The organism is Pradoshia sp. Z5_111, assembly GCF_058267535.1.
Genome location: NZ_JBZCPQ010000001.1, coordinates 1 through 461373, shown reverse-complemented (window position 1 = coordinate 461373; position 461373 = coordinate 1). Strand labels below are relative to the sequence as shown.

Annotated in this window: 440 protein-coding genes, 1 tRNA gene, 1 other RNA gene, 3 pseudogenes, 5 riboswitches and 2 other annotated features (1 of these 452 only partly in view); of the genes and pseudogenes, 75 read left to right on the top strand and 370 right to left on the bottom strand. The window is 37.5% G+C overall.

Going from position 1 to position 461373, the window contains the following annotated elements:
* Together AC4D4A_RS02225 and AC4D4A_RS02220 are read right to left on the bottom strand one after the other, a co-directional pair.
* Nucleotides 1-240 carry the 5' portion of an NfeD family protein gene (locus AC4D4A_RS02225; protein ID WP_490994387.1) on the bottom strand. Its footprint begins 294 nt before the window's first position, so only the first 240 of its 534 coding nucleotides appear in the window; its start codon is at nucleotides 238-240; its stop codon lies off the left edge, out of view.
* A gap of 20 nt (nucleotides 241-260) precedes the next feature.
* Nucleotides 261-935, bottom strand: a complete 675-nt coding sequence (locus AC4D4A_RS02220) for a PspA/IM30 family protein (protein ID WP_490994386.1) — start codon at nucleotides 933-935, stop codon at nucleotides 261-263.
* A gap of 230 nt (nucleotides 936-1165) precedes the next feature.
* On the opposite strand from AC4D4A_RS02220, the gene AC4D4A_RS02215 reads away from it, so the two are divergent.
* Both AC4D4A_RS02215 and AC4D4A_RS02210 read left to right on the top strand, forming a co-directional pair.
* The gene (locus AC4D4A_RS02215) at nucleotides 1166-1495 is read left to right on the top strand and encodes a hypothetical protein (RefSeq protein ID WP_490994385.1); all 330 of its coding nucleotides are present in this window, start codon (nucleotides 1166-1168) and stop codon (nucleotides 1493-1495) included.
* The gene (locus AC4D4A_RS02210) at nucleotides 1482-1637 is read left to right on the top strand and encodes a hypothetical protein (RefSeq protein ID WP_490994384.1); all 156 of its coding nucleotides are present in this window, start codon (nucleotides 1482-1484) and stop codon (nucleotides 1635-1637) included. The genes AC4D4A_RS02215 and AC4D4A_RS02210 overlap by 14 nt, the downstream gene beginning before the upstream one ends.
* Before the next feature lie 38 nt (nucleotides 1638-1675).
* Here AC4D4A_RS02210 and AC4D4A_RS02205 read toward each other — a convergent pair whose 3' ends face one another.
* The 6 genes from AC4D4A_RS02205 to AC4D4A_RS02180 all read right to left on the bottom strand — a co-directional run bounded on the left by AC4D4A_RS02205 (nucleotide 1676) and on the right by AC4D4A_RS02180 (nucleotide 10450).
* Nucleotides 1676-5173: a S8 family peptidase gene (locus tag AC4D4A_RS02205; RefSeq protein ID WP_490994383.1), complete on the bottom strand. Its 3498-nt coding sequence runs from the start codon at nucleotides 5171-5173 to the stop codon at nucleotides 1676-1678.
* Between the two features lie 189 nt (nucleotides 5174-5362).
* A complete protein-coding gene (locus tag AC4D4A_RS02200) occupies nucleotides 5363-6400 on the bottom strand; it encodes a hypothetical protein (protein WP_490994382.1) in 1038 nt (345 codons plus the stop codon).
* A gap of 100 nt (nucleotides 6401-6500) precedes the next feature.
* Entirely contained in the window at nucleotides 6501-7607 is a 1107-nt protein-coding gene (locus AC4D4A_RS02195; protein ID WP_490994381.1) for a CotH kinase family protein, read from the bottom strand.
* Nucleotides 7608-8081: 474 nt separating this feature from the next.
* Complete coding sequence (locus tag AC4D4A_RS02190; RefSeq protein ID WP_490994380.1) at nucleotides 8082-8252, bottom strand: hypothetical protein; 171 nt, start codon at nucleotides 8250-8252, stop codon at nucleotides 8082-8084.
* A gap of 146 nt (nucleotides 8253-8398) precedes the next feature.
* The gene (locus AC4D4A_RS02185; protein ID WP_490994379.1) at nucleotides 8399-9067 is read right to left on the bottom strand and encodes a DUF3885 domain-containing protein; all 669 of its coding nucleotides are present in this window, start codon (nucleotides 9065-9067) and stop codon (nucleotides 8399-8401) included.
* 147 nt (nucleotides 9068-9214) lie between these two features.
* Nucleotides 9215-10450, bottom strand: a complete 1236-nt coding sequence (locus AC4D4A_RS02180) for a helix-turn-helix domain-containing protein (RefSeq protein WP_490994378.1) — start codon at nucleotides 10448-10450, stop codon at nucleotides 9215-9217.
* Between the two features lie 216 nt (nucleotides 10451-10666).
* Here AC4D4A_RS02180 and AC4D4A_RS02175 point away from each other — a divergent pair, with 216 nt between their 5' ends.
* The 3 genes from AC4D4A_RS02175 (at nucleotide 10667) to AC4D4A_RS02165 (ending at nucleotide 15723) form a co-directional block, all read left to right on the top strand.
* Nucleotides 10667-12973, top strand: coding sequence for a glycoside hydrolase family 2 protein (locus tag AC4D4A_RS02175; protein WP_490994377.1), 2307 nt, complete (start codon nucleotides 10667-10669; stop codon nucleotides 12971-12973).
* A gap of 84 nt (nucleotides 12974-13057) precedes the next feature.
* Nucleotides 13058-14059 carry a PfkB family carbohydrate kinase gene (locus tag AC4D4A_RS02170; protein WP_490994376.1) on the top strand — a complete coding sequence of 334 codons (1002 nt, stop codon included), beginning with the start codon at nucleotides 13058-13060 and terminating at the stop codon, nucleotides 14057-14059.
* A 170-nt stretch (nucleotides 14060-14229) separates the two neighbouring features.
* Nucleotides 14230-15723, top strand: a complete 1494-nt coding sequence (locus AC4D4A_RS02165) for a potassium/proton antiporter (protein ID WP_490994375.1) — start codon at nucleotides 14230-14232, stop codon at nucleotides 15721-15723.
* 85 nt (nucleotides 15724-15808) lie between these two features.
* On the opposite strand, the gene AC4D4A_RS02160 is transcribed toward AC4D4A_RS02165, so the two are convergent.
* From AC4D4A_RS02160 to AC4D4A_RS02150, 3 genes are all read right to left on the bottom strand, one after another.
* Nucleotides 15809-17983 carry an ATP-dependent Clp protease ATP-binding subunit gene (locus tag AC4D4A_RS02160; RefSeq protein ID WP_490994374.1) on the bottom strand — a complete coding sequence of 725 codons (2175 nt, stop codon included), beginning with the start codon at nucleotides 17981-17983 and terminating at the stop codon, nucleotides 15809-15811.
* 214 nt (nucleotides 17984-18197) lie between these two features.
* Nucleotides 18198-20861, bottom strand: coding sequence for a pyruvate, phosphate dikinase (ppdK, locus tag AC4D4A_RS02155; RefSeq protein ID WP_490994373.1), 2664 nt, complete (start codon nucleotides 20859-20861; stop codon nucleotides 18198-18200).
* On the bottom strand, nucleotides 20861-21679 hold the full coding sequence (locus AC4D4A_RS02150; protein WP_490994372.1) for a pyruvate, water dikinase regulatory protein: 819 nt from the start codon (nucleotides 21677-21679) through the stop codon (nucleotides 20861-20863). Before AC4D4A_RS02150 ends, ppdK begins: the two co-directional genes overlap by 1 nt.
* A gap of 306 nt (nucleotides 21680-21985) precedes the next feature.
* On the opposite strand from AC4D4A_RS02150, the gene AC4D4A_RS02145 reads away from it, so the two are divergent.
* The 3 genes from AC4D4A_RS02145 to AC4D4A_RS02135 all read left to right on the top strand — a co-directional run bounded on the left by AC4D4A_RS02145 (nucleotide 21986) and on the right by AC4D4A_RS02135 (nucleotide 25035).
* Nucleotides 21986-23302: an alkaline phosphatase family protein gene (locus AC4D4A_RS02145; RefSeq protein ID WP_490994371.1), complete on the top strand. Its 1317-nt coding sequence runs from the start codon at nucleotides 21986-21988 to the stop codon at nucleotides 23300-23302.
* A gap of 12 nt (nucleotides 23303-23314) precedes the next feature.
* Nucleotides 23315-24589 (top strand): MFS transporter, encoded by a 1275-nt coding sequence (locus AC4D4A_RS02140; protein ID WP_490994370.1) that lies wholly within the window; start codon nucleotides 23315-23317, stop codon nucleotides 24587-24589.
* Nucleotides 24590-24672: 83 nt separating this feature from the next.
* Complete coding sequence (locus tag AC4D4A_RS02135) at nucleotides 24673-25035, top strand: DUF3021 family protein (protein WP_490994369.1); 363 nt, start codon at nucleotides 24673-24675, stop codon at nucleotides 25033-25035.
* A gap of 146 nt (nucleotides 25036-25181) precedes the next feature.
* On the opposite strand, the gene AC4D4A_RS02130 is transcribed toward AC4D4A_RS02135, so the two are convergent.
* A complete protein-coding gene (locus tag AC4D4A_RS02130) occupies nucleotides 25182-25946 on the bottom strand; it encodes an exodeoxyribonuclease III (RefSeq protein WP_490994368.1) in 765 nt (254 codons plus the stop codon).
* 118 nt (nucleotides 25947-26064) lie between these two features.
* On the opposite strand from AC4D4A_RS02130, the gene AC4D4A_RS02125 reads away from it, so the two are divergent.
* On the top strand, nucleotides 26065-26316 hold the full coding sequence (locus AC4D4A_RS02125; RefSeq protein WP_066103579.1) for an alpha/beta-type small acid-soluble spore protein: 252 nt from the start codon (nucleotides 26065-26067) through the stop codon (nucleotides 26314-26316).
* A 462-nt stretch (nucleotides 26317-26778) separates the two neighbouring features.
* Here the strand turns inward: AC4D4A_RS02125 and AC4D4A_RS02120 are convergent, their stop codons facing one another.
* The 7 genes from AC4D4A_RS02120 to AC4D4A_RS02090 form a co-directional block, all read right to left on the bottom strand.
* Nucleotides 26779-27120: a PTS sugar transporter subunit IIA gene (locus AC4D4A_RS02120; RefSeq protein ID WP_490994367.1), complete on the bottom strand. Its 342-nt coding sequence runs from the start codon at nucleotides 27118-27120 to the stop codon at nucleotides 26779-26781.
* 734 nt (nucleotides 27121-27854) lie between these two features.
* Nucleotides 27855-28334 carry an acyl-CoA thioesterase gene (locus tag AC4D4A_RS02115; protein ID WP_490994366.1) on the bottom strand — a complete coding sequence of 160 codons (480 nt, stop codon included), beginning with the start codon at nucleotides 28332-28334 and terminating at the stop codon, nucleotides 27855-27857.
* A 101-nt stretch (nucleotides 28335-28435) separates the two neighbouring features.
* Complete coding sequence (locus AC4D4A_RS02110; RefSeq protein ID WP_490994365.1) at nucleotides 28436-29170, bottom strand: gamma-glutamyl-gamma-aminobutyrate hydrolase family protein; 735 nt, start codon at nucleotides 29168-29170, stop codon at nucleotides 28436-28438.
* Nucleotides 29171-29297: 127 nt separating this feature from the next.
* Nucleotides 29298-30164 carry a YitT family protein gene (locus tag AC4D4A_RS02105; protein ID WP_490994364.1) on the bottom strand — a complete coding sequence of 289 codons (867 nt, stop codon included), beginning with the start codon at nucleotides 30162-30164 and terminating at the stop codon, nucleotides 29298-29300.
* Between the two features lie 30 nt (nucleotides 30165-30194).
* Complete coding sequence (locus AC4D4A_RS02100) at nucleotides 30195-30626, bottom strand: MarR family winged helix-turn-helix transcriptional regulator (protein WP_490994363.1); 432 nt, start codon at nucleotides 30624-30626, stop codon at nucleotides 30195-30197.
* A 172-nt stretch (nucleotides 30627-30798) separates the two neighbouring features.
* Nucleotides 30799-31902, bottom strand: a complete 1104-nt coding sequence (locus tag AC4D4A_RS02095; protein WP_490994362.1) for a branched-chain amino acid aminotransferase — start codon at nucleotides 31900-31902, stop codon at nucleotides 30799-30801.
* Nucleotides 31903-32035: 133 nt separating this feature from the next.
* Nucleotides 32036-32638, bottom strand: a complete 603-nt coding sequence (locus AC4D4A_RS02090; RefSeq protein WP_490994361.1) for a DUF6438 domain-containing protein — start codon at nucleotides 32636-32638, stop codon at nucleotides 32036-32038.
* Nucleotides 32639-33718: 1080 nt separating this feature from the next.
* On the opposite strand from AC4D4A_RS02090, the gene AC4D4A_RS02085 reads away from it, so the two are divergent.
* The gene (locus tag AC4D4A_RS02085; protein WP_077248014.1) at nucleotides 33719-33871 is read left to right on the top strand and encodes a YpzG family protein; all 153 of its coding nucleotides are present in this window, start codon (nucleotides 33719-33721) and stop codon (nucleotides 33869-33871) included.
* A 46-nt stretch (nucleotides 33872-33917) separates the two neighbouring features.
* Here the strand turns inward: AC4D4A_RS02085 and AC4D4A_RS02080 are convergent, their stop codons facing one another.
* The 6 genes from AC4D4A_RS02080 to AC4D4A_RS02055 all read right to left on the bottom strand — a co-directional run bounded on the left by AC4D4A_RS02080 (nucleotide 33918) and on the right by AC4D4A_RS02055 (nucleotide 44107).
* A complete protein-coding gene (locus AC4D4A_RS02080) occupies nucleotides 33918-34970 on the bottom strand; it encodes a ribonucleotide-diphosphate reductase subunit beta (RefSeq protein WP_490994360.1) in 1053 nt (350 codons plus the stop codon).
* A 16-nt stretch (nucleotides 34971-34986) separates the two neighbouring features.
* On the bottom strand, nucleotides 34987-37251 hold the full coding sequence (locus AC4D4A_RS02075) for a ribonucleoside-diphosphate reductase subunit alpha (RefSeq protein WP_490994359.1): 2265 nt from the start codon (nucleotides 37249-37251) through the stop codon (nucleotides 34987-34989).
* Between the two features lie 166 nt (nucleotides 37252-37417).
* Nucleotides 37418-37599, bottom strand: a riboswitch (cobalamin riboswitch).
* A gap of 85 nt (nucleotides 37600-37684) precedes the next feature.
* A complete protein-coding gene (locus tag AC4D4A_RS02070; protein WP_490994358.1) occupies nucleotides 37685-39925 on the bottom strand; it encodes a DEAD/DEAH box helicase in 2241 nt (746 codons plus the stop codon).
* Between the two features lie 165 nt (nucleotides 39926-40090).
* On the bottom strand, nucleotides 40091-40546 hold the full coding sequence (locus AC4D4A_RS02065) for a YueI family protein (RefSeq protein ID WP_490994357.1): 456 nt from the start codon (nucleotides 40544-40546) through the stop codon (nucleotides 40091-40093).
* 381 nt (nucleotides 40547-40927) lie between these two features.
* Nucleotides 40928-41854 (bottom strand): manganese-dependent inorganic pyrophosphatase, encoded by a 927-nt coding sequence (locus AC4D4A_RS02060; RefSeq protein ID WP_490994356.1) that lies wholly within the window; start codon nucleotides 41852-41854, stop codon nucleotides 40928-40930.
* Nucleotides 41855-41944: 90 nt separating this feature from the next.
* Nucleotides 41945-44107 (bottom strand): DNA topoisomerase III, encoded by a 2163-nt coding sequence (locus AC4D4A_RS02055; RefSeq protein WP_490994752.1) that lies wholly within the window; start codon nucleotides 44105-44107, stop codon nucleotides 41945-41947.
* A gap of 312 nt (nucleotides 44108-44419) precedes the next feature.
* Here AC4D4A_RS02055 and AC4D4A_RS02050 point away from each other — a divergent pair.
* A pseudogene (locus AC4D4A_RS02050) lies at nucleotides 44420-44757 on the top strand (YunG family protein).
* Between the two features lie 62 nt (nucleotides 44758-44819).
* On the opposite strand, the gene AC4D4A_RS02045 reads toward AC4D4A_RS02050, so the two are convergent.
* Both AC4D4A_RS02045 and AC4D4A_RS02040 read right to left on the bottom strand, forming a co-directional pair.
* Entirely contained in the window at nucleotides 44820-45881 is a 1062-nt protein-coding gene (locus AC4D4A_RS02045) for a hemolysin family protein (RefSeq protein WP_490994355.1), read from the bottom strand.
* Between the two features lie 72 nt (nucleotides 45882-45953).
* Nucleotides 45954-47261 (bottom strand): hemolysin family protein, encoded by a 1308-nt coding sequence (locus AC4D4A_RS02040; protein WP_490994354.1) that lies wholly within the window; start codon nucleotides 47259-47261, stop codon nucleotides 45954-45956.
* Between the two features lie 810 nt (nucleotides 47262-48071).
* Here AC4D4A_RS02040 and AC4D4A_RS02035 point away from each other — a divergent pair.
* The 5 genes from AC4D4A_RS02035 to AC4D4A_RS02015 all read left to right on the top strand — a co-directional run bounded on the left by AC4D4A_RS02035 (nucleotide 48072) and on the right by AC4D4A_RS02015 (nucleotide 50877).
* A complete protein-coding gene (locus tag AC4D4A_RS02035) occupies nucleotides 48072-48560 on the top strand; it encodes an STAS domain-containing protein (protein WP_490994353.1) in 489 nt (162 codons plus the stop codon).
* A 141-nt stretch (nucleotides 48561-48701) separates the two neighbouring features.
* Nucleotides 48702-48775 (top strand) — tRNA-Arg (locus AC4D4A_RS02030).
* Between the two features lie 365 nt (nucleotides 48776-49140).
* The gene (locus AC4D4A_RS02025; protein ID WP_490994751.1) at nucleotides 49141-49713 is read left to right on the top strand and encodes a DUF6944 family repetitive protein; all 573 of its coding nucleotides are present in this window, start codon (nucleotides 49141-49143) and stop codon (nucleotides 49711-49713) included.
* A 249-nt stretch (nucleotides 49714-49962) separates the two neighbouring features.
* A complete protein-coding gene (locus AC4D4A_RS02020) occupies nucleotides 49963-50379 on the top strand; it encodes a hypothetical protein (RefSeq protein WP_490994352.1) in 417 nt (138 codons plus the stop codon).
* 6 nt (nucleotides 50380-50385) lie between these two features.
* The gene (locus AC4D4A_RS02015) at nucleotides 50386-50877 is read left to right on the top strand and encodes a hypothetical protein (RefSeq protein ID WP_490994351.1); all 492 of its coding nucleotides are present in this window, start codon (nucleotides 50386-50388) and stop codon (nucleotides 50875-50877) included.
* A gap of 593 nt (nucleotides 50878-51470) precedes the next feature.
* Here AC4D4A_RS02015 and AC4D4A_RS02010 read toward each other — a convergent pair.
* The 4 genes and pseudogenes from AC4D4A_RS02010 to AC4D4A_RS01995 form a co-directional block, all read right to left on the bottom strand.
* On the bottom strand, nucleotides 51471-51911 hold the full coding sequence (locus tag AC4D4A_RS02010) for a (2Fe-2S)-binding protein (protein WP_490994750.1): 441 nt from the start codon (nucleotides 51909-51911) through the stop codon (nucleotides 51471-51473).
* Nucleotides 51912-51962: 51 nt separating this feature from the next.
* Nucleotides 51963-52709, bottom strand: a pseudogene (locus AC4D4A_RS02005) (xanthine dehydrogenase family protein molybdopterin-binding subunit); the annotation flags it as partial.
* A 384-nt stretch (nucleotides 52710-53093) separates the two neighbouring features.
* Nucleotides 53094-54182, bottom strand: coding sequence for a copper resistance D family protein (locus AC4D4A_RS02000; RefSeq protein WP_490994350.1), 1089 nt, complete (start codon nucleotides 54180-54182; stop codon nucleotides 53094-53096).
* A 3-nt stretch (nucleotides 54183-54185) separates the two neighbouring features.
* Complete coding sequence (locus tag AC4D4A_RS01995; RefSeq protein WP_490994349.1) at nucleotides 54186-54782, bottom strand: copper resistance CopC family protein; 597 nt, start codon at nucleotides 54780-54782, stop codon at nucleotides 54186-54188.
* A 211-nt stretch (nucleotides 54783-54993) separates the two neighbouring features.
* On the opposite strand from AC4D4A_RS01995, the gene AC4D4A_RS01990 reads away from it, so the two are divergent.
* Nucleotides 54994-55329: a hypothetical protein gene (locus AC4D4A_RS01990; RefSeq protein ID WP_490994348.1), complete on the top strand. Its 336-nt coding sequence runs from the start codon at nucleotides 54994-54996 to the stop codon at nucleotides 55327-55329.
* 66 nt (nucleotides 55330-55395) lie between these two features.
* Here the strand turns inward: AC4D4A_RS01990 and fbp are convergent, their stop codons facing one another.
* The 11 genes from fbp to AC4D4A_RS01935 form a co-directional block, all read right to left on the bottom strand.
* Complete coding sequence (fbp, locus tag AC4D4A_RS01985) at nucleotides 55396-57324, bottom strand: fructose-1,6-bisphosphatase (protein ID WP_490994347.1); 1929 nt, start codon at nucleotides 57322-57324, stop codon at nucleotides 55396-55398.
* A gap of 172 nt (nucleotides 57325-57496) precedes the next feature.
* The gene (locus tag AC4D4A_RS01980) at nucleotides 57497-58474 is read right to left on the bottom strand and encodes an AraC family transcriptional regulator (protein ID WP_490994346.1); all 978 of its coding nucleotides are present in this window, start codon (nucleotides 58472-58474) and stop codon (nucleotides 57497-57499) included.
* 98 nt (nucleotides 58475-58572) lie between these two features.
* Complete coding sequence (locus tag AC4D4A_RS01975; protein WP_490994345.1) at nucleotides 58573-59718, bottom strand: iron-containing alcohol dehydrogenase; 1146 nt, start codon at nucleotides 59716-59718, stop codon at nucleotides 58573-58575.
* A gap of 91 nt (nucleotides 59719-59809) precedes the next feature.
* Nucleotides 59810-60634 carry a rhamnulose-1-phosphate aldolase gene (gene rhaD / locus AC4D4A_RS01970; RefSeq protein ID WP_490994749.1) on the bottom strand — a complete coding sequence of 275 codons (825 nt, stop codon included), beginning with the start codon at nucleotides 60632-60634 and terminating at the stop codon, nucleotides 59810-59812.
* 215 nt (nucleotides 60635-60849) lie between these two features.
* Nucleotides 60850-61611, bottom strand: a complete 762-nt coding sequence (locus AC4D4A_RS01965) for a DeoR/GlpR family DNA-binding transcription regulator (protein ID WP_490994344.1) — start codon at nucleotides 61609-61611, stop codon at nucleotides 60850-60852.
* Between the two features lie 163 nt (nucleotides 61612-61774).
* Entirely contained in the window at nucleotides 61775-63028 is a 1254-nt protein-coding gene (gene rhaA, locus AC4D4A_RS01960; RefSeq protein WP_490994343.1) for an L-rhamnose isomerase, read from the bottom strand.
* 21 nt (nucleotides 63029-63049) lie between these two features.
* Nucleotides 63050-64468: a rhamnulokinase gene (rhaB, locus tag AC4D4A_RS01955; RefSeq protein WP_490994342.1), complete on the bottom strand. Its 1419-nt coding sequence runs from the start codon at nucleotides 64466-64468 to the stop codon at nucleotides 63050-63052.
* A gap of 1035 nt (nucleotides 64469-65503) precedes the next feature.
* A complete protein-coding gene (locus AC4D4A_RS01950; RefSeq protein WP_490994341.1) occupies nucleotides 65504-67573 on the bottom strand; it encodes a bifunctional aldolase/short-chain dehydrogenase in 2070 nt (689 codons plus the stop codon).
* Nucleotides 67574-67701: 128 nt separating this feature from the next.
* A complete protein-coding gene (locus AC4D4A_RS01945; RefSeq protein ID WP_490994340.1) occupies nucleotides 67702-68421 on the bottom strand; it encodes a LutC/YkgG family protein in 720 nt (239 codons plus the stop codon).
* 3 nt (nucleotides 68422-68424) lie between these two features.
* Nucleotides 68425-69849, bottom strand: a complete 1425-nt coding sequence (locus AC4D4A_RS01940) for a LutB/LldF family L-lactate oxidation iron-sulfur protein (RefSeq protein ID WP_490994339.1) — start codon at nucleotides 69847-69849, stop codon at nucleotides 68425-68427.
* Between the two features lie 199 nt (nucleotides 69850-70048).
* On the bottom strand, nucleotides 70049-70765 hold the full coding sequence (locus tag AC4D4A_RS01935) for a (Fe-S)-binding protein (RefSeq protein WP_490994338.1): 717 nt from the start codon (nucleotides 70763-70765) through the stop codon (nucleotides 70049-70051).
* An 824-nt stretch (nucleotides 70766-71589) separates the two neighbouring features.
* Between AC4D4A_RS01935 and AC4D4A_RS01930 the strand changes: the two genes are divergently transcribed.
* A complete protein-coding gene (locus tag AC4D4A_RS01930) occupies nucleotides 71590-72327 on the top strand; it encodes a cyclase family protein (protein WP_490994337.1) in 738 nt (245 codons plus the stop codon).
* Between the two features lie 181 nt (nucleotides 72328-72508).
* On the opposite strand, the gene AC4D4A_RS01925 is transcribed toward AC4D4A_RS01930, so the two are convergent.
* The 5 genes from AC4D4A_RS01925 to AC4D4A_RS01905 all read right to left on the bottom strand — a co-directional run bounded on the left by AC4D4A_RS01925 (nucleotide 72509) and on the right by AC4D4A_RS01905 (nucleotide 76691).
* A complete protein-coding gene (locus tag AC4D4A_RS01925) occupies nucleotides 72509-72763 on the bottom strand; it encodes a sigma-G-dependent sporulation-specific acid-soluble spore protein CsgA (protein ID WP_490994336.1) in 255 nt (84 codons plus the stop codon).
* A 163-nt stretch (nucleotides 72764-72926) separates the two neighbouring features.
* Nucleotides 72927-74543 carry a long-chain fatty acid--CoA ligase gene (locus AC4D4A_RS01920; RefSeq protein ID WP_490994335.1) on the bottom strand — a complete coding sequence of 539 codons (1617 nt, stop codon included), beginning with the start codon at nucleotides 74541-74543 and terminating at the stop codon, nucleotides 72927-72929.
* 83 nt (nucleotides 74544-74626) lie between these two features.
* Complete coding sequence (locus AC4D4A_RS01915) at nucleotides 74627-75769, bottom strand: acyl-CoA dehydrogenase family protein (protein WP_490994334.1); 1143 nt, start codon at nucleotides 75767-75769, stop codon at nucleotides 74627-74629.
* Between the two features lie 200 nt (nucleotides 75770-75969).
* Nucleotides 75970-76260, bottom strand: coding sequence for a YxcD family protein (locus AC4D4A_RS01910; RefSeq protein WP_490994333.1), 291 nt, complete (start codon nucleotides 76258-76260; stop codon nucleotides 75970-75972).
* Entirely contained in the window at nucleotides 76248-76691 is a 444-nt protein-coding gene (locus AC4D4A_RS01905; protein ID WP_490994332.1) for a hypothetical protein, read from the bottom strand. The genes AC4D4A_RS01910 and AC4D4A_RS01905 overlap by 13 nt, the downstream gene beginning before the upstream one ends.
* A gap of 250 nt (nucleotides 76692-76941) precedes the next feature.
* Between AC4D4A_RS01905 and AC4D4A_RS01900 the strand changes: the two genes are divergently transcribed.
* Entirely contained in the window at nucleotides 76942-77817 is an 876-nt protein-coding gene (locus AC4D4A_RS01900) for a phosphatase PAP2 family protein (protein WP_490994331.1), read from the top strand.
* Between the two features lie 318 nt (nucleotides 77818-78135).
* On the opposite strand, the gene AC4D4A_RS01895 is transcribed toward AC4D4A_RS01900, so the two are convergent.
* The gene (locus AC4D4A_RS01895; RefSeq protein WP_490994330.1) at nucleotides 78136-78924 is read right to left on the bottom strand and encodes an SDR family oxidoreductase; all 789 of its coding nucleotides are present in this window, start codon (nucleotides 78922-78924) and stop codon (nucleotides 78136-78138) included.
* 142 nt (nucleotides 78925-79066) lie between these two features.
* Here AC4D4A_RS01895 and AC4D4A_RS01890 point away from each other — a divergent pair, with 142 nt between their 5' ends.
* Nucleotides 79067-79990 carry an NAD(P)/FAD-dependent oxidoreductase gene (locus AC4D4A_RS01890; RefSeq protein ID WP_490994329.1) on the top strand — a complete coding sequence of 308 codons (924 nt, stop codon included), beginning with the start codon at nucleotides 79067-79069 and terminating at the stop codon, nucleotides 79988-79990.
* A gap of 184 nt (nucleotides 79991-80174) precedes the next feature.
* The gene (locus tag AC4D4A_RS01885) at nucleotides 80175-80567 is read left to right on the top strand and encodes a DUF1648 domain-containing protein (protein WP_490994328.1); all 393 of its coding nucleotides are present in this window, start codon (nucleotides 80175-80177) and stop codon (nucleotides 80565-80567) included.
* An 80-nt stretch (nucleotides 80568-80647) separates the two neighbouring features.
* Here AC4D4A_RS01885 and AC4D4A_RS01880 read toward each other — a convergent pair whose 3' ends face one another.
* The 38 genes from AC4D4A_RS01880 to AC4D4A_RS01695 all read right to left on the bottom strand — a co-directional run bounded on the left by AC4D4A_RS01880 (nucleotide 80648) and on the right by AC4D4A_RS01695 (nucleotide 126466).
* On the bottom strand, nucleotides 80648-81688 hold the full coding sequence (locus AC4D4A_RS01880) for an aldose epimerase family protein (protein ID WP_490994327.1): 1041 nt from the start codon (nucleotides 81686-81688) through the stop codon (nucleotides 80648-80650).
* A gap of 213 nt (nucleotides 81689-81901) precedes the next feature.
* Nucleotides 81902-82885, bottom strand: a complete 984-nt coding sequence (locus AC4D4A_RS01875; RefSeq protein WP_490994326.1) for an aldo/keto reductase — start codon at nucleotides 82883-82885, stop codon at nucleotides 81902-81904.
* Nucleotides 82886-82915: 30 nt separating this feature from the next.
* Entirely contained in the window at nucleotides 82916-84079 is a 1164-nt protein-coding gene (gene mmsB, locus AC4D4A_RS01870) for a multiple monosaccharide ABC transporter permease (RefSeq protein ID WP_490994325.1), read from the bottom strand.
* A complete protein-coding gene (gene mmsA / locus AC4D4A_RS01865; protein WP_490994324.1) occupies nucleotides 84076-85611 on the bottom strand; it encodes a multiple monosaccharide ABC transporter ATP-binding protein in 1536 nt (511 codons plus the stop codon). The genes mmsB and mmsA overlap by 4 nt, the downstream gene beginning before the upstream one ends.
* Nucleotides 85612-85691: 80 nt before the next feature.
* Nucleotides 85692-86750, bottom strand: a complete 1059-nt coding sequence (gene chvE, locus AC4D4A_RS01860; RefSeq protein WP_490994748.1) for a multiple monosaccharide ABC transporter substrate-binding protein — start codon at nucleotides 86748-86750, stop codon at nucleotides 85692-85694.
* Between the two features lie 128 nt (nucleotides 86751-86878).
* Nucleotides 86879-87958 (bottom strand): multiple monosaccharide ABC transporter substrate-binding protein, encoded by a 1080-nt coding sequence (chvE, locus tag AC4D4A_RS01855; RefSeq protein ID WP_490994323.1) that lies wholly within the window; start codon nucleotides 87956-87958, stop codon nucleotides 86879-86881.
* 223 nt (nucleotides 87959-88181) lie between these two features.
* A complete protein-coding gene (locus AC4D4A_RS01850) occupies nucleotides 88182-89249 on the bottom strand; it encodes a GntR family transcriptional regulator (RefSeq protein WP_490994322.1) in 1068 nt (355 codons plus the stop codon).
* A gap of 107 nt (nucleotides 89250-89356) precedes the next feature.
* On the bottom strand, nucleotides 89357-91135 hold the full coding sequence (locus AC4D4A_RS01845; protein WP_490994321.1) for an ABC transporter ATP-binding protein: 1779 nt from the start codon (nucleotides 91133-91135) through the stop codon (nucleotides 89357-89359).
* Nucleotides 91132-92871 (bottom strand): ABC transporter ATP-binding protein, encoded by a 1740-nt coding sequence (locus AC4D4A_RS01840; RefSeq protein ID WP_490994320.1) that lies wholly within the window; start codon nucleotides 92869-92871, stop codon nucleotides 91132-91134. Before AC4D4A_RS01840 ends, AC4D4A_RS01845 begins: the two co-directional genes overlap by 4 nt.
* Nucleotides 92872-93000: 129 nt before the next feature.
* Complete coding sequence (locus AC4D4A_RS01835; RefSeq protein ID WP_490994319.1) at nucleotides 93001-93573, bottom strand: nucleotidyltransferase family protein; 573 nt, start codon at nucleotides 93571-93573, stop codon at nucleotides 93001-93003.
* 183 nt (nucleotides 93574-93756) lie between these two features.
* Nucleotides 93757-94929, bottom strand: a complete 1173-nt coding sequence (locus tag AC4D4A_RS01830) for an acyl-CoA dehydrogenase family protein (RefSeq protein WP_490994318.1) — start codon at nucleotides 94927-94929, stop codon at nucleotides 93757-93759.
* A gap of 47 nt (nucleotides 94930-94976) precedes the next feature.
* Nucleotides 94977-96155, bottom strand: coding sequence for an acyl-CoA dehydrogenase family protein (locus AC4D4A_RS01825; protein WP_490994747.1), 1179 nt, complete (start codon nucleotides 96153-96155; stop codon nucleotides 94977-94979).
* 36 nt (nucleotides 96156-96191) lie between these two features.
* Nucleotides 96192-97475 (bottom strand): acetyl-CoA hydrolase/transferase family protein, encoded by a 1284-nt coding sequence (locus AC4D4A_RS01820; protein WP_490994317.1) that lies wholly within the window; start codon nucleotides 97473-97475, stop codon nucleotides 96192-96194.
* Between the two features lie 3 nt (nucleotides 97476-97478).
* Nucleotides 97479-98672, bottom strand: coding sequence for a thiolase family protein (locus tag AC4D4A_RS01815; RefSeq protein ID WP_490994316.1), 1194 nt, complete (start codon nucleotides 98670-98672; stop codon nucleotides 97479-97481).
* A 32-nt stretch (nucleotides 98673-98704) separates the two neighbouring features.
* Nucleotides 98705-99880 (bottom strand): acyl-CoA dehydrogenase family protein, encoded by a 1176-nt coding sequence (locus tag AC4D4A_RS01810; protein ID WP_490994315.1) that lies wholly within the window; start codon nucleotides 99878-99880, stop codon nucleotides 98705-98707.
* Nucleotides 99881-100030: 150 nt separating this feature from the next.
* A complete protein-coding gene (locus tag AC4D4A_RS01805; protein WP_490994314.1) occupies nucleotides 100031-100813 on the bottom strand; it encodes an enoyl-CoA hydratase/isomerase family protein in 783 nt (260 codons plus the stop codon).
* A gap of 47 nt (nucleotides 100814-100860) precedes the next feature.
* Nucleotides 100861-101643: an enoyl-CoA hydratase/isomerase family protein gene (locus AC4D4A_RS01800; RefSeq protein WP_490994313.1), complete on the bottom strand. Its 783-nt coding sequence runs from the start codon at nucleotides 101641-101643 to the stop codon at nucleotides 100861-100863.
* A gap of 22 nt (nucleotides 101644-101665) precedes the next feature.
* Complete coding sequence (locus tag AC4D4A_RS01795) at nucleotides 101666-102436, bottom strand: 3-hydroxyacyl-CoA dehydrogenase (protein WP_139891865.1); 771 nt, start codon at nucleotides 102434-102436, stop codon at nucleotides 101666-101668.
* A 48-nt stretch (nucleotides 102437-102484) separates the two neighbouring features.
* Nucleotides 102485-103636: a thiolase family protein gene (locus tag AC4D4A_RS01790; protein WP_490994312.1), complete on the bottom strand. Its 1152-nt coding sequence runs from the start codon at nucleotides 103634-103636 to the stop codon at nucleotides 102485-102487.
* 13 nt (nucleotides 103637-103649) lie between these two features.
* Nucleotides 103650-104786 carry an acyl-CoA dehydrogenase family protein gene (locus AC4D4A_RS01785; RefSeq protein ID WP_490994311.1) on the bottom strand — a complete coding sequence of 379 codons (1137 nt, stop codon included), beginning with the start codon at nucleotides 104784-104786 and terminating at the stop codon, nucleotides 103650-103652.
* 264 nt (nucleotides 104787-105050) lie between these two features.
* Complete coding sequence (locus AC4D4A_RS01780) at nucleotides 105051-106139, bottom strand: CaiB/BaiF CoA transferase family protein (RefSeq protein WP_490994310.1); 1089 nt, start codon at nucleotides 106137-106139, stop codon at nucleotides 105051-105053.
* A 91-nt stretch (nucleotides 106140-106230) separates the two neighbouring features.
* The gene (locus AC4D4A_RS01775) at nucleotides 106231-108372 is read right to left on the bottom strand and encodes a sigma 54-interacting transcriptional regulator (protein WP_490994309.1); all 2142 of its coding nucleotides are present in this window, start codon (nucleotides 108370-108372) and stop codon (nucleotides 106231-106233) included.
* Between the two features lie 98 nt (nucleotides 108373-108470).
* Nucleotides 108471-109988 (bottom strand): class I adenylate-forming enzyme family protein, encoded by a 1518-nt coding sequence (locus AC4D4A_RS01770; RefSeq protein WP_490994308.1) that lies wholly within the window; start codon nucleotides 109986-109988, stop codon nucleotides 108471-108473.
* A gap of 38 nt (nucleotides 109989-110026) precedes the next feature.
* Complete coding sequence (locus AC4D4A_RS01765) at nucleotides 110027-111229, bottom strand: iron-containing alcohol dehydrogenase (RefSeq protein WP_490994307.1); 1203 nt, start codon at nucleotides 111227-111229, stop codon at nucleotides 110027-110029.
* Nucleotides 111230-111264: 35 nt separating this feature from the next.
* Nucleotides 111265-112782 carry an aldehyde dehydrogenase family protein gene (locus tag AC4D4A_RS01760; RefSeq protein ID WP_490994306.1) on the bottom strand — a complete coding sequence of 506 codons (1518 nt, stop codon included), beginning with the start codon at nucleotides 112780-112782 and terminating at the stop codon, nucleotides 111265-111267.
* A gap of 20 nt (nucleotides 112783-112802) precedes the next feature.
* Complete coding sequence (locus AC4D4A_RS01755) at nucleotides 112803-113675, bottom strand: R2-like ligand-binding oxidase (protein ID WP_490994305.1); 873 nt, start codon at nucleotides 113673-113675, stop codon at nucleotides 112803-112805.
* Between the two features lie 818 nt (nucleotides 113676-114493).
* The gene (locus tag AC4D4A_RS01750) at nucleotides 114494-116047 is read right to left on the bottom strand and encodes an acyl-CoA synthetase (protein ID WP_490994304.1); all 1554 of its coding nucleotides are present in this window, start codon (nucleotides 116045-116047) and stop codon (nucleotides 114494-114496) included.
* A gap of 671 nt (nucleotides 116048-116718) precedes the next feature.
* Nucleotides 116719-117864: a histidine kinase N-terminal domain-containing protein gene (locus tag AC4D4A_RS01745; protein WP_490994303.1), complete on the bottom strand. Its 1146-nt coding sequence runs from the start codon at nucleotides 117862-117864 to the stop codon at nucleotides 116719-116721.
* A 351-nt stretch (nucleotides 117865-118215) separates the two neighbouring features.
* Nucleotides 118216-118365, bottom strand: a complete 150-nt coding sequence (locus tag AC4D4A_RS01740) for a lmo0937 family membrane protein (protein ID WP_490994302.1) — start codon at nucleotides 118363-118365, stop codon at nucleotides 118216-118218.
* 104 nt (nucleotides 118366-118469) lie between these two features.
* Nucleotides 118470-118946: a dCTP deaminase/dUTPase family protein gene (locus tag AC4D4A_RS01735; RefSeq protein WP_490994301.1), complete on the bottom strand. Its 477-nt coding sequence runs from the start codon at nucleotides 118944-118946 to the stop codon at nucleotides 118470-118472.
* Nucleotides 118947-118958: 12 nt separating this feature from the next.
* Entirely contained in the window at nucleotides 118959-121268 is a 2310-nt protein-coding gene (locus AC4D4A_RS01730; protein ID WP_490994300.1) for an ATP-dependent DNA helicase, read from the bottom strand.
* Nucleotides 121269-121503: 235 nt separating this feature from the next.
* Nucleotides 121504-121920: a CBS domain-containing protein gene (locus AC4D4A_RS01725; RefSeq protein ID WP_490994299.1), complete on the bottom strand. Its 417-nt coding sequence runs from the start codon at nucleotides 121918-121920 to the stop codon at nucleotides 121504-121506.
* 85 nt (nucleotides 121921-122005) lie between these two features.
* Nucleotides 122006-122662 (bottom strand): GTP pyrophosphokinase, encoded by a 657-nt coding sequence (locus AC4D4A_RS01720; protein ID WP_490994298.1) that lies wholly within the window; start codon nucleotides 122660-122662, stop codon nucleotides 122006-122008.
* A gap of 178 nt (nucleotides 122663-122840) precedes the next feature.
* Nucleotides 122841-123038: a cold-shock protein gene (locus AC4D4A_RS01715; protein ID WP_066103474.1), complete on the bottom strand. Its 198-nt coding sequence runs from the start codon at nucleotides 123036-123038 to the stop codon at nucleotides 122841-122843.
* Between the two features lie 81 nt (nucleotides 123039-123119).
* The gene (locus tag AC4D4A_RS01710) at nucleotides 123120-123320 is read right to left on the bottom strand and encodes a cold-shock protein (protein ID WP_066103471.1); all 201 of its coding nucleotides are present in this window, start codon (nucleotides 123318-123320) and stop codon (nucleotides 123120-123122) included.
* A 220-nt stretch (nucleotides 123321-123540) separates the two neighbouring features.
* On the bottom strand, nucleotides 123541-124092 hold the full coding sequence (locus AC4D4A_RS01705; protein WP_490994297.1) for a mismatch-specific DNA-glycosylase: 552 nt from the start codon (nucleotides 124090-124092) through the stop codon (nucleotides 123541-123543).
* Nucleotides 124093-124256: 164 nt separating this feature from the next.
* Entirely contained in the window at nucleotides 124257-125351 is a 1095-nt protein-coding gene (locus tag AC4D4A_RS01700) for an SEC-C metal-binding domain-containing protein (RefSeq protein WP_490994296.1), read from the bottom strand.
* 245 nt (nucleotides 125352-125596) lie between these two features.
* A complete protein-coding gene (locus AC4D4A_RS01695; RefSeq protein ID WP_490994295.1) occupies nucleotides 125597-126466 on the bottom strand; it encodes a 3D domain-containing protein in 870 nt (289 codons plus the stop codon).
* Between the two features lie 350 nt (nucleotides 126467-126816).
* On the opposite strand from AC4D4A_RS01695, the gene AC4D4A_RS01690 reads away from it, so the two are divergent.
* A complete protein-coding gene (locus AC4D4A_RS01690; protein WP_066103460.1) occupies nucleotides 126817-128409 on the top strand; it encodes an ABC-F family ATP-binding cassette domain-containing protein in 1593 nt (530 codons plus the stop codon).
* A 174-nt stretch (nucleotides 128410-128583) separates the two neighbouring features.
* Here AC4D4A_RS01690 and AC4D4A_RS01685 read toward each other — a convergent pair whose 3' ends face one another.
* The 8 genes from AC4D4A_RS01685 to helD form a co-directional block, all read right to left on the bottom strand.
* Complete coding sequence (locus tag AC4D4A_RS01685) at nucleotides 128584-129297, bottom strand: AAA family ATPase (RefSeq protein ID WP_490994294.1); 714 nt, start codon at nucleotides 129295-129297, stop codon at nucleotides 128584-128586.
* A gap of 392 nt (nucleotides 129298-129689) precedes the next feature.
* Nucleotides 129690-130313: an ECF transporter S component gene (locus tag AC4D4A_RS01680; RefSeq protein ID WP_490994293.1), complete on the bottom strand. Its 624-nt coding sequence runs from the start codon at nucleotides 130311-130313 to the stop codon at nucleotides 129690-129692.
* A 523-nt stretch (nucleotides 130314-130836) separates the two neighbouring features.
* Nucleotides 130837-131400, bottom strand: coding sequence for an HAD-IA family hydrolase (locus AC4D4A_RS01675; protein WP_490994292.1), 564 nt, complete (start codon nucleotides 131398-131400; stop codon nucleotides 130837-130839).
* Between the two features lie 11 nt (nucleotides 131401-131411).
* A complete protein-coding gene (locus tag AC4D4A_RS01670; protein WP_490994291.1) occupies nucleotides 131412-132272 on the bottom strand; it encodes a CvfB family protein in 861 nt (286 codons plus the stop codon).
* Between the two features lie 47 nt (nucleotides 132273-132319).
* The gene (locus AC4D4A_RS01665; protein ID WP_490994290.1) at nucleotides 132320-133222 is read right to left on the bottom strand and encodes a DUF1848 domain-containing protein; all 903 of its coding nucleotides are present in this window, start codon (nucleotides 133220-133222) and stop codon (nucleotides 132320-132322) included.
* Between the two features lie 26 nt (nucleotides 133223-133248).
* Entirely contained in the window at nucleotides 133249-134004 is a 756-nt protein-coding gene (locus AC4D4A_RS01660; RefSeq protein WP_490994289.1) for an ABC transporter permease, read from the bottom strand.
* Complete coding sequence (locus AC4D4A_RS01655) at nucleotides 134001-134909, bottom strand: ABC transporter ATP-binding protein (protein ID WP_490994288.1); 909 nt, start codon at nucleotides 134907-134909, stop codon at nucleotides 134001-134003. The genes AC4D4A_RS01660 and AC4D4A_RS01655 overlap by 4 nt, the downstream gene beginning before the upstream one ends.
* A 127-nt stretch (nucleotides 134910-135036) precedes the next feature.
* On the bottom strand, nucleotides 135037-137277 hold the full coding sequence (helD, locus tag AC4D4A_RS01650) for an RNA polymerase recycling motor HelD (protein ID WP_490994287.1): 2241 nt from the start codon (nucleotides 137275-137277) through the stop codon (nucleotides 135037-135039).
* An 87-nt stretch (nucleotides 137278-137364) separates the two neighbouring features.
* Here helD and AC4D4A_RS01645 point away from each other — a divergent pair, with 87 nt between their 5' ends.
* Nucleotides 137365-137649 (top strand): hypothetical protein, encoded by a 285-nt coding sequence (locus AC4D4A_RS01645; RefSeq protein WP_490994286.1) that lies wholly within the window; start codon nucleotides 137365-137367, stop codon nucleotides 137647-137649.
* 103 nt (nucleotides 137650-137752) lie between these two features.
* Here the strand turns inward: AC4D4A_RS01645 and AC4D4A_RS01640 are convergent, their stop codons facing one another.
* Nucleotides 137753-139285 carry a hypothetical protein gene (locus tag AC4D4A_RS01640; RefSeq protein ID WP_490994285.1) on the bottom strand — a complete coding sequence of 511 codons (1533 nt, stop codon included), beginning with the start codon at nucleotides 139283-139285 and terminating at the stop codon, nucleotides 137753-137755.
* Between the two features lie 191 nt (nucleotides 139286-139476).
* On the opposite strand from AC4D4A_RS01640, the gene AC4D4A_RS01635 reads away from it, so the two are divergent.
* Nucleotides 139477-140043: a biotin transporter BioY gene (locus AC4D4A_RS01635; protein WP_490994284.1), complete on the top strand. Its 567-nt coding sequence runs from the start codon at nucleotides 139477-139479 to the stop codon at nucleotides 140041-140043.
* 304 nt (nucleotides 140044-140347) lie between these two features.
* Here the strand turns inward: AC4D4A_RS01635 and AC4D4A_RS01630 are convergent, their stop codons facing one another.
* Nucleotides 140348-140998: a FusB/FusC family EF-G-binding protein gene (locus tag AC4D4A_RS01630; RefSeq protein WP_490994283.1), complete on the bottom strand. Its 651-nt coding sequence runs from the start codon at nucleotides 140996-140998 to the stop codon at nucleotides 140348-140350.
* A 269-nt stretch (nucleotides 140999-141267) separates the two neighbouring features.
* On the opposite strand from AC4D4A_RS01630, the gene AC4D4A_RS01625 reads away from it, so the two are divergent.
* The 4 genes from AC4D4A_RS01625 to AC4D4A_RS01610 all read left to right on the top strand — a co-directional run bounded on the left by AC4D4A_RS01625 (nucleotide 141268) and on the right by AC4D4A_RS01610 (nucleotide 145641).
* Nucleotides 141268-142320, top strand: coding sequence for an SMI1/KNR4 family protein (locus tag AC4D4A_RS01625; RefSeq protein ID WP_490994282.1), 1053 nt, complete (start codon nucleotides 141268-141270; stop codon nucleotides 142318-142320).
* Between the two features lie 554 nt (nucleotides 142321-142874).
* The gene (locus AC4D4A_RS01620) at nucleotides 142875-144536 is read left to right on the top strand and encodes an FAD-dependent oxidoreductase (RefSeq protein WP_490994281.1); all 1662 of its coding nucleotides are present in this window, start codon (nucleotides 142875-142877) and stop codon (nucleotides 144534-144536) included.
* Nucleotides 144537-145097: 561 nt separating this feature from the next.
* Nucleotides 145098-145475, top strand: coding sequence for a hypothetical protein (locus tag AC4D4A_RS01615; protein ID WP_490994280.1), 378 nt, complete (start codon nucleotides 145098-145100; stop codon nucleotides 145473-145475).
* Nucleotides 145468-145641, top strand: a complete 174-nt coding sequence (locus tag AC4D4A_RS01610; protein WP_490994279.1) for a hypothetical protein — start codon at nucleotides 145468-145470, stop codon at nucleotides 145639-145641. Before AC4D4A_RS01615 ends, AC4D4A_RS01610 begins: the two co-directional genes overlap by 8 nt.
* A gap of 328 nt (nucleotides 145642-145969) precedes the next feature.
* Here AC4D4A_RS01610 and AC4D4A_RS01605 read toward each other — a convergent pair whose 3' ends face one another.
* From AC4D4A_RS01605 to AC4D4A_RS01590, 4 genes are all read right to left on the bottom strand, one after another.
* Nucleotides 145970-146512 carry a VUT family protein gene (locus AC4D4A_RS01605; RefSeq protein WP_490994746.1) on the bottom strand — a complete coding sequence of 181 codons (543 nt, stop codon included), beginning with the start codon at nucleotides 146510-146512 and terminating at the stop codon, nucleotides 145970-145972.
* On the bottom strand, nucleotides 146512-147183 hold the full coding sequence (gene queC / locus AC4D4A_RS01600) for a 7-cyano-7-deazaguanine synthase QueC (RefSeq protein WP_490994278.1): 672 nt from the start codon (nucleotides 147181-147183) through the stop codon (nucleotides 146512-146514). The genes AC4D4A_RS01605 and queC overlap by 1 nt, the downstream gene beginning before the upstream one ends.
* A 130-nt stretch (nucleotides 147184-147313) precedes the next feature.
* On the bottom strand, nucleotides 147314-147814 hold the full coding sequence (gene queF / locus AC4D4A_RS01595; RefSeq protein ID WP_490994277.1) for a preQ(1) synthase: 501 nt from the start codon (nucleotides 147812-147814) through the stop codon (nucleotides 147314-147316).
* 125 nt (nucleotides 147815-147939) lie between these two features.
* Nucleotides 147940-147986: riboswitch (PreQ1 riboswitch) on the bottom strand.
* Nucleotides 147987-148265: 279 nt separating this feature from the next.
* Nucleotides 148266-149288, bottom strand: coding sequence for a C45 family autoproteolytic acyltransferase/hydrolase (locus AC4D4A_RS01590; protein WP_490994276.1), 1023 nt, complete (start codon nucleotides 149286-149288; stop codon nucleotides 148266-148268).
* A gap of 398 nt (nucleotides 149289-149686) precedes the next feature.
* On the opposite strand from AC4D4A_RS01590, the gene AC4D4A_RS01585 reads away from it, so the two are divergent.
* Nucleotides 149687-150136 carry a NanQ anomerase/TabA/YiaL family protein gene (locus AC4D4A_RS01585; protein ID WP_490994275.1) on the top strand — a complete coding sequence of 150 codons (450 nt, stop codon included), beginning with the start codon at nucleotides 149687-149689 and terminating at the stop codon, nucleotides 150134-150136.
* Nucleotides 150137-150359: 223 nt separating this feature from the next.
* Here the strand turns inward: AC4D4A_RS01585 and AC4D4A_RS01580 are convergent, their stop codons facing one another.
* Both AC4D4A_RS01580 and AC4D4A_RS01575 read right to left on the bottom strand, forming a co-directional pair.
* Nucleotides 150360-150839 carry a metal-binding protein gene (locus AC4D4A_RS01580; RefSeq protein ID WP_490994274.1) on the bottom strand — a complete coding sequence of 160 codons (480 nt, stop codon included), beginning with the start codon at nucleotides 150837-150839 and terminating at the stop codon, nucleotides 150360-150362.
* Nucleotides 150840-151066: 227 nt separating this feature from the next.
* Nucleotides 151067-151651 carry a TetR/AcrR family transcriptional regulator gene (locus AC4D4A_RS01575; protein WP_490994273.1) on the bottom strand — a complete coding sequence of 195 codons (585 nt, stop codon included), beginning with the start codon at nucleotides 151649-151651 and terminating at the stop codon, nucleotides 151067-151069.
* A gap of 129 nt (nucleotides 151652-151780) precedes the next feature.
* On the opposite strand from AC4D4A_RS01575, the gene AC4D4A_RS01570 reads away from it, so the two are divergent.
* A complete protein-coding gene (locus AC4D4A_RS01570) occupies nucleotides 151781-152932 on the top strand; it encodes a YhgE/Pip domain-containing protein (protein ID WP_490994272.1) in 1152 nt (383 codons plus the stop codon).
* A gap of 216 nt (nucleotides 152933-153148) precedes the next feature.
* On the opposite strand, the gene AC4D4A_RS01565 is transcribed toward AC4D4A_RS01570, so the two are convergent.
* From AC4D4A_RS01565 to AC4D4A_RS01480, 18 genes are all read right to left on the bottom strand, one after another.
* On the bottom strand, nucleotides 153149-155062 hold the full coding sequence (locus tag AC4D4A_RS01565) for an NAD(P)/FAD-dependent oxidoreductase (protein WP_490994271.1): 1914 nt from the start codon (nucleotides 155060-155062) through the stop codon (nucleotides 153149-153151).
* 318 nt (nucleotides 155063-155380) lie between these two features.
* The gene (locus AC4D4A_RS01560) at nucleotides 155381-155830 is read right to left on the bottom strand and encodes a hypothetical protein (protein ID WP_490994745.1); all 450 of its coding nucleotides are present in this window, start codon (nucleotides 155828-155830) and stop codon (nucleotides 155381-155383) included.
* Nucleotides 155831-155860: 30 nt separating this feature from the next.
* Complete coding sequence (locus AC4D4A_RS01555; protein ID WP_490994270.1) at nucleotides 155861-157180, bottom strand: D-arabinono-1,4-lactone oxidase; 1320 nt, start codon at nucleotides 157178-157180, stop codon at nucleotides 155861-155863.
* Complete coding sequence (locus AC4D4A_RS01550; RefSeq protein WP_490994269.1) at nucleotides 157168-158340, bottom strand: amino acid deaminase/aldolase; 1173 nt, start codon at nucleotides 158338-158340, stop codon at nucleotides 157168-157170. The genes AC4D4A_RS01555 and AC4D4A_RS01550 overlap by 13 nt, the downstream gene beginning before the upstream one ends.
* 445 nt (nucleotides 158341-158785) lie before the next feature.
* Nucleotides 158786-159487 carry an NAD(P)-dependent oxidoreductase gene (locus AC4D4A_RS01545; RefSeq protein ID WP_490994268.1) on the bottom strand — a complete coding sequence of 234 codons (702 nt, stop codon included), beginning with the start codon at nucleotides 159485-159487 and terminating at the stop codon, nucleotides 158786-158788.
* 610 nt (nucleotides 159488-160097) lie between these two features.
* Nucleotides 160098-161465: a DUF4832 domain-containing protein gene (locus AC4D4A_RS01540; protein ID WP_490994267.1), complete on the bottom strand. Its 1368-nt coding sequence runs from the start codon at nucleotides 161463-161465 to the stop codon at nucleotides 160098-160100.
* Between the two features lie 80 nt (nucleotides 161466-161545).
* On the bottom strand, nucleotides 161546-162991 hold the full coding sequence (gene pelG / locus AC4D4A_RS01535) for an exopolysaccharide Pel transporter PelG (RefSeq protein ID WP_490994266.1): 1446 nt from the start codon (nucleotides 162989-162991) through the stop codon (nucleotides 161546-161548).
* On the bottom strand, nucleotides 162951-164411 hold the full coding sequence (gene pelF / locus AC4D4A_RS01530; RefSeq protein WP_490994265.1) for a GT4 family glycosyltransferase PelF: 1461 nt from the start codon (nucleotides 164409-164411) through the stop codon (nucleotides 162951-162953). Before pelF ends, pelG begins: the two co-directional genes overlap by 41 nt.
* Entirely contained in the window at nucleotides 164411-166252 is a 1842-nt protein-coding gene (locus AC4D4A_RS01525) for a DUF2194 domain-containing protein (RefSeq protein ID WP_490994264.1), read from the bottom strand. The genes pelF and AC4D4A_RS01525 overlap by 1 nt, the downstream gene beginning before the upstream one ends.
* 10 nt (nucleotides 166253-166262) lie before the next feature.
* Nucleotides 166263-167126: a hypothetical protein gene (locus AC4D4A_RS01520; protein WP_490994263.1), complete on the bottom strand. Its 864-nt coding sequence runs from the start codon at nucleotides 167124-167126 to the stop codon at nucleotides 166263-166265.
* A complete protein-coding gene (locus tag AC4D4A_RS01515; protein ID WP_490994262.1) occupies nucleotides 167119-169023 on the bottom strand; it encodes an NAD-dependent epimerase/dehydratase family protein in 1905 nt (634 codons plus the stop codon). The genes AC4D4A_RS01520 and AC4D4A_RS01515 overlap by 8 nt, the downstream gene beginning before the upstream one ends.
* 77 nt (nucleotides 169024-169100) lie before the next feature.
* Nucleotides 169101-170189: an acyltransferase family protein gene (locus AC4D4A_RS01510; RefSeq protein WP_490994261.1), complete on the bottom strand. Its 1089-nt coding sequence runs from the start codon at nucleotides 170187-170189 to the stop codon at nucleotides 169101-169103.
* 932 nt (nucleotides 170190-171121) lie between these two features.
* Nucleotides 171122-172552: a glycoside hydrolase family 1 protein gene (locus AC4D4A_RS01505; RefSeq protein ID WP_490994260.1), complete on the bottom strand. Its 1431-nt coding sequence runs from the start codon at nucleotides 172550-172552 to the stop codon at nucleotides 171122-171124.
* Between the two features lie 71 nt (nucleotides 172553-172623).
* The gene (locus tag AC4D4A_RS01500; protein WP_490994259.1) at nucleotides 172624-173535 is read right to left on the bottom strand and encodes an ROK family protein; all 912 of its coding nucleotides are present in this window, start codon (nucleotides 173533-173535) and stop codon (nucleotides 172624-172626) included.
* A 140-nt stretch (nucleotides 173536-173675) separates the two neighbouring features.
* The gene (locus tag AC4D4A_RS01495; RefSeq protein ID WP_490994258.1) at nucleotides 173676-174677 is read right to left on the bottom strand and encodes a LacI family DNA-binding transcriptional regulator; all 1002 of its coding nucleotides are present in this window, start codon (nucleotides 174675-174677) and stop codon (nucleotides 173676-173678) included.
* An 89-nt stretch (nucleotides 174678-174766) separates the two neighbouring features.
* Nucleotides 174767-175609 (bottom strand): carbohydrate ABC transporter permease, encoded by an 843-nt coding sequence (locus tag AC4D4A_RS01490; protein ID WP_139891830.1) that lies wholly within the window; start codon nucleotides 175607-175609, stop codon nucleotides 174767-174769.
* Entirely contained in the window at nucleotides 175606-176565 is a 960-nt protein-coding gene (locus AC4D4A_RS01485; RefSeq protein WP_490994257.1) for a carbohydrate ABC transporter permease, read from the bottom strand. Before AC4D4A_RS01485 ends, AC4D4A_RS01490 begins: the two co-directional genes overlap by 4 nt.
* 86 nt (nucleotides 176566-176651) lie before the next feature.
* Nucleotides 176652-177947, bottom strand: coding sequence for an ABC transporter substrate-binding protein (locus AC4D4A_RS01480; RefSeq protein ID WP_490994256.1), 1296 nt, complete (start codon nucleotides 177945-177947; stop codon nucleotides 176652-176654).
* Between the two features lie 578 nt (nucleotides 177948-178525).
* Here AC4D4A_RS01480 and AC4D4A_RS01475 point away from each other — a divergent pair.
* Nucleotides 178526-179230, top strand: coding sequence for a type 1 glutamine amidotransferase domain-containing protein (locus AC4D4A_RS01475; protein WP_490994255.1), 705 nt, complete (start codon nucleotides 178526-178528; stop codon nucleotides 179228-179230).
* Nucleotides 179231-179288: 58 nt separating this feature from the next.
* Here AC4D4A_RS01475 and trhA read toward each other — a convergent pair whose 3' ends face one another.
* The 3 genes from trhA to AC4D4A_RS01460 all read right to left on the bottom strand — a co-directional run bounded on the left by trhA (nucleotide 179289) and on the right by AC4D4A_RS01460 (nucleotide 182690).
* On the bottom strand, nucleotides 179289-179933 hold the full coding sequence (gene trhA / locus AC4D4A_RS01470) for a PAQR family membrane homeostasis protein TrhA (protein WP_490994254.1): 645 nt from the start codon (nucleotides 179931-179933) through the stop codon (nucleotides 179289-179291).
* Between the two features lie 47 nt (nucleotides 179934-179980).
* Nucleotides 179981-181462 carry an NAD(P)H-hydrate dehydratase gene (locus AC4D4A_RS01465; RefSeq protein ID WP_490994253.1) on the bottom strand — a complete coding sequence of 494 codons (1482 nt, stop codon included), beginning with the start codon at nucleotides 181460-181462 and terminating at the stop codon, nucleotides 179981-179983.
* A 610-nt stretch (nucleotides 181463-182072) separates the two neighbouring features.
* The gene (locus tag AC4D4A_RS01460) at nucleotides 182073-182690 is read right to left on the bottom strand and encodes a 5'-nucleotidase, lipoprotein e(P4) family (protein ID WP_490994252.1); all 618 of its coding nucleotides are present in this window, start codon (nucleotides 182688-182690) and stop codon (nucleotides 182073-182075) included.
* Nucleotides 182691-183019: 329 nt separating this feature from the next.
* On the opposite strand from AC4D4A_RS01460, the gene AC4D4A_RS01455 reads away from it, so the two are divergent.
* Nucleotides 183020-183373, top strand: coding sequence for a hypothetical protein (locus AC4D4A_RS01455; RefSeq protein ID WP_490994251.1), 354 nt, complete (start codon nucleotides 183020-183022; stop codon nucleotides 183371-183373).
* Between the two features lie 203 nt (nucleotides 183374-183576).
* Here AC4D4A_RS01455 and AC4D4A_RS01450 read toward each other — a convergent pair whose 3' ends face one another.
* The 8 genes from AC4D4A_RS01450 to AC4D4A_RS01415 all read right to left on the bottom strand — a co-directional run bounded on the left by AC4D4A_RS01450 (nucleotide 183577) and on the right by AC4D4A_RS01415 (nucleotide 190568).
* Entirely contained in the window at nucleotides 183577-184062 is a 486-nt protein-coding gene (locus AC4D4A_RS01450; RefSeq protein ID WP_490994250.1) for a DinB family protein, read from the bottom strand.
* Nucleotides 184063-184184: 122 nt separating this feature from the next.
* On the bottom strand, nucleotides 184185-184985 hold the full coding sequence (trpA, locus tag AC4D4A_RS01445; RefSeq protein ID WP_490994249.1) for a tryptophan synthase subunit alpha: 801 nt from the start codon (nucleotides 184983-184985) through the stop codon (nucleotides 184185-184187).
* Nucleotides 184978-186177, bottom strand: a complete 1200-nt coding sequence (gene trpB / locus AC4D4A_RS01440; RefSeq protein ID WP_490994744.1) for a tryptophan synthase subunit beta — start codon at nucleotides 186175-186177, stop codon at nucleotides 184978-184980. The genes trpA and trpB overlap by 8 nt, the downstream gene beginning before the upstream one ends.
* Nucleotides 186178-186182: 5 nt before the next feature.
* Nucleotides 186183-186800, bottom strand: coding sequence for a phosphoribosylanthranilate isomerase (locus AC4D4A_RS01435; protein WP_490994248.1), 618 nt, complete (start codon nucleotides 186798-186800; stop codon nucleotides 186183-186185).
* Nucleotides 186797-187573: an indole-3-glycerol phosphate synthase TrpC gene (gene trpC / locus AC4D4A_RS01430; protein ID WP_490994743.1), complete on the bottom strand. Its 777-nt coding sequence runs from the start codon at nucleotides 187571-187573 to the stop codon at nucleotides 186797-186799. The genes AC4D4A_RS01435 and trpC overlap by 4 nt, the downstream gene beginning before the upstream one ends.
* Nucleotides 187573-188610 carry an anthranilate phosphoribosyltransferase gene (gene trpD / locus AC4D4A_RS01425; RefSeq protein ID WP_490994247.1) on the bottom strand — a complete coding sequence of 346 codons (1038 nt, stop codon included), beginning with the start codon at nucleotides 188608-188610 and terminating at the stop codon, nucleotides 187573-187575. Before trpD ends, trpC begins: the two co-directional genes overlap by 1 nt.
* Complete coding sequence (locus AC4D4A_RS01420) at nucleotides 188603-189196, bottom strand: anthranilate synthase component II (RefSeq protein ID WP_490994246.1); 594 nt, start codon at nucleotides 189194-189196, stop codon at nucleotides 188603-188605. The genes trpD and AC4D4A_RS01420 overlap by 8 nt, the downstream gene beginning before the upstream one ends.
* Nucleotides 189177-190568, bottom strand: a complete 1392-nt coding sequence (locus AC4D4A_RS01415; protein ID WP_490994245.1) for an anthranilate synthase component I family protein — start codon at nucleotides 190566-190568, stop codon at nucleotides 189177-189179. Before AC4D4A_RS01415 ends, AC4D4A_RS01420 begins: the two co-directional genes overlap by 20 nt.
* A gap of 51 nt (nucleotides 190569-190619) precedes the next feature.
* Nucleotides 190620-190855: a binding site (T-box leader), on the bottom strand.
* A 42-nt stretch (nucleotides 190856-190897) separates the two neighbouring features.
* Nucleotides 190898-191147 (bottom strand) — a binding site (T-box leader).
* A 152-nt stretch (nucleotides 191148-191299) separates the two neighbouring features.
* On the opposite strand from AC4D4A_RS01415, the gene AC4D4A_RS01410 reads away from it, so the two are divergent.
* Nucleotides 191300-192397: an EcsC family protein gene (locus tag AC4D4A_RS01410; protein ID WP_490994244.1), complete on the top strand. Its 1098-nt coding sequence runs from the start codon at nucleotides 191300-191302 to the stop codon at nucleotides 192395-192397.
* 149 nt (nucleotides 192398-192546) lie between these two features.
* Here the strand turns inward: AC4D4A_RS01410 and odhB are convergent, their stop codons facing one another.
* The 6 genes from odhB to AC4D4A_RS01380 form a co-directional block, all read right to left on the bottom strand.
* Nucleotides 192547-193800: a 2-oxoglutarate dehydrogenase complex dihydrolipoyllysine-residue succinyltransferase gene (gene odhB / locus AC4D4A_RS01405; RefSeq protein WP_490994243.1), complete on the bottom strand. Its 1254-nt coding sequence runs from the start codon at nucleotides 193798-193800 to the stop codon at nucleotides 192547-192549.
* Nucleotides 193801-193816: 16 nt separating this feature from the next.
* Complete coding sequence (gene sucA / locus AC4D4A_RS01400; RefSeq protein ID WP_490994242.1) at nucleotides 193817-196657, bottom strand: 2-oxoglutarate dehydrogenase E1 component; 2841 nt, start codon at nucleotides 196655-196657, stop codon at nucleotides 193817-193819.
* A 215-nt stretch (nucleotides 196658-196872) separates the two neighbouring features.
* Nucleotides 196873-197739 (bottom strand): GNAT family N-acetyltransferase, encoded by an 867-nt coding sequence (locus tag AC4D4A_RS01395; protein ID WP_490994241.1) that lies wholly within the window; start codon nucleotides 197737-197739, stop codon nucleotides 196873-196875.
* A gap of 173 nt (nucleotides 197740-197912) precedes the next feature.
* Nucleotides 197913-199343: an ATP-binding protein gene (locus tag AC4D4A_RS01390; RefSeq protein WP_490994240.1), complete on the bottom strand. Its 1431-nt coding sequence runs from the start codon at nucleotides 199341-199343 to the stop codon at nucleotides 197913-197915.
* Complete coding sequence (locus AC4D4A_RS01385; protein ID WP_490994239.1) at nucleotides 199340-200563, bottom strand: beta-ketoacyl-[acyl-carrier-protein] synthase family protein; 1224 nt, start codon at nucleotides 200561-200563, stop codon at nucleotides 199340-199342. The genes AC4D4A_RS01390 and AC4D4A_RS01385 overlap by 4 nt, the downstream gene beginning before the upstream one ends.
* Nucleotides 200564-200953: 390 nt before the next feature.
* Complete coding sequence (locus AC4D4A_RS01380; RefSeq protein ID WP_490994238.1) at nucleotides 200954-202273, bottom strand: aromatic amino acid transport family protein; 1320 nt, start codon at nucleotides 202271-202273, stop codon at nucleotides 200954-200956.
* 707 nt (nucleotides 202274-202980) lie between these two features.
* On the opposite strand from AC4D4A_RS01380, the gene AC4D4A_RS01375 reads away from it, so the two are divergent.
* The 4 genes from AC4D4A_RS01375 (at nucleotide 202981) to AC4D4A_RS01360 (ending at nucleotide 207590) form a co-directional block, all read left to right on the top strand.
* A complete protein-coding gene (locus tag AC4D4A_RS01375) occupies nucleotides 202981-203658 on the top strand; it encodes a helix-turn-helix transcriptional regulator (protein ID WP_490994237.1) in 678 nt (225 codons plus the stop codon).
* A gap of 314 nt (nucleotides 203659-203972) precedes the next feature.
* The gene (locus AC4D4A_RS01370) at nucleotides 203973-204746 is read left to right on the top strand and encodes an NADPH-dependent oxidoreductase (RefSeq protein ID WP_490994236.1); all 774 of its coding nucleotides are present in this window, start codon (nucleotides 203973-203975) and stop codon (nucleotides 204744-204746) included.
* Nucleotides 204747-205039: 293 nt separating this feature from the next.
* Entirely contained in the window at nucleotides 205040-206260 is a 1221-nt protein-coding gene (locus tag AC4D4A_RS01365) for a dicarboxylate/amino acid:cation symporter (RefSeq protein WP_490994235.1), read from the top strand.
* A 412-nt stretch (nucleotides 206261-206672) separates the two neighbouring features.
* Entirely contained in the window at nucleotides 206673-207590 is a 918-nt protein-coding gene (locus tag AC4D4A_RS01360) for an MBL fold metallo-hydrolase (protein ID WP_490994234.1), read from the top strand.
* Nucleotides 207591-208577: 987 nt separating this feature from the next.
* Here AC4D4A_RS01360 and AC4D4A_RS01355 read toward each other — a convergent pair.
* The 23 genes from AC4D4A_RS01355 to AC4D4A_RS01245 form a co-directional block, all read right to left on the bottom strand.
* Nucleotides 208578-209762 (bottom strand): CaiB/BaiF CoA transferase family protein, encoded by a 1185-nt coding sequence (locus AC4D4A_RS01355; protein ID WP_490994233.1) that lies wholly within the window; start codon nucleotides 209760-209762, stop codon nucleotides 208578-208580.
* 21 nt (nucleotides 209763-209783) lie between these two features.
* On the bottom strand, nucleotides 209784-210935 hold the full coding sequence (locus tag AC4D4A_RS01350; RefSeq protein WP_490994232.1) for an acyl-CoA dehydrogenase family protein: 1152 nt from the start codon (nucleotides 210933-210935) through the stop codon (nucleotides 209784-209786).
* A gap of 5 nt (nucleotides 210936-210940) precedes the next feature.
* Nucleotides 210941-211669, bottom strand: coding sequence for a carboxymuconolactone decarboxylase family protein (locus tag AC4D4A_RS01345; RefSeq protein ID WP_490994231.1), 729 nt, complete (start codon nucleotides 211667-211669; stop codon nucleotides 210941-210943).
* Nucleotides 211670-211680: 11 nt separating this feature from the next.
* Complete coding sequence (locus AC4D4A_RS01340; protein ID WP_490994230.1) at nucleotides 211681-212184, bottom strand: flavin reductase family protein; 504 nt, start codon at nucleotides 212182-212184, stop codon at nucleotides 211681-211683.
* The gene (locus AC4D4A_RS01335; RefSeq protein ID WP_490994229.1) at nucleotides 212181-212732 is read right to left on the bottom strand and encodes an NADPH-dependent FMN reductase; all 552 of its coding nucleotides are present in this window, start codon (nucleotides 212730-212732) and stop codon (nucleotides 212181-212183) included. Before AC4D4A_RS01335 ends, AC4D4A_RS01340 begins: the two co-directional genes overlap by 4 nt.
* Nucleotides 212733-212747: 15 nt before the next feature.
* Nucleotides 212748-213512, bottom strand: a complete 765-nt coding sequence (locus tag AC4D4A_RS01330; protein WP_490994228.1) for an SDR family NAD(P)-dependent oxidoreductase — start codon at nucleotides 213510-213512, stop codon at nucleotides 212748-212750.
* Nucleotides 213513-213530: 18 nt separating this feature from the next.
* Nucleotides 213531-214340 (bottom strand): enoyl-CoA hydratase-related protein, encoded by an 810-nt coding sequence (locus AC4D4A_RS01325; protein WP_490994227.1) that lies wholly within the window; start codon nucleotides 214338-214340, stop codon nucleotides 213531-213533.
* A 13-nt stretch (nucleotides 214341-214353) separates the two neighbouring features.
* Nucleotides 214354-215589, bottom strand: coding sequence for an acyl-CoA dehydrogenase family protein (locus AC4D4A_RS01320; RefSeq protein ID WP_490994226.1), 1236 nt, complete (start codon nucleotides 215587-215589; stop codon nucleotides 214354-214356).
* A gap of 25 nt (nucleotides 215590-215614) precedes the next feature.
* Nucleotides 215615-217720: an acetate--CoA ligase family protein gene (locus AC4D4A_RS01315; RefSeq protein ID WP_490994225.1), complete on the bottom strand. Its 2106-nt coding sequence runs from the start codon at nucleotides 217718-217720 to the stop codon at nucleotides 215615-215617.
* A 295-nt stretch (nucleotides 217721-218015) separates the two neighbouring features.
* Nucleotides 218016-219941 carry a sigma 54-interacting transcriptional regulator gene (locus AC4D4A_RS01310; protein WP_490994224.1) on the bottom strand — a complete coding sequence of 642 codons (1926 nt, stop codon included), beginning with the start codon at nucleotides 219939-219941 and terminating at the stop codon, nucleotides 218016-218018.
* 153 nt (nucleotides 219942-220094) lie between these two features.
* The gene (locus AC4D4A_RS01305) at nucleotides 220095-221039 is read right to left on the bottom strand and encodes a phosphotriesterase family protein (RefSeq protein ID WP_490994223.1); all 945 of its coding nucleotides are present in this window, start codon (nucleotides 221037-221039) and stop codon (nucleotides 220095-220097) included.
* 14 nt (nucleotides 221040-221053) lie between these two features.
* Nucleotides 221054-222361 carry a TRAP transporter large permease gene (locus AC4D4A_RS01300; protein ID WP_490994222.1) on the bottom strand — a complete coding sequence of 436 codons (1308 nt, stop codon included), beginning with the start codon at nucleotides 222359-222361 and terminating at the stop codon, nucleotides 221054-221056.
* A 12-nt stretch (nucleotides 222362-222373) separates the two neighbouring features.
* Nucleotides 222374-222859, bottom strand: a complete 486-nt coding sequence (locus tag AC4D4A_RS01295) for a TRAP transporter small permease (RefSeq protein ID WP_490994221.1) — start codon at nucleotides 222857-222859, stop codon at nucleotides 222374-222376.
* Between the two features lie 60 nt (nucleotides 222860-222919).
* Entirely contained in the window at nucleotides 222920-223990 is a 1071-nt protein-coding gene (locus AC4D4A_RS01290; protein ID WP_490994220.1) for a TRAP transporter substrate-binding protein, read from the bottom strand.
* A gap of 29 nt (nucleotides 223991-224019) precedes the next feature.
* Nucleotides 224020-225075, bottom strand: a complete 1056-nt coding sequence (locus AC4D4A_RS01285; protein ID WP_490994219.1) for an LLM class flavin-dependent oxidoreductase — start codon at nucleotides 225073-225075, stop codon at nucleotides 224020-224022.
* 317 nt (nucleotides 225076-225392) lie between these two features.
* The gene (locus AC4D4A_RS01280) at nucleotides 225393-226133 is read right to left on the bottom strand and encodes an SDR family NAD(P)-dependent oxidoreductase (protein WP_490994218.1); all 741 of its coding nucleotides are present in this window, start codon (nucleotides 226131-226133) and stop codon (nucleotides 225393-225395) included.
* An 18-nt stretch (nucleotides 226134-226151) separates the two neighbouring features.
* A complete protein-coding gene (locus AC4D4A_RS01275; protein ID WP_490994217.1) occupies nucleotides 226152-227576 on the bottom strand; it encodes an NAD-dependent succinate-semialdehyde dehydrogenase in 1425 nt (474 codons plus the stop codon).
* Between the two features lie 62 nt (nucleotides 227577-227638).
* Nucleotides 227639-228604, bottom strand: a complete 966-nt coding sequence (locus tag AC4D4A_RS01270; RefSeq protein WP_490994216.1) for an electron transfer flavoprotein subunit alpha/FixB family protein — start codon at nucleotides 228602-228604, stop codon at nucleotides 227639-227641.
* Between the two features lie 15 nt (nucleotides 228605-228619).
* On the bottom strand, nucleotides 228620-229384 hold the full coding sequence (locus AC4D4A_RS01265; protein ID WP_490994215.1) for an electron transfer flavoprotein subunit beta/FixA family protein: 765 nt from the start codon (nucleotides 229382-229384) through the stop codon (nucleotides 228620-228622).
* A gap of 11 nt (nucleotides 229385-229395) precedes the next feature.
* On the bottom strand, nucleotides 229396-230589 hold the full coding sequence (locus tag AC4D4A_RS01260) for a thiolase family protein (RefSeq protein ID WP_490994214.1): 1194 nt from the start codon (nucleotides 230587-230589) through the stop codon (nucleotides 229396-229398).
* Between the two features lie 12 nt (nucleotides 230590-230601).
* Nucleotides 230602-231444: a 3-hydroxyacyl-CoA dehydrogenase NAD-binding domain-containing protein gene (locus AC4D4A_RS01255; RefSeq protein WP_490994213.1), complete on the bottom strand. Its 843-nt coding sequence runs from the start codon at nucleotides 231442-231444 to the stop codon at nucleotides 230602-230604.
* Nucleotides 231445-231466: 22 nt separating this feature from the next.
* Nucleotides 231467-232240, bottom strand: coding sequence for an enoyl-CoA hydratase/isomerase family protein (locus tag AC4D4A_RS01250; protein ID WP_490994212.1), 774 nt, complete (start codon nucleotides 232238-232240; stop codon nucleotides 231467-231469).
* A gap of 43 nt (nucleotides 232241-232283) precedes the next feature.
* Nucleotides 232284-232997, bottom strand: coding sequence for a riboflavin kinase (locus AC4D4A_RS01245; protein WP_490994211.1), 714 nt, complete (start codon nucleotides 232995-232997; stop codon nucleotides 232284-232286).
* Nucleotides 232998-233161: 164 nt separating this feature from the next.
* Between AC4D4A_RS01245 and rpoN the strand changes: the two genes are divergently transcribed.
* Nucleotides 233162-234502: an RNA polymerase factor sigma-54 gene (gene rpoN, locus AC4D4A_RS01240; RefSeq protein WP_490994210.1), complete on the top strand. Its 1341-nt coding sequence runs from the start codon at nucleotides 233162-233164 to the stop codon at nucleotides 234500-234502.
* 99 nt (nucleotides 234503-234601) lie between these two features.
* Here the strand turns inward: rpoN and AC4D4A_RS01235 are convergent, their stop codons facing one another.
* From AC4D4A_RS01235 to AC4D4A_RS01220, 4 genes are all read right to left on the bottom strand, one after another.
* The gene (locus AC4D4A_RS01235; RefSeq protein ID WP_490994209.1) at nucleotides 234602-235084 is read right to left on the bottom strand and encodes an SDR family NAD(P)-dependent oxidoreductase; all 483 of its coding nucleotides are present in this window, start codon (nucleotides 235082-235084) and stop codon (nucleotides 234602-234604) included.
* Entirely contained in the window at nucleotides 235071-235349 is a 279-nt protein-coding gene (locus AC4D4A_RS01230; protein WP_490994208.1) for an SDR family NAD(P)-dependent oxidoreductase, read from the bottom strand. Before AC4D4A_RS01230 ends, AC4D4A_RS01235 begins: the two co-directional genes overlap by 14 nt.
* Before the next feature lie 365 nt (nucleotides 235350-235714).
* Nucleotides 235715-239158, bottom strand: coding sequence for a methionine synthase (metH, locus tag AC4D4A_RS01225; protein WP_490994207.1), 3444 nt, complete (start codon nucleotides 239156-239158; stop codon nucleotides 235715-235717).
* Nucleotides 239155-241014, bottom strand: a complete 1860-nt coding sequence (locus AC4D4A_RS01220; protein ID WP_490994206.1) for a bifunctional homocysteine S-methyltransferase/methylenetetrahydrofolate reductase — start codon at nucleotides 241012-241014, stop codon at nucleotides 239155-239157. Before AC4D4A_RS01220 ends, metH begins: the two co-directional genes overlap by 4 nt.
* A gap of 94 nt (nucleotides 241015-241108) precedes the next feature.
* Nucleotides 241109-241210: riboswitch (SAM riboswitch) on the bottom strand.
* A 124-nt stretch (nucleotides 241211-241334) separates the two neighbouring features.
* On the opposite strand from AC4D4A_RS01220, the gene AC4D4A_RS01215 reads away from it, so the two are divergent.
* Nucleotides 241335-241931 (top strand): class I SAM-dependent DNA methyltransferase, encoded by a 597-nt coding sequence (locus AC4D4A_RS01215; RefSeq protein ID WP_490994205.1) that lies wholly within the window; start codon nucleotides 241335-241337, stop codon nucleotides 241929-241931.
* 208 nt (nucleotides 241932-242139) lie between these two features.
* On the opposite strand, the gene AC4D4A_RS01210 is transcribed toward AC4D4A_RS01215, so the two are convergent.
* The 5 genes from AC4D4A_RS01210 to AC4D4A_RS01190 form a co-directional block, all read right to left on the bottom strand.
* Nucleotides 242140-242298 carry a hypothetical protein gene (locus tag AC4D4A_RS01210; RefSeq protein ID WP_490551420.1) on the bottom strand — a complete coding sequence of 53 codons (159 nt, stop codon included), beginning with the start codon at nucleotides 242296-242298 and terminating at the stop codon, nucleotides 242140-242142.
* A 316-nt stretch (nucleotides 242299-242614) separates the two neighbouring features.
* Nucleotides 242615-243292, bottom strand: coding sequence for a phosphatase PAP2 family protein (locus tag AC4D4A_RS01205; RefSeq protein ID WP_490994204.1), 678 nt, complete (start codon nucleotides 243290-243292; stop codon nucleotides 242615-242617).
* Between the two features lie 30 nt (nucleotides 243293-243322).
* On the bottom strand, nucleotides 243323-244306 hold the full coding sequence (gene dapF, locus AC4D4A_RS01200) for a diaminopimelate epimerase (protein ID WP_490994203.1): 984 nt from the start codon (nucleotides 244304-244306) through the stop codon (nucleotides 243323-243325).
* Nucleotides 244307-244401: 95 nt separating this feature from the next.
* Complete coding sequence (locus tag AC4D4A_RS01195) at nucleotides 244402-245208, bottom strand: hypothetical protein (protein WP_490994202.1); 807 nt, start codon at nucleotides 245206-245208, stop codon at nucleotides 244402-244404.
* 119 nt (nucleotides 245209-245327) lie between these two features.
* Nucleotides 245328-245651, bottom strand: coding sequence for a DUF4870 domain-containing protein (locus AC4D4A_RS01190; RefSeq protein WP_490994201.1), 324 nt, complete (start codon nucleotides 245649-245651; stop codon nucleotides 245328-245330).
* Between the two features lie 162 nt (nucleotides 245652-245813).
* On the opposite strand from AC4D4A_RS01190, the gene AC4D4A_RS01185 reads away from it, so the two are divergent.
* Both AC4D4A_RS01185 and AC4D4A_RS01180 read left to right on the top strand, forming a co-directional pair.
* Nucleotides 245814-246596 carry an undecaprenyl-diphosphate phosphatase gene (locus AC4D4A_RS01185; RefSeq protein WP_490994200.1) on the top strand — a complete coding sequence of 261 codons (783 nt, stop codon included), beginning with the start codon at nucleotides 245814-245816 and terminating at the stop codon, nucleotides 246594-246596.
* A 278-nt stretch (nucleotides 246597-246874) separates the two neighbouring features.
* Nucleotides 246875-247432 (top strand): GNAT family N-acetyltransferase, encoded by a 558-nt coding sequence (locus tag AC4D4A_RS01180; protein ID WP_490994199.1) that lies wholly within the window; start codon nucleotides 246875-246877, stop codon nucleotides 247430-247432.
* A gap of 64 nt (nucleotides 247433-247496) precedes the next feature.
* Here the strand turns inward: AC4D4A_RS01180 and AC4D4A_RS01175 are convergent, their stop codons facing one another.
* Entirely contained in the window at nucleotides 247497-247646 is a 150-nt protein-coding gene (locus AC4D4A_RS01175; protein WP_490994198.1) for a YflJ family protein, read from the bottom strand.
* 181 nt (nucleotides 247647-247827) lie between these two features.
* Between AC4D4A_RS01175 and AC4D4A_RS01170 the strand changes: the two genes are divergently transcribed.
* Nucleotides 247828-249192 carry an MATE family efflux transporter gene (locus AC4D4A_RS01170; RefSeq protein WP_490994197.1) on the top strand — a complete coding sequence of 455 codons (1365 nt, stop codon included), beginning with the start codon at nucleotides 247828-247830 and terminating at the stop codon, nucleotides 249190-249192.
* A 102-nt stretch (nucleotides 249193-249294) separates the two neighbouring features.
* Here AC4D4A_RS01170 and AC4D4A_RS01165 read toward each other — a convergent pair whose 3' ends face one another.
* A complete protein-coding gene (locus AC4D4A_RS01165) occupies nucleotides 249295-250059 on the bottom strand; it encodes an SDR family oxidoreductase (protein WP_490994196.1) in 765 nt (254 codons plus the stop codon).
* A gap of 129 nt (nucleotides 250060-250188) precedes the next feature.
* On the opposite strand from AC4D4A_RS01165, the gene AC4D4A_RS01160 reads away from it, so the two are divergent.
* Nucleotides 250189-250683, top strand: coding sequence for an Hsp20/alpha crystallin family protein (locus AC4D4A_RS01160; RefSeq protein WP_490994195.1), 495 nt, complete (start codon nucleotides 250189-250191; stop codon nucleotides 250681-250683).
* A 40-nt stretch (nucleotides 250684-250723) separates the two neighbouring features.
* Here AC4D4A_RS01160 and AC4D4A_RS01155 read toward each other — a convergent pair whose 3' ends face one another.
* Together AC4D4A_RS01155 and AC4D4A_RS01150 are read right to left on the bottom strand one after the other, a co-directional pair.
* The gene (locus AC4D4A_RS01155) at nucleotides 250724-251206 is read right to left on the bottom strand and encodes a DUF6385 domain-containing protein (RefSeq protein WP_490994194.1); all 483 of its coding nucleotides are present in this window, start codon (nucleotides 251204-251206) and stop codon (nucleotides 250724-250726) included.
* A gap of 1276 nt (nucleotides 251207-252482) precedes the next feature.
* On the bottom strand, nucleotides 252483-252878 hold the full coding sequence (locus tag AC4D4A_RS01150; RefSeq protein ID WP_490994193.1) for a FixH family protein: 396 nt from the start codon (nucleotides 252876-252878) through the stop codon (nucleotides 252483-252485).
* Nucleotides 252879-253070: 192 nt separating this feature from the next.
* Between AC4D4A_RS01150 and AC4D4A_RS01145 the strand changes: the two genes are divergently transcribed.
* Nucleotides 253071-253319, top strand: coding sequence for a DNA alkylation repair protein (locus AC4D4A_RS01145; protein WP_490994192.1), 249 nt, complete (start codon nucleotides 253071-253073; stop codon nucleotides 253317-253319).
* 82 nt (nucleotides 253320-253401) lie between these two features.
* Here AC4D4A_RS01145 and AC4D4A_RS01140 read toward each other — a convergent pair whose 3' ends face one another.
* The 9 genes from AC4D4A_RS01140 to AC4D4A_RS01100 all read right to left on the bottom strand — a co-directional run bounded on the left by AC4D4A_RS01140 (nucleotide 253402) and on the right by AC4D4A_RS01100 (nucleotide 262791).
* Nucleotides 253402-254883, bottom strand: coding sequence for a S41 family peptidase (locus AC4D4A_RS01140; RefSeq protein ID WP_490994742.1), 1482 nt, complete (start codon nucleotides 254881-254883; stop codon nucleotides 253402-253404).
* Between the two features lie 63 nt (nucleotides 254884-254946).
* Nucleotides 254947-255756 carry a M15 family metallopeptidase gene (locus AC4D4A_RS01135; RefSeq protein ID WP_490994191.1) on the bottom strand — a complete coding sequence of 270 codons (810 nt, stop codon included), beginning with the start codon at nucleotides 255754-255756 and terminating at the stop codon, nucleotides 254947-254949.
* A 385-nt stretch (nucleotides 255757-256141) separates the two neighbouring features.
* The gene (gene deoD / locus AC4D4A_RS01130; protein ID WP_490994190.1) at nucleotides 256142-256846 is read right to left on the bottom strand and encodes a purine-nucleoside phosphorylase; all 705 of its coding nucleotides are present in this window, start codon (nucleotides 256844-256846) and stop codon (nucleotides 256142-256144) included.
* Between the two features lie 101 nt (nucleotides 256847-256947).
* A complete protein-coding gene (locus tag AC4D4A_RS01125; protein ID WP_490994189.1) occupies nucleotides 256948-257268 on the bottom strand; it encodes a YodL domain-containing protein in 321 nt (106 codons plus the stop codon).
* A 227-nt stretch (nucleotides 257269-257495) separates the two neighbouring features.
* Nucleotides 257496-258194 carry a YodN-related protein gene (locus tag AC4D4A_RS01120; protein ID WP_490994188.1) on the bottom strand — a complete coding sequence of 233 codons (699 nt, stop codon included), beginning with the start codon at nucleotides 258192-258194 and terminating at the stop codon, nucleotides 257496-257498.
* A gap of 377 nt (nucleotides 258195-258571) precedes the next feature.
* On the bottom strand, nucleotides 258572-260326 hold the full coding sequence (locus AC4D4A_RS01115) for a sensor histidine kinase (protein ID WP_490994187.1): 1755 nt from the start codon (nucleotides 260324-260326) through the stop codon (nucleotides 258572-258574).
* A 101-nt stretch (nucleotides 260327-260427) separates the two neighbouring features.
* On the bottom strand, nucleotides 260428-260652 hold the full coding sequence (locus tag AC4D4A_RS01110; protein WP_490994186.1) for a YozE family protein: 225 nt from the start codon (nucleotides 260650-260652) through the stop codon (nucleotides 260428-260430).
* 300 nt (nucleotides 260653-260952) lie between these two features.
* Nucleotides 260953-262416 carry an NAD(P)/FAD-dependent oxidoreductase gene (locus AC4D4A_RS01105; RefSeq protein ID WP_490994185.1) on the bottom strand — a complete coding sequence of 488 codons (1464 nt, stop codon included), beginning with the start codon at nucleotides 262414-262416 and terminating at the stop codon, nucleotides 260953-260955.
* 210 nt (nucleotides 262417-262626) lie between these two features.
* Entirely contained in the window at nucleotides 262627-262791 is a 165-nt protein-coding gene (locus AC4D4A_RS01100) for a YjcZ family sporulation protein (RefSeq protein WP_490994184.1), read from the bottom strand.
* Nucleotides 262792-262939: 148 nt separating this feature from the next.
* On the opposite strand from AC4D4A_RS01100, the gene AC4D4A_RS01095 reads away from it, so the two are divergent.
* Entirely contained in the window at nucleotides 262940-264034 is a 1095-nt protein-coding gene (locus AC4D4A_RS01095) for an SGNH/GDSL hydrolase family protein (RefSeq protein WP_490994183.1), read from the top strand.
* 379 nt (nucleotides 264035-264413) lie between these two features.
* On the opposite strand, the gene AC4D4A_RS01090 is transcribed toward AC4D4A_RS01095, so the two are convergent.
* The 3 genes from AC4D4A_RS01090 to msrA all read right to left on the bottom strand — a co-directional run bounded on the left by AC4D4A_RS01090 (nucleotide 264414) and on the right by msrA (nucleotide 266453).
* Nucleotides 264414-265187, bottom strand: a complete 774-nt coding sequence (locus AC4D4A_RS01090) for a DUF7683 domain-containing protein (protein WP_490994182.1) — start codon at nucleotides 265185-265187, stop codon at nucleotides 264414-264416.
* A gap of 313 nt (nucleotides 265188-265500) precedes the next feature.
* The gene (msrB, locus tag AC4D4A_RS01085; RefSeq protein WP_490994181.1) at nucleotides 265501-265929 is read right to left on the bottom strand and encodes a peptide-methionine (R)-S-oxide reductase MsrB; all 429 of its coding nucleotides are present in this window, start codon (nucleotides 265927-265929) and stop codon (nucleotides 265501-265503) included.
* Entirely contained in the window at nucleotides 265926-266453 is a 528-nt protein-coding gene (gene msrA / locus AC4D4A_RS01080; RefSeq protein WP_490994180.1) for a peptide-methionine (S)-S-oxide reductase MsrA, read from the bottom strand. The genes msrB and msrA overlap by 4 nt, the downstream gene beginning before the upstream one ends.
* Nucleotides 266454-266616: 163 nt before the next feature.
* Between msrA and AC4D4A_RS01075 the strand changes: the two genes are divergently transcribed.
* Nucleotides 266617-267354, top strand: coding sequence for a DUF4397 domain-containing protein (locus AC4D4A_RS01075; protein WP_490994179.1), 738 nt, complete (start codon nucleotides 266617-266619; stop codon nucleotides 267352-267354).
* Between the two features lie 52 nt (nucleotides 267355-267406).
* Here AC4D4A_RS01075 and AC4D4A_RS01070 read toward each other — a convergent pair whose 3' ends face one another.
* The 18 genes from AC4D4A_RS01070 to AC4D4A_RS00985 form a co-directional block, all read right to left on the bottom strand.
* Nucleotides 267407-268003, bottom strand: coding sequence for a YpmS family protein (locus AC4D4A_RS01070; protein ID WP_490994178.1), 597 nt, complete (start codon nucleotides 268001-268003; stop codon nucleotides 267407-267409).
* Nucleotides 267978-268841, bottom strand: a complete 864-nt coding sequence (locus AC4D4A_RS01065; RefSeq protein ID WP_490994177.1) for an SGNH/GDSL hydrolase family protein — start codon at nucleotides 268839-268841, stop codon at nucleotides 267978-267980. The genes AC4D4A_RS01070 and AC4D4A_RS01065 overlap by 26 nt, the downstream gene beginning before the upstream one ends.
* Nucleotides 268842-268935: 94 nt before the next feature.
* The gene (locus AC4D4A_RS01060; protein ID WP_490994741.1) at nucleotides 268936-269496 is read right to left on the bottom strand and encodes an SCO family protein; all 561 of its coding nucleotides are present in this window, start codon (nucleotides 269494-269496) and stop codon (nucleotides 268936-268938) included.
* 271 nt (nucleotides 269497-269767) lie between these two features.
* Nucleotides 269768-270868 (bottom strand): metallophosphoesterase, encoded by a 1101-nt coding sequence (locus tag AC4D4A_RS01055; protein WP_490994176.1) that lies wholly within the window; start codon nucleotides 270866-270868, stop codon nucleotides 269768-269770.
* A gap of 126 nt (nucleotides 270869-270994) precedes the next feature.
* Nucleotides 270995-272605 (bottom strand): ATP-binding protein, encoded by a 1611-nt coding sequence (locus AC4D4A_RS01050; protein WP_490994175.1) that lies wholly within the window; start codon nucleotides 272603-272605, stop codon nucleotides 270995-270997.
* Between the two features lie 144 nt (nucleotides 272606-272749).
* Nucleotides 272750-273592, bottom strand: coding sequence for a DegV family protein (locus AC4D4A_RS01045; protein ID WP_490994174.1), 843 nt, complete (start codon nucleotides 273590-273592; stop codon nucleotides 272750-272752).
* A gap of 644 nt (nucleotides 273593-274236) precedes the next feature.
* A complete protein-coding gene (gene tatC / locus AC4D4A_RS01040; RefSeq protein WP_490994173.1) occupies nucleotides 274237-274980 on the bottom strand; it encodes a twin-arginine translocase subunit TatC in 744 nt (247 codons plus the stop codon).
* A gap of 79 nt (nucleotides 274981-275059) precedes the next feature.
* The gene (locus tag AC4D4A_RS01035) at nucleotides 275060-275254 is read right to left on the bottom strand and encodes a twin-arginine translocase TatA/TatE family subunit (RefSeq protein WP_066107160.1); all 195 of its coding nucleotides are present in this window, start codon (nucleotides 275252-275254) and stop codon (nucleotides 275060-275062) included.
* A 148-nt stretch (nucleotides 275255-275402) separates the two neighbouring features.
* Nucleotides 275403-276671, bottom strand: a complete 1269-nt coding sequence (gene ilvA, locus AC4D4A_RS01030) for a threonine ammonia-lyase IlvA (RefSeq protein ID WP_490994172.1) — start codon at nucleotides 276669-276671, stop codon at nucleotides 275403-275405.
* Nucleotides 276672-276945: 274 nt separating this feature from the next.
* Nucleotides 276946-277674, bottom strand: a complete 729-nt coding sequence (locus AC4D4A_RS01025; protein WP_490994171.1) for a lysophospholipid acyltransferase family protein — start codon at nucleotides 277672-277674, stop codon at nucleotides 276946-276948.
* 25 nt (nucleotides 277675-277699) lie between these two features.
* Nucleotides 277700-278188 carry a dihydrofolate reductase gene (locus AC4D4A_RS01020; protein WP_490994170.1) on the bottom strand — a complete coding sequence of 163 codons (489 nt, stop codon included), beginning with the start codon at nucleotides 278186-278188 and terminating at the stop codon, nucleotides 277700-277702.
* Between the two features lie 287 nt (nucleotides 278189-278475).
* On the bottom strand, nucleotides 278476-279483 hold the full coding sequence (locus AC4D4A_RS01015) for a glycosyltransferase family 2 protein (RefSeq protein WP_490994169.1): 1008 nt from the start codon (nucleotides 279481-279483) through the stop codon (nucleotides 278476-278478).
* Between the two features lie 91 nt (nucleotides 279484-279574).
* Nucleotides 279575-280351 carry a GT-D fold domain-containing protein gene (locus AC4D4A_RS01010; protein WP_490994168.1) on the bottom strand — a complete coding sequence of 259 codons (777 nt, stop codon included), beginning with the start codon at nucleotides 280349-280351 and terminating at the stop codon, nucleotides 279575-279577.
* Between the two features lie 40 nt (nucleotides 280352-280391).
* Nucleotides 280392-281420: a hypothetical protein gene (locus tag AC4D4A_RS01005; RefSeq protein ID WP_490994167.1), complete on the bottom strand. Its 1029-nt coding sequence runs from the start codon at nucleotides 281418-281420 to the stop codon at nucleotides 280392-280394.
* Between the two features lie 53 nt (nucleotides 281421-281473).
* Nucleotides 281474-282409, bottom strand: a complete 936-nt coding sequence (locus AC4D4A_RS01000) for a glycosyltransferase (RefSeq protein ID WP_490994166.1) — start codon at nucleotides 282407-282409, stop codon at nucleotides 281474-281476.
* A 189-nt stretch (nucleotides 282410-282598) separates the two neighbouring features.
* Entirely contained in the window at nucleotides 282599-283537 is a 939-nt protein-coding gene (locus tag AC4D4A_RS00995; RefSeq protein ID WP_490994165.1) for a glycosyltransferase family protein, read from the bottom strand.
* A gap of 71 nt (nucleotides 283538-283608) precedes the next feature.
* Nucleotides 283609-283980, bottom strand: a complete 372-nt coding sequence (locus AC4D4A_RS00990) for a hypothetical protein (protein ID WP_490994164.1) — start codon at nucleotides 283978-283980, stop codon at nucleotides 283609-283611.
* 250 nt (nucleotides 283981-284230) lie between these two features.
* Nucleotides 284231-284590, bottom strand: a complete 360-nt coding sequence (locus AC4D4A_RS00985) for a DUF1360 domain-containing protein (RefSeq protein ID WP_490994163.1) — start codon at nucleotides 284588-284590, stop codon at nucleotides 284231-284233.
* 120 nt (nucleotides 284591-284710) lie between these two features.
* On the opposite strand from AC4D4A_RS00985, the gene AC4D4A_RS00980 reads away from it, so the two are divergent.
* Nucleotides 284711-285253 carry a CotY/CotZ family spore coat protein gene (locus AC4D4A_RS00980; RefSeq protein ID WP_490994162.1) on the top strand — a complete coding sequence of 181 codons (543 nt, stop codon included), beginning with the start codon at nucleotides 284711-284713 and terminating at the stop codon, nucleotides 285251-285253.
* Nucleotides 285254-285509: 256 nt separating this feature from the next.
* Here AC4D4A_RS00980 and AC4D4A_RS00975 read toward each other — a convergent pair whose 3' ends face one another.
* The 11 genes and pseudogenes from AC4D4A_RS00975 to AC4D4A_RS00925 all read right to left on the bottom strand — a co-directional run bounded on the left by AC4D4A_RS00975 (nucleotide 285510) and on the right by AC4D4A_RS00925 (nucleotide 292273).
* On the bottom strand, nucleotides 285510-286034 hold the full coding sequence (locus AC4D4A_RS00975) for a hypothetical protein (protein WP_490994161.1): 525 nt from the start codon (nucleotides 286032-286034) through the stop codon (nucleotides 285510-285512).
* A gap of 393 nt (nucleotides 286035-286427) precedes the next feature.
* Nucleotides 286428-286874, bottom strand: a complete 447-nt coding sequence (locus AC4D4A_RS00970) for a MarR family winged helix-turn-helix transcriptional regulator (protein ID WP_490994160.1) — start codon at nucleotides 286872-286874, stop codon at nucleotides 286428-286430.
* A 12-nt stretch (nucleotides 286875-286886) separates the two neighbouring features.
* Nucleotides 286887-287642: an SDR family NAD(P)-dependent oxidoreductase gene (locus AC4D4A_RS00965; RefSeq protein WP_490994159.1), complete on the bottom strand. Its 756-nt coding sequence runs from the start codon at nucleotides 287640-287642 to the stop codon at nucleotides 286887-286889.
* A gap of 255 nt (nucleotides 287643-287897) precedes the next feature.
* Nucleotides 287898-288647 (bottom strand): sulfite exporter TauE/SafE family protein, encoded by a 750-nt coding sequence (locus tag AC4D4A_RS00960; protein ID WP_490994740.1) that lies wholly within the window; start codon nucleotides 288645-288647, stop codon nucleotides 287898-287900.
* A gap of 94 nt (nucleotides 288648-288741) precedes the next feature.
* Nucleotides 288742-288969 carry a sulfurtransferase TusA family protein gene (locus AC4D4A_RS00955; protein WP_490994158.1) on the bottom strand — a complete coding sequence of 76 codons (228 nt, stop codon included), beginning with the start codon at nucleotides 288967-288969 and terminating at the stop codon, nucleotides 288742-288744.
* A 40-nt stretch (nucleotides 288970-289009) separates the two neighbouring features.
* Entirely contained in the window at nucleotides 289010-290137 is a 1128-nt protein-coding gene (locus AC4D4A_RS00950) for an MBL fold metallo-hydrolase (RefSeq protein ID WP_490994157.1), read from the bottom strand.
* Nucleotides 290138-290213: 76 nt separating this feature from the next.
* Complete coding sequence (locus tag AC4D4A_RS00945) at nucleotides 290214-290771, bottom strand: sulfurtransferase TusA family protein (protein WP_490994156.1); 558 nt, start codon at nucleotides 290769-290771, stop codon at nucleotides 290214-290216.
* Nucleotides 290772-290817: 46 nt separating this feature from the next.
* Nucleotides 290818-291090: a rhodanese-like domain-containing protein gene (locus tag AC4D4A_RS00940; RefSeq protein WP_490994155.1), complete on the bottom strand. Its 273-nt coding sequence runs from the start codon at nucleotides 291088-291090 to the stop codon at nucleotides 290818-290820.
* A 20-nt stretch (nucleotides 291091-291110) separates the two neighbouring features.
* Nucleotides 291111-291457: pseudogene (locus AC4D4A_RS00935) on the bottom strand (rhodanese-like domain-containing protein).
* A gap of 10 nt (nucleotides 291458-291467) precedes the next feature.
* The gene (locus tag AC4D4A_RS00930; RefSeq protein WP_490994154.1) at nucleotides 291468-291944 is read right to left on the bottom strand and encodes a DsrE/DsrF/DrsH-like family protein; all 477 of its coding nucleotides are present in this window, start codon (nucleotides 291942-291944) and stop codon (nucleotides 291468-291470) included.
* A gap of 68 nt (nucleotides 291945-292012) precedes the next feature.
* On the bottom strand, nucleotides 292013-292273 hold the full coding sequence (locus AC4D4A_RS00925) for a metal-sensitive transcriptional regulator (protein ID WP_066107222.1): 261 nt from the start codon (nucleotides 292271-292273) through the stop codon (nucleotides 292013-292015).
* A gap of 282 nt (nucleotides 292274-292555) precedes the next feature.
* Here AC4D4A_RS00925 and AC4D4A_RS00920 point away from each other — a divergent pair, with 282 nt between their 5' ends.
* Nucleotides 292556-292885: a hypothetical protein gene (locus AC4D4A_RS00920; protein WP_490994153.1), complete on the top strand. Its 330-nt coding sequence runs from the start codon at nucleotides 292556-292558 to the stop codon at nucleotides 292883-292885.
* Nucleotides 292886-293104: 219 nt separating this feature from the next.
* Here the strand turns inward: AC4D4A_RS00920 and AC4D4A_RS00915 are convergent, their stop codons facing one another.
* Nucleotides 293105-294061: a thymidylate synthase gene (locus AC4D4A_RS00915; RefSeq protein WP_490994152.1), complete on the bottom strand. Its 957-nt coding sequence runs from the start codon at nucleotides 294059-294061 to the stop codon at nucleotides 293105-293107.
* A gap of 17 nt (nucleotides 294062-294078) precedes the next feature.
* A complete protein-coding gene (locus tag AC4D4A_RS00910) occupies nucleotides 294079-294789 on the bottom strand; it encodes an anthrax toxin lethal factor-related metalloendopeptidase (RefSeq protein WP_490994151.1) in 711 nt (236 codons plus the stop codon).
* Nucleotides 294790-295096: 307 nt separating this feature from the next.
* Between AC4D4A_RS00910 and AC4D4A_RS00905 the strand changes: the two genes are divergently transcribed.
* Complete coding sequence (locus tag AC4D4A_RS00905) at nucleotides 295097-295252, top strand: hypothetical protein (RefSeq protein WP_490994150.1); 156 nt, start codon at nucleotides 295097-295099, stop codon at nucleotides 295250-295252.
* A 45-nt stretch (nucleotides 295253-295297) separates the two neighbouring features.
* Here AC4D4A_RS00905 and AC4D4A_RS00900 read toward each other — a convergent pair whose 3' ends face one another.
* The 11 genes from AC4D4A_RS00900 to AC4D4A_RS00850 form a co-directional block, all read right to left on the bottom strand.
* Complete coding sequence (locus AC4D4A_RS00900; protein ID WP_490994149.1) at nucleotides 295298-296062, bottom strand: TerC family protein; 765 nt, start codon at nucleotides 296060-296062, stop codon at nucleotides 295298-295300.
* A gap of 103 nt (nucleotides 296063-296165) precedes the next feature.
* Nucleotides 296166-296759 carry a YpjP family protein gene (locus tag AC4D4A_RS00895; protein ID WP_490994148.1) on the bottom strand — a complete coding sequence of 198 codons (594 nt, stop codon included), beginning with the start codon at nucleotides 296757-296759 and terminating at the stop codon, nucleotides 296166-296168.
* A gap of 86 nt (nucleotides 296760-296845) precedes the next feature.
* A complete protein-coding gene (locus AC4D4A_RS00890) occupies nucleotides 296846-297622 on the bottom strand; it encodes a class I SAM-dependent methyltransferase (protein WP_490994147.1) in 777 nt (258 codons plus the stop codon).
* A 130-nt stretch (nucleotides 297623-297752) separates the two neighbouring features.
* On the bottom strand, nucleotides 297753-298184 hold the full coding sequence (locus AC4D4A_RS00885) for a BrxA/BrxB family bacilliredoxin (protein ID WP_490994146.1): 432 nt from the start codon (nucleotides 298182-298184) through the stop codon (nucleotides 297753-297755).
* A 196-nt stretch (nucleotides 298185-298380) separates the two neighbouring features.
* Entirely contained in the window at nucleotides 298381-299523 is a 1143-nt protein-coding gene (locus AC4D4A_RS00880; RefSeq protein ID WP_490994739.1) for a conserved virulence factor C family protein, read from the bottom strand.
* A 72-nt stretch (nucleotides 299524-299595) separates the two neighbouring features.
* The gene (locus tag AC4D4A_RS00875; RefSeq protein ID WP_490994145.1) at nucleotides 299596-301488 is read right to left on the bottom strand and encodes an ABC-F family ATP-binding cassette domain-containing protein; all 1893 of its coding nucleotides are present in this window, start codon (nucleotides 301486-301488) and stop codon (nucleotides 299596-299598) included.
* The gene (locus tag AC4D4A_RS00870; protein WP_490994144.1) at nucleotides 301485-302084 is read right to left on the bottom strand and encodes an HD domain-containing protein; all 600 of its coding nucleotides are present in this window, start codon (nucleotides 302082-302084) and stop codon (nucleotides 301485-301487) included. Before AC4D4A_RS00870 ends, AC4D4A_RS00875 begins: the two co-directional genes overlap by 4 nt.
* 11 nt (nucleotides 302085-302095) lie before the next feature.
* Nucleotides 302096-302935, bottom strand: coding sequence for a DegV family protein (locus AC4D4A_RS00865; protein ID WP_490994143.1), 840 nt, complete (start codon nucleotides 302933-302935; stop codon nucleotides 302096-302098).
* Nucleotides 302936-303060: 125 nt separating this feature from the next.
* The gene (locus AC4D4A_RS00860; protein WP_490994142.1) at nucleotides 303061-303537 is read right to left on the bottom strand and encodes a glutathione peroxidase; all 477 of its coding nucleotides are present in this window, start codon (nucleotides 303535-303537) and stop codon (nucleotides 303061-303063) included.
* 60 nt (nucleotides 303538-303597) lie between these two features.
* Nucleotides 303598-304104, bottom strand: a complete 507-nt coding sequence (locus tag AC4D4A_RS00855) for a hypothetical protein (protein WP_490994141.1) — start codon at nucleotides 304102-304104, stop codon at nucleotides 303598-303600.
* Nucleotides 304105-304140: 36 nt separating this feature from the next.
* Nucleotides 304141-305829 (bottom strand): formate--tetrahydrofolate ligase, encoded by a 1689-nt coding sequence (locus AC4D4A_RS00850; protein WP_490994140.1) that lies wholly within the window; start codon nucleotides 305827-305829, stop codon nucleotides 304141-304143.
* Nucleotides 305830-305981: 152 nt separating this feature from the next.
* On the opposite strand from AC4D4A_RS00850, the gene metA reads away from it, so the two are divergent.
* Complete coding sequence (gene metA, locus AC4D4A_RS00845) at nucleotides 305982-306890, top strand: homoserine O-acetyltransferase MetA (protein ID WP_490994139.1); 909 nt, start codon at nucleotides 305982-305984, stop codon at nucleotides 306888-306890.
* A gap of 93 nt (nucleotides 306891-306983) precedes the next feature.
* Here metA and AC4D4A_RS00840 read toward each other — a convergent pair whose 3' ends face one another.
* The gene (locus tag AC4D4A_RS00840; RefSeq protein WP_490994138.1) at nucleotides 306984-307970 is read right to left on the bottom strand and encodes an HD-GYP domain-containing protein; all 987 of its coding nucleotides are present in this window, start codon (nucleotides 307968-307970) and stop codon (nucleotides 306984-306986) included.
* 210 nt (nucleotides 307971-308180) lie between these two features.
* On the opposite strand from AC4D4A_RS00840, the gene cspD reads away from it, so the two are divergent.
* Complete coding sequence (gene cspD / locus AC4D4A_RS00835) at nucleotides 308181-308381, top strand: cold-shock protein CspD (RefSeq protein ID WP_066107270.1); 201 nt, start codon at nucleotides 308181-308183, stop codon at nucleotides 308379-308381.
* Between the two features lie 24 nt (nucleotides 308382-308405).
* On the opposite strand, the gene AC4D4A_RS00830 is transcribed toward cspD, so the two are convergent.
* Nucleotides 308406-308621, bottom strand: coding sequence for a zinc-finger domain-containing protein (locus AC4D4A_RS00830; RefSeq protein ID WP_490994137.1), 216 nt, complete (start codon nucleotides 308619-308621; stop codon nucleotides 308406-308408).
* Nucleotides 308622-308629: 8 nt separating this feature from the next.
* The gene (locus AC4D4A_RS00825) at nucleotides 308630-309295 is read right to left on the bottom strand and encodes a reverse transcriptase-like protein (RefSeq protein WP_490994136.1); all 666 of its coding nucleotides are present in this window, start codon (nucleotides 309293-309295) and stop codon (nucleotides 308630-308632) included.
* A 130-nt stretch (nucleotides 309296-309425) separates the two neighbouring features.
* On the opposite strand from AC4D4A_RS00825, the gene AC4D4A_RS00820 reads away from it, so the two are divergent.
* Together AC4D4A_RS00820 and AC4D4A_RS00815 are read left to right on the top strand one after the other, a co-directional pair.
* The gene (locus AC4D4A_RS00820) at nucleotides 309426-309818 is read left to right on the top strand and encodes a reverse transcriptase-like protein (protein ID WP_490994135.1); all 393 of its coding nucleotides are present in this window, start codon (nucleotides 309426-309428) and stop codon (nucleotides 309816-309818) included.
* A gap of 53 nt (nucleotides 309819-309871) precedes the next feature.
* Nucleotides 309872-310267, top strand: a complete 396-nt coding sequence (locus AC4D4A_RS00815; protein WP_490994134.1) for a VOC family protein — start codon at nucleotides 309872-309874, stop codon at nucleotides 310265-310267.
* 224 nt (nucleotides 310268-310491) lie between these two features.
* On the opposite strand, the gene AC4D4A_RS00810 is transcribed toward AC4D4A_RS00815, so the two are convergent.
* The 8 genes from AC4D4A_RS00810 to AC4D4A_RS00775 all read right to left on the bottom strand — a co-directional run bounded on the left by AC4D4A_RS00810 (nucleotide 310492) and on the right by AC4D4A_RS00775 (nucleotide 318388).
* Nucleotides 310492-311226, bottom strand: a complete 735-nt coding sequence (locus AC4D4A_RS00810; protein ID WP_490994133.1) for a DUF5694 domain-containing protein — start codon at nucleotides 311224-311226, stop codon at nucleotides 310492-310494.
* A 140-nt stretch (nucleotides 311227-311366) separates the two neighbouring features.
* Nucleotides 311367-311636, bottom strand: coding sequence for a DUF6123 family protein (locus AC4D4A_RS00805; protein WP_490994132.1), 270 nt, complete (start codon nucleotides 311634-311636; stop codon nucleotides 311367-311369).
* 139 nt (nucleotides 311637-311775) lie between these two features.
* Nucleotides 311776-312240 carry an NUDIX hydrolase gene (locus AC4D4A_RS00800; protein ID WP_490994131.1) on the bottom strand — a complete coding sequence of 155 codons (465 nt, stop codon included), beginning with the start codon at nucleotides 312238-312240 and terminating at the stop codon, nucleotides 311776-311778.
* Between the two features lie 147 nt (nucleotides 312241-312387).
* Entirely contained in the window at nucleotides 312388-313278 is an 891-nt protein-coding gene (locus AC4D4A_RS00795) for a 5'-3' exonuclease (RefSeq protein WP_490994130.1), read from the bottom strand.
* Between the two features lie 90 nt (nucleotides 313279-313368).
* Entirely contained in the window at nucleotides 313369-314202 is an 834-nt protein-coding gene (locus tag AC4D4A_RS00790) for a sulfurtransferase (protein ID WP_490994129.1), read from the bottom strand.
* A complete protein-coding gene (locus AC4D4A_RS00785) occupies nucleotides 314180-317821 on the bottom strand; it encodes a dynamin family protein (RefSeq protein WP_490994128.1) in 3642 nt (1213 codons plus the stop codon). The genes AC4D4A_RS00790 and AC4D4A_RS00785 overlap by 23 nt, the downstream gene beginning before the upstream one ends.
* A gap of 110 nt (nucleotides 317822-317931) precedes the next feature.
* Nucleotides 317932-318057: a hypothetical protein gene (locus AC4D4A_RS00780; RefSeq protein WP_490994127.1), complete on the bottom strand. Its 126-nt coding sequence runs from the start codon at nucleotides 318055-318057 to the stop codon at nucleotides 317932-317934.
* 199 nt (nucleotides 318058-318256) lie between these two features.
* A complete protein-coding gene (locus AC4D4A_RS00775; RefSeq protein ID WP_257469017.1) occupies nucleotides 318257-318388 on the bottom strand; it encodes a hypothetical protein in 132 nt (43 codons plus the stop codon).
* Between the two features lie 450 nt (nucleotides 318389-318838).
* Between AC4D4A_RS00775 and AC4D4A_RS00770 the strand changes: the two genes are divergently transcribed.
* The 3 genes from AC4D4A_RS00770 to AC4D4A_RS00760 all read left to right on the top strand — a co-directional run bounded on the left by AC4D4A_RS00770 (nucleotide 318839) and on the right by AC4D4A_RS00760 (nucleotide 320091).
* Nucleotides 318839-319066 (top strand): spore coat protein, encoded by a 228-nt coding sequence (locus AC4D4A_RS00770; protein ID WP_490994126.1) that lies wholly within the window; start codon nucleotides 318839-318841, stop codon nucleotides 319064-319066.
* Between the two features lie 131 nt (nucleotides 319067-319197).
* Nucleotides 319198-319629, top strand: coding sequence for a spore coat protein (locus tag AC4D4A_RS00765; RefSeq protein ID WP_490994125.1), 432 nt, complete (start codon nucleotides 319198-319200; stop codon nucleotides 319627-319629).
* Between the two features lie 33 nt (nucleotides 319630-319662).
* Complete coding sequence (locus AC4D4A_RS00760) at nucleotides 319663-320091, top strand: spore coat protein (RefSeq protein WP_490994124.1); 429 nt, start codon at nucleotides 319663-319665, stop codon at nucleotides 320089-320091.
* A 340-nt stretch (nucleotides 320092-320431) separates the two neighbouring features.
* Here AC4D4A_RS00760 and AC4D4A_RS00755 read toward each other — a convergent pair whose 3' ends face one another.
* Complete coding sequence (locus AC4D4A_RS00755) at nucleotides 320432-321748, bottom strand: nucleobase:cation symporter-2 family protein (protein ID WP_490994123.1); 1317 nt, start codon at nucleotides 321746-321748, stop codon at nucleotides 320432-320434.
* Nucleotides 321739-322329, bottom strand: a complete 591-nt coding sequence (locus AC4D4A_RS00750) for a xanthine phosphoribosyltransferase (RefSeq protein WP_490994122.1) — start codon at nucleotides 322327-322329, stop codon at nucleotides 321739-321741. The genes AC4D4A_RS00755 and AC4D4A_RS00750 overlap by 10 nt, the downstream gene beginning before the upstream one ends.
* A gap of 135 nt (nucleotides 322330-322464) precedes the next feature.
* Nucleotides 322465-322581, bottom strand: a riboswitch (purine riboswitch).
* 313 nt (nucleotides 322582-322894) lie between these two features.
* On the opposite strand from AC4D4A_RS00750, the gene AC4D4A_RS00745 reads away from it, so the two are divergent.
* Genes AC4D4A_RS00745 through AC4D4A_RS00735 form a run of 3 tightly spaced genes read left to right on the top strand, consistent with a single transcriptional unit; the run spans nucleotide 322895 to nucleotide 325198 of the window.
* Nucleotides 322895-323044: a cytochrome c oxidase subunit 2A gene (locus tag AC4D4A_RS00745; RefSeq protein ID WP_066107311.1), complete on the top strand. Its 150-nt coding sequence runs from the start codon at nucleotides 322895-322897 to the stop codon at nucleotides 323042-323044.
* 22 nt (nucleotides 323045-323066) lie between these two features.
* A complete protein-coding gene (locus tag AC4D4A_RS00740; protein WP_490994121.1) occupies nucleotides 323067-323543 on the top strand; it encodes a cytochrome c oxidase subunit II in 477 nt (158 codons plus the stop codon).
* A 5-nt stretch (nucleotides 323544-323548) separates the two neighbouring features.
* Entirely contained in the window at nucleotides 323549-325198 is a 1650-nt protein-coding gene (locus AC4D4A_RS00735) for a b(o/a)3-type cytochrome-c oxidase subunit 1 (protein ID WP_490994738.1), read from the top strand.
* A gap of 522 nt (nucleotides 325199-325720) precedes the next feature.
* Here the strand turns inward: AC4D4A_RS00735 and AC4D4A_RS00730 are convergent.
* The 3 genes from AC4D4A_RS00730 to AC4D4A_RS00720 form a co-directional block, all read right to left on the bottom strand.
* Complete coding sequence (locus tag AC4D4A_RS00730) at nucleotides 325721-327229, bottom strand: carboxypeptidase M32 (RefSeq protein WP_490994120.1); 1509 nt, start codon at nucleotides 327227-327229, stop codon at nucleotides 325721-325723.
* Between the two features lie 962 nt (nucleotides 327230-328191).
* Complete coding sequence (locus AC4D4A_RS00725) at nucleotides 328192-329331, bottom strand: THUMP domain-containing class I SAM-dependent RNA methyltransferase (protein ID WP_066107325.1); 1140 nt, start codon at nucleotides 329329-329331, stop codon at nucleotides 328192-328194.
* A 120-nt stretch (nucleotides 329332-329451) separates the two neighbouring features.
* A complete protein-coding gene (locus tag AC4D4A_RS00720) occupies nucleotides 329452-331101 on the bottom strand; it encodes an ABC transporter substrate-binding protein (protein ID WP_490994119.1) in 1650 nt (549 codons plus the stop codon).
* A gap of 103 nt (nucleotides 331102-331204) precedes the next feature.
* Between AC4D4A_RS00720 and AC4D4A_RS00715 the strand changes: the two genes are divergently transcribed.
* Nucleotides 331205-332449, top strand: a complete 1245-nt coding sequence (locus AC4D4A_RS00715; protein WP_490994118.1) for an MDR family MFS transporter — start codon at nucleotides 331205-331207, stop codon at nucleotides 332447-332449.
* Nucleotides 332450-332609: 160 nt separating this feature from the next.
* Here the strand turns inward: AC4D4A_RS00715 and rnpB are convergent.
* The 7 genes from rnpB to AC4D4A_RS00680 form a co-directional block, all read right to left on the bottom strand.
* An RNA gene (rnpB, locus tag AC4D4A_RS00710) (RNase P RNA component class B) lies at nucleotides 332610-332993 on the bottom strand.
* A gap of 68 nt (nucleotides 332994-333061) precedes the next feature.
* Nucleotides 333062-333370, bottom strand: a complete 309-nt coding sequence (gene gpsB, locus AC4D4A_RS00705) for a cell division regulator GpsB (RefSeq protein WP_139891762.1) — start codon at nucleotides 333368-333370, stop codon at nucleotides 333062-333064.
* 73 nt (nucleotides 333371-333443) lie between these two features.
* On the bottom strand, nucleotides 333444-333998 hold the full coding sequence (locus tag AC4D4A_RS00700) for an SLOG family protein (RefSeq protein WP_490994117.1): 555 nt from the start codon (nucleotides 333996-333998) through the stop codon (nucleotides 333444-333446).
* Nucleotides 333999-334065: 67 nt separating this feature from the next.
* Nucleotides 334066-334380: a CotD family spore coat protein gene (locus AC4D4A_RS00695; protein ID WP_490994116.1), complete on the bottom strand. Its 315-nt coding sequence runs from the start codon at nucleotides 334378-334380 to the stop codon at nucleotides 334066-334068.
* A 290-nt stretch (nucleotides 334381-334670) separates the two neighbouring features.
* Nucleotides 334671-335972: a ribonuclease H-like domain-containing protein gene (locus tag AC4D4A_RS00690; RefSeq protein ID WP_490994115.1), complete on the bottom strand. Its 1302-nt coding sequence runs from the start codon at nucleotides 335970-335972 to the stop codon at nucleotides 334671-334673.
* Entirely contained in the window at nucleotides 335962-338256 is a 2295-nt protein-coding gene (locus tag AC4D4A_RS00685; protein WP_490994114.1) for a DEAD/DEAH box helicase, read from the bottom strand. Before AC4D4A_RS00685 ends, AC4D4A_RS00690 begins: the two co-directional genes overlap by 11 nt.
* Before the next feature lie 91 nt (nucleotides 338257-338347).
* Entirely contained in the window at nucleotides 338348-339130 is a 783-nt protein-coding gene (locus AC4D4A_RS00680; RefSeq protein WP_490994113.1) for an alpha/beta fold hydrolase, read from the bottom strand.
* 311 nt (nucleotides 339131-339441) lie between these two features.
* Between AC4D4A_RS00680 and AC4D4A_RS00675 the strand changes: the two genes are divergently transcribed.
* The gene (locus tag AC4D4A_RS00675; protein ID WP_490994112.1) at nucleotides 339442-339882 is read left to right on the top strand and encodes an Hsp20/alpha crystallin family protein; all 441 of its coding nucleotides are present in this window, start codon (nucleotides 339442-339444) and stop codon (nucleotides 339880-339882) included.
* A gap of 33 nt (nucleotides 339883-339915) precedes the next feature.
* Here AC4D4A_RS00675 and AC4D4A_RS00670 read toward each other — a convergent pair whose 3' ends face one another.
* The 3 genes from AC4D4A_RS00670 to AC4D4A_RS00660 form a co-directional block, all read right to left on the bottom strand.
* Nucleotides 339916-340569, bottom strand: a complete 654-nt coding sequence (locus AC4D4A_RS00670) for a YppG family protein (protein WP_490994111.1) — start codon at nucleotides 340567-340569, stop codon at nucleotides 339916-339918.
* A gap of 63 nt (nucleotides 340570-340632) precedes the next feature.
* Entirely contained in the window at nucleotides 340633-340995 is a 363-nt protein-coding gene (locus AC4D4A_RS00665) for a DUF1798 family protein (protein ID WP_490994110.1), read from the bottom strand.
* A gap of 70 nt (nucleotides 340996-341065) precedes the next feature.
* Nucleotides 341066-341320 (bottom strand): hypothetical protein, encoded by a 255-nt coding sequence (locus AC4D4A_RS00660; RefSeq protein WP_490994109.1) that lies wholly within the window; start codon nucleotides 341318-341320, stop codon nucleotides 341066-341068.
* A gap of 654 nt (nucleotides 341321-341974) precedes the next feature.
* Here AC4D4A_RS00660 and recU point away from each other — a divergent pair.
* Both recU and AC4D4A_RS00650 read left to right on the top strand, forming a co-directional pair.
* The gene (gene recU, locus AC4D4A_RS00655; protein WP_490994108.1) at nucleotides 341975-342592 is read left to right on the top strand and encodes a Holliday junction resolvase RecU; all 618 of its coding nucleotides are present in this window, start codon (nucleotides 341975-341977) and stop codon (nucleotides 342590-342592) included.
* Nucleotides 342593-342628: 36 nt separating this feature from the next.
* Nucleotides 342629-345397, top strand: coding sequence for a transglycosylase domain-containing protein (locus tag AC4D4A_RS00650; RefSeq protein WP_490994107.1), 2769 nt, complete (start codon nucleotides 342629-342631; stop codon nucleotides 345395-345397).
* Between the two features lie 50 nt (nucleotides 345398-345447).
* Here AC4D4A_RS00650 and AC4D4A_RS00645 read toward each other — a convergent pair whose 3' ends face one another.
* The 18 genes from AC4D4A_RS00645 to AC4D4A_RS00560 form a co-directional block, all read right to left on the bottom strand.
* Nucleotides 345448-345951 (bottom strand): YpoC family protein, encoded by a 504-nt coding sequence (locus AC4D4A_RS00645; protein ID WP_490994106.1) that lies wholly within the window; start codon nucleotides 345949-345951, stop codon nucleotides 345448-345450.
* Nucleotides 345948-346607: an endonuclease III gene (gene nth / locus AC4D4A_RS00640; protein ID WP_066107366.1), complete on the bottom strand. Its 660-nt coding sequence runs from the start codon at nucleotides 346605-346607 to the stop codon at nucleotides 345948-345950. Before nth ends, AC4D4A_RS00645 begins: the two co-directional genes overlap by 4 nt.
* An 83-nt stretch (nucleotides 346608-346690) precedes the next feature.
* Complete coding sequence (locus tag AC4D4A_RS00635; protein ID WP_490994105.1) at nucleotides 346691-347377, bottom strand: DnaD domain-containing protein; 687 nt, start codon at nucleotides 347375-347377, stop codon at nucleotides 346691-346693.
* A gap of 100 nt (nucleotides 347378-347477) precedes the next feature.
* Complete coding sequence (asnS, locus tag AC4D4A_RS00630) at nucleotides 347478-348770, bottom strand: asparagine--tRNA ligase (protein ID WP_490994104.1); 1293 nt, start codon at nucleotides 348768-348770, stop codon at nucleotides 347478-347480.
* Nucleotides 348771-349083: 313 nt separating this feature from the next.
* Entirely contained in the window at nucleotides 349084-350280 is a 1197-nt protein-coding gene (locus tag AC4D4A_RS00625; RefSeq protein WP_490994103.1) for a pyridoxal phosphate-dependent aminotransferase, read from the bottom strand.
* Nucleotides 350281-350297: 17 nt separating this feature from the next.
* Entirely contained in the window at nucleotides 350298-350774 is a 477-nt protein-coding gene (locus AC4D4A_RS00620) for a cell wall elongation regulator TseB-like domain-containing protein (protein ID WP_490994102.1), read from the bottom strand.
* 17 nt (nucleotides 350775-350791) lie between these two features.
* Nucleotides 350792-350962, bottom strand: coding sequence for a YpmA family protein (locus tag AC4D4A_RS00615; protein ID WP_490994101.1), 171 nt, complete (start codon nucleotides 350960-350962; stop codon nucleotides 350792-350794).
* A 100-nt stretch (nucleotides 350963-351062) separates the two neighbouring features.
* Nucleotides 351063-353657: an exonuclease domain-containing protein gene (locus tag AC4D4A_RS00610; protein ID WP_490994100.1), complete on the bottom strand. Its 2595-nt coding sequence runs from the start codon at nucleotides 353655-353657 to the stop codon at nucleotides 351063-351065.
* Nucleotides 353658-353923: 266 nt separating this feature from the next.
* Nucleotides 353924-354307 (bottom strand): aspartate 1-decarboxylase, encoded by a 384-nt coding sequence (gene panD / locus AC4D4A_RS00605; protein WP_490994099.1) that lies wholly within the window; start codon nucleotides 354305-354307, stop codon nucleotides 353924-353926.
* Between the two features lie 20 nt (nucleotides 354308-354327).
* Complete coding sequence (gene panC / locus AC4D4A_RS00600; protein WP_490994098.1) at nucleotides 354328-355170, bottom strand: pantoate--beta-alanine ligase; 843 nt, start codon at nucleotides 355168-355170, stop codon at nucleotides 354328-354330.
* Nucleotides 355167-356003, bottom strand: coding sequence for a 3-methyl-2-oxobutanoate hydroxymethyltransferase (gene panB, locus AC4D4A_RS00595; RefSeq protein WP_490994097.1), 837 nt, complete (start codon nucleotides 356001-356003; stop codon nucleotides 355167-355169). The genes panC and panB overlap by 4 nt, the downstream gene beginning before the upstream one ends.
* A 297-nt stretch (nucleotides 356004-356300) precedes the next feature.
* Entirely contained in the window at nucleotides 356301-357293 is a 993-nt protein-coding gene (locus AC4D4A_RS00590) for a biotin--[acetyl-CoA-carboxylase] ligase (protein WP_490994096.1), read from the bottom strand.
* A complete protein-coding gene (locus AC4D4A_RS00585; protein ID WP_490994095.1) occupies nucleotides 357266-358450 on the bottom strand; it encodes a CCA tRNA nucleotidyltransferase in 1185 nt (394 codons plus the stop codon). Before AC4D4A_RS00585 ends, AC4D4A_RS00590 begins: the two co-directional genes overlap by 28 nt.
* Nucleotides 358447-359598: an N-acetyl-alpha-D-glucosaminyl L-malate synthase BshA gene (bshA, locus tag AC4D4A_RS00580; protein WP_490994094.1), complete on the bottom strand. Its 1152-nt coding sequence runs from the start codon at nucleotides 359596-359598 to the stop codon at nucleotides 358447-358449. Before bshA ends, AC4D4A_RS00585 begins: the two co-directional genes overlap by 4 nt.
* Nucleotides 359595-360302, bottom strand: coding sequence for a bacillithiol biosynthesis deacetylase BshB1 (gene bshB1 / locus AC4D4A_RS00575; RefSeq protein WP_490994093.1), 708 nt, complete (start codon nucleotides 360300-360302; stop codon nucleotides 359595-359597). The genes bshA and bshB1 overlap by 4 nt, the downstream gene beginning before the upstream one ends.
* A 10-nt stretch (nucleotides 360303-360312) precedes the next feature.
* Nucleotides 360313-360717 (bottom strand): methylglyoxal synthase, encoded by a 405-nt coding sequence (gene mgsA / locus AC4D4A_RS00570; protein ID WP_490994092.1) that lies wholly within the window; start codon nucleotides 360715-360717, stop codon nucleotides 360313-360315.
* Nucleotides 360718-360730: 13 nt separating this feature from the next.
* Nucleotides 360731-361525 carry a 4-hydroxy-tetrahydrodipicolinate reductase gene (dapB, locus tag AC4D4A_RS00565; RefSeq protein ID WP_490994091.1) on the bottom strand — a complete coding sequence of 265 codons (795 nt, stop codon included), beginning with the start codon at nucleotides 361523-361525 and terminating at the stop codon, nucleotides 360731-360733.
* 3 nt (nucleotides 361526-361528) lie between these two features.
* Nucleotides 361529-361861 carry a nucleotide pyrophosphohydrolase gene (locus AC4D4A_RS00560; RefSeq protein ID WP_490994090.1) on the bottom strand — a complete coding sequence of 111 codons (333 nt, stop codon included), beginning with the start codon at nucleotides 361859-361861 and terminating at the stop codon, nucleotides 361529-361531.
* A gap of 145 nt (nucleotides 361862-362006) precedes the next feature.
* On the opposite strand from AC4D4A_RS00560, the gene AC4D4A_RS00555 reads away from it, so the two are divergent.
* Complete coding sequence (locus AC4D4A_RS00555; protein WP_490994089.1) at nucleotides 362007-362879, top strand: YitT family protein; 873 nt, start codon at nucleotides 362007-362009, stop codon at nucleotides 362877-362879.
* A gap of 45 nt (nucleotides 362880-362924) precedes the next feature.
* Here AC4D4A_RS00555 and AC4D4A_RS00550 read toward each other — a convergent pair whose 3' ends face one another.
* The 47 genes from AC4D4A_RS00550 to AC4D4A_RS00320 all read right to left on the bottom strand — a co-directional run bounded on the left by AC4D4A_RS00550 (nucleotide 362925) and on the right by AC4D4A_RS00320 (nucleotide 406211).
* Nucleotides 362925-363602: a zinc metallopeptidase gene (locus AC4D4A_RS00550; protein ID WP_490994088.1), complete on the bottom strand. Its 678-nt coding sequence runs from the start codon at nucleotides 363600-363602 to the stop codon at nucleotides 362925-362927.
* 101 nt (nucleotides 363603-363703) lie between these two features.
* A complete protein-coding gene (locus AC4D4A_RS00545) occupies nucleotides 363704-364498 on the bottom strand; it encodes a sporulation protein YpjB (RefSeq protein ID WP_490994087.1) in 795 nt (264 codons plus the stop codon).
* 59 nt (nucleotides 364499-364557) lie between these two features.
* Entirely contained in the window at nucleotides 364558-365163 is a 606-nt protein-coding gene (lhaT, locus tag AC4D4A_RS00540; protein ID WP_490994086.1) for a lipoprotein heptaprenylglyceryl N-acetyltransferase LhaT, read from the bottom strand.
* A gap of 244 nt (nucleotides 365164-365407) precedes the next feature.
* The gene (locus tag AC4D4A_RS00535) at nucleotides 365408-366193 is read right to left on the bottom strand and encodes a c-type cytochrome (RefSeq protein ID WP_490994085.1); all 786 of its coding nucleotides are present in this window, start codon (nucleotides 366191-366193) and stop codon (nucleotides 365408-365410) included.
* Nucleotides 366194-366238: 45 nt separating this feature from the next.
* Entirely contained in the window at nucleotides 366239-366913 is a 675-nt protein-coding gene (qcrB, locus tag AC4D4A_RS00530) for a menaquinol-cytochrome c reductase cytochrome b subunit (protein WP_066107427.1), read from the bottom strand.
* Nucleotides 366914-366926: 13 nt separating this feature from the next.
* Complete coding sequence (locus AC4D4A_RS00525) at nucleotides 366927-367430, bottom strand: QcrA and Rieske domain-containing protein (protein WP_490994084.1); 504 nt, start codon at nucleotides 367428-367430, stop codon at nucleotides 366927-366929.
* Between the two features lie 182 nt (nucleotides 367431-367612).
* Nucleotides 367613-368065 carry a DUF2487 family protein gene (locus AC4D4A_RS00520; RefSeq protein WP_490994083.1) on the bottom strand — a complete coding sequence of 151 codons (453 nt, stop codon included), beginning with the start codon at nucleotides 368063-368065 and terminating at the stop codon, nucleotides 367613-367615.
* A 189-nt stretch (nucleotides 368066-368254) separates the two neighbouring features.
* The gene (locus tag AC4D4A_RS00515; protein ID WP_490994082.1) at nucleotides 368255-368812 is read right to left on the bottom strand and encodes a ReoY family proteolytic degradation factor; all 558 of its coding nucleotides are present in this window, start codon (nucleotides 368810-368812) and stop codon (nucleotides 368255-368257) included.
* A 27-nt stretch (nucleotides 368813-368839) separates the two neighbouring features.
* Nucleotides 368840-370087 (bottom strand): tetratricopeptide repeat protein, encoded by a 1248-nt coding sequence (locus tag AC4D4A_RS00510; protein WP_490994081.1) that lies wholly within the window; start codon nucleotides 370085-370087, stop codon nucleotides 368840-368842.
* Nucleotides 370088-370524: 437 nt separating this feature from the next.
* Nucleotides 370525-371823 (bottom strand): 3-phosphoshikimate 1-carboxyvinyltransferase, encoded by a 1299-nt coding sequence (aroA, locus tag AC4D4A_RS00505; RefSeq protein WP_490994080.1) that lies wholly within the window; start codon nucleotides 371821-371823, stop codon nucleotides 370525-370527.
* A gap of 18 nt (nucleotides 371824-371841) precedes the next feature.
* Nucleotides 371842-372945, bottom strand: coding sequence for a prephenate dehydrogenase (locus tag AC4D4A_RS00500; protein ID WP_490994079.1), 1104 nt, complete (start codon nucleotides 372943-372945; stop codon nucleotides 371842-371844).
* 20 nt (nucleotides 372946-372965) lie between these two features.
* Complete coding sequence (gene hisC / locus AC4D4A_RS00495; protein ID WP_490994078.1) at nucleotides 372966-374072, bottom strand: histidinol-phosphate transaminase; 1107 nt, start codon at nucleotides 374070-374072, stop codon at nucleotides 372966-372968.
* Nucleotides 374073-374098: 26 nt separating this feature from the next.
* On the bottom strand, nucleotides 374099-374464 hold the full coding sequence (gene aroH / locus AC4D4A_RS00490) for a chorismate mutase (RefSeq protein WP_490994077.1): 366 nt from the start codon (nucleotides 374462-374464) through the stop codon (nucleotides 374099-374101).
* Nucleotides 374461-375576 (bottom strand): 3-dehydroquinate synthase, encoded by a 1116-nt coding sequence (aroB, locus tag AC4D4A_RS00485; protein ID WP_490994076.1) that lies wholly within the window; start codon nucleotides 375574-375576, stop codon nucleotides 374461-374463. Before aroB ends, aroH begins: the two co-directional genes overlap by 4 nt.
* Complete coding sequence (gene aroC / locus AC4D4A_RS00480) at nucleotides 375576-376748, bottom strand: chorismate synthase (protein ID WP_490994075.1); 1173 nt, start codon at nucleotides 376746-376748, stop codon at nucleotides 375576-375578. Before aroC ends, aroB begins: the two co-directional genes overlap by 1 nt.
* A gap of 162 nt (nucleotides 376749-376910) precedes the next feature.
* Complete coding sequence (locus tag AC4D4A_RS00475) at nucleotides 376911-377714, bottom strand: CheR family methyltransferase (protein ID WP_490994074.1); 804 nt, start codon at nucleotides 377712-377714, stop codon at nucleotides 376911-376913.
* Between the two features lie 195 nt (nucleotides 377715-377909).
* Nucleotides 377910-378356: a nucleoside-diphosphate kinase gene (gene ndk / locus AC4D4A_RS00470; RefSeq protein ID WP_490994073.1), complete on the bottom strand. Its 447-nt coding sequence runs from the start codon at nucleotides 378354-378356 to the stop codon at nucleotides 377910-377912.
* 90 nt (nucleotides 378357-378446) lie between these two features.
* A complete protein-coding gene (gene hepT / locus AC4D4A_RS00465) occupies nucleotides 378447-379409 on the bottom strand; it encodes a heptaprenyl diphosphate synthase component II (RefSeq protein ID WP_490994072.1) in 963 nt (320 codons plus the stop codon).
* A 33-nt stretch (nucleotides 379410-379442) separates the two neighbouring features.
* Nucleotides 379443-380156, bottom strand: a complete 714-nt coding sequence (locus AC4D4A_RS00460) for a demethylmenaquinone methyltransferase (RefSeq protein WP_490994071.1) — start codon at nucleotides 380154-380156, stop codon at nucleotides 379443-379445.
* Nucleotides 380157-380202: 46 nt separating this feature from the next.
* Nucleotides 380203-380961, bottom strand: a complete 759-nt coding sequence (locus AC4D4A_RS00455; protein ID WP_490994070.1) for a heptaprenyl diphosphate synthase component 1 — start codon at nucleotides 380959-380961, stop codon at nucleotides 380203-380205.
* A 126-nt stretch (nucleotides 380962-381087) separates the two neighbouring features.
* A complete protein-coding gene (gene mtrB, locus AC4D4A_RS00450) occupies nucleotides 381088-381315 on the bottom strand; it encodes a trp RNA-binding attenuation protein MtrB (protein ID WP_490994069.1) in 228 nt (75 codons plus the stop codon).
* 32 nt (nucleotides 381316-381347) lie between these two features.
* Nucleotides 381348-381914, bottom strand: a complete 567-nt coding sequence (gene folE, locus AC4D4A_RS00445) for a GTP cyclohydrolase I FolE (RefSeq protein WP_066107479.1) — start codon at nucleotides 381912-381914, stop codon at nucleotides 381348-381350.
* A gap of 173 nt (nucleotides 381915-382087) precedes the next feature.
* Nucleotides 382088-382360 (bottom strand): HU family DNA-binding protein, encoded by a 273-nt coding sequence (locus AC4D4A_RS00440; RefSeq protein ID WP_049670554.1) that lies wholly within the window; start codon nucleotides 382358-382360, stop codon nucleotides 382088-382090.
* A 394-nt stretch (nucleotides 382361-382754) separates the two neighbouring features.
* Nucleotides 382755-384233 carry a stage IV sporulation protein A gene (gene spoIVA / locus AC4D4A_RS00435; protein WP_490994068.1) on the bottom strand — a complete coding sequence of 493 codons (1479 nt, stop codon included), beginning with the start codon at nucleotides 384231-384233 and terminating at the stop codon, nucleotides 382755-382757.
* A gap of 285 nt (nucleotides 384234-384518) precedes the next feature.
* Nucleotides 384519-385262, bottom strand: a complete 744-nt coding sequence (locus AC4D4A_RS00430) for a YphF family lipoprotein (RefSeq protein WP_490994067.1) — start codon at nucleotides 385260-385262, stop codon at nucleotides 384519-384521.
* Nucleotides 385255-385455: a DUF2768 domain-containing protein gene (locus AC4D4A_RS00425; protein ID WP_490994066.1), complete on the bottom strand. Its 201-nt coding sequence runs from the start codon at nucleotides 385453-385455 to the stop codon at nucleotides 385255-385257. The genes AC4D4A_RS00430 and AC4D4A_RS00425 overlap by 8 nt, the downstream gene beginning before the upstream one ends.
* 264 nt (nucleotides 385456-385719) lie before the next feature.
* Entirely contained in the window at nucleotides 385720-386754 is a 1035-nt protein-coding gene (locus tag AC4D4A_RS00420; protein WP_490994065.1) for an NAD(P)H-dependent glycerol-3-phosphate dehydrogenase, read from the bottom strand.
* Nucleotides 386755-386774: 20 nt separating this feature from the next.
* Nucleotides 386775-388085 carry a ribosome biogenesis GTPase Der gene (gene der, locus AC4D4A_RS00415; protein ID WP_490994064.1) on the bottom strand — a complete coding sequence of 437 codons (1311 nt, stop codon included), beginning with the start codon at nucleotides 388083-388085 and terminating at the stop codon, nucleotides 386775-386777.
* Nucleotides 388086-388368: 283 nt separating this feature from the next.
* A complete protein-coding gene (locus AC4D4A_RS00410) occupies nucleotides 388369-388995 on the bottom strand; it encodes a YphA family membrane protein (protein ID WP_490994063.1) in 627 nt (208 codons plus the stop codon).
* A gap of 421 nt (nucleotides 388996-389416) precedes the next feature.
* A complete protein-coding gene (gene rpsA / locus AC4D4A_RS00405) occupies nucleotides 389417-390556 on the bottom strand; it encodes a 30S ribosomal protein S1 (protein ID WP_490994062.1) in 1140 nt (379 codons plus the stop codon).
* Nucleotides 390557-390698: 142 nt separating this feature from the next.
* Nucleotides 390699-391280: a lysophospholipid acyltransferase family protein gene (locus tag AC4D4A_RS00400; protein ID WP_066107498.1), complete on the bottom strand. Its 582-nt coding sequence runs from the start codon at nucleotides 391278-391280 to the stop codon at nucleotides 390699-390701.
* Nucleotides 391277-391957: a (d)CMP kinase gene (gene cmk / locus AC4D4A_RS00395; RefSeq protein WP_490994061.1), complete on the bottom strand. Its 681-nt coding sequence runs from the start codon at nucleotides 391955-391957 to the stop codon at nucleotides 391277-391279. Before cmk ends, AC4D4A_RS00400 begins: the two co-directional genes overlap by 4 nt.
* Before the next feature lie 128 nt (nucleotides 391958-392085).
* Complete coding sequence (locus AC4D4A_RS00390) at nucleotides 392086-392265, bottom strand: DUF5359 family protein (RefSeq protein ID WP_490994060.1); 180 nt, start codon at nucleotides 392263-392265, stop codon at nucleotides 392086-392088.
* Nucleotides 392266-392314: 49 nt separating this feature from the next.
* Nucleotides 392315-392974, bottom strand: a complete 660-nt coding sequence (locus AC4D4A_RS00385; protein ID WP_490994059.1) for a flagellar brake protein — start codon at nucleotides 392972-392974, stop codon at nucleotides 392315-392317.
* Nucleotides 392975-393095: 121 nt separating this feature from the next.
* A complete protein-coding gene (ypeB, locus tag AC4D4A_RS00380) occupies nucleotides 393096-394457 on the bottom strand; it encodes a germination protein YpeB (protein ID WP_490994058.1) in 1362 nt (453 codons plus the stop codon).
* A 10-nt stretch (nucleotides 394458-394467) separates the two neighbouring features.
* Nucleotides 394468-395316: a spore cortex-lytic enzyme gene (sleB, locus tag AC4D4A_RS00375; protein WP_490994057.1), complete on the bottom strand. Its 849-nt coding sequence runs from the start codon at nucleotides 395314-395316 to the stop codon at nucleotides 394468-394470.
* Nucleotides 395317-395731: 415 nt separating this feature from the next.
* Complete coding sequence (gene prsW, locus AC4D4A_RS00370) at nucleotides 395732-396412, bottom strand: glutamic-type intramembrane protease PrsW (RefSeq protein WP_490994056.1); 681 nt, start codon at nucleotides 396410-396412, stop codon at nucleotides 395732-395734.
* A gap of 108 nt (nucleotides 396413-396520) precedes the next feature.
* Nucleotides 396521-397486, bottom strand: a complete 966-nt coding sequence (locus AC4D4A_RS00365; RefSeq protein ID WP_490994055.1) for an asparaginase — start codon at nucleotides 397484-397486, stop codon at nucleotides 396521-396523.
* Nucleotides 397487-397528: 42 nt separating this feature from the next.
* On the bottom strand, nucleotides 397529-398503 hold the full coding sequence (locus AC4D4A_RS00360) for a YpdA family putative bacillithiol disulfide reductase (protein WP_490994054.1): 975 nt from the start codon (nucleotides 398501-398503) through the stop codon (nucleotides 397529-397531).
* A 189-nt stretch (nucleotides 398504-398692) separates the two neighbouring features.
* The gene (locus tag AC4D4A_RS00355; protein ID WP_490994053.1) at nucleotides 398693-399958 is read right to left on the bottom strand and encodes a Glu/Leu/Phe/Val family dehydrogenase; all 1266 of its coding nucleotides are present in this window, start codon (nucleotides 399956-399958) and stop codon (nucleotides 398693-398695) included.
* 275 nt (nucleotides 399959-400233) lie between these two features.
* On the bottom strand, nucleotides 400234-400821 hold the full coding sequence (locus AC4D4A_RS00350) for an adaptor protein MecA (RefSeq protein ID WP_490994052.1): 588 nt from the start codon (nucleotides 400819-400821) through the stop codon (nucleotides 400234-400236).
* Nucleotides 400822-400895: 74 nt separating this feature from the next.
* Nucleotides 400896-401681, bottom strand: coding sequence for a metallophosphoesterase (locus tag AC4D4A_RS00345; protein WP_490994051.1), 786 nt, complete (start codon nucleotides 401679-401681; stop codon nucleotides 400896-400898).
* Between the two features lie 83 nt (nucleotides 401682-401764).
* Nucleotides 401765-402415 (bottom strand): CBS domain-containing protein, encoded by a 651-nt coding sequence (locus AC4D4A_RS00340; protein WP_490994050.1) that lies wholly within the window; start codon nucleotides 402413-402415, stop codon nucleotides 401765-401767.
* 93 nt (nucleotides 402416-402508) lie between these two features.
* Entirely contained in the window at nucleotides 402509-402967 is a 459-nt protein-coding gene (locus AC4D4A_RS00335; RefSeq protein WP_490994049.1) for a YpbF family protein, read from the bottom strand.
* 113 nt (nucleotides 402968-403080) lie between these two features.
* The gene (locus AC4D4A_RS00330) at nucleotides 403081-403674 is read right to left on the bottom strand and encodes a CPBP family intramembrane glutamic endopeptidase (RefSeq protein WP_490994048.1); all 594 of its coding nucleotides are present in this window, start codon (nucleotides 403672-403674) and stop codon (nucleotides 403081-403083) included.
* 3 nt (nucleotides 403675-403677) lie between these two features.
* Entirely contained in the window at nucleotides 403678-405153 is a 1476-nt protein-coding gene (locus tag AC4D4A_RS00325) for a RecQ family ATP-dependent DNA helicase (RefSeq protein WP_490994047.1), read from the bottom strand.
* Nucleotides 405154-405155: 2 nt separating this feature from the next.
* Entirely contained in the window at nucleotides 405156-406211 is a 1056-nt protein-coding gene (locus AC4D4A_RS00320; RefSeq protein WP_490994046.1) for a YpbB family protein, read from the bottom strand.
* A gap of 219 nt (nucleotides 406212-406430) precedes the next feature.
* Between AC4D4A_RS00320 and AC4D4A_RS00315 the strand changes: the two genes are divergently transcribed.
* Entirely contained in the window at nucleotides 406431-406679 is a 249-nt protein-coding gene (locus AC4D4A_RS00315) for a ferredoxin (RefSeq protein ID WP_066107552.1), read from the top strand.
* 55 nt (nucleotides 406680-406734) lie between these two features.
* Here AC4D4A_RS00315 and AC4D4A_RS00310 read toward each other — a convergent pair whose 3' ends face one another.
* Entirely contained in the window at nucleotides 406735-407322 is a 588-nt protein-coding gene (locus AC4D4A_RS00310; protein ID WP_148629896.1) for an ECF transporter S component, read from the bottom strand.
* Between the two features lie 175 nt (nucleotides 407323-407497).
* Nucleotides 407498-407628: riboswitch (FMN riboswitch) on the bottom strand.
* Nucleotides 407629-408008: 380 nt separating this feature from the next.
* Here AC4D4A_RS00310 and serA point away from each other — a divergent pair.
* On the top strand, nucleotides 408009-409592 hold the full coding sequence (gene serA, locus AC4D4A_RS00305; RefSeq protein ID WP_490994045.1) for a phosphoglycerate dehydrogenase: 1584 nt from the start codon (nucleotides 408009-408011) through the stop codon (nucleotides 409590-409592).
* 512 nt (nucleotides 409593-410104) lie between these two features.
* Here serA and AC4D4A_RS00300 read toward each other — a convergent pair.
* The 19 genes from AC4D4A_RS00300 to AC4D4A_RS00210 form a co-directional block, all read right to left on the bottom strand.
* On the bottom strand, nucleotides 410105-410368 hold the full coding sequence (locus AC4D4A_RS00300; RefSeq protein ID WP_490994044.1) for a hypothetical protein: 264 nt from the start codon (nucleotides 410366-410368) through the stop codon (nucleotides 410105-410107).
* Nucleotides 410365-410475 (bottom strand): SDR family NAD(P)-dependent oxidoreductase, encoded by a 111-nt coding sequence (locus AC4D4A_RS00295; protein WP_490994043.1) that lies wholly within the window; start codon nucleotides 410473-410475, stop codon nucleotides 410365-410367. The genes AC4D4A_RS00300 and AC4D4A_RS00295 overlap by 4 nt, the downstream gene beginning before the upstream one ends.
* A 170-nt stretch (nucleotides 410476-410645) precedes the next feature.
* Nucleotides 410646-412091 (bottom strand): D-xylose transporter XylE, encoded by a 1446-nt coding sequence (gene xylE / locus AC4D4A_RS00290; protein ID WP_490994042.1) that lies wholly within the window; start codon nucleotides 412089-412091, stop codon nucleotides 410646-410648.
* A 680-nt stretch (nucleotides 412092-412771) separates the two neighbouring features.
* Nucleotides 412772-413092: a hypothetical protein gene (locus AC4D4A_RS00285; RefSeq protein ID WP_490994041.1), complete on the bottom strand. Its 321-nt coding sequence runs from the start codon at nucleotides 413090-413092 to the stop codon at nucleotides 412772-412774.
* Between the two features lie 92 nt (nucleotides 413093-413184).
* Nucleotides 413185-414957, bottom strand: coding sequence for an ATP-binding protein (locus tag AC4D4A_RS00280; RefSeq protein WP_490994040.1), 1773 nt, complete (start codon nucleotides 414955-414957; stop codon nucleotides 413185-413187).
* Nucleotides 414957-415676: a response regulator transcription factor gene (locus AC4D4A_RS00275; protein ID WP_490994039.1), complete on the bottom strand. Its 720-nt coding sequence runs from the start codon at nucleotides 415674-415676 to the stop codon at nucleotides 414957-414959. Before AC4D4A_RS00275 ends, AC4D4A_RS00280 begins: the two co-directional genes overlap by 1 nt.
* Before the next feature lie 336 nt (nucleotides 415677-416012).
* Complete coding sequence (gene ccsB / locus AC4D4A_RS00270; RefSeq protein WP_490994038.1) at nucleotides 416013-417191, bottom strand: c-type cytochrome biogenesis protein CcsB; 1179 nt, start codon at nucleotides 417189-417191, stop codon at nucleotides 416013-416015.
* The gene (gene resB, locus AC4D4A_RS00265) at nucleotides 417172-418830 is read right to left on the bottom strand and encodes a cytochrome c biogenesis protein ResB (RefSeq protein WP_490994037.1); all 1659 of its coding nucleotides are present in this window, start codon (nucleotides 418828-418830) and stop codon (nucleotides 417172-417174) included. The genes ccsB and resB overlap by 20 nt, the downstream gene beginning before the upstream one ends.
* A 15-nt stretch (nucleotides 418831-418845) precedes the next feature.
* A complete protein-coding gene (resA, locus tag AC4D4A_RS00260; RefSeq protein ID WP_066107578.1) occupies nucleotides 418846-419373 on the bottom strand; it encodes a thiol-disulfide oxidoreductase ResA in 528 nt (175 codons plus the stop codon).
* Between the two features lie 86 nt (nucleotides 419374-419459).
* The gene (gene rluB / locus AC4D4A_RS00255; protein WP_490994036.1) at nucleotides 419460-420188 is read right to left on the bottom strand and encodes a 23S rRNA pseudouridine(2605) synthase RluB; all 729 of its coding nucleotides are present in this window, start codon (nucleotides 420186-420188) and stop codon (nucleotides 419460-419462) included.
* A gap of 225 nt (nucleotides 420189-420413) precedes the next feature.
* Nucleotides 420414-420944, bottom strand: coding sequence for a spore maturation protein (locus AC4D4A_RS00250; protein ID WP_490994035.1), 531 nt, complete (start codon nucleotides 420942-420944; stop codon nucleotides 420414-420416).
* Entirely contained in the window at nucleotides 420944-421537 is a 594-nt protein-coding gene (locus AC4D4A_RS00245) for a nucleoside recognition domain-containing protein (protein WP_490994034.1), read from the bottom strand. Before AC4D4A_RS00245 ends, AC4D4A_RS00250 begins: the two co-directional genes overlap by 1 nt.
* Entirely contained in the window at nucleotides 421530-422645 is a 1116-nt protein-coding gene (locus AC4D4A_RS00240; RefSeq protein WP_490994737.1) for a serine hydrolase, read from the bottom strand. Before AC4D4A_RS00240 ends, AC4D4A_RS00245 begins: the two co-directional genes overlap by 8 nt.
* 326 nt (nucleotides 422646-422971) lie before the next feature.
* Nucleotides 422972-423628, bottom strand: a complete 657-nt coding sequence (modB, locus tag AC4D4A_RS00235) for a molybdate ABC transporter permease subunit (protein ID WP_490994033.1) — start codon at nucleotides 423626-423628, stop codon at nucleotides 422972-422974.
* Nucleotides 423629-423638: 10 nt separating this feature from the next.
* Nucleotides 423639-424421, bottom strand: a complete 783-nt coding sequence (modA, locus tag AC4D4A_RS00230) for a molybdate ABC transporter substrate-binding protein (protein WP_490994032.1) — start codon at nucleotides 424419-424421, stop codon at nucleotides 423639-423641.
* A 130-nt stretch (nucleotides 424422-424551) separates the two neighbouring features.
* Entirely contained in the window at nucleotides 424552-425568 is a 1017-nt protein-coding gene (moaA, locus tag AC4D4A_RS00225; protein ID WP_490994736.1) for a GTP 3',8-cyclase MoaA, read from the bottom strand.
* A gap of 109 nt (nucleotides 425569-425677) precedes the next feature.
* Nucleotides 425678-425911 (bottom strand): molybdopterin converting factor subunit 1, encoded by a 234-nt coding sequence (gene moaD / locus AC4D4A_RS00220; protein ID WP_490994031.1) that lies wholly within the window; start codon nucleotides 425909-425911, stop codon nucleotides 425678-425680.
* 17 nt (nucleotides 425912-425928) lie between these two features.
* A complete protein-coding gene (locus tag AC4D4A_RS00215; protein WP_490994030.1) occupies nucleotides 425929-426354 on the bottom strand; it encodes a molybdenum cofactor biosynthesis protein MoaE in 426 nt (141 codons plus the stop codon).
* Nucleotides 426355-426521: 167 nt separating this feature from the next.
* Nucleotides 426522-427778, bottom strand: coding sequence for a molybdopterin molybdotransferase MoeA (locus AC4D4A_RS00210; RefSeq protein ID WP_490994029.1), 1257 nt, complete (start codon nucleotides 427776-427778; stop codon nucleotides 426522-426524).
* Nucleotides 427779-427842: 64 nt separating this feature from the next.
* On the opposite strand from AC4D4A_RS00210, the gene moaC reads away from it, so the two are divergent.
* Nucleotides 427843-428331, top strand: coding sequence for a cyclic pyranopterin monophosphate synthase MoaC (gene moaC / locus AC4D4A_RS00205; protein ID WP_490994028.1), 489 nt, complete (start codon nucleotides 427843-427845; stop codon nucleotides 428329-428331).
* A gap of 135 nt (nucleotides 428332-428466) precedes the next feature.
* Here moaC and AC4D4A_RS00200 read toward each other — a convergent pair whose 3' ends face one another.
* From AC4D4A_RS00200 to AC4D4A_RS00170, 7 genes are all read right to left on the bottom strand, one after another.
* Nucleotides 428467-429486 (bottom strand): ThiF family adenylyltransferase, encoded by a 1020-nt coding sequence (locus AC4D4A_RS00200; protein WP_490994027.1) that lies wholly within the window; start codon nucleotides 429484-429486, stop codon nucleotides 428467-428469.
* A gap of 195 nt (nucleotides 429487-429681) precedes the next feature.
* The gene (locus tag AC4D4A_RS00195; RefSeq protein WP_490994026.1) at nucleotides 429682-430194 is read right to left on the bottom strand and encodes a MogA/MoaB family molybdenum cofactor biosynthesis protein; all 513 of its coding nucleotides are present in this window, start codon (nucleotides 430192-430194) and stop codon (nucleotides 429682-429684) included.
* A 147-nt stretch (nucleotides 430195-430341) separates the two neighbouring features.
* Entirely contained in the window at nucleotides 430342-431211 is an 870-nt protein-coding gene (locus AC4D4A_RS00190; RefSeq protein WP_490994025.1) for a superoxide dismutase, read from the bottom strand.
* A gap of 158 nt (nucleotides 431212-431369) precedes the next feature.
* On the bottom strand, nucleotides 431370-431858 hold the full coding sequence (locus tag AC4D4A_RS00185) for a DUF3907 family protein (protein WP_490994024.1): 489 nt from the start codon (nucleotides 431856-431858) through the stop codon (nucleotides 431370-431372).
* Between the two features lie 222 nt (nucleotides 431859-432080).
* Entirely contained in the window at nucleotides 432081-432458 is a 378-nt protein-coding gene (locus tag AC4D4A_RS00180; RefSeq protein WP_490994023.1) for a hypothetical protein, read from the bottom strand.
* 13 nt (nucleotides 432459-432471) lie between these two features.
* Nucleotides 432472-433050: an SMC-Scp complex subunit ScpB gene (gene scpB / locus AC4D4A_RS00175; protein WP_490994022.1), complete on the bottom strand. Its 579-nt coding sequence runs from the start codon at nucleotides 433048-433050 to the stop codon at nucleotides 432472-432474.
* On the bottom strand, nucleotides 433037-433804 hold the full coding sequence (locus AC4D4A_RS00170) for a segregation/condensation protein A (RefSeq protein WP_490994021.1): 768 nt from the start codon (nucleotides 433802-433804) through the stop codon (nucleotides 433037-433039). The genes scpB and AC4D4A_RS00170 overlap by 14 nt, the downstream gene beginning before the upstream one ends.
* A 175-nt stretch (nucleotides 433805-433979) precedes the next feature.
* On the opposite strand from AC4D4A_RS00170, the gene AC4D4A_RS00165 reads away from it, so the two are divergent.
* Both AC4D4A_RS00165 and AC4D4A_RS00160 read left to right on the top strand, forming a co-directional pair.
* Entirely contained in the window at nucleotides 433980-434075 is a 96-nt protein-coding gene (locus AC4D4A_RS00165; protein WP_066107625.1) for a YjcZ family sporulation protein, read from the top strand.
* A 176-nt stretch (nucleotides 434076-434251) separates the two neighbouring features.
* Nucleotides 434252-434776 (top strand): DUF309 domain-containing protein, encoded by a 525-nt coding sequence (locus tag AC4D4A_RS00160; RefSeq protein ID WP_490994020.1) that lies wholly within the window; start codon nucleotides 434252-434254, stop codon nucleotides 434774-434776.
* Between the two features lie 32 nt (nucleotides 434777-434808).
* Here AC4D4A_RS00160 and AC4D4A_RS00155 read toward each other — a convergent pair whose 3' ends face one another.
* A complete protein-coding gene (locus AC4D4A_RS00155; RefSeq protein ID WP_490994019.1) occupies nucleotides 434809-435174 on the bottom strand; it encodes a GNAT family N-acetyltransferase in 366 nt (121 codons plus the stop codon).
* 385 nt (nucleotides 435175-435559) lie between these two features.
* Between AC4D4A_RS00155 and AC4D4A_RS00150 the strand changes: the two genes are divergently transcribed.
* Nucleotides 435560-436432 carry a DUF1002 domain-containing protein gene (locus AC4D4A_RS00150; protein ID WP_490994018.1) on the top strand — a complete coding sequence of 291 codons (873 nt, stop codon included), beginning with the start codon at nucleotides 435560-435562 and terminating at the stop codon, nucleotides 436430-436432.
* Between the two features lie 39 nt (nucleotides 436433-436471).
* Here the strand turns inward: AC4D4A_RS00150 and lysA are convergent, their stop codons facing one another.
* From lysA to spoIIM, 15 genes are all read right to left on the bottom strand, one after another.
* The gene (gene lysA / locus AC4D4A_RS00145; protein WP_490994017.1) at nucleotides 436472-437779 is read right to left on the bottom strand and encodes a diaminopimelate decarboxylase; all 1308 of its coding nucleotides are present in this window, start codon (nucleotides 437777-437779) and stop codon (nucleotides 436472-436474) included.
* Between the two features lie 107 nt (nucleotides 437780-437886).
* On the bottom strand, nucleotides 437887-439359 hold the full coding sequence (locus AC4D4A_RS00140) for a spore germination protein (protein WP_490994016.1): 1473 nt from the start codon (nucleotides 439357-439359) through the stop codon (nucleotides 437887-437889).
* On the bottom strand, nucleotides 439319-439921 hold the full coding sequence (spoVAEA, locus tag AC4D4A_RS00135; RefSeq protein ID WP_490994015.1) for a stage V sporulation protein SpoVABEA: 603 nt from the start codon (nucleotides 439919-439921) through the stop codon (nucleotides 439319-439321). The genes AC4D4A_RS00140 and spoVAEA overlap by 41 nt, the downstream gene beginning before the upstream one ends.
* 21 nt (nucleotides 439922-439942) lie before the next feature.
* Nucleotides 439943-440356, bottom strand: a complete 414-nt coding sequence (locus AC4D4A_RS00130) for a stage V sporulation protein AB (RefSeq protein WP_490994014.1) — start codon at nucleotides 440354-440356, stop codon at nucleotides 439943-439945.
* On the bottom strand, nucleotides 440349-440966 hold the full coding sequence (locus AC4D4A_RS00125) for a stage V sporulation protein AA (RefSeq protein ID WP_490994013.1): 618 nt from the start codon (nucleotides 440964-440966) through the stop codon (nucleotides 440349-440351). The genes AC4D4A_RS00130 and AC4D4A_RS00125 overlap by 8 nt, the downstream gene beginning before the upstream one ends.
* 137 nt (nucleotides 440967-441103) lie before the next feature.
* Nucleotides 441104-441859 carry an RNA polymerase sporulation sigma factor SigF gene (gene sigF / locus AC4D4A_RS00120; protein ID WP_490994012.1) on the bottom strand — a complete coding sequence of 252 codons (756 nt, stop codon included), beginning with the start codon at nucleotides 441857-441859 and terminating at the stop codon, nucleotides 441104-441106.
* Between the two features lie 13 nt (nucleotides 441860-441872).
* Nucleotides 441873-442319: an anti-sigma F factor gene (spoIIAB, locus tag AC4D4A_RS00115; RefSeq protein WP_066107650.1), complete on the bottom strand. Its 447-nt coding sequence runs from the start codon at nucleotides 442317-442319 to the stop codon at nucleotides 441873-441875.
* Nucleotide 442320: 1 nt separating this feature from the next.
* Complete coding sequence (gene spoIIAA / locus AC4D4A_RS00110) at nucleotides 442321-442671, bottom strand: anti-sigma F factor antagonist (protein ID WP_490994011.1); 351 nt, start codon at nucleotides 442669-442671, stop codon at nucleotides 442321-442323.
* A 123-nt stretch (nucleotides 442672-442794) separates the two neighbouring features.
* Nucleotides 442795-443973, bottom strand: a complete 1179-nt coding sequence (locus AC4D4A_RS00105; RefSeq protein WP_490994010.1) for a D-alanyl-D-alanine carboxypeptidase family protein — start codon at nucleotides 443971-443973, stop codon at nucleotides 442795-442797.
* Nucleotides 443974-444772: 799 nt separating this feature from the next.
* Nucleotides 444773-445597, bottom strand: coding sequence for a purine-nucleoside phosphorylase (locus AC4D4A_RS00100; protein WP_139891702.1), 825 nt, complete (start codon nucleotides 445595-445597; stop codon nucleotides 444773-444775).
* 14 nt (nucleotides 445598-445611) lie between these two features.
* Nucleotides 445612-446787, bottom strand: coding sequence for a phosphopentomutase (gene deoB / locus AC4D4A_RS00095; RefSeq protein WP_490994009.1), 1176 nt, complete (start codon nucleotides 446785-446787; stop codon nucleotides 445612-445614).
* 315 nt (nucleotides 446788-447102) lie between these two features.
* Nucleotides 447103-447993: a site-specific tyrosine recombinase XerD gene (gene xerD / locus AC4D4A_RS00090; protein ID WP_490994008.1), complete on the bottom strand. Its 891-nt coding sequence runs from the start codon at nucleotides 447991-447993 to the stop codon at nucleotides 447103-447105.
* A gap of 6 nt (nucleotides 447994-447999) precedes the next feature.
* Nucleotides 448000-448230, bottom strand: a complete 231-nt coding sequence (locus AC4D4A_RS00085; protein WP_490994007.1) for a YqzK family protein — start codon at nucleotides 448228-448230, stop codon at nucleotides 448000-448002.
* Nucleotides 448231-448342: 112 nt separating this feature from the next.
* Nucleotides 448343-448828, bottom strand: coding sequence for a ferric iron uptake transcriptional regulator (fur, locus tag AC4D4A_RS00080; protein ID WP_490994006.1), 486 nt, complete (start codon nucleotides 448826-448828; stop codon nucleotides 448343-448345).
* Nucleotides 448829-449006: 178 nt separating this feature from the next.
* Complete coding sequence (spoIIM, locus tag AC4D4A_RS00075; RefSeq protein ID WP_490994005.1) at nucleotides 449007-449648, bottom strand: stage II sporulation protein M; 642 nt, start codon at nucleotides 449646-449648, stop codon at nucleotides 449007-449009.
* Nucleotides 449649-449785: 137 nt separating this feature from the next.
* Here spoIIM and AC4D4A_RS00070 point away from each other — a divergent pair, with 137 nt between their 5' ends.
* Nucleotides 449786-450355, top strand: coding sequence for a GNAT family N-acetyltransferase (locus tag AC4D4A_RS00070; protein ID WP_490994004.1), 570 nt, complete (start codon nucleotides 449786-449788; stop codon nucleotides 450353-450355).
* Nucleotides 450356-450399: 44 nt separating this feature from the next.
* On the opposite strand, the gene AC4D4A_RS00065 is transcribed toward AC4D4A_RS00070, so the two are convergent.
* Entirely contained in the window at nucleotides 450400-451575 is a 1176-nt protein-coding gene (locus AC4D4A_RS00065) for an endonuclease Q family protein (RefSeq protein ID WP_490994003.1), read from the bottom strand.
* The gene (locus AC4D4A_RS00060) at nucleotides 451575-452126 is read right to left on the bottom strand and encodes an NUDIX domain-containing protein (RefSeq protein ID WP_490994002.1); all 552 of its coding nucleotides are present in this window, start codon (nucleotides 452124-452126) and stop codon (nucleotides 451575-451577) included. Before AC4D4A_RS00060 ends, AC4D4A_RS00065 begins: the two co-directional genes overlap by 1 nt.
* Before the next feature lie 80 nt (nucleotides 452127-452206).
* Here AC4D4A_RS00060 and mciZ point away from each other — a divergent pair, with 80 nt between their 5' ends.
* Both mciZ and AC4D4A_RS00050 read left to right on the top strand, forming a co-directional pair.
* A complete protein-coding gene (mciZ, locus tag AC4D4A_RS00055) occupies nucleotides 452207-452341 on the top strand; it encodes a Z-ring formation inhibitor MciZ (protein ID WP_490994001.1) in 135 nt (44 codons plus the stop codon).
* Nucleotides 452342-452405: 64 nt separating this feature from the next.
* Entirely contained in the window at nucleotides 452406-453326 is a 921-nt protein-coding gene (locus tag AC4D4A_RS00050) for an aldo/keto reductase (protein WP_490994000.1), read from the top strand.
* A 55-nt stretch (nucleotides 453327-453381) separates the two neighbouring features.
* On the opposite strand, the gene AC4D4A_RS00045 is transcribed toward AC4D4A_RS00050, so the two are convergent.
* The 3 genes from AC4D4A_RS00045 to AC4D4A_RS00035 form a co-directional block, all read right to left on the bottom strand.
* On the bottom strand, nucleotides 453382-454881 hold the full coding sequence (locus AC4D4A_RS00045) for an aminotransferase class V-fold PLP-dependent enzyme (protein ID WP_490993999.1): 1500 nt from the start codon (nucleotides 454879-454881) through the stop codon (nucleotides 453382-453384).
* A gap of 131 nt (nucleotides 454882-455012) precedes the next feature.
* The gene (locus tag AC4D4A_RS00040; protein ID WP_490993998.1) at nucleotides 455013-456710 is read right to left on the bottom strand and encodes a methyl-accepting chemotaxis protein; all 1698 of its coding nucleotides are present in this window, start codon (nucleotides 456708-456710) and stop codon (nucleotides 455013-455015) included.
* A gap of 225 nt (nucleotides 456711-456935) precedes the next feature.
* Nucleotides 456936-457178 carry a YqkE family protein gene (locus AC4D4A_RS00035; protein WP_490993997.1) on the bottom strand — a complete coding sequence of 81 codons (243 nt, stop codon included), beginning with the start codon at nucleotides 457176-457178 and terminating at the stop codon, nucleotides 456936-456938.
* Between the two features lie 180 nt (nucleotides 457179-457358).
* On the opposite strand from AC4D4A_RS00035, the gene AC4D4A_RS00030 reads away from it, so the two are divergent.
* A complete protein-coding gene (locus AC4D4A_RS00030) occupies nucleotides 457359-457994 on the top strand; it encodes a class I SAM-dependent DNA methyltransferase (RefSeq protein ID WP_490993996.1) in 636 nt (211 codons plus the stop codon).
* 131 nt (nucleotides 457995-458125) lie between these two features.
* On the top strand, nucleotides 458126-459049 hold the full coding sequence (locus tag AC4D4A_RS00025; RefSeq protein WP_490993995.1) for an alpha/beta hydrolase: 924 nt from the start codon (nucleotides 458126-458128) through the stop codon (nucleotides 459047-459049).
* Between the two features lie 245 nt (nucleotides 459050-459294).
* Here the strand turns inward: AC4D4A_RS00025 and AC4D4A_RS00020 are convergent, their stop codons facing one another.
* The 4 genes from AC4D4A_RS00020 to AC4D4A_RS00005 all read right to left on the bottom strand — a co-directional run bounded on the left by AC4D4A_RS00020 (nucleotide 459295) and on the right by AC4D4A_RS00005 (nucleotide 460605).
* On the bottom strand, nucleotides 459295-459492 hold the full coding sequence (locus AC4D4A_RS00020; protein WP_490993994.1) for a DUF4177 domain-containing protein: 198 nt from the start codon (nucleotides 459490-459492) through the stop codon (nucleotides 459295-459297).
* A gap of 116 nt (nucleotides 459493-459608) precedes the next feature.
* Nucleotides 459609-459809 (bottom strand): hypothetical protein, encoded by a 201-nt coding sequence (locus tag AC4D4A_RS00015; RefSeq protein ID WP_066102689.1) that lies wholly within the window; start codon nucleotides 459807-459809, stop codon nucleotides 459609-459611.
* A gap of 67 nt (nucleotides 459810-459876) precedes the next feature.
* Nucleotides 459877-460095 (bottom strand): DUF3953 domain-containing protein, encoded by a 219-nt coding sequence (locus AC4D4A_RS00010; protein ID WP_066108616.1) that lies wholly within the window; start codon nucleotides 460093-460095, stop codon nucleotides 459877-459879.
* Nucleotides 460096-460212: 117 nt separating this feature from the next.
* Nucleotides 460213-460605, bottom strand: coding sequence for a hypothetical protein (locus AC4D4A_RS00005; RefSeq protein ID WP_490993993.1), 393 nt, complete (start codon nucleotides 460603-460605; stop codon nucleotides 460213-460215).
* Nucleotides 460606-461373: the final 768 nt, after the last annotated feature.

Below are 461373 nucleotides of genomic sequence, written 5' to 3'. Positions count from 1 at the left end.
AGCGATTGCGAAGGAAATTAAAAAAATGGGAAGTGCCCGTAATGAGGTTAAAGATACAAGCACATACCCTGATCCGCTTGTAATGGTCAAAAAGCTTAGAATAAGGGTTGGGTTTAAAAAATCAGGGAGGTCTAATCCGGCAAACAGATCATTAAATAATATGAAGAAAAACGTAAGGATACCGGAAATAATCAGTGAATATAAGAAAAAATCAGCTAATTCCACCCCTAAAAATTCCATACTAATCAACCCTTTATCAGTTATTTTCCGCTATTCAATGAATCCTTTAATCTTTGTAATTCTGATTCAACTAATTTTTCGGTTTCCATCTTTTTAAACTCATTATCAATTTCAAGGTGATTACTTTTAAGCTCTTTACTGACTTCCGCTTCTGCTTCATATTCCATAACTTTTTGTTCCATTCGTTCGAATCCAGCTTTCGCCGAATTTCGATTTTCTATATGGAAAGAACGATTTACTGAAGTTTGTACTTTAGCAGAAAGCGCTCTTGCCTTTAATGTATCTCTGCGCATCACAAGTTCCTGATAATCAGCTTTCATTTCTCGCAGTCGATTTTGTAGATCTGTGACATTTTGTTTAGCCTGTTCATGCAGATTTCCCAATGAGGCAAGCTCAGTCCCGAGCTGAAGTTTGTTTTCTAAAGCTTGTTTTGCAAGCGTCTCTTTACCAGCTTGAATGGCTTCCATTGCCTGAGTATTACGTTTTTCAATCAGTAATTTTAAATCGGTGATTTTTCTGTGGGTTAATTTCTCCTCAGCCATGACCTTTGCAGTTGTCTTCTCTGCTTCTTCAATTTCATGATTCATATCTCTTAGGTATTGATCGGCCATTTTTATGGGATCTTCTGCTTTTTCAATGAGTGCATATAATTCTGAACTGACCACCGTCTTCATTCGCTTAAAAAACTCAAACATCTTATCAACCTCCCAGGATAATCTTACCATTTTATACGATTGAATATCACTGAAAGTTTCAATTATTTTGAAATATTATAATAATTTACAAAATATTTATAAGTGAAATACGATGGTTATTCACACCAGGAATAATCTAATCATGCTTATTGCTCAATCTTTTACTCAACAATAACCTTTATAGTAAGCTTAAAAAATAACGCCATAGTTATTCTGAAAGGAGATTTTCAGTGAATATAGAAAAACCAGAATCAATCAATGCAATTATAAGTGACTTGAATAATGAAATAAGCTACTCATTATCTACTCTTTCACCGTTTAAAAAATCACCTGAAGAGTTAAAAGCGGCTACCCAATTGGCAAAATTAAGAGATTCAGATATAATGGCCATTTCGTCAATGGCTCGTATATTGATTTCTCAAAACCAACACCTAACAGATCAACAAATAGCATCCAAACTAATAAAAGAACTATCCAATTCTCATCCGAATCGTTTCATCAAAAAAATATGCAAAAAGATGGCAAAGCAAAAGTGGAGTGAAAAACATGAGACAGAATGACATTCATCATTTATGGGACAAAATTAAGCCAATCACATCAGACCCCATTATCCAACAACAATTCTGGAACATTCTAGTCAAACTAATTGAAAACGAACGAAATCTTCAAAATCAACTCCCAAAACAGAAGGAAGAAGTGTAAAAAAAGGTTTCCAGAAAACCTGGAAACCTTCTAAATATCTATTTCTTTTCTTGCACCCGGATTGTGTACGGTGACAAAGAAGCAGAACCTTGAGCATCTTTTAATTTTATATAATAGGTACCTTTTTTAAGACTGATATTTAAAACTTCTGTATCATTTCCAGCATATCGGTCAGAGCCGGCGATTTTTTTGCCATTTTGATAAACCTCAAAGGCTCCATCCAATTCCCTGCCGCCACTTAAAGTGATTTGACCGCTGAAAGCTTTATCCACTGTAAGCTTGTACCAGTCTTCATCATTTTTCTTTGTATTAAATGCGTTAAATCGGCCTGTTTTCTCCCATTTTCCCTTCGATTTCTTAAAGCTGATTGGTTTTGATGGTTTATTTTTCTTAATAACAGTCCCGGCATCTTCATCTTTGTGATTCACTTGACTGAGCTTAAACGTATATTGTGTTAAAGAGAATGGTAAAAATTCGCCATCACCCATAATCGCAATAAAATACGCTTTACCCTTTTGGAAATAATGTGAGCCATATGCACCTGCAGGATCATAATAGGAATCTATATATTTAATCGTATCTAAATCTGCATCATCTACATTCTTGTTATTATTTTTATCTTCCATTACGGCAATATACGAATAAACATCACCTTTAACTAGTGCAGGGAGTCCTGATGTGCTTGGTTTATTATTATCCACCGTTAAAGCATAGTTGCCTGATGTTTTAGCTGTGTATCGATAAAGATCCATATCGGCATATTTTGCGTAGTCGCCTTTAACAGTCGTAGCAGGAAGAGTCTTTACGTTTTTCATAGAATCGTTGTTCTCGTATTTATCAGCAGGCTTACCTACTAATCTTGATTCAAAGAAATATTTATCCGTAGAATAGGATTCAGACATCCAATCCATCTCAACCTTCATATAATACGTTTTCCCAGCTTCAAGTGAGGCATAAAAAGTATTAAGCTTTGCTCCCGTATACCAATCATAATTTTCTGCAACTGTCTCAAGTACACGGATCGTATTACCGTTTTCCCCTTCATATTCCACAGCCTGGTAAATGGAGAAGAAATGTTTAGCTGTACCTAAATCAAAAGCATGGATTCCTGCTGATGTTACATTGACTTTATACCAATCTTCCTCATAACGTGACTGTAAATAACCTGATTTTTCACTTGTTAATTTATATGAGAGGGCCATTTCATCCAGCATTTCAATTACAGAATCGTCTCCCTCTTCTTCTTCCCAGTATTCTTCATCATCACCAATATATTCTCCTTCTTCGTCATACCCTTCACGATCATATATGGAATGAATTCCATCCTCATCCTCTGGCATTTTGACCAGGCTGGCTTTGAAAGTATAAGGATCAGCGTTTTGGCGAATTGCACCAGTTATCTTGGTAGCCGATGTTTCAAATCCTTCCGAGAAGATATAATAGTCAGTAAAGCTTTCGGAATATCCCTCATATTTGTTAGATATTTTTATAGTATAGGTAGTTTTAGGCTCAGCAGTGAAGACATCCTGTTCACTTTCACCGATGGTACCGCTGTTAATTTCACGTTCAAGGATATTTACATGCGTTGGTCCATCTTCTTGGTTACCATCCTCTACGTCTTCAGCTGCTTCCTTATTAATTTCCACAGTTTCCGTAATCTTCTCGTCATCCTCAATCTCTTCTTCATCTCTAATGTCTGTCAGTGCATAGACAAATATGCTGACGTCTGCACCAGGTGTACCATTTACAGAAAGCTTAATGTTTTCCTCTTTTTCACCAGTTGTAAATTGAAAATAATCATCATCTCCATTTTCGCCAACAAGATGCATTTTTTTACCTGTTGTATCATAGGACAATTTAGGTATTATAATCGGGTTTTCTTTACCGGATTCATCTTTTGAAACAGTTACTTTTTTGAATACTAATTCATATTCAGATAATTTGCTTCCGGCGACATCGTAATTTCCGCTAATATCTTTTACACCAATGGTCAAAGTACCATCGTATGGTGCTTTAAAGTAATAGCCCTCTGTTTTACCCTCACTGACATCATCGATTTTTTTCGTGCTTGATTTATCTTTTCCATACATATTTACGAGTAATTGGGAATCAAATACTTTAGAGCCTTTTAAATTAATTTGATATGTTTCACCTTTTTTTACGGTATGCTTGATCCAGTGCTGCTCCAATGGTTTCATAAATGTTTTTTTCACCGTATAGCTGTTGCCAACCGTTTTAGCATTTTTCATAATCGTATCCTTATTCCACACGGCAGCAGTTAAGGATGGAATTTTTTTAATATCAAAGCTTAGAGCAGAGGATGGATTGACTAGTCCATATCCATATTTCTTATCGTAGCCCTTCGTACTTAAATCACTAGCTGTTTTCTTTAAAATGTATTCTACCTGTTCCGGTTTTAATTTTGGATATTTAGATAACAGCAAGGAAACCGTTCCAGTCACCATCGGAGCTGCCATCGATGTGCCGCTCAATGAAGCAAAAGTCGACTTTTTCTCATAATCATAGATTGGTGCATAAATATTATCCCCAGGTGCTACTATATCTGTCGAAACACCATAGGATGACCAGGATGTCAGTGTTTTGCTTTTATTTACAGCTCCGACACTAATGACTCCTTCATAGGCAGCAGGGTAACTTTTCATATCAGCTCCTTCATTACCAGCCGCAGCAACAATCACAATTCCAGCCGCTTTCGCTTTTTTGATTGCGGCTTCAAGAACTGGTGAACTGAATGGGCCGCCTAAGCTCAAATTGATTACCTTCGCTTTCTTTTTAATTGCATATAAAACACCTTCTGCGATATTGTAATCGTACGCACCCATTTCTCTATTAAATACATCAATAGATAAAACCGAAGCATTTGGATTGATGCCATAACCGCCAATTCCATTATTCTTCTCAGCTGCAATTATGCCGGCTACATGTGTTCCATGATACTCAGGCAATGATGCGTTAACTGGATTATGGATATTATAGCTTGATACAATTTTGTTTTTTAATTCAGGGTGATTTTTATCAATTCCCGTATCAATCACAGCCACCAATACTTTATTTTTCCCTGCTTTTTTCTGTGCCGCAGGTAAGTTTAACAACTTGTTATAATATTGTTGACTGATCTTAGGATCGGTTTTGACAGAAGAAGTTTTATACTTAACGCTCGGCGCAATCGATGTGACCGAATTAGACTTACTTAATTCCGTATAAGCTTGTTTAGCTGCGGATGCTGTTTTGAATTTAACAACTGAATAACCAAGATTCCCGCCAGCCTTTACCACTTTACCCTTATATTTGGTCAGAGTTTTCTTAGATAACGGTCCACTATGCTCAATAACCAAGGTGTCTGCCTGAATATATTCGTCATATTTCTTCGTTGTTGGTTTGTCCATTTTTTCGGAACTGCGGATTTCATCTCCCTTTTGGTTTATTGAACTCACCTTTGCCGCAGCAAATACCCCACTTGTGCCCGATGTTAGAAGTAAAGCGGCAGTAGCTATGACAGTTACTAATTTTTTCATTCTTTCTCCCCTTTTTGTCTTCACTGATTTTTAAATTGAAGACTATTACCAATTCGTTACATTTATGCAAAAAACCTGCTGTTAATTATGAAAAAGATTCGACATAATTCTTTCTCAGCTACTTTGAAATCGACAAAAAACTGTTCAGCATTTATGCCAAACAGTGAGTTATGATTTTCATGGATATCTTTAATTAAAAACATCATATGTTTTTATGCGATGCTGCGGATTCCAAGTAACTTCTTCTACAGAATCCTCATATAACACGGAGTCCTCACAGGAACAGGATTCTCTATAAGAAGATTCTCTTTGATAAGATGATTGCACTTCATAGGAAGAAGATGAATCCTCTGCGCTTTGCTCCTTACTATCTTTACCATCCTCATTATCTTTTTCAGCTTTAAATGACCCTTTTGCTCCTAAGCTAATACTCTTAATATGAAAGGGATGGATACGGAATGCTTCTTCATTGTTGACAATTGTAAAAAATCCGTCGCTTTCCTCTAATAATACACCTTCTAACGCTTCTGGACCTGTTCTATTAACAGATACCCATTTATGCTTAAATGTTTGAATGAACTCGAAGAAGGAGTCTGATTCAAACAGAACACCATCGGTTAAATTCCATGGATGGACTGGACTGGAACTTTTGTGATAATCATACCTTGAATATCCTCTGAGGCTTTTATTGCTGTTCCCCTTATTTTCATCTACTGATGTTAAAATGGTCTTTATTAATTTCACGTGTTCTAAATTATAATAGATTAGCCCATCCTCTTCATGTAAGATAACTAACATGGATGAGTTAACATTCAACAATTTACCAACTCTTGATTCTGGTCCCTGATTAATCTGAATGCTTTGATACTTAAATCCACTTAACAGGTCTGTAAATGTTTCAGATTCAGCACATTCAAACTCCTCATCTGTTTTCTCAACTTGGCCGAATGAACTCTCTTTAATATTGTGTGTAACACTGTGAATATGACTGGTGGCAAAATATAATACTTCCTGATTAACCAAAAGTGCAACATAATCCGTCTTTGCTTTTAATAATATACCTTCTTTTGAGTTCGGACCTCCTCTATTAATTTTAACTTTTTCTCCTATTAGAGAGAATAATGGAGATAAAGGAGCTGTCTCTTCTATAAATGTTAGTGTTTGTTCTTCTGTATTCCTGTCAGTAATTTTTTTATGGGAGAGGTATTTTTTTCGCCTTCTTGCCATTTCTGCTTCCTCCTCTGTGCTTTTCCACATAGATATTTATACTACAGTGTACGTACACTACTAATATTCGTACTAAACGAAAAGCCTATTTAGAAGAAATTCAACTCTTGCCTAACCCAGCCGCCCATTTTTCCAAATCCTCACTTAAAAATTTATTTCGTTTGGTTATGAAAGAGAGGATAAAATCAGACTCTTTCTCAAGTCGATCCTGCCGTCCTTTAAGATAGGGATCATCCAAAATATATGGGAGAAGCCGATTAAAATGGTTATTTATAATCGGGCTCATATATTCAGGAGTAAAGATTTCATTCAATATATCTCTCAATATATCGATATACATGTTCTGATAATAGGGCAAATCTAATAATCTTGCACTAAGTGTATTGAAACCCTGGCATCTAACATAATCATAAGGCATTTCTTTACCATTAATATCTCTTCCCCATGTTGCATCGAAATCCCATGGCATAATTTCAAATAAACCTGTTTCGCTATTTAAATATAAGGAATAGTTATGAACAAAACCATCGAAATTTTGTGTACATACGACACCAGCAAGCCACTGCAAGTACTTTTTTATATCCAAGTACTTCTCAATTTCCTTTTTAAACTCGTTCCGTTCTGTAGTATTCGTGATATAAATGAGTTCCTCCAGTTTCTTCCCATCTCCTTTTGGACCACATTTTTGTTCATAGCCCTGTATTAATGTTTTTTTTGGCCCTTCTTCAAATGAACCAATCAATGAAAAATTGGCATCATCATCTACTGCATAAAAAATACTGCCTGCTGGTTTATTTTTAGTTTGTAAAAACAATTCATCCACTGAATCGAGCTGTAAATAAACCCCCTCATTCCTCCCATTCAATTTTAAAATGACATGATTGGCTGAAGGGGCCATTACACCAATATCGCGAAAAAAATCTAAAGATAGTTTATTCCGTATCATGGACGGGTCTTTATATTCCGCATTTAGATGGAATTCTTTCGCTCCACTTAGTTTCTTAGGGCTAATATATTTTATAAAGTACGACTTCTTTTTCGATTTTCTAATATGGGATCCCCGATAATTTGCATGTATATGAAACCGTTTATTTCCCACTTTCAATTTCCCATTTACTGGTTCGTCATTCCAAATATCCGATTTCAAATCCAATAAATCATGCGGATGTATAAAAAGTTCAATAACTGGAAGCTCCTTTACACTCATCAAATATCACCTCATCATCTTTTCTATTACATGTCTATGTCATAGAAATAGAGAGGGAACTGATGTAATTCGTCTATTTTTAAATAATTACACGTTTGTCCAAAGCAAATAATCTTCTTTAGCGTAATCTGTTAAGGTAAGAAGTTTATGAAGTAAGTAATAGGAGGCTGTTTTATGAAGAAATACACTGAAGATCAAATTAGGAAAGCGGTTGAGGATGTAAAAGGACATCAAATGGATGGATTTTTGTACCAAGAGCCGACTTCCGAACGTTCTCGTGGTCGTTCTGGCTCTCGCAACAGAGGAGGTAATCGTTCTCGTTCACGTAACAAAAACCGCTCCCACAACAAAAGCCGTTCTCGCAACAATAATCGTTCTCGCTCTTGCCGTTCCCGTAACAATAAGCAATCACGTTCTTGCCGTTCTCGCAACAATAAGCAATCACGTTCTTGCCGTTCCCGCAACAATAAGCAATCACGTTCTTGTCGTTCCCGCAACAATAATCGTTCTCGCTCTTGCCAATCCCGCAGCAATAATCGTACCCGTTCTTGCCGTTCCCGTAAGAATAATCGTTCCCGCTCTTGCCGTTCCCGTAAGAATGATCGTTCCCGCTCTTGCCGTTCCCGCAGCAATAATCGCTCCCATCGCAGAAGAAGCGTGCGCACAGAAGATGTGTTTAGTCCATCAAGACAAACCAGATATTGGGACGAAGGTAATATGTATCTTTTGCATCAGAAAAAATAAGCAATACAGTAGAAAGTGCAGCATCTTAAATGATGACTGCACTTCTTTTATTTTATCAACCTTAATCCTCGTTCAATCTTCTGCCGGTCCACATCTTCCACCCAATCCTTATGTTGTTCATATAGCGGGCGCAGTCGTTCAGCGCTTAGCGCAATAACTTCACATCCACGGTCATCATAGACAAAGAAAATAAGGTCTTTAGTGATGTTCACGAAGAAGACATCCGGATAATGAATGGCATCCCCTCCGAATCTTGGTTTTAGAGGAAAATCTTCGTGAGTGGCTGCTTTTAATAATTCAGTTATGCGTATATCCTTTGTTTTACACAATAAGGAAAATTGCTGCATTTCATATTCTTCTTCATCGAACTCAAAAGGATATGGATATGTCCTCACCTGAATATGATTTAAAGAATTTCTATACTTTAGAAAAGGTTTATATACTTTCAACTTTCTTGTATGCTTTACATGGTGCTTATATGTGTACATATTTGTTACAAAGAATACGTCATCGTTTTGTTCAAATAACTGATTAAAAATCGTATCAAGTTGCTTATACACAAGCCTGAAGCTATCACAATTTAGTTCACCGTTTTTTTTGAACTGATAATTATCACCACCGAGCGTAAAGTGGATTCCTATGTCCCATTGATGATATATACTTGGTATTAATTCGATAGATGGAAATTTCCCCTTTAGATAGTCTATTACTTTCAAAGATTGATTCTCTCTTTCTATTATTAAGTGTATTTGCTGATTTTACTGATTAAATAATATTATTAATTTGAGTCTTTACTATTTGGTCCCATGTTACACTGCGACTAAAAATTTGAGGTGAATGGTTATTATGCCATAGAAAACAGTTTACTCACCTGTTAATCCGGTACCTTTTACATATTGAGAAGGCGTCATAGATGTAATCCGTTTAAAAATTCTACTAAAGTAATTTACATCATTAAAACCAACTAGGTAAGCAACATCTGTGATTGACATATTTCCATTTAATAAATATAATTTGGCCGCCTCTATTCTTTTTAAATTGATGAAATCGGTGATACTCTGGCCTGTCTCCATTTTAAATTTTTTTGATAAATGTGATGGATTCACATGAATAGACTCTGCTATTTCATTAAGCATCAAAGGGCTTTCCAAATTGAAATTAATATATTGCACAGCATTTTTGACGATAGGACTAAACTTACGTGTGGAGAACTCATTAACCAGTTCACAATAGGCATCAAGCATATTCCTAATAAGCTTGTGTAAATATGGTAGATTATCTGCTTTTTCAATCAGGATAGCATATTTTTCTGATACATCATGTAAATAAACCGGATGAACTCCACCTTTTTCAGCAGCAATTCTAAATAACGTATTCTGAACAAATGTTAGGTTTTTAGACGATCGAATTGGATTTTCCGGAACTCTATTTTTAAGATGTACATCAGTTAAACCCGTTAATTGCTTTAATGCTCCTTCCTTATCCCCTCTTGCAATGGCGTCTATAATTCTTTTTTCTATTTTATAACGGTGTTCAATGATCTTTTCACGATCCTCTTCTTCATGCTGAATAGGTTTTACTGGATTATTTTGTTTATTAATAGTCGGTGTAACCAGCTGTGATGACGAAATATAGTCGTGAGGACACAAATTTACTAATAACTCTCCGATACTTCTTATTTCTTCATCACTTAGGATTGATAAAGTCTCGTAGAAATCTTGATATTGCTTTCTGTCACTAATGGGTAAACTTTGAGAGGAGATAATTTGGCTGATAAATAAATCTGAAGGTAAATCAGACAAAAAAGGGCCAACCATCACTGTGCCTGCATATTGATCATCTTTCCAGATTCCAGCAAAAATACATTCCAATTTAGCCGAATTAATATAATGTAAATATTCATTTTTTTTGCTTGCCTTTAACAATTCCGTGATTGATTTATTTTCCTCTTCGTTATTTGCCAATCCACTTGGTATCTGGTGTTTAGCCATTAGGATAATTTTATTTCCATCCAGGTCAAGCAGTTTTACATCCAATTTAACAATTGAACTGACCAGATTACATAGCTGAGCGTATACTTTTATCTGTTCCTGATTCAATCTAATCATCCTTTAAAATTCACTTTTTTATTTTCATTATACAATGAAAACGCCATCATGAACTAAAAATAATACTAAAAAAACAAAAATTGTACGATATTTTTCTAAAATTAATACCTATAATGAAATTAATTCAGTAAACACTATATATGAAGACAATCTGTTCTTATATCCTGATTGTTTACTGAATTAATTTATAAACAGGGAGTTCAATACATGAGAAAAGTAATTAATCTGAATGACGCATGGAAATTCATTAAAGAAAACGTACAAGATGCAATGAACCAAGTTTATGATGATGCTAATTGGGAGTCTGTAAATGTCCCTCATACGTGGAATGCGATTGATGGTGCAAATGGATTTGATTTTTATAAAGGAGCATGCTGGTACAGAAAAGAATTTACTGTAGATACTGTAAATGCCGGCAATAAAGTATATATCGAATTTAATGGAAGCAATAGCATAACAGATGTTTATGTTAATGGACAACACCTTGGCCAGCATCGCGGCGGTTATTCTATTTTCAGATTCGATATTACAGATGTTGTTACTTTTGGAGGCAAAAACACGCTTGCGGTGAAAGTCGACAATACAGTTGTTGAAGATGTATATCCTCAAATGGCTGACTTCACTTTCTTTGGCGGAATTTACCGTGATGTTAATTTAGTTATTGCTAACCATGTTCACTTTGATTTAATGGATCATGGTTCTCAAGGGGTTTATATCGTTCAAGACGAAGTAACGAAGGAACAAGCGTCCATTACCCTTAAAACTAGACTTACAAATGATCATGAAGAAGAGAAAAAAGTTCGTTTATGGGTTGATATGCTTGATGCTGAAGGTAAGACAGCTGCTTATGGAGCAAAAGAGGTTGTTCTTCCAGCAGGACAAACTACTGTTGTTGAATTGCCAATCAACATCGAAAACCCAATCCTTTGGAATGGCCGTAAAAATGCCTATATGTATGAAGCTAACCTATCTTTAACAAGCTATAATGATGTAATTGATGAACTTTCCATTCCATTTGGGGTCCGTTACTTTAAAGTGGATCCTGAAAAAGGCTTCTTCTTAAATGGAGAACACCTTCGTCTTAATGGGGTTTCCCGTCACCAGGACCGTAAAGATATGGGCTGGGCTATCACTAAAAAAGAGCACAAAGAAGATATGGAATTCATCAAAGAAGTTGGCGCTACTTCCATTCGTCTTGCCCACTACCAACACGATCAATATTTCTATGATTTATGCGACCGGGAAGGTATGGTTGTTTGGGCTGAGATTCCGTTTATCTCTATCATGTCCAAGACTGAGCTTGAGGGTATAAATGCTAAACAGCAAATGGTTGAGTTAATCCGACAAAATTACAACCACCCTTCCATTATATTCTGGGGTGTTCAAAACGAGATTCAAATTGGCGGTAACAGACCAGAAGTCAGAAAAGTTGTTAAGGAACTTAATGAGTTAACAAAAAAAGAAGATCCAACACGTTTAACTACACAGGCCAACGTTATGTTTGTTCCTGACACAGATGAATACAACTATATCACGGACACGGTTGGTTACAATAAATATTACGGATGGTATCAAGGTAAGGCAGAAGATTTTGCCGAGTGGATTGATGGTTATCATGCAACGAACCCACAAGTTAGCCTTGGTATCTCTGAGTACGGTGCAGAGGGTATTATCCAGTACCATACAAACGATCCAAAAGTAAAAGATTACACAGAGGAATATCATACTTTATACCATGAAACAGTATGGAATATCTTCGCTGATCGTCCTTTCCTTTGGTCAACATATGTTTGGAATATGTTTGACTTCGGTGCCAATATCCGTGACGAAGGCGGCGTAAAAGGACGAAATAATAAAGGCCTAATGACTTATGATCGTAAAATCAAAAAAGATGCTTTTTATATGTATAAAGCAAATTGGTCAGATGAAAAATTTGTCCACATTACAAGCAAACGTTTTGTAGATCGTGCTGACGGAAAAATTACAGTTAAAGTTTATTCTAACTGCGAGGATGTAACATTGGTAGTAAATGGTACTACCTATACAGCAGAACGTAACCGTGCTGCCTTTATCTTTAATGATGTAGCACTCGAAGACGGAATGAATACTGTAAAGGCAATCGGTACATCCGAAGGAAATACTTTCGAAGATACTGCTCACTTCAATAAAGTGGATGAGCCAAATCCAAGCTACCTAGTTCCAGAAAGTGATGCTGGCGGAGTGGTTGCTAACTGGTTTGACATGCCTGATTTAGATGAAGACATGGAAATTGAAGAACTTGTTATCACTGATGATGTATATTCTACTCGCAATACACTCGGTGAGTTATATAAAAATGAAGAAACTAAGAAAGTATTAGAGAAGTATTTAAAAGGATTCAATGAGGATAATCCAATGTTCGGTATGGCAGAAGGTATGTCAATTGATATGCTGGCATCCATGGCGGATGATATATTTACTGAAAAAATGATGTATGCCATTAACAAAGAGTTAATTAAAATTAAAAAAGCTTAATTTAAAAAATGGAAATAGCGATCTGGGTTTATACCCGGTCGCTATCTTTCCTATATTCTTAGTCAAATAAAGAAGGTGCACGTATTGAAATCAATTATGTTATTTGGTGAAATGCTGTTGCGTTTAACACCAACCAATCATCAAATGTTAATTCAGGCAAGCCAGCTGGATATGATGTACGGTGGTTCTGAAGCAAATATTGCTGTCGCTCTCAGTCATTGGGGTGAAAAAACCTCCTATGCTACTTGCTTACCAGATAATAACCTTGGGCTTGCCGCTGTCACACAGTTAAGAAAATATGGTGTAAACACTGATCATATCGTCTATAAAGGAAAGAAAATGGGCTTATACTTTGTTGAACAAGGTCATTCCATCAGACCTACAGAAGTCACTTATGATCGCCAAAACTCCGCTTTTGTTGAAGCTTTGCCCAATGATTATGATTTTGAAGCGATGCTTTCCGAAGTTAAATGGCTCCATGTCAGCGGAATTAGTTTAGGTGCAAGTAAAAATGCTCGTGAAACGACTATGGAATTGGTCAAGGCGGCAAAACAAAAAGGCATTAAAATCAGCTTTGACTTTAACTATCGTGCAAAATTATGGACATTAGATGAAGCTAGAAAAGCTTACATTGAAATCTTACCTTATATTGATGTTATTATCGGAAGTTACCTGGACGTTCTAACAATCAGACAGGAAAAAAGAGAAGTTAACACATTTGAAGAAAAAATCGCTTTATTAAAAGAGTTTCAAAAAGAGTATCAGTTTGACCAAATTTACACAACTGAAAGAAATATTCTTGGTAACAATGTACAAGAATTACGATGTGCCATTATAACTGAATCAGAGCACTTCACAGCAGGTCCGGTAAAAGTAAATGTTCTTGATCGAATCGGTACAGGCGATTCATTTGTAGCTGGCGTATTATATGGAATCAACAATCAATACAGTCCTCAAGAAATCATTAATTTTGCCCTATCATCATTCGCTTTGAAACATACGATTATCGGCGATTTTCAAATTGCCAGCAAAGCAGATGTGCAACAATTTGATGTTGAAAACGAAAAAGTAGTTATCAAACGTTAATGAAACCAGGTGCTAAAAAGCACCTGTTTTTCATTTTCTCCCCTCTTCTGCTCCCTTTCAATAAAAATCAATTCTTGAAAAACAAGTTTGAAGATTACGCAATTATGGAGATAGTTATATATATTCTAATAACATCTATTATAGATTTGCAGAAAGTGAGTCGAATATTCATGCCATCTGAAGTACTAACTACTGATTTTTATATTTTAATAGCAGCAATCCTATTAATCCTCGGAATTCTGTCTACCAAATTCTCGGCAAAATTAGGAGTCCCTTCACTAGTCTTTTTTATACTGGTCGGAATGGCCATGGGAAATGATACCTTCGGCGTAATTAACTTTTCAAATGCAGGGTTAGCACAAACGATTGGCGTAGTTGCCTTGATTATTATTTTGTTTGAAGGTGGAATACAAACTAGATGGAAATCATTGCGGCCAATTATTCTCCCTTCGCTTTCACTTGCAACCGTTGGTGTTTTAATAACCTCTGCAATTGTTACGGTAGCAGCACATTATATTCTTAATGTTGATTGGCTGATAGCTATGTTATTCGGTTCAATTGTTGGATCCACAGATGCGGCAGCTGTATTTGCTGTATTGAAAGGACAAAACATACAAGACCATTCAGGTAAAACATTGGAGGCTGAATCTGGTTCTAATGACCCGATGGCAATCTTTTTAACCGTGTCCTGTATTGAAATGATTACCTCTTCTGAAGTGAATGTAGGTAATCTAATCGGATCTTTTATTGTCCAAATGGGACTTGGTTTACTGCTTGGTTGGTTATTTGGAAAAATAGCCGTAGCTGTACTTAATCGTATCAATTTGGAATCAACTGGCCTTTACCCTGTTTTCGCTGTTACATTCGCTTTATTAACATACGGTATTACCGCCAATCTAAATGGAAGTGGATTACTGGCCGTCTATGTAATGGCTATTATCATTGGAAACTCTGAGGTCGCCTATGAAAAAGCCACACAGTTCTTTGCCGAAGGATTTGCCTGGATGATGCAAATTTTAATGTTCATTATATTAGGCTTACTTGTTAATCCAGACGATTTATTTTCACTTGAAATTATCTTAAAAGGTCTGTTGCTTTCTGTTATTTTAATCCTGATTGCAAGGCCGGCAGCTGTATTCATTTCTACTATTAAAATGAATTTCAATTTTAAAGAGAAAGTATTTTTATCCTGGGCTGGCTTGAAAGGCTCCGTACCAATTGTCCTGGCAACATTTCCCTTGCTTGCAAACATTGGGGACAGCCACCTGATTTTTAATGTAGTCTTCTTTGTTGTATTAACAAGCTGCTTAATACAAGGATCCACTATATCCTTCGCGGCTGGCAAACTTGGATTAGCAGAGCCTGCCAGTGAACCCCCTAAGCATTCACTTGAAATCGTCTCACTGGGTAAGGCCAATGCTGAAATGGTGGAATATCAAATGGAACCGGACTCTTTCTTGATTGGGAAAACACTAATTGAAATACCATTCCCTGACCAAACATTGGTCAATGCCATCATAAGAGATGACAAATTGGTTACCCCTACCGGTGACACAGTGATTAAGGAAGGCGATTTCCTCTATATATTGACGCCTAAGTTAAAAAAACGCAGCGTAAAACAGTTACTGCAAAAGAAAAAAACTCACAATGAAACATCAAAATAGTTTTTTATTGTTCCAAAACTGCGATTGAATAAACAAATTCTAAACAAATAAATGCCTCCTATTCTTGAGATAGGAGGCATTTATATTAGACAGCAACTACTTTTATTTGGTTTTCGATTACTTCTGCTTTAAATGTTTTCTTATCTGGATGATTGAAGACACAATCCGCAATTCCATCCTCAAGTTGTTCTTGAATAACTCGACGTAATGGACGTGCCCCAAAAGCAGGATTATATCCAAGCTCAGCCAGTTTTTCTTTAACTTCAACTGTTACGGTTAGTTTCAATCCTTCATGATCAAGCATTTCATATAGTTCAGCAAGCATAATATCTACAATTTCAAGTAGGTTATCTTTCGTTAATGATTTAAACTCAATGATGGAATCAAAACGGTTTAAGAATTCAGGCTTGAAGTAGCTGCCGAGAGATTGAAGAATAGATACTTCTTCCTCTACTCCGCCTGCTCCAAAACCAACTTTCTTAACTTTCTCACCGACCCCTGCATTACTTGTCATAATAATCACTGTATCTTTAAAGTTTACTGTGCGTCCCTGACTGTCTGTTAAACGTCCATCCTCAAGGATTTGCAGGAACATGTGCATCACATCTGGATGAGCTTTTTCAATTTCATCCAATAGAACGATGCTATATGGTTTACGGCGAACCTTTTCGGTTAATTGGCCGGCTTCTTCATGTCCGACATATCCCGGAGGAGAACCAATTAATTTTGACACACTGTGTTTCTCCATATATTCACTCATATCTAAACGAATCATAGAGTCTTTTGTGCCAAACAATTCTTCTGCCAATGCTTTTGATAGCTCAGTCTTCCCAACTCCAGTCGGACCTACAAATAAGAATGATCCAATTGGGCGATTTTTGGCTTTTAATCCGGCACGGCTCCGGCGAACAGCTTTCGCCACTTTTTGAACGGCCTCATCCTGACCGATTACTTTATTTTCAAGTTCCTCTTGAAGCTTATTCATTCGAACAGCTTCATCCTCTTGCAGCTTACCTACTGGTATACCTGTTTTTTGTTCGATGATTTTCTGGATATCTTCTACAGTTACCTTCGGCTTTTCTCCAGTTCCTGTTTTAAGCATATTTTCAAGTTTTTCTTCTTCGTCTCGAAGTTTGGCAGCCTGTTCATAGGCTTCTGTTTTTAATGCCTGTTCTTTTTCTTTGTGAATTTGCGCCAATCTTTCTTTTACTGATTCTTCACCTTGATTTTCAATTGTCAAATTCAATTTAGAACCAGCTTCATCCATTAAGTCAATGGCTTTATCCGGCAAGAAACGATCTTGAATATAGCGGTGTGACAGTTCTACCGCTGCTTCTAATACTTCATCACTAAATTCAACGGAATGGTAGGATTCATATCTTTCTCTTAATCCTTTTAGAATTTCTAACGCTTCTGCAGTTGTAGGCTCATTAACCATTACTGGTTGGAAACGTCTTTCAAGTGCCCCATCTTTTTCAATTTGACGATACTCATTTAATGTTGTTGCACCTACTAATTGTAACTCTCCACGCGCAAGCGCTGGTTTCAGAATATTCCCTGCATCCATGGAGCCCTCTGCAGATCCGGCACCTACAAGCTGATGAATTTCGTCAATAAACAGAATCACATTTTTTCTTGTTTGCAATTCTTGAATAAGCTGCTTCATCCGTTCCTCAAATTGCCCACGAATACCAGTATTGGATACTAAGGAAGCAACATCAAGCAGATATACTTCTTTATCCTTTAGTTTTAAGGGAACATTCCCTTCCGCAATTTTAAGCGCAAGTCCTTCAGCAATCGCTGTTTTACCAACCCCTGGTTCACCGATCAGGACTGGATTATTTTTCGTACGTCTGTTCAATATCTCAATTACTCGTTTAACCTCTTCTTCACGTCCAATCACTGGATCAATGAGTCCTGCTTTTGCATTATAAGTTAAGTTACGACCGTATTGATCAAGTAATCCTCCACCATTAGGCGGCTGTGTTTGTGTTCTGACCTGTTTATGCTGGTTGTGATTTGTCTGGTCCATTGAGCCAGACATATCTGACATAAATGAATTTCCGTTACCCTGGTTGAAAAATGATTCTAATGTAAATGGCTTAAATGGATGTAAATTCATTCCTCCCATTTGAGCTCCTAATTTATTGCGTTCCTCTTTATAGCATGAAGAACACAAATGATGATTTTCCTGATGTCCATTCACCCTTAATTGCATCTGTACAGTTGCTTGGTTTTGTTGGCATTTTTCGCAAACCATAGATGTATCCTCCTTATAATTCTAAATTTATTTTATCGTTTTACAGTTACTAAACTCATTTGAAAATTGGTAAATTTGACTTTGACTATCTTTGACCTTAATTACATTATACTCTGACCTTTTTTGACTTTCAACTATTTTATACCCATTTGTTTATTTTTTAATCATAAAAAAAGGAAGCGCCTGATACAGCGCTTCTTAGATAAACAAATAATTAATTAGTCACGGCTTCCTTTATATCATCATATCGCAAAGTTGCCTGTGCAGCTGCCAGCCTTGCCAATGGAACACGATAAGGCGAACAGCTTACATAGTCTAAACCGGCTTTATAACAGAAGTCGATTGATATTTTTTCTCCGCCATGCTCCCCGCATATGCCAGTTTTTAATTCAGGTTTTGTTTGTCTGCCCAATTTCACTCCCATTTCGACCAGCTTTCCTACACCATCTTGGTCTAACACTGCAAAAGGGTTTTCAGGCAGGACTTTTTCTTCTATATATGTTTGTAAAAACTTCCCTTCCGCATCATCACGGCTGTATCCAAAAGTTGTTTGGGTTAAATCGTTAGTACCGAATGAGAAGAAGTCTGCCTCTTTGGCAATTTGATCAGCAGTAAGTGCTGCCCTTGGGATTTCAATCATAGTACCAATCGTGTACTGGAACTTTTTGACCGTTTCTGCCTCTACCTGAATCGCTGTATCCATCACCAATTGTCGCATTTGTTTCAATTCATTCACATGTCCAACAAGCGGAATCATGATCTCAGGCTGAACCGGAATACCGCGCTCCATTAAGTTAGCAATCGCATAGAAAATAGCTTTTGCCTGCATGCCGTATATTTCTGGATGAATCATGCCTAATCGGCAACCGCGATGTCCAAGCATAGGATTAAATTCATCCAATTGACGAACCTTTTTTAACAGTTGCTCTTTTTTCATTAATTCCTTTGAATCAGGATCAGTAATTTGAAGCTTCGTCACTTCGATGATTAATTCTTCTTTATCAGGTAAGAATTCATGTAATGGTGGATCTAATAAGCGAATAGTAACCGGATTTCCCTGCATGGCTTCAAAAATGCCTTCAAAATCCTCTTGCTGCATTGGCAATAAATATTCTAATGCTTTATTTCTTTCCGCAATGGTCTCAGAAAGAATCATTTGTTGGACAAACGGTACACGTTTTGCATCCATGAACATATGCTCTGTTCGACATAGTCCGATTCCGCCAGCCCCAAATTCGAGAGCCTTTCTTGCATCCTCTGGATTGTCGGCATTTGCACGTACCCCTAGTTTTCTAGTTTCATCCGCCCATGATAATAAAGTTAAAAATTCATCCGATAATTCTGGATCAATCATTGGAATCTCTCCAAGCATGATTTCACCTGTAGATCCATCTATCGTAATGGTATCATGATGGTTCACTACTGTATCGCCAACTCTGAATTGCTTTTCTTTTAAATCAATCTTTAATGGCTCACAGCCGCAGATACATGGCTTTCCCATACCTCTCGCTACCACGGCAGCATGGCTTGTCATTCCCCCACGGGTTGTAACAATTGCCTGGGCAGCAACTATTCCATGAATATCATCAGGTGTCGTCTCAGGACGGACAAGAATGACCTTTTGGCCGTCATTGCCCAATCTTTCTGCTTCATTCGCATCAAATACTACTTGGCCTGTAGCAGATCCAGGTGATGCTGGAAGGCCTTTAGCCAGTTGTTTTCGTTCATAAGTGTCATCAATTCGGGAGTGGAGTAGCTGATCCAATTGCTCCGGATCTACTCTTAACAGCGCTGTTTTTTTATCGATGATCCCTTCCTGCACCATTTCTACAGCAATTCTAATGGCTGCCTGTGCAGTACGTTTACCGGATCTCGTTTGAAGAATGTATAATTGTCCACGCTCAACCGTAAATTCTATATCCTGCAAATCCAAATAGTGTTTTTCAAGCTGCTTGCATGTATTTACGAATTGTTCAAAAACATCTGGCATATCATTTTCCAAGGTATGTATAGGCTGTGGTGTCCTGATTCCCGCAACTACATCTTCTCCCTGAGCATTAATTAAATATTCCCCATATAAAACATGCTCTCCGGTGGATGGGTTTCGGGTAAATGCCACTCCTGTTCCGGAATCTTCACCCATATTCCCAAAAACCATGCTTTGAATATTAACTGCTGTTCCTAAATGTCCAGGAATTTTATTTAAACGTCTGTACACTTTTGCACGCTGATTATTCCAGGAATCAAATACCGCTTTAACAGCTAAAAACATTTGCTCACGTGGATCCTCCGGGAAACTTTGTTTCGTGTGCTTTTTAACAATATTTTTATAACCTTCTATAACTATTTTCCAATCTTCGGCGGTTAATTCAGGATCATTTTGATACCCTTTTTGTTCACGTATATCTTCCAGCAATTGCTCAAAATAAAATCCATCAACTCCCAAAACAACATCGCTGAACATTTGAATGAAACGGCGATAAGAGTCATAAGCAAACCTTGGATTTCCTGTTAACTCTGCCATACCAATAACCGTTTTATCATTCATCCCGAGATTTAACACAGTATCCATCATACCTGGCATCGAGAAAACGGATCCTGACCTGACTGAAACTAAGAGTGGATTGTTTGGGTCGCCAAGTTTTTTACCAGTGCTCTGTTCAAGACTATGTAGTGCCTCGAGAATTTGCTCTTCCATCTCGTCAGTAATTTGTTTTTCATTTTCATAATAAGAGTTACAGGCTTCTGTACTGATGGTGAATCCGAATGGTACAGGCAAACCGATATTCGTCATTTCAGCTAAATTGGCGCCTTTACCACCCAATAAATCTTTCATATTACTATTTCCTTCGTTAAAAAGATAAACGTATTTAGTCATCATACATAGCTCCTCTCACCTTTTAAAATATCCAAAATAATACTCGCTGTTTCTTCAATAGCTTTATTGGAAACATTAATGATCGGGCAGCCGACTCTTTTCATAATCTTTTCGGCATACTCCAATTCCTCTAATATCCGCTCATAACTGGCATAGTTAGACTGAGAGGTTAACCCCAATGATTTTAATCTTTCTTTACGTATTGCGTTCAACTGATTTGGAGTAATAATCAGACCTACACATTTACTCTTTTTAATTTTAAATAACTCATCAGGCGGTGAAACTTCTGGAACTAACGGTACATTGGCTACCTTGTACCCTTTGTGTGCTAAATACATGGATAATGGAGTTTTTGAAGTTCTTGAAACTCCTATTATCACAATATCTGCATTTAAAAGACCCCTTGCATCTTTACCATCATCGTACTTGACGGCAAATTCAACTGCTTCAACCTTACGAAAATAGTCTTCATCCAATTGTCTGGTTAATCCTGAAAGATGATTGGCTGGCTTATGGAATTTTTCCTCAAATGCATTTAATAATGGAGATAACAGATCAACTGCTACAACATTCGCTTCTTTAGCCCGCAAATCCACATACTCTTTTAAGGAAGGAATAACAAGGGTGTACGCAATAATGGAGGAGTCCTGTTTTGCTAAATTGATAATTTCATCAATATCTTCTTCACTTTTTACATATGAATTTCTTCTAATATCTACTTGTCCGCCATTAAACTGTGTGGCAACCGCCTTTACGACAAATTCTGCTGTTTCTCCTACCGAATCAGATATAACGTATACAATTTCCCTCTTGTTCATCGGCCAATTCCCTTCTATCCATAAATTAGTTATGTATTTCGTAATAAATAAGCAATGACGACTTCTTTCCTGTTCATCTCCCTCTAAATCAACCTCTATTTATTTTCGCTAACTTAATAGTATCATCACTTATTTAAAATTAAAATAAATATGTCATACTTTTTAACAATTAGTATAACACAATCTACTTTTTGTGAATTATCTATTATATATAAATATATCTCAATTTTATTTATTTTCAAAAAATAAACTATACAATTCATTACACAATAGTAAAATAAAAGATAAAGCGGAAAGGAGGTACCTATGAACGGCCTAACAAAGCGAATAATTGTAATATCATTTGATTGCTTATCTGCATTGGATTTCCCTAAATTAACTAATTTAACGCACTTCAGAGATATAATTGAGAGAGGATCTTATGCAAACCAAGTACAAACCATTTATCCATCTTTAACCTATCCTTGTCATACATCCATCATTACAGGGAATTATCCGAGTAGACATGGGATTATCAATAATACGCTTATTCAGCCTGGGCGAAAATCTCCTGATTGGCAATGGTACAGATCTTCTATTAAAGGCACTACTTTATATGATCAGGCAAAAAAAGCCAACCTAACAACCGCTTCCCTTTTATGGCCTGTCACTGGCCGTGCAAAAATCGATTACAATTTGCCGGAAATTTTTCCAAACCGGCCCTGGCAAACTCAACTGCTTGTCTCACTCTTCAGTGGCAGTCCTCTCTACCAGTGGAAGCTGAATAAAAAATTCGGCCACCTGAGACATGGACTGAGTCAACCACATTTAGATGACTTTGTACTGGCCTCTTGCCTGGATACAATCAAAACGAAGCAACCACACTTACTTCTCGTTCATTTCACAGATTTGGATTCAAAGAGACATGACCATGGATTCGATTCCAGGGAAGCTAATGAAGCACTGACTAGGCATAATGAACGTCTTGGCCAAATTATTACCACATTGAAAGAACTACAATTATATGAAGAAACAACAGTTATTGTTCTCGGGGATCACAGTGCATTAGATGAAAATAAAGCGATCCAAGTAAACACCCTATTTAAACGGGAAAATTTTATACATATTAACAAACGTGGAAAATTGATCAGTTGGAAGGCTTATTGTAAATCCTGTGATGGATCAGCATATATTTACGTAAAAGATAAGGAAGATATCGTTACTTATAAACGAATTCAGTCATTATTGACTCAATTAATGGAGAACGAGGATAACGGGATTGAACAAATCCTGACTGGTTCTGAAGCAGAAAATTTAGGAGCTGACCCAGCTTGCGCCTTCATGCTTGAAGCAAGAAAAGGGTTTTATTTCACGGAATCTTATGAAGGCGATTTTATAAGGTATATAAGCGCAGAAGATGTGAAGCGTGAACCGAAATATACATTGGCTACACATGGATATTCTCCTCAAAAACCAGATTACAGCACCATATTTATGGCAGCAGGCAAAGGAGTCTCATGCGGACAAATCATTCCAAACATGCACCTTGTCGATATAGGACCTACATTAGCCACTATGCTGGGTCTCTCCCTGGGAGAAACAGACGGAAAAGTGATCGACGCGTTTATCCAGCCAAAAGAATAAAGGAGGTAAGGTATGAGTTCACTAACAAAACAGGAGAAAAGCTGGGCTTTTTATGATTGGGCAAATTCAGCCTATTCAATTGTCATTGTGACAGCCATCTTCCCTATTTATTTCAAAGCAGCCGCTGATGCAGCCAATATATCAAATGCTACTTCAACTGCTTATTGGGGGTATGCCAATTCTATTGGTACTTTATTAATCTCTATTTTGGCACCACTCTTGGGCACAATTGCAGATTTCAAAGGATTTAAGAAACGTTTCTTTATTTTCTTTTTTTCACTAGGGATACTCTTCACTTTTATGCTAGCAATCGTACCTTTTGATCAATGGATCATTTTATTGATTTGCTACATCATCACTTCCATTGGTTTTGCAGGCGCAAATATTTTTTATGATGCCTTTTTAGTAGATGTGACAGATGACAATAAAATGAGTAAACTCTCTGCTCACGGATATGCATTAGGGTATATAGGAAGTACCATCCCATTTATCATTGGGATTGCCCTCACTCTGCTCGCTCAACAAAAAATCATTCCACTCTCCATTACAGCGGCAATGCAAGCAGCCTTTATAATCACAGCACTATGGTGGGGATTATTTACGATTCCACTGTTAAGAAATGTACAGCAAACATATTATATTGAACGGGTCAGAAACCCAATCAGGATGAGTTTTAAACGCCTGTTTGCTACATTCCAAAATATCAGGGCCTATCGTCATTTGTTTATTTTCCTAATTGCCTATTTTTTTTATATTGATGGTGTGCATACGATTATTACGATGTCGACTGCTTATGGAACTGATTTAGGCTTTAGCTCGACGACCCTGTTAATTGTTTTGTTTGTCACCCAAGTCATAGCCGCCCCATTCTCATTGCTCTATGCCAGACTGGCAGCTAAATACAATGAAAAAATCATGATTTTAGTAGGAATAGCAATCTACACATTTATTTGTATCTATGCTTATTTTATTACATCAGCGCTTGATTTTTGGATATTGGCTATCCTGGTTGGTACGTCACAGGGTGGGATTCAGGCTTTAAGTCGCTCCTATTATGCTAAACTTGTGCCAAAAGAGTCTTCAAATGAATTTTTTGGCTTTTATAATATCTTTGGAAAATTTGCTGCGATTACCGGTCCATTTTTAATGGGAATCACAACGCAAATTACCGGCAATACAAATATTGGTGTGCTTAGTTTAGTGGTCCTATTTATCATTGGCGGGCTCTTCATGCTCCATGTGCCAAATACTGCCCAGTATGCCCCCACTGTTTCGGCAAAATTATAAATCACGTTAACAAAAATAATCTGTTTATTGATAAGGTCCACTCTTGGAAAGATGATATATGAACGAGGTGAAGACAATCGGTTATGGAGGCAGCAAGGATAAGAGCGGTTATACCTATATTTATTATGACTATTATTTCAATTGTTCTTTATTACGGATCCGGACCGGTTCATGAGGTAAGAAGTACGTTTATTGTGGGTATAATCAGTGCTCTAGTTGCAGGTTTTTTAGTTATATACAGTATTGATGGCTGGTCGTTGAAGAAGCAGAGTATAATCCACTTTGGTTTTATGCTTTTGACCATTTTTCCATGTCTTATTTTCAGTGGATGGTTTGAAATAAAATCTTTAATGGATATTGCAGCCTTATTGGGTATCTTTTTGATATGGGTAATTACTTTATGGAGTATCTTCTACCTCATTTTTGGTATTCTAATCAAACGGTAAACCATAAAGAGATTTACAGAATGCTTTAACAAACAAAAAGAAACACTTTCTCGAAATGCTGAAAGTGTTTCTTTGTTTTCAAATAATTTTTATACGATTAATGCCTTACTTTTGAATATGGACTTCTCTATACGACTAACTAAAAATTACATCGACTCAAAATTCATTTCCAAAGAAATTGGACAATGATCACTTCCCATAATAGATGTGTGGATTTCTGCACCGGTAATCAAATTAGCGATCGATTCAGACACAATAAAGTAGTCGATCCGCCACCCAATATTACGTTCGCGAACTTTACTCATATAAGACCACCAGCTATACATTTCTGTTTTATCAGGATAGAGGTAACGGAATGAGTCTACAAATCCGCTATTTAGTAAAGCTGTCATTTTACCCCGTTCCTCATCAGTGAAGCCAGAATTCCCTTTATTTGATTTGGGGTTTCGTAAATCTTCGGGTTTATGAGCGACATTTAAATCTCCCGTTAGAACCACTGCTTTCTCTTTATTCAATTCATGTAAGTAAGCATAAAGTAAATCTTCCCAAACCAAGCGGTACCCAAGCCTTGCCAGGTCACGCTGTGAATTTGGTGTATACACATTTACAATGAAAAATTGATCAAATTCCAATGTAATGGCTCTGCCTTCCACATCATACTCATCATTCCCAATCCCGTATTTAACGGATAATGGTTTTTGACGAGTAAAAATTGCCGTGCCTGAGTATCCTTTTTTTACAGCGTAATTCCAGTATTGATAATAGCCATCCAGCTCCAGATTAATCTGGCCCTCCTGCAGTTTAGTTTCCTGCAAACAAAATATATCAGCGTTTAATTCTTTAAAAGTATCCAAAAAACCTTTTCCAACGCAAGCTCTTATCCCATTCACATTCCAAGAAACAAATTTCATAACTTCAATTTTCCCCCTGCTAAATATCTCTATCTAATTCATATAAAATTAATTATAACAAATCGAGTAGATAAAATGCGGTTTGGGCACCTTATATTTAAAGGAGACGTGATTTACGATGGCCAAACGCAGAAAGATTTTAGTACCTGAATCCAGGGAACAATTAGATCAGCTGAAAGCAAAAGTGGCGCAAGCCGACCACCCGGACAGAGCAAAATATGAAGTAGCTAAAGATCTTGGCATTCCCCTCAATGAAGGATATAATGGTCGCATTGCTGCAGCAGATGCAGGAAAAATCGGTGGTAAACTAGGTGGAAGCATGGTGAAGGAATTAACCAAATTGGCAAAGGAAAATATATTGAGGCAATAAAAAAAGCCTCTCAGGCTTCAAAAAAAGTTAAGTGAAGAATTATAAAAGCTGAAATTTATAGAGCTACAGAGTTTTTCAACTATTTTGTTAACTCCCAAAGATACAAGTTGATTGCTGGTTAACTCAATTACAGCTAATCCTTTGTTTCCTAAAATTACCAAATGATTTAATTTACTTTACTGTACTCAGACGCAACCGGAAGATCGCCAATTGCTATTGGTAAGGCCCTTACTTGTAATAATACAGCTGATTTCAACAACGCTGTCATAGAGTAAACTTCCTGATTGCTCCTTTATTCATTGACAACTTATTGTAATGCCTTTCTACCCATCAATTCAATGATAATACATATAGGCAAAGGCAAACCTTCTTTTTAATTTGTCAACGCTTTTACTCTGTCCAGTTTTTATTTGCCATCTTCCATATGGGTAAACCATGATCCCTTCACAGCCAATTTATTCCTCATACATTTTTATAAATTCTTCTATCAATTCCGGTGTGTAACTCGCTTCTTTCATATAATTCTACAAATTCAGCAGCCATATTCTTAACTGTCAAGGTTTTCATCAGATTATTCTGTGCAAGTAGCATTAAGAATGATACATTCATAACTTCTTCTTCCGTTTCTTTCTGTAATAAAGAAACTTGCGTTTGATGAGCCATTAGAATAGCATCTGTTGATTCTTTCAATTTTTGGTGAGCTAGGCTATAATCTCCGTGCTTCGCTGCAGCAATTGCTTCCACCGCACAGCTTCGACCGTCTCCACCATGGAGAATTAACCTGAATTTTTCTATTTCATTCATCATTTTCCCTCCATTTAGATAGATTTGATATTTTATAATATTGCAGTCCTCCTCTCTGATTCTCCTGCTTTATCTTATGCTATCCATATTTTCATATGTTTTAATACGTATCAGATTGGAATTTCCAATCAATATTCCATAGTCGAAAAATCATTCATAACGTTGATAAAACAATACCCTTTTTAAAAGCTTACTAACCAGAAATTTCAAATGCACTAAATCTCATAATCATCAGCATTCATAAATAGTATTTTCATATAATATAGTACCTTGGTTTGAGTTATTTATATCTGACGATCCTAAGATTTTTATGATAGGATAATCATCCAATTAATACTGAACATCTGATCTTGAGTCTATATCACTCTCTGTAAACCCTGTTCAGTTTCGTAGGTATACATATGGTTAATATGAAATATCTAGAAGAGTCAGATACCATATTTATTTTTCAGAAATAAAAAAGGGAAGGCCTCAGCCCTCCCTGTTATCATCTGTGTTAATCTCTATAATAGTAAACTAGCTCCCTCAGATTACTGAATTCGGTCTGGATTTATGTATATGTTTTCTCTCTTCTTTGGTAGAAGTAACTCAACTATAGCTATTCATCTCTAGAAATATCCTTCTAATTTAGGACTATTTCTTTTTAAAAAGCAGGAATAATTGAGGAGTATTAGCCGTTACAAAAATCATCATAAAACCTTGAAAAACATATTTCCAAGGCTTTGGTGACTCCCTTATTTAGATTTCTGCTTTCTCATTTTCCGTTCTTGATACTTCGCTTCAGCACGATTATACAGCTCTTTTTCAAGCTCGGTTTCAGGCAGTACTTTAGGAACTGAAGAGGGCTTTCCATCTTTATCAATCGCAATCATGGTCAGGAATGCCTCAGACGTTAGTCTTCTTTCTCCAGTCATCAGATTCTCTCCTTCAACCCTTACATACACCACCATTGAGGTATTGTGTGACCAAGTAACAAACGCCTCCAAACAGATAGCCTGCCCAGATTTAATAGGAGCATGAAAATCGAACGAATCACTTGAAGCTGTAACCACTGGTTTTCTACAATGACGCATCGCAGCAATTCCTGCAATTTTATCAACATACGCCATTACCTTACCACCAAAAATCGAATTGTACTGATTTGTATCAGCAGGTAAAACTAAATCAGTCAAATAAGCTTTTGAATTACTTGGTAATTTGCCTTCATCCAACATGGCGCTCGACCCCTAACCTATTATATTCTATTTATCCCAATATACTACACATAGAAAAAGACTGCCAAATGACAGTCTTTTTGTTTAGCTTACTTAATTTCTCATAAAGCGTTTTGCTTACAAACACCAATAAAATGTCTTAACAATTGATCCATGCTGGCATCATGTTTACGCAATTCTTCTGGATGAAATTGAGTTGCCATAATTGAATCATCAATTCCTTCAAACGCTTCTATTAATCCATCTTCAGCCTTCGCGACTGGTTTTAAGCCTTTACCTAACTCTTTTATGCCCTGATGATGAAAACTATTCACATCCATTTTATCCTTTTTGACAATACTATATAGTTGGCTATCCTGTTCTAAAAAAACTGTATGAACTGGCTCAGGCCGCTCTACATTTGATAGATGCTCCAAATCATCAGAATTATCATCTTCTTTATCTTCTTCAACATGCTGGTAGAGACTTCCACCTGATGCTACATTAATTAAATGTGAACCCCTGCATATTCCAAATAACGGTTTCCCTTGCTTGCGTGCTTCTTCAATGATTTGGAAATGTGATTGATCTAGCCCCTTATGTGTGTCTCCTAAATCCTCACTTGGTGGTTCATTGTAAAATATCGGATTCACATCAATACCACCCGTTAATAAAATCCCATCAACCATCGAAACCCAAATCTTAGCGAGTTCCTCATTACCCAATGGAAAAATCAATGGAATTCCACCTGTTTTTTTTATTGCTTCTGAATAACTTAAAAATACAGTTGTTGTATTGTTTCCTTCTATTTTTAATATATTACTTGTTAACCCAATAATCGGTTTATCATTTTTCATATCTAAATTCCTCCCTTAATCTCTCACTTCTATTCCCATTAAATATTATTTTTACTCTAGAAATATTTGTAATTTATTCAACTAACAAAAAATAGCAGCCCAATGATGAGCTGCTATCATATTAATATTAGTGTATGTTTTTCTTTTCAAAGTTACCGCCCATAACATCAGAAACGTTCTGAATCGCTATAAAGGCATTTTCATCAATATCATGTACAACATCTTTTAATTTAGCCAATTCCAGACGTGTCATTACGCAATAAACCATTTGCGTATCTTCCTTTAGGTAGCCACCCTTTGCATAAATAAACGTGGTCGATCTTCCAAGGCGATCCTGAATAGCCTCTGAAATTTCTGCATATTCGTTGGAAATAATCGTTACAGATCTAGATTCATTTAAACCTTCAACTACGATATCCATAACCTTAGCGGCCATATAATACGCGAAAATAGAATACATTGCAGAATCCCATTCAAACACGAAACCTGCAGCAATAAAGATGAAAACATTTATGAACATAATGATTTGTCCAACTGGCAATCTTAATTTCTTAGATAATAAAATCGCTATGATTTCTGTACCGTCAAGGGCGCCTCCCACACGAATAACAATCCCAACTCCAAGCCCAAGAATCAATCCTCCAAATAACACCGCAAGGATTTTCTCATCTGTAAATGGCTCAACATGATGCAACATTGCTGTACTAATAGAAAGCACGGCGATACCATAAATAGAGGAAATCGCAAAAGTTTTTCCTATTTGTTTGTATCCAATATATAGGAATGGCAAGTTAATAATAAAGATGAATAGTCCCAGCTGTAGTTTGGTTATATGCGAAAGCATGATAGATATCCCAGTTATTCCACCATCAATGACACTGTTTGGTACCAAGAAGAGTTCCAATGCGACAGCCATCATGACTGCACCAAGTGTAATGAAGAAAAATCTCGTTAGTATTTTAAATATAGATGCTTTTTTATGTGTTTTTGGCAAAACTGTTCCTTCTTTCTTTATAAATATTTATTATTTGGATTGATAATCACTGAATTTTTGAAGAATAGAATTTAATACCTTAAGCTCGTGTTCATCCAGTAAAGCTGCATATTTTTTTAAAACTTCTCGGGAGTTCTCTTTTGCCTGTTGAAGAACTCGAACCCCTTCTTCGGTAAGTGTTACAGCGACAGATCTTCTATCCTTCTCATCTTGAACTCTTGAAACAAACCCATGCTGCACCAGCCTTTCGAGCATGACGGTGATCGCACTTGGTTTCACATTGAGGATTTTCGCTAAATGTTTAACGTTCGTTACTTTTTCTTTTTCGATTTTATTTAACAAATGAAATTGCGATCCGGTAATCCCCAAATCCTGATGCTGCGTAATCTCCGACATGATTGTTCTAATTGTAGAAATCAATATACTTTCAAATTCTTCTATTTGATTCTCTTTTCCATCCATCCTATATTGCCCTCTCTCACATCGAGAATAAATTTAATTTTTTCGCTTAATTATTATACCATATAATAATTAAACACTTTAACTATTTTTTATATACACTTTCCAAATTAGTATCCACCAAACAAAAATGCAAAAAAAACCGTGGTTACCCACGATTTTCTTTAAAAACTTATTATTTATACGCATGTATCTGGCTTTCTTCTTTGACTTCCTTTATCCAATTGAATGGATCTTCTACTTTACCATTTTGTATCCCTGTGATGGTATCATATAATTTTTGCGTTAACGTTCCTATTTTCCCTTTGTTGATGGTTAAAATTTCATTATCCCATAATAATTCACCAATTGGCGAAACTACTGCTGCTGTTCCTGTCCCAAAGGCTTCTTCCAATTTCCCATTTTTATTAGCCTCAATAATCTCCTGCATAGAAACTCGACGTTCTGTAACTGGGATGTTCCAATGTTGTAATAGCTGAATAATTGATTGACGAGTCACACCATCCAATACACTGCCGTTTAATGCAGGCGTGACAACCTCACCATTTATTTTAAAGAAGACGTTCATGCTTCCGACTTCTTCGATATACTTTTTCTCAATTCCATCAAGCCAAAGCACCTGTGAACAGCCAAGTGCTTCTGCCAGCTCCTGCGCTTTAAGACTGGATGAATAATTACCGCCTGTTTTGGCCATCCCTGTACCGCCCTTTACAGATCGTACGTAATCTTTCTCAACACCAATTCGAACGGGATTGATTCCCTCTTTATAATACGCTCCCACTGGTGACAAAATGATTATGAACTGATAATGCTTGGACGGTGCAACACCCAAATAAGGTTCTGTTGCAATAATAAACGGCCGTATGTATAAAGAAGTACCTTCCCGGTCCGGAATCCATTCACGATCAATATCGATTAGGATTTCCAATGCCTTGATAACAAACGACTCATCTATATGGGGGATGCATAAACGATCATTAGATTTGTTCATCCGTTCAAAATTCTTTTCCGTTCTAAACAGAAAAACCCGATTATCGTGAGTACGATATGCTTTTAGCCCTTCAAAAACCGTTTGTCCATAGTGAAAAGTCATACAGGAAGGCTCTAGTGTAATAGGTTGATAGGGAATAATCCTCGGATCATGCCACCCACCCAATTCTTCATCATAATCCATAATAAACATATGATCCGTAAAAATTCTTCCGAAGCCAAGTGTTTCAGGATTGGGCTTTTCTTTTTTATAATTGGTTTTTGTGATAGAAATTAGTTGAGTATCCATGTGATGTCCCCTTTAAATTGTCAGAATAATTAATAAAATTAATTGTACTCCTCAAATTGGGAACCTGCAAGTAGCAAGCTTAATATTTATAAAAATAATCCAATTCAACGACTATTTCTTATAATCAAATGTTTTAGCGCTCCGAGCTCATAATGATATATGGATGTATACGACCTGTACTATCTTTTCCTAACTTATCAATCTGCCAGTTATGATAATTAGCCTCATTCACATTAATCATTTGAAATGCATCAGCTTGATTGGAGCTGGATATTACATATTCCTCATGTGAGTTTGACTTTCTTTTAATATGGAAGAGATAGAGAGGTTGTTTAATTAAATTCTTTAATCCCAATAATTCTTCCATTTTCCTTTCAAAGGCATCCAATTTTTTTAAAGTATGCTTACTATTTTCACAAGCAGCATCCTCGTCACCCAAATCATGTACTACTGTCTTATGTTCGCCAAATTGATATACCAATCGGGTAACACAAGTCGGGCTATCTGGCACAATTTGTGCAGTAGTATTATAGATGAAGTTTTTGTAATCGAATGACAGCAAGAGATCTTCAATTTTTTTTACTCTTTGCTTAGAAACCGTAAAGTTCTTAACGCCTATATATGAAACATACTTCTCACCCTGCCAACTTACATGCCCTTCACTTGTGATGGTTGCCTGATAAATCGGGGATTTGCCAAGACATGATGTCCGCGAGATGGAAAATTCTTTAAACAACTTTTTCATTTCCTCCTATTAGTCCAAACTGATTCTTTAGAGTGCTAGATGTCTATATATATTTATCACCGTGCTCAAATTTCAAACATTTTCCAGATAAAATAGTCTACCATATATACTATGAAAGACCAATACCACTTATAATAATCCAACTGACACATTAATTAAAGACCAAAAGTATCTATTTAAGGCCGGCTATCATACAAATAATATGAGTTAAATTTCCTAATTTATATAATATGTCTCTTTAGATATAAGTTATCATACTTTCGGGAGAGCGTATTTTACTTGGTGAAGAAATTGAATAGAGAATAAGCTGATCTTTCTTGACAATATCGAGGAATGTTTCTGTATGGATTTCTGCCAATAAATTAAAATCAATCACTAAGCTACTATAACACATCTGTATAAAATTGATGTTTCAGATAAATATGCTAACTTTAATTTTACGAAAATTAGAAACAGCAATCTTTCTTTTGGACAAATTTTATCTGAAAGAAGTGCTGGCTCATAAGCAGAAAACAAACTATAAGAAAGCCCGACTTTTATTCAATAACACATTTACTTATACAGGTTCCGCAATAAGGATAAATCGATGATGTGTTACATCAAAGTACCCATCCGCCTGAATAATCTGGTGGATTATATATCATACATCCAAATAATGATCCAACTCAAAACTCGGTACTTTCCAAGGAATGGCTTTTAAAAATGATAAAAGCACCAACGTCATATAAACATTGGATTAGATAGGCTTCTGGCTATAAACAACAGTCATATCATACTTCCGGACTTCTTTCAGTGCTATTTCATCGAATTTTACCCTTTAACAGATGATTTTATAAATCATTCTGTCAAAATGGGAGACCGCGGCATAGTTTTCTCCGTTATTATTGTTCATATTCCAAATTTCGCATAATTATCCCACCATTAATATCCATATTATATATATTTTATCATAATATAGAAAATAATTCGTGAACTTTTTCCGAGATTAAAAGTCACTCATTTTGTATATCCTATACTTGATGTCCTCAAAAAGGGACATCAGAACGTATCCTACTGATGGGGTGATAAGCAATGAGTTACCGGAATCATTTAGATCCACACTCTTCTCTTTTTCACCATAACTGGACAAGGCGGAAACGCTCAAAATCACAGGTTAACGGACATACTGCAATGTCCCAAACCAATATCATTTTGAGGAGCAATGCGAAAGCTCACCGCTGGTAAGGATGCTTTCAAGCAAAAAGACGCCGTAATTGGCGTCTTTTTTACATTACAATTCATCAAATCCATTTGTATCTGTTGTTTTTGTATACTGTCTTGATTTCTGCTCAAAGAAATCCGTCTTGCCTAAATCCACTTCCTGATACGCAACAATCCATCTTAATGGATTTTTGTTCGGAACCTCTGGAAATGGAGATCTTCCATACCCCAATTGATTACAACGCTTATTGGCCATAAATTGGATATATTGTTCGAGCTCAGCCATTGTAATTCCTTCAATTTTATTCCCAATAACTTTATGACCCCATTCAATCTCAAGCTCTGCTGCAGTTCGGAAGGTTTCAATCGCAAAACTTCTCAATTCTTCTGTATTTGTTTCGGGATGTTCAGCCAAAATTTCTTTAAAAATCTTCTCAAACAGCCCAACATGGATCTGTTCGTCTCGATTTATATAATTAATCATCGTCGAAGTTGCCACCATCTTTTGATTTCTGGCCAAATTATAAAAGAAAGCAAAGCCTGAGTAAAAGAAGAGCCCTTCCAGGATTACATCATAGATAATCGATTTAAGCAGATTTTCGATAGTTGGATTTTCTGTGAAATCTCGATAGCCATCAGTAATAAAATCATTTCGTTTACGCAAAATTTCTTCGGTTCTCCAATATTCAAAAACTTCATCTTGCTTGCTTTTCTGAACAATACTTGACAATACATAGGAGTAGGAATGGTTATGAATAACTTCCTGCTGCGCCAGCATGATCATCAAGGCATTCAGTGATGAATCGGTTAAATAGTCGGCGACTTTACTGGCATAGTCAGACTGGATACTATCAAGCAATGCCAACAAGCCTATAATTTTCAGAAAGGATTCTTGTTCAATTTCCGAAAGATTTGGAAATTGTTTCGCATCATTTACCATATTGATTTCAAAAGGTGTCCAAAAATTAGATAGCATTACTTTATATTTAGGATATGCCCATGGATAGCGAACATCGTCCCAATTTAAAATATTCGAATTTCTGCCATTAATAATGCCTGTTGAGCTATTCGGTGCATCCCGATCGACTAATTTACGTTTTTCCACTATTGTTTTTGTATCCATTATATTTCCCCCATCCTTATTGGCAGCTTTCGCATTCTTCTATAACAGCGCTTGATGTAGAACGTACATAGTATGTTGTTTTTAATCCGGTCTCCCATGCAAGCAGATGCAAGTCTAATAACTCACGTGCTCTAATATCGTTACGGACATACAAATTAAACGAGATTCCCTGATCGATATGTTTTTGACGACGTGCGTTTTGGAGAATACTCCATTTTTGGTCAATTAAATAAACGGATTTATAATACCACATCGTCTCCAGATTCAAGTCAGGTGCAGTCACTGGAATGCGGTAATTCTTCTTCTCTTCGGAATATTCCCTTCTGAAAATCGGATCAATTCCGGATGTAGAGCCGGCAATAATCGCAGTTGAAGAATTCGGTGCCACGGCCATAAGATAGCCATTTCGAATTCCGGATGTATGCACTCTGTTTTTCAATTGATTCCAAGCATCTGAATCATAGCCTCTTTGGTCAAAATAAGATCCGGTCTCCCAATCAGATCCTTCAAAAAATGGGTAAGCACCTTTTTCACCAGCTAAATCCACACTTGATTTAATCGTTAAATAAGCGATTTTTTCATATAATCGGTCACAGTATTCAACGGCTTTCTCTGATTCCCAGGCAATGCCCTCAAGCGCTAATAAATGATGCCAGCCAAATGTCCCAAGTCCTATAGCACGATAATTTTTATTCGTTATATTTGCCTGAATGACCGGGATATTATTTAAATCAATGACATTATCAAGCATTCTCACCTGTATCTTAATTAAGCGTTCAAGGACATCTTCCTTTACAGCTTTGGCAAGGGCGATAGACGAAAGATTACATACAACAAAGTCACCCGGTGTTTTTTCAATAATAATTTTCCCATCCTCGGTTCTTTGTTCAATAACTTTGGTAGCACTTTGATTTTGCATAATTTCCGTACATAAATTACTGCAATATATCATTCCTTTATGGCGATTAGCATTAGAGCGGTTGACCGTATCCCGATAAAACATATAAGGTGTTCCTGTTTCAAGCTGAGAAATCATGATCGCCTTAAACACTTCAATGGCAGGTATTTCTTTTTTGGAAAGCTGCGGATGTTTGATACATTCAGTATATTTTTGTCTGAATTGGCCATCCCCTGCTTCTTCATCAAAATAATCTTCAAGAGAATATCCCATTACTTTTCTTACTTCATGCGGATCAAATAAATACCAGGTACCCCGCTCCTTGACCATTTCCATAAATAAATCCGGAATGCATACACCAGTAAATAAATCATGCGTTCGAAAACGTTCATCCCCATTATTTAAACGCGCTTCGAGGAAGGCAAATATATCCTTATGCCAAACATCCAGATAAACTGCAATGGCACCCTGTCTTTGGCCCAGTTGGTCCACACTGACGGCGGTATTATTTAATTGCTTCATCCATGGTATAACTCCTGAGGAAACACCCTTAAATCCTTTAATATCACTGCCTCGCGCTCTAATTCCCCCTAAATAAACACCTATTCCTCCGCCATTTTTAGATAGATTGGCAATATCGGTGTTTGAATCATAGATACCTTGTAAACTATCATCAACAGTATCGATAAAACAACTGGATAATTGGCCATAGCTTTTCCCAGCATTAGCAAGCGTAGGAGTTGCCACCGTCATATATAGATTAGATAAGGCCCAATATGCTTCTCTTATTAATTCGATTCGCTGTTCTTTAGGCTCATTGATCATTAAAGTCATGGCAATAATCATAAACCGTTCCTGAGGAAGTTCATATAAGCTTCCATGATGAGATTTGGCTAAATAGCGATCTGCCAGTGTCCGAATGCCAATATACGTAAACAACTGATCTTTTGATGGATCGATGACTGCTTCGAGTTCATTGATTTCGTCTTCCGTATATTCATTTAACAATGCTGGATTATAAATCCCCATATCAGTCAATAGTTCAACAAGCTGATGAAAGCTCCCATATTTGTGTGTTAAATCATATCCCCGGCTTTTTGAAGCTTTATCATATAACTGGTCTAAATAAATAGTTGCCGCCACAAATGTCCAATCAGGCTCATCAGCAGAGATACGCTCTACGGCGCTTAGTACCAGTAAATTCACCAACTCTTTCTTGCTATAGTCAGACTTATACTCAAGTGCTGTCTTGATTTTTTCTAAGTATTCCTCTGCTGAATAGATAGATGTATAAGAACTAACACATTCCTTTATGTATGTTTCTATGCTTTTTAAATTTATAACTTCCAGACTTGCATAGTTTGATTCGTAAGATACTGCCATACTAAATTCCCCCTTATTGTTTGCCGATAAATCGATTAAAAACGTCTGTTCCCTCCACGCAAAAAATCCCATTGCCTAAAAATAAGCAATGGGAAAGAAATAATAACAAGATCGAACTGTTCAATATTGCTATTTCATCCGTTCCACCTTCATTGCTCCCGATAAAGGCAAACCAGTGAAAAAGGCAGGTCTCCTGACTCATGCTTCGCTTTACTCTAAGTCCTTCCCATAGATTTCTCTACAGTGGTTTACTTATTTCATCAGCATTTACAGTTGCGGGTACAGTTCCGGATTTTAACCGGATTCCCTATTAAGTCGAATTACGACACCTTAAACACGTTAAACTCAATATATAGTATTTTAATTTAAAACAATAACAACATATAGAATTATAAATCTTATATGTGAAAATAGCAACTAAAATTCCGACAATTTATTTAGGCAATTGCTGGAGAAATTGATTGATAAATGCTTCGGATTTCAATCGAATTCCAATGTATGGCGGATGAACACGTTTATTGGCTTCAAGAGGAACCCCCAACCACAATACTTTTTGGTCAAGGATGACAAATGTGAAGCTTGGCCCATTCTGAAGATGGATATCCGGATCCAAATAGGAATGGGAATCTGGAGAATACATCATCAGTCTTGTTCTTGAGTTCCTCGTCTTCACTCTTTGAACAAAATCCGATGATAACACACTGGAATTTGGCAAGGAAAGGATAATGGAAGATTGGGCTTTTTTTAAATCCTGATAGAACCCTTCCAAATTTCTTGCATAAATCCATTGTAATTTTGGATGATGGTTGGCAATCCATTTGCCTATTTGATCCATATTGACCATTTGATTCCGTTTCATTTGATATTGAACGAGCTGATGAAGAGTTTTTGTATGCGAAACTTTTGATTCTATAAACTCCACATCGCTGACATGAATCAGTTTCCCTTTTGTTCTGGTAATTGCAACATTTAACAGCCGTTCACTTTCCCTGCCCGTTAAAAGCATCCCTGCCCGATTTTGCGGATAACTATCTACACTATCAAATACCATTACTTCCCGTTCACTTCCCTGGAAACGATGGACAGTGGCAGCCAATATATCATGCAGGCCGTTCTCTTCCTCATATAGATCTTTAATTAATGTTTCCATCAATTGTGCCTGCGCACGATAAGGGGTTGCATAACCGATTGATTTACTCCCATTGCTGTAGGCTTCATGAATAACCTGAAAGGATAACAATAGATTCATCAAATTCATTCTAGAACCAGAGGAAGTGCCCGTAAAGCAGTGTTCCCCTGTGAAGCTCGTATTTAACAGTACGGAAGCACGATCTACAAAAGGTGTTTTTGAAACGATATCTTTTTTGTTTATATGAACACTTGGATGATCGCCAACCAGTGAATTATAGACATATTGGTTCGTAAAAGCGGAGATATCCGGATGCATTCTCCTCTGTTCCTTTAATAAAAACAGATGAGTATGAAGTTTTCCTCCTCGTGCAATATCAGCAACACCGGCACGATGGAAGATATCCTCCTTCAGCCAGCGGTCTACAAGCTCTCCCCTCGAAACCGCAATAGGAGGCAATTGCTTAAAATCTCCACAAATAATACAACGCTTGGCGAGAGAGCCGGCAAAGGCAATTTGCGGGATAAAGGCCATACTGGCTTCATCAATGATAACTAGATCATACTCTTGTTCAAAAATACTCGGGTCCATTGCTGCTTTCGCCAAGGTAGTCCCAACAATGAAGGCATTTTTGACTAAATGAATTTCTTTTTGCCTTATTTTCTCTAAGATTCTGCCCAGTTTTTTTTCAAGGTCAAGAAGCTGCTCCGAGTCACGTACGCTAAAAGACAGAGACAGATCTTTTTTTAGCAGTTTCTTTTCTTCAGCAATCGAATCCCTTTCCTTCACTAAATGTCCATCATGACTTTCCAATAATTTAGCCGGCAATATATCCCCATGCATCAGAAGACCCTCACCAGTTTGAGAGCCGTAACGTAAAATATCTCCTTCATGAAAACGATCCGCTCGTTTAACAAATGCCGTAATTTCGGCAAGCAGGACATCCACAGCCTGATTACTGTGAGAGAGAACTAATATACGTTTCTTTTTAAAATATTTATTGGCTGCCGTTCGTGCTAAAGTATACGTTTTTCCTGTTCCTGGCGGTCCCCAAACATATGTGACCGGGTTATATTTTGATCTGGCATATAATTCGCGTACCGCGCTTTTACTTGTTTTGTCCGTTCGTTTATCAGGCATGGAAGGCTCCATAATCCGTTTAACCCGACTTCTTTTCCGCTTACTTTTCCTGATATCATCCAGTCTTTCAATTAGCTGATCTAAAAGTTCCCATGGGTCATGATAAATCGTAGCCTCTTCAATCAATTCACCTATTGATTGTTCAAGAGACAGAAGCAAACTATTGCCCTCAGACGATAGGATTCTGGCATCAAACCGACTCCCGCCCCATTCCAGCTTAGAAATCGTTCCAACAGGTATACGCAAAATACTGGATGACTCAAAATAGTACGTAAAAGAATCACCTGACATAATCTTATTGCCATTCATCAGGTGATAGCGGGTACTTCCATATTTTTTTAAATACTGAATCTCTTCTTCAAGTGCTTCCTGCCATTCTTCAATATATTCTTGTGTTGAATTCATTCTTTGTGCCCCTCAAATCATAAACCTAAATTATCTCTAATTTGATAACTATACCATACAAACTAAAACTAGAATAGTCGATGGCACATACTCACCTAACCGAAACATGCATCCAGACACCGTATTGTTTCTCGTATTAAGGGGTGTATAGTTATGACATTTTGTTTATGATTTTTTTGTAAAGAGTTGCTTAAGTGATTCAAAAAAACCTGTCTTTTTTTCTGTCTCCTCAGTATTAGTTTCTTCCTGTGCCGGTTCTTTTAATGTAATGTTATCGTTATTAATTGCATGATCATAGGCCAATACCAAACCATTAGGTGAATTATAGTCTTTATTGGTCACGATTTTAAATTGAATCCCATGTTCATCTGCTGCTTTAACGAATTTCGATAGATGGGAATAATTAATGTGGCCATTTAAATAAAGCTTAGCGCCCTTATTTTTTTTCAATAGGTCAATAAATCCATGTGGGATTTGTTTTTGAAAAACCTGAGCCTGTGTTAATGCGACAACCACACGTTCACGTAAGCTCCCAAGAAATTCTTTCCGTTCAGCAGGCTTTATTTCTTTAACGCCATGTATCCCTTCCTGTAAGTAATCATCTACTGTTTTCTTATTCATTTTATTTCCTCCTTGAATACTAATTAACATATGTAAATCGTTCTTAACTTGAGCTTATGTATTAGTTTGGTAAAATGCCTTCTCAACGATTCCCTATTTAAGAAAACCTGATTAGCCTCTTTACTATTTTTTGATTGATCCGCCAGCATTATGTATTTAAAGCTCGCTATTTGTGTACCATTATTGATATATTCAACCGAATCCCAGGTATGAATATATATAAAAAGACACCTGTTAAAAAACAGGTGCCTTGTTCGAAAAAATTGAGGCGAGTCACCACACTCCACATAGTGTGTACCATAAGGTATGTGCTCGACTTACACAATTCAGCTCATCGCATATATTAATATAACATCATGCCAGATATTTTGCAAGTAAAACTTACGATAATGCTTCTGTTAATGCTGGAACTACCTGTTTCTTACGGGAAACAACCCCTTTTAGAACAGCTGTATTATTTACCAATGTAACATGGAAAGCTTTTTCAACTGCTGCAGCTTTTTCACCAATAGCAAGGGCAACAGAATCATTTGTTAGGATATCTGTTACAACTAATAGGAATAAATCCAGACCCTTTTCATTAATAGCTGCCTGCATAGCTGCTTCGAGTTCTACTTGCTTCGCCATTACATCGTTTGTATCAACTGCATTCACTTGTGCAATTTCCACTTTTGATGTGCCCATGGAGAACTCTTTAGCATCCAAAGAAATTAATTCTGCAATAGTTTTCTTGCTTAAATCTGCTCCAGCTTTTAACATTTCCAATCCGTATTCTTCTGCATTCACACCAGCTATTTCAGCCAATTCTTTTGCAGCAGCAACATCCTGCTCCGTGCATGTTGGGGATTTGAATAATAAAGAATCAGAAATAATAGCGGATAACATTAAGCCAGCCACTTCTTTTTTGATCTGAACGCCGTTTTCTTTGTATAGCTTATTTAAAATGGTAGCTGTACATCCAACCGGCTCAGCACGGTAGTACAATGGATCCGCTGTTTCAAAATTAGCAATGCGGTGATGATCAATAACTTCTAATACTCGAACCTGATCGATATCATCCGCACTTTGCTGTCTTTCATTGTGATCCACAAGAATTACTTCCTGAGTTTCTTCCGCAACCTTCTCAACCAAACGGGGAGCTGCCACTTTAAATGCATCAAGTGCATATTGTGTTTCACCATTAATGGCACCAAGTCGAATCGGCTCTGCTTCAACACCCAACTCTTTTTTTAATTCAGCATAAGCGATTGCTGAACAAATTGTGTCAGTATCTGGATTTTTATGTCCAAAAATCAATACTTTACTCATTTACAAAAACTCCCTTAATATAATATGTACTCCATTTACCAGCGCAAATGGAAACTCCTTCGACCATTATACCTGAATGCACAAAAATTTTTAAGTTTTTGGAGCAATTTCATTTGAAAACAGGAAATTAATTTTACCGTCCTTCCATTCAATCGCCGCGTCAAATGATTTTTCTCCTTTTTTAAATCCTTTTATGACATTGGTTTTCCCATCTTTTAATAATTTCTGCATATTGGTTTGGGAAATCTTTTTTCCGAGAATTTTTTTCGAAAACGTAAATTTACACTGGTTTTGCCTATAATTCGCACATCCATAAAATTCACCCTTATCGACTATATCCCCTTTACACAGCGGACAGGCACCTACCTTTTTCCCTGTTGTAAACTTAGAAGAGGTACGTTCAATCGTTTCAACCTTTAATCCTGAAAAATCCCAGGTTTCAAAGCCTTTTACAGCATCTTCAATGATTTTGCCTGTTAATTTCTTTGTCTGCTCCATAAATTGAGCAGCTGATGCTTTCCCTTGCCCGATTTCGGCCAAGCGCTGCTCCCATTTAGCTGTCATTTCGGGTGAAGCCAATATCTCGTCGCCTATCGCTCTGATCAACACTTTCGCTTTATCGGTCGCAAATACTTGATTCTTTTTAACATCTATATATTTTCTATCCTTCAGCATCGTAATAATTCCCGCTCTTGTTGCTTCCGTTCCCAGTCCTTCTGATTTCATTAGCACTTTTTCGAGTTCTTCATTATCAAGATGCTTACCGGCCGTTTTCATTAACGTAATTAATTGTCCCTCGGTATATCGTTTAGGCGGCTGCGTTTTTCCTTCTTTTACTTTAACGCTTTTCACTTTGCCTTCATCATCTTTTTGTACATTCGGAAGGATGGTATCTTCATCCTTTTCTTGCTGGAAAATAATTTGACGCCAGCCTTCCCGTATTTGCTGCTTTCCTTTTGAAATGAACTCTGCCCTTCCATCTACTAATGTTATGAGGGTTGTATAGTCAAAGATGGCAGACTCATAATGGGCAGCAATTAAACGACGCACAATTAAATCATAGATATTCCTTTCTTCTCCTGAAAGCTTCGCTGGATTCGTCACCTGTTCAGTAGGAATAATCGCATAGTGATCCGATACTTTCTTTTCATTAACGAACCTAGAGTTATTAATAATAGATCCGTTTGGAACCGGTATGAATGATTTATATTCCTCGAACTGAGCAAGTTTCGAAAGGATCTCTGGAAATGTCTCCGCCTCTCCTTTAGTCACGTAGTTTGAATCACTCCGCGGATAAGAGACAATTCCTTTTTGATACAGTTTTTGCGTAATATCCAGTGTTTGTTTAGGAGAATACTTATACATTTTATTGGCGGTTGCCTGCAGGGCCGATAAATTAAATAATAATGGCGGCTGGAATTCTTTACGCTCCGTCTTCATTTCTACAATTTTTGCATCTTTATTTTTACAAAAAGCTGCAATATTTTGAGCCATCTCCTGCTTATCCAGCCTGGACTCTTGATCCTTTTCCCATTTTCCTTCATAAATCTGCCCATTTATATCAAACGTAGCAATGACTTCCCAAAATGGCTTAGATTCAAATTTTTCAATCTCCAATTCCCGTTTCACTATTAAAGCTAGTGTAGGTGTCTGTACTCTTCCTGCAGAGAATACATCATTCATACCTTTTTGTTTAAGCAGCAAGGAATATGCTCTTGATGCATTCATGCCAACAAGCCAATCTGCACACGATCTTGTATAAGCTTCATGATAGAGAGGTATAGTTTCCTGGCTGTCACGGAGGCTGTTAAATCCTTCTAATATGGATTTTTTCGTTAAAGAAGAGATCCATAAACGCTTCATCGGTTTACGAACGCCGCTCACCGCAATGATATTGCGTACGATTAATTCACCCTCTCTCCCAGCATCACCTGCATGGATAATCGATTCGACATCTGGTCGCTTCAATAATTGCTTGATAATGTTAAATTGCTTTGTTTTTGATTTTGTCACTTCATATGTAAATTTATCAGGGATAATAGGCAATGTGGCAATAGCCCATCTTTTCCACTCCGGTTTATATTTCTCCGGTGAGGATAATTCGGTTAAATGTCCGATGGCCCATGAACATAATGCCCCTTCCGGAAATACTTCATTAGGAGCAATCTCTAAATACCCGTCCCTTTTTTTGAAAGAGAATGGAGAAGCCAGCGTAACTCCTTGATCCGGTTTCTCCGCAATAATCAATGGGATTCCCATTTTCAGGTCAAACTCCTTCTATGAAAATTTGTTCATTACTTTAGCTTAAAAATCTAATAAAAAAGTCCACTTGCTAATAGTATCATTTTTATTTTATTTTTAAAGATACTTCTATTTTACTACAAGGATTCTGAAAAGTTTAAACTGGTAATTAGTGGATAACCGTTATGGATTAGAGTATATTTAAAAAGCATATATTTCTTCGTAACTCCTTGACTATCAACTTTTTACCAAAATTGTGGAAATCTTATAGATACAAGTTTTGGAGCAATTACTAATAGATTAGATTAAAAAAGGAGGTTTTGTATAGAGACTGGGCATCTTCCTCAAATAAAGAAGGCATTGTATAACTCATGGTCTTTAAAATCAAGTTGGAAATGGACTAACCTTATACCGGTAGAGGGTCAATGCGGTGTCACTGCATTAGTTGTCCAGGATTTATTAGGCAGCGAAATAAGCCTGAGGGTTGGCATTTTTATAATTTTATAGATGGTAAAAGATATGATTTTACAGCTTCCTAATTTAAAAATGATATTGGATATATGGTTGTCAGCTCAAATAGAGAGGAAGCCTTTTCAGACACCAATGAAACTCAAACAAGCAGTAATCAACTATTTAAATGCATAAAAAAGAGGCTCCGCTAAGTTTTGTCAACAACTCAACGGAAAGCCTCCCTCCTTCTACATACTATTGAATAAACTTGCCATTAAGTTGCAGGCAGTTCATCTCCATTATATTCATCTTTAATTTCTCCAACGATTTCTTCCAATATGTCTTCCATCGTGACCAAGCCGGCTATAGTGCCTTTTTCATCTACAACGATAGCCATGTGCATCCGACTTTGCTGCATTTTTAATAATACATCCTTGATATGAGTAGTTGATTTCAAACGCGGCATATCATGAATAAAATCCTGAATCGGTCTTTCACGCCCTGCTGCTATATTTGTCAGCATTTCTTTCGTGTTAATAAATCCAACCAGAAGATCTTTATCGCTATTTTCCGTAACAGGATAGCGAGTATATTCATAGCGATCAAGCGTTTCAAGAATTTCTTCAAGAGACATTTTCTTATCCAAAGTGACAATTTGATTTCTTGGAATCATAATATCTTTTAAAATACGTTCATCAAATGCAAAAATGTTCTCTAGATAAGCCAGCTCAGTTTGATTAATCTCTCCGCTCTCATAACTTTGAGTGACAATTAGTTTCAATTCTTCTTCCGAATGGACTGTATCATGTCCAGCAGGCTGTACACCAAAGATTCGAAGGATAAATTGTGCAGAACCATTTAATGCATTAATAATAGGTTTTGTTACTCTTCCGAACCAATATAGCGGCGGCGATAAAAGCAAGGATAATCTTTCTGCAAATTGGATTGCCAATGTTTTAGGAGCAAGTTCACCTATAACAACATGCAAGAACGTGACGATGGTAAGAGCAATCACATAGGAGAGGACAGTAGATACTGATTCTGAGATCCCCCATTCATCAAATACAGGATGGAGCATTTTTTCAACTGTTGGTTCACCCAAAGCACCTAATATTAATCCTGTAACCGTAATACCCAATTGACATGCTGACAGGTAATAGTCCAGATTCTCCGCAACTTTTTTGGCAAGAACCGCCTTTTTGTTGCCTTCAGATATCAATTGTTCAATTCTGGACATCCTTACTTTCAAAATGGCAAATTCAGCACCCACAAAGAATGCAGTAAGCCCTATAAATATAGCTACTAAAAATAAATTTAAAGCGATTGATCCGTCCAATTATTTCCCCCATAAAGGGGGATTCACCTCCAAGAATAGTAAAAAAATTTGTTGTTCCAATAATTCTTTTGATTATTTCTTAACCTTTTGAGTAAATAATACTTGTTTAATTTGGTGGTTATCCATTTCCTTGACAGTCCATAGATGCTTACCATGCTCTAAGGAATCGCCGTTTTGAACAGTATCAATTTTTTGATATTGAATCCAGCCTCCGACTGTATCTATATCTTCACTGTCCTCAAACTCTAAACCAAACAGTTCCTCCATCTCACTCAAAAGGACTCGTCCATTAATCATATATTGGTTTTCTCCGACTTTACGGATATCGGCCACTTCATCAGCGTCAAACTCATCGCGAATTTCTCCTACGATTTCTTCCAGCACATCTTCCATCGTAAGAATTCCTGAAGTGCCTCCGTATTCATCAATGACTAAAGCCATATGTACCCGTTCCTGTTGCATTTTCAACAACGCATCCTGTATATGGGTTGCTTCAAGAACATAAGGCAAGTCCCTAACAAATTCTTCAAGTTTACGTTCTCTTTTGGCAGCAATATGAGTCAGCATTTTTTTCACATTTACTACTCCGGCAATCTTGTCTTTATCCCCATCTTCAACAACCGGATAACGTGTGTAGTTATGTTCATCAATAATGCTCACGATTTCATCATAATTCATATTCAAATCGAGCGTAACCAATTCAGTTCTTGGAACCATAATATCCTTGGCAACACGTTCATCAAACGAAAACACGTTTTCCATGTATTCCAATTCCGTTTGATCAATTTCTCCACCCTGAAAGCTTTGAGTCATAATAATCTTTAGTTCTTCTTCAGAATATGCCTCTTCATGTCCTGCAGGTTTGACTCCAAATGCACGAAGAATTACTCTTGATGTCCCATTTAATGCTTTAATAAATGGTGACAACACTCTGCCAAACCAATATAAAGGCGGTGAAAGCATTAATGTAAGTTTTTCAGCAAATTGGATGGCAAGCGTTTTAGGCGCCATTTCCCCCACTACAACATGCAAGAAAGTAACCAGTATAAAAGCAATTGCATAGGACGATGCAGATGCAACTGTGTCTGGCACATTAAAAAGATTAAACAAAGGATACAACAGACCTTCAACCGCTGGTTTACCCAGTGCACCAAGTCCTAAAGTGGTTACGGTAATACCAAGCTGACAGGCAGAAAGATAGTAATCGAGGTCACTTGCTACTTTTTTAGCAAGCACCGCTTTTTTGTTTCCTTCTGAAATTAATTGATCAATACGGGACATCCGAATTTTTACGACCGCAAACTCAGATGCTACGAAGAACCCTGAGGCTCCTATTAGTACTACAAGTAAAACAAGATTGATTATCGTGGTTATGTCCAATTATTTCCCTCTTAAGAGGGATTCACCTCCAAATTATTTTTAAAAATTATTACTAGTTTAATAGTTCTTTACGTTTTGTTATTAGTTTTGGTAACATCCTTATTATCTCTAAATACTCTTCTGCATGCAAAAGACCAAGCCGAGAATGTTAAATGCTCTCAAATTGGGTGAAAATATAATTAAAGTAGAAATTAATCGAAATCCTTCCTTACCATGGTAGGACACGATTTAAGAAGAGTTAAGCGGAAGATCCTTCTCTAATGAAAAACATCTTTAAAAGGAGTCTGTTGCATTGGATTATCATACTAAGCCTTTCAATTCTATCTAGTTAGCCTCCTTGCCTGATATAGTTAGGAAAAACTATAACATAAAATAATGTTAATATAAAATGAAATCCCTTATAACTACAATAAATTCATCTAAATGTTCAAAAAACTTTCACAAATTTTATTAAAATAACATTCTATAGAAACTAAAGGATCATACTAACAAGGGTTAATCCTTTATTTGGCTACTACTATGTAGGATTCTATAAAAAACATCCATTTCAAAATTATTATATGATTTATAGTTTTTTATATGTTAATGCAACCATATATACCTTCATAATCATTCACGGCAATCTAAAAGTCTTTTATGCTGCGCGTATGGTAAACTCCAGTTCTAAACATCCACCCTTATATAGTATTCTTATCAATCGGTTTACTTTCGAAGTTTTTTTTAAAATAAAGGATTTACATGTGTTTCCACCGAATTAAACAATAATATACCTGAAGTCAATGTATATATTTTAGATAAGCGAGGTTGAAGATGGAGACTAACGAAAAAGAATTACTTCTTAAGCAAATAAATGATTTAACCGAAAGAGTCAGGGAGTTGGAAGCTAAGGACCGTAAAGTTTCAGTCCCGATGATTGCTTCCATCATACCCGATACCTTACTTGTTCCTTTAACTTTTGATGTTTCAGTAGCCTACTTTGATCAGGTTATTCAAATCATATTAAATTATGTAAATAACTCAGAAATCGATTCCATCGTACTGGATTTTTCCGGTTTTGTACTAAAAGATTGTGATAATTTAGAACTGATGGGTGAGAATATAGGAAACTTAATATCCTCCCTAAAAGTGATGGGAATACAAGTCCTCGTTGTAGGCTTATCACCAGAATTCGTAAAAGACTTAGTCTCTTCCCAATTACCTTTTACTAATTCACTACATACATTCTCAACCTTTAAAACAGCACTGGAATGTTTAATGAAAGAAAAGGGTCTTATTATGGTAAAGGAATCACTGAAATAGATTGAGATTTCAGTGATAAGGAATTTAAAATCCTATAACATTTTCCTTAATAAACCATATTTATTAATTTAGAATATTAATTGGTTAATAAAGTTGACCTTTTGTAATAAAATTATTATAATTATAAAGTATCTTACATAAGTCCCAGTAGCTCAGCAGGATAGAGCAACAGTTTCCTAAACTGTAGGTCGGAGGTTCGAATCCTCTCTGGGACGTTTCCTGTTTCTTAAAGAATTCAAATAATCACATCAAACCCTTGATATATCAACGTTTATAAGGATTAGCGTAAACTGTAGTTTCCTAAAGAAATCTATAGTTTACGCTTTTATTTTGCATTTATTTTGCACGTTCCCCTACACTTCAAAAGATTTCTACTCTTCTCTTTTTCCAACTCTTAATGAATATTTTTAATCGGCTGAAATACAATTTTGAAATCGTATATTTAGAATCCTTCTTGAAGAAATTCTGCAAATAGGACAGGATTGCATTTATTTTTCCGTTATTTAATTTAGCAGAACATAAATTTACTTATTTGAATACAATGATGCATGACTAAAACCACAATAAGTTGGTGATTTAAATAGAAAACAAAACACAGATAATAACAGGTGCAATGTGGGTAGGCGCGTTTGGCAGAATTGTAACTGCTATTGGGAATACACCACCTATATCACTCGATAATAAGGCCTCATCTGATATCAATTTAATTGGTTACAATCTTCAGCTTGCAGCTACGGCAGTCCTGGTTGACACTGAGAGCGACCTGACACTAAATAAAGTTGGTAATATAATTCAGGCGGGCGGCTTGTCTGCGGAAGTGGCCGGTTATATCCTTCCGTTTAGTGATTCAAATGCACAACAAACCCTATTCAATATAGGAAATGAAGGACAAGCATTAGGCACCGACTTGTCTTTCATATACGCTTTAGAAAGAAGCACTACTCTGGTTAATCGATATAATGCATTCGGAGCTTTATTGCAAACCATTGGGATTAATATGTTGGTAATAGCGGGATATTTACCATCAAACAGTCTAAATAGGCAGCAATTCAATTCAATAGGTAGCTGGATACAAGCCATTGGTGCGATCATCCAAGCAATTGCTCAAACAATGAGTAATACGAGTCAGTCTAAATATCAGTACATTAATTAGTTAAAAGCTAACTACTGATAAAAATTTCATTTTTCATCAATAGGGTTATCCCAAAAATGTCATGCCACTGATTTATTGGGAGCCTTTTTTGTGTAAACTATTCAAACTACATAAGTACCCTAACAGCAAAAATGTCCTTTTCTGTTGTCATAGTGGCAAACCAGATTTCTATAATTACTTACATGGAACTTCTTTAATTTTTGGGCATATATTGTTTTAACTTACATTATCGATTAAGGGGGAAACGATTTGGCAAACTCAATAAAACACTATGGGCATGCTCTTCAATTAGCAGGCGGTAACTTAGTCTATATATCAAATAAAATCTATCCAAGGTTTGCTGATAATGGTTTAATTGAAAATCCAAAACAGTACTATATGGATTTAAAAAATGCAGTGAATGTTGCACAGACTAGCGTTCTTTGTTTAGAAAATACAATTCCTCCCTCCTTTTTAAACATTGAACACAGGCAATTAGTATCTTCCTTCCAAGGGATTCTTAATTGCCTAAACAACGTGTTTAATCCTAAAAGTATGGATCAATTCTTTGAAATAAATGAAATAGAACTAGAGAATGATTTTTCATCTTTAAAAAGAATTCAAGAGGATTTAAATCAAACTACATTAAAAGTAATGGAGAAAATCAGGCTACAATCGAGTAGGTGATTATAGTTGATTAAAAAGGACTCGGAAAATCAATTTATCGAATCTTTACCTGTTGAGTTTGGAGATAAAGTTGATTTATTTGGCCAGATGATTGTCACAATAGGGAATCTTCTTACAGTCCTCGGCATCAGCTTTGAAGCAAGCGAAGTAGAGGAAATTGAAGAAGAAGAGCAATTAGAAAATACAGCTGGTATTTCTCATAATAATGACCAGGTCAACGAATCCAACTTAGGATTTATCCTTGCATTAATCGGAGCTAGTACTATAACAATTGGTGATTTAGTATCCATAGGCGGAACCTATCTAGATATAAAACAATCTGAATTAAATGAGAAGAATGAGCAAGATTACAGAGAAGAACACACCAAACAGTTAAAAAATATTGAGAACCAGATCACCTTATTGCAAAATGATGTCAATGCTTTATTTTCGTTGTTTAATTCATTAAAAAATGAAGTTAGTCATATACAAAATTTTTTGTACACTAGATATAATTGAATCTATTTTCAAATGTTTTTACCTCACGATTTCAAATTAATTATGGGAATATATATCCTCACCAGCAAATCTTTACGAGTAGGAATAGCTATATACTCAACTTTATAATTTCAATTAGTACCATACAATAAGCTTCACATAAATGATTACTCACTCACCATTGCGAGATTGGAAGTTCCAGAAAATGAAGTCAGGGCTGAAAAATCAGCTCTTTTTCGTGTTCTTTTAAAGAGTTTAATTGAATAATCTAATCCTACGAGTTTTAATATGACAATAATACCCAACTTATCCTGTTGAATTTGATCTTAAATGGTGATTACTTCACAAGATATTCAATATACTGAACATAAATTAATAAGATGTGAGTCTAATTTGAATAAAATATCTTTAATCGATAGTAAGTCTGTATGAATTTGATCTTTAGTATCCTAAAAATAGCTCATTAATAAAAACGTCCTCAGAAATACCGAGGACGCTCCTGCTCTTTATGCATATACTGACTCTTGTTTCGTAAAAAAAATATAAAAAGTATAATTGGCAAAGCGATTAAGGATCTTCCAGATGTATTCATTTGTTAATCTAGTTGCCCGTCTTTAATCACCTTGAATCACCGATTTAATTGCTTTTTCAATTTCAGCATAGCCTGTACATCGACATATATTGGATGAGAGCCACGTTTTAATTTTTTCATCTGAGGGATTTGAATCATTTTCTAACAGAGCTTGACAATTCATAATAAATCCTGGTGTACAATATCCGCACTGAAACGCAAAATGAGTAACAAATGCTTCTTGAATCGGTTTATTTTCAAGTCCTTCTATCGTTGTAATTACTTTCTCCCTTGCCTCAATCGCAAGCATTAAGCATGATTTTATCGGCTTTTTGTCCACCATTACTGTACAAGCACCACAATCTCCATTAAGGCAACCTGGTTTAGCACCGGTTAAGCCAATTTTATGACGCAAGACATTCAATAATAGTTCAGTAGCTTCAATTTCTCTATAGTATATTTGATTATTCACTAATAATTTTATAGGATATTTCTGCTTTTTTGGATTATAGTTCAATCTACTCACCAACGCTAACAATTCAAACTGAATAGATGCCTTTCCTCCATACGCCCCTCCTACCAATGGAGTATGAACAATAACCTTACCGATTTCGACATTAAAGTACTCACTAATTAATCGTTTAATCATGAATGGAGCCTGTGAAGATGAATGAATGATGACTTCTCCTTCTCCATTAATTTCCGCCTGTGAACATCTTGTCTCCATAGCAGCATGGTCGGATGGGTTAAAGGAAAAAATCTGTTTGACACTAACTTCGCTCTCCTTCCAGCCACTATCCTTATTTCCTTTTCGAATTTTTGAGTGATTAGCAATATTTGTGCCTGGTCTAGGCATAACATCCTGGATTTTCTTGTACTCTTCTAATTGTTCATGAAGAATAGGTGCACCCTTTTCAAGGGCTTGTGTTGGAGAATTGACAACCGCTAATGATTTATAAATAATTTTAATCAAATCAGCAGCAGCCTTGGCAATTTTCTGTGTTTCTGCAATAACTAACGCAACCACTTCTCCGTGATAACGAACTTTCTGATAAGCAATGGGATAGCGATCTCTTATTTCTTCACCTGTTAAAGGCAAATTCACACCTGTTACAATGTTATGTACCCCTGGAACGAGCATCGCCTTGCTGGTATCTATGTCTATGATCAATGCATGGGCATAGGGACTAATAAGCTTTTGAACATAGAGGACATTGCCTGTCTCTAAATCTCCTGTGTACAATGCTTTACCTGTAACTTTATTCCAAGCATCTTTGCGCATAACACTTTGACCAATGATATCCATATAAAACTCCTTTATCAATAAAATTCGTCTAGATTTATTGATTAAAAACTTTAGAGTAATTAGCTACCCACCTGTTTCAACAGAGTAAAAAACAGCAAGTAAAGAGGCATATGTGATGAATCCAATTTAATTACATTCAAATATATGCATAAAATACAAAAACAACCACTCCATATAGAAAGTGGCTGTTTCCGTTTTTCAATTTTAAAAATCGTTAGTTTGAGTAACTACCTATACCATATATGAAAAAAGGCCAATCCATTCAAGAATTGGCCCCATTTTGTTATAGCTTTATTCTTTTCTCATTAACTCAAGACCTATGTAAAAAATTTATGCTTCGTAGTTTTGAATATCCCCTCTTTAACTGATACTCAAGATCAAAGCCAAATAGCTCGAAAGGACAAAAAGGATACTGAGCAAAAATGTGATTATTGATGAAGCTTTTTTAGAAAACGCATAAAATAGTAAGGCTAAAAATAGGCAAGCAATCGTTATAAGTAAAATACTGATTGAATTTACACTCAACTGAACATCCATACCCGAATAATAGTGACCTTGATAAAAGAGTTCAAATAGAAAAGATAGTCCTTCCTGTTCTAATGTACCTGCACTCGGAGGTGATTGCTGGCTCATTGTAGCAGTTGCTGAAAAAATAAGAAGCGCTACTAAACTTTCAGCTTTCACCCATGGAACAGGGTTAAAGGTTTGGTCCTCCCTTAACCTCCGTCGAATGAGTATGCCATTAACAATAGCGTAGGCAAGCAGCGCCATAATAAGAATATGTTTGATTAATAAAAATTGTCCATAATCAACCATCCAAGAATCTGGATATTGCGATAGATCTAACACAAAAGTCATAAGGACTATTCCAGAAGCAGCTGTCACTAGGACGCAGCTAATTGCGATTGGGGTAAACCATCGCAAAAACGGCAGCCAATTCTCTTGATTTCTTGAGAACCAGCTAATAACAAACAGAATACCAACCCAGACCGTCACAGCAGTAACATGGACAAAATGAGTTAAAAAACCGATTATCTGATCCGATGAACTTGCATGACTGGACCACGCAAGGCCCACAATTAAAAGAATGGTTAAAAGACATCCAATCCAAGGGTATTTAGAATCTTCTCTTTTGTGAAAATTAGCAATAAAAAGGAGTAAGATTAATATCACAATCGATGTAAAAATCCATGCCTTGCCAATTTCGAACGTTACTAATACAGTTTGTATTCCACCCTGCCATCCTATTCTTTGCTGTAAGTTCAAGATTAGGATGAGTACGGGTGTAAAAGAAAATAACCCAACACCAACGGCAGCTAAAATCATATATTTCTTTCCTACAGATATGCTAGGCCGATGATGGTTTGGAACAATGGATAGAATAAAACTGCCCATTAATATAGAAAGACAAAGATACAGGGCAATTTCACTAAAGATTACAGAGAACATTTTTTAATTTTTTCTCCTTAATGCAATAAAGGTGATTATAATTGCGACTATTAAAACACCGATAATGATAGGAACAAAATTGGATGATTTATCCTGTTCTGCTTGATTATTAGCAACATCATTCTCTGCACCTGTTTCTTTTTCATTCGTATCCTGTTCACTTAAGCCATCTTGATTTGCTTCATGATCTTCAACACTTTTACTCACTTGTTCTTCCTCATTGTTGTTAGCTAGTGGAGATTCAGTCTCAGTCATTTTCACCTCGAATGAAAACTCCCCTTCCATTTGATGGCCATCTGCACTAATAATATTCCAATTAACAACATAAATTCCATTTATCAAACTACCAGGAATTTTCCCTGTAAGTTCAGTGTCCTTAATGGTAATATCATCAACTGAAACAGCTTGTTTCTTGGAATCCAAGAGTTTAAAAGTACTCCCTTGTTCAATTTTACCACTAAATATTAATGTTATTTCACGTAACTCTTCTGATATAACTTCTCCGTCACTAGGTGTAGACCTCTCTAAATGAGAATGCGCAAAAGCATCAGGTACAAAAGATACCAGTAACAGTACCGTGACTAGTATAATTTTCTTCAAAACATTTCCCCCTGTTCTTAATTATTGGAAACAAATTCTAATTATTGATAAACTATCCAGTATCCTGAATAATAAGATAATAGTAGCCAGACTTATTTGAAATTATGGATTAAATAATCTAAGTAACCCCTCACTATAATATAGGAAATACAGGAAACAGAGAAGTCATTTACCTTTATTTAGAATTCACACATGAGCAAGGAGATTATAAATGATGAAATATATTTGCCCCGTATGCGGTCATAAAGGGCTTGATGAGCCCGCTTATTATGATTCTAAACAGTTAGAGGTGGGTTCTTATGAAATATGTTCCTGCTGCCGATTCGAATATGGTGTGGATGATGATGTCGAATTGGAAAGCGGAGAGTATTTACCCGTAAGAGATGTACACAAAATCTATCGTTCAGTGTGGCTGAATTTAGACGCACCTGTCGCCTCACCTGATTACCAAGAGAACGAGAAAGTGAAGCCAGAACATTTAGAGAGGCAATTAAAGAATATAGGTATAAACATATTTGGAAGACCGATATATGAAGGAGAAAGTTAAACAGATTGATTTTTCTTAAACTAAAAAAACAGGAACAATGTTCCTGTTTTTAATTCCAAGCAGCTATCAATCCATGTAGCGATATTCTCTCAAACTATTTAATATTGAAATTTCCTGAATTATTTTCTCTCCAATATTGGTTTCTCTAACCTTTTTCCGTTTTAATTCTTTATCTACCAATCTTTTTATTGATAAAACATCTGTCCCGTTCAGTAAGACATCTTCTTTTGAATTAAAGTGCTTATGGGCAACCAGCTGCATACCGTAGGAATTGTATAGTAATGTATATCCTGCTATACCTGTTGTTGATTGGTATGCTTTGGAGAAACCTCCATCAATTACGATCATTTTTCCATTTGCCTTAACTGGATTTTCTCCCTCTATTTCTTTAACTGGTGTATGGCCATTTATGATATGTCCCGTGTCAGGATCCAAATCAAAATCAGCTAGGATTTTGCGGCAAATTTCTTCATTCTCCCGTAAATGATAGTATGGATTCTTTCTTTCTTTATGTGTTGACTTGTCCTTAATAAAGTACCTCTCAAAAGTTGTCATTTCTCTTTTTCCAAAGAGTGACGAATATTCTCCCGTCCATAAATACCAGACCATATCCGTCGCAAGATCATCCGTCTCTTCTGGATGCGCAAAAGAATAACGTAAATATTGCTCAAAAACATCAAGTAATTCACGACCTGAATAGGTGTTATTATCGACGGTCATCTTCTCCATATTTCCTTCTTCATCTAAAGGAATACACCCATGTATTAATAGGTTTCCGTTATATTTTAAATAAAGGCTTCCTTTCTTCATAAGGAAATTCATATGTCTGGCGAGCTTTTCTGAATTCTGGACTGAAAATAACAACTTTTCCATAACCTGCTGTTCTTCCTCTAATAATTGTTCAGGCTGCTCGGGATTAACCGTGGCAAAGCAAGTGTTTTCAAGAGGGTAAGTCTCATCATAAATCGTTATTTCATTTTTATCATAATCAATTTTCTCTAATAAAAGCCTATCGGACATATTAAAGCACGGACGTCTTTTTATTATTGGCATTTCGAGCTTGAATTGAATCATCGCAATGGCTTGATGAATTTTTGTTATTTGTAATTTTTCATGACTAGATAGTTTATTATCTGAATGTACCTTTGGTCTGAAAGCCGGATTGTCATCATAGTATTTCTCAGCCAGAGTTAACAAGGGCCTCAAATTGATTCCATACACGTCTTCAATAATATCGAGATTGTCATACCTTGCACAAATACGAATAATATTAGCAAGACAAACCAATGAACCAGAATAAGCACCTAGCCAAAGTACATCGTGGTTCCCCCACTGAATATCAACCGAATGATAATTGATTAGAGTTTCCATGATTTTATCAGGTTCAGGTCCACGGTCATATATATCACCAACAACATGAAGATGATCGACAACCAATCTCTGAGTTGTATAGGCAAGACCGGTTATGAGTTTATCAGCTTGGCCTAAGGAGATGATTTGCTCAACAATTTCATTGTAATATTTTTCCTTATTCGCTTGATTCGTTTTGTACAACAACTCTTCGATAATAAATTCAAACTGCCTAGGCAATGCTTTTCTTAATTTGGAACGTGTATATTTGGATGAAGCATGAGAAATAAGCCTCATCATCCGCTCAATAATAACGATATACCATTGATTCAATTCTTCTTTATTATCAAATTGATTTTTAATTAACTTTAATTTCTCTTCAGGATAATAAACTAATGTCGCAAATTCATTAATTTCTTTTTCTAATAAAACATCTTGAAACAAGTCTTTGATTTTTTGTTTTACATTCCCGGAACCGTTTCTCAGCACATGTTGAAAAGCTTGATACTCCCCATGTAAATCACTGACAAAATGTTCTGTCCCCTTCGGAAGATTAAGGATGGCCTCCAAATTAATTATTTCTGTTACTACTTTTTCTTCACAATCATATTTTTGGACAAGTAAGTCTAAGTATTTTGTATTCAAATATATGTATCCCCTTTCGATATTTCTATCAATCTAATCGATTGGATCTAATTAAAAAGGCAAACCATCAAAATGTAATGAGAACTCAATATAAATTCTCTAAATATGTGAATCGAGTGTCTTATTTACATTATATTTTAAACCAAATAGCTAGACTATAGATAGATTAAATTTAATGGATATTTTCCCTCACTAATTGCTTTTTATATTCTTTTGGTGTTAAACCATATTTCTTTTTAAAAATCAGATAAAAATAACTGATATTATCATATCCAACCTGCTCAACTATTGAGGTAATCGGCATTTCAGTAATTTCTAATAATTCTTTAGCCTTCGTAAGCCTCTTCTCCTGTAAAAGTTCTTTAAAGGTATGGCTCGTCACCTTTTTAATTGTTTTACTTAACCCATAGTATGACTGGTTCAACAGATCAGCGAGTTCATATAATGAAGCCTCTTTAAAATTAGCTTCAATATACTTAAGTGATTCAACAATCAAATAATGCTGTATGGATGCTTCTTCTCTTCGTTCTACCTTATCTGAATTCTTAATTAACTCTATTAAAAATAAACCCATATAAAGCTTAATTTCAGACTCAGAAAAAGTAGTGGGATACATAATTTCATGTATCATTTTTTCTACTAAATCCTGAATCGATTTTGATTTTGCTACTCTAAAATAAAGAAACTGTCCATATTGGGTATTATTAAATAAACTGTTAATTAGAAAATCGCTGACTATATTCTCTGAACTTAAAAAGGAAAAAATAAACTCAAAAAATTCTGGACGAATAATGAAGTTGATGACAATATCTTCCTTGCCGCACGCTTTGATTTCATGATCAATATGCTGATTTAATAAAAGAAGCTCACCTTTTCTTAAGGTGATTGGTCTTCCGCCAACAACCTGTTCTAACTCTCCACTAAAGACATAGTTAACTTCAATATAATCGTGTTTATGTAAGGGGAAATCAATAAATCTAGTATGCTTACGAATCGCAATCATTTTACCTTTACTTAAGAATTTTTCACTTTCAATAATAAAATTCGCCTTACTTGTATATAGTTCTTTACTTACTTTAGTTCGATGTTCAAGAATGGTTTTCTCTTCTTCGGTTATTTGCAAGAGCTCATTTAAAATATACTGAGACATCGATTTCACCTATATCCTGAGTTTTTATAGTTTAATATATCATATATCAAATTATAAAAAAGGCATGTTCTTTAATATGAACACACCCAGAATTTTAATTATAATAATTCTTCAAACATCGCTATTACTTCTTCTTTTGTAGGTTGGAACGGGTTTCCTGGTGCACACGCATCCGCCAAGGAGTTAACAGCCAGTTTTTCCAAATTCACTTTCTGTATACCTAACTCAGCCAATTTACCAGGGATTCCCACATCGTTTGATAAACCTTTAATCGCCTTGATCACTTCTTCGGCACACTGTTCATCTGATTTATCATTTACTTCTAATCCAATAGCCTTTGCAATGGCCCGAAACTTTCTTGGGTCCCGTTTTGCATTTTCTCTTTCCACAATAGGCAGAAGCATTGCATTGCATACACCATGAGGTAAATCATATACTCCACCCAACTGGTGAGCCATAGCATGAACAAAACCAAGACCCGCATTATTAAAAGAAATTCCTGCCAAGAACATCACATACGTCATTTGTTCACGTGCTTCAATATCATGACCGTTTTTAACAGCACGCGGAAGATAATTAAAAATAATCTCAACAGCAGAAAGAGCAGTAGCATCGGTTATTGCATAGGCACCAGGTGTAACAATTGCTTCAATCGCATGTGTTAATGCGTCCATACCTGTTGCCGCTGTTAACGCAGATGGTTTATTTATCATCAATTCCGGGTCATTTACAGATATAGTTACCAAGCTATTTTTATCAACCATAACCATTTTTACTTCTCGTTCCTTATCTGTAATAACATAATTGATGGTGAATTCACTGGATGTACCTGCAGTTGTGTTAACCGCAATAATTGGAATTGATTTATTTTTAGTTTTTCCTACACCCTCGTAATCACGTAGATCTCCCCCATTTGTAACATACAGACCTATCGCTTTAGCTGCATCCTGCGGGGAGCCACCACCAACTGAAACAAGGACATCACATTCATTGGATTTAAATACATTAACACCAGCATAAACGTTTTCGATGGTTGGATTCGGCTTTACATCGTCGTACACAATATAATCTAGGTTTATAGACTCTAACTCAGCAAGAACTTTTCCAGCAATACCTGTTTGATGTAAGAGCTTATCGGTTACTACCAAGGCCTTTCTAAATCTTAACTCCTTAACTAATGGTGCTAACTCCTTTAAACAGCCTTTACCAAATAAATTTGTACTTGGTACATAATAAACACTCACATTACTTCCTCCTTTAATTTGCTCAAATATTTACAATCTAATAATTAAATAAAGGGACTTTTAACGTCCCAAATTTAATCAATAATTTTTATTACAGATTTAAGATCCCTTGACGAGGAACTACACCAAAAGCATTTGCTAGTTCTAGCAATTGAGCATCAGTAATCGTTTGCTTCTTGCCTCCTTGGGCACATACGATTGTATAAACTTCAGCTGCTTTTTCAGCGGTTTCAATCAAACCAAAGGTTTCATCTAATGTAGCACCGGCACCGAATATACCATGGTGCGGCCAAAGCACAAGACGGCAATCCTTCATTTTTTCGGCAGTGGCTTCACCAATGGCATTTGTTCCTGGAACAATCCAAGGAATAATACCAACACCTTCTGGGAAAACGACTATACATTCTGTACACATTTCCCATAAAGTTTTTGTAAACTCTTCTTCTTTTAAAGAATGAGTGAATGTCATCGCAATGAGGTTAGTTGCGTGACAGTGCATAATGACACGATGATTCTTATCAACTGCCAAACGTTTCATATGATTCATTAAATGTGTTGGTAGCTCACTGGTTGCAACCCCTCCATCTTTAAAACCCCATAAGATATCATAATTGTTACCATCTTCCGAAATTCGAATAAGACCTAAGTTATTCCCCGGATTCTCTTTTACATTTTTAAAATACTTTCCGGAACCTGTGACAAGGATGTATTTTCCTGCAAGCGGAGTAGCATCAAATTTCATTGCTACTGTTCTTTTTACTTCATTAATATTTAAATAAGGCATAACCTCACTATCATTTAATAAATAGCTGATATTGCCGCCATTACGTTCATCCCATCCCAACCGATATAAATTAGAGGTTGTTTCAACCATTTCTTGAAGAAAAGGTGCTGAATATATCGCATCTTTGTTTATCGTTTTATCCAAGGTAAATCTCTCCTTACATATAATGACTTCTATTTGGAATAATTTATCTCTTTCACATCTTTATTTTAGCCTGTTTTTCAAGATAACTCAACGTAAACAAACATATTATTTTTTATTTATGTTTGTTTATTAACATTTACGTCATAATTTATATTTGTTTTCTTTTACTTTATAAAGAAAACAGACCAATCTGGTCTGTTTGTTTATTTCGATATTTTCACTTTTATATGTTTTTCTTCCATTTGAATTCTTGTTTTTTCATCTATATTTGAATCCGTAATTATGCGATCGATTTTTGTAATTGGTACAATTTGCGAAAAAGCACGTATTCCGAATTTACTTGAATCAACCATAAGAATATTTTCATCCGCAATTTCCATCATTTGCTTTTTCAACATTGCTTGAGACTCATTATAGTCACTCAATCCTTTTTCAAGGTGTACACCTTTACATGAGATAAAGGCTTTGTTAACATGATACATTCGAAGTGAACGCTCTGCGAGTGGACCAACATAGGACAGTGATTGTGATAATAAAGCACCACCTGTCGAAATCACTTTAATTTGCTCCTTTTTACTTAGCTCAATCGCCACTTTTATAGAATTAGTTAGAACTGTTAAGGACATATCCGTAAGTTCCTTTGCCACATACCATGCGGTTGTACTAGCATCTAACACGATTTGATCGCCTGGTTCGATGAAGCGAACCGCTTCCACTGCAATGGCTCTTTTTTCTGCCGCATTGGTAATTTCTCTTTCTAAATAAGAAACCTCATTTTGGTCTTTTTCGATGCTAATAGCACCACCATGACTGCGCATTAATAATTTTTCTTTTTCCAACTTTTCAAGATCACGACGAATCGTTTCTTCTGTAACCGAAAAAATCTTGCTCAATTCGGTAACACGAATACTCAACCGTTCATTTACAATTTCTACAATTTTTTTATGTCTTTCCGCAACAAGCATTCTTAATCCTCCGTATCTTAAGTCACCTTATTTGCTTTTATGTTGTTTTATGTTTAATTATTTATTATATATAAAATAAATATAACATAATTTTTGAAAAACACTCATATTATCAAAAAAAAGACAGAATATACTTAGTTCTGTCCTTTTAATTTATTCATTTTTATCGCTTTAATAATACTTCTTGTTCGTAAGACTTCACTACCTCTAACCATGATTCTCTCGTAGGAACTCCCATTTTTTCACAATAATAATCCCAAACGGCTCCAAATGGATAAGTTTTAAATTCCTCCATAATGGCTAGTCTTTCTGTAAAATTACCTTCCTCCTGAAGTTTCTTTAAATACTCATTTGGCATTAACATTCCGTATAATAGCGCTTTAATCATGTTCCGCGTACCAATTGTCCAAGCAGCTACCCGGTTAATGCTTGCATCGAAGAAATCAAGTCCTATAATAACTCGCTCTAGTGCATCATTACGAACAATCTCTAATGCGATTTCTTTTAATTCATCGTCAAATATTACAACATGGTCACTATCCCAGCGAACTGGTCTGGAAACGTGTAAGGCAAGTTTTTCGTTAAATAAAAGCATCGAAGAGATTTTGTTTGATACTGTTTCTGTTGGATGATAATGACCAGTATCGAGTAAACACAATTTATTATTTTTCATAGCATAGTTCAGGTAAAATTCATGAGAACCTACTACATAGGATTCAGATCCAATTCCAAATACTTTACTTTCTACCGCATCAAGATTATATCTTTCATCAATTTCAACGGCAAATATCTTATCTAATGACTCTTTCAATCTCCTTCTTGGAGTTAAACGGTCACTTGGGATATCCTTGTAGCCATCTGGAATCCAAATATTTGTTAATGCAGGTGTGCCAAGCTCTTTTCCAAAATACTCCCCAATTTTACGGCTGCCTATACAGTGATTGATCCAGAATTCACGAATCTCTACGTTTGGATGGGAAAGCGTTAGACCATCAGCTGCTTTGGGATGCGAGAATAATGTAGGATTATAATCCAGTCCCAGTCCTTTTTCCTTTGCCCATTTCACCCAATTTTCAAAGTGTTTGGGTTCAAGCTCGTCTCGTTCAACCACTTCACCATTTGTATCCGCATAAATTGCATGAAGATTTACCCGATGTATACCAGGAATTAAGGATAATGCCTTTTCTAAATCACTTCTTAATTCTTCAGCTGAAGTCGCTTTACCAGGATAGTTTCCTGTTACATCTATACCACCAGATAACTCACTGGGATTTACTTCGAATCCTCCAATATCATCACCTTGCCAGCAATGAATCGATATTGGTACATTCTTTAACCTTTCTACTACATGGTCTACGTCTACTCCCCATTTAGCATATGCTTGTTTAGCAAGTACATAGTTTTCTTTAATTGTCATTTTTCTTACCCCCTTTATTTATTAGCCAACAACTCGCTGAGCAGGTAAATATTGTTTCACTTCAAAAGAGTTTTTAATGATTGAACGAGCTTGTTTAATATCATAGATTTCTCCAAGTGCTATTAATTGAGAAGCAATATTACCTATGGCAGTAGCTTCAACTGGTCCTGCATAAACTACTTTATTTGTCGTATCCGCTATCAGTTGGTTCAGCATCTCATTTTGACAGCCACCGCCAATGACGTTGATTTTATCGAAGTTCTTTTCAAAAATTTCTTCAATTTCATTTACTGTTTCCCGGTAGCTTACAACTAAACTTTCATACACACATTTTGCCACTTCACCAGGTGTGCCAGGGACTAGTTGACCTGTTTCAATACAATAATTCATAATTTCGTGAACCATGTTTTCAGGTTTCAAGAAACGGTCATCATTAACATTTACAATCGCTTTGAAGTCTTTCACTTCTCTTGCTAAATCTACTAATCTAGCAAATGAATATTCATCATTATAATTACGTTTTACTTCCTGAATCATCCATAGTCCCATAATATTTTTCAGGAAACGGTATTGATAATCGATTCCACCTTCATTTGTGAAATTGTAATCTAATGCTTTCGTTATACAGATAGGAAAAAAATTCTCAGTTCCCATTAATGACCATGTACCTGAACTTATATAAATTGTTTCGTTCTCCTCCGGGACGGAAATAACAGCTGAACCTGTATCATGTGTTGCCGGAAGTATTACCTGTACATCAAAACCAAGTTCAGTAACTAGTTCGTCTTTTAACGTTCCAAGAAATGTTTTTGGTGTTTTAATCTCTTGGAACATCTCTTTATTTATCCCTAGTAGATCTAATAACTGCTGATCCCATTTTCTCGTAAATGCATTCACCAATTGTGTAGAAGTTGCATTGGTGTACTCATTTGCTTTTTTACCAGTCAGTAAATAATTGAAATAATCTGGAATCATTAAAAATGTTCTTGCTTTTTTTAGAATTTCCGGATGATTTTTCTTGATGGAATATAATTGATAGATTGTATTAAATTTTTGAAATTGAATACCTGTCTCCAGATAAAGTCTTTCCTTCGAAAACAGCTCAAAAACTTCCTCCATCATTCCATCTGTGCGAGGATCACGATAGGAAACAGCTTCGGTTAACGGTTGATCATTTTCATCTAATAACAAAAAGTCAACGGCCCATGTATCAATTCCAATGCTGTTAGGCTTAATACCTTGCTCCTTACATTTCTTTAATCCATTTATTATTTCTTGAAAAAGGTTTTCGGAATCCCAGCAAAAGGAGCCCCCTTTTTTAACGATTTTGTTTTCAAAGCGGTGGATCTCATCAAGTTTTAATGACCCATTTTCTAAATATCCTAAAATGAGTCTTCCACTTGACGCACCAATATCTACAGCTATACTATATTTCGGCATAAACATCACCACTCCTTTGGAAACGCTTACTAATATCATAATCATACTAAATAATCACGATATTCCTATAACGTAATTCGGCTATTTTATTGTCCTTAGTTGCATACATCACAATCAAATGCTCCACAGAAATACTGCTGCATTCCAACCTTTATCAGGATGAACTACTCCGCTGACTAAAACTTTCATCCTTTTTTTCAGCTGTTTAATAATATACTATGTTTCTATTGATGTAGTGAATTTCCCATGCCAGATATTTGCACATATTGGACCATGTTTATACTCTCGCCATGCAATTATTGCTATTGAGCCCTGAATGTTTTTCCCTTCTTAATTCAATGCGATCATATTCCGGTACAGAAATTGTAAAATAATAATATCCATCTGACTATATACCCATGGATCTGCACATTGTTCGATTATTAGATTTTTAAAGGGGACTCGCTTTTTGCATGATCTGAATCCTTCCTTTCCCTGGATGACCTTTTCCCACCGGTTTTTTTCTTTGTTTGGACAGCTTTATTTTAAAATTTTTCCCGGTAGTGAACAATACTTCCGCAATAAGCAAGGTTCCATATGAAGGAGCACCTGTACCTTTATAGATAATAATTGCTGGTACGAACGTCCTTAATACAGCAATAGTTTTGTAAATCCTTAGCAGAGTACAAAGCCGGCGGTGAGTTGATTATAATGTTAGTTTTCAAATTAGAGATCTCACTAAAACTAGCAAAGAATCATCGAAACAAAGGTTCTGAATATCGAGCATTAAAGTGTATGTTGAGAAGTTTGTAACAGAAACAAATTCTACTCGTGCGAAACTGAACCTGACACATACAGCCCAATTATTAATTGATTCAATTGAAAAATAATTTACAAAACAAACAACCACCCTCATATGCGAAGGGTGGTTGTTTGTTCGCTATCATTATACTTAATGATGATAAAAAACCCGCTGCTAGAGACGTCAATCCCATTCTACTATCATATTAGATTGACCAAAAGACCATCTGAATTTCCAGATAATTTCTTACGATATTATCGAGTAAACGCAGCTGGTACTCCGCCGTCTACCGTTAACATACATCCAGTAGTTTTATCTGATTTTGATGAAGCAAAGAATGCAATGGATTCAGCGATATCTGATGGATAAATATTTACCATTAATGTAGTGCGCTTACGATAGTGCTCCTCTAATTCGTCTGGGTGAATTCCATACGCTGCCGCGCGCTCTTCACGCCAACTCGATCCCCAGATTGCAGAACCTTGAAGAACTGCATCTGGAAGAACAGAGTTTACTCGAATTCCGAATTCTCCCCCTTCAGCTGCAATACATCTTGCCAGATGAGTTTCAAGAGCTTTAACAGAGCTATAAACTGCTGCATTTTTACCTGCATAAATTGAGTTCTTAGACCCGATAAATACCATGTTTCCGCCGATTCCTTGCGCTTTCATTTGTTTGAACGCTTCGCGAGCTACTAAGAAATAGCCAGTTCCTAAAACATTCATGTTAAGGTTCCACTCTTTAAGAGTCGTTTCGTCGAATGGGCTGGATGTTGCAAGACCTGCATTGTTAACGATAATATCTACACCGCCATAGGTCAGGGCAGTTTTTTCTAAAGCAGCTTGAACTTGCTCTTCACTAGTAACATCCATTTTTATAGCAAGGGCACGATTAGCACCATATTGTTCGTTAATTTCAGCAGCTACTTTTTCTGCACCCTCAAGATTTAAATCTGCTAGTACGACATGTGCACCTTCTGATACAAACCGGCGAGCTGTAGCACTACCGATACCACCTGCGCCACCAGTGATAAACGCGACTTTACGAGAGAATTCGGCTTCGGCTGGAGCAAGAGTCAATTTATATAATTCTAATGGCCAGTACTCTATGTTATAAGATTCGTTTTCATTTAATGAAACAAAGTTACCTAAAGTTGTAGCACCTTTCATAACTGCAATTGCACGGTGGTATAAAGCACCGCTGACACGGGAATTATTCACATCCTTCCCAGTGTTTATCATCCCCAATCCAGGGATAAGAATCACTCGTGGAGCTGGCTCAAACATTTTGTCACCTGTGTTTTTGTTACGATCAAAATATGCTTGGTAATCATCTTTAAAACTGGCAACACTTTCTTTAATATTATTAATTAATGCTTCAACATCTTTTGTATTCGGATCCCAATTGATGTATAGCGGAATCATTTTTGTGTGAACTAAATGGTCTGGACATGCTGCTCCTATTTGTGATAGCTCAGGCGCTTGATAGCTGTTAACAAATTGAAGTACATCTTCACCACAATCATAAGTTAAAACCATTTTCTTTTCTTCACTTACTGCACCTCGGATGACTGGCATAACTTTTGCTAATATGCTAGTTGTTTCTTTATCAGTAAGTGATTGATATTTTGGACCGCCAAAAGCAGTTTCTTCATTTAATTTTGCACTAATATATTGTTCAGCTTCATTAATAATTTCTATTGTCTTTGCATAGGACCCTTCTGAAGTTTCTCCCCAAGTAACAAGTCCATGTTTTTCCATTAATACTAGTTCTGCATTTGGATTGTTTCTAACACCTTCTGCGATCATTTTTGAAAGTTTGAATCCAGGGCGTACATATGGTACCCAAACAAAACGCTTTCCAAAAATCTCTTCCGCAACTTGTTTGCCATTATCAGCACAGCAAATGCTGATGATTGCATCTGGATGAGTATGGTCAACATGCTTAAATGGTAAGAACGCATGTAATAAAGTTTCAATTGAAGCTCTTGGATGCTTACTGTCAATCATACAGTGCGAAAGATAAGCAACCATTTCTTCATCTGTCATATCATCGCGCTCAAATAATGGGCGAATATCTTCTAAGTTAAGGCCTGTGAAATTATGCGCTTTCATCGTAGCTAAGTCAGATCCACTGCCTTTTACCCACATAACTTCAATTTCTCGACCACGGAAATCTTTTTCAATTGTCTTCATAGAAGTGTTGCCGCCACCCCAGTTACATACGGCACGATCAGTTCCTATTAAATTTGAACGGTAAACTAACTCTTCTACCCCTTTTGTTACCTGTAATGCTTGTTTTTGATTCCATAGATTCTTAACCATCCGATATCCTCCGTTTATATGTTTATTAACATCCGTTACCTATTATACAATACTTTTGTTTATTTTTGAATATTCAATTTTAATTTTGTTTTTATTTTGTTTATTTTTGTTTTATAAAGATTTTATAACTAGAGGTCATTTATTACAATATAAGCAGCTTTTACAGGTCCATGTACGCCCACAACAAGATTTAGTTCAATATCAGCCGAGTTGCTAGGTCCTGTTATAAAATTAATACATGAAGCAACATGAGCTGTTTGTTGATATATCTCCCGCATTTTTTGTGCCGCCTGGGTCATACGGGGTACTAATGTACTTTTTGGTATAAGTGCTATATACGTTCTTGGTAAGAAACTAACCGTTCTGCCTTTATTCTCATCACTAAATAATACAACTGTACCAGATTCAGCTAATGTAATTTCACTTATAGTAATGCCAACATTAGCTTTTTCAGCTTTGGAGATATTCTCGGAACCTTTTGTATAATCCCATTCATATACATCATTCCCATGGCTTGGCCATACCTTATTCAATAGGGAATCGAGACCCCATTTAGAAAAGCGTTCATCCTTCCATGTTACGATTGGGCCCCCGCCAAAATTAGCAACGGTCTTATTTAGCGTTGATGACAACTCTTTTAAGTGTGTTGTATATAAGGTAGTATGGATTTTTTTACACTGTTCTCTTAAAATAACTACTAATTCATCCTGGCTTGCCTCTTTTAACACCTCATCCTGTGGATGGTATTTCCAGTTAGGCCTTGCAACCGGTGTTGAATTTCGAGGTCGTCCTAGCTGACTAGCAATTTTATCTAGAAATAGTTCGCGATTTTGTATGGTTTCAGCCATGATTTATTTGTCCTCCTTTTGGCGATTTTTAAACCAATCTCTGAATCTTTCTTTATTTGGAGCGGGGAACTCTCGAATTTCGGTCCAAGCCTTCAACGGTCCTGGTCCTTTAGAAATCTTATCCCCTACTGTAAATGGATTCATCGCCGTCGGAGCAATTTTAGAGCCAATTTTATAAATAAAAGGCGAAGCTGCACCTAATCCAAATGCCTTCATCGCTAATTTTTCTGAGATTGGCGCTTTCCCTTCCTTCTCAACTATTACTTCACGGTGTTTATGCAGAAGATTATGCAGTGGGATTTTTACTGGACAAACTTCGGTACACGCACCACAAAGGGTTGATGCATATGGAAGTTCTTTAAATTCATCATAACCACCAAGTAATGGTGTAAGTACAGCCCCAATAGGTCCTGAATAAATTGAACCGTAAGAATGCCCACCAACATGGCGGTACACAGGACAAACATTAACACAAGCAGCACAGCGGATACATTGTAGGACAGATTGAAATTCACCACCGAGAATATTAGAGCGCCCGTTATCAACAATAACCAGGTGAAATTCCTCTGGTCCGTCAACATCCAAATCTTCTTTCGGTCCAGTTAGGACTGTAATATAACTTGTTAATTTCTGACCAACTGCACTCCTGGTTAACAGAGACACCAGGACTTCCATTTCTTCGAAAGTTGGAACAACCCGTTCCATACCCATAACCGTAATTTGTGTTTTTGGCAGGGCGGTAACTAAGTCTGCATTTCCCTCGTTTGTGACTAAACTAAAAGAGCCAGTCTCTGCCACGGCAAAATTACAGCCAGTTATTCCAATATCAGCTGAAAGATATTCTTCTCGCAGCATTTCACGCGCATGCCATGCCAATTCTTCCGGCTTTGAGGTTTTTTTGTAGCCAAGCTTTTCTGTGAACACATCTCGAATTTGTTCCTTATTTTTGTGTAAAGCTGGCACAACTATATGCGATGGTGGCTCATGATCGTCTACTTGGAGAATATATTCTCCAAGGTCGGTTTCAATCACTTGACAGCCCTCTTCTTCTAGAGCGGCATTTAGACTGATTTCTTCTGTTACCATCGACTTCGATTTTACAACTTTTTTTGCATTTTTCTTACGAACGACTTCCCGAATATACTCATTCGCTTCTTCCTTTGTTTGAGCAAAAAATACATGCCCACCCCATTTTGCCACGTTTTCGCTTAGTTGCTCTAAATAATAATCTAAATTATCTAGGACATGCTGCCGTATTTCCTCACCATGTGAGCGCCAATCTTCCCAGTTCCCAAGTTCTCCAGCTGCATTACGCCTTTTTATACCCATTCCATCCTGAGCACCAGAAACGGCACCACGCATAAATTCGTCATTAATGCCTTTATCGACTCGTTCCTTAAATTTTTCATTACCAATTTTCATTGCCATCCTTTTTCTCCCACCCTCCGAAAAAGTGAACCTTAAAACTATTCTGTCTAAATGAAAGGGGACACTAATTTTTGTTTTATCATTTAGAACACAACTATTTGACCAGTACCCTCGTCATTTGTTATTCGGCTACAATTGGTATCTTTATGTATCCGCTTTCTAAAATAAGCCTACTAATTATGTAGATAGGGATCTAGAATTATCTACTATTCAATACTTCTGCAATATGAAGGACTTTAATAGGTTTCCCTTTTCGCTCAATTCGCCCTCCAATATTCATCAAACAACCCGCATCAGCACCGATAAGATAGTCGGTCCCAGTTTCTTCTACATGACAGACTTTTTCATCAACCATTTGTTCAGATATTTGTGCCATTTTAACCGAGAATGTACCACCAAATCCGCAGCATTGTTCTTTTCCTGGTAATTCTGTAAAGTTGAGACCATTCACATTTTTTAATAGAATCATAGGTGCTTCCTTTACGCCCAACAATCTGGTCATATGGCAAGAAGTATGATAAGTAGCTGTTCCTTCCAGGTGTGCCCCGACATCTTCAATTTTTAATACATCAACAATAAACTGTGTAAGCTCATACGTTTTCTCTGCTAATTTCTTTGCTTTTGGCTCCCAAACTGGGTCTCCTTTAAATATATGAGGATATTCATGAAACATAAAAGCGCATGAGCCTGATGGTGATACTACATATTCTGCATCATGAAATGTGTCGATCATCCGCTTCATGGCTTCCTTCGATTCTTTCGTATATCCACTATTATATGCCGGCTGACCGCAGCATACCTGTGATTCCGGAAACTCAATCTCACAGCCTAGTCTTTCCAGCAACTCGACAGTTGCCTTGCCAACATTATCCTGAAACATATCAACCAGACATGTTGCAAATAAACTAACTCTCATATCGAATCAACCACCTTAATTAATTCTATTAAAAATTATATATAACCTTTTTATTTCCTTTTGTTTTATTATAGTTTATGTTTGTTTGTTTTTGAATGTTTTATTGAATTTTATTAAAATTCTAACAAAAAAAAAAAAAAAAAAACATAACAATTCTTGCAAAACGAATGCAAGGATTATTATGTTGAAAGTAGTACTATGTCATAAAAAATTAATTTAGATAATGCAATGACTACTATCTTTTGGTTTTATCCATTTTAACAGGTTAGAAATATTTAAGCTTAATTCTTTCATTTATACCACTTTATTTATTAATTATTTATCAACTTTTTTTCGTTATTAAATATAAAACGGATTTAAATAACAAAAAAATTCTTCTAACACTTCTTGATGTTTACATAACCCAAACCTTTCTGCAGAGAGAAGATTATCGTTACATTTGCATAAGGAACTTTCTTTTCAGCTTTAGATAAATTTCAGAGATAGGTATATGTGTATCCACTAGAATTTCATGAAGCAATACTAAAGGATTAGATGAGTAACATACGGTTCTCCAGTAACACGTTTTAACCATGGTATGCTCTTTCGGCAAAATCTAATGCATCATCTTCTAAAAAGTCTATTTCACTATTTTCGAGTTTTACACTCTTATACACTTATCATTCTCTTAAGCCGTTTATCTTAATATCCCTTAGAAAATCAAAAAATATAGGAGAAAGCATCAAGCTTATATTCTTTTAAAAGAGAGAGCTTGTTGCTATTTCATCTCTATGATAAAGTATATAATAATTATTTGAAAATTAAAAATCCTGGAGGCTGAATAGATGGCGAACAATCTGTTGCAGGTACTTAATATCTTGAAATCTAAGGAGTGGGTGGACCTCACTCATACATTTGGACCAGATTCCCCTCATTTTTTTATGTTTGATGACGCACAGATTGATCCTTTATTTACTCATGATGACGGATTCATGGCACAGCGTTATTCGTTCGCAGGTCAATATGGAACCCATATTGATCCTCCCATTCATTTTGTGCCAAACACACGGTATTTGGACGAACTGGAACTAAAGGAGCTTGTGTTGCCCTTAATCGTGATTGACAAATCAAAAAAGGCAGCGGAAAATCCTGATTTCACGCTCACCATCCATGATATATTAGATTTTGAGACAGAACACGGCACGATTGAGGCAAATACATTTGTGGCTTTGCGCACCGACTGGAGCAAGCGCTGGCCTGATAAAGAGGCCTTCTCCAACAAAGATGAGGAAGGCCATAATCATATCCCTGGCTGGGGCTATGAAGCGTTGAAATTTTTGTTTGAAGAACGAAGGATCAAAGCTATTGGCCATGAAACCTTTGACACCGATTCAGCTATTGACTTCCGTAAAAATGGGGAACTTAGAGGCGAATATTATGTGCTTTCTCAGGATACGTATCAAATTGAACTCATGAAAAACCTGGACAAACTGCCTCCTAAAGGAGCTATCATCTTTAATATCGTACCGAAACCTGAAAAAGCGTCAGGGTTCCCAGTACGTTCGTTCGCTATTTTGCCTTGATAGGACAAATATAAAAAAGGAGTTGCTATGCATCTCCTTTTTTCTTGAGCAATTTTTAGGAAAAATGATTCTTATATATAGACTATCTGAACTAATTGAATCGTTCTGCCTTCTCCCTGAAACGTATGATGTCAGCAAAGCTTGATTTTATAATCTTGAAGTCGTGCGAAATAAGAATCCTTCAGACAAACAACAACTCATAAATCTCATTTAAATGCCTGGATCGTTCTTCGTCCTGCTCTTGATTTGAATACGCAATGGCATCTTGTAAAACCCGATTGAGATAATGACTTTCACCCACTGATAAATCTCTGACAAACTGTTCTCCGCTATCGTAATTTCCGTCTGCAATCATATTATAAATATGCTTGCCAACTTTGCTGTCCTCCGTATGTGCTGATAAGATTTCCTGCACGTATCCTAATGACTGGTTCATAAAGTACACTCCTTAATGAATAGTAGTTATCCCTTATTCTTTACAGGAGAGAACAAATCATACCAGCATTTTCCGGTTCATCTTTGCATTTATAAAGCAGCCTCACTAAAAAAGTCCAAACCACTTCCTTGATGGTTTAGACTTCTCCCCTATCTATCCACTATTAGTTATTAGATACTCTCTCTTGAATCATTTCTCTCAATTTAGCCTTTAGAAATTTACCAACCGAGGTTTTCGGGATTTCTTCCATAAAAATAATTTCATCAGGTACCCACCAGTTTGCAAACTGTGGCTTAAGAAAGCTTCGAATCTCTTCTTCTGTAACCTTCCCATGAAATTCAGGCTTAAGAACGACACACCCAATCGGTCTTTCCTGCCATTCGGGATGCGGTATGGCTACGACACTGGCTTCAAATATCGCCTCATGAGCCATTAAGGCGTTCTCCAGATCAACAGATGAAATCCATTCTCCGCCGCTCTTAATTAGATCCTTAGTACGATCGACCAGTTTGACTGTCCCTTCTTCATCTACAGTAGCCACATCTCCAGTCAATAGCCATCCATCTTTAAATGCTTCGGCAGTCCGTTCATCACGATAATATTCATCAGCAATCCAATTACCGCGTAACATCAGCTCACCCATATCCATTCCGTTCCAGTTCACTTCACCTTCAGCTCCGACCACTTTCATTTCCAAGCCTGGTACAAGCAAGCCTTGCTTAGCTCTAATATCGAGCAGCTCTTCCTCTGGCAAGTCTAATTGATAGCTTTTCAGACGTGATACGGTTGCCAATGGTGCAGTTTCTGTCATTCCATAAGCATGTAGGAATGGTATCTTATATTTAATTTCATATTGCTTAATCAATCCTTTTGGTGCAGCCGAGCCGCCGCATAAAATAAATTCCAACGAGCTTGTATCATACGTACCTTTTTCAAGCTCCTGCAGGAGACCTAACCAAATTGTCGGCACACCCGCTGTTTTTGTCACACCTTCTGATTGGATAAATTCGGCTAATAATTTCGGGTTGAATCGAGGTCCAGGCAGAACCTGAGTTGTTCCAAACCAGGTAGCTGCAAACGGCAATCCCCAAGCATTCACATGAAACATTGGTACAACAGGCATGACCACATCTCGTTCAGAAACAGCTGTTGTATCGGCGAGGCCGAGTGCAAAGCTATGCAGCACGATTCCCCGGTGAGAATACAGTACTCCTTTTGGATTCCCAGTTGTTGCTGATGTATAGCACATCCCTGCTATTTCATTTTCATCCAAATCATTTATAAATGGAGTTTTCGGGTTACCGACTGCTAGAAGTTCTTCATATGAATATGCCGGTTTAAGACTTGTTGAGGGAATTTCTGGTTGATCCGTCATAATGATATAGGCCTTGACGGTTGTCAATGCTGGAGCGATTTTTTCTATTATGGGTACAACATCTTCATCAATCAATAGTACCTTGTCTTCTGCATGATTAATAATATAGGTAATATGTTCTGCAGATAACCGAATATTTATGGTGTGGACAACAGCTCCAATGCCAGGTACTGCAAAATATGCTTCGAGATGGCGATGGTGATTCCACGCCAGCGTACCGACTTTATCACCTCTTGATACATTCATTTTCTGGAGTACATCCGCCAGCTTTCTTGTCCTTTCACCGATTTCTTTGTACGTTAATCGCTGCACCTTGTCATGAGTCCTTGATACCACTTCTTTCTTCGGGAATACTTTCTCAGCTCTTTCCAGCAAAGAATGTACTGTTAATGGCACATGCATCATTATAATTACCCCTTCCTCCTATTAATTGAATATAGTACTCTTAAATCTCACCTGATGAATCCAATGCTAATTCACTTTCCCCATTATAGTCCGAGGTTTTTAGCAATGATCGTCTTCATAATTTCATTTGTACCGGCATAAATACTGGCAACCGGGGTATCCCTGAATCGTCTGGCAATCTTATATTCTTCCATATATCCATATCCACCGTGTAGCTGCATGCATTCTACCGAGATGCGTTTAGACATATCTGTTAATTTCCACTTAGCCATTGAGACTTCTGCCACTATATTCTTCCCGGCTATATGATCTGCAATTAATTGATCAAGAAATACTCTTCCCATTTTTATGTCGGATGCGATTTCAGCCAGCTTAAACTTCGTATTTTGAAAATCACTGATTGATTTTCCGAAGGCTTTCCTTGACTTAACATAATCAAGCGTCATCTGAAGCATATCCTCAGCAGCAACCTGAGCTGAAATAGCCACGATTAACCGTTCCTGCTGGAGCTTATCCATCATATACATAAAACCTTGCCCTGCTTCTCCCAATAAATTTTCCTTTGGTACGATACAATCCTCAAATAGGAGCTCAGCTGTATCCTGGCAATGCATACCCACTTTTTCTAGTTTACGTCCTCTTGAGAAGCCTTCCATATCTCTTTCGACAACAAGCAGGCTGATTCCTTTATGCTTGGGTACAGCATGTAAATCCGTTTTACAAGCTACAATGATAAGGTCTGCGTGGATTCCGTTTGTAATGAACGTCTTCTGTCCATTTAAAATATAATGGTCCCCTTTTAATTCTGCGTATGTAGATAAGGAAGCAAGATCAGAGCCTGCACCCGGTTCTGTCATGGCAATAGCTGTGATGATTTCCCCGCTGACACATTTGGGAAGCCATTTCTCCGTCTGTTCTTTCGTACCATAGGCGTAAATATACGGCACAACAATATCATTATGAAGACCAATCCCGATTGTACCGGAACCAAGGCGTTCAAGTTCTTCATTAATGACAACTGATATACCCCAATCCGTTTCCAAGCCGCCATATTGCTCTGGTAAATCAGGGCATAAATATCCCTCTTGACCAAGCTTGGACCAAAATTCTCTTGGAATCAGTTTCTCTTTCTCCCACTGATCATAGTATGGATACGCCTCTTTTTTTAGAAACTTTCTAAAGGATTTTCTAAATATGTCATGCTCTTCATTTAAATAAGGATGCATCTTTTATTTCCTCCTATATGTATGTAAGCGCTTAATCATTTCTTATGCTTTTTATATTAGCGACCAATATGTATAAAGTCACGAACAATTTTATATTTTTCTGAAAATATGTAACAGTCCCAGTCAATTGATGAATAGACTGATTATAAGCTAATCATTTTAAACAATAAAAAAAGAGGCCTAAGCCTCTTTTCATACTTTTATTGAACGTAGGCAATAATGCCTTCCTCGTCATCTAATTCAAGTTCAATTGCTGCAGCAAATGGATCCATACTCAGCTCATGCTCAATATAAAAACGCAGTGCTTCAATCATGTTTGCGGTGATTAGAATTTGGGATCTACCATTAACATGTGCTTCTGCGGAGAACCCATATTTATCGTCATACATTAATTCAATTTCTACTTGTTCAGGATTGACTTGCTTTTTAGCTGCGATATAAACACAAAGTGAATTAATAATCTCTTGTTCTGATATTTTTATTGTCTCCACGTTCCGTCAACCTCTTTTCGTGGACGGTTACTGCGTGTAAAGATTTTTTTGATTAAAACAACAACCAGCAAAATCGCAATTACATTTAATAATAAACCAAGTACGGATCCCATGGCACCCATATTAGCCAGCAAACCGCCGAATAATAAACCGGCAATACCGCCAAGCATCATGCTTTTCATAAATCCACCTTTATTAAATGAATTTGTTTTAGTTGCTTTGGCATTGCTGTTTGTTGTTGATTTTTGCTTATTAACCGTTGATTTATTTTGGTTGAAATTAGATTGGTTGTTATTTGAATTGAACGATTTTTTACCTGAACGGTATGATTTTGCACTAACCTCGTGTGAAGTTCCTACAAACGCATGTTCAGCCACCGGTGCAAATACAAAGGTAACCAACATAAAAGCAGTTAACATTTTCTTTAACAAAGTAATTCCTCCTGTAATTCTAGTAGTCAGGCTTAGTTTCCCATATTTGTATTTACGAATCAAGTTTTAAGAAGTTTCATTGTTTTTCATTTTTCTTCAAAATTTATATAGATTTTTATAGAATTTGTAAGCTAATCGTTCATTTTAAATAAAATATGTTAAAATTGTACCCTTTTTACTATTCCTACAATTCAAAACGTTATAATATAAACACTATGAATATATTGAATCAGGAAGGGATCGTCTGTTTATGTATCAATCTATGTTTACGATTGCTATCACCATCACGATTATGACGGTTTTTTTAGTCATCATCCTATCAAAGCGTAACCCTTTCATCGTATTTAAGATATTATGGGATAGCCGACAAAACAAAAAATTATGGATTCATTTTGCATTACTTGGAACTATACTTTTAATTAATAAACTGGAATTGCAAATAGAGAACAATTTTATTCATATCGGTGACTATTCTCATATTATTCAGCAGTATGAAGGGCAATTTCTGGCTAATTTCCAAAAACTATTGAACAATACCTGGTTAACAGAAATCACAACTTTTTTCTACATCATTATATTTGTCACCTTGATTTCAACATCATTTGTCCTCTATTTCATCCAACAAAACAAGCAATTATTCTATACATTTATTTATGCCGTTGGGCTGAATTATCTTATTGCCATACCCTTTTATCTTTTTTTACCTGTTAATGAGGTATGGTACGTCCATTCTCAGGTACACTTTTTAATCCCGGAAGTTTATCCGGACTTTGAGACTCAATATCGGAATGTATCTGGATTGAATAACTGTTTTCCAAGCCTGCATAATTCGATTTCACTGACTTTATTATTCTTAAGCTATAGGTCGAACAATAAGCCTTTTAAATGGTTTATGACTGGCAGTGTGGGAATTATCATGTTCTCTACTATTTATCTTGGCATACACTGGCTGACAGATATGGCTGCAGGAGTACTTCTTGCTATTACAGCCTTTACGATGGCCAATTTGATCTCTGTATTGGTAAGTAAGTCTGCGGGGATGGAAGGGAAATTAACACCCAACCTGCTTTTCATCAAAAATAAAACCGTATCTTCAAAGATTAAATCTGAAAAGCAAGCGAACTAATGTTGAATCACCAACATAAAATGACTTCAAAGTCTTTTTCAAAGAGACACTTATGATTTCCGCTTCTTTTTCAGTGAAAAGAAAATTAAACGAAAGTAACGTATCCATATATAAACGGCATCGTTTGTTGACGATGCCGTTTAAAATTATTATTGGTTTTCATGTAAAGTTATAAAGAGATTCATTGTAAACACCACTTGCCCTGTTAAATAAATCAAGAAAAATTTAAAGCGAATACACAATATTTATTTCAATAAATCTCCTCATCAATCTTTATCTTTTAAAAATAGCGGGTATTCTTTTAAACTCTATACGAAATTAAATTCCCTTCACTTTTCCACCATCGACTAGTAATACTTGTCCGGTTACATACGTATTAAGCATTGACAACAGAAATACTGCATAATTAGCAAATTCCTCTGGTTCTCCGTATCGGCCAAGCGGAATTTGCTTTTGTGCATTTTCTTTTACCTCATCTATCGATATCCCTTGACGCTCGGCAGTTTTTTCATCCAAATAGGTTATCCTGTCTGTGGATATAACACCAGGTGCAATCGTATTTATTAAGATATGGTCCTGAGCAAATTCAGATGCTAATGTCTTCGTTAAACCGGTAATGCCAAGGCGGAATGTATTTGATAACAACAATCCCTGAATCGGTTCCTTAACAGAAATAGAAGCCATATTAAGAATCCTTCCACCCTGATCTTTCATATAAGGATACACTTCTCGAATCATTCGGACATAGCTTAATAAATTTAATTCAAACGAATTTTGCCAGTCTTCATCAGTTAAATCCATAAATGTCCCTGCCGGAGGTCCACCTGCATTATTGAGTAGAATATCAATTGTTCCAAACTCTTGCACCGTTTTCCTTACCAAGTCCTTAATTTGTTCAGGCTTAGTAATGTCAACTTCACAATAGACAACCTTGCTTTTTTTGTTTAAAGGGATTAGTTCATTTGCCACTTTTTCTAACTTGCTTGCATGTCTGCCAGTTATCATCACATTTGCGCCCTCTTCCACTAACTTTTGCGCAATTGCTTTTCCCAAACCTTGACTAGATGCAACCACTAACGCGTTTTTTCCTGCTAATTTAAGATCCAATCTTTCAACCTCCATTCTTATTCGGATATCTAATTTTCACATTTCGACCAATTGTTTGTCAAAATACAGTATGAATGGGTATAGAAGGGTATAATATCCTGATACTAAAGGATGACGTTAAGCAGGAGGCAATGGTACTACTATGAAAAATTCTTGGGAATGTATTGTTATAGGTGGAGGTATTGCCGGCACTCAGGCGGCAATACAGATGGGCAGAAGCCAAATTAATTGTTTAGTTATTGATTCAAAGGAATCAGGACGGTCTAATTTATGTAAGGATTATCGGAATATTATCGGATGGCCTGAAGGCATCAGTGGTGAGGAATTACGAAAAAAAGGACAGCAGCAAGCATCTGAAACAGGAGTTACATTCATCAAATCTGATGTGAAGCAAATATCTAAAAGAGATGATGGATTTTTGGTAACGACTGATAACGAAACGTATCAAACCAAGACTATTTTACTGGCTACAGGCGTTACCGATCGGATACCTGATATCCCCAATATAAGAGAGTGCCTGGGCAGCACCATTTATATATGCACAGATTGTGATGGCTACGAAGCGATGGATAAAAAAATTATTGTGATGGGTGCTGGTGATCCAGGTGCCAATCTTGCAGTATCTTTATTAAATTGGACGGATGATATAACCTATATCAATCATGAGAAAACACCTGTCTCAGCGGACATTCTATCTAAACTTAACCAACATCATATTACGTACTTAGAAGAGGAAATAGAATCTGTGTCAAAAGAATCAGAGGACTTTTTTACAGGCGTCCATTTAAAAAATGGTGAATCCCTGCAAGCTGATCGAGCTTTTATTGGCTTTGGCGGCAATAAAGTTCATACAGAATTGGCCAGTCAAATTGGTGTTCATATAGAGAATAACAGACATATTAAAGTGGATGCACGAACAAAAGAAACCAATGTTAAAAATGTATGGGCAGCGGGAGATATTGTATCGCACTCCGAACAGGCCACGATTGCCATGGGGGATGCGACACAGGCGGCCATTTGGATCAATAAGCGATTAATGGAATACAAACGAAAAGGTTTGTTGTAGACCAGTATATTGGTTATTTTAGAAAGAGAGAGCGGATACTAAATCCCGCTCTCTCTTTGTTTTGTTTATTTAAAGATAATGGTTGCCAAAGTTTTCAGTACTTTGCAGGATTCTCGAATAGTTGCATTACGTATATTTGGTTGTATGGTAAAATTAGGTTATCTATTTTAAAAGGAGGGCACAAATGATCAAGGGCCTCATCGAAAACAAAAAAACATTATTTGAATTCAGTTTTAATATAGTATCTTTAATCCTACTTATAATCATTTTTGTATACATAATGATTAGATGGTCAGATATACCCAATAGTATTCCTATGACATTCGATTCGAACGGTCATGTGTCACATTGGGGGGAGAAAAAAAGCATTTTAGCTCTTCCGCTCATCGGATTATTAATTTGGTTTGTATTCAGTTTCATTGAAAAGGATCCGCATAATATTAACCTACCTTTGTATCGAAGTGACGATAAAACGAAAGAGTTAAAATACAATAGAATTCTCGTAAATGCAATAAAAAATGGCATAGTAATTTGTTTTGTCATAGCTAACTGGAGAATTATCTTCTCAATCTTGTAATAAACAGAAACATAAAAAGAGGACCTAATTCTAAAGGTCCTCCTAATCCATTAAAAGCATCACTCTCTTAAAACATAGCCTTATTTAAAAATATATCTCGTATGCGCTTGATATACATCATCTTTTTTTAGTGTAACCGGAGGGAATTCAGGTTGGTTAATAGCATCCGGGAATCCCTGTGTTTCCAAACATACAGCCATATGATGATGCGGACGGACACCTCTGATTTCATAATCCCCTTCTGATTGATTACACGTATAAATAACTACGGCTGGTTGGTCCGTTTCCACTACTAACTTACGTCCACTCTCAGGATCATATAATTCTATTTCTTTATTAAAATTGGTATCCAAAACGAACGGATGGTCAAAGCCATTGCCTGCTAACTCATTTTGTTTGTAGCCGCTATCGACACCTTGAGAAATCGGCTTGCTATTCGTAAAATCAAATGGTGTTCCCTCGACAGGAATTAATCGACCAGTCGGAATAGAATCTTCCTTAAGCTCAATATATCGACTGCTATCGAGCTGTAATTCGTGATTTTTGATTGTTTTGCTCAAGTCCCCACTTAAATTGAAATATGTATGGTTCGTTAAATTGATGATCGTATCCTCATCGGTGGTAGCTTTATAGCGAATATCAAGCTGATTGTTTTCATTTACTAAATAAGTCGTTGTAACCTCTACCTTGCCAGGAAATCCTTCTTCTCCTGCTTTACTTGTATAGCTGAATTCAACCCCAACAGTATCCTTTTCTTCTACTACTTTATAATCCCAAAGAACATGGCTAAATCCCTTAACCCCTCCATGTAGGTGGTTATCCCCCTCGTTTTTAGTAATCTGGTAGGACTTCCCGTTAAGAGTGAACTGACCATTTGCGATTCGTCCTGCAATTCTGCCGACAACCGCTCCAAAATAAGGTGAATGATCCTCGTAATCTTCCATACAATCAAACCCCAAGACGACATTCTCCATATTTCCCTCACGGTCAGGAGCCATAATATCTGTAATCACACAACCATAATTTATAAAACGAACGGTAAATCCTGATTTATTAGTAATTGAAAATTGTATAACTTCCTGATTCTCAATTTCACCAAATACCTTCTGTTCAATTTGCATGTACGTTCTCTCCTTATCATATAGAGGTCTGACCTAATTATATAATTTGTATGTATGCCTTCACAACAAACGTGATTGAAACACTATAATATTCGAATACTTAAGAAGTTATAAACTGTGCAAATAAACAGGCATTAGAAAATATATAATATCTAATACCTGTTCCTTTTTATTGATTAGCTATTAATCATTTTATCTCTTGTTTAACCCGCATTAATAAGGTCCGCGAATATAATCATGCACTTCATTCATATAAAATGTTTGCAGCCTGTCTAACTCTTCTTTTGAAAAGGATTTAGTTTGAATGGCCTTTAAATTTTGGTCAACCTGTTGCGCATTTTTAAAACCAGGAATTGCACATGTAATTTCTTCATGGTCCAGAATCCATCGTAAAGCTGAATTAGCCATGTTATCTCTTCCATCCGCAATCCAGGAAAGCTGATTGCTCAATTCAACTCCTTTTGAAAACTCAAGTCCTGCAAACGTTTCACCAACATTAAATGCTTCTCCATTCGCATTAAAACGGCGGTGATCATTTTCTTCAAATTTTGTTTGGGTGCTGAATTTTCCTGTTAGCAAACCACTGGCCAGTGGTACGCGGGCTAATATGCCAACCCCCTGTTTTTTAGCTGCCGGAAAAAGTTCTTCAAGCGGTTTTTGCCGAAATACATTGAAAATGACCTGTAATGCTCTGACACCTGGAATGGTAAGACAGAATAATCCTTCTTCAACGGTCTCTACGCTCACGCCATAATGGCGAATTTTCCCTTCCTGCTGAAGCTTATCCAATACTGTAAATACATCCGTATTCTGTAAAATATGTAATGGCGGACAATGAATTTGATACAAATCAATTCTTTCACGGCCAAGTCTCTTTAAACTTGCCTCACAATATGCACGTATAGATTCTTCTGAATATGTATTTGGATCATGGATATCACCGGCCCGGCAAAATTTCGAAGCTATATGGATCGTATCCTCTTTCCCCTTCGTTGCTTCCCTTAAGAGCTCTTCACTTCTGCCACTCCCATATACATCCGCTGTATCAAAAAAGTTAACGCCATTCTCCATAGCACGGTTTAAACCTAGAAGAGCATCCTGAGTATCTGACTCTCCCCAATCACCGCCAATGCCCCATGTGCCAAAACTAATTTCACTGAAAGATAAATCGGTATTTCCAAGTTTACGATATTTCATTTATAGGTTACTCCTTTAAATTAAATTAGATTATGAGGATTTATTCTTGTTATAAACATCAAAGCCTACAGCTAATAGCAATACTAAACCTTTAATTGTTTGTTGATAATCTACACCTAAACCAATTAATGACATCCCATTGTTTAACACACCCATTACTAAGCCACCCACTACAGCACCTATAACGGTACCTATACCACCATATGCAGAAGCTCCGCCAATAAAGACCGCAGCGATTGCGTCCAGCTCAAAAGAGTTACCCGCTTTAGGAGTTGCTGCATTCAACCGAGCTGCAAATAATAATCCTGATAAGGCAGATAATACACCCATGTTTACAAATACCCAGAAGGTTAGCCATTTTGTTTTAATACCTGATAATTTTGCAGCTTTTTCATTACCGCCAAGCGCATATAAATGTCGACCTGGAACCGTTTTATTTGTAAAGAATGAGTAAGCAACAATTAGTACAACTAAAATCACCAAAATATTTGGAATACCTTCATATGAAGCTAGGAAATAAGCAAATATATTCATTACTGCTACGATAAATACCAGTTTTAAAGCAAATAGCCACATTGGAAGTACTTCAAAATTGTAAGACTGTTGTTTTTTACGCTTTCTTAATTCACTCCATAAAAGTACGAGAGAGATTAAAACTCCGACAATCATAGTCAGTAAATCTAATTCTCCTGTTTTATTCAGCCCTGGTATAAACCCTGTGCTCATTTGGCGGAAGGACTCAGGAAACGGAGCAATGGATTGCCCATTGAGCACAAGCATAGTAAGTCCACGGAAAATCAGCATCCCTGCGAGTGTAACGATAAACGCTGGGATCTTAAGGAATGCAACCCAAAATCCGTGCCAAGCTCCTATTAAAGCTCCTATAATAAGACAAAGTAAGACAGATAACCAAACCGGCATGTTCATTTCAATCATAAATATCGCTGACATAGCGCCAACAAAGGCTACAATCGAACCTACGGAAAGATCGATATGCCCCAATATAATGACCAACAGCATCCCAATTGCTAAAACAAGAATATAACTATTTTGAAGAATAAGATTTGTAATATTAAGAGGTTTTAGTAATATGCCATCCGTTAATACTTGAAATAGCACCATGATAAAGATCAGAGCCAATACCATTCCATACTGTCTTATATTATTTTTCAATAAACTAGTCAGTGTTTTCACAGCTGTTCCACCCCTGTTCTGGTCATATATTTCATAATTTTTTCTTGTGAAGCTTCAAGCCGGTCAAATTCTGCCGTAAATGTGCCCTCACGCATGACATAAATTCTGTCACATATCCCTAATATCTCAGGCAGTTCTGATGAAATAACCAATACTCCCATTCCTTTGTCGGCCAATTCATTAATAATAGAATAAATTTCATACTTTGCCCCAACGTCAATACCACGTGTTGGTTCATCCAAAATCAAGATTTCCGGTTCCGCAAAAATCCACTTGCTTAACACGACTTTTTGTTGATTTCCTCCACTTAGATTCATTGCTTTTTGTAAGATACTTGGGCTCTTTATATTCATTTTTTTACGATATTGCTCTGCTTCAATAATTTCCTGATTATCATTTACTACTAGTTTTTGGGATATTTTACCTAGATTCGCCAATGTGATATTCGTTTTAATATCTTCTTCCAATACAAGTCCATATGATTTACGGTCTTCTGTTACGTAAGCAATACCATTATCGATTGCTTGTGTAATATTTTTCAGCTTCAGTTCTTTTCCCTTTTTAATTATTTGGCCTGAGATTTTTTTACCATAAGCCTTTCCAAACAAACTCATCGCCAGCTCAGTTCTTCCAGCACCCATTAACCCGGCTATGCCAATAATCTCACCGCTTTTTATATGGAAACTTACATCATCAACTACGTTTCGATCGGAATTATTTTCATCCTGAACCGTCCAGTTTTTCACTTCTAATATGGTTTCTCCGATATTTGGTGTGTGTTCTGGATACCGATTCGTTAAATCACGTCCTACCATTCCCTTAATGATTCGGTCCTCCGTAACACCTTTTTTCATATCGAGAGTTTCGATAGTTTTACCATCACGAAGGATAGTAATCGAATCGGCCACCTTTGCAATCTCATTCAATTTATGAGAGATCATAATGGAGGTCATTCCTTGTTTTTTAAATTCAAGCATTAAATTTAAGAGATTTTCACTATCATTCTCATTTAAAGCTGCAGTTGGTTCATCTAATATAAGTAATTTCACTTTCTTGGATAATGCCTTTGCGATTTCAACTAATTGTTGCTTTCCTACACCCAGTTGATTAACCGGTGTATTCGGTGATTCATTTAACCCGACAATTTTCAGTAAGTCTAATGTTTTTACAATCGTTTCATTAAAATTTATGATTCCATGTTTTGTTTGTTCATTGCCTATAAATATATTTTCAGAGATGGATAGGTAAGGGATTAAAGCCAATTCTTGATGGATAATTACAATTCCCAGATTTTCACTTTGCTTAATATTTTTAAATTCACACACTTCTCCATTAAATAAGATATCTCCAGAATAAGTGCCATGTGGGTATACTCCACTCAATACTTTCATTAAAGTAGATTTACCAGCTCCATTTTCTCCGCAAAGGGCGTGGATTTCACCTTCTTTAATCTTTAAATTCACATGGTCAAGAGCTTTTACCCCAGGGAATGTCTTCGTGATATTTTTCATTTCTAATAAAATTGATGACACGCCATTCACCTCAACTGTATAAATTAAGATGCTGTTTAATCGTTTACATTAAAATCAAACAGCATCCGCCATCCATTCTGTTAATTGCTTAGCTCTTCTTCTGTGTAATATCCGCTATCGACTAAAATTTCTTTATAATTTTCCTTATCTACTATTACTGGTTCTAAAAGATAAGATGGTACAACCTTGCTTCCATTGTCATATGTTTCAGTGTCATTTACTTCTGCTTCCTTACCTTTTAAAACTGCATCTGTCATTTCAACTGCTTTTTTAGCCAATGCTCTTGTATCTTTAAAGATGGAAGAGGTTTGTTCACCGGCAATGATAGATTTAACTGATGCTAAATCAGCATCCTGTCCGGTAATAATCGGTAATGGTTTGCTATCTGATCCATAACCAACCCCTTTTAAAGAAGAAATAATACCAATTGCTAATGCATCATTTGGTGATAAAACTGCATCTACACGATCAGATGAATATTGTGAACTTAGCAAGTTGTCCATACGAGTTTGCGCTGTTGCGCCATCCCAACGTAAAGTAGCGATTTGCTTCATATCTGTTTGTTTGCTCTTAACAACCAATTTTCCGGAATCTATATATGGTTTTAAGACAGACATTGCACCATCATAGAAAAAGTACGCGTTGTTATCGTCTGGAGATCCGCCAAACAATTCAATATTAAATGGTCCTTTGCCGTCCTTAAGACCCAGTTTTTCTTCAATATAAGAGCCTTGTAAAACACCAACTTTGTAGTTATCAAATGTGGCATAATAACTCACATTATCTGTCCCTTTAATTAAGCGGTCATAGGATATAACCTTAATATCCTGGTCAGCTGCTTTTTGAAGAACTTCTGTCAATGATTCCCCATCAATAGAGGCGACTACTAAAATATCTACTCCTTTAGTAATCATATTTTCAATTTGGGAAATTTGATTTTCAATGACATCTTCGCCATATTGAAGATCTGTTTTGTAGCCTAGCTTTTCAAACTCTTCGACCATATTTTCTCCATCAAATACCCAGCGCTCTGATGACTTTGTCGGCATAGCGATTCCAACAAACCCTTTTTCATCACCGCTGGATTTTTCATCGCTGCCACATGCTGCTAAGGTAAATACCAGTGCAAACATCATCATTGCAGTAACAAACTTTCTCATGTTTTGAACCTCTCCCTTTTGATAAAAATAAAGGTTTCTAATTCATTCTAGCCCCATAAAGTTTGGAATATAGAAACCTTTCAAAATACCAAGACCTATCACTTCTGTTATTTGCTTAATTCTTCTTCTGTGTAATATCCGCTATCTACTAAAATTTCTTTGTAATTCTCTTTATCAACTGTAACCGGTTCCAATAGATAAGAAGGTACAACCTTATTTCCGTTGTCATATGTTTCAGTATCATTTACTTCTGCTTCCTTACCTTTTAGGACTGCATCAGCCATCTCCACTGCTTTTTTAGCTAATGCTCTCGTATCTTTAAAGATGGTTGAGGTTTGCTCACCGGCAATAATTGATTTTACTGATGCCAACTCAGCATCCTGTCCAGTGATTATTGGCAATGGCTTACTTTCAGTTCCATAACCAACCCCTTTAAGAGAAGAAATAATACCAATACTGATTCCATCAAACGGAGATAAAACGGCATCTACACGATCAGTTGAATATTGTGAACTCAGCAAGTTGTCCATACGAGATTGTGCAGTTGCCCCGTCCCAACGTAAAGTAGCGATTTGCTTCATATCTGTTTGTTTGCTTTTAACAACCAATTTTCCTGAGTCTATGTATGGTTTTAAGACAGACATTGCACCATCATAGAAAAAGTAAGCGTTGTTATCGTCTGGAGACCCACCAAACAATTCAATATTAAATGGCCCTTTGCCATCCTTAAGACCAAGCTTGTCTTCAATGTAGGAGGCTTGTAAAACACCAACCTTGAAGTTATCAAATGTTGCATAATAACTTACATTATCTGTCCCTTTAATTAATCGATCATAAGAAATTACTTTTATATCTTGATCAGCTGCTTTTTGAAGGACTTCTGTTAAAGACTCCCCATCAATAGAGGCAATTACTAAAATGTCTACTTCTTTAGTAATCATATTTTCAATTTGGGCAATTTGATTTTCAATAACGTCTTCGCCATATTGAAGATCTGTTTTGTAGCCTAACTTTTCAAATTCCTTGACCATATTTTCTCCATCAAATACCCAACGCTCTGATGACTTTGTTGGCATGGCAATTCCAACATACCCTTTTTCATCACCGCTGGATTTTTCATCGCCACCACATGCCGCTAAGGTAAATACCAGTACAAACATCATCATTGCAGTAACAAACTTTCTCATGTTATCAACCACTCCCTTTTGATAAAATAAGGCTCTTATTCAAGATAATTACGTAATATTATGAATATAGAAACCTTTCTAAATAGTGCATGCGCTTACATTAATATCATACTACTTGTTAGTACAAGTACGCTACATAAATTATGCTTCTTTTCATATTTTTTACAATCATTTTGTGAACAAAATAAAAAACCCATTTTGGTGGGTTTTTTAAAGGATATTCCTATATTTTTTTCGTTGAATTTCGTAATATTAACTCTGGTTTATAACGGATTGAAGGATCTCCATCTACTTTATTTTCAATCAGCTGAAGAATTGTTTCTGCAGCCTGTCTTCCCATTTCAAATTGGGGATGTCTGATGGTCGTTAATTTTACTTCAGATGCAGTCGCTAAATTTGAGTCATCAAACCCTACAATCGATAAATCATTAGGTACACTCATTTCAAAATCCCTAATAACATCAAGAGCAGACAAAGCTATTTCATCGTTATAACAAAAGAGCCCTGTAGGTCTTTGTTCAGAATTTAGCAGACCCCTGAATTCTTCATTCAATACTCTATCTTTTTCAATTGTTGTACAGGGTAAAATCATATTGGGTAAGATGGGGATGCTATGCTCCCTATGTGCTTTGATAAATCCCTGCATCCTCTTAACACCTTGCTGGTCATCGGTTTTAAAGATACCTGCAATGCGTCTATGTCCCAATCTAATCAAATGTTCTGTTGCCATATAAGCGCCTAATTCATCATCTACCGTTAATCTATACGGGTGTAGCTCTGGATAATAAGCGTTAATCATTAAATACGGTATTTTTTCACTTTCTAAATTTAAATAGTATTTCAGGTTCGGATTATAATAATTACTTTTAGTCGGTTCTACAATTAACCCTGCAATTCCCCTGTTTAAAATATTCTCTAAACATAACTTTTCTTTATTTAAATCATTATTCGTACTATAAAGGAGCAAATTATATCCTTTACTGCTTAGATAGGATTCAACTCCATTAATGATGGAGGGGAAGATGTAATTGGATATATATGTAGTCAAAAGAGCAATTGTTTTTTCAGATGGTTGATTTAAGTCCCGGTCAGCACAAAAGGTTCCTGAACCTTGCTCTGTATACAACCAGCCTTCATTTACAAGATCATTAATTGCTTTACGCACTGTATGTCTGCTAACTCCAAATTGCTGCGTTAAACTATATTCAGAACTTATGCGCTGATTAGGTATATAATCGCCTTCTTCGATGAGCTTCTTAATCTCCATCTTTACTTGTTCGTATTTTTTCATTATATGAATCACCCCTCTATGAACAAACGCGAATCATGAATAGTTTACCATAACTTGTAAGTACATGTTAGAGGTGTGAGCCATCCAATTCTTACGATTCTGTAGAGTTATATAGTTACAGTTTGATTGCCCATTTCGGCTTCCCTGCTAAATAACCTTGAATATACCCCATGTTTATTCTCAAGCAGTTCCCTATGTGTACCTGTCTCAATTACTTTTCCATTTTCCATAACAATAATTCGGTCGGCTGATAGGACAGTGGAAAGTCGATGTGAAATGATCAGGATGGTTTGCGAATCTTTCCTTTTTCTGATTGCTTCATTTATTTTGAGCTCAGTGATCGGGTCCAACGCTGAGCTTGCTTCATCCAGGATGAGAATTTCAGCCTTTTTTACTAATGCCCGTGCTAAAGATAAACGTTGCTTTTGTCCCCCGGACAGCATGCTGCCTCTTTCTCCAACATTTGTTTCCAGTCCATTCGGTAATCCTTCTACATATTCCATTAGCCCGCTGTCTCGAATTGCGGTATAAAGCTCTTCATCTGTTGCTTCTGGATTTCCAATTCTCAAATTATCAGCCAACGTTCCATTCCTCATCTGAACATCCTGAGAAACGAACGCAATTTTTTGGCGAAGCCCTCCGACATCAATCAAACGAATATCCTGATGATTAATTTTGATTGCACCCTCAACAGGATCATAAAGACGTAAAAGCAAGTCAACAATCGTTGATTTCCCAGATCCGCTCGGTCCCACAATCGCGGCAATCTCTCCTTGCTTAATCTTGAATGAGACTCCCATTAAGACAGGCTCATCTTTATTAGGATAGGAAAAAACCAAATTAGAAGCTTCAATAGTACCAACAATCGATTCCTGTTTTTCACCCTGATTGGTTTCAATTTCAGATTTCGGGATGGCAAGGAGAAGATCTGACCGATCCAGTGCTGGACCGGTTCTTCTTACCGATAGCCACATTCTTAACATCTTTTGCATTTCATTCGCCGCAATCGTTACAAGACCCCCGGCTGTTAGCATTTGACCGGTTGTTAATTGATTGTCCCAAATCAAAAGGACACTTAAATAATAAACTCCTGCAAGTGCGATTCCATTATATCCGCCAATTACAACAATCGATTGCATACGTGCTTTTAATTCTTTTATAGAATGTTTAACAAAGGACTCCCGAATGGATATAATGCTCTCCACCTCACGATCAGATACGCCCAAGACTCTTGAAAGATGGATCCCAGTTACAGATTCACGCAGTCTTTCTAAATATCGGGACGCCTCTTCTCTCGCTTTTTGAGAAGCAGACCTTGTTCTTTTACCGACATGATTAGATGCCAGATAAAAAATAATACCTAGAATCATGCTGGCCAGCATCAGGTAGGGATGGATAAAAAATAGAACGAAATTATATATGATAACTCCCTGAACAGCAGCCATTAATGTGGAGCCTTCCCATGCCAGGAAATTGTGCAATGTATCAGGATCATCTGAAACACGGGCCAGTAATTCGCCTGATTTTGCATTCTGGAAGTAGGAGAAGGGTAGATAATGGATGTGAGTAAATAATTTTATTTTCTGTCTGTTCGTAACGGACTTCGCAATATAATGGCAAAAATATTCGTCTATAACCATCATGAGTAAATCAAATATGGCTACAAACAACAGCAGCCACATTAACCCCCATAATAAAGATGAGGATTGTTTAGGTATCACTTCATCTACAAGCCAGCTCAGAGCAAATGCCGGGATTACAGCTGCACAAACTTGTGCAATAGCAATCACAAATGAATCCCCCAGTACCCATTTCCAAAACGGCTTTAAAAAGGCGAGTACACGTCTGCCATCGCGATTTTTTTGCTTCTTTTGTTCAGTACTCATCCTACTCGCCCCTTCTCAAGTTCACTGTATTGCGACATATACAACTCATAATATTTCCCTTTCAGGTCAAGTAATTCTTGATGCGTCCCTCTTTCGGCTATTTCTCCCTTATGTAAAAGCAAAATCTCATCTGTATGGCGAACGGTTATTAAGCGATGGGCAATCGTAATCGTTGTTCTCCCTGGTATGAGCTTTTCAAGTGCTTCTTGTACCTTCTCTTCTGTTTCTCCATCTAAAGAGGATGTTGCCTCATCAAATATCAAAAGGTGAGGATGTCTTAAAATAGCTCTCGCCAGTGCGATCCGTTGACGCTGCCCTCCTGAGAGCTTCAGGCCCCTTTCTCCTACGATTGTTTCGTAGCCTTCCGGTAATGACTCAATCAATTCAGCCAATCCAGCAGCTTCAACAGCATGCTGCAAGTCGGTGTCTTTTGCATCCCGTTTTCCATAACATAAATTTTCTCTCAATGTTGCATTCAAAAGAAAAGTCTCCTGACTTACAATTCCAACCTGGGTTCTGAACGAATTCCGATTATAGGAATGAAGATTCTTCCCATCAATCAGGACCTCGCCCTTATCAGGATTATATAATCCTAGTAAAATCTGGACCAAGGTACTTTTTCCGCCTCCGCTTGTACCTACAATTCCAATATGGCGGCCCTGTTCTACCGTGATTGAAATATTATTTAATACATTCTCAGTTGATTCTGAATAACGAAAAGTGATGTTTCTTAATTCTACTTTTCCTGCAATAGGACCTATGTCAGGTAGTTGTTCATCATGCTCTTCAGGTAAATTGAAATATTCATAGATTCTTTGCAAGGCTGGTATAGCCTGCTGGATGATCATTGCATTTTCAGCGAGTGAACGCACTGGCTGAAACATGGTTGGGATAAAGCCTAAACAAGTCACGAGTACACCAACCGTGATTTCACCCTTCCAAACCGAATAGCCTCCTAAAAGCATAACTACTCCTGGTGTAGCGATATTGAACAAATTACCCAGGCGCCAGTTCACTTTACCGATCAACGCTGCTTTGATGGAGAAAGCCATCCATTTCTTCAGCTTGGATTTCTGCTTATCTATTTCAGCAGTCTGTTGATGAAAAGTACGAACCAAACGTATCGATTCAATACTTTCTTGCAGATGGTGGTACATATCAGCACTCATATCCCTTTGAATAGCTCCCATTTTCCTAACCGTTTTCCCAAGCTTAAAGGAAGGATATAAATAAATAGTAAATACAATCATCATTACCACAGCAGTTGGCCAATAAAGAAAAATGACGGTCGAAAAAGCAGCAACTGCACTGATTATCTGCTGCAGGAATCGTGGAACTACAGTGTTATTTAAATTTTGAATCGACTCTACGTCATGTGTCAGCCTAAATAACATGTCTCCGCGCGGTGTCTTTTGGAAAAAGGACATTGGGGCTTTATGCAATTTCTTAAAAACACGCAATTGCATATCCGTTATGACATTCAGCCCAACTTTGATTTGAATATATTCCTGCATACTCTCAAATACTACTTTTCCAATATAAGAAACAATAATACCTCCGATGATCAACGGAAGAAGTTCGATTACATTATGTAAGAGTACATCATCAACCAATTTACCTGTCAGAATTGGCGGAAGTATCGTAAATCCCCCACCAATCAAAGAAAAAACTACTGCTATTGTAATACTGATCCAATACGGCTTAAAGTGGCCAAGTATCTCACCCGCTAAACGCATATCTTTATACACCCCCATAAATTCATATTTTATTATATTTTCAGAATATTACCACCAGAAAATATCAAAATAATAGAAGTTATAGAGATACTAATAAAAAGAGGGAAAGTAAATGAGAGTCGATCATTCTTAATCAGATACATTTTGAACTTCAACCTTATGCCAAATAGACTTCCAATTCTTTTTTGAAACTCGCTCCTTATAAATAACAGCCAAGTCTTTTGACCCGCGAAAATAAGGAGTTGGCTTCACTTCTAAATTGATAACATCATCTAATCCATGAGGAGCAAAAAGAATTAGATTATTCTCACTATCTATCTTTATGCCTAGAGCTGTCGCCGTTTCAGGGAATTTTGAAATGGCATCCTGCGAAGAGGTATAGGGAGATGAGTTATTAATCATATGCATTCTAGCTTCATTTTTCACAGACCAAGGTATATCTGGCATAATACTAATCAATTTATTCTCAAATTCTTTTTCGATATCCTCATTAATTATTGATTTATCAAAATAGATAACATCAACATCCGGTGTTTCAGTACGATCATTAAATCCGTGCAAAGTATCCCAGATTTTTGAACGAATAAATCCTGCACATATCCACCAATCAGGTAAATTTAAAGTGCTCGCAGCCTTTATAATCTCCATCATTTTTTCATCGTTTTGAATTAGCCTAATAACATCCTCTTCATTCTTTAACATCTTAAAACGACCCCACCTTCCACAATCGAACATATATTCCAATTTTAACAAATCTCTAGCCGGTTTACCGTAATAATTTATGCTGTTTTCAAACTCCTCAACGAAAAAAATAGATTCCACTCATCCGTTGGAATCCTGCCTATTTTTATTTGTGATATCAATGACTATCTGTCCTAATCAGAATTATGTATATATCATCTGTGAATGCTTATAGAAATCTCTCTTTATTTGTGCAGCAATAATATTTTTCTGGATTTCAGATGTACCTTCATAAATCTTGGTGATTCTTGCATCACGATAAAATCGCTCGATTGGATATCCTTTCATATATCCTAAGCCCCCATGAATCTGAACGGCTTTATCAGCTACTCGATTAAATATTTCTGAACCCTGTAGTTTAGACATAGCCGCTTCTTTAATAACATTCTTTCCTTGGTCCACCATCCAGGCAACCTTATAGGTTAATGCACGGAGCGATTCAATGTCCAAGGCCATATCAGCCAAATAGTGCTGGATAATTTGCTGTTCAAAAATCGGCTTCCCGAATTGGTTCCGTTCAAATGCATATTGGACCGATAATTCCAATAATTTTTGACAGGATCCCAGATTCCTCGCAGCCAGACCAACGCGGCCATTAGCTAGAATCTTAAGAGCATTCACGTATCCCATTCCCTCTTGTCCAAGAATATTATCTGAGGGAACCTCGCAATCTTCAAAAAAGATTTCGAAAGAATGAGAGCCTCGCAAGCCCATTTTTTCTTCCTTTTTCCCAATAATCATTCCTTTTGTACCCTTTTCTATCAAAAAGGAGGTAATTCCTTTAGGACCTGCATCCGGATTAGTTACAGCCATCACGGTAAATAACCCGGCAATGGATGCATTAGTTATATAGTGCTTGGTTCCATTTAGAAGATAGCTGTCTCCTTTTCGAACGGCTCTTGTTCTAATCGCAGCTGCATTTGAGCCAGCTTCAGGCTCTGTTAAAGCAAATGCACCAATTAATTCACCAGTTGCCATTTTGGGTAAATATTTTTGCTTCTGCTTATCATTTCCCATCTCAACTATCCCAACAGAGCCAATACCCGTATGTGCTCCAATGATGGTCGTATAGCCATTATGCGTACGGCCTAGCTCATCATATATGGCACATTTGCCAACCATATCAAGGCCAAGTCCGCCATAGTCTTCCGGGATACTCAAACCAAATAGACCCATATCCCTGCTTAGCTGCATGATATCCTCAGGTATATAATCATTTTTCTCGATGTAGTCTGCTTTCGGATCGACCGTTTCATCAATGAATTGTTTGATCATCTTTTTCATTTCTACCGTTTCTTCTGATAAGGTAAAGTCCATACTCGTTCTCTCCCCTCTTCTTTTTAATTTGGTATACCATGCTTTTTTCAGCTGAGTCCCAGTTGTTTAGAGATAATGACCTTCATAATTTCATTGGAGCCCGCAAAAATGGATGTAACAGGTATATCTCTGTACCGTCTGGAAATTTTGTATTCCTCCATATAGCCATAACCGCCATGAAGCTGCATACATTGGGTGGAGACACGTTTTGCCATCTCTGTCGTCCACCATTTAGCCATACTTACTTCCTTCACAATTTCTTTTCCATCGATATGTTTTTTGATTAAATCATCGACAAAAATCCGGCCAAGTCTTATTTCAGTAGCAATTTCGGCCAGCGTAAATTGAGTGTTCTGAAATTGACTGATTGGTTTCCCAAAGGCATTTCTATCTTTTACATATTGGATGGTTATTTGCAGCATATCTTCAGCAGCCACGACCGCATTTGTTGCGCATAAGAGCCGTTCCTCCTGAAGATTCATCATCATATAGCGGAAGCCTTTTCCTTCTTCTCCCAATCGATTTGAGACTGGCACTATACAATCTTCAAATATTAGCTCACTCGTATCCTGGCTGTGCATTCCCACCTTATTTAACTTCCTCCCACGCGTAAACCCTGGGGTATCTCGTTCAACTAATATAAGACTGATCCCTTTATGTCTTGGTTCAGCTTTTGGATCCGTTTTACAGGCAACAATAATCAAATCAGAATGGATTCCATTTGTAATAAATGTTTTCTGACCATTTAATATATACTGATTACCTTTACGGATAGCCGTCGTTTGGATGTTTGCCAAATCAGATCCAGCCCCTGGTTCTGTCATTGCAATCGAAGTAATCAGTTCCCCTTTAACGCATTTTTTCAAAAATCTATGCTTTTGTTCCTCATTGCCAAATGTATGTAAATAAGGAACAATGATATTGCTGTGAGTTCCTATGCCCGTCAAACCAGCTCCTATTCTTGCTAATTCTTCACTTAAAATAATAGCAAAGCCAAAATCAGTACCCATTCCGCCATACTCCACACTGACCCACGGGCAAATAAAACCTTGTTCACCCATCTTCTCCCAAAAGGATCGAGGGATCAATCTCTCCTCTTCCCATGTTTCAAAATAGGGAACAGCTTCTTTTTGTAAAAAACTCACGAGTGATTTCCTGAACATTTCATGTTCATCAGTAAAAAATGGCCGTCTTGCCCTTTTTATCTGATCCTGTTTCACCTTGATTGACACCTAAACCCCTCCATGTAAAAAAGATTATTGCTACAACTGTGATGTAAGATTAGCACTTAAACTTTCTCTGAAATTCGGGTGTACGATGTTCAGCATTTGCTGTCTTCGTTCTTTAAGTGATTTGCCAAACAAGGAAGCAATTCCGTACTCTGTCACAATATAATCAATCTCTGATTTTAAGGATGTAACAGAAGATACAGTATTTTTTATTCTCGACCTAGTACCTCCCATTGCAGTCGCTGGAAGGGCAATAATAGCTTTTCCACCTTTTGAAAGTCTGGCCCCACGAATAAAATCCATTTGGCCGCCAACTCCAGCTAATGGATAATTGCCAATTTGCTCAGCATTTATTTGTCCTGTCAAATCGACTTCCAAAGCTGAGTTAATTGAATAGAAATCCGTAATCTTTGAAATTTGTAAGCTATTATGTGTAAAATCTGTTGGGTATAAGCAAATATCCTTATTGAGGTTGGCGAATCTATATAACTGCTGACTTCCAGTTAAAGTGGTACAAACCGTTTTACCAGTCATCACTTCTTTTCTTTCATTAGTAATAACTCCTCGCTTCATCATTTCCATGACACCGTCTGTTATAGTACCGGAATGAACACCCAATCCCTTCTTTTCCTTAAGGGCCAAAAGAACGGCATCTGCAATTTTACCTATCCCAACTTGAATCGTTGCATAATCAGGGATTAATTGTGCAACATTTTTACCGATTGCCTCTTCTATTTTGTTTGGAATTCCAGATGAAATCGTCAATAAACTATCATTTGATTCAACAAAATAATCAATCTCTGATACATGAATTTCTGAATCCCCAAATGTCCTGGGAAGATTGCTATTGACCTGAGCAATGACTTTACCAGCATGTTTACTAAGTGAATGGATAATATCGACTGAGATTCCAAGATTACAATAACCATCTTGATTGGGAGGAGTAACCTGAATCATGGCAAAATCAATTTTATTTGTTTCCACCCATGCCGGTAATTCGGATAAATTCAAAGGTATATAATCACCATTTCCTGCATGAAAAACCCCCTTTAATAATGAGGATCCAAGGAATGTCCTGATAAAAAAATGAGGATTCCTCTCCGATTCAGCATACAAGCAGGGACTCCCAACAATACAAGTGTATAAATTTAATAAACAAAACCGTTCCTTTTGCCGAATAAGTTCCTTTACCAGCTGTTGCGGTTCATTACAAAAAGGTGCCAAAAATACATTGTAAGAGGAGTCTATAAGAGAGATTGCCTCTTTTGCAGTGACGGTACGTGAACGGTAAAGATCCAACCCTTTCTTCTCTTGCATGGCCTAAACCTGCAGATTCTCAACAATGGAGGATATTCCTAAGCCTCCCCCAATGCAAAAGGTGACCAATCCATATTTTTCTCCCCTGCGCTCCATTTCATGAATAAGCTTGGTCATTAAAATACCTCCAGTCCCTCCGATTGGATGGCCAAGCGCAATCGCTCCGCCATTTACATTCAATCGTTTCGTATCCAAATCCAATTCTTTAATCACAGCTAAGGTTTGAGCAGCGAATGCTTCGTTTAATTCTATCAGTCCTATATCCTCTAACTTCAACCCGGCTAACTTCAGTGCTTTTCTCGTAGCTGGTACAGGACCGATTCCCATAATATCTGGAGAAACACCGGCAACTGCCTGAGCAATGATTTTTGCTTTACGTTTATAGCCCTTTTGAATAGCTGTTTCTTCTGCCATCAGCATAACCAACCCTGCGCCATCATTCCTTCCGCTTGAATTCCCTGCCGTTACAGTTCCATTTTCTTTAAAAACAGGGTTAAGCCGCGCCAATTGCTCCATACTCGTTTTTCTTGGATGTTCATCCACTTTAAATATTTCTGTCCCTTTCTTCGTCTTTATCTGATATGGAATGATTTGATCATTAAATAGACCAGAAGAAATAGCACGTTCAGCCTTTTCTTGACTTAAAAGTGCATATTCATCCTGCTCTTCTCTGGTGATTGAATATTTTTCGGCAAGGTTTTCTGCTGTCATCCCCATGGTTAAATGACCGTATGTCTCGATTGGTTGTGCACGTGGCTGACTTTCCGTATTGGAATCAAGTATTTCCGTATTACCAGTGCCAAACCCATAACGAGCATTACGTAAATAGAATGGTGCCTGACTCATACTTTCAGCCCCTCCGGCAATTACTATGTCCGATAAGCCGCACATGATTTGCTGGACACCATTATGAATAGCCTGCACTCCTGATCCGCATTGGCGATGGACCGTATAACCCGGCGTTTCGATTGCAAGTCCGGCACGTAATAATGCCAATCTAGCCAGGTTAGGCTGATCTGTGCTTTGTTTCGCCTGGCCGATAATGACTTCATCAATCTCATCTTTCTGGACTCCTGTGCGTTCAATCAATCCGTTCATGGTGGCAGCAGCAAGAAAATCCACTTCCTCATTTTTTAACGATCCGCCTATCCTTCCAACCGCCGTCCGAACAGCCTCAACAATCACCGCATTTCTCATACTACATCCTCCCATCAACCTTGAGTTTCATACTAGTAAGACTTAGGCAAACCTAAGACATGCTCCGCTACATAAGAAAGAATCATATTAGTTGAAATTGGTGCCACTTGATAAAGGCGTGTTTCTCTGAATTTCCTCTCTACATCATATTCAGATGCAAAACCATATCCTCCAAAGGTTTGCAGTGCTGTATTAGCAGCATCCCACGACGCTTCAGCGGCAAGCAATTTCGACATATTCGCCTCAGCCCCACATTTTATGCCTGAATCAAATAGTCTTGATGCCTCCTTACGCATTAAGTCCGCTGCTTCTATTTGAATATGTGCCTTCGCCAATGGAAATTGAATTCCTTGATTTTTCCCAATTTGCCGATCAAAAACGACTCTTTCGTTTGCATATTGAGTTGCTTTCTCTATAAACCATCGTCCATCCCCTATACATTCAGCGGCAATTAATATTCGTTCTGCATTCATACCATCTAAAATATAGGAAAAACCTTTTCCTTCTTCACCAATCAAATTTTCGGCTGGTACCTTTAAATTTTCAATAAATAATTCAGTCGTAGAATGGTTCATCATCGTCTGAATGGGACGGATGGTAATACCATTGTTTATTGCCTCCCTCAAATCAACAAGCAGGACAGATAAACCTTCCGTTTTTTTCTTAATTTGACTGACCGGTGTAGTCCTCACTAGCAACATCATTAAATCAGAATGCTCTGTTCTTGAAATAAATACTTTCTGGCCATTCACGATATAATAATTTCCTCTTCTTTCTGCAAAAGTCTGTAATTTAGTCGTATCGGTACCTGTCGTTGGTTCTGTGACTCCAAAAGCCTGCAATCGTAATGTACCGTCAGCAATACGAGGTAAATAGTTTGACTTTTGTTGCTGGTTTCCATGCCGGGCTAACGTCCCCATTATGTACATTTGAGCGTGACAGGCACCAGCGTTGCCTCCGCTTCGGTTAATTTCTTCAAGAATAATAGAGGCTTCCGCAATCCCTAATCCAGAACCACCATACTCTTCTGGGATCAAAGCTGATAGAAAACCATTTCTCGTTATTTCATTTACAAACTCTTCAGGGTATGCATTTTTCATGTCTAGCTCTCTCCAATAAGAGCCGGAGAATCGTTGACATACTCTTCGTACACTGTGACGCAGCTCTTTATTAAATTGGACTGTTTCTTCCAGGGGAACAGATTTCACTTAACTCACCTCCAATCACCTATTGTTTACTTAACACGCCTAACCAAGAGAAAAATTTAGAATAAGTGCTCCTATTTATATAATTTATTAATCTTTGCTTAAAGAGAGCCTCCCGGAAGCATTTTTGAATAATAACAGGCTCTCCTGATTTTATTTACCGATGAACTTAGGGGACCGTTTCTCGACGAATGCCCTTACTCCCTCAAGTCGATCCGAGGTTGATAAACATCGGTTATAGTACTCTTGTTCTACAATTTTTGCTTCATTATTCTTTAATACAAACAAGGAATCTGTTGCTGCTTTTGCTTGCTGGACAGCTATAGGGGCATTTCGGGCAATACCCCCAGCAAATTCAAGTGCTGATTTATATAATTCAGCAGAACTGGTCATCCTGTTCAATAATCCATCCTTTTCCGCTTCCAATGCTGGCACAATCCGTCCTGTACAAATCCATTCCTTTGCACGGTGGACCGGTATTCGTTTTGACAGCAATCTCGTACCGCCACACCCAGGGATAATGCCACGTGTCACTTCCGGCAATCCAAACTGTGCCGTATCTGCTGCAATTAAAAAATCACAATTCAAAACGAGTTCAAATCCTCCAGCCAAAGCATACCCATCCACTACCGCGATAACCGGTTGCTTAAGAGATGCTATAGCAGTGAACATTTCCCGAAATAGCTGGTGCTGATTTTTCCACTCTTCCTCATTCAGCTCGTTGCGCTCCTTCAAATCTGCACCGGTACAAAAAGCTTTCTTATTGGACGATGTGATTAAAACCACCCTTGCATCACTTTCAGAAATAATTTGAGTAACCGCAAGGATTTCTTTAGCCATCTCTGTATCAAAGGCATTAAGCGCTTTAGGTCTGTTTAATCGTATTTCGGCTATATGCCCATCCACACCGACCCGTTTCCATTCAACATACTTCATACAGATGATTCCCCCAGACTTCTTCCCAATAGCAAACACTTACATGCTTATTGATGAGTAAATACCGGACGGCGTTTTTCAAGGAATGCAGTTACTCCCTCTTTCATATCCTCTGTTGTAAAGATTTCCTGGAACAGGTTTGATTCCAATTCGAGCCCATCCTGTAATTGATGATCTGCCCCCTCATTGACTGCCTGCTTGATTCTTCTTAAAGCCTGAAGAGAATGCCTGCTGATTTTCCGGGCCAGTTTGCGGGCAGCTTCAATCCCTTCTTCATCTGTAGCAATTTGATTAATGATCCCGAGCTGAAGCGCTTCTTTAGCCGTTATCGAATCGCCTGTAAACATCAGCTCTTTTGCTTTAGCTGAACCGATTAAACGGGGCAGCCTTTGCGTTCCCCCTCCACCTGGAAATAGGCCGAGCTTCACTTCAGGCAAGCCAAGTTGGGCCGTCTCCTTGGCAATACGCAGATCACAGACAAGTGCAAGTTCAAATCCACCGCCCAGTGTTATTCCATTTAAATAGGCAATAGTAGGCTTCGGAAAATCGGATATCAATCGAAAAACCTCATTTTTCTTACTGGGCTGTTTTTTGGCCTCCGTGCTTTGGTTAATCATGTTGGGGAACTCCTTAATATCTGCTCCCGCCATAAATGCCCGGTCACCTTCCCCTGTTAAAATAACCGTAACCACTGAATTGTCATCTCTCAGTTCACTAAAGGCATCACAAAGCTCACTTGCCAGTAGTTCACTCAAAACATTCATAGGTGGATTATCAATGACGACCGTTGCGACATTATTCTCTTTTTCAACACGCAGCAATGAATACATAGCACTGCCTCCTCTTAATCTATTATTTTGGCTGCATACGAATTGCCCCATCCAGGCGAATTGTTTCTCCATTCAGCATTGGATTTTCAATAATACTTTTGACGAGCATGGCATATTCTGAGGGATATCCGAGCCTTGGCGGGAATGGTACCATCGCACCGAGGGCACTCCTGGCCTGCTCTGGTAATCCCCCAAACAAAGGTGTGTCAATCAAGCCCGGAGCAATCGTCATAACACGAACTCCGCTTCTCGCTAAATCTCTTGCCAACGGCAAGGTCATGCCAACAATTCCACCCTTTGAAGCACTATAGGCTGCTTGGCCAATTTGTCCATCAAAAGCTGCTACTGAAGCTGTATTAATGACAACACCTCTTTCCCCTTCTTCATTAGGTTCATTCTTAATCATTTGTTCTGCAGCCAGACGAATTACATTAAATGTCCCAACCAAATTGACCTCAATCACTTTTTTAAATCTGCCAAGATCATGAACTTTATCCTTAGAGACGACTTTTTCACCTACTCCAATCCCTGCACAATTGACGACCGTATTGATTTTCCCAAACGTTTCAACACTTTTCTCAATGGCAGTCCGAATCTCATCCTCACTGGTTACATCCGCTTTTACAAAGATCACATTTTCATGACCGAGTGATTCGGCTAATGCCAGCCCTTTATCTTCCGAGCGATCGATAATCGTTACTTTCCCGCCATTTTCCACAATATTCTTGACTGTAGCCTCTCCCAGACCCGAAGCTCCACCTGTTACAACAGCAATTATATTTTGCATCTTCATACAACCAACCTCCATTTTTTAGTTTTCAATCATACCTGTTTGATTGTTCTATTCAATTCGTTTGATAATCGTTGCATTGGCCATACCGGCACCCTCGCAAATAGCCTGTAATCCATATCGTCCACCCGTTCTTTCGAGTTCATGCATTAAAGTAACCATGACCCTTGCCCCACTTGCACCAAGAGGATGACCGAGTGCAATCGCTCCTCCGTTTACATTTAACTTATTCATGCTTGCTTCAAGTTCTTCCTTCCAACAGAGCGGAACTGATGCAAAGGCTTCATTGACTTCATATAAATCCATATCCTGTATCGTCAGTCCTGCTCTATCAAGTGCCATTCTCGTCGCCTCGATCGGTCCAGTTAACATCAGGGTTGGATCGGATCCTACAATCGTTCGGGCAATTATCGAAAATCTTGGTTTTAAGCCTAATTCCAACGCCTTCTCCTTAGACATGATTAACAAGGCTGCAGCTCCGTCACTCATTTGACTGGCATTCCCAGCGTGTATCACACCATTTTCTCTAAAAACTGTAGGCAAAGTGGCCAGCTTTTCAAGAGACGTTCCCCGACGTGGGCCTTCATCCTGTGTAACTAAAGTCTTTGCTCCCAAATCATCCAATACTTCCACTGGCACGATTTCACGATCAAAGCGCCCCTCATTTTGGGCTTGAATAGCTCTCTGATGACTCAATAGAGAAAATTCATCAAGTTGATTGCGGCTAAAGCCCCATTTCTCAGCAATTCTTTCTGCTGATAGTCCTTGATTGATTAATTCATAACGGGAAGACAGCTGTTCACTAGGCTGTGAATGCTTTCTTGTTGAACCCATCGGCACTCTTGACATACTCTCCACTCCACCCGCTATAACGATATCCATATCTCCACTCAAAATGGCTTGTGCCGCAAAATGAACCGCTTGTTGACTGGAACCGCATTGTCGATCAATCGTCGTGCCAGGTACTTTAATGGGGAAATCAGCCATCAAGGCAGCTGAACGTGCAATATTTAACCCTTGTTCTTCCACTTGGGATACACACCCAATAATGACATCCTCAATCAAATCAGAAGAAACACCTGCCCTGTTTACTACTTCTTTTAAAACGTTTGCGAGCAAATCATCCGGGCGGATGGAGCTCAATACTCCATTACGCTTTCCTACCGGTGTTCTGACTGCTTCAACAATTACGGCCTCCCTCATATAACTCTCCCCCTTATAATCCAATTTTCTTAGCGATTATTTGCTTCATAATTTCATTTGTACCTGCATATATCGAGGTGACCGCTATATCTCGGTATCTTCTCGCAATCGCATATTCTTCCATAAAACCGTAACCACCGTGCAATTGCATACATTGGCTGACCAACCTCTTTGCCATATCGGTTATCCACCATTTGGCCATGCTCACCTCGGTGACAATATCCTGTCTCTCCATATGCCTCACAATTAAATCGTCGATAAATGTGCGACCTATCTCCACTTCGGTCGCCATTTCAGCTATTTTAAATTGTGTATTTTGAAATTCACTGATTGATTTACCAAAGGCTGTCCGCTGTTTGACATAATCAATCGTGATTTTCAATGATTCCTCTGCTGCTGCTAAGGCCTGAATCGCACACATTAACCTCTCCTGCTGAAGCTTGGCCATCAAATAATAGAATCCTTTATTTTCTTCTCCTAATAAATTGCTTATCGGTACTCTTGCATCCTCGAAAATTAACTCAGTCGTTTCACCCGCAAGCTGACCAATCTTATTCAGCTTTTTGCCGCGTATAAATCCAGGTGTTTCTTTTTCAACTACAATCAGACTGATTCCTTTATGTCCCGCCTCTGGATTTGTTTTACAGGCAACAATAGTCAGGCCGGACCTGAGTCCATTTGATATAAACGTTTTTTGCCCATTAATAATATAGTGATCCCCATCTCTAACAGCTCTTGTCTGCAAATTCCCTAAATCTGATCCCGTTCCCGGCTCAGTCATTGCAATAGCCGTTGAATATTCACCCGTAATGCACTTTGGAATCCATCTTTGTTTTTGTTCTTCTGTACCGAATTCATATAAATATGGAACAACAATATCATTATGTAAAACACATCCTCCGATTCCGCTTCCGACTCTTTCAAACTCCTCAGCAAGAATGACTGAATAGGCAAAATCTGCATTAAACCCACCATATTTTTCATCTGCCCACGGTACAAGAAACCCTTGGTCTCCCAACTTTTTCCACAAATCTCCAGGTGTGCTTTTCTCCTTCTCCCAATCAAGATAGTAAGGAATCACTTCCTTATCTAGAAATTTCCGAACTGATTCACGAAAAATACGATGCTCTTCCTTTAAATAACCGGTCATATTTGTACTCCCTTTCTATTCATAGTCTTATATCTGTACACCCTATATACATGCAATTATCATGCCAAATTATTAAATGGGTATTCCGCCAGATTGTGAGATTGGTTGTATGAAATCTGTACACCTTCCCATTCGTTAGTGTCTCGTTTCGTCCATTGTCGCTTGCTGTAGCAGGTTGGTTTAAACGGCACCTAGCAAAATACGCTAATTATCAATCTATAAAGAAAAAACTGCCGGTATTCATACACAGCAGTTTACTAGCGTTTATTTTTGATAGGTTCGATTATGCTGGCCAAGCTTTGGATAGGTACCGATTATTTCATTTGAAAATGCTCCTGATTGAAATCCAGTCACCATATATCGATATGAATCTTTCTCGTGAATTAGATTTCTGTCCTTCATATAGATATGTTCGCTTAGCTCATCGGCTTCAAGGACAGGCGCCATGCAGCAATCCACTTCCATAGAGAAATGAATCCATTCCTCGAATGTTTTACTTGCAAACAATTGAACTATTTCCTGATAAACATCATTTTGCTTAGTCGGCTTAGAAAATTGAGCATCTATCCATGCATCCTGTCCTGTTGCCGCGCAAAAATTTCTCCAAAACTTTGTCTCCAACGCACATAACGTCATATACCTGTGATCTTTGGTTTCATAAATTCCATAACAAATCACATTACCATTTAAAGTAGGGATTCCGTTTTTTCTGCCTGTTGCTGATTCAATAAACACATGGTAATTCATTAATGCAGCAGTCGTGTCCAATAAAGCAATATCTAAATAGCTTCCACTGCCTGATCGTTCTCTTTGAAAGAGGGCACCTAGTATAGCTTCGGTTGCTGAAGTTCCACCGATCAAATCAGCAAATGTAAGTGACGGTTGAATGGGTCTGCCATTCCCATCCTTTAACTGAGCTAATACACCGCTGAGAGCCATGTAATTCAAATCATGGCTGCCTAGTTGGTGCATGGTTCCTTTTTGACCATAGCCGGATAAGGAGCAATAAATAAGCGATGGCTGCAGGACTTTTATATCTTCGTATCCAAGCCCTAAGCGAGCCATTACACCAGGACGGTAGCTTTCAATTAAAATGTCTGAATTACGGATCAACTCAATCGCCAATTCTTTGTCCGCTTCGTTTTTCAAATCCAGGGCCAAGCTATTTTTATTTCGGTTCATACACCGGAAAAGATAATTTTCTTTTTGATCATCCTCCAATGGCATACGCGCATGATCTCCAGTTGGAGGCTCTATTTTAATGACTTCTGCTCCTAAATCTGCCAGCCGCAGGGTTGCATAGGGTCCGGGCAAGTTTTGGGTGAAATCAACTACTTTAATTCCCTTAAGCATGTACGCTTCCTCCTTAAATTCACCTAATTCATATCCTGTTAAAATATAGAATTTATCCCATTCATAAAGAATGTCTGATTTTCAAACACCTTCATTTCTGCTGTTTTAAGTGGGAAGATTCAGGCAGTAACCAATCATACTTCTTTAGCTTGTCATACAATACAGATCGGCTGATTCCAAGCAGAAGACAGGCCTTACTTTTATTCCCTCCTGACATTTCCAATGATTTTTGTATGGCCATCTGCTCCGCTTTCGCTAATAAAGGCTGTGTTTCATCTTCCTCCTCTTCATTCAAGAAAAAATCATAGCCAACTTTCTGCAGAATATATTCTGGAATGTCCTCTAGGCCGACTTTGCCATCCTCTGCAAAAATCATGGCTCTCTCCCAAACATTCCGCAATTCCCGGATATTTCCGGGCCAATCATACTCCAATATTGCTTTCTCGAACAATGGGTTCCACCCTGTAATACTTGTCCCGTTTTGTTTATTAAATTCTTTAATAAAAGCTTCGCTTAGGAGGAGAATATCCTTTTTTCTCCGCCTTAAAGGAGGAATCTCGAAGGATATGACATTCAACCGGTAAAATAGATCCTCCCTAAATCCCCCGGCAGCAACCATTTTTTCCAAGGGACGATTGGTAGCGGCAATGATTCGGACATTTACACTGATCCGTTCTGTTCCGCCTACTCTGTAAAACTCTCTTTCTTGCAGGACACGAAGCAGCTTGGCCTGAATGGGTAAGGACATATCCCCAATCTCATCGAGAAAAAGTGTGCCACCATTAGCCATATCAAATTTGCCGATCTTCCCTTTATGTTTAGCGCCTGTAAAAGCGCCTTCTTCATATCCAAAAAACTCTGACTCCAATAAATGCTCTGGTATAGCTGCGCAGTTCACCGTAATAAACGGACCCTTTCCAAATGGACTGGCACTATGGATGGCATGGGCAAATAACTCTTTACCTGTTCCGCTTTCCCCAAAAATTAATACCGTGGTCTTTACCTTGGCTGCTTTCATCCCACTCCTCATAAGCTTATCCATTTGCTTATCGTGTGACAGGATTTGATCAAAAGTAAATCTTGATTTCTCAAGCTTGGTAGGATTCAGATTCTTCCTATCATTTATCTCTGCACTTTTGAATAACTCACGGACTTCGTGCAGTTGGCGATAAACGATTTTACCAATGGCACCGATAATTTGCTCATCCTGATAAACGGGTATACGGTGAACGATATAGTCTATTCCTTTAACCTGCATAAACTCACTTACTTCCGCTACACCCGTTTTCATCACATGCGGCAAATGAAGATGTGGTAAAACCGATTCGATTTCCCTCATATCCAATTGCTGTTCATAAAGATCAAACAGCTCAATTAACGAGGGGCTGATAAAAGTAACTTCTTCTTTTTCATTTATCATGACAAGGCCATCATAAGCATTATGGATAACAGATTGCAAAAGTGTTTTCCATTTCTTTTGAAATTTTAGTTCTCTCGTTAAATTCTCTAATTCAGATACATTTTGAAAAAGCGTGATATACCCCTGTTTACCATTTTCTAAATCATACTTCGACAGACGTACCATATAATGTTCGGATTGAAAAACCATTGGAAAATGAGCTTCCATTTTCTCGGAAAATTGATCTAATTGAGGGATATAAATCTCGAGGTTTTCATTGATGAGTGATGAATAAGGGATGCCAATCATGTCAGTGATTTTTTCATTCACAAAGATTATTTGATTTTTTTCATCTGTCATAATGGCTCCCAGATTGGATGTTTGTAAAACTTTTTCAAGCTGTTCTTTTAATAATTGCGTTTCTCTCACGTAATTCATAACCGCATTTGTTTTTGTAAAAATACCTACAGGTGCACCCTGTTTGTTCACAACAATCCCCGTGCCAACCCTGCTCTTGGATATTAGTTTTTCCAACAGTTCAGCATTCATATCCTCCAAAACCGTTCCTACATCTTTTTTGATATACTCACTGATAGTCGTATCTTTAGAAACATCAGTCAGAATCATTTGGTACAATGAACTTCTTGTAAATACGCCAATAAGTTTTCCAGAACTGTTTGTCACCGGAATCGTATTCCACTTTTGCTTATACATGATTGACAGCGCTTCCATCAATGTGTTCGTTGGTGATAAACAATGTTCGAGCGGACTCATAATTTCTTTAACGGGCTTTATAGTTTTCTCCCCCTTTAAGATTCTATATACGTTTTCCACAAATACGTGTAAAACTCCTCTAAATATAGGAAGGGAATAAAAATCGGCAAAATCCTTCTCGTTTAAGAATCAGGATTTTGCCCCACTGAAATCATTTATTATTTAATAGTATTTTTATCGTAATCTTTTAAAACAGTTTTTAGCATTTTTCCTGTTCCTGATTTCGGTAGTTGGTCAATAAAACAAATATAATCAGGAACCTTATACTCTGCCAGTCTCTCTTTACAATAGGAAACTACCTCTTCTTCCTGTAACTCTGGTTTTTTCTTTGCTACATAGGCCACCGTTTTTTCGCCAAAGACCGGATCAGGCCTGCCAATAACGGAACACTCCAAAATATCAGGGTGCGTGTACAATACTTCCTCTAACTCACGCGGGTAAATATTAAAGCCGCCTCTGATGATCATGTCCTTCTTCCGGTCCACAATAAAATGGTATCCATCTTCATCATAATAGGCCAAATCACCAGTATATAACCATCCATCTTTAATCGTGTTAATCGTATCATCTTCCTTCTTATAGTAGCCCTTCATCATGTTTGGTCCTCTGAAAATAATCTCCCCTACCGCGTGAGGCTCTACTTCCTCACCTTCCGGGTCAACAATTTTCAAATCGACGCCAGGAATAGGCACTCCAACAGAATTCAATTTTTTAGCCATATCTCGAGGTGTGGTCATTAGCATAACTGTACTTTCTGTCAGACCATATCCTTCTGATATTTCTACACCAAGTGATTGATTGGTCTTATGGAGGATCTCAGCAGGCAAACTCGCACCACCACAACCAGCTGTCCGAAGATGAGAAAAGTCTAAATCTGAAATGGCTGGATTTTGAAGAAAGAAAGCATACATAGTTGGGACGCCCAAGAATATCGAGATTTGATATTTTGATATCTTTTCAAGTGTATCAACAGGATGAAAACGTTCCTCTAAATAAATCGTACTTCCGTGGGCAATCGGCGCTAGGAATCCTTGTAATTTGGCATAAGCATGAAAAAGAGGCAATACACAAAGGACCCTGTCTTTTGGCGTTAATTGATTAATGACGGCTGCCGTAATTGTCATCCAATTCAAGTTGGCATGTGTAATCATGGCTCCCTTTGGATTACCGGTCGTCCCGGATGTATAAATGATTTGCGCGACATCCTCCGCATGAACAGGGGCCACCTTGCTGATAGGAGATAGAGACTGCAATTCCTGCCAGTCAGTAAATGGATGATTTTCCTCTTCTCCAAAATAATAGATTTCTTTCATCTGTTTAAAGTCATTCATAGAGTTTTGAATGACAGCGGATGCAGCAACTTCCGTAATTAAATATTCCGATTCCGAATCATTAATAATATAGGTTGTTTCTTTTTCTTTAAAGGTAGGGTTAATGGGTACGACTGTTGCACCAGTTGCTAATATAGCAAAATACGTAATGATATATTCCGGTCGATTGGTCATCATCAACGCTACTTTTGTCTCCTGAGTAATGCCTTTATTTTTTAACCCGGCTGCAACACTGAAAATTTGATCTCTCAGCTCTTGATAAGTCATCACTTGTTCCCGGTAATGAATAGCGTGCTGATTGGGCAAACGCGACACAGTGGACGTTAGCAGTTCAACAATATTCAAAAATTAACTACCTCCTTAAAATATAGAATCTTCGCCTATTAAACACTTACTTTTGTGCCTAAAACCTCTCGGCAAACCTGCTCAATTACCTCTTCTGGCAAACGATAGGTTTGACCAGAAGGATCATTTTGGACAGCAGATATAAGTTCCGATATATCGGCAGATTCAATGTTATATTCAGAAAAATCATCTGGTAAGTTTACAGCTTTACGAAGTGCTTCAATTTCTTCTATACATTGCTGTAAGCACTCTTCCTCGGTATCGGCAATATTCTCAATACCAAGCGCCTGAGCAAATTCTTTTATCTTAGGTAAATAGAGAGGAGCTAAGTTTTTCATAACACTCGGCATTAAAACAGCATTGGCTAAACCATGTGGGATGCCATACTTTGCACCAAGAGTATGGGCTATATTATGGATTGGCATTTCAGCAAATGCCAAGACAAAGCTTGTAATCGCCATCGCACTCGCCTGCAGCATAGTAGCACGTGCTGCGATGTTACTGCCTTCATGTACAGCTGTTTCCAAATTAGCTCTAATTAGTTTAGCAGCATGGAGTGCAAATGCATCTCCCATTGCACTTGAATTATTGGAAAAATACCCTTCAACTGCATGGGTTAAGGCATCTAATCCAGTAAAAGCCGTAATTTTTGGCGGTAAGCCAACAGTTAACTCTGGATCAAGAATTGCGATATCTGAATTGATAAATGGATGGAGCAAATTACACTTCACCCCTAATTGCTCATTGTAGACGACCGAGATGCCTGATATCTCCGCACCTGTTCCGGCTGTAGTTGCAATCGAAATGTGGGGAATACCCATATGCTGAGCCTCTGGCCAAACTTCTAAAACATTTCCATTCATGGCATGTTCGATCTTGTTCACTTTCTTATGAAGACACCATTTAATGGTTTTTGCTGTATCCAAAACTGAACCACCGCCGATAGCAATCAAAGAATCACCATTGCACTCTTTGTAATATTGCAGCCCTTTATTAATATTGGAGGACTTGGCATCCTGTGTAACATCATCAAATACCCCTGCCAATTGGATACCAGGTACCATCTCAAATAAACGCTGGATTTTTTTCGTCAATCCGGCCTGGGTTAAGCCTTTATCTGAATATAAAACCGGTCGTTTACCGCCCAATGATTGAATTAAGTCTGGAATAAGTATATGCGACCCTGCCCCATTCTTAATGATTGATCGATGGATAAATTCATAATACGAAGTGACCTTCATCTTATCTCCCCATTCCTATTAGTTTTAAAAGAATGCTAGAATATCAGCCCTAAAGCTGCCCGTTGTTCATTTTCAGTTGTGAGTGCTGTTATAATACTTTTTTGCTCTGTATACTCATTGAAAACCTGACTTCCCAATTCACGTCCAAGCCCGCTTTGTTTATAACCGCCGAATGGAGCATCATTTCTGAATGCATGCCATTCATTAATCCAAATTGTTCCTGCCTTAAGCTGCGTGGCAATTTCATTTGCTTTTACAACATCACGGGACCATACTCCTGCTGTTAATCCATAAATCGTATCATTAGCGATTTCAATAGCTTCTTCCACTGTTGAATACTTCATCACACACAGAACTGGACCAAAAATTTCTTCCTGTGCTATTTTCATATCATTAGTGACATCTGCAAAAATGGTTGGCTCGATGAAATAACCCTGATCAAGTCCCGGTCCTTCTGCTTTTTTGCCACCGCATACAAGACGGGCACCCTGTTCCAATCCGGATTCTATATAGCCTAAAACTTTATTCATTTGTTTCTCTGATATGACTGGCCCCATTCCGGTACTTGGATCAAGTGGATGGCCCAATTTTATTTTTGCAGTCATGGCCACCAATTTTTCAACGACGATATCATACATCGATTCATGAACCAGGACACGTGTGCTTGCTTCACAAACTTGACCGGCATGAAAGAATACGCCAAGTAAAATCCCAGGTATGGCCACTTCCAGATCAGCATCCGGAAGTACAATTGCAGGTGCCTTTCCGCCAAGCTCGAGCGTAACTTTTTTCACACCCGTAGAGGCTAACTCCATGATTTTCTTTCCTGTTTCAGTTGAACCTGTGAACGCAATCTTCTCTACATCCGGATGTGTCACAAGCGCCTCTCCTACCTCTGAACCTGATCCGGTAATGACATTGAAAACTCCTTTAGGAAGTCCTGCTTCAACAGCAATCTCCGCCAGTTTTAATGTCCCAAGCGGGGTATCAGATGCCGGCTTGACAATAATGGAATTCCCCATAGCAATGGCTGGAGCAATCTTCCACATTGCTAAGACAAGCGGGAAATTGAACGGTGTAATCGCGGCTACAACGCCTAATGGTTCCCGAACCAACTGGGCTCTATTTGCCCCGAACACTTCCCTTACTGGCAATGCTTGAACAAATTCATATTCAAGAGCCATATTGGCTGTTTGCTGAAGAGATAAGATGAGCTGCATTATATCTGCTCCGCCAATTTTACGTAAGGTCGCTCCGGTACTGATACCTTCCAAATAAATTAACTCCTGGGCATGTTCCTTTATTTTACCGGCAAATTGCAACATGATTTGTGCTCTTTCTGCCTGTGTTTTCCTTGACCATACACCTGATTTAAAAACTTCTTTTGCATTTTGGACAGCTTTATTCACATCGTCTTTTGTACCTTTAGGGACTTTACCAACTACTTCAGATGTAGCTGGATTTATGACATCAAACATTTCTCCCGTAGATCCTGGTGTCCATTCTCCACCAATAAATTGTGCGAATTCCTGAACCTTCACGTCTGTACTCATCCTATATCCCCCCTATTTTCTTACTCAAAAATAACTTCAGTTTCATGAATTTCTTCCATCGTTTTTTCCTGGGCACGTGAAAGTACCTCAATCCGAGCACTCAATTGTTTCAGTGCATATTCCATTGCTTTTCCTTCCTCAATACCAAGACTCGTTACTTTTGCCCCATCTTCCCTCGCAGTCAGCTCATAGGCAATTGGAAGCAGCTCCTGGAGTCTTACTTGGACACGATCAAATAACTCGGGGTTTTCATGAATCAAGCGCTGAATAAGGAATGTTCCAAATCCAATATGGCGTCCTTCATCCCTCTTTACATTCCTTATTCCTTCAATAAATCCTGGGAATAGATTCGCTTTTGATAAAGCTTCATAGAAGAACCAATATCCGGTTTCCGCCAATACACCCTCAGCAAAGATATTGTATGTGACCGCAGCATCCAGCATCGCTTCAGGTGACTGATCTACGAGTAATCTATTCATTGTCTTAGGGAGGACATCGTCAAATAATTTCCTATGACCGGATGTCAGGAGATGGCTGAGATCCTCATTCACGCCGATTTCTTCTAAAAATAGACTAAAGAACTCCGCATGCTTAGCTTCTTCAAATAAGAATGTAGATAGGTAGGACTCCTCTTCAAACCATCCTTTTTTGGAAACAGCCATAATCATCGGCAGGATATCCTCCGAGACAGCTTCCTCTCCGCCAATAAACTGTGCAAATTGAATCAGAACTTCCTGCTGCTGATCAGGACTTAGCTTCTTCCAATCTTCTTTATCCTGGCTAAAGTCAATATCAACCGGATTCCAAATCCCATGTCTTTTTGCCTTTTGGTACAGCTTATACGGAAGTGAATCCTTTTTGATCATTTGTTTGGTAGTTACATATTCGCGCATTCATATCCCTCCTTTTAGAATAATTAACTTTTATTTTTTCATGGATGCTTTTCGTATGTATTCCCTCCTCCCTACATTAATAAAGCGCTTACATTAAGTTGCATCCACTTGGAACAGCCTTCATTTAACTAATTGCAAGTTCCGTGCCAACACACTATCCGTGTAAGAATCAGGAAAATAATATGGCCTTTATTTAGGAATGCTTGATTTCCAAACAACCTTTTTTCCTTGCTGTTTGAATATCAAGCATAGGCTTTTTGAACCCTGCAGACGGAACTTCTTTACTTAAACTGTAACTTATAACCTATACATAATATGTTGTAATTTGTAGGCTAACTAAAAAAAGATAGAATAAATCTATCATCAATTTCCAGGCCTATTAATAGGATTTCATTTTGAGACTATTTTTCTTTCTTTTATTAAATTTTAATGAAAAACAAGTTCCCCTGTGAAATCAATCCATATACATAGTTTAAAAAGTACTTTTAGTAAATAATAGAGCGGATTCAACTAATATTTGAACCGTAAATGACAGTAATTGAGCCAAACCACTTTAAGGATTGAATTAGCGAAGACTAAGTGAAAAAGGAAGCCGATTGAGCGCAGATTTTCATTTTTGCGATATGTCTATGTTTAAGCTACTATAACGACTATTTTTCTATCGTGCCTATTAGTATAGATAATTACCCGATAGATACATATAGTTGTACCTTTTTCCCCCTATAAAAAAACTCAACTAGTGAAGTCGCATAAAAAGAGGCAGTGATAAGCCACTAAATTTCCTGTCACTGCCTGATGCTCAAACGAACTGACCTTATCTACTTTTCTGTCTCTAAATATCCCTTTCTAAGGACTGTCTTAACAATTTTTCCAGCTGCGTTTCTTGGCAATGAATCTACGAAATGTACCAGCTTAGGCTTTTTATAGGATGCCAAATGGTCCTGGCAAAAGAGAATGACTTCTTCCTCTGTCATTGTTTCACCAGACTTTAGAACGATATATGCTTGAACCACTTCTCCCCATTTTTCATCAACTGCACCGACGACAGCACTTTCAACCACTTTGGTATGTCTATTTAAGACTTGTTCAATTTCAGCTGGGTAGATATTCTCTCCGCCACTGATAATCATATCTTTTTTACGATCAACGACATAAATAAATCCTTCATCATCCATCCTGACTAAATCACCGCTATGAAACCATCCTCCACGGAATGCCTCTCTAGTTGCTTCCGGATTTTTGTAATATTCTTTCATAACGGTTGGTCCACGGTAGACAATTTCCCCTACATCCCCGAGCGGAACATCATTCATATGGTCATCAACAACCCTGATTTCCACATTGACCACCGGCTTACCAACGGAAGAATTTTTCCTAATAGAGTCCTCTGGCTGAAGACAGGTGGTAACCGGGCTCATTTCTGTTTGCCCAAAAGGATCGCGCAGTTTCCCATTCGGAAAATATTTTGCAATTCTTTCTTTCAATAATAGAGAACAGGGTGCACTCCCAGCGGCACACCTTTCTAATGATGTTAAATCATACTGTTCAATCGAAGGAAATTCTACAAGCATATGCCACATGGTCGGTGCTAAAAAGATAAAATTAATTCGTTCTTTCTCGATAGTTTGAAGTACTTTTTCGGGGTCAAATTGCGAATGAATCACGGTGGTTCCATTAATAGGGTATAAAAGAGTTGATAAAGCAGCAATGTGAAATAAGGGCGCAACTACTAATTGTTTGAAATTTGAGCTAAGTCCTGCTGTGACGACTTGGTTCATCCCATTCATGCACATATTTTGATGAGTTAAAACCGCTCCTTTTGGACGCCCAGTTGTACCTGAAGTATACATAATAAGCGCTCCATCATCACCTGATAATGAATTACACGGACGATACGTTGATGAGCTGTCATATATTTCCTCATATGGTATATGGGAAGAGGATGAATCTCCATTCACGATAACTATACTGTCTACAAGCTGAATTTGTGATCGTATCGACTCAATCACAGGTAAAAAGACGTGATCAACAAACAATATTTTACACTCAGATTGCCCAATGATATACGCTAGCTCATCTTTTGTGAGGCGAAAATTTATTGGGACTCCCAATGCTCCAACTAATGAGGTAGCAAAGAAAACATCAATAAAAGGAAGTCCATTCAAGAGCATAAATCCAACCTTATCCTGATATCCTATACCGTTTTCCTGCAACCATCCTGCTAAGTGGGTTGCTCTTTTCTCTGACTCACGATAGGTCAGTTTCTCACTGCCAAATAGGTATGCCTCTCTCTCAGGAGCCGTGTGTGCTGCCCTGCGTAAATACTCTCCAATTAACAATGATCTGGATAAATCCAAATTAGATGTCGTCACATAAATCCCTCCATATTTAAATTTTGATCTATTTAAACAAAATCACTTAAATGGTTCATTATGAAATCAACCTCTATGGGAGAATTGGCAAGCATCTACTGTATTTTGCCATCACTTACAATAATGCAATTATGATGCCAACCTGTATTTTTGCAATCACATGCTAATATTCAATTATTCATGTCTCTAAATCACACACAACAATGATTACAGGTGTCTGATAGTCTAACACATTGATCCACGCCGATTTTTAATATCTATGAAATTCGAATCTGATGGAAGAATAATAAATTTCTCTTTTTCCTTCTTGTCCATTACGCAAAACGACGTGGCTTAATAGAATCTAAATCTGAGCTCCATAACAAGCTCTTTCTACTGATCTCTGGGACCGCTTTATACGAGTATTCTCTTGCTCTTTTTCCTTTTGGAACATAACTACCCATAAAAAAACAGCACCTGCCCGTAATGGATAAGTGCTGCTTAAATAAAATATTTCAGAAAAGCTTTATTACATTTACAAATACACAGCGTAATGATCCTGAGTTTTCTCGCAATCCTATCAGTCTCTGGACTGCTTTTAGAGGTATTTTTAATTACCAGCCGAATAAATGTTAATGACCATATTAAATTTTTAAAATGCATCCGATTAATAAAGAGATCTTAAGTAGAACTCACTGTGCAGGATTAATAATGATAGAATCAGGCAGAAAAATACTAAATTCCGTCCATTCCGGATTGGACGTACATACTAAGTCTCCATTATAACTATCAATAATTTTTTTGCATACATATAGGCCAATACCCGTACCTAATTCCTTCGTAGTGAAAAATGGCTCAAAGATGGATTCAATATTTTCATTTGCAATCATAGGCCCATTATTGGACAAGCTTATCACTAATTGATTGTTCTTAATAGTGGTCTTTACTTTAATCAAACGCGGAGGCGGCTGATTTTTTAAGGCATCAATTGAATTAATAAAAAGATTGAGGGCAACCTGCTTCAATCCATTTCTGCTTGCCTTTATGGTTAAATCGGCAGGAACATCGATGTCAACCTTAACATTGGTGTCGATAATATTCGCATAGCTTAATTGTTTAATCTCTTCAATCAGATCCCTGATTGATATATCCATAATTTCCTCTTCATTGAATTCAGCCTTTGATGTGTGCAAAAATTGGCTAATCCGAAAATTTAATTGATTAAGCTCATAATCCATGATATCTAGGTATTTCATATCGGGATATTCATTTCTCAAAATCTTATTAAATCCCATTACAGCTGTAAGCGGATTACGGAATTCATGCACAAAGCTTGATGATATTTGGCCGAGCAGTGCTAATTTATCCTTATGGTTTTCATTGATGAATGTAGTCTTCTCATCAATGACCCTATTTTTCAAATGTATACTGGTCGAAACCAATTCATAGCTGAATGTGTCAAATTGTTTATTGATATTATTAATTGTACTTTGGAGTATATAAGAGGGTATATCCATCTTCAGCACAAAATTCACAAAAATTCTGCGTCCCTGATTGATGTTATATAAGACATCTCCTATATTAATATCATCGATTCGCTCCCTGGCTGTCCTTATTGCCATTTCCTTAATTTGATTTTCAGATATTTTCCCGTTTATCGTATCAATCAATTGGTTGAACATAATTTTACGCGGCTGTTCCATAGATTCTAGATAATCCTCTTTATTTGACATCTTAATAGAATCTAAATACTCCTGAAATAAACTCGCCTCTTCTTTTATCAATAAATCCTCAATCAGCTGCTGATATTCACCTTGCTTTAATAAAATTGGCTCCATACCATTAGACCACCATTTCACTTTAGCTTTACACGTATGTTCTATATTCGACAAATACACCTGATATCCTTTACTGTCATAAAAACATTTACTGATTGTGAATATTGTAATATTCATGTAAAATGATTATTTTTATGTAATTCCCCTTTTGAAAATACCATTCTTCCCCTTATCGCACATCCATGTATAGTGTAATAAAAGACCTGTAACATCAAACACTTAACGATACACCAGTTATTTATTAATCAATTAGGTCCAACTAAAAAGGACTATATAGGAAGCAATGTCCTTATAGTCCTCAGTGATGGCTGATATAGTTGATTTGAATTCTTTAGTTTTAAATCTGCCTATTCACCTTCGCGAAACTCTGTTCTTGATAATATTATAAACAAGTACAAGCGCAGCCACTATTAAGAAAACATGGATAATTGCTCCACCTATTTTAAATATAAGACCTAATAACCATATAGCCACCAAAATTCCAACTAATGTCCAAAGCATTTGAATCATCTCTCTTCCAATAAGGGTTTGATTTACCTATTTTTACCCATTTGAAAGATTTTAAAACAAAAGCGTTTATTAACAATAATTTATTACCTTGCCAATCAGCGTTTGGTTGAACCAAATCCGCCGGTTCTGCTAGCATGAAGTACTTGATCCTCATCCGCTAATAGATACTGTTTAAAAATACCCTGTGCAATCCTGTCCCCTTTTTTTACAAGAACTGGAGCTTCTCCGCGATTAGTAATGGAAATACCAATATTCCCATCATTTTCAGGGTTTCCGTAGTAGGAAGAATCAATAATGCCGGTCCCATTTGATAGAACCAGGCCATATTTCACTCCTAGACTGCTTCTGATATGTATCTCCAGCAATTCATTTTGCTGCATATAAGCTTTGATGTTAGTCCAAAACAGATGCTTTCCTCCAACATTCAATGTAATGGTTTCATTTGAAAAAAAATCATATCCTGCTGATCCGGCATCTCCGCGCATTGGCAGCTTGACCTCATCCTCCGTCATTTGCATCTTGATATGCGCAGGATTAACAACTTCGAATCCTCTTACTTTTTGCTCTTTCATATAAATCTCCTTTTATGTAACAATATCCTTGTAGCTATTAATAATTTTAAACTGACTCCACATTTCAGGAAACAAAGATCGATATTTATCGGTTAAAAAACGATCATCTATTAAAGTAAGCGTACCTGTATCCTGTTCACTGCGAATTAATCGGCCTGCAGCCTGCAATACTTTGTTCATCCCCGGATAAACATACGCGTAATCAAATCCATTTTTACCTTTCGAGTGATAATAGTTTCGAATTAAATTTCTTTCTTCATTTAATTGAGGCAATCCAACTCCAATTATAATAACTCCACTCAATCGATTGCCAACCAGGTCGATTCCTTCAGAAAAAATTCCACCTAATACTGTAAAGCCAATCACAGGAATATCCAGGTCCTCTTCAAAGGCTGACAGAAAATCTTCTCTTTCCTGCTCACTCATTCCTTGATTTTGTATCAGAATTTTAGAAGGTTCCTCAAATTCCTCCAGTTCGTCCATAACCATTCTTAAAAATTGGTAAGACGGGAAAAACACTAAAAAATTACCTCTGTTTTTTGTAATTGCATGAATGGTTCTGGCAATTTGAACACTAGATACCGAGCGATCATGAAATCTTGTAGAAAGCGGCTGTATTGCTATATCCAACTGATCTGGGGAAAATGGTGAACCGATTTGAATCCGATAATCCCCATCATCACTTCCTAATGCATCCATGTAATAGCCAATTGGCGTCAATGTAGCCGAGAAGAATAGAGTGGAAGCAAATCCCTTCGTCATCTTTTGCAAATTTATAGCAGGATCCAAACAAAACAGCTTCAAGTATACATTATTGCTTCCTTTTATTACATGCGTCGTATAATGCTCATTATAATACTTAGCTATCCGTAGAAAATTCTGTGATTGAAAAAAGGTTTCTAATAAATCAATTTCATTTGACGAATGATTCTCATTATACCTGGCTAATTGAGCACCGGCATGAAGTACGAAATCTTCTAGTGCATCCAGTAACTCGTCCGGCACTCCCGGATAAGCAGCCGATTTTCTTTCGCCCAATCCCTTCCTTTGCTGAATCAATAATGCATTAATTACTTTAGCTGCATTTGATAGCTCTGGATTCAATTGATTGTAGGACCTTTTTATTTCTAAGAATGCTTTCTTTTCCAACTCTGCAGAAAACATTTCCCTGCCGCGTTCCACCAGGTTATGCGCTTCATCAACCAGAATTACAGTTCGTTTCTTTTGCTCATCAGATAGTCGTTTCAAGAAGACTCGTGGATCAAAAATATAATTATAATCGCAAATCACAATGTCTGCCAGGTACGCTAATTCAATCGAATATTCAAAAGGATATACTCGGTGGCGCTTAGCGTATTCCAGGATTGTTTCTCTATCTATTAACCATTCATTTTCTAAAATATCCAAAACTGCAGCATTAATTCGGTCATAATGACCCTCCCCATACATACATTGACCAGCAGTACAATCAGGACACATTTTATCCTTAGCTGTAAGCGTAACAGTTTTCACTCTTAAACCTTTGCCAATTAAGATATTTAGTGTATCCTCAGCCACTTGCCTCGTAATTGTTTTGGCTGTTAAATAGAAAAACCGTTCAATCTTATGGTCTGTTTCTCCCATCATTTTTATGGTTGGAAATATAAAAGAAATGGTCTTTCCAATGCCAGTCGGTGCCAATGCGAATAATTTTTTTCGTTCAGAAATGGTTTTCCAGGCGGCTCCTATGAGCTTTCGCTGTCCTTTTCTAAAATTTTCGAACGGAAATTCAATTTGTACTGCTGAATTGAGTTTTTCTCTCCGTATCTTTAATTGCAGGATTGCAAATGGTGAAAAGGTTTCAAGTACTTGATTTAGGAATTGTTCTAATTCTTTAAACGTCAGGGTTTTGCGAAACGAGGCTGTTTGATTGGTCAGTACTTGTACGTAAGTCAATTGTATATCTATATGCTCCAGACCTTTATTTAAACAGTATATATAGCCATAACACATTGCCTGAGCCCAGTGTACAGGGTATGTATTCTCTTTAATCGCATCAAGAGGTCCAGAGGTTGATTTTATTTCCTCAATAACTGTTCCTTCTGGCCGATGTAAAATACCATCACATCTTCCTTCAATCTCATAAAGAAGATCCCCGTATTCCATTATAAGATTAAAATGTACCTCTTTTTCATCGTTCTCCTCATATTCTGCTTGCCTTCTTTGATGAATTCTTGTCCCCTCAATCATGGAGCTGGCCGTGCGAAAACCCCCGTCCAAATCGCCGCTCCGATATACATATTCAACTAACTGTCTAATGGATATATGATACTCACCTAACATGTACACTCACCCAACCTGCTCGTAGTACCATTATCATACCATATAGGGCACAGATGTTCTTACTTTGAAATCGAAAAAACATCTCTTTATATAAAGCAGGGGCTATTGAGACTCATTGATCCATTCATATAAATAGTAAATAAAACAGGGTATTCTCAGATTTTGAGAATACCCTGTTTATTGGATTGTCTTGTCACTTAATAGTTTTTGTAAAGTATAAATATACTCGGTTTTTCTAATTTTCCTCTGAAATATCCTGTAAAGCTTCACCAGCTTCGTCATTACCGGTATAGCTTACGGCTAAATCACCTAAGGATACAATACCAACAAGTTTACCGTTTTCCAGGACAGGCAGACGTCTAATTTGATGTTGAGCCATTAGTGCAGCTGCTTCCTCCTCTGTTGTATCAGGGTTTGCAGTCACAACATTTTGATGCATCACATCTGTTACTCTAGTTGAACCTGGCCGTTTTTCAGCAATTCCGTCCACAACCAAATCGCGGTCCGTTATGATGCCAACCAACGTATGATCCTCACAGACAGGAATAATTCCCACATTATCCTCTTTCATTTTCAAAGCAACCTCATATACATTATCAAGCGGTGTAACATAGTCTACATTTGTTGTCATAATCTCTCTTAACATCGTCATGAGCTATACCTCACTTCCTTTTACCTCTATCTTCCCCTTTTTCAGCTTTTTGACACATTATTTTTGATAGAAGGAGGAAGGTTAATTAAAGTTTGGTTCCGCTCATTAATTTATCCATATCTTTATAAACTTGAATTTCTTCATTGATTCTGAGCATTTTATCATCCAGGTCTGCAATCATATCAGCAGATTCCTTTAATTCTTGGAGTAGATGCTCAGGTACATCTTTAGAAAATTTATAATAAATTTTATGCTCCAGGCTGGCCCAAAAGTCCATGGCAATGGTTCTAATTTGTATTTCCACCGGCATCCATTTTTTACAGTCCGAAAAAAATACCGGGATTTCCGTAATCAAATGAAGGCTTCTATACCCATTTGGCTTAGGGTTTTTTATATAATCTTTAATCTCAATAATATGTATATCATCCTGTTTTCCAAGGGCATCTACAATTGCATAAATATCTGTTGTAAATGAACAGGAAATACGAATCCCTGCGATATCACGGACATTCTGCTGTGCATTTTCAACCGTAATATCAAGGTTCTTTCGTTTTAATTTTTTCATAATACTCTGTGGACTTTTCATTCTCGATTTAATATGTTCGATTGGATTATAATTATCAATGAATTCAAATTCCTGATTCAATATTTCCAGTTTCGTATTCATTTCACTTAATGCAAACTTATAGCCAATTAAAAATTCTTTCCATTCATTTAATTCTTGTTCAAAAGGCAAATTCACGTCTTTAGATACCTCTTTTCTGTAGTGTTTCCATAACCCTCCATACGATCAAAACGGTTAAATGGTTTCATTTTGATTTACTGAAAATATTGGTAAATTCACAAAATAAAAACAAAAAAAAAAAAAAAAAAACAGACCACATATTCAATGGTCTGTTTCTGCGAGAAAGCTGGACGGCTTAATCGTTCCGTCTAGGATTATTAATCGCTTGAAGCATTTTAATTCCTTCTGTCATCTCACTACCACATAATGGACACTTAGGTGTTGCTGTAGCTTTGAAATTGTCACGTACCCAACCGTTACAATCATCAGAAGTACATTCCCACACCTTCGTTTCTTCAGGGATTATTTCCTCAACATTTTTTCGATTATACATAACCGGCACACCTTTCTTTTAGAAGTTAATTATGTATTAAAAGACTATCCGTACATGGGATAGCCTTTATTCGCATACTTCTTAAAGCTTAATTACGTTTTCAGCTTGAGGTCCGCGAGCGCCTTCTGTTACGTCGAACTGTACGCTTTGGCCTTCTTCTAGAGATTTGAAACCTTCGCCTTGAATAGCAGAGAAATGTACGAATACATCATTTTCGCCTTCAACTTCAATGAATCCGAAACCTTTTTCTGCATTAAACCATTTTACTTTACCGTTTTTCATTTTGTTACCTCCAAAAATGTGTGATAAATAAAGATTCACCTATTATAAAAAGTACCGCTCTGTAAAAAAGAGAACACTTTATAATAAGTGAATGTCTATTTACCGGCAATTTTATAAAGATAAACATTACACCTAATTATACAGCACATTTTCAGAAATGTCAATAATCTGCTGAACTTTATAATCCTATCATGCCTCTATCAGCAGATAGTATACCTGTTTATTTTTGTGATTTATTCCACTCATTTAATTGCCGGAAATAGTCTATTCGTTCTTCTCTTGTATAATGGGCATTTACTCCGCTTGTAGATGGAACAACAAAGATATGGCAGCCTTCCCAATCGGAAGTGCCATAAAACAGGCCGTCCTGAAGACCTGGTTCCACTTTGCCTTTAAGACGGTTTGTTGCGTAGCGAAAGGCAGTAATCCCAATGAAGCATAAACATTTAGGCTTGTATTGAATGATTAAATTCCTTAAGTCTGCCGCACCCTCTATAAATTCTTCTTTTTTCAAATCAGAAGAAGATCGTGTTGCTCTGCCGACAATATCCGTTATTCCGTAGCCATAGTCCAGGAGCTTTGCCGTCTCCTCAGGTTTAAATTGATACGGCGTAATGCCGCCCAAATACAATCCCTTCCAAAACAAATTCGCTGGATTCGCAAAATGATACCCTTTAAGAGCTGAAATTCTGCCAGGATTAATCCCACAAAATACAATATCCAATCCAGGCTTTATATAGGTTGGCAATGTTAAAGATTCAAAATCCTCCATTCATACCCTCCTTGCTCTTTTTTGGATGATTATAACGCATTTAAGAATGATGATAAAGAAATCTACTTATACCTGTTCTTACCACTCCTTATTAAAAAAACACGGCATATACCCAGTAGCAAGCCACTGGATACACACCGTGTTTACAAGTTACCTTTATTAAATTAAGCTTTACCGCAGCATTTTTTGTATTTTTTTCCACTGCCGCATGGGCAAGGTTCATTTCTGCCTACTTTTGGTTGAGTTTTTTGAACTGGAGCAGAAGCTGCAGGTTTACTAGCAGATGGAGAGGATAATTCAGAAGGTGTATGACCTTTTAAAATCCATAGTCTTGTGTTATTTACGACAATAACCATTTTTTCAACCAATGCATTAATATCTTTTTCTGACTCAAATTCAATTTGTTCTCCAAACCACTTCACCACATCAGGCAAGGATTCTCCGAATTGAACTTTAAAGATGAAACGGTCTGCCAATTCTGCTGCTTCTTCTTGCTTCATAGAATACGTATCTGATAAATATTGAATGAGTTCAACCATTTGCTCTGTTCTTTCAAATGGTTCGTATCGGTTCACATTTACCATAGTTTCAGCAGGAATTTGATAGTATTTCAAGCCTACTCTGCTTGCCTGTGCCTGTTTAAATCCATCTAACTCCTTGATTGTATCGTGAATAATATACTCATCATTTAGACGGAAATCTCCATAGTAATCTTCCAAATAACGAATGTAATTGTGCAGCCATTCAATATCCACTTCTTCCTGGATATATCCTTCAATCAATTTATGGGCTTTTTCAACCTCCATAAATCCATAATAACGAATTAAGCCAAAAAGAATGTTTGTCACTTTTTGGTTACGGTTAATTACCGTCATAATTTCTTTTGGATTTAGATTGTAAAATTGTTTCATTACTTCAGTCGGCATTACAACCACTGGTTGATCTTCCACTTTGGAAGGGTGGATATATCCGATACTTGATAAGTAAAATACATTTTCAAGTCCAATTTGTTCAATTGGCATAATCCCACTTTTAGTCATCATCGCCACAATAGCTGTGTATTGATGAAGATCCATCATTTGAACCTTCTCAGGGACAGAAGCTGGTATTTTCTCAGCCAATGCTGCTACCAATTCTTTTTTTCTTAATGAACTCATGTTTTTTAAATTTAGATTTCTGCGGATATTCTTTAAAGCATCCATCTTTAATGAATCCAGCAAACTCTCTAAATTATATTCATCTACAGTTGCAGTTGTCATCAGAATTCCTCCATATTGAATCAAAAACTAAAAATATAATAATTCCCCGTCAAAGAATTAAATTTTACTACAAATCACGAAAAAAATAAACTGTCGCTCTATTCCTACATTTTAATTTCCGGCTATACACTTATGTATTTGATTAAAACATATGGTATTGATACTACCTCTCTTTTACTGGAATAGAAAGAAAAAAGCAATCCGGCTCGTGCCTGGATTGCTTTTCATAACCAATTAAAATTCTATCAATCTTCCAAAATTTTCACATCAACTGTTTTAATACCCCAGTTTTCCGCTTCAGCCTGAGATGGAATAAAAACATCAATTTTATTCCCTTTAATTGCTCCTCCGATATCTGCGGCGATTGCGTGTCCATACCCTTCCACATAAACTTTTGTGCCAAGTGGAATGACAGATGGGTCAACAGCAATTACCTTTTGATTCGGATTAGCTTTAAGGTCAATACCAGTGTATGTGACACCAGTTCCACCTTCACAATCCGCCGTATAGGCCGTTGCTTTAACGGTAATGATTTTCTCATCCTGCTCAGAGTTTTCAGCAGAGGTATTTATTTCTTCATTTACTTCTTCAACCTCAGAAGTTACAGCAGTTTCTGTATTTTTATTTACCTCTTCTTCAACAGGTGATTTTACAGGTGTCTCTTTTACCTCATCTTTATCTTTAACTGCAGGTGTATCAGTAACCTGATTTTCCTGAGTCTTTTCTGTCTTTACAGGCTTTTCTATCTTAGATAAGTCCGTTCTACGTTCATTGGATTGCACGTTTTCCGTTTCAACTTTATCTGTTGCATCGGCAGCAGCATTAGTAGAAGATTGAATATTCATTTGCGTATCTTTTTTACTTGAATTAATAGATGCATATGTTGTATGCTCAGACTCTTTTTCATTCTGAACGATTGTAGAGCTTGTCTTTTTTTCAGGCATATCTATAAACATAAAGTCACTCAAATCATCTTTCACTACTTGACTTACTTCTGCTGTTGGCTGCTGATCTATATGTTGAGTTTTATTATGATTTGATGAGGAAACGAAGCCACCTTGTATGACTCCCGCAAGTGATGTTGAAATTAACACCGCAATAATTAGTTGATTCATCGGGCTAACCTCCTTTATTTTGACCAATGAATATCAGACATTATCCTACCAACTAACTAAATTAGTTGTTAAGAACAAATAGATGTTAAACCTATTACATATATGTCACTGGCATTACAATTATGTAACAAATTTACAGAAAAGTGACTTAGTAAGCGCTTTTTCTATTGATTCTGTAAGTACTAGATTTTTTGTATTTATAGCTAAAGATGAAGTCATTTTACACAAATTACCACCGTCAAAGTGCTGTTTTCTGACTAAAACACGAGAATGTTAGTACTTCTCTTTCAAAATGTGTACATGTGGTGATATAATTTCCTAGATACCAGCAAACGGAGGAAATGAAATACATGATTACTGTAAATAACGTAGGTCTTCGCTTTGGAGACCGAAAATTGTTCGAGGATGTAAATATTAAATTTACACCTGGAAACTGCTATGGATTAATTGGTGCCAATGGTGCCGGAAAATCTACTTTTCTTAAAATCTTATCAGGTGAGCTAGAGCCTCAATCTGGAACTGTCAGTCTTGGCCCTGGAGAGCGCCTTACTGTCTTAAAGCAAAACCACTTCGAATATGAGGATATTGAAGTAATCCAAGTGGTTATTATGGGACATGCCCGACTTTATGAAGTTATGAAAGAAAAAGATGCTATTTATATGAAGGAAAACTTCTCCGACGAAGATGGTATGAGAGCAGCAGAGCTTGAAGGTGAATTTGCTGAACTGAATGGTTGGGAAGCAGAACCTGATGCAGCAATCCTACTTAAAGGGTTAGGGATACCAGAAGAATTACACAACAAAAAAATGGCTGAGCTAGATGGTGGAGAAAAAGTAAAAGTATTGCTTGCACAAGCTTTATTTGGCAAACCGGATGTATTATTACTCGATGAGCCTACCAACCACCTTGATATCAAAGCTATTCAATGGCTTGAAGAATTTTTAATCAACTTTGAGAATACGGTAATTGTTGTATCCCATGACCGTCATTTCTTGAATAAAGTATGTACACATATTGCAGACCTTGATTTCGGAAAAATCCAATTGTATGTAGGAAACTATGATTTCTGGTATGAATCCAGCCAATTGGCACAAAAATTAACAGCTGAGTCCAATAAGAAAAAGGAAGAAAAGATTAAGGAATTACAAGCATTCGTTGCCCGTTTCAGTGCTAATGCTTCTAAATCTAAACAGGCCACTTCCCGTAAAAAATTATTGGAAAAGATTACGCTCGATGATATTAGACCTTCATCCCGCCGTTATCCATATGTACACTTCACTCCAGAGCGCGAAATTGGTAATGATCTTCTGCGTGTAGAAGGTCTATCCAAAACGATTGATGGAGAAAAGGTACTGAACAATGTTAGCTTTATTATGAATAAAGACGACAAAATCGCTTTAGTTGGTCAAAATGATAATGCCAAAACAGCTCTATTTAAAATCCTAATGGGTGAAATGGAAGCTGATGAAGGAACATTCAAATGGGGAGTTACGACTTCACAATCCTACTTCCCTAAAGACAACTCTGAGTTCTTTGAAGGAAACGAGCAAACTCTAGTGGATTGGCTTCGTCAATTCTCTCCACAGGATGAAAGCGAATCATTCCTTCGCGGTTTCCTCGGAAGAATGCTCTTCTCTGGTGAAGAAGTAATGAAGAAACCGTCTGTTCTTTCCGGTGGCGAAAAAGTTCGTTGTATGCTATCCAAAATGATGCTCAGCGGAGCAAATGTTCTTCTTTTGGATGAACCAACCAACCATCTAGACTTGGAATCCATCACAGCAGTCAATAACGGTATGATTAATTTCAAAGGTGCCATGATCTTCACATCTCATGACCACCAGTTTATCCAAACGATTGCAAACCGTATTATTGAAATTACTCCAGATGGCATCATCGACAAACAAATGACGTATGATGAGTATTTAGAGACAGTTAAAAAGTAATGAATGCAAAAGACTATCAGTGAATTTTAACTGATAGTCTTTTTCTTATAATTTGGATTAGTGCCTTGTTAAATATAAAAAATTACAAAACAGCTTAAATCCTTCTGTATTTCATACTCCATAATTAAATCCTTAATCTTAATCAAACGACTACATACGGTGTCTTCTGGATGATTAATCTTCTAATATCTCTCGCAAAAACTTTTGTCTATTTTGTAAAAAGTAATTCGTTATTTGATAGTGATCTGTCATTTCATAATCTATCTCTTTAATTGTATCGTTATCAAAACTTAGAATTGTGGCGTTGGGATATCCTAAAAGAATTGGAGAATGTGTAGCGATTATAAATTGACTGTCCCCTGCTGTGACTAAATCATGTATGATTTTTAAAAATGAAAGTTGTCGCTTAGGTGATAAGGCAGCTTCTGGTTCATCTAATAAATAGATGGCTCTCCCTTTAAATCGGTTTAAAAAGAGGGACAAAAAAGACTCGCCATGAGATTGTTGATGCAAGGAACGTCCGCCATAGGCATTATAAGCTTTTACTTCATCAATATGAGAAGCAAAATTATAAAATGATTCTGCTCTAAGAAAAAAACCGTCTGTGACTTTAGGAAGCCACGAAAGCCTTATATATTCGCCAAGTGCGGATTCTGAAGCATGAACATTATAAGTATTATTCCGCCCTCCACCTGCTGTATTAAACTGACATTTATCAGCAATTGCTTCTAGAAGTGTAGATTTTCCTGAACCGTTTTCTCCAACAAAAAATGTAACATTGGTTTTCAAATTCAATTGGTGAAGATTCTTTATTGAAGGAATAGAGAAAGGGTACTCATTATAAGAAGGTATGTTTTCATGCTCAAGTTGAATTCTCTTTAAGAACAACACTATCACCTACGATTTCTTTTTTTACTTTTTTCGAATAAAACGTCCCTTTAACTGAATGAAAAAGACAATAAACCATGCATAGCATTCGACAATCAAATCGGATCGTTTTATTTAACAATTATATACAAAGCTTCATTGTTTTTCACAATTTAATCCCACTAAAATAGAATAAAACCGAGTAGTTGGAAAAATCGATTATAGACGACACGTACGGCTTATTTTCCTTGAAATTACTCTATACTTTATAACTTCAATAGCACTTGATTATAAGTTCATCCAAACAGCAACTATAAAAAACGCCATTTTGAATATTGATATTCAAAATGGCGTTCAAATTAATATGTGAGTTTGACATTTCTTAGTTGATATTCAGAAATAATGACATGAGTTTATCTTCTCGAAATCTTTAATAAAGGTGGAACTACCGCCATCGTTACCATCCCGGCAAGGATTGCTTCGGCAAGTCCATTTGTAAAAAACACAGTTAAAACAGCTTTATAAATGGCACTTGTACTGCCAGCGTTAATAGCCTCTGCATAAGCATCCTGAAATAGAAAGGTAATAGAACCCATAACCAAGAATGTATGCATAAAAGTGGACACTAAAGCTGTAATAAATAAAGCAGGTTTTTGAAGCGAATTTTTCTTTGTTATAGCATTACGAAATGCTTTAAAAATATAGTAAGGTATAAATCCAATCATTACTCTTGGAACAATAGCAATAAATAACGCCCAAAAACTTCCTTGATCTGTTCCTAATACGGGAATTGCTGGTGAAAAAGCAAATGATAATAATGTCGGAGTAATCGTATTTACAGCAATACTAGTAAATCCAAATACTAATCCCAATAACGCACCTATCTTTGGGCCTAAAATAATAGAGGCAATAATAATTGGAATATGAATTAAGGTTGCTTTAATTACACCTAAATGAATAAACCCAAATGGTGTAAACGCAAATAAAAGAATAATAGATAAAAAAATGGCTGTTAACGTAAAGTCTTTTATTTTCAACTTTCTAACTCCTTCAGTAATCAAATTTCTTTAAATTATCTTTTGATTAGTAAATTAAATTATAAGGATAAATTATTTGGAATGTAAAGATATTTCGCTTTGAGGATCAAAATTTAATGTAAATCTTAAATATGTGAACTAACCCTTACAGATACCGAATTACGTAATTGTACTCATGGGATGTTCATTTATCGCTATACATCCTAAAGATTGAGAAAATATCCATTGGAAAACTAATCCGCTCTATTTCCTTACTGATTCGCTCAATTATTGCTGAATTCGGCTGAATTCTGGTCAGAATCGGCTCTATTATCACTAAAATTGGCTCTATTATTCTGAATAACGGCTCTATTAATGGCTATTTAACCTCATATCTATTCTTTTCTCCTAATCCAGCAATCTTATTAGTAAAGTATATATGTTAAAAATCTATTTCCAGCAAGGGATTCGTTATAATCTATCCATAAAAAGCAAAACAGGTGGGAAAGAACAATTTGTTCTCTCTCCACCTGTTGAACTTAACTTATCTTTTAACAATCTCAAAAAACGTATCATAGCTATTAACATAATAATCCGCACCTGACGTATCATTCTGAAATAAGCAGGTTTTTATGCCAATACTTTTGGCAGGTAAAATATCTAACTCCCTATCCCCAACCGCGAGATCAATACGGTACTTATCGTGCAGGTACTGATAGCTTGCCGGATGAGGTTTTTTTGGATATCCGTCATCAATGGCTACTATTTCTGTGAAATATTGATCCATTCCGTTTGCTTTTAAAATACTCTCGGCACCTTCACGGTATTTATGCGTCATGATTACATTTAAATCAGCTGCCTCCAGCACATTCTTCACTCCCGGAAACGGCTTGAAATCCAAGGGCTTTAACTGCCTTTCAAGTATATGAATATGTTTAATTTGTTCTTCGGTTAGCTTAAGTTCGTTGAACGCGTGGCCAAATGACACTTTTAGCAAGGAAAAGATTTCTTCCTCTGAGAGAGATGTCTCCACTGCACTTTTGACCATTCTCGCATAACCGGGATAGGTATCAAATAAAGTGCCGTCAAAGTCCCAAAGTATATTCATATCCATTCCCCTTATTGTTTCGTTATCTTCGTCCAGCCATCATCTTGTGTAATTCTGCGGTCCTTCATTAGTCGGCCGAGAGCACGTTTAAAAGCTGCTTTACTCATACCAAAGCGTTTTTGGATAGACTCCGGATCCGATTTATCCCAATAAGGCATACTGCCTCCGCGGCTTTCAAGATAAGTATAGATTGCTTCCGCATCTTCATCAAGGCGTTCATGCGTACGTGGCAGTAACGAGCCATTTGTACTGCCATCAGGCTTAACTTCAATAATTCTGCCCTTGACCAATTCACCCAGTCTTGGTTCATTGGCACGTTCACTCTCATGAATGAAACAACGGTACCCTTCAGTTGTTAAAATAAAGGTGCCTACTTTTAATAAACGGTAAGCTCTTCCCTCAAAATCTTTATTTTTTATTGATTCAGGAGCATGCTCGCTTAATTCCTGTACAACTGTTTCAGTAGCAAGACGTCCAAACATTCTGCCTCTATTATCGACTTTTAATGTAACATAAAGCTGGTCGCCGACTTCTGGCCATAAGCTTTTCAACTTTGGTAAGTCGTCACTGGAGATCAATAAATCCTTTTGAAGTCCGATATCAAGGAAAACCCCATGGCTTGGATGAACATCCACGACCGGAACCCAATCATATTCACCTTCAGTAATGGTTGGCAATTTCATGGAGGCTGTCAATCGACCTTCTTTATCGTTAAATAAGAAAACTTCTATTTCTTGCCCTATTTCAAGATCACCAACAATTTCATGTGTGTGAAGCAAAACATCTTCTTCACCATTAGAAAGAAAGTATCCGAATGAAACCTCTCTTTCCACTGTTAATGTTGCTTTAATACCTGGTTGTAAATAACTCATTAACTCTTCACCGCTTCCTTTATACGATCCTTAAGTATATCATTATTTTACCCGTTTATCAGTAAATAAGGACTAGTTGGATCATGTTTTTGTCTATTTGTCTGCACCAGCTTCGGACTTCTTACCGCATAGCAATATACGCAGCCAAATGGGCATGTATTATATGAACCCATCTCTTCTGCCTCCATGCACCCACATTCAGTCCGCTGGTATTTATCCTTTTTACCGGATAATTGCAGGTTAAATACTTCTTCAATAAAGTTTTTATCAATACACGCGCCATGTTTGATTCCGTGTGTATCCAAGTCAATAATCTCCGAACAAGTCTCTGATACCATTCCATATTGCTTGCAAACTGAACCAATGGTACGGGTCAATGCATTTAAAGCTGACCGATTGTTAGGGTCAAGCCAGTCATCGAATTGATAGCCCTCGACCTTTTCCAGATTAGCAAGTCTACCTTTTGTCTTCGTATAAAAATCTTGAAAACTAATCACTACACGCGAAGTAAACCCGGATAATTGTTTTGCTATATGAGTAAATCGCTCGATATGATACTCCACATTCGTTTTATTGCTTAACACAATGGGATCGTATCGCCAGATTACTTTCTCCTGCCCGATTAAATCAGATATATACTGGAACTCTTTCATTCTGTTAGATAAACCTGGCATCCCTGGCTCAATCTCTTTTGGATAGTCATTTAGAGTATATTGAAACATTAAACGGTAGCCCATCTCCACTAATTCAGGAATATAAGGATTCATCGGTTTTGGATTCTTTGTCCAAAAACAAATTGCATCCACATCTACCGGCAAAAGTGAAACCTTCTTTGTTTGATGACGATTAAAAGGATTCACCTTCATATAATAGCCTTCTCTGATTCGATTCATAAACCACTCAGAGTAAAACGCAGGTATATCTGTTCTCCTGCTGGCACTAATAATCATCATTCTCACCCTTTCAGGCCTTTACTTTATACTGTTATATCCCTTTTTGCAAAGAAAAACCAAGCAACACCATAAAAGAAAATGAAATGCATGATAAGGATGATGATCGAAAAGCCTGGTGACATTCCAGACAGGATAGGTGTATTACCGAATAAGTATTGGTCCCACTGTGTATTGGCAAAGAGCAAAATCTTGCCAAGGGACAGCTCCAGCAACTCTGCAATTTCCGTTACAAACTTCCCGCCAAGTAACGCAGCTATTCCAAACCCAATTGCAAAGGCACTATTTTTAAATACGACAGATACTGCATATGTAAAGGTTGAAATCAGCATCAATTCCAAAAACGTAATTCCATACGTTAACAATAACTTTTGAAACATAAGCCCATAGCCCGCTCCAAAACCGTAAACGATTCCTCCAATAAGCCAGGAAAAGATAAATGTAGTGGTTAATAAATATATACCATACAATTGAATCGTAAGCCATTTGGCAAATAAGACCATTGACCTTGTTCTCGGACGGATCAATAACAGTTTAATTGTAGCTGTTTGAAATTCATTAGCCAGTATACTCCCCGCCAAACCAATCGCTAGAAATATCGTGATGATTAGGAAGTTGGATAGCACAGACATAAAGTCAATCACATTTCCGTCTGTTCCTTTAATCAGTTTTGTAAAAATGAATGGTAATAAACAAATCAACAAAGGCATCACCAGAAAGGAGTATTTGACCATTTTGTTATTTGTCATTTTATAGTGTTCGTTATAAAGTAATGACCTCATGATATTCCGACCTCCCTCGTTGAAATCGTCTGTAAAAAGGTATCTTCCAACTGATTTTGGTCATAAGCAAGCTGATATACTTTCACTTTATTCAGAACCAGCAATTCATTAAGCAGCGGGATATCCTTTTTTTCAGCTGATAAGCGAATAAGGTTTCCCTTATATGAAATAACCTCATAATTTGCATCTAATACAGACAAAGCATGTTGGACATCATCCACTTCAATAATAAGTACATGATTTTCCATTTTTACATTTGTAATCTCCAATAATTCACCCGCTTTTATGATGCCAATTCGATCACAAAGCATTTCTACCTCAGATAAAAGATGAGTGGAAATGAGAATCGATATATTCTCTTCTTTGGCCAAATAAAGAAGATGATTACGTAAATCACGCATACCTTCTGGGTCCAATCCGTTTGTCGGCTCATCCAAAATCAAAATCTTCGGGTTGTGCAAAATGGCCTGGGCGACTCCTAATCTTTGTTTCATTCCTAACGAATATGTATGTACCTTGTCATCAATTTTTTCTGTCAGATTTACTAATTCAACAACTTCTTCTATTCTATCAGATGAGATATTCGAATATAAATTAGCGTATAATTCTAAATTTTGCCACCCCGTTAAATAATCGTAGAAGGCTGGATTTTCAATAATAGCTCCTACATGTTGGATAGCGTCAACAAAAGACGTTCCTACCTCGTGATTCATGATTCTAATCTGACCGGCATTTTTCTTCATAAGTCCGCAAATCACTCGAATCAAGGTCGTTTTTCCAGCCCCATTAGGTCCGATTAAGCCGAAAATTTCGCCTTCTTCTATTTCAAAACTGATATTTTTAAGAATATCAGAACCAGCTATTTCTTTGCTGATTGATTTGACTTCTAAAACTGTATTTCTCATTCTCCCTGCCTTACCTCCCTAATCCAATCTACTTATCTATTTTACACTACTTACAACCGCTTACCTATATACCGTAAACGTGTTTTCCAAAACAAATAGAAAAAGGGACAATTTTCTCCAACAAAGGTTAGAGAATAAATGCCCGCTTCTGTTTCCCCATTAATATCAATCGGTGAAGAGCTCTGGTCATTACGACATACAATAGTTTAATATCGATCTCATGGTTATCCGAGTATACTTCATTATATGTGACAGCAAATACAGCATCAAACTCCAGTCCCTTCGCTAAGTACGACGGTACAATTACTATTTTATCCTTTGGAATAGATGTTGTTTCTTCAAGTAAATAGAGGTCAAGCTCAGTATGCTGTTGAAGAATGGAATTTACAATCGCTGCATCTTCCTCAGTTTTTGTAATAATCGCGAAAGTATTGAATTTCTCTTCCTTTAACTGCCTTACTTGACTAGAAATCTGCTCAGACCATTCCTCATCTGATGTGATTTCTAAAAATACAGGTGGTTTGCCATGTCGAATGATTGGTTCAACCTCCGGAAATGAAGTGGAGAGCCGTTTTAATAATTGATTGGCTTCATTCATAATCTCGACGGTTGTTCGGTAACTCTTTTTCAGCTCTCTATAAATGGCTCTTGGAAAAATGGATTGTCTTACATCCTGCCAGTCGGTTATTCCCCGGTAAGAATGGATGCCCTGCGCCAAATCACCGACAAGGGTAAACATATCTGTTTCCAAAGCTGTTTTAAGCCCTTGAAGCTGCATAAAGCTATAATCCTGCGCCTCATCAATCACTACATTCTTTGCCTTTTTCTCCGGCTTAACTCCATAAATTTTTGCATATAAATACAGAATAGGGCCTAAGTCCTCAAGCTCATACTTTTTCTTAGAAAAGATATTCTCACTGCTTTCGCAAAGTTCTAACGCCTCTTTTTTACTGAGTTTATGATCTGAGTATTGAACCAGTCTGTCCGGGTTGCTGTATAATTCTTTATAAAGTGTCCATATATCTCTCTTATCAAAATAGCTCATATAATCCTGGACGGCTTTTTTGATTTCCATTTTCAGATCATTGACCCTCGCCTCTTTTTTATCCAAAGCCAGCGAAATGTATTGCCTCCGCTTTTTCTCATCACCCTTCCAGTTTAAGGCCCTGTCAATTCTGACCTCATAATGCTGAGCTACTTTTTTCAGCATTTTATCTTTATTCAAACGTACTTGATTTTGAAGGACTTTTTTTAGTTTCTCGATTCGTTTATAAAGCGGCAAATAGGTATACTCATTGTATAAAAGATGATTAAACTGTTTTGCTGTATACAATTTAAACTTATCAACCCGAAAGTCTTCATGCACCATTAATCCGGTTTTTATTTCTTCTACATAATGGTCAAGCACCCCTTGAAATAGAGAGGAACCTTTGATGCTTGAGATGTGAACGAATTGTTGATCCTTGAGGATATCACGTAGCTTAGTATCCTCTGTCAATTTAATTTTCTTCCCCAGCACCTCTTCTACATATCCCTGGAAGGTCATTTGCCTTACTTTCTCAACACCGAGTTCTGGGAGAGCCTCTGATATATAATCAAGGAATAAAAAGCTTGGTGCTAAAATTAATAATTGTTCAGGCTGGAATACATCCTTATAGTGATACAAAAAATATGAAATACGGTGCAAAGCAATCGTTGTCTTCCCACTTCCTGCAGCTCCCTGCACAATAATAGGTTTATTTAAATCCGCTCGTATGATTTGATTCTGCTCCTCCTGAATCGTTGCAACAATCTCTGTTAATCGATTGGCAGAACTGCCGGCAAGAGACTCCTGCAATAATTCATCCACCGTCGTGACATCGATATCCCGTATGTCGAGCAGCTCTCCATCTTCAATGATGAATTGCCTTTTCAGACTAATCGTACCGTCATAAGTTTCACCTTCTGACGTGTAACTCACTTCTCCCAACCGGCCTTCATAGTATAAATTAGCAATAGGTGAACGCCAATCAATAATCAATTGCTCCTGATTGTCACGCTGGAATAAGGATGTCTTTCCAAAATAAAGCTTCTCCATTCCGCCACCCTCACGAGAAGTGAAATCAACCCGCGCAAAATACGGTTTAGGTATCGCCTTAATTAGACTTTCCAGTTCGGACCTTGAGAGCTGATAGAAGCTTGCACTAGTTAAAAGCTGCGAATACCCCGCACTCTCTACCCAGTCTTCATCTTTAAAGATGTCCTTCATCTTTTCCATAAATTGTTCTTTGTTTGTTTCAGCTGTATCAATGACAACCTGCATGTATTTTTTTATAAATTCGAGCCGTAGTTTCTCCTCGTCAATCTCCTGATTTACACCACTTATCACTCTTTCACCAATCCTTTCTTTATATATTTTAAGAATTCTGTTTGAAAGACTAAACAAATCACCATACTGCTTATTGGAGGTGGAAACATGTACAGAAATCAAATTGCTTTGGTCTTTTCTGATTTTGGGTTAGATCATCTTTATTTAAAATTCGAAGTGCCGCTTGAAGTTCATGGAATATTGAATGACCCGGAGACATGTGAAATAATGGAACAATTTTTGTCCGTGTATGACTTTAATTCACAGGAACCTCTCTTATTTGATGAATTTTTCACTCATTTTAAGATATTTAAACGAATAATTAAATTCACTAGGGATTTACCGATCCATTATATTGATTTATATAAACCGAGCAGTGAAATCTCTTACTAAATTGATTTTGGGATCTTCCAAGTAACGTTATATTCATACTCCCGATACGACAAAATAACCAGACAATCGTTTCATGATTGCCTGGTATTCTTCTTAACGTTATTCACAATAAGTATGGCCCAAATAAACAGGTCATAACTAATAAATTATAGCCTATGTAGTAAAATAATCCAGCAAATAAACCTGTATCTTCCTTCATCACCCAGCGATAGATCATATACGTAACAATACTGATGATTAAAGGCCAAATAATCAAGCTGCCATCGAAGTTTAAATATGATGGAGCCGCAAAGAATGACCTTTCTGATAAGACCTCATTCAGCATGTAGATCATAGTACCGATATAGAGCAGAATTCCCACCGGCTCTACCCAACTGCGTTCATTCCTTTCGAAAATATCACTCTTGATAAACGACAGGATTCCGTAAAAGACCAATGGCGGAACAACCCATACCAGTCCGAGCACTAGCATAAAAAAGCCGCTGAATATGCCAGAAATAGAATAATATAGAGCGGAGGTATAATCTTCTTTGGTTATTTTTTGTGAAGTTTCGATATATCGATCATCATCCGTTGTGCCGTTCAACACATATTCCTTCCCATCAAACGTTTGCCAAGTTATATAATTCTGATCAAGCCATTGAGGTCTGGCTGGAGTGTCTTCCGTATTACTTCTCCTCTCAGCTACCCAGGCTCCTTTTTGCTGCGTAGCATAGTAAACATTATATCCAGAACGCTTTGCAACTCGATCTCCCTCAGCAACAAATAAGATTACCGGCTTATTATCCTGGAAGGAAATTTGCAAATAGCGAGGATTCTCTAACTCACTCCCATTCTTCTCATCATAAAAAGTATACTTCTCATTTTTTTCTACTTTTGAAGTAGCTAAATCAAAGCTCAATTCCAACGCTTGATAGGCTCTTTGTCCCTGTGCCATCATATATTTTTCGATAATAGCCGTAGCTTTTTTGTCTCCGGCATCATAGATGATATTCTCAATTGTTTCCCCACCAGTTGCTGAATGCTCGAGCAGCTTTTTAAATTTTCCATTATATAATGAATAAAAATGAACCTCGGAATCAGATATTTGAAGTCCTACTAAAAAGGACTTTCCATTTTTAGCCTGCAGTGCTGTGTAAATAGGTTGATCAAATGTATGTAAAAGCTTTGTTTGACCTGTACCTGCATTATATTCTTTTAGTTCATTCTGATTCCAAAAGAGAACTCCAGCTTGGATAGGTGTAAAAGAGCTAATGTCTTGGTCGATAGCCTGATTCGTTCCCTCTTGGTTGATGGTTAACTTATCATCGTCCATATAAACCAGCTGACCATCGGACGCCCAAATTGGTTCTGCCGGTGCCACTTCGGCTTGGATGGATTCTTCTTTTAACAGGTTAAAATTTTGATCGAATACTTTGTGAGAAACGTCTGTCTCATCCGGCATAAAAATGTGTAACTCATCATCTTTTTGATAACTGTAATACTCCATTGGATATTTTGATGATGCTTTCAAATTGCTTGATCTTCCCCACCCATCATCAGGCAGAGTTGTTTCCAGTCTTACATTATACACATAATAAAGCAGCAACATGATAAAACCTGTAATAATTGGTATAATTATGGCCTTCTTACTCAAATGAATCCCCCTTAATCTCTAGATCTTTATACTCATTTAAATAATATCACTATATTAGTTTGATTTGATAGAATTTTCTATAAATTACAATTGTTTAAATTTTAATTTATAGAAATCTTGTTAAATCTCCGTAAAATATGTTAACCTATTACTTAAATTAGTTTACTTATTTTCGATTGAGGTGACTGTCTATGGCTCATGATAAAACGAAAAAGCTAGTTCTCACAGCAATGTGTGCATCCATCATCTGTCTGTTAGCCCAAATCACCATTCCTTTGCCTCTCATTCCTATTACAGGACAAACATTAGCCGTTGGGATTGTGGCAACCATCTTGGGATCCAGACATAGCACGATTACAGTATTAGTCTATTTAACACTCGGTCTTATAGGCTTACCTGTATTCTCTCAATTCACTGGCGGATTGGGCATTTTATTTGGACCAACGGGCGGTTACTTAATCGGATTCATTCCAACAGCTTTTCTGATTGGGCTATGGTTAGAAAAAACATCCTATACATACAGTCAAGCTTTTCTCGCAAACCTAATCGGTATGTGTATCACCTTAGCCATTGGATGCATTTGGTTAAAAGGATTTGCGGCGCTATCCTGGCAGGAAGCATTAGTAACAGGTATTTATCCATTTTTACCAGTCGGCATTATTAAAGCTATCCTTGCCGCATGGTTCGGCATCACTATAAGGCAGCGCTTGAACTCTGCTAAACTATTACCAGCTCAAACCAAAAGATACTCCACCTAATTCATAGGGAGGAGTATCTTTTGGTATATTGGGAGGGTGTTATTCACTATAAGACGGTTAAAGTATGTTTTTATCAGCTTCTCTATTACTGACTATATTTCTACTTGTTAACTTAAAAATAACTAGATACTCCATAAAGAATATGAACAAAACTATATAATTTGTACTGTAAACCAAATAAAAGGCACCCTATTTGAGTGCCATCTATAATATCTATATTATTTAATTTTGATAGTAACCAACGCTTTATTCATTTCTGCATGTACAAAAAATACAAACAATAGTATTCTTTCACCTAAACCATTCACGTTCCTAGTGAATCTTTTAGAAAAGCTTCTATATACTCCACGTTCGTTATCTTTTTATTACATTCTCTGCTATCGACACATATAAGATTACCTATAGACTTGTAATAATCTGGGTTGTTCATTTTTTTCGCTTTTGTTACAGTGGAAAAATAGGCAACCTCCCCAATATTATTACAAAAGGAACAAATATTTTTCGTGCTGGTCGGTGCAAGCTGACATACGATACCGACCATTTTCTCCTCCATTTCATAAATTATAAATTTTTTATTGGATCTTAGGTCGTTCCAGCTTAAATAGGTCAACTCGTTGTGGTCTATATTTGATAAATCAGGCAGCTTTAATTTTTTCTGTTTCGGGAATAATTTTTTTAACTGGCTCTCTGTAATTTGTGGAAAAGTAAGCACACAGTCCTCAAGACGCTGTACGTACGCTTCATACTCTCTATCTGTTTTCAGCATAGATAAATCAAGCATTTCCAATATTCCTGTTCTTTTATCTGGAAATAGGTCCAGAATTTTTACATTTGCTAAGGAAACGACAGCGTCCAAAATATTTTGAGGTATATTCTTTTTCTTACTATCCTTTATTAAGGCAATCTGTTCTTTTATAAAATTTAATTGTTCATTTTTAATAAATTTTTCATTCATCACATAAATCTCCAATCTGGACGATTTTCTTTATTCCCTTATATTAAACTATAAAGCCATTTTATAATATGAATAAAATGACTTAAAATAGATGGCTCGTTCATTTCATCTTTTAAAAAATGTCACGTTATCACCATTTCCTCTATCTTCCTTTCGTTTTTTCTGAAATACAAATTATATTTAAAGTCACACAATGGATTATCCATCAACCAATATATGTAAAGGATTAAATGGGACTTTGTAGAATTATATATTGAGCAATAATTTATATGAAATTAGGTGAAGAGATTTTGAAAAGCAGCATATGGGATAAAGATGTAGGTTACAAACCACTACCGGTCACTGATTCAATTATTGAAATGGCCGAAAAAAAGCTGGGTGTTAAACTTCCAGAATCCTACATAAAATTATTAAAAGATCAAAACGGCGGGAGTATCATCTACAATGCTCATCCCGCTCCCAAGCATGAAGTATTTGACGATTTATTCATAGAAGTAGAATACCTCGATGGAATTGGCAAAAATGGAGGAATACTAGATAGTGAAGAATTAATAGAAGAATGGGAAATGCCTAAAGGCCTTGTTTTGTTTAATGGTGATGGTCATTACTGGCTGGCCTTTGATTATCGGCATACTTCTTCAAATCCGCCAATTGTGTACGTAGATAATAATGAGGAGGTTTCACTAGTAATACAAATCGCTGAAAACTTTGATAAATTTCTAGAAAACTTATATGTTGCGGAAATAGAATTACCCGATGACGAAGACTACTCTATTGTTACATATAGTAAAGAAGACTTTGAATTGTTAATCGAACAAGATGATACTGATACACTCTCTGAAATTATTCAATTTGATACTATTGATGATGAAGCAGATTTAGATTGGTATGGCATAAAGTTATTACAATTGAGCGAACATCCTGATGATGATTTAAGGATCTCTATAGCTAATAAAATTTGGAATAATTATACTTATGATTTTAGCGATGATATCTTGGAAAAATTCATTGAGTTATTTAAAAATGATACAGATTCTGATGTGAGAAGCTATGCTGATATGATTATAGAAAAAATAAATTACTCTATAGAAGATTTAAAGATGGAAATGATCAGAGAAAATACGGATTATGGGTATAATGTCGTATCCAGCTTTATGTATAAAGAGAATAGCTACCATGTTATACAGAAAGATAATATATGGGTATTGGAAAGTCATACTGGTTCAGATCAGTCATTTGATTCAATAGATCAATTCTTTAAAGAGGCAACATTAGAGGGCATCCATCTTACCGATGCTTGGGTAGAAGTTAAGAAAATATAAGTTTTTTTGAGAAAAGAAAAAATTACAGTGTACTAATTAGAGCACTCTAACCTATGAAAAAGATCCTGATCTCCAAAGTTGATCAGGGTCTGATTATTTTGGATATTTCCCTTCACTTATTTAGACGATAAAACATATCCGTCGAACATCCTTTATCAAATCTTCATCAATTCTTTTTCTACCATTTTGTAATTCTTATAATTTTCAAAGTGCCAATCTCAATAACAACTATTATTTTCTTTTGGCATCCATTAGTAAACTAACCTCTCACCCTATTTAAGTCGAATGGGCATTGTTCGTTAAATTATTCTTAAATACCAGTTGTAATAATACATTTTTCTAAAATAAACTCTCGTTTCACTCTCTATGCTAATGTCATTTATTAAATATGGTCAATTCAGTCCTTCTACTGATTGCGAAATTAATAAATATTTCCAAATATTATTGTATAATTTGTTCTAAATACTGTAAAATTTAATTGTCTGAATATTTAATGGTTTTTATTAAAGAGATTAGTTATTTTGCGCGGACACTACTCAAAGGGGGATTTTTAGATGGGTTGGGATTACGAGTATGATGTAGTAGTAGTCGGTTCTGGAGCAACAGGTTTTTCTGCTGCCATTACTGCAAAAAAAGAGGGGTTAAGTACACTGCTAATCGAAAAGGAAAAGCATTTTGGAGGAGCTTCTGCTTTATCAGGCGGCGGAGTATGGGTTCCGAATAACAGATATTTAGTTGAGGCTGGTGTAGCCGATAGCTTTGAAGAGGCTAAATTATATTTAGATTCAACTGTTGGTGATTTAGTAAGTGATACAATTAAAGAAACGTATTTGAAAAAAGGGATCGAAATGCTGGATTATATGCATAATTTGAGCCCACATATGAGATTCACCTATGCAAATAATTACTCTGACTATTACCCGACACATCCGGGTGGAAAAGGAATTGGCCGGTCAATCGAACCTAAAGTGATTGATTTAAATAAATTAGAAGATTGGAAGAGTAAGCTTCTCCCTCCTGCTATGGATACAAAAGGTTTCGTTATGACAGGACAGGATTTCGTTAAAGTGAATATGATCACCAGGTCCTGGGCAGGAAAAAGAGCTTCCTTAACACTTGGATGGCGATTAATTAAGCATAAATTATTCAAGAAAGATTATGCTGCATTAGGAAGAGCTTTAATAGCTCGATTGGCTCTAACTTACAAAGATTTAAACGGTGAAATGTGGCTTGATTCACCATTTGTTGATTTTATTTATGAGAACGATAAAGTAACGGGCCTAATCGTAAACAAAAACGGTAAACAAGTAACAATCAAAATCAATAAAGGCTTAATTTTTGGATCAGGTGGATTTTCCAGGGATCAAGAAAAGAGAGATAAATATCTTCCAAGTCCACAAGATGTGAATTGGACAAGTTCACCAAAAGGTCAAACTGGTGATATTATTGAACCGTTCGCAAAATTAAATGCGAAGTTTGGCTTAATGGACAGAGTTTGGGGTGCACCTACTGTCATTAATCATTTGGGTATGCCATTTTTCTTAGTAGCGGATAGAGGCTTACCGAACATGATTATCGTTGATCAAGACGGAAATCGTTATATTAATGAACCGACTCCATATCATGAATTCGTTGATAAAATGTATGAGCATAATGAAAAAACAGATGGGAAAGCCATCACTTCCTGGATTATTTTAGATGCAAGGGCTAAGAAAAGATATATATTTACTGGCCTATTCCCTGGGCAAGATTTCCCTCAAGCATACTATGACAATGGTGTTGTTTTGAAAGGAAATACAGTCGAGGAATTAGAAAACAAATTAAATATACCACAAGGAAATTTAGTTAAAACAATGAACAGATTCAATGAATTTGCCCGGAATGGTAAGGATTTAGATTTCCATAGAGGTGAAACGCCGCATGATCGATATTACGGAGATCCTTCTCTGCCAAATCCTAATTTACTTGAAATTAATGAGGCCCCCTACTATGCAATGAAAGTCTACCCAGGGGATATCGGCACTAAAGGCGGGGTAGTTACAGACGAATTAGCAAGGGTTGTCAAAGAAGACGGGACTGTATTTGATAATGTATACGCTTGTGGTAACTGCTCATCATCCATTATGGGTCATTCTTATCCTGGACCAGGAGCAACATTGGGACCAGGTATGACCTTTGGTTACGTAGCTTCCATGCATTGTAAGGATAAAAAATAAGAGACTTTTTGAACCCAGACAAAAGCATTTGAACAATTAAAGTTCTAGTTCTTATGCTTTTGTTATTTATATGATAGTCACTTATATAACAACTATCTATCTGCTTTAATTAATTATTCTTCAAAAAATGGAACTATTAACCTTCCATTCAAATACTCAATTAGCGGAAGTGTTTCATTTCAATATTCTCACCAATCCCAATAATAAAACATAATTCTGAATCATAACAGTATACAGTGTTCCAAGTTAGCTTTTATAGTTTGAAAAAATATAGGAGTATTACCGACATTAATATCACGGTAATTCCCCTCTTTTAATAGACTGCTTAAATCCTTCTAACTTTACTATTAGCAACTTTTAGTTCCAATTTAAATTCTTTCTTTTAGTAAATGAAATATACAGCAGATCAAACAATTATTCCTGAAATAATTAAAGTTTACACATCATAACACTAGACATTATCAGAATATTCAAATAAAATCAAACATATAAAATGAAAGATTATTTAACAGACTAAAATTATATTTTTTAACACTATTAACTCTTAAAGAGGTGATTAAAATGCCAACTAAACACGCTGAAAAATTTAGTACAGAGCAGGATAAAATCATTAAAAAAGAGAGCAAAAAGTATCCTATACTTAAAATGAATTATTTTGAGTATTTAGTAGAAATAGCAGTGGAAAAAGTATTAATTAAGGAAAATAAACATACTCTTTCTGCCAAAGATATAAAAGAATTAATAGTAAATCGGTATTCTTTTGATATCGATGAACTTACTCTTTATACACAAGAAATTTTAAAAGATACACCAAATATTACTAATGGAAACTTAAAAATTCTAATGTTACAGAAGGTAGCTAGCAATAAAAGATATAAAAGAATGGCAAAAATAGCTCAAACAATGATTAATGAAAAGTGGTGGTTAGAAAATGATTAACTTCTTTGGTAAATTTTTTAGTTGGATAAAGGACAATGAATTAATAAAACAAATTATTAAAAAAGTTTTATGGACTATCATAGATATAATTATTGATAAGTTTCGTCCCGATAACGGTAAAGATAATAACGAACCTGATGGAGGACCTAAGCCAAAACCAATATGAAATTTGCTTGGTTTATAGAGACAAAAACAGGATTATCCTCAAAGCAGTGTAGATTGAATTTGGTGACGGCCCCTTCTTTCATATTTTTCTATTAGTATATAAAAAGAGTACAAAAATCTTTGTCGAAAAAACAAAGTTACCAACATATACTCTAGTGAAGGGACGAGGTTTTTATAGATGCATTTTTACCATCTGAACAATTTGAACTTACACTTTCTGAAATTCAAATTTATCAAAGAAACACACCACCCAAACCTTCATCCCCTTATGAATTGCTTTTTTTCTGACATCTGAATTGATTCAAGTATAACATTAATGAAAGTAATTATTAGGATACTTTCGCCAGATGCTTTTCTTTATAAGACAACCCTTTCCCTAATAGATAAGCACCAATCATTTGCATAAATGCTTTCACGATAATCTGACCAATAATCGCAGCTGGTACAGCTGACCAAGGAATATATCCAGCGCCTAATGGACTCAGTCCTACAATGACGAACACAACTGAATCTAACAAACCACCAACCATTCCACTATAAAAGACACGCCAAGCCATCGGCAGTTTTAAACGTGTATAAATTTCTGTATCAGATGTTTCTGCTATCAAAAATGATAATGCAGAGGCTGCGACGATAATTAGAGTATCTCCTAATAAATAAGATGCAGTAGCTGATAATACTAGAGCTAAGAAAATAAAACCATATGTCCTCTTACGACCAAGTTTATTCTGGACCAAATCACGGAAGATAAATGTTGCACCAATTAAGAATGAGCCCAATGGAACTATGAATATCCAAAATTCTAATGGCGCAAAGCGGGCTGTCAGTACATTTGCCGTTACAATTGATGCTAAATAAAATAGAATGCGTATCATTTTGATCCTCCTATATGCTGTTTGGTATATAAATATGTGTGCATTCCTTGTAGACGCAGCTTACAAGCGGGACACTCGCCACAGCCGTCCGCTTTAATACCTTGATAACACGTTAAGGTCTTTTCTTTTACAAAATCAAATGCACCTAATTCATCTGCCAAGGCCCACGTTTCTGCTTTGTTCAACCACATTAAAGGTGTATGTATAACAAAGGCTTCTTCCATTGATAAATTGATTGTGACGTTTAACGATTTTATAAAAATATCTCGACAATCTGGATATCCGCTAAAATCAGTCTCACAAACACCTGTAATAATATGCTTTGCACCAATTTGTCTTGCTAATACACCTGCAAACGATAAAAATAATAAATTGCGGCCCGGTACAAATGTTGATGGCAACTCACCTTCCACACCATCCTTCACATCAATATCAGCGCGTGTTAATGCATTTGGAGCAAGTTGATTTAGTAATGACATATCTAAAATGTGATGATGGACGTTTAATTCATTAGCGATTTGCTTTGCACATTCAATTTCTAATGCATGACGTTGTCCATAATTAAATGTCACAACCTCTACCTCTCCAAATTTTTTTATTGCCCAGAACAAGCATGTCGTACTATCCTGTCCGCCACTAAACACGACTAATGCTTTTTCTTGCTTCATTGATCATTCTCCATTCAAATGAAAAACAGCACTAAGATAGATGCGCTGTTCATCATAGTTTTTTATAGAGGGTTGCTAACAACCTCTCCCTTGGCTATAAGGATTTTATTGATATTTTCATAACCTGCAGTTAGCGATTATCAATTTTTTCTGGATATAAATCGTGATTCATTAAACGATAATTTGCTATTTCTTCAAACTTCGTACCTGGACGGCCATAGTTACACCAAGGGTCGATTGAAATACCCCCACGTGGAGTAAATTTACCCCACACCTCGATATAACGTGGATCTAGCAGTTTAATTAAGTCATTCATAATGATATTGACACAGTCTTCGTGGAAATCTCCATGGTTACGGAAACTAAATAAATATAATTTTAGTGACTTACTTTCTACAATTTTTTTATCCGGAATATACGAAATATACATGGTCGCGAAATCCGGTTGCTGCGTAATTGGACAGAGACTTGTAAACTCAGGGCAATTAAACTTAACAAAATAATCCCGGTCTGAATGTAAATTATCTACAGACTCTAATACTTCAGGTGCATAATTAAATGCATACTTCACATTTTGATTTCCTAATAACGTTAAATCCTCTAATCCTTCTGTTTGATGCCGACCAGACATAAATAACCCTCCTTGAATTAGATATCTAATCATTCCAAGGAGGGGCATGCTCTTTTTCTATAAAAATAACTACTTAGAAAGTCAAAAAAGCCACGTCCAATATATGGACATGGCGAGAATGACATGTATCCATAGTTTTTTATAGAGGGTATCCGCTATGAACCTCTCCTGAAAATCTTCAGATATTATTTTAATTATCTCTTATCATACCACACCCATTAATGGATATAAAAGGAAAAATAAAAAAGATAACTGATTGTAATATACTCAATAAAAAATCTCATACTAGTCTCCGCTATAAAGTTATTTACAATCCTTCTCCATAAAATGCTCATCTGACTAGCCCTACTGATTGATGGGATTAATCCGTTTTTTAATTTACGCTGCCATCTATTCTGTTTAAAAACAATGTCCTACTTAAACAACACCACAGAGGGATGGACCATTTATTTTATTCCGCTTGTTGAATCGTTCCTTTTAATACTTTAGGAAGATTAATATTACCATCCAAATATTTTCTTAAGGAAAACATTTTTGGTTCACTATTCTCCCCTACACCAACGATAAGACTTAATTCCTTTGGCAAATAAACAACTGTATGCAAAGTTCCAAAGTACTCTTTATAATAGTTAAAAAATAAAGGAGAATTGCCGTCATTAAAATGACGATACGCTGTTAAAGGAGAAAGTTCCTCTGTTAATAGACTGCTTACATACTCTTTACGTTTTATGGATCCTTGTATCTCTTTCTTATTGTTGTCTTGCAATATTTTTGATTGAAAATGATTTGTACATATTAACGGAGGGCTGTAATTAAAAATCTGTTTCTGAGGAGAGGCTTCTACTATTACACCTTTTCCGCTCGGATCAGTAATAGAATAATTGTAGCAATATCCATGGGGAAGTATTGAAATGAGGTCGATTGCTTCTTCTATATCAACACACTGTTCCAATAGTATTCTTACAATTGTCGTCGCAAGAAAACCTGCTGATTTATGTTCACTATTTACAAAATGTAATCCAACTACAAGCCCTTTTTCATTCATCCCATCAAGTCTGCCAATTACCTGCTGGCTAAATCCTACACTGGCATAGCCATTACTTGGTTTTGAGAAACCAAGTCTAGCATCATAAAGCTCAGGACTAAAATCATAGTTTCGCACATAATAGTCATCCTTTATGAATGCCGTACAACCCATTGATGGAAAAGTCACATCATAGCCGCTATAAAGTCTAATGATGGTGTCTAACTCCATATCCAGTCCTTCCGCTAAGCCTCTAAGTTCCTCTAAAAGTTTCGGCGACAGATCCTTTAATATCTCTTTTGCTTTCTTCGTATTTGAAGGAGTGCTCAAATCCTCAAGTAAACGCAGTTGATTTGAAATCAGTGTCGACTTAATTTCATCACTTTGCTTTAGCCCATATTCAAAAGGGCTTCCCTTTAACTCTACTAGTCTGATTATCAACTCTTCCATTCGTAATTCTCCCCTTCTTTGCTTGTCTCGATTGTAGTCCTCGTTACAAATCCAAATCATCTCATTTAACTATCACGTTCTCTCGAATCATTTCTAACTTTCTGGGATTCTTCACCATTCTATTCTGGATATTGTCTCACTAAAAAATAAGTAATATAGAAATCACCGTTCAATCTTTTTCTTGCCTATCTCTCATACTCACAATGTTCCAGAAGCACTTACTATAGCTGGATACCTTTGATTATACAGTTTATCTATATCCAAATAAAGGAAGTGTCATTTCACTATTTGTTATCCTATAAACCAGACTGGTATACAAGTTCTTGTATCGCTAATACTGGATATGTTACTATTTTATATACTTATATAAGATAAATCGCTTATCGGAGGAAACATATATGATTATCGATCAATTATCAAATGCTCCATTATATAATGGAGTGCATCCAAGATTAAAGAAAGCCTTTGCTTTTTTAATAGAAAATGATTTGCAGGCTTTGCCGGTAGGAAAGTATGAAATTGAAAATGACAAGGTCTTCGTAATGATTCAAGAATATGATACAAAGCTTATTGAAGACTGTCGCATGGAAGCTCATTATTCATATACAGATATCCAATACGTCATTAAAGGCGAGGAAAGAATGGTTTATACAAATAAGGAAGATACAGAAGTCGTAGAGGAACAAAAAGAAAATGATGTAATGTTCTTAAATGGCGACGGTAACCATCTTATCGTGAAAGAGGGATGTTTTGCGGTGTTTATGCCCCAAGACGCTCATATGCCAGGTGTTTGTGTGCAACAACCACAAGCTGTAAAAAAAGCAGTAGTAAAAGTATTGTGCGATTAATGTAAGAGGCAAAATCATTGAGTTGATTTTGCCTCTTTTTTTGAGCTAGCTTGTATCCTTATGGCCTTTTTTTATTCAATAATTCTTTAAGTTGATCTTACATCAGTAGGATGATTGTTTAAACGGTTTTTTGGGGAAAACGTTTGGAGTTTAACAAACGATAATCCCTCTTGAAATGTTAAAAATCCCTTTTCTACTAGACGAAAAGAGATTTGGATTTTGGTTAAAAGATCTTTTTGAATGTGGTTGAAGCATGATCGGTCAAAATGTGTGCAGTAGATGAAAGCATATTCCCGACAATAAAGGATAAGATAGACAATTTATGTTCAATGACAATCTCCTCTAATTGGTCTATATATGCAGTATATGGCACACCTGTCAGGATACTCATTGCACCCGCTCCTAACATAATCCAGGCCGTTACATAAAGATACCGAATGATATCTCCAATCACATACCCATGTGTCCAGATGGAGCGATGCTTCAATTTTTGGTAGGGAATCCACATGAATCGTAAGAATCCCCATCGCCGATACGGATTGCTTTTTATATCCAAATCAGGGTTCATCCAATAGGTGCCGAAGAGATATCCTATTATCACGGATATCCCATGTACATAGTGCTGTGAACTGATCAACACGGCCCCGATTCCAATTGCTAAAAATATTAGATTAATTTTCTTATGCGCTCTCCCGTTTGCCATCCTAATCCTCCGTTTTGTTCTCTTATGGCGGCTCTATTGAACCAGCCATTGTTTTCCATTATAGGGGATAATCAGAGCAGGGAACACATTTTCGCTCAAAACAAACGTTCGCTCTTTCATTCGTCGCTGGAAAAATAAAAAAAGCCAAGAATCTTGGCTTTCATAGAGCTTTTGTTTAGACACGAAACAGCGTTGTAGGATGAATTTTCCCAGATTTAAAAGCTCCCTTACTTTTGTTGAATAAAAGAAATAATATCAATATATAAGGCTGTCATTTCTTCAGGTGTTTTATCTAGACCATTTTGGACCCATTGTTCGATTAATCCTAAAAAAGCAGATGTAATAAACGATAAAAAATAGTCCATAGAACCTATTAACCTTGTGTGAATGCTTTCGTTTTTCTCTAAATTAATACGTACTTTTTCTGCAAAGGCATCTCTAAACCTAATGTGAAAACCTGCTCTGCCATGATTGCTTAAAAATATTTTTAATAATGGAGCATGCATTTTTATGAAGCTGAATAAAGTTGCTGCTAATTGCTCTTGGTCTTTTTCAAATGTATATGTAGATGAATATCCAGATTGTAATTGGTCAATATGTTTTCCTAAATCTCTAAACATTTGTTGTTCAATTTGGTCAAGCAAATCAAATTTATCTAGATAATGTAAATAAAATGTTCCGCGATTTATATGTGCTGTTTTAGCAATATCACCTATCGTAATCGTTTCAAACGGCTTATTCTCTAGTATTTGTAAAAATGACCGTTGAATAAGTTGTTTAGTTTTACGATTTTTTTCTTCATAAATACTCATAAAAAACCCTCTATTCCCAAAAATGAACACACTGTTTACTTTTGTTTATTGCTTCTGCTTACACCTTAATTATAAAATGAATAAATATTACGGAACAATATGTTGTTTACTAAGAAAGGAAGAAAATGATTGAGATTATTTAAAGAAAAATTAGCATGGGCAGCTCCCATTGCAGTTATATTAATAATTGCTCTATTCTCATTAAACTTATTTGCACAGGGAAACCCAAAAGTAAGAAATTTACCGGTTGCACTTATTGTAAATGATCAAGGTGTACATGTGGACGCTGTGGAATCAGCTGTTGAACAAATGAGTAAAGGCACTGACGGCGAAGAACCGATGTTAGCTTTTACAAATGAAAAGGAAGAAAATATTGAAGAAGCGTTTGATGATAAAGAGTATTATGCAGCTTTAATCATTCCTGAAGGGTATAATGATTCCTTACAGAATGCGATATCAAACAACTCTCCAGCAACTTTACAGGTATATATTAACCAAGGTTATAACATAACAGGTGCAAATTATGCGAAGACTGCTTTAACAGCTTTAATTACTCAATTAAACAACCAATATTCTTCAAATTTTGTTGCTCAAATGGACGGCCAACAAATAGAGGCTAACAAGGCATCTGTGCTTGTGAATCCGATTGTTTCTGAAGAAAAAGTATTCAATGCCGTTACAGCCTCAACGGCAAACGGAAGTGCTCCAACCTTAATGGCAGTGCCTGCCTGGGTAGGTGCCTTAATCGGTGGCTTCATTGTATTCTTAGCTTCATCAAACATTTTAAAAAAAGAATTGTTAACACGTAAACAGGCCTTACACCTAATGGGAGGTCAAGCATTATTCGGCATAATTATTGCCCTATTCTCTGGTTTTACCGTTGCAACGCTTGGTTTAATCGCTGGTATTAATATGCCTAGCTACTTCTTGGTTGGTTCATTCGTATCATTTGCAGCCTTCTGTTTCTTCTTATTAGTTTCTGGGGTAACTGCCTGGATTGGTAAACCGGCCATTACATTATTCATGGTTGTCATGTTATTGGGAATGGGAGTTTTAATGACACCACAAGAAATGCTACCTGATTTCTTTGTAAACTTCATTCGCCCTTGGGTTCCTATCCGCTTTGCATCTGAAGGATTACGTGAAATTTTCTATTTCGGCAGCGGCTTCTACACTGGCCAGTCATTTAACATTATTTTAGGAATTGGTATTGCAGGGTTAATGATGTACGTATCGTCTGTATTTAAACCTGTGCGTGCACAAAGAACTGGTACTAAATAAGCGTATTTAGAATGATGTGCTATGACAACATTCTAAATATTTGACTTCAGTCTGTCCAACTAGATCTGCCCTTTTAAGCGTCTTATATAAATAAAGCATGAATAGAGGCAGGGACATCACTAGATTAAAATCAAAGCCGGCAGAATTTTACTCGTCGTAAAATTCTACCGGCTTTTTTGTTCATTCGTAGATTTGTCTCAGCTTTTTATTATAATTCTACAAATTTAAGACCGCATCATATGCTTCGTGTACCGCATCGAGTACTTTCCTAACCTTCACGCTATCACCAACGTTAACAATATTCGTTTTGTTTTTTAAAGAGTGATATAGATGATCGTTAGGCGAAAATCCTGCAGCTACCACTACACTATCACAATCGATCCATTCTTTATTGCCATTTACCTCAATTTCCACAGCCCGATCTTGTACTTCTGTTACTTTTGAAGATGTTTTAAATGTGATATTTGGGTGTTGCAAAAGCTGATTTAACATCATGGCATTTTGTATAAATAACGGTTCAGGTAACATTTTTTCAGCCATTTCGATAATAGTCACCTGCATTCCTTTATTTGCAAGCACCACTGCGGTTTCACAGCCGACTAGCCCGCCGCCAATAACCGATATCTTATTTCCAAGAAGAGCCTGATTTTGCAGAACGTCTGTTGCTGTGTAAACATGGCTCTTATTCAGCCCCTTGATTGCACTTGGCATAATTGGATTGCCCCCGGTAGCATGAACGACCAAATCTGCTTTATAGGTTAAAATCGCCTCTTCCGTTGCCTCTTTACAATACTTTATCGAGATATTTAACCGGTCAAGTTTTGTCCGATAATAATCAAGAATTTTCATTCCGTCCCGCTTAAACGGAGGCATACAGGCATTATGAAAGTTCCCTCCTAGATAGGCTTTTTTCTCCCATATTTCCACATCATGACCTGCTTCTGCAGCAGTTATGGCAGCTTGACAGCCACCAGGACCCGCACCTATCACCAGAACACGCTTCGGTTCATTTGCTGCTTTCAATTCTTTCAATCCCTCATAGCCCGTAAGAGGATTGACGGCGCAGTTTATGCTCTTTCCAGCAGAAACGGTAGCAATACAGCCTTCATTACAATAAATGCAATGTCTGATTTCGTCCGTTCTATTTTCCATCACTTTCTTTGGAAAATTAGGATCTGCCAAAAACTCTCTTCCAACTCCTGCGATATCAATCCAACCATTTCGAAGTGCTGCTTCAGCCTTTTCAATGTCACCTAAGCGCCCATTTGAAAGAACTGGCAAAGACGTGACAGCTTTGATTTTAGCAGATGAAATCATTTGCGGAACCATATCCTGCTGGTAAATAGGCGGCATTGCCATGTACCAATTATCATGACAGCCAGCGTCAACATGTAATGCATGGACACCCTTGCTTTCTAATAGTTTGGCAATCTCTATTCCTTCTTCAATTCCCCTGTACCCTTCTTCCACTGGCAAGAAATGATCCGGGGTGAATTTAACAAGGAGGGGAAAATCACTTCCAAGGTCTTCCTTGATGACATCGATTATTTCTATTAAAAATCTCATCCGGTTTTCAAAGCTTCCGCCATACTCATCCTTTCGGATATTCCATCGTTTGGTCATGAATTTATCTGTCAGATACCCGCCATAAGCATGGATTTCAATGGCGTCTGCTCCTGCTCTCTTCGCTAATTTCACTGTTCGGGAAATTTCAGCTTGTATAAACTTAATTTCATCAATCATCAATTCCTCAAAGGTTATTTTAGCACCGGGATATAATGGTGTAGCTGAGGCAGATGCAGGCCTTACCCTGCCCTCTCCTATCCCTCCCAATCCAATTCCGGGCACTACTTGAAGGCAGATTTTACAATCAAATTCATGGGCCCTGTCTACTAGCTCTTTAAAGCCTACAAAGCTTTCTTCTGTCAATGTGGATGCAGGGGTATGGCCATCTATAGCTTCTGTTGCAATAACGGTTGTCATCACCATCGATGCTCCGCCCTTCGCTCTGGCAACATAGTAATCTACTGTTCTTGGATCAAAATTCCCGAGTTCTGCTCCCATTGGAACCATAACAAATCTGTTTTTCAGTTCCAAATTTCCGACTTTAATAGGTTCTAATACCATCATTTTGTGGCCACCTCATTGAAAGGGACAAATTCGATTAACCATGCCAGAAGCGTCCCCTTGCTTTCATATATTATTAGATAACTTTATGTGATATATTTCACATAAAGGATGATGACTAGATTGTAAAGATAAACACCATCTGTACAATTATTGTAAATTTTTCCATAAATTTAATCAATGTGATTTAAACGCTTTATTTGAACGTTTTGTTGAAAAAACAGCAGTCATACTCAGCCTGACTGCTGTTTACACAGGTTTTAGAACATATTCTGATATCTTATATTGTTTATTCATTTTTATCTTAACCAGAAAGCAATGCTATATTCCTGCTATAACAGAAGGTGTTGCAATTGTATGCCATAAGTTAGCACTGATAGCGCTTGTTTCGTCATCCTTTTCCCGGCCATCAAAATAGAGAATCTCTTGTTCTAATTCTTCCAACTCGTTGATCCTGCCTTTAAGGTAGTCATCGAGCCGGTTAATGGCGGTTTGAATCCGTTGCAGCAGGCCACCCATCCGAAGATCGAATACATCGAGACCGAATATTTTATTCTCCTCCATCCACTGAGTTCGATAAGCTGCCATGAATTCCTCTGCTAATTTTTTCATCTCAGGTAAGAAGGAATTACAATAAACCGCCAATGTTTCCCGATTTTGATCATGATAGCCTTGCCGAATGTTTATCCCTGCCTCACACTTGATTGCTAATAAACGACTTAAGGAATACTGTGTTAGAAACAATGCCTGCCAATCGGAATTTCTATTAATACAAGATTAGATTATAGTAAGGCTATTCTCTTATTCATCAATAATTATCTTTTTAATATAGTCGTTTAGAAAAATTCCTTGCGGGTCTAGTTCATGCCTTACGGCTAAAAAGTCCGGCAGTTTAGGGTAGGAGGAAAATAATTCATGTTTACCTAAGCTATGCATTTTCCCCCAATGTGGCCTTCCTTCATACTTCTGCATAATCGCTTCCATCTCATGAAAATATTCTTCATATGGCATGCCTTTGTACATATGGAAAGCAATATAAGCGGAATCTCTTTGATAAGAGGGGCTAAGCCAAATCTCGTCTGCCTTAACCGTCCTGCATTCTATCGGAAAATGAACCTTATGCCTCTTCACTTCAATACTTTCCCGAATCTCTTGTATAGCCGGCTTAAAGTATTGAAGCGGAATACAATATTCCATTTCCCTGAACTTCACAAGTCTTGGAGTAGCAAAAATCTCAGAGCTTTTTGCCGTAATAGCTGTTGTTCCTACGGCCTTCGCAGATATTCTGCTAATGGTTCGACTGCTCCTTGGTAATAAACGGCATACCTCTGATAGTAAAAAAAATAAATAGTTCTCAAAAATGAGATTTTTTAAGTTATGAAAGAATAACCCCTTTGGTTTACGATGTGTAATATTCATCGTTTTAACTTGTACACAATCTGAGTAGGGGAAAAGAAAAAACTCAAAGTGACGGTTTTCATTGATATAACGTTCAAGCTGTTGCTCAAAAGGTTGATATTCTATTTTTTCACTTCTGTATTCATAGATAAGCGTTTTAATTATCTTCAGCTTTACTTTTACAATGATTCCAAGAACACCAAGCGATATAAGACAAGCCTTGAAGTATTGAGGATTTTGTTCTTCGGAGACGGTAAGAACATCTCCAGATGCTGTAACAATGATGATTTCTACTACTTGGGTTGGAATATTACCAAAATCCAGTCCAGTTCCATGCGTTCCAGTTGAAATAGCACCCGCAATGCTTTGGACATTGATGTCGCCTAAATTTTCCTGAGAATATCCTTCTTGTCCAAGTGCTTCTCCTAATTGAAATAACCGGGTACCACCCATAACGGTAACAGTACTGGCTGCCTCATCAAGTTGTTCAATTCCACTAAGTAAATCAAGAGATATGAGCCAATCATCCGTTTTTACTAAACTCGTAAATGAATGCCCAGCTCCTACAACTCTGATTCTTTTCTCTTGTTTTGATGCTTCTTTAACGATTGAAACAACCTCCTCAATTGAGGATGGATAAAGGATTTTTTCTGGGATACTTTCACATGTATGAGACCAATTTCTCCATCGTTTGCCTTGGATCATCTTCGTTACAGAAAGCATTTCCCTTCCCCCCGATAGGTAAGATATCGATCAACGATTTGTTGATCCGCAAGACAAATGATTTCATTAAACCGTTCACAAATTTCTCCCGCTTTTGCTGCCCTGAAGATAATGACATCTCCAATCTCCAACGTTTCCTTTTCATAATAAACAGGGGTTTGCACCTCCCCAGCTCCTTCAAATGGTAATAATCTACCCCCCGGCGGATAAAAAGGCAAAGGCACTTTATCCTGACCATGCACTCCAGAGGAGACATATCCACCTCCAAGACAAGTATAAATATTGGGGGTTGGTTTTCTAACGACCGGCAATGCGAAAAATAAGGCAGGTGTGAAGCGGAAATTCCGGTAATAATCAAACAACAAAGGAGCATAGAAACCTGATCCCACTGTCAGTTCCGTAACAGCTTCTTCTTTCGATGTAGTTTCAAGACTTCCCGTTCCTCCTCCATTAACAAATACTAATTGTACACCCTCACTCTTAAGGGATTGAACAACCGTCTCCCTTCGCCGTTTAATTTTATCAATTGATTTCTTTTTCATAAAAGCAACCGCTATATTATTAAGCCTCTGAGATGGTAGATGATCACCTACCCCAGCTATTTGTGCTTCATAACCCATGATTCCCAAAAGCTTTAGCGATGGATATTCCTGTATAATTTGTGCTAGCTGAATAACGCTTTCTTCTGTTTTTAATGGGGAACGCCTTACTCCAAAATGGAGATTACCAAATGTGGTGCTCATATCAATATCGATGCATAAATAAAATAATCCATTTGCCTCTTTAGCAATCGCATTTAAATGCTCAACCTGTTCATAGGAATCGACCATACAGGTAATTTGATGACCTTTTCCATTTAGTTCAGCTATTTTGCTAAGAGCTTTGGAATCCCAGCATGGATAACCTATAAGGATATCCTCAATGCCTTGTTCTGCAAGAAAAACAGCCTCATAGGGGCTATAACACATTACGCCATTATAGACAGGGTGGGATTGGAGAATTCTTTTTAAAACTGGAATTGACCGTATCGATTTTGTAGCAATTCTGACCGTTTTTCCATTTGCTTTTTCAGCGATTCTCCTGCAATTTTGATCTAGAGCATCTAAATCCAACAAAAGGGCTGGATAAGACAACTCCTTCGATAATTCATATAGCATCATTAACACCACCTCTCATTCTCATAATAAACGAGGAGAATGATTAAAAATAGAACTTATTCAAAATATTCAGACTTATTATAACAATTTCGTTTACCAGAAAAGATAAACGCATAAAAAGTTTATCTCATATTATGGTAGTAGATGTTTTTTAACGGTGGTATCATACTTTTTCATGGAGTTAAAAAAGCCATTGATATAGTAAACTCATCAATGGCTTTAGACTTAATATAAGGTTTTAAAACCAACATACCCAGCAAAGGCGAGATCCTTATTTACTAGCTACTATACAGACCGCTCTTATTTATAATGCAGTTTCTGTAATATATCTAAGTGGAATTTTTGAATCTCCTATTAAAGATATAGTTAATAATATACACAATACTAAGTAGTTTAAGATTAACACCCTGACTCTCTCAGACTGTTGAAAAGGACTTGTTTGTGCACCTCAAGTAGAGATTCCGATTGACGTATGTTCATAACGGCTATCCTTTAATGCTTTTAAGATAAAATGTGCGACGTCAGCACGCGGTATTGATCTTGATTTCTCTGGTACACTTGTTGCAGATTCTCTGTACTTTCCTGTAAAGGGATTATTCGTTAGCCCCATCGGTCGAACAATGGTGTAGTTCAATCCATGTGATTGAATATATTCAACTGCAGCCCGATGATCAATTAGAGGATTCTTGAGCATTCTCATGACCAATTTACCACTTAGCCCTGTTAATTCTTTATGGACTCCCGCAGATGCAGTGTAGATAATCCGCTCTACATGTTGCTCCTTCATACCAGTAACAATTTTTTTTATCATCTCTTGAAGCTCGGTTGATTTTTTCATCCCTTGATTCGACCCTAAGCAAGATATAACAGCATCATGACCCGCAATCGCTTCAGTTACTTCCGCTTGATTAAAAGCATTTCCTTGTATAATCTTTAAATTTGCATGAGAAAAGTCTAGCTTGGCCGGTGTACGAACAAACGCGGTCACCTCAAAGCCAGCCTCAACTCCTTGACGCACAACAGATTGACCTACACCGCCCGTTGCACCAAAAACGATAATTTTCATAGCAATCCACCACCCTTTCTTATTATCATCCCAACATTCCCAGAATGCCCACTGAACATTTCTTGGACCAATTCTTCTATCCATCCCTGAGTCACTCTAAGGAAAACTATGGATTGTTCTTTGTATTAAACATACCTACTTGCACTTGATTGACTATTTAATATAATCATATAATTGTCTGTTAATTTTATCAATTTTCACTACTTATAAAAACAATTCTTTCTCAGTGACGGTCATTATAGTAGAATATCTTATTTGTTTTTGAGGAAATCCAATATGGTTAATTGAAAAGCAAAAAATAAGGCATTGGAATATACCAATGTCTTCAATATAATCATGCGATTTATTTTCACTAATTCCCACTCCACTTGCCAGTCCTTCTGTATGACTCCACTATTACATAATTTGATTATGATCAGGTATAGATAAAATTCGCATTTCATAATGAGAATATTAAACTATTATTACCTCTTTCTAATGACTATGGCAGTATAAACGTTCATCCTTTAAGCCCGGACATGGTAATCCCTTGAACAAAATACTTTTGTCCAATAAAGAAAAGGATTTTTATTATTTCCACTGTCTACTTGACAGTGAGCATTTCATAAATGAAGTGGATTTTACAAATAGTCATGGGGATCTTATGCTTCGTACAGATAAATATTCTATCTTCCATGTGAAAAAAGCACGATTTCTATTTGATTGTAAACTCCCCTATCGTGTACCTCAAATCACCCCTCTTCCCTTCCATTTCCAAATGAATTGCCGGTTTCATAAGTTCTGGGTCAAGTATAGCTACATTAATCTGATAGACACCTTTCTTTAAATCATGAGGAATTGAAATGATTTCTTCAATTGAATACCGGCCTGGCAGCCACTCTCGGATATCCACTGACGCAGTCTCTTTATAGATAATCCTTCCTTCTTTGTTCGCAAGAGATAGTTCCAAAGGCCATTCAAAATAAAATGGAGCTACTCCGCTATTTTCCCACTCCATTTCGAGAGACAGCTTCGATCCTGCCTCGCCAGACTTCTTATACTTTACTTCAACTACCCTGAAATGGTAGCCAATTTTCTTTAATAAGCGATTGATTCCAGTTTGATATTTATCATTTGGGCTATAATTCGCTGGTGAACTGGGACCTAGCCAGCTAACATGCGTTGCTTGCAGCTGCTCCATGGTTTCTGAAATTGAACTGGAGGAGAAATAATCCCCCCACTCCTTGGTTGGTGCAAGCTCGCCGCCGATTGGAGCAGTCTTCCAGGAATCAATCATTGAAGGATTTTTTTCACCGGTTAGCCAAAACGTATACCCATTGGTGACCCAGCTATAAAATTCATCAATGGTGTGATCTCTCCTGCCGAACATATCATTGTATAATCCCATATTATTGTCCAAAGCTATTTGATGGGGCCTTCTCATTAATAGTATCTTGCCTGTAAATCTCTCTGTATAATGCTTAACATAGGTTTCAGCGATTGACAGCTTCGGAAAAGGGATATCAACCCCTTCCTGCTGCAAAGTATGCCATTCTCCCCAATGGCCCAAACTCCCCAATTCTATAAATGCAATGAAAGAATCATGATTATATCGTTCAGCCAATGCCTCTATTAACTTCTCATGATAGTTAATCAGTTTTGAGTTTTTGTAATTAGGGCTGAAACCACTGCCCCACTCATGCTCATACCAATCACCATCTGCCTCCAATTCATCGTAAAGCCATTCGGGTATATCCATATGGCCCGATTTTCCTGGATAATCTAAGACTACCCGGAAAATCAATCTTTTATTATTTGTTTTCCAAAAGTCAAATTTGAATTTTTCTTCTATTTTATCGAAATCATAAACTCCTTTTTTCGGTTCAATGTCCTTCCAGGTGAAATTAGCATAAACGAGTGAATGGGCCTGCTTGTATGGCCCACCCTCAGCAGGGGGAGCAAACCCCATGAATGGATTAATGATAGGTTCCTCTTCCTTTTCATAATTGGACTTTTGGCCATGATATATAAATACCAGCATTAGAATTGCAGCACTAAGCGCGAAAACCATATATTTACTCACTCCATGTTCCCCTTCATTCTCTTATGTATTAAAGCCTAAAAGAGTTTATGTATAACCTGAATAAAGAGGCAGGGGGAAAATCAATTCCCTCTCCCCTCTCTATTTCCCTCATTCATTCGATGTGCCACTCTGGCTAAAAAGCTTGTTTTTTCAATAGTAAACAGTGGTTGAGTACAATATGTATAGTACTCAATATTTTTACCATAATAAAAAAGCCTCCAAAATGCGATAACCAAGCCAGTTAATCCTGAGCAGAAGCCAGCCATTCCATAATTGCCTCCAACAAGGATTATTGAAACCATGCTCAGCAAACTAACAGCCAAATAACTGGTGATGACCATTAGCGCACCTTTTCGATCATCAAAATAAAGTAAGATTTGCATTAAGATAAACATGATGATAAAGAAGTAATTTCCAATTATCAATATATTGTAAATGTGAACTTGTTCTGTTGATAATGGTATAACGGTCGTACCAAGTGCAATTGCCAGGATCGTAAAGAACATCTGGAATTCCATGATATAGACTAATTCACGGATTAACACTTGGAACATTTTATTTTTCGCTTCATTTATTTGGCCCAAAGAATACTCTCCGCTTACCTTTTCATAGTACCTTTTATATACTTTATAAAAGGACGTTTCCATTGAAACAACAAACATAACCATCGCAGGAATAATAGATAAATAAGCATAGAAGACTGGTACATCATAGAATGGAGCCATTACAAACGTATTACTAACTACCGCTTGTATATCGCTGCTCCAAACAATAAAAATATGGCCAAATAATGATATGGAGTAAAATAAACCAATAAAAAATAGTGATGGGTATTGTTGTATGTAGGATAAAAAATCAAAGCTGTTCTTATTGGCTTTAGGAAAGCGTTCTTTGATACTGTTTATGAGGAAAACAATGGCCACTATAAATCCCGCAGCCATACAAGCCATCATATACTCAGCTTTTTGATAATCCACTAGCTGTAGGCAGAGCCACATTGAAATACCTGCCACGAGAGCACCAAGTCCGTAAGCCTTAACTATTTGCATATATTTTTTAACTGCAGATATATATATTGCCAGTATATTTACAATCAGTAATTCCATAAAAAATAGATATGCAACTATTTTGAAGGCCATACGCAATGGGGAAATGGCATAAAAAACAATTGAGGTAAAGCCTCCAATTAACACTATAATCGCAATGACACCAAAGAGGGAGGAAAGAATATTTTCTTCCTTGTTTAAATAGATTTGATCAGATACATATCTTGTAACAACCATTAAGAAACCCCCGGTTATTACTTGAGAAAATACAAAGCTGTACATTGTTCCGGTTAATAAGAGTTCACGCTCCATGAAGGTTGATCCTGAATCCATTATTATCTTTTGGCCAATCAGCAACTGTATTATACATAAAATCATTGGGCCAGAAATGATAACAGAAGAATAGGCAAAAGCTCTGAGACCACCGTAATTCTTTCTGTTATCCACTATTTTTTTGAGTTGGAATCCTATCCCCGCCATTCAAATAACCCCTATTTCCGTAAATTTTTCGGTATTGCTCAATGAAATCTTCCCAGGAGTAGAGGGACTCTATACGCCATCTTCCACTCTCCCCCATTCTTGTTCGAAGGAGAGGGTTTTGAGCAAGCCTGATGATTTCCCGTGCCATTCCCACAGAATCCATAACCGAGACTATATATCCAGCCTGGCCAAATGAATCTTCTCTGCCATACAATAACTCCTTACAACTTCCCACATCTGTACAGACAAACGGCTTTCCGCTTGCCATACCTTCAAGCAGGACAAGCGGCTGGCCCTCACTGATGCTTGAAAGAACTAGCAAATCCATTTTTCCAATGTGTTCCTTAACATTCACCGTTCCAGTGAATTGAATGTCTCTAAGACCTAAAAAACTCACTAATTGCAAGCATTCCTCGTAATAGTCCTGGTCTTCATCAACTGGGCCCATAATGTAAAATCTGGCGTTTGGAATCTTTCTTTTCACAATAGCAAAGCTTTGAATCATTGTTTTTATATCTTTAATCGGCACTACCCTGACCACAGCCCCAATGTCTACAAATTGTTTGTTCTCTCCGACCTTTTGCGGCAAGTCTAAATAGTCATCAAGGTTTACACCGTTGGGTATGATACATGTCTTTTCTTCTGCGCAGCCTATTTCAAGCTGGATTTCCCTATTTGCATTGAATAAGGTAACAACTTGATTCGCTGATGCATAGGCACCCTTCGATAAACTATGAAAATATTTAATCCACAGCGTTTTCAGAGGTCCTTTTATTTGATCTGATTTAATAATTTCTTCCTCACGCTCTCTTGTATAAATCCCGTGCTCGGTAATGACATACGGGCTTCCATAATAATGTTTACAATATGAACCGATGATACCTGCATATCCCGTTGAAATGCTATGATACAGGTCAGCTTCCGGAGGAGGATAGGAAAGAACCGATATTAAAGGCAGTAGCATCGATCTTACAGACCAGTATAACTGGGTGAAAGGCAGTTCAAAGTATGATTCCAGGCATAACTCTTTAACAATATCGAAGAAATCCTGGCTTGTAACAAGTTCTCCAGCTGAATGGAATTTTCTATATCTTCCTTTAAAGATAGAAAACAAAGCCTCCCAGTTTCCATGATCACTGACCAGTATTGATTTAATAGCTTGTTTCTCCCAATCTGACAGTATATTTCTTTTGCCTTGCCTTCCGGACCATGCCATCCCTGTGTTTAAAAAGATTTCCCGCACTTCAATGAGGTTCGCTGGAAGTTTGTATTTAAATTTCCCCTTGTCTTTTTCATCCGCTCCAATGGCATAAATAATAAATTCATGCTCAGGCATTGCCGTAATCAAGGATTGTACCCAGCTTGAGACTCCCCCGACAACATATGGATAGGAACCTTCTGCGATCAGGCATATTCTCATCATACATCCTCCAATTCAATAGTGAACTTAGATGATAGAGCGCGTATCAAATAATGATCACTATCTATTTTTTTTACCTTACAGCCATTGGAATCAGCAATTTTTTTATCACTACGGAAAACAAAATCCAACTCCCCTTGAAAATCATTTATATATCCTTCTACTTTTTGGTCACTCTCTGAAATAAACACTTGTGCGTCCTGGTATTTCCTTACTGACTCGGCACTTTCTGAAGCCGTTTGACTTTTCATCCATGGGTATTTTCCTTTGACATCCTTAAGCATTTTACTGTAATTCGCCGACATGTCAGCCCATCTTTTATTTTCATTTCGCTCTTCATCTAAGATATCATCGGGATGGACGAAATGTGAAAACGACCCATATAAGGTTGCCCCATTAACTATAATCCATTGAACTTCTTCCTGGTAATGGTAATCTGAGGTTAATCTCGGTATTTCATAATATTGACCCGAATATTGATACTCCTGAATGTATGCTAAAGCCTCATCGTCAGGTATAAGAAGAGAAGCAAAATTGGTGATTGATGGGATGGCTTCTTGAATGGCTTTTTTTCCATCTTCGCTTAATACATTCGATGGAGGAATATACGTTTTAAAGGTATGTCCTGGGAATACTTCTTGTACAAATTGATCCAGTTCCTTCAATGAATTGACCATATCTTTTTTATCTTTCCAGGCAGTGTATCCCAGGCGATCCACATGACTTTGATCCATCGTTAATGATTGATGATTATATCCGTGAACAGCGAGTTCTCCACCCATCTGAATCAAATCACGCCCGAATATTTTTAAGTTCTCTTCCGATAACCGCTCATTAAAAGGGCCGTCAACATCATCGTTATAGCTCTCAATCATTCCTGCTGTATATTTCACGTCATATTCCTTTGCAGCCTCCAGCATATCCGGCCACCAAACCCTATGGAAAAAGCTTTTAATATCCATTTTATATTCGTTATAAATAATCTCATTTGTCCCCTCTGGGAAAGGTGCCGGAAAGTCGTCTATATACATTACTTTTGAGTTTATAATGGGGTAAATGAAATTATTATTTAAATAGCTTAGTGCTCCTGCGATGAATCCACGGTTCATTTCATGGTCCAGCATTGTTCCATTGAACACCATGAAAGTTCCTTTTCCATATGGTGTACTCCAAATAAATGGAATGTGATTGTCGGTAACCGCTAAAACCTTGCTATTTTCCTTCAAGCTAATATCTAAAATGGAATTGGAAAAGACAATCTCATCCTCAAAATTCAATCCCTTTGATTTTAACAGCAAATCCGATTCCATTTTGATAGTCGAAGTATCTTTGTATGAAGTATCCGATTCTGACTCATTGATGCCAAGAATGCCATGAATACGCTCATATATAGTTGAATCTGTATCGGGTCTTATTCCAAAAAACACTCCACCGCCATCGGAAACATAGTTGGTAATGAGTGAAAAATCCTTAATCGACTCCAGCTTGGGAGTCAAGATCATGATATTTTTATAATCATGAAGATTTGATGGTATTTGTGATACTGAAACTGTAGTATATGTCTTTTTCAAGTAAGCCAAAGTCTTCTCGAAATTTCTCATTAAATCAGTACTCTCTTTAATTTTCGGATCATAGACAAGCAAGAATTTATCCTGATGTATGGATTGTATTTCTGCTGAGGAAAGAGCTGATTCCTTCTTTACTCCACCAGCTATTACAGGACTATTATTCAAATTGAACAAGTGGGCTGATTCAAGCTGTGAGATAATCACAACAATTCCAAACAACGTCAGGAAAGCCACTATGTTGATTATTTTGACCAAATTGATTTTGTTGATCACTGTCATCCTCCTACGACCAAAAGTGAAGAGCATTTATCCCCGTTGGTGATAATTGAATCGGCCTCCTTTTCAACTTATTCATAATCTCATAAAGTTTTTTCGTGTTTTGCATTGTATAAGATACTTTCATCGCTAGTAAATAGGGAACCTCATCATCAGGAAAATCATCCATAAACATCTGACTATAAAACTGCGATTTTGCCATATCCCCTATTTCCAGATCACAATTTATTTTTTCAACAAAGTGCTTTTTGCAACGAATAGGGCTTTCCAGCAGACGTTCCAGAAGCTCTGATAACTGGAGCCGGTATTTCATTTTAGTCTCTTGATCAACCATATTACTGTCTACATAATTTTCCAATATTTCTGCATACCTATCCATTACTTCATAATCGGTTGGATTCTCTTCAATTCTTTTAATCAGTCCGTGAAGAGAGGTAACAAATTTCTTCTGGATTTCCATAATAGCAATAGCAGCATAATGCGCTGTTTCCGTGTCATCGCTTTTAGTTGCTTTATAGAGGATATCGATATTGTTTGTTCCATCTTTCAAACTATCAATAAGCATACTTCTTTTATGGTGATTATCATTGGAAAGCAAGACTTCCTGGAGCGGGATAACATTGATTTCCCGCTCTACATCTATCTTGCTGCTTGGAAAAGACGAGAATAAAAACACCTCATTGCTTTCCCAGCTACTCTCTTGTTGTATATTGTTCGACCTTTTAAATAGCAAATAAGAAAGGGCATATCCAAGAACCGGGATGAAGGTTATAATTATCGCTTTAATCACCCTATTTTCTCTCTTTTTCCACATTAAATAGCTGACATGGCCGAGACAAAAAAGATAATACAGAATGAACCACTTAAACATTGGCTATCACCTTATGAGACACTCGATTATTTACGCCCTTATTTTCCATCAAATGCTGATGCTCAAAAGCACATTTCAAAGATGAGGAAATTAAGTCTCCTACAGTGTTTAATAGGTTAATATAAAATAAGGACAGTTGTTCAAAACCTAACCCCTCCACAGAGATCACACCTGACACTGTGCCATTTACACACACTGGAACGATTACTGATGGGGCCGCCTCTTCCAATGTTTTGTTGACAAATGTCTTCCCATTTTTTAAAACATAGTTAAAATTCACTTCATGCTCTAACTCAATGATTTCCTCTGGTTCAAAATTCTCCGATTTCTCCTGCAGTCGTAATTCACCTGTTGAGGAGTTATAAATATAGAAAGCGACTTTTTTTGTCTTCAGTATATTTTCAACAGTATAAATCGAAGACTCATAGATTTCACGCGGTTTAAGACTATCCAAATCCTTCATAATTTTAGATATCGTTCCCACACTATTATCTGTATAGAGAATTTGGTTTTGAAGTTCTTCTTTTACCTTTATTGCGTCCTTGTATGTTGTATGTAAGAACTGATATTTTTCCTTAATCTCTGCTGCCTCATTTTGATGATTAACAATAAGGGCTTCCTTTTTGTCCAGTACATAGCGCATTGCCATTCCGGCAAATACGTACACACTCACATGCACAAGTGAACCTGGGTCAATAAGCATAGAAATAATATCTCTTCCCAATGATATATTTTCAGCCACGAACCAGACCGTTGCCATGCCAATAGATAATACCGATTGAGACTTGCCAAGTAAGAAGGATGCCATGATAATATATACAAATTGATAGTCGACTATATAATAGTGGACATCCACCACAGCACTGATTAAATAGACCAATACGAGCAACCCTATATTCTCGAGAAATGGCAGTAAATAATTATACCGATTAAGCCACTTCGGCATTTTTATTTCTCTTTTCTTTTTTTCCTTTTTTGGGACAATCTTATTTTCATTAAACCAATGGTAGGTTTTTTCCAAACCGTCCTTATATGTATGAAATGGTTCCCAATCCAAATCATTCTTAATTTTTGTATTATCCAGGCGTGAATGCTTTATATCCCCTTGCCGTTCATTTTCATAGTTTACATTCTTTATGTCAGCAAGTTCTCCGATTGTTTCAATTAGCTGATTCACACTGATCCCAGTATTCGTTGATAGGTTGTAGATACCTGATAGGTCTTTTTCAACTCCCCTGTAAATGGCTTCTGCTACATCTTGAACATAGATAAAGTCCCTTGTTTGCTCCCCATCACCGTAGATAGTTAAATCTTTTCCTTGAGCAACCCTTTGGATAAAAATCGAGACAACTCCACCCTCGCCAATTGTTCCCTGTCTTGGACCATATACATTTGAAAAACGATAACAAAGAGTATCTAGGCCAAAGATTTCATTCCACTTTTCGCAATACATTTCGCCAACCCATTTATTCAATCCGTAAGGAGATACTGGATCACATTGCGAATTTTCCCTTAATGGTATTTCTTCATTCAATCCGTATACCGCAGCTGATGAAGCAAAAACAACTTTATTTGCTCCATATTTCCTTGCAAGACTGAGCATATTTGAAATACCGAGTACATTGTATTTTGAATCAATATAGGGGTCATCCATCGATACCGCCACATTTACCTGTGCAGCCAAATGAATCACAACATCAAACTTAAACTTTTTAAAAATTTCCTCACACTTTGGGTCTTCTGCATTAACTTGGTAGAATACATGACTGAATTTTGCATTTTCACTACTGCCTGTAGATAAGTTATCTATAATGTGCACCTCATGGCCTTCCATAGCAAACATCTCACCAACAAAAGAACCAATAAATCCATAGCCACCAGTAATTAATACTCTCAAGTTCTCACCCCAAAATTTAGTATTGAGTCCTATCTTGAAAATGACCTGTATTTGAATAGCTCATATCCATTGCATCTTTAATACTTAACGACAACTGTTTTGATTCCTTTGATTCTGATTCTCCTACCCAGCAGAAGCTTCTTAAGCATGTTAATTAATGGTTTCTCAAGATGAGAATGCACGAGACATCCGATACTGACCATAATGATAAAGAGAATTATGCTTAAAACCCATCCCTCCAAAGCTTGGTAAACATAATACCTGCTAAACATTTCATTAAAAAAATCCAATGACATATTATGTGATAAATAGATTGAAAAAGCTGCATTTCCTAAATAGTTCAAGTATCTTGGAATACGTATATCCTTCTTAAGATCTATTGATGCAATCCCTATAATAAGAAGAATGGACATAAAGCCAGTCCCAAGATCAAAGTTGATATCGTAAATGGGATTCAATGAGTTTTGCCACATAAAAGGAAAACCCAGTATGCCTGTTACAGTGAACAAAAGCGAAAAGAACCAATTGATCCTAACATGCGTTACAAAATATGCGGCACACATCCCTCCAAGCAGGATAAGATTAATCTCATTAAAAATAAACCCAGTAATAAAATTGGTAACCGGAATGTAACCAAGGAAAACGGCGACACACATTCCTCCCCAAATGGCTAAAATGGCTTTTCCTAACCTAGGCTTTGGCATGAATGAAAGAGAAAACATTAAATAAAAAAGAATCGTAAATTTCAATGACCAGGCAGCAATTAGAATTGGAGGATCGTCACTTGGATTTGGACTGAGCAAAAAAGATGAAATGATTGTACCAAGCTTCGTTTCATGTCCTGCTCCATACCATGGATACAAAAGTAAAAAAGGTAGCAAAAGCAGCGTTAAAATCCAATAAAGCGGATATATTCGTATAAACCGATTAATAAAGTAATTCTTCAATTGTTTCGGTTGGCCAAAATTGTTGTGGTAAACGTAATACATCATAAAACCCGAGAGTGCAAAGAAGTAACTCACCCCACCCGACATAGGAAGTTGATATAATCCAAGCAAATTAAAATCATAGTATTCATGCATGGATAAAGATAAGTGAAATAGCATTACCATAATAGGTACGAACGCTCGGGAAAATTGAACCATACTTAATCTCTTTCTTACCATAAATCCCCCCCCTAATTAAACTAATTGTTTACCTAGACTTAGTGATTTTGTTCTCAATAAAGAACTTGTTTCCTAATGATATGCCATATTGTAAAATCTTACAATATTTTTTTACTCTTATTTTTTACCACTTGAGTAGGATGACAGCCTCTAAAATATATTAAAATAAATTAACAACCTGACCTCTTTCTATTGAGGCTTTCTCCTCTCATAACATTTAAGTCGTTTAGGATCTTTTTATGTTTATTTCACCACTTCAAACTCCGTAAACTCTTTTATCTCCTTATCTTAGAGCAGCCCTTCATCTTTCGAAAAAATTGTCGAATTCAACGGTAAAGAATAAGCAATGTATTTTAACGGTTTCATTTTAATAATCCTTTCAATATAGCATAGAAATAAATCTTCTCTCCAAATTCAGATCAGGATAAATTTTGTTCCTTTTTTAACTTAATAATGCTAAATTCCATTATCAACAAATATATGCACACAATTTTACTCATATAACGAACAAATTGATTCTCAGAGAGCATCAAATTTAAGGGATAATGCCACACAACCTTTCCATTAATTTCTAAGCCATTTATACTATTCTTGGTTTTCCATTAAAAAGATTGATTTATACACTTGTATTAATCAACCTTTAACTATTGGCAATTATTCGTTCTATGTAATTTAGTGATACTTTATGTCGTATATAATCGAGAAAACACTTGAAAAGCTCCTCATAAAAAGCCGAATCATGAATCGTTATCTTTACAAAATCCTCTATTATTCTAAAAACAGATACATGCCTTACTTGAGTATTGGATTGAAGAGGCTACCTTTATTTAATGGCAACACAAAAGGATATTTAACCTTTTTCTTTAAGAGCAACAATCTATGCGAAAACAGCCAATTATAAAAAAAGAAAGCGAAGGTAATCCTCCGCTCCCTTAAATCCCGTTTGATTCAATGACTTGCTTGTACCAATAGAAGCTATCCTTTTTGATACGGCGTAAGTCATGTGTGCCTTCTTCGTGCTGATTAACATAGACGAACCCGTAGCGTTTTTGGAAACCATTCAACCAACTTAGTAAATCCGTGAAAGACCAGACACAATAGCCAATCACATCGGAACCATCGGAAATGGCGTCTTGAATTGCTTTCACATGAGCCCGAAGGTAATCGATTCGGTAATCATCATGGATTATATCCTGGTCCTCTACCTTATCAAATGCGCCGAGTCCATTTTCACTGATCAGAATCGGCAAATCATATCGGTTTGTGATTCGGCACAGCGCCGTTCTCAGTCCTTGCGGATCAATATTCCAATCCCAATTCGTCCGTTCAAGGTTTGGATTCTTCGTAGTTTTGTATAACCCTGGAATTCCAGAATCCTTTGAAGTCCCTTTGATCCCGGTTGTATTCATTTCACCGGCACCCACTCCGCCTTCTAAAGGATTGACTTCAAAGGTCGAGGTTTGATAATAGTTTAAGCCCATAAAGTCTGGCTTACCTTCTCTTAATAAGACAAAGTCCTGCTCTTCCACTTCAGGAGCAAGACCTTCTTCAACCAAGTAGTTCCACGCGGCCTTCGGGTATTTTCCCCAAGTATATATATCCATCCACCAATGACTATTCAGCTCCTCTGCATTCTCAGCAGCTAAAATATCTTCCGGCTTTGAAGATGCCGGGTAAGCTGGACCATAGGCAAAGCTCGGGCCAATCAGTCCATCCGGGACATATTGACGGAATGCTTTGATGACACTGGCATTAGCCAGATTTGCGTGATGATTCACTTGGTAGAATAACTTCGTATCCTTTACGCCCGGTGGATGTGAACCTTGATCATATCCAAAGCGAGTAAAAATATTTTGTTCATTTAAGCTGACCCAGTATTTCACACGGTCTCCAAACCGTTTAAAACACTCCACACTATAATTTGTAAAATCCTCTACGATTCTTCTGGACTCCCATCCGCCATATTCGTCCTGAAGTGCTTGTGGTAAATCCCAATGGTACAAGGTTAAGATAGGTTCAATTTGATACTTGTGCAGCTCATTAATCAAATCATCATAAAACGCGAGACCCTGCTCGTTGATCTCATCTCTTCCATCTGGAAAAATACGCGGCCAAGATACAGAAAAACGGTACGCCTTTAACCCCATTTCTGCCATTAAACGGACATCTTCCTTATAACGATGATAATGGTCTACTGCGACATCTCCCGTCGTTCCTTTATATGTCTTACCCGGGATACGGACAAATTGATCCCAATTACTAACCCCTTTTCCGTCTATATCCCATGCACCTTCAATTTGATAGGCAGCAGAAGCAGCTCCCCATAAAAAGTCTGTCGGAAACGGTTTTAATGTTTTATACATAATCGTTTTAGTCTCCCTTCCGTCTGAATGTTGCCTTTCCCATTTATAAACTCGGCAATTAGACTCTGGCTTTAAACCATAATGGAATCCTTCTGCCGCTGTAAAAAATGATACAAAGCACCAATTAAATTAGAATCATTTCCAAACTGACATCTCTCTACTTTGACTGTTAATCCATCTGTTTCATATTTCATTTCGTTTAATGTTTCATTAATCTTGTCGATAAATCCTTCGCGATTACTGATTGCTCCGCCAATCAAAATCTTATCCGGATCCAGAATAAATTGTAGATTATATATGCCGACAGCAAGACGACGCATAAATTTGTCAATCTCTTCCTGCACCTCTGTGTCTCCATGTTCAGCAAGCTCAAAGATCATCTTACCGGTAAAAGTATCTGGGTCTCTTTCTTTTCGTTTAGCCACCTGCTTAATCAAGCCTCCAACGGCTGCCAACGTGCTATAGGTCTCTGCTGGTTGCGTTCCCAGATAACCCTCCATCTTCATATATCCGAATTCTCCAGCAAACCCATTTCTCCCATGCCGAATTTTTTTATCAAGTACGACGGCACCACCAATACCGGTGCCAATCACTATACAAAGATAATCCTTTACATCCTTTGCCGCACCAATCCAGCCCTCCGCCAATCCGGCGCAATTAGCGTCATTCTCCAATTCTACCGGTAAATTTGTCCGTTCCTGAAGGAGTTCTTTTATATTAGGGCCATGGATATAAGGGAGTGCTGTTATCCCCTCTATGATTCCGGTTTCAATATTCACCGCACCTGGCATACTCACCGCCAGACCTTTTATCACATATTTATTTTTAAAATCGCTCACGATCGTATCAATTGTATCTATAAATTCGGGAAGACTCTCTTTAGGAGTTGGAAGTGAGGATTTTTCAATAAAACAACCCGTTTCATCCATAAGTGCATATTTAATGGCAGAGCCTCCAACGTCAAGTACCGCATAGTAATTCACCATATAACCTCCAGCAAACCCAATTTTTCATTCAATTATCGTATCCAATAAATCTTTGTTTCTTATGGGTTAAAAATAGCTTCATACATCGAAAACATCTGATTTTATCAGCATCTGTGAACCTTAAAGTCTATGAAACTTCAGGATTCTCGGATAATTAATTCGGAATCAATAAATATCGGTTTTAATTGGGATCTGTCATTAATTAAATCATCGAGCATATAAGCGGATAATTTACCAAACTTTTCCTTATCCTGTTTCACCGTTGTTAATTTTGGAGAACTATAACGGCAAGCAGCAATATCATCACAGCCAATTAACCGGATATCATCTGGACAGCTTAAGCCAGCCTCTTTAATAGCTTGCAAGGCGCCGAGGGCCATCATATCTGATGTCGCAAAAATTGCTTCTGGCAGCGTTTTAGAGCGCAGGATTTTCTTCATTGCCGCATACCCGCTTTCCTCATGAAAATCACCGTATTGAAACCAGTCCTCACAAATTTCGAGTCCAAATTGATTCAGCGCCTCCAGGAAACCCTTTTTGCGAAAGATAGAAACAGGAGAATCAAATATACCGCCAATAAAACCAATTTTTTTAATGGCATGAAGGTACAAATACTCCACCACTTTTCTCGACAAGCCCAAATTATCAGTCATGATATAGCTAGCCTTTGGCCCTTTTAATTCAATATCGATTCCGATACAGGGTAGGCCGGCTAAAGCTAAAGCGTAGGTAGATTCCTCCACCTCTTCACCTGCAATAATTAAACAGCCATCCACATTAAAATGCCGGCATCTTGCTAAATAACTTCCATTATCGGATTGAAAATGTTCGTTTGAAAACATTAAAATATCGTATCCAAGTAAACCAATATTTTTTTTAAATGAAGAGATAACCTCATTAAAATAAGGATGGGTCATATCTACATTAATTCTTCCGGCATAAATTAACCCAATTAAATTTGACTTTTTCGTTGCCAAGGATCTGGCAGAAAAGTTTGGCTCATAACCGTTTTGGTTAATAATATCCATTACTTTTTTTTTCGTTTTTTCACTTATTCCCTCATAATTATTGATTACCTTTGAAACTGTACCTTGAGATACATTTGCCATTTGTGCAATATCTTTAATCGTTAAATTCATGTTAATCCCTTCTAAATTCGAGTAGTTTGGTTACCCATTTTTAGGTTAATAGGAGTTTCAATAGTTAAGCATAAATTTGGAAGGAATGTTTATTTAACTGAGCCCTCAGTAATACTCGAAATAAACAACCTGTTGAAAAATAAGAATACTAGTAATAACGGTACTGTTGCCCAAAATACACCTGACATAATCATTCCAAAGTCCACATTATGTGTATTGCTTAATTGAGCCAATGCTACCTGAATCGTATAGTTTTCCGGATCCCTTAATACGGTAAACTGCCATAGGAACTCACCCCATACTGCTGTAAAGACAATAATGCCCAATGTTGCAAATGCAGGTAGAGTAATCGGCACAATGATACTGCGATAAATTCTAAAGTTTGAACAGCCATCTAACTTTGCTGCTTCGATAAGCTCATCAGGAACCGATTTACTTATATATTGCCTCATGAGAAAGATACCCAAAGGATTTAAAAAGAATAACACCATTACACCTGGTAAGGTATCAAGCATGCCCGCCTTTGATATAAGGAAATATTGAGGGATTAAACCCAATTGAGGCGGAATAATCATCGTTAGCAAAATCGCGATAAATAGTACATTTTTTCCCCGGAACGTAAACTTTGCAAATGCAAAACCGGCCAATGAACTAATGAATAAAACAACGATGGTTACAATGGCACAAATGACAAATGAGTTCCACATTGAACCGAAGAAATCAATTTGATTTAATACCTTTTTAAAATTTTCAACTAACATATTACCCGGTGTAAGAGTGGGAGGAATCGAGTTAAAGGCCGAGCTTGGACTAGTCGCCATTACAAACATCCAATAAAACGGGAACAAGGATAATAAGGAGGAGATGCCCAGTAAGCCATAAACTAATAGTTTGCTTATGGAAAATTTCCTTACTTTTTTATTTTTAGTCATTGCCCACTCCTCCTTTTTCTTCCAACTCCAGAAGTTACGTATACATTGATTGCTGCAATCACTGAGATTAATACCAGCAAAATAATAGCTGTTGCAGAAGCAGTACCAAAGGATTGCAATCTGAAAGCATCACGATACAGGTACATGACAATCGTCATTGCCTCATCTCTTGTAAAGGCCCCCGTTCCCATAAATATTGTAGGCTCGGAGAACAACTGCAAAGCTCCTACCGTAGAAGTAAAGACCGTCAGTATAATAAATGGTTTTAACAAAGGGATAGTTATATAGCGAAACTGTTGCATTTTATTTGCCCCATCAATCGTGGCAGCTTCATACAATTCATTAGGAATACTCTGAATTCCTGCCAGATAAATGATCGTATTATATCCAACCCATCGCCAAAAGACCATAATGGATATCGCAATTTTCGTTCCCCATTCTGAACTTGCCCAGCTTACTGGATCAAGACCTGCTAAACTAAGAACATAATTGGCTAAGGAGGATTCATGATTACTAAACAGCACGCTGAAAATCAAGGCTACCGCAACCATTGATGTAATATAGGGCATAAAAATAGTGACTCTGAAGAAGTTTTTAAATCTTAGGAAGGCTAGATTTAACAGATAAGCAAAAATGATTCCAAACACAATTTGCGGAGCCGTGCCCATAATGCCCATAACAATCGTATTATAAACAGCCTTCCAAAATAGAGGGTCTGTTAAAACAACCTTAAAATTATCCAACCCCACTGAGACCATGGGACTGAGACCATTCCACTTTTGAAATGCTAAATAAATACTGAAAATCATCGGATACAAACCAATAATCGCAAAAATGATAAAGAAAGGAGCAATGTATAAATAAGCGGAATACATATCTTTTTTTGCCTCAGACCTAGCTCGCTTCTTTTTAACTTTGATTTCGTTCATACCAGGATTCGCTTTCACTGGATCCATTTCTACACCTCTTTTCCCATCAAAGATGGGAGCGACGTTTCCATGAAAATCACGCCGATTCCCACCTTATTAGTAATCTATTGAAATTACCGGTTTAATAAGCCTTTGGAGCGTTTAACAGCGGCTTTCCATTCTTTTTCTGGATCCGTTCCTTTATTTTGAACATTCTTTAAGCCATTCAATACTTCTGAATAGATTGGGAAATATTTTTCCCCTTTATAAACAGCCCCACTGATATCCTGTGCTGCTTTTGCAAAAACAGGTGCTGTTGCTTGACCGCCAAAGAATGCATCTTCGTTTGTTTTGAAAGCGTCCATTTCATATACAGATTGTGCGGAAGGGAAAAGTCCCTTGTCTTGGAAGGATTTCAGTTGATTATCTGGAGAAACTAACCATGAAGTAAATTTATATGCTTCTTTTGCATTTTTCGTTTCGCTTGGTATGGAGATGAATGAGCCACCCCAGTTTGCCGCAAATTCAGATGGTAATGTCGCAACTCTCCATTTACCGGAAGCTTCTTGCGCATTCCCTTCCATCCAGCCTTTTAACCAGCCAGCTCCTAATTCAGCAGCAAACTCACCTTTATTTACAGCATTTGCCCACTCCGGTGACCACATTTCGAATTTACCGACAATACCCATTTCGTTCAATTTCACAGCATAATCATATGCTTCTTTAACGGCGTTACCATCTTCTTCAATCAACAACTCCCCTTTAGAATTAAGGAATGTTGTTTCTGCACCATCCAAGTAAGCTCTGAATGCCATTTCGATACTATCTATAAACACCTTGCCTGTTTTTTCCTTCACTTTCACACCAGCTTCTTCAAAAGCTTTTGGTGAATTAATAAGTGTGGCTACTTCTTCTGGATCTGTTGGAAGACCTGCAGCTTCAAATAAATCTGCACGATAGTACAAGGCCTTCGGTCCAATATCTGTTGGCAGACCAATCAAGAAATCCCCACTATCATTCTCACCTGTTTTCCATTTCCAATCTAAGTACTGATCCTGAATATCTTTTGCACCAAGATCATATAAGTTTTCAAAGCGATCCTGTGCTCCTTTAAAACGGTCCAGTTGGTCAATTTCCAACATCGTGATATCAGGCGCTCCGCTTCCAGCAGATAAAGAGGTGAATAAGGCATCATGATGATCTGCTGTTTCAGCTGCTCTTACTTTAATGGTGACGTTAGGATTTTCCTTCTCATATTCCTTCGCAAGATCCTCATAATTCGTAGCTCCGAATGTCCAGAAATCCAGGGTAACTTTTTCCCCACTTTTACCACCGTTTGAAGAAGTCTTTTCTTCATCCTTACATGCTGCCAATGACAGCGCCAGGACCGTTGATAATCCGATCGCAGCTAATTTTTTAAAGCTTTTCAATTGTAAAACCCCCTATAATAGTTTGGTCAGACCATTATCCAATGATGTTGCAATAAAGATAAATTTTGATTCTGTACTGGCTCAACCCCCTTTGCTATATTAATCTTTAAAAAATGATAATAGCACTACCGTTTAGAAACCGGTTTCCAAAAATATTTAAATCATGTCATTATCAGAGAACAGAAACCGCTTTCATTAGTGATTATAAACCGACTATTCTGAAAAATCAACCATTTATTGGGAATATTGCCCATTATTTTGGAAATCGCTTTCGTAATTAATTTAGATTAAATATTCTTTGGTTTAATCTAGATAAGACTTGGAAGTATCGTTTCTCTTTTATCTTGATTTACTACAGTAGATTAAAGCTTTTATTCTTTTATTATTGGAAAGTTAACCAATAAAATTTAGCAATTTTCAAGAAATACAGTACTATAACTTGTCCTTAGTGGGGCAACATCCCATAATAAGTACCAAATAACAAAACATACACCTTCCTTTATTTCACAACACCATAATAATAGGTCAATAGAGTCAATTTATGTTAAAATTACACTTTATAGATAGGAGGATTTTAAATGGCGAAAAAGAAAGTATTGGCTGTAGTAACGAGCCATGAATATATGAAGAATGAAAAAGATAAAACAGGTTTATGGTTAAGTGAACTTGTACATTTTTATGATTGTTTAAAATTGGCAGGATATGAGGTTGATATAGTTTCCACAAAAGGAGGAAAAGTACCACTTGATCCGAAAAGCCTTCTCCCTGTCTTGCTGGATAACAGGACAAAGGAATACTATCTAGATCCGTATTTTATTAGTAGATTGGATAAAACGACCTCGATTGACGAGATTAAATCTAATGAATATGGCTGCATCTATTTTGCCGGCGGACATGGTACAATGTGGGACTTCCCAAACCAATCCAGCATTCAAAAATTGACTGCTGAAATATATGAAAAAGGCGGTGTCGTTTCGGCTGTTTGCCACGGACCTGCCGCTTTATTGAATGTTGAGTTATCTGATGGGACTCATCTCTTGGAAGGAAAAACAGTCACCGGTTATACAAATATGGAAGAAACAATCATGTTTGCATCACATAAAATACCATTCAAGCTTCAAAATGAGTTAACAGCTAAAGCTGGAAAATTCACAAAATCAGCCGTTCCTTTCACATCACATGTGGTGGAAAATGAGCGAGTGATTACAGGACAAAATCCACAAAGCGCCCGAGCAGTTGGCGAGAAAACGTTACATTTCTTACAAAATCAAAAAAGATATTAAAAAATGTCGATTCAAACTCCAAACCTTTGTTGGAGTATTGAATCGACATTTTTTTAATTTACATAGGTAATACATACAAAAAGATAGATAAAAAGTGCAGAATAGAAGCAACCAATACCATCAGATGCCAAATCGCATGATGATAAGGAAACCCTCTCCATACATAAAAGATGCTTCCTACCGTGTATAATAAACCGCCATACACAAGCATCATTAATCCAGTTGGAGGAACTGCCATTTTTAATGGCTCCCATGCTACAACAATTAACCAACCCATGATGATATAAATCACGGTAGAGAGAACGACAAATTTTCTTAGAAAAATGGCTTTAAAAACAATTCCGGCTATAGCCAAAGTCCAAATGATTGTTAATAAAGCATAGCCTGTTTTTCCACCAATTGCTATGATTGCATAAGGTGTATAGGTCCCTGCAATAAACAAATAGATAGAGGTATGGTCAAAGAATTCCATAATCACTTTGACTTTGCCTTCAGGAAATGCATGAGTCAGAGTCGAGAATGTGAATAGCATCAACATCGATATTCCATAGACCAAAACAACTGATAGCCTATCGCCCGCTCCATTCGTTAAAGAAAAAACAATCATTAAAATGAGGGCCGCAAAGGATAAAGCTGCTCCTATCCCGTGTGTAATCGCATTGACGACTTCTTCTTTCTTGGTGTAAGTATAGACTCGATTCATCAAGAGACTCCTTTCCATGTTTTTATTTGTCTATTCCCGTTTTTTTGCTAAATTAATACCTTTCTACCTATTTTTTTAAGATTTAATTCTTTTAAAAGATATGGCCAAACCTCCATAATATCTGTTGCTAGCATTGCACTCGGTTCACGTTCAATGGCCCAATATTCTGACGATTTTCCATGAAGATAAACCCCATTCGACACGGCTGTTGTATAGTGTGAGAATGGTTCAGTTTGACACAGTAATCCTAGAATAATTCCAAGCAATGTGTCTCCAGAACCTCCTTTTGAAAGACCGCGATTTCCCGTTTGATTGATATAGCCAGTTCCATCTGGAAAAGCGATAACCGTATTTACTCCTTTTAAAATAACTGTTACCTCATGTTCAATAGCAAAATCACGTGCAACCGAAATGCGGTTTTCATTGATCCACTTAGCAGATAATCCTGTAATACGAGCCATCTCTCCTGGATGAGGTGTCAATATAACCGGTGCCGGACGCCCTTTTGGATACTCTCTTTTTTGCAGGGCAGCTGCATCTAAAATAAGAGGCAGATCAGGTTGATTCAATAAAAATTGAACTTTATCCTCCAATTGTTCATCCAAATCCAAACCAGGACCGATTGCTGCTGCTTTCATACTGGATAACTGTTTATTTTCTTTTAATTGTTGAAGCGAGTGATACCAATAGGTTGCTTCAGGAAGTCTCTGACAAACAATTTGTGCTACACTTTTATCTGTTGCGATCATCAGTTTGCCGATTCCGGAACGCATAGCACCGAGCCCAGACAGAAGTGCACAGCCTGGCATTTCTTCACTGCCAGCAATTAATAATCCGGTTCCAAATGAACCTTTGTGCGGATTTTTTGGTAAAGCAGGCCATGTTTGTTTAACATCTTCCTCTGTCCATACTCTCCAGCCTGATTGCTGAACCAATCCAATATCCAACGATTTGACTGTCCCATAAAACTCAGCCGAAGGCACTAAAAAAGCTGAAGGTTTAACCCCATGTAAGCATAATGTGTAATCCGCTTTAAAGGCGGTCACTACATTACCTCTATCTGCTTCAACACCCGATGGAATATCAATCGCAATTTTCACAGCCTGTGATTGGTTCCAGTAGGCAAGCACTCGATCTGCCTGGCTGGAAAATGGCGGTTTAAACCCAATTCCAAAGAGCCCATCTACCAGAACATCATATTCATTTTCAATCGTTTGGGTGTATGGGTATCCACAAGTAATAAAATAAGAAAAATGCTGTTGTGCAACTTCAGACTTTGGCAATCCAAACGGCAAAATAAGCGTTGCCTTGTAACCGTGATTCAGCAATAATCTCGCAAGGACAATTGCATCGCCTCCATTATTTCCTTGCCCAGCGATGATTCCAACTTCATCTTCCCTCTTGATCAAACTGGATACTTCTCTGAACAAAGCCTGTCCGGAGTTTTCCATTAAAGTAAAGATGGACAGCCCATCCGCTTCAGCTTTACTGTCGATTTGTCTGATATCATTCGAAAAATAAATATTCATCATCGACCACCTCTCTTCTTATATTTTTAGTATACAACAATAGGAATAGGAAATTTTAACGATATAGTAAGGTAAGAAATCTAATCTGGTTTGTCGAAAAGGTTTACGAAAGTGGTAACAAAGGTGCTGAATAGGTGGGTCATAGATGGTCTATAGCCGGGGAATATCTCCTTTCCCTCACCTTTCCTACACCTTTACTCACCCTTTGACCCGGTATAGGTGCATCATAGGTGGTCCATAGCCGGAAAATGCCTCCTTTTTCCCACCTTTCCTACACCTTTGCTCCACCTTTGACCGGGGATAGGTGCATCATAGGTGGTCCATAGCCGGGGAATGCCTCCTTTCTCCCACCTTTCCTACACCTTTGCTCCACCTTTGACCGGAGATAGGTGCGGCATAAGCGGGGCATAGCTACTCCTAAAACTCCGGTATAAGTTTTCGATAGCTTTTGAAAATAAAATAGTCAGCTCCACAATCGAAACTGACATTTGCTTACCCATCAACTTCGAGTAAATAACGTACCTCCTTTGTCCAGTTTCATTTCATGGAGTTGATAACACGATATACTTATTTCCTACCACGTCTGTTCTAGAGGATTATAAGTATCAATTTACTTGGAAAAATTAATTAAATTATCACCGAGATTCAGAATGACGATATGATTCTTTTCGATTGCTTTTCTTCTTGATTCTGCATTCACTTCATCTGATAGTAAAATAAGATGTCCCTGATCTGTTTGCGGTAATCCAGCCTTCTTTAGATTTTTTTCAGTAGCCTCATATAAATGTTTTTCCCTGTTTGACACATAAAAGATTTGGATTCCCTTCATATCCGCATATTGAAGGAACTCTAATGCACCGGGCAGAGGTTTGGCATTTGCTTGGTTGACCCATGCCTCCCATTCTTTATCATTAAAGGAGCTGTTCTTTTGAGCTAACCGAGCTAAAAAAGGGCGGTTATTCAGTACGTCTTCATCTAAATCTAAAATAATGGCTTTATCCTCATCCGTCTTTTGTTGCAGAGCTCGATCGAGTCTTTGTTTAGCCACTTTAAAACCTTTGCTAAATGACGCATCAGCCGTAGATTGTTGGTACCTAAGAACGTGCATGATATTTTCTTCTTGATGACTCATATTTGGACTAGCTTCTATCCAATTTATAGGTAAATTTAGCCAAACACTAAATACAGCAATAAGTAAACGTCCTTTTCTGATGCCACTCTTTTTCATTCCAATCACCTCTCAAACAGTTTTTCCAAAGACTTTTCATTTCATGAAAAATTTATATTGGAATAGCGAATGTGCTTAAAGAAAGTAGGTATTAGGTACGAAAAAAAGACCTCATTTGAGATCTTTACTGATTGATTTAAAATTTTCTTTCCTTATTAAAACTCCGTAAAATGGAACATTTTATTAGTCAAATTTTCCAAGATAAACCTATTTTCCAGAAATTATGTTAATCTTTAATCAGATTCTTTATTATGAAGAGTCGAATATAAAAACTATTTATCTCGATTAGGATATATTTCTAGGGATTCATAAATATAGATGTGATATTCTTGTTTAAAAAACCATTTGTTTTGTTGATGACCGGTATCATTCTTGTTTTATTTATAACCGTATATATGAATAAAACTCTGAAGGATCATAATGTTCAAGCCTCCAATGGTTATAACTTAAATCAACTTATCAGGATTGATGTGGAAGTCCTTAAAAAGGATGATGCTTATGAAGAAATTAATACGATTACAGATGAAGGAACCATTGAAAAATCACGTGAGATATTTCAACAAATCACATGGGAACCAAATAGAGAAGCTAAGTTAGCTGGACCCGAAGATGTAAAATTAACCTTATATTTTAAAAATGACAAAGAAAGTACTGAACGATTACTGAATATCTCTTATTCTTAACCTCGAGCAATGATTCGGCAACTATTATTAGTGACCATCCTAAAGAAGGGCTCGGTACACTAGAAACAGATGCAAAGAATTTATCAGATCTTTTGCTCAAGAAATAAACAGAAACTTAAAAAAAAGCGGGGAATACGGTACCGCTCCTTAAAAGTTAGTTCTACTCTAACTTTTGGGATATGACACCTTCCCCGCTCTCTTTATTAATATTGATTAGTCGTTTTATGTCGTTCCACTAATTTTTTTAATGATTGAATCTGCCCTAAATGCATCGCTTCATGGCTAAGTAATAAGTGAAACAATTCGCTTTTTGTACTAATACCAAACTTTTCAAGAGGACCAGTTACCTCTTCTCTCCAGAATTCCTCAGGTAAATCTTTAATTCTCTTTTCCTGAGATTGATAATTAGATTTAATATCATTCAAAGAAGGTGCACTTCTTTGCCAATATTTTGGCGAAGTTCCACTACTGAAAAATTCTCCATATAACTCAGAAAGCGGTGAACTGCTGCCAGGATAGCCAAACAAGAAGGATTCAGCACTTACCAGTACATGCCCTAATTGCCAGCGAATCGTATTATTAAAACCTTCTGGTTGAAGATCAGCTTCTGCTTCAGATAAATCCTCTAAAATGTCCTGCAGCTTGCTTCTGGTCATCTCAAATTGTTTTTGCATACCAGTCGTTTCCATATATTCCCCTCCACTTATTCTTTTTGCCCTCACAAGATATGGGTTGCTTTCTTTTATACCCTATCTTTCCTGGAAAAAAACAGAAGTGAAGCGGCTTATTTGACTAATAATCATACAAATTGTTAGCTGGTTGTTTGCTTTACCTTATTTCTATTCAATTCTTTTACAAAGGACTCCAATTCCTTATGTCCCCCCTGATGCAACAAACTTACAACCTTACTCCCTACAATAATACCATCACAATAGTCATACAATTGATTGGCCGTCTTTGCATTGGATATCCCGAATCCCGCATAGATTGGACAGTCCGTATTCTGCTTAAGTTGTAGGATTTGTTCTTTAAAGGCCTCATCATTCAACTGCGCCTGTTCTCCTGTTGTCCCATTTACCGTTACTGCATAAATAAAACCTTCCGCTCCATCACAAAGCTTTGCCATTCGAGTTGGATTTGCTGTTAAAGGTAAGAGTCTGATTAACACAATGCCTTCCTTACTGAGCTCCTTCTTAAACATCTGCTCTTCCTCCAGCGGAACATCTGGAATGATACAGGCACTAATGGAGGCTTCTCTGCACTTGGCAGCAAATGTTGAAATTCCAAGGCATAAAACAGGATTTGCATACGTCATAATAATTAACGGAATTTCAATAATTTCCTCCGTATTCCTTAATTCATTTAATATATCCTCCAAAGTAACATCCTGTTCCAGGGCACGTAAACCTGCTTCCTGAATGCTTGGTCCATCAGCTACTGGGTCCGAAAATGGAATTCCAATTTCAATGGCGGAAGCCTCTAATCTTTCAAAGTACTTGATAGTCGGAACAAGCTGATCGAGCCCTCCATCACCTCCCATAATATAGGGAATAAACCCTTTTTCTCCACTCTTTTTAGCCTCTGAAAAACAATCTACTAGCTTATTAGACATGCTCCACACCTCCAATTACACTCATGACGGTATCCATATCTTTATCTCCTCTTCCGGATAAACAAATTACAATAGACTGATCTTTCCCCATATCAGGTGCCCTTTTGACTGCTTCCGCTATCGCATGCGAGCTTTCGAGCGCAGGTATAATTCCTTCCTTTCTTGTTAACAGCTTAAATGCCTCCAATGCTTCATCATCTCGAATAGATGTATACTCCACTCTTCCCTCGTCCTTCAAAAAGCAGTGCTCCGGTCCGACTCCCGGATAATCTAGTCCAGCCGATATAGAATGAGCTTCCTCTATCTGTCCAGCTTTATCCTGCAGGAGATACATGAGTGCCCCATGTAGAATCCCCTTTTCTCCTTTTGAAAGGGATGCTGCATGCTCATTCGTATCTAACCCTTGGCCAGCCGCTTCCACGCCTACTAAAGTAACCTGTTCATCCTCTAAAAATTCGTAAAACATGCCCATTGCGTTGCTGCCACCCCCGATACAGGCAATAATTTCATCTGGCAATCGATTGTGTAAAACGAGGAATTGCTCCCTGGTTTCCCGACCTATTACACTTTGAAAATCTCGTACAATTTGCGGGAAGGGATGCGGTCCCATCACAGACCCTAATAAATAATGTGTATCCTCAATATGACCGACCCAGTAACGTAAAGCTTCATTTACGGCATCCTTCAGCGAACAGCTTCCTTGTTGTACAGGCACTACCTTTGCACCCAATAATTCCATTTTCAGCACATTTGGTTTTTGCCTCTTCACATCTTTTTCACCCATAAAAATCACTGCTTCCAAGCCAAGCAAGGCACAAGCTGAAGCAGTCGCGACTCCATGCTGGCCGGCACCTGTTTCCGCCACAATTCTTGTTTTGCCCATTGCTTTGGCAAGCAGGGCCTGACCAAGTGTATTATTAATTTTGTGAGCACCGGTATGATTTAAATCCTCCCTTTTAAGGTAAATCCGTGCACCACCTAAATGTTCGGTGAAATTTTTCGCATAGTATAACGGAGTCTCTCTTCCTACATAATCCTTCAAAAGTAATTGATATTCAGTAATAAATGACTTTTCCTGCGCAATCGTTTTATAGGCTTCCTCCAATTCGAACAAAGCCGGCATTAATGTTTCAGGTACAAATCTTCCTCCATATTCCCCATATCGGCCAGTTGTATCTGGATATTCTTTTATTTGATTCACTTGATTGCCCCCTCTTTTGCCATTTTTATAAATTCAAAGATTCTTCTCGTATTTTTTCTCCCATTTACCTCAACACCACTACTCACATCAACCATAAACGGATTTACTACTTCAATCGCTTCTCTTACATTTTCAGAATTCAAGCCTCCCGCTAGAATGATAGTAGGGTATTCACCTCCCAGTCCTCTCACCTTTTCCCAATCAAATGCCACTCCGTTACCACCTCTATATTCCCGTGCTGCAGCATCCAACAAAATATAATCAGTATGCTGAACACCTCTAACATCCAAGTCTGCTTGAGCAGGCTTAATCCCTATTGATTTGATGATCGGCAATCCAACCTCCAAATAGTCTGCAGGCTTTTCATCTCCATGAAGCTGAATGGCTGTCAATCCACAATATCGTGCCACTTGTTTCACCGTTTCTAATTCTTCATTAACAAAGACACCGACCTTCCAGATTTCATCTTCCAGTTTGGAGATGATTCGTTTGGCTCTCTCAGGGGCAATTCTTCGCTTGCTTTCGGCGAACATAAATCCAAGGGCATCCGCACCTGCTTTTTCAGCTGCTAATGCGTGCTCGACGGTTTGTATTCCACAGATCTTCACCTTCACTGGATGGTCCTTCTTTCAATTTGTTTGATATCTTTTACAAATTGAGCGGGGGCTTGATGCTTCATCAATGCCTCCCCGACTAGGATTGCATCCACACCTGCATTGGCAACGCGTAAACAATCATCTATATTCTTGATTCCACTTTCACTAATGACAAGAATTGACGGATCGTCAATCAATTTAATTAAACTTTCAGTAACAGCTAAATCCGTTTTAAATATTTGAAGATTGCGATTATTCATGCCGATCAATTGTGGTTTAAGGGACAGAGCTACCTCTAAATCATCCTCATCATGTACTTCCAGTAAAACTTCCAAATGTAGATGGAGAGCATACTCATACAATACTTTTAATTTTTCAGGTGATAAAATTCTTACAATTAACAGGACAATACTTGCCCCCGATAAAAAGGCTTGATTAATCTGAGATTTTTCCAGTATAAAATCTTTACATAGGACTGGCAGATCCGTATGTCTGCTTACTACCTGTAAATCATTAAAGCTTCCATTAAAGTATTCTTTATCCGTCAAGACGGATATGCCATCAGCGCCGCCTTCCATATATTGATTAGCTACCTCTATCGGATTAGCCAGAGAATGAATGATTCCTTTTGAAGGGGATGACCGTTTAAATTCCGCAATCACACCAAGGGTCGACTGCTTTTTGATTCGTTCAGCAAAAGTATCTCTTACCTGTATTCGTTTGGTGTCATTTGATAATTCAACTGCGGTTATGTTCCTCAACTCTCTCCTCTTGTGCTCCACGATTTTCATTAAATAGGTTGGCATATATCATTGGCCCCTTTCGTTTGAACCTGTCCCCTAACTTCAAGTAATTTCCGGTAGACTGCACCTGAATCGATTAATTCAGCCGCATACATGACTCCTTCCTGAATCGTAGAGACTTTCTCTGAAACAAATAAACCAATTCCTGCATTTAGAAGGACTGCATCACGACATGGATTCTTTTCCCCGCAAAAGATTTCAATCATTTTTTTCGCATTTTCAGATGGCCCTCCACCGATCAAATGGCTATTATCCGATATTTTCAATCCAACGTCATGGGGATGGATGGCTTCTTCTGTTATTTGACCATTCTGAACGAAATATAGCTTGTTTTCGCCAGCCAATGATGCTTCATCCATATTACCCGCCCCATGGATAATGACAGCCCTTTTTCTCCCAACCTTCAACAATACTTCTCCATACAGCTTTAAAAGTTTTACATCATACACACCAACCATTTGATAGGTTAAATGGACTGGGTTTGTTAAGGGTCCGATTGCATTGAAAATCGTAGGAATACCCAATTGCTTCCGAACTGCAGCGATTCTTGTTAATTTAGGGTGGATATGCCCAGCATTTAAAAATACTAAATTAACTTGATGAATAGCTTTCCTGGCTTCCTCCTTTTGATTAATCGTATTAATGCCCAATGCGTTCAGCACATCCATACTGCCGGATTGACTCGTCATATTTTTGTTTCCATGCTTCACCATTTTGATTCCGGCACTTGCCAAAACAAATGCTGTTGCCGTGCTGATATTAAAGCTGTTGCTGCGATCGCCTCCGGTACCGCAATTATCCATTGCATCCGGAATAGTTCCCAGTTGATGTGTCGATTCCTTTCGAATCATTTCTGAGATAATATACAGTTCCTTACTCCCATAGCCCTTTAATCCAATGGCCATTAAAAACGCAGCCACTTCCGCTTCGGAAACAGTTGAACTTAGCATTTGTTTTGCAGCATCCGTCATTTCACCCTCTGATAAACTCTTTCCTTTGCTTAGTATGAAAAGATACTCATTCATGAAAGACTGCCTCCTTCACAGTACTATTAAGAAAATTAGTGATTATCTTTTTTCCATAGGGCGTTCCTATTGATTCGGGATGGAATTGAACGCCGTATAAGGGATACTGCTTATGACGAATAGCCATAATCTCCTCATCATCCTCTGAAGTAGCTATAATCTTAAACTCATTTGACAGAGTCTCTTCTTTTATTATTAGAGAATGGTATCTCATTGCCTGAAACCCTTGAGGTGTACCCTTAAAAATTTCATCTCCTGTATGGACGATCTTTGATGATTTACCATGTTTGATTTTTCCCGCTCTGCATACCGTAGCACCAAACACCTGACCAATGGCCTGATGCCCCAGACAAACGCCTAAAATAGGAATATGGCTATAAAAAGCTTTAATCAACTCTTTACATATCCCACTCTCCTCCGGACGACCAGGTCCGGGTGATAAGACAATTGATGTTGGCGCTAAATCTTTTATTTCTTGAATTGTAAGGACGTTATTTCGTTTAATCAGGACCTCTTCCCCCAGTTCCAATAAAAGCTGATAGAGGTTATACGTAAAGGAATCGAAATTATCGATAAGCAAAATCATTCAGCCCAACCTCCTTAAATCCCGCCTTGTGAAGTGTTTCATACCATTCATTTTCCGGAATGGAATCATAGACAATGCCAGCGCCAGCCTGGAAATGAATTTGTTGATCTTTAATCACCATCATTCGGATTGCTAAGGCCAGGTCCAATTCCCCACCGTAGGAGATAAAACCAACACCGCCACCGTAAGCGCCTCTTCTTTCCTGTTCAGCCTCTGAGATTAACTGCATTGCTCTTATCTTCGGTGCGCCTGATACGGTTCCAGCCGGCAGACAGGCTTTAATTGCGTCCATTGGATGAATCGCTTCGTTTAATACGCCTGTAATTTCTGAAACAAGATGGATCACATTTTTAAATGATTCAATCTCCATAAAACGTTTAATATTTACACTTTCCGGCTTACAAATCTTCCCCAAATCATTTCTAGCAAGATCCACCAGCATGACATGTTCTGCCTTCTCTTTTTCATCCGCTTTTAAACTGGCAATCTGCTCTTCGTCTTCTTGAAGATTAGAGCCTCTTCTTCTTGTACCTGCTATCGGATTAGAGTGAATGACGCCCTGATTGATCGCAATCAACCTTTCAGGAGAGCAGCCTACAATGTGATAGTTGCCAAAATTAATATGAAAGTGGAATGTATCAGGATGTTCTTTCTTTAACTCCCCATAATAGTCTTCCGGGTCTCCCGCGAATGAACCGGTCCATCGCTGCGACAAGACGGCCTGGAATATATCGCCGCTTCGAATTCTGGATTTTAATTCATTGACCGAATCAATAAATCTCTCCTTATTCGTATTGCTTTTAATTCCATGAATCAAATACATTTCATTTCCAGCAGCCTGGCTGTATGTGGATAGTTCTTCCCGAAAGCACTGCATGTTTGTAACCAATTCAACTTCTGATCGTTCACCTTCATAGTCTAAATGGAGGTGACTGCATTCGGAAAAATCATCACCACTGTAAACAAAATAGTCTGTGTGATAGAGAAAGTGGAAATCCGGAATACCAACCGGATTCATTTCTGGCGAATCTATTTCTTCAAAGAGAAAACTGTATGAATAACCGGCAAATCCAATGGAACCTCCTATAAACGGCAAATCAGGATAAAGAGCATCATCGATTGCAAGTGACGCTTTAATAAACTCATGCGGATTATTCACTTTCTTTTTCATTTGACCCTTTTTAAAGAACGTACCATCTATACTCGTCATGATTTCTGCATATAGGTTAAAGGCAATAATTTTTGTCCTGCCACCGCTCGGAGCTGGAAATTCAAGCACAGCTTTATAAGACTCAGCGATGTCTTCTATATTTCTAAGTTTGTTTTGTTCCTCTGCTTTCAGCCGTTGCCTAGTTATTTTAGGTTTTCGCAATGTAATCCCCCCTGAAAATAGAAAAATCCCCCATAAGCAAATAAATTGCTTATGGAGGACGTTTAATCGTGGTGCCACCCCCGTTGGATCTCTTTCAGATACGATGAGGAAAGAATCCATCATTTAATATCCTATCCTTTTAACGGCGGAATCCCGTATTCCCCTACTCATCTTTCAGGGAATCACTCGAAAGCCCATTCACATAAAGCCTGCATACCGGTTCTCACCCATCCCGGCTCTCTGTAGTGCAATGTTTTTATGCTACTCCTCTTTCTTAACGTTTTATTTATTCAATTTTCTCCCATACAAAAAGGGCCTCACATCCTTGTAAAAAGGACGAGAGACCCGCGGTACCACCTTAATTGATTGCTGAATTCAGCAATCCACTTTATGACAGCTTATAGAAATAACTGTCAGCCTATTATAACGATTGGCTAAATCGGCCAAGGCATACTGATTAACTCACGTTCTGCCCGGCAGCTCCGAAGTCCATTCACAAATGAAATCGTACCGATTCCCACCACCCATCGGCTCTCTAAAACTCCTTCAAATGCTACTACTCTTCATCAACGTTTTCCTGTATATATGTTGTAGTTAATACTAAATTATGTATTTTGAATTGTCAATATATTTAATGTTAAAATAAAATTATTAATTTTTAAAATTACAGTTAATATAAAATCATCTTTTTAATTAAGTTCCGATATTATTATAAAAAAGAGAGTGTAAAAATGAGCAAAGAATTAAAATCTTATTTAGACAGTAAAGAATTATCTTTATTAGAAAGCTTAACTAGGGACTATGAAAAATTTATTGAGCCAGGCCCGATACAAAAACAGCTTATAAAAACTAAAGATAAAGTGACAGAATTTTTACCAGAAAGATTCAAAGAAATCACATCAGATGCTATTAATAAAGCTAGTGATTGGGCAGTAATTAAAAAAGTAATGGAAAGTGCCGGCAAAGGGTTTGTTGTTGTTAGTGAAAATTCAGCAAGGTTTACTTTTAATAAAGATAGTATTCTTAAAACTTTAAGTAATGAAACCAATCAGCTTAATCATTTTGAACAAATATGCCAATTAAGAAGTTATCACATTGAAAAAAGTGTAATTAACAGAAGGTCGTTAGTAGATTTAACATCAACTTTTGTCGGTGGCGGAATAACTGGATTTTTTGGATTATGGGGTGTTCCATTTAATTTAGCATATACCTTCTTTATGTATTATAGATCGGTACAAGCAGTTGCATTATATTATGGGTATGACGTCATTGATGATCCTAGAGAACTAGAATTTGCCTCAAGCGTCACAATTACTTGCCTTTCTCCCCATTTAGATTCAGATATCGAAAATCTTGGTTCTATTATTGGTAGGATGATGTTTGCCACTAATGTCACAAGATTAAAAGAATCATTAACTAAATTATCTTATGAAAAAATGGCTCAAAAAGGTGGCGCTGAGTTATTATATGTTCAGATACGAGCATTAGCAAATGCTCAAGCAAAAAAAGCACTCGAAAATGCTGGTAAAGAAGGTGTAGAGGCAGGGATATTTAAGAACCTCCTCGAACAGATAGGCAAAAAACTGAGCAAAGAAACCGGAAAAAAAGCAGTTCCGGTAATAGGTGCTTTTGTGGGTGCTTTATCAGATACACACACAATGAATAATATAATTAAAGGAGCTAATCTAATTTATCATAAACGTTTCCTATTCGAGAAGAATATTAGAATAAATCAATATAATAACGTTAATATAAATCCTGATATATTAGATTATGATGAAATTATGAATCATAATATTAATCATAAGGATTTTGATATGGGCTTCTAGTATAAAGTTAGAAAGGATAGTCTATCACTTATAATCCTATACAATTTAAAAAGGAATTCAGAAAGCTATTTATAGCCATATTCTGAATTCCTTTTTTCAGTATATATAAGTACATAATTTCAATAAATTATACACTCATCATAGATTAATCATCCTTCAAGCAATAAAGATTCCGGATCTTCAATTAGTTTTTTCACGTTTGCAAGGAAGCTAACTGCTTCTGCTCCGTCGACAATACGGTGATCGTAGGATAATGCGATATACATCATTGGGCGAACTTCAATTTTGTCATCCTCAACAGCAATCGGACGCTTTTTAATACCGTGCATTCCAAGAATACCTACTTGTGTTCCATTTAAAATAGGTGTTGACATTAAGGAACCGAAAACACCGCCATTTGTGATAGTAAAGGTTCCACCCTGTAAATCTGATAGGGCCAATTTATTATCACGTGCTTTTTTCGCCAAGCTGCCAATTTCTTTTTCGATTTCAGCAAAGTTCATACGGTCCGCATCTCTAACAACAGGGACTACTAAGCCTTCAGGAGCAGATACGGCTACACCGATATCATAGTATTTTTTGATAAGCAGCTCGTCACCTTGGATTTCTGCATTTAATAATGGGTACTTCTTAAGAGAACCCACAACGGCTTTTGTAAAGAAAGACATAAAGCCTAATTTCACATCATTTTCTTTTTGGAATGCATCCTTACGTTTATTACGAAGGTTCATGATGTTCGTCATATCTACTTCGTTAAAAGTAGTCAGCATCGCTGTATTATGTTGAACCTCAACCAAACGTTTCGCGATTGTTTGGCGTCTGCGTGACATTTTCACACGTTCTTCCGGTTTACCAGATACCTGAGCAGGTGCTGGTGCTGCTTTTTTAGCTTCCGGTTTTGGAGGCTTAGGTGCAGGCGCGCTGGCTTGTGCATGTCCATTGTAGGATTCTACATCTTGCTTGCGCACTCTTCCAAGTGGATCTACTGTAGGGATTTCATCCAAATCGATCCCTTTTTCTCTTGCTAGTTTACGTGCAGCTGGTGAAGCAACTGTTTTATTTCCTTTTTTCTCTTCTTCTTTTGGTTCAGGAGCAGGTGCTGCTTTTGGTTCTTCTTTTTCTTGCTCTTTAGCAGCAGGTTCTTGTTCTTTACTCTGTGCAGGTGTGCCATCAGCATCTACCAGCGCAATTGCTTCCCCAACAAGAACTGTATCTCCCTCTTCTTTTAATTGCTCTGTCAAAACTCCTTCATAGTCGGAGATGATTTCAACATTTACTTTATCTGTTTCAAGCTCAACGATATATTCACCTTTTTCAACCTTTTCACCCGGTTGTTTAAGCCATTGTGCAATTGTTCCCTCTGTAATTGATTCCGCTAATTCTGGTACTTTTACCTCTGCCATCTCTCTATTTCCTCCTCTATTCGCGAGTTAATGCGCTGTTTATAATACGATTTTGTCCTTGTTTATGAATGGTTGGATCTCCCTCTGCAGGACTGGATCGTCTTCTTCTGCCGATGTACTCAACTTTAACCCCTTCTGGTGCTGCTATTCTTAAACGCGGCTCAACGAAATTCCACGCGCCCATATTTTTAGGCTCTTCCTGTACCCATACAATCTCTTTTAAATTCGGGTAGGAAGCAAATAATTCTTGTACCCCTTTAAGCGGGAATGGATAAATTTCTTCAATTCTCACTATGTGAAGCCAATCAAGATTTTCTTTGCCTTCAATAGCCTGAGATAAATCAATTGCCATTTTACCTGTACAGCAAACGATTCTTTCCACACTATCTTTTTTCGTTCCTAAGCCTGGCTGTTCAATAAACGACTTGAATTCGCCCTCACTCAGTTCTTCAGCAGTACTCGCTACAGTCGGATTTCTCAGCAAGCTCTTTGGTGTCATTAATACCAATGGGCGTACTTCTTCTTTTCCTAAAATAGCTGCTTGTCTTCTTAAAATATGGAAGTATTGAGCTGCTGAACTTAAATTAGCTACAGTCCAGTTATTCTCCGCTGCCAATGATAAATAGCGCTCCAAACGTGCACTGGAGTGTTCCGGTCCCTGACCTTCATATCCATGAGGCAATAGCATCACTAAGCCTGATTTTTGGCCCCATTTCGCTCTGCCAGCAGCAATAAATTGATCAAATAATACTTGCGCAGTGTTGGCAAAATCACCATATTGGGCTTCCCATAAAACGAGCGTATCCGGGGATTGAACATTGTATCCATATTCAAATCCAATGACAGCTGCTTCAGACAACGGACTGTTATGAACTGCAAAGGAAGCTTTTGCCCCTTCAAGTCCATGTAATGGAGAATAGGTTTCTCCCGTTTCACTGTCATGTAAAACAATGTTTCTATGAGCAAATGTACCGCGCTCGGAATCCTGTCCAGTAAGACGGACCGGTGTTCCATCCTGTAAGATAGTTGCAAAAGCTAACGTTTCAGCCAAAGCCCAGTCTACTTTATTTCCTTCTTCCAAAGCATTCTGTCTTCTCATAAGGATTTTATCCAGTTTATTAAATACCTTGAAGTTCTCAGGTCGTTTTAAAAGCTCCGCATTTATTTGCTTTAATACGTCAAGCTCTACTTTTGTATCTACCTTCGGAATCCCGGATTCAATAATTTTTGGAACATCAGCTGCTTCAAGCGGAGAATCTTCCTTTGCACCCACTTGATTATAGTACTCTTTCAACATATCAGAATGTTCCTGATCCAGACGAGCGACCTCTTCTTCCGTTACAAGTCCTTCATCCACTAGTCTCTTTGCATACACCTCTCTAGGTGTTGGATGCTCATGCACCATCTTGTACATGGCCGGATTGGTTGTCATTGGCTCATCCATTTCGTTATGGCCATAACGTCTGTATCCAATTAAATCTATTAAAAAGTCCTTCTGGAAGGTTTGACGATATAAAATAGCTACATAAGCTGCAGCTAATACAGCCTCTGGATCATCTGCATTGACATGGATAATCGGGATCTCATATCCCTTCGCCAGGTCACTTGAGTAACGAGTTGAGCGAGAATCCCGGCTTTCTGTTGTAAATCCGATCATATTATTCGCGATAATATGTACGGTGCCTCCTGTTTGATACCCTTTAAGGCGACTTAAATTCAAGGTTTCTGCCACTATTCCCTGACCTGGAAATGCTGCATCTCCATGAATAATAATTGACATACTGGAATTCGAATCCTGTACAGGAAACCCTTTTTGGCTTCTGTCATCCTGAACAGCCCTTGTATATCCATTTACGATGGGATTGACAAATTCCAAGTGACTTGGATTATTTGCCAACGTTATAATCGCTTCTCTTGTATTCTCTTCTTTAATTTTACGATCTGCGCCCAGGTGGTACTTCACATCACCAGTCCATCCAAATGTAACACCAACGGATCCTTCAGATGGTACCAATTTTTTATCCGGAGCATGCTGAAACTCAGAGAATATTTTTTTGTACGGTTTACCCAGCACATGAGCCAGTACATTCAATCTGCCTCTATGTGCCATTCCGATATTAATTGAAGTAGTTCCGCCGCGAACGGATCTTGAAACTAATTCATCAAGAAGTGGCACTAAAGAATCTACACCTTCAATTGAAAATCTCTTTTGTCCAACAAAGGTTTTATGTAAGAATCGCTCAAATCCATCCACTTCAGTTAAGCGCTTCAACAAATTTTTCTTTTTAGCTGCCGAAATTGCAAAACCGGAGGCTGTTTGTTCAACCATTTGTGTAAGCCACTTTTTCTCTTCCATGTCATGGATATGATCGAATTCAAAAGCAATCGTTCTCGTATATAAAACTTTTAAATATTCGATGGCTTCATGGCCATTTTGAATGTTTGCAGGCAAAACATCACTGATTAAGGAAGCTGGCATCGCTTTCAAATCATCAGTCGTTAAATCATATTTACCCAATCCTAAATTAATATCTTTCTTTACCTTACTGTACAATGGATAAATGTCAGCGGCCAAATGTCCGTTTATTCGAATATCCTCAGCCAATTTGACAGCCTGCGATACTTTATACATCATTTTTGCTGTGAACTGACCGTCTGAAACTTCCTTACTTTGATTACCCCTTGTTTGTTCGGTTTCCTCTAATCTTGGAGGTCCCCACTCTTCAAATAATCTCACCAAATCCGGATCCACTTGCTCTGGGTCCTGTAAAAAAACTTCGTACATTTCCTGGACGTAACCCAAGTTTGGCCCCTGAAACTCTAGCCAAGGGTTTGTTACAGGTGTATCAAGTTTCATTATGAAATCCCCCTGTTAAACATTGTTTTGCCTTATTCCTGCGACTGAATAATATATAATAATAACGTTATCAAAAAAGTCGGAAGGATAAAACATTTCCGACATTATTCTACCATGTTTTGGTGAATATACTCAAAGGTTTGCACTTAATTTACGAGAAAATCAAAACTTTCGAAAAAATCAGCTATTATGAAATAGCAAAAAAAGAGAATTGATTATATAACCAACTCTCCTTTTTGATTAATACCAAATTGAATCATGTTGGATTCACATACCCATTCATAGCCAATTTTTTGATAAATTGAATTTGAAGTTGGATTTGATAAATCCGTATATAAACTGCAAAATAAATAGTTTTCAAGAAGTTGTTTCGAAAAAGTGTGAACGGACGAGCTCGCATACCCCTTCCCTCTCTCTTCATCGGGAGTATAAACCAGCGAGACTACAATTCCATTTTGCGTTGGACGAGCCCACTTCACCATCGATACCGGTCTGTTCTGATCAATCCATAAATGTAAGGACTTCTCCTTGATATAATCATTTGCTCTTGCCTGACATTCTTCGTAAGTGAGATTATCAACCGTATATTCAGTGAACTCCCTAATCCAATCAGCTACTAAAGGGGCATCTTCATGGACTGCCTGACGTAGATACCCCGTTGTGATTTGAATAGAGTTCAATTTTGTCAGCTTGTAAATGCCCTGCTGCACGCCAATAGAGCCCTCAATTCCCGTTATACGCTTCCATTCATCAGCAAATAATTGCGATAATCTCTTTTCGCCTGTAACCCCTGGAAACATAAACCCTTCTTCAACAAATTTATTTACAGCAAAGGAAATAGTTTCTTTTTGATTAAAATTGCCAGCGATAAGCAGATTGTGTGGATGAGTTCGTAAAAAAACCAAGACAGTCTGATCTGTTACCTCCACTGTACACATTAAAAGTTTACTAGTATCTGATGGATTTAGGATTAATTTATTCACCAATCCCAGGATGACATTATGCTTCGCTTCATCCTTTAAAAGAATAGGCTCGATCTTATCCTTAAAAGGTTTTACTGTGTCATAGAATACAATATTCATTTTCTCATCCTCCTTTTTTCTATTATCCTCCTACATCTATATATTTCAAAACAATTTAATTAAAATAGTGTGAGTTTACATAATATTTTTATAACTAACTTCTATTGTAAATTAAAAACAGCAACCCCTAAAAAAGGATTGCTGCTTAATTTATAGTAGATTGGATGCAGTAGTTAATTCATGTCTAATATTCCATTCTGTGGAAGCTCGATTTTAAAATGAGTTCCTTCAGATGAACTTTTGGAAATAGTTATATTCCCCAAATGCTCTATGATTGTTTTCTTAACAAAAGGTAATCCCAATCCCATTCCCCGCTTATCTATCGAAATAAATGGATCAAATACACTTTCCCAGTTAGCTGGAGGGATTCCCTTGCCTGTATCAATGAAATGAATAATAATGTGTTCATTTTCCAACTGGGTTTTAATCATTATTTTCTTATTCTCTCGATCTTTAGGCATGGCCTCTACGCTGTTCTTGATTAAGTTGATAAAAACTTGGCCAAAATTGGTTTTATTAATATAGGCATTCAAAGGTTCGTAATTATTAACCACTTCAATATCCACCTGATTGGTGCGCAACATTTCAGAAGACATGTTAATGGAATCTAGTATAACCTCTATCAAATTTTCCTTTTTCAGAACTAGATTAGATGACTTCATATAATCTTTATAATTATTAGTCAGTTTACCTAGATGTTCAGATGACTTTTGAATCATATCCAGTGTCTTCCTATCTGACTCTGTTAAGTCATTACTCAGATTAAGAAGATTTGAAAAACTCTTGATAATTTGATTGGTATTTTTCACTTCATGAATTAAACTTCCCGCTAAATTCCCGGTATAATCCAGCTTTTTTTGTCTTTCCATCAGTAGATAATGACTATCTTTTAGACTCGTGTTCAATTTAACAAAGAAATGTACCACAAAGACAGAGAATACGATTACCCCGATGCTGCTTGTTATGGCACCTGTCCCTGGTGAAAGGTTTAAATATCCCGATAAGATTAGCCAAATGGAGGCTAAACAGAATGCATTTAAAAATTTTCTGAAACTCGTGTTAGATATATGTCTCGAAACTAAATAGACAAGAATTAAAAAGATGATAAAGCCAATCATATGTAAGATGAATATCCATCCTAAAGGCCCATACACAGGATAATAAAAACTGGATGAGAAACTGGTCTTTACGGTTAACCCACTAATCCCTAATTCCGTCAGATTAATTACATAGACCACTCCGCTTAAAATAATAAAAAAGATGAGTGACTTCTTATCAAGTAGTAATCTCGAGATCTTTGCTAACCAAGGAGTATCTTTTAACATTGTTGGCTGATCCTTTATAACCAAATATGCTACATAGAGAACAATTGGCACTCCAAAAGTAGGCCCTAAACGCAGCAATTTAAATAATACTAGAATGGTACTCTCAGAAAGAATATCCGATAAATAAAGTACCCCAACATCAATTTGCCAAATTGTAACAAAGAGCATGTATAAAACGAGACCCATTGTCAATCTTGATTCATTATACATACTTTTTATAACGAATGAAACAACCAAAGGGATCAACCCAATAGTACATATTAATAATCCGATAATCATTTATTTTTGCACTCCAATGACGTATGTTCAGTTCTATATTTTTTAATATAAGCACATGCATTATTTCCACCATGCCCATGATTGGTAACAGCGACTTCATTGACCTCCTGATAAATTGTTTCAGTAACAATATTCATATCTTCATAGCCTTTTTTAGTTGTTCTTATTGTTGGAGGAATAAAATCATGTTCCACACTTAATAATGAAGATATCACTTGTAAGATACCAATGGAAGCGAGAGGGTTTCCATACATACTTTTTATCGAGCTGTATGGTATTTGATGATTAAATAATTCCCTAGAGCACTTTTCTTCAATCCGATCATTCTGCTGGATTCCAAGTGCCTGGCTGTTGATATAATCTGGATTGCGTCCACTCGTGACTTCTTTTAATGCCTTAATCATCTGTTCTCCTGATTCATCTGAATCATAAATATAAGCCCCATCATTATTCGAGATGATGTCTACAATTTCTCCTTTAATATGAGCTCCCCGATTAACGGCATCTTCTTCTCTCTCTAAAACAATCACACCAGATGCTTCAGATGCTGCAAATCCTTTACTATCTTCATGAAATGGAACAGCTCCCACATCCATTGCTTGATTTAAAGGTAATATTCGTGTTTTAGAAAAAGCGTAAGTCATTAGTTTACCAATCGGACTCTCTGTTCCACCTACAATAGCCACATCTATTTTACCGGCTTGTAAATAGAGCATTGCCTCTTCAATTGCTTCCAAACTAGAAGTGCAGCCAGTGCTTATTGTTTTTGTCACACCTTTTGCTCCTAAAAAGTAAGCGATAGATGAGGTCATACTGTGATAATTGACATAGTGAGAAAACGTAATAGGCATTTTTCTATAATCATCATTATTCGCATGTACAACTGCGTCCAGAGAATGTTGATCTACAGATGATCCAAGTGAAGTTCCAAAGAAAACCCCGACTTTTTTTCCTGCTAAATCCACCCCTGCTGATTCCAATGCCTCTCTCCCGGCCACGATTCCCATTTTAGTCACTTTGGGTAATCGATTAATTCTCCTATCTTTCTCTAATTCTTCTAATCCATTATGTACTAAACCAACTATATTGGATTCTTTTTTATAACCTTCCCCATCTATTACTTCCAATGTGTTCACACCATGCTGTAAATTATATAAAAATTCGTCGATATTCCTTGTATTCGGGGCTATTGTCCCGTAGCCACTAACTACTATTTTCATGTAATTTTCCGCCTCAGTTGAGAATATTTACCTAAAAAAATTATAGCAGATAATATTTCGGAATGACTATAGGAAAAAACTATTAAAAATATGTTTAAATAATCAAAATATTTGAATTGGATTAAAAAGATAGTAGCCGTTTCAAAAAAGGATGACTAAAATCGCAAGTTATCGAATGATAATTAAATAGTTAAACTTTAATTCTAATAACTCATTCATATACATACAATAATTTTTTACCACTAACTTCAATCTTCAGTAATACCTCTACAAAAAAAGCTGCATACCGTAAAGTCCGGAATACAGCCCTTGTCTTAGGTTCAAGCATCAAACCTTTATTAACTTTTTACTATCAAACTTACTTCAATAATCTTCATTCTCAAAAGGGAATTAGAAGAATACCTTAATACTTGCTAGTATCGTAAGCACACCTACAACAATGACAAACACGTTGCTCAATTTCCCTCTGTATTTAGCTAGTACTGGTACTTTACGGATTGCATACATTGGTAATACACATAGGATAGCAGCAACCAGTGGTCCGCTGAGTGTATCAATTAATCCTAGAATACTTGGATTTGTATAAGCAACAAACCAGCATGTTAATACAACAAATACTAGAATGGAAGTTTTAATTGTTTTTTCTTTAATGCTTTTTCCGCGTGCTTTCCCTGATGCCACAATCATGTCACGCATTACTTCGTAAGCTCCTACATAATGACCAAGGAAGGACTTTGTGATGGCCACGAATGCAATAATAGGCGCTGCAATAGCAATTATAGGTGAACCAAGCTCATTCGCAAGATAAGATAGAATGGATAAATTCTGTTCCTTTGCCATAACAAGGTCACTTGGAGTTAAGCTCAAGACACTGCTCCAAACGAAGAACATTACAACAGAGAATGTCATGATATAACAAACCTTTTGTATCTGGGCGCATTTTGCGTCAGTCGCATCTTTTCCATAGGTTGCCCGTTGTTTCATTACAAATGACGATACAATAGGAGAATGGTTAAACGAGAATACGATAATCGGTAATATCAACAGTATAATTCCAAAATATCCGGATCCTGATGAAGCAGTAGAAACACTTGCAGAACTAAAAATCGATGTATTCCACTGTGGAATTAAAGATACTGCGATAAATAACAGAGAAGCTATAAATGGATAAACTAGCATGCTCATTACTTTTACAGTTATATCTTGTCCAAAATTTAGTATGACGATAAGACCTAGTATTAATACAAGTGATAAAATGGCTCTTGGCGGCTCGTTCATATGCAATTGATTTACCATAAAACTACTTGCTGTATTTGTAAGTGCAACTGAATACATCAGCACGATTGTATAAATAGAGAAGAAATAAACGATGTTAAAGGCTATACTTGCCTTATTTCCAAAATACTCTCTTATCGTACCTGTAATTCCCTCTTCAGCAGAATCTGAAGCGGCTATCATTTTAGCAAGTGCCCTATGCGAGTAGTACATTACTGGGAAGGCTAGTATAGTAATTAGCAATAATGATATTAATCCACCTGATCCTGCATTAATAGGTAAGAAGAGTACGCCCGCTCCAATTGCTGTTCCAAAAAGGCTCAATGCCCAGGTTGTATCTTGTTTATGCCATTTCTTCGCATCTGGAAAGTTCTCTTGGTTTACTGAATGATTTTCAATCGGTAACTCGAGTTTCTTTGCTGTATTTCCATGCATGATTTAACTCCTCCTTATATATGCATTGACTTTCTACTAAGGATTATCACTTATAGTTGTTATAAGTTTAATTACTTACAAGATTCGAAAATAAAGTCTAATTTATATTCCTTTGTATTTATTCCAGCAGATTAAAACTGAGATATTTGTGTATATGTATCTTTTGCTCCAACTAATTTGTTTGCGTTTACAAAATATTGTATTTATATAGAAAACAACTCATTTTCTCTTAACACAAGGAACCTCTACCAATCCTTCGACCGGTTCACACATCAGACCAATAGATAACTCCCTTCTTTTTAGAAAAGGTTTACATTACTAAGAAATAAAATCGACTTTGGAAATCTATTATTTAATTTCCAATAATTTATTACAGTAGTTATTATTTACTACCAGCTCAAAGTATCACATAATTGGTTTAATATGTCAATATAGATGAGTAAAAACTAGTTTTTGTAAAAATTAATTATTAGAATGCGTTTACATTCTGCTATAATCATTAGTAGATTATGACTAAATTGGTTTTAAAAGGTTACACTTAATAGTCTTGATAATCACTAGAATCCCCCAACAGACGTGAACTGAGCAAGCTCAGAAACGATAGCTTTCATTAAGGAATTTTTACTAAATATGCTTATCGATTGATCCAACATATTTGGTCGTCAAAGATTTACTTAAAAGCGTTTCCTAAAAGGAGGAATATCTAATTGGATAACGAACTATTTCGACATTATCAAACTATAATGAATTATTTTGGAGAAATTTCGGGACCTAATTATGAATTTGTATTACATATTTTAAATCCTAATGGCGGTTCTCATATCGGTCACATCGTCAATGAGGACTTAAGCGAAAGGTCTTTAGATAGCCCATTAACTAACTATGCAAAAAGGTTAATCAACGATAAGGTTTATTTAGACAATGATTATGTTGTTGGATATGTTGGAGAAGGACCGCGGGGTAAAAAATTTCGTTCATCTACTTTGTTTATAAAAGATCATGAAGGTCAGTTACAGGGACTTTTATGTATAAATTTTGATGCAGACGCTTATCGAAAAGTTGCCAAAGATATATTAAATTTAGCCAATCTAAGCTTTGATATTAAACATATTGATATGAAAACTGAACAAGAGCAACCTGTAGAAAAGCTTCAAGATAATGTAAGTAATATCATTTATTCAGTAATAGATAGAGATATCCTGGAATCTGGAGCCCAATTATCACCTGACCAAAAGAAACTTGCTATATCCAAATTAAAAGAATATGGAGTATTTGATATAAAAGGCACAATAAGTGAAGTGGCAGAGATAATGGGAATGTCCGAATCGAGTGTTTATCGCTACCTTCAAATGGTATCACGAAACAAAAAAGCAGTACCGTTATAATAAAGAGTATCTCAATTAAGCTGGAGAATCTGAGAAAGAATTAGATACCTCGCGGACACCCAGCTTATTTTTTCATCCACTTTTTTCCACACTCCAAAAAGTAATATAGGGTGTCATCCCATAGAAAAATTTACATCTCGAAGTCTATCCAGATTACTTGACCTCCTAATAGAAGTAACTCATTCTTTCATTGAAGCACTACAACCCAATCTAACACTTAGATAATTGACCGACCGTATGGTTCTATTATGAACAATAAACCCGTTTGTACTATACTAATAACGAAACCATATACCGAAGGAGGAGACCTCAACATGAACGAAATCATGCAAACCTTATTATCTCACCGCTCCATCCGATCTTATAAAGACAAACCAGTCGAGGATGAACAGCTGGAACAAATCATTAAAGCTGTCCAATCTGCCCCAAGCTGGATAAATGGACAACAGGTTTCCATTATTGCTGTGAAAGATTCTGTCAGGAAGAAGAAGTTTGCAGAGCTATGCGGCGGGCAGAAGCATATTGAAGAGGCCCCTGTATTCCTCGTATTCTGCTCAGACTTTTATAGAGCATATGTATCCAGTGAAATCGAAAAAACTCCATTTGCAGTCCCAGAAAATATTGATACATTATTGGTCGGGGCTACAGATGTTGGGATTGCTCTTGAAGCAGCCATTACTGCATCCGAATCACTGGGCCTTGGTACAGTCTGCATTGGCGGTATACGCAGAAATTTAGATAAAGTCATAAAGGAACTCAACCTTCCTCCATTTGTTTTACCTATTTCTGGTTTATGTATCGGCTATCCTGCAGAGGATCCCGGCTTAAAACCACGCCTGCCAGTTAAAGCGGTCTATCATAACGAAACCTATCAGCATGATATAAAAGAAGAAATTGAAGCATATAATCAAACATACTCAGATTATCTGTCAGAGCGTTCAGAAGGCAGAAAGACTGGGACATGGACTAAAGCTGTAGCCAACTTTTATAGTAAAATCTATTATCAGGGTGTTGATGAGGCAATTAATCAGCAAATGCAGATCAACCATAATAAAGAAGATGTTAAAGATAAAGGAAGAGAAGCCTAACGCTCCTCTTCCTTTTATTTTTCACTTTGTATCACCCAAATTTTCTTGATGGTCCCTTCACCTTGCCTTGATTGCTTTTAGTAATAAAAATCAATAGAAATATCCTCACATTATTCTAGGACTTAATACTCCTTATTTCACTATAAAGAAGATTAATATGCTCTAAAAGTTATATTAGATGAGTAATTTCAAATTCCGTGGTAAAATATCTATTAATTCCCGAAATTTGGAATATAAGGATAAATATAATAGTTTAGTGTCAGAATTTATGGCTGAGAGCTAGGAGGAATCATATGAACTTAACAAAGAAGATAATCATTGCACTGATACTAGGTGCCCTTGTAGGTCTTTCCCTAAATATTTTCTCCCCATCTTTATTTGAAACACTCAACAAATTTCTATTCGATCCTTTAGGTACCATCTTTATCAATCTGATTAAATTGTTAGTAGTTCCAATTGTATTATTTTCTATTATTTTAGGTGTAGCGGGCCTGGGAGATCCTAAAAAGCTCGGATCCATCGGTTTTAAAACCGTTTTCTACTTCCTATGTACTACAGCCATAGCCATTATCTTGGCCATCGTTCTTGCTATGGTAATTTCACCGGGAACCAAAGGTGAATTTGATACAGAAAATGCGACTTTTGAGGCTGAAAAGGCTCCTTCAATTGGAGAAACATTCCTAACCATTATTCCAGAAAATCCACTCATGGCTATGGCAGAAGGAAATATGCTACAAATTATTTTTATGGCTGCCTTAATTGGATTTGCTTTAACCGCTTTAGGAAAAAAGACAGAAGGAATTGTAAAGCTGGTTGAGCAAGGAAACGAATTGGTCATGTACCTCGTAACCTGGGTAATGAAATTTGCTCCTTATGGAACATTTGGTCTGATTGCTTCAGCAATTGGAGAACAAGGCTACAGTGCAATGAAAGCGATGGCATTATATATGATAGTCGTTGTAATTGCGCTAATCATTCATACCCTACTGGTTTATGGAGGAACGATTTTCTTCTTGGCACGCAAAAGTCCAATATGGTTCTTTAAAGGCTTTGCACCGGCCATGACAGTAGGATTCAGTACTTCCAGCAGTAATGCAACCTTACCTTTATCCATGGAAGCCGCACAGGACAATTTAGGTGTTAAAAAAGAAATATCTAGCTTCGTTCAACCTCTGGGCGCGACAATCAACATGGATGGAACAGCCATTATGCAGGGTGTTGCCACCATCTTTATCGCTCAAGTTTATGGTCAAGATTTATCGTTCACTGCCTTAGTCACCGTCGTGATAACGGCAGTTCTTGCCAGTATCGGCACAGCCGGTGTACCTGGTGTAGGCCTGATTATGCTTGCAATGGTACTAAGCTCAGTTAATTTACCTGTAGAAGGCATTGGGCTAATCCTCGGAATCGACCGTATTCTTGATATGGCACGAACATCTGTCAATATTACAGGTGATGCAGCCTGTGCTGTCATGATCAACGAACAAGAAAAAAGAAAAGAAAATGCTGCATAGTCATAAATTTTAGTATTCTATTGTATTTTAATAATCCTTATATCCAGCTGCAGCTTTTTGAGAAATTTCATTTAAAGCTGCAGTTTTTATGTTTTTGTCTCATTTTATAAAAACCTCAAACTGATCAAAGCAAAGGATCAGAAATTTATTATCTTCAGCTCTTTATTGATGAAATGTGTTCCTCTTCTCGTGTTTTCTACGATTTTTTGTATACTCTTATAACCTGAATGTTAAAAAGGCTCGCTACCGATTCTGTTGAAAGTCTTCATTTATAGCTTTGACTTTCTGCTGATTAATATTTTTTACAAAACTACAACTAGATTCCCCTGTTAACTGCGTATAGTTTCATATGTAATACACGTTCAATTTGGTATAATCAAGTAAATCGTATTTTATAAAAAGGGGTGCGAAAGTGTTAAATCGACTGACAAATCGAATCTCTCAAATTACATTACCTTCTGTCTATAATCGTCACGTTCATTGTTATTTACTCGAATTTAATACATACTATATACTAATTGATTGCGGTGAGAATAATAATGAATCCAAAGAATTCTGGCAGCAATTCTTGAAGACATTAAAGAAGCCCATTACACATCTCATTATTACGCATAATCACACCGATCATAGTGGCTGTTGCCAATTACTTCAAAAACTGATGCCTATACGTATCCTCTCACCTTCAATCAGCAAACTTAAACTCCAAACGATGCAACGGGACACAACAAACTATGGACTTATTGACATTGCTGCTAACTATGGTATTGCTTACCCCTACCAACAAAAGCAATTACTTGATGAAACAGAAGCATACAATTTTCAAATTGATGAAACATTTGATGAAGGTCATGTTTTTCATTTTGACGAATATACATTGCAAGCTATCGCAACTCCTGGACATGCTATTGACCAATTCTCCTTTTATGCAGAAAGTGACCTAATATTACTTGCCAGTGACCATTTAATTGCAGATTTTAGCCCTTTATTAATTATTGAAGAAACTTTTCGAAATCCACTTCAAAGCTATTTAAATTCACTAGACAAACTCACATCCCTTTCAATGACCCTTGCGTTACCTGGTCATGGCGCCATAATTGAACAACCTGGTGAATTAATCGAATCGTTGAAAAATCGTCATTTTAAAAAATTGCAGGTGATTCAACAATATATACAGCAGCAATCTTATACTGCTGAGCAACTACTCTATCTTTTATATAAAAAAGATACAACAAAATCCTCTCCTCAACTTATGCAGCTACTATGCTATTTAAATTACTTAATGGCTGAAAATAAAATTTCCCAAAATGACTTTCTCCTTTCAGCTCATTAAAAAGCAACACTATTTAAACTGCCCCTTAAAAGTTAGCCACTAATCTAACTTTTAAGGGGTGTTTTATCGTAAATTTAATATAGAACAACGAATTAAAACGCTCAAACGATATTTTAATGTTTTCGAATCTTGTTTTACTTAACGCTTTAGTCTAGGTGCAAGAAAAATTACAACCAAAATTAAAGTGAAAGTAATTTATGAACCAGAGGTAACCTATGATGTCGGGGTAATGGTTAAATTCTCAGGAAATCCCCAAAACACGCTTTACTATTAAGAAACAACAGAGACAGCCAAATAAATATGTGGATGTGAATACATAGATCCAAGAGATTTATCATGAATATAAAGAGAGATATGATTATCGCCGAATTTCTAAGGAACTGGAGTATAAGAGATTCACCTTAATCCTAAGACAATCATTAGGTTGATGAATGAGATGGGCTTGAAATATGAGGTCCGTATAGAGAAGTACCGATCTTACAAAAGGAATATCGAACTACTGTGCCAAACATCTTCCGAAAAGATTTCATGACAGATAAAATGAAATCAGAATAGGTAACGGATGTCACCGAGTTCCTTTATTCGGTGAAAAATTCTATCTATCCTCCAATCTAAATTTGTATCATGGAGGAATTGCCTACAGCGTAATGATACGTCCTATCTATCAAGTGGAACGATATGTTAAATTTAAAACCCTTCAGTCTGGAAATCAAGTAGTGATCCCCCATTCATATCAAAGCGTCATTATCAGATGATGAAGAAACATTAACACTCAATCAGTATGTCATAAACTCCTGTATCTCTAAGAATTCAAGAGCATGGATTTTTGAGAAAACCTAAATGAATATATCTATTTAAAATCAAGAAACCTGAGTCCGGTGGAATACCGGTCTCAGATCCTCCGAGCAGCCTAGCTATATATTTCTAACTCTTGATCAATCATTTTTAATCGATCGTTGCTTTTTGGTGTTTTTATCATTTATGAAATTAAATGATTTCTTGGCTTTTTAAATAAGCGATTTCTCGGGCAGAATACCCTATCTCCTGTAATACCTCATTTGTATGCTGTCCCAGTAAAGGTGGTGGTGAATGGATAACGGCAGGTGTACCCGAAAATTTCACTGGAAATGCTGGCACTTGTAAATTCGGTACGTTGGGATGTGTGATTGGCACCATCATTTCACGCGCTATGACCTGGGGACTTTGCAGCACTTGTTCAATATTTTGAATCGGTCCGCATGGTACACCTTCATTCGTTAAAACATCAATAATAGCTTCCGCGGTCATAGTTGAAAATCTATCATTCATGATTTTCTCCAGTTCCTCTCGAAGGGCAACTCTGTCAGTATTATAAAGGAACCGCTCATCTATTAATAAATCTTGCCAATCTAATGCACGACATAGCTTTTTCCATAAACCATCATTAGCAACAGCAAGTACGATATCATCCGTTTTAGTCTGAAAGCCGCCATAGGGAACAAGCGTCCCATGTGCAGTTCCCATACGTTTTGGATAAGTACCGGTAGCTACATAGCCTGTTGCCATGTGATTTAACAGGGCAACTTGGCAGTCTAATAGGCTGGCATCTAAATATTGGCCGACGCCATTTTTTTGGACTCCCATTAATGCAGTGACAATTGAGAATGCTGCAAAGATGCCTGTAGATAAGTCAGCAATAGACATCCCTGCTTTTGCCGGTGCTTCCTCAGTTCCTGTAATGCTCATTAATCCACCGTAGGCTTGCAGCAGTACATCATAGCCAGCCCGATCCTTTTCAGGACCTGTTCGACCAAAGCCAGATATCGAGCAGAAAATTATTTTAGGATTAATCTCCTTTATCACTTCATAACCAATTCCTAGTTTTTCCATCGTACCAGTACGGAAGTTTTCTACAAGCACATCTGCTGTCCTTGCAAGCCTTTTAATAATTTCGATGCCTGCCTCTGTTTTTAAATTAACGGTAATTCCTTTTTTATTGCGATTAGCAGATAAATAATAACAACTTTCATCATTCCATTGTGGTGGAGTAAATCGTCTAGATTCGTCCCCTACATTCGTTTGCTCCACTTTAGTGATTTCTGCTCCCATATCTGAGAGCATCATTGTTGCGTATGGCCCGGCAAGTGTTCGAGATAAATCCAATACTTTAATGCCGCTTAATGGCAGTTCCATATGATCACTCCCGTATGGTAGTTATTTAACGTATTCTTTAATCAATTGAGAAGCAATAATGTTTTTTTGGATTTCAGATGTTCCCTCGTAAATCTTCGTGATACGAGCATCCCTATAATAACGCTCAATAGCATATTCACGTATATAGCCGATGCCGCCATGAATTTGCACCGCTTTATCTGCTACCCGGTTATAAACTTCTGAACCGAATAGTTTTACCATTGCCGCTTCTTTGATTACTTTTTGTTCTCGATCAACTAAACTGGCTACATGATAAGTCAACGCTCTAAGGGATTCTATATCCAGTGCCATTTCAGCTAAATAATGCTGAATGATTTGCTGCTCGATAATCGGCTTCCCGAATTGGACACGTTCACTCGCATATTGGACGGACATTTCCAACAATTTTTGGCTTGAGCCTAAGTTCCGAGCAGCTAACCCAGCGCGACCGTTCGCTAAAATCTTCAGTGCATTGACATAACCCATACCTTCTTCACCAAGTACGTTTTCAACGGGCACTTCACAATCCTCAAGAAAAACTTCTGCAGAATGGGAGCCGCGCAAGCCCATTTTCTCCTCATGCTTCCCAATGATTAATCCTGGGAAATCTTTTTCAATAATAAATGATGTTATCCCTTTTGCACCTTTGCCTTTATCCGTTACAGCCATTAATGTAAATACAGTTGCTTCCGGTGCATTCGTAATATAGTGCTTCGAGCCATTAATCACATATTTATCACCTTTGCGTACGGCTGTTGTTTGCAGGGCAGTTGCATCAGACCCTGCACTTGGCTCAGTTAAAGCAAATGCGCCAATATATTCTCCAGATGCCATTTTCGGCAGATATTTTTGTTTTTGCTGCTCATTGCCGATTTCTACGATTCCTACGGAACCTATACCTGTATGCGCACCAATTAACGTTGTATAGCCATTAATGGTACGGCCAAGTTCTTCATAAATACCGCATTTTCCTGTCATATCCAAGCCTAACCCGCCATACTTTTCAGGAATACTTAGGCCAAACAAGCCCATATCTTTGCTCATTTTCAAAATCCGTTCTGGCACATGATCTTCTCGCTCAATTTGGTCTGCAACAGCTTCTACCTCATTGTCGATAAAATCGCGCACCCCACGCTTTAAATCCAATAGGTCTTCTGTCAATACATTCACCATCTGAATCATCCTTTAGTTAATTTTTGTTGTGCCACTTCCTCATCTAAAATAGGTAGCATGTCTAATAACGTATGGAAGCCTAATGCAGAAGTTAGCTGGAACACTTCTAATAGCTCGCCTTGAGTTGCACCATACTTGATAGCATTTTTCAAATGCACCTCAATGCCCTTTTCAAATAAATGGGTAGTTGAAGAATCAATGGCGATATATATAAATTCAATTAATTTTGGCTTTAAAATGCCTCTGCGTGTCGGTATGGTTAAAAAATCATAATAAGCTTCAAAGTAAGCTGTATCCATATGAATTAAATCGTCCCGAAAGTCATTCCAGTAACCCATTGCCGCAATGAACTTGTCTTTAAGTGCTTGCTGCTCAGGAGAATACGTTAAATTTTTCGCTATAACTTCATCGTTACGGTAGTGTGCCATCATTAACGGAATTCCAACTGCACAGGTATGTACACCCAAGATACTGACGATTTTTAGTACTTCAGCAATTTCTTCTTGCGTTGCATTGGCTGCTAATGCCTCTATAATATGAAATCGAACCGCCTCTTTATTTAAATGCGTTGGGGAGGCGCTTAACGCAATATTTATCAATTCTTTCGTCTTTCTATCTAAATGCTTACTGCGCCAAGGTGCTGCGGTAAATTGTTCATACACTTTTTGAAAATCCGGATCATGTTGTAAATATCGCATAATTTTATGATTTATAAATGTTGGAGACCGCTGCATACATCTGCCTCCTACTCACCAAAATTATCCGGAACTGCACCGATTTTACGGCGAAAATAAAGCATTGGTTCATGGCCATTTTTTTGAATGTCTGTTACTTTTCCAATTAAAATATAATGGTCGCCCGCATCCACAACTTGATGCTTTTTACAAACTAAATTAGCAAACGCTTCTTTAATAATTGGTACATTTGTTTCGGTCATTTCCCATGAACATTTACTAAAGCGGTCTGGCTCAGATCGACTTGCAAAAGCCCAACAAATATCGGACTGCTCTGCTGCTAAAATATTGACAGCGAAATACTTAGCTTGATCAAAAGCAGCATAGCTTCCTGATTTTTTATCAATACACCATAAAATTAATAATGGATCGATTGAAACAGATACAAACGAATTAGCGGTTAACCCAACTGGCTGTTGATCTTTATTGACTGTTGTTACGACAGTAACGCCTGAGGGATAGCTTCCCATTACCTCTTTAAATAACTGTTCTGATGTCGCTTGTATATTTGTCATACAACTTCCTCCTTTACATTTTGTAAACTCACCATGTACTGTGAAAAATGCTTTGTTAAGACTTGTAATTGACTATTCACTTCTGCTGATAACATATTTTGTTTGGTAAATTGAGAAGACAGCACAAAAGCATATTGTGGGAAAGAATACATTTTTAAATAATTGGCAACTGGCTTAATCGAACTTTCTACAGCTAAATAATGCTGCTCATTTCCGCCGCTCGCCGCAAAAAGGACACTTTTATTCGCAAAAGCACGAATCGGTACAAGCTCAAAAATATTCTTAAGCACACCAGGCATAGCACCATGTAAAATGGTCGTTCCGATAATAAACGCATCAGCTTCTATTACTTTTTGAATAAAGGCTTGGGTATCCTTGTTATAAGCCTCAGTAGGCCGTCCATCACAGAAGTTTAAATCATATTGGCGTGCATCAATGAATTCAGTCTCTATATTTGGTTTATGTGCTTGCACATGCTGTAGTAATGCGTCTACTAAAATAGCTGGTTTTGAACCTACTAATGTGCCGCTAATCCCAAGTATTTTCATCTCATTCTCCTCTCGTTACGGTGCGCCAGTGACATATAATGTTTGTCCCGTAATATAATCCGCCTCCGATGAAGCTAAAAATAAAATGGCGTTTGCAATATCCTCAGGTTTGCCTGTACGTTTGATTGGGTTTTTAGCAATAAAACTTTCTTTGAATTTATGAAAATCTTTGATCCCTCTCTTCGCCGCAGACTGTGCTGAAATCTCACTCATTTCAGTATCAATAAACCCTGGTGCTACCGCATTGACATTAATACCTTCATGTCCAAGCTCTATTGCTAAAGTACGTGTGATTCCTTGAACACCAGCTTTAGAAGCAGCGTAATTAACACGTCCTTTAGCCCCACGTGCAGCTGATGAAGAAATAAACACGATTTTTCCAGATTGCTGCTTGATCATCAATGGCGTTACATGTTGAGCTAATAAATATGAGCCCTTTAAATTAACAGCTAGAACCTGATCCCACTCTGCTTCAGTCATATTCGTAAGCAAATTATCTTGTAATATACCGGCGCAATTGACTAAAATATCTACTCTTTGATAGACTTGTTCTACTTTTTGTATCGCTCGTGCGATTTGCTCTCTACTCGTAATATCTACTACATCATACATGACCGTTACACCTTGCTCTTGCAATGCAGATGCTGTAGCTGCTAATTTTTGCTCATTAACATCAAGGAGCACAATATATGCTCCTTCCTTTGCAAACATCTCTGTAGTTACTGCCCCTATTCCGCTTGCTCCACCTGTTATGATGACTACCATTTTCTCAAACTTCATATAATCCCTGCTTTGCCCTTAAACTTCTTGCTCGTTAAACCACTGGATTGCGCCTTTTAAGCCCTTTTCTGAAATTTTTTGCTGCACAAGCTTAATGCCATCTGCTGTGTGAATAATGGCATCTTGCTCTGGGCCAAACATAATCCCTGTACGAAAACCTTGTAACTCCATCATCCGGTTATGTGCTTGCTTTTTCAGTTTTAAAATATCCAACGGAGTTTTCGCTATGCCACGGGCAATTTCCAATGCTGCTTCATCTAATTCACCTGGCTTCACACATTTAGCAGCAATGCCGTATTGCTCTGCTTCACGTCCTGTAATGCGGCTGCCCGCTGTTAAATCAAGCATTTTTGCACGTTGATACCCTACATGCCACCCCCAATAAATACCGACAAATCCACCGCCTAAAGGCAATGATGGGAAGCCAAATTGTGTATCTTCGTCTGTTACAACGATGTCGCAGCAAGCAATAAGCTGTGTTCCACCTGCTAAAGCATAGCCATGTACTTGTGCAATAATAGGTTTTGGATATTCCCAAACACGTAACCATCGACGCGTGTACCCTTCCAAATTGTTTTTATCTTCAATGACAGAGGGTGATTTATACTTCTCCACATCATAACCAACACTAAATGCCCGGCCATTTCCTTTAATGATAACTACACTGACGCTATCATCATGCTCCAGTTCATCAAGTGCAGCGTCTAAATGCTGAAATAATGCTTTGTTTAAGGCATTTAATTTTTCAGGTCGATTTAAGATGATATATCCAATACGCCCTTGACGTTCGACAAGAACTTCTTTTTTCATAGTGACTTCATTTGACATGAGTACGTCCTCCTTAATTGAAGTTTAAATTTCCTTTTAACAAGCTACGGGCTATTGTACGACGATGAATTTCTGACGTGCCATCAGGGATTCGCATAGTGCGTGCTAAACGGAAGCCTTCTTCTAGCTCTAGCTCATTCGATATCCCCATACCACCATGAATTTGAATCGCACGGTCATACACACGGCCCATCATTTCTGTACAATATGCTTTTACCATAGAGATTTCTTTCGCTGGTGTTTTTTCTGAATTATCAATTTTCCAGGCACAGTGTAATGCCATGTTGCGTGCCGCATAGATATCCATCGCACTTTCTGCCAGCATTTGCTGAATCATTTGATGCTCACCGATTTTCTTACCGAATGTTTCACGAATATTGGCATAGTCAACTGCTTTTTTAAGTGCCCACTGTGCTGAGCCAATGCACCTTCCACTTAAGCCCATACGTCCGTTATTAATGCCATGAATAGCTTTTGTGAATCCGTCATCCACTTTACCAATCACATGCTCATGGGGTACACGCAAATTATCCATGCTGATAATAGTCGCTTCGCCACCTAATGATCCCATGACAGGAATAATTGACTCTACTTCAAAGCCCTCCCATTTTGTATCGACGAAGAAGCAGGAAATACCGCCTTTACGTTGTGCAAATAAATCTTCATTTGTAACTGCAAATAATAAACAATAATCTGCATAAGTCGCATTTGATATCCACTGCTTCGTCCCGTTAATAATCCAATCATCACCTTCACGTACGGCTCGCGTCTTAATGCTCCATACATCGGAACCGGCGTCGGGCTCTGTCAAACCAAAGCATAATGTTTCTTCACCACTCGCAATTTTCGGTAAGTACTTTTCTTTTAATGATGGTTGCAACCCCTTTAATACAGGTGTTAATCCATTGGTAAATGGTGATGGGATAATAACGTGCTCAATTAATTTTCGATTTGGATATAGTTTATTTAACCCCTCTGCTACGAGTAAAGCAGTAACAGCGCCCAGTTGTTCGCCACCTAACTCTTTATCACCAAACATAGTATAAAAGCCTGCTTTTGCAGATTCCATCCGGACAATTTTACGTAATGCTTCCACTTCTGGATGGCGGCGGCCATCCTCTAAGTAGTAATTACGCTCGTTATATAGCAAATTGCGGTTTTCTTCTTCTAGTGGCACAACTACTTTTTCTACGAATTGTTTGAGTGCATCAATAATCGCTTCTGTTTCTTCAGGCATACGGAAATCCATGACCATTCTCCCCCTTGATATACATTTAGATAATTGCTAACTGCTTTTGGAACGTCATTAAACCATCTGCAATTTTTACGCCCTGTCCCTCACTAAAAACCATTACCGGATTTAAATCTGCTTCTATTAAATCATCCTCTAACGCTGCAATGACTTCACTAAATGTTGCAATGACTTCACTTAGCGCATCGATATCACTCGCAGGTTTTCCTCGATAGGCTTCTAGCACTTTTGCGGCTTGCAGCTCAGCAAGCATGTCCTTAGCTTCATGCTTATTAACCGGTGCTTTACGCATTGATATATCCTTTAATACTTCAATGTAAATACCGCCCATACCGACAATTATCATTTGTCCAAAGATAGGATCACGCTTTGAACCGATAAATAATTCTTTAAAGTCACCTTTTATCATTTCTTGAACTAATATGCCTTCAAAATAAGCACCCGATGTCGAGTCAATAATTTGTTTTAAACGCCTAAACTCTGCTGTTGCCTGCTCTTCAGAACTTATATTGATGCTTACTAATCCTTTATCTGATTTGTGTAAGATTTGAGGAGACATTCCTTTTAATACAATTGGGAATGTAAATTCTTTTAATAAAACCTTCAATTCATCTTCAGATGCAGCAAGCTTCTCATAGGTAATTGGTAAATTAAATTGTTGTAAAAACTTTTTACTGCCATACTCTGTTAACAAACCATCTACATTACTTGATTCGATAGTTGATACTTTGGGCGTTGCCGATAATCCCTTTTGGCTAAATTGAACAAAATCCTGTAATGCTTTTAAGGCAATGACTGCGCGTGTCGGATCTTGTAAAACTGGAATCTTTGCCTCTCTAAATGCCATACTGGAAGCGGAATTATTGATTGTCACTGTCATTTGTGGAATATGAGCATACTTTTGCTGCATCCGTTGCAATGTAACAATCCGATCTTTAATTGAATCGTGCTTCAAGCCCGCAAATCCTAAGAAAATGACTGCTGCATCAAATGCACCACTGCCTAATACCACATCCATGAAATCTTCCAATAAGTTCGGTATGTATGAAATTTGTGCCGTTGTATCAATTGGATTTTGAGTTCCTGCAATAGGTAGTATCGCTTTTAACTTTTCTTTAACAGGCTCTGGTGTTTCCGGCAGGGTGAATCCGCTTTCAATCAACTGGTCAGCCAACAATATCCCTACACCACCTGAAATAGTGAACACAGCTACTCGATTTCCTTGCGGTGGTGGCAATTGAGAGACTGCATATGTAACATCTAAAAATTCATCTATTGTAGAAGCACGATATACACCTTGTTGCTTAAACACTGTACTAAATACATCATCAGACCCAACAATGGAACCAGTATGTGAAACAGCGGCTTTCATACCAGCTTCTGTTCGGCCAACTTTAAGCGCAATAACGGGTTTGCCATTCTCTCTAGCCAGTTTTAATGCTTGAATTAATTTTTTGCCATCTTTCACTCCTTCTATATAGCAAGCAATGACATCTGTATGTGAATCAGTCGCTAAAAACTCAATACAATCGGCCACATCAACATCTGCTTCATTGCCTGTAGCGACAAAATAGCTAAAGCCAATATTTTGTTGGCGGGCTAGTGTGAATACATGTGATCCGAATGCACCGCTTTGGCTTACAAATCCGATACGGCTTTCTAGTGGCTTTTCTTCTTCAATAATGGTTGAAAACGTTCCATAGAAGTTATTACGTACATTAAAAATGCCTAAACAATTTGGTCCGAGTAACCGTATCCCATGTTGTGTGGCAATATCTTTTAATTCCTGCTGAGCTTCTTGCCCTTGTTCACCCAGTTCTCCAAAACCTGCGCTGAAAATAACAACAGCCTTCACCTTTTTTTGCGCACATTTACGAACAGCATCAAACACAGCCTGACTTGGTAATGCAATGATGACAACATCAATATGCTCTTCAATATTTAATAAATCCGGATAGCATGTTAAGTCTTTAATCTTGTCATACTTCGGATTAACAGGATAAATGTTTCCTGTATAGCCATAGTGTTGCAAATAGCTTAATGGCCGCCCACCGATTTTTTTTGCATCTGGTGAAGCACCTATAATCGCTACACTTTTTGGATTAAACAACGGCTCCAAATGGCTCATTGCTGCACCCCTTCCTTTTTTCGTGTGTTTTCGCTTTTCGTCAACAATTATTTGTACACTAGTTTATAAAGCAACCTCGATGCCAAACGTAGCAAATTCTTTTTAAAAACTTATTTTTACCTATTTCAAGTATTATTTTTGTTATTTTTATTAGATAGTGTTGACTGCTATTAATTTCCGAATAGATAACGTATCATTTTGAAACATCCTGTTTCAAAATAAAAAAAGACAAACTCGAAACTCTTCAAGTTTATCTACAGAATGAATATTCGGTAATCATCTTTAGATATTTCGATTACCTATCAATACCATCGTTTATTTTCCGCCATAATGTACTTCGACTAATACCAAGAATTTTGGCAGCCTCTTGTCTATTACCTTTTGTACGCGCCAACACCTCTTGAATTTTTGTATATTCTACTTCTTTAATCGTTTGATGGAAACTTTCTTCCTCACTGCCTCGATTTAATAAATATGTATTTTCCTGAATCGCTTCATCCAAATAAGAGATAAATAATGTTTCATCAATAAGGTCTTCAGCAATTAAGTACGCAAATAAACGTTCGATTGTATTTTCAAATTCACGGACATTGCCTTCCCAAATATGTTCCTCTAGCAAAGGTAGAGCCGCTTTGAAAAATGGTGCTATTTTTGGGTATAAAACACTACTATGCTGAATAGTAAAATATTCAAGCAAACGCTGAATATCACCTTGTCGTTCATTTAAATTTGGTAAAAATAAATTTAATACTGCCACACGATAATACAGGTCTATCCGAAAATCGCCAGCTTTTACCCCTTCCTTTAAGTTGACGTTTGTCGCCGAAATAACACGAACATTAATCGGAATTGCTGCAGCACCGCCAACACGGCGCACATTTTTTTCCTGTAATACGCGCAACAGCTTGGCTTGCATACTTAATGGGAGCTCACCTATCTCATCTAAAAAAATGGTACCGTTATGTGCTACTTCAAATAAGCCTGCCTTTCCGCCCTTTAAAGCACCTGTAAATGCTCCATCGCTATAACCAAAAAATTCACTTTCTAACAAATTTTCCGGAATAGCTGCGCAGTTTACCGCTACAAAAGGCTGACTGGCCCTGCTGCTTGCATTATGTATACTTTGTGCAAATAACTCTTTACCAGTGCCAGATTCCCCTAAAATTAAAACATTGGCATCAGCTCTCGCAAATTTTTGTGCCTTCATTTTAGCTCGAAGCATTAGCTCACTATCACCAATAATATCCTCAAAAATATATGTAGCGCCTTCGCGATTTTTATTCAGTTTTTTACGCACTTTGTTTTCTTTTTGCTGCAATGTTTCAACATCTGATAACATAATGACATATCCATCAAGCTCATTGTTTACATAAATGGCTTGTTTATTTAAAATCAATGTTTTTTGTTTATATTTTATGATGTTATCACTGACTTCATTTGGTTTGATTAATTCATTTAATAACTCACTTCTGCCAATAATTTCTGAAATCAATTGAGACTCATAATTTACACCTTGATCTAATTCTAATACACTTATCGCTGCCTGATTTATATTTATAACACGATTCATACTATTTAAACTAATAACGCCTTCCTGAAAATTCTCCATAATGATTCCCTGACGCTTATGGTTACCTCGCTCTATAACCTTTGCTTGTAAAATTGCAAAAGCAATATCGACCGAAAGCTGAATAGTTTCTTCACTATACCAAAGTACGCTATGCATACCGTGTTTTTTTGCCATGTTGACAACGAGTCCTGAACCAACAATCACATTTTTGGGGTCTCCGCTCAATTTTTTCACAACGACTTCTGCGTCCTCAGCAGATTTAAATACATACTGCTTTAACTTAATGCCGACCATATCACTAAAGCTTTGCTCATCATATTGGAGATCTTCCTTTAAAAACTCCTTGTAATAGTTTACTATGCAAATTTGGTCAGATACTTTCGATGCTGATACTAATGCTCGGATAAAATCTCGCGTTTGTACACGCAGCGGCACAATATGCCCTCTTACCTTTAATGCTTTTAAGCGTTCTGCTAATACGACACCACAAATTAAAATATCTTCGTTTCTAATATAATATGGGCGCTTTAAAATGTGTTTTGAATCAACTTCTTGTATCGTTAAATTTGGTATTGAATCTCTTCTTTTATATATTTCTTTTTTCACAAAATCCATCAATGGATAGGAACCTGATACTAACAGCTTTAACATGAACAAATCACCCCTTGCTCATATTATAAAATAAAAATTTCAAAATTATCCCTTTTTTAGCAAAAACCACCCATTGGAACTAGATAATTGTTTCAAGTGTTTTAAAATGAAACAAAAAAGCGAAGGATTTCTCCTTCTCTTTGATGTGATTATTTATTTGTCCCCATACCAAAGCCTTACATTACCAATCATCATTTGGGAAATTTGTTCCTTGGAAACACCTTGCTCTTGCAACATCGGTAGTACGGTACGCATTAGATAGGTCATCGACCAGTCCGGACTCGCCTTTTTCTGCAAATGTGTCGGTTTATACATATCCGTTGTGCAGCAATAATCCTGTGATAAAAACATGCGATTCACATACCCTTTGTCAATTAAAGTTTTCACTGTGTTGTTTCGCTTTTCTGTCGGCAGCACTTTTGAAATGCCATAGCGATCCATACCAATAAATACACCGTAACTTAATACGCGTTCAATATAATTAAGGTTGTCAGTATCGCCACAATGTCCGATTAAAACTTTTGACAAGTCTACCTGTTCTTCCTCAAAAATTTTAATTTGACGCAATCCTGTTTCTGTCGCAGGATGTGAATGTGTCATGATAGGCAATCCTGTTTGAAGATGGGCACGCGCTACAGCCCGTAAAACCTTTTCTACACCAGGCGTTACACCTTGCACGTCTGTTGCACATTTCAAAAAGCCAGCTTTTATCGTCGTCTGCTGAATCCCTATCTCAGCATCTCGAATAAATTGCTCTGCTAAAAAATCTACACTATTAACTGAAAAGCGTGTCGGCAGTTCATTAAATGTATATACACCTGTAGCAGCTATAATTTGTACATCTGTCTCTTTAGAAATTCGCTCCATTAGCAAAACATCTCGATCCAGTCCCATCACTGTCGGATCGAAAATGCTTTGTATACCAAAGGATTTTGCCCCTAAAGCCTGTTCTTTTGCTAATTGAAATTCTTCTTCCTCATCATATAAATGAGGAAATTGGATAGCCACTGCTTCTGAACGAGTCCGCATATGCTCATGGATTAATGTGGGTCCTAACTCATCGATATGTATTGGCCCTGTCACAGATTGAATATGCAATTCAGCCCGCCCCTTTACTTAATAAAGTTTGGTAAGAATGTTGCGATATCTGGGAATGTATATAGCAAGAAGATTAGCACCAAGATTGGAATTACAAAGATTAGTGCACCTTTAAAGATACTTCCTAAATCTAACTCCTTTACTACTCCTCGTAAAACGAAGCAGTTCATACCAACTGGTGGTGAAATTAATGCTACTTCTACTAATAATACAATAATGACACCGAACCAAATTAGATCAAAGTCATACGCGATTAAAGTAGGTAATAAAATAGGAATCGTTACCACAACCATTGCAAGCGTATCCATAATGGCCCCTAAAATTAAATACATAACAACCATTAATAAGAAGAATGCAAATGGCGACAAGTTTGCACCAAATAAAAAGTCTGCCAATAAGTTAGGTACTCGTGTGACTGTTAAAACGTAGTTTAATAGAAACGCACCCATGACAATAACAAAGATAAAACCTGTCGTTTTAATTGTACCAAAAATGGCATCTGAGAATGCTTTCCACGTTAATTTACGGCGTAATAGAGCAATAATAAATGCCCCCAATGCACCAATTCCAGCCGCTTCAGTAGCTGTAAAGAAACCTAGATAAATTCCTCCCATTACAACGATGAATAAACAAATAATCCAAATATTTACCTTTAATGAAGCTAATTTTTCAGACAAGCTTACTGGCTCATCTAGTTGTTCGCCAACCATATCCGGACGTATTTTTAATACGATATAAATAGTTAATACAAAGAATAATGTTAACAAAATGCCAGGTACAATACCTGCAATTAAGAGCTTTCCAATAGATTGCTCTGTAATCATCCCATATATAATAAACATTGTACTCGGCGGAATCAAAATCCCCAGAGTACCACCAGCTACAATCGCCCCGCCTGTTAAGGATTTTGCATAGTTCGCCTTTAACATCTCTTTTGATGCTACTAAACCAATCGTACTTGTCGTCGCCAAGCTGGAACCAGATGATGATGCGAAAACTGATGATGCAATAATAGTAGCCATAGCTAAGCCTCCACGAATACGACCAAAAAACTTTCGGAAAGTATCAAATAAATCATCTGTGAATCCAGCTGAGAATAAAAACTGGCCCATTAAAACGAATAAAGGAATTGTGCTTAATGTGTAGTTACTGCTCCGATCCCAAATAATACTTTCAATTGCTGCAAATAATGCTACTTCAGTCTTTAAGTACAGGATGGCAATAAACGACGGTAATGCCATCGCTAATACTATCGGTACACGCAAGAACATTAAAATGAACACTGATACTATTACAACTACACCAACCATTTCCATGCTCATCATATCATCCTCCTATTCTTCAAACTTTTTATACTCTTTCAATCTTAGCAATACGGTAATCTTTTGGAATGCCATGATTGCCCATGCAAGAAACCCAACGATTAAAAGCGCTTTCAAAGGGAAGTACTTATACCCTAGTAAAATAGAAGAATGTTCTGTATCAAAATTAGTATAAAAAGCATACGCCACAACTAAACAGAAAATTATCGTTAGCGTTAATGAAAGAATATCAAGGATCTTTTGAATACCCGCTGGAAAATGGTCTGCAATTATCCCTACTTCAACGTGGCCGTTACGGTATTCCGTATAGGCCATCGAACCAGCAACTAATATAACCATACATAACTGAACAATTTCAACATCACCAATAATAGGTTGATTCATTGCTCTGGCAACTGCAGCTATACCAACAAAAACCATCATAACCACAAGTGCTGCATATGCAATATAGGCAATAACGAACGAAAACCACTTTGCAAATTTATCCAAAAACGCCATGTACATCCCCCTTTTTACAAAAGTGGTGGCAAAAGCTCATCACTTTTGCCACTATAAAGATTATTTTGGTACCTCTACGCCTTCAACTTCTAAAAGTTCCACATAATAATCCATCATGTCCTGCCCATCATAACCACGTTTGTTAGCTTCTTTTACCCAAGCATCCATTTGTGCTTTAATTGGCTTTTTCCATTGTGCAATTTCTTTGTCTGTTGGTTCGTATACACCGCCGCCATTAGCAGCAACATGTTCTTCAAAAATTCCAATATTTTTATCAGCCATTTTGGCATACATATCTGTACATAATTGATTAAATTTCGGCCCTAAATCAGTGATCATTAATTCTTGCAAATCTTTCGGCAGCGATTCTACGAATGCTGAATTAATATAAAAAGGCATTACACTGACGGCCATATCCACTTTTGTCATCCAATTTGTTACTTCATCGAGCTTATACCCTAATGCTCCTACCCCTGTATAAACAGCGTAATCCGTAATACCACGTTCTAATGACTCATATAAATCTGCATTTGCTAATGATACAGGCGTTGCACCTATTGTTTTTAATAGTTCTATCCGTCCAGCAACACTATCAGATACTTTTTGATGCTTTAAATCTTTAGTTCCTTTGATTGGCTCTTGACCGAATAATTGATATGAATCTGTTGACGTAACTCCAAGGTATGTCACGTCATTGGAGATATCCTCACCGTACTTTTCGATAAATGGCCCTAAAACTTTTGGGACAATTTCTGGAGAGCGTAATAAAAATGGAATATCACCAATTGTAAGTGGGAACATATCTGTGTCTGTATGCAATCCCGGAATAATAAATCCTGCCTCATATACACTCGCCTCGATATCTACATATCCTGAATTTAATGTACCTAAGGCTGCCCCGGAATAAGCATGTACCTTTAATCTTCCTTCTGATTTTTCCTCAACATATTTAATCCAGGGATCTACCACTTGTTTTGCAAAATCACTGGAGGCTGAAGCAGAGAAATTCAAACTAAATGCGTGAATCTTTTCACCAGATGCGGTAACTCTTGATTCACCTGAGCCGCAAGCTGATAAAAATGTGCAAGCAATTAACAACAAGATTAATAATAAACTTCGTTTTTTCTTCATTGTCCTCCCCATTCCAAGAAGAATTTTAACTATACTTTTTGTACTCCCGCACCTTCAAAATAAGGCATTACTTGCTCAGAGAATAGTCTCATAGATTTCAATACATTCGCTTGAAGTTGCCCCCCAATATTCATCCATAAAATAATATTGTTTAAGCCTGTCTCTTTTCTAAATGCTTTAATATCTTCAATTACTTTTTCCGGAGAACCTACAAGTGTATTTTCTGATTGCAAGAAGCGTTCGTAATCGACATTACGCTCACGATCAATGACACCAAATGTCGGACGGCTATCACGCTCGCTCATATACCATTCAAGCCCAGCACGATATTCTGCCTGCGCTTGTTCTGTCGTTTCAGCAACATAACAGAATAAGAGCTTACCTGAGCGTGCAAGAATATCTTCAACATATGCTTCACTCAAACCAGACTCAATGGCTGACTCTCGATATAGCTTGATTTTATGCTTTGTATCTTCATTTGTAATGCCACCAAGCATAAATGAATGACCCTGCTTAGCTGCATTAATGATCGATACATCATTACCAGAAACCATCACGAAAATAGGCGGGCCATCTTGTTGTGCAGGACGTGGATATACAGGTACATTTTCAATATTGTAAAACTGACCCGAATATGTAACACGCTCAGATTGGAACGCTGCTGTTAAAATATCGAGAGATTCTAAATAACGCTCGTGACGATCATCAAAATCGATATTGTAAGCATCAAATTCGAGTTTGTCATAACCTTTGCCAACACCTAAATACAGGCGCCCATTACTAATGACATCTACTAAATTCATTTCTTCAGCTACTTTTAATGGATGGTGCAAAGGCAAGCGTGTAACACCAGTTGCTAATTTAATATTTTTCGTCGTTGCTGCTGCAGCTGCTAAATATACAGCCGTATTACTTACGACCCCATAACTGCGCGCATTATGCTCAGCAATCCATGCTGCCTCGTATCCCAATCCATCAGCTACTTGAATTTGCTCCAACCCATCCCGCAATTCCTCTGCATCTGTTTTTGTTGGTGGCACCGAATTCAAGAAAAACAATCCAAACTTCATATCTTGTTCAGCCATACAATTTTCATCCCCTTTTATTCATTAGTGTTCATTTGAATGTTATCGCTTTCATTAAAACTGTACTTACAGTAAACAAAGCAATTCATATACCAAACGAAAAAAGCTCAAGAAAAAAAATAATTTAAAGCGAAAAGTTATTTTTACGTACTATATTTTTATTATTTATAATAAAAAACCCAATTTTTTGTAAGAAAAACCTACTTAATAGCTTGATAAATATCCCAAAATTGAAACAAGTCGTTTCTTTATTGAAACAATGTATTCAAATTTCATCAAAAAAATCTGTTGGTAATTCACCAGCAGATAAAAAGCTTCTATATTCTTGCTAATAATCCACCATCTACTACAAATTCTGAGCCTGTAGAGTATGAAGATTTGTCAGAAGCCAAATAGATAACCAAATTAGAAACATCCTCACATTTTCCAAAGCGTCCTGCGGGAATATGTTTTTCACGAGCAGCAAGTTCTTCTTCAGTTTTATATACTAAATCTGTTAAATCTGTTCGAATACTACCTGGATGAACGGAATTGACACGTATATGATATTTAGCAAACTCTAATGCTGCAGTTTTTGTTAATCCATTGATAGCAAATTTAGAAGATACATATGCTACACTGTCTTCTCTCCCCGCTTTCCCTAATATCGATGAAATATTAATAATAGAACCCCCGCCTGCTTTTTTCATAGAAGGCAGCACCGCTTGCATTCCCATTAAGGTTCCTGCTTGATTAATTTGTATAACCTTCATATAATCCTCAACTGATATCTCTTCTAAAGCACCTTTTATAGAAATCCCTGCATTGTTTACTAAAATATTAATAGGTCCAAAAAGCTCTTCTGTCGAACTTACGATGTTTTCCCATGCTTCGGAATCAGATACATCATGCTTCATAAAATTCACATTCTCTCCTAATTCCTGCTCAAGCTTAAGTCCTTCCTCCACTAAAATATCCGTGAATACTACTTTGGCGCCTTCATCTCTAAACGCACGTGCATGCATAGCACCCATCCCGCGTGCACCGCCAGTTATAAGAGCTACTTTTCCTTGTAACATGTTCGTCCTCCTTGCTGCTTACGATTGCTGGAATTGAAATGAGCCAAGCTTCACTTCTAAGTATTCATCAATACCATGCCCGCCCTCTGAACCTAAACCACTCGTTTTCCAGCCTCCAAATGGGGCTTGCACGGCAAACGGGGCTGCATCATTAACACCAACAATCCCATACTCAAGCTTTTCAAAAACACGGTTCGTTCTCGAAAGATCATTTGTGTAAAAATAAGAGGCTAAACCAAATTCTACATCATTCGCACGCTGGATAACTTCTTCCTCTGTTTGGAACTTAAAGATTGGAGCTACAGGACCAAATGTTTCCTCAACAGCAATCAACATTGAATCGTCTACACCAGTTAATACAGTTGGCTCATAAAAACACCCTTGTTGTAATTCGACGGATGTTGCACGCTGTCCACCCATTAGCACGGATGCACCTTTTGAAACAGCGTCTTCTACCTGTTCATTCACTTTCGCAACAGCGCCTTCATTAATAAGTGGTCCGATCCGGCAGCTAGTATTGGCACCGTTTCCAATTGGCAATCCTTTTACTTTTTCTACATATTTCTCAACAAATGTATCATAAATTCCTTCTTGCACATAGATGCGATTCGCACATACACATTGTTGCCCAGATGAATTAAATTTAGTTGTTACCGCACCTTCAACAGCTGCAACAAGATCAGCATCATCAAATACAATAAATGGAGCGTGTCCACCTAACTCCATTGACACTTTTTTCACTGTTTCTGCACTTTTCTTCATTAATTCTATCCCAACTTCAGTTGAACCTGTAAACGAAATCTTCTTAACATCCGGGCTTTCTAACCACACGTCTGTTATTTCCTCCGCCCCACCAATAACCAAGTTAACAACACCTCGCGGAATCCCACATTCTTCGAAAATTCCCACTAATTTTATTGCGCTAAGCGGTGACTGATTAGACGGACGAATTAGACATGTACAGCCTGCTGCTAATGCAGGTGCCAGTTTACGGCTAAGCATTTGCAACGGGAAATTCCATGGTGTGATGGCAGCAACGACTCCAATAGGCTGCTTAATTGTTAATAAACGCTTATTTGGTGCATTGCTAGGAATTTGTTCTCCATATATACGGCGTGCTTCTTCAGCAAACCATTTAAAATAAGCAGCCGTGCTGTCCACTTCATAATACGAATTTTGGATTGGCTTCCCCATTTCAGTTGTAATCGTTAATGCCAGATCCTCTTTATGCTCAAGAATCATTGCAGCAATTTTTTCTAAAATTTTTGCCTTTTCAATTGCAATCGTTTGTGACCAAGATGGAAAAGCTTGTTTAGCACTTTCAATTGCGTTAATTGCATCTTCTTTTGATCCTTTATCGACTTCTTGAACAAGTTCACCTGTCGCTGGATTTCTCACCTTTATTTTTTGCTCTTTTACTAACCATTCACCGTTCACATACATGGAGGACACCCCTTTAATTAGTGTAAAAGTGTATCCACAATTCATGGATACACCTTTTATTTTTACGATGTGACTGTTGATTGCTTTAACTCTTCAATCAATAACGGAACAATTTCAAATAAGTCACCAACAATGCCATAATCGGCAATCGAAAAAATATTCGCTTCCGGATCTTTATTAATAGCAACAATAATCTTTGCATTAGACATGCCAGCCACGTGCTGAATCGCTCCGGAAATACCACATGCAATATATAAATCAGGTGTTACAACTTTACCTGTTTGCCCGATTTGCAGTGCATAATCACAATAGCCTGCATCACATGCTCCACGTGATGCACCAACAGCACCGCCTAATATATTTGCTAATTGGTGTAAAGCGCCAAAGCCTTCTTCACTTTTAACCCCTCGTCCTCCTGCAATAATGACTTTTGCCTCTGATAAATCAACACCTGTAGATACTTTACGAACGACATCTTTTATTACCGTTTGCAAAGACTGTAATTCTACTGTTTTTTCTTCAATTTCTCCTGAACGCGCTTTATCACGTACTGCAGCTTCAATATTATTCGGACGAATCGTAATAATGGTTGTATCGGTTGTCGAAGATCGCGTTTCAAATGCTTTTCCAGCATAAATAGGACGCGTAAATGTTTCGTTTTCTTCTATTTTAATAACATCTGAAATTAATGCCGCCTGTAATCTTGCTGCCAGTCGAGGCGCTACATCTTTTCCTAATGATGTATGGCCAAGAATGATATAGGATGGTTGTATCTCTTCTATTACCTGACGCAAAGCTTGTGCTGAGCTTTCAGCAGTTGGCATATATAATTGCTCATTTGTCACTAATAGGACTTTCCCTGCACCAGCTTGCACAAGTGCTTGTCCATGTTGTTCTGTTGCATTTCCCATAACGACTGCTACAATTTCAGCTGTTGAATCCAATTGCTTCGCAGCCTGGATTGCTTCATAACTAACGTTGCGCAATTCACCATCACGCAGTTCACTCACAACTAATATGGTTGTCATCTGTTTGTCATCTCCTTAAATTACTTTTGCTTCCGTACGGAGCGCTTGAATTAAACTTTGTACTTGTTGTTGTGGCTCACCTTCCAAAATTTTCCCATCTGATTTTTCTGCCGGCAGGAATATATCCTCTTGATTCGTTAAACCTGTAATATCCTCTAAATCTAAGTCATCCAGTTCAATTTCCTCAATTGGCTTTTTCTTTGCCTTCATAATGCCTGGTAAAGAAGGATAACGCGGTTCATTTAAGCCTTGCTGACAAGTCACAAGCAATGGCAATGGAATTTCCAGGAGCTCTTCATCCCCTTCGACATCCCGTGTAATTGTTGCTATCTCACCATTAATTGATAATTTCGTGATGGTTGTCACCGCATTGATGTTTAATAGCTCTGCTACTAACGGGCCAACCTGTCCAGAACCTCCATCAATTGCCATATTACCGGCTAAGATTAAATCAACTGGTCGATCTTCTAAATATTGTGCAATCACTTGTGCAGTTGAATGTGTATCGCCATTTTCAATATCTTCTTCATTAATAAGAACTGCTTCATCCGCACCCATTGCTAAAGCAGTACGCAGCTGTTTTTCGGCTTCTTCATCACCAACCGTGACAATTGTTACTTTGCCTCCATGTGTATCGCGTTGCAATATAGCTTCCTCAATTGCATATTCATCGTACGGATTGATAATAAATTCGGCATCACCATCTTGGATTTCTCCATTACTTATAACAATCTTCTCTTCTGTATGAAATGTTCTTTTTAACAACACATAAATATTCACAGTGTTTCCTCCTAAGCTTGTAAGTTTTCAATAATTGTTGTAATCCCTAAACCACCTGCAATACATAATGTCACGACGCCATAACGTACTCCTCGACGCTCCATTTCGTGCAGCAGCTTTGTCATTAAAATCGCGCCAGTTGCCCCGATTGGATGTCCATGAGCAATTGCGCCACCATTCACATTGACTTTATCTAAAGAAATGCCCCACTCTTTCAAAACAGCCAGTGACTGTGCTGCAAAAGCTTCATTTAATTCAACAAGACCTACATCATTCCATGTCAATCCCGCTTGCTTTAACGCTTTTTGTGTAGCAGGAACTGGACCAATGCCCATAATTTCTGGAGAAACACCTGCTGCGGCTTGTGCGATAATGCGTGCTTTTGGCTTTAAGCCATGCTGTAATGCCGCTTCCTCAGAAGCTATTAATAATGCTGATGCACCATCGTTACGGCCGCTGCTATTGCCCGCTGTTACAGTTCCGTCTTTTGAAAATACAGGTTTTAGTTTTGCCAGTACTTCTATTGGCGACAGCCGAGGATGCTCATCGACTTTAAAAATAGTCGTTGTTCGTTTTGATTTTATTTCAATCGGCAGTATTTCTTTTTCAAAACGCCCACTTGCAATGGCATTGGCAGCTAAATGCTGACTACGCAGTGCAAATTCATCCTGCTCCTGGCGAGATATATTGTATTTTTTTGCCAGATTTTCAGCCGTTTCCCCCATAGTGAATGATCCATATTGATCGATTGGTTGAGAACGCGGCTGACTTTCCGTATTAGGGTCTAAAATGGCACTATTCCCTGCACCAAATCCATATCGGCCGTTGCGAATATAGTAAGGTGCAGTACTCATGCTCTCTACACCACCAGCAATAATGAAATCAGCTAAACCCCCATTAATTTGAAGTGTGGCATTATTAATGGCTTGCAAACCAGAACCACATTGTCGATGCACGGTGTAGCCTGGAATATGTATAGGCAATTTAGCGCGCAACGCCGCGACACGTGCTAAGTTAGGCATGTCCGTACTTTGCTTTCCTTGCCCTAAAATTATTTCATCGATTAATTCTGGGTTAAGCTGTGTCCGACGGATGATTTCTTGTAAAACATCCGCACCTAGATAATCAGCTTCTACTTCTTTTAAACTTCCACCTATTTTTCCTATCGCTGTACGCACAGAATCGATAATTACTGCTTGTGTCATCACTACGCCACCCTAATCGTATTTATAAAAGCCCTGTCCAGATTTTCTCCCTAATCGACCAGCCTTAACATATTTGATTAATAAAGGAGATGGCCGATACTTCTCGCCAAGTGTTTCATATAAATATTGCATATTTCGCAAGCGTGAATCTAACCCGACTAAATCTGCTAATTCTAACGCTCCCATTGGATGGTTCAAGCCTAGTTTTAAGGCTTTATCAATATCTTCTGCCGAAGCTACACCTTCCATTAGCATATTCATAGCCTCATTGCCAATTAAACAATTCATCCGACTTGTCACAAATCCAGGGAATTCATTGACTTCTACGACTTCCTTGTTCATCTTCAGAGCAACCTGTTTCACAAATTCATATGTCTCATCTGCTGTATCCAACCCTCGAACAATCTCTACAAGCTTCATTCGTGGTACAGGATTAAAGAAGTGCATTGCGATGGTTTGTCTAGCTCGATTTGTTTGCGCACCAATTTCTGTAGGGCTCATTGTTGAGGTATTTGTCGCTAGGATGGTATGTGGTGGGCAGATGTCATCCAATGTTCGGAAAATATCAATCTTTAAATCCATCTTTTCAAGCACTGCTTCAATAACTAGATCAGCTTCAATCACCGCCTTTTCTATGCTTGTTGTATAGCGAACATTTGATATAGCTGTAAGATCTGCTTCTACTGCGTAACCTCGAGAAATTGCTTTTTCAACATCTTTTTTAATTTGTGCTTCGGCATTATGTAAAGCATCCTCAGAAATATCTTGCAACACTACGTCAAAGTTTGTAATGGCCGCAGCATGTGCAATTCCACGTCCCATCACACCTGCGCCAATAACTGCGATTTTTAACATTTCGTTCCCTCTTTCACTTCTGTTATTTGCCAAGAAAATTAGCAGGTCGTTTTTCCAAAAAAGCAGTTGTACCTTCTAGCTTATCTTCACTTTCAAAAACAATGGCCTGTGCAAGTTTTTCAAGCATCAGAGACGATTCTAAATTTAAATCAAAGCCTTGATGTACAACCATTTTTGCCAAACGCAGTGCTACTGGACCTTTGGATATAATTGCCTGCGCATACTCCTGTACATCAGCTATCAGGTGTTCCGGTTCAGTAACCTTTGATATTAATCCAATATGCTCTGCACGATCTGCAGAAATGATAGCACCGGTTAAAATCATATCGAGTGCTCTTCCTTTACCGATTATTCGTGCCAAACGCTGTGTACCGCCACCACCAGGAATAATCGCTAAATTTAATTCTGGTAATCCAAATTTCGCCCTATTGGATGCTATACGGATGTCACAGGCCAGTGCTAATTCACAGCCACCACCCAAAGCGAAGCCGTTTACAGCAGCAATCGATACTTTACTGCTTTGTTCTAAGCGCTTACAAACACCTTGTAAGCCGGGCTCTAACGCATCAATAAAGCGTCGGTTCTGCAGTTGCTGGATATCTGCACCTGAAGCAAACGCTTTATCACCCTCACCTGTCAGCACAATCACAACGATATTTTCATTTCTTTCAAAAGCGGTAATGGCTTGCTCGAGCTCATCATATGTTTTAGTATCTAAAGCATTGCGTACCGCTGGACGATTGATTTTAATCAGGCCAATTTGCTGAAGTTCTTCAAGCACAATATTTTGATACATCCATATCCCTCCCATTTTTCCCACATAAAGCTTTAAGCAAGAGCTATGCCAAATGAGATTCCTTTTGTAAAACATGATAATTACAATAGCATGTTAATTGCTCTGTAAGCCCCTTCATTCCAAACTCCAACTTTTCCCCTTTAGGTAAATAATCTGTAACCCAATATAGAAAACGTAAAATCAATGTACGTCTCCGTACAATATTCTTTGATTGATTTTCTGCAAACCATTTATCAATCGTGTTGTACACACCCCGATTAATGTTGAAAGTTTGCTCACAAAAACGAACAAAATCTAAATCGGGTAAATGAATGACATCTGAATTGATTTCTGAAGAGAATTTTTGGAAATAACTTTCAGATCTATGTATTTGCTGTAACTGCTGCTTCGCAATAATACAATCCTGCTTTAATTGGGCTTTCAACAACTCAACCGTTTTAAATTTCTTTTCATTGCGAATAAATTGGCAAATTTCAACCGTTATCGTTTGACCATAAATATCTTGATTAAAATTCAAGATGTGTACCTCAAATGTCTTTTGTTTTGGGCTTTGTTTGAATGTCGGCCTTACACCAATATTCATGACACCAAAATATTTATGGCCATCGATCAATACATGTACACTATAAACACCGTTAAGTGTAGGAAATTGAACGTTGCCTAGCAGTGATAAGTTAGCTGTAGGAATGCCGAGCCTGCTTCCCATACGATTCCCCTGTACAACATCACCTTGAAATACAGATATTTTTTGAGTCATACATTTTCCCCCAAAAAGTAAATTTTCTGCTTATCCTGTTATCAGCAATTTGCATGCCAAAGGAACCGACTTTTATTAAATATTTAGAAATTTATGGTAATTTTTTAAAATACATATTAAAATACACAGTACAAAGGGAATTTACACAATGAAGGGGGAGTTTCATGAATTTCGAACTACAAACTTCACAAAAGCTTGCAAAAGTATTAACAACGGAGCAGCTTCAGCATTTAGAAATATTACAACTATCTAATGATGAATTAGAAAATTTAATCTATGAACGCGCTACAGAAAATCCGCTAATCAACACCATTAATGAACAAGTGACAAACTTACTTGACTATACAACAACGGTATTCAAAAATACGGCATCACAAACTCAAACTTATGGGGAAAAACATGATGTGATTCAACATATTGCTTCCAAGGAATCGTCACTTTCTTTTATTTTTGATCAGATTCCACTCCAGCATAATTTATCGGAAAAGGATATCCGCATTTTAAAATATATGATTTATAACTTAGATGAAAACTATTTTTTAGATATCGATATAGAAGACGTTGCACAAGCTTTTCATGTAGAGTATGAAGTTGTGTTAAATCTTTTATATTTATTACAAAGCTTTGAACCATTCGGTATAGGCGCCCGAAACCATACTGAATACTTACTTATACAGGTTGATAATGATTTATGTGCACCTCCACTAGCAGCACCATTTATTAAGAATCACCTAGAGAAAGTGGCCAAATTATCAATTAAATTTTTGAGCAAGTACTATCAAGTCTCTGTAAAAGAAGTGAAGAGAACTATTCAATATATACGTACATTGAATCCAACACCACCCACTTCATTAAATCAGGAAGATGGCTATATCGTGCCTGAAATAGTTGTGGAATGTATAGAAGGAGAATGGGTTGTGCAAATACAGCACCCGCTCCGACCGAAAATCGAAATAAATGAAGAATATGTAAAAATGCTGAAAAATTCCAAAACGCATGACCATTATTATCAAACATGCATAAAGGATATTTTATTACTAACCCAGGGCATTGAGCAGCGTGACCGTACTTTATACGCTTTAGCTCGCATGCTCATAGACTTGCAGGAAGATTTTTTTGAGTACGGTATCGAAGCTCTTAAGCCAATTCGTATAAAAGATATCGCGACAGCACTGAATTTGCATGAATCTACAATCAGTCGTGCCATCCGCAATAAATATATAAAGACACCTCTTGGGGTATTCGCTTTACGTTCTCTTTTTGTGAAAGGGCTTACAAATCAATCTGGAAAAATGGACTCAGTTGCCTATGTAAAAAGCCGTATTCAAGAATTGATAACGCAAGAAAATAACGCTGCACCACTAACAGATCAGCAATTAACCATGATCCTTCAAGGTGAAGGTATTCAAATTTCTCGTAGAACAGTCGCAAAATATCGTGAAGAACTTAATATCCGTAGCTCCTCAAAGCGCGCATATATATTCAAAGAAGACGTTTCATTTTGAAACATGATGAAACAACCAATGATGACCAACCTAGATAAATTAGACAACATAAAACACCCACTTTTATTAGTGGGTGTCCATTATATCTGTATCCCTATATTATTGAGCAGTATATCCGCCATCTACGACAATTTCTGCCCCAGTCAAAAATGTATTTTCAATTGCGAAAATGATTGCATGTGCAATTTCTTCTGGTTTTCCTAAACGCTCGATTCCTTTTGATAGCGGATGAAGAGATTTTAACATTTCAATTCCTTCTGTTCCTGCAACATCCTCATTTACCATACCTGTAATAACATATCCGGGATGGATACTGTTTACTCGAATGTTAAAAGGAGCAAATTCCAAGGCCATTGATTTTGTCATTAATCTTACTGCGCCTTTACTAGCGTTGTAGAAACAAGCACCTGCAGAACCTACTAAGCCTAGAATTGAAGAAACGTTAATGACCGCACCACCCGTACCTTGAGCAACCATTTGACGAATCGCTTCACGGCTACAAAAGAATACGCCGTTCTGATTAACTCCGATATATTTTTCATAATCTTGTGTTGAAAGGTCTAGTGTGCTACCTCCCCCCACCAATACCTGCGTTTGCTACCATTATGTCAAGGTGTCCATATTTTCCAACCACGTGTGACACCATATCTTTTACTTGTTTTTCGTCTGATACATCTACTTTCAAGAATTCAACATTTAACTCTTTGGCAGTTTGATTTCCCAACTCCTCATTGAAGTCTGCAATAACAGGGATTCCACCTTTGTTTAGAATAGCTTTTACCGCTTCTTTACCAATTCCATTTGCTCCACCTGTTACGATTGCTACTTTTCCTTTGATTTCAAACATACTAGCTTCTCTCCCTTTTCTTGTTTAAATACTTTCTATAGAAAGATTTTTTGACCGTTTTAAAAAAGTTATTTCAAAAATATTATATTAATATAATTTAATTTCCCAATTGTATATACTTTAAACCTTAAATAGGAGAATTATAGCTTGTCTTTTTATTCCTGCATTTAAGCTTTACAGTAGTTTACTTATAGATAACTAAAAAGGGGCACAAACGCTTGGTGCTAATCTCCGTTTGTACCCCATAATATTGAAATTTACTATTCATATGGACTTATTCATGATAACTATTACATCCGAAGAGAGATTCGAACTCCCGACCGATGGCTTAGAAGGCCGTTTATCTATGCCTTTACGTTATCTCGTTACTCCTCCCGCCCCACATTAAAATACCTCGCCTCCGGATGCGAAAAAACTATTGCCGAAACAGATGCTTCAGGATTCATCATAAACCCTTCCGTCAATTGAATTCCGATATCCTCTGGTTTCAGCAACCTGAACAGCTTTTCCTGATCTTCAAGATTCAGGCAGGCTGGATATCCGAACGAATAACGCTGACCCAAGTACTTAGCACTCAATCGTTCTTTCATGGTCATATCGATAGAGTCATGGATTCCCCAGGCATCTCTCATAAGATGGTGGACTCGTTCTGCCAGACCTTCCGCACATTCGAGCGCCAGTGCTTGAATGACATGGCTTTTTAAATACTGTCCTTCCTTTTTCCACTCTTCTGCTATATCCTTTATACCTTTACCGGCTGTAACAATCATTAATCCTACATAATCCTGTACACCTGACTCCTGGTCCTTTACATAATCAGATAAACATAGATACGGCTTTTTGGCTTGGCGCGGGAAATTAAACGTTTCGAGCACTTCGTCCGGATTAGCTGGAGAACAGATTTTTAGAATTTCTCCATCACTTTTAGCAGGGAAATATTGATACATAGCTGACAATTTAATCTGATTATTTTCGAGAATTTCATCAACTATGGCTGCAAGTTCTAATAATTTTGGATTCTCTTCCTCAAACAATCGATCCACTTTCCCCTTCATTCCAAGGTGATGGCCAAATAACATTTGTTTATTCACATATGGGTATACCAAAGATAGCGGGTAATCCTGGAGAATATGCCGGTTTAAGTCCTCGGGGACTGGTATATTCTCTTGATCCTTCACTGTTTTTTCACGTTTTTCTGCCACTTGAATATCCCTTTTTGTTTCAATCGAAATCACTTCTGCTTGCTTATTCGCTTCTGCCTCCAGCTGAGCTAGAAAGGATGGTCTTTTCTCTTCGTCATGGAGCTGATTGATTAAATCAAGTCCATTCATGGCATCCTTTGCATAAAAGACTGGTCCATTATATTCAGGAGCAATTCGCCCCCTTGTAAATTTCCTGGTAAGAGCTGCTCCTCCTACTACAATCGGAACATCAATTTCCGCTTCTCTTAAATCCTGAGCGGTAATAACCATCTGTTGGGCTGATTTTACTAACAAGCCTGACAAGCCAATAATAGTTGGGTTCTCCTTTCGGACGGATTCAATCAAGGTTTGCGGAGCTACCTTAATTCCTAAGTCAACCACTTCATAGCCATTATTACTCATGATGATATCAACGAGATTCTTCCCGATATCATGTACGTCCCCTTTAACGGTTGCCAGCACCATTTTTCCTTTTGTAGACGTTGTACCTGATTTAGTCATCAATGGTTCAAGCTGCGAAACGGCTGCTTTCATAGCTTCCGCACTTTGCAATACTTCAGCTACGATTAACTGGTTATCATTAAATAGTTCCCCAACCTTCGACATACCGGCCATTAATGGACCGTTGATGATATCAAGTGGCTCCATCCCTTGTGCAAGAGCTTCATCAATATCCTCCTTCAACCCATCCTTTGTCCCTTCGATAATATATTCAGGCAACCGCTCCAATAATGGCAGTTTTTCTTTTGTCTCCTTTTGAACTGGCTTTTTCGTCCTATAAAAAGCAACAAACTCAGCAAGAGATTCTTCAGAGTTATAAAACAAAAGATTCTCTGATAATTTAACTTCCTCCTCAGGGATTAAAGCAAATCGGGTTAATTTTTCTGTATTGACAATTGCATAGTCCAAGCCAGCCTTTGTACAGTGGTATAAATAAACGGCATTCAGGACCTCTCTTCCCTCATTCGGCAATCCAAACGATACATTACTGATGCCTAAAATTGTTAATGTTCTCGGAAGCTCTTTTTTTATGGCCGCCAGTCCCTTGACCGTTTCCGCAGCGCCTTCCCGGTATTGTTCATCACCAGTACCTACCGGAAAAACAAGCGGATCAAAAATAATATCCTCCGGAGCAATTCCATACTTTTCTGTTAACAGCTGATACGATCTGCGGGCGACCTCCAATTTCCGTTCTTCTGTTACGGCCATCCCTTTTTCATCAATTGTTCCAACAACTAAGGCTGCACCATACTCTTTTGCTAATGGAACAATTTTCTCAAAACGTTCTTCCCCATCCTCTAAATTAATTGAATTAATGATTGCTTTACCCTGAGAATGGCGGAGTGCCTTTTCAATAACCAGTTCATCGGTTGAATCGATGACAAAAGGGACCTTGATTTTCTTAGCTGCTTCTTTCATGAATGCTTCCATATCAGACACTTCATCGCTATCTGGATCAGCCAGGCAAACATCTATTACATGGGCTCCTTTTTTGACTTGCTGTCTGGCAATCTCAGACGCTTCTTCAAATTTCCTGTCCTTAATCAAATTCTTAAACTTTCTGGACCCGATTACATTCGTCCGTTCACCTACAAATAAAGGTCTCATTGAATCATCATAGATTAAGGCATCAATACCAGAGACAGCATGATTGCCCTGTTTGCCTTTCATTTGTCTCGCTTCAATTCCGGTAACCGCTTCTTTAATAGCTCGGATATGGTCAGGAGTCGTTCCGCAGCAGCCACCAACAAGATTAATCCATCCTTTTTCGGCAAATTGTTTAATCTTCTTGCTTAGTGAAGATGGTGATTCATTATATTGGCCATTTTCATCCGGTAATCCCGCATTTGGGTAACAGCTTACTGCTGCAGTGCTTAATTCAGATAAAGACCTGATATGGTCAGCCATGAACTCGGGACCGGTTGCGCAATTAAGCCCGATTGCAAGAGGATTCATATGCTCGCACGATATATAAAAAGCTTCAATGGTTTGACCAGCTAGAGTAGTTCCCATTGGTTCAATTGTTCCTGAGATAATCAATGGTATTTCCCTGCCTAAAGATGCGAATGCTCTTTTCATTCCAATATAAGCTGCTTTCACATTTAATAAATCCTGCGATGTTTCCAAGAGAAGCAAATCAACTCCCCCATCAAGCAGGCCCTTCGTTTGCTCTTCATATGAATCTGCCAATTGTTCAAAAGTAGCTCCGCCTGTTACGGATAAGGTTTTGGTCGTAGGTCCCATTGAGCCTGCGACAAAGCGAGGACTATCAGGACTGTCAAATTGTTCAACTGCTTTTCGAGCCAATTGAGCTGATTCCTTATTTAGCTGATATGCCAGGTGACCAAGATCATATTCATCCAGTACAATGGGCGTTGCCCCGAATGTGTTTGTTTCAATAATATCCGCCCCAGCTGCCAAGTACTCTTCATGAATCAATTGGATTACATCCGGGCGGGTTAGCGTTAAATACTCATTACACCCATCGTATTGTTCTCCGCCAAAATCAACCTCTGTTAATTGATGTGCCTGAATCATGGTTCCCATTGCTCCATCTAGAATAACTATTCTTTCAGCCAATAACTCTTTCAATTTTTCTGTTCTCATGATAGATGCACTTCCTTATTTACAACTGATTTCTGTTCTTTGATGTACCGAACCAAATTCCCGCTTAATTCATATTTCATAAAAGGTGTAATAATATAGATACCGTTAAATAGTTCACTTGCCGCGTCCACTAATTCTTTTGAAATGGCAAAGCTTTCGCGAGCACAGGCTTCCTTATCCGCTCCGGCTCTTTCCATCGCCTCTCTAACATGAACCGGCAAGGAAATACCGGGGACTTCATTATGTAAAAACTCTGCATTCCGGTGACTCGTTAAAGGCATAATGCCAATAAAAATCGGCTTTGTTATATGCCTGGTTGCCGCGTATACTTCTTCTAATTTTTCAATACTAAACACGGGCTGCGTTAAGAAGTAATCAGCTCCAGCCTGAATTTTCTTTTCCATTCGCTGTACGGCTTTATCTATGTACTTTACATTTGGATTCAAGGCAGCTGCGATATCGAAATTTGCCCGGTTGCCCAACGATTTTCCAGAATAAGAGCGCCCCTCATTCAATTGCTTAATCAATGAAATCAGGTCCATGGAAGAAAGATCATATACGGAAGTTGCGCCCGGAAAATCACCAATTTTCGAAGGATCCCCAGTCACTACCAACACCTCTGATAATCCAAGGGAATGCATGCCCATTAAATGAGACTGCAAGCCAATCAGATTATGATCCCGACAAGTTAAGTGAACTAGAGGCACCGTATTTAATTTTGATTGTAAAATCGACGCTACCGCAAGATTGGATATTCTCGGTGATGCCAATGAATTATCCGCAAGTGTAATCGCATCAGCACCTGAATCTAATAGATAGCGACTTCCTATTAAAAAATCCTCCAGGCCGAACGTCTTTGGAGGGTCCAGCTCCACGATCACCGTCGTTTGTTTTTTTGCCTTACCTGAAATTGTATCTGGACCTTTTCGTTTATATTGAATGATTTCATATGATATAGGCTGATGCTTCGGCTTGGCTACAAAATCCTTCACCTTTACAGGGTGAAGATCTTCGATTCCTTTACGAATGGCCTGAATATGGGCAGGAGTTGTACCACAGCATCCACCTAACAGCCGGACCCCCTGCTTCACAAGCTGCCTTGAACTATTAATGAAATAATCCGCTTCTGTCGAATAGACATATCTTCCATCTGATAAATCAGGTAAGCTGGCATTTGGATAGGCCGCATAATAGGTATCCTCTAACACAGGTACTTCTTCGTAAGAGCGAATCATATGATAAGGCCCCATCCGACAATTGATGCCTACCACATCGGCGCCTGTTTTTTTCATTAGAGAAAACGCCTCACTGACATGCATTCCATTTTGCAAAAGGCCTGTTTCATGCAGAGATATATTCGCGATAAGAGGAAGATTACTCATTTTTCTGGCCGACTCTATTACCGTTAATAATTCGTCTAAATCATAATAGGTTTCAAGTAAAATGCCATCCGGCTTTTCTTCTAATAAAGCGGTCAGCTGTTCGTCGAAATATCCCTTAATTTCCGTTAGTGTTAATTCTGATTTCCTGAAGCTCCGCAAGCCGCCAATCGTCCCGATAACAAATGTATTTGGATCAGCAGCAGCTTTCGCAATTTTCATTCCGGCTCTATTAATTTGAGAAACTTCCCTTTCAAGGCCATAGCGCTTTAATTTATGAAAATTTGCACCGAATGTATTCGATTGAATCACATCAGCACCAGCCTCAATATAACTTCTATGCATCTTTTTGATCTGATTGGGGTTTGTCAAATTAAGCTCTTCAAAGCAACTATCAATTCCAAATGAATATAAAAGTGTTCCACTCGCTCCATCTGCGACGAGAATTTTTTCATTTAACGTTTCCAAGAGTTTCACTGTCTTTCCCCCTAATTAGTTGGTTAATCTCTCTGATGAGGAAAACAGACTAATAGAAAAGAGCTTTCATCATGAAAGCCCTCTTTCCTAAGGTCTCTCATCTCTCAAGCATTGCTTGCTGGATTTAGCACCTTGGATCACCATCCAGGTTGCTGAGATTTCAACGGGCCAGTCCCTCCATCTCTCTAGATAAGAATATGAAATTATATATTTACTTAATTTACTATAAATTTTCAGTTATTTCAATCTATTTTGATAATTAATCCAAAAGAGTTAACGATTTAGTATTTTGGGTATGTATGGGGTAGGAGTGATGTTAAATGAAGGAAATAATAACGAATCAGTTTAAAAATCCAACTGGTGTCCTCGGAAAGATTGCAGGTAAAATAATGGCCTACGAAAATGAGGAATTATATGAATGGACATTTGATCAATTGTCTATTACCCCAAATGACACAATGCTTGAAGTTGGTTTTGGTCCGGGTGAAGGAATGCATACGCTTTTTAAGAAGCACCCTACCGTTCAAATTGATGGTGTCGATCCATCAGAAGAAATGGTGAACAATGCAAGCAAGCGTAATCAAGAACAACTCAAACGCAATCAGCTTCGTTTATTCAATGGAACTGTTCTCGAGATTCAGAGTCCAATGGTGTACGATAAAATATTCAGTGTAAATAGTTATCCATTATGGGAAAATCAAGAGGCTTGTATTCAAAAAATACATTCTTTATTAAAAGAGAATGGAAAACTGACTATAACCGTACAGCCAAGGCAGGAAGAAGCAACTGAAGAACAGGCTTATGCCTTTGCTGATGAGATTAAAGAGGTTCTAAACAAAACAGGCTTTAAATCTATTAAGGTTCAAACAAAACCGCTCAAACCGTGCTTATCTATTAATGTCACAGCCATCAAATAGACTTTTTTGTGAGTATTAGAAGTTCCAATCAAGCCTATGCCACTCTTTCTATCTGACCCTTTTGAAACAATAAAAACCATAAGCTGCTCCATCAGTTTTGATTGAATTTCTATTATTTAGGGTATATTATAAACATATAGACATATATTAAAAACCAGAGAGCTGGATACTCCCTGGTACAACTAATAGCGAGTGGTATGCAAATAGCTTAATTCTTAGAGGAACCACCCTTATGCTTTGGTCGGCGCGGGGTGGTTTTTCGTTTGCCCTTTAGCCGAAGATTGGCGAATCGCGTGGCGATGCCGGCAGCAAGGGTCGTGAAAAAGATCATTGCTACATCTTTTGCCAGAGCTATTAGAAAATCCATACGTATATCACCTCCCTTCTCCTTTATATAAGGAAAAGAAGGTGCATACCACCCGCACCAAGTAGTTGTATGAAAATTATACCATATATGTTATTGATAACATAATGACCCTGTTGGTCTTTTTAAGGGAATTAAATATCCTTAATCCTTGCTAATGAATCCCTTTTATTTACTCCCCTTGCTTACTTATGCCAGAATATTTTACTTTATAAATTATCACAACACATATTTCCTTAAATAACCTTTTGCCACAGACCGCCAGGATTTCCAGAAAAAAAGCCGTCCATAAGCCATTATGGCTTACCGACAGCCCCTATTACGATTTCGAACCTTTTGTTTTTCGATATTCCCCAAATGTAAATACAGTTGCAATGATAGCAAGCCATGCACATCCTGCAATATACCCTGCAATGACATCGCTCGGATAATGGACACCCAAGTAGATTCGGCTGTAACCAATCGTTAAAATCATAAATATACAAATCGCATAGACAGCCAATCTGATAGGCCGATTCTTCGTGATTCTGGTAGTTATGATCATAAGTGCGCCGTAAAGGATAAAGGATGACATAGCATGACCGCTCGGAAAGCTGAAGCCATTTACCTCGATCAATGGATTTAATGTTGGTCTCTCCCGCTGAAAAATCCATTTTAAGTAATGGTTAACATAACCGCCTGATAATGTCGTGATGATTAAGAATATGACACTTACTACACGTTTTTTAAATAATAAAAACACAGAGAAAAGGATAACCAATAGAATATTCCCATCCACTGATCCAAGATTAGTTATAAAGGTAAGGACTTTTGTGCTTAAGTTATTAATACTCCCCTGCACAGCCTGGATGATGGTCATATCAAAATGATAAAGCTCATTCCCATTTATGTCCTCTGCAATATCTACGAAAAGGATGGTACACACAATAAAGAGGGCGATTAATACGAAAAAGGTGATTACATGAACATTTAAAAAGGTATTTGTCTGCTTCTTCATTTTGCCCTCCTATCCCGATATGATAATGGCTCAGCCTAATTTAGATTCTACATATGCTTTAGCATGTTGTTGGAATGCTGAATAAGCCTCTGCTTCTTCTCTATAGACTTTCCTTTCTCCAAAGCTAACATGTAGTGGTTCCAAATTTAATTGAATAACTGTTTCATACTCATACGTTGCATTGCCAATCAAATCAATCCACGTTTTATCTGGCAAATCATGAACCTGGCACAAGACCATTCCGCCTGGATTATAGACGTGCAGAACTGCTTCATCAGCCAACTCATCAATCCATTTTGTAACTAGACTTGAAGCTGACATTGCCGTTCCGCATGCATCCGTAAAGCCAACTCCTCGTTCATATGTGCGAACAAAAATGGATTCTTCCTCCAGACGGGAAACGAAGCTGACATTCACACCATCTGTAAACCAGTCATTCTTTCCATTCAGCATAGTTGCAATTTTCTCTTGTTTATCCGAATGGATTACCTCTTTATCAACGAGACTGATCAGATGTGGATTTGGAACTGACAGAGTTGTGAACGTAAGATCCTCGTCTATAAACGGCAGGCTTTGATTGATGATTTCGTCCATTTCAGTATTCATTGGCAATGCACTCGTTGCCTTGATAACCGGAGATATTTCGACGCGGTATGTAGGGATATCCTTATACATGTCCGGCTCTTTTGCGACCTGCAGGATAGCTTTCATCGTTTCGATCAGCAGATTATTTTTCTTCAATTTTTCTTGAACATACCGGCCTACACAACGGAGGCCATTCCCGCACATGGATGCTTCAGAACCATCTGCATTAAAGACTCTCATTCTTGCATCTGAGGCCTCACTGTTCAACACAAAGAGAATTCCATCTGCTCCCTCAGTGCCCGTCCGCTTGCACATATTTATAGCCAATTGGCCTCGTTCTTCATCTGTTAATGGTAACTCGGTATCCATTTCATCAATTAAATAAAAATCATTGTTGGAACCATGTACTTTAATTATCTTTATATCCATTCTCCTGCTCCCTTCAAACAACTTCTCTTCACTATTTCACCATTATAAAACATATTGTGCAACAAGCTAAAGTTTAGCGATGTTTATAGGAGTGGTCAGTGGTTTTGCTGCTGAAGGTAATCCAGGCAAAAACAATAGCCTATTCTCTTTTCATCCTCTGTTGCTCCTTCCGTAAATGTCAGGAGAGGTGTATTGGGATCCAGAAAATGTTTACTGTAGTATGCCGGCATCCATCCACAGGAATAATGCACAATTTTCCGCTCATCATATGTTTGTTTAACAATAAATTCAGATCCATGAAGGATTTCACCGCCATATTGCCGGATTCCATATGGATTTGCCACATTGCTTGTACTTTTTTTCCGCAGTTGTTTAGTTTGTTTATACCTGCCTATTTGTTCTTGCTTAGCCGTTAAAATTTCAATATCCCCATTTAACCCAAAATGGCTTCGATACTCACATAATACATGGCCGTTGCTGTCTGAAAGGACATATCTTCTCGGTAAAAAAATAAGTAAAAAAGCTGGAATGAGCCACATCCAAATATTTTCCCGTTTATCTTTAAGAGATCCAACCAACTTTCCTTCTGTTGAGAAAATAGCCATATGCAGGGTCGGGGCTGGTAAAAATCCAAGGAAATACTGGCTGTTCGACAGCGGCGATCCTTCCTCATCAGCCTCTTTTGCTTCCGGAAGTTCTCTCATTCTGTTTTTCAGTCTGAAATTGCGATTAATAGAAAAAAGAACCAGCACTATAAAAGGGATGGTAACACACGCAGCTAATATGATATCCAATCCAATCAACCAGGCAAACAAAAAACAGAGGAGACCGACTACAAAGTATGCGACTAATTCTGCTGTATATATGCTATGAATTTTTTGGTAATAATGCTTAGTAGTCAAAGATTTTTCACCGCCAATTTTTTAAACCTGACAATCATCTATACATTCTATGATGAACATGTCCAAAATAGTATATAAAAAAGACCCGGCAAAAATTATGCCGAGGTCTTCACCTATTGCTATTTCAATATTCGAAGTGTTAATGGGATTTGATAATATTCTCCGGAATATGCCTTTACAGCAGCCACTATTGTAAATACCAATACATATATTCCAATCAGCCAAGCAAGGATAAAACCAATACCGATGAACGCCAATATAAATGCTATAAAGGAGTAAATCGTATAGCTGATTAAAAAGTTTAAATATTCCTTACCATGGTAATCGATAAAATCGGAGTCATTCTTTTTAATTAACCATATAACAAGCGGCCCAACCAGCACTAAGAAAAAACTGCTGATATAGATGGCTACTGCCCATAATTTATCATTTGTATTTTTCATTATTTACAACCTCCTGTATTTCTATATAAATTTATACGATTCATTCCTCATTTAGGTTTCAAAGCTTTCATGATTTCTTTCTGTTCTTCATACACTCTATACAGAAACTATAGACAAGTATAAAAATTTGGTTTTGTAACCTGCATGAGGAGGCTGACTAATTTGTTTGAAGAATGGAAAGCAATAGTACTGGGGATCATTCAGGGACTTACTGAATTTCTCCCTATCTCCAGTACGGGTCATTTATATTTAGGGAGACATTTATTCGGTCTCGATGAAGCAGGATTATTACTGGATACCCTGCTGCATACAGGGACACTTATTGCATTGCTGATTTTTTATTGGTATGAAATTATAAAACTTCTTAAAAAACCATTTTCGAAAATGACATTCCTTTTGATAATCGGGACAATCCCTGCAGTTTTAGCAGGTGTACTATTCAATGATTATTTTGAAGGTATTTCTAAATCCGGAATTACAATTGGCTGGGAATTTCTTATAACTGGAATTGTTCTATGGTATGCGGATATTATGCCCAAACAAAATAAAAATTTAGAGAGCATTACCTATAAACAAGCGTTATTTATTGGTACTTTCCAAGCGGCCGCCATTTTTCCGGCCATCTCTCGATCCGGTTTTACGATGGCAGCGGGCCTCTTCAGCGGTCTTAACCGTGAAACGGCGGCTTACTTTTCCTTCCTCCTCTCCATACCGGTCATATTCGGAGGAATATTATTTAAGAGTAGAGATTTATTAACAGGACCCGTCGAAGCAATTTCATTCCAAGGTTTATTTCTCGGTACAATTTTTTCTGCTATATTTGGTTATCTTGCTGTTTCCTGGATGATTAAATATATTAAAAATCATTCCTTAAAGCCTTTTGCTATCTATGTCATTCTATTGGGAGCTGTCATATTAATACTTCAGCACCTAAATATATTCTAACTTTATTTTTACGATAAATAGGCATTAAATTTTGTTAAAAAAATGTACAAAAAATGACGAAAAAAAACTATTTCATTTTACTAAAAAATCTTGTATGATACTTTCAGAAATAGTTTATTTTTGAAAATTGTATAAGCGAAAATTAGGGAAGGCAAATGGTGCGCCACCAGTAATGGTCCTAGTGGGTTCGATTCCCACCCCGAAATTTTTTGATATTACATTAAAAAATTTCGAGGGGAAATCGCAGTTAGCGGCTGCCCTCATACGGAGGGATCTGTATGTTGAAAAAACGTGAATTATCTGATTGTCCTGTATTGTTTGATTTAATGATTCACCCCGATGTCTTCCCTTTTGTGCGCCATAAAACGCATCAATATGAAGAATATCTCTTTCTTACTAAACAAATGATTGAAGCTGAGGAGCGTGGCGAACTGATTTCACGTACCATTCTCGATGAGTGGGGAAATCCAATTGGCACGATAACGCTTTATGATGTATCCAATCAGGCTGGCTTTTTAGGTACTTGGTTAGGGAAACCCTATCATGGGAAAGGATATAACCAATTGGCTAAACAGCATTTCTTTGAAGAATTGTTTTTTGAGCTTGAGATTGAAACGGTCTTTCTGAGAATAAAGAAAGAAAATATTCGTTCTTTTAAAGCAGCTCAAAAGATGCCCTATACTATGCTTGCAAACGAAAGTCGAAAAGCCTTATATGAAGAAATCAACTCAGGGGAGTATTCATTTGATTTATTCGAGATAACAAAGGACCACTTCACTTTATCACAAATGCGACAACCAGCAGAGGTGTCTGTATTTGATATAAAAGAAGCTTAAAAAAGGTGTTATGCATAGTCTGCCTAATAGACTGTGCATACACCTTTTTTCGTAATAGCGCCCCTTATTCTTTTATTATCTTTTGCTGTTCGTATAATTTTCTCAAGATATATGTTTTGTACAACTCCAGCTTTCTCCGTTCAACAGGATGCCTTCTTATACCATTTTCTTTTAGCTTGGCCACATACCAACCCTTCGAACCTATGTATGCCATTCTCTCCTCACTCCACTCTGTTTTATTAGTTATACAATATATGAGTGATTCTAACTAATATGACACATAACTGAATAAACATAATCCAGCCAATTTAAGTAAAAATTAAAGTTTAAAAAGCAGAATTATTTTGTGGTATAATTTTTTATTGTCATACTTACTTTATACGGGGGGCATGGATATGAATTTATCTATTTTTACAAAGAGTAACTTTTCAAGAATAATTTCGGTATTCCTCCCGATATTAATTACACAGCTGGGACTGTTCGCTATCAGCTTTTTTGATACGTTTATGTCCGGGCAAGCAAGTCCTGAAGACCTAGCTGGAGTAGCCATAGGCACGTCTATATGGAGTCCTTTCTATAATGGACTTGCCGGCATTTTACTGGGAGTAACACCAATCGTCGCCCACTTAATTGGGGCTAAAGAAAAAGCAGATAAAATTCGCTTTTCGGTTATGCAGGCGATTTATGTAGCTGTCGCAATGTCCATTATTCTAATTGGCGCTGGTGCTTTAGTGCTTAAACCGATATTAACAGGCATGAATCTTGAGCCGGATGTTTATCAAATAGCCTATGGTTATTTAGTTGCTTTGGCATTCGGAATCTTACCAATTATGATTTACAATGTACTTCGTTCATTTATTGACGCACTAGGGAAAACTACCGTCTCCATGCTAATCACCCTTATTGCGATCCCAGTCAATGTAGTACTTAACTATATGTTTATCTATGGAGAGTTAGGTGTTCCGGCATTTGGCGGTATTGGTGCAGGAATCGCTGCTTCAATTACTTATTGGGTTATCACTCTGGTTGCAGCAGTGATTATCATTAGATTACAGCCTTTCTCCGGTTTTGGCATTTTAAAATCATGGCCATTGCCCGTTTTTAAGGAATGGGTTGAATTAATGAAAATTGGATTCCCAATAGGTATGTCCATCTTTTTTGAAACCAGTATCTTTGCAGCAGTTACGCTGGCTATGAGCTCATATGATACGATTACGATTGCATCACATCAGGCTGCCATGAACTTCTCATCCTTCTTGTATATGGTACCACTTAGCTTTGCGATGGCATTGACCATCATTGTCGGCCATGAGGCAGGTGCGAAGAATTATAAAGCAGCAAAAGAATATTCAATACTTGGTGTCTTTTGTGCGATTGGTTTTGCAGGCATAAGTGCTATCTTCTTATTTATTTTCAGAGATTATATTGCTCTTCTATACACTAACGATCCTGTGGTAGCTTCATTAACAGCTCAGTTCTTAATTTACGCCATCTTCTTCCAGCTTTCCGATGCTCTTCAGGCACCAATCCAGGGTGCTTTGAGAGGCTATAAGGATGTAAATATCACGTTCTTTATGTCCCTGTTATCCTATTGGATTATAGGGCTGCCACTTGGCATATTCCTTGCTAATTATACCGACCTTGGAGCATTTGGTTATTGGATTGGATTAATCTCCGGTCTAGCTGTTGGGGCAACTGGTTTAACATTGAGATTGTTATACGTTCAAAAAAGAAAATTTGTGCACACTTCAAATAGCTAACCATACAAAAAGTTCGCTTGAATAAACCAAGCGAACTTTTTTATTTACTATCTATCGATGATATTTGAGAAAAAATTACGCATACATGCAAGTTAATGCAACTTATCTGGTTTTTGATAAAACATCCTGCCCACCTGTTACTGGAATAACCGTTCCTGTAATAAAGTCAGCTTCTTCAGCACATAGAAACGAAATGACCCGTGCGATATCACCGCCAGTTCCAGGCCTTCCAACCGGAACATTTTCTGATACAACACCTTCTTCTACACGAAAGCTTTCCTTCCAAGGATCCACAATATCCCCTGGACAAACCATATTGGCTGTGATTCCATACACCGCCTCTTCCAGAGCCAGCGTTTTTGTCAAGGAGGTTAATCCAGTTTTGGAAGCAGCAAAAGCAGAACGGTATTTCCAGCCCGGAGCGTGGTCTGACTGATCAAACCCCATGGTAATAATTCTTCCCCATTTATTCACTCGCATATAGGGAATAACCAATCTGGCTAAGTAAAACATACTCGATAAATTCCCATTAATAAGATATTCCCATTCTTCTTCCGTATATTCCATCATTGGTTTACGTTCCTGTATATATGGACCAGCATTATGTATCAGAATATCAATTCCACCACATAATTCATAGCATTGATGAATTAGTTTGCGATGATGATCTTGAACTGTTACATCATATGGCAAAGCATAAGCTTGCACGTTGTAGTTTTGAGCTAATTCCTGCATATCACGGATGGAACTGTCTTGATTAGTACGATAGGTCGTAATGACATTTATCCCATCCATAGCTAATTGCCTTGCTGTAGCTCTGCCCAGTCCTCTTGCTGAACCAGTAATTAAAGCCGTTTTCCGAGTCAACTTCTTCTCCCCCTACAGGCAGTATTTACTATCTGTATTATACATTGAAAGATGACATTTCCGTTAATCAAAAGCTGACTTCTGCATTAACGACAATTACCCTTATCGCATATAGTAAGTTAACCTAATATGTCTCTTGAAAGTCGAGGTGATCAATTGTTTCCGTGGAACCTTTTTCCCAAAAATCAAAACCAAATGCCAGATTGGATGAAGTTCCTTAATCAGCCAGGTATGGAAAAGCAGATGGAACAATTATTCTCCATGCTATCACCTGATCAATTAGGAGGAATGATCAACCAACAATTTAAATCAAGTCCAGAACCAGATGAGCAAACGGTGGTCTATTCAAAACATTCCGTAGATATTCTGGAAACACATGATTATCTTTTCATTAGAATCCCAATAAAAGAGGATCATTTACCTAACGTTAAGGTATACCATACTTCTACAAAGCTTCTCCTATCCGGTTTACCCCCGGATCCAGAGGAGAAACACTCTTTTCATCTACCTGCTCCGGTAAAAAAAAAGGGAGCGAAATCTTCATATCGGGATGAAATCCTGGAAATCATTCTCTTTAAGGTGAATGAATCAAACTATTCAGAAATTTCTATTCCTGAATGGTAAAAAAACTGGCTTGGATGACAGGGCCAGTTTTTACTATCCTTTATTTTTCTCCCTGTAAAAATACAAGAACTTTATCTCCCGGTTTCCCATTGAATTCCACCTTCATATATTTAAGCCTGTTATGGCAATCCAATATTTCTAATTTACCCTGGTTAACCAATCGCTTTTCAATCAAAGAGGCATAAATCGTGTTATCAGGGCTTACTGATAAGGAAACATGGATTCCTTTATCATTTGGATTTGCAGTTGCAACCGTAAAATACCTGAATTTGTGGACATCAAAAATGATATGTGCATTGCCATTTGATTTAAAAAACAACTCTTTTTTTATATTAACAAATTCATGATTTTCCCTTTTTATATGCGCATTATTATTAAACTCTCCAACATCCAATCCTGCAATCTCTTTTATCCTGAATTCTGTTTGATTATGCGTTTCAGCGGTATATTGTTTTTCTTCCCTATGTAATTTGTACACCTGAGATGGTTCAATTACCTTTTTATCATTCTCCTGAATTGTCAAGATAGACCCTTCCTTTCTATCGATGCATAACGTAATTAACTATATGTGTATGCATCAATCTTTCGGAAAAGAAGGCATAAATGAATTCTTATCAGTGTCTACTTCTATAACTTTTTGACCAATAGAATATTTAAAATTTATGTCACTCATTTTTTATACAATGTTATCACTCTCCTGGAGGAAAACCTCTTCATTTAGACTGTAACTGTTCTAAACATGCTTATTGTGCTTACCTGACCAGTTTGTATTATAAGGAGTACAACATATAATGGGGCATTGATCCTACTTGGAGTAAATGTCTCGTTAACCATATTTCTATTTCCGATATTAATGCTCCGATGACTGTCCGTTTAGCCGAATAAGGCAAGATAAAGGAACAATCACACAAACATACATTTGAAAATTTCTACCCTAAGATATTCGCAGATTTCTTCTATTTATACGATTCTATTTTTAATAATTAAAATGATTCACACAGACTGTTTCTTATATTTTTCGCTTTGTAAAGCAAAGAAAACCCAAATTATCGTAATTAAAGTTACGTAACCTGTGCTATTTTCAATAGGTCTTCCGATAACCCACGCAATTATGTCTGCACTTAATAAAGCTAAAAAAGTAAGGGTGATAATAAGAATAACGGAATGAATTAACAGTTTAGTGAATCTAATCATTGTTAATTTTGGGAAGTTAAACATTTAAAAACGCCTCCTAATAATAGAGTTAGCACAAATATTCAGTAATAAAAGAAGATTATAAGATCATCTAACTTTAATGATTAAGGTACCTATACCTACAATCCAAATATACGCAAAGAAAAAAATCCATAGATAAAGAATTGAAATCGACTCATTTCCTAAAAGTGTGAATACCGCTAAACCCATCAATAAGATAGCCAAAGTAATATGTGATACAAATGCAAAAAAACGGAAAATATTATGTATGACTCTTTCATCTGCTTCAGGTATGTTATCCTTTTTATGTTTTTGTTTAATCAATTGTATTACTGTCAAATATGTAAAGATATATTTACATATTTAGGCTTTATTCTATTTATTCAGTATTAAAAACTCATCGTATATACACCTACAAAGGTTATTCTAGCAATGAATTAAGTAAATAGGTTTCTTACTTTTATAGGATATCTTTGTGAAAATTGCACTCAAACTATCTAGTATGTAAACAGAAAAGGAGCCAGCAAAGAAGCTGCTCCTCTATTTCAAGCTATAAGCAATCATATTTACGAAAGAGTAATCATCCTGTGATTATCCATTATTCGTTAATTAGCAACAGTAAATTCTTTCTTTGGCATTGCATGCATTCCTCTTGCTGTCACGTGAGGGATCATATAATAATCCCCTTCCTGAGAGAATGACTTTTCAAGGCTGTATATACCATCCTTTTTATGCTTAACGGCAATTTTCTCTTTATCCGAACCATCCTGTTTGCCAAATTCAAATTCGACAGTTTCAGCATCCGTTACCTTTTCATTCCCCTGTGTTACGGTCACCTCAAAAAGCACATTTTCATTCACCTTGGCAGCCTCGGGAAAAAGTTTTACTTGGACATCAATGATCGCTGGCATTTCTTCATCTGCTGCTTTGTCCTGACATCCGAACAGGATTAATACTGTGATCATACATAGACTTAAAAACAATACATTCTTTTTAAACAACTTAATTCCAACCCCTTATCATTCTCGGAATCCCCTAATTCTAATCATACTCCAAAACTGGAATTAGAGACCAGTAATTAATTGAAAAATTCACCAAATAGACAGGTCTTCTCTATCTTATTTTTTCTTTATTCCCTACTTGTATATTTCTGGATGAGGTTACAAAACCTATACTAAAAGGAGGTTAGGCATGTGAGCCATCCATATTGTTGTCCAAACTGTAAAACAAACCGGTCACGTTTTAATGTGATTGAACAAAATCCCATTTACGTGAAGCTTGATCCCCAATCAGGCACTGTTATTCAAATGTACGCAGACGATGAACTAGACGCCTTTCATTTACCCTATAATGGTCCTGTCAGAAGAATCCAGTGCGCTGCCTGTGGTTTAATTGAAGATGAGAAAACATTTATTGCATTTGGTGAACGCTCGTTTAAATAATATTGATTAATAGCACATTCATATTCTTTCCTGAATCATTAGCCAAAAAAATCGCCTCTCCTGGAATGGAGAAGCGATTTTTTTATTTTATATCCTCAGCCAATTTTTTCTCAGCTGCTTCTAGCTGTGGATCTTCTTCAGTAATTTTATTTCTTAATTCATTCATTAATTTATTTGTGGTGTCTCCCTGGATCACACCTGTTTCTTTTAAATCATGATCCTTTTGAAACTTTTTAACCGCTGTTACGGTGTTCTCATCGAAATATCCATCAGCTTTACCTGGATCATATCCAAGCGCCTTAAGCATTTTTTCAGCATTCTCAACTTCTGGCGACATTTTTGAAAGCTCTAGCTTTTCCTCAGGATCAATAAACGATAAATTTGCATAATCAGGCATTTTGACAGTAATGTCCGGCTTGATGCCTTTTTTATGAATCCAGTTGCCATCCGGTGTCAGCCATTTTGCATACGTAAACTTCAAATTGGATCCATCTGTGAAGTCCATTGCTGATTGAGCAGTTCCCTTCCCATATGACTTCACACCAATAATCGGAATATCAGCAGATTCATTTAACGCTGCAGCCACTATTTCAGAAGCACTGGCACTGCCTTCGTCAATTAGTACAGCCGTTGACAATTTAAATTTATAACCGGTATCTGTCGCTTTTGCTACTTGTTTATTTCCGCTGCGGTCTTCAATCTGCACGAGATTTTCCCCAGCTGGAACAAACATATTCGCTATTTTTTCAGCTTGGTCAAGCAATCCACCCGGGTTCTGTCTTAAATCAAGCACAATTCCCTTCATCCCTTGCTCTTCCACTTCACGCAATGCTTTTTCAAGCTCTTCAGCTGTATTCTCAGAAAAACTGGTTATTTGTATGTTTGCAATATCATCCGTTAAGTTTTCTTTATAAACTGTATTAACAGGAATTGTATCACGTATTATTTTAACGTTCATTGTTTTGCTTGCACCAGGACGCTGGATTACTAAATTTACCTCCGTCCCTTTTTTTCCACGGATTAAGAGCACTGCATCGCTGGACGACATCCCTTGCAGGCTTTTATCATTCACTTTTAAAATAATATCACCCGCTTTTAAACCGGCCTTCTCTGCAGGTGCACCTTTTATCGGTGAAACAATTACAATTTGTTCATTTTCTGACATTATTTCTGCCCCAATTCCCTCAAAAGAAGAGGAAATACTTTCATGAAAGCTGGCAGCTTCTTCCTGTGTCATAAAATCTGAATATGGATCATCAAGTGATTCTACCATTCCGTTAATGGCACCATCAATTAATTTATCGCGGTCCACTTCCTGGAAATAACTATTTTCCAAGGTGTCCATAGCACTTTTGATTTTTTCCATATCGTTTTTAGATCCGCTAAGTGGAATCTTGATTCCTGATGTTGATTGTTGCGTGTTATCCATTATGTACCTTGTTGCAAAAACACTAAGGATAATAAGTAATACTGATCCTAATAGGAGATAAATCCAGCTTACTTTAATATAGCCCTTCGGCTTGTTTGCTTGTTCTTGATCTTGTTCTGAATCCAACTGGTTCACCACTTTCACTGAACTATACTGCCTTAAAATTAACTATATTATATCAGAACTCCAAATGATATCCTACTCTGTTGCCAGCTGAATGTATTCCTCCAAGGTCAAGCCTCGTTTTTTTATATCACGGGCATAGGTTTTTCCTACATATCTAATATGCCAGGGCTCATACATATATCCAGTTGTTTTCTCGTCACCCTTCGGATAGCGGATGATAAATCCATATTCAGCAGAATTTTGAGCAAGCCATTGTCCGGCCGTTGTGGAGCCAAAATCTTCGTTAAGCTGATAGTTATTTTCAACACTCGATACATCCATTGTTAGACCAGTTTGATGCTCACTCTTACCAGGCTCAGCTACCGATTGTTGGGCATACTCTAAACCAGATGCTTCAATTTCTGCATTATATAGCTGTACCTGTCTTTCATATGAACGAAAACCGGACACAGCTGCTAATTGTACTCCATCTTCATCGGCCGCAGAAAACATCTTCTCGAGTGCCTCTGCAGCTTCCTTTCTCATCAGCTGTTTTTCATGCTCTCCTACGAATGAAAAAGTAACATTCGGTTTCACCAAATCATCTGCTCGGTAACCAATCGGAAGACTATTCTCCTTATTTACCAACACAAGTATATTATCAGGATTTTGGATAACGTTTACTCCATCCTCGACCTTAATATCATTTAAGAATTCAGCCGCCAATTCCACACTATTTTCACCCTCTTCCGCCCCTTGATTACCTTGTCCGTTCCCTGCTGTTTCCTGTGTATGGTTCTCATTCTCTTCTTTTTTTGATTGATCCGTGCCAATGGACAAATCATTACATGCTGTGAGTAATAAAACCGTTGCCATCATCATCCTAAGAAGTATCTTTCTCATTTCTCTTCCCTCACAATTCTCTCTCTCTAGCTGTTTATTGTTTCAAAAAACCATTAAATCAGCATATGTTAATTACTATTTTGTAAACTTGTTAAATTGATATGTTTTTAAGTTTTGTTCGTATTATACTTAGTTTCCAAAAATTCAAACAAACCGCTAATCCAATGAGTGTAATATTTTATCACTCGAATGCATTTGCTTTAGATAGCGATATATGGATGTTTCCTCTAATCCTTTTCAAGTATATCTGAAAAGTTCCCAACCTGCTTGATTTTTTCAAAAAATCCTGGTGGATAATCCAATACAAAAATTCAAATAAATTATCAATAGTACAATTATAAAAAAAAGCTCTGGTTTTCACCAGAGCTTTTTTGTTTTTATAATATTAAGATTCAATAGCAGTATCCAAAGCAACTTCGATCATATCATTAAATGTCGTTTGTCTCTCTTCAGCTGTCGTTTCTTCACCTGTAAGGATATGGTCACTGACAGTAAGAATTGATAATGCTTGTCTGCCATATTTAGCAGCTAAAGTGTATAATGCAGTGGTTTCCATCTCAATAGCTAAGATGCCATATTGTGCCCATTTTTCATGGTCTGCTTTATCATTGTAAAATTGGTCTGCAGTAAATACATTACCAACTTTTAATTGAAGTCCTTTTTCCACACCTGTGTCATATGCTTTTTTTAATAAGCCAAAATCAGCTGTAGGGGCAAAGTCGATTCCATCAAAAAGTAATTTATTCATATTGGAATCAGTTGATGATGTCATGGCTAAAATAACATCTCTCACTTTTACATCTTTTTGAATCGCACCGCATGTTCCTACACGAATTAATTTTTGTACACCATAGCTTTGCATCAATTCATTTACATAAATAGAGATGGACGGAACTCCCATACCTGTCCCTTGAACAGACACTTTTTTCCCTTTATAAGTTCCTGTATAACCAAACATGTTTCTAACTTCATTATAACAAACAGGATTTTCTAAAAATGTTTCAGCTATATATTTTGCTCTTAATGGATCTCCCGGCAATAGCACAGCTTCTGCGATTTCGTTTTCTTTAGCGCCTATATGTACACTCATGTTTGAATATTTCCTCCTTTATGTAAAGACAAAACTGTCTATATTCAATATAACTATACCATAGGCTTTCAAAGAAAATAAAATTACCGATAATTCAGACTTCAACAAACATGAATTCGATTTACAACAGCCCAGCCACCAGATTGAAGCTGGTAGTAGCTCTTTTTCTCGTAATTGTCCCCAATCATAATGATATCACCACTTGATATGGTTCTTCCTTTATAATTCTCAGGTATTAAATCCCTTATATTAAACTTTCTAAACAACTTATTGATGACTTCCGTATGATTTTCTCCGTCTATATAGCCTTGATATACCTGTTTATAACCTTTCTTCTCCCGAGGGTGTTCTGTTTGAAAAATGGCGATTTCATACTCTCTTCTTCGCAAAGCCGACCACTTTAAAATTCTTTGTTTAAGCATACTTTCCCTCCTCATCCGTTTGCTATTTAAAATTACACCCTCCTATAACAAATTCCTGCATTGAAAATCTTCTAGTTTTGTCGAATCCTAAATTTATGAGTTTTGGCCTAGTCTTTTTTATAAATTATACCGTTAAATATTTACAACTTCAGTGGCTAGAGAACCATTTACAATCTGCCTATACTTTTGAATTCAAAAAAACAGACCAAGAGAAGTCTGTTTTTTACTTAGTGAGGCTCTTTTTTCTCTCTTGTTGTTTGATCGACCACTAATTTTTCTAGTTTTTTTATAGCTGTTTTCATCACTTTCCCATAGGTTTCATCACCAAACATGTCACGTAAAATTCGATAATCATTATAAATATCGAGAAGATGGTTAATTTTCTCTTGATGATCATACTCCTGGTTACCATTTTTATTTAAATGTGCGAGCGGTGATGGCTCTGTTAGTTTCTTGTACTGATTTGATTTCAATTTTTGATTAAGAGAATGTTTCTTCAAAAATTGTTCTGCATCTTTTGCATCTGCCAAAAAAATCAAATCATCCTCATTGCATTCTAGCCACTCATTGTCAGTAATTCTAGATAATTCGTAAATAATATCTTCCCACGATTCTTCTTTATATCTCCAAATTTCAGTTCGAAAGCCAATGACTTTAAAGATTTCCTTTCCGTACCCTTTCACTTGCACTAAATCTCCAAAAAAATACTTGTAATCAATGTTTACATGTTCTGCTTCAAATAAAAGCCCTTCAAAATCCTCTACAAGCATTAAGGATGATTCCGTAAATACTCCATCAGCACCTTGGACTTCATATACATATGTTTGATTAAATTCCTGAACGGATTTCACTTTACCGACAATTCCATTCACAAGTATGACTACTGAATTACCAATTGCAAACTTCGGTTTATTACGCTTGCCCATTGCTGCCACCCCTCGCAGTTCGGGTAGAATTTTTATCAGTATATGCAGCTCTTTTATTGAGGGGAAGCCTATTATTTAAACTCTTTTAGCGATCTTCCCGAAAAAACAAGACTTGATCCACTAAAAGGATGATATTGGTGGATCATTTATATTTTTGACGTTGGCTTAATTCACCGATTTAGACTGAATTTGTGACAGAATCGACTGCTTTCTTCCTGTACCCTACTGTATTTACTGTAAATTAACAATTTCTATCCATTTTATGACTGTCGGATAGAGACATACAACAAATGCCCTCTTTCCTCAAAAAAAAGCAATCCACTTATTCACACGTTAATATGAATAAGTAGATTGCTAAATAAATTTTCATATGATAGTTAAATAGAAATATCTCCATCGGAAGGAATGGTTAGAATAATGCTCGTTCCTTCTCCTTCTACGCTTGTTACTTCAAATGTACCCTTTAACTCTTCCATGATTTTCATGCTTGTGGCCAGTCCCAATCCAGTACCATTTTCTTTTGTTGTAAAGAATGGGGTACCAAGCTTGGATAACGTTTCTGCACGAATACCCGGTCCATTATCCTTAATGATTAATTTCATTTTATCCTCAAAACAATCTGTTAAAATACTGATTGTTCCGCCATCTTTCATAGCATCTCGAGAATTTTGGATTATATTTAAAATCACTTGATAAAGACGGTTTCGATCTGTATAAATGATTCCATCGTAATGAATATCTTTTAATATCGTAATATTGTTTTTATTTAACTCCGCTCTTTGCAGTAAAATAATTTCTTCAATCAACTCAGTAACTGAATATTTTTTCATGATTAACTGATATGGTTTTGATAGATTCAACAATTCACCGACTATTCTATTCATACGATTTAATTCTTCTATAATAATATCAATATAATTTTTAAATATCTTTTCATCATAGGGGTGATCTCTTAATAGCTGGAAAAGCCCTCGAATCGTCGTAATAGGGTTTCTGATCTCATGGGCTACTCCGGCCGCTAATTGGCCAACATATTTAAGTTTCTCCGTTCTGAGTATCTCCTTTTCCCGTTGTTCCAAGGTTTCTATCATGGAAATAAAAGCCCTATTAAGTACATTTAGCTCATGATATGTACTTTCTATTTGGTTATATTTTTTCCCATTCGTATATCTCTCCACACCTTCCGCCATCCTGACAACAGGCTTAACTACCGTTTTGGATAAATAATAGACAAATAGTAAAATACCAATCAGCAGTATCAACCCTATCATTAGATAACGATCAATTAATTGCTGCAATGGAGCATATACCACTTTTTTACTAGCTGCGGTAATTACATACCACTGTTCCTGAGCATCCGCTCTTTCCTTGATTGGTTTCACAGCAAATAGCTGCTTGCCATTCTTAGACTGGATTAATTCATTTTGTTTATCAGAGGCAATCAATTCATCCAGTGAAAGATTATTTTCTTCCAAAAAGTTTGTTTTCATAATATTATCTTCATTTTGTTCTGATACAATCCAGCCCTCGTGATTAATCATAAACGCTGTATAAGGAAATTTTTCACGCTCAAGTGTTAAATTGGACTCGATCGTTTTCCAAAGATGAAATAAATTAAAAGTTGGAGCAAATACTCCATTTATTTCATTATCATTGGTATATATTGGTGTGCTGATCAAAAAAAACGGCTTTTCACGATCTAATTTATACACTTTAGACAAGTACTGAATGCCTGCGCTTGATTTTTCAAAGGATTCACTATTTATAAAATAAGGAGTAATATCATTGTACTTTTCCGAGGGAATTACATCCCCGTCCTTATTAACATAGATATATCCGGAGTAAATCGACTTTGATTCAACATATTCCTTTAAAAAATTCAATGAATGCGTTTTATTTTCGCTTTCTATTTCGGAATGCCGACTTAAATAAGCTAGATCGCTGATTCTCTCATCTATAAAACGATCTGTTGTATCTGCCGCATGGTATGCAGCCGTTCTTAATGTCATTTTTACTTGATTTTCAATCAACGATCGCTGGGTCGAATACGAGATAATCCCAAGACATAGTAAAGGAACCGTTGAAATAATAAGAGAATAACTTAACAAACGGGTTTGTAATCGAACTGGCATAAGAACACCTGTTTCTTTCCGTTAAATTCAATTGCTAAAAAGCTCAGAATCCTACTAAAAATTTATAAAGCTTCGATATGATTAATCTGATTTTCTACAAACTATAACTCACCAATATGCTGAAGGTAAAGATTCCATGCATCGTCAAATAGGCTCATGTCCAATATATAGTCAACATTCATTTCTAGATACAGGCTTATTTCATGATAGTCAGACGAATTCTTAGGGAACCCGGGATCATGAAAAACATTTTCAGCAAACATGGACATCTCACTTTTCTCCAGGGCATGCCTATATGTGTTTAAAAATTGATAAAAAGATTTCACTTGCTTTCGCTCCACTCATTTAACATTAATTATGCATTATACATAATACCTAAAAAAACTACATAATGCTATTATTTACCTTGTTAATCAGGCCATATTACGTGGGAGGATGAAAGGAATAGTAACTTCATTCACTAGCATCAACCCTTTTTGCTACTATGTATATTGCGGATAATTCCTCATTCTATTCTGTAACAAGTATACATGAATACAATTCATTTCCATATATTATAAACCATTTAAATGTTGCAGAATAATACTTATTCACAAAAAAACCTCGGAATGATCCGAGGATTTTGATTATACTAAAACCGGTTCTACTTTAACTTTCTGAGCTTTGCGGATAATATCACGTGCTACCCAGACTCCGCAGGCACTTGCCTGCGCTAATCCCCTTGTAATACCGCCTCCGTCTCCACCTACATATAAATTTAATATGTCTGACTGGAAGTGCTCATCTAAATTTGGTCTTGCTGAATAGAATTTTGCTTCTACTCCATAAAACAATGTGTGCTCAGATGCTAAACCTGGCGTTACTTTATTTAAAGCTTCGGTCATTTCTATTAAACTTTTCATTGTATTGTAGGGTAAAACTAAGCCTAAATCTCCAGGAACCGCTTCTTTCATTGTAGGCTCGATAAAGCCTTCTTTTATTCTCTTAACAGTAGAACGTCTTCCTTTTAAGATATCTCCATACTTTTGAATAATTAAACCGCCATTTGAAAGGGCATTTGCCAGTTTGGATATCTCATGGGCATATTCCGTAGGCTTATCAAACGGCTCAGAAAATTTATGGGATACCAGTAATGCAAAGTTTGTATTCTCACTGCCAAGCTCAGGATCTTTATAGGCATGACCATTCGCCAGCATTATTCCAGAATGATTTTCAACTACAACATGCCCGGAAGGATTGGAGCAGAATGTGCGAACCTGCGTACCAACAGAGGTATTGTAGATAAATTTACCTTCATATAAATGTTTATTGATTTCTTCCATTACCACATTGGATGTTTCAACCCTTACACCAATGTCAACCTGGTTACTCGTCATTTTAAATTTACGTTTTTTAAGAATCTCCGTTAACCATTTGGAACCGTCTCTCCCAGGTGCAGCAACGACATAATCAGAGTATAGCTTTTCACCATTTTTAAGAACAATTCCTTTGGCTACATATTGGTTATCCTGCTTTTCAGTTACTACATCTTCTACTTCAGCCTTAAAAACCATATCAATTTTGTCTTTTAAATATTCATATATACTTTTTAATATTTCCAGATTCTGTTCCGTTCCTAAGTGACGTACATATGCTCGCAAAAGCTTTAACCCAGCTGCATAGCCTGACTTCTCAATTCGGCGCACTTCTTCACTCATCGGATTTGTAATCGTATCGGTAGCACCATGCTTTAAGTTAATTGCATCTACATATTTTATCAGTTCGATGACTTGATTTTTTGACAAATAATCTGTCATCCATCCACCAAATTCGCTTGTAATATTAAATTTGCCATCAGAATATGCCCCTGCTCCACCAAAACCATTCGTAATGGAACAAGCAGGCAAACAACCTGCAAAGCTCTTTCGATTAGTAGGTGGCGGGCATTTTTCGATTCTCTTTTGCAATATGGGACAGTTCCGTCTATATATATCATGACCTTTATCAATTAAAAGTACCTTCGCCTGTGGTAATTTTAGAGTAAATTCGTAGGCAGCAAATATTCCGGCAGGACCGGCACCCACGATAATTACATCATAATTCGTTTTCATATGAGGATCTCCTCCATTTATAGGTCTGCTACGCACTAAAAATCATACCAAAGCGAACCTATACCGTCAACAGAAAATACGAACATTAATATATTAATCAATTATTTCGTTCGTTTTTAAAGTGATAATATGTAGATTTTAACCAAAAAATGGACTTTTTTTCACTAATTACGCAAAAAAGGACGGATAACCGTCCCATTTCCTTTTTAATCAGCAAGGGCTGCAGAAAGAAGCACCTATAATAATAAGGAGGATAAATAACACAACAATCAATGCGAACCCGGAACCAAAACCGCCTCCGTGTCCTCCATAACCTCCACCGTAACCATATCCGCCACAACCGCTGAAACATCCATCTTGACCACCGTAATACATCTGTTTCACTCCTTTAGAAGTTCATCATTACATTTTTACTATATGTGTTATCCGCCCTTTAGGTATGTGCATTCGCCTAATTTGATTGCCTTTTTTATGTAAATATTGTAACATTATTGTAACATCAGACTAGATTATAGAGAGAAAAATGGGGGTTAATCGTATTTTCAAACGCAAGCAAGGGATATTACTTGTTGTGATGGTTGCCACGGGTTTATTGGCTTTTTTCAGTATGAATGTGTTTTACAGCAAAAGCCAAACACAGGGCTTAATGGATAAATTAGAGAACGGACAAAAAATTCGCTATTTAATTGTAGGTGATAGCATTGGTCGTGGATCGGGAGCAGAAAAGCTTGAACTTACTTGGTTCTCCCAATTAGAGAATATGATTCATGAGAAATATGGAAGCAAAATGAGCGGACAATATATTGTTCAAAGTGGTGCCACTTCATTTGAAGGTATCTATAAATTGCAAGAAACAAAGGTTTCTCCATACACAGATTTAATCTTCATTGTTTTTGGTGAAAACGACAGGAAATACATGCTGAAAGATGATTTTGCCGAATTGTATGAGAATCTAATTAGACACGCTAAAATCAGTGCACCACAAGCAAACGTAATAACTGTGATCGAGAGCAGCTTGCCGGATGAGGGATTTGCCCAAACAATTATGGATATCAGCAAGCATTATGGAGCTGTCTCAGTAGACATGCGACCAGTCTTTAAACAGGCGCCATTATCGATTTCCGAGTTAACAAAGGACTCCGTTCATCCAAATGGAAAAGGGTACTCTTTATATGCGAATGAAATTTTTAACATCCTTAGTACATTGGATCATGCACAAAAACCAGTGACTCTGCCTGAAGCCAAATATATTCAAAACGATTATCAATTAAAAATGAATAATCGATACACTCATAATTACGGGTTTACGAAACATGATGGATATCTGCATTCAAATAAAGAAAAGAGTCAATTAATCTATCAATTTAAAGGACCAATCATTGGTGCCGTTTTACTGCGCGGTCCAGATGGTGGTACGGCTGATATTTATATAGACGATCAATTTCATAGTACCATCAGTACTTGGTGGCCCTTTCAAAAAGAACGATATATTTATCTGGCCAATAACCTCGGGGAAGGAACACATGAACTAAAAATTGTTCCTTCCGGTCTTCAAAGTAAAAACAATTCAACAGACGAATCCTATATACGGATTTCTGGGATACTTGAAAAAGAATAAAAGTTAATAAGGAACTGCCTGTTAATTACACTTCTCTTCTTAAAGGAAATTTTCCATTACGAATCATTAGAAAAATTACATGTAAAACAGCAAAAGAGGCTGGGACATAAGTATTTCAGTCAATGATAAATCCGAACTATTAGGTGATATTTCAATAAATATTTCGCCTATAGCTCGGATTTTTATTTATTTTCAATAGATTGGTTCCTTCTGTATCCCATTATTAAACTTAGTGGAATGAAGCGGAAGCCACCGACTCCTGCGGGAAGTAACGGAGGCTTAAGACCTGAGCAAGGCGCAGCCGAGGAGGCTAAAGCCTTCCTCCCCGCGGAAAGCGAGTGGAGTAAGCGCGCAATGGACCGAACTTTTTTCAATTACATCATTTTTCACCCCAGAAACTATACTCATATTTATCAAAATTCATCCTGTGCTTCAAAAATGTTTGAAAAAATCCCATTTGTTCTATTTCTATCTCAAAATAGCCTGTAACTGGATGTTCTGCTGATAAGTTAAAAATCCTGCGATATTCATTTAATGGAATAGATACTAGTTCCTCTTCACCAATAACGAACTTATCTTCATCATCAATTTCGTTCCATTGAATCATCCTTGTTTCTTCCTCAGAGAAAAAATATGGCGACGTACATTGTTCAACAAACAGTCCATTACTTTCAGCAAATCGAATAGCAGATTGACAATTTACATTGGACCCAATATACATATAGTAATCATAGCCAAAGTGTATGAAGAATTGATCTTTACTATATAGCTTACACCATATAAAATTTCGCAAAATCATTTTGCAAATCAAGCGCAATTCATTTTTGTTTACCATCAGGTCTTCTTTGATAACCAGCTTTTCAAATTCCTGTTCGTATAAAGGTGATGTAAGGTCTTCTTCAGAAATCTTCTTTTCCAATTGTAAAATTCTTAGTGAATCAATATTACTTTCCCCCATGAATTTAATCATGGAATTTATATAAGCTGCCTCAACCTGGAAATATTCATTAAAAGTGAATTCTTTCCCATTAATAAATTTCCCTATTTCAGAAGGACAAGTCCATTCCTCCGCTATGGTATAGTACCCATTCTCATCCCTAAAATCTGGATTATACTTTGTGACACACCACTGAAAATTTATTTGTTTAACCACCCTTCCCCTCCTCCATTCTCCGTAAGTAAAGTATATCATTTACATTATATTTCATATTAAAATTCCAAATTGCAGGAGTTTTCTTTTTAACATCTCGTGTTTTGCAAGAGAATTTAAGGCTGTAAAAGCTCTTAAAATGAAACGAGAACCCGTCAGTATAATGATGTAAAAATATATCATAAAGAAAAAATAACAGATTCACATTTTCCAAACCCCATTTGCTCTATTACGAATACGGTTTACATAACAAAAAGGATAATCACCCGAGCGGGGCAATATTACCCTAACTCAGAGAGATTATCCTTACGCTTTATCAGCTAAACAACTTTTTATATAACCCGTAACCTTCTTTTTCTAAATCCTCTTTTGGAATAAACTTTAATGCGGCAGAATTAATGCAGTATCTTATTCCTGAAGGACCAGGACCGTCGGGAAATACATGTCCTAAATGGGAATCCGCTTCGTTACTCCTGACCTCTATACGACGCATGCCATGTGAAAAATCGTCCTTTTCGATTACTTCAGACTCATCAATAGGCTTGGTGAAACTTGGCCAGCCACATCCCGCATCATATTTATCCTTTGAACTGAAGAGCGGTTTTCCCGAAACGATATCCACGTAGATTCCTTCTTGTTGGTTGTCCCAATATTCATTTCGAAAAGATGGCTCTGTACCATTTCGCTGGGTTACGTCATATTGCATCGGTGTTAATTCTTTTAGACGCTCAGAATAATTGGTCATTTATTTTCACCCCAATGCTCTTTAATAAAACCAGCACGCCCAGAACCTACTTGATAGGATTCATAATGATCTTTATTCTTCTTATAGAAATGCTGGTGGTACTCCTCAGCTGGATAAAAAGTTTTGGCAGGAAGAATCGGTGTTACAATTTCCTTTGTAAATCTGCCGCTGTTACCCAACTCTTTTTTGGATTGCTCTGCAATTTCCTTTTGTTCCTCAGTTGTATAGAAAATGGCTGTCTTATAGGAGTCTCCTCGATCACAAAATTGTCCGCCTGCATCTGTCGGGTCAATTTGCTGCCAGAATAGCTCCATAATTGATTTATATTTTATAATAGCTGGATCAAATGTAATTTCCACTGCTTCTACATGCCCAGTACTTCCAGAACAAACTTCCTCGTAAGTAGGATTTTCTTTATGTCCGCCTGTATATCCCGAAATAACACTTTTTACTCCTGGAAATGTGTCAAACGGTTTTACCATGCACCAAAAACACCCACCGGCAAATATTGCTTTTTCCATCATCCTACCTCCTTTTGAGTTTATATTTATAAACGTATAGATATTCTACCCTTTTTTTGTAAATTAAGAAAATGGTTTGCTTATGACTTTTTTCATACAAAGACACATGCCTAAGCTCTCTTGCATATAGCTAGAATATAATTTGGAAGTGCTAGGAGTGAGACCAATGTCCTCTATGAATGGACAAAGCTATTATCAGAAAGCGAAGGAATACGATTTACTGTCCCAGTATTATAAATATACGAATCCTGATTTGTATATCAAGTATTACTATCGACACCTGCATTATATGAATCAGTTACTTCACCAAGGGGCAGGCAATGAGAGGACTATGCTTGGAAAGGTAAGGTTTTTTCACGCCCTTCCATCTGTAAAAAGCATAGATTTATATATAAACGGAACACGGATTTTCAAGAACATCCCCTCTAAATCTGTTAGTCATTATTTATCACTGCCTGAAGGGAAATATGAATTTGATGTTTATCCGAGCGGCCAATCACATTCCGCTTTATTAAGCAGAAAAGTAGACATTAAAGAAGGAACTTCTTATACCATGATTGCTGCAGCAAAGCGAGTAGGATTTTCTCTCTTTTCAATCGAGGATAATCTTACTCTTCCGACCAGGGAGACAAAGTTAAACTCTCTAAATCTAAATCCTGATTCAGCTGGTATCGATATCGCTGTAACAGGTGGAGATACCATATTTTCTAATTTAACCTATAAAAAGCCCAGCTCGTATCTGGGATTGACTCCGATGACAATAGAAATTTTAGTGAAGTGTTCAAGATCGAAAGAAATGATTCTTGATCCTTTTTCCGTCACCCTTCATCCCGACCAAATATACACGATGCTGATTTTAAGCTCAGGAACTGACCATAAAGATACAGAAATTGTGTTTATATAAAAATGAGAGGAATTGCATCCATGGATTCATGGTACAATTCCTCTTTTTACAATTATTCCACCGGAACTAACAAGCTTAACTCAATATCATCATTTTTGAGATCAAAAGCCTTTGCTTTAACAGTGATTCCACTCTTAAGATCCATTTGGCTTAAAGCCAAATATATAGTTTTTTCTTTAGGTCGTATCATAACCCATTCAGGTGTATCATATTTTTCGTTAATGTAATTCAATACAAATGTTGCCGGCAAACTCATACCGCCAATTTGAATAGCTTCATGCTTTAAAAGCAAATCCCCATTTTTGAGTGTAACCGGTTCAAATAACACCTTGATCTCGACATTTCTGCCAAACGCAGATAATGTACCGTACAATTCCAGGCTTTCCTTTAAAAGCACCTCATATTTAATTGGACTATCTGAGCTTTCTTCCTCAATATAATAATTAATAATCCGATTAAGATCTTCCTTATTGGATCTAAACGGTATCTCTACTTTTTCATCGTTAGTAGATAGTTTATTTAATGATTCTTCATCCTTTATTGGACGAGTCGTCCAATAGATCAGGATACAGGCAGCAATTAGGTTGATTGCTAAAAGCCCCAAAAACAACCCTTTCCACTTATTATCTATTTTGAAGATTCTCCTCATTCTTCTCCCCCTCTTGTACCATCCTCATCGTATTTATATCTTTAACAGTACTCTCTTTCATTTTCTCATATATACGTGAAGCAATAATCTCATATCCCCTGTCATTCGGATGAAAATAATCCTCTTTGTATAAAAGATTTTCATTTGATTTTGAGAATGCATCGTCAATTCGTATGAAAAAAGCATTCGGGTCCTCAGAAACTATTCCCTCACTGACGCTATTCCAATCATCCATGATAATATCCAGTTCCTGAAATGCAGATATCCATTTTCCGAACGGATTATACAAGCCAACAAAATAAATTTCTGCCTCTTTATTATATTGCCTAATTATACTAAAGATTTCTTTCAGTCGCTCTTCATAACGAATAGCCTCTAAATTAAAATCCTGCATGGTCAAGTTTGTAAATTGCTCTTTTACAACTCTCATGATATCGTTTCCGCCAATTGTAATAATAATGGCATCTGAAGTTTGTATATCAGATATTAATTGCGGCGTATTCAACTGCCTTAAAAGATCTGCAGTTCGATTGCCACGGATACCATGATTTGTAAATTCCGCTTCTCTTATCCCCTTATTTTGTTCTAAATAGGAGACTAAATAAGGAATATACCCCCCTTGATCACTGCTATCCCCAACCCCCTGGGTCAAGGAATCCCCCAGTGAAACTACCTTTACATCGGTAGGAAAAAAATCATCCGGAATTTCCCGCTTTAATGCTTTTGTTATAGAAGAGGCCGAATGTTCTTCCACTTGCTTTCCAAAAATATATTGATAAGGACTGCATCCTGCAAGCATAAATATCATAATCACAGTTATCAAGGTTTTCCAACACATAGCTGTCACCTGCCTAAAGCTTACTCTTTATTATATTCATTATATTTACAAGAAATATCCTTATGATATAAAAAAAGACAGGTTTCCCCTGCCCCTAATTTGACTGTAGTATTTTTATATGTTTAATAATATCCTCGAATGGAATACCTTCAACCCCGGAATATTGCTGAACAACTGTGCCATCTTGATCAACCAACGAAAAGCTGGTTCCATGAATTACCTGGTCCCCTTCTGCAGGCTTCTGCACCAATACTTTAAAGCTATCCTGTGCCAGACTTTCAATCATATCTTGGTCATACCCTGTTAAAAAGCTCCAATTATCGAAATCCGCCTGAAAGCTTTCCCCGTATTTTTTCAAAATAGCAGGATTGTCAACTTCCGGATCGATACTAAAGGAAACAAAATGTACATCTTCAAGGCCTTCTTCAGTAATCATATTTTGAAGTTTTTTCATATTGGAAGTCATCGGCAAACATACTGTAGTGCAATTTGTAAAAATAAAATCAGCGATCCATACTTTTCCTTTTAAATCACCTTTTGATACTTTTTTTTCATTTTGGTCTGTAAAGGTAAAATCATCTACCTTCCAATTTACCGCATTGGGTATTTCTTGTTGAGAGCAACCATTTACAATTAAAATCAGAAAAAACACCATTGCTATTTTGCCAAAATAATTCATGAATTACCCACCCTGTATTTAATCTCTAATACTGTTAATTTTATCAAAATCTATATTTTCACAAAAGTATTTTGCCTTTGATTGGCGGATTGTCTTATCATTTTTATTTCAATTAAAATCAATCAAATGCTCAGTATTATGAACAAGGTGCTTTAAATCTTACTATAACATCCCTTGGAGCTCTATTATATTTTGATATTGAAATACTGGTAAGTTCGTTAGAATTTCTTTGACTCGTTATAAAACCCTACTCGAACTGAATTTCAATCGTAACAATTTCAGAGCGTGTGCCAATCCGAATAGGCGGTCCCCAAAAACCAAAACCGGATGTCACGATCGAGTGCATCTGATCCTTTTTTAAATAACCCCAATCATTTTCATATATCGCATCAGTAATTAGGTTCCCCGGAAAAATCTGACCGCGATGGGTATGTCCTGAAACCATTAAGTCAATCCCTTCATGCTGCGCAACATCAAGTTCATAGGGCTGATGTTCCAATAAAATGGCTGGCTTTTCAAGATTTACACCACTCATTAATTTATCTAATGGCAACCTATCTTGTTCTGTTCGATCCTTTCGTCCAATAAGGGTGAACTCTTCTTTAACCTCTACAGTTTCATCGTACAGCACGTGAATTCCACTGTATTCTAATGCTTTAATCAGTTCCTGCATCGTACCATCATGCTTGTCATGATTGCCAAGTGATGCATACACCCCGTATGGCGCCTGAAGCTTAGATAATATCTGATCAATCTTCTGATCAAGGAATGGCTGAACATCATCATCAAATAGATCTCCAGGCAAAAGGATTAGATCAGGATTCAGTTCGTTTACTTTCTTTACCAAACGCTCCGCATGGTCTTTACCCGATAGCAGCCCAAAGTGTGTATCTGCAGCCATTACGATATGTAGGTTTTCAAGAGAAGAGGAACCTTTATCCATCTTAATTTCATAGTTGCGTACAACTGGGCTGTAGGCATTATATGTACCAAATATCATAAATGTAATCAACAGTCCTACCGTGATGATTCCTGCCCATAACTGTGTTTTGGGACGATGCAGCCGTGTGAGGCGTAGGAGGATAACTGTAATATGTGCAAGCGGAACTAGCATTAACAGCAAGTAAAAGCATGCCATCCAATAAGCACCAACAATATTTAAAAATGTTAACCCTGAAAAGCGGCCAATTATAAATGAGCTAGCCGCAAGTACAATGATGAGGCTGTATAGGATCTTAAATCGCCGACTTGAAGATTCCGGCCGTAGCCAACGATATCCGCGCCAGCCTATATAGTAGACGAGCCCGCCATAAAGCAGCAGTGCAATAATCAGAATAAGTATGAACATATGTATTCCGAAAGACTCCTTTTCGCATGATTTTTATCGTTTAGTTTAATAAGATAACATCCTACTTTATTATGACCTACCTATACTTGATTGTTAATTTATTTGATTTACCTATTTTATTTCATATCAACTAAAAGGGACATACACTTTAAATGTTGTACCTTTATTTTTCCCACTATCGACTTCAATCTTCCCTTTCATTCTCTCAATAACTTGATAACAAACCATCAATCCAATACCCGTCCCTTTATCTTTTAATGAGTAGAAGGCTGTGCCTAAACGTTTCAATTGTTCCTCACTCATACCGATACCTGTATCTGATATCGAAAAGACTATATAATCTCCTTCTTTTTGAATGGATAAAGTCAGTTCGCCGCCATCCTTCATTGCCTCAATCCCATTTTTCATAATATTGATTAATACCTGCTTCACTTCGTTTGTATTTATGTATATTTCCAAGTCAAAATCCAATTCGAAACGTAAATGAATATTACTGACCATTAAGGCGTATCCGTTCATTAAATCAACAATATGAGCGGAGAACTCTGATAACATCACATGTTCCTTCGATCCTAAATCCGGCTTGGCAAGAGATAAATAATCGTTAATAATTCCTTCAGCCCGATTGATTTCATCTACCATTAATTTTATATAAGATAATTCCTCTTCAGATAACTTGCTTTTATTTTGAAAGATTTGCAGAAACCCTTTTACAACGGTCATAGGATTTCGAATCTCATGAGCAACCGATGCTGCCAATTGTCCAATGGCGTTCATTTTTTCAGCCTGTTGCAGCTCTTTTTGAATACTCGTCCTATATACAATATTATCAATTTCTTTGATGGCTTCATCAAAATTATTGATTAACATTTCATTATCAGATTTGGAACCAATCTGTACCGAAGTAATTGAAAGCTTTTTAAATAAAATATGAAGTTGATGAACCATATGGTTGAATTGTTCAAAAAGCTCCTCAAAATCTGTTGAGGAATCTTCGGTTAAGTTAACATTAAACTCACCCTGACTTACCTTCGTAATTCCTTTAATCAGCTTATGAACAGGGCTCATTAATTTATTTAAATAATGACGAAGGACACCATATGCCATACAAAAAATGATTAAAATACATCCAATGAATAGGAGTATCCAATACAAGTTTTTCGTGAGCGCTTCTTCTGCATTGATTGTCACCGCTAATATAGCTTTATTGGGCTCTTCCAATCCATCAATTCCAGCATAGACATTGACCCATTTTTCCGAAGATTCCTTATATATTTCTGTTATCTGCGGATTTTCACCATGTATGACCTTTTGAATATAAGGTAGTGTTCGTTTACTTGGCACAAAGGGTGTGCCTTCCTTTATACCATTAGGTTGAGTACCGTCTGATGCACTGATGATTTCATACTGCTTTTTATTTTTGTTATATATAATAATATGTCCGGAATATATGTGATTACTCTGTTTATTCATTTCGTTTAGATACGTTTTTAGTTTAGATCTTGCACCTATTGAAGAATCAGTATTAACTGAAGCTTCATTTATTAATTGGGAGGGAATCATCGATGAGCCAATCATAACCATCCCCTTACCTCTTTCATACAATATATCTTCTGTATAAGCATTAATTAATTTACACCCAATTATTGAGATAAGAATGATAGTAATAAGCATTAACAAGGCTGTTCTCGTCAAAATTTTACGTTTGATTGACATCGGCTTTTTTATATTCTTCATAGATCCCTCACACAATTTCATAGTATCTATCAATAATTAGACAAAATTAGGCAGTTTTCCTGTAATAAATAGAAATTAATAGCAAAATCATAAAAAAAATACACTATCTCCATCTTGGATAGTGCATTTCTTTTACTGTTTAAATTAGTCGGAATAATACATAAAGCCGATTGCCCCAATTCCTGTATGCGTACTAATAATCGGTGTCGTTTCATAAATTGGTACATCGTCAATGCCAAGTTCACTAATTACCATTTCTTTCAATTTCATTGCAAGTTCCATGGCATCCGCGTGGGTTATGCCAATCCCCTTTAGAACTTTCCCCTCAATATCCTGCACAAGCTGCTTCACTAAGAATTTTACGATTTGACCTTGACTTCTCACCTTCGCTACAGGAGTATATTCTCCTGTATCAAGTGAAGCAATCGGTTTGATATTTAAGAGAGAACTTAACATAGCTTTCCCTTTTCCAATTCGGCCGCCCTTAACTAAATTCTCAAGGGTATCCACCACTACAAAAAGACGAGTATTTTCCCTAATATGATCCAATCGTTCAACAATCTCATCCATCGTTTTACCTTCTCTTGCCATTTCAGAAGCTGCTAGTACCTGGAATCCCAATGCATTGGATATATACTTGGAATTAACTACAGTAACTTTCCCATCAGCCATTCTGGCAGCAGTTTGAGCCGATTGCACTGTACCGCTCATTTGAGCAGTCATATGAATGGATAACACTTCACTTCCATCTTCTGTAAGTTTATTATATACTTCCAGAAATTCACCCGCTGGCGGCTGTGAACTTTTTGGCAATTCTTCTGATTGCTGCATTTTGGTAATAAATTCTTTAGATGTAATATCTACTCCATCAATGTATGTTTCGCCATTTATTGTTATTGAGAGTGGTACAACCGTTATGTCATTTTCTGCGATGACCTCCTTTGGCAGATCAAGCGTGGAATCAGTAACAATTTTAATATTTGGCATAGTTTCACATCCTATATGTATGACTAATCATATTATACATGGTAGAAAATTAAATTTAAATGAATTTCATTTTATCTAATATAAGTTAATGAAAAATTCTTACAATGAGAATACTCAATTCCTGCAAATACTACCATGGAATTTGTTAATCGATTTAAGCTATAAAGATTCTCAAAACCATAACAGATATACAAGTGAACGCTCTATATATATTTCATAAATTACAGCTATTTAGTATCTCCCCTCATCATTTATTACTATCATGAAAAATAAAAAGAGGCTGGGACATAACTTATAAACAATGCTGAAAAACGAACGATATCTGTTTCTTGTTAAAGAGTTAAGTTGGAGAAAAAAGCCCGTTCCATTGCGCTGCAGCCACTCGCTTTCCGCGAGGAGGAAGGCTTTAGCCTCCTCGGCTGTGCCTTGCTCAGGTCTCAGCCTTTCCTCTACTTCCCGCAGGAGTCGGTGGCTTCCGCTCCATTCCACTAGTTTAATAATGGTATACAGAAGTAACCAATCTATTGAAAACAAATAAAAATCCGAACTATTAGGTGAAATATTTATTAAAATATCACCTAGTAGGTCGGATTTATCATTGACTGAAATACTTATGTCCCAGCCTTTTCATTCAAATTACATTCTTAATCTAAATCCTGTTCTAGTTCGTACTGTTCTGCTTTTTTTAGCTTTCGTTTATATACAAATTTTGATAGCGAAATGCTAATTTCATATAACAGCAATAACGGAACTGAAACAACAAAATCAGATAAGAATTCAGGCGGTGTAATGATAATCGCTACTACAATTAATACAAAATATGCGTATTTCCGATACTTCGCCATCAAATAAGGGTTCAGGATCCCCAAGGACGTCAAAAACATCATGACGACTGGCAATTCAAAGAGAAATGCAAACGGCAATGACATATGAATAATAAATTTCAAATATTTATCTGCCGTATAGGATGTCGTCATCACATCATTACCCAAATCTGTCAAGAAACTCATAACGATTGGAAAAATGACAAAATAGCCAAAGGATAATCCTGCTATAAATAGAAGAAATAATGCAGGTATATAGGATAAAGCAATTTTTTGTTCGTGTTTCAAAAGCGCAGGTTTAATAAACAGCCAGAGCTGAATTGCTAGAACAGGTATTGTACAGGCAATAGCCACTATGGAGGCTATTGTAAAGTAAATCCACATAACATCACTAGGGCCAAGTACAATAAGCTTCTCATCTACATTACGAGTAAAGAATTTATATATGTCTTTAACAAAGAAAAAAGATACACATAAAAAAAGTAGGAAAGCAGTTACTGTGATGATTAACCTTGTTCTCAATTCATCAAGGTGCTCTATCATATTTAATTCTTTCTCTTCCAAACTAGAGTCACGCCTTTCTGAATCCCTTTAAAGAGGTGCAAGAATAAATTCTCACACCTCTTTTAAATAAACTATTAAATTATTTATTGATCTCTTTTTTAACATCCTTTATATCATCCACTACATCACTGGTTAAATCTTTTGTAGAATTTTTAAATTCACGTAATGTTTGACCGAAAGCTCTGCCGATTTCAGGTAGCTTTTTAGGTCCAAAGATAATCAGGACAAGCAAAAGGATTAACAGCAATCCTGGTACACCAATATTTGAAAACATTCTTTTCTCCCTCCCAAGCTGAAATGAATCTAATTCTATTATAATTGTTTTAAAGGTAAAGAAAAGTAATAATTTCATATACAAACAGAATATACTAACTTTTACTTAATTAGTAATTCGTTTTGTTAAATAAATCTACCATTCTAACTTATATTAAAAATTGATGAAGGCTGCTTCCTTTCTTTACTTCAACAAATTGGAATCCTTTAGTCTCCATTCGCTGCATCAGTCCATTATAATCCTCTCTTTTTTGCAATTCGATGCCAACAAGTGCAGGACCATTGTCTTTATTATTCTTCTTCGTATATTCAAACCTGGTTATGTCATCATTCGGTCCAAGCACCTCATCGAGAAATTCTCTCAGAGCACCCGCCCGCTGTGGAAAATGAACAATGAAATGATGCAGGAGACCTTCATATTGAAGAGATCGATCTTTGATATCCTGCATTCTCCCAATATCATTATTGCCTCCGCTAATGATGCACACGACCGTTCTTCCTACCAATTGCTCTTGATACAATTCCAGTGCTGCAACGGACATAGCTCCGGCCGGTTCAGCCACAATCGCGTGCTCATTATATAATTCCAGAATCGTGGTACATACCTTTCCTTCCGGCACAGTAACAACATCCTTAAGCAAATCGCGGCAAATAGCAAATGTTTTCTCTCCAACCTCTTTTACGGCAGCTCCATCAACAAAGGAATCAATTTGCGGAAGTTTAACCACCCGCCCCTCTTTGATTGCTGTTTGCATAGATGGTGCCCCAACCGGCTCTACGCCAATACAGGCAGTAGTGGGAGAGATACTCGCACTGTATGCAGCTACACCTGACATCAATCCGCCGCCGCCAACGCTACCAAAAATATAGTCAACAGGTACGTCTATATCATGAAATATCTCTACAGCTACCGTACCTTGTCCAGAAATGACATTTTGATCATTAAACGGATGAATGAATGCTCTATTTTCTGCTTCCTCGCACTTCCTTGCTTCTATAAATGAATCATCAAACGTATCACCAATCAGGATAATTTCCACATATTCTTTTCCAAATAACTCCACTTGATTAACTTTTTGTCTTGGAGTGGTTGTAGGCATGTAGATTTTACCCATCACCTTTAATTCATTACATGCGTAAGCTACTCCCTGAGCATGATTGCCGGCACTGGCGCATACTATGCCATTTTTCAATTCCTCTTTCGATAGATTTAGCATCGCATAAAATGCCCCACGTAATTTAAAAGAACGTACATATTGAAGGTCTTCTCTTTTCAAATAAACATTACAATGGTACTTTTCTGACAATCGATTATTTCTTTGCAAAGGAGTGTGAGCAACCTTGTTTTTTAATTGCTGATACGCGATTAAAATTTGTTCAGGCGATACTCCTTCATTTGTTTTCACCAGATGCCTCATATGCTCTCCTCCATTACTTTTATTAATTTATAAATTATAGCAGGTACGAATAATAAATCAACAGAATTTTTAGAAAAATCAATATAATTGATTTGCTGTTAACATTTCGTAAATTAATACAGTGTGATAAATTGGCTAACTTGATGAATTGATGGAACTTTGTTCATCAATAAGTTTTTCAAGCCTTAAAAAAAAACGCTAAAACAGATGGATTTTCTCCACCTGCTTTAGCGTTCAAGCACTAATGATACGTACGTATACCTTTGATTTTGATTTATGCACCCTTTAAAAGATGGCTTCTTTCCTCTTTGATTCTAGTATGAATATGTTCAGCCACTACTGTCATTCCCTCTTCTTCGTATTGTTCAGAGGTAATCGCGGGCAATATAACAAGTTTAACCTTCCCTGGCTTTATCTTATTATTGTTATTCTCAAACAAGTCCGCAGTACCTGTAATCATAAAAGGTACAATCGGCACCTTTGTATCTTTTGCAAGACGCAAGGAGCCTGCTTTGAATTCACCAATCTCCTTACCTCTGTTGCGAGTACCCTCTGGAAAAATAAGGATAGAGTGACCATCCTTTAATTTCTGGGCCCCTTCTCTAATAGCCTGTATAGAGGCACGGCGATCCTTACGATCCATAAACACGCAGCCCATTACCTCCATCCAGCCAGCAATAATCGGAAGTTTTTTCACTTCAATTTTTGAAATAAAGCCAAACGGCTTGGAGATACCAGCCATTAATACGGGTATATCAAAATTCCCTTCATGATTTCCTACAAACAATACTGGTCCATCCGGAATATTTTCGATTCCTTCGACTTCCAACTCACAGCCGGAATTCTTTAAAAATCCTTTTGCCCACTTTTTTGGAATTTGCTGAATTTCCACATCGTCACGAGCATTATTTTTCTCATAAATCTTTTTCATTTTAGACAGTCCTGGTAAGCTGTACAATAAAAAGCCGCATAAATAAATAACCATATAAATTAACCGTAGCAATGTAATAAGCCTCCTGTATTGAACCCTACTTGCGTATGTATTCTTTAAAATAATAATCGTATGGATTTTTTTCGTCTTTTGGTCCTTTTACAGATGAAAGTAATTTCCACTCTTCATCATAATTTTGGACTGGGAAGAATGTATCTCCTTCAAAATGATGATCGATATATGTCAAATAGATTTTTGATACATATGGAAGAAGCTGTTCAAATAATACTTGCCCACCGAATATGACACATTCAGTATCGGTATCTTTTTCTATTTGAAGAATTTCATCCACTGAGTGTACGACTTTTACTCCTTCAACGACCCAAGATGGATCTTTCGTTAAAACGACATTCGTTCTGCCAGGAAGTGGCTTTCCTATAGACTCAAACGTTTTTCGACCCATAATTAAAATTTTACCCATCGTGGTTTGTTTCACATGGGCCATATCCGCAGGAATACGCCATGGAAGATTATTATTGATACCGATAACGCGATTTCGATCATGTGCTACAACGATTGAAAACATCTTAATCCCCCTTTTGTTTAATTTTCTCTTATTAAATTTTAAATATCCATCTTCGAAAAATCATTGCGAATATCATTTTATCTCATATATCGAGTATCATATAAGATAGAAAAACCGAACCACAGTCGGGAACGGTTATATTGACTTGGATATTTACGTCTAACAGACTACTAAAATTCATTTACTACTTGATATACGAAACAATTAAATATTACTGACTTCTTAATCGTCAATGGACCTATTTAACCATTTAAATAACGGATTTGCAAGGTCAAATTTCTAACAATCTATACATGTTTATTCAGTAACATGATATAAACTTCTTTCAAAATCCCCTCAGGTAGATGATTTAGGTTTATTGTGTCTTTAGAAATAAAAGGTTTTTGGAATTCCTTTGTTACATAACGGGCATTATATTTTATAATTTCGTAAAATGCTAACCTCAGGTCCTTGCTGTAAAAATGGTCATATTTATGGAGTAATTGATCAATATCTCTTATTGTTACTTGCTCGCTAATCAGCTCTAAACTCATAGCATACACTTCAATTGAAGGATGTTTATCCATGAAATAGCGATAATTTAGTAAGGATTCCTGTAATCTTTTCTTGTTAACTTCATGTTCTTGATGAATTGTCCCCACAGCACGATCCACTTTAAATGTAGCACCACACTGGTGGAGCCTGTACCCTAATTCCCAGTCTTCCCATCCATAGCCAATAAACTTTGGATCAAACCATCCCGCTTGGTCTAAAAGAGTACGCTTCACAGAAAGATTACCACCCATGCAGGCAACCCAAGGAATCAGGAATTTGTCCAATTCATCCCCATAAGGGACAATGATATTCGAATAATAATAATCTTTAAAACGGATTAGTTTTTGAAATTCTTCACTTAAGAAGTTTATATTCTGGTCCACGATTTTTTTTTGGGCTCTTTGAGTTATAAAATAATAATACATGGCACCAGTTAAAACCAAGTTTTCACATTTCTCATGCCTTTTAACATGATTTTCAATATAGTCAGGATAAACCAGCATCTCCGCATCAAGAAAAATGATTAAATCCCCATCTGTATTGGCAATCCCTCGATTCCTCGTTTCTGCAAGTCCCATTTTTTTATCATTTCGAATTATACGGAAATGATTCGGAAGATCAATTGTACTGGTGCGATCATCTGATGCATCATCCACAATCATCACTTCATAATTATCATAACTTTGTTTCCGTAATGCTTCAATTGTATTTGTAAGCTGTTCATACCGATTGTGACTCGGAATGACAATTGATACTTTCACGATTTTTCAACTCACTTACCTAATCATATTTTCCGATATCAATCCAATTTTCATTCTTCAAGCCCATCAATATAAGCCAGAAACAGCACATCTACATTTTCATTAATCGATCTATCCCGATTATTTCATTGATCCAAGAATCTGTAACAATTTCATCCGTAATAAATGTCTGCATTCCTGAACCTATATCGAATGCTACTTTTCCATACCTGGATGCTATATATGGGGCAAGGATAAGCGCATTTATTCCCGCTCCTAAAAAGCATATATCAAAATCGATCTTTTTAAGCTGATCTTTTACCGTTGGTATATCTTCATACGAATAAACAGGGAGTGCACCTACTACTTGTACACCCAATGTTTTTCCATATCTATCTTCCAAACCTTTTTTTGCTTTTTCTGCAAGTGATCCAATTAATAATACTTTTCTATTACGTAATATATCTTCAAATTTATCTTTTTGTGACTTCATAAAAACTCTTCTAATATTCGCTTCAAAATACTCTTTTGGTTCAATATTATAGATTGAAAAAACACGCTCCGTAATTTCCTTGGAATTTTCTTCAATTGTGTTATATCCCACAATATCAGCACTATTCACCGCGGCAATCCCTTCCATTTGAGCAATGGGGTTTGGAAACCTTATTCCACGATGATAAAAGCCTTCTTTCACATCTTTATTGGCTATCTTTTTTTCCTTTCTGTAATGGCCTTGAAATTTATTTAAAATAGGATCCTTATCGAATTGATCTTGTCCCATCACAACGGCTTCGGTTTGACCGACTGATACAATCGATAGAGGCCTTTGTTTTTTCAAACTTCTTAAAATACGGTCCATTATCTCACCGCTTGATAATTGGTTTGACAAATTTCTCTCTCCCTTCGCTAAAAAAATCACATATATTAGATTATTTTTCTATCCATTTACAGTAGCTTAGTAAATCATTTACATGCTTTGTAACCCATGATTGCTCAGGAGTTCTCCGACTATTATTCTCAAATTTATTTAAATACCATTGAATTAAATAACATTTATAAAGGATTCGTGCTGCGAGATAACTATCATAAAATGGTTCCCACTTAACTGACTGTGAACTGTATTTATTCCATCCGTCAACATAGGACCTCAAAGCTGTTTCATTTAACTGACTTGAAGGAACATGAATATCCTCCTCACCAATATATTCCATCAATAAAGTCATCGGTCCAATTTTCATATTCTCAAAATCAATGATTAAAACCTGGTCATTGGAATGTCTAATTAACGTATTAAACTTCGATACATCACCAGGATGTAATGTACATGGTACTCCATATAATTTATGGATTATTTGCAATATCCATTTTTGATCCATTCTTTTAATTAAATCTAAAAATTCAGATCCACCAATCTCTCTCAGAAGGTCTTCTCTGATTCCACGGAATTTTATACCCTCATAAATCTCATCAATATGGTTACGAACAGATATTTTGTCAATAAAGTGATCTAACTTCCCTTTAAAATCTTTATCGATATTTATCAATTTATCAATCTTATCATTATCAAACTCATTTATTTGATTTCCCAACTTAGCTGCAAACTTCCCGTAATCTTTAAAAACCCTTTTAACGTTTTTTTGGTCACTAAAGTCTGGGTTTACTCCTTCTATCCATTCCAGAATCATGACCTTTACATTATTATGGACATCATAAGCTATGATTTTGGGGATATGTTCTTTCACAAAATTAGATAATTTGCTATAAAAAAATACCTCAACCAGTATCGCTGAATCTCTCCCATATTTAATCAATACTTGTTCAGGTTGAGCATTTTTATTTTCCCGCCATTTGATACGCTCTATTCTCTTTGAGGCATCAAGTATCAACTCTCTTTCCAAAATCTCAAACGAATCCAAGCTCAGAATCTTTGCAATCTCATCAGAGTTAAGTTCAGACATTCATTTCCTTCCTCTCATAATAAGCACAAGCATTTATGATTAATCTATCTTCCCTACTTCTGTTCATTTGTCATTATTTCCTGAATCAACTCGACAAATTGTTTTGCACGCTTTTTCGTCGTATGGTGTTCATGAACCATTAAATAGCCTTGTTTAGAAATCTTATACCTTTCTGATTCATTCTCCAGATAATACTGCGCCTTTTCCTGGAAATTATCTTCATTGATCTCTACAAAATGCACTCCTGGTACAAATCCCATGTCTTCTAACTCGTTCGATGAGGGAGCTAGTAACAAAGTCCTAGAGGCCGGTACTTCTAAATATTTTGTAAGAACATATTCATATCTTGAATTACATGTAAAAAACATTTTGGAGCGGTTTATTTCTTGTGCATATTTTTCACCAGCAAATACATTCTCTTCGTCATCATCTATATTTCGATAACCAGGATGCTCATGATAAACAAATCCAGGTTCATCTTTCATAGCTTGTACAACTTTATGTCTAATCGGATAGACCCGATGATGTACCGCCCCCATTAACAAATAATCTATTTCTTTTTCTAACTTATAATCTTTAAAAATAGCTGGATTAATATGTTTGGGCAGCCATTTCATCATATGCGCAAACTCCGGATACCACTCGAGGAACTTATCGCGATAATACACAAATATATGCTTTACATTTTCAGCATGGAGAGCTTCTTTCCTATCCTTAATATGGTAATGAATATCATATAAATTAACTGCAAAAGGAATTTCCAAAGTGCTGAGGCCTGTAATTTTTGGAGAGTTACTTTCTCCAAATTCATTTATGAAAATAAAATCCGGTTGAACTTCTACTTTTTTCAGAATTTCCTTAATATCGCCTGACTCATGCCAAACAGTTAAATTTGTTAGCTTAGCTACCTCCATCAATAAATAGTGAAACTCTGGTGATATATATTTGCTGAAATCACCAGTCGTCACAAGAAGGTTTATTTTTCGCACCTGTTTCCCTCCTTAAAAATATTGGAAATTACAACTTGTCTTTTCATACTATGAATAACTTCGCAAAAGGTAACTATAAATACCCAAATCGTGTATTTAGAACTGCTAAACTAATTTTTTTAAATTATTTCTAAAAAAAAGCTGCCGATTTTGTCGACAGCCACAAATATAGATAAGGTGTTCATATCCTTATCTATCTCTTCTATTCGAAATAATTTCATTTACCGTAAACAGAAATTCCTCTACTCTCTTTTCCACAGAGTGTCTTTCTGCAACTAATTTATAGCCTTTATCAATTATTTGTTTTCTTTCCTCTTCATGCTCTAAATAATAAGTTACTTTTTCAAGTACATTATATTCATCTACTTCAACAAATGTTTCCCCATCAATAAACCCCAATTCTTTTAACTCATCTGATCCCGTTCCCATCAATAATGTTTTGCAGGCCAGGCATTCGTAATATTTCATAAGAGGCAGCTTTTCAACAGAATCACATGTTACAAATATTTTTGCTCTTGATAATTCTTTGGCATATGTTATTCCTGTTAAATGATTTGAATTTGTTGGTAATTCTCCATAACCTGGATGATCGAAATACTTAAAGCCTGGATAATATAACAACTGCTCATACATAGCAAATCGTTTTGGATATACCCTTTTGATTAGAATCCCCATCATTAAACAGTCAATATCCCGCTCTTGCCCATAGTCTCTGAAAATATCAAGTGGAACAAAATGGGGCATCCAAATGTACCGTTCCTTTAATTCTGGGAGGATACGGTTGCTTGCATCCCTATAATGTGTAAAAATATGCTGAATGTACTCCCGCTCATAAAACAGTCTACGACGGTAAGGTTTATATTTAATTTCATGTAATATAGCCCCTACAGGTATAGAGGTATCCCTTATACCACGTATTGTAGGTGTATAATCCGGCTTAAAATCATTTAAAAGAATAAATGAAGGTGACTGCGGCAATCTACTAAGTATTCCGCTTAAATCACCATCATTTTCCCATATATATAAGTTACATTGTTTTTGAAGTTCTGAGATAAAGTATTCTGTACTTTTATTAATCCGATTATGGAATCTTTTTGTAATAAATAAAATAGTTGGTTGTTTAATCAAACGCATATCCTCCTTAAAGCGGCTTCATGTGTTTATAAAAACCACATAAAGCCACATTATCTTTAAATAACTTAAGGAAGTTCAAGAGAAGTGATTTGATTAAATCTTACGATAAATGTCCTTCCTCCAAATGAAGAATCAACTTGTCTAAATTCAGCATAATCATTGCCTACATTAACAACTTGTACATTAGTTAAATCAGGTTCTCCATTAAATTGTGATCTATTGACATGAACTTCTGCAATTTCTTGACCCGTTCTTAAATAATGTCGTAGTAGCTGTCTAAAGGATACTCTTGCAATAGACCTTGATAGGGTCGATTCAGAATTATTCCTGGCCATTTCTTGAGTCGTTGTTAAATACTCTGTTAACAGTTGTTTTAAGGAAGCACTTGTAATAGCTCCAGATGGAGTCTGCTTAGATTCAGGGTTCCCCTCTGCCATTTTTGTTCACCTCACATATGTTTCAGCTATAATTAGCCGTAATTTAATTATATGGAGATTTTCTATGATAGCTTGTTTGCTTGTCCTATAACTTTTAAAGAATTTGTTATGTAAAATGACCATTTTTATTGATGATGTACTTCACCCTAAAAGTTAGAGTTGAAATCTAACTTTTAGAGGTCACCTTTTGAATCATTAGAAAATTAAACTTTTACCGAAGCTTTACGCAACTTCTTAACTGAAGTAATATTTATTCTTCTGAATTTAACTTTCCGATAATTGTTTCAATTATTGAACCAATCCCAGCTACAGACAAAACCATCAATAAAAAATAGCTAACTACTGGAATATAATAATCGATCATTACTAAGCCAATACTAACCCATAGTCCAGTGCACCAATGACAACTTAGTAATTCTCCAAAAAAATGTTTGATTCCCTTTTCTTTAACCATATATAAAACAATTTCATTACCTTCTTCATCAACTTCACTGATTTCATTAAAAAATGGCTTCCTGATAAATTCAGTGATTTTATCAAATACAAATAGGCGTGTTAATCGAAAAGCTGCTAATCCTATTATAAATATTTTCACAATATCCAGCTCCATTATTACTCTCCTTTCTCTTCATTTTTATAAATACATTGAAAAATAGGCTATATACTCAAACAACTATACTCTTATTTTCATAACCTGTTAGAGAAATGATTTCATCAAGGAGGAGAAGATATGAGCTGCGGTTCTGATTTTGAAACATCCAGTTGTATTTGTGATACTTTACTAGCTATTGCGGAGGCTCAAGATTTAGTAAAGCCCGATGAAGAAACTCTTGGAAAAGGTTGCGAAAGAGCAATTAACGAATTAAATAATGGTAAACTTTTTGGAGGGTACAAATATAACACGATTCCAATTATGCTTACTGTATTTAACACTGGAGAACTATTTACAGGGCATGGAACAACTAAAAAGAAGAATAAATGTTATTTTGTTGAATCCAAAATTTTCCGCATCGATAATGTTGATTCTGATTCTTGTTGTGCAACCTTAGAATTATTAAAGAAAAAAGATTATTTTCCAAAAGGCATAGACTCAGATGACCATCATTATGAAAATCATAAAGATGATTATAAAGATGATTATAAAGAGAATCATAAAGATGATTATTATTTTGAGGAACTCGAAGGTACTGATGCTTATATTACTGTTGATTTGAATATGTTTGGTGCAGTTACTTGCCTTTGTCCTGTAGCTATCCATCATGATTGTAAATAAACTGGCAGGTTATAATTTACTTTCATATATTTTAAGCCTGGGGGTATCTCCCAGGTTTTCTTTCTGTACTCTTTTATTTTTATCACCTTCAATTGCGAGTTATTATCTTCAGGCTTATCCTTTTTAGGCTTATCCTTTCCTTCTGATACATCTTATGAAATTTACCTTTTTTTGATTAGGCGAAAGCTATTATATTAATAAAAAGATGACCTATTTTTCAGTTTTTACGAAAAATAAGGTCATTGTTATGTTTAATTTATAAAATAGAAAGTTCATCAACATCATTTATGGCAATTAATCTATTTTTCCCATCTACTTTTACCTTTAAAAATTCTCCACGTTTACTCTCTATTTGCCCAACAATGGATTCTCCCTCAATTTTTATTTCACAGAAAGGTTTCTCCACTACTGATGGATACCTTGCTAACCGTATTAATTTCATCCGAAGATCATCTTTTAGAGTATCACTTTCGACTTGAACTTCAATATTTTCATCTTCAATTTGGCTTGTTTTTCCTGTCAATAAATTTTCTGTGATTATATCGTTATTTTCTTTTAATGCTTCTTCATGCAACTTCTCTGTAAGTTCATTTTTTACAGCTGCTTCGTCCTCTTGTAAACTATATTCTTCTTGTAATTTATTATCCTCCTTTTCTTTGATAATCCCCTTACTGTGATAAACTTCCTGCATATACTGAGCAATCAATTTACCTTTATTCACTGGTTGGATAATATAAAATATCGGTTCTTTATAATTATTTTCCATTTCATTATCATTCATTGTTTTTCTTCCTTTCCTTAATGGGTCATTTTTATATGTATGCATATGGCCTTTGTCCTTTGACAAATTAGTTGTAACAAACAAGCCTTATCATTTAGCCTAAAGGACACATTTTTTGAGACAAGAAGTGAGGTGTGAATTGGCTTACGTCTTTTTCTTGTTATAACAATGGTATCCTCACCTTCTTATACTTTTTTGACATTAACATCTCAGAAGGAACACCTTTATATTAAACGACAGACTTAATGGTAAAAAAGCTTTGATACTTAAATACAGGGAAAACTTACAATATTGCCCTTATGAAAATGATAGAAACTCATCCGTATGATACTTAATTACACAGAAAAGCCGATTGCTTAAATTCGCAATCGGCCTTTTATCTCTTTATTTTTTTCACTTATTCCCAGATAACCGCCTGTTTTTCATCCCCTCAAGCAATTTTTGCTGAAGGCGCAAATATTCATGCAGTTCTTCTTTAGAAAGTACCTCAAACAACTCTAAGAAAATCGATTCACCAATCCTTTGAGCCTCTTTTAAAGCTGTACAACCCTTTTCAGTAATCTTCAAATAAACAGAGCGCCGATCTTCTTCATCATATTCCCGCTCGGCAAGCTCAAAACGAACGAGTTTTGAGGCAATATGCGTGACTGCTCCTTTTGTGTAACCAAGCATATCAGCAAGTTCGCTTTGCCTTAATGCCTTGCCATCTCTAAGTTCAGCCAGAACAAGTACTGCCGATACACCGATTGGATAAGAGTAACGGGACGTAAAATCCACAATGTGCTCATTGGAAACTTGTTCAATGGAATGAATTAAATCAAATAGATTATCTTGTTCCATCATAATCACTTCTTAACGAAGCATTGTTGCTCCACCATCGACCATAATGGTTTGTCCAGTAATATACTGAGAGTCTGCGCTTGCCAAAAAGACTGCTACACGGCCGATATCTTCCTCTACATCGCCAAAGCGGCCAAGCGGAATTTTATTCACAACAGCCTGGTAATATTCTGGCTGCGCTTTTGCCCATGTACGTACGCCTTCAGAATCGGCAATCGGACTGATCAGGTTAACATTAATGCCATAGCGTCCCCATTCATTAGCGGCAACACGAGTGATTCCCCGAATCGCTTCTTTCGCAGCTGCATAGGAAGCTTGTGTTTGGTCACCATTGATACCTGCTCCGGAAGCAAAGTTAATAATGTTACCTTTTGTTTCCTTCAAATAAGGAAGAGCTGCCTGCATCAAGTAGAATGTTGGATAGAATCCTGTTCCAAGTGACAGCTCTAAGTCCTCATGTGTAATCTCTTCAAATAATTTTTGTTTAGATGCATGTGCATTATTGACTAGCACATCCAGTTTGCCATACTTATCAATAACTGTTTGAATAATATTTGGTAAATTTTCACGATCCATTAAATTAGCTTTCACAAACATGGAGTTTGGAGAGATGTCCTGCAGTATTTTTTCCGCCGCTTTGCCTGTTTCTTCATTTACATCGACAATCGCGAGAATAGCACCTTCCTTGGCCATTGCTTTCGCCATACCAAGCCCAATACCCCCTGCACCACCTGTAATAATGACAACTTTTTCTTGAAGTTTCCCCATAACAATCTCCCCTTTATTTTCTTATTCAACTATATTTTAACAATAAACTATTTATTAATAAACTAATACGCTTACATTTTTAATAGCTTGCTTAGTTTTTCATTTATAAAAACTTCTTCATAAAATAAAATGTGCTATCGTAATAAAAGCAAGAATCCTTTATGAGCTTCTTGCTCCCCACCAAAGATTCCTGATAAAGCTTCAAAAATTGATTTGATTTTAACATAATACATATATACTGATTGAGCACTTTAATTATATAAGGATATCCATCCAAAGCTTAACCGCTGTAGCTGCAATCATGACAGCAAGGATCCACTGCAAAACTTTTGTGTTCATTGATTTGCTCATCCTTGCTCCAAGTGGTGCAGCAATGATACTTGCGATTATCATGATTAAGGCTGGTCCATAATCAACTTGTCCTGTCAGAATCTTACCAGCGCTTCCACCGACCGAAGAAATGAATGTAACCGCAAGGCTTGTCGCGATTGTCATTCTTGTTGGTATTTTCAGTACAACGAGCATGATTGGCACAAGCATAAATCCTCCTGCTGCACCTACAATTCCTGAAGCAATCCCGACAATAAAGGCAAGAATGGCGGCGAGCGGCTTGTTAAACGTAACTTCATTAAGCGGCTGACCATCGATTTGTTTTTTAGGAATAAACATCATAATTGCCGCGACAACGGCCAACAAAGCATATACAATATTGACAGCGCTCTCTGATAAAAAAAGAGAACCATAGCTTCCTATAAAACTTCCCGCTAGAATGGATCCCCCCATACAAAGAATAAGTGACTTGTTTAAGTAACCGCCCTTTCGATAAGCCCAGACACCCGAAATGGAGGCAAATAATACTTGGACTGCACTAATACCGGAAACTTCATGCGGACTAAATGCGACAAGACCGAATAAAGGTGGAATATATAAGAGCATTGGGTATTTGATGATTGAACCGCCAACTCCCAGCATCCCTGAGATAAAAGAACCTACGAAACCTATCATAAAAATAACTACTAAAAATAAAATATCCACATACGTTGCACTCCTTTCCAATATAAGAAGCGGACTTCCAAAGTTCCGGACGTCCGCCATATATTTATGCCTTCTGAATATAGAATTTTAATACTCCAGCAACTTCTGTTTGCTCCAAGATAGTGTGGCCGCCAGATTTAGACCATGCGGTAAAGTCGTTCAATGCACCCTTATCTGTGACAAGTACCTCTAGTACCTCTCCGGATTGAATTGCTCCCATTGCCTTCTTTGTTCTAACAATTGGCATTGGGCAAGCCAGCCCTTTTGCATCTAATGTTTTCGTGATATTCATGAATCATTCTCCTTTATGTTTGCATTTATTTATAGGTCGATTAGCGTACGGCACAACGGTTCGGGCCGATTTCCATCTCGATTTGCTCATCATTATCAGGCGTGATCTTCCCCAGATTGACCTGGCGGATTTGCTGATAGGCATTTGGCTGTGGAGGCAGGTTCTCGGTAACGGTCTTGCGGAACTCTTCCTCATCAGTCATGTTCAAGCCGTGATTCTCTGCGAACAAATCGCCTAAGCGTTTGGCAACCGAGCCGTTCTCGTTCAGCTCGGCAATAATCATGAAATGTGCCGGAAGCACAATCAAGTCATCAGCCAGCTCACGGTAGCGTTTGTATAATGTGACGCGAAGATCCGACACCCAATCCTCCGCCAGACCAGCTAAGTCCGGTCTTCCGATGGAGTCGATGAAGAGGATATCCCCTGTCAGCAAGTAGCTTGAATCAATCACGAAGGATGTCGAGCCGATCGTGTGGCCAGGAGAATATAAGGCTCCTACTTCAATCTTGGATTCACCAAGGATTACCGTAAGCCTATCCTCAGGTGCCGTGTACTCGAATACAACCCCTTCCGCATCCTTAGGCGGCAGATAGTACGTCGCGCCGATTTTCGCCGCGATATGACGTCCTCCGGAAATATGGTCTGCATGTAAATGTGTATCAAATACATGCTTAATCTCTACGCCCTTTTCTTTGGCGAAATCAACAAAAGTATCTGTGAAGCGGACCGCATCGATGATGGCTGCTTCTCCGCCCGAGATAACCATATAAGAGAGGCATCCTTTACCAAGACGGACAAACTGATACAATTCTCCGCCATTCTTCAGGTCGCCAACCTTAACCGGCTCAAGATACATGCTCCATGATTTCATGCCACCTTCAAGATACGCAGCATCATGGCCAGCGTCAGACAACATATCCGCTACCATAATGGATGAGCCTTCTTTCGCACAGACAACGAGAAGCTCTTGATCTTCTGGTATTTGCGGAAGAATTTCTTCTACTCCGTCAAGCAATTCAAAGTAAGGAATATTCAGATAGTCAAATCGATGTCCGTCAATTTTCCAATCCTCGAATGCGTCCTTATTCCGAACGTCCAGAATAAATAATTTCTTGTCTTCGATTACGTAGCGGGCAACATCTGCCGCTGTCCACTTAGATACTGTCATGTTTTCATTACCCCCATAGGTATATTTTTGTTTTTTTGAAAGGAGGGCATAGATTTACCCTCCGAATAGATGATGGTTATTCTGTTTCTTTTACGACCGGGCCGTTCCAATCCTTCATGCCAGGTAGGACGTTATATACCTTTTTAAACCCATTAGCCGCAAGCTTTTGAGCAGCAAAATCACTGCGTTTGCCGGTGCGGCAGATTACGTAGATTTCTTGTTCCGGGTCAAGCTCGTCAAGACGTGCCTCCAGGTCGCCCATTGGTATGGATTTCGCCTTCTCGATATGGCCGAATGCATATTCTGCCTCTTCACGCACATCCAGGATAAGACCGTCTTTATTCAGGATTTCCTCATTAGATATGGTTGGCTCGAAGGATTTCTCCGCCACATCTCCATCCAAGCACTTACGGATGTAATGATAGAGAACACCGTCTTCCTCGTTTGTGCCGATGTATTGATGGCCGGTTGATTCCGCCCATGCAGCAAGATCTGCCTTTGACCCTTTGTCAGTCGCTTGGACCTCGAGGACTTGACCTTCCTCAATGTCCTTGATTGCTTTCTTCGTTTTGACGATTGGCATTGGGCAAGCCAATCCTTTCGTATCTAATTGAACATCTGCTTTTATTGCCATTCTGATCCTCCTATACACCGTAGGGTATATTTTTGGTTAAATTTTTTTAGATGGTTTCGCCTTCCCATGACAGCATGCCGCCTGCCATGTTGATCGCTTTATAGCCATGCTCCTGCAGATAGGCTGTCGCCTTCCCGCTGCGCGCTCCCGAGCGGCAAACCATGATATACTCGGTATTCTTATCCAATTCACCAATCCGTTCCTCTAATTCGCCTAGCGGGATGTGAGTGATACCTTTGATGTGCCCTTCTTCCACTTCTGTTGGCTCTCTGACATCGATGATATTCAGTATTTCTCCGGCTTCTAGTTTTTGCTGCACTTCTTATGCTTTCATATCAATCATCCTCTCCAGCTATTCATGCCGCCGCGTACATTCGTGACATTGGCATAGCCTAATTTCTTTATTTGCTTGCAGGCTGTCTGGCTTCTCATACCGCTTTGGCAAATGATGATGATTTCCTTATCACGCGGAAGCTTGGTAAAATCGCTGCCAAGGGGATATTCTTAAAACCGCGAATGCTGCGGCCTTTATATTCGCCTTGTGTACGTACATCGAGGAAGAATACATTCCTATCATTCAACCTATTCTTTAGCTCTGCGGTCGTAATCATATTGACTCCTTTTGTCCCCCTCATTCTAAGGATATAAAAGGCAACAAGTACGGCCGCCACAATGATCCATTCCATAAGCTCCTCCTTAGATGAACAGGTTTACTGCGCCATTTTCGGCACCGGCCAAGTAGGCGGCAACTCCGGCGTATTGAACGTCATCAAGCAATTCTTCCTTCTGTAGTCCCAAAAGGTCCATCGTCATCGTACAAGAAACGAGATTGATGTCTTGCTCCTGTGCCATTTCAATGAGTTGAGTCAATGTAAGTGCGTTATGCTTCTTCATGACATGCTTAATCATTTTTGGTCCCATACCCATCATATTCATATTAGAAAGCGCCAATTTTTCAGCACCCCTTGGCATCATGCGCCCAAACATTTTCTCGAGAATACCTTTCTTTACATTCATTTCCTCCTGCTTGCGCAATGTGTTGATTCCCCAAAATGTGTGGAAGATTGTCACCTGATGGTCGTAGGCTGCCGCTCCGTTTGCAATAATATAGGCGGCCATCGCCTTATCATAATCCCCGCTGAATAAAATGATATTAGTTGATTTCTGTTCCATTGCTCCTCCTTAGAATACATATACCCCTATAGGTATTTATTGTTGTAAAAAAATATAATCTTTTCCTGTTATCTGCTTTTAACGAGCAAGTTTACCGCCTGTCCAATTAATTCATTCATCTGTTCCTCATCTCCATCAATCGCACGTACACATTCAATTAAGTTTTCACTGACGACGATACCAATTGTCCGCTCTATTCCGGAACGTACCGCTGAAAGCTGGGTGATCACATCCTTACAATCCTGTCCTTCATCCATCATACGTTGTATGCCACGAAGCTGACCTTCCATTCTTCTTAATCTCACTTTCGTTTTATCATCATAATTCATTCATCATTTCCCCTCTCAGTTGTATTATATCGATATGCTCATCGTATACCCCTATGGGTAATTGGTCAATCAGAATGCTCAATAAATTCTTCACATCCTTTCATGCCCTAAAAAAATACTGACATTCTATATTAAAAGTACCTGTTTAGATTCATATTTTATATTCATTAGTTGCCATGTATTTGTTTATGTTATGGGCTTTTTAAACACTAGCAAACGTATATTTTTTTGAAAATTGGCCATACTATGCTTAACTTTGTTTGATTTTCAAAGGAGAAATTTATGTATAGAGGTATTATATTATTGGATGAGATGTCCCCGTTCATAAAGGAGCCACTCTTTGAGAAGAATTGTCCGATAAGATCTGTTAACGATTTTATAGATAAAAAGAATATAGAAATAGCGATTTTGAACCCTCATCAGCTTACCAGCTATTACACACGCCCGTTTGCCTTATATTTTGATTTAAGAAAAACAAAAAAACATCCTAAAATCACTTACGATTATTTAGTAATAAATCTTCATGAAGCATTTCAAAAATTTACGGATACCTATCCAGAATATTGGATTGAAATCCAGCGTTCGTTTCACCATATCCACTTCATTAAGTAACTTAGTAACCCTTAAGTCTAATCCATTGCATCCTTCTGAATCCTAAGACTTATATAATTACAATCTCCTTTTTTCACCCTATAAATTGGGAAGATATGATTAGGGTACACATCAGGCCATATCCTAGAAATTTTACATAAAAAAGGCGTACAGAATATCACTATTCTATACGCCTTTTTGCTAGATATCTGTTATGGGGCTGTCCGTAAGCACCCTAAATTAAACAGCAATCGGTGCTTTAATCGTTGGATGTGGGTCATATCCTTCAATTTTTATTTGATCTAGATTCATATGAAAAATACTTGTAAATGAAGAGTCAATCACTAGCTCAGGAAGCGATTTTGGTTCTCTTTCCAATTGAGTCTTCACTTGTTCTACATGGTTTAAATAGATATGGGCGTCCCCAAGGGTATGGACAAATTCACCAACCTCCAGATCACACTCAGCTGCAATTAAATGAGTCAGCAATGCATAGCTGGCAATATTAAATGGTACACCAAGGAAGATGTCTGCGCTTCTTTGATACAACTGGCAAGATAGCTTGCCATCTGCCACATGAAATTGGAATAGGCTGTGACATGGCGGCAGAGCCATAGTTGGTACATCCTCCGGATTCCATGCAGATACAATCAATCTTCTGGATGATGGGTTCCTTTTAATTTGTTCTACCACATCTTTAAGTTGGTCAATCGTTTCACCTGTTGATGTCTTCCATTCTCTCCATTGTTTCCCGTATACATTGCCAAGCTCTCCATACTTCGCTGCAAAGGCATCATCATTTAAGATTTTCTCTTTAAATAAATCCATTTGTTCCAAATATAATTGATTAAACTTTTCATCCTGCAAGGAACGGATGCCGAAATCAGTCATATCAGGACCTTTATACTCTGAGCTTTCAACCCATTTTTTAAATGCCCATTCATTCCAAATATTATTATTATGCTGAAGCAAAAACTTGATATTCGTATCTCCATTTATAAACCACAGCAATTCACTGGCAATCAAGCGAAATGGTACTCTTTTGGTTGTTAATAATGGAAAACCATCCTTCAGATTAAATCTCATTTGGTGGCCGAATACAGAGATTGTACCTGTCCCTGTACGGTCTTCTTTCTTTGTCCCGTTAGTTAGGACATGCTGGCAAAGATTTAAATAGGCTTGTTCATTTTTCACCATATGTTGATCCTCCTATTTTATTGTTCTTTTACTGTGTAGCCATTCTTTTCAATGTTTTTTATGATTTCGTACGTGAGCGGGGCCTTTTCCAAACATTCTGCTTTAGTTTCTTTATTGAAATAATACATCGCAAAAACCTCAGCAAAGTACTCCTCTGGATAATCAATAAAGTAGGCTTGATTCGGGAATAGTTGTTGCACTTCTTTTAACCAAGCATCTTGAAAGTAGCCCGTTTCACTAATATTATTCAATATAATTTGATCGACTGAATGTCCAAGCTCATGTAGTTCTAGATTAGTTGAACCATGGCCCGCTCCTTTTTCACTGTGCCCGATTTTTACTAAGACTGTTTTACTGCCACCCATTCCGGGTACTTCATCCCAATTTTTCGAGGAATACCCTCTTGGCTGAACTCCTTTTAAATGGGCAGCCTCCCGTTGATCCGTCAATGATCCCGTAAATAACTTAATCTTAATTCTATTCTTTTTTAATACTTGAAGTAAGCCTTCAGGTAACCCACTTATTCTTTCTATAATAACCTCAGCCTCATCCCATTGATCTTGATCATCAGGCAAAACAATTATAGTTGATACCGATGATTTATTCTCAATGCCAGATAAATTCTTTAAATAAACTGACTGTGCATAATTTTGCCCTAATGGAAATAATATAAGAGTGGCTACCATAATGAATATAAAAATGAATACAAGTAAATTTCTCGCCTTCATCACAATTCACTCCGAAGATTAATTTTTATATCATAAAAACCCTATTACCAGTCATTTAAGAATATATAGGGTTATGTATAAAACTTCGTGAAGAAATCCAGATAGGCGTATATGTATGGTTTAACTATTTATCAACAATGGCATATATCCATTTCGACAAATCATTAAAAATTATACCATATGATGAGAGTTTCGAAGTGAACGAGTGGTCATAAAAATTATGGAAGTTCATCTGACCGTTTGCAGCTAAACAGCACCATCACAGCATTCCAGCAATCCCCTTTTACAATAAAGTATCCAGGGAGAGGTGGTTAAGATACGGTTCCATCCTGATAAATATAATCTTGATGACGAATTAATGGAAGATTTGTATTCTGCTATGACAGATTGGAGATTAGTCATATTCGATAGTCTAATTGCTCTTGGATTTTGCTTAGTCTTTATTTTCATTCATCTCTCCTAAAAGAATTCCTGATCAGGATATGATCAGGAATTCTTTTAACATATGCTATGCCGACTGATGCTTTCTTTTCTTATAAAAGTGCAACAGAATGGTTGCGCCAAAAATCACAATGATAATGAAAAAGAACATAGTATGATCGATATGCAGACCAAAATTGGAACCAACCATTTTAACAGCGATAAAGGCAATCAAGATATAAGCAGCACTTTCAAGCTCTGGTATTCTATCAATTAACTTTAAGAATACACCTGCCACACCTCTCATCATTAAAACACCCAATATGCCTCCAACAAATAAAACCCAGACTTGATTACTTACACCAAAGGCAGCCAGTATACTGTCTACAGAGAATGCGATATCCATCAACTCTACGGATGCAACTGTCCCCCAAAAGGTACCGAACAATCGTTTGAGCAAGCCAGATTTTTTTACGTCTGGAACATCAGGAGTTGTTTCAAAATGTTTATACTTTTTGTAAAAATACTGAATGGATAGCCATGCAAGATAACCTCCACCAAGCAGTTTCACCCACAAAATCTCAATTAAATAGACCCCGACTCCTATAGCTAGGAAACGGAATAAATAAGCTCCAATTAACCCATAAAACAAAGCTTTCTTTCGTTGTTTTTCCGGAAGATCTTTTACCATTACAGCAAGGACAAGAGCATTATCGGATGATAGCAAGCCCTCCATCAGAACCAGTGTACCAATTAACCCCCAGCTGACTGGGTCAGATAATACCTCTATCCACATCTGCCAATCAAAAAACATAGCGTATGTTTCTATTAACTGTGAAAAGAATTCATTCATGATTGTCTTCATCTCCTGATTATTTTCTTTAACACAAAAAAAGAAAATACGTTGATTACAACGTATTAACCTTAAAATAGTAACCTATCAATTAATGATCTGCTTAGCTAATCCACTTAGGAGGAGTGTTTTGACTCCAATAAATCCTCGCCATCGAGTGATGGGCGTCAAAGTTATCTTTGTATGTATGGTAATGAAATTCAAACCAATGGCCTTCTCCAGGCGGGTTCTCTCTCCTGACATGAAATCTGATGAGGTCTTCATTAGTTTCTCGATCATAAACATGAAATATTTTTTCGCTTAAACCCCCGCTTGGCTTTTCAGATATCGCCATATTCAACAGCTTCTCTTCCGGTACATCAGATGAGAATTCCTGCAATGCAGATTCAATGTTCGGTAATACGCTCGTATAAAATTCATCTTTTATATAGGGACCAATTCTACTCCCAAACTTTTCAAAGGATTGTTCCTCAGCGCGAACCATGGCATACGACAAAAAGTCACTTTGACTAAATACCGCCTCAGGAGATTCGCTGCTTACATAATTAGTTTGACCAATAACAGGATTGTTTTTGGCTTCTTTAACCGTACTTCCTTCATACCAATCCTGATACTGAGAGGGAGATATAATTCCAAAGCTTAAAACAGAAAGCCCAACTACCAAGGATTTCTTAAGAATACTTGACCAATTTTTCAAATTAAAATCACCTGCCTATTCAGCAAAACGGACTATTTTTCACCCCGTTTTATTAATATTGGAAGAGCGAATTTTGATTTTTTTTACTATTCTAATTCTATCACACCAAAATGAAATTTTGCAGTTTTTCTTTTTTCAACGCTAAATCCAAACCGGGAAAATCGATCACTCCTGAAATGATCCTTAAGAATAATCCTCTTTTTGGCGACTCTCTTGGCTTCCACGATTGCTTCTTCTGTTAAATCCTTATAGGAAGCAAATGAACTCAAAGACTGAATTCCAGTACTTTCAATGACTCTTTCTGTAAACATTGGATCAAAATAAACGACATCATACGAGCGATCCTCAGCTTGTTTAAGAAATGTTAAATAGTCTAGGTTCACAGCTTCAATCCTCTGGGCAGCTTCGCTAAATTTCTCATTCTTAAATGGATAATTTTGCAGTCCCTCCTTAATAACAAAGTAAACAAACGGATTTAACTCTAAAGCAGTTATTTTCCCGCTGCTCCCTATCATATAAGAGGCAATCAAGGCATCAGCTCCCATACCAAGTGTACAATCCAGGATGGACATCCCTTGATTTAATCCGGCTGCCCTGACAAAAGGATCCACTTCGCCTTTCTCAATTCTTTTCAACCGGACTGCGGCCATATTCGGATGAAAAAATAAAGGATCTATTCCATGCAGGTCATATAATTCTATTTTCATCTTCCCCACTACCAGGCATGGCTGGTTATAGTAAGATTGCAGCTGTTTAATCGTTCTTTTATTGCGTTCAATATATGGGATCCCTAACTGTTCAGCTGTTCTTAATGCTTTTTGATTCAGCACATTATTCGTTTTTTCAATCGTTGTGACAAACACATGAATAACTCCTTTAAAATCTGCTAGATTTCTTGTTGAGCAGGCTACTTTAAATCTAAACCGATAGATACTTATTTACCCTCAAGCTCTTATTAAAAAAGGGAATACTCATGTGAGCATTCCCTAATGTTTATTTACAATACTCTGAAAAAGCATTTAATAAATTCTCTTTAACGTCTTCTAGGGTATGTCCTTCAATCTCATGTCTTGGAATAAAGTGAACAACTTCATTTCCTTTTAACAATGCCATCGAAGGTGAAGATGGAACTTCCCCAAGATATTCTCTCATTCTGGCTGTTGCTTCTTTATCCTGACCGGCAAAGACTGTTACAAAATGATTCGGTTTAATCTCAGCATTTACTGCTTCTGCTGCAGCAGGTCTTGCCAAACCGCCCGCACATCCGCATACAGAGTTAACTACAACCAATGTAGTACCTTCTGCCTTTTCCATAAATTCATCCACTTGTTCCGGAGTCGTTAGTTCTTCAAAGCCTGCTTCAGTCAACTCCGCTCTCATTGGTTTAACCATTTGTCTCATATATTCTTCATATGCCATAGACATTTATAATTCCCCCATTCAAAGTCTTACATATGTAGGATACATTAGATAGCTTACATGTGCAATCCATGTATTCCCTAATATTGTATATAATATTACTCTTAAAGAAGTAAACCTCCCAATTCAATGGAAGGCCCTGTACTCAACTAAAGCAGCTGCCAGGTGATTCCGACAGCTGCCTTCCTGATATGCTCTATTATTATTGAACCTTGTTATTTTTTCTGGCTTCAGTCATTTGTTTCCATACAGAGCCAAGGGCTTCATCACCATTTTTAATACGCTCACTGGCCATTTTCGCCTGCAGAGCCACCTCAAATTCTTCATCATTTTCCGCTTTACGAAGCGCTGGCAAAGCATTTTCCCCGCCAACCTCATACAAGTACATGGCCGCTCTCCAGCGTACTAGCTTACTTTTATCAGCTAAAGCTTCAATCATAGCCTGCTCTGCATCCGGGAAGCCTAAATCGGATAAGCAGTCCCCCGCTGTTCGTCTGACCGTGACACTCTTATCCTTTAGCCCCTTATATAAGTATGGCAAAACGATCGGGTCTTCAATCATTCCTAAATAGACCACAGCAAGCCTTCTGATAGATGCTTTTTCATCCTCCAACGCTTTATTGAGCAGTGGCAGATCTGTAATTTCCGGATCCTCCATCTGATCCAATGCTTGAAATCTCGCCCTCCAGTCTTCCTGATCCAGATCGGCTTCCGTAAGCTTTCTTCTTTTCACCTTAACGGGCTCGGCCTTCTTGATGGTGGTATCCTGTGCGTCTGCAACAAGCTGCGCTAAGCGTTCTTCTGGATATAAGGCGATGATCTCATCCATCACCTCTTTCCCAATCTGCTCTAGTTCCCCGTAACGATTTCCAAAATCACTCCATTTTCGGATTAACACAGCATTATCATCCTCAAGCTGAGATTTTTGGAATGCATCCATAAATATTTTCGGCATAGCCCATCGTTTTTCTTCTAGGTCACTATTTGCTTTAATCTGAATAGGTATTCCTTTAAAAACTTGAATTTGGACCTTCACCTCTCCAAATCCTTTGCCAGAATCAATTGGATTAGTTCCAGTGTCTTCAACTGACTCACCAAAAATGGTTCGAACCTGTGCCAATATACCAGGCCAATCATATTTAGCATTCCTTTCAACCGCCAGGAAGTCTGCTACATGGTATACACCTTTTACACCTTCAATATGTAAAATATCTTTTATAAATGATGGTGCTGTATCAATCGTATCTTTTTTATAATTTGTACTTTTTCCAGCCGGCAATTCTTCATTTAAGATAACCTTCATCGTATTCGGGCTCGGCGTCGGCTCAATTGAGACAATCCTCATCATAAAATCCCCCTGATCTATTTATCTAGGGGGATTGTAGCATATCTATCAAAATATTTACATAATTACGATTTATCCTTCTTGTATTTCTGAAAGATAGGACCAACGTTCAATCAAATGCTCCAGTTCTTCATTTAATTGAATTTCTTCCTCAGACAATTTATTCGCCAATTCAAAATCGCTGCCGGCCTCATTTAATTCAGAGGCAACTTCCTCCAAACGTTTTTCAACCGCTTCTATTTTTGCATCGATTCCTTCCCACTCTCTCATCTCATGATAGGAAAGACGTTTTTTTGTTTTGGTCTCTTCTGCACGTTTTATTTTAGGAGTTGCCTCTTTCTCAACGGCAGTTGCAAGCCGAACCTGCTCCTGTTTCCATTCCAAGTAGTCGCTTGCCTGACCATAATATTGCTGAATCTGCCCATTTCCTGTAAATACCCATAATTTATCACATGTTTTATCCAAGAAGTATCGATCATGCGATACGGTTATGACAACACCTGGAAAATGTTGAAGATACTCTTCCAAAACAGTTAATGTCTGAATGTCCAAATCATTTGTCGGTTCGTCCAATAATAGTACATTTGGAGACTCCATCAATATCTTCAATAAATAAAGCCTTCTTCTCTCTCCGCCTGAAAGCTTCCCGATCATTGTTCCGTGCGTATGTGGCTCAAAAAGGAAACGTTCCAGCATTTGCGCCGCCGAAATTCGCTCACCATCTGCAAGCGTGACCGCTTCGCTCGTTTCCCGAATATATTCAATCATTCGCTTATTGAGAGGTAAATCTTCATTTTCCTGAGTATAATAGCCGATCAATACCGTAGAGCCTCGGTCGATTGAGCCTCCGCTTAAAGACTCGGAACCGGCAAGCATTCTTAATATGGTTGTTTTTCCACTCCCATTGGGTCCAAGGATACCAATACGATCCCCTTTTTGCAAAATGACAGAAAACTGATCGATTAGCTGTTTATCTTCATAGGATTTTGATAGATTAACCAGCTCCAATACCTTTTTCCCAAGTCTGGTTGAGGCAACATCCAAACTTAAGTCATCGCTAGCATTTCCAGCATTCGCTTCCTCCTGCAAGGATTCAAAGCGCTGAATTCTCGCTTTTTGTTTCGTCGTTCTCGCTTTTGCCCCTTTCCGCATCCAGGCCAATTCCTGTTGGAACAGCCTTGAAACCTTATGAGCTGATTTCGCTTCCATCTCGTCTCTGATCGCTTTGATTTCTAAAAATTTCTCATAGTTGCCGTCATAAGAATGCAATTGCCCCTTATCAAGCTCCCAAATCTTTTTAGTCACGGCATCTAAGAAATATCGATCATGAGTCACAAATAAAACCGAGCCTTGATATCCTTGGATATACTCCTGCAGCCACTCGATACTATCATAATCCAAATGGTTTGTCGGCTCGTCTAAAATAAGCAAATCTGCTTTTTCCATTAATGCTTTAGCTAAAGCGCAACGCTTTTTTTGCCCTCCGGATAAGGATCCCATTCTAACATTAAGGTCTTTGATCCCTAGCTTATTTAACATTATTTGTGCATTTGAATGAATCTCCCAGCCACCATTTGCATCCATTTCAGCCTGCAAATGAAACATTTTATCAAGAAGGGCTGAATCATTTGGGGACTCCTTCATATGCTCCAATAGCTCTTCATACTTTCGGACAGTCTGAAATACAGGTGAGTCATTTCTATAAATAAAGGCAGATACCATTTCATCTTCGTTTACTTCAACATTCTGTCCTAGATAAGAAATCCGGTAATCCTTTGGCTTATCAATCAATCCCCCGTCCATTTCTTCAATGCTGGCAATGATTTTTAACAATGAAGATTTCCCTGTTCCGTTTAAGCCGATTAAACCAATTTTTTCGTTTTCACTTATGCTAAAGTTAATATCCTTAAAGAGAGTCTTCTCTCCGTATTCCTTTTTAATGTCGATTCCTTTTAATACTTTCATTCCATCATATCCTTTTTAAACTGATCTAAAAACAACAAGATAAATTGATGACGTTCTTCTGCCAACCTTTTACCTGTACGTGTATTCATCATGGCTTTTAATAGTAGTAATTTATCATAAAAATGCGTGAATGTACTAGGGGCAGATTCATCCTGCGGTCTATAAATAGGCTGCCCCTTATGGCCGCCATATGCGAAAGCACGGGCTACACCAATCGCCCCCAGTGCATCCAGACGGTCTGCATCCTGCACAATGGCTGCTTCTAAGGATAAGCCCTCTCTTAAACCCTCACTAAATGAGATACTGGACACATCCCTTTTAATCTTCACCCTTATTTCTTCATTTTTCACATTAGATTCGAGCCATTCGCTAAGTATGGCTTCTCCCTCTTTTTTTGTCCCATTTAATTTGGTGTCGGAGAGATCATGCAGAAGGGCAATCAATTCAATTAGCTCAGGATCGCCTGTTTGCTCGGTTTGATAGATTAATAAGGATAGCTTTCTGACACGATCCATATGGTGCCAGTCATGCCCTGTTGTATCGTTAATGAAACGTTTTTTCACGAATTCTTCCGCTGCTTTAATTGCTTCGTGCATAGTAAACTCCTTTACTTTTCTATCCATCCGATACCTACTGTCTCAACGCCTGCATGAAGGCAAAGGGCAGTCCCGAGTGGATGTATCGTAACTGATATTTCCTCACTGATTCTTTCAACCATCCGCGTCCAATCGTTTGTTTGACTGATTTGTTTTCCATATAGCATAAAAACTTCATCAATCTGGGAGGATCCCAGAGATTGTTTTAAGTAAGATTGAATTTTTTCTGTTGCCTTTTTCCATGTACGAACCTTGGTTTTAATCTGCAAACTTCCTTCCTGGAAGGTCACGATTGGCTTTATATTCAAAAGGCTTCCCAGATAATAGCTTGAAGTGTTAAGTCTGCCGCTATTATGAAGCTGCTGGAGAGATCCGATCCAAACAAACACTCTTAGCTTTGATTTAAGCGCATGTATAGCTTCCACAACTTCTGTGGGTTCAGTTGTTAATTCCCATATTTTAATAGCTTTCTTTATTAAAAACGTCAATGGATAAGATAAATAATGAGTATCCACATTAAAAACAGGGATATCCACCAGCTCGGCAGCTTGAATACTTGTAGAATATGTACCGCTTAATTTATCAGAAATATGAAAGGAGAAAATGGAGTCATAGGTATCAGCCAGCTCTTCGTAAAGCTTTTTAAAATTACCAATCGATGGCTGCGATGAGGTAAGAGTGGATCCCTTTTCAATGTGTTCAACTAATTCATCGGTTGTTAGATCTACACCATCCAAATAAGACTTGCCATTAATCATAATGTGGACCGGTAAAACGTAAACATCTTTATTGGCTTTAAGTTCATCATCCAATACAGCAGAACTGTCTGTTACCCACGCTACTTTTTTCATAATGCAACCAACCCCCATAACTCATGGAATACATGACCGATAAATGGCGTTACTCCTATTATAACCAAAAGCATTTTTAAAAAGATACAAATATAAAACCCCTCCGAGTAAAGGAGAGGTCTGTCCTATAATAAATCAACAATACTTTTCTCTATTTCAGAAAGTTTTGTAGAGGGTGCAAAACGTTTTACAATCTTTCCATTTCGATCAATGAGAAACTTTGTAAAGTTCCATTTAATTGCCTTGGAACCCATCACACCAGGTGCCTGTTCTGTTAAATAATTAAATAATGGATGAGCTTGGTCTCCTCTTACATCCACTTTTGCGAACATGGGAAAGGTAATTCCATAATTAGTTCGGCAGAATGAATGGATTTCCATTTCATCGCCCGGTTCCTGGTTCATAAATTGATTGCACGGAAACCCAAGAATAACCAATCCCTGTTCCTTATATTTTTGGTAAAAGAATTCTAACTCTTTATACTGAGGAGTAAACCCACATTTACTGGCAGTATTCACAATAAGCAGGACCTTCCCCATATATCTTTCAAAGGAAACTTCATCTCCACTGATTAAGTTTGCCTTAAAATCATAAATGTTCATCATCTTCACTCCCGCTAAAAATACATGACTGATCAAGTTTTACTTTCTTACTGAAAAAATCTAACCTTCTGCTTTCAGTATATGATGGATTTGGCTGACATAGGTATGTAATTGATCAATTTCATCCTCATAAATTGGCTTATCCTGCTTAATTTCAATCGTTACGAAAGGATCTTCATGTTTAAATCCAATCGGAGAATGTTTAAAAACCCGGTAATGGTACCCTTTATCCCAAATCTGCTTCAAAATATGAATATTGCGCAGAGGATGCTCAGGATCAATATATCTAAATTTAATTTTAAGATCACATCCCGGCTCGCGTTTCGTTATGGATGATAGCTTTTCTGACGAGAAGGCTTGTAAACTTGCGCTTAAAGTAAGTGTACATTCAACCGCTTTTTCCATTGAAGCATCTAGCCTTGAACTAATCTCAAAAATCCTTGACATATAGGCCAAGTCGACATAATCATGCCTATCTATAATAGCTAACTCGCCTTCTAAGTCCAGATCGTAAAAGGCACCTTCAACTACTACTTTCAGGTTTTCAAAAACTGATGGATCAAACATGAGATCACCCCCGTTTTACAAATCTATCTACCCCGATTAAAACAATCCAGCCGCATTTCCATTCTCGTCGACATCCATCATTAGAGCAGCTGGTTTTTTAGGTAATCCAGGCATAGTCATAATATCTCCGGTAAGTACTACAATAAAACCTGCTCCTACAGAAGGCTTTAGCTTTTTGATATACAATGTAAATCCTTCAGGCCTTCCCAACAGACTTGGATTATCCGATAATGAATACTGGGTTTTAGCCATACAAACCGGGAGCTGCCCCCATCCTTCTGATTCATATTTATGTATTTGTTGCTGAGCTTCAGGAGAATATTCTATCTTTTTTGCCCCATATACAGTTTTTGCGACTTTTTCAATCTTCTCTTGAATGGAATCCGTTGATTCATATAGACGTTTAAATGTATTGGTGTTCTCCTTCATAATATCATCAAGTTTTGCTGCAAGGTCCAATCCACCCTGCCCACCTTTTTCCCACACCTCTGTTAAAGAGAAAGGTAATCCATGTTGTTGACATAAAGTATTGAATCGTTCCACTTCTGCAGCAGTATCTGCAGAAAATTTATTTAAAGCGACGATAAAAGGCAATCCAAAAGCTTGAATCGTTTCACAATGCTTCACTAAATTCTGGAACCCCAATTCAATCGCATTTACATTTTCCTCTTTTAATTTATCCGATTGTACGCCACCATGCATCTTTAAGGCTCTCAGGGTTGCCACGATAACGACAGCATCCGGAGTAAGATCCGCAGCGTTTGTCTTAATATTTAAGAATTTTTCTCCCCCAAGATCCGCACCAAATCCTGCTTCTGTTACACAATAGTCAACTAGCTTAAGGGCTGTTTTTGTAGCAAGCACACTGTTACATCCATGTGCAATATTGGCAAACGGACCGCCATGGATAAGTGTAGGCGTATGTTCAATAGTCTGAACCAAATTAGGCTTTAAAGCATCCTTCAACAATAAAGTTAAAGCCCCCTCTACACCCAAGTCAGAAACAGAAACAGGGGTACCCTGATAGGTGTATCCAAACACAATCTTCCCTAATTTATCTTTTAAGTCATCTAAATCTGTCGCGAGACAAAGGATTGCCATGATTTCAGATGCTACAGTTATATCAAAGCCATCTTCACGGGGAATTCCGTGCTTGTCCCCGCCAAGCCCGATTACAATATGCCGAAGGGCACGGTCATTCATATCAAGAACCCTTTTCCAAATAATTTTCCGCGGGTCTATCTGCAGTTCATTACCCTGCTGAATATGATTATCAATCAGCGCAGCCAAAGCATTATTTGCTGTCGTGATGGCATGTAAATCACCAGTAAAGTGCAGGTTAATTTCGTCCATTGGGAGTACCTGTGAATAACCGCCGCCGGTTGCACCACCCTTTACCCCCATAACTGGTCCAAGAGAAGGTTCTCTCATCGCAATCATTGCTTTTTTTCCAAGAAGAGAAAATGCATCTCCAAGACCAACAGTTACCGTTGATTTCCCTTCCCCGGCTTTAGTAGGATTGATGGAAGTAACAAGTATTAATCTCCCATCCTTTTTAGTACTGCGGGATTTTAATACATCAAGAGAGATTTTTGCCTTGTATTTCCCATAAGCTTCCCAATCTTCTTCCTTTAATCCAATCGTTTCAGCAATTTCTTTTATGGGTTTCATTTTTGCATTTAAAGCAATCTCGATGTCACTTTTTACAATTGTGTCCAAATTCATGCTGAGCCCCCTAAAAATCAATAGTCATAATTAGTTTAACAAAAAATATATATCAAACACACATTATTATTTACAACCTCTCAAAAATATGAATACAATGGTAATATTATTTAATATTTTGAAAATTAAAACAAAACAGGGAGGTCCGTATCTTGCCGATTACGATTCCAAATAAACTACCCGTCAAACAAATTTTAGAAGAAGAAAATATTTTCGTAATGGATGATAACAGAGCACTCAGTCAGGATATCCGACCTTTAAATATTCTCATTTTAAATTTAATGCCTGAAAAAGAGAAAACTGAAGCACAGCTGCTTCGTTTACTTAGCAATACTCCTCTTCAGGTCAAAATAACCTTTTTACGAATGGAAACGCACGAAAGTAAAAACACGCCCCATTCACATTTGGAACAATTCTACTCAACCTTCCCAGAAATATCAACCAAGCGCTTCGACGGCTTAATTATTACTGGTGCGCCGGTTGAAAAGCTGGACTTCGAGGAAGTTCATTATTGGAATGAGTTAATCAATATAATGGATTGGTCAAGGGAGCATGTAACCTCATCCCTTCATATTTGCTGGGGAGCTCAAGCAGCCCTATACCATCATTTCGGAATATCAAAGCAATTATTAAATAAAAAATGTACAGGCATTTATAAGCATAAAGTATTGAAACCATTCGAAAGTCTTGTGAGAGGATTTGATGATGTTTTTTACGCTCCGCATTCCAGATATACGGATATTGAAGCAGAGGAGATCCGAAATCATGAGGAGTTAATTGTCTTAGCAGAATCAGAGGAAGCTGGTTTGTTTCTGGTCGCTTCAAAGGATAAACGTTTAATTATGGTAACCGGCCATCCAGAATATGATTTGGCAACCTTGTCCCAGGAATATAAACGTGACTTATCAAAGGGCTCAGGTGCCCCTATTCCTCAAAATTATTTTCCTGAGGACGACCCGCTCCAGCTTCCATTTCATACATGGAAAAGCCACGCAAGTCTTCTATTTTCTAATTGGCTGAATTATTATGTCTATCAGACTACACCTTATCAGTGGAAATAATGATTAGTACTCTTGTGTTAGAAGTTTTTATATAAAATATAATATAAAAGACAGCCTATAAGCTGTCTTTTTCTTCCAGTATCTAAAATTCTCTTATACTTCATTGATAATCTTAACGATTTCAATATCCCTAAATGCCATTAAGTCTATAATTCCTCTATCAGTCTTTACTAAAGACTTAAGTGGGTTATATCGATTCATGAGAAGAATCCAACCATATTCACCATTACTCAGCATAACTTTTTTGCCCACCAGCGCCTGGAGTAATCTTTCCATGAATACCAATAAAATATGGGCATCTAATTTTCCATATACATCATTTTGCATTTGTTTGATGATTAAATAAAATGGTGTTGCTTCATGATAAACTCTTTCTGAGGACATCGCATGATAAATATCTGCTATGGTGACAATCTTAGCAAAGTAATGAATTTGATTTCCATTTAATCCATGGGGATACCCCATTCCATCTTCCCTTTCATGGTGCTGCAAGGCAATAATGGCAGCCGAATCAGGGAGATGATCGAGACTGCGTAAAAGTTCGTGTCCATAGACGGTATGTTGTTTCATTATATTGAATTCGTGAGAGGTAAGTTTACCTGATTTATTTAAGATATTTTCAGGAATCATGGCTTTGCCGATATCATGCAAAACAGCAGAAATCATAAGGTCTTCCAGCTGATCTAAAGGTAATCTCAACCAATTCCCAATAATGCCGGATAATATTCCCACGCAAATGGAATGCCAGTATGTATACTCCTCTTTACGTTTAGTTTGATGAAGTAATTCAAAAATTCGCGGACTCGATGATGCACTCTTGATCACAGGGATAATCTCCTGTTTCACCCGACTGACGGAAATTTCTCCACTTCTATTTATATCCTTAAATATATACCGTATATCCGTGCATGCTTGATCCATGCATAAAGAAACCTCTTCCGTCGTCATCATTCGGAATTCCCCATTATCTTTGATAGAAGGTGTTTTTCGCGCCACCTTTTCTCTTATTTCTTTTTGTAATTGATTCATATAAATACTTTCCAACAAATAATTAGAAAAACCAGTATGATGTGTATCCATCAGACACCCCGACATATGTTTTATTCCACTTTACAATTATACCATATTAACCCAATTTCCCAGTAAGCTCTTAAAAATTTTTAATATTTTTTAAAATCCATTTTGACACTGTATATTTGAATGTTGTATATTGAAATTATCATGACTTATCTAAAGTTTATGATAAATAGCAATTGGCTTATGAGCCACAGTTTTAGGAGGAATCAATCTATGCAAAACGGTAAAGTAAAATGGTTTAACAACGAAAAAGGTTTTGGTTTTATCGAAGTTGAAGGCGGAGATGATGTATTCGTACACTTCACAGCTATTCAAGGTGAAGGATACAAATCTTTAGAAGAAGGCCAAGAAGTTACTTTCGAAATCGTAGATGGTGAAAGAGGACCTCAAGCTACTAACGTACAAAAAGCCTAATAATGGACCAAAATTAACAGCCGCCTATTGGATAGGCGGCTTTTCTGTTTTCTTATTCAAATTTCCGCCTATATGTTTCAATGATTCACCAACTGTGCACTGATTGATACAAAAACGGTGTGCATGAGTGCGGCCAATATCGCGGACAAGCTGTTTGTGTAAAAAGCAGCCCTCACAATACGTACTTAACAAAAAATCAACCTGTTTAAGCGCTTCTTTTTTCGCCTTTTTCTTATTCATTGATCATGTCACCCCATTTTTGGTAATTCGAGTTGACTATCTACCTCAATTCCCTCGAGTGCCTGTGATGCCAGCCGATGTGCTTCTTCATTTTCTTTTCTTGGAACTGCCATTGTCTCAAAGTGCAAGCCAAGATTCTTAAGCTGTTCTTCGATTCGATCCAGCCACTTATTTAAATTTTCTTCATAACAAGGCCATTCTCCTGTTAATTGTTTCAATACAACCTGAGAATCTCCTTTTATCATAATTTTTTGATGTTTAACCCCTAGTTCATCAAGCCTTTTGACAGCTGCTAATAGTGCACAATATTCTGCTTCATTATTGTCCTCTATATAATCAAAGACTTCATTGCTCCGTACGCGAAACTTTTTATTATTTTGTGTGTAATAAATTGCGATGCCAGCTCCCGCAAAGGTTTCACCCGGTCTATGACTTCCATCAAAATAAATCGTTACATTTTGTGGAGTTTCTTTTATTTCCTCTGTCAGCTTCTGAAACTGTTTCTTTGTCCATTCCTGTCCCAGTTCATCAATAAAAATGAAATCTCGCCATCTTCCCGTGCTTTCGAGATCATTGACAAGCTTTAAGGCAAATTGACTTTCCATTTCTTCTGATGTGAATGTTACAGGAGGTATTTTCGATTTATTATAGATGCCCTTTACTGTTACGTTCATTTCTTTCTCCCTTCCCAATCCTTTAAACAATTAATTCATTATATATAAATTATCCTGATACCACTAAAACTATGACAGTAGACATTTAATAAAAATTCATGTACTTTTTAACTTGAAAGGATGTTTTCTAATGATAGAAGTATATGTAGATGGCGCAGCTAAAGGAAATCCAGGTCCAAGCGGTGCCGGGATTTTTATAAAAGCAGATGGTGAAGTCCACCGATATTCCATACCCCTTGGCATTCATAATAATCATGAAGCTGAATACTTAGCCTTGATCCATGCTTTGAAGATCTGCCTGGATAAAAAGTATGACGTGATTTCTATTCGTACCGACTCAAAGCATGTGGCGGACGCGATGGAAAAAGAGTTTGTAAAGAAAGAACCCTTTAGACAATTACTCAATCAGGCACTGGAGCTTTCGTCTCAATTCTCTTTATTTTTCATCAAATGGATTCCAGAATCGCAAAACAAATCAGCGGATCTGTTATCCCGCCAGGCTGTGCAAATGAACGAGCAGTAATAATTATTCGGTTTTAAACAGTATGGAAGAAAAATAGAAAAGAGGAAAAATCATTGTCAAAAGGGCTTATCCATCATATTGAAATTAATGTATCAGATTTAGATAAATCTATTGACTTTTGGGGCTGGCTTTTAGCTGAACTAGGATATGAACTATACCAGGATTGGGACAGTGGACAAAGCTTTAGAATCGGGGATACCTATATAGTCTTCGTTCAGACAGAGGAAAAATATATGGATATCCCTTATCACAGATGTCGAACGGGCTTAAACCATTTGGCGTTCCATGCCAAATCCAGGCAACAGGTAGACGATGTTACTAAAAAATTAAAAGAAAAGAAAGTACAAATTCTTTATCAGGATCAACATCCATTTGCAGGTGGGGAAGATCACTACGCTGTATTTTTTGAGGATCCGGACCGAATTAAGGTTGAATTAGTGGCACCATGACCTCCTCATAGTGGGGTCTTTTGTTTTGCTATGTTAATAATCAACCATCTTCGTTACTTTTCCCGATTTATTTGCTTTTTCAACCCCTTGAACCATTTATTGCTGCAGTATGATAAAAAAAATAAAAAAGATATTTTAATGTCTTTTCATAGCCATTCTAGATATTGCTGGCAGTTTAATTTAAAAACTAATAACCTCGAAAACTTTTTATTAGTTTAGATTGATTATTCTATATAGTTTATAGCAGGCATTACATCCATTGTGCCACTTTCTTTGATAAACTGTGTCACCAAATGAATATGGGCTGCACCTATGATTAAAAGAATTCTATCGTCAGGCGATGAAACTATTTGGGTAAGATTAGAATAAATAATCAAATTCCTTTGATACCACCATCTAAGCCAATCAATTCCGATATATTCATTTCCTTTACCAATTTGGGCGACCGCCATGTACATTTCATGCTCAAGTCTAATTCTTGAATCTGTGTTGCTCATCTTAATTGAATCATAAATATTTATCTGATCATAATTCATGTGTAGCTTTGGCCAGTAATACTCAGTAATATGTTTATATTTGTCTGGCTGTTCTTCTTTAGCCCAATCATAAACTTGCCCAATCCCTCTATTTCCTACTGACTCCATCCAATCGACCGCATAAACCTCCTTATGGCCCAATTCAGCAGCAGTCCTGAATCCAAATTGGTGGATTTCGTTGACCTCATTTCTCAACTCACCATTCAGATATTTATCATACTCGTTATTTAGCGAAGTATGTTCTTCTTTTACGACTTCAAGGGCTATTTTAGTCGGTTTAAATTCTTTCAGACATTTAACGACTGCTTCAATTTCCCTTTGCTGATCCGTTATGATAGACTCATCGAAATCTCCGCGATGGAAATCCGGTGTATATCTCAAATGAAAAGTTCCGAGAATCATTAATTTTGGCTTTTCCGTCATGATATCCCTCCTAATCATCCATTTATTAGACAATCTTTAGGAGAAATCCTGCCTAAAAAGCTATCTTTTTGCAATAAAGCTGGAAATACTAGTTTATATATGGTTTAATAGCCACAAAAAAATACCTTGATTTATTGAAATCAAGATACCTGTAAGCCATGTTCCTTCATTAATTGATCTGCTTCTTTTCTGTTGGAAACTTTACCATTCACCAAAGTTTCCAGCAGCGATATATAAAAACCTCCATCAAATCTCTTTTGAGCTTTTAATGTATTTTCCAGTGCAATGTTTACGATCCAGTCTGGTGCTGAAGTCAACTGTTTTCCAAAATAGATAAATCCTATTGCCTCTTCTCCAAGACGAAATCCTTTCGAAGATAATCTACAAATATAGTCTTCTAATTTTTCCATGTATCCCCCAAACACACTCCTTCACAAAATTACTCTTTTATTGTAAAACATTTTTAAAAAGTTGAATACAGGTTTTTGTCGAATTGTCTGAAAAAGGTTGATCAGTCAGGGCACTTCTACAACTGAATGGAACCTTTCCTTATTTATCGGTATCCAATTTTAATAAATATTCATCAATGATTTTTTTATGGCTTTTAACGATTCTTTCCGGTAATTCATGAGGATAAAAGAATTCAAACTTTATAGATTCTCTTTCATCTACAATTAATTCACCTTCGTATTCATTTGTATAATACGCAATCGTCACACAATAGAACTCATCTCCATTAGCAGCCTTTACAAAATACTCCGGTCCGGAATATACATTAATAAAATGCAGCTTCCCGAGTGTAAGGCCGGTTTCTTCTATCACTTCACGCCGGGCTACTTCTTCGGTCGTTTCTCCCAGCTCCATTAAACCTCCTGAAAGCCCCCACGACTCCTTCGGAAATTTTCTTTGCTGTAACAACAGCCTGCCTTCCTGGTCAGAAATAATGACAACTGATCCAACTAATATTAAGGGACGATGACCCACAACAGCTCTTAAATCTTCAATATAGCCCAATCTCATCTCTCCTTTTATTTTCCGGTCTATAATACTAATAAATGTAACAGCGAAGATTTTGCATGTTTATATGAATCAATCTCAAATAAAAAAATCGAGCCCTAAACCTTCAGGCATAAAGCTCGATCATAGCTAATCAATATATTTTTAGCTGACACGAATTCTTAATTCTAATTCTTCCAGTTCATCAGCTAGAATATCATGATTAATCTCATACATGAGATGTTCATGAGTCCAATCCTCAAATACATCTATTTGACAAATAATTTGGGCCAATTCTTTGCTTATAAAGGCTGATTCCTGTCCTGCCGCCAGCTTTTTCTTGCATCGATTGAATTTTGGATCTAATAATTCCAGTTGTTCATATAGCCCCTCCAGCGTTTGGTAATGCTGGATAAGTGGTAAAGCTGTCTTTTCACCAATACCAGGGCAGCCCGGAATATTATCACTTGTATCGCCCAGCAGTGCTTTCACGTCGACCCATTGCGCTGATTCTATTCCATAATCCTCACGAAAATCTTCAATAGTATAAACACGATCTCCTGTTTTACTGGCGATAATTTGACTCGTATGCTCATTCAGCAATTGAAACAGGTCACGGTCATTACTGTAAATTAAGCATTTCCCCATGTTATTCGTACTCCACATCGTAGAAATCGCACCAATCACATCATCTGCTTCATAGGAAGGCACAGACAGCTGCTTAACACCAATCCGCTCTAGACTTGAACGCAATGTTTCATATTGCATAATGAGCGGTGCCGGTAATTCTCCGCGTGTCGCTTTGTAAAAATCAAATTTTTGTCTGCGAGAAGACTCTTCACGCTTTACATCCCAAGCTACAGCTAAATGCGTTACTTGGTGAGTTTTAATAAGGCTGAACATTTTTTGAAAAAACACGCGCAGTGCATTCGTATAAATCCCATTTTTATTTCGATATAATTGATCTTCTGTTTTCCCATAAGCGGTCGCAAAATACCCTCTGCTAAGTAAGTTAAAACCATCTATTAATAATAATGTATTGTTATTTTGATTCATCCTAATCCCCCTGATGTTCTGATTCTATGTTATCAGATTGTACCATATCCGGACCTTATTCTCTTCTTAAAAATTTCCCATCAAATCAAATTACTGGTCCGTTTCTATTTTGTTTTCCGGATAGGAGATCCAATCGCTAAAGCTGCCAGCATAGATTTTCACATCCGTAAAACCTGCTTCCTTGAGTGCAATATAATTAGGAGTTGCTGTAATACCGGAACCGCAATAGACAATGATTGGCTCATCTTTGTTCAATTGATTAAAACGTTTTTCCAACTCTGGTACAGGCAAATATTTACCATCCCTAAAATTTTCAGTCCATACCATATTTATAGCACCTGGTATATGCCCGGCTTTATGATCAATCGGCTCATGGATTCCTTTATAGCGGTCTGATTCTCTGGAATCTATTAAATAACCCGATCTATCATTCTCTGTCCAATCTTTCACCTCAGGGTAAGTGACTAATAGATTCTTATTCAAGACAGGGGTATAATCTGTTGATGTCAGCACAGGGATATCCTTGGTTACCGGATATCCTTTCTCCAGCCAAGCCTTCAATCCTCCATTCAGCACATATACACGCTCATACCCGAATAATTGGGCTAACCATAGAAAGCGACCGGCAAATGCTCCCTCGCCGCCATCATAAGCAATAACGGCTGTCTGTTCATGTATTCCGATGGACTTCATTATTTCAATAAAGTCTTCCTTCGCAGGAAGAGGGTGTCTTCCTCCATGTTCCTTAATCGGACCGGACAGATTCTGAGCAACATCTATAAAAGCAGCTCCCCGTATATGGCTTTCTTTATATTTTTCTCGTCCCGCCCTTTTATTGGATAAACTAAATTGGCAATCGATGATTCGTAAATCGGGATCATTCAAATGTTCAAATAACCATTCAGGCTCTTTTACCAGCTGCAACCGCATTCTCCTCCTCCGATTCTAAAATTAACTTGATTTGCTTTTCAGCCTCCAGATAAATTTGAGGATTAGATTTTTTGTTTAATGTCATTTCCATACTTTTCAATCGTTCATTGCCTTCGATTTTCATCTCCTCAATTAATGAAAGACTTATATACTGTATGGCTGATTCAAAATGCTCAAACAACTTGTTCTGTTGGTCTGTATAATATGCAGCTAGATAGTCGTTTAACTTCTCCAAAAAGGCATCAGCCATTATTTTTCTGCCATTCTTCTCAAAGAAATGCTGAGTCCCCCTGAAAAGTCTCAGTTCTTCTTTAAAATCATCTGCTGTTAGATTTAAAAGCGCTCGGTCAGTATTATATTCGTTTTGTAAATCTGACTTAGGCTCACTGAATGACCAATCTTTATGGATGGTTTGAATCTCTTGAACTAATTGGACATAGGTATCATGCATGGTTTTTCTGACCATAACTTCTAAACGCAATGATGTAGCCTGTATCTCATTGGCCAATTCGATTCTGACTTGATCAAGTAAGCGATTCGTACAGGTTATAAGGGACTGCCGATTGTCCTTTAATGTACCTGGATTAAAAAATTCTTTAAAATAATTCGGGAAGTTCAGGTTGATCCTTTGCTTACTATAATGAATCAATTCTTCTGTTTCCTGCTTCATTCTGGCCATTTCATGAGTAAATCTTTTTTCATTTAATATCGTTAAAACTCGCTCCCAGTTTTCATGCAATTGGACACGTCTTTTCGTCTTCTGCTCCTCGGTTTCATTGGATAGCTCGACAAGGCGACTGGTAAGCTGAAGTGCCTTATCCAAATCCAGCATAGCTGCATTAACTAATATACCTTTAAGCTCCTCCTGAATAAATGAATAGAAAGCTGATTCAAAATGGGTAAACAGCTCAATATATGCCTCGTTTCCTGAAATGAGTTCTTCAGTCCTTTGCTGTAGCGCTGCACGGCTTGAAATTGGATAAATCCGTGGATGATGGATTCCTGAAGATTGCAATTCACTGCGCAAATAATCCTCAACCACCTTTCTCTCCTCCAAATTTTCAGCCAAATCAGCCGCATTCAAAAGGAAGAACATTTTATCCATACTGAATGAATCCTTAACCCGTCCCAGTTGATCGAGGAAATTCCGGTCAGCCCGTGCGAATGGATGATTATAATACGTAATAAAGCAAATCGCATCCGAATGCTTTATATAATTGAAGGAGGTACCTGTATGTCTCGCATTAACAGAATCCGCTCCGGGAGTGTCAACTAAAATAACGCCTTTTCGCGTTAAATCACAGTCATAATATAAATCAATGCGTTCGATGAAGCATGATTTTGTTTCATCCGTTGCATACACAGAAAACTCTTCCAATGATACGGTAAAACTTTTACCAAGATTCTCTTCAAAGGTATCAATCCCCTTTAAAAATGCCTCTAGGAAAGATACCTTTAATCCTAGCGCATAGCTCTGTTTCTTGAGCATGGTTTGAGCCTGTTTCCTTGCCATCGCTAGATCCTGTACTTTCAAACCATCCTCATACCACAGTTCATTTAAATCATCGAGTAGCATGGTTTCCGTCTTAGCATGAATGGTAGCTGTACCATGTTTATGTAGGCTGGTTGGCGGCAAAATACGATTAATGACAGCGGTAGTCGGATTCGGTGAGACAGGTAAAACATTTGCCCCTAAAAGCGCATTGGCAAATGAGGATTTCCCTGCACTGAAAGCACCAAAGAGAGCTAAAGTGTAAGTTTGATTCATCAGTGAATCTGCCCTATTTTCCAGCTCCTGCGCTAATTTCTCCAGACCAGGTAAGTGGTTCAAAGCCTGGGAAGCTTTTTGCAGCTTTAAAGCCACTTGCTCAGATGTATAAATCGGCTGTGCTGTCTCCACTTTTTTTGTAATCAGTTCAGGCTTTGGCTCAGGTTCAATTTCTTTAACCTCTTTCATGTCCATCTCCACAATTGAACCCTCTGTTTGCTGGCTTTGCAGGAACCCCATGACTTCTGCATGAGGATATCTGGATCTTTTAGTCAACTCATTCATAATTTTATCTTTATATCTCCGCTGATTCGTCTGCTGTACCTGCCAATCCTGCCAAATGTGAAGAATAGAATGGTCCGACTTTAATTCCTCCTTCACCTGGGTGAGACGCTGCTCTCTTTCCTCTTCCCACTGACTCACCAAGGTATTGAAAAGAGTTAACGTTTGCTTGCCCGCAGCTTTTTTAATGGAAGATGCCAAATCCTTGGAATAATTCAACACCAAGTCACTGGTAACAGAAGCTAACTGATCTACCTCAATGATCGTTTCATAGGGAATATCATAGTCGAATGACTGGATGATATTCTGACTCTCCTGTTTGTGTCCTGGATAATCGTTCATCATTCTTTGAAAATATTCATTTAAATTCCACAAAATTGTCGATTCAGTCTGCTGTTTAATATTTTGAATCAGATTAGCTTTACGAGTTTCTTTTTCTTGTTCTGTTTTATTTTTTCCAAATATTCTCCCGACTTTAAAAGATGTAACCTTTGATTCCAAATATGATTTCGCCAGTTCCCTGGATTCATATGGAGTGATATTGCTATTTTCGATAATAAGCCCAATTTGTTCATCAAATTTATTTTCCTCATGCTCACGGAAATTAATAATGCTTTTACTAAATTTTTCAGCAGAATCAATAATTTCTAACAAGTGATGATTCTGTTTGTCATGCAGCTGCTGCTCCAGATGATTTCTGGCTTGATTGGAATCCGCTTCTTTCCAATTTAGATGCTCCGTTATTAAATGGTTAAGAAGTGAATTCACATCATAAGCTGGCGCAATACCAGCTAATTCAGCTATTTTTTCAGTGACACGGTGAGCTTGGTTAAAGGGATGATCCTCCGCTTTCATAGTAGTAAAGTAAAACTCTTCTACTGGTATATCCCAATCCTTAAAAGCTTGCTTTACACTTTGTTTAAGAGATGTAAAAGAAAGCTCATCCTCCTGATGTTTATCGATTTGATTAATGATGACATATATTCTTTTCCCCATACGTGCAAGATCTCTTGTAAACTGAAAATTTATTTCTGACTGAATATGATTGTAATCGGTCACATAAAAAACCGCATCAGCCAGATGAAATGAGGAAGCAGTCGACAATTCATGGGCTTCATCAGTTGAGTCAATCCCTGGTGTATCCAATAAGACTAAGTTGTCTGCATATGGAAAATTCTGAATCATTAAATCGATTTTTTGAATAGAACCGCCGTTTTTCGCAAATTCTTTAATTTTGTTAAAATCAATTGGCGGCTGAAAGATTAGACATTTTTGATCATTTAAAGTGACCCTGGCTTCTCCATTGCCGCTCCGTATTTTCACGATATTAGCACTTGTCGGAATGGGACTGGAAGGCAATATCGGCTGTTTCAAAATATAATTAATAAGCGTAGATTTTCCGGCCGAAAAATGTCCGCAAAATGCCAGGCTATACTCATTATCATTGACCTTATTCATAATATCGATCGTTTTTTGTGCCCGTACTTGATCCCCATCTTGTTCAAAGTACTTATAAATTGCGTAAAGCTGATTAAGTGTTACTTCCCTTGTATGCAGTCTCATACTTATCCCCTTATCAATAATCATTTATCTATCTATTTTATCGAAAATTGGAATAGTTGCCCATAAATATCTATTTAGGTAAAAAAATAAGTCCAGACGTTTGTCTGAACTTACATACTTTGATTAGGTTGTGATTGAGCTGCTATAACTTTAGGATTTGCTACATTATTTAAAACATGAACCATGACTCCGCTAAAGGCTGTTACCGTTGCACCTACAAATACCCAAACCATCATCATGCACCTTCCCTGTCATGTAGTTAATTGATAACGTCTCTCATTATAGTTCCAGTGTATCATCAATGATAATCATTTTCAATCAAAATTCTATTCAAAACAGATATTACCTAAACACTCCTGTGCTTTATGTAAGTTCTAAACAAAAGGTAAACAATCTCCCCTGAATACCAAGACAGATTGTTCATGATTTATCCGGTTAATTGCCGCTCTTCTTTTCATTATGCTGAATCGTTATAAAAATTTCCTTCAATCGGTCCTGTCCACAGACATGGCAGACTTTCAGCATCTCATGTAATGAATGGCAATGAATGCAATAATACTTTTTCATATGGTGTATCCACCTTTTTTACATAAGTATATGTAATATGGTGGTTGCTGGTTCCTAATTTAGAGTATATTACTTCAATTTCCCTTTATATATATAACCCTTTTTCTTTTAACTTCTCTATTATATCTTGTTTAAATGGCATGTCTCCCTCAAGCAGGAATTTGATTTCAAAGGATCAAGTGTTTCGGCTAATATTTCCATATATTCAGAAAGAATCTTGCATATTTATGACAATCATTCATTGTACATTCATTAACTTTACAGAAGTACTCAATTATCCTCTCTCTTTGTTCATTATTAAAACTGTAAACCACTTCGAAAATATGCATTTATCAATGCATATGCCTATTTACTTTTATCTGTTCTGATTTTATGTAGATTGTACAGGAATAATATTGACGACCTACATATGATGATTCTGATTATATTTTAATAAAAGGAGTGAAATTTGTGAGTGATGACCAGAATAAATCCCCACAGTTGATCCCTCAGCAGCTTATTAATTTACTGGTAAGTGATCTTTTTCGAAAAAATGAAATTAACGCTGAGAAGGCTAAAGAAAAGTTATCCGATGAACAAAAGCAAATGATAAAAGAGTTAGTTAGTGACTTGACTAACCAAGTAGAAACATTTGTAAAATCATCATCAACCGAGGATAACAAAAACAATGAAAATTAATGATTTTAAAACGCCTGATTAGCAGGCGTTTTTTTTTTCGCTGGACAAACACATTTGAGCTTTTTGTCCAATCAAAACAAAGGACAGCCTCATATTTTATAAAGACTAAATCACAAAGGAGTGGTAGAAAAATGTCAAATTATTTTGGTGACAATTATGAAAGTGAAAGGGATGAGGACAAGCGACACTCGGCAGAGATAGCCCAGGACGCTGATCAGTTCACTACTGAAATCCAAGAATCAGATGAATTAATCATTATCAAGGATTCAGGTAACGTGTTTGTTCAAACTACAGAAACTCAAGCAGCAGTGTCCCTGCAATTAGCATTGCAGCTCGCACTCGCATTAGTAATTGAAATTTCAATTGCAGATTCAGATGACAGCGATGGTGTTGTTCAAGACCTTCTTCAGCACTTTGATTCTGAGCAAAAGAGCGTACAGAAAATTCATATCGAAAATTCAAGGGACGTTAGGGTTACAACTACTGACACAGATATCGCTGCAAACCTTCAAGTAATGCTGGAAGTACTTCTAGCTATTGTAGCCAGATTAGATATCGCGTAAATTTTAAAATTAAAATAAGAGGTGAGAAGAAAAATGAGTGAAAAGAATTGGAGAGCTTTAGATAATTTCAATTGTAAGAATGATGATGATGCGGAAGTCACACAAGAAGCTGATCAAATCGCATCAATCACACAGCAATCCTATGAATGGATCGTCGTCAAGGACTCAGAGGATGTAGAAGTGCATACAACAGATACTCAAGTAGCATTATCTTTACAAGCAGCTATTCAAGTAGCAATCGCGATTGTTATTAGTATATCAGTTGGAGATAATGAAGCTGGAAAAGGTGTAGTTCAAGATCTAAAACAATTTTTCAAAACTAAACAAAGAAATACACAAAAAACAATCATCACTGGTTCAAAGTGTGTGAGGGTAGAAAGTACGGATACTCAAATAGCTTTAAATATTCAAGTATTAATCCAAATTCTTGTGGCTATTGTTGCTAGACTTGATATTGGGTAAAGATAATGCTTAAGATACTAAAGATGAATAACCTGTATAATAAAGCAAAAAGACATGACTAGCTCATGTCTTTTTACTCTTTAATCACTATTTTAAAATGAACTCTTGGAAATTTACTAATAAGCCGGTAAGTTACACTTTCGCCATGGAGCTCCCTCTGCCTTCTTGCAGAGTTATACTCTATCAAAGAAATATCCTTTGATTCTTCATATCTCTTTAATTATTCTGTATGTTGTTGACCGAAATGAATGCTACCTTTTCAGTAATTTGATAGGACTGCGCACAATTCCAACAGTTTTCAGGTATTAAAATAGATAAACTTACCTCAAAATAAATCAAATTAATAAATTATTTCTTCTTTATTTTGAATCAGTGGACTATCTTTTTGGGTCTTTTTGTAGATTACATTAAACAATAGATTTAATCCTATCGCAGTTACTCCTCCAGCCACAATCCCGTTTTCAGTCAGGATTTTCAATGTATCTGGCAGATTAGCAAACATTTCCGGGACAACCGAAACCCCAAGACCGATTCCACAGGAACATGCAATAATCAGCAAGTTTTCCTGAGAGTGAAGGTCTACTTGACTCAGCATTTTAATACCTGCGGCTACCACCATTCCAAACATGGCTACCATCGCTCCGCCCAGTACGGATGAAGGTATAATTGTCGTGATTGCTCCAACTTTTGGGCTGAAGCCAATCAGGACTAGAAATGCACCTGCCGTATAAATCACATTGTTGGAACGTACACCGGACATTTGGATTAATCCAACGTTTTGAGAAAATGTCGTGTAAGGAAGAGAGTTAAAGATACCACCGAACACAATCGCTAACCCTTCTGCCCGATAACCTTTAGCAAAATCCTCTTCTTTTAAATCCTTTTCACAAATATCAGATAAAGCAAGATAAACACCTGTTGATTCTACTAAGCTTACAAGTGCCACGAGAATCATCGTTATGATTGGAGCCCATTCAAAGGTCGGCATCCCGAAATAAAAAGGAGTAGGAGTTAGGAGAGCATCGGCATCGATTACAGCTTGAAAGTTCACCTTTCCCATGAAAGCTGCTGCGACTGTACCTGCAATTAATCCAAGTAAAATAGAGATGGCTCTTATAAAACCTGTTGAAAACTTATAAAGAATAATAATAAATAGCAATGTACCAAATGCCAACAGGATATTAGATGTTGAACCGAAATCACTCGAGCCTTCCCCGCCAGCCATATTATTCATAGCTACCGGAATCAAAGTCATCCCAATAATCGTTACTACTGATCCCGTCACAACCGGAGGGAAAAATTTTAACAGCTTACTAAAATACTTACTTACTAAAATAACAAACAATCCTGAAGCTAAAATAGCTCCGTATATAGCCGGTATTCCGTATTCTCCCGCAATCGCAATCATTGGACCCACAGCCGTGAATGTACAGCCAAGGACAACAGGCAACCCAATACCAAAGAATCGATTTTTCCATACCTGTAACAGTGTCGCGATTCCACACATCAGAATATCGATTGAAACTAAATGTGTTAGTTGCTCCGGGGTTAAGCCAATACTTCCACCAACAATCAATGGTACTACAACAGCTCCGGCATACATAGCTAATACGTGCTGGATACCCAGTGAAGCGGTTTTCCATTTATTCATTTGCATTTGCTGTCCTCCTCCAAAAAGATTACTTTATTTTCCTCAAGGGATTGGATACGAGCGAGTGATTCCACCCGATATCCTTTATCTCTTAAAATTTTACCGCCATCCTGGAAGGATTTTTCAATAACAATTCCCAGTCCGGCAATTTTGGCGTTCGCTTGGTTCACAATATCAACCAATCCAAAAGCAGCTTGTCCCTTTGCTAGGAAATCATCAATGATTAATACAACATCCTCTTCATTTAAAAACTTTTGGCCAATGCAGATCGTATTTTCCTCTTTTTTCGTAAATGAATAAACAGTGGACGTATATAAGTCGTCTTGCAGGGTCAATGATTTTTTCTTGCGGGCAAAAATAACTGGGACCTGAAGCTCAAGCCCTGCCATAACCGATGGAGCTATTCCGGATGACTCGATGGTTAAAATTTTGGTAATCCCAGCATCCTGAAACCTATTAGCGAATTCTTTACCTATCGCCACCATTAATTCAGGATCCAGTTGATGATTTAAAAACGTATCTACCTTTAGGACCTCACTTGAAAGGACTTGCCCTTCCTCCATAATTTTAGCTTTTAACAATTTCAACTTTTACTCCTCCATTCCCTTGCTTAAAAAAGAACAAATAAAAAGGACCTACAAATTGTCACCTACCTAAAAGTGGGTACAACAATTCATAGGTCCTTTATATCCGGACAAATATGAACAGCGCATTATTAACTCGGGCGCTTGTTTCCCACTCATAGTCAGATCATTTCGGTGGCGGACCACACTGGTAATCTGGTAGAAACTCGCAGGCCATATCCCTGCTATTATATGAGTGCGTATGTAATTAGTATGTTGAGAATTATATCAACAAAATACTCGTTTGCAAAGTGTTTTTTCGTCAAAAACTACTTTTATATTGTCCATTATTTGTGTCCAAATAAAAGACGAATCTTCTATAAAGAAACTGTTTTTCACAATTCAGCCATATTTATTTCATTCATCCTACCCATAAAACGCTTGTTATATCAATTTTACACTATTAATACAGTAATAACCTTATTGGTGAACGATTTGTGAAAATGAAATAACCATCATCCATTTCCAATATTATCTAGTAGAATATACTCAAAGCACATTTCCATTATTTTCGAGAGGGGAGAAAAAAGTGGCAAAAACTAAATTAAACGTACCCGTCAAGGTTAAGAAGAACGAAGAAACTAATCTTTCCGGAACATTGATTTCTGTCTTAACACTTGGGGCATTCATTTTAATTGTATGGGCAAGCGTTTACTTTTTATTTTTAGATCGTCTGTAGAAGAAGGGAGAGATTATCGGTCATGCATATCCATAAATTTGAAAAGATATGGCTTATATTAGGGGTAACAGCACTTTTTGTATTTTTAACTGTATTAGGGGTCAGTGCATTTTATGATGGAAACCAACCGGCAAGCTGTCTGGTGACGATCGATCCGGAAAAAGTAACAAAAACTAAACCTTTTGATAAACCGGGTTTACATAAAGTTGAAGGGAAAGAATGGGATTACGAATTAGTATTCGTTGTTTCCGCGTTTAAATTTGACCCAGGTGAAGTTCAAATTCCTAAAGGTGCAACTGTAAAATTCATGGCTACCTCAACGGATGTTGTCCATGGATTTGAAGTGGCAGGAACGAATGTCAATATGATGATTGAGCCTGGCTATGTGAATGAATATACAAAGACATTCGATAAAACCGGTGAATATTTAATTTTATGCAATGAATATTGTGGTACGGGCCATGCCATGATGATGTCTAAAATCGAGGTGGTTGACTAATGAATATGACTCAAACTGATCTTAAAGTAAACAGAGCTGATGGTAAGCTCGCAATGGCCCACTTCTATGTGGCATTTATCGCACTCGCGCTAGGTGGATTCGCTGGACTTTTACAGGTGCTTGTCCGCTCTGGAAAATACACTTTGCCTGCAGGGATTACATATTATCAAGTTCTTACTGTTCACGGTGTTTTACTTGGACTTATACTGACTACATTTTTTATAATGGGCTTTCAATTTGCAGCAATCAGCAAAACAAGCGGAACATTATCTAAAAAGGCAAGAACGGTTGGTTGGATTGGTTTCTGGATGATGACCATCGGTACAGCTATGTCAGCTACTATGATTCTACTTAATGAAGCATCCGTCCTCTATACCTTTTATGCGCCATTACAGGCTCATTCCATTTTTTATTTTGGATTGGTATTTGTTGTAGTGGGAAGCTGGCTGGATGGCGAAGCTATGGTTGCAGCTTATATTAACTGGAGAAAACAAAATAAGGGTAAAGTCGGCCCATTATTATCCTTTATGGTGATTATCAATAATGTATTATGGTTTACAGCTACTTTAGGTGTGGCGGCTACTGTTTTGGTACAGATCATTCCATGGTCACTTGGATGGGTTGATTCTATTAATGTTCTTATTAGCCGTACGTTATTCTGGTATTTTGGACATCCGCTCGTATATTTCTGGTTATTGCCGGCTTATATGGTTTGGTATGTCGTCATTCCGAAAGTAATTGGCGGAAAAATATTCTCTGATTCATTAGCGAGATTATCGTTTATTTTATTCTTACTGTTTTCTGTACCTGTTGGCTTCCACCATCAATTAACGGAGCCTGGGATTGATCCTGCATGGAAATTTTTACAGGTAATTTTAACATTCCTGGTCATCATTCCATCCTTAATGACAGCTTTCTCTATGTTCGCCACTTTTGAAAGTGCAGGGCGTGCAAAAGGCTATAAAGGAATCTTTGGTTGGTTTAAAGCCCTTCCTTGGGGTGATGCGCGCTTTACGGTTCCTTTTATCGGAATGGTTGCTTTTATCCCTGCTGGTGCAGGTGGAATTGTCAATGCTTCCAACCAATTGAACCAGGTTGTACATAATACGATTTGGGTAACAGGACATTTCCATTTAACACTTGCTACCTCTGTTGTCTTGACTTACTTTGGCGCTATGTATTGGTTGGTTCCACATTTAACTGGCCGTAAGCTTACTAAAAAGATGAATAAATTAGCCATCATCCAGGCGATGACATGGGCAGTTGGGATGACCTTTATGTCAGGCGCCATGCATTTTGCAGGTCTGCTGGGTGCACCAAGAAGATCTTCCTACTCCACATATGGCGGTTCCGCTCAGGCAGCTGAATGGATTCCATATCAAATCGCTCAGGCCGTAGGAGGCTCCATCCTCTTCATTGGTATTATTTTAATTTTAGTTATCTTCGTTAATCTAGCTTTCTTTGCCCCTAAAGGTGATGAAGAGTTTCCGATTGGTGAAGTATCAGAAAAGGCTGAGAAAACACCTTTCATCCTTGAAAATTGGAAGCTATGGATTGGTATTACAGCAGTTTTAATCATTCTTGCCTATACCCTGCCATTTGTAGACATGATTCAAAATGCCCCTCCTGGATCAAAAGGATATAAGCTCTGGTAAAGGTGCTATGACAAAAACTTTAGCAGATGCGGATGACAAATATGTCTTCTGCATCTGCTATTTTAATAATTTTGATATTTGGGAGTTTATTTGTTATAAAAATGGATTTTCATATATTGGTGAACGGGCTTAAAGTAACAAGCATCCTTTTTAATCTAAGAGAAATTGATTAGTTAGCCATTATTGAGCGAAAAATGAGTTAAATGAGCGAATTCCCTAATATATGCGCGATTATTAACTTAAATGAGCGAAATCTTAAATATATGAGCGATTTCAGATTTAATTGTGCGAACAGGAAAATAAGTGAGCATTTCTAAGCCTAATTGAGCTTAAAAAATGAACTTTGAGCGATTTATTTAAGGATTGAGCTAAACTAATTCATCCGTTCCAACCATCATAATCAACCTCTTTCTTCCCTGTCATACATTCTCCGCAACAAGTGAACAAGCCGAATTCTTATCAGCAAAAAAAAAAGCGCCGTCAAGCACTTAAACAGCTACTTAACGGACACCTTTTTATTGTTTATAAATCATACAGTGCAGAATATTTTTCTTTTAAATACGTAATCAAATACTGTGGATTTAATCCTTCTCCCGTAGCATCCTTTATAATCTCTAATGGCAATTTCAATTTACCATACTGATGGACATGCTCCGTTAACCATCCAGTAATTTTGTTATAGTCTCCGTTTTCAATGGTTTCATCGAAGTTCGGAATATCCTTCAGCATTGCAGCTTTGAATTGAGCTGCATACATATATCCGAGTGCATAGGATGGGAAATACCCAAACATTCCACCTGCCCAATGGACATCCTGCAGAACTCCTTCGCCATCATTTTCAGGTCGAATTCCCAAGTACTCTTCATACTTATCATTCCAGTGCTTCGGCAAATCAGCTACCTTTAGATCTCCATTAAACAATCCTTTTTCTAATTCATACCGTATCATAATGTGTAAAGGATATGTGAGTTCGTCGGCCTCAATCCGTATTAGGGAAGGCTTCGATTCATTAATAGCTCTATAGAACGTATCGAGGTCAATATCATTAAATTGTTCAGGCGAGACAGCTTTTAATTTATCAAAATTATGTTTCCAGTAGCTAAGATTCCGGCTGATAAAGTTTTCAAAGAATAAGGACTGGGATTCATGGATACCCATTGATGTACCGGTACATAAAGGCGTGCCTTCTAATTCTTTATTAATATTCTGTTCATATACAGCATGTCCGCATTCGTGTATGGTACCAAATAGAGCAACACGGAAATCTTCCTCAACATATTTCGTTGTAATCCTCACATCATTTGCGTTTAAGGCTGTGGCAAACGGATGGACTGTATTATCCAAGCGCCCCGCTTCCAGGTCATAACCTAGTTCCTGAATCAATTCCATACATAATTTTTTCTGCGCTTCTTCACTAAATGGTTTATATATAAAGTTCGTTTCAAGATTCTTATTCGATTCTCCAATCTTTTTCACAAGTGGTACAATTTCTTCTCTTAGCCTGGCAAATACATCATCCAATATCTCCACTGTCATACCCGGCTCATACAAATCGAGTAATCCATCATAAGGATGATCAGCTTTTCCCCAATAGGATAAAAATTTCTTATTCACCTCAATTAGTTGTTCCAAATATGGCATATACAAAGCAAAATCAGATGTTTCTTTTGCCGTTTCCCATATACTTTCAGCCTTGGACTGTAGTTCAACATATTCCTTATACTCATTTGCCGGAATCTTACTCATCTTCTCGTACTCTTTTTTGCATTCCTCAACAATGGCGATTGTATTTGAATCCAACTGATCCTTCAATTCAGGCTTTGATAACTCTTCTATGTATCGTTCCATTTTAGTTCCTGTTGCCATTTCGAAATGTTCTTTCGATAAGATGGATAGCACTTGACTTCTCTTATCAATCGTTTTCTTTGGAGCCCCAGTGCGCAGGTCCCATCCAATCAGTGCAGACGCTTCTCTGAATGCATCCATGGTATGTATATAGTCTAAAAACTCTTTTTCTAATAGGTTTGTCATATAGATCCCCCTTCTACTCAAAGTATACTGAATATTTTACCATATTAAGTATACTAGGTAGATAGTTTTATATACGAATATGAGCAATTTTCCTAACAGTCCTGAAAAAGTCTAATTACCTAGTATTCCACCATTTCAAACTAAATAAAAAATGCCAACCCTTGGGGTTAGCGTTTACTTTATTGCTGATTGTCTTCCGAGTTCCGTTTGTGTTTTTTCAATGGCATCTCACCACAATATTGAAAATAAATCTGTACAAATAAAATCATTGATTATCAATCGCTTTTTCGAGACGGTTTTGTAATTCATGAATTTCATGATCATTTTCGAGTACTATTTCAAATATTTTTACCTGATTACTTTTTCGCATATAAAGGCCATAAAAACAATTAATTGGGACGGATAAAGCTATAGCGTATAAGTATACACAAAACAAACCCCTTTGAGGCGTGCATTTTTCCGCCCTCAAAACCAGCTTATTTCCTTTGCCTCCTGTATTGTATGAAGTCACTAATTGCGTCTCTAAAGCTTTGTTTAGCAGGCGAGAAGTAGCAGTCCCCCCTATTTGGACTTTTTTCAACAGGTAAATGAGACTAAAAAATGTAAATCAAACAAGCAATGATGATTAATACTACAGCGATCGTCCAAAGCATTAGAATCAACTCCTTTCAAATAGAAGAGAAGTAGTGACTATGATTTATTTGTATAGCAACACGCCGCAAAATAGACCAAATAGGCATGTACCAATTATATTTTTGACTACATAAAATATTCAGCTCCATCACAAGTAATATGGAGAAAGACAAAAAAAAGACGACTCTATAAGAATCGTCAATCTATAATGTGTTAAAACGTAAAATCAGGTTATTTATATTAATTGTCTTCCATTGGTTAATCGTTATATATACCAGTGAAAATCCCGTAAATACAGTTATTAATTATCCTCTGGAAATGACTTCATATTAACCTTTTCTTGGCGGTCTCTTTCCCCAGTACTGATAATAATCCGTACGGATGAAACCATTAAACAGCTTTCGTTTTTTAGTGGCCGGTTTGCCGTAAAACTGCTCAAAGTTTTCATCAGAAGTCAGCATATAAACAGACCAAGTTTCAAATGGACGAAGTGCTTCACCCATCTCTTTATACATTTTTTCAACGGAGGGACGGTCGCTGAGACGTTCACCATATGGAGGATTTCCTACAATTACGCCATATTCCTTGGTCGTTGTAAAATCACGGACCTGCATTTGTTTAAAGTTAATTAAATCCCCAAGTCCTGCTTCCATAGCATTCTCTTTTGCGATTTCAATCATTTTATGGTCAATATCAAACCCTGAAATGTCTAATTCCTGATCATAATTGGCCAGTTCTTCAGCTTCCTCTCTGACTTTATCCCAAATCGATGAATCAATAATAGGCCAGTCCTCAGAAATAAAATCACGATTAAATCCTGGTGCAATATTTTGGCCGATTAACGCGGCTTCTATTGCAATCGTCCCCGATCCGCAGAATGGATCAACAAATGGACGGTCCGGAGTCCAATTCGTCAGCTTCACTAATGCCGCTGCAAGGGTTTCTTTCAATGGCGCTTCACCCTGCCCTGTTCTGTATCCACGTTTATGAAGGGCCTGAGGGCCGGTTGTATCAATCGTTAATGTGGCTTTATCTTTTAAAAGCGATACTTCTACACGATACAATGGTCCATTTTCATCTAACCATCCATCTTTTTTATACGCTTTTTTCAAGCGGTCCACTATGGCCTTCTTCGCAATTGCCTGGCAATCTGGAACACTGAATAATTTAGATTTGACCGATTTACCTGATACAGGAAATTCAGCAGTAACATCCAAATAATTCTCCCAAGGAAGTTTTTTTGTACCTTCAAATAGTTCATCAAATGTATAGGCCTTAAATTCCCCTACAAGAATTTTTACCCGGTCTGCTGTTCTAAGCCACATATTGGCTCTGGCAATGGCAAGCTCGTCTCCCTGAAACAGTACTCGTCCATTCTCGACTGTACATTCATATCCAAGGTCACGTACTTCCTGTGCGACAATTGCCTCAAGACCCATTGCTGCTGTAGCTATTAATGTAATCTTCATTGTTTCACCCTATCTACTTATATTACTTTTCCATTAAATGAAGTCGTTCGCGTCTTTTATCATACAACTCATACATTTTGAATGCAAACCAAATCAGCATTTCTCATCTATATTACCGCATTAAATCGTGGTTGGTTTCATCCAAAGCTTTGAAAAATCTGCATAGCCGAAATTCTTAATGCTAATATTCATAATATCATCTGAAAACAGTACACTTCGTTTGGAATAGTATAACGGAACAATCACAGCAGATTTCATTAATCTTCGTTCCATTTGTGCATGAAGCTCAATCCACTTTTCAAAAGGTGTCTTAGCATACTGGTTTAATATTGCGAAACGTTCTTCTTTACCACCTAGTACTTTAGCAAGTGGAGAGGAACTCAACAATAAAAAATGAAAAAAAGATAAGCTTTGATTCATTTCAAATACTTCTCCATGGATAAACAAATCTGTTTCATGATCTGTATATCCATTTTGCAGACTTTCTTCAAACGTGATTTCTTTTAATTCAACAGGAAGACCAGCAGTTTCCAAAATTCCCTTTAACCAAATAATAAGCTTTTCTGTATATGGAGAAATCTGTAGAACAAGTGGTTTGGATACTTCGATAAATGGAGCTTTATCCACTGTGTATGGCTCAGATGGGGAGCGCAAAATACCACTTTGATTCGGTATGATTTTTGTATCCAATTGATTAATTTCGTTTCGCCGTTCACTGATTACATACTGGATATAATTTCTTACTTCCCGCCTTTTTATATCTGAATTACGGATTGCATTCATAATCACAAGACCAAAACCTGAATCACTCTCAACCTTATAGGTTTCAATATCATCCTCTTTTACAGAGGATCGATAAATAGTCTCAAACCCTCTCGGCACCTGAACAAATTCTATACAATCGAGCAGAGCTCTTTCCTTGTAATAGTCTTCAAACGCACGAAGAATTGTTTTTGTTTCATCATTTTTTTCTAAATAAAAGCTGCCCGTTCCAATTAATTTTCCATTGTTTACTTTATATATACTTGAGCTTAGGGTGCTTAAGAGATGCAATATATAGCTGCACTCTTGTTTCAAATTAATTTCTACCACATACTGTGCGGGGGAATGAATTCTTTGAACAATAAACCATATATCTCTGTGGTTTGAATGATCACGCAAAGATTCCAAGCATCTTACAACATCATCTGCTGTAAGATAGGAACCATCATGGAATTTAACACCTTTTCTTATGTAAATTCTTAACAGGCAATTCGAGCTTTCCCAGCTATGGGCAAGCTCAGGCAATATTTCATTGTTTTCAGTCAGATGAATCAGGCGATTATAAATATTGGAAACTAAGTTAGCGCTATGTGTATCAAGAGCTTCAAGAGGATGAAAGGACAAAAATGGGTCCTTTCTAGGAATGATGAGTTTATCCTTTCCCTCGTCATTAAACCCAAGCTTTGTTTGAAAGAGTCTCATCAGACGAAGCTTGCATTCAGTGGACCAATGAAGGGTTAGCCATTTTGCGCTTTTTTCAATTGATTCATGATTAATCATATATTCCATTTCTTTTTCAAAAATGGCTTCCACATTTTTGACCCACTCTATCTTAGTTGAATGTCCGCGCCCTTTTCCTGGCTGCAATCTAAACCACCCCTCCTCATGCCATCTTTGCATATATCTGGAGGTTTGCTTTGGACTAAGTTCGAGTAAATCCGCTATCTCTGCCTGTCTTACATTTCCCGTTTGAATATGCTGCCAAAGAGTCAGTAATTTAGGTTCCATCCTCTACCCCTTCCCAATAAAAGTAGACACTTATCAATTAATTGTCTATTTTCAGAAGTATCAGTCTAGTTTAATATAATCGATACAAAGGGGGTGAAACAATATGAAATTGAAGAATTTTCCACAAAATATTAAAGTACGGTTAGGCACATCCTTTTTTAACCGAATTGCCTCGAGCTCTGTGATGCCATTTATGGCTTTGTATTTTGCCCATGAATTGAACAAAATCTGGGCAGGTGTCTTCTTGATTTTTACCGTCCTTATTACATTTGTTGCTAACCTGCTGGGAGGATATCTATCAGACCGTTTCAAAAGGAAGAAAATTTTATTAATGACTTCCTCTACAAGTGCCTTCATGTTTTTGATGATGACTTTGACCTTAATCCCTAAGAATGACTGGGTTTGGCTATTTGCAATTTGCTATGTTGGATATATGATTTCAAGCAGTCTTGGAAGGCCAAGCATGAGTGCAATTATTATGGATTCTACTACAAAAGAGACAAGAAAATTTGTTTATGCTCTTGATTATTGGCTCATTAATTTATCCATGGCCATTGGGGCAGCAATGGGAGGACTTTTATACAGTAATCACCAACTGGAATTATTTATCATCTTAACGTGTACATCCACCTTCATTGCCATCGCTTATAAAATTTGGCTAATCGAAGGTACGGTCCGTCAGTTAGAGCAATCACATAAAAACTTTCTGATTGATTTACTTCATAACTATAAAATTGCCCTTAAGGATACTCGCTTTGTAAAACTCGTACTTGGATTCATGTTTATCCTTTCCGCTGAATTCTCACTAAATAGTTATATTGGGGTTCGACTATCAGAATCCTTTGAAGTCATTACTGTATTCGGATACCAAATTGGAGGTGTCCAAATGTTAAGCTTGATGAATATAGAAAATATGTTATTAGTCGTTCTTTTAACATTTATTGTTTCTAATATAACGAATCGTTTTTCAAATAAACGTGTGTTAATCATTGGCCTACTTATTTATGGTGTAGGTTATACATTTGTTACCTCAGCCAATAGCTGGTATATGCTTTTATTATTTGGGTTTATTGCGACGATTGGCGAATTGATTTATTCACCTGTTTATAATACTGAACAGGCAAATATGATTCCTGAGGATAAAAGAGGTTCCTATTCTGCTTTCAGTAACGTTTCCTATAATGGCGCCGACTTACTTGCAAGATCAACCATCATAATAGGAGCTTTTGCCGCTCCGATGATGATGTCCGTTTACATCGGCTTGGTTGTTGCGGTCGGAACATCCCTTGTATATTTCAGCCTTTTTTATAAAGAAAAATATCAAAGAAACATCCAGACCAGTACATAGCAATAGTCTGGTTTTAGGTTTTCCATCACTTGGTACAAGCATTAAACAATTGTCATATAGTAGCACATAAAAAAAGGCTGCCGATTAGATCGGCAGCCTTTCATTCTTCCCTTAATGGAAGTAACTTTTATTCAGGTAATAATACATTTCCAAGATAACGTCCTGTAAGCCATGTTCTGTTCCTTCGTACTGCAATCGACTGGAATGTCTCGTACTCCGGTGGTAATCATCTATCTTCAGACTCCTACGAGTCTGCCCTTTCCCCTCGTTCATTTCCTTGGGAAAGGCGCCCCTACCAAATTTGGGTTTCTCGCTCGCGGGGTTTACCTCGTTCCACCCTTTTTGTTTCCAAAAAGGCTCCGTCACTGTGGCACTTTTATAGGTACCGGTGCCATATTCTAAAAGAACTTAGGCACTTTCCCAGCCGTCAGCCTGAAACAGACTGCCCTAGCTTATTGGTCTAGGCACGAACACTACAGGCATCTCAGCCTGTGCGAGCATGGACTTTCCTCTACAATTTGCATTGCAGCGATTACCCAGACGTTATCACATGCAAAATTCATTATACCCTCATTTCAGCCATAAAACAACTGTTATTATTTGGAAGTTGTTTTATTCGTATAGCTTACTTCCAAACACATGCTTTTCCAGGTTGGATAAGCGTTTTAAAATATCGAAATTGGTGGTACCTGTTGCTTGCTGTACTGGTTGTACTGTTCTTTTCGGCTGTTCTTCCAATTGCTTTTTCAGCTTCATATTCTCTTGCTGAAGGGTTTCAATTTCCTGATGAAAAACCTCATAATCCTTTATTACTAAATCCAGGAATTGATCAACATCTTCTTGCTTGTATCCTCTGACACCCGTTTTAAATTCTTTCTCTAAGATATCCTTTGCGGTCAACTTTGTTTTATCTGAGAGCATTTTATTCACCTCAAATTCATACGACTAATATATAATATTTTTTCAAAAAAAGTGCTGTTTGTCAATTTCCCTCTTAATAATCTTCCCATTGTGCCTCATCAATTAAACTTTGCAGGTCCCAAAATGTTATTTGAAGGATGGGATAATCCTGTTTTTTTTGTTTCTTTTTACCTTCAAACCAGCTATATTTAGGGCTTCCGTCCTTTTCATCATCGTACAATATTAACATTTCATCGCTTTTATCGACAATAAATTGGTTCTTCAGCTTTAACTGCCATGGTCCTTCATATGGTTTCTTTGAAATAGCCTCAACATAGTCTGCCTGGAGTAGTATTTCTTCATACAGTTCTTTAACCGGTTCTTTCCAATTCTCTTCCTGATTTAGATAAGGCAATAAAACGCCAAGCTTTAGATCTGGATACTCTTCCTGTAAGTCAAAAATGACCTGTGCAGTCCATAGTTCCACTCCTGGCTGCCCTGTAATCAGTACCCATTCCATTCCTTCCTCAAGAAGAGTTAACAAGCGACTCAGAAGTGCTTTTTTTATGTATTTGATACCCTCGTGATTTTGATCAAAAATACCAAGCTCGTGGGCCTTATATCCTGTTACAAAAACGACTTTTCCCATATAAGTTCACATCCATTTATACATTATACATGAAATCATAAAAGAAGAGGCTTTACGCCTCTTACTTTTAAAAGCCAAAGCCACTGCCACTACCTGGGCAACCAGGGCATTGCGGATTTGGTGCACCAAAATGCTGGGATTGTTGGGATACATTATTGGCAGTTTGGTAAGAGTGTGGGAAATGATGCTGATGTTGAAATACATGGTTATTCACTTCAAGAGTTTGAACAGGATGCACATGCGGAACTACATGTGTATAGCAATTTTCTTTAACGAATTGGATTGGCTTGTGGCAAACCGGCGGGCACACCTGCACCTTGTTACATCCTGGTATTTGAATAGGTCCACAATGTTGTTGATGATGACGACGACGACCGAACATACGCGTCTCTCCTTTCAGATATCTATATAGATTACATTAATAGACTATGAAATGTTGGATAAGACCGTACTGAGACATTTACCTATTTTCCGTTTATAAAAAAATGTTTCAGCAGCAGAGCTGCTACATGAGTATTAAATAGAAGTGAAAATCACCATCGATAATCCGATTACGACAAAAAATAAACAAAAGACAACCTTATGCATCCGCTTTATGCTCACTTCCTTTTACGTTTCCGTCAAGTGTATAACATTAATTTACATGGGATGCGCAAACATAACAACCATTATTTAGATTTCTTTCATTCCAATTTTTTCTTTATCTAATTTACGCTCCAGTCGGGAGATGCGGTGAAGGGTTGATTTCTCATGAATACCATGTTTATGAAATGAATATTTCCTAATTTCCAACAAAGCTTCATTAGAATACTTCAAAGCTACAGCATAATCCTTTTTCCTATGCTCAAAATATTTCGCCAGCTCAATCAATGAACAGCAAACAAGTTCTGATGTCTGTGCACCGCTCGCTTCTTCCCAAAGCTTTACTGCTGCCTCTTCATTTTTATTCTTTTTATGTTCGTTCGCCAGATGAAAGAGTACCTTCAGGCGTTCTTCATCGTGCTTCGATTCAGTAATTCCTTTTTCAAATGAACCTATAGCACGCTCCCGATCCTTTAAATGAGAAAACCACCTTGCCAGCTCAAATGAGTCCTCATGCTCCAATGCTTCATCGTTTAATAAAAGGGCAGACAAATGAATGTACAGGGTGATTAAAGATAAAATATCCCATTCATTATGCTTCATTATTTTAAAAACAGCTTCCGGATTTTGCCTATCCACGTAATCAAAATAAATGATAGGGGCGAGGTATCCCGGTACATCATCCTTTCTCTCAAAACCAAGTACCTCTTTTTCAACAACAGATAGCTTGACACGATCTAATTTGTTTTTCCACAGTCTTCTAGAAGCATGATATAAATCGAAATGACCGAAATCAGGTAATTTAGGTAAGTGCTGACGTAAAAGAGTATGCTGCGTAACTACCTGCGGCCAGTCAAATGCCTTTCCATTATAGGTGACCAATGTCTCATAATTCACTTTTTCCAAAAAGGTCTTGTAAAACGGAATTTCAAAGCCCGGTCTTGGCAGAAAATGTTGTCTGACCTTTATATGCCCATCCTCCAAAAAAGCATATCCGAGCAAAAAGATGGAAGTCCCCGCACCACCACCCAATCCGGTTGTTTCTGTATCAAAGAAAAACATTTGATTTGCTTCAAATCCTTTGGCGGAAAGAGGGTGCTTTAGGTCGCTCTCATTCCAAATCTTCACAATTTGCGGAAGCATATCAAATGTATACTTTCCATGCTGATAGTTAAGCGGATAGCTGACCTCCCTGATTAAGCAATATTCATTCTCGTGAATAACAGGAACCGCTCCAAATTCGCTCCATTGCTCAAAAAATGGGATGTCAACATTTTTAATAGGTGTATCGGATTCAGGTTCAGAGCGTACTTCCATACGCTTTTTTGAACCTTCTCCAACATTTGTGTTCAAATGTTTTTTCATCCGGTTAAGTTTATTTTTAATGGACATGTAAATGGTCACCGGCCATTCGGTTTCCAAGAATGGATAACACTTTAATGGAATCCTCCTTTAAAGACGAGCCAGTGCCTTCCATTCCTACACAGGATGGACAGCCATTTTCACATGGACAGACTCTAATTGCCTGAATCGTCTCCTGGATAATTTGTTCGCTGTTTTCATACATATGCTTGCTTAACCCGATTCCACCCGGATAATGATCGTAAATAAAAATGGTCGGAAGCTCATTATGCGTTGCCTTTACTTGAGGGTATACATGAATATCCCCCGGGTCACACAGCACATAGACCGGAATGATACCTCGCAGAGCGTGAGAGGCACCCATAAGTCCCTCCTCGAGCCGCTCTTCCTTCCAATCAACACTCCCTTCCTTTAGAGAGAGCATACATGCATTTGTATGAATTTCTTCTTCCGGTAAGTGAATTGGTCCCGATCCTATATTTTCATGTGAGTCAAATCTGATTTTCTTAAAGATGGTTGCCATTGCTCGAACAGAAACATCTCCAAATGTAATTTCACTTTTCGGATCAGCGTTTGTTCGGTCAATTTCCAGAACATCTACCTGAACTGCAAGATTGGCATCCGTGTAGTAATCCACATTGACCTCGCGTACATAGGCCTTCTTTTCTTCCCAATCCAAATGCTCTACCTGATATTGGATTCCTTGGTGTAAGTAAATGGCTTCATCATGCAGAAGAGTCATTGCGGAGAATCGATCCGTTTCTCCAATAACCTGCACTTTTGGATTCGTTCGGTCTATAATGACCACATTCTCCTGCGAAGCAGACCTTAAACTAATTTCATGCGCCGGGAAAGCATCATTCATCCAATGCCATGTATCTTTATTTTTGTGCAATACATGCTCCTCTGCCAAATATTCCAGAATTTCCGTAACCTCAGCAGCTCCAAATTCCTCCCCTTCTTTAAATGGGATTTCAAAAGCTGCACATTTTAGATGATCAACAAGGATTACCAGATTATCAGGATTGATTCTCGCTGTTTCCGGACTCTTATTGAAGAAATAATCAGGATGTTGAATGACAAATTGATCTAATGGACTGGAGCTTGCAACCATGATGATCAGAGCCTCTCCGTGACGTCTTCCTGCCCTGCCTGCTTGCTGCCAGGCACTGGCTATCGAGCCTGGATACCCTGTCATAATACATGCCTGGAGCTGTCCTATATCCACGCCCAGTTCAAGTGCATTCGTGCTGACAACCCCATAGATTGATCCATCTCGCAATCCCTTTTCAATTTGCCGCCTTTGTGTCGGTAAATATCCTCCGCGATAACCTGTAATCGCCTTCGGCCCCAGTTGTTTCGAAATCAATTCCTGTAAGTACGTAACCAATATTTCAACACGGACACGGCTGCGCGCAAAAACAATTGTTTGAATCTTATTCTTTAATAGGGTGCTGGCTATCTTTCTGACCTCTAATATGGAGCTTCTGCGGATATTTAAAGGTTTATTGACGATTGGCGGATTATAAAAAACAAAATGTTTTTTGCCTGCTGGTGCACCGTTCCGCTCAATTAAGACCATTTTAGATTCCGTTAATTGTTCCGCAAGTTCCTTCGGATTGGCAATCGTTGCAGACGTACAAATAAAAATTGGATTGCTGCCATAAAAACGGCAAATTCGCTTTAACCTTCTGATTACATTAGCTGTATGACTGCCAAATACCCCCTTGTACGTATGAAGCTCGTCAATAACAATATACTTCAGATTCTCGAATAAACTGACCCATTTCGTATGATGGGGTAATATCCCGGAATGTAACATGTCCGGATTTGTCATGACAATATGGCCTGCTTTGCGTATTTTTTGCCTAATACTTGTCGGCGTATCACCATCATACGTATAGCTATTAATATCTGCATCTGCAGCATCAATCAGTTCCTCTAATTCAGATTTTTGATCATAGCTCAATGCTTTAGTCGGAAATAAATATAGAGCTCTTGTATCTGCATTCTCAAGAATCGATTGGAGAATCGGTAAGTTATAACACAATGTTTTACCTGAAGCAGTAGGAGTGACCGCCACAATATTTTTTTTATCTCTTATATATTTATAAGCTTCGGCCTGGTGGCTGTATAGCGCTTCTATCCCTCTTTTTTCAAGGGCAGACTTTAACTTTTCATTTAATTCAGTTGGAAAGGGTGAATACGTAGCCTTTTTTTCATCGATGGTATGCCAAAAAGCAATATTGTCTTTGTATTGTTCATCCTGTGAAAAATCATTCATGAACTCCACTAAATTTTTCTTCCCAAACATGATGCACACCTCTTTTCTGTCATCATTGTACCGAATGAACGTTCCCTTGGAAAGGAAAAAGTCGCATCTTTTTCAAGATACGACCTTCCAATTATTGATTCACTTTTTCTATAAATGCGGTAATGGCAGTGGATACTTGTTCCGGGGTCTCAAATATTCCCATATGCCCAGCTTTATCAATAACTATTTGTGTAATATGCTCTCCGCTCACAGTAAATACTTTCTCTATCGGTACAACCTCATCTCTTGCACCGGCTACGAGAAGAGCTGGGATATTCGGCCTTTGCAGCACATAATTCTTATCTTCACGATTTTTCATAGCCATTAAAGCGCCGATAATCCCCTTTGGTCTTGTTTCAACCCCTATATCAAACAATGTTTTCAGCATCTCTTGTTCACTTTCCCTTGTTTCCTTTGACAGCAATTTAGGAATCAGATCCTTAATAAAAACGGATACTCCCTGTTCTTCTACTGTAGAGACACCTGCTGATCGTTTTTTCTTTGCTTCAGGGGAATCCGGTAGTGCTGTGGAATGAATGAGACCATACCCCCTAACAAGATCGGGATGATAATCTACAAAATCGAGAGTAATATATCCTCCCATTGAATGGCCAAATAGATAAGCGTCCTTTAAATCATGTTCAATAAAGAAATTATACAAATCCTCTGCCATATCATGAATACCGTACCCAATCTTTGTAGTATCTGTATCGCCATGGCCCCTTACATCTACAGTAATTACACGATATGATTCTTTCAGATAGGGAATCACTTCTTTCCAGTAATCCTTACTTCCGCAAAAACCATGCAGTAATATAACAGGCTTTCCAGCGCCTTCTTCCTTAAAGGCTAATTTCACAAAGTTATTCTCCATTTATTTACACTCCTTTTCATTTATTGACGCGCATACTTTCTACGTTATAGGTGGAGCCTTTTACATTTATGTATTTTGATAGTAAAAAAGAGACAAGCCCAACTTCTAAAACTTTCCCTATATTTACCCCAATCATTTACCATTATCCATCCTGTTTATAACATTGCTTAAATATAAAGTAAAGCTGCCCTCTCATAGCCAAGTCTATGCTTTTCATGCCTTACCACTCAACCCTTATCACCCTGATTATTTAACAATTAAGCATAGCCTGCATATGCTATATGTAGAATCATCAGAGGAGGAGAATATTTATGGCTCAAAACAAGAAGAATGGTGCATTTGAACCGCTCCGTAACTTCATTTCACAAATGGATGATTTGTTAACCGAAAACAATAGGAGCGGGCTATTACAGTCCATGGATGATTTTTTCCAAAACCAAAAAATGTTTGCAAGCTTTCCCGTTGAATGGGAAGAAACAGAAACCCATTATATTATTCAAGCTTCTATCGCGGGTGTCGATAAAAATTACATTGAAATTGATATATCTGGTAATAAATTAACAATATCATATGAAACGGAACGAAAAGTAAATAAAGGCGATCAAACATACGCTACTGAAAAACAAAAGAAATCGAGAAGCTTTACATTCCATTATCCAATTGACGAGGAACAAATTGAAGCTACCCACGAAAATGGCTTATTAACAATCAAAGTCCCCAAATCAAAAAAGAAACGCATATCTATCCGATAAACAAAAAACTGCCGATCTATAACCGGCAGTTTTTTATGTGGTTACTTTAAATATAGAACCTACACCTTTTACTAAATTGGATACCTGATTCATTGAATTTAACATCATTCCCGCAGTATCAATCATTTTATTAAAATCAATACTGCCTTCCTGCGTTTTGAATTGATTAAGAACCGATGAAAAATTACTGCCCTGATTTTTTTGCATAAAGCTTTGTTTTGGATATGGATTGGTGATAGCTGTATTCATCTGCTGTGAAGGATAAAAATCCTCATCCTTTGAATATAATGGATTTTGAAAAGGATTCACCTGCTGTTTTGGGTATTGATTCGGCATTTCCTGCTGCGGATAGCCGTAAAATTGTTGATCTTCCATCATACCGGCTGAAACTGGCATACTTCCTGGATATTGCTCCATATAGTATGGATTAAAGGATGGCTGTTGATACATTTGGTTAGGATAGTACGGTTGGTAAGCAAGGTTTCCTTCAAACGGATTCATTTGTTGTTGCTGAATAGCCTCCGGTCCCCAAATACCCTGTGGCTGAACCTGAGGAGCCGCAGTACCAGCCGGATAAATATTTCTATATTCATATGGAGGCACGTAGGCTGCAACCGGCATTCCATAATAAGGATTAAAATCACCATTACGCTTTCTAGCTTTTTTCTCAAATAGTGGTTTAAGCATAACTCTCCCTCCGCTCTAACTCTATACTTATACAGTATGCAGCATCTGGGATTGGGTGCTCCGCTACTCCACGTTCGCTTCCTCCATCCGAATCTGTTCGAGTACAAACAAAGCAGCATTGCAATGTTTAATAAATCTGGATTTGCTTGATTCCGGAAAGTAACAATGGACAGAAACCTGCAAAACATTATTATGGGTATTCTTAATCTGCATGAGAGATAGATATTTAGGACTTTTATCCGCTACCCATTGCTCAGCCTCAATCAGCCATTCATCTGCAAGCTGCTTAGTATGGTCGGCGAACGGCTTAATCACAGTGTGAAAATCAGCACGCTCTTCCGTTTCGCGTGCTTCTCTATAGATTTTTTCAGCATTATTAACGATCTCTATCAAAGCGATTGTCTTTTGATAAAAGTTATCTTTCATATACATTACATCCTTGTTCTTTTTACCTAATCTAAACAGAATTTCAGAAAAAATGATACTATCTTGTTTTTTACGTCAAATGAGCCAATTTCAATATGGACAGTTGTGTATCATGTTTGTAATCCTCAATAAAATTATTCATTTTAATTTGAATATCTGCCATATCCATATCAATCTTCCTGGCTTCAGTTTTGATTGTATACGTGAACTCGGCTATTGTATCATTTACTTCATTATCTGTTTTTCTAATTATTTCTTCCTCGAGGGCTATTATCTCCTGCTCCAATTCCTTCAGCAATGTGATGATATTTTCTTTGGAACTCATGCACCTCACCCTTTCCTGATTCTTATACACTAATGGTTTCGATTTAACTATTGCAATCCCTTCATAGACGACAAAACTAGAAGAGTATCGGCAAAGAAAACAGAGACGGCGCACGTAAATGCTTCCTTCGACAACTTGCATAAACTCTCTAAACATAGACAACCTATTGAATAGGAGGTGTAGTCATGAAGAAAAATACATCAGCTGCTCAAGAGAAAAAAAAGAAAAGCAATAACGCATCCAGCAAGCATACAGGCAATCCAAAACTAGATGGTCCGGATAAACCATCAACTTAAATTAGCTGCTACTTACTTAATAGCCGGAGGATTTTATATTCTCCGGTTTTTATTATTCTCTTTCGCTTAAAAGATGACCTCGGTAACATTCTTCTATATAATCATATACTCTAACCTTTTTATCTAAAAAGTACCTTTGACGAATCCAGCCAATTTATTATAAACTTCGAAGTGCCTTAGTTTCGTTTACACTCTATTAATTTAGTAATTATTGAAAGAAAAATGCACGTTTTTCTTATCACAAATTTACATAAGTGAGTATCTGTACCAATTATTTAAACTTTCTCTGTAAGTAATAATGAATTTTACAATTTTGATGCTATTTTTGTTATGATAAGGATGGGCTTGGAGGGATACTATGTCTATAAAATATCCTAATGGAAAACAATATAACCCGATTGAGAAAACCGGCAGCAAAGTACTGAAACAGAAAAAAGTGAATTATTCTAATCGGGGAATGACATTGGAGGATGACTTAAACGAAACAAATCTTTATTATATAGAGAATAACATCGCAATTGTTCACAAAAAGCCAACACCTGTTCAGATTGTAAATGTGTCTTATCCTAAGAGGAGCGCTGCAGTCATAAAAGAAGCCTATTTTAAGCAAGCCTCCACAACGGATTATAATGGTGTATATAAAGGCAGATACATTGACTTTGAAGCGAAGGAAACCAGACAAACAACCTCTTTCCCTTTAAAGAATTTTCATGAACACCAAATTATCCATATGCGCAATATCATTAAACATGGCGGGATAGCCTTTATTATTATGCGTTTCAGTGTAACTGAGGAAATTTACTATTTACCGGCTGAGACACTCATCTATTATTGGGAAGAGATGCTATCTGGCGGTAGAAAATCTATACCAAAAAAGGATATCGAACATACAGGTGAAGTGATTCCACTTGGGTTTTCACCAAGAATTGACTATATTAAGATAATTGACAAAAAATATGGTACCCAACTATTTTAATTGGTCCTTTATCCTGAAAGGAAGGTATGTAACACAATGTCAGATCAATATAAAACGAGGACAGAAAAAAGGAAATATGCAAAATCCAAAAAAAATAATAAACAAAAGAAACAATCTAAATCATCATTATTAAAAAGAACCTTAATTGTTTTAGCTGCACTATTTATTATTGCAGGTATTTCAGTCGGAGGAGTTTTTGCATACTGGGCTGTCACTGCTCCAGAGATCGATGATAGCGCCCTGATTGATCCTATTTCTTCGAAAATCTACGATAAAAACGGAGATGTATATACAGAAGTAGGCTCAGAAACAAGAGATTACGTCGATTATAAGGATGTTCCTAAATTAATGGAAAATGCCATTCTGGCAACTGAAGATGTACGTTTTTATAAACATCACGGAATTGATATTATCCGAGTTGGCGGAGCTTTAATTGGAAACATAACAGGCGGCTTCGGCTCTCAGGGTGGAAGTACTATTACCCAGCAGGTAGTGAAAAACTCTTTCCTTAAATCAGAAAAAACCATTAAACGTAAAGTACAGGAAATGTACCTTGCTTTTCAACTAGAGCAAAAATACTCTAAAGAACAAATTTTTGAAATGTATGTTAACAAAGTATATATGTCATCCGGAGTCCATGGGTTTTCCACAGCATCCAAGCTGTATTTTGGCAAAGAATTGAATGAGCTTACCTTGTCTGAAGCTGCCACACTGGCAGGTATGCCCCAAAGCCCAAATAATTACAACCCGTTTACGTATCCCGAAAAAGCGGAAAAACGAAGAAACATCGTACTTAAGCTAATGGAAAAAGCTGGTTTCATCACTGCTGAAGAACGCGAAAAAGCGCAAGCCGAAAGTGTTGAAGATAGCTTAGTTCCAGAAGATAAACGAGAAAAAACATCCAATACAAAAATTAACGCAATTGTCGATCAAGTTATCGATGAAGTAGAAGAAATTGGCGACTACAATATATACACTGATGGCCTTCAGGTTTATACTTCCATCGATCCTGATGCTCAGGATTTAATGGAAGAAATACTAGATAGTGATAAATATATCGCATACCCCGATGATAAATTCCAGGCCGGTACTGTCTTTATGGATACAAAAACTGGTGAAATCCTTGCAATTGGCGGTGGAAGAAACCAGGAAGTTGCCCGCGGCTTTAACTATGCGACAGACTTAAAATCTAGGCAGCCTGGTTCGACCGTTAAACCAATCCTGGATTACGGTCCGGCAATCGAGTATTTGAATTGGTCAACCGCTCACCATCTTGAAGATGAGCCATATAAATATAATTCCGGCCAATCAATCGGCAGTGCTACAGGTACGTATAAAGGGGATGTCACTATGCGTGAAGCACTGTATAAATCCTTGAACGTCCCTGCCGTTAAAACACTTCAAGAGGTTGGTGAGGAAAATGCCGGCAAATTCGCGAAAAAATTAGGCATTGACTTCGGAGAAATATATGAAGCTTCCGCAATTGGCGGTGTACAAAAATATGCTTCACCTTTAGAAATGGCCGGCGCCTATGCTGCTTTCGGTAATGAAGGAATCTATACCAAACCGCATGTAGTGAAAAAAGTTGTTCTTAGAGATAATGATACAGTTGTTGAAACTGCACCTAAATCTGAGGTAGCCATGAAAGATTCTACAGCCTTTATGATTACAAATGTTCTGCAGGATGTTGTAACAAAAGGTACCGGTACTGCTGCTAATATACCAGGCCTTCATATTGCAGCTAAGACCGGTACAACTAACTATTCTGCAGAAGATCGTGCCAAACATAATATTAGTAAAAGCAGTTCACCGGACGCATGGTTTATCGGATATACAACGAACTTTACAATGTCTGTTTGGACTGGGTATGATCAGCAAATGGAAAATCCTTTAAGTAAGCAGGATACAAAAATTGCTGCACAAATTTTTAAAGCGATGATGGGCAAAATGTCTGAGAATGTGTCAACAGAGAATTTTAAACAGCCAAGTTCCGTAGTAAAGGTTGGCATCGAGAAAGGTACTTTCCCTGCTGTTAAAGCAAGTGAATATACACCAAGCGATAAAATCTCGTATGAGTACTTTGTCAAAGGGCATGAACCATCCAGAACATCAGAAAAATACACAAAAATTGATGCCCCTTCCGGTTTAAATGCTGCATATGATGAAGCAACTAATCGGATAAATGTCAGCTGGAACTATGATTCTTCCAAGGAGGCAGAATTCAATGTTAAAGTTGCTGTAGATGGCGGAGACAGACAAACGTTAACCACTACAAAGGAAACTTCCTTCAGTCTCGATGCTCCAGAAGCCGGCAAAAAGTATACGTTCTATGTAACGGCTACTGTAGACGGCCAGGATAGTGACTCAGCATCTACTTCTGTTTCTATTCCTGAGGCTGCTCCAGAGGAGGAAGAACAGCCAGAACAGCCAGAAGAGCCAACAGAGGACAATACAGAGGATCCAAACCAACCTAACCCAGACAATGGCACAGGTAATGAAGAAGATCCGAATGAAGGTAACAATCCTGACGAAGGTACTAACCCTGGTGAGGACACCAATCCTGACGAAGGTAACCCTGATGAAGGCACTAATCCTGGTGAAGAACAACCTGTAGAAGAACCTGTAGAAGATGAAGAGCAGGAACCTGGTAATAACGGCAACGGTAACGGTAACGGTAACGGTAATGGAAGATCTAATACGAATTCCATAAATAACAATACAGATGATTCTCAGCCTGACGAAACATCATTTTTGTTCCCACCCGCTATTCAAGAGTTGCCAAGACATATACGTAAAATAGCCTAAATCAAAAAAGAGATCGGACTTAAAAGTCCGATCTCTTTTTTCAATCTCCATCATGTATACTTATTTAAAGCTGCCATTTTGGCCGCAATCTTGATCTGCTCTTCCATTAAGCTTTTTAATTGCATAAAGCTTGGGTAAAAGTATGGCCTTGCCAATATAAAGGGCAAACGCTCTTCCACGTTCACTGGTTTCCCCTTTAATTCCTTTAGGCATACAGGGAAGCCGCATAAATTTACAGGTACTTGATTAGACCAATACATGAACGATATATATAGTACAATACCTTTTAACATATATGGTTTAATTTCCTGCTTTTCTCTGTTAGCGAATATTATCTCTAACTGTCGTACGATTTCCGCCCATTCATTCGTCAGCTGCTCCCTTATAACAGAGAAATCCTCCCAGGGCCTGTACAAATCATTGCCTTTATAATAATAATACTCATATGGAAAACCAAGATTAAAAGTATCGTTATTCCATCTCAAGAAATCAATTTTATCAAGTTGATTGTACTCAAAATTAAAAGGTTCAAGATTTAATTCTGGAATATTCATTTTCCTTTTCCTGCTGCTTTCATTCTTTTTTTCCCTTCACGGCACAGTAGAAGCATAGGGCACTCCTCACATTTTGGCGATTGAGCTTTGCAATGGTATCTACCAAAGAAAATCAATCGGTGATGGGTAATCGACCATTCCTCCTCAGGGATTCTTCTCATCAGCGTTTTTTCAACCTCTAAGACGGAGTCCTTCCACCTGCATATACCTAGCCTTTTACTTACTCTCTCCACGTGTGTATCCACAGCGATTGCGGGTGTTCCATACGCTACTGAAACAACCACATTCGCTGTCTTTCTCCCCACTCCGGGTAGCTCAACTAATAAATCCCGGTCATTAGGAACAACCCCATTGTATTTTTCCAGAATAATTTGCGATAACTTCTGAATATTTTTCGCTTTGTTTCTGTATAAACCAATTGAACGAATATCATTTTCCAATTCACTAAGCGGTACAGAAAGGAAATCCTCTGGTTTTTTATATTTTTGAAAGAGATTCTTCGTTACTTTATTCACCAAAGCATCCGTGCACTGTGCCGATAATACTACCGCCACGGTTAATTCGAATGGATTGGAATGATTTAATTCGCAATGGGCCTCAGGAAACATCCTTGCCATTTCGTCGAGACAATAACGAATTTGTGTATTGGTAAGCATCTAAATCCCCCTCCCTTTATTCTTTATTTTTCGCGAATAAAAAGACCGGATAAAAGGATCTATCCTGGTCTATCAATTAAAGTCTATTCGAGCCAATTATATAATGGCAACTCTTTAGCAACGGGAACAGTTTTAGCAGGACTTTTTTTCGTGTAGTTTCTGAAGCGTTCACTGTATGCCTTTGCTTGTTCCAACGTTTTGATACTGTGTTTCTTCCAATCGAACAAAATCCGATCTATATACCTGAAACTGAGCTTTCCGGAGATAACGGCTTCTTTAAGAGCGGCCTTAACCAAATCAGGTGAATGCTGATCCTCATCCAGCCACATCGTTAATGTTTCACCCTCAAAAGGTGATAACGGGCGGCCAAATTCCTTTTCAAATATGGTATATAAGGATTCACTCTTAATTACTTTCTCTTCAAAGTCGGTTTGCTTAGCTTCTTTTAAATAATGATAGGCCAATTTTTCAAATAATGGCTTGATTGAATAGCTCTCATAACCTGGTTTTTCATCCTCTGTAATATCTAAGAAACCATGCTGAACCAGTTTTCTGAGCAGGTTAGTACAGTCCATTTCAGTGAGGTTCATTACAGAAGAGATTTCAGCAGGAGTGGGAAATGAATTCCCGTTCATCGAAAAGTTTTCAACATGCAGTAAAAGCATCATCTCTTGTTCATTTAATCCCATCTCTTTGTAACTGCTTAACAAATAAGAGGGTATGACAACATTCGCCTGCTTAATCCAATTCGACAGATTTTTTATAGTCATAATTCGACACCTCACCTTTTAGTATACCATGTATGCTGATTTTGAAGTACGGAAAAATAAAACCTGACAATAAAATAAATTGCCAGGTTTTATTTGACTATTAAGGATATAGACGATTTAAAAGACGAGGGAATGGAATCGTTTCACGAACATGTTCCACACCGCTTATCCAAGCAACCGTTCTCTCTAGCCCAAGACCGAAACCAGAATGAGGAACGGAACCATATTGACGTAATTCATAATACCATTTGTAAGCATCCATACTTAAATTATGTTCATCAAGTCTTGCTTTTAATAAATCCATATCGTGGATACGTTCTGAACCACCAATGATTTCACCATAGCCTTCCGGTGCAATTAAGTCAGCACATAAGACAACATCATCACGATCAGGAGCAGGCTGCATATAGAACGGCTTAATTCCTGTAGGATAATGGGTGATAAACACAGGCTTATCATAGCTTTCTGCAATTGCTGTTTCGTGAGGAGCACCGAAATCATCGCCCCACTCGATATCATCAAAGCCCTTCTCATGCAAGAATTTAATTGCATCATCATACGTAATTCTAGGGAATGGTGCTTTGATATTTTCTAATTTGGAAGTATCTCTTCCTAGAGTTTTTAGCTCAATCACACAATTTTCCAGTACAGATTGAACGATATAGGAAACATATTGCTCTTGAACTTCTAAGTTCTCATTGAACTCCACAAAGGCCATCTCTGGTTCAATCATCCAGAATTCGATTAAATGGCGACGCGTTTTGGATTTCTCAGCACGGAATGTTGGACCGAAGGAAAATACTTTTCCAAGTGCCATTGCTGCCGCTTCCATGTATAATTGTCCACTTTGAGATAGATAAGCATCTTCATCAAAGTATTTCGTTGCGAACAATTCTGAAGTACCCTCTGGAGCACTTCCTGTAAGAATCGGTGGGTCTACTTTTACAAAGCCCTCTTTATTAAAGAATTCATACGTAGCACGAATGATCTCATTACGAATTTTCATGACAGCATGCTGGCGCTTTGAACGAAGCCATAAATGTCTGTGATCCATAAGGAACTCAGTGCCATGCTGTTTCGGTGTAATTGGATAGTCAATCGCTTCTGCAATTACTTCAAGACCTGTTACAAGGAGTTCGTATCCAAATGGGGAACGCTCATCCTCCTGAACAATACCTTTCACCCATACAGATGTTTCCTGTGTAATCTTCTTAGCAGTATTAAATAATTCTTCATCTACCTCTGCTTTAACGACTACGCCTTGAATAAAGCCTGTACCATCGCGCAGCTGCAAGAAAGCAATTTTTCCTGAAGAACGTTTATTGGCAATCCAAGCACCTATCTTAACTTCTTCGTTAACATATTTATATACTTCATTAATTGTACATTTCACATTTTTTCCCTCCAAAGCTTAAACAAAACCAGGTTATGTACCCTATTCATTATACAAGTACCAAAATGGACAAGCAAATACAAAATTTAACCTGTATATGAAATCATCCATTATTTCATCGATTATTTTGCAGAAAGCATCCAACTCACTTACTCGTCCTTTAAGAAACCTTCAAAGCCCTTCATTTTTCTTCAGTCCATATGGAAATGAAATGGCTTAAATTAATAACCATTCATCCATAAACCCCTTAAAGATCGTCCAGGTATCTTCCTTAAGGGGCTCTTTCGGTTTTTCGTCTGCCTACGAATCCTATTTATTGAGCCTTTGTTGCTGATTTATTTATCACATATTCCTTTATACGTTTAACAGCTTCCTGAAGTGCTTCTAACGATATAGCATACGATAAGCGTATATTATCAGGTGCTCCAAAGCCAGAACCGGGAACTACGGCTACCAGAGCATTTTCTAATAGATCTTCTACTAAATCATCTACACTGTTAAATCCACACATCTCTGCCGTTTTCGAGACATTCGGGAACAGGTAGAATGCCCCCTGAGGTTTCAGACAAGTCAATCCCGGGATCTCAAGCAATTGCTCGTAAATGGCATCCAATCTTTGTTCAAACGCACTTCGCATAATCTCAACTTGATCTTGCGGTCCTGTATAGGCTTCAATTGTTGCATATTGTGCGGTCGTCGTCGGATTGGAGGTACTGTGGCTTGCCAAGTTCGTCATTGCTTTAATTAACGCTTGGTCACCTGCTGCATATCCAATTCTCCATCCGGTCATGGAATGCGATTTGGAAACACCATTAATGACGATTGTTTGCTGCTTAAGCTCTTCGGAAAGCTCTGCTATCGATACATGCTGGTGGTTGTGATAGACCAATTTTTCATAGATTTCATCTGAAACTATAATAATATCATGTTTTAAACATACCTCACCAATCGCCTGTAATTCTTCAGCCGTGTATATCATACCGGTAGGATTGCTTGGTGAGTTGATAATAAGCGCTCTCGTTTTTTCAGTGATTGCTTTTTCAATCTGTAAAGGCGTTACCTTAAATTGATTTTCTTCTTTACCTTCAATATAAACAGGCACTCCATCTGCCAATTTAACTTGTTCCGGATAGCTTACCCAATATGGAGTAGGAATCAGCACTTCATCCTCTTCATCCAAAATTGCCTGAAAAAGTGTATATAAGGCGTGCTTGGCACCTGAAGCAATAAAAATTTGGTCGTTACTATATGTTAATCCTTGATCTTTTTGCAGTTTATCTGCGACAACCTTGCGCAAGGATTGTAATCCAGCAGAAGGTGTATACTTTGTGTGGCCATCCTGCATGGACTTTTGTGCTGCTTCGAGTATGTTAGCAGGAGTATTGAAATCTGGTTCTCCTGCTCCAAGTCCAATAATGTCCAGACCCTGGGCTTTAAGCTCTTTTGCTTTGGCCGTTATCGCTAGTGTTGATGATGGTGTTAATGCTGATACTCTTTTTGCTAATTTCATCCGGTTCCATCTCCATCCTACAAATTATCGTAATTACGTATTAAATTGCCTGTTTTGAAATTCAGATAATAATACCCATAAAGGTCTTTATTATTTTTATAGGTTACTTCCCATAAGGGTTGATTATTTTCCATTCCCAATTGGGCAAATACAATCTCCTTCACATTCTTTTTTTCTTTCACAATTTCTATGGCTTTATTTTTACTAATACCTTCTGAGAGGGCAATAATCTGGCTTTTCTTTTTCTTATCATCCGGCACCCAAACACCGATTTTTTTACCATCTGCTGTTTTTCCAGTTATTACACTCCATGTCTCATTTCCATTATATAAATAGAAATCATCCACTTCTGTCAGTCCAGCTGTTTCTCTGGCAATATGTTCTGCATTCTTTTCAGCGTCCTTCCTGGTGCTGTCACCAGCATAGATTGCCTGAAGAAAAAAGCCACTGCCAATCAGGATAATAATCACTATGCTCCAAATTACTTTTTTCATATCTATTTCCTTTCAAATTATGTACGGTATATTGAAAAAACGGCTGTTTGTTGATCTTGTTTATCTAATGCCAAGCCAAACATTAAATTTTCTTTTTTTAATGTTTTATTTAAAGAATCGACGATTTTATATAAATCATTCGTGTATGTCAATTTAACACTTGATAAAAGCTCTACCTTACTATCCATTGTAAATCCTCCCAAAACGTAGCGCTCTAGTTCACATTATACCAAAATAAAATTGCAAATAGCTTTACTTTACTAAAAAAGCGAGCCAAACATTGTTCCCTTACATATTCCTGTATATCGGCTTTACGTAATTTAGACCATGTTCAAACTTACTTCTCTCACTACGAAGCAAATCATTCTCGATCAAGAACCATATGCTGTCTTTTTTATAATCAGGAGAAGTATTAAGTAAGCTTCTTAAATTAATGATTATCTCCGATAATAAATCCTCATCTGGAATCATGCTGTTCATTTCGACTGGAGCTTCAACCATGATAATCTTGGAACGGCCATGATAAGCATGGTGAACCTGATCCCAACCAGTGTAGTTCATTAAGAGGATTGATTGGTCAACAGCAAGATGATTTCGCAGCATTTTGATGGCAGAACCGGAGGATAGTCCCTGAGCCTGCAACTGTATGTGTGCTAATTCTGCTAATCCCTTCATATCATTATATATTTTTTTTAATGATTCTTGTGATTGAAAAAGAAGGATTAAGTTCTTTTGTTGCTTTTTCACGAAATCAATTAGCCTATCTCTCGATTTTAGATTCAACATCGTTAGGTATTGCTCTTTTACCGGTGGAATCAAAAGGTTACTCATCTTGTTTTCCTGAATACCTAATTTATCTGAAATATAATTGAAGGAACCTCCTACCGTCAAGACATCTGAAATAAATAAAATATGGCTATCCGGTCGTAATACATTACGATTTATCCAATCTGAGGACGATAATGGCTGGGCATAAATTTGTACTGAATTTCTATTCCCCTTCATGTTCCAACTGGTCCAAACCTCATCATTCGTGCCATGACTCTTAAAGAGCCTATTCAAAGTAACTCGGAATAAATTTATTTCCCCCGATAATTTTGTTAATTCATCAATGATGTTAAATTGGCTTCGCTTTAATTTTTCAATTGGCACTTGGTTCAATTCTGCAAGGATTTGTTGAAATTGTACAACTATTAGGCCGAGAGAGTCATACAAATCATTGGCTTCCTTTAACAATTGATCCATGTATTTTTTATTCTCCAGCTCAGAAAAATCAAGCTTGCACTGCACTCTAGGTCCATCCATATCCTTTTTGCTTTTCATTCCATATGTGAATATGGCCTCAAAAAAACTCTCCACACTGCTTGCGATTTCTTCCAATAAAACAGCCAGTTGATTTTCATTATATGGACCTTTCGTTTTTTCCTTTAAAAGCAATATGACAGACCTCAATAGTTGCCGATTATCCAAAGTTCCAATTTTATTCAAGAGATTCCTCACTTCTACATAGCTCAGCTCTTTCGTTAATCCGCTTTGAACAGAGGATGGAAAATAATTTGCTTCCTCAAATACAATATTAGGGCACTCGCTTAAGAAATCCCCTGTTTGAATATCCGAAATAAGACTGTCATGAGTAGTGAGAATAATCTTGGCCTGCTTTGCAGCCAGCATCTGTCTTGAATAGAAGTCCCGCTCCGTCCACGGCTTAAGCAAGCGGGGATGTAAATTGGCATGGTGGGCTACTTCCTTCCAATATTCTCTTCCGCCTGAGGATAAATTAAGCTCTTCTAAACAGCCTGTGTTTGTCATGGTCAGCCAGACTAATATTTGCATTTTTGCGATTGTACTTTCGTAATTTTGTTGTTTTTCCCGCATGGATTGCTCAAACTTCGGTAAACTTAAATACTGCTCCTTAGAATGCAATATACTAACTTGCTTTTGAATCATACTAGAAGAATAATCCCTCTGAAAAATACCCATTAACTGTTCTGCTGTATGTTTAGTATGAGTAGCAATGGTTACCTGCCCATGATTTTCACAGGCATATTCATAAAAGGCTTTGATATGCTCAGAAAAATCCTGGGAACCATCTTCTACTAAACTAACCTTATGATTCTTAAAGCTCTGCTTCAACATAGTATGTAAATCTGTTTCATCAAGAGAATGATGTTGTTTTTCATTCTGCTGTTGTGTAAGACTTTCAATTGAATTCTGCCTAACGATTGCGATACCACGATAAATATCCAGATCTGGTCTCCATGGCTCACTCATCGTTGAATATTCATTCAATATCTCAGCCAATAATTCTTTAAGCTCGCTTTTTAATAAAAAGGATAATCTATATAATGACTTTATAGTAGGTTTCGGCAATTTCTTTAATTGTTTGTAAAACTCGATAAACAAAAGAGCCGTTACATAAGCATCACTGTCAGCTTGATGTGGCCGCTCATGTAGAAAACCATAGGCTTTTCCTAATTCCTCCAGTTTAAAACTGGACATTCCTGGATTGACGATTTTCGCTAATTCTACTGTATCTACGGTATATCCAAGAAACCTCTCATAGCCTACCCGTTCCAATTCAGCCTGTAAAAATGTCAAATCGAACAGTACATTATGAGCAACAAAAACAGCATCATCCAATACACCAATAATGTAGGGTGCCAACTCTTTAAAGGTTGGTGCATTCTCCACATCTGCATCCGTTATACCAGTTAATTCCTGTATAAATAGAGGGATGGACCTCCCTGGATTTATGTAAGATGAATATTGGTATGTGATCTCACCATTTTCAATGACGTTAGCCGCAATTTGAATGATGCGATCTCCATTTTTAGGGTTATTACCTGTAGTCTCCAAATCGATTACTACATACTTACTTTTCATATTTAACACCTGCTCACTTCTTCTCTAACTTGCTCCTGTTTAGCTGATGGAAAAATTCACAATGGCACCTATTTTTCCTATTTTATTTTTGTCGGGTACCCTATCATACACTCTTCATATCTTTTATCGTTACCCATTATCTACTGTTATATCAAAACCAGCCTTATTAATCAAAGAAGAATGAAGAGTATTGGGTTAATAAAAAAACAAACTCTGATTTCCTTAAAGATTTAAGGGAATCAGGGTTTGTTAATTAAACTAAGTCATTAAATAATCGTTGCCTCAGGTTCGACTCCGAGCATTTCAACAATTGTATTATACTCATCTAGAACAGCCACTTTTGGCCGATGGCTCCTTACATAAGCTTCTTCTATTAATCCATAAGAAATAATGATGACTTTATCGCCTTCCTGAACCAAACGGGCAGCAGCTCCATTTAGGCAAATGACGCCACTGCCTCTTTTACCGGGAATGATATACGTTTCAAAACGGGCTCCATTGTTATTATTTACAATCTGAACTTTCTCATTTGGCAGCATATCAACCGCATCTAATAAATCTTCATCAATTGTAATACTGCCTACATAGTTTAAATTTGCCTCCGTAACTGTTGCTCTGTGAAGCTTCGCTTTCATCATATTGCGAAACATAATCTTACCCCCTTGTATGACTATAGATTTATGATAATGTTGTCGATCAAACGAACAGACGTATATTGAACCGCCACTGCAAAGATGATCTTTTGATCATGCTCTGTAATCTCACCTAGTTCAGGATAGGATAATCCTTCAAAATAATCGATTTGACCATTGATATGAGACTGCAAATACTTTTTCCCCTTTTCAAGCGCTTCCGTGGGACTGGCACCTTTTTGCAGCTCAGCTTTCACTTTGCAAAGACTTTTATAAATAAATGGTGCTTCTTCTCTTTCCTGTGCTGTTAGATTAATATTCCTGGAGCTTAACGCAAGACCATCCTCTTCACGCTTAATCTCAACACCTACCAGCTCAATCGGGAAATTAAAGTCATGGATAAGACCTTCTACTACAGCGACCTGTTGAGCATCCTTCAGTCCAAAATAAACACGGGTCGGTTGGACAATTGTGAACAGTTTTGTTAAAACAGTCGCCACTCCATCAAAGTGACCCGGTCTGGATTTTCCGCAAAGAACATCGGTGCGTTCATGCACTTTTACTGTCAGAGTTTGCTTATCCCCATACATTTCCTGAACTGTGGGATAAAACAAATAATCCACCCCTGCATTTCGTGCCAGCTCTTCATCCCGCTCCATATCGCGTGGATATTTATCAAAATCCTCATTAGGGCCAAATTGCAGCGGATTGACAAATATACTGATGACCACCACATGGTTATTCTCTCTAGCTTCTTGAATGAGCGAGAGATGTCCTTCATGCAAATACCCCATAGTTGGGACAAACCCGATGGAATGGTTCTTTCCCCTCTCTAGATTAAGTACTTCACGCAGTTCGTTTATCTGGCCGATAATCTTCATTTTTCTCCTCCATACAACGAGGCTAGTTCTTCTTCCCTCATCGTGAATGAGTGATCACGATGAGGAAAAACACCCGATTTCACTTCTTTTATATGCTCAGATAATGCATGACCAATCACATCATTTAAATTAGCATAGGATTTTACAAACTTGGCCACTCTGCCAACACCATATAACAAAACATCATGGTAAACGAGTACCTGGCCATCCGTACCGTTTCCGGCACCAATCCCAATTGTCGGGATTATTAGTTCATTCGATATATGTTCAGCGACCTGATAAGGTACACATTCGAGCACAACAGCCATTGCCCCGGCTTCTTCGCATTTTTTCGCATCCTCCAGCAGTTTAATTGCCGCCTCGCTAGTTTTACCTTGGACTTTATAGCCTCCAAGTACACCAACTGATTGCGGTGTTAAGCCTAAATGCGCTACTACCGGTATACCTGCATCTGTCATCGCTTTTATTTTAGTAATAACATCTCCGGCACCCTCCATTTTGACCGCATCAGCCCCTGCCTCCTGCATAAGTCTTGCAGCATTTTTTAACGCTTCCTCATTTGTTGTGTGATACGTCAAAAACGGCAGATCTGTCACTATAAATGTGTTAGGGGCCCCTCTTTTAACAGCCTTCGTATGATGAATCATATCCTCGATAGTGACAGGAACAGTAGAGTCATATCCTAAAACAACCATTCCAAGGGAATCACCTACAAGAATCATATCTACGCCGGCTTGTTCTGCCAGTTTAGCAGATGGATAATCATACGCAGTCAGCATTGAGATGTTCTCACTTTTTTCTTTTAGTTTCAAAAAATCCGCAGCAAATTTCATTTTCTCTTTCCTCCTTTTATTCCGAGGAGAGAAAAACCTATTTACCCAATAAAAAAATCCTCCTAATTACAGAAGGATTGATTGGCATAATAGCTTTTATCCCTCTGTCCCGGTCCGTTCTTGGATACAGGCAGAATTATAAATCTATTTAAATGACTAAAATACAAGGTGCAGGTCGTTTCCGCTCCCGCCCTTCTATGAATTATAACATTCAGTCATTTTTATATGCCATATATTAACTCATTTTCAATTACTTTCTTTTTCAAGACGATCGCTTAAGAACAATCAATTTTCCCTTTATTGATGCACGGTTATATCTCCGGAATAAACCAAATGGCTTTTTTGCTCATCATCCATGATAATCAATACACCGTCATCATTAATTCCGGTTGCCAATCCAGTTAAAGATCCATGCAGGCTTTGGACGGTGACCTTCTTCCCAATGGTAATCGTTAGCTCTTCCCAAAGCTGTTTTATCGGTTCAAAACCTTTTTCTAAATAAAGTAGATATATATCTTCAAAGTTCTTAAAAAAGCTTTGTAAAAATTCAGATCGATCTACTCTTTGTTTCTTCTCGATTAAGACTGAAGTAGCAATCTCTTTTAATTCATCAGGAAACGATTCAAGGGGCTGGTTTATATTCATGCCAATGCCGATAATCACATGATGAATTTGATCAGATTCCGCATGAAGCTCTGTTAATATGCCCGCAATCTTCCTTCCTTCCACTAACACATCATTTGGCCATTTGATCCCTGCATTCACACCAAATTCATTTAGTGTCTGGACAGTAGCAACAGCTGTTAACAACGTGAGCTGAGGGGCATGGTAGGGAGGGATATCAGGTCTCATAATCATACTTAACCAGATCCCTCCATTTGCAGGAGAATGCCACTTTCTTTTTAATCGCCCTGTACCTTCCGTTTGTTCATCACTAATCACAGCTGTACCATCTTTAGCTCCGCTTCCCGCAAGTTCTCTGGCAACAATTTGAGTGGATGAGACCGTATCATAGGAATATATAGATTGTCCGACAAATTCAGTCTGTAATCCCATTAAGATATCAGTGGCCCTGAGAGAATCTAATTTATTCAAGAGCCGATATCCCTTTTTCTTTACAGCCTCAATTTCGTAGCCCTCCTGACGCAGCTGGTCAATATGCTTCCATATCGCTACTCTTGAACAACCAACTAAATCAGCTAATGCCTGACCAGATATATAATCATCTCCGGCTTTCGCAAAGGCTTTGGCAATTTCATACTTTAAAGTTTGTTCTCTTGAATGAGCCATTGTTTAATTAACTCCTTTTTATTCGGGACCTTATGATCCAGAATTCCGTTAATCACTTCATGCATAAGCTCCTTTATCCACGATCCACCTGCTTTATCAGCCCATTTCATCAGGTCGTTTCCGGAAACCTCTATAATAGTTTCCTTATGGATTGGCATACGAGCATGCAGATTAGTGATTGCATCGTAGTCTGGTTCTGCATGATGATATACTGACCAAACTCTTTCCACACTCAGGGTGTTTTCAAGACCAAGCTGATAAATGGTAAAGGGAGTAAATGAGGAACTCTCTCTTTTTTTCGTTTCACGGATCAGCAGACCTATTTTTTTCATTTGACTGGATGAAAGCTTCCAGTGACTGTATAGGGATTGATCCTGACCATTAAAGAGGGCAATCAAGGCCATCCATTCTTCAAATGATTCACAACGGTTTAAGGGCCGTGCAAGAAACTGCTCTATATGAGCCGCAAATTGACCTAAACCCGGGAAATAGGCTAGCAAACCTTCGTCTGCAGCAATTTTTAACCCTTTTTCTGGATATTGGCCAAGAACCATTTTTTGAAACTCAGCTGTTTTCCGTTCCTGTGCTATATGTAAAAGTAAATCGGCATTTTTCCGTAATGCCGATCGTGTATTTTCATGCAACGTAAACCCTAGCTGGCTGACAAATCGAACAGCACGAAGAATCCTTAGCGCATCCTCACTAAATCGTTCATCCGCCGGACCAACCGTCTCGATTACCTTTGTATGTATAGCTTTTTCTCCATCAAACGGATCATACAAGTTCCCATCCTGGTCCATGGCAATTGCATTCATCGTAAAATCTCTTCTCTTTAAATCCTCATGCAAAGAGGTTACAAAGATGACTGAATCTGGCCGTCGATAATCTTTATATTGAGACTCTGTTCTAAATGTCGTGATCTCAAACGATTCGCCTTTATAAAGCACTAATACAGTTCCATGATCAATACCAACATCTACTGTATGGGTGAAAATTTCCTTTACTTGCTCGGGAGTGGCGGAGGTAGCAATGTCCACATCATCAATATCCTTACCCATTAAAGTATCCCTAACAGCTCCGCCAACAAAATAGGCTTCATAGCCCTTCGCCGTTAACTGTTCCAAAACAGGACGCGCTCTGATAAATTCCTGATTCATTCATCCTTCTCCCCATTTTTCAATAATGAATAATACAAGTCCTCATATTGATTCACGATATGTTCGGTTTGAAAATGATCTTTAATTTTATGAATAGCGTTAGTACCCATATTCATTCTTAGCGAATCATTTTCAAGCAATTCCAACAATCGCATAGAGGCAGCTTCGATATCTCCCAGCTCGATGGTGTATCCGTTAATCCCATCTTCAATAACCTCAGGAATTCCCCCGATTTTTGTTCCAAGACATGGAACACCATAGATCATCGCTTCAAGAAGTACTAGCCCAAAACTTTCTTTTTCTGACATAAGTACACATACATCACTGATAGAATATAGCTCTTGCAGATTTTCCTGTTTTCCTAACAGAATAATTTTCTCCTGTAAGCCCATAGCTTTAATTTTTTTACTTACAAAAGACATTTCAGGTCCGTCACCCACTAATAAAAGTTTACTCGGTATTTTGTCTGCAACGGCTCCAAAAGTGTCAATGATATCAGGTACACGCTTCACCTTCCGGAAATTCGAGACGTGAATGACAATTTTTTCATCTTCTTTTATTCCAAGCTCGGCTTTTAAATTAGCCACATTACCAGCATCCGGTTCAGGGGCCGGATAATCGATAAAATTATAAATCGTTTGGATTTCTTGATCCGGTTGAATTAATTCATATGTCTCTTTAACAAGTTCACGGGACACCGCTGTAACCGCATCGGATTTTTCAATAGCGAACTTAATCATGTCCTGCAGAGATGAATCATACCCTAGTATTGTAATATCCGTACCATGAAGAGTCGTTACTACCTTTAGGCCAGAGGAGGTCATTTGCTTAGCCAAAATTCCGCATACGGCATGCGGCATCGCATAATGGGCATGAATGATATCAAGCTCTTCCATTTTAACCACCTCGGCTATCTTACTGGCCAATGACAAGGTATATGGTGGATACTGAAAAACGGCATATTGATTCACTTCAACCTGATGAAAATATATATTTGAGTATCGCTTTTTTAAGCGGAACGGTACACTGGATGTTATAAAATGAATCTCATGTCCCTTCTCCGCCAGCTTAATTCCTAATTCGGTCGCAACAATTCCTGATCCGCCGACAGTAGGATAACAAACTATTCCGATTTTTAACTGTTTCATTTCTTTCCACCTAACAAATCTTGATCAAGTAAGAGAGGTTTTTTCGTTCTAAACCCTTCTGCAAATAAAACTCCTGTCTCTCTTCCATATGCCCGCTCTCTGCCTTCGATTGCTTCGAGATATCCTTCAGTAAGCGGGGTCACAACCCCATCATCAGTTTTAATAAATTGAGAGGAATAGCTTTTTAAACTGGATAATTTACAATGAAAATATTTGCTGATATCCACACAAAAATCTGGTGGATGGAAGCTATTGATCATGTAATAAAAAACATGCTTCGGCTTATGGGACTCGAGCTTGCTTTCATCCTCATATTTCCTAATACCAGCAGAAAAGACTGCCTCTTCAACCAGTGCTGCACAATGTCCATGATCCGGATGGCGGTCAGGAACAGCGGGTATAAAGATTATTTCAGGCTTGTATGTTCTTATAACAGAAACAATCTTTGAGATGTTTTCAGGTGTGGGATATAATTGCCGATCTCCCATATTTAGATTCAAGCGTTCCTTTACACCTAAGATGGCAGCTGCCTGTTTGGCTTCCTTCAATCTATTTGTTGGGGTACCATTCGATGAAAGCTCCGCCTCGGTTAAGTCACAGATGACAACGGAATGGCCTAATTCTGTATATTTTGCTATTGTGCCCCCCATGCCGATTTCTACATCATCGGAATGGGCGCCAAAACATAGTATGTCTGTCTTCATTGTGGGCATATTACTCCTTTTCCCTAACAATATTTCTCCATTTAAGGTCTCCACGTTCCAATCCATGTATTAACATTTCAGCTGTTCCCATATTAGTTGCCAATGGAATGGAATAAACATCCGCCAAACGCATTAAAGCGGACACATCCGGTTCATGTGGCTGTGCAGTCAATGGATCTCTGAAGAAAATAATAATATCAATATCATTTTCTGCAACCATCGCCCCAATTTGTTGATCTCCCCCGAGTGGTCCGGACTGATAACGATGAACGGACAGGCCAGCTTCATCCTGTATTCTCTTTCCCGTTGTACCGGTAGCAAAAAGCTGATGCTCTTCCAGGATATGTTTATACGCAAGCGTGAATCGAATCATGTCGTCTTTCTTTTTGTCATGTGCAATCAATGCGATTTTCATGGAACAGTGCTCCTTAATCAATAATATTTTCTAAACCATATACTAATTCTTCTATATTCATGACGGTTTCCACCGACAATTTAACTCCGCTCATAAAAGAGTTTCGATCATACGAATCATGTCTTAAAGTAAATGTCTGACCTTCTCCGCCAAACATGACCTGTTGATGTGCAACAAGTCCAGGTAAGCGTACACTATGTATTCTCATTCCTTCATAGTCTGCACCACGTGCACCTTTTATTGTTTCTTTTTCATTTAAATGTCCCTGTTTTTTTATTTGTCTTTCTTCAGAAATTAATTGTGCTGTTTTTATAGCTGTTCCTGAAGGAGCATCCAGTTTTTGATCGTGATGCAATTCAATAATTTCGACATCCGGAAAATATTTAGCTGCCTGCTTGGCAAATTTCATCATTAACACAGCACCAACAGCAAAATTCGGTGCAATAATACACCCAATTCCGTTTTCTTTTGAAATTCTTTTGATTTCTTTTAAATCTTCATTTGAAAAGCCGGTCGTTCCAACAACCGGACGGATATGGTGTGATAATGCTGACAATGTATGGATTCTTCCAGACTCCGGAGTGGTCAAATCAATCAGTACATCCGCTTTAACTTCAGAGAAACATTTTTCATGATCTGTATAGATGGGAACATCTATACCGGTAAATCCATCTATTTCACTTAATTTCAACCCATCATTCTTATGATCCAATACAGCTACTAAATGAAAATGTTCTGTATTCATCACTAAATTTACTGCTGCTTTCCCCATTTTACCTCGCGGCCCTGCAATTATGACATTAATCATCAATCATTCTTCCTTTCTTGTCCAGCGGTCTTTGTCTCTGGAATTGAATTTCTCCATTACCCTGTCATGCGCTTCCTGTAAATCAATATTCAGCGAATTGGCCATACAAATTAGCACAAATAAAACATCTCCCAATTCTTCTTCAATCTCTTTTTCTTTTTCAGATTCTTTTTTTGGTTTTTCACCATAATAATGGTTAATCTCTCTCGCCAATTCTCCAAGCTCTTCTGTAAGTCTCGCTGTCATGGCAAGCGGACTGAAGTAACCCTCTTTAAATTGCCCTATGTATTGATCTACTTCTTGCTGTAAGGCAGCCATTGTTTTCTTATGTTCCATACAGTTACACCCTTTTCTCTTAATGTTAGCGTATTTCTTAGTTTTCGAACAATAAATATGATAGAATGCAAAAGGATATCATTCATTATTTTTCCTCAATTGTACACTATAATAATAATTGAGTTAGCAAGGAAGGGGTTAGAATGTGTTTTTCAACTTAAAGCTTAAAAACGTCATACTGATATTATTAGGGGCAGCAATCATGTCTTTTGGCCTCGTTCATTTTAATATGCAAAATGCATTAGGTGAAGGGGGATTTACCGGGATTACCCTTTTAATATATAACTTAACTGGTATTAGCCCTTCAATTACCAATATTTTATTAAATATACCTCTTTTCTTTGTAGGATATAAACTGTTGGGCAAAAAAACATTTTTGTATACGCTCATCGGTACTATCGCTGTATCTGTATTTATCGCGATTTTCGAAAAATATCAAATGCATATTCCTTTAAAGGATGACCTTATGCTTGCCGCTTTATTTGCAGGTGTGTGCATCGGTGTCGGTTTAGGGATTATTTTCCGTTACGGCGGAACAACTGGCGGAGTCGATATCATCGCACGGCTCATGTTCAAATATAAAGGCTGGAGCATGGGAAAAACCATGTTTATGTTTGACTTCTGCGTTATCGTTTTATCACTCGTAACGTATTTGGAATATAAACAAGCCATGTATACACTTGTCCTCGTTTATATTGGCAGTCGTGTAATTGACTTTATCCAGGAGGGTGCTTATGCAGCCCGCGGTGTTATGATTATAAGTAACTCCAATTCCGTGATAGCTGAAAAGATTAATCAACAAATGGAACGCGGTGTTACATTACTCAAAGGGGTTGGCTCATATACCAAACAGGAGCGCGATGTAATTTATTGCGTTGTAGGCAGCAATGAAATTGTACGTCTTAAGAGTATTATTACATCCATTGATCCACACGCATTTGTTTCCGTATCCATCGTACATGATGTACTGGGTGAAGGATTTACGTTGGATGAAAATAAAAATCCGCTTGAAAAATAAGCAACATAGGAAAACCCCCTTCATAAACGAAGGGGGTTTCTCTTATTAATCTTCACTATTCATGCCGGTTAGCATAAATACAAATCGTAACAATTCAAGTACAGCAACTGCTGCAGCTGCAACATATGTTAAGGCTGCGGCATCTAAGACTTTTTTCGTTTCTTTTTCTTCATCGGCCCCAATTACACCTAAAGCAACAACCTGTTTCATAGCACGGTTAGAAGCATTGAATTCAACCGGCAGTGTAACGAATTGGAATAACACGGCTGCCCCCATAAACAATACTCCCAGCCATGCTAGATTTAAGCTGCCAAGCAACATCCCAGCTAAAATTAATATCCAGGAAAAGTTAGAACCGATATTAGCAACTGGTACTAGCTTATGACGGATTCTCATAAAGGAATAATCTTCTTTATCCTGAATGGCATGACCAACCTCATGCGCTGCGACAGCAGTGCCGGCGAGTGAATGTCCATGATAGTTACTTGATGATAATCTTACCACTTTATTTGTAGGATCATAGTGGTCACTTAACACCCCATGTGTTTCTTCTACACGTATATTGTACAAACCATTTTCGTCCAACAACTTACGGGCAACTTCCGCGCCTGTGTAACCGTTCGATGCAGGAACCTGTGAATACTTCTTGTAAGCCCTTTGAACTTTCATTTGTGCATAAATTGGGATAATTAAAAGCAGTATAAAATAAATTAAAAAGCTCATCTATATCCTCCATTTCATTTCTGTTATTTATAGTTGTGTTATGGTAATTGTAATAATGTCGTATAACATCTGTCAATGGATAGATATTATTCAAAATTTTATCAAAAATTCTGTTTTTTCTTTTTTGTATGAAGCTGATCATCTGAAGCTTTATATTTCCTCCATCCCACATAAGATAAGGTCATAATAATAATACTTCCAGTTGAAATGATTACCCACCAAAGGGATGGATCTGCATCATCTTTTTCTGCTTCCTCAAATATATCACGCAACTGCTCCTCTAAAGAAATTATATCGGTTTGTGATTGATCAGAAAAGACCTGCGGACGATATTGATCAATAAATTGAATATGAGCATCGACTTGCTGAAAACGTTCAGGTGTAACATCTATTTTTAACGATGGATATATAATATTGTAAATCGTTAATAGATGATTTAATTTTTCCTGAAAAGCAATCGAATCCTGTTTCTGGATTGATACCTTTGTTTCCCCTGCAGCAGAGATAATGCTATCCTTTAAACTCGCCCATAAGGGTGCGCCATCACAATGAACTGCATCAAGTACTAATCGGAATTTCGTTATTTCATTGATTACCTCAACATCTGTTTTTTCTTTATTTTGCACAGTTTGAATGGCTTCCTCATAGGCAATCGTTATAATATTAATTTCATCCATTGTATAGTCTGAGCTCTCAATTGCCTGATCATAAAATTTATCTGAAAATGCTTCCAATAAACGCTCTGCTTCTTCACGTCTATCTACTTTTGCAAATTGAAGGGATTGATCAGCAAGGGTCTCTAACGAATTTTGTTTATCAGGTCCGTTAGCATAGGTCGTGATGATTCCTGATGATATTATAATGGCTATTGAGAAAAATATAGATTTAAACTTCATAAAAATATCCCTCCTCATACTACTTAATCGTATGTGTGAAGGGACAAGACTAGAACTATTTATTGCCTGAGATGAATGGAGTATATTTCCCGATTTTTACGAAGAGTAAACCAATACCCTATTCCAATCGAAAGTATACTCAGCCAAAAAGTGAAATAAGCAATTTGGGGGATATACTGATTCAAAACACTATACGTCGGCATCATTCCATATACATAATCAATGATTTCATTATGTAACACGATAATCCCAGCTACGGTTAAATGCCATGGTTTAACCCGATAAAAGGGAGCATAAAGAATTCCTTCAATTGCCATGGCAGCATGCGATAGAATCAGCATGACAGCGACCAAAGATACATAACCTTCTACAGAGAAAGTTAATATATTCATGATAACTGCCCAAATACCATATTTAAAAAGAGAAACGATTGCTAAGGCTTCAAATAAACCAAAGTTGCACCCTAAAAGCCATCCAATAACAGCAATACAAAAAAATAAGCTGGCAGTAGGACTGTCTGGCACAAAAGCAAGAAAGGCTACTGGTGTTACTTCAAGCTGCCCTTTATACCAATAATACCCGTATATTGTTCCCAAAAGATTAATAATCAATAAAATCCATAAAAATGTCCGATTTCTTAATATAGCATAAAGCCAGCTTTTCATAATATCCTCCATCACAATCTGAATTATTCCAATAGAAGTTTCTCAATTACTTGATTTTTAGCCAAATCATCCCTGCTCTAAATTTCTCTCTCAAAGAGAACTTTCCAATTCAGCAGGAAACTCTCTGACCGTCCCATTATTTATAATACAAACAACTATACGTCATTTGTCAACATGAATACGGCGGCTATGACAATCTTCTTAAGACAAAAGGGGTACTCACCTGAGTACCCCTCAAAAAACATTATTCCCCTTTTGAATCTCCGCCTGCATTTGCTCCCTTAATAAATTCTGCCAGAGTTTTTAATTCTTCTTCAGAACCTTTAAAAACTGGTGGCATTTTTTTATTTTCGGTACCATTTACAGCGATATGACCGATTTCATCAACCTCTAATTCTGTACCAAGCAATTTAGGACCATTTCCACCCTGTAAGGAGTCCCCATGACAGCTTACACAGCCTTGTCCTTGATATAGCTTATATCCCTCTGATTCTTTATCGATTGCTACATCCTCAACAATTTGTCCTTGCAGCTTTGCTGCTGCCCAGTCATGTTGAGAAACAGTTTCCCATGTTAGGTAAAATACAGCTGCAAATGCAAGCAACATAAAACCTACTGGGAAGATTCGTTTAGTTGGTTTGCGTTCCGGTCCGCGATCCAGAAACGGTGCAAGCATTAATGCACCAAAAGCCAGTCCCGGAATGACCAAAGCCCCGATTAAGTTATATGGTCCGGAAGCATATGAATATTTAAGCAATTGATACAAAAACATAAAGTACCAGTCAGGTAAAGGCGCATATCCCGTATCTGTTGGGTCAGCAATCCTCTCGAGCGGCGATGGATGGGCAACTGTAAGACATAAAAAGCCTACTAAAAATACAGCACCTACCATCCATTCTTTCAGCAAGAAATTGGGCCAAAAGGCTTCCGTTTTTCCTGGATACTCTGAATAATCTTTTGGAATATTCGGTTTTCTATCTGCGCTTATCCTTGAATCCCCTACAAATCTCATTCCTTTACCACGATGCATAAGGATATCCCCTCCTTCGTAACATTTCCATTTTCAACTAATATCTTATAGCGGTCCTGATATTCCCTGTTTGCGTATCATTAAGAAGTGAGCTGCAATTAGTCCAATAAGCGCCGCTGGAAGGAAGAATACATGAATCGCAAAGAAACGCGTTAAGGTTTGCGCCCCGACTATCGTAGGGTCACCAGCAAGTAATGTTTTTAAATATGGTCCGATGAATGGCACCGAATCGATAATGGTCAACGTTACTTTTGTAGCGAACAGCGCTTTCATATCCCAAGGAAGCAGATACCCTGTCAATCCTAGAGCTAGCATTATAAAGAAAATTAAAACTCCGACAATCCAGTTTAATTCGCGTGGCTTTTTATAGGCACCCTGGAAGAACACACGAAGAGTATGTAAGAACATCATGACGATGACGACACTTGCTCCCCAGTGATGCATGCCCCGAACAATTTGACCGAAAGCAACTTCATTTTGTAAATAATAAACAGATTCCCATGCATTTTTAATATCCGGTACATAATACATGGTTAAAAACATTCCGGATAAAATTTGAATGACTACAATGAAAAACGTTAATCCCCCAAAACAATAAACAAATGCCGAAAAGTGATGGGCAGGGTTTACATGCTCAGGGACTTCATGATCAGCAATGTCGCGCCATAAGGGCGTGATATCCAATCGCTCATCAATCCAATCGTACATTTTATTAAGCATTGATTATGCCTCCCTACACTTTATTTTCATTTGCATTGCCTAAATATAACACTCCATCTTTTTCTTGCTTGTCGTAAACATCGAGTGGCTTGATTGGAGGCGTTTTCGGAACGTTTTTCCCATCCTTTTCATAACGACCTCCGTGACATGGGCAATAAAATTCATTCTTATGATCTTCTGATCCTTCCCAGTTCACCGTACATCCCAAATGTTTACACTCCGGAGAAAGGGCAACTATCTTGCCGTTTTCATCCTTGTAAACCCATGCTGTTCTTGTCTCTTCAGCTTCGTACCATCCATCTTTTACCTCAGTTTTATAATCGACACGAGTTGGTGTTTCAGTAATCTCAGATATTTTTAATCCGGTATTAATGAACTCCCCAGATGCATTCGCTTTTAAAGCTGGATCGACTGCAAAACGCAGCATAGGCATAAGTGTTGCCGCTCCCATGAACCCCCCAACGCCCATAAGCGTATAATTCAGAAATTGGCGTCTTGATACTTTTTGGCTGCTCATAAAATTTCTCCCCCCCTTATATCGAAAAAGTCATACAAAATAGAAAATTGCACAAACTCCATAAAACTAGGACATTACAATAATATCCTAATATTTTTAATAGGTCAATAAACTCCCAGTTAAGGAAATACATGTTTTATTTTTCCTGTTTTATACCAATATACTATTTACTTACAAACATATTATTTATTCCAAGATTCTGCGAGTATATCAACAAGCTGTTTCGTTTGTTCACTTATGACTGTTTTAATCGCGTCCAGTGGCATTTTTTCAATAGGGATTGCCGGTATCCATAAAACATGTCCGCCCTCATCTATACTTGTCCATTTACTGTCAGTAGTGAGAAATTGGATATATTTAAACCCCTGATCTCTATAATAATCTACCCATACAGACAAGAGATTTAATTTCTCCTCCGTCTTACTAGTTTTAATATATGGCAGAGGCAGGGCTAAAAATAGACGGCCCTTTAATTCTTTTTCGAGCTCATGCGTCAGCAATGTCATAAATTCGTAGGATGATACCGTCTGGCTAAATGTATCATCAAAATCAACCGGATTTAACGGGATAACTATAGTATCAATATATTCTTTGGATTTACTGAATAATTCTGTGTCAATTGATTGATATTTCATAATTTTCCCCCTCGACTTCTTTTTCCATTGTAAAACATAATAAGTAAAATATATACAAATAAGCTTACAATTCAGGGAGAAATCTTTGTTCCTCATCCTGTTAGAATACGCATTTGCCAATTTAAGCGGTGAAGCATAAAAAAGACCACACATATTTTCTTTCTCTCAAAGAAATATGTGTGGCTGCTATTAGTTAATAGATTCCTGAGATCGGATTCTCTTCAACTGACTGCTTAATTTATTAAATAATTCGATATCACGGTTATCAATTGCCTCATCAATCATTTGTGCTAACCGTTCCTCTTCAAATCTGGATAGACTGATTTTTAAAATATTTTCTGCAATATATTGATCCTGTTCATTACCGGGTAGGTTTTTTGGCTGATAAGGATTTTCCTCGAGTACGGCTGCATACTGATAGGATGAGTAGGCTGTCCTGAAATTCAATTGTATGTAGATATCCTCGTCCTTATTAAGCCGTATATCATGGAATGACTTCTCTGCATCGGTTGTCATGATATTACTCTTATAGAATCTGAATGGCACATCTTCTACACAATGAGTGGACATAACCATCCCTTTCGGACAATACTTCGCCCCTTCCACGAAATGAACATTCATCATGAGCTGATCATGACTCATTAAGTAATTTAATATCCATACACATTCTCTGCGCTTTAATTGGTAATGGTTCAGAAACCAGCGTATAAATTCCTTCTTCTCATCGACAGAAACAGGGGTTTTCAAGGTGGAGCCCTCCTCTGTACAAATTAGTTAAATTCGTTCTAAAATATCAATATACTCATCATTGCTTGGGTCTTCGTGGAGTAATGTCTTAAATATCGACCTGGCTTCTTCGAATTTACTGTCTTCCAGTAAGAAATAACCGTATTCATGCAAAAAGTCTCTATTATCTCCAAAAAATTCATGTGCCTCTTTGTAACATGATAATGCTTCACTATACTCCTCGAGCTCTGAATATGCCGTTGCCAGGAGCCAATTGAATTGCGGATCATCCTCCCCCATCGCTCTAACAGAAGATACCAAATCAATGACATGGTCAAACATTTCTTCGTGTAAATAAAGCTTGCCTAAAGTTAGGATTGCCTCGAGGTAACCCGGATCAATCGCAATGGCTTCCGATAGCCATTTAATAGCTTTCTCCGTATTTCCAAGCTTACTTGCGAGCTCAGCACCATACAGGAATATTTCTTTATTGAATGGATCTTCCTTAATCCCTTCTTCTGCAACACCCAGTGCTTTTTCCAGATCAAGGGACTCTTCATAGGCCATAGCTAAATACAAATAAAGTGAATGATAGGCAGGGTCTATTTCCTTAAGCTCTGTAAATTTAGCTATTGCTGTTGGAAATTCTCCTGCATGATACGCAGCAAATCCATATTCAAACAGTAAATTTACGTCATCATCCTCCCTGCCAGCTTTTTTGAAATAAGGGAGCGACTCTTCAAATTCGCCCAACGATACAAGTGACAAGGCTAATCTCTTATAAATCGAAATGCCATTTATTACAGTCTCATTCTTTAAGATACTGCTATATAATTCTACAGCCGAACGGAAATGTCCTTGTTGATAATAAAGTTCTGCAAGAGCAAATTTTACAATGGGTTCATCCGGTAAAATTCGATTGGCTTCTTTTAGCTTTTGAACACTGACCTCCTCCATACCCATTCCCTGATATAAATCACCTAATAATAGGAGTGCTCCTGGGTACATCGGATCTTCCTGATCAATTTTCTCTAAATATAACAAAGCTTCCTCTTCCTGCCCTAATTCAGTTGATACTTCAGCCAATGAAAATAAAATCTCTCCTTCATCGGGATAACGCTTCAGCAATTCTTCAAAAAGCTCCTTTGCCTCTTCCATAAAACCAAGTGAAGCGATTTCTTCCGCTAAGGTATAAACATCGTCATCATTGTTGGATTGCTTAATCTGATTTATATGTTTTTTAGCTTCTTCAAATTCACCTTGCATCAGTTTTTTTATAATTGATTCAATTTTCATCTTTGGTATTCCTTTCTGTTTCCCTAAATCTATAACAAATCTGCTGGTCATTCGGCAAAATAATATTCGTTCAATCCGGAGCATCTAAAATTTTGTTATTATCCCTATTATACTCACTTTTTTTAACCTGTATAAAGAGCTAATGGAAACTCCAGAAAAAAATATTTATCTGATAAGGAAATTAAGATGATTTTTTGTGGTATAGAGCTTGGAGTCTTAATTTTAAGGTTTTATAAGTATACTTTATCATATAACAAAAAGCGACCGTTCCGTTTTCTTCCATTTTATTCTATCTATCCATTTAATTAATTAGATTTTCACCGCCCTATCAACCATTTTTACGTTTGTAAAGGCAAGGGTTCCATTGACTTTCTTTTAGACATGCTATGAAACTATCAGAAATTTTAGTACCAAAAAAAGAGAGGTTCCCCTCTCTTTTACTCGTGAATGGATACAAGTTTAATTAAATCATCAAAGAAACCTGGATAGGATACAGAAATGGCATCAGCATTCTGTAATACTACAGTGTCTTTGGAAAGCAGTGACGCAATCGCCAATGTCATTCCGATTCGGTGATCACCTAGGCTGTCCACCGTACCTCCATGCAAGGTTTGTTCTCCTTCAATGATTAAACCATCGTCTGTTGGAGTTATATTGACTCCAAGCGCACCCAATTGAGTAGCGATGGCATCAATACGATTTGTTTCTTTAACCTTTAACTCAGCAGCATCTTTAATGATAGTTGTTCCCTTAGCCTGTGTAGCTAACAGGGCAATAACAGGCAGCTCATCGATTAATCTTGGGATGATATCTCCGGCAATGGTTATCCCCTTCAAAGAAGAAGTTTTTACTGTGACTGTTCCGGATTCTTCCGCAAGTTCTCCGAGTTTGTCTAACTGAATTTCAATGTTTGCTCCCATTTCTCTCAAAACATCAATAATACCAGTTCTAGTTTGATTCAGTCCAACGTTCTTTAATATAATCTCACTGTTTGGAACAATGGTGCCGGCAACCATCCAAAACGCTGCAGAGGAGATATCTCCGGGAACATGAACATCTTTTCCACTCAGCACCTGATTTCCTGTAACACTGATCTTGTTGCCGTCGATATGAATACTTCCCCCAAACGATTCAATCATCCGTTCAGTATGATCCCTTGTGGCTGCTTTTTCAATGACAGTTGTGGTTCCTTTCGCATGTAATCCAGCCAAAAGAATAGCTGATTTCACCTGGGCACTTGCTACTGGAAGCTCATATTCAATACCTGACAGCTCACCTTGATTCATTTCGAGCGGTATAAAGTTGCCATCCTCTTTTCCAGATATCCTTGCTCCCATTTTCCTCAGCGGATCTACCACTCTTCTCATTGGCCTTTTTGCAATGGACTCATCACCAGTGAAAGTGATAGAAAAGGGCTGATTGGCTAGTAATCCCATAAGAAGTCGGATGGTTGTCCCCGAATTGCCGACATCCAGTAAGCCAATCGGCTCCTTTAAACCACTATATCCATTACCCTGAATGGTGACCCTATCGCCTTCTCTTTGAATATCCACACCCATTTTTTGAAAACACTCAATCGTACTTAAACAATCCTGACCCTCTAAGAAATGATATACCGTCGTTTTTCCTTCCGCTATTGCCCCAAACATGACCGCTCTGTGCGAAATAGATTTATCTCCTGGTACTTCAATCGTGCCTCTCAACTGGGGGTTTTCGAATAATAGGATTTTCTCCATGCCTTTCCTCCTTTTATCTCAGTCATAATAAGTATCGTAATTAGTTGCATCACGTAAACATTCAACCGCTAGTTTGCGATCTTTATCTGATTGAAATGAAATGACCAATACACCGTACACTTCTTCACGTGTCTCAATGATTCTTATATTCGTAATACTTATATTAGATTTTGCTAAATAACCGGTAATCTCCGAAATAACGCCTGGATAATCCGGGACATCCACATATAAATCATAAAAGGACGGAATTGCGCCCTTTTTATGGGCCGGCATCTCATCACGAAATATTTTTGCACTTTGGAAAAAGGAATACAATTTCTCCTCATCCTTCGTACGAATCCATTCTCTGACCTCTGTCATTTCCTCTATCCAGGAATTCAAAAGATCGATTAATACTTGATCATTTTGAATTAGAATATCCTTCCACATTTGAGGACTGGATGAAGCAATTCGGGTAATGTCCCTAAATCCTCCGGCTGCCAGTCTTGCAACCAAATCATGTTTCGCTTCAGCCTGTTCAGCCTGCTTAACAATCGAGGCTGCCATAATATGTGGCAAATGACTAATGACACCAGTCATTAAATCGTGCTCATGAGCATCCACTTCAATGAATTTGGCTTTCGTCCCCTTCAGCCACATCTTCAGCTCAGCTACCTCTTTATCACCTGCATGAACAGCCGGTGTCAATATATAAAAAGCATTTTCAAAAAGATGCACTTTTGCCGCCGTCACTCCGCTTTTATGAGATCCAGCCATTGGGTGACCGCCTATAAACGTGTAATTCATGCTAAACAAACGCTCTGCTTCTTTCATGATCTTTGCCTTTGTACTTCCTACATCCGTAATTATAACGCTTTTTTTCAGCGTACACGCTGACAGACTTTCCATAACGGTTGATGTAGCTTGCACCGGTACTCCGATAATGATAACATCCGCTCTTCCGGCAGCCTCTTTATAATCCGTAATCTCTTCATCGATTACTTTTAATGCTTTTGCCAGCTGCACCTGTTTACGATCCACATCATATCCTAGTATCAATGCATTCGGGTGTTCCTTTTTAATAGATAAAGCAATGGATCCTCCAATTAAACCAAGACCTATCATTAACACATTTCCACGCATGGAGGCACCTCACCTACTATCTATTTGGTTTCTTTATTTTCTTTCATCAAAAGGAAATTTTCCAGCTCTTTCAAAACAGCTTCATTCTGTTGCTCAGAACCAACTGTAATCCGAATCGATGTCGGAAAACCTAAAGCCTGCCCGGAACGAACGATAAAGCCTTTTCTCATTAAATATTGAAAGACTTCATTTCCATCATGGCCTGTATCGATTAAGATGAAATTTGCTTGTGATGGATAGTAACTTAAGCTATGAATCTTACAAAATTCATAATATTGCTGAAGGCCGTCTCTATTTTTTTGTTTGCATTCCTCAATAAAGTCTTGATCACTAATAGCAGCAATTGCAGCCTTTTGAGCTAATGCATTGACGTTAAATGGCTCTCTTGCAGGCTCAAGCATACGGATAATATCGGAATTAGCCACTCCATAACCAATACGCAAAGCCGCCATCCCATAAATCTTTGAAAAAGTATGTAATAGGATTAAATTATCAAACTGATTAATTAACGGTAAGATTTCAGGATAATCTGCAGCTGTTACGTACTCATAATAAGCTGCATCAAATACAACTAATACATCGTTAGGCACCTGACTCAAAAATGGGAGAAGCTCCTCACTTCGTATGTATTCTCCTGTCGGATTATTAGGAGAACAAATCCATACAATCCCTGTGTCAGCATCTATCTGACGAAGCATACCATCCAGATCATGTCTGCCATTGATATGTGGTACCTCCCTGATTTCTGCCTGTTCAAGAATGGCATTATGGCTGTACTGACTAAAGGTACCCGTAGACATAACCGTATTTACACCTGGAGCAAGAATCGCCTTTGCTATCATTTGGATGATATTATCTGAACCATTTCCAAAGATTAGCTGATTTTCTTCAACTCCTAAATAGGTAGCTAAGACCTCACGCAGATTAACAGCCCCTCCATCCGGATACAAGGGAAGAGACCAATCTGTTTCCTTCAACGTTTTCGCAACCGCGGATGAATATCCATAAGGATTTTCATTTGATGCCAGTTTGATAATTTCCTCCAACCCAAATTCCCTTTTTACGTCCTCAATTGGTTTGCCTGGCTTATAAGGCTCTAATGTATACAAATGATTCTTCCATTTCAAAGCTCCAGTTCCCCCTTTTTAATTGCTTATATCTCTGTCAAATCAGGTCTAAGGACCGTTGCCCCCTCCAGATAAATGTGCTTGATATCCTTTTGGGCTGTATCTATATTGGCATGAATCATAATCCGTATGGCCAATGATAAGGAACCAGGTACTGGAATTTCACGCATGCACATCACAGGAACATATGTAAATCCAGCTATTTTTCTAACGACAGCAGCTGGAAACCCTGCATCTATATCATCTGTAACAGATATGAATATAGATGCAATAGACTCTGCCTCGAGGTGATTCTGTTGGATCATTTCTCGAAGCAAGATCTCTGTTTTATTTTCAATATGTTCTTTTTTATTCGCTTCTATGGTAATGGCTCCTCGGATGCCTCTCATCATAATGGATAACCCTTCTCCCTTCCGACTATATTGTTTAAGAAATAGGTTAATTCGTCTTGTATTTCCGTATCAGAATAGGAATATAAAGTTGGTCTGCCATAATCGTTTAAAAGGACAGTCGCTATTGTCCCTTGTTTATTTTTCTTATCAAGTTTCATAAATGGCAGCAATAATTCTGCTGATAAAATTTCTTTTGGTATTTGAAGGTAGCCTAAATTGGTTAACCAATCCTTAAACGTAGATAGATTAAAAGAAAAATCAGCATACTTTTGGCTCAAATATAGGTCAAATAACATACCAAAGGCTACAGCCTCCCCGTGGGTTACCACACCATATCCAGCTGCCCCTTCAATCGCATGAGCTAATGTATGACCAAAATTAAGAAAAGCACGCGAACCTTTTTCCTTTTCATCCTCCGATACAATAGTAGCTTTAACAGAAATCCCTTTTTTTATATACGAAACCAATGATTTGGATTGCAGATCTGAAATACTGCCATACTGATTTCTTAAATCAGCATAAAAGGATTTACTGCAAAGTAGGGCATGCTTAATTAACTCGGCAAATCCTGAGCGCCATTCCTTCTCTGGTAAAGTAGATAAATAGGAACTATCATAGAAGACTGCCTCCGGTTGATAGAAACAACCTACTAGATTTTTACCCAGTTGATGATTAATAGCCACTTTACCTCCCACAGCACTGTCATGAGCCAGCAAGGTTGTTGGCAGTTGAATATAGGGGATACCTCTCATATAGGTCGCAGCTACAAATCCAGCTAAATCTCCTACCACTCCTCCGCCCAGAGCTAATACGAGGCTGTCACGATCAAGTTTATTTTCAAATCCTACCGTTAGACATTCTTCGTATACAGAGAATGATTTTGCTCTTTCTCCTGTTGGTACGGCATGGATGATTACTTCATAACCATGTTTGGTCAACCGCGTTTTAATCAGTTCTGAATAAAGAGAAGATACAAGTTCATCTGTTATCACATATACTTTTGGTTTTCTTTTAAAATTTTTCTCCAAAAATATAGGGAGCTCCTCAATCACTCCATCACCTATAAAAATCGGGTATTCCTTTGAAGAAGTTTTAATTTGAATTGTTTCCATTAAAATTCCCTCGCGTAAATTCTTTGTTGATTAACGGATTCAACCAATGACTCCATTCGATCAGAATAAAATTGTTCAATGATAGCATTGGCAAGCTCCCATGCTACCACATGCTCAGCAACAACCGCCGCTGCCGGAACAGCACATGCATCAGAGCGTTCTATCGAGGCTGTAAATGACTCTTTCGTGTCAATATCCACACTCTTGAGCGGCTTATACAAGGTAGGGATTGGTTTCATAACTCCACGCACTACTACAGGCATTCCAGTTGTCATTCCGCCTTCAAAACCGCCTAGGCGATTCGTTTTACGGCTATATCCCTGTCCTTCCTCCCAAATGATTTCATCATGCACCTGACTGCCCGGAATTCTGGCCGCTTCAAAGCCAATCCCGAATTCGACACCCTTGAATGCATTAATACTAAGGATTGCACCTGCAATTTTTGCATCTAATTTACGATCATAATGAACATAGCTCCCAACACCAGCAGGCATTCCTGTCGCCACTACTTCAACGACTCCTCCTAATGTATCGCCATTCTTTTTAGCCATATCAATGGCTTCCATCATCTTCTCAGCAGCTTTTTCATCAAGACAGCGAACCGGAGAATCCTCTGCCAGCTGTTGGATCTTTTTCATATCCTTAATCTCTGTTTCAGCTGCTTTAATGCCACCGATTTCAACAACATGCGAAACAATTTCTATGCCAAGCAGACTAAGCAGTTTCACTGCAACAGCTCCCGCTGCCACTCGGACAGTTGTCTCTCTTGCAGACGAGCGCTCTAAAACATTGCGCAAATCTCTATGTCCATATTTCATACCGCCATTCAGGTCAGCATGCCCTGGGCGCGGTCTTGTGATTTTACGTTTAATTTCATCTTCTGCCTTTTCATCAATTGGCTCAATTCCCATGACATGGGTCCAATGAGTCCAATCCCGGTTTTTCACTTGCAGAGCAACAGGTGATCCTAACGTCCTGCCATGACGAATTCCTGCTGTTATCTCTACTGTATCTTTTTCAATTTGCATTCTTCTTCCGCGTCCATATCCCTTTTGTCTCCTGGCAAGATGCTTATTGATATCTTCCTCAGACAACGGCATTCCTGCAGGTAATCCTTCTATTAACGTTGTTAATTGGGGGCCGTGGGATTCCCCGGCAGTTATATATCTCATAAGACTCCTCCTTCATCACTTTAAAGCATTTATGTAATAATATATCATATTCTGTTATTCTTATGGTAATTTTCTTACTTATATTGTACATCAGATTAAGAAGGTCCTACCATCAACTCTTAGCCGAAGCCTCCTAATTATCTTTCATAATACTAAGTCTAATTAGCTATGTACCCTATGATGGTTTTTCTTTTTATAGAAAAACGTTTTTGTACTGATAAAATCATATATATTCGGGTTAAAGATCTGTTCAGTACTGCCCACAAACAGAACTCCGCCAGGACGAAGTGATTGGGAAAATTTCTTATATAATAATCCCTTAGCTTCATCCGTAAAATAAATCAGAACATTACGGCATATGATTAAATCGTATGATTGGCCATACGAATCAGCCAGTAAATTATGTTTCTTGAACGTGACTGCATTTTTTATTTGTTGGTTAATATGATAAAAGCCATCCACGAATTCGAAATGCTTATTCTTTAACTCTTCAGGTATCTCCCCCAAAGATTTTTCTGAATAAATACCCCTCTTGCAAATTTCTAAAGCATTCCGGTCTATATCGGTTGCCAGGATAGAGACGCGATTCAGGGCATTTAAGCGGGCTAACACCATAGCAAGTGAATAGGGTTCATCACCCGTTGAGCAAGCGGCGCTCCAAATTTTCAGTGTCTTTTTTTCAGATAGTAATTCCGGCAGAATCTCCTTCTCCAAAACCTCCCACCTTCTATAATTCCGAAAGAAATTCGAAACATTGATTGTCATACGGTCAAGAAGCTCATTTAATAAATACTGGTCTTTACGAAGATGATTGTAATAATCCTGAAACCCATTAAAGCCTTGTTTTTCATATAAGGAGGTAATACGTCTTTTCATTTGCGCTTCCTTATATAAAGATAAATTGATTCCTGTTAAATAGTTTATCCCTTTAACAAACCCCTGATAGTCATCATTATTTTTTATCATATACCCCTTCGACTCCAATAATCTTTTTTACTATAAGTATACAAAATTAGCAGATTCAATCATATAACCAGAAATGAATATTTATGCCAATAACTTTCCCATGATCTTTCCTAAAAAAACTCCTATAAACCTGTAAGACATGCATAAAAAAAAGCCGCCAACCTTGTTGACAGCCCTTAATCTTTATCTATCTACTTAATAAATCCACTCATTCGCTAATTTTGTATATTCAGCAAGCTCTTCTTCTTTAAAGAAGATTCCAAGTTCTCTTTCTGCACTTGCAGGTGAATCAGAGCCATGGATAATGTTTTTGCCTACCGTTACACCATAATCGCCGCGGATTGTACCAGGAGCAGCATCTTTTGGGTTAGTAGATCCCATCATTTGACGTGCAGTCGCAATCACATTTTCCCCTTGCCATGCCATTGCAAAAACTGGTCCTGATGTAATAAAGTCAACCAATTCACCAAAGAAAGGACGCTCTTTATGTTCCTCGTAATGCTTTTCAGCCGTCTCTGTTGGAATCACCATCAATTTCGCCCCAACAAGCTGAAAGCCCTTTCTTTCTAAACGTGATACAATTTCCCCGATTAAATTTCTTTGTACACCATCTGGTTTAACCATTAAAAATGTTTTTTCCATCATTACACCTCTGTTTGTATGTATGGGCTTTCAGAAAGAATAATACCATTATTTACATGTATAAAGCAAACGAAAAAAGGAAATAACATTTTAGTATTTCCTTTTTCCGATAAATCTTGCTATTTCATATAAATAATCGGTATTTTTCGACTCTGGCAATAATTCCAGAATATCAAATGCTTTATCTAAGTAAGCATTGCTTAAGTCGATGGATTTCTCGATTGCTCCTGATTGCTTGATAGATTCGAGAATAGGCTGTAACTCTTCTAAACTCATATCTTCGTGAACAGTCCGAATAAGCTTGACCAATTGTGGTTGTTGTAAGGCAAACAAAACAGGTAAGGTAATATTCCCCTGCCATAAATCACTTCCCGCAGGTTTCCCCAGATCTTTCTCAGAAGCCGTGAAATCAAGTATATCATCCATTATTTGAAAGGACATTCCCACATAGTATCCATACAGGAATAATTTTTTATGTATCTCCTCTGGTACCCCCGCACTGATCGCACCTAATTGGCAGCTGGCTGCAATTAAGACAGCTGTTTTCCGTTTAATACGTTTTAAATAGTTACGAAGATTTTGGTCAAAATTGTACTTATCGCGTATTTGTTCGATTTCGCCAATACTGACTTCCATGATGGTTTTAGCCACTACCTGATGTGCTAAAGGATCTTTAATATGAGTCATAAGCTCCTGAGCTCTGGCAAATATATAATCTCCTGTATACGTAGCCATTTTATTATCCCATTTGGAGCGAACCGTCAATGATCCCCTGCGCAGTTTGGCTTCATCAATGATATCATCGTGTACTAATGAAGCTGAGTGAATGAGTTCCAGAGCAACTGCAGCATGCTTAATTTGATTGATATCATACTCTCCAAATTTCGCGGTGAGCAGCACGAAAACGGGACGTATACGTTTCCCTCCAGCTTTCAGAGTGTGCATAGATGCTTCCTGAAGTTGTCTGCAATCAGTTTGTATCGATGAACGCAGCTCTTTTTCGATTAATTGGATATCCTGTCTGAAGATTGAATACAATTTTGGTAATTTCATAGTTCCACTTCCCGTTAAACTAATATGCGCCCTTTATTTTGATTGTTTGAATCCAAAATGAGACGCAGCTGCACCACCGGAATAAGGTTTATATTTAACCTTCACAAAACCGGCTTCTTCAAAGAGTCTTTTCAATGCCGGTGCACCCGGAAAATCAGATGCAGATTCCTGCAGCCAGGAATACTCCTTGTAACTCTTAGCCAATAATTTACCCAATAGAGGCATAATATACTTAAAATAAAAATAATAAAGCTGTCTGTAAACCGGTAATGTCGGCTGAGAAGTATCTAAACAAACAGCCATACCACCCGGCTTCAAGACACGGTTCATTTCTTTTAATACAGTTAAATAGTCAGGGACATTACGAAGGCCAAACCCAATTGTGACATAGTCGAACGTATTATCTTCAAAGGGTAGCTCCATTGCATTCCCATGAAGCAGCTCCACATTATGTAACTGCTCCTCTTTAACCTTTTGTTCACCAATCTTGAGCATATTTTTACTGAAGTCCAAACCGGTTACCTTACCAGAGTCTCCAACCTGTCTGGCCAGCGCTATCGTCCAATCAGCTGTGCCGCAGCATACATCCAGCGCCTGATCTCCCTGTTTAACAGCCATTTTTTTCATCGTATCGGCACGCCAACGCTTATGTAACTGGAAACTGATTACTGAATTCATAGAATCATAATTATCAGAAATCTTTTCAAAGACACCGTGTACACGTTCCTCTTTTGTTTGTTGTTTCATTATGAATTCCCTTTCCCCACATCGTCTTTTTAGATGTTTTTCGAGATTACCTTATACTTGTCTCAATCCGTAAAACCATTTCATCCCTACTATTGTCCTGCAACATGGATAATCTTAATCTATCACTTACTTTGGTAATTTCCCTCTTAAGTAAATCTGATATTTTATCAACATTTTCATCATATACACTATGTATGGATTGTAAGGCATGAATAAATTTGGAGTTACGGTTATTTTGATACCTGTCCAATTCTGCCATCAATCTCTTCCATAACAGAAAGTCTATAAACAAATCCTTTTGTTCAGTTACGTTAAAGTACTCAGCTGTTTTCTCGACCAGTATGGTTTCAATCTGTTTAAGATACATTACTAATGTATCTATATCAGCATCCTTATCCATATATAAGCGTACCTTAGCCTCATTTACTTCCTGAACTCCCCTGGATATGAGATTAATAAACTCGATATCTTTTGTTTTCGCCAATATATGATAATACATACTGCTATAATAATCTCCAGCCAAAATCGATAACTGCCGTTTCCTTAATTTAGCCGGACTTTCGGATTCCTCTGTATTTGAAACTTCCTCATGGGTATCCAAGGCAATTTGCATTAGCATGACAGACACTATGTAATATGGCATATACGTTTGATCCACTTTGGCATCACGCAGAATTTTAACCATAACAGCTATCATATCATCATTTATGACTGGCCGATCAATATAATCTAATAGTAAAGAATGATGGATAAGTTTCTTTATTTCATTATTAAGTTGTATGACTTCATTATTGATGCTATCCAATGGTAATCACCCATGCTTCCACTTCTGATTCCGTACCAAGTCGGCACATTACGTATTCATCGTATTTATCTTACTATCCTTTTAAATCGCTGTCGAATAGTTTAAAAGAAGAGAATAGATAATCGGTTATTCTTTCTCACTTTCTATTTCACCATATGGCGTATACATAACCGCTTTTCCTCTGATTTTCATAGCTGATGTGTGTTCTGTAAATTGAACAAATAACACTTCACCTTTATCTAGCTTTTCTGAATGATGAAATTTAGTGTCCTCACCTCTGGTTAATCCAATGACACTTACCCCATCTTCCAATGCTTTTATGACTATAAAATCATTTGATTGAAGGTTCTCCATTCTCTAACTCCTTTTCAACTTTTATCTAATGATTATTTATTAATTAAGCTTAATACTTCCTGACGGGAGATTGAGTCTGTCGCCAATGTTCCTCTTACTGCGGAAGTGATTGTCTTTGATCCAGGTTTTTTAACACCTCTCATAGTCATGCACATATGCTCAGCTTCAACAACGACCATCACTCCATGAGGAGCAAGCGTGTCCATTATAGAATCTGCAACAGTTGATGTAATCCGTTCCTGTAATTGTGGTCTTCTGCTCACCGCTTCGACGGCTCTGGCTAATTTGCTCAAACCTGTAACACGTCCACCTTTGGGTATATAGGCCACATGTGCCACTCCAAAGAATGGTACGAGATGATGCTCACACATAGAATAAAAAGGAATATCCTTAACAAGGACTAGTTCTTCATGATCTTCACCGAATACTGTTTCAAAATATTCTTTGGGATCCTGTCTCAATCCGGAAAATACCTCTTCATACATTTTTGCTACACGTTTTGGTGTGTCCAGGAGCCCTTCCCTTGTTGGATCTTCCCCAAGAGCCTCCAGAATCATTGTCACTGCTTCTTCTATTTTACCGCGATTGATTTCACTCATTTTATGTCTTCCTCCCATTGCTATACCTAATTTCAACTATTTACATAGTAGCACATTTTATTCTTAGAGCCATATATTATGGACTTCATAATAGAAAAAGAGTCATTACCAAAGAAATTGGTAATGACTCTAATCGCGTATAGCGCTTATTCAAGTAAAATCGTATGTAAAAATTACTTAACAGCGTCTTTAAGTGCTTTCCCTGGTTTGAATGCAGGTACTTTGCTGGCACTGATTTCGATTTCTTCACCAGTTTGTGGGTTACGTCCTTTACGAGCAGCACGCTCACGAACTTCAAAGTTACCGAAACCAATCAATTGTACTTTATCTCCATTTTTAAGAGCTTCTAAAATGGATTCGAACACTGCGTCTACTGCTTTAGTTGCGTCTTTTTTAGAAAGCTCGCTAGCTTCAGCAACAGCGTTGATTAATTCTGTTTTGTTCATTCCATTCACCTCCTCCCAAAGTATGCTTCCATTCTACTTCAATACTTTTTAAGTTGTAATGAAATATTTTCAATCAGTCAAAACAAAAACTTGAAATATTTTGTCATTAATCATTTTTAACATAAAAAACCATTGATAAACATTGATATATAAGGGTTTTTGCTTTGAACTTGATTTCTGATAAAAGATTATCATAATCCATAGACCATATCAAGTAAATTGGCGAATTTACAGGCATTTATTCGAATAATGTAGGTTATTTTTCTATTTTTATTGCCATATCTTCTTATTTGAGGTATTTTGAAAGTTAAAGCATTTATAAAAATACTTGTTTTTTGCAAAAAAATACAGAGGATTACGAATCCAGAACGGACCGTAAAACCCTCTGTATCTGTTAAAGAATAATGGCAATCAATCCGCCAGATCCTTCATTAATGATCCTCTCAAGAGTTTCCTTTAATTTATATCGTGCATTTTCCGGCATCAAACTTAATTTAGCCTGGATTCCCTCACGAACCACCGTAGATAAACTGCGGCCAAAAATATCTGAATTCCAGATGCTTAGAGGATTATCTTCAAAATCCGCCATTAAATAACGCACCAATTCTTCACTTTGCTTTTCTGTTCCGATTATTGGGGCAAATTCTGATTCAACATCTACTTTTATCATATGAATGGATGGTGCCACAGCTTTCAGCCTAACTCCAAATCTGGATCCCTGTCTGATAATTTCCGGTTCATCCAGACTCATATCCGCCAGAGAAGGAGAAGCTACACCATAACCAGTCTGTTTAACCATTTTAAGGGCATCCGCGACCTGGTCATATTCCGCTTTCGCGTAAGCAAAATCCTGCATTAATTCAAGCAAATGATCCTTTCCTCGTATTTCAACACCCACAATCTCTTTAAGAACCAAATCATACAGTTCATCTGGTGCTGATAAGTCAATTTCGGCTACTCCCTGCCCCATTTCAATCCCAGCTAATGAAGCATGACCAACAAAGTCATACTCTTCAAAAAGATGGACGAGCCTGTCAACATCTCTAAGCCTCTTAATATCCTGAACCGTCTCTCTTATTGCATCCTGATAGCTGACCCTCAGCCAATGATTTTCATTAAGCACCATAACCCATCTAGGCAGATTCACGTTCACTTCGAGAACAGGGAATTCAAACAATGCTTCCCGCAGTACATTTAACACATCCCCTTCCCGCATGCTCTCTACACTTATAGCAAGCACTGGGATATCATATTTTTCCTGAAGCTTAGAACGCAGAACCTCTGTATCTGGGTGATAAGGGCTTACTGTATTGATAATCATGATAAAAGGCTTTCCAACTTCTTTTAGCTCTTCTACGACTCTTTCCTCAGCTTCTACATAGTCTAACCTTGGTATCTCACCTATTGATCCATCTGTCGTCACTACAACACCAATAGTAGAATGATCCTGAATGACCTTACGTGTGCCAATTTCAGCTGCTTCATGAAACGGTATTGGTTCTTCATACCAAGGTGTATGAATCATCCTAGGCCCATTCTCATCCTCATATCCTTTCGCACCAGGAACGGTATATCCTACACAGTCAACCATACGAATATTGACCTCTAACCCTTCGTCTACCTGAACCTGCGCTGCCTGGTTCGGCACAAATTTAGGTTCCGTAGTCATGATCGTTCTTCCTGCTGCACTTTGAGGTAATTCATCAATCGTACGTGCTTTTTCAGCTTCACTTTTCATACCAGGAAGTACAACCAACTCCATAAATTTCTTAATAAATGTAGATTTACCCGTCCGAACGGCTCCAACTACTCCTAAATATATATCGCCGCCGGTTCTCTCGGCTATATCCTTAAATATATCGACCCTTTCCAAGAGATCCCCTCCCGATTCCTCCATATATGAGTACATATACGTAATTATTGATAGTCTTATAAACTTGGACACTATATATTTATGCTAAAGCCTATTAAACTTATGACTAGTTTTTTCTCTCCTCTCCTTTTATGTAAACAGCCGACTGCTATTTTCGATTGAAAATGAACCAATTATTCGGAGTATCATGATAAAGCACCGAATTATTCAGGAGATGTCAAAATAAAAAATACAATCTGGAATAAAAAAAACCTTTCTTTTACAATATATTTTGTAAAAGAAAGGTTATTCCTCAATTGCCATAAAGACAGGTTTATTTGCTGTTTGATCCCATGTATAAGGTAATGAATAGGCAGGTACAAAGAGGCTTTCTTTCACTAACTCCGCTCTTATATCTTCACCCTTTTTAAATCCCGCAGAGCGATCAATAAGTAAATCATATAAATCCGGAGTATAGTCAATATACAATTCGCCATCTTCGCCTAAAACAAGGTGTAACGATTTACCTGTGAAGGGACTTTTCACAGTAGGTTCCTTGTCAAATCCCATATTTTTATAGTTCAGCGTATAGACATTGGAACCAATTTTTTCTCCAAACGCAGGATAGCCCTGTGATTGTATTTGCAGCTTGGTATCGCGTATTGTCTCGGCTAATCGTAAATCAATCAGCCTGACAGTTGGATTGGTTTCTTCATTAACAAGTGTATATTGAAAAATCCCTCCATTTTCATAGGCATTTCCAGGTATTTCAGACATATATTTAGGAACCAATTTCTGAAAATCAATTATGTATTTCATATAATAAGGTGTATCTTGATCCTTTGTCACAATCGGCAACAGGCTGCCGCCATTATCTTTTCTATATTCCATAACAGCTTTCTGAACGGATTCGACCTGATCTTCATAGGGTACTTGGTTTTGCTGTAAATTCCCCTGTGGATACAAACACCCGGATAGAAAAAGAATCGTACACAGCAAGAATGTTACGCCAGATAGTTTATGTAGTTTCTTATTCAACGCTTTATCCATTTGTAGGACCACTCACAATAATAATAACCATAATAATGGCTGCTATAAACATAGATACATAGGCAATCGTGGCTAAAAGATATTTTAATATACCCTTTAATTTATATCTGCTTAAATATATAGCCAGCACTGCGATTGCCATTAAGCCCATCCCAGCAATCGAAACCCACATTTTTTGCATTGCTAAGCTCAATATTCGGCACCCCTTTTTCATCAATTCTTTTACCATATTTTTAAAAAGAATAATATTATTTCAACCTTTGCTATTATAACCCAAAATATACCTAAAAGAAAACAAAAACGGAAGCTCGGGTTTTTTATACCCAAACTTCCGTCCTGGACTAAATATATAGACTTAGACTAAGTTTATGCTGGCTCAGTCTTTTATAAAATATACTATGTTTAAATGAACATCTCAGCAAGTAACAAATGCCTATTTTTTGACAAAATCATCTGATTAATAATTATTAATCATGCTATCCATCAAATCTTCCATTTCATGCTTCTTGCTTCTAGTCATAAGATCATCTACTTCTGTCTTAATATCCTTGTCATTAAACAGGACATCGTACAAGGCAGTCGTAATTGGCATCTTCACTTGATATTTCTCCGACAACTGATATGCTGCCTTCGTTGTTCTCACGCCTTCAACAACCATTCCCATACTTTCAAGAACCTCTTCAAGATTCTTTCCTTTTCCAAGCATATTACCGGCACGCCAGTTTCTGGAATGGACGCTTGTACATGTTACAATAAGGTCACCAATACCTGTTAATCCAAGGAATGTTAATGGGTTTGCTCCCATCTTCACACCCAGACGAGTGATTTCTGCAAGACCGCGAGTCATCAACGCAGCTTTGGCATTATCTCCATATCCAAGTCCATCCGTAATCCCAGCTGCCAAGGCAATAATGTTTTTCAAGGCACCGCCAATTTCCACTCCAACTAAGTCTTGGTTCGTGTACACACGGAAATTTTGGTTCATAAATAAATCCTGAATACGCTCTGCTGCTTTCATATTTTTAGAAGCAACTGTAACCGTTGTAGGAATCCTTCTGCTTACCTCTTCAGCATGGCTTGGGCCGGAGAGAACAATAATATCTTGTGCTATATCCGAAATTTCTTCTTCTAGCATCTCAGATATACGCAGCAAGCTATCTGGCTCGATCCCTTTACTTACATGGACGATTGTCACTTTATCCTGGACAATCGCTTTAACCTTGCGGGCCACTTCACGAATTGCTTTAGTCGGTACAGCAAAAACAATAACCTCTGAGCCAGACAATGCCTCTTCCAAATCATAGTATGCCTTAATAGCGGAAGGGAGCTTGACATCAGGTAAATAACGTATATTTGCCTGTTCACGATTTATCTCATTGACATGTTCTAACTCATGCCCCCAGATTTTTACCGCATGTCCGTTATCTGCAAGGACGATTCCCAGTGCAGTTCCCCACGAACCTGCTCCCAAAATGGTGACTGATTGTTGCATAGATTCCACTCCTCAAAAAATTATTTACGTAATCGAGAAAAGATTTTTATAGGCGTTCCTTCAAATCCAAATGCATCTCTAATTTTATTCTCCAGGAAGCGTTCATAGGAGAAGTGCATTAATTCTGGATCATTTACAAATACAACAAAGGATGGCGGCTTGACGGCTACTTGTGTAGCATAATATATTTTTAACCTTTTACCATGATGGGTTGGCGTTGGATTCATTGCTACTGCATCCATTATAACATCATTCAGGACATTCGTTTGGATACGCTGTGCATGGTTTTCACTTGCCAAATTAATCATTGGAAGCAAAGTATGAATACGCGCTTTCGTTTTAGCAGATAAGAACACAATTGGAGCATAGTCAAGGAACTGGAATTCAGCTCTGATTTTCTCTTCAAACTTCTTCATCGTTTTATCATCTTTTTCAACTGCATCCCATTTATTCACTACAATAACGATAGCTCGTCCTGCTTGATGGGCATACCCAGCAATCTTTTTATCCTGTTCAATAATGCCTTCTTCCCCGTCGAGGACCACTAGGACAACGTCTGAACGTTCAATAGCTCGTAATGCACGTAAAACACTGTACTTTTCAGTACTTTCATATACCTTACCTTTTTTCCTCATTCCAGCGGTATCAATAATGACATAATCATCGCCATTATATTTGTACGGAGAATCGACCGCATCTCTTGTAGTTCCTGCGATATTACTTACAATAACACGCTCTTCACCCAAAATCGCATTAACCAAGGAGGATTTTCCTACATTCGGTCTTCCAATCAAGCTGAACTTAATCACATCTTCGTCATAATCAGGTGCCTGATGATCAGGGAAGCTTTGTACAACAGCATCTAGTAAATCCCCAATTCCAATTCCGTGAGAGCCAGAGATTCCTATTGGTTCACCAAAACCCAATGCATAGAAATCATAAATCTGATCACGCATCTCAAAGTTATCCACTTTATTTACAGCAACGACTACCGGTTTCTTTGAACGATAGAGGATTTTTGCCACTTCTTCATCAGCAGAAGTCAATCCCTCTCTGCCACTCGTCATAAAAATAATGACATCCGCTTCATCAATAGCAATCTCTGCCTGTTGACGAATCTGTTCTAAAAATGGTTCATCCCCTATATCAATACCACCTGTATCAATAATATTGAATTCATAGTTTAACCATTCCCCAGAACTATAAATCCTGTCTCTGGTTACTCCGGCTACGTCTTCTACAATTGATATTCTTTCTCCTACAATCCGATTGAATATTGTAGATTTCCCTACATTCGGCCTGCCTACTATGGCTACAACTGGTTTTGGCATGGTCGTTCATCCTTTCAACTATCCTAGCTAAATTCCTGTTTATTTTCACTGAATTGTTAGCATGTTTAATGTTTTTATATTTTATGAAAAAAGAACCCTTCTTAATCATAAAGAAGGGTCTAACTATATTATGATAGCAAACGTTTTGCAAAGTAACAACTCTTCTGCTATATTTCCTTACGATTTTTGGAGTAAAATTTAAACGCCATTGAATTTTCCCCTTCCACCATCCTTGGTAATAAGGAAACTAAAATACTTTTCATGAAATCTACCCAATAGGTTTTTATCTGATGCCCTTGCCTTTAAATCCTATATGCTGCTGATGATAAACACTTCGCCCTGGCATTCTTTTTGTCCATAGATTATTCGCTTTATTTAAAACTACAGTAATGGTTATCGCCAGTAACAATAGGTCCAAGGATTCAAACGACCCTATCTCTTTGACTGGAAACCCGTAAACATATAAAATCCCTGAATAAACTGCTTCGCCAAGTATAATCGCTACACTTAATATACTGACCCTTTTAGTTGGATCCAAAAAGATGATACTCAGTACAACCAGCAAAGAGGCCGCTATATAAATCCAGTTTACAATAAACCATACTGGATATAGAACTGAATAAATTCTAATACATATGAAGGCAATAGTAATACAAAAAATAGCGACTGTCACTCTAATTAATTCTTTATTCGTCCAATTTCTCCATTGATAAAAAGACCAAAGTAGGGCTGCAATAAAAAACAGGTTTACATGTATACCAAATATATGGATCGATAAACCGGCAAAGCAAATCCCTGCCAATAGTCTAATCATTCCTCTCCATCTTATCTTAACGGATTCATCTGATATAAAAATAAAATACCAACAGCCAAGCCACATTAAACTGAAAAATAAATAACCTTCGTGCATAAAAACCTCCCTTAGCAGTATGCCAACTTTCAATTTTTTTAAACATTTCAAATGTAATAGGAAATTGATTTATTTGACACACTATCGGTAAACAATTAAAGAACAAGCTGGGCTGTTAGATTCTTTTCATTAAAATCAGGATATACCCCTTCCATAAACAGATGTACTACATTACAGATTTTTTAGCGACACCATTCTGGTCCTCTATTGAATTTGTGATCGAGTTATACTTTTATACTTGGATCATCTGACTGAACAAACTAAATAATACAGAACGAAGCAGAAAACTGATTTTTTTACTTTATTCGATTCATTTGTTTATACATAGAAACAGCCCTTCTCTATACCTGAGAAGGGCTGTTCTTTACTTATTATTGAATTCAAAGCATGCAAGCCGCGTAAGGGCGCCTACCACATTACTTTATCTTTTTAAATTCTTTAGCTGCTCTCCAATCATTTCACCTAATTGGAAGCCTCTTGTTTCTTCAGGAAGTTCATAGTTATCCGCTTCAGCGGCTGGATTTTCCTGCAATTCTTTAATACTTAGAGATAATCTGTGCTCATCCTCATTCACGTCAAGCACTTTCACTTTAATAACATCTCCCTCAGATAAAACCTCATGAGGAGTGCCGATGTGTTTATGAGAAATTTGAGAAATATGCACCAAGCCTTCTACACCCGGGAATACTTCGACAAAAGCACCATAGGATACAAGGCGTTTAACGGTGCCTTCCAAAACACTGCCTTTTTTTGCTTTATCCGCAATTTCTGACCAAGGTCCAGGCAAGGTCTCTTTTATGGATAAAGAAACTCTTTCGGTATCACGGTCAATAGATAAAATCTTGACTTGGACGGTTTCTCCCTCTGAGACTACATCTGAAGGTCTGTCCACATGTTCATGAGAAAGCTGTGATACATGAACCAAGCCGTCAATACCTCCGATATCAACAAATGCGCCGAAATCAGTTAATCGCTGAACCGTTCCTTCTAGGACTTGGCCAGCCTGTAAAGATTCCAGAACTCCAATTTTTTTCTTTTCTTTCTCTTCACGCACAACATCTCTGTGAGAAAGGATTAAGCGGTTTTTTTCTTGGTCCAGCTCTACAATCTTAAACGCCAACTCTTTCCCTTTGTAGTCAGAGAAATCTTCAACGAAATAATCTTCGACAAGCGAAGCAGGTACAAATCCACGTACTCCAAGGTCAACAACTAGACCACCTTTTACAACGTCTTTAACCTCTGTTTCAATAATTTCACCATTTTCAAACGAAACAACCAGGTCTCCCCACGCTTTTTCTGCATCTACTTTTCTTTTCGATAGAATCAGAGCTTCATCCTCGACTTTGATAATCTCAAACTCAAGCTCGTCCCCTTCCTTCACCACATCTGAAGCTTTTTCAACGTGCAGACTGGAGAGCTCACTGATAGGGACAATGCCATCATGCTTACTATTTTCCACTTCAATGACGACTTGTTTTTCTTCAACTTTCGTTACAGTCCCATGCACTCTTTGGCCTACATTAAACTCGGTTACATTAATATTATTCATATCCTCTGTCATATGTACTCCTCCTAACGATCACGGGTTCAATTACCTTTCAATTTTATATTTAATACCACTAATCCGTCAGTATTAAACAATATTCTAAATAATCCCTTTTTTCTAACTTCTTATAATTTGTACTATTTGTCAAGCTGGATGTTTAACGGTTCTGATCAATTAATTGCTTTATATGAGCCATTATTACTTTGGTCACTTCTTCAGGAGAGGCTTTTTGACTACGATATTCTTCCATGTCAATTGGAGGACCATATATAACTTTAGTTTTAGAAAAAGGTTTATAGGAACCAATCACGGCACAAGGAATAACTTTGGCGTCTGTTCTCAACGCAAAAAAGCCTGCACCCGCAAGACCCTCTCCCAATTCTCCTGTCTTACTGCGAGTTCCTTCAGGGAACAGACCTAAGACATGTCCATCCTTTAAAGCCCCCAACCCCTTTCGCAGGGCATTCCGGTCACTCATGCCTCTTTTAATGGGAATGGCATGAACGCGCGGTAAAATGGTTTTAAGAACAGGTACATTAAACAGCTCTTCTTTAGCTATAAAATGAACATCCCGCGGGCATGTCATCCCGACTACAGGCGGGTCCAATTCACTAATATGATTGGAGCATAACAAAACACCGCCTGTCTCAGGAAAATGTTCTCTTCCTGAAACTGAGACACGGTATAATGGAGTTAGAGCGATCTTTACTACGCCCCTGGCAAATCTATAAAAGCTCATCCATATACTCCTTTCTCTTTCGCTATTTTCATAATAGCATCCACCACTTCATCAATTGAAAGACTTGTTGTATCAAGTTCAATTGCATCTGCTGCTTTTTTCAAAGGAGATACTTCTCTTTCTGAATCAAATTTATCACGGGCCGCAATGTCTTGTTTTAATTGCTCAATATCAGAGTCAAACCCTTTTAAGATATTTTCCTCATGTCTTCTTTTGGCACGCTCATCTACACTTGCGAGCATAAAGATTTTGACTTCAGCATTTGGCATAACATGGGTACCAATATCTCTTCCATCCATTACAACGCCACCTTGTTCTGACAGAAGCTGTTGTCGTCGAACCATTTCTTCACGTACCAATTTATGCTGAGAAACAGCGGAAACATTTTTAGTTACATTCGGTGTTCTTATCTCTTCAGATACAATTACTCCATCCACCAGTACATCCTGGCCTTGATCACTATTCTGCAATTTTATATCCGTAGACATTAACAGATCATAAAGAGCTGCCTCGTTATTCGGATCTATTCCATTGTTTAATGCCTTATAAGTTAGAGCTCTGTACATTGCACCGGTATCAATATATATGTAAGTTAACCTTCTAGCAATAATTTTCGCTACTGTGCTTTTACCTGCAGCAGCAGGACCATCAATAGCAATCGATAATTTCTTATTCATTTGTTCCTCCTTGTTGTACACAAAAATTAATCATGACTATTTTAACACAGCTTTACAGGATATAAATCAATATGAATGTAAAAAAATGAGACAAAGCACTTTACTTTGTCTTTAGAAAACCTAAATATTCATTTATTGGAAATTGCCTCCACAATAGCTGTATAATTATTTTCGATGACACCTTCATATCTTGCGAGCGTTTTCCATTTAGTAAAGGTATGTTCACGATGAAAAATAAGCTGAAAAAATAATAAAAATAAAAGTTGAATGATGGCCATTTTCTTGATAAATCGCTCTACCGAATTCATATGGAACAATCCTCCTCTTACTTATGAGTTTGCCCATACTGATATGTATTTAATCTGCAAAAGCTCTGTTTCTTTCCTCCAATTGTCTTTCAAAACAATAACGCAGCAAAATTTGCCGTTCTACTTCAGAGATTTCGATAAATTCGACAGATACTTTTTTTCTATTATTCAAAACTTCGACAATTCTTTTTACTTTTACCTGAATGGGTAATTCATACACTTCTCTATTTCTCATCTCAAATGTAAACTGCAGCATTAGATTCGTATGAGTATCAATTTTTAAATTTTGCGGAACAATGATTGCTGCCCCTCCTGCACTAATATCCGTTGTTAGTGCCGTAAATGGGGTGAATTCATTATTAATGGGTTGTACATTTACTTTTGTGGATAAGCTGACACGTACATATTCTCTTCGCTGAATTTTTTCTAGATATTCATCGCCAGGATAATCTAAAAGGAGCAAAGGAATATTTTCTCTCACTCTTCCCTGGATTTCCGTGTTAAACAGATAGGTATTTTGATCATTCCCAACAAATGTACCCCTAAAATTCGTTCCATTTATTAAGTAATCTATTCGATTCGTATGTATATTAACTGGATAATCAATATAAAGAATTCCATCTCTAACATCCATTAACTTGCATCTATATGTTTCAGGCTGATCTATTTGGCTCTTCTCCAGTATGATGGTCATTCCGATTGTTAACATAGTTAAACCATTTCCCCTCTAACGTGTGTAAGAATATTCCAAAACAAGGACTTATGTACTATTATGACAGAGAATACAAAAAAGGAAAAGACTGTTTTCAGCCTTTTCCTTAGTTTATTTTTTATGAGACATTATCATACACTTTCCTTGCTTCATGCATGATTTCTACTTTTTCTTCATGTCCGTTTTCAGCATTAATGAAGATTCGGTAGGTATCATCGCCTACCGTTCCCATAAATTCATAACAAAGTACGTCTTCATATAAATTATTTGTGATAACGGCCAATCTTTTCTCCATAATCTTCACTTTACCACTAATTTCACTTTCAGCTTCTTTTTCAGTGATTGCCGGTTTATTAACTTTTCTTTCCATATCATGATTTTGAAGATAATCATCTGCTCCCAGTCCGATGATATCTCCATTATCTAGTGCTACCTTGATACGGATTGCTTCCGGATAGATTCTCACTTGATCTTTAACCGTTACAAATGTATAAACACCAACATTATTATATTGAGTACTTTCAAATAACTCCATATTCTGATAGCCCATGTTGTTCAGATATTGCTGTGCTTTCTTATATCCATCGTTTAACCCGATCTTAGTATCTGATACCTGACGATCATTAATGATATAGATGGGATGTCCACCTTTTTTTGTCAAATCAATTCCTATCGTATGACCTGTAGAAGCACTCTTTAAATTCACATGATAGAACTCGTATTTTGAGCCATCCTTGTTTTCGGTTACACTGACTGTTTTAGCATTAGAGACACCCGTATATTTTTTTGCCAGTTCAATTGCTTCCTTACGGGTTATTTCTCTCCCGGACAAATTTTTATAATCTATGTTTTTTTCCTCTGTAGATGTAAATGTAGGGCCATATTCACTTTTTTGTCCAATTGACTTAACATTTTTATCGATCGTTTTAAGTCCATCAATAACTTGGTTGTCTCTTTGGCTGTCCCGATTCGTATCCGCCAAGGCTGTTTCGACATCCATCCAACGTAAGTCATTATCGCTGATTTTCCTTTGAACACTCCTCAATTCATCCCTTATATCCGTTGCGTCACTATACAGAGCTTTTAACGTATTATATTCCTCAGCAGATAGCGGACTTTTATCTAAATCTCGCACAGATGTCTTATAGGCGAAATCACCGATATTTGTTAAAAATTTCTCTGTTTCATGAAATGGCATTAACGTTAAGGGCAAATGACCAACGTTGTTATGCGCTTCACTTGTTAATCTCCAAACCTCAGCCAATGCTGGAGATAGGGAATCATTTGTATTCATAGCCAATGTCGTCCCGATTTTATCATTTAACACATCAATTTGATAGTTCAGATCATTAAAGGCACGCTGATAATTATTCTCGGTTTGATTCATGATAGCTATTTTCTCTTGATGATCCTGATATGCCCAGTACGCTGTTCCAACTAAACCGATTAACAACACAGCAATCACGATATTTCTTATCATTACATTCACCTCAGTTGCAGAATATATGCTTGCCGATTTTTTTTATTTGCGGACGACTCCATATCCATGAACTTGTCGCAGTTTCCGGGTTAAAATAATATTCAGCTTCACCGGTCGGATCCCAACCGTTGATAGCATCTATAACAGCGTTTCTTGAACTCTCATTAGGTTCAAGCCAGATTTGTCCGTCAGCTACTGCAGTAAATGCTCCCGACTGAAATATAACCCCTGAAACTGTATTTGGAAACGATGAACTTTGGACCCTATTTAAAATAACCGCAGCAACTGCTACCTGACCCTCGTATGGTTCACCTCTCGCTTCTCCATGAACTGCATTCGCCATTAACTTAATATCACTTTCCGAAAATCCAGCCGGTATATTCGCAGCTGTACCGGTCGTCTTTGTGGATGTGTTCTTTTTAGCCGTATTTGTTGATTTTGTCGTTTTATTCGCTGATGCTTTTGGTTTGACTTGATGCTCAATTGGAGTCCCCTGATAATAGGTGAATTCATTTCCTGAATTAATTTGTTTTTTCACCCAAGAAGCGTTGTAATTAGAGGCGCTGACCAGTTTACTTTTAGTCTTTGCTCCACCTAACCCATCAATAGGTAACCCGAATTGCTCCTGAAAATTACGTAATGCCCAGTATGTTCCCCATCCAAAGACCCCATCAATTTTTCCATGATAAAAGCCTATATTTTGAAGACGCGCTTGTAATTCGATGACATCATCACCGACAGCTCCCCTTTGAATCACTTGATTAGTAAATGCTTCAGTCTGGATATCAAAAATAGGTGAGAGGAATAAAAAACAACCAATTATTGAAAAGGATACTAACTTCCTTACTAAACCCTTCATTTCATGCCCTCCTGTAGAATTAATGACAGTAAGGGTAGTTTTTGCAAACACATATAAAATATTCAGTCCAACATTAAAATCATTTTCAAACGAGAGGGTTGATGATTTAAAAAATGAGTTGCATACAAAAGCTTTTTGAGCTAATTGCAGAGGAAAAAAAGTTGAATTGAGATAAAGAATAATCATTTAGGAACGTAGAAGAAATGGGGTATAAGCATATTCTCTGTTAACATAATAAGCAGCATTTCAGGATGGATTTATTACCTTTATTTACTCCAGAGGATTAAAGCCGCAGGCAACACAGATAGATAGAAACATCCATTCAAATAAAAAAACAAACCCTAATCAAATCCCACTCCTAAAAAAGCAGATTTAGATTAACGTTTGTTTCTATTTTACTGCAGTTTACAGTTTATTAAACTGATTCAAATGACTGTTTAAAAGCTTTTTCTGTTAAAATCCTGGCCTTTTTTACTTTCCAAAGTCCGAGACCCCATAGGCAGAACATAAATGGAATTAAATATACATACCATTTTTCCTGCTCCATTAATATATAGTTAAACGAACCATGCAAGACAATCGGAATGAACAAGGCTGTCAGCATATAGGTCAGCTTTAACCTAGGCTGGGTTTGGAATTTGGCTTTACCAAAATAAAAGCCCATGATGACTCCAAACAGTCCATGGCTAGAAACAGGGAACATCGCTCTCCCCCATGCATATTCAAGCCCATTTGAAAATAAATAGAGGATATTTTCCAATGTTGCAAACCCCAAAGAGATGGAGACCCCATAAACAATTCCATCATACGGTTCATCAAAATCAACATGGCCATAAATCAACCAAAGGAATAAAGCCCATTTGATCAGCTCTTCTACCATTCCCTTTTCAAAGAAGGCATCAGCCCAAACAGAAAGAAAAATCCCTTCTGCCTGGATAACATATTGAATAAACATAACAGGTATGACAAATAACGCACCATAGATAAATGCTTTAAATACAACTGATACAGGCTCAGTGTTATATTGGTCTTTCAGGTAAAAATAAATTAGCAAGGCTATACCAGGTGCAACGCCTGCTGTTAATATATTTAACATGGATTACCCTCTCTTTTTTACTCTTTCGTCCTTTAATCGTAACACGGACGAAAAAAAAAGAAAATCAAGAATTCTCATAGCTTTCATATGGTTAGCGGATTGCGAACCCTACAACTTAAAAGCAGCCTTGATATCGACATTACCATTGGATAATAATATGGCCAATTTCAATCTTGCCTTCTTGCTGTCATAATCCTCTCCAAGAATCACACCCCTATTTTGCAGGTCATGCGCACTGCCGTGGTACCCATAGGAAGGATACACTTTTCCTTCTTCGGCACTTGTACTGATAACAATGGTTACCCCGTTATCCAAAGCAGATTGGATAGAACTGACCATTAAGGGCGTTACTTGCCCACGGCCGACTCCTTCAAGCACAATTCCACGTGCGCCGGCATTTACAGCGGCATCAATCATAATCCCATCTGCTCCTGTATAGCATTTTACGATATCAACGCGCGGGATTTCCGGTCCAATTTTGTAGGATTCATTATAGATTGGCTTTTGATAGACACTGACTACATCATTATCGATGATTCCGAGATATCCATAACCAAATGATTCAAAGCCCTGGAGATTTGAAGCATGGACTTTTTTCACGTATCTTGCGGAATAAATCCGCTCATTAAAGACAACCAAAACTCCGCTATGCTTTAAATGTTGATTTGCGGCTACATAGATTGAATTCCTTAAATTGGAATACACATCGGTTCCGACATCCTGAGGGGAGCGCTGTGAGCCAGTTACCACTATTGGTCTGGAATCTTTAGTTGTTAGATCGAGAAAATAAGCCGTTTCCTCTAACGAATCCGTTCCATGAGTGACTACTACTCCACAAACTCCTTCATCCTCCAATTCCTTTTCAATGGCTTCTTTTATTAAAACCATATCTTCAAAACCAATATGCATGGAAGGCTTTTGCATTAAGTCTATAATTTTTATATCGAAACCCTCCGGCAACTGACAGAGTGCTGCTAATTCCTCACCACTCATAGCACCCGAATTCAGAAGTCCTTTAGAGATTTCTTTACTGGCAATCGTTCCACCAGTCGTTATTAGTGAAATTTTCTTCATATTACACCTCTTAACAAGTAGTCAAGCAATCTTAATGCTATTCTATTCTAACCCTTCTTTATCTTTTACCGCATTTGCTATTTGCCCACCATGAAATCTTCCATTCTCAATAAAAATTTCATTAGCATTATTTCCGGCCACAATCACACCAGCCACAAATAGGTTCTCTACGTTTGTTTCCATTGTTTGCTCATTAATCACCGGTTTCCCTGTCTCACTGTGTATCTCAACACCTACATTGGTTAGAAGACTGTAATCCGGATGATACCCAGTCATAGCAAAAACATAATCATTTTGTATTTCGATCGTTTGCCCCTCTTTTTCGTAAATGACGGTTTGCTCTTTAATCTCTTTTACAACTGAATTAAATTCCATTTTTATAATTCCGTTGCGGACATATGATTCAAACTCGGGCAAAATCCAAGGTTTAATGCTTTTTGAATAAACATCTCCCCGATATATGACTGTTACCCTCGCTCCCGCTTTAACAAGCTCCAGCGCAGCATCTACGCTTGAATTTTTGCCACCGATTACAACCACATCCATATCGTAAAAAGGATGTCCTTCTTTGAAATAATGGAATACTTTATCCAGATTTTCACCTGGTATATTCATCATATTTGGTTGATCATAATAGCCCGTTGCAATGATACAATATGGTGTTTCATATTCACTTTTGGTTGTTTTTATTTTAAATAATCCATTCTCTTGCTTTTCTATTACTTCCACACATTCATATGTATTTATTCTAAGATTCTTCCTCTTCGCTACTTCTCTATAGTATGTTAATGCCTGGAGCCGGACGGGTTTCCGATTTTCAGTAATGAAGGCGACATCCCCAATTTCTAATTTCTCACTGGTTGAGAAAAAGGTTTGATGCGTTGGGTAATGATAGATTGAATTAACAATATTCCCCTTTTCAATAATCAATGGATTTTTACCAATTTCCTTTAAATTAATGGAAGCTGACATACCACATGGTCCGCCGCCAATTACAATTGCTTCTTCGTATTGCATTTTTCTTTCCTCCAAATAACCGTAAACTGGAATTTCCAATTCGTAATTCGTATGTAGTATCTAGTACTTCTCAAAGAATATTTAAATAACCCTTTTAGAATAACATTTTTAGGACCTAAACTCATCCACTGCATGCAAAAAAGTTTTCTATCTCACAAGGGACAGAAAACTTTCTTATTGTTTGCAGTATTAAATCCAGCCTCTGAAACGCGATGCTTCGGCCATTTTCCGTACCCCAACCATATAGGCAGCGAGGCGCATGTCAACACGGCGGGATTGAGCTGTATCGTAGATGGTATTAAATGATTTAACCATTACTTTTTGTAATTTTTCCTCAACTTCTTCTTCAGTCCAATAGTATCCTTGATTATTCTGTACCCATTCAAAATAAGATACTGTAACACCACCGGCAGAAGCTAAAACGTCCGGTACTAACAGTATACCGCGATCTGTTAGAATACGCGTTCCTTCCAAAGTGGTTGGACCATTAGCAGCTTCAACGACAATCTTCGCTCGTATATTGTGAGCGTTTTCGTCTGTAATTTGATTTTCAATTGCGGCAGGTACCAAAACATCACATTCCAGTTCAAGTAATTCTTGATTGGTTATCGTATTCGTGAATAGGTTGGTTACTGTACCAAAGCTGTCTCGACGATCCAGCAAGTAATCAATATCAAGGCCATCGGGATCATGTAAAGCCCCATTTGCATCTGAAATACCGATTACCTTGGCACCGGCATCATGCATGAATTTTGCCAAAAAGCTTCCTGCATTTCCAAAGCCTTGGACAACAACTTTCGCTCCTACTAAATCCATTCCGCGTTTTTTAATCGCTTCATGGATACAAATAGTTACCCCTTTGGCAGTGGCTGATTCCCTGCCATGTGAACCGCCAAGAACAAGCGGTTTACCGGTAATAAATCCCGGAGAGTTAAATTCATCTATACGACTGTATTCATCCATCATCCAGGCCATAATCTGTGAATTGGTGAAAACATCCGGTGCCGGGATATCTTTTGTAGGACCGACCAATTGGCTTATCGCCCTGACATATCCACGGCTAAGCCTTTCCAATTCCCGAAAAGACATATTGCGCGGATCACATATGATACCGCCTTTTGCCCCTCCATACGGTAAGTCTACAATGCCACATTTCAAACTCATCCATATGGATAAAGCTTTAATCTCTTTCTCTGTAACATTAGGATGAAAACGAATTCCACCTTTTGTCGGACCTATAGCGTCATTATGTTGAGCACGATAACCAGTGAAAACCGTTACAGAACCATCGTCCATTTTAACAGGGATTTTCACAGTTAGCATACGAAGCGGTTCCTTCAATAATTCAAATACCTCTTCTGGATATCCAAGCTTATCTAAAGCCTTATGGATGACAGTCTGAGTCGATTTTAAAACATCTAGTTTGTCCTCAGTGGAATGATGGTCGGCTGTCATTATAGTACCTCCTACAGATGTATAATAAGTAATATTTTCCTACCAGCATAAGTATACAACTTTGGCAATTGTCTGGAAAGTGAAACAATAGAATAATAGGATTAAAAATTGTAAAGCAAGATTAATAAAATTTTTGGGGAGAATATTCAGATTTATTATTCACTTTTATAAATTCAGTATACTTAATAAACCTTGAAAAGTGCAAGAGTACTGTTTTAGCCTTTATAAACACGCTTAGATTAAATAAAAATAACCACATCTTTTAGATGCGATTATCATAGAAAATATTTTTTTATAATAGTAATTATATTCTCTTCACATATCCTGTGCCCGTAATCTTCCAGGTATTCTTTACTCAAGGTCGAGAATTCTCCAAACTCCAAAAGAATAGACATAAGAGTTGCTTGGTTTATAAGAGCATCTTCTTTTATCTCTAAATAGTAGTTGGACTTCCAATAATAAAGGATTCCTTTCACATTCCAGCTAGTCTTTATCATTCTGCAAGCTTGTACTACATCATCAAATTCCGCAAATTCATATATGATTTGATCTCGCTTCATTATATTGACGGATAGATACCCTTCTATTTCTTCTTCTTCTTCGAGACCTTCGTTTAAATAGTACGCATCCCTTTTTAAAATCATATAGATTCCGTAGCATGGATACGAGTATACATCCATCTGAAAATATCCGGTAACCAAGTTCCCGCATTCTTCAAGCACTTCTTGAATAATATGATAAAAAAAGCTATGCGTTTCCACCGAATGACTGGTTAGCACCTGACAGTTAACACCTCTGTCTTCCAATTCATCGTAGGGAATAAATAGTTTGAACAATGCCGGATTGATTTGTTTAAGCTTCATGAAAAAATCCTCCTGTAGCTACCTCTCTCCATTCCATTGTATGAAGGGAGCCACAGTCGGTACCTTGTTTTAAATCAAGAAGGAGTTGCCTTCTTTAAATGGATTAAATGAGTCTCAGGTTTTGCCATTAATCGCAGCGGAAGTAAGCTTGTTCCATATCCATTACTTGTTAGGATGGTCGTATTATTCCTCTCCGAGACACCGCCCAATTTATATCTGCCCATCCCAAAAATCCTAATTTGGCCACCGTGGGTATGACCGCTCAATACTAAATCAATCCTATATGATTTTTCCATTTCCTTTTCTATTTCCGGAGTATGACTGGCTAGAATTCTAAAACTGTCAGATTCCACTTCTTCCATTGCCAAATCAAGCCGCCCCGTTTGTTCCTCTTCATCATAAAAGTCAATTCCAAGCAGGCGTATTTTATCGCCATCCTTTGTTTCAAACAGTACGCTTGTATCTAGTAATTCATGGATATCCAACTCTACAAAAAGTGCATCCAGTTCATGTCTATCTATTTCATAATCATTATTACCCCATATGAAATAAACAGGACCTACACTTTTTAATTTAGTTAAATTTTCTTTTATTCTATCTAGCGGTACCCCTTTTTCAGCCAGGTCACCGCCAATTAAAACAAAATCAGCTTTCCCTTTTACCTGCCCAATAATTTCATTACTGATGACCCGCCTATGTATATCTGAAATAAAAAAGATTGTGATGGTCTCATCACTTGGAAATGTACTGAATTCAAACGTATGATCAATCACTCGGTCCTGATGCGCAAGCCTGTACATATAGATGAATAAGCACGCACATAAAGCAATTAATAAGCCAAAAATCAACAGCACTGCCATAGTATCTCCCTTTCAATCCTTCATATCTTAAAACTAAAAGAAGCCAGCCTAATAAATGACCAGCTCTACATTTATATATATCTTTATTTTTGATCAATATGCAAAACTTTTTCATCAATATGCAAGACTCTAAAGCCTGATTCCTCTAATTTTTGGATAAATTTATCTACATTCGGCGCCTTCGCTACTTTAATGACAATTCGCCTTAAAAGTTTATCGGTTTCATCAAAGGTAACTAATGAAATAATTTGTTGCTGATATTGCCTTGCAATCTCAGTTAACCTGGCAATACGTCCCTTGGTTTCAACTGTAGTTAATGCTATCCTCACACCAGGTACATGAACACCAAAGGTACTCTGGAATTGTTCAATTATATCATAGCGCGTAACAATGCCATGGAAATACCCGTAATCATCCAGCACAGCTAATAAAGGTGTCTCTTTTAAATCCAGAAATATATTTTCGTATATTTCGTCTTCTTTTAATGTCTTGTTTACCTCAGCGATTGATTCTGCTTTTGTTTCTTTTAAAAAAATATCTCTGGGCAGCTCTGATAAAAAGGCTGCTTTGTATACTCGATACCTTGTAATCGTACCTATATACTGATTTCCTTTCAGAACTGGCACTCCCTCAATTTGATGTTCATCCAGCACCGAGAAAACCTCTTGAAGAGTATCATTGTAAGAAACCGTATGACAATGATATTTTGAAATCATGATATTCTTTACAAACATTAAAGCACCCCCACCGCAATCTAGTATAAACATTCCCTATAATTAATACTTATTCGACAAATCACAAACTTTACCTGCCTTATTTGTGAAAAATTACTTATTTTCGTGAAAAAGATTAATATCATATAAATCTTTAAATTTATTAAAGAGGATATGTCTATTTTTCCATGCAATATCATTTTTCCAAAGATCCTTACTCCTATCTATAATCTCACATCGCAAAGCATGAAATTCCTTTTCCGCCTTGTCCATCTTTTTTTTGTAATAAAGCATCCCTCCATACATAAAGGCAAGTAATAGTATACAGACAATGATAAATTCACTTTCAAAAAAATAGTTATACATGGACATAAAAGAATACGAATAGAGAGGAAGAACGTTCTTATATACATAGACAACCAGAATCGCTGTTAAACCTAAGGTAAGGTAAATAAATAAAAAATGACGGGTTTTATAATGATCAAACTTGCGTTTCCTTTTCACCACATTGTTGAGCATTATTTTTGTAGCCTCATCGGTATGTTCGTCCAAATCATGAATATGCGCTTCCATAAACCACCTCTCCTTTTCATACTCATGTTTATGAAAAGGAGAGGTCAATTATGAAACTCTTGTCCATTATTTATTTAGCTGTTCCCTATACATGCTTACTAGTACTATAACTATTATAAGACTGTTTTTCCCTTGCCTGATTGCTTATTTATGACAAATCCAAGGATTAAATCAATGGTGAAATGCATCACGATTGTAACAAATAAGTTGCCTGTCCATTCATAAATCATTCCAATAAAGAAACTTAGCAATAAAATATTCACAAACAAGTAAACATTATATAGATACCTTATATGGATTAGTGCAAATATGAGGCTGGCCATCCACAAACCAACATACGTTTGAATGATTCCCCTGAATAATAATTCCTCACTAAAAGAGACTAGTAGGACAATAAAGATTAGTTGCCGACCATTCAGAGACCTAAAAATACGTTGATTAATTCCACCATCATTAAAATATCTCTCGGGAAGATACCTCATCGAAAGTAAGTCATAGAGAACCACCAGCAATCCGGCTGGGATTCCAATAAGAAGGATAGACCAATCTTGAAAATCAAATAACAATAAAAACTCCTGTATATCATCAAAGACCCATATACCCAAAAAAGAGGAGATTATAAGCAAAAGCAATTGTGTTTGAATCAACGCCTTGTATAGCTCCTCATCTTTCAGCTGACTTACGAGCTCTGCCTGTTTATTTTTCATAGTTTACTCTGCCCTTCCAGTAAATAATTGTTTCAATTGCATTCGCCAATTTTGATCTTCCCGAGGGATGTCTTGCCGTTGTTTTGGAAGGAAACCGATCAGTTCATCTAGTGTTGCTCCACACCGGTCACAGCAAATCTTTGTTTTATTCTGCAACGCCTGATTAAAATAGGAAGCGATGCTGCTCTTTCTGCACTCAGTGGAAAGAATCCATTTTTTTAATAGATAAAGTTTCATAAGTTTTTCTTTTTTTCTTTTTTCCAGTTCTGTATCTATCCGCTCAATGCGGTCATACGGATCAAGAATATTCCCCTTTAATAAAGCCTTATTTAATTCTTTTACCCGTTCCATTTTGTCATCACCAATAAACTCCTCATCTGTAAGATTGGAAGCCTCATGATGAATCACCCATTCAATTTCTGAACGGTTTGGAAAATCCCTTTCAATCAGATGGGAAGCTTGCCATTCATCTCCTTCTGAATATAACAATATGGCCACTGCCGGCAATCCATCTCTCCCTGCCCTGCCTATTTCCTGGACATATGCTTCCACACTCAAGGGCATGTTTACATGAAAAATAAATCGTATATCATTTTTATTGATTCCCATACCAAACGCATTGGTGGCCACGATGATCCTTAGTTGCCCAGATAAAAATTGCTGCTGAATCAGGATTCGGTCACCAGTTTCCATACCGCCATGGTAATAAGCAACACCGTCAAACCCCTTTTCCAATAAAAATCCGCTCAATTGTTCAGCAAGTTTTCGGCTGGATACATATATAACCCCTGCACCTGGCACTTTATTCAGCGCATCAATTAAAATCTGAAGCTTATGCTGATAATCAGCTGCTTCTTCTACCAGGATACTGATATTTTCCCTGTTCACACTATGGATTACTCTCGCTGCATCCTCCATGCATAAATTTTTTAAAATATCCTCTTGAACCTCAGGAGTAGCTGTTGCTGTTAAAGCTAAGGTCAATGGGTTATCCAGTTCTTTCCTAATCCGGCCGAGCTGCAAATAACTCGGTCTGAAATCATAACCCCATTGGGATATACAATGCGCTTCATCGACAACAAACAAGGCAATATTGAGCCTTTTTAATTTATCCAAAATAAATCTGGATTGCAGCATTTCAGGCGAGATATATAAAAATTTTAATAATGGCAATGACCTCAGTACCATATCCCGTTCCTGCAAGGTCAAAAATGAATTTAAGGAGGCAACCTTTTTTTCACCTTTTGCCTTCATTTGTTCTACCTGATCTTGCATAAGAGCCAATAATGGTGAAATGATAATAACCAATCCATTCATCAAGTATCCGGGCATCTGAAAACACAAGGTTTTGCCCGTCCCGGTTGGCAGCATAGCTAGTGTATCTTTGCCATCGATAATGGATTCAATTACTTCCTTTTGTCCGGTTCGAAACGTTTGGAATCCAAACATTTTTTCTAATTGAGCTTCTAGCGGCTGCATACTTACACTTCCTTTATAGTTGCCATAACGAGCCTAATTTTAAAATAAGTTATCTCAGATGGAAGGACCATTTTTAACGATCTTAGCTGTTTTGTTTCATGAGTAGCAATTGCCTGTTTAATTTGCTCTTTCTCTGTCTCACTTACAAAATCATCTATCGGAAAATCTGGTACGTTTGAAACAATCTCAACCAGATGATCTTCAATCGTATTCGTCTTTAAATTCCGTACGGCTGCAACTTCTTCTTTTGACATCCCGGCTTGAAGCATTTTTAACGTTCTTTGTGTAGAAGCAGTTAAAAGAGATTGAACAGGTTTACCTATTAGAACAAGTTCTTTCAATAGTATATAAGGAGACTGAACACTGGCTTTAAGCATATAATGAACAGTATCCCAAAAGAGAAGTCTTGCATAAAATACATCTATATTAAGCTTTCGTGCAGCCTGTTCGATTGTTAAACCCGCATGCTGGTGACCCGAAAAAGCTAAAACAATCAATTCTGCTCCTGTTTCATTTACTTTACTTAATAAATCTTCAAGCTCCTGAAATAGAAGCTGCCCCAGTTCCAATGAAGAGAGAGGAATCTTTTTAAATAATTTTTTCACTAACAATTGTTCCTCTTGATTACGGGAAACAGGGATGAAAGAATGATTGCCATTTAGTAAACAGGAAGACGTTTGCACCAATAATTGCAGTCTTATCCAAAACCCATGAGCTGCATCTTGCAAGGTACGGCCATCCAGGTTAGTGAACGAAGGATAATCATTTACCCAAATGTTAAGCGCTTGTTTACCATGCTCTGTACAAACATAGGTGTTGATTCCTGTTTCTTTTATATATCCTTCTTTGATTAATTCACTAATCTTTTGATCCCATATCTCTCTTTTTAACTTTGGAAGAATACCAAAGAACTCGGATATATTAAACAAACGTGCATCTTGAATGGGCTGTGAGGATTTTTTTCCATTTAGTATATGTAAGGGGGAATACACCGTTCTTTGCCCCTTTAATGCATTTATTAAATACAGTATTAATCCATCAAAATATGGTATAATCATGTTTTAACCCCTTTATTCTACCTGTCTGTCACTTTTTATCTTACCAAATAGTTGTACTCTCATGCTTAAAATTCAATAGCCTATTTTTCCTTAATTCGCTAAAAACACGCGAAATATTGGCTATTGAAAAGTTATACCATGAGTTTTACAATAAGGTGAGGGGTTTGATATCCAGTTCGGTATCAAAATATATATTTTTTTACCTGGGAGGTATTTAGCATGGCTAAATTTACTATTGTTGACAAAGAAACTTGCATTGCTTGTGGTGCTTGCGGAGCAGCAGCTCCAGATATTTACGATTATGATGATGAAGGTATTGCATTTGTTACTTTAGATGATAACCAAGGTATTGTCGAAATTCCAGATGTTCTGCTTGATGACATGATGGATGCTTTCGAAGGATGCCCAACAGATTCTATTAAAGTTGCTGACGAATCCTTTGATGGAGACGCATTAAAATTCGAATAGTCTCCCCATTAATAAAAGCCTCTGCGGTTTCGCAGAGGCTTTTATTTAATCTATTTTATACATTTCGCACTACAGATTGCTTCGAAAACCAGCCCTGCATTTTAGTGAATAACAGCATAAATACAATGGCTATTAAGGTTCCTTTTATTAAATTGAAAGGAATGATCGCCGTGGTGATCATTGCTCGAATCTCTGTACCAGACATGTTCCAATTCATTAACACACTGTAGCTTGGCAGTAAAATGAAGTAATTGACAAGACTCATAAATACAGCTAATACGATTGTGCCTCCTACTAGTCCGTATACCATGCCTCTTTTAGTGCCGATTTTTTTATAAAAATAGTAGGCTGGAAGGATAAACGCGACGCCTCCGATAAAGTTAGCAAAATGACCAACTGGAATTCCTGTATCGCTTCCTGTCATGATGTAATCCAAAATATTTTTTAATAATTCAACCAGGATACCCGCAATCGGCCCAAAAATGATGGCCGCAATTAAGGCTGGAATATCACTGAAATCAATTTGGAGAAATGCCGGAAAACCTGGGAATGGAAAGTTTATAATCATCAAAACATATCCAATCGCACCCAACATCCCAATCGTAACCATTTTTTGAATCTTACTTACACCACTGCTTTTCATTATTCCTCTCTCCTTTAGGTTTTGGTACTACCTCTTCCAGAAGAAAGGCTCTGCCTAAAACGTCAATCATGAAGCCATGCCACAAAAAATCCCTTTATCTTTATTAGATAAAGGGAGAAAAGGCAATGTGAAACAAACGTTCATGAAAGATTGTTTTTTGAACGTTAACAGAGACCTCCATCTTCTCCCATCCAGACTATACTGTCGGCTTTGGAATCACACCAAATCCTGCCTTTACAGGCTCGCGGGCTTAGATTATACATCATCACCGCCGGTAGGGAATTACACCCTGCCCCGAAGATAGACCGTATTTAATTGGTAAAATGGCTTAAGAAAATAATCAGGCTAGACATTCCACCTGTAAATTTAACTAGACCATTTCTATATTGATTTTATCCCAATAAACTAAATAATACAAGAGATTAAAATCACTATATGAATAGAACAAAAAAATATATATTTGTAAATATACCTTAAACTAATGGTCTCACCTCTTTTATCCGACCACCTAAGTAGTTCAAATTATAAAAATTTAAACTTTTTTTAGTATCAGCAGCAATAAAATTTAGATTCTTCTAAATTTTAAAATAGTAAGCGTTTGCAATACGGAATCTTGATTGACACATAGATTATAAGTCTTGTAGAGTGGAAACAAGATTAAATACTTCTACAGGATGGTGACAAGATTGTTTAAAGTACTCATAGCTGATTCAATAAAGCCTGATGGTTTAACACCATTCGTTGGCAGGGATGACATCGAGGTTGTCCAAAAAAAGATAGATGAAGTAAGCAGTGAATTGCATCTGTTTGATGCACTTTTAGTCAGAAGTGCTACAAAGGTAACAAATGATTTGCTTCACAAAATGACAAACCTAAAAATTGTAGCCCGGGCTGGCGTAGGAATCGACAATATAGATGTTCCTTCCTGTACAAATCGTGGAATCATTGTGGTCAATGCACCTGATGGCAATACCATTTCTACCGCTGAACACACTTTTGCCATGATGGCATCCCTGGCCCGAAACATCCCTCAGGCTCACCAATCTTTAAAAAATGGCGCTTGGGAGCGAAACCGCTTTGCCGGAGCTGAATTAAAAGGTAAAACGTTAGGAATCGTTGGGATGGGGAGAATTGGAACTGAATTATCCAAACGGGCGAGAGCTTTTCAGATGAATATTTTCGCCTTTGATCCTTTTATTACGACAGATCGGGCAAAAGAATTAGGCATAACGGTAGGTTCACTCGATAACCTGCTTCAAGTATCTGATTTCATCACCGTCCACACCCCATTAAACAAGGATACAAAAGGATTATTAAATAAAAGTACGATACAAACATGCAAAGATGGTGTCTATCTTATCAACTGCGCCAGAGGGGGTATAATTGACGAGGACGCTTTATATGATGCTATTCTTGAGGGAAAAGTAGCCGGAGCTGCACTGGATGTATTTGTAGAAGAACCTCCAGTGAATAATAAATTATTGTCCTTGGATCAAATTATTGTAACACCTCACCTTGGAGCGTCCACTGCGGAAGCACAATTAAATGTGGCTAAGCAGGTGGCAAAAGAAGTAGTCTCATTTGTGGATGGAATACCAGTGTCAAACTCCATCAACCTACCAGCTATACCTGCTGAATTATTTAATAGAATACAGCCGTATTACCAATTAGTGAAAAAACTTGGCTCTTTCCTATCCCAATATATAAACGAGGGCATAAAAGAAATTTCCATTACATATGGCGGTGATTCTTTTGATTTTGATTCATCGATTTTAACAAAATCACTTGTTTCAGGATTTTTTAAAGAACGGGCTGATGTTACCATCAACGAAGTAAATGCCCTGTTATACGCTAAGGAACGCTCCATCACCATAGGTGAAAAAATCTCAAACGAAACATATGGCTATTCAAACAGTATAACGGTAAGAATTAAAGGCGAGACCAGACAAATTGAAATGAAAGCAACCTATATAAAAGAATATGGACCGCGTATCATTGCCATCGATGACTTCAAAATCGACTTTTACCCTGATGGCCATATCCTATATATCCAGCACCACGACAGACCAGGTGTGATTGGCATTGTCGGTAAAAAACTTGGCGATCTTAATCTCAATATTGCCACCATGCAGGTAGGACGTAAAGAAGCCGGCGGCGAAGCCATTATGATTCTTACATTTGATGAAAAAATTCCTCATTCTGTCATAAATGAACTTGCCGGCAATGATGAAATATCCGTCGCCAAAGCAATCAATTTGAGTGAGGTATAAAATAATAAGTCCATTGCATCTCATAATTTATTAGATTGAGAGATGCTCTTGTTAAGTCAACATTTATAATGAGAACAATGCCCTATATAATCTTGTATAGCCGACTATCAAAACAAAAGAGGATGGGACATAACTTATAAACGATCCTGATTTATCGACTTTGTTACTTATTAAAGTGTTAAGTTGGAAGAAAAGTACGTTCCATTGCGCGCTTACTCCACTCGCTTTCCGCGGGAAGGAAGGCTTTAGCCTCCTCGGCTACGCCTACGTGGTCTTAAGCGTCCTCTACTTCCCGCAGGAGTCGGTAGCTTCCGCTCCATTCCACTAAGTTTAATAATGGTATACAGAAGTAACCAATCTATTGAAAATAAATAAAAATCCGGACTATTAGGCGAAATATTTATTAAAATATCACCTAATAGTTCGAATTTATCATTGACTGAAATACGTATGTCCCAGCCTCCTTATTATTTTCTACGTAGAAAATCTAGCATGAAGTTACTATTTGCCCCTTAGTTATAAATTTGACCGCCGGCACAGTTGATGATTGAGCCCGTTAATAATTTACCATTCTCTATCGCAAAAATCATTGCCTCTGCTACTTCATCTGCAGTTGCAGCTATATTTGGAGCTGTAGTTGCTTGAATAGCGGCTCCTATTTCTTCTGTATATGTTGTCGAAGCAGCTGCAGAGATATTGGTTGGCATCGTATTTGGAGCTACACCTACCGCATATATTCCGTTGTTTTGAAAATCCTGACCGATTGATTTTGTCATCCAGCCAGTGCATGTTTTGAAGCTGAATAAACTCCGTTATATGCAGTTGGTTTATAAGAATTAGTGGATACAGTATTGACGATTGTTCCTCCTCTATTTTCTAGCATGACAGGAATAACGGTTCAATACCAAGGTATGCCCCTTTAACGCTAATGTTCATTAAACGATCAAATGCTGTTTTTTCGCACAAGTCTGATACCTTATCATTTATACGAACTTCACAGTTCGTTATCACACAAAAAGGCCTCATCACTATGATGAGGCCTTTATAGATCCCTTAGCTATGTTTTTGATTAAGCACATCTGTATAAGATGTTTTTATTTCCGGCACTTTTTTTGTCCATGTTTCTTCCAATTGTTCGAGCGTTTTCCCTTTTGTTTCCGGCACAAATTTCCACACGAAGATGGCAGACAGGATACTCATCAAGCCATAGAATCCATACGTGAACCCTCCGCTAAATTCCATCATCATCGGATAGGTAGAAGATATGAAATAGTTAGCTGCCCACTGAGCAGAAACAGCAATTGCAACAGCTTGTCCACGTATTTTATTTGGAAAAATTTCAGAAGTTAAAACCCAGCATATTGGCCCCCAGGACATCATAAATGACGCTGTATAAATGATGATAAAAATCAATGTTCCAATACCAATAATATTAGAAAAAGCTAATCCGGATATGCCAATCATTCCCACAGCCATCCCGATAGAACCGGTAATTAGTAAAGGCTTTCGTCCCCATTTGTCAACAGTCATAATGGCGATAATGGTAAAAATGACATTAACCAAACCCATCACGATTGTCTGTAGCATGGATGCATCTTTAGCTGCGCCCATACTTTCAAATATACGCGGAGCATAATAAAGCGCAACATTGATTCCGACAAATTGTTGAAATACTGAAAGCAAGATTCCAACTACAATAACCAATTTTCCATAGGCAAATAACTTTCCATTGGAGGCAGTTGTATGAATTGATGATTTTATATCCCGTAAAATAGATTGGGCTTGGGTTTTACCGTTAATTTTCGTTAAAATGTCCAATGCTTTCCGATCTTCATTTTTCAAAGCCAAATAACGAGGCGTTTCCGGTACCATAAACAGTAGAAGCATAAATAGCAAAGCTGGGATTGCTTCTGAAGCAAACATATATCGCCATCCAATATCATTAATCCAGGAAATCGACTGTCCGTCTGCAATTTTCCAATTGACAAAGTAGACAACCAGCATACCAAAAATAATGGCAAACTGATTAAAGGATACTAGTTTTCCTCGAATATCAGCAGGTGCAATCTCTCCTATGTATATAGGAACAACTGCAGAAGCCAAACCGACACCAATTCCTCCAATGATTCGATATAAATTAAATGTTAGCAACAAAGCAATAGTTGGTTCTCCCATTGTAAAAAATAAAAATTCAGGATAAGCTGAACCTAAAGCTGAAAGAGTAAATAATATAGATGCTATAATCAATGAATTTTTCCGCCCAAATTTCGAAGAAAAATATCCTGATATAATTCCACCAATAATACAGCCAATCAAAGCACTTGATGTAGTTGCCCCATGCACAAAGGAACTTAAATCAAGGCTATCGATAAAATAGACCTCCAGTGATTTTTCCGCACCAGAGATAACGGCTGTATCATAGCCAAAAAGAAGACCCCCGATGGCGGCAATCAGTGTTAAAAATACAATGTAAAAAGAATTCTTTCCCCGATTAATCATAGCTGCTTTCCCCTTTTAAGTTTGTTTTAGCTAACTCACTATTTGTAAACCTTTACATTTCATTAAAGACCATGTTAATTATAGAATAACGTTTTGCTCCGATAACTAAGCGTCCATCCTAGCTATGTGATTAAAGAATAAATCCTCTGTTTTTAATGAACCGCATCTAATCCATATATCAAAGTTTAGGCTATCTAGGAATTTCATACCTTGCTAAATGTGGTTGAGTACGTATTTTTAGTAATGAATTAATCAAAGCAAGGGCAGAAGCAGCTTATCCATCAACTTTAAGATTATAATATTTAAATGCATATGGATTTGATGAATCGGATTCTTCGTTTACTTGTTTAAAAAAGACAAAATGATTCATTGATTATTCCTCCTAGTTGAAATCGTTTTCATTTTATTATATTTCAAATTATAGCAACGAATACTTTGTTTGTCTAATAGATAAACTAAGTATCTTGATATATAAAACTAAAGATCTATATTAAATAATCAATAGTAATTCTTTTTTCCTATTTTATGTAATGGAGCTTAGAAACCTCCAAATTTCTCATCTAAATATTCAAAAGAAAGATAAATAAGTATAAAAAAACTAAGCAGTTACCCCTCTAACAATAAACTGATTGTAGAGAGAATATCGCTTAGTTTTATAGATTAAGGTTCTTCCTATCAACTTAATAAGTCACATGACTCTCATGTTTAAGAATTTGTTCATGCAATGTCTCTCTAACAGCACCTGGCCCTTGAATCAGGTGTTTGAAATAGACTTCTATTTTGTTTCCCAAGCCAACATCATATAGATTTACTCCAAAAATTCGTTTGCTTGAAAGTATAGGCTGTAATTGATTATTAACTGATTCAGGTTGACCAAACTTGATTCCATAGAGATACTCCTGCAAATCTTCTAATAGAGGATCGGGACTGATAGCTATTCTATCTCCCCTATCATTCACGCCAAGAAGATAATGATGTTTGATAACAGTAACATGCTCCAAATTTCAGGAATCTGAATGCAAAAAAGCACATCACCTAAGTGATATGCTTTCATCAAACAGTTCCTTGTGTAACAAGAATTATCTTCTTAATTCTACTTTTTCGCTGGCAGGAAAAATGTAAATGTCGTACCCTGTCCAACCTTGCTGTAGACATCTATTTTACCGCCATGACCATGAATAATATTTTTTGCTATTGCAAGACCAAGGCCTGTGCCAGATCTACCTCTTGTTCTTGCTTTATCAACCTTATAAAATCTTTCGAAAACAAATGGAAGCTCTTCCTCAGAAATACCTACGCCAGAATCCTTCACGTCAAATTGAGTACCATTATCCAACGTTCTTTGGATAATTTGCACTTCGCCACCCTCATGTGTATGGCGCAGGGCATTATCAATCAAATTGGTAAATACCTGTTCAATACGGTCAGGGTCCAGCTCAACAAGCGCCTCAGGATGATCAAGAGTTGTATAGACATCAACATTTTTTTCCTGAGCTGCCCGCTGGAATTTTTTTGATATTCTACCTAGAAAACTGCCAACTTCTATTTCTTCCATATTTAAAGTCTGATGTCCTGCTTCCATTCGAGCCAAGTCTAAGAGTTCATTAACCAAGCGTCCCATTCTTAATGATTCATCATATATGACCTGTGCCATTTCTTTCTTCTCATCTGCTGTTTCCGCAATATCATCGATGATTGCTTCACTATATCCTTGCAGCATAGCAATAGGCGTACGAAGCTCATGCGATACATTGGCAATAAAATCTTTTCGCATTTTATCAAGCCGGCGTTCCTCCGTCATATCCCGTAATACAGCAACAGCACCACGGATATCATTTTGACGGTAAAGGGGATTCATAAGAATGACCCAATCGTGCCCCTGCGTGCTAATCTCGGCTATTTTAGCTTTTCCCGTTCCCTTAACCTCGAGGAATAGATCGCTTAATGCATCAGGGACTTGCATTCCAGACTGTTTTTTTTGATTGGTTTCATCCAGAAAACTATATCTTAAAAAGTCATCTGCTGGAGGATTTGTTACAAGAATTTCACCGTCTCTGTTAAACATGATCACTCCATCAGCCATATTAATTAAAATATTTGATAAATTCTCTTTCTCCTGCTGTAATGCGGTCATATTATACTTCAGCTGCCGTGCCATTTGATTGAATGCAATCGCCAATTCACCAATCTCATCATTTGTTAAAATGGGAACCTTCATGTCAAACTTGCCTCTGGCTAATTCAGATGCTGCTTCCCTCATTTTTCTAAGCGGAGCAGTCACTCTGGATAATAGGAAGAAAGCAAAAATCGTTGTTAAAACGATTCCTATCCCGACAGCTATCAAAATAAAGATTGTCGTTTGTGCGTTTGTACTCTCACTCGAATCAACAGACTGAAATGCATAGATGGCTCCATCCATTCCATCATTAGTAATTGGAATTCCGACAATTGTACCCTGAGTAACATTATCTCCACCCAAAATAGACGATAGATAAGTGGTTTCTGAAACTTGTCTATCACCCACCAATGCCTTATTTAAGGTTTCATCACGAGAAAAGAGTTGATAAACTTCTTTCTTATTCATATCATTCAAACTGCTGTATATATTGGTATCATCAAAAATAATAACAATATCCTTATTCGGGTCGATGATTTGCCAAACAATTTGTGTTGATTGCTCGATATCTGAATGTTCCTCTAGAATCGTTTCAACTTGTTTGGCGGTTCGAAACAAAGAAGATTTAGCTTCCTCCATGCTTTGATTATGGAAAAATTCCAGCAGTAATACAGTTAAGATAAATAGAACGAAGGAAAACAGCAAAATAATGGTCATCCATAGTTTCCCGACTACACTTTTCCAAAACATTAGTCGTTGACTACCTCGAATTTATAACCAACGCCCCAAACGGTTACAATCATTCTAGCTGCATCCTCAGATACTTTATTTAATTTTTCTCTTAATCTTTTAATATGTGTATCAACGGTACGTAAATCCCCAAAGAATTCATAGTGCCAAACTTCTTTTAGCAATTGTTCCCGGTCATACACCTTATCCGGGGTTTTGGCGAGAAAGTATAATAGTTCATATTCTTTAGGTGTTAATGCAACCTCTACACCATCCGCCAATACTCTATGCGCATCATTATCGATGGTTAGATGATTAAAGACGACAACATCTTTAGTTGAGGTCTCTGATTGAATATAGGAATTTTTTGATGACCTTCTTAACAATGCTTTCACTCGTAAGACTACTTCCCTTGGACTGAAAGGCTTTACGATATAATCATCTGTGCCTGCTTCAAAGCCTTGCACTCGGTTTATTTCTTCCCCTTTAGCAGTCAACATAATAACAGGCGTTGCCTTTTTTTCACGCAGTTCTTTACAAACCTCAATTCCATCCTTGCCAGGCATCATTAAATCCAGAAGGATTAAATCATAATCATGCGCCAAAGCAAGTTCTAAAGCATCTTCCCCATTAGCAGCCTCATCAATTGTATATTTTTCACGCTCTAAATACATTTTCAATAGTCTTCTAATACGGTCCTCATCATCCACTATAAGCAATCGTATGTTGTTTTCTTCCATCACCCGGACCTCCTTAAGCATCAACTAATAACTATACAAATTTATCCACGATATGTGTTTTATTATACATGGATACCAATTATTTAGGAATAGAAAAGTGAATATTTACATAAATAAAGCTATTCTATAAAGTTAAATTTATAGAATAATACTATCAATCTTACAAACAAGATTTTTTAATATAAGATTTTGACTATCTTCCTACTGTCCGCATACTCTCATATGTACTTAACATCCGGAAAATCGGGATACAATTGCCAGCTAAAAGGTTAAGCTTAAATTTTTAAAAGAAGAGTTAAAACAAAGGGCTTCCATACTTGGAAGTCCTCTTTTTTCTTACATGCTTGCATATGAGTGTAATCCCACGATAATTAAATTCACCGCGATAAGATTAAACATAATGATAATAAATCCTATAACTGCAAGCCAGGCTGACTTTTCACCATGCCACCCCTTCGAAATGCGCAGATGCAGAAATGCTGCATAAAATAGCCATGTAATTAAAGCCCATACTTCTTTAGGATCCCAACCCCAAAATCTTGACCAGGCTATTTGGGCCCAGATCATGGCAAATATCAATCCTCCCAAAGTAAATACAGGGAATCCGATTAGAATGGATCTGTATCCAACCTCGTCAAGTAAATCTAAATTCACTGATTTTGCCAATGGCTGTATAGCTGCCCCTATACGCTTACGTAAAATTAAACGTAGCGCTCCATATAGCACGACACCTATCATGATAGACCAAACTACTGTATTCAGTTTTTTTGAATTGATTATTAATGGCAATTCAATTAACGGATCCATCCCTGTACCAGAAACCAATTTTGCTTCCTTCGGGACAAACAACGCGGGCATATTATATTCCTCTGTTTGCTCTGCACCGCTCTTATTGACCCAGGTATATTCAGTTTTATAATCAGCTATCGAAAAAACAGTAGTAGATACAACAAAACCAATCGTACAAATTAATCCTAATAAAACGGCTTCCAGCCAAAACGTACTTTTTGATGCTTTCGTTTGATTAACAGCACGTATCAGATAAATTAATCCGGCCACAAAACTTATTGCTAAAATCGCTTCTCCCGCTGCTACAGTAGTAACATGTATATACAACCAATCACTTTTTAATGCCGGAATAAGTGGTGAGATATCCCGCGGAAACATGCTGGCATACGCAATAACTAGTAGCGCAATCGGAAGCGCGAATACCCCCAGAATGGCTGTTTTATATATGAAATAAATCAATATAAATGCTCCAACCAACATCATTCCAAAGAATGTTGTAAACTCAAATAGATTACTGACAGGAGCATGTCCTGACACTATCCAACGTGTGATAAAATAACCCAGCTGTGCAACAAATCCAATAATAGTGATAATGATTCCAGCTTTTGCCCATTTTTCATAACTCCACTTATCGTTCTTACCTTTTATGGATCCCGCAAATACAAAAGTTGCTATTAAGTACAGCACAAAAGCAATATATAGCAAATTACTGCTTAAAGTCGCCACTCTGTTTTCCCCCTCTTTCTTGAGTCTCTTCCCCTTCGGCTTGATCATACGGTAATGGAATAGAAGTCCCCTCTAATATTTCATTAATCTCCCGTCTGATACCAAACCAGTTTTTATTCGTATGAGCGGCCACAAATATTTTATCCCCACTCTTTTGAATCCAAATACGTCTATGATTCCAATATGCCCCCTGTATTACACCAATCATAAAGATAAGCCCTCCGAGAGCAAGTATCCATAAAGTCAGATCTTTACGTACTGTTAAGACAGTTGCAAAACCAGTCTCTATATTTTTGAATTTAAGTTTATATTCGGTCTCACCCAATGGCTCAAGGGTTTGTTTAATCGCAACAAAGCTAACTTCTCCTTCTGGATGCTCTGGTGATACCATTTTGAAGATAAACGCAGGGTTATTTGGAAATCGACTCTTTGTTGTCGGCTGCTCATTCTCATTAAATTCAAAATCAGGAAAATAACTCTCCAGGTGCACGGAGTATCCATTACCCAGGTCATAGCTATCTTTCGGATTATTCAAATCAACAGTTAAGTTGCCATGCTCCTTTTCAGTTGCTTTATCAATTAAGGTGAATGACATTTTAGTCATGTTTTCCTCGTAGGATGTTTGATATAAAGCAAAGGAATCAAATTTCAAAGGTTCATTTACACGTATCGGATAATCTTTAACTTTTTTAAGCTTTACTTCTTCTCCTGGCAAGGTATCCCCTACCGCTTGATAAAGAGTGGCATCTGTTTGATAATTCTTCACGACCGTACCAACCCGGTCAAGCGTTGCCTCAAACTCTTCTTTTTCCTTATCTTTATCATAAACTTCTACCGTAAATTTATGGTTTTCAACAAAGTACTCACCATTCGTTCCCGGTACAGCTTTCTTTTCACCTTCTTGAATTCTGAGGTAATCATTCACATACATCCCTGGAATAAAACGCAACATTCCGCCAATTAAGAAAATGATCAGGCCTATATGATTAACATAAGGACCCCACCTCGAAAAACGGTTCTTCTCTGCTAAAATATTGCCGTTCTCTTCTCTTATGTTATAACGCTTTTCTTTTAATCTCGTTTTGATTAATTCATAGTTTTCTTTTTCCTCTGCTATATCAGCTTCACCAAAAATCCGCTGTCTGCGTAAAAAGCCCTCATTCCTGATTACTCTCTGATTCTTTAAAGCTCTAAATAGCGGAATAAAGCGGTCAAGACTGGCGATAACAAGTGAAACTCCTAAGAGGGACACTAACAGCAAAAACCACCATGAACTATACAAATTATGTAATCCTAACTCATAATACACTTCACCAAACCAGCCGTATTTACTTTCATAAAACGTTTCAGCGGGTTCTCCATTTGGAATATACATTTCTTGCGGGAAGATGGTACCGATAGAAGCTGCAATTAATGGAAGAATGATTAAGGTGACGCCAACCTTTACGGACGAGAAAAAATTCCAAATCTTATCAACTACTGATTTATTGTAGGTTTGCGATCTTCTTGCACTGCCTTCATATTTCATATCCAATAATTTTTTTTCTTCTTCTTCCTTATTGAGCACCTTACCGCATGCTTCACAAAATATCGTTCCATATGGATTAACATGACCACATTCACAAGTTATTTCCTTCATCCTTATTACCCCTTGTTATGGCTGTATTTTCTCCATCATCTTTTGAATCTTCTCTTCAGTTAAACTACCAGTAGTTGAATCTACGACCTTACCATTTTTATCAATTAAAAATGTGGCCGGCAAGGGATTAATCAGATACTGATGCTGCACCTGATTGTCCTTATCGATGACAACCGGAAAAGTAAGCCCATGTCTTTGGACAAATTTATTCACGACAAAATCAGATTCATTTACATTGACAGCTAATACCTGTACACCTTTATCTTTGAACACTTCATATTGACTTTGAATATAAGGCATTTCATATTCACATGGTTTACACCATGTCCCCCAGAAATTCAGAAACACTCCCTGCCCCTTATAGTCCTCTAACACATGCTTAACCCCTTCAAGATCTGTCAGAGCAAAGTTTGGAGCGGTTTCATTCATTTTAAGGGTTTTTTCCTTGTCCATGGTTAAACTCGAAAATACCACATAAATGACGGCTCCGGCCAAAAGGGCCAAAACCCCTATTCTCATCCATTTACGCTTTTGTTTGGTCAAAAAAGTCCCCTCCCGCTATGCTTTAAACACACAAGAATATAGCGCTGCCAGAAAGGCACTAATTTAGGGCAGCGCTACGGTTGTATTTACTTATCTTTATGAAGCGCCATAGAACGCAGTTGCTTTACTTCATGTGGTGTTAATTCTCTGTAATCTCCAGGACTAACACCGTGCAACGTCAAGAATCCATATCTTTCACGTTTAAGTTTGATAACGGGCATCCCAATCGCTTCAAACATACGGCGGACTTGGCGGTTTCTGCCCTCATGAATCGTCAGCTCTATAATAGAGGACTGTTTTCTGCGATCCATTGAAAGCAATTTAGCTTTCGCAGGGGCTGTTTTACCGTCTTCCAATTGAACACCACGTTCCAATTTCTTTATTATTTCGCGGGATGGAATACCTTGAATTTTCGCTACGTACGTTTTTTCTATTTCGTACTTTGGATGCATCAGGGCATTGGCAAACTCACCATCATTCGTCAGCAGAATCAAACCTGATGTATCGTAATCCAGTCTGCCTACTGGATAAATCCGTTGTTTGATCAGTGGAAATAAATCTGTTACGGTCTTTCTCCCTTTGTCATCGTTGGCAGCTGAAATGACACCTCTTGGCTTATAAAGCAGAAAATATACCGGCTCTTCCTTTTCTACAGGTACTCCACTTACCTCTATTTGATCATTTGGGCCAACCTTAACGCCAAGCTCTTTTACAATCTTACCGTTAACAGTTACTTTGCCTTCTACGATTAACTGTTCCGCTTTTCTTCGGGAGGCGATTCCTGCCTGTGCTATCACTTTTTGTAATCTTTCCATTTTAATCACCTGTCTAATTTTACTTTTTCTGTATTCTTTACTCAAATAATAGGCATTCTACCTAGTTGTTCATTATACTTTGTTTTTGCAGAAAGTGATATGTCCTATCACGCATATTATTTCATTACTTACTAAGAAACACAAAAAAATCGGCTTTTTATACCGATTTTTGTTAAATCCGACTATTTTTTTCACCTATTTTATCATTTTGTGACAATTTTGTGTCTATTGGAACATAATGGAAGCCAATAAGATTGCCGCACCAATCCCGACGAGATCAGCTAACAATCCCACCTTTAAGGCATCCCCCATTTTTTTAATTCCCACTGCACCGAAATAAACTGTTAAGACATATAAGGTTGTATCTGTGCTCCCCTGGATGGTAGAAGCAACCTTCCCTATAAAAGAATCCGGTCCATATGTGGCAATCAAATCACTGACCATTCCGAGAGATGCATTTCCCGATATGGGTCTTATTAATGCTAAAGGCACTACCTCTGATGGCACACCCAAAAAGTTTAATACCGGTTTCATCCAGCCTATCAACAAATCCATCGCACCGGAAGCGCGAAAAATAGAAATGGCCACCATCATACCAATCAGATAGGGGATGATTGAAAATGTGATTTTAATCCCATCTTTCCCGCCCTCTACAAAGCTCTCATAGGTCGGGACCTTTTTTATGGCCCCCATGACAAGGATGAGCAAGATAACCACAGGTATCATCCAAATTGAAATGGTCGAAATCCAATGCATCAGTCCATCCCCTTTCTTGCTCTTTTCCAGTAAAAGTACCGATCTAAAATAATAGCTGCTATTGTTGCTATGACGGTTGCCAAAAAGGTAGGGCCAACAATTTCTGTTGGATTGGCTGAATTATAATGAATACGGATTCCAATGACCGTTGTTGGAATAAGCGTCAGACCAGAGGTATTCAATGCCAGAAACGTTATCATAGAGCGGCTTGCTGTATCCTTTCCGCCATTTAAGTCCTTTAATTGTTCCATCGCCTTTATACCCAGGGGTGTTGCTGCATTTCCCAGTCCAAATGTGTTGGCCATTATATTGGATACGATATATCCCATTGCCGGATGATTTGGCGGCACCTCCGGGAAAAGTCTGGATACGATCGGCTTAGTCAAACGGGTTAAACTATCCAATAGACCTGCCTCTTCTGCGATTTTCATAATACCTAACCAAAAAACAAGGACACTCATTAAGCCGAAGCATAAGGTGACCGATTCTTTTGCGCTCTTAAAGATTGCTTCATTCACTTCCGCCATTGTTCCAGTAAACATCGCATAAATGATTCCAATTATACTGATTCCAACCCATATATAATTAACCATTTGAGTTTACACCTGAAAAAGTATAGAAGACATCTTTCCATATACTGAAGACAGTTTGGTCTTTTTTATGTAGATAAACCGGTTTAGATAGTAGCGTTTGTCCATCAAGAATTAAATTTACCTTTCCAACCTTTGCCGGAAGATTATTTCCTTTTTTCCACTGTTTTTTTGGCTTTTTCAGTTCATACTTTACTTCGACCTGCTCTTGTTCTTCTTTCGTAAGCGGGTAGGATAGTGATGATTTTAAATAGGCTTTATTTTTATAAAACCCTTTTTTTATCGCTTTTATTTTTCCACTTGGCACTACTTCAATTAATGTGTAATTGTTAAATCCAGCCTCAAAAAGAGCTATATGATCGGCCCAATCTGTAGAATCATCGATTGTAACCGTAATAAGATCCAATCCATCCTTGGATGCGGTTGTTACTAATGTGCGGTGGGCCTTTTTTGTATACCCTGTTTTACCGCCTGTAGTGTATTTATATTTTTCCGTTAACAGTCTGTTTTTGTTTTTCCAAACACGATCCCATACTTCGTTTGGGTTAGGTGCCCGATGGATCTTAGTTCCGGCAATTTTCTGATACATTTTATTCCCCATCGCATACTTGGTTAGGATTGCCATGTCATAGGCTGTGGAATAATGGTTATCAGAATCATCAAGACCATGCGGATTGGTGAAATGACTATTCTCCATGCCAATCCAATCTGCTTTTTGATTCATTAATGCAGAAAAACCCTCCACACTTCCTCCAACATATTCAGCAATGGCAATCGCTGCATCATTTCCTGACCTGAGCATAAGCCCATAGACAAGGTCGCTTAATTTTATTTTTTCTCCTACCTGCAAATAGATCGCCGAACCCTCTGCTTTTAAAATCGCATCTGTCACCGTTACAGTTTTATCCATCTTCCCCGATTCAATCGCAAGAATAGCGGTCATAATTTTAGTAATACTCGCTATCCTTCGTTTTGTATGGGCATCCTTCTCATATAAAATCCGACCAGTGCTCTGCTCAATCATAATGGCACTTTTAGCCCCTGTTTGGATTCTTTCTAGCTCTTGTGCTTGTGCAGAAACTGTTTTTACCGGCGAAAGTAAACTTGCCAAACACAAAATCACAATGAGGATGGTGCCTGCCAGCTTCCATAACACTAAGCGGATTGGATCGTTCTTTACTGAAAGATTACGTTTCGAGTTATATTTCTTACGTTTATATTTGAAAGAGTACACTTTCACCCACACTCGTCCCCTTCATGTTTTTGTACAAGTCTATGCGCTTAAATTCTTAAATATTCGAAGTCAGGTTATTCAGGGGGAAGTGGTAGGTGAACCAAATTTGGGATGATGGAGAATGTCAGGGTTCTTCAGCTATATAATTACATGCAAAAAAGGCAACGAAACGTTTACGTAAACTTCGTTGCCTTTTACAAGCATCACTCTTTTTTTAATTGAACTGCGAACAGCATGAGAAAAGATAGTAAAACAATAGCTATAACCCACATCCACGCCATAAGCATATTGCCAGAGTCAAGGGCTGTATAAACAGCTATAGGAACGGTTTGCGTAACGCCCGGAATATTTCCAGCAAACATTAAAGTAGCGCCAAACTCCCCCAAAGCTCGGGCAAAGCTTAGAATACCGCCCGTCATAAGCGCTCTCGCTGCTAACGGAATGGAAACATAAAGAAAAACCTGCCATTTATTTGCTCCATCTACTCGAGCAGCATCCTCGATTTCATGGTCAATACCTTGAAATCCCGACTTAGCTGATTGGTACATAAGGGGAAAAGCCACAACCGTAGCAGCAATGACAGCCGCCCACCAAGTAAATATGACGGGCTTCTCAAAAATCCACTCAATGGCTTGTCCAATGATACTTTGCTTTCCAAACAAGACAATCAAAATAAATCCTACCACTGATGGCGGCAGAACTAATGGCAACATAAGAAACGTCTCAAAAACTGCTTTGCCTTTAAAAGATTTCATAGATAAATAGTGGCCAATGAAAGTCCCTGATACAATAACAATCATTCCCGAAACCACTGCTATTTCAATTGACAGAATAATAGGTGATAAAAAATCATGTAACATATTAAATTCCTCAATTCACTATGAATCCATACTCCTCAAATATGGCCTTTGCTTCTTTCGATTGAAGATAGTCATAAAATCTCTTTGCTTCAATAGGATATTTTGTATCATTTAGAATACCTAAAGGATACAAAATAGGTGTATGGTGTTCTTTATTTGCCGTCGAGATGATTCTGCTTTTATCAGATACAAGAGCATCTGTTTTATATACAATACCAGCGTCTACATTACCTGTTTCAACGTACGAAAGGACTTGGCGAACATCTTTTGCTAAAATGAGCTTACTCTCTACCTTATCCCATATTTCTAGCACCTCTAATGTTTCCTTGGCATATTTTCCTGCAGGAACAGATTCAGGAATACCAATTGCGATCTTATCGATTGTTCCATTCCTTAAATCTTCAAAACCACTAATTTGGTTATTTTCATTAGGACTAGGCGCAATTAAGACAAGTTCATTTTCTAATAAATTAATATGCTCCCCGTCCGCAATCATTTCTGCCCTTATTAATGATTCAAACTTATCTTCTGAAGATGAAAAAAACAAATCCACAGGAGCACCTTGTATGATTTGCTGCTGAAGGACACCTGAGCCAGCAAAATTATATGTAATATTTATTTCTTGATTTTCTTTTTCAAAAACCGCTTGAATGTCTCGCAGCGCATCCTGCAAACTAGCTGCAGCTGAAATTCTTAGCTCTACTTTTTCATTTTTTACTTCTTGTTCAGAACATCCTACCAGAGCACTGATTACAAGGAATAGCATTATAAAAAAGGATACTGATTTTTTCATGTAATCCTCCTTGATGTATACCTACTTAAACAGAAATCATCCCAAAATTCAGTCTTTTTTAATGAAAACCGTTTCTGATTTTCACTTAATCCAGTTTTGTCTCCTGGTTCCTCAAGGGTTTATGGATAGCTTAACCACCTATAAAGTTCATCCCTATCTTTTTTCTATTCGATAGCGTTTGTTCCGTCCGTTCATTAGAATAACGGTCCGCTCTTAATTCCCAAACCTGACGAATGCATTCCAGCAGTTCCTCATCTGTTGCACCTCTACGGATTAATTCTTTTAAATCATAGCCATTTGAAGCAAATAAGCACGTATAAAGATGACCGTTCGAGGAAACCCGAGCCCGTGTACAGGAAGAACAAAATGAATCGGACACGGATGTGATAAAACCAATTTCTCTCTTGCTATCTTTATAGCGATAGCGTTTAGCCACCTCTCCAAAATACTGCTCATCCACTGCCTCTAAATCGAAAACCTTAGACAGCTTTTCGTATAGTTCTTTTTTCGTTACAACCTCTTTTAAGCTCCATCCATTATCATTACCTACATCCATAAATTCGATAAAGCGTAGAGTTACGCCCATTTTTTTAAAATAAGAAGCCATGGGGATGATGTCATGATCATTGATTCCCTTTTGGACAACCATATTCACCTTGACATGAAAACCAAGGTTAACGGCATTCTCAATATTCCTCAAGATAGCAGAGGGCTTAATGCCACGACCGTTTACATGACCGAATACTTCGTTATCTAAAGAATCAAGACTAATATTTAAACGTCTTAGTCCAGCATTGTATAAGTCATGAGCATACTTTGAAAGCAAAAGACCATTCGTAGTTAGACCAATATCCTCAATTCCCTCTATTTTTACTAACCTTTCGACTAATTCAGATAAATGACTGCGTAATAGGGGCTCCCCACCTGTTAAACGCAGCTTCTTCACACCAAGCCCTGCAAATAAACGGACTGTCCGTTCTATCTCTTCAAAAGTCAAAAGCTCTTGTTTCGGTAAAAACGCATAATCATCTCCAAAAATTTCTTTAGGCATACAATATGTACAGCGAAAATTGCAGCGATCCGTAACAGATAGTCGCAAATCACGAATTGGTCTTTTTAATTTATCCAACAAAGGCTGTGAGGTCATGGTTATTCCCTTCTTTTCATTCGTTTTCCAGGTCATTAATAGTTTAAAGCGGAATTCCATTTATTCATTTAACTCTTATAGTCCTTAACAGCTGTAAAAACGGTTTTCTTTAGCCACCGCTAACCGGCGGAATAAAAACCACCACATCTCCATCGCTAATTTTCTCATCTTCAGTCACATATTCTTCGTTTATCGCAACGAGGACTGAATGCCTGTTGAAGTTTGGATAGCTTTCCTCTGCCCATTGCAGCAACTCTCGGACAGACCATTCCATTCGTGCGATATCCTCTTCCGCTTTACCGGTCAAGTCTCGCATACTTGCAAAATAGAGAATTTTTATCATTTTATTGACTCCTCTGATCATGGCTTTTTATGTTGATTTCCCACCCATTCTTCACCATTTTCCCAAATTTCCTTTTTCCAAATTGGGACAATTTGTTTAATCCGTTCAATCGCATATTCGTTTGCTTCATAAGCATCCTTTCTATGAGGTGAAGAAACAGCTATAACAACGGCTATATCTGATATTTCCAGTTGTCCGATACGATGAGCAATCGCCACTCGTGTATCCGGCCATTTCACTTCAATTTCTCTTCCGATTTCCTCTAGCTTTTTTTCAGCCATTGGTTCATATGCCTCGTAGGCTAAAGATAATGTCCGAACACCGTTTGTCCATTCCCTTACATGACCGGAGAACACGGTTACTGCCCCTGCTCCCTTGTGTAATACATAATCTGCATATTTTTGAACCTCTATTGGACCCTGAACTATTTCAAATGGTTTCATGATAATCACATCCCTGCATAATCTAGCATCCATCTATTCTATGACTCTTCTTCTACCGCCCACGACATATATGTTTACAAACCGATTCGTGAATTTTTATTAATAAGAGATACAACTATCTCGAAAAGTATTGTTTTCTCACCAGTTTATAACCCTAATATCAACTATCATAGCATCCATCGAGATATCCCTTCCTCTACTCCCAATAGCAACAAATCAACTTCATCTCCAGCCTTCCAGCCCTTTTTTCCACCAGGGAGAACGATAAATGCATTTCCCCTAGCAATGGAGGTCACCGCATTCGATTTATTAAAGCCTGCAGGAGTGGCGCTTAATCCTGAAGAAGTTACTTCATACGTTGCTCGAATAAAGCGAGTAAACGGATTAGCCGTCAAAAAATCTTCTGTTAATGCAGCCTTTACGTTAGGCATAAATGGTTTACAGCTACCCATCATTTTTAACAGCGTAGGACGAACAAATAATTCAAAGCCCGAATAGCAGGCTGATGGATTTCCAGATAAACCAAATAAATATTTTTCTTTTTTCACCGCTACTGTCGTAACACTACCTGGGCGTATGGCCACTTTATTAAATAAGACATCCGCTCCAAGATGTGAATAAATGACTGGCATAAAATCAAAATCACCAACCGAAACACCACCAGTTGTAATAAGGCAATCTGTCTCATCAATTGCTTTTTCCACTGTTTGTAGGGATTGCTTAAGATTATCTGCTTGAATACCATACGTATGATTTTCAATTCCCATCCGCCTCAGCTGTGCCTCAATCATGGGTCCGTTACTATTGCGGATTTTGCCTGGTACCAGATCATCCTCCACTGCCAATAATTCTGTACCTGTAGATAAAATACCAACTACTGGCTTCTTGGCTACTTTCACGTGCGCATATCCAAAGGTTGCCAGCAATGCAATCACACCTGGTGTAATGAATGCCCCCTCTTCGATAAGTCGATCATCTTTCGTAGCATCCTCTCCTTTAGGAGACACATTTTCATTCATTTCAAATGATTGATAAATTGATATTTGATTTTCCTGTTCTACTACCTGTTCCAGCATCACAACAGCATCTGCACCCTCAGGCATCATGGCCCCAGTCATAATCCGAATGGCTTCTCCGGGAGCAAGTGTCTTTTTAGAAATATATCCAGCCCCAACCTCATCAATGACCTGAAAGGATACATGATGCTCGTCTGAGGCTCCAACTGAGTCGGAGGAATGAATGGCAAATCCGTCGTATGCCGATCGATCAAATGGAGGAACATCATGTTTAGCTATAATCGGCTCTGCTAAAATTCGGCCATAAGCTTCTGACAAAGAGACCATTTCAGTTGAAGCAGGCTGTATTTCTTGCATAATTTTCTCTATTGCTTCTGAAATTGGAATTGGTATTCTTTTTTCTACCATTCTTTTATCTCCTTACAAATAGAATGCTATAATATGGATAAATCATATAGAAAGGATGTTTTCTATGACACAATTCACCCATTTCAATGAACAGGGTCGTGCCAAAATGGTTGATGTTTCCCATAAAGGTGCAACAGTTCGGACTGCTCTTGCTAAATCTTCTATTATTGTAAACCAATCTATTTATTCTCAAATTACTGATTATTCAAATAAAAAAGGGGATGTCTTTGCCGTTGCCCAGGTTGCCGGAATTATGGCTGCCAAACAAACATCTTCTATTATTCCTATGTGTCACCCTATCCCGCTATCTGGTATTAATATTGAATTCAATTGGGAAATAGACGAAGCAAACTCCCATTATGAAATTAGTATTCTTGCTGAAGTTAAAACAATAGGTTCTACTGGTGTTGAAATGGAAGCACTTACGGCTGCATCTGTTTCAGCATTAACCATTTATGATATGTGCAAAGCCTCCGGAAAAGAAATGGTCATTGGACCAACCATGCTTTTAAAAAAGACTGGTGGCAAAAACGGTGATTACACGCGTAATTGAAGATAAACTGAAGGTTTCATTGTATTTCGGTTAGTTGTTTTTAAATAAGTTAACAGGAATGTACTCACTTCCCATTATTCTTGCAGAAGGCAGACAAAGTTACTCAGCCTTCCATGGCCTTTCTTCGACACTGTATTACCCAAACATTTGATGAAATAATTTCCGTCCCTCTGTGCTATCCTGCAATCCATGTATTAACAGTCTCCCGTTTGTAAACAAGATCATCCGATAGTGTTCTGTATGAAATTGGATAAAATAAGGAGTCCTTTTATATCGATACCCCTGTCTTTTGACCAGTCTCTCTGCATCTTCTAAAGATACACGGCGATTAGCATGAGGGATGATTTGTATAGTATCTCGCCCGCATAACACCATCGATTTCATATCTTCATTTTTTTCCAGCGAAGGATATACAGGATAATGTCCGCATGTAGGACAACCCTCTTTTTTAATACGAGCCACTCCAACCTCTAGACTCGTATGATTCCAAACATCAAAATGATATACTTTTTCCCGAAGCTTCTCCGGATGGCCAGTTAACCATTGCATAACCTCTGTACATTGATGGGCTGCCGTAATTTGAACGGATGGAGCAATAACTCCAACCGTATCACAGGTTTCATTTAACGAGGGCAAAGACGGGAAAAGGCATCTGAAACAAGCTGTTTTACCCGGTATGAAAGTGAAAACAGTACCACTCGCACTTACACAAGCCCCATACACCCAAGGTATCCCATATTTATGTGCAGCATCATTTATAGCCATTCTTGTCTCAAAGTTGTCAGTTGCGTCTACCAAGATATCACATTTTTCTGCTATATCTTCGATGAGTGGACCATCTGCATTTTCTAAATACGTAAAGAGGTGAACATCTGAGCGAATTTCCTTCAATCGTTGCTCAGCAGCTATCACTTTAGCTGTCAGATCAAAAGCATCTTTCTCCACAAATAACTGCTGTCTATGTAAATTGGACATTTCTACGAAATCACGATCCACTAAATGTATCGCCCCTACACCTGCACGAACTAGTGTCTCCGCAATGACCGAACCAAGTGCACCACACCCGATAATACCTACTGTTGATTCAGCCAAGCGTATTTGACCATCCCGGCCAATAGGCTTAAACAACTCTTGCCTAGAAAATCGAGTATCCATGTTCATTGGCTCCTTTATTTAACCGTACTATCCACTCATCTAGTTAATCGTAGTCATCCAATCCACCGACCAGATATTGGATTGTATTCCATTTTATATTATCAGAATATTAAATACAATAGACCTTACTAGGGAATCATTATGTAACTAAAAAAGATGAAACCTATTAAATGAAGGCTTCATCTTTTATATAACTTATAGGTCCTTTTTCAGTTCTCTTACGACATGTGCTAACTCCGGCAAAATCAGTTTATCCATTGCTAACTTTACTGCGCCAGTGGAACCAGGTGTTGCGAAGACTACCTTCCCTTGGGTTACTCCGGCGATGGCTCTGGATAAAATAGCTGCGGAACCAATATCCTCCTGATAACTCAGCATTCGAAAAATCTCACCAAACCCGGGCATCTCTTTATCTAATAAACCTTTAATGGTTTCAATCGTTACATCTCGATAGGCAATCCCAGTGCCACCATTACTTATAATGGCATCAACCTCTTTATCCTCTAATCCAGCTGAGAGTTCCTGCTGAATCGCATCCTGCTCATCCTTCACTATCTGGTAGCGCGTAATAATATGTCCAGCTGACTGCAACAAACGCATCATAAGCTGCCCGCTTCGATCCGTATGCTCATCTCTTGTATCACTTACCGTAAGCACCATTACCTTCACATAATCCGGAGCAGCTTCACGATGCTCTATTAAACTCATGCCCATCCCTCCCTTACATCATATTATCATGTAATAGACTTGCTCAGGTAAGGAAGTATAGGGTAATAAACTAGACCTCAACTAAAAAGGTCAACCAAAAATCTTGGTCAACCCGATATAATAAACCTGGTGTATTTGAACGTACTTTTATTTCTTATATATCTTCCAGCCAATTTTCCGTGCCTGCTCAAATCGTTCTCTAACATCGTCCCAATTCACCAAATTCCACCAGTTGTTTATATAAGCTGGACGGTCGGTCTTGTATTGTAAATAATATGCGTGCTCCCAAACATCTAATACTAATAAAGGAATTGTATCCCATTGAGTTAGAATCATATGCCGTTCAGATTGTAGAATTTCCAGCCGATGGGCTCGATTGGACCAAACTAAAATCGCCCAACCTACACCCTCCACCTTTTTGGCAGCTTCAGTAAATTCCTTTTTGAACTTTGCAAAGCTGCCAAAGTCTCTTTTAATAAAGTTCATTAATTCACCTGTTGGTTCTCCACCGCCATCAGGCTTCATATTGTACCAAAATATGGTGTGCAAATAGTGTCCTGATCCGTGAAAAGCAGCTTCTCTTTCCCAATGCTTTAAAAGGCCATAATCATCCTTATCACGAGCTTTTTTCATTTCAGTTTCTGCTTTATTCAGCCCATCGACATATGTCTGATGATGAATAGTATGATGCAATCTCATAATCTCCCGGTCTATGAAGGGCTCCAAAGCATTATAGGAGTATGGCAATGGCGGTAGGGCATGCCTTCCAGGCGGTACAAATGAATCGCCGTTTTGTGCCTTTTGAACAGATTCATCCAGCTCCTTCATCATATTCTGAAGCTCTATTAACTCATTTTGGGATGGGGTTTTATTTTTCATGCTGTTTAAATAAGCCGTGAGATGATCAACTCGGCCCATGATCATACTCCGAAATGACTCCTCTTGATCGGCCGCCCAATCAACAACCGCTGTCTTCCATTTATCTACCTCTTCCCAATACTTTTTAAAAGGATTCACACTAAATCAACCTCCCCGTCGTACTACTATATTCAAGAGAGGGTTGACTTCATTCTTGTTTTTTAAATCGAATAGGCAGTTATATATAACGTTGCTTCTAAAAAGATAAACCCAAATAAAAATGCGATTACACTATACGTAATCGCATTCATATCTTATTAATTTGATTGAACCATCTTTGTCCGATAATCGGTTTCATAGTATTCAAGTTCTTCTCTTATTTTTTGAACATCAAATTCCAGTTTAGTAATCAGGTTTTTCAAGCTTTCAGGTGCCTCTTCACGGAATTTTATACAATTGCGCCCTGTATACGCTGAACGGCTGTCCTCAAACCATAAGTCACTTTTTGGAGCAAAATATTCTTCAATACATTTGTGGTATACACGGTAAAGAACTCGCTCAGCAGCCCCTTTATTAAATGGTTCGTTTTTAAGGACAATCCTGCAAGCCTCCAAGCCTTCTTCACAATAAACCAACAGCTTGCGGATTGTTGAAAACAAGCCCTTATAATAGAGCTCATCGCCGTTTTTTTCCTCCATCAAACGTTCAATTGTCATATCATTCATGTAAATCTCGAGAGTTTGTACTGTTTGCTCCAAAAATGATGTTACATCCTCCAACTGGCTCTTCACTAATGTATTACCCAACCGGAACCCTCCCTTAAAAATTCAAACCCTTTGATCATGTAAAACTTCACTAATCCTTGTGTTCATTTACTTTCTTATAGGACAAACAAACTCTTAACCTTCCCTGGCCACAATCATTTCTTTTAAGCTCAGTTACTAAATAGTTTACCATATTCAACCTATTTTTATTGTTGATTAACGTTCAGGGAGGAATAATTTACATTATTATACGACAATTCCAACTCAAACTTCTGGATTTTTCTGCATTTTATTTAAAATTTCTTTTATCTGGGCATATGGTAAATCCTTAAAAATAGTTAAAAATATATCCTCAGAATTTATATATACCCGTTTCCTTTCATGAAAATGCGAGTTTTGCATCAAACAAAGGACGGCAATAATATCTTTCAACGTATATCCTGTCAGTAATTCCTGAACCTGGGACATCCACTCACCCTTTTGTTCTAATAAAACTTCTTCAAAATAACGAAGATATATAACCTGAAATTCTTTTATTTTTCCATTTTGCTTGTATGTCACGGTTGAACGATTGAAAAAATCCTCAGGTGAATTGGGTTTTTCCTTTTCTAACTCATATCCTATACAAGACAAGATTTTCAAGCTTTATCCTCCTTCATTCCATCTCTTGGAATTTATGAAAAAACAAATCTGCTTCCTCGTCATTAAATCCATCATCTGTGTCATCCTGCAGCGCTGGCAGCTCGTCCAAGGATTTTAAACCGAAGTAATCCAAAAACTCCTTGGTCGTTCCGTATAAATAGGGCCTTCCCGCCCCTTCCGCACGACCCGTTTCCTGAATTAAAGCCTTGGCCATCAAGGTTTGTAGAGGGCGTTCCGTTTTGACACCGCGGATGGCCTCAATCTCAATTCTGGTAATAGGCTGTTTATAGGCGACTATCGCCAAGGTTTCCAGGGAAGCCTGCGAAAGTGTATGTGCTGAAGGTGTTTCAACAAGCTTCTTCAAATAGGGGGCATGCACTTTTTTTGTCGCCAATTGGTATACACCAGCCAATTCAACCACACAGATTCCCCGGTCTTCATTTTGATACAGCTCTTTAAGATCATATAAAGCATCTTTTGCTTCTTCTTCAGTCACTTCCAATACGGATGAAATTTGCTCAAGAGATAACCCTTCATCACCCGCCGCAAAAAGTAATGCTTCCAATATTGATTTCCAATTAACGATATCCAACTGTAAAATCCTCCTGCTTCCATTCTATGAAAATATCCTCGAAGTTATTTGTTTGTTCCACCTGTATTTCATTTTGCTTCATCAATTCCAGGACAGCAAGAAAGGTGACAACTAACTGCTCTTTTTCCTCTGTATTAAAGAGTGAGGTAAATAATACCTTTTCTCTTTTTTCCTTAAGATAATCCTTTATTTCCTGAATCCGTTTATCTATCGTAATTTCCTGACGTGTAATTCGAGTTTGTAACGGTTTCCGTAATTTTTTTCGTCTCATTAATTTTTGAAAAGCGCTCAGCATATCATATAGGCTGACATCTAAATCATGTCGATCCGATTTTACATCTTCCGTATATGGCGATAAATCAATCGGAGGTTTAGTAAATAATAAGGCCCTTTCGGCTTCCATCTGTTTAAATTCATCAGCTGCCTCTTTATATTTTTTATATTCGAGCAGCTGTGTAACTAATTCTTCACGGGGATCGTCACCCATAAAGAATTCATCCTCTTCTTCATCCCATTCCTCTTCATGCTTGGGTAGGAGCATTTTACTTTTAATAGCTAAAAGTGTTGCCGCCATGACTAAATATTCACTGGCTATATCCAATTCCAGCTCCTTCATGGTATGGATGTAAGCAACATATTGTTCGGTGATTTCAGAAACAGGAATATCATAAATATCTATTTCTAATCGATTTATTAAATGCAGTAATAAATCGAGTGGACCTTCAAATGCATCTATCTTTATTTTATAACTCATCTCTTTATAGGCACTCCTACTTATTTCAACTAGTTTAAGTATAATTTAACTCAAGCTTCTTTCCAATAGAATGAACAAATTGATTTTCTAAAAGGTGGGCAAAAGCCCATACATTCCAGTATGGATTACATAGTATGACAATGTAAAGAAAAGATCCAAAGAGGAGGATTCACAAATGGGAGATGGCGCAGTTGGAGGTTACGGTAGCGGATTTGCGCTAATCGTAGTATTATTTATTCTACTCGTAATTGTTGGAGTAGCTTGGTGTTAATTAAATGATGAATCTAAGGAACTGGCTGTCGACTTTAGTTGATAGCCTGTTTCTATTTTTATCAGCCAGATCATCATGCTCTTCTCTCCACTTAAAATCCTTATTCTTTTCTTATCTGTATTAGTTCATGTATATTTATCTATAATATCGAGAATTAATGAGGTGACAATAATCAAATGAACTACCCAATAGAGTTCATCCAGTACCTAGCCGAATTTCATGGAAGCAGAGATTATTTTGAATGCCATGAAATACTTGAAGAGTACTGGAAAAAACATCTCCCGTTAGATCGAGAATCTGTATGGGTCGGATTTATCCAGCTCGCCGTCGGTATGTATCATTACCGTAGAAATAATGAATCAGGAGCTATTCGCACCTTACAAAAATCAAAGCAAATTTTAAACAAGCATACTGAAGAAGTGAATCAATTAGGCATGGACTCAGATGGTTTACTCCAATTACTGACTGACTCCATACATAGGTTGAAAAACAATGAACCATACAAAAGTCCCTTTTTGCCGATTGAAGATCCTAAACTGCTAACGGCCTGCCAAACCATATGCAAAGAATATGGATATTCGTGGAATAGCAGCAGCAATCTTACTGATTCATTATTAGTGAATAGACATTCTACCCGTGATCGTACAGATGTTATTCAGGAACGATTCAATCAACTTCAAAAGCGCAGCAAAAACAAATAGAGAAACCCTCCTGAATAAGGGTTTCTCTATTTTTATGCTCTATTATCGGCTTCACAATCCAGACATTTTGAAATAAACTCTGCTGTGATATCTCTGGAAATAATTTCGTATCCCTCATATAATTCGATCAGACAGTTTACCATTTCATGGCCAACTCCCATACCCCTATGAGAGGGATTAACGGATAAATCGGTTACCGTAACCGTCTTTCCATCCAAATCAATCCCGATCAGGCCTATAATGTCCTCATCTTGTTTCCAAAGATATAATTGCCTGTCTGATTCTGTTTCATATGATTTAACAGTATTCTGGAGCTTCTTTAAATCTTTTTCATCAGGCATAAAAGATAATAAACCCATTGCGATTTTTTCAAAGCTCTTCTTGTATCTAATTAACATGTTTGATCCCTCATTAAATGAGAATAATAGATTGGTATTTAATAATCTTTCTTATCATACTTGTTTTTACCTATGAATTCAACTGATGCAAATGCAAAGTCCTTTCTTTGCCATGCTGATTCTTTTTTAGCTAACAAACATACATTTTATCCAGAAATGGCTTTATATAAGTATTTCATACCATACAAACCCTATACCATATAGCCAAAATGGATAGAAATTACTGTAAAAGAATGCAAGAAAGAATAGACAATCTTCCAATTCCATTATAATATGACAGAGTTAACACAATTGGCAATTTGTTTGCCTAGATTACTATTACTACATAAAAAAATGAAACTTTTTATCATTTTTTTACGTCTAACTGGTACGGGAGGTTATCATAATGAAAAAACAGCTTTTAAAATTAATGTCAGTTTTGTTGGCAGTTAGTTTTCTCATCCCCAATATAGCTTTGGCTGATATGCAAAGAGGCGACATGGTCGTTACACTTGGCGAAAACCTGACTCAGGAACAAAAAAAATTATTGTTAGCTGAAATGGACGCTCCAAAGGATGTGGAGATTGTAACGGTCTCTAATTCAGAAGAGCATAAATACTTGGATGGTAAAATTGCTAGCAGGCTGATTGGAACAAAAGCAATCTCCTCTTCATCCATTACGATTGCTGCCAAAGGTTCCGGGATTACGGTCAAAACGAAAAATATCAATTGGGTAACAGAAGATATGTATAAAAACGCACTGGCGACTGCCGGTATAAAAGATGCAGAGATCTATGTTACGGCTCCTTTTGAAGTTTCCGGTACTGCTGCCTTGACGGGCTTAATTAAAGCATACGAATTGACAACGGACACCAAAATATCTGAGGAACAAAAACAAGCAGCCAATGAGGAAATGGTTGAGACAGCCAAATTAGGTGATCAAATCGGTACGGATGAAGCTACATCACTCGTTGAGACCATTAAAGAAGAGATTGCTATTAACCCGCCTCAAAATGATACTGATTTGCGCAGCATCATCGTAAAGGCAGCAGAACAGCTTGGTATCACGTTAACGGAACAACAGATCCAGAGCCTAATCGATTTGTTTAACAAGCTGCAGGATCTAGGAATTGACTGGAACAAAGTTGGAGAGCAAATAAATGCCGCTAAAGATAAAGTGACCGATTACCTACAATCAGAAGAAGGACAATCCTTCCTTGATAAATTAAAAGCAGTTTTTGTAAGTCTCATCGACGCAATTAAATCCTTATTCGCCTAATACAATGAGAGGCTGTCGAAAATGGCAGCCTCTCATTATTTATTCATATAATGGCAGGTCATTTTTTATTAGATCTTCAAGGCTCTCTCTTCTTACAACAAGACGCGATTCCCCATTTTCTACAAACACCACCGCAGGACGACGGAGCCTGTTGTAGTTATTGGACATAGAGTACCCATATGCACCTGTACAGAAGACCGCCAGCAGATCCCCATGCTGAACCTTAGGCAGCGGAAGATCCCAAATTAACATATCTCCACTTTCACAGCACTTCCCTGCTATTGCTACTTCTTCAAATATTTCATCATTCATACGATTGGCAAGAACTGCTTCATAATTTGCCTGATAAAGAGCAGGACGAATATTATCACTCATTCCCCCATCAACCGCCCAATATTTACGAGTTCCCGGTACATGCTTACTTGAGCCAATTTCATAAATGGTTGTTCCGGCATCCCCAACCAATGAGCGTCCTGGTTCAATCCAAATTTCCGGCATAGCCAGACCAGCTTCTTCAAAATCGGATTTTACTTCACTCACAATTTCTTCTACATAGCGAGAGACAGGAATAGGCTCGTCCTCTTCTGTATAACGGATTCCAAAACCACCACCTAAATTTAAAACCTTTGGTGAAAATCCATATGTTTGATTCCAGTTCGCAATTTGTTCACTAATCTTTTTGGCAGCTAAAATAAATCCGGTCGTTTCAAATATTTGCGAACCAATATGGCAGTGTATACCCAATACATCAAAATACTCAGTCCGAAGTACAGATTGCAGCGCTTGTTCCGCCTGGCCATTCCATAGATCAAATCCAAATTTAGAATCCTCTTGCCCTGTTAAAATATAATCATGAGTATGTGCTTCAATTCCAGGAGTTACCCGTAAAAGGATGGAACATACTTTACCTTTCATTTTGCACAGCTCTTCTAAAATGGCAATCTCGTGAAAATTATCAACTACGATACAGCCGACCCCCGCTTCAAGCGCCATATCTAATTCATCAACGCTTTTATTATTTCCATGTAAATGAATTCGTTCAACCGGAAATCCGGCCTGGAGAGCTGTATACAATTCACCTGCAGACACTACATCCAAAGACAATCCCTCCTCCATAGCAAGCTGAAACATCGCAATGGAAGAAAAGGCTTTGCTTGCATAGGCCACCTGAGCATCTACACCCAACCTGCCAAAAGTATCTCTGAACATTCTTGCCCGTTCTCTAATTAAAGCCACATCATATATGTATAAGGGAGTGCCATATTGCTCCGCAAGAGAAACAGTATCTACTCCCCCTATCTCTAAATGACCATGATTATTCACTTTACCTGTTCCATAAAAGTGCATGTAATTTCCCCCTTGACGTTATAACAAAAATAGACAGCTCATTAAAGCTGTCTATTTTTTGAATAGTATAACTACTTTATCACACTAATACCCTAATTCAAAATGAATTATTTTGTACGATCCACCGGATGTAAAATACGCGGTCTTAAATGTCTGCCAGGCACCGGCTTTCTAATAATAATATTCGAAAGGGCTTTGGGTGCAAATGGGATAAACGGCCATAAATAGGGCGTAGACAACGTATTTAATCTGGTTAGGAAAAAAATGAAGAGAGTATTGGCAATCATGTACCCAGGTACATGGAACAGAGCAGTCAAAATTAGAATTAGATAGCGCATATATTTATTGGCCAAGCCGAGCTCCAAGCTTGGAGTGGCAAAACTGCCAATCGACGCAATAGCTACATAAAGTAATACCTCAGGTACCATCCAACCAACATCAATCGCTATTTGACCAATTAGGACAGCAGCAATAAGTCCCATGGCCGATGATAAAGGAGCAGGTGTATGTATCGACGCAATTCTGAGCAGTTCAATTCCAACCTCCGCTACAGCAATCTGTAATAGAATATGAACATGTGCATCATCCTGCGGCCCAATAAACTTCATAGTTTCTGGTAGCAAATGGGGTTCCAATACAAATAATAACCATAATGGCAATATAAAAAGAGAAGCAAAAATACCGAGAAAACGGAACCATCTAAGAATGGTACCCACTGAAGCTGCCTGTCTGTATTCCTCTGCATGCTGGACATGATGGAAAAAGGTCGTCGGTGTAATCATGATGCTTGGTGAAGTATCTACATAAATAAGGACATGCCCTTCTAGTAAATGGTTGGCTCCTACATCTGCCCGCTCGGTATAGCGAACCATTGGATAAGGATTATACCCCTGATTGACTAAATATTCCTCAACCGTTTTTTCGGCCATTGTCAAACCATCAATCTCGATTGATTTCAGTTCATCCCGAATGATATTAACGAGCTTTGGATTAGCAACCCCATCAATATATCCAATTGCAATATCTGTTTTGGAGCGTTCCCCAACACGCATAATTTCGAATCGCAAACGTTCATCGCGAATTCTCCTGCGTGTTAAGGCAGTGTTAATAATAATATTTTCAACATAACCGTCCCTTGCTCCTCTAGTGATTCTCTCTGTATCCGGTTCCTGAGGCTGTCTCCCCGGATAACTTCTTACATCAACGATCAGAGCTTTTCCGCTGCCTGCTACAATAATGGAAATCAAACCTGACAATACCTGATCCACCATTTCATCCATTGTTTGAACAACTACAACGGATTGCTGGACCAAACGGTTTTTAATCAGGTCATAAATAGGGACATCCAAGGCATTGTCTTCTTGTTCATTAATATCAGTCAATGTCTCCAAAATCTCTATAATAAAACTGGTATCACATAAACCATTTACATAATACATTTGCATCATTGTATCGCGGATCAGGATTTCTCTTACTCCTAAATCAAAACTTACTCCAAGACCTACATTTTTCTCCATGTATTTCTTTACGGCCTGTAAGTCACTCGATATTGGTGTTTTCTCCTTTTGATTGGCCTGCATGGTATCCACTCCTTTCGAGAATCAGTTTTACAGCACTAAGTGTTATAGGACTTCCTTTCGTAATGTCATCATATTTAGACATTTTGCCTATATCACCAATACCGACTACAATAGGTGCATGAATAGAATCGATACTATAGACTGTATCTCCATTAATTCGTTTAACATCCATTTCTGGTATTCCAAATTTATCAACGCCAAATCCGGTAAGATTCCCTTCGCGATCAATACAAACATCTACTTTTGTCCATTCTTCCTGTTTCGTTTTTGAAGCAACGGCAAGAATTCCTAGAAGATTGATATCAGGGTGTTCCGCAACATATTTCATTAACTGCTCACCAGTCCCTTCTCCGACCAGACCGCTGTCATCAAACATAACCAAAACCGGGTCATGGGCTGCAGATTTAATGAGTTTAATCAGTTCAGCACCATCCACTTTTGTTGGATTTCCATAGGAGGAGGAAATGCAGCGGCCACCGATTTCTTTTGCTACATGTTCGATTGTTCTTTTCGCATATTCATCTCCATCTGTGATAATGATGATATTTCGCTTCCCTTTCAACTCTTCACCGCCCTAAGACATTTATTGATTATAAATAATCCACTGAAATAGTGAGCCCAATATTTTGCCGAGAACAAGCGCCATCAGGATATATAAAATCCGATCCTGCATACCGATTCTTTTTGCCAAGATTGGAAAGACATTTAAAACCTCTGTCAAAGCTGCTGCCAGCATCCCGTTAAAAACACCGCTAAATATGCCCATGAGTGATAGGAGGATGGGTGTTAACCCCAATGAAAAGTCCCATAAGCTGGATATGGTCCCACCTATCGCTCCAAGTATAACCGCACTTTCAAAATAATGAACAGACTGAACCTTCGTAAGCTGTGTAAGCCTTGGGATAATATTAAGGACAGTCAAAAACGCCACATAACCGGCTCCGACCGATACCCCACCTGAGAATCCAACTATCAGCACATAAATAAACTCAATCATCTTTTACAGAAGTAATCGAATGTTTGTTTTCATTCATGATGATATATTGATCTAAATCCTGCTGATAGTTAAACATCTCTACTTCCATTGGACTTGGTTCATCATTCAATCTTTTCGTGAAAATATGATTAAAGAACAAAATCATCCCAATTCCGAGTCCAAATGAATAGGGTATTTGAAATACAAGTGGATTTGCAGAATGCTTACCGGTAATCATATAATAGAGGCGCTCATGGAGTTCCCTCATGCTGACATCCTCATGGAAATTCATAATCGCAAAGCCAGCTCCTATAAATAGAACAATCCACACAAGAATAAACAAAAGGTTCGATACTTTTTTCGTTTTACGTTCTACCTCTACAATGGTTTGTGATGGACCATAGGTATCCATTTTCATTTCGGGAAAATGCTGAAAAATCGCTTGGAGAACAACCGTCACATCCAGAATAAAAACATTTTTATTCTTTGAAAATTCACCCAGAATTAAACTTCCTACCTTTTCTTTTACTTCGTCTGTCCCAATTATATTGGCAATATCCAAAAGTCTTATCGGATGATTCGGCAAAACTCTCGCCCGATATTTCAAACGGATATAAACACATTCCTCCATGAATATTTTCATCCCCATTTCCTAAATTCACATGTGTTTATAGTATGGTTAGAAAATTTAGGAACCATACCAAAAATCACAAATTAGTTTCAGAGAGAAGCAACCACTAACAAAAAAAAACCGTACGAACCAGCACTCTAGTCCATACGGTCTTTCATTTGATTTAAAATCTTCTTTTCCAATCTAGATACCTGTACCTGGGAGATTCCTAGCCTCTCTGCAACCTCCGTCTGCGTTTGATCCTTATAATAACGTAAATAAACTATTAGTTTCTCTCGCTCATCCAATAAGGCGATCGCCTCTTTTAAAGCAATTTTTTCAAACCACTTTGACTCTGAACTATCTGCAATTTGGTCCAGCAAGGTAATTGGATCACCGTCATTCTCATAAACCGTCTCATGAATTGAAGAAGGAGATCGGCTGGCCTCCTGTGCCATAATGATTTCCTCAGGTGATAAATCCAAATACTCACTGATTTCTGTAATGGTTGGCGTCCGTCCGAATTGCTTAGATAATTCATCCTTCGCTCTTCTGATTTTGTTGGACATTTCCTTCAATGAACGGCTAACTTTTACCGTGCCGTCATCACGAATAAAACGCTGAATCTCCCCAATAATCATGGGAACTGCATAGGTTGAAAATTTTACATTATAGGATAAATCAAATTTATCTACAGATTTCAATAAACCAATACACCCTATCTGAAATAAATCATCAGGTTCATATCCTCTGTTAAGAAATCTTTGTACAACTGACCATACAAGCCTCATGTTTTTCTGGATGATTTCGTCTCTAGCTAATTGGTCACCTTGCTGGCTTTGAAGTATAAGTGTTTTTACCTCTTCGTCCTTAAGCTGGGCGGTCTTTTTACCCTTTTTGACTTCCACATCCATTGTATTAGTCTCCTTAATTACATAAAGCTTTGCTTTTGGAAAGATTTTTCATAAGCCTTACCTCTGTTCCTTCACCTCTGGATGAATCGATATAAATCTCATCCATAAAGTTCTCCATTATGGTAAAGCCCATACCGGACCTTTCCAATTCTGGCTTTGTTGTATACAAAGGCTGCCTTGCTTCATCAATATCTCTGATTCCAATGCCATTATCCCGGATCGTCAGCTCCACTCTTTCTTCCTCAAGATCCAATATCGCAGTGATATAGATTTTACCCTTGGCGTCTCCCTCATAGCCATGGATAATTGCGTTAGTGACTGCCTCCGATACAACCGTTTTAATTTCGGTTAACTCATCAAGTGTTGGATCCAATTGCGCGATAAAAGCTGCCACCGTAATCCGGGCAAATGATTCGTTTTGACTCAATGCAGAAAATTCTATAGCCATTTCGTTTTTCATGTTACGCTACCCCCAATCCCTGTATAGCTGCTTCCTCCGAAGGTTCAAGACGAAGAATTTTAAACATTCCGGACATCTCAAATAACCTATGGACAGATGGTGAGATGGCACAAACAATCATTTCCCCTTCAAATTGCTGAATTTGTTTATATCTGCCCAATATCACTCCAAGACCGGAGCTATCCATGAAACTCAACTCGCCCAAATTTAGAATGATATGGCGAATGCCACCAGTTTCTATTAATTGAGATGCCTTGTTCTTTAAATCCTCCGCTGTATGATGATCCAATTCTCCCTTCAGGCGAATACATAATATATCCTCAATAGTCTTCATATCAATTTCTAGACTCACAGTACCTTTGCCCCCTTCAAAGAAAGTATAGTGGTGATTTTCGCCAAGCTCCACTTCAATTCCTTCTTAAAGACAAAACTAGTGATATTCTCTTTCTATTCGTTTAATTTCGCATACCAACGGTTATTCGTCGCCGGTATGGGTAAACATGCCGAATGAACGTTTATATAAATCATACCAGCTTGCTCGTTTTACATCTTTTGATGCAATAAGAGGGGTTTCTGAAATGACTTTGTCGTCTCTCATCATTTTTAAGACACCAAGCTGATCTCCTTTTTTGATTGGGGCCTGCACGTCTTTTTTCAATATGATATTCGGACGGATATTCACCTTGTCTTCCCCTTTTTTATTTAAAAGAGAAACTGAATCGCCTGTGACCAAACTCACTTTTTTCTGTTGACCTTTTTCTATTTTCAAAAGAGCCAGAGGCTGTTCTTTCTTATAAACCGGACGTGATTGATAATTAGCAAAGGCATAATCCAGCATTTGCGTAATTTGAGAATTTCGTTCTTTTGGATTCTCAGCCCCAAATACAACTGCAATGACTCGTAAATTATCTTTTTTAGCTGTTGCGGTTAAGCAATATCCCGCTTGATGTGTAAAACCAGTTTTTAATCCGTCCACACCAGGGTAAAATTTCACCAGTTTGTTCGTATTCACAAGCCAGAATTTTTTATCCGAATCCTCACGTAAATAAGATTCATATAAACTTGTAAAATTCGTAATTTCCTCATGCTTTAGTAACTCTTTTGCTATGGTCGCCATATCAAAGGCTGAACTGTAATGATCAGTTGTCGGTAGTCCCGTGCAATTTTGAAATTTAGTGTTTTTCAACCCTAATTCCTGCACTTTGGCATTCATTCTTTTCACGAATTCCTCTTCGCTTCCAGCAATTTTTTCAGCCATGGCAACGGAGGCATCATTCCCTGAACCAATTGCAATTCCTCTGAGCATTTGCTCAACCGTCATTTCCTCACCTGGCTCCAGGAAGATTTGCGAACCACCCATTGAGGCAGCATATTCACTTGTTCGAACTTTATCTTCCATCGTTATACGCTTTTGATCTAATGCCTCCATGATTAACAGCATGGTCATAATCTTCGTCATGCTGGCGGGAGACAGCCGCTCATCTTTATTTTTATCATATATGACAGAACCCGTATCCTTTTCTATCAGTATTGCTGACTTCGTTTTAGGTGCTAAATCTAATTCCGCCGTTTTTGTTTTTTCGGCTGCAAATGATGGTACAGACATACTTAAAGTGAACACTACTACTAATAAAGCTGAAACATACCGTTTCATGGACAGACCTCCTACTCATGATAAATTCCAGTTTTACCAACAACACTACTTTTATACAGTCCAGAATCTTATCTCAGATAAAATTATATTTCCTGATTAGGACCCGACTAATTTGAATGAAAATTTTAAATACGCAGTCTTAATTTCAAAGGGAATTCTAGCTATTTCTGTGTTAGTAGAGACCATATTAACTAACATTAGATGTTCTGAAATTAAATTATCGAGGAAAACTCGAGAGGAGAGAAATTTAAGCCTGTAAATCATAAAAAAATCCATATTTTTAAAGGAAATTGGTTAAAGTGAAGACTTTTCAGTCTGCTTTTTATAATCAGTATTTAAATTTCATCTATATAACAGGCAACCTATAAACAATTGAGCGATATTTTATAGTAATAGTGCGATTTTGAGAGGAATTGAGCAATATTTTAATTTATTGAGCGAACCATAAGGAGATTAGCGAAAAATGAGGTTAATTGAGCGGGAATTCCGGTGATTGAGCGATTTATATCGTGATTGCGCGATCATATAAGGCATTGAGCGATTTGCATAGTGATTGAGCGATTATGTAAGCCTTTGTGCGATGTGCATGTTGATTGTGCGATCATGTAAGCATTTGAACGATTTACACAGTGATTGAACCAAATTTGGACAACAGAGCAATTTATATCAGGCCAAAGTGAATTCATTTATTCTTTTACCCTAATATGTCACTACTCACGGCATCTTACTCCTATTATTAACCATAAAAAAATAGAGGCCATCTAATAAAAACTACTAGACAGCCTCCTGTTAAAACTTATTAAGCTTCAATTTTCATTTCTGATACGATTGATTTTACTAAGTTCAAGAACGTAGATTTTACTTTTTCAGTCGTTTCAATTACCTCGTCATGCGCCAAAGGCTGATCCAGGATTCCAGCAGCCATGTTTGTAATGCATGAAATACCGAGTACTTTCATGCCTCCATGAGCAGCAACGATAACTTCAGGAACTGTTGACATTCCAACTGCATCCCCGCCTAAAATACGTGCCATTCTCACTTCTGCAGGTGTTTCGTAAGTAGGACCTGTAAATCCAATGTAGACACCTTTTTGAATCGCAATATTTTGTTTAGAAGCAACTTGTTCTGCCAATTCCACTAATGATTTTGTGTAAGCACTTGTCATATCAGGGAATCTTGGTCCAAACTCACTGTGATTTGGTCCAATTAATGGGTGTGCGCCCATGTAATTAATATGATCTGTGATAATCATCAAATCACCAGGCTTGAAGCTTTCATTTACTCCGCCTGCTGCATTTGTTACAAGGATATGTGTCATTCCCATTGCCTTCATAACACGTACTGGGAATGTAACTTCTTGCATGGAATATCCTTCATAATAGTGGAAACGCCCCTGCATAGCCGCTACTGTTTTGCCTGCCAGCGTACCAACAACAAGTTGGCCAGCATGTCCTTCAACAGTAGAAACTGGGAAATGAGGTATTTCGCTGTATGGGATTACAGTGGCATTTTCGATTTCATCAGCCAATACTCCCAACCCTGAACCAAGAATCAATCCTAGTTCAGGCTTTTGACCGGATACCTCTAAAATATGAGCTGCTGCTTCATTTACTTTTTCAAACATTCTGTTCTCTCCTTTTAATTTAGTTCCTTAAGGAAGCTTACTCCATGCTCAGGCATTTTCACACCGAAGTTATCAGCAACGGTTGCACCAATGTCCGCAAATGTACTGCGGATCGGCAGTTCTTTACCTTCTTTAAATTGTTTGGAGTATACAAGTAAAGGAACGTATTCTCTCGTATGATCTGTTCCAGGATGAACCGGATCATTACCATGGTCTGCCGTAATAATCAGCAGATCGTCTTCCTTCATTTTATCCAGTACTTCCTGCAATCTTCCATCGTACTCTTCTAATGCTTTACCGTATCCAATAGGATCGCGTCTGTGGCCAAATACGGCATCAAAATCAACAAGGTTCAGGAAGCTTAGGCCAGTAAAGTCCATATCCAATGTTTGGACCTGCTTATCCATTCCATCCATATTACTTGTTGTGCGAAGCGCTTTTGTTACGCCCTCGCCATCGTAGATATCAGCAATTTTACCAATAGAGATTACGTCAAAATTGCTATCCTTCAGCTCATTCATAACCGTGCGTCCAAATGGTTTTAACGCATAGTCATGGCGATTTGGCGTACGTTTGAAATCACCAGGCTCTCCAATAAATGGGCGAGCAATGATTCTGCCTACCATATATTCTTCACGTAGAGTCATTTCTCTGGCAATTTCACAAATGCGATAGAGTTCTTCAAGAGGTACTACATCTTCATGAGCTGCAATTTGCAGAACGGAGTCAGCAGAAGTGTACACGATTAACGCTCCGGTTTTTACGTGTTCTTCTCCCAATTCTACCAGGATTTCTGTACCGCTCGCCGGTTTATTCCCAATAATTTTTCTGCCGCTCTTTTCTTCCAGCTCCTGAATTAATTCCGGTGGAAATCCATCCGGAAATACACGGAATGGTGTATCAATACGAAGCCCCATAATTTCCCAGTGACCAGTCATCGTATCTTTCCCATTGGAAGCCTCTTGCATTTTTGTATAATAAGCCATTGGCTTTTCTGCCTTTTGAATTCCTTTAATTTCTCTGATGTTTGATAGGCCCAATTTACCCATGACAGGCATGTTCAACCCATTCATTTTTTCAGCTATATGTCCAAGTGTATCTGAACCTTTATCGCCAAATTTCTCTGCATCTGGCGCTTCGCCAATCCCAACAGAATCCATTACAGTTAAAAATACTCGCTTAAATTTCATACATGAAACCTCCAGCTTCTTTTATATGTAGGTTACCCTTTCTCAGCGCCTGTAATCTTCCATAAATTTCAGCAGAATTTACGGGTCAAAAGTTGCAGGCGTCAGAGGTCTGACTTCTTTATTTTACATCACCGGGGAAACGTTGCCAATTTAAGTTTACCAAATTTTAATAGTTTTATTTTTCGGTATTCACGCAATATTCAAAAAGTCAATTAGACCTACTGCTTATTTCTCTTTAAAAACGTGCCCAAAAATAAAAAACGGCATCCCTTATTGGATGCCGCCGTAACAAACCCAAACAATGAGAATCCCCTTTTAAGCTCGAGGATGGAACTTACTGTATACATCCTTTAAACGGACATTCGTGACATGTGTATAGATTTGTGTTGTCGAGATATCAGCATGTCCGAGCATCTCCTGAACAGCCCGCAAATCCGCACCATTCATAAGTAAATGGGTGGCAAATGAGTGACGAAGGGTATGCGGTGTCAATGACTTTTGAATATTCGCCTGCTCGGCAAGCTTCTTAATGATTTTCCATAACCCTTGGCGGCTGAGACGTCCGCCGTGATGGTTCAAAAATAAAGCATCCGATTTATTCTTTTGGCTAACCAATCTGGGTCTACCTGATGTTAAATAGGTGGTAATTGAATCAAGGGCCATTTGCCCCACCGGGATAATTCGCTCTTTACTTCCCTTCCCTATACAGCGAACAAATCCCATTTCTATATGTACATTATCAATATTTAACTCTATTAATTCACTAACACGCATACCAGTTGCATAGAGCAGCTCTAGTATAGCCCTATCCCGTATACCGAAAGCGTCAGCTGGGTTAGGTGCATTCAGCAATGCCTCCGTTTCCTCCTGGCTCAAAACCTTTGGCAATGATTTCTCAGTATGAGGGCTTTCAATCAGGACAGACGGATCCGTCTCCGAAATACGTTCCCTTAATAAAAATTGATGGAAGGATCGAATCGATGCTGTATGGCGTGCCAGCGTTTTGGATGATTTCCCATCATCCCTTAATTTACCAAGGAACTGGACAATATGAACACGGGAAACATCCTTCCAGTTCTCGATTTGTTGAGCTTTCAAAAACTTATAATAGGAATCCAAATCTCGTTTATACGATAATAGGGTGTTTTTAGCCAACCCTTTTTCAATTGATAAATAATGGATAAAATCCTGTAATGGATCTTTCATTTTCATTCACTCCCCATCTAAATAAAATAGAAAGAGTCTTTCCCTCCATCCAGGCTCCCCTTCATCATTGATGGATTGAAAAACCTTTACAGCCGTTCCCTTAGGCTCGTCATAGCGATGAAAATTTTCATATTCCTCATTAAACCAAACAATAGCAAAATAAAATAATATCGTAAAGCCAACAAACATGATGAATACCTTGCTTGTTTGCCAAAATAATTTAATCAAGTTTCTCATAATTCTCTAGTCCTCCAGGCTTTTTTATCAATTTATGCCTGTTTGGACATGTTTTATACGTATCATCTACGTTTTATGAGTAAAAGATAAAACCTTTCCATAACGGAAAGGCTTATCTTGCATGGTTATTCCCGGACCCTGCAGTTTCCGGCTCTTCTTTTTTATCTTGGCAGCGATGGCAAATCCCATGAAATGTTAGACGATGATCCTTAATTTTAAATCTGAATTTCTGTTCAACAATCGGTTCTACATCATCTAATAAATCTTCAAGAATTTCATCTACTGCTCCACATTCTATACAGACTAAATGATGATGAAAATGCGCTGCTCCCTCTTGTCGCAAATCATAACGGGAAACCCCATCACCAAAATTAATTTTATCTACTATTTTAAGCTCAGTAAGCAATTCAAGCGTTCTATATACAGTTGCCAAACCGATTTCCGGTGCTTTTTCTTTAACGAGCAAATATACATCCTCTGCACTTAAATGGTCTTCTTCATTCTCGAGCAACACTCTAACCGTGGCCTCTCGCTGCGGCGTCAGCTTGTAACTTGAAGAATGTAATTGCTTTTTTATTCGATCTAATCTAGATTCCAACCCTTTTCCTCCTCGCCGCTGAATCTGTCCGGATTTCATCATCATATTATAGAAGAAGGCAAAAGGGATTATGAGTCCGGCCTTCTATCACCATTTATAGTATAGCAAAAAATACGTCCATGTAAAATATAATAATTATAAACAACTTATAATAATGATTATTATTTAATAATCATTATTAACCCATATTATCAATTACCGCTTTCATTAGTCCTGGTGATAAAAAGGATTCAATCAAGGCTGCAACGACAAAAGACACTAAGGCCATCCCAAGCAACAGAGAATACTGAAAAAAATAAGGCCTTAATTTTTCGCGGCTTGATTTTAAAAATTGGCGTTTAATCATTTTAATCGAGATAACGACCGCGCAGGAGGCCATGATAATGGTTACGGGTACAAGGATGATATTCTGAGGTAAAATTGATACGCACGCAAGCATAAAACCCTGCCACCCTGTTTGACTAACCAGAAAACCGACAGTAAAACCGATCACGATTCCTTTTATAAAAAGAAGAATTAAAATCATTGGTAACCCGATAATCGAGATTCCTAGAATCCACATTAAGATAATAAACTTCGCATTCTCCTTAAAGCTGTAGATGAAGATTTCACTGCTTGCACTGACTTTCCCTTGCTTTAATTCTCCGAAGAACTGAGACAAATAATAAAACAGATCCTCTTTCTGAGTTAAAGATAAGCTGTTGACAATGATTGCCCCAAAAATGATTCCCATCAGGAATAGGACCATAATAAAAATGAAAATAGATAAATGATCTTTAATATTAAAAAGTAAAGCTCTTTTATAATACGATTTTTTCACAGGGGAATTCTCCTCTCCGGTTCCATTACTAGATTCTATGTATTTACTAGAGATTGTATTCTAGTAAAAAATAAATTCTTACTAGTCTAAATAGTATGATATAATCTCTTTAATTTACATAAAAGGAGGATATTGGCATGAATCCGATTCTGCTGGACATACCAGAAAGACTTGATGGAAACCGAATTTATCTGCGTTCTTGCAAGCCGGGAGACGGGCCTATGGTCCATGATGCCATATTGGCTTCAAAAGAAGAGTTAAAACCCTGGATGCCCTGGGCTAATCGGGATCAGACATTAGAGGAGACGGAGGAAAATTTACGAAGAGCACAGGCAGAGTTTATTTTAAGAGAAGATATACGTCTTTATGTAATGAGAAAAGAAGATGATATCTTCCTTGGTTCCACCGGTTTACATAGAATGAATTGGGAAACAAGAAAGTTCGAGATCGGATATTGGATGGATTCTCGTTACACTAAAAAAGGGTATATGACGGAGGCTGTTGAATTATTGACGAACTTTACATTCGATGAATTACTGGCTAACCGGGTGGAAATTCGCTGTGATCCAAAAAACATAAACTCCAGACGGATTCCTGAAAAACTGGGTTACACTCTTGAAGGGACATTAAGACACGACAGCTATGATTCCACAGGCACCTCCCTCCGTGACACATGTATTTTCTCTAAAATCAGAAATGATTTGTAAAATAGAAAAAGGGCTATGAATGCTATTCACGCCCATTTTCTTCATTAATCCGTAATAATTTTACCGTAAATACCGCCTCCACCTTTTTGCAAAGACAATGTGCCACCCCGTGCTTTATAGATGAGCATGGCTATTCTTTCAGGGACCAACCTCTTTAGCTCGTCCAGGCTGGCTTCATGGATTACAGCCATTTCTGAACCAAAGCCAGCTACTAGTTTATCCAACGTTCTTGGACCGAGCCCTGGAATAAACTCAAGCGGAATATGATGAATATAAGGCGGTCTCTCCTCCGGAACATCTCCCGGCTCTGCATCTGCAAGATCACCGATACGTTCGGCTACTCCACGTGTCACCTGATTAGAGCCGCAATAAGGACAGCGCTCTGAATACACAGCTAGAGTTTCGCCGCAATTCTCGCAAACTGTTTCATGGTATTTACCTAAATACGGATTCAGTCCGTAATTAGCTAAAATGGCACGGCCATCTTCTTGTTGAAGTGCTTTATGCCATTCGGTAAAGTTAGGCTCCTGCAGCAACAGTTTTTGATATTCACGTGCCAGCTTTGGTAATGAATGGGCATCACTATTTGTTAAAAAGGGATAGCGGTTCAGCTCGCTTAACCTGGATGCCATAGCAGTATCTGCACTGAGTCCCAGCTCAACAGCGTCAATCCAGTCTGGATTCAGAACCTCGCTTAAGCTCTTTATGACCCCTCTGCCATACAAACTTTTATGGGGAGTAAAGATATGCGCAGGGATAAATAACCCGCTCAAATCCTTTACTTTTTTCTGTAATACGGTAGCACTCTCATAAATACGCTGAGAGCTGAGAGTATTATTTTTAACTCTAGCTGCAAACCATTCCGAAAACAGCTTCATTTTTTCAAGAGTAGGGAAATAAGCCAGCACATGTATGGGCCCTTTGCAGTTTTCATCATTGATTTCAATCTCACTGCCCGGAATCAAAACCGTGCCGTCCTTATGTTGAAGACCGCCGCCCTCGAGTTCTTTCATCTCTCCTTTTGCCATGAGCTCCTTAAGTTCTTCTATCACCTCAGGAACATGACAGTCGATGACTCCAACCATATCAAGTCCTTTTCTTGTCGCAGCATATTCAAGAATAGTTGAAATCGTCAGGGTCCGCGCTCCTGTAATTTTGACAGGCTTCCCAGATTTCGTTCTCCCCACATGAATATGAAAATCTGCGTAATACGTCTTCATTATTTAGACAGTGCCTGTTGGAGCTGTAAATATTGAACCGCGTAGGCTGTTTTGGCATCCTGAATTCTCTCTTCTTTAATCAGTTCCAACGCCTCTTCCAATGTGACTTCCATCAAGTCAACGAATTCATCCTCATCCAGGCCTCTTGCATCTTCCTTTTTAGAAAGACCCTTAGCCAGGTAAATATGTACAATCTCATCTGCAAATCCAGGCGATGTGTAAAGGGAAATAATATGTTCAATGGACTCGCAGGCATATCCGGTTTCCTCTTCCATCTCGCGAACCACACAATCTCTTGGATCTTCACCGGCATCCAATTTACCGGCAGGAATTTCAACTAACGCTTTTTCCATCGGCTTACGGTATTGTTCAACAAGCACGAGCTTATTTTCATCTGTAACGGCAATTACTGCGACCGCTCCAGGGTGTTTAATTAATTCTCTGGTCGATGTCTTTCCATTCGGAAGAAGCACTTCATCCACACGTACATCTAGAATTCTTCCTTTAAAAATAGGTTCTGATTTGATCGTTTTCTCTTCATATTTGTACATCGTTAAATCTCTCCTTTTGTTCTAAAAAGCATTCCTCTGTTCATACATTTTACCATATAGCATGTCCAAAGGGGTGCGTTATGAAAATATGGATCAGTGACAATCAAATCATTCTGAGCGGAAAAGCTTGGGAAGTAAAGGCGAAATTAAAGCAATATGGCAATCAATATGTGTATGTCAAGGACTGGCTGCAGGCCGCTCGGCAAATAAAATGACGGATTTAACTCCTTCTATTACAATAAAGAAAAGACAAACTGTAATAGCGAAAGGAGATTTCCTGTGAAAAAGAGACAAATTGGAGAATCTGACTTATATGTTACGGAGATGGGACTTGGATGCATGTCTCTCGGCAAAGACGAAAAACAAGCCCGTCTAATACTGGAGACAGCCATCGAACACGGAATCAACTATTTTGATACAGCCGATTTGTATGATTTTGGCCTTAATGAGGAGATAGTCGGAAGGGTGTTAAAACCATATCGACAGAACCTGATATTGGCTACGAAGGCAGGTAACAGATGGAATGACGAGAAAACTTCATGGTCCTGGGACCCCTCACGAACCTATATTAAGCAGGCCGTAAAGCATAGCCTAAAGCGTTTGCAGACCGATTATATCGATTTATACCAGCTTCATGGTGGTACAATAGACGATCCCCTGGATGAAACCATTTCCGCCTTTGAAGAATTAAAGAAAGAAGGGTATATACGTGAGTACGGCATTTCCTCCATCCGTCCCAATGTCATCAAGGAATTTGCAAACCACTCAGGCATCATCTCGGTCATGATGCAATACAGCATTCTCGATCGAAGAGCGGAGGAATGGATGCCATTACTGGAGGATCATCAAATCAGCATCATTGCCAGAGGCCCTGTAGCAAAAGGCCTTTTAACAGAGGAAATGTTAAATAAAGCATCCGACTCTATCCGAGAAAATGGATATTTAGACTATACATATGAGGAGCTAGAGTCTCTGCTTCCATCCATTCAAGAAAAATTAGCGAGCCGTTCCATGAATGAACTGGCTTTACAATATATTCTCTCTTCTAAAGCGGTAGCTGCTGTGATTCCCGGGGCAAGCAGCGAAAAACAATTACTTGAAAATATGAAGGCTATAAACAGCAAACCGTTAACCGCCGAAGAACTGGAACTATTGCGTTCCTTAACTAAAGCAAATAAATATGAGACACATCGCGATTAAACGGGAATCAGGCTATTTCCATCTAAATAGCCTGATTCCTTTTCTTAATTTTTTCCTATACATAGAATAACCAATCAAAATCTTCCCGTTGGTAATCACAATAAAAATAATCATTCGTCTTTGAATCATACACATAATCCTGCTGACACTCTTCCAAGTGATCAACAATCCATTTCATAGCTGAAATAAATTGGTAGGCTTCCGCATTCGTCATGGTTGGATGAATAGAAAATCGAATCCATCCAGGTTTAACCGCTAAATTGCCCTGATCAACCAATTCCATGATTTGTTTGGAACTCTCCTTGGAGATTCCCAATAAATAATGCCCATACGTTCCCGCACAGGAACAACCGCCCCGCACCTGTATTCCAAACCGGTCGTTTAATAATTTGACAATTAGATTATAGTGCACCCCCGGAACCATAAATGAAATAATCCCCAATCGTTCTTCTTTCTCTGGTTCAAGAACCTTAATTTCAGGTATGGATAACAATCCCGGAAGAAGGATGGAAAGCAATTCTTTCTCTCTTGCCAACATATTGTCTACCCCCATTTCCTCCTTTAGCCTTATACATAATGCTGTTCGAATGCATTGCAGGATTCCTGGTGTTCCACCGTCCTCCCGCGTTTCAATATCCTCATAATAGCTTTTGTTTCCCCACGGATCCGTCCAATTGACTGTGCCGCCGCCAGGATGGTCAGGTATGTGATTGTGATACAGATTTTTATTAAAAATTAAAACACCACTCGTCCCGGGTCCTCCCAGGAATTTATGCGGTGAAAAACAAATCGCATCCAGCTGTTCTGCAGGATTCCCGGGATGCATATTCATATTTACATAGGGGGCACTCGCAGCAAAATCAACTACACAGATACCGCCATGCTTATGCATCACACGTGCCAGTTCATAATATGGAGTAATGAGTCCGGTTACATTGGAGCATGCCGTAAAAGCACCGATTTTCAACGGTCTGTTTGAATATGATTGTAACTGCAGATCTAATTGCTCCGGACAGACATTCCCCTTTCGATCAGGTTCCACGATAACTACATCAGATATCGTCTCAAGCCAGGAGGTATGGTTGGAATGATGTTCTCGATGTGTAATAAATACAACCGGTCTTTCCTCATGCTCTAGTTTAAGCCTCGTTTCCCATTTTTCCGACACGCGCAAACCAAGTATACGTTGAAATTTATTAATGACCGACGTCATGCCAAAGCCATCAAGGAGAATCGCATCATCTGGATCTGCATTTACATGCTCCTTTATGATTTTCTTCGCGTGATGATATGCATTCGTCATGAACGAGCCGGTTTGGTTTGATTCAGTATGGGTATTTGCCATAAACGGTCCAAATTCCTTCGTGATTTTGTCCTCTATCGGTTTATATAATCTTCCGCTTGCTGTCCAGTCCGCGTATATAATTGGCTTTTCTCCGTATGGGGTTGAGAACGTTTGGTCATTTCCTATAATGTGTTTGCGAAAGCCATGGAAATATTGCTCCAGCTCTCCAAACCATTCTCGCTGATGATTTCCAATTCTTGCCCTCAGCAATCCTGTTCACCTTCTATCTGCATAAGTCAGTAACAGTATATGAATAAATGGCCTATTGGTTATTGCCATGGAGAAAATAGTGATTTTCACAAAAAAACCTCATCACCTTTTTCAGTGATGAGGGCCTTTCATTATTCTTCCATTGATTTCTCAGTTTTAAATTTCCCTGTAAGAGCAATAAGTTCATTTGTAATCTGAGCTAGTCCACTAGCATATTCAGCTGTCTCTTTTACCATTGCATTCTGTTCCTCTGCGGATGCAGAAACTTCTTCGGCAGAAGCCGCCGATTCCTGAATAGTTGTGGATGTTTCTTCGATCATGCCCTCCACTCTCTTAACATCTTCATTAATCATTTGAAAGGACTCAGTTAATTTTTCTAAATGATTCTTTGTATATCCGACCTTATCATTTATGATTGTCAGCGTACTGCTGCCTTCCATCACTGTATCAACCTGAGTACGGAACTGATTTAAATTATTTTCCATAACGTTCATGGTGTTAAATGTGTCTTTTTGAATTTTATTAATTAAATCCTTGATCTCTTCAGTAGCTTTATTTGTCTGTTCTGCCAGCTTACGTACCTCATCTGCCACTACAGCAAAGCCTTTCCCTTGCGCTCCCGCTCTTGCGGCTTCAATAGCGGCATTTAGAGCCAATAGGTTCGTTTGGGCCGAAATATCTGTAATAAACCGAATAATGTTTTCAATTTCATTTGCTCGTTCGCCTAAATGCTTCACTTGTTCATTGGCATGAGCAATATCATCACCAAGTGCTACTAATACCTGTAGTCCTTCAAGAATCATCACTTGTCCATCCCTTGCTATAACGGATGATTCCTCGGCATTGCCTAATGTTTCTTTTGTAAAATAGGTCCCTGTTTCAACCTGTTTTGTGATATTTACCATTGTCTCAAAGATATGGTTGGCTTTATGTGACTGAGTATCAATTCCGGATGCGATATACGAAACAGTGGTGGCAATTTGATCAGCAGCCACACCGGTTTGCTGAGTACCCTCTGCCATCTTAACGGTATTGGCATGGATTTTATCAGATGATTCCTTGATGGCACCTATTAAATACACAAGCTCTGTACGCATTTGTTCCATTCCACTCGCAAGTGTACCGACTTCATCCTTTGTTTCTGCAACAATTGGTTTTGTTAAATCTCCCTTGGCAATCAACATGACTTGCTTAGATAACTTTTCTATTCCCCGCGTAACCGGACGTGTCACTCTATAAACCATGGTATAGCCGATCGCTAGGTTCATAACAAAAACCGTTAACGCAGTCGTTAATGCCTTTCTCGTCTGCTCTTTCAACTGATTTATATCCTTATGAATTCCATCAACAGCCTGTTTTTGTAAGTCACCAAGTTGCTGTTCTATGGTTTGTTCAAATTGAGTAAAGATCACCTTAGACTCATTACCAGCTTCTATCCCCTTTTCTGTGAAACTCTCAGCCATTAGCTGCCCGGATTGATAAAACTCGGTAAAGGAATCTGCTAACGAATCCAATTTTCCAGATGATACACCCAATTCTTTTAATTCCTCTGCATGATTCTTAAATTCTTCCGCATACGTATCAGCCAACGAATATGTATCGATCGCGTCCGAGCCTTTCGTCGCACTGATTCCTTTGAATACCTGCTGCACCTGTATAACATTCACTTTCATTTGATCTGTATGTAGTACAATCTCTAAAGAACTCTTATTTATATCCTGAATGCGCCTTTCATTCGAATACAGATTGTAAGCGAGAACAGCAGCAACTATTAAACTTAAAACAGTAACGCTGATAAAAGTAATAACGATTTTCCGCCTGATATTCATTTTCAAAATTCCTCCATAATTTCCGATATATCTTCCCGTTATCTATATCGGCCAGTTCGACGTAATATGTAACCATTTTTATGAAGTTTTGCAGGCTGATGGTAAATAGTGAGCAGAACTATTGGCTTATGCGAATAAAAAAGACCCCCCTGCTTCGCAATGCATTCTTAAAGGTAGTGTTACAACTTCCTTTAAGAATGCATTACAGTTAGGCGGTCCCTTCCTTTAGCCCTTAAACTGCTTCCAGTTTAGATTGCTCTCATTCAATAGCTCTTCAAAGCTTTTATTTTTCTCGCGGCGTTTACGTTCCTCGCGCTTTTGTTTTTCCATTTGCTGTATTCGATGTTGCTCTTCTTCCTTTAATTCACTTTTTTTATTCTGCAATTGACTCAGAACATCTTGATTAAGCAGATCTCCCAAGCTAATTGAGCCGTCATCGTTTTTCTTGGATGGTTTATGTTTCATCATCGGATAATAGCTCCTTTTTTCTTTCTATTATAATGGGTCAGTCAAATTAAGTCAGGTAGGTTTAAATACTTTTTAACAGCCTCTAATCCCTTTTTCTTATTTCAGGTAAAAATTGTAACTTTATACCATATTATTCATATAAATATGATATGATTTATTAGGAACTAAAGGAGGGGTATGATGGGCAGAGAATTTGACCAGCTATTTGATGAATGGGCTGCTAATTATGATGAAACGGTATCCGGTTCTGATGACCAATATACCGATGTTTTCTTACATTATGAAAAGATCCTTGAAGCAGTTGCTTCCCATGCGGAAGGGTCTGTAATCGAATTCGGAGTCGGAACAGGGAATTTGACTGCACGGCTACTGGAAAAAGGGAACCAAGTTCTCGGAATCGAGCCTTCTACAGAAATGAGAAAAAAGGCAAAGAAAAAGCTCGGATCCTTATCCATTGTAGACGGTGATTTCTTTCACTTTCCAGTTGAAAATGGAGTTGACACCTTTGTAAGCACATATGCCTTTCATCATTTAACCGATGAGGAAAAAGAGAAAGCTTTTGCTCTATACTCCACTCTTCTACTACCAGGCGGTAAAATCGTTTTTGCGGATACGATGTTTTTAACGAAAGAGGATCAGCAGGCGGCCATTGATAAAGCTGATTGCAACAATTTCGATCGATTAGCAGAGGATCTGCGAACTGAATATTACACGACGATTCCTTACATGAAATCAATCCTGGAAAAGCATCAATTTCACGTAACATTTGAGCAGCTTAATGCATTTGTCTGGCTCATGCATGCCACTAAACAATAATTAAATACTAGCCTCTATCCCTATAGCAATATAGGGTTTTTTCGTTTGTGAATCTGCCTATTATTTCTGTGTTTGTTTTCTCTGCAGAATGGTAAACTAAAGGATGATAATGTGTTTTCGGAGGGTTTCATTTGAAAAAGAAAAGATGGTATTTTATCTTCGGTGTAATCATCACATACATAATCGGTATTGGTGTATTCTTCTCTAACATGCTTATGTATATGAAACGAAAAGATGTGGAGGTCGTTCGGAAACGTGAAATCGAGGCAGGCCGTTTTGACACTGCTTCCTTTCAAAAACTGCCTCAGGAGGAGAAATGGATTCAGTCCAAACACGGATACCGGATTCATGCCATATTTACAGAACCACATAAAGAATCAAAAAAATGGATGATCATTGCGCACGGAATCACTGAAAATAAGTGGAATTCCATTCGCTATGTCAATTTATTTGCAAAAAAAGGATTTAATACCGTCATTTATGACCATCGCCGCCATGGTGATTCGGAAGGAAAAACAAGCAGCTACGGGTATTATGAAAAAGACGACCTTGCCGCTATTGTAGATGAATTAAAGGCTCAAAAGGGTCATGATATTTTGCTTGGCATCCATGGTGAATCGATGGGTGCGGTCACCCTGTTACTATATGCAGGCACCGTTGAGGATGGAGCTGATTTTTACATAGCGGATTGTCCATTCTCCGAATTCTCCGAGCAAATTGCTTACCGGCTAAAACAAGACTTCCACCTTCCAAAATGGATGGTTCTCCCCTTTGGGGATTGGTGGCTTAAACGGAGAGATGGCTATTCATTTAGAGAGGTTTCTCCTATAAAGGCAGTAGAGAATATAAAAAGCCCTGTTCTTTTTATCCATAGTTTAGAGGATGCATATATCCCCTCAACCATGAGCGAGGAATTATATGAACACAAAAAAGGACCAAAACAGCTGTATCTGGCCGAAAAAGGCCAACACGCCCAATCCTATAATACGAACCCTGAAGCTTATGAAAAAGTAATCGATGCTTTTCTCAAAGCACATGTGCCCCCTTTCTTTTAGGGTGGCACTTTTTTATGGCTGTTTGTTTTCTAGGTTGCGAATACAGACACCGCCTGGAAGGAAGTGGTGGCTGTACTCGTTATTTAACTAAAGCCCCCAATAGTTTAAGTACATTTCTTCACAAACTTACTTCATTTAATACAGGAATGCTACCTCGTTTCTACAATAAGGATTTCAACAAAAAAGAGCATTAATCCTCCTTGGATCAACACCCCCGTCTGTTTGAGTAGACTTATACACATAGTTTATGTAAGTTGTGGTCTTTCGAAAATCAGTTCATAGTAAGTGCCTACCCCAACACCAGAAGTTATGAAGTCAGGAGCAAAAATTTGAACAAATCTCCAACCTTCTGATGCGTGATTATTAATTACTTTTCGATAATCTTCAGTAGGTTTTCCTGATAATCTTTTGAATTCAACCTTAACAAATTTATATTCGTACACTTTTGATTCCCCTTTTTAAAATGGTTTTTATATTTATACATTCGGTAGTGTTAAAGAAAGTCCTTCTTCCACTAAACTGCCCCGTTTGTCTAATAACGACTAGAACATACTGATATCTATTTACTGTTTATTTTCTTTTTGGCATCCACATACCCAACTATTCCAACTATTGTGATTAAAATCAAAACATACATATCTGTAGTCAGTATGCCTTTCGTTACCAATGACAGTTCATCGTATGTTCTAATCAAGAGACCAATTGGCGGGAAAATAAGAAGCGACAAAAAGAACTTTTTCCTGACTTCTAAATCTTGCATAATAATCCCCCTTAAAGCATTACTTTCCTTCTTCCGCTAACCTGCCCGTTACTTTAATAAGAATTCTTTAATAAAGACTAAGAAAAATAAATAACGAAATAATAATACTTGTGTATCCCCAAAAGTTTTTTCTGTCTTTTTGAAGTTCATCTAATCCCATCACTAAAATCATAAAACCTAAGAATAAAATCGTATAAGAGCTAAAGTCGTAATTTTCAGTTATCAAACTATAAACAGATAAAACAACAACAATTATCGCTAAGGTAATTCTTAAAGTTAGTAGCATATTCTCCTCCCACAATACGTAAATACATTTAAAATCATATCATTTCCACTTTACTATATATAGAAATTAGAAATTTCCTTATTGAGCTAACCTGCCCCGTTAGTTAAAGCGGAATCTTTACTTGCTGTTTCTTCTTAATTGTTTTTTTGCCTCGTTCACGATAGTTGTAATTAAGGCGACCTTACTTAAATTAGAATGATTATCTCCATATCTAAAATCATCTATAAATTCACTGATGGTGTACCATTCTTCTAGGTCTTCGGGATAATCCAGGTCACGAACTACCTCATAAATTTGATAAGCTATATCAATGGCATTATTTTCATTTTGTAGTATCTTTTTTGATAAATGCTGAATGTAAATTTCTGCACAATTTTTATATGATGGTTCCTGTAAGTTTAACTCACTTACAACATTTCTAAAATAACCTTCCACCTCAAAGATATTAAGCGGTTCTCTTAGAGAAGAAAGAATATTCAAAGAAAAGGATGAACAATCATTTTCCAACATCCTGAAAGCCCAATTTATATAATCAATAGGTTTTACATTACTTTCATGTATTTTATAAAACAAAAGAAAAGTTTCTATATCTTCCTACCCCTATCAGCTTTTTAGCCTATTATATCAGACTATATGACCTAATAATTCTTCCTTATCTTCTTCAACTAACCGGCCCCGTTTCTACCATAATTCATAATAAAAATGCGTTAATCTTTCCAAGGAATTATGCACTCTTAATGCGAACACTTAATTAATACAACTCCACCCTAAAAAGCAATAGCTCCGTATTAACCCCACCACATAGCAGTAACAAATAAAGACCAACAAGAAACTGGGAACCCAATTAAGAAAATTACAGACGCAATTTCTAATGCGTTTTTTGTTTGTTTTTGCATCTTATATTGAATAAAAATGAAAAGCATCGAGCTTATGTATAGAAACATACTTATTACTGTTAAAGCAGTTAAATAATATATTGGATAGGATTTAATGAAATATTCATTTAAAAAGTACGCTATATCTTGCCCAAAAATTCCAAATAGGGTTGCTATTATTAGGCTTACATAAATAATCTTATCTTTTATTTCCACTTATTTTACACCTTCTTAATATTGAAATATAAATAATTACATCCTTCTTCCGCTAACCTACCCCTTTTCTACAATAAGAAATTCAACTCAAAAAGGCATTAATCCTCCTTTGATCTGACCCAAGAAAGTTAGACACAAAAAATTAAGCAGCTTCTAAGATCTGAGTCCGGTATTCAACTGGACTTAG

Coding starts and splice junctions, on each gene's coding strand:
- AC4D4A_RS01820 (WP_490994317.1), bottom strand. CDS start 97,475: ATGCAAGAGAAGAAAGGGTTGGATCTTTACCGTTCACGTACCGTCACT.
- AC4D4A_RS01335 (WP_490994229.1), bottom strand. CDS start 212,732: ATGAAAATACTTGGGATTAGCGGCACATTAGTAGGTTCAAAACCAGCT.
- mtrB (WP_490994069.1), bottom strand. CDS start 381,315: ATGGAGAACCTTCAATCAAATGATTTTATAGTCATAAAAGCATTGGAA.
- AC4D4A_RS01940 (WP_490994339.1), bottom strand. CDS start 69,849: ATGGCAATGAAAATTGGTAATGAAAAATTTAAGGAACGAGTCGATAAA.
- AC4D4A_RS01845 (WP_490994321.1), bottom strand. CDS start 91,135: ATGAGTACTGAACAAAAGAAGCAAAAAAATCGCGATGGCAGACGTGTA.
- AC4D4A_RS00920 (WP_490994153.1), top strand. CDS start 292,556: ATGTATAGAGGTATTATATTATTGGATGAGATGTCCCCGTTCATAAAG.
- AC4D4A_RS01740 (WP_490994302.1), bottom strand. CDS start 118,365: ATGCTTTGGACATTAGTTGGAATTTTGGTGGCTATATGGTTATTAGGT.
- AC4D4A_RS01330 (WP_490994228.1), bottom strand. CDS start 213,512: ATGAAGTTTGAGAAAATGGTAGTCATCATAACAGGTGGAGCAAGCGGA.
- AC4D4A_RS02080 (WP_490994360.1), bottom strand. CDS start 34,970: ATGGATACAAAAACAATAGTGGAAAAACGTAAATTAGTCGATCGGGAT.
- trpD (WP_490994247.1), bottom strand. CDS start 188,610: ATGAATGAGTATCTTTTCATACTAAGCAAAGGAAAGAGTTTATCAGAG.
- AC4D4A_RS00525 (WP_490994084.1), bottom strand. CDS start 367,430: ATGAGCAGCCAAAAAGTATCAAGACGCCAATTTCTGAATTATACGCTT.
- AC4D4A_RS00355 (WP_490994053.1), bottom strand. CDS start 399,958: ATGACAGCCGACCATCATTCCACTGAGGACAAACTAGATGTTTTAAAA.
- AC4D4A_RS00775 (WP_257469017.1), bottom strand. CDS start 318,388: ATGAAAAAGTATTATTGCATTCATTGCCATTCATTACATGAGATGCTG.
- AC4D4A_RS02140 (WP_490994370.1), top strand. CDS start 23,315: ATGAGTTCACTAACAAAACAGGAGAAAAGCTGGGCTTTTTATGATTGG.
- trpA (WP_490994249.1), bottom strand. CDS start 184,985: ATGTCTAATAAGCTAGTAGATTGTTTTTCAGAGGCTAAAAAGAGTGGA.
- AC4D4A_RS01930 (WP_490994337.1), top strand. CDS start 71,590: ATGGCGAACAATCTGTTGCAGGTACTTAATATCTTGAAATCTAAGGAG.
- AC4D4A_RS00760 (WP_490994124.1), top strand. CDS start 319,663: ATGAGTGAAAAGAATTGGAGAGCTTTAGATAATTTCAATTGTAAGAAT.
- AC4D4A_RS02065 (WP_490994357.1), bottom strand. CDS start 40,546: ATGAATAAGAAAACAGTAGATGATTACTTACAGGAAGGGATACATGGC.
- AC4D4A_RS01005 (WP_490994167.1), bottom strand. CDS start 281,420: ATGTCTGAACTTAACTCTGATGAGATTGCAAAGATTCTGAGCTTGGAT.
- AC4D4A_RS01260 (WP_490994214.1), bottom strand. CDS start 230,589: ATGACACAAGCAGTAATTATCGATTCTGTGCGTACAGCGATAGGAAAA.
- AC4D4A_RS01075 (WP_490994179.1), top strand. CDS start 266,617: ATGTCCTCTATGAATGGACAAAGCTATTATCAGAAAGCGAAGGAATAC.
- AC4D4A_RS01285 (WP_490994219.1), bottom strand. CDS start 225,075: ATGGCTGAACAAGATATGAAGTTTGGATTGTTTTTCTTGAATTCGGTG.
- AC4D4A_RS00825 (WP_490994136.1), bottom strand. CDS start 309,295: ATGAACGTAACAGTAAAGGGCATCTATAATAAATCGAAAATACCTCCT.
- AC4D4A_RS00695 (WP_490994116.1), bottom strand. CDS start 334,380: ATGTTCGGTCGTCGTCGTCATCATCAACAACATTGTGGACCTATTCAA.
- AC4D4A_RS00980 (WP_490994162.1), top strand. CDS start 284,711: ATGAGCTGCGGTTCTGATTTTGAAACATCCAGTTGTATTTGTGATACT.
- AC4D4A_RS00945 (WP_490994156.1), bottom strand. CDS start 290,771: ATGGCAATAAAAGCAGATGTTCAATTAGATACGAAAGGATTGGCTTGC.
- AC4D4A_RS01780 (WP_490994310.1), bottom strand. CDS start 106,139: ATGCTTAAGGGAATTAAAGTAGTTGATTTCACCCAAAACTTGCCCGGA.
- dapF (WP_490994203.1), bottom strand. CDS start 244,306: ATGGATATAAAGATAATTAAAGTACATGGTTCCAACAATGATTTTTAT.
- AC4D4A_RS01510 (WP_490994261.1), bottom strand. CDS start 170,189: ATGGTAAGAAAGAGATTAAGTATGGTTCAATTTTCCCGAGCGTTCGTA.
- sigF (WP_490994012.1), bottom strand. CDS start 441,859: ATGGATGTGGAAGTCAAAAAGGGTAAAAAGACCGCCCAGCTTAAGGAC.
- panC (WP_490994098.1), bottom strand. CDS start 355,170: ATGAAGATTATCGGCCAGATAAACGAACTGCGTGAAGTACTTAATCTA.
- AC4D4A_RS00155 (WP_490994019.1), bottom strand. CDS start 435,174: ATGTTAATTAGATACAAGAAGAGCTTTGAAAAAATCGCAATGGGTTTA.
- AC4D4A_RS01675 (WP_490994292.1), bottom strand. CDS start 131,400: ATGAATATACTTTGGGACTTTGACGGCACTTTATTTGATACCTATCCC.
- AC4D4A_RS01695 (WP_490994295.1), bottom strand. CDS start 126,466: ATGAATCAACTAATTATTGCGGTGTTAATTTCAACATCACTTGCGGGA.
- AC4D4A_RS00755 (WP_490994123.1), bottom strand. CDS start 321,748: ATGCAAATGAATAAATGGAAAACCGCTTCACTGGGTATCCAGCACGTA.
- AC4D4A_RS00680 (WP_490994113.1), bottom strand. CDS start 339,130: ATGGAGAATAACTTTGTGAAATTAGCCTTTAAGGAAGAAGGCGCTGGA.
- AC4D4A_RS00875 (WP_490994145.1), bottom strand. CDS start 301,488: ATGAAAGTATTAAAAGGAATCGACATTAAAAAGGAATACGGAGAGAAG.
- AC4D4A_RS01355 (WP_490994233.1), bottom strand. CDS start 209,762: ATGGAACTGCCATTAAGCGGCATTAAAGTATTGGATTTATCTCGAACA.
- AC4D4A_RS01545 (WP_490994268.1), bottom strand. CDS start 159,487: ATGGATAGAAGAATTGGTCCAAGAAATGTTCAGTGGGCATTCTGGGAA.
- moaD (WP_490994031.1), bottom strand. CDS start 425,911: ATGATAAAAATTCTCTATTTTGCAAGTATGCGAGACTTGACCGGTAAA.
- AC4D4A_RS00140 (WP_490994016.1), bottom strand. CDS start 439,359: ATGCAGGCCAATCAAAAGGAGAAAACACCAATATCGAGTGACTTACAG.
- AC4D4A_RS01840 (WP_490994320.1), bottom strand. CDS start 92,871: ATGCGTTTAGCGGGTGAGATACTTGGCCACTTTAAGCCGTATTGGATC.
- AC4D4A_RS01815 (WP_490994316.1), bottom strand. CDS start 98,672: ATGAGAAATGCGGTGATTGTTGAGGCTGTTCGGACGGCGGTTGGAAGG.
- cmk (WP_490994061.1), bottom strand. CDS start 391,957: ATGAATAAGAAATTATCGATTGCTATTGATGGTCCTGCTGCTGCAGGT.
- AC4D4A_RS00160 (WP_490994020.1), top strand. CDS start 434,252: ATGAACTACCCAATAGAGTTCATCCAGTACCTAGCCGAATTTCATGGA.
- AC4D4A_RS01245 (WP_490994211.1), bottom strand. CDS start 232,997: ATGACTCAAAAAATATCTGTATTTCAAGGTGATGTTGTACAGGGGAAT.
- AC4D4A_RS02160 (WP_490994374.1), bottom strand. CDS start 17,983: ATGGTTTGCGAAAAATGCCAACAAAACCAAGCAACTGTACAGATGCAA.
- lhaT (WP_490994086.1), bottom strand. CDS start 365,163: ATGAAAAGCTGGCTTTATGCTATATTAAGAAATCGGACATTTTTATGG.
- AC4D4A_RS00735 (WP_490994738.1), top strand. CDS start 323,549: ATGACTCAAACTGATCTTAAAGTAAACAGAGCTGATGGTAAGCTCGCA.
- AC4D4A_RS01050 (WP_490994175.1), bottom strand. CDS start 272,605: ATGAAGAATATAAAAAAGCCGATGTCAATCAAACGTAAAATTTTGACG.
- AC4D4A_RS01350 (WP_490994232.1), bottom strand. CDS start 210,935: ATGGTGAATGTATTGACAGAAGACCTATTGGATTTAAAGCGTGGGGTG.
- AC4D4A_RS01180 (WP_490994199.1), top strand. CDS start 246,875: ATGTTGAAAAAACGTGAATTATCTGATTGTCCTGTATTGTTTGATTTA.
- queF (WP_490994277.1), bottom strand. CDS start 147,814: ATGTCTGGTCGGCATCAAACAGAAGGATTAGAGGATTTAACGTTATTA.
- AC4D4A_RS00390 (WP_490994060.1), bottom strand. CDS start 392,265: ATGAATTCGGTAGAGCGATTTATCAAGAAAATGGCCATCATTCAACTT.
- AC4D4A_RS02130 (WP_490994368.1), bottom strand. CDS start 25,946: ATGAAATTTGTTTCTTGGAATGTGAATGGGATAAGAGCTTGCGTTGGA.
- AC4D4A_RS00340 (WP_490994050.1), bottom strand. CDS start 402,415: ATGTTTGTAAAGAATATCATGATTTCAAAATATCATTGTCATACGGTT.
- AC4D4A_RS00885 (WP_490994146.1), bottom strand. CDS start 298,184: ATGTCTATGGCATATGAAGAATATATGAGACAAATGGTTAAACCAATG.
- AC4D4A_RS00015 (WP_066102689.1), bottom strand. CDS start 459,809: ATGCAAGATTTAGAAGTCAGGAAAAAGTTCTTTTTGTCGCTTCTTATT.
- AC4D4A_RS01250 (WP_490994212.1), bottom strand. CDS start 232,240: ATGTATCAAAATATTGTGCTTGAAGAACTTCAGCAAATTGGCCTGATT.
- AC4D4A_RS00765 (WP_490994125.1), top strand. CDS start 319,198: ATGTCAAATTATTTTGGTGACAATTATGAAAGTGAAAGGGATGAGGAC.
- AC4D4A_RS01160 (WP_490994195.1), top strand. CDS start 250,189: ATGTCTCTTGAAAGTCGAGGTGATCAATTGTTTCCGTGGAACCTTTTT.
- rhaA (WP_490994343.1), bottom strand. CDS start 63,028: ATGACAATTAAAGAAAACTATGTACTTGCTAAACAAGCATATGCTAAA.
- AC4D4A_RS00930 (WP_490994154.1), bottom strand. CDS start 291,944: ATGGAACAGAAATCAACTAATATCATTTTATTCAGCGGGGATTATGAT.
- AC4D4A_RS02200 (WP_490994382.1), bottom strand. CDS start 6,400: ATGGCAAGAAGGCGAAAAAAATACCTCTCCCATAAAAAAATTACTGAC.
- AC4D4A_RS00360 (WP_490994054.1), bottom strand. CDS start 398,503: ATGCAATACGAAGAAGCAATTGTAATTGGCGGCGGACCATGTGGTATG.
- AC4D4A_RS01460 (WP_490994252.1), bottom strand. CDS start 182,690: ATGAAAAAGAGTGGCATCAGAAAAGGACGTTTACTTATTGCTGTATTT.
- AC4D4A_RS00545 (WP_490994087.1), bottom strand. CDS start 364,498: ATGAAGTTTAAATCTATATTTTTCTCAATAGCCATTATAATATCATCA.
- AC4D4A_RS01410 (WP_490994244.1), top strand. CDS start 191,300: ATGAGCAAAGAATTAAAATCTTATTTAGACAGTAAAGAATTATCTTTA.
- AC4D4A_RS01980 (WP_490994346.1), bottom strand. CDS start 58,474: ATGTCTCAGTATATTTTAAATGAGCTCTTGCAAATAACCGAAGAAGAG.
- AC4D4A_RS01745 (WP_490994303.1), bottom strand. CDS start 117,864: ATGGAGCCAATTTTATTAAAGCAAGGTGAATATCAGCAGCTGATTGAG.
- AC4D4A_RS01485 (WP_490994257.1), bottom strand. CDS start 176,565: ATGGATCCAGTGAAAGCGAATCCTGGTATGAACGAAATCAAAGTTAAA.
- AC4D4A_RS00840 (WP_490994138.1), bottom strand. CDS start 307,970: ATGGATACACATCATACTGGTTTTTCTAATTATTTGTTGGAAAGTATT.
- AC4D4A_RS02175 (WP_490994377.1), top strand. CDS start 10,667: ATGAGAAAAGTAATTAATCTGAATGACGCATGGAAATTCATTAAAGAA.
- AC4D4A_RS01660 (WP_490994289.1), bottom strand. CDS start 134,004: ATGAGGTCATTACTTTATAACGAACACTATAAAATGACAAATAACAAA.
- AC4D4A_RS01310 (WP_490994224.1), bottom strand. CDS start 219,941: ATGTTAAAGCTGTTAGTATCAGGTTCCTATCCATTGATGGATTTTGTG.
- AC4D4A_RS01830 (WP_490994318.1), bottom strand. CDS start 94,929: ATGGACTTTACCTTATCAGAAGAAACGGTAGAAATGAAAAAGATGATC.
- AC4D4A_RS00215 (WP_490994030.1), bottom strand. CDS start 426,354: ATGAAACCATTTGAAATAGTTCAGGGTCCAATAGAGGTTCAAAAATAT.
- AC4D4A_RS00065 (WP_490994003.1), bottom strand. CDS start 451,575: ATGAAGACGTATTACGCAGATTTTCATATTCATGTGGGGAGAACGAAA.
- gpsB (WP_139891762.1), bottom strand. CDS start 333,370: ATGCTCTCAGATAAAACAAAGTTGACCGCAAAGGATATCTTAGAGAAA.
- AC4D4A_RS01925 (WP_490994336.1), bottom strand. CDS start 72,763: ATGAACCAGTCATTAGGATACGTGCAGGAAATCTTATCAGCACATACG.
- AC4D4A_RS00040 (WP_490993998.1), bottom strand. CDS start 456,710: ATGAATATCAGGCGGAAAATCGTTATTACTTTTATCAGCGTTACTGTT.
- AC4D4A_RS01190 (WP_490994201.1), bottom strand. CDS start 245,651: ATGAAAAATACAAATGATAAATTATGGGCAGTAGCCATCTATATCAGC.
- AC4D4A_RS01295 (WP_490994221.1), bottom strand. CDS start 222,859: ATGGCGTTTTTGGATAAATTTGCAAAGTGGTTTTCGTTCGTTATTGCC.
- AC4D4A_RS00410 (WP_490994063.1), bottom strand. CDS start 388,995: ATGCACGAAGGTTATTTATTTTTCAGTTTAATGTGGCTTGGCTGTTGG.
- AC4D4A_RS01320 (WP_490994226.1), bottom strand. CDS start 215,589: ATGGATTTCCGTATGCCTGAAGAAACAGAAGCGATTATTGATGCACTC.
- AC4D4A_RS01095 (WP_490994183.1), top strand. CDS start 262,940: ATGGGGGTTAATCGTATTTTCAAACGCAAGCAAGGGATATTACTTGTT.
- AC4D4A_RS01915 (WP_490994334.1), bottom strand. CDS start 75,769: ATGCATCCTTATTTAAATGAAGAGCATGACATATTTAGAAAATCCTTT.
- AC4D4A_RS01655 (WP_490994288.1), bottom strand. CDS start 134,909: ATGAGAAATACAGTTTTAGAAGTCAAATCAATCAGCAAAGAAATAGCT.
- AC4D4A_RS01935 (WP_490994338.1), bottom strand. CDS start 70,765: ATGAGAGTTAGTTTATTTGCAACATGTCTGGTTGATATGTTTCAGGAT.
- AC4D4A_RS01370 (WP_490994236.1), top strand. CDS start 203,973: ATGAACGAAATCATGCAAACCTTATTATCTCACCGCTCCATCCGATCT.
- AC4D4A_RS00955 (WP_490994158.1), bottom strand. CDS start 288,969: ATGAATATCACGAAAACATTAGATGCAAAAGGGCTGGCTTGCCCAATG.
- AC4D4A_RS01765 (WP_490994307.1), bottom strand. CDS start 111,229: ATGAAGGTCACTTCGTATTATGAATTTATCCATCGATCAATCATTAAG.
- AC4D4A_RS00910 (WP_490994151.1), bottom strand. CDS start 294,789: ATGAAGGCGAGAAATTTACTTGTATTCATTTTTATATTCATTATGGTA.
- AC4D4A_RS02195 (WP_490994381.1), bottom strand. CDS start 7,607: ATGAGTGTAAAGGAGCTTCCAGTTATTGAACTTTTTATACATCCGCAT.
- AC4D4A_RS01575 (WP_490994273.1), bottom strand. CDS start 151,651: ATGAGTATTTATGAAGAAAAAAATCGTAAAACTAAACAACTTATTCAA.
- AC4D4A_RS00585 (WP_490994095.1), bottom strand. CDS start 358,450: ATGAATCAGGAATTTATCAGAGCGCGTCCTGTTTTGGAACAGTTAACG.
- AC4D4A_RS02165 (WP_490994375.1), top strand. CDS start 14,230: ATGCCATCTGAAGTACTAACTACTGATTTTTATATTTTAATAGCAGCA.
- msrB (WP_490994181.1), bottom strand. CDS start 265,929: ATGACCAATTATTCTGAGCGTCTAAAAGAATTAACACCGATGCAATAT.
- AC4D4A_RS00915 (WP_490994152.1), bottom strand. CDS start 294,061: ATGGTGAAAAATGAACAAGCCTATTTAAATCTTTGCCAGCATGTCCTA.
- AC4D4A_RS01125 (WP_490994189.1), bottom strand. CDS start 257,268: ATGCTTAAACAAAGAATTTTAAAGTGGTCGGCTTTGCGAAGAAGAGAG.
- AC4D4A_RS00610 (WP_490994100.1), bottom strand. CDS start 353,657: ATGAAAAGTAAGTATGTAGTAATCGATTTGGAGACTACAGGTAATAAC.
- AC4D4A_RS00665 (WP_490994110.1), bottom strand. CDS start 340,995: ATGAAAGATAACTTTTATCAAAAGACAATCGCTTTGATAGAGATCGTT.
- AC4D4A_RS00170 (WP_490994021.1), bottom strand. CDS start 433,804: ATGAGTTATAAAATAAAGATAGATGCATTTGAAGGTCCACTCGATTTA.
- AC4D4A_RS01300 (WP_490994222.1), bottom strand. CDS start 222,361: ATGAGCATGGAAATGGTTGGTGTAGTTGTAATAGTATCAGTGTTCATT.
- AC4D4A_RS01625 (WP_490994282.1), top strand. CDS start 141,268: ATGAAATTAGGTGAAGAGATTTTGAAAAGCAGCATATGGGATAAAGAT.
- AC4D4A_RS00550 (WP_490994088.1), bottom strand. CDS start 363,602: ATGAGCTTTTTAATTTATTTTATACTGCTTTTAATTATCCCAATTTAT.
- AC4D4A_RS01205 (WP_490994204.1), bottom strand. CDS start 243,292: ATGAAGAAGCAGACAAATACCTTTTTAAATGTTCATGTAATCACCTTT.
- AC4D4A_RS00165 (WP_066107625.1), top strand. CDS start 433,980: ATGGGAGATGGCGCAGTTGGAGGTTACGGTAGCGGATTTGCGCTAATC.
- modA (WP_490994032.1), bottom strand. CDS start 424,421: ATGAAAAAATCAGTATCCTTTTTTATAATGCTATTCCTTGTAATCAGT.
- AC4D4A_RS00690 (WP_490994115.1), bottom strand. CDS start 335,972: ATGTCCATTAAAAATAAACTTAACCGGATGAAAAAACATTTGAACACA.
- AC4D4A_RS02075 (WP_490994359.1), bottom strand. CDS start 37,251: ATGGCAGTATCTTACGAATCAAACTATGCAAGTCTGGAAGTTATAAAT.
- AC4D4A_RS00125 (WP_490994013.1), bottom strand. CDS start 440,966: ATGGAGGAATGTGTTTATATCCGTTTGAAATATCGGGCGAGAGTTTTG.
- AC4D4A_RS01990 (WP_490994348.1), top strand. CDS start 54,994: ATGATGAAATATATTTGCCCCGTATGCGGTCATAAAGGGCTTGATGAG.
- AC4D4A_RS01115 (WP_490994187.1), bottom strand. CDS start 260,326: ATGCCAGTTCGATTACAAACCCGTTTGTTAAGTTATTCTCTTATTATT.
- AC4D4A_RS01505 (WP_490994260.1), bottom strand. CDS start 172,552: ATGTATAAAACATTAAAACCGTTTCCGACAGACTTTTTATGGGGAGCT.
- AC4D4A_RS01365 (WP_490994235.1), top strand. CDS start 205,040: ATGAACTTAACAAAGAAGATAATCATTGCACTGATACTAGGTGCCCTT.
- AC4D4A_RS01565 (WP_490994271.1), bottom strand. CDS start 155,062: ATGATGGTATTAGAACCTATTAAAGTCGGAAATTTGGAACTGAAAAAC.
- moaA (WP_490994736.1), bottom strand. CDS start 425,568: ATGACCTCACAGCCTTTGTTGGATAAATTAAAAAGACCAATTCGTGAT.
- AC4D4A_RS00625 (WP_490994103.1), bottom strand. CDS start 350,280: ATGAAATTAGCAAAAAGAGTATCAGCATTAACACCATCATCAACACTA.
- ilvA (WP_490994172.1), bottom strand. CDS start 276,671: ATGAGGCATCTGGTGAAAACAAATGAAGGAGTATCGCCTGAACAAATT.
- AC4D4A_RS00070 (WP_490994004.1), top strand. CDS start 449,786: ATGAATCCGATTCTGCTGGACATACCAGAAAGACTTGATGGAAACCGA.
- AC4D4A_RS00965 (WP_490994159.1), bottom strand. CDS start 287,642: ATGGGGAAACTTCAAGAAAAAGTTGTCATTATTACAGGTGGTGCAGGG.
- AC4D4A_RS01520 (WP_490994263.1), bottom strand. CDS start 167,126: ATGTTTAAGTGGTTCATTCTGTATTATCTTTTTTGTCTCGGCCATGTC.
- AC4D4A_RS00725 (WP_066107325.1), bottom strand. CDS start 329,331: ATGAAGATTACATTAATAGCTACAGCAGCAATGGGTCTTGAGGCAATT.
- AC4D4A_RS00320 (WP_490994046.1), bottom strand. CDS start 406,211: ATGATTATACCATATTTTGATGGATTAATACTGTATTTAATAAATGCA.
- AC4D4A_RS01945 (WP_490994340.1), bottom strand. CDS start 68,421: ATGGCTGAAACCATACAAAATCGCGAACTATTTCTAGATAAAATTGCT.
- AC4D4A_RS01875 (WP_490994326.1), bottom strand. CDS start 82,885: ATGAAATATCGTAAACTTGGAAATACCGATTTATCTTTCAGTGAAATT.
- AC4D4A_RS01835 (WP_490994319.1), bottom strand. CDS start 93,573: ATGTTAAAGAATGAAGAGGATGTTATTAGGCTAATTCAAAACGATGAA.
- AC4D4A_RS01615 (WP_490994280.1), top strand. CDS start 145,098: ATGCCAACTAAACACGCTGAAAAATTTAGTACAGAGCAGGATAAAATC.
- queC (WP_490994278.1), bottom strand. CDS start 147,183: ATGAAGCAAGAAAAAGCATTAGTCGTGTTTAGTGGCGGACAGGATAGT.
- sucA (WP_490994242.1), bottom strand. CDS start 196,657: ATGAAACTTGATACACCTGTAACAAACCCTTGGCTAGAGTTTCAGGGG.
- AC4D4A_RS00925 (WP_066107222.1), bottom strand. CDS start 292,273: ATGAATTATGATGATAAAACGAAAGTGAGATTAAGAAGAATGGAAGGT.
- AC4D4A_RS01760 (WP_490994306.1), bottom strand. CDS start 112,782: ATGAGTACAGACGTGAAGGTTCAGGAATTCGCACAATTTATTGGTGGA.
- AC4D4A_RS00430 (WP_490994067.1), bottom strand. CDS start 385,262: ATGGATAAAGCGTTGAATAAGAAACTACATAAACTATCTGGCGTAACA.
- AC4D4A_RS00105 (WP_490994010.1), bottom strand. CDS start 443,973: ATGAAACGGTATGTTTCAGCTTTATTAGTAGTAGTGTTCACTTTAAGT.
- AC4D4A_RS01890 (WP_490994329.1), top strand. CDS start 79,067: ATGAAAAATTCTTGGGAATGTATTGTTATAGGTGGAGGTATTGCCGGC.
- AC4D4A_RS01380 (WP_490994238.1), bottom strand. CDS start 202,273: ATGCATGGAAATACAGCAAAGAAACTCGAGTTACCGATTGAAAATCAT.
- AC4D4A_RS00035 (WP_490993997.1), bottom strand. CDS start 457,178: ATGATGAAACATAAACCATCCAAGAAAAACGATGACGGCTCAATTAGC.
- AC4D4A_RS00860 (WP_490994142.1), bottom strand. CDS start 303,537: ATGAACATTTATGATTTTAAGGCAAACTTAATCAGTGGAGATGAAGTT.
- AC4D4A_RS01800 (WP_490994313.1), bottom strand. CDS start 101,643: ATGTATTCATTGCTGCGTGTTGAAAAAGAGAATAATGTCGCAACGGTC.
- AC4D4A_RS00245 (WP_490994034.1), bottom strand. CDS start 421,537: ATGGTTAATTATATATGGGTTGGAATCAGTATAATTGGAATCATTTAT.
- AC4D4A_RS01670 (WP_490994291.1), bottom strand. CDS start 132,272: ATGAGTTATTTACAACCAGGTATTAAAGCAACATTAACAGTGGAAAGA.
- AC4D4A_RS02120 (WP_490994367.1), bottom strand. CDS start 27,120: ATGAATGAAATAGAAAAATTCAGGTTAATTCTCCATGGTGGAGACGGT.
- pelG (WP_490994266.1), bottom strand. CDS start 162,991: ATGGCGGGGATAGGATTCCAACTCAAAAAAATAGTGGATAACAGAAAG.
- AC4D4A_RS00675 (WP_490994112.1), top strand. CDS start 339,442: ATGGCTCAAAACAAGAAGAATGGTGCATTTGAACCGCTCCGTAACTTC.
- AC4D4A_RS00960 (WP_490994740.1), bottom strand. CDS start 288,647: ATGATAGGTTTCGTAGGTTCTTTTATCTCAGGGATGCTGGGAGTTGGC.
- AC4D4A_RS01135 (WP_490994191.1), bottom strand. CDS start 255,756: ATGAGAAAGATACTTCTTAGGATGATGATGGCAACGGTTTTATTACTC.
- AC4D4A_RS00635 (WP_490994105.1), bottom strand. CDS start 347,377: ATGACTATAAAAAATCTGTCGAATTGGATTAAGCAGGCGAATGTTGTC.
- AC4D4A_RS02190 (WP_490994380.1), bottom strand. CDS start 8,252: ATGGGAGCGATTATTGCTGCGGGAACGGCAAGAGCGGGAACGATCATT.
- AC4D4A_RS01045 (WP_490994174.1), bottom strand. CDS start 273,592: ATGCCAAATATTAAAATTGTTACTGATTCCACGCTTGATCTGCCAAAG.
- AC4D4A_RS01580 (WP_490994274.1), bottom strand. CDS start 150,839: ATGGCAAACGGGAGAGCGCATAAGAAAATTAATCTAATATTTTTAGCA.
- AC4D4A_RS00250 (WP_490994035.1), bottom strand. CDS start 420,944: ATGCATTGGATTTCGACCATTTCAATTTGGATGATACCTGTGGTTATC.
- trpC (WP_490994743.1), bottom strand. CDS start 187,573: ATGAAAATCGTGGAGCACAAGAGGAGAGAGTTGAGGAACATAACCGCA.
- AC4D4A_RS00615 (WP_490994101.1), bottom strand. CDS start 350,962: ATGGATAGTAAGGTAGAGCTTTTATCAAGTGTTAAATTGACATACACG.
- AC4D4A_RS01060 (WP_490994741.1), bottom strand. CDS start 269,496: ATGGTGTTTTTTCTGATTTTAATTGTAAATGGTTGCTCTCAACAAGAA.
- xylE (WP_490994042.1), bottom strand. CDS start 412,091: ATGATTAATCGGGGAAAGAATTCTTTTTACATTGTATTTTTAACACTG.
- der (WP_490994064.1), bottom strand. CDS start 388,085: ATGCCAAAACCAGTTGTAGCCATAGTAGGCAGGCCGAATGTAGGGAAA.
- rpsA (WP_490994062.1), bottom strand. CDS start 390,556: ATGACAGAGGATATGAATAATATTAATGTAACCGAGTTTAATGTAGGC.
- AC4D4A_RS02035 (WP_490994353.1), top strand. CDS start 48,072: ATGGAGACTAACGAAAAAGAATTACTTCTTAAGCAAATAAATGATTTA.
- AC4D4A_RS00855 (WP_490994141.1), bottom strand. CDS start 304,104: ATGTTTGATCCATCAGTTTTTGAAAACCTGAAAGTAGTAGTTGAAGGT.
- AC4D4A_RS00195 (WP_490994026.1), bottom strand. CDS start 430,194: ATGAGTTTAATAGAGCATCGTGAAGCTGCTCCGGATTATGTGAAGGTA.
- AC4D4A_RS00130 (WP_490994014.1), bottom strand. CDS start 440,356: ATGATTGAGTTTATTTATGTGCTGATAGTTGGATTCTCAGGTGGGGTA.
- AC4D4A_RS01880 (WP_490994327.1), bottom strand. CDS start 81,688: ATGCAAATTGAACAGAAGGTATTTGGTGAAATTGAGAATCAGGAAGTT.
- spoIIAB (WP_066107650.1), bottom strand. CDS start 442,319: ATGAAAAACGAAATGGCTATAGAATTTTCTGCATTGAGTCAAAACGAA.
- chvE (WP_490994748.1), bottom strand. CDS start 86,750: ATGATGATGTTTGCACTGGTATTTACCTTAGCAGCATGTGGCAGCGAT.
- deoB (WP_490994009.1), bottom strand. CDS start 446,787: ATGAAATTTAAGCGAGTATTTTTAACTGTAATGGATTCTGTTGGGATT.
- AC4D4A_RS00275 (WP_490994039.1), bottom strand. CDS start 415,676: ATGGAAGAAAACAACATACGATTGCTTATAGTGGATGATGAGGACCGT.
- AC4D4A_RS02095 (WP_490994362.1), bottom strand. CDS start 31,902: ATGGATACTCAACTAATTTCTATCACAAAAACCAATTATAAAAAAGAA.
- AC4D4A_RS01340 (WP_490994230.1), bottom strand. CDS start 212,184: ATGACAAATATACAAGCGACATCAGAACAGTTATTTAAAGAGGTAATG.
- AC4D4A_RS00510 (WP_490994081.1), bottom strand. CDS start 370,087: ATGAAAATTGAATCAATTATAAAAAAACTGATGCAAGGTGAATTTGAA.
- AC4D4A_RS00535 (WP_490994085.1), bottom strand. CDS start 366,193: ATGCATCGTGGTAAAGGAATGAGATTTGTAGGGGATTCAAGGATAAGC.
- AC4D4A_RS01210 (WP_490551420.1), bottom strand. CDS start 242,298: ATGGATTTTCTAATAGCTCTGGCAAAAGATGTAGCAATGATCTTTTTC.
- AC4D4A_RS00950 (WP_490994157.1), bottom strand. CDS start 290,137: ATGACAGTATCTAAGTGGACAGCGGCAGATGTTGCCCGCTACGTAATC.
- AC4D4A_RS00820 (WP_490994135.1), top strand. CDS start 309,426: ATGATAGAAGTATATGTAGATGGCGCAGCTAAAGGAAATCCAGGTCCA.
- AC4D4A_RS01020 (WP_490994170.1), bottom strand. CDS start 278,188: ATGTTTTCAATCGTTGTAGCACATGATCGAAATCGCGTTATCGGTATC.
- AC4D4A_RS01735 (WP_490994301.1), bottom strand. CDS start 118,946: ATGAAAGAGCAAAAAGTAAGAGGATTCGAAGTTGTTAATCCTGCGCAT.
- mciZ (WP_490994001.1), top strand. CDS start 452,207: ATGAAAATATGGATCAGTGACAATCAAATCATTCTGAGCGGAAAAGCT.
- AC4D4A_RS00880 (WP_490994739.1), bottom strand. CDS start 299,523: ATGAGGATTGTCTCAATTGAGCCGACGCCGAGCCCGAATACGATGAAG.
- ndk (WP_490994073.1), bottom strand. CDS start 378,356: ATGGAAAAAACATTTTTAATGGTTAAACCAGATGGTGTACAAAGAAAT.
- AC4D4A_RS01175 (WP_490994198.1), bottom strand. CDS start 247,646: ATGGCATACATAGGTTCGAAGGGTTGGTATGTGGCCAAGCTAAAAGAA.
- AC4D4A_RS02210 (WP_490994384.1), top strand. CDS start 1,482: ATGAGACAGAATGACATTCATCATTTATGGGACAAAATTAAGCCAATC.
- AC4D4A_RS01495 (WP_490994258.1), bottom strand. CDS start 174,677: ATGAATTTAACGATTAAAGATATTGCACAAATGGCAAATGTATCTCAA.
- AC4D4A_RS00420 (WP_490994065.1), bottom strand. CDS start 386,754: ATGCAACAATCAGTCACCATTTTGGGAGCAGGTTCGTGGGGAACTGCA.
- AC4D4A_RS00520 (WP_490994083.1), bottom strand. CDS start 368,065: ATGAAATATCAATCAATTGACACAGAATTATTCAGTAAATCCAAAGAA.
- moaC (WP_490994028.1), top strand. CDS start 427,843: ATGACACAATTCACCCATTTCAATGAACAGGGTCGTGCCAAAATGGTT.
- bshB1 (WP_490994093.1), bottom strand. CDS start 360,302: ATGAAGACAGACATACTATGTTTTGGCGCCCATTCCGATGATGTAGAA.
- AC4D4A_RS00805 (WP_490994132.1), bottom strand. CDS start 311,636: ATGGAAAAATTAGAAGACTATATTTGTAGATTATCTTCGAAAGGATTT.
- AC4D4A_RS01715 (WP_066103474.1), bottom strand. CDS start 123,038: ATGTATAATCGAAAAAATGTTGAGGAAATAATCCCTGAAGAAACGAAG.
- AC4D4A_RS02115 (WP_490994366.1), bottom strand. CDS start 28,334: ATGTTGGATGAAGGCAAATTACCAAGTAATTCAAAAGCTTATTTGACT.
- recU (WP_490994108.1), top strand. CDS start 341,975: ATGTCTATAAAATATCCTAATGGAAAACAATATAACCCGATTGAGAAA.
- AC4D4A_RS00865 (WP_490994143.1), bottom strand. CDS start 302,935: ATGAAAAAAGTAGCGTGGGTAACAGACAGTTCTGCTGTATTGGATGAT.
- aroA (WP_490994080.1), bottom strand. CDS start 371,823: ATGGAGAAAATCCTATTATTCGAAAACCCCCAGTTGAGAGGCACGATT.
- AC4D4A_RS01710 (WP_066103471.1), bottom strand. CDS start 123,320: ATGAAAAACGGTAAAGTAAAATGGTTTAATGCAGAAAAAGGTTTCGGA.
- AC4D4A_RS00330 (WP_490994048.1), bottom strand. CDS start 403,674: ATGAAAAATAAACAGGCAGAGCTCGTAAGTCAGCTGAAAGATGAGGAG.
- AC4D4A_RS02150 (WP_490994372.1), bottom strand. CDS start 21,679: ATGAACAAGAGGGAAATTGTATACGTTATATCTGATTCGGTAGGAGAA.
- AC4D4A_RS02085 (WP_077248014.1), top strand. CDS start 33,719: ATGAGTTACCGGAATCATTTAGATCCACACTCTTCTCTTTTTCACCAT.
- qcrB (WP_066107427.1), bottom strand. CDS start 366,913: ATGCTTAATAAAATGTACGATTGGATTGATGAGCGATTGGATATCACG.
- panB (WP_490994097.1), bottom strand. CDS start 356,003: ATGAAATTTGCTGCGGATTTTTTGAAACTAAAAGAAAAAAGTGAGAAC.
- panD (WP_490994099.1), bottom strand. CDS start 354,307: ATGTTTCGCAATATGATGAAAGCGAAGCTTCACAGAGCAACAGTTACG.
- AC4D4A_RS01585 (WP_490994275.1), top strand. CDS start 149,687: ATGATTATCGATCAATTATCAAATGCTCCATTATATAATGGAGTGCAT.
- AC4D4A_RS00060 (WP_490994002.1), bottom strand. CDS start 452,126: ATGTACAAATATGAAGAGAAAACGATCAAATCAGAACCTATTTTTAAA.
- AC4D4A_RS01490 (WP_139891830.1), bottom strand. CDS start 175,609: ATGACTAAAAATAAAAAAGTAAGGAAATTTTCCATAAGCAAACTATTA.
- AC4D4A_RS00810 (WP_490994133.1), bottom strand. CDS start 311,226: ATGACGGAAAAGCCAAAATTAATGATTCTCGGAACTTTTCATTTGAGA.
- prsW (WP_490994056.1), bottom strand. CDS start 396,412: ATGTTAAATATATTAACAGCAGGCGTTGCACCTGGTATAGCCTTGCTA.
- AC4D4A_RS01705 (WP_490994297.1), bottom strand. CDS start 124,092: ATGGAGGATTTTGAATCTTTAACATTGCCAACCTATATAAAGCCTGGA.
- AC4D4A_RS01100 (WP_490994184.1), bottom strand. CDS start 262,791: ATGTATTACGGTGGTCAAGATGGATGTTTCAGCGGTTGTGGCGGATAT.
- ppdK (WP_490994373.1), bottom strand. CDS start 20,861: ATGACTAAATACGTTTATCTTTTTAACGAAGGAAATAGTAATATGAAA.
- AC4D4A_RS00300 (WP_490994044.1), bottom strand. CDS start 410,368: ATGACAAAATCAATCGGTCAGGATTTTCAAAACAACGGAATATATGCG.
- AC4D4A_RS00385 (WP_490994059.1), bottom strand. CDS start 392,974: ATGTTAACAATCGGAATGACCATCATACTGGAGAAGAGCCAAATAGAT.
- AC4D4A_RS00730 (WP_490994120.1), bottom strand. CDS start 327,229: ATGACAAACCTATTAGAAAAAGAGTTTTTAGACTATATACATACCATG.
- AC4D4A_RS01850 (WP_490994322.1), bottom strand. CDS start 89,249: ATGAAAAAATACGAACAAGTAAAGATGGAGATTAAGAAGCTCATCGAA.
- AC4D4A_RS01395 (WP_490994241.1), bottom strand. CDS start 197,739: ATGAATATTGTATTCTATGACACAGTAAAACCTTTTAAGGATAAGATC.
- AC4D4A_RS00100 (WP_139891702.1), bottom strand. CDS start 445,597: ATGTTTGAAAAAGTAAATGAAGCAGCAGCTCATATTTTAGAGGTATCC.
- AC4D4A_RS01450 (WP_490994250.1), bottom strand. CDS start 184,062: ATGGAAACGACTGGTATGCAAAAACAATTTGAGATGACCAGAAGCAAG.
- aroH (WP_490994077.1), bottom strand. CDS start 374,464: ATGATGAGAGGCATCCGAGGAGCCATTACCATAGAAGCGAATAAAAAA.
- AC4D4A_RS02060 (WP_490994356.1), bottom strand. CDS start 41,854: ATGAGTAAAGTATTGATTTTTGGACATAAAAATCCAGATACTGACACA.
- AC4D4A_RS01070 (WP_490994178.1), bottom strand. CDS start 268,003: ATGAGGAGAATCTTCAAAATAGATAATAAGTGGAAAGGGTTGTTTTTG.
- AC4D4A_RS01315 (WP_490994225.1), bottom strand. CDS start 217,720: ATGAGCCATTTGGAGCCGTTGTTTAATCCAAAAAGTGTAGCGATTATA.
- AC4D4A_RS00990 (WP_490994164.1), bottom strand. CDS start 283,980: ATGGCAGAGGGGAACCCTGAATCTAAGCAGACTCCATCTGGAGCTATT.
- AC4D4A_RS01665 (WP_490994290.1), bottom strand. CDS start 133,222: ATGATTATTAGTGCCAGCAGGAGAACAGATATACCTGCGTTTTACTCT.
- modB (WP_490994033.1), bottom strand. CDS start 423,628: ATGTTACATGATTTTTTATCACCTATTATTCTGTCAATTGAAATAGCA.
- AC4D4A_RS01700 (WP_490994296.1), bottom strand. CDS start 125,351: ATGACAACTGCAACTGTAGATGAATATAATTTAGAGAGTTTGCTGGAT.
- AC4D4A_RS00315 (WP_066107552.1), top strand. CDS start 406,431: ATGGCTAAATTTACTATTGTTGACAAAGAAACTTGCATTGCTTGTGGT.
- dapB (WP_490994091.1), bottom strand. CDS start 361,525: ATGATTAATGTCATAATTGCAGGGCCGCGAGGTAAAATGGGGAAAGCA.
- odhB (WP_490994243.1), bottom strand. CDS start 193,800: ATGGCAGAGGTAAAAGTACCAGAATTAGCGGAATCAATTACAGAGGGA.
- metH (WP_490994207.1), bottom strand. CDS start 239,158: ATGAGAACAGAAAAATTGAAAGAGTTATTGGCTGAAAGAATAGTTATT.
- AC4D4A_RS01055 (WP_490994176.1), bottom strand. CDS start 270,868: ATGTTCATACTTATTCTGATTATTGCACTGCTGCTTTATGGCGGGCTC.
- AC4D4A_RS00010 (WP_066108616.1), bottom strand. CDS start 460,095: ATGCTACTAACTTTAAGAATTACCTTAGCGATAATTGTTGTTGTTTTA.
- AC4D4A_RS00650 (WP_490994107.1), top strand. CDS start 342,629: ATGTCAGATCAATATAAAACGAGGACAGAAAAAAGGAAATATGCAAAA.
- AC4D4A_RS00350 (WP_490994052.1), bottom strand. CDS start 400,821: ATGAAGCTTAAACAAATCAATCCGGCATTGTTCAAACTATTTATTCCC.
- AC4D4A_RS01390 (WP_490994240.1), bottom strand. CDS start 199,343: ATGATTATCGGATTATTAATATGTACTATTGGGTTGATCCCTTTGGTT.
- rluB (WP_490994036.1), bottom strand. CDS start 420,188: ATGGAAAGATTACAAAAAGTGATAGCACAGGCAGGAATCGCCTCCCGA.
- AC4D4A_RS01885 (WP_490994328.1), top strand. CDS start 80,175: ATGATCAAGGGCCTCATCGAAAACAAAAAAACATTATTTGAATTCAGT.
- AC4D4A_RS01755 (WP_490994305.1), bottom strand. CDS start 113,675: ATGCGCGAATATGTAACTACCAAACAAATGATCAAAAAGGATTCACTT.
- AC4D4A_RS01610 (WP_490994279.1), top strand. CDS start 145,468: ATGATTAACTTCTTTGGTAAATTTTTTAGTTGGATAAAGGACAATGAA.
- AC4D4A_RS01325 (WP_490994227.1), bottom strand. CDS start 214,340: ATGTCAAATGAAGTCACTATGAAAAAAGAAGTTCTTGTCGAACGTCAA.
- AC4D4A_RS02125 (WP_066103579.1), top strand. CDS start 26,065: ATGGCCAAACGCAGAAAGATTTTAGTACCTGAATCCAGGGAACAATTA.
- rpoN (WP_490994210.1), top strand. CDS start 233,162: ATGAATTTCGAACTACAAACTTCACAAAAGCTTGCAAAAGTATTAACA.
- AC4D4A_RS01345 (WP_490994231.1), bottom strand. CDS start 211,669: ATGCAGCGGTCTCCAACATTTATAAATCATAAAATTATGCGATATTTA.
- AC4D4A_RS00295 (WP_490994043.1), bottom strand. CDS start 410,475: ATGCTAGAAAATAGAGGAGGAACAATCGTCAATACTGTATCCACTAAT.
- AC4D4A_RS01790 (WP_490994312.1), bottom strand. CDS start 103,636: ATGAGGGAGGCCGTAATTGTTGAAGCAGTCAGAACACCGGTAGGAAAG.
- lysA (WP_490994017.1), bottom strand. CDS start 437,779: ATGCACTTTTATGGAACAGGTAAAGTGAATAATCATGGTCATTTAGAG.
- AC4D4A_RS01270 (WP_490994216.1), bottom strand. CDS start 228,604: ATGACAACCATATTAGTTGTGAGTGAACTGCGTGATGGTGAATTGCGC.
- folE (WP_066107479.1), bottom strand. CDS start 381,914: ATGAGTGAAATCAATCGCGGTAAAATAGAAGAAGCAGTGACAATGATT.
- aroC (WP_490994075.1), bottom strand. CDS start 376,748: ATGAGATATATAACTGCCGGGGAATCCCACGGCCCCCAATTAACAACG.
- AC4D4A_RS01965 (WP_490994344.1), bottom strand. CDS start 61,611: ATGCTTGTTGCGGAAAGACATAAAAAAATTGTAGAAATTGTAAATGAA.
- AC4D4A_RS00150 (WP_490994018.1), top strand. CDS start 435,560: ATGAAAAAACAGCTTTTAAAATTAATGTCAGTTTTGTTGGCAGTTAGT.
- AC4D4A_RS00325 (WP_490994047.1), bottom strand. CDS start 405,153: ATGCAGCCGCTAGAAGCTCAATTAGAAAAAATGTTTGGATTCCAAACG.
- AC4D4A_RS00740 (WP_490994121.1), top strand. CDS start 323,067: ATGCATATCCATAAATTTGAAAAGATATGGCTTATATTAGGGGTAACA.
- AC4D4A_RS01120 (WP_490994188.1), bottom strand. CDS start 258,194: ATGGGCAAGCGTAATAAACCGAAGTTTGCAATTGGTAATTCAGTAGTC.
- AC4D4A_RS01645 (WP_490994286.1), top strand. CDS start 137,365: ATGTACAGAAATCAAATTGCTTTGGTCTTTTCTGATTTTGGGTTAGAT.
- AC4D4A_RS01170 (WP_490994197.1), top strand. CDS start 247,828: ATGAATTTATCTATTTTTACAAAGAGTAACTTTTCAAGAATAATTTCG.
- AC4D4A_RS00830 (WP_490994137.1), bottom strand. CDS start 308,621: ATGAATAAGAAAAAGGCGAAAAAAGAAGCGCTTAAACAGGTTGATTTT.
- AC4D4A_RS01950 (WP_490994341.1), bottom strand. CDS start 67,573: ATGGTTAAGAATCTATGGAATCAAAAACAAGCATTACAGGTAACAAAA.
- bshA (WP_490994094.1), bottom strand. CDS start 359,598: ATGAAACAGTTAAAAATCGGAATAGTTTGTTATCCTACTGTCGGCGGA.
- AC4D4A_RS02000 (WP_490994350.1), bottom strand. CDS start 54,182: ATGTTCTCTGTAATCTTTAGTGAAATTGCCCTGTATCTTTGTCTTTCT.
- AC4D4A_RS00210 (WP_490994029.1), bottom strand. CDS start 427,778: ATGGTAGAAAAAAGAATACCAATTCCAATTTCAGAAGCAATAGAGAAA.
- AC4D4A_RS01900 (WP_490994331.1), top strand. CDS start 76,942: ATGTATCAATCTATGTTTACGATTGCTATCACCATCACGATTATGACG.
- AC4D4A_RS00005 (WP_490993993.1), bottom strand. CDS start 460,605: ATGTTGGAAAATGATTGTTCATCCTTTTCTTTGAATATTCTTTCTTCT.
- AC4D4A_RS01065 (WP_490994177.1), bottom strand. CDS start 268,841: ATGTGTTGGAAAACCTTGATAACTGTGATTATGATATTTATGCTTGCA.
- nth (WP_066107366.1), bottom strand. CDS start 346,607: ATGCTTACCAATACACAAATTCGTTATTGTCTCGACGAAATGGCAAGG.
- AC4D4A_RS01465 (WP_490994253.1), bottom strand. CDS start 181,462: ATGAATATTTATTTTTCGAATGATATCAGACAAATCGACAGTAAAGCT.
- AC4D4A_RS01215 (WP_490994205.1), top strand. CDS start 241,335: ATGAAGGAAATAATAACGAATCAGTTTAAAAATCCAACTGGTGTCCTC.
- AC4D4A_RS01920 (WP_490994335.1), bottom strand. CDS start 74,543: ATGATGCATGTGCCATTAACAGTACATTCTTTGCTGGAAAGAGCTGAG.
- resB (WP_490994037.1), bottom strand. CDS start 418,830: ATGAAGGAAATAACTTGTGAATGTGGTCATGTTAATCCATATGGAACG.
- aroB (WP_490994076.1), bottom strand. CDS start 375,576: ATGGAAACAATTCAAATTAAAACTTCTTCAAAGGAATACCCGATTTTT.
- AC4D4A_RS01805 (WP_490994314.1), bottom strand. CDS start 100,813: ATGAAGTATGTTGAATGGAAACGGGTCGGTGTGGATGGGCATATAGCC.
- hepT (WP_490994072.1), bottom strand. CDS start 379,409: ATGAAATTACCAAAATTGTATTCAATCTTCAGACAGGATATCCAATTA.
- AC4D4A_RS01795 (WP_139891865.1), bottom strand. CDS start 102,436: ATGAAGATGCAAAATATAATTGCTGTTGTAACAGGTGGAGCTTCGGGT.
- AC4D4A_RS00400 (WP_066107498.1), bottom strand. CDS start 391,280: ATGAGCTTTTATAGATTTGCCAGGGGCGTAGTAAAGATCGCTCTAACT.
- AC4D4A_RS00700 (WP_490994117.1), bottom strand. CDS start 333,998: ATGGGAAAAGTCGTTTTTGTAACAGGATATAAGGCCCACGAGCTTGGT.
- AC4D4A_RS00685 (WP_490994114.1), bottom strand. CDS start 338,256: ATGTTTGGGAAGAAAAATTTAGTGGAGTTCATGAATGATTTTTCACAG.
- AC4D4A_RS01035 (WP_066107160.1), bottom strand. CDS start 275,254: ATGTTTTCAAATATTGGTGTACCAGGATTGCTGTTAATCCTTTTGCTT.
- AC4D4A_RS00645 (WP_490994106.1), bottom strand. CDS start 345,951: ATGAATATTCCAGAATTAAATCTTGAACCTTTTAATTTTGAGTACAAT.
- AC4D4A_RS01475 (WP_490994255.1), top strand. CDS start 178,526: ATGGCGAAAAAGAAAGTATTGGCTGTAGTAACGAGCCATGAATATATG.
- AC4D4A_RS00620 (WP_490994102.1), bottom strand. CDS start 350,774: ATGAAAAAAGTAATTTGGAGCATAGTGATTATTATCCTGATTGGCAGT.
- AC4D4A_RS02070 (WP_490994358.1), bottom strand. CDS start 39,925: ATGAATTCAACACAAGAATATATTGAAGAATGGCAGGAAGCACTTGAA.
- AC4D4A_RS01280 (WP_490994218.1), bottom strand. CDS start 226,133: ATGTTACAAGGAAAAGTAGCTCTTATAACTGGCGGTGCACGCGGGATG.
- AC4D4A_RS00440 (WP_049670554.1), bottom strand. CDS start 382,360: ATGAACAAAACAGAATTAATCAACGCTGTTGCTGAAGCTAGCGAGCTT.
- mgsA (WP_490994092.1), bottom strand. CDS start 360,717: ATGAAAATCGCATTGATTGCACATGACAAAAAGAAAGACGACATGATT.
- rhaB (WP_490994342.1), bottom strand. CDS start 64,468: ATGCCGAAATATAGTATAGCTGTAGATATTGGTGCGTCAAGTGGAAGA.
- AC4D4A_RS00780 (WP_490994127.1), bottom strand. CDS start 318,057: ATGATGGTTTGGGTATTTGTAGGTGCAACGGTAACAGCCTTTAGCGGA.
- AC4D4A_RS00850 (WP_490994140.1), bottom strand. CDS start 305,829: ATGAATTTGGACACAATTGTAAAAAGTGACATCGAGATTGCTTTAAAT.
- AC4D4A_RS00030 (WP_490993996.1), top strand. CDS start 457,359: ATGGGCAGAGAATTTGACCAGCTATTTGATGAATGGGCTGCTAATTAT.
- AC4D4A_RS01550 (WP_490994269.1), bottom strand. CDS start 158,340: ATGATGCTATATGAATTATCGAAGGAGTTGTCTTATCCAGCCCTTTTG.
- AC4D4A_RS00795 (WP_490994130.1), bottom strand. CDS start 313,278: ATGAATCAAAATAACAATACATTATTATTAATAGATGGTTTTAACTTA.
- AC4D4A_RS00345 (WP_490994051.1), bottom strand. CDS start 401,681: ATGGCAGTGCTGTTGATTTTTGGCTTATTAATTGCTTTATGTGCGTGC.
- AC4D4A_RS00660 (WP_490994109.1), bottom strand. CDS start 341,320: ATGAGTTCCAAAGAAAATATCATCACATTGCTGAAGGAATTGGAGCAG.
- AC4D4A_RS01105 (WP_490994185.1), bottom strand. CDS start 262,416: ATGAAAACGAATTATGATGTAATTATCGTGGGTGCCGGTCCTGCCGGA.
- AC4D4A_RS01230 (WP_490994208.1), bottom strand. CDS start 235,349: ATGTTTGAAATCAAAGGAAAAGTAGCAATCGTAACAGGTGGAGCAAAT.
- AC4D4A_RS01255 (WP_490994213.1), bottom strand. CDS start 231,444: ATGTTAAAAATCGCAGTTATTGGCGCAGGTGTGATGGGACGTGGAATT.
- AC4D4A_RS00335 (WP_490994049.1), bottom strand. CDS start 402,967: ATGGAAGCGCATATTCATGATTTGGACGAACATACCGATGAGGCTACA.
- AC4D4A_RS01420 (WP_490994246.1), bottom strand. CDS start 189,196: ATGATTTTGCTTATCGATAATTTCGATTCCTTTACGTATAACCTCTAT.
- AC4D4A_RS00560 (WP_490994090.1), bottom strand. CDS start 361,861: ATGGAACATAAGAAAACAATGGCTGCCTTACAGCAAGAAGTAGATCAA.
- AC4D4A_RS00590 (WP_490994096.1), bottom strand. CDS start 357,293: ATGGCTCATTCAAGAGAACAAACTTTAAAGTATGAAATTGCCAAAGCC.
- AC4D4A_RS01690 (WP_066103460.1), top strand. CDS start 126,817: ATGATTACTGTAAATAACGTAGGTCTTCGCTTTGGAGACCGAAAATTG.
- AC4D4A_RS00715 (WP_490994118.1), top strand. CDS start 331,205: ATGAAATTGAAGAATTTTCCACAAAATATTAAAGTACGGTTAGGCACA.
- AC4D4A_RS02135 (WP_490994369.1), top strand. CDS start 24,673: ATGGAGGCAGCAAGGATAAGAGCGGTTATACCTATATTTATTATGACT.
- AC4D4A_RS00310 (WP_148629896.1), bottom strand. CDS start 407,322: ATGAAAAGCAGTGGTGTAAGTAAGATTCAAAAAATGGTTACGATTGGG.
- AC4D4A_RS01725 (WP_490994299.1), bottom strand. CDS start 121,920: ATGACGATGTTAAGAGAGATTATGACAACAAATGTAGACTATGTTACA.
- AC4D4A_RS00870 (WP_490994144.1), bottom strand. CDS start 302,084: ATGCACGAAGCAATTAAAGCAGCGGAAGAATTCGTGAAAAAACGTTTC.
- AC4D4A_RS00785 (WP_490994128.1), bottom strand. CDS start 317,821: ATGAGACTGCATACAAGGGAAGTAACACTTAATCAGCTTTACGCAATT.
- AC4D4A_RS00500 (WP_490994079.1), bottom strand. CDS start 372,945: ATGCGTGGAAATGTGTTAATGATAGGTCTTGGTTTAATTGGAGGATCC.
- AC4D4A_RS00975 (WP_490994161.1), bottom strand. CDS start 286,034: ATGAATGATAATGAAATGGAAAATAATTATAAAGAACCGATATTTTAT.
- AC4D4A_RS01785 (WP_490994311.1), bottom strand. CDS start 104,786: ATGACCGGTTATTTAAAGGAAGAGCATCGTATTTTTCGTGAATCAGTT.
- AC4D4A_RS01630 (WP_490994283.1), bottom strand. CDS start 140,998: ATGAATGAAAAATTTATTAAAAATGAACAATTAAATTTTATAAAAGAA.
- AC4D4A_RS01620 (WP_490994281.1), top strand. CDS start 142,875: ATGGGTTGGGATTACGAGTATGATGTAGTAGTAGTCGGTTCTGGAGCA.
- AC4D4A_RS02220 (WP_490994386.1), bottom strand. CDS start 935: ATGTTTGAGTTTTTTAAGCGAATGAAGACGGTGGTCAGTTCAGAATTA.
- pelF (WP_490994265.1), bottom strand. CDS start 164,411: ATGAGAATATGCCTGATCGCAGAAGGTTCCTATCCATATGTTGTCGGG.
- AC4D4A_RS01635 (WP_490994284.1), top strand. CDS start 139,477: ATGGCTCATGATAAAACGAAAAAGCTAGTTCTCACAGCAATGTGTGCA.
- AC4D4A_RS00200 (WP_490994027.1), bottom strand. CDS start 429,486: ATGGATACTCGATTTTCTAGGCAAGAGTTGTTTAAGCCTATTGGCCGG.
- AC4D4A_RS02205 (WP_490994383.1), bottom strand. CDS start 5,173: ATGAAAAAATTAGTAACTGTCATAGCTACTGCCGCTTTACTTCTAACA.
- AC4D4A_RS00720 (WP_490994119.1), bottom strand. CDS start 331,101: ATGGAACCTAAATTACTGACTCTTTGGCAGCATATTCAAACGGGAAAT.
- sleB (WP_490994057.1), bottom strand. CDS start 395,316: ATGAAGGGTTTAGTAAGGAAGTTAGTATCCTTTTCAATAATTGGTTGT.
- AC4D4A_RS02145 (WP_490994371.1), top strand. CDS start 21,986: ATGAACGGCCTAACAAAGCGAATAATTGTAATATCATTTGATTGCTTA.
- msrA (WP_490994180.1), bottom strand. CDS start 266,453: ATGATGGAAAAAGCAATATTTGCCGGTGGGTGTTTTTGGTGCATGGTA.
- cspD (WP_066107270.1), top strand. CDS start 308,181: ATGCAAAACGGTAAAGTAAAATGGTTTAACAACGAAAAAGGTTTTGGT.
- trhA (WP_490994254.1), bottom strand. CDS start 179,933: ATGAATCGAGTCTATACTTACACCAAGAAAGAAGAAGTCGTCAATGCG.
- AC4D4A_RS01590 (WP_490994276.1), bottom strand. CDS start 149,288: ATGGAAGAGTTGATAATCAGACTAGTAGAGTTAAAGGGAAGCCCTTTT.
- AC4D4A_RS02110 (WP_490994365.1), bottom strand. CDS start 29,170: ATGAAAAATGATAAACCGATTATTGGGTTAACAAGTAATATATTAAAA.
- AC4D4A_RS00460 (WP_490994071.1), bottom strand. CDS start 380,156: ATGAAACAACAAACAAAAGAGGAACGTGTACACGGTGTCTTTGAAAAG.
- deoD (WP_490994190.1), bottom strand. CDS start 256,846: ATGAGTGTACATATAGGCGCTAAAGAAAACGAAATCGCAGAAGCTGTG.
- AC4D4A_RS00970 (WP_490994160.1), bottom strand. CDS start 286,874: ATGGAACAAGATAATCTATTTGATTTAATTCATTCCATTGAACAAGTT.
- AC4D4A_RS00985 (WP_490994163.1), bottom strand. CDS start 284,590: ATGGAGCTGGATATTGTGAAAATATTTATAATAGGATTAGCAGCTTTT.
- AC4D4A_RS00900 (WP_490994149.1), bottom strand. CDS start 296,062: ATGAATGAATTCTTTTCACAGTTAATAGAAACATACGCTATGTTTTTT.
- AC4D4A_RS01275 (WP_490994217.1), bottom strand. CDS start 227,576: ATGTATGTGAACGGTGAATGGTTAGTAAAAGAGCAAAAAATAAAGGTG.
- AC4D4A_RS02100 (WP_490994363.1), bottom strand. CDS start 30,626: ATGGATGGAAAAGAGAATCAAATAGAAGAATTTGAAAGTATATTGATT.
- ypeB (WP_490994058.1), bottom strand. CDS start 394,457: ATGATAAGAAATATCGTGATTGCTGTGTTGTTAATCGGTTTAGTTGGA.
- AC4D4A_RS01730 (WP_490994300.1), bottom strand. CDS start 121,268: ATGTTAGGTGAGTATCATATATCCATTAGACAGTTAGTTGAATATGTA.
- AC4D4A_RS01555 (WP_490994270.1), bottom strand. CDS start 157,180: ATGCTTTCTGTAACGAAGATGATCCAAGGCAAACGATGGAGAAATTGG.
- AC4D4A_RS00085 (WP_490994007.1), bottom strand. CDS start 448,230: ATGAGAAACTTGATTAAATTATTTTGGCAAACAAGCAAGGTATTCATC.
- AC4D4A_RS00280 (WP_490994040.1), bottom strand. CDS start 414,957: ATGTTTTGGAAAAGTGTAGTCGGGAAACTATGGATGACCATTATTTTG.
- AC4D4A_RS00670 (WP_490994111.1), bottom strand. CDS start 340,569: ATGCTTAAACCACTATTTGAGAAAAAAGCTAGAAAGCGTAATGGTGAT.
- AC4D4A_RS01385 (WP_490994239.1), bottom strand. CDS start 200,563: ATGAAAATAGTAGTTAGTGGCTACGGGACAATAGCCCCGAATACAAGG.
- xerD (WP_490994008.1), bottom strand. CDS start 447,993: ATGAAAGATCCATTACAGGATTTTATCCATTATTTATCAATTGAAAAA.
- AC4D4A_RS00475 (WP_490994074.1), bottom strand. CDS start 377,714: ATGATAAAAAATAATGATGACTATCAGGGGTTTGTTAAAGGGATAAAC.
- AC4D4A_RS01290 (WP_490994220.1), bottom strand. CDS start 223,990: ATGAAGAAAAAACGAAGTTTATTATTAATCTTGTTGTTAATTGCTTGC.
- chvE (WP_490994323.1), bottom strand. CDS start 87,958: ATGAGAAAGTTTGTTACTGCAATGATGATGTTTGTACTGGTATTTACC.
- AC4D4A_RS00365 (WP_490994055.1), bottom strand. CDS start 397,486: ATGAAGAAAATTTCACTAATAACGACTGGTGGAACGATTGCCAGTAAA.